General features: G+C 63.6%; 399 protein-coding genes, 2 tRNA genes, 1 pseudogene and 2 riboswitches (2 of these 404 only partly in view). Of the genes and pseudogenes, 176 read left to right on the forward strand and 226 right to left on the reverse strand.

Annotated features, from left to right (window positions below; translation table 11 throughout):
- The 8 genes from IEY62_RS05450 to IEY62_RS05485 all read right to left on the reverse strand — a co-directional run.
- A protein-coding gene (locus IEY62_RS05450; RefSeq protein ID WP_189014746.1) for a sensor histidine kinase crosses the window boundary here: on the reverse strand, window positions 1-40 show its 5' portion. It extends 1,070 nt beyond the left edge of the window; only the first 40 of its 1,110 coding nucleotides appear in the window; its start codon is at window positions 38-40; the stop codon falls past the left edge of the window.
- Window positions 41-69: 29 nt separating this feature from the next.
- The gene (locus IEY62_RS05455; RefSeq protein WP_229785091.1) at window positions 70-846 is read right to left on the reverse strand and encodes an ABC transporter permease; all 777 of its coding nucleotides are present in this window, start codon (window positions 844-846) and stop codon (window positions 70-72) included.
- Window positions 843-1,781, reverse strand: a complete 939-nt coding sequence (locus tag IEY62_RS05460; protein WP_189014749.1) for an ABC transporter ATP-binding protein — start codon at window positions 1,779-1,781, stop codon at window positions 843-845. The genes IEY62_RS05455 and IEY62_RS05460 overlap by 4 nt, the downstream gene beginning before the upstream one ends.
- 92 nt (window positions 1,782-1,873) lie before the next feature.
- A complete protein-coding gene (locus tag IEY62_RS05465) occupies window positions 1,874-3,355 on the reverse strand; it encodes a YibE/F family protein (protein ID WP_189014751.1) in 1,482 nt (493 codons plus the stop codon).
- Between the two features lie 88 nt (window positions 3,356-3,443).
- Window positions 3,444-4,817: an FAD-binding oxidoreductase gene (locus IEY62_RS05470; RefSeq protein ID WP_189014753.1), complete on the reverse strand. Its 1,374-nt coding sequence runs from the start codon at window positions 4,815-4,817 to the stop codon at window positions 3,444-3,446.
- 275 nt (window positions 4,818-5,092) lie between these two features.
- Entirely contained in the window at window positions 5,093-6,055 is a 963-nt protein-coding gene (locus tag IEY62_RS05475) for a GNAT family N-acetyltransferase (protein ID WP_189014755.1), read from the reverse strand.
- A 2-nt stretch (window positions 6,056-6,057) separates the two neighbouring features.
- Entirely contained in the window at window positions 6,058-7,443 is a 1,386-nt protein-coding gene (locus IEY62_RS05480; protein WP_172324116.1) for a glycine--tRNA ligase, read from the reverse strand.
- A gap of 111 nt (window positions 7,444-7,554) precedes the next feature.
- Window positions 7,555-8,568, reverse strand: coding sequence for a DMT family transporter (locus IEY62_RS05485; RefSeq protein ID WP_189014757.1), 1,014 nt, complete (start codon window positions 8,566-8,568; stop codon window positions 7,555-7,557).
- A gap of 32 nt (window positions 8,569-8,600) precedes the next feature.
- On the opposite strand from IEY62_RS05485, the gene IEY62_RS05490 reads away from it, so the two are divergent.
- Window positions 8,601-8,828, forward strand: a complete 228-nt coding sequence (locus tag IEY62_RS05490) for an RNA-binding S4 domain-containing protein (protein ID WP_018777454.1) — start codon at window positions 8,601-8,603, stop codon at window positions 8,826-8,828.
- Window positions 8,829-8,838: 10 nt separating this feature from the next.
- On the opposite strand, the gene IEY62_RS05495 is transcribed toward IEY62_RS05490, so the two are convergent.
- The gene (locus tag IEY62_RS05495; protein ID WP_189014759.1) at window positions 8,839-9,489 is read right to left on the reverse strand and encodes an alpha/beta hydrolase; all 651 of its coding nucleotides are present in this window, start codon (window positions 9,487-9,489) and stop codon (window positions 8,839-8,841) included.
- 70 nt (window positions 9,490-9,559) lie between these two features.
- Between IEY62_RS05495 and IEY62_RS05500 the strand changes: the two genes are divergently transcribed.
- Genes IEY62_RS05500 through IEY62_RS05510 form a run of 3 tightly spaced genes read left to right on the forward strand, consistent with a single transcriptional unit; the run spans window position 9,560 to window position 12,087 of the window.
- Window positions 9,560-10,402 (forward strand): SGNH/GDSL hydrolase family protein, encoded by an 843-nt coding sequence (locus IEY62_RS05500; protein WP_189014761.1) that lies wholly within the window; start codon window positions 9,560-9,562, stop codon window positions 10,400-10,402.
- A 27-nt stretch (window positions 10,403-10,429) separates the two neighbouring features.
- Complete coding sequence (locus IEY62_RS05505; protein WP_189014763.1) at window positions 10,430-11,584, forward strand: winged helix DNA-binding domain-containing protein; 1,155 nt, start codon at window positions 10,430-10,432, stop codon at window positions 11,582-11,584.
- 44 nt (window positions 11,585-11,628) lie between these two features.
- Entirely contained in the window at window positions 11,629-12,087 is a 459-nt protein-coding gene (locus IEY62_RS05510) for a hypothetical protein (protein WP_189014765.1), read from the forward strand.
- A 47-nt stretch (window positions 12,088-12,134) separates the two neighbouring features.
- Here the strand turns inward: IEY62_RS05510 and metX are convergent, their stop codons facing one another.
- Window positions 12,135-13,256, reverse strand: coding sequence for a homoserine O-acetyltransferase MetX (gene metX, locus IEY62_RS05515; RefSeq protein ID WP_189014767.1), 1,122 nt, complete (start codon window positions 13,254-13,256; stop codon window positions 12,135-12,137).
- 14 nt (window positions 13,257-13,270) lie between these two features.
- Window positions 13,271-13,387, reverse strand: a riboswitch (SAM riboswitch).
- A gap of 186 nt (window positions 13,388-13,573) precedes the next feature.
- Window positions 13,574-14,914 carry a bifunctional o-acetylhomoserine/o-acetylserine sulfhydrylase gene (locus IEY62_RS05520; RefSeq protein WP_189014769.1) on the reverse strand — a complete coding sequence of 447 codons (1,341 nt, stop codon included), beginning with the start codon at window positions 14,912-14,914 and terminating at the stop codon, window positions 13,574-13,576.
- A 191-nt stretch (window positions 14,915-15,105) separates the two neighbouring features.
- On the opposite strand from IEY62_RS05520, the gene IEY62_RS05525 reads away from it, so the two are divergent.
- Complete coding sequence (locus IEY62_RS05525; protein WP_018777448.1) at window positions 15,106-15,744, forward strand: VOC family protein; 639 nt, start codon at window positions 15,106-15,108, stop codon at window positions 15,742-15,744.
- A 141-nt stretch (window positions 15,745-15,885) separates the two neighbouring features.
- On the opposite strand, the gene IEY62_RS05530 is transcribed toward IEY62_RS05525, so the two are convergent.
- Window positions 15,886-16,659 (reverse strand): CPBP family intramembrane glutamic endopeptidase, encoded by a 774-nt coding sequence (locus tag IEY62_RS05530; RefSeq protein ID WP_189014771.1) that lies wholly within the window; start codon window positions 16,657-16,659, stop codon window positions 15,886-15,888.
- An 86-nt stretch (window positions 16,660-16,745) separates the two neighbouring features.
- Here IEY62_RS05530 and IEY62_RS05535 point away from each other — a divergent pair, with 86 nt between their 5' ends.
- A complete protein-coding gene (locus IEY62_RS05535) occupies window positions 16,746-17,402 on the forward strand; it encodes a histidine phosphatase family protein (RefSeq protein ID WP_229785093.1) in 657 nt (218 codons plus the stop codon).
- Between the two features lie 9 nt (window positions 17,403-17,411).
- On the opposite strand, the gene IEY62_RS05540 is transcribed toward IEY62_RS05535, so the two are convergent.
- Genes IEY62_RS05540 through IEY62_RS05560 form a run of 5 tightly spaced genes read right to left on the reverse strand, consistent with a single transcriptional unit; the run spans window position 17,412 to window position 21,890 of the window.
- On the reverse strand, window positions 17,412-18,203 hold the full coding sequence (locus IEY62_RS05540) for a DeoR/GlpR family DNA-binding transcription regulator (protein ID WP_189014775.1): 792 nt from the start codon (window positions 18,201-18,203) through the stop codon (window positions 17,412-17,414).
- Between the two features lie 23 nt (window positions 18,204-18,226).
- The gene (locus tag IEY62_RS05545; protein ID WP_189014777.1) at window positions 18,227-19,081 is read right to left on the reverse strand and encodes a class II fructose-bisphosphate aldolase; all 855 of its coding nucleotides are present in this window, start codon (window positions 19,079-19,081) and stop codon (window positions 18,227-18,229) included.
- Entirely contained in the window at window positions 19,063-20,031 is a 969-nt protein-coding gene (locus tag IEY62_RS05550) for a 1-phosphofructokinase family hexose kinase (protein ID WP_189014779.1), read from the reverse strand. Before IEY62_RS05550 ends, IEY62_RS05545 begins: the two co-directional genes overlap by 19 nt.
- Window positions 20,028-20,963 (reverse strand): ROK family protein, encoded by a 936-nt coding sequence (locus IEY62_RS05555; protein ID WP_189014781.1) that lies wholly within the window; start codon window positions 20,961-20,963, stop codon window positions 20,028-20,030. Before IEY62_RS05555 ends, IEY62_RS05550 begins: the two co-directional genes overlap by 4 nt.
- Before the next feature lie 9 nt (window positions 20,964-20,972).
- Complete coding sequence (locus tag IEY62_RS05560; RefSeq protein ID WP_189014783.1) at window positions 20,973-21,890, reverse strand: SIS domain-containing protein; 918 nt, start codon at window positions 21,888-21,890, stop codon at window positions 20,973-20,975.
- A 274-nt stretch (window positions 21,891-22,164) separates the two neighbouring features.
- Here IEY62_RS05560 and IEY62_RS05565 point away from each other — a divergent pair, with 274 nt between their 5' ends.
- The gene (locus IEY62_RS05565; protein WP_189014785.1) at window positions 22,165-26,556 is read left to right on the forward strand and encodes an endo-alpha-N-acetylgalactosaminidase family protein; all 4,392 of its coding nucleotides are present in this window, start codon (window positions 22,165-22,167) and stop codon (window positions 26,554-26,556) included.
- Between the two features lie 65 nt (window positions 26,557-26,621).
- Here IEY62_RS05565 and hutI read toward each other — a convergent pair whose 3' ends face one another.
- Genes hutI through tdh form a run of 4 tightly spaced genes read right to left on the reverse strand, consistent with a single transcriptional unit; the run spans window position 26,622 to window position 31,292 of the window.
- Window positions 26,622-27,851 (reverse strand): imidazolonepropionase, encoded by a 1,230-nt coding sequence (gene hutI, locus IEY62_RS05570; protein WP_189014787.1) that lies wholly within the window; start codon window positions 27,849-27,851, stop codon window positions 26,622-26,624.
- A gap of 11 nt (window positions 27,852-27,862) precedes the next feature.
- Complete coding sequence (locus tag IEY62_RS05575; RefSeq protein ID WP_189014789.1) at window positions 27,863-28,960, reverse strand: NAD(P)/FAD-dependent oxidoreductase; 1,098 nt, start codon at window positions 28,958-28,960, stop codon at window positions 27,863-27,865.
- Between the two features lie 44 nt (window positions 28,961-29,004).
- Complete coding sequence (locus IEY62_RS05580) at window positions 29,005-30,198, reverse strand: glycine C-acetyltransferase (protein WP_189014791.1); 1,194 nt, start codon at window positions 30,196-30,198, stop codon at window positions 29,005-29,007.
- Between the two features lie 47 nt (window positions 30,199-30,245).
- Entirely contained in the window at window positions 30,246-31,292 is a 1,047-nt protein-coding gene (gene tdh / locus IEY62_RS05585; protein WP_189014793.1) for an L-threonine 3-dehydrogenase, read from the reverse strand.
- A gap of 106 nt (window positions 31,293-31,398) precedes the next feature.
- Between tdh and IEY62_RS05590 the strand changes: the two genes are divergently transcribed.
- Window positions 31,399-32,328 carry a LysR family transcriptional regulator gene (locus tag IEY62_RS05590; RefSeq protein ID WP_189014795.1) on the forward strand — a complete coding sequence of 310 codons (930 nt, stop codon included), beginning with the start codon at window positions 31,399-31,401 and terminating at the stop codon, window positions 32,326-32,328.
- Window position 32,329: 1 nt separating this feature from the next.
- Here the strand turns inward: IEY62_RS05590 and IEY62_RS05595 are convergent, their stop codons facing one another.
- The 5 genes from IEY62_RS05595 to IEY62_RS05615 all read right to left on the reverse strand — a co-directional run bounded on the left by IEY62_RS05595 (window position 32,330) and on the right by IEY62_RS05615 (window position 38,347).
- Complete coding sequence (locus IEY62_RS05595) at window positions 32,330-33,514, reverse strand: Gfo/Idh/MocA family protein (RefSeq protein ID WP_229785094.1); 1,185 nt, start codon at window positions 33,512-33,514, stop codon at window positions 32,330-32,332.
- Between the two features lie 26 nt (window positions 33,515-33,540).
- Window positions 33,541-34,584 (reverse strand): LacI family DNA-binding transcriptional regulator, encoded by a 1,044-nt coding sequence (locus IEY62_RS05600; protein ID WP_189014799.1) that lies wholly within the window; start codon window positions 34,582-34,584, stop codon window positions 33,541-33,543.
- A gap of 46 nt (window positions 34,585-34,630) precedes the next feature.
- Window positions 34,631-36,289: a type 2 periplasmic-binding domain-containing protein gene (locus IEY62_RS05605; protein ID WP_189014801.1), complete on the reverse strand. Its 1,659-nt coding sequence runs from the start codon at window positions 36,287-36,289 to the stop codon at window positions 34,631-34,633.
- Window positions 36,290-36,358: 69 nt separating this feature from the next.
- Window positions 36,359-37,282: a carbohydrate ABC transporter permease gene (locus tag IEY62_RS05610; protein ID WP_189014803.1), complete on the reverse strand. Its 924-nt coding sequence runs from the start codon at window positions 37,280-37,282 to the stop codon at window positions 36,359-36,361.
- Window positions 37,283-37,312: 30 nt separating this feature from the next.
- On the reverse strand, window positions 37,313-38,347 hold the full coding sequence (locus tag IEY62_RS05615) for an ABC transporter permease (protein WP_189014805.1): 1,035 nt from the start codon (window positions 38,345-38,347) through the stop codon (window positions 37,313-37,315).
- A gap of 382 nt (window positions 38,348-38,729) precedes the next feature.
- Between IEY62_RS05615 and IEY62_RS05620 the strand changes: the two genes are divergently transcribed.
- Window positions 38,730-39,761, forward strand: coding sequence for a formylglycine-generating enzyme family protein (locus IEY62_RS05620; protein ID WP_189014806.1), 1,032 nt, complete (start codon window positions 38,730-38,732; stop codon window positions 39,759-39,761).
- On the opposite strand, the gene IEY62_RS05625 is transcribed toward IEY62_RS05620, so the two are convergent.
- From IEY62_RS05625 to IEY62_RS05645, 5 genes are all read right to left on the reverse strand, one after another.
- Window positions 39,742-40,368: a hypothetical protein gene (locus IEY62_RS05625; protein ID WP_189014808.1), complete on the reverse strand. Its 627-nt coding sequence runs from the start codon at window positions 40,366-40,368 to the stop codon at window positions 39,742-39,744. The two genes, IEY62_RS05620 and IEY62_RS05625, sit on opposite strands and share 20 nt — an antisense overlap.
- 86 nt (window positions 40,369-40,454) lie before the next feature.
- A complete protein-coding gene (gene gatB, locus IEY62_RS05630; protein WP_189014810.1) occupies window positions 40,455-41,963 on the reverse strand; it encodes an Asp-tRNA(Asn)/Glu-tRNA(Gln) amidotransferase subunit GatB in 1,509 nt (502 codons plus the stop codon).
- Window positions 41,963-43,516: an Asp-tRNA(Asn)/Glu-tRNA(Gln) amidotransferase subunit GatA gene (gene gatA / locus IEY62_RS05635; RefSeq protein ID WP_189014812.1), complete on the reverse strand. Its 1,554-nt coding sequence runs from the start codon at window positions 43,514-43,516 to the stop codon at window positions 41,963-41,965. The genes gatB and gatA overlap by 1 nt, the downstream gene beginning before the upstream one ends.
- A gap of 5 nt (window positions 43,517-43,521) precedes the next feature.
- Window positions 43,522-43,818, reverse strand: a complete 297-nt coding sequence (gatC, locus tag IEY62_RS05640; protein WP_018777425.1) for an Asp-tRNA(Asn)/Glu-tRNA(Gln) amidotransferase subunit GatC — start codon at window positions 43,816-43,818, stop codon at window positions 43,522-43,524.
- Window positions 43,819-43,879: 61 nt separating this feature from the next.
- Entirely contained in the window at window positions 43,880-44,758 is an 879-nt protein-coding gene (locus IEY62_RS05645; RefSeq protein ID WP_189014814.1) for a cytochrome c oxidase assembly protein, read from the reverse strand.
- Window positions 44,759-44,863: 105 nt separating this feature from the next.
- On the opposite strand from IEY62_RS05645, the gene IEY62_RS05650 reads away from it, so the two are divergent.
- Complete coding sequence (locus IEY62_RS05650; RefSeq protein ID WP_189014817.1) at window positions 44,864-46,378, forward strand: LCP family protein; 1,515 nt, start codon at window positions 44,864-44,866, stop codon at window positions 46,376-46,378.
- Window positions 46,379-46,426: 48 nt separating this feature from the next.
- Here the strand turns inward: IEY62_RS05650 and IEY62_RS05655 are convergent, their stop codons facing one another.
- Window positions 46,427-47,929 (reverse strand): CitMHS family transporter, encoded by a 1,503-nt coding sequence (locus IEY62_RS05655; RefSeq protein WP_189014819.1) that lies wholly within the window; start codon window positions 47,927-47,929, stop codon window positions 46,427-46,429.
- Window positions 47,930-48,127: 198 nt separating this feature from the next.
- Here IEY62_RS05655 and IEY62_RS05660 point away from each other — a divergent pair, with 198 nt between their 5' ends.
- Window positions 48,128-49,828 (forward strand): sensor histidine kinase, encoded by a 1,701-nt coding sequence (locus IEY62_RS05660; protein WP_189014821.1) that lies wholly within the window; start codon window positions 48,128-48,130, stop codon window positions 49,826-49,828.
- Window positions 49,821-50,480: a response regulator gene (locus tag IEY62_RS05665; RefSeq protein ID WP_189014823.1), complete on the forward strand. Its 660-nt coding sequence runs from the start codon at window positions 49,821-49,823 to the stop codon at window positions 50,478-50,480. Before IEY62_RS05660 ends, IEY62_RS05665 begins: the two co-directional genes overlap by 8 nt.
- Window positions 50,481-50,552: 72 nt before the next feature.
- Here IEY62_RS05665 and IEY62_RS05670 read toward each other — a convergent pair whose 3' ends face one another.
- Window positions 50,553-50,945: a RidA family protein gene (locus IEY62_RS05670; RefSeq protein ID WP_189014825.1), complete on the reverse strand. Its 393-nt coding sequence runs from the start codon at window positions 50,943-50,945 to the stop codon at window positions 50,553-50,555.
- A 55-nt stretch (window positions 50,946-51,000) separates the two neighbouring features.
- On the reverse strand, window positions 51,001-51,513 hold the full coding sequence (locus IEY62_RS05675; protein ID WP_189014828.1) for a GNAT family N-acetyltransferase: 513 nt from the start codon (window positions 51,511-51,513) through the stop codon (window positions 51,001-51,003).
- A 296-nt stretch (window positions 51,514-51,809) separates the two neighbouring features.
- Here IEY62_RS05675 and IEY62_RS05680 point away from each other — a divergent pair, with 296 nt between their 5' ends.
- On the forward strand, window positions 51,810-53,177 hold the full coding sequence (locus IEY62_RS05680; protein WP_189014829.1) for an LLM class flavin-dependent oxidoreductase: 1,368 nt from the start codon (window positions 51,810-51,812) through the stop codon (window positions 53,175-53,177).
- Window positions 53,178-53,199: 22 nt separating this feature from the next.
- Here IEY62_RS05680 and IEY62_RS05685 read toward each other — a convergent pair whose 3' ends face one another.
- From IEY62_RS05685 to IEY62_RS05770, 18 genes are all read right to left on the reverse strand, one after another.
- Complete coding sequence (locus tag IEY62_RS05685; protein ID WP_189014830.1) at window positions 53,200-54,408, reverse strand: AAA family ATPase; 1,209 nt, start codon at window positions 54,406-54,408, stop codon at window positions 53,200-53,202.
- Between the two features lie 96 nt (window positions 54,409-54,504).
- Complete coding sequence (locus IEY62_RS05690) at window positions 54,505-55,329, reverse strand: inositol monophosphatase family protein (protein WP_189014831.1); 825 nt, start codon at window positions 55,327-55,329, stop codon at window positions 54,505-54,507.
- A complete protein-coding gene (ligA, locus tag IEY62_RS05695) occupies window positions 55,326-57,623 on the reverse strand; it encodes an NAD-dependent DNA ligase LigA (protein WP_189014832.1) in 2,298 nt (765 codons plus the stop codon). Before ligA ends, IEY62_RS05690 begins: the two co-directional genes overlap by 4 nt.
- A gap of 45 nt (window positions 57,624-57,668) precedes the next feature.
- Window positions 57,669-62,117, reverse strand: a complete 4,449-nt coding sequence (locus tag IEY62_RS05700; protein WP_189014833.1) for an FtsK/SpoIIIE domain-containing protein — start codon at window positions 62,115-62,117, stop codon at window positions 57,669-57,671.
- Window positions 62,114-62,818 carry a hypothetical protein gene (locus IEY62_RS05705; protein WP_189014834.1) on the reverse strand — a complete coding sequence of 235 codons (705 nt, stop codon included), beginning with the start codon at window positions 62,816-62,818 and terminating at the stop codon, window positions 62,114-62,116. The genes IEY62_RS05700 and IEY62_RS05705 overlap by 4 nt, the downstream gene beginning before the upstream one ends.
- A gap of 46 nt (window positions 62,819-62,864) precedes the next feature.
- A complete protein-coding gene (locus tag IEY62_RS05710) occupies window positions 62,865-64,589 on the reverse strand; it encodes a serine/threonine-protein kinase (protein WP_189014835.1) in 1,725 nt (574 codons plus the stop codon).
- Complete coding sequence (locus IEY62_RS05715; RefSeq protein ID WP_189014836.1) at window positions 64,586-66,550, reverse strand: hypothetical protein; 1,965 nt, start codon at window positions 66,548-66,550, stop codon at window positions 64,586-64,588. The genes IEY62_RS05710 and IEY62_RS05715 overlap by 4 nt, the downstream gene beginning before the upstream one ends.
- On the reverse strand, window positions 66,537-67,454 hold the full coding sequence (locus tag IEY62_RS05720; RefSeq protein WP_189014838.1) for a PP2C family protein-serine/threonine phosphatase: 918 nt from the start codon (window positions 67,452-67,454) through the stop codon (window positions 66,537-66,539). Before IEY62_RS05720 ends, IEY62_RS05715 begins: the two co-directional genes overlap by 14 nt.
- Window positions 67,451-68,995, reverse strand: coding sequence for an RDD family protein (locus tag IEY62_RS05725; RefSeq protein ID WP_189014840.1), 1,545 nt, complete (start codon window positions 68,993-68,995; stop codon window positions 67,451-67,453). The genes IEY62_RS05720 and IEY62_RS05725 overlap by 4 nt, the downstream gene beginning before the upstream one ends.
- Window positions 68,985-71,483: a transglutaminase-like domain-containing protein gene (locus tag IEY62_RS05730; protein ID WP_189014842.1), complete on the reverse strand. Its 2,499-nt coding sequence runs from the start codon at window positions 71,481-71,483 to the stop codon at window positions 68,985-68,987. The genes IEY62_RS05725 and IEY62_RS05730 overlap by 11 nt, the downstream gene beginning before the upstream one ends.
- Window positions 71,480-72,883 (reverse strand): DUF58 domain-containing protein, encoded by a 1,404-nt coding sequence (locus tag IEY62_RS05735; protein WP_189014844.1) that lies wholly within the window; start codon window positions 72,881-72,883, stop codon window positions 71,480-71,482. Before IEY62_RS05735 ends, IEY62_RS05730 begins: the two co-directional genes overlap by 4 nt.
- A gap of 74 nt (window positions 72,884-72,957) precedes the next feature.
- Complete coding sequence (locus IEY62_RS05740) at window positions 72,958-73,929, reverse strand: AAA family ATPase (protein WP_189014846.1); 972 nt, start codon at window positions 73,927-73,929, stop codon at window positions 72,958-72,960.
- Window positions 73,930-73,992: 63 nt separating this feature from the next.
- Window positions 73,993-80,088, reverse strand: a complete 6,096-nt coding sequence (locus IEY62_RS05745) for an Ig-like domain-containing protein (protein ID WP_189014848.1) — start codon at window positions 80,086-80,088, stop codon at window positions 73,993-73,995.
- Window positions 80,089-80,339: 251 nt separating this feature from the next.
- Window positions 80,340-86,474 (reverse strand): Ig-like domain-containing protein, encoded by a 6,135-nt coding sequence (locus IEY62_RS05750; protein WP_189014850.1) that lies wholly within the window; start codon window positions 86,472-86,474, stop codon window positions 80,340-80,342.
- 140 nt (window positions 86,475-86,614) lie between these two features.
- On the reverse strand, window positions 86,615-87,823 hold the full coding sequence (locus IEY62_RS05755) for an adenylate/guanylate cyclase domain-containing protein (protein ID WP_189014853.1): 1,209 nt from the start codon (window positions 87,821-87,823) through the stop codon (window positions 86,615-86,617).
- 1 nt (window position 87,824) lies between these two features.
- Complete coding sequence (locus IEY62_RS05760) at window positions 87,825-88,406, reverse strand: PH domain-containing protein (RefSeq protein ID WP_189014854.1); 582 nt, start codon at window positions 88,404-88,406, stop codon at window positions 87,825-87,827.
- Entirely contained in the window at window positions 88,399-89,322 is a 924-nt protein-coding gene (locus IEY62_RS05765) for a biotin--[acetyl-CoA-carboxylase] ligase (protein ID WP_189014856.1), read from the reverse strand. The genes IEY62_RS05760 and IEY62_RS05765 overlap by 8 nt, the downstream gene beginning before the upstream one ends.
- A gap of 67 nt (window positions 89,323-89,389) precedes the next feature.
- Window positions 89,390-90,268, reverse strand: a complete 879-nt coding sequence (locus IEY62_RS05770) for an SDR family oxidoreductase (protein WP_189014858.1) — start codon at window positions 90,266-90,268, stop codon at window positions 89,390-89,392.
- 216 nt (window positions 90,269-90,484) lie between these two features.
- On the opposite strand from IEY62_RS05770, the gene IEY62_RS05775 reads away from it, so the two are divergent.
- The 9 genes from IEY62_RS05775 to IEY62_RS05815 all read left to right on the forward strand — a co-directional run bounded on the left by IEY62_RS05775 (window position 90,485) and on the right by IEY62_RS05815 (window position 102,965).
- Window positions 90,485-92,068, forward strand: a complete 1,584-nt coding sequence (locus IEY62_RS05775) for an acyl-CoA carboxylase subunit beta (protein WP_189014860.1) — start codon at window positions 90,485-90,487, stop codon at window positions 92,066-92,068.
- On the forward strand, window positions 92,065-92,322 hold the full coding sequence (locus tag IEY62_RS05780; RefSeq protein ID WP_189014863.1) for an acyl-CoA carboxylase subunit epsilon: 258 nt from the start codon (window positions 92,065-92,067) through the stop codon (window positions 92,320-92,322). Before IEY62_RS05775 ends, IEY62_RS05780 begins: the two co-directional genes overlap by 4 nt.
- A 64-nt stretch (window positions 92,323-92,386) precedes the next feature.
- Window positions 92,387-94,069 (forward strand): DUF885 domain-containing protein, encoded by a 1,683-nt coding sequence (locus IEY62_RS05785; RefSeq protein ID WP_189014865.1) that lies wholly within the window; start codon window positions 92,387-92,389, stop codon window positions 94,067-94,069.
- A gap of 912 nt (window positions 94,070-94,981) precedes the next feature.
- Window positions 94,982-96,415, forward strand: coding sequence for a dicarboxylate/amino acid:cation symporter (locus IEY62_RS05790; RefSeq protein ID WP_189014867.1), 1,434 nt, complete (start codon window positions 94,982-94,984; stop codon window positions 96,413-96,415).
- 104 nt (window positions 96,416-96,519) lie between these two features.
- A complete protein-coding gene (locus IEY62_RS05795) occupies window positions 96,520-96,963 on the forward strand; it encodes a YbjQ family protein (RefSeq protein ID WP_189014869.1) in 444 nt (147 codons plus the stop codon).
- A gap of 121 nt (window positions 96,964-97,084) precedes the next feature.
- Window positions 97,085-97,789, forward strand: a complete 705-nt coding sequence (locus IEY62_RS05800) for a TetR family transcriptional regulator (RefSeq protein ID WP_189015692.1) — start codon at window positions 97,085-97,087, stop codon at window positions 97,787-97,789.
- A 1-nt stretch (window position 97,790) separates the two neighbouring features.
- A complete protein-coding gene (locus IEY62_RS05805) occupies window positions 97,791-100,190 on the forward strand; it encodes an MMPL family transporter (protein WP_189014871.1) in 2,400 nt (799 codons plus the stop codon).
- Window positions 100,191-100,376: 186 nt separating this feature from the next.
- Window positions 100,377-101,033 (forward strand): Maf family protein, encoded by a 657-nt coding sequence (locus IEY62_RS05810; RefSeq protein ID WP_189014873.1) that lies wholly within the window; start codon window positions 100,377-100,379, stop codon window positions 101,031-101,033.
- Window positions 101,034-101,150: 117 nt separating this feature from the next.
- Window positions 101,151-102,965, forward strand: a complete 1,815-nt coding sequence (locus IEY62_RS05815; protein WP_189014875.1) for an acetyl/propionyl/methylcrotonyl-CoA carboxylase subunit alpha — start codon at window positions 101,151-101,153, stop codon at window positions 102,963-102,965.
- Between the two features lie 66 nt (window positions 102,966-103,031).
- Here IEY62_RS05815 and IEY62_RS05820 read toward each other — a convergent pair whose 3' ends face one another.
- A complete protein-coding gene (locus tag IEY62_RS05820) occupies window positions 103,032-104,444 on the reverse strand; it encodes an MFS transporter (RefSeq protein ID WP_189014877.1) in 1,413 nt (470 codons plus the stop codon).
- Window positions 104,445-104,739: 295 nt separating this feature from the next.
- On the opposite strand from IEY62_RS05820, the gene IEY62_RS05825 reads away from it, so the two are divergent.
- The 4 genes from IEY62_RS05825 (at window position 104,740) to IEY62_RS05840 (ending at window position 110,754) form a co-directional block, all read left to right on the forward strand.
- Window positions 104,740-106,152, forward strand: a complete 1,413-nt coding sequence (locus IEY62_RS05825; protein WP_189014879.1) for an MFS transporter — start codon at window positions 104,740-104,742, stop codon at window positions 106,150-106,152.
- Window positions 106,153-108,360 carry a molybdopterin oxidoreductase family protein gene (locus IEY62_RS05830; RefSeq protein ID WP_189014881.1) on the forward strand — a complete coding sequence of 736 codons (2,208 nt, stop codon included), beginning with the start codon at window positions 106,153-106,155 and terminating at the stop codon, window positions 108,358-108,360.
- On the forward strand, window positions 108,357-109,919 hold the full coding sequence (locus IEY62_RS05835) for an FAD-dependent oxidoreductase (protein WP_189014883.1): 1,563 nt from the start codon (window positions 108,357-108,359) through the stop codon (window positions 109,917-109,919). The genes IEY62_RS05830 and IEY62_RS05835 overlap by 4 nt, the downstream gene beginning before the upstream one ends.
- A 103-nt stretch (window positions 109,920-110,022) precedes the next feature.
- Entirely contained in the window at window positions 110,023-110,754 is a 732-nt protein-coding gene (locus IEY62_RS05840; protein WP_189014885.1) for an MBL fold metallo-hydrolase, read from the forward strand.
- A gap of 107 nt (window positions 110,755-110,861) precedes the next feature.
- On the opposite strand, the gene IEY62_RS05845 is transcribed toward IEY62_RS05840, so the two are convergent.
- The gene (locus tag IEY62_RS05845; protein ID WP_189014887.1) at window positions 110,862-112,271 is read right to left on the reverse strand and encodes an NAD(P)H-quinone dehydrogenase; all 1,410 of its coding nucleotides are present in this window, start codon (window positions 112,269-112,271) and stop codon (window positions 110,862-110,864) included.
- 116 nt (window positions 112,272-112,387) lie between these two features.
- On the opposite strand from IEY62_RS05845, the gene IEY62_RS05850 reads away from it, so the two are divergent.
- The 4 genes from IEY62_RS05850 (at window position 112,388) to IEY62_RS05865 (ending at window position 118,821) form a co-directional block, all read left to right on the forward strand.
- Window positions 112,388-113,188, forward strand: a complete 801-nt coding sequence (locus IEY62_RS05850) for a purine-nucleoside phosphorylase (protein ID WP_018777383.1) — start codon at window positions 112,388-112,390, stop codon at window positions 113,186-113,188.
- A gap of 468 nt (window positions 113,189-113,656) precedes the next feature.
- Window positions 113,657-115,258: a glycoside hydrolase family 68 protein gene (locus IEY62_RS05855; RefSeq protein ID WP_189014889.1), complete on the forward strand. Its 1,602-nt coding sequence runs from the start codon at window positions 113,657-113,659 to the stop codon at window positions 115,256-115,258.
- A 94-nt stretch (window positions 115,259-115,352) separates the two neighbouring features.
- Window positions 115,353-116,975 (forward strand): glycoside hydrolase family 32 protein, encoded by a 1,623-nt coding sequence (locus tag IEY62_RS05860; protein WP_189014891.1) that lies wholly within the window; start codon window positions 115,353-115,355, stop codon window positions 116,973-116,975.
- Window positions 116,976-117,075: 100 nt separating this feature from the next.
- A complete protein-coding gene (locus IEY62_RS05865) occupies window positions 117,076-118,821 on the forward strand; it encodes a phospho-sugar mutase (RefSeq protein WP_189014893.1) in 1,746 nt (581 codons plus the stop codon).
- A 4-nt stretch (window positions 118,822-118,825) separates the two neighbouring features.
- On the opposite strand, the gene nirD is transcribed toward IEY62_RS05865, so the two are convergent.
- Window positions 118,826-119,206: a nitrite reductase small subunit NirD gene (gene nirD / locus IEY62_RS05870; protein WP_189014895.1), complete on the reverse strand. Its 381-nt coding sequence runs from the start codon at window positions 119,204-119,206 to the stop codon at window positions 118,826-118,828.
- A gap of 281 nt (window positions 119,207-119,487) precedes the next feature.
- On the opposite strand from nirD, the gene nirB reads away from it, so the two are divergent.
- Genes nirB through IEY62_RS05885 form a run of 3 tightly spaced genes read left to right on the forward strand, consistent with a single transcriptional unit; the run spans window position 119,488 to window position 124,317 of the window.
- Window positions 119,488-122,100: a nitrite reductase large subunit NirB gene (gene nirB / locus IEY62_RS05875; protein ID WP_189014897.1), complete on the forward strand. Its 2,613-nt coding sequence runs from the start codon at window positions 119,488-119,490 to the stop codon at window positions 122,098-122,100.
- 12 nt (window positions 122,101-122,112) lie between these two features.
- Window positions 122,113-123,147 carry a uroporphyrinogen-III C-methyltransferase gene (gene cobA / locus IEY62_RS05880; RefSeq protein ID WP_189014899.1) on the forward strand — a complete coding sequence of 345 codons (1,035 nt, stop codon included), beginning with the start codon at window positions 122,113-122,115 and terminating at the stop codon, window positions 123,145-123,147.
- Between the two features lie 12 nt (window positions 123,148-123,159).
- Window positions 123,160-124,317, forward strand: coding sequence for a uroporphyrinogen-III synthase (locus tag IEY62_RS05885; RefSeq protein ID WP_189014901.1), 1,158 nt, complete (start codon window positions 123,160-123,162; stop codon window positions 124,315-124,317).
- 13 nt (window positions 124,318-124,330) lie between these two features.
- Here IEY62_RS05885 and IEY62_RS05890 read toward each other — a convergent pair whose 3' ends face one another.
- Window positions 124,331-125,629, reverse strand: a complete 1,299-nt coding sequence (locus IEY62_RS05890) for a Y-family DNA polymerase (RefSeq protein WP_189014903.1) — start codon at window positions 125,627-125,629, stop codon at window positions 124,331-124,333.
- Between the two features lie 191 nt (window positions 125,630-125,820).
- Window positions 125,821-127,287, reverse strand: a complete 1,467-nt coding sequence (locus tag IEY62_RS05895) for a sugar porter family MFS transporter (RefSeq protein WP_189014904.1) — start codon at window positions 127,285-127,287, stop codon at window positions 125,821-125,823.
- A gap of 137 nt (window positions 127,288-127,424) precedes the next feature.
- Between IEY62_RS05895 and IEY62_RS05900 the strand changes: the two genes are divergently transcribed.
- Complete coding sequence (locus IEY62_RS05900) at window positions 127,425-128,453, forward strand: LacI family DNA-binding transcriptional regulator (protein WP_189014905.1); 1,029 nt, start codon at window positions 127,425-127,427, stop codon at window positions 128,451-128,453.
- Here the strand turns inward: IEY62_RS05900 and IEY62_RS05905 are convergent.
- Window positions 128,431-128,862, reverse strand: a complete 432-nt coding sequence (locus IEY62_RS05905) for a LexA family protein (protein WP_189014906.1) — start codon at window positions 128,860-128,862, stop codon at window positions 128,431-128,433. The genes IEY62_RS05900 and IEY62_RS05905 overlap by 23 nt on opposite strands.
- An 87-nt stretch (window positions 128,863-128,949) precedes the next feature.
- Here IEY62_RS05905 and IEY62_RS05910 point away from each other — a divergent pair, with 87 nt between their 5' ends.
- Window positions 128,950-129,390, forward strand: a complete 441-nt coding sequence (locus tag IEY62_RS05910) for a hypothetical protein (RefSeq protein WP_189014907.1) — start codon at window positions 128,950-128,952, stop codon at window positions 129,388-129,390.
- A 17-nt stretch (window positions 129,391-129,407) separates the two neighbouring features.
- Here IEY62_RS05910 and IEY62_RS05915 read toward each other — a convergent pair whose 3' ends face one another.
- Both IEY62_RS05915 and IEY62_RS05920 read right to left on the reverse strand, forming a co-directional pair.
- Window positions 129,408-130,001: a dihydrofolate reductase family protein gene (locus IEY62_RS05915; protein ID WP_189014908.1), complete on the reverse strand. Its 594-nt coding sequence runs from the start codon at window positions 129,999-130,001 to the stop codon at window positions 129,408-129,410.
- Between the two features lie 49 nt (window positions 130,002-130,050).
- Window positions 130,051-130,827, reverse strand: a complete 777-nt coding sequence (locus IEY62_RS05920) for an SDR family oxidoreductase (protein ID WP_189014909.1) — start codon at window positions 130,825-130,827, stop codon at window positions 130,051-130,053.
- Window positions 130,828-130,933: 106 nt separating this feature from the next.
- Here IEY62_RS05920 and IEY62_RS05925 point away from each other — a divergent pair, with 106 nt between their 5' ends.
- The 9 genes from IEY62_RS05925 (at window position 130,934) to IEY62_RS05965 (ending at window position 141,438) form a co-directional block, all read left to right on the forward strand.
- Complete coding sequence (locus IEY62_RS05925; RefSeq protein WP_189014910.1) at window positions 130,934-131,365, forward strand: hypothetical protein; 432 nt, start codon at window positions 130,934-130,936, stop codon at window positions 131,363-131,365.
- A 151-nt stretch (window positions 131,366-131,516) separates the two neighbouring features.
- Window positions 131,517-134,180, forward strand: a complete 2,664-nt coding sequence (locus IEY62_RS05930; RefSeq protein WP_229785095.1) for a GMC oxidoreductase — start codon at window positions 131,517-131,519, stop codon at window positions 134,178-134,180.
- Window positions 134,177-136,162 (forward strand): hypothetical protein, encoded by a 1,986-nt coding sequence (locus IEY62_RS05935; RefSeq protein WP_189014912.1) that lies wholly within the window; start codon window positions 134,177-134,179, stop codon window positions 136,160-136,162. The genes IEY62_RS05930 and IEY62_RS05935 overlap by 4 nt, the downstream gene beginning before the upstream one ends.
- The gene (locus tag IEY62_RS05940; protein WP_189014914.1) at window positions 136,159-137,214 is read left to right on the forward strand and encodes an alpha/beta fold hydrolase; all 1,056 of its coding nucleotides are present in this window, start codon (window positions 136,159-136,161) and stop codon (window positions 137,212-137,214) included. The genes IEY62_RS05935 and IEY62_RS05940 overlap by 4 nt, the downstream gene beginning before the upstream one ends.
- A complete protein-coding gene (locus IEY62_RS05945; RefSeq protein ID WP_189014916.1) occupies window positions 137,211-138,179 on the forward strand; it encodes an acetoacetate decarboxylase family protein in 969 nt (322 codons plus the stop codon). Before IEY62_RS05940 ends, IEY62_RS05945 begins: the two co-directional genes overlap by 4 nt.
- Complete coding sequence (locus IEY62_RS05950; protein WP_189014918.1) at window positions 138,176-138,658, forward strand: hypothetical protein; 483 nt, start codon at window positions 138,176-138,178, stop codon at window positions 138,656-138,658. Before IEY62_RS05945 ends, IEY62_RS05950 begins: the two co-directional genes overlap by 4 nt.
- Entirely contained in the window at window positions 138,655-139,065 is a 411-nt protein-coding gene (locus tag IEY62_RS05955; RefSeq protein ID WP_189014920.1) for a hypothetical protein, read from the forward strand. Before IEY62_RS05950 ends, IEY62_RS05955 begins: the two co-directional genes overlap by 4 nt.
- On the forward strand, window positions 139,062-140,405 hold the full coding sequence (locus IEY62_RS05960) for a patatin-like phospholipase family protein (protein WP_189014939.1): 1,344 nt from the start codon (window positions 139,062-139,064) through the stop codon (window positions 140,403-140,405). Before IEY62_RS05955 ends, IEY62_RS05960 begins: the two co-directional genes overlap by 4 nt.
- A 160-nt stretch (window positions 140,406-140,565) precedes the next feature.
- Entirely contained in the window at window positions 140,566-141,438 is an 873-nt protein-coding gene (locus IEY62_RS05965) for an FAD-dependent oxidoreductase (protein WP_189014940.1), read from the forward strand.
- Window positions 141,439-141,534: 96 nt separating this feature from the next.
- On the opposite strand, the gene IEY62_RS05970 is transcribed toward IEY62_RS05965, so the two are convergent.
- Window positions 141,535-142,977 carry an HNH endonuclease gene (locus IEY62_RS05970; protein ID WP_189014943.1) on the reverse strand — a complete coding sequence of 481 codons (1,443 nt, stop codon included), beginning with the start codon at window positions 142,975-142,977 and terminating at the stop codon, window positions 141,535-141,537.
- Between the two features lie 218 nt (window positions 142,978-143,195).
- Between IEY62_RS05970 and deoC the strand changes: the two genes are divergently transcribed.
- Both deoC and IEY62_RS05980 read left to right on the forward strand, forming a co-directional pair.
- The gene (deoC, locus tag IEY62_RS05975) at window positions 143,196-143,888 is read left to right on the forward strand and encodes a deoxyribose-phosphate aldolase (protein ID WP_189014945.1); all 693 of its coding nucleotides are present in this window, start codon (window positions 143,196-143,198) and stop codon (window positions 143,886-143,888) included.
- A gap of 53 nt (window positions 143,889-143,941) precedes the next feature.
- Complete coding sequence (locus tag IEY62_RS05980; RefSeq protein ID WP_189014947.1) at window positions 143,942-144,169, forward strand: hypothetical protein; 228 nt, start codon at window positions 143,942-143,944, stop codon at window positions 144,167-144,169.
- Between the two features lie 79 nt (window positions 144,170-144,248).
- Here IEY62_RS05980 and IEY62_RS05985 read toward each other — a convergent pair whose 3' ends face one another.
- Complete coding sequence (locus IEY62_RS05985) at window positions 144,249-145,043, reverse strand: metal-dependent hydrolase (protein ID WP_189014949.1); 795 nt, start codon at window positions 145,041-145,043, stop codon at window positions 144,249-144,251.
- 4 nt (window positions 145,044-145,047) lie between these two features.
- Entirely contained in the window at window positions 145,048-148,680 is a 3,633-nt protein-coding gene (gene mfd, locus IEY62_RS05990) for a transcription-repair coupling factor (RefSeq protein WP_189014951.1), read from the reverse strand.
- Window positions 148,681-148,789: 109 nt separating this feature from the next.
- On the opposite strand from mfd, the gene IEY62_RS05995 reads away from it, so the two are divergent.
- The 4 genes from IEY62_RS05995 to nhaA all read left to right on the forward strand — a co-directional run bounded on the left by IEY62_RS05995 (window position 148,790) and on the right by nhaA (window position 152,558).
- Window positions 148,790-150,319: an SDR family oxidoreductase gene (locus tag IEY62_RS05995; protein ID WP_189014953.1), complete on the forward strand. Its 1,530-nt coding sequence runs from the start codon at window positions 148,790-148,792 to the stop codon at window positions 150,317-150,319.
- A 47-nt stretch (window positions 150,320-150,366) separates the two neighbouring features.
- Window positions 150,367-150,864: a DUF2505 domain-containing protein gene (locus IEY62_RS06000; RefSeq protein WP_189014955.1), complete on the forward strand. Its 498-nt coding sequence runs from the start codon at window positions 150,367-150,369 to the stop codon at window positions 150,862-150,864.
- Between the two features lies 1 nt (window position 150,865).
- Window positions 150,866-151,087, forward strand: coding sequence for an SCO4848 family membrane protein (locus IEY62_RS06005; protein WP_189014957.1), 222 nt, complete (start codon window positions 150,866-150,868; stop codon window positions 151,085-151,087).
- Window positions 151,088-151,244: 157 nt separating this feature from the next.
- Window positions 151,245-152,558: a Na+/H+ antiporter NhaA gene (gene nhaA / locus IEY62_RS06010; protein WP_189014959.1), complete on the forward strand. Its 1,314-nt coding sequence runs from the start codon at window positions 151,245-151,247 to the stop codon at window positions 152,556-152,558.
- Between the two features lie 21 nt (window positions 152,559-152,579).
- Here the strand turns inward: nhaA and sufU are convergent, their stop codons facing one another.
- The 10 genes from sufU to IEY62_RS06060 all read right to left on the reverse strand — a co-directional run bounded on the left by sufU (window position 152,580) and on the right by IEY62_RS06060 (window position 167,426).
- On the reverse strand, window positions 152,580-153,032 hold the full coding sequence (sufU, locus tag IEY62_RS06015) for a Fe-S cluster assembly sulfur transfer protein SufU (RefSeq protein WP_189014961.1): 453 nt from the start codon (window positions 153,030-153,032) through the stop codon (window positions 152,580-152,582).
- A gap of 37 nt (window positions 153,033-153,069) precedes the next feature.
- Window positions 153,070-154,395 (reverse strand): SufS family cysteine desulfurase, encoded by a 1,326-nt coding sequence (locus IEY62_RS06020; protein WP_189014963.1) that lies wholly within the window; start codon window positions 154,393-154,395, stop codon window positions 153,070-153,072.
- Between the two features lie 79 nt (window positions 154,396-154,474).
- Complete coding sequence (locus IEY62_RS06025) at window positions 154,475-156,961, reverse strand: ATP-binding protein (protein ID WP_189014965.1); 2,487 nt, start codon at window positions 156,959-156,961, stop codon at window positions 154,475-154,477.
- Window positions 156,962-157,574: 613 nt separating this feature from the next.
- A complete protein-coding gene (locus IEY62_RS06030) occupies window positions 157,575-160,232 on the reverse strand; it encodes a helix-turn-helix transcriptional regulator (protein ID WP_189014967.1) in 2,658 nt (885 codons plus the stop codon).
- 41 nt (window positions 160,233-160,273) lie between these two features.
- Complete coding sequence (locus IEY62_RS06035) at window positions 160,274-163,006, reverse strand: helix-turn-helix transcriptional regulator (protein WP_229785096.1); 2,733 nt, start codon at window positions 163,004-163,006, stop codon at window positions 160,274-160,276.
- A 142-nt stretch (window positions 163,007-163,148) separates the two neighbouring features.
- Window positions 163,149-163,733: an aminoacyl-tRNA hydrolase gene (gene pth, locus IEY62_RS06040; RefSeq protein ID WP_189014975.1), complete on the reverse strand. Its 585-nt coding sequence runs from the start codon at window positions 163,731-163,733 to the stop codon at window positions 163,149-163,151.
- 122 nt (window positions 163,734-163,855) lie between these two features.
- Complete coding sequence (locus tag IEY62_RS06045; RefSeq protein WP_189014977.1) at window positions 163,856-164,431, reverse strand: 50S ribosomal protein L25/general stress protein Ctc; 576 nt, start codon at window positions 164,429-164,431, stop codon at window positions 163,856-163,858.
- A 323-nt stretch (window positions 164,432-164,754) separates the two neighbouring features.
- Window positions 164,755-165,735 (reverse strand): ribose-phosphate diphosphokinase, encoded by a 981-nt coding sequence (locus tag IEY62_RS06050; RefSeq protein WP_011774071.1) that lies wholly within the window; start codon window positions 165,733-165,735, stop codon window positions 164,755-164,757.
- Window positions 165,732-167,231, reverse strand: coding sequence for a bifunctional UDP-N-acetylglucosamine diphosphorylase/glucosamine-1-phosphate N-acetyltransferase GlmU (gene glmU / locus IEY62_RS06055; RefSeq protein WP_189014979.1), 1,500 nt, complete (start codon window positions 167,229-167,231; stop codon window positions 165,732-165,734). The genes IEY62_RS06050 and glmU overlap by 4 nt, the downstream gene beginning before the upstream one ends.
- 123 nt (window positions 167,232-167,354) lie before the next feature.
- Window positions 167,355-167,426: transfer RNA gene (locus IEY62_RS06060), tRNA-Gln, on the reverse strand.
- Between the two features lie 276 nt (window positions 167,427-167,702).
- Here IEY62_RS06060 and IEY62_RS06065 point away from each other — a divergent pair.
- Together IEY62_RS06065 and IEY62_RS06070 are read left to right on the forward strand one after the other, a co-directional pair.
- A complete protein-coding gene (locus IEY62_RS06065; protein ID WP_189015698.1) occupies window positions 167,703-168,302 on the forward strand; it encodes a TetR/AcrR family transcriptional regulator in 600 nt (199 codons plus the stop codon).
- Between the two features lie 59 nt (window positions 168,303-168,361).
- Window positions 168,362-168,763 carry a VOC family protein gene (locus tag IEY62_RS06070; RefSeq protein WP_189014981.1) on the forward strand — a complete coding sequence of 134 codons (402 nt, stop codon included), beginning with the start codon at window positions 168,362-168,364 and terminating at the stop codon, window positions 168,761-168,763.
- 188 nt (window positions 168,764-168,951) lie between these two features.
- Here the strand turns inward: IEY62_RS06070 and IEY62_RS06075 are convergent, their stop codons facing one another.
- The 5 genes from IEY62_RS06075 to IEY62_RS06095 all read right to left on the reverse strand — a co-directional run bounded on the left by IEY62_RS06075 (window position 168,952) and on the right by IEY62_RS06095 (window position 175,087).
- Window positions 168,952-170,784: an ABC-F family ATP-binding cassette domain-containing protein gene (locus IEY62_RS06075; protein ID WP_189014992.1), complete on the reverse strand. Its 1,833-nt coding sequence runs from the start codon at window positions 170,782-170,784 to the stop codon at window positions 168,952-168,954.
- Window positions 170,785-170,821: 37 nt separating this feature from the next.
- A complete protein-coding gene (locus IEY62_RS06080) occupies window positions 170,822-171,814 on the reverse strand; it encodes a 4-(cytidine 5'-diphospho)-2-C-methyl-D-erythritol kinase (protein WP_189014994.1) in 993 nt (330 codons plus the stop codon).
- The gene (rsmA, locus tag IEY62_RS06085; protein WP_189014996.1) at window positions 171,811-172,692 is read right to left on the reverse strand and encodes a 16S rRNA (adenine(1518)-N(6)/adenine(1519)-N(6))-dimethyltransferase RsmA; all 882 of its coding nucleotides are present in this window, start codon (window positions 172,690-172,692) and stop codon (window positions 171,811-171,813) included. Before rsmA ends, IEY62_RS06080 begins: the two co-directional genes overlap by 4 nt.
- Before the next feature lie 26 nt (window positions 172,693-172,718).
- A complete protein-coding gene (locus IEY62_RS21850; protein WP_189014998.1) occupies window positions 172,719-173,879 on the reverse strand; it encodes a resuscitation-promoting factor in 1,161 nt (386 codons plus the stop codon).
- A 293-nt stretch (window positions 173,880-174,172) separates the two neighbouring features.
- Window positions 174,173-175,087, reverse strand: coding sequence for a TatD family hydrolase (locus tag IEY62_RS06095; protein WP_189015000.1), 915 nt, complete (start codon window positions 175,085-175,087; stop codon window positions 174,173-174,175).
- 163 nt (window positions 175,088-175,250) lie between these two features.
- Between IEY62_RS06095 and IEY62_RS06100 the strand changes: the two genes are divergently transcribed.
- Genes IEY62_RS06100 through IEY62_RS06110 form a run of 3 tightly spaced genes read left to right on the forward strand, consistent with a single transcriptional unit; the run spans window position 175,251 to window position 180,358 of the window.
- A complete protein-coding gene (locus tag IEY62_RS06100) occupies window positions 175,251-176,354 on the forward strand; it encodes an AAA family ATPase (RefSeq protein WP_189015701.1) in 1,104 nt (367 codons plus the stop codon).
- Between the two features lie 12 nt (window positions 176,355-176,366).
- Window positions 176,367-177,860, forward strand: a complete 1,494-nt coding sequence (locus IEY62_RS06105) for a DUF58 domain-containing protein (protein WP_189015002.1) — start codon at window positions 176,367-176,369, stop codon at window positions 177,858-177,860.
- Entirely contained in the window at window positions 177,857-180,358 is a 2,502-nt protein-coding gene (locus IEY62_RS06110; RefSeq protein WP_189015004.1) for a transglutaminase family protein, read from the forward strand. The genes IEY62_RS06105 and IEY62_RS06110 overlap by 4 nt, the downstream gene beginning before the upstream one ends.
- A gap of 127 nt (window positions 180,359-180,485) precedes the next feature.
- On the opposite strand, the gene IEY62_RS06115 is transcribed toward IEY62_RS06110, so the two are convergent.
- Together IEY62_RS06115 and rsmI are read right to left on the reverse strand one after the other, a co-directional pair.
- Window positions 180,486-181,967 carry an NAD-dependent succinate-semialdehyde dehydrogenase gene (locus tag IEY62_RS06115; protein WP_189015006.1) on the reverse strand — a complete coding sequence of 494 codons (1,482 nt, stop codon included), beginning with the start codon at window positions 181,965-181,967 and terminating at the stop codon, window positions 180,486-180,488.
- A gap of 160 nt (window positions 181,968-182,127) precedes the next feature.
- Window positions 182,128-182,997: a 16S rRNA (cytidine(1402)-2'-O)-methyltransferase gene (gene rsmI, locus IEY62_RS06120; RefSeq protein WP_189015705.1), complete on the reverse strand. Its 870-nt coding sequence runs from the start codon at window positions 182,995-182,997 to the stop codon at window positions 182,128-182,130.
- Between the two features lie 137 nt (window positions 182,998-183,134).
- Here rsmI and IEY62_RS06125 point away from each other — a divergent pair, with 137 nt between their 5' ends.
- Both IEY62_RS06125 and IEY62_RS06130 read left to right on the forward strand, forming a co-directional pair.
- The gene (locus tag IEY62_RS06125; protein ID WP_189015014.1) at window positions 183,135-184,940 is read left to right on the forward strand and encodes a dolichyl-phosphate-mannose--protein mannosyltransferase; all 1,806 of its coding nucleotides are present in this window, start codon (window positions 183,135-183,137) and stop codon (window positions 184,938-184,940) included.
- Between the two features lie 10 nt (window positions 184,941-184,950).
- Window positions 184,951-186,783 (forward strand): AMP-dependent synthetase/ligase, encoded by a 1,833-nt coding sequence (locus tag IEY62_RS06130; protein WP_189015016.1) that lies wholly within the window; start codon window positions 184,951-184,953, stop codon window positions 186,781-186,783.
- A 94-nt stretch (window positions 186,784-186,877) separates the two neighbouring features.
- Here IEY62_RS06130 and IEY62_RS06135 read toward each other — a convergent pair whose 3' ends face one another.
- On the reverse strand, window positions 186,878-188,023 hold the full coding sequence (locus tag IEY62_RS06135) for a TIGR01906 family membrane protein (RefSeq protein WP_189015019.1): 1,146 nt from the start codon (window positions 188,021-188,023) through the stop codon (window positions 186,878-186,880).
- Between the two features lie 140 nt (window positions 188,024-188,163).
- Window positions 188,164-189,159: a stage II sporulation protein M gene (locus tag IEY62_RS06140; RefSeq protein WP_189015021.1), complete on the reverse strand. Its 996-nt coding sequence runs from the start codon at window positions 189,157-189,159 to the stop codon at window positions 188,164-188,166.
- A gap of 126 nt (window positions 189,160-189,285) precedes the next feature.
- Between IEY62_RS06140 and IEY62_RS06145 the strand changes: the two genes are divergently transcribed.
- Entirely contained in the window at window positions 189,286-190,092 is an 807-nt protein-coding gene (locus IEY62_RS06145; protein ID WP_189015023.1) for an RDD family protein, read from the forward strand.
- Here the strand turns inward: IEY62_RS06145 and IEY62_RS06150 are convergent.
- From IEY62_RS06150 to IEY62_RS06170, 5 genes are all read right to left on the reverse strand, one after another.
- A complete protein-coding gene (locus IEY62_RS06150) occupies window positions 190,076-190,927 on the reverse strand; it encodes a pentapeptide repeat-containing protein (RefSeq protein ID WP_189015025.1) in 852 nt (283 codons plus the stop codon). The genes IEY62_RS06145 and IEY62_RS06150 overlap by 17 nt on opposite strands.
- A 185-nt stretch (window positions 190,928-191,112) precedes the next feature.
- Window positions 191,113-192,333: a L,D-transpeptidase gene (locus IEY62_RS06155; protein WP_229785098.1), complete on the reverse strand. Its 1,221-nt coding sequence runs from the start codon at window positions 192,331-192,333 to the stop codon at window positions 191,113-191,115.
- 118 nt (window positions 192,334-192,451) lie between these two features.
- Entirely contained in the window at window positions 192,452-193,930 is a 1,479-nt protein-coding gene (gene ahcY, locus IEY62_RS06160) for an adenosylhomocysteinase (RefSeq protein ID WP_189015029.1), read from the reverse strand.
- Window positions 193,931-193,975: 45 nt separating this feature from the next.
- Window positions 193,976-194,194 (reverse strand): Trm112 family protein, encoded by a 219-nt coding sequence (locus IEY62_RS06165; protein ID WP_189015031.1) that lies wholly within the window; start codon window positions 194,192-194,194, stop codon window positions 193,976-193,978.
- A gap of 139 nt (window positions 194,195-194,333) precedes the next feature.
- Entirely contained in the window at window positions 194,334-194,711 is a 378-nt protein-coding gene (locus IEY62_RS06170) for a DUF3499 domain-containing protein (RefSeq protein WP_189015033.1), read from the reverse strand.
- A 141-nt stretch (window positions 194,712-194,852) separates the two neighbouring features.
- On the opposite strand from IEY62_RS06170, the gene IEY62_RS06175 reads away from it, so the two are divergent.
- A complete protein-coding gene (locus IEY62_RS06175; RefSeq protein ID WP_189015035.1) occupies window positions 194,853-195,371 on the forward strand; it encodes a metallopeptidase family protein in 519 nt (172 codons plus the stop codon).
- Between the two features lie 72 nt (window positions 195,372-195,443).
- Here the strand turns inward: IEY62_RS06175 and IEY62_RS06180 are convergent, their stop codons facing one another.
- Genes IEY62_RS06180 through IEY62_RS06190 form a run of 3 tightly spaced genes read right to left on the reverse strand, consistent with a single transcriptional unit; the run spans window position 195,444 to window position 201,104 of the window.
- Window positions 195,444-197,150, reverse strand: coding sequence for a DUF5719 family protein (locus IEY62_RS06180; RefSeq protein WP_189015037.1), 1,707 nt, complete (start codon window positions 197,148-197,150; stop codon window positions 195,444-195,446).
- Window positions 197,143-200,547: a glycosyltransferase family 2 protein gene (locus tag IEY62_RS06185; protein WP_189015039.1), complete on the reverse strand. Its 3,405-nt coding sequence runs from the start codon at window positions 200,545-200,547 to the stop codon at window positions 197,143-197,145. The genes IEY62_RS06180 and IEY62_RS06185 overlap by 8 nt, the downstream gene beginning before the upstream one ends.
- Before the next feature lie 11 nt (window positions 200,548-200,558).
- Window positions 200,559-201,104, reverse strand: a complete 546-nt coding sequence (locus IEY62_RS06190; protein WP_018777315.1) for a WhiB family transcriptional regulator — start codon at window positions 201,102-201,104, stop codon at window positions 200,559-200,561.
- Between the two features lie 376 nt (window positions 201,105-201,480).
- Between IEY62_RS06190 and IEY62_RS06195 the strand changes: the two genes are divergently transcribed.
- Window positions 201,481-202,176 (forward strand): TIGR03089 family protein, encoded by a 696-nt coding sequence (locus IEY62_RS06195; RefSeq protein WP_189015041.1) that lies wholly within the window; start codon window positions 201,481-201,483, stop codon window positions 202,174-202,176.
- A gap of 40 nt (window positions 202,177-202,216) precedes the next feature.
- On the opposite strand, the gene IEY62_RS06200 is transcribed toward IEY62_RS06195, so the two are convergent.
- Window positions 202,217-202,783 (reverse strand): GtrA family protein, encoded by a 567-nt coding sequence (locus IEY62_RS06200; RefSeq protein ID WP_018777313.1) that lies wholly within the window; start codon window positions 202,781-202,783, stop codon window positions 202,217-202,219.
- 179 nt (window positions 202,784-202,962) lie between these two features.
- Between IEY62_RS06200 and IEY62_RS06205 the strand changes: the two genes are divergently transcribed.
- From IEY62_RS06205 to IEY62_RS06225, 5 genes are read left to right on the forward strand one after another with little or no spacing between them, the layout of a single operon-like run.
- Window positions 202,963-204,150, forward strand: a complete 1,188-nt coding sequence (locus IEY62_RS06205) for a 5-(carboxyamino)imidazole ribonucleotide synthase (protein WP_189015043.1) — start codon at window positions 202,963-202,965, stop codon at window positions 204,148-204,150.
- Window positions 204,147-204,710, forward strand: coding sequence for a 5-(carboxyamino)imidazole ribonucleotide mutase (gene purE / locus IEY62_RS06210; RefSeq protein WP_189015045.1), 564 nt, complete (start codon window positions 204,147-204,149; stop codon window positions 204,708-204,710). Before IEY62_RS06205 ends, purE begins: the two co-directional genes overlap by 4 nt.
- Before the next feature lie 11 nt (window positions 204,711-204,721).
- Window positions 204,722-206,347 carry an LCP family protein gene (locus IEY62_RS06215; protein WP_229785100.1) on the forward strand — a complete coding sequence of 542 codons (1,626 nt, stop codon included), beginning with the start codon at window positions 204,722-204,724 and terminating at the stop codon, window positions 206,345-206,347.
- A gap of 53 nt (window positions 206,348-206,400) precedes the next feature.
- Window positions 206,401-207,651, forward strand: a complete 1,251-nt coding sequence (manA, locus tag IEY62_RS06220) for a mannose-6-phosphate isomerase, class I (protein WP_189015046.1) — start codon at window positions 206,401-206,403, stop codon at window positions 207,649-207,651.
- Window positions 207,652-207,653: 2 nt separating this feature from the next.
- Window positions 207,654-208,589 carry a lipid II:glycine glycyltransferase FemX gene (locus IEY62_RS06225; RefSeq protein WP_189015048.1) on the forward strand — a complete coding sequence of 312 codons (936 nt, stop codon included), beginning with the start codon at window positions 207,654-207,656 and terminating at the stop codon, window positions 208,587-208,589.
- 170 nt (window positions 208,590-208,759) lie between these two features.
- Here the strand turns inward: IEY62_RS06225 and glpX are convergent, their stop codons facing one another.
- Entirely contained in the window at window positions 208,760-209,782 is a 1,023-nt protein-coding gene (gene glpX, locus IEY62_RS06230) for a class II fructose-bisphosphatase (RefSeq protein WP_018777307.1), read from the reverse strand.
- Between the two features lie 200 nt (window positions 209,783-209,982).
- Here glpX and IEY62_RS06235 point away from each other — a divergent pair, with 200 nt between their 5' ends.
- The 5 genes from IEY62_RS06235 to IEY62_RS06255 all read left to right on the forward strand — a co-directional run bounded on the left by IEY62_RS06235 (window position 209,983) and on the right by IEY62_RS06255 (window position 215,327).
- Window positions 209,983-210,657 (forward strand): DUF4245 domain-containing protein, encoded by a 675-nt coding sequence (locus IEY62_RS06235; RefSeq protein WP_189015050.1) that lies wholly within the window; start codon window positions 209,983-209,985, stop codon window positions 210,655-210,657.
- A gap of 57 nt (window positions 210,658-210,714) precedes the next feature.
- Window positions 210,715-211,329, forward strand: coding sequence for a carbonic anhydrase (locus IEY62_RS06240; protein WP_189015052.1), 615 nt, complete (start codon window positions 210,715-210,717; stop codon window positions 211,327-211,329).
- An 87-nt stretch (window positions 211,330-211,416) separates the two neighbouring features.
- The gene (locus IEY62_RS06245; RefSeq protein WP_055974872.1) at window positions 211,417-212,844 is read left to right on the forward strand and encodes a class II fumarate hydratase; all 1,428 of its coding nucleotides are present in this window, start codon (window positions 211,417-211,419) and stop codon (window positions 212,842-212,844) included.
- A gap of 144 nt (window positions 212,845-212,988) precedes the next feature.
- Window positions 212,989-213,657: a TetR/AcrR family transcriptional regulator gene (locus IEY62_RS06250; protein WP_189015054.1), complete on the forward strand. Its 669-nt coding sequence runs from the start codon at window positions 212,989-212,991 to the stop codon at window positions 213,655-213,657.
- Complete coding sequence (locus IEY62_RS06255) at window positions 213,654-215,327, forward strand: MDR family MFS transporter (RefSeq protein WP_189015056.1); 1,674 nt, start codon at window positions 213,654-213,656, stop codon at window positions 215,325-215,327. The genes IEY62_RS06250 and IEY62_RS06255 overlap by 4 nt, the downstream gene beginning before the upstream one ends.
- Here IEY62_RS06255 and IEY62_RS06260 read toward each other — a convergent pair.
- Window positions 215,324-215,800, reverse strand: a complete 477-nt coding sequence (locus tag IEY62_RS06260) for an NUDIX hydrolase (protein ID WP_189015058.1) — start codon at window positions 215,798-215,800, stop codon at window positions 215,324-215,326. The two genes, IEY62_RS06255 and IEY62_RS06260, sit on opposite strands and share 4 nt — an antisense overlap.
- A 66-nt stretch (window positions 215,801-215,866) precedes the next feature.
- Window positions 215,867-216,418 (reverse strand): prepilin peptidase, encoded by a 552-nt coding sequence (locus tag IEY62_RS06265; protein WP_189015060.1) that lies wholly within the window; start codon window positions 216,416-216,418, stop codon window positions 215,867-215,869.
- Between the two features lie 61 nt (window positions 216,419-216,479).
- Between IEY62_RS06265 and IEY62_RS06270 the strand changes: the two genes are divergently transcribed.
- Both IEY62_RS06270 and IEY62_RS06275 read left to right on the forward strand, forming a co-directional pair.
- A complete protein-coding gene (locus IEY62_RS06270) occupies window positions 216,480-217,241 on the forward strand; it encodes a hypothetical protein (RefSeq protein WP_189015062.1) in 762 nt (253 codons plus the stop codon).
- A gap of 32 nt (window positions 217,242-217,273) precedes the next feature.
- Window positions 217,274-217,918 carry a GNAT family N-acetyltransferase gene (locus tag IEY62_RS06275; protein ID WP_189015064.1) on the forward strand — a complete coding sequence of 215 codons (645 nt, stop codon included), beginning with the start codon at window positions 217,274-217,276 and terminating at the stop codon, window positions 217,916-217,918.
- A gap of 215 nt (window positions 217,919-218,133) precedes the next feature.
- Here IEY62_RS06275 and IEY62_RS06280 read toward each other — a convergent pair whose 3' ends face one another.
- Both IEY62_RS06280 and IEY62_RS06285 read right to left on the reverse strand, forming a co-directional pair.
- Window positions 218,134-219,528: a PhoH family protein gene (locus IEY62_RS06280; RefSeq protein ID WP_026267103.1), complete on the reverse strand. Its 1,395-nt coding sequence runs from the start codon at window positions 219,526-219,528 to the stop codon at window positions 218,134-218,136.
- Window positions 219,529-219,765: 237 nt separating this feature from the next.
- Complete coding sequence (locus tag IEY62_RS06285) at window positions 219,766-220,569, reverse strand: isoprenyl transferase (RefSeq protein ID WP_189015066.1); 804 nt, start codon at window positions 220,567-220,569, stop codon at window positions 219,766-219,768.
- Window positions 220,570-220,676: 107 nt separating this feature from the next.
- Between IEY62_RS06285 and trhA the strand changes: the two genes are divergently transcribed.
- Window positions 220,677-221,318 (forward strand): PAQR family membrane homeostasis protein TrhA, encoded by a 642-nt coding sequence (trhA, locus tag IEY62_RS06290; protein ID WP_189015075.1) that lies wholly within the window; start codon window positions 220,677-220,679, stop codon window positions 221,316-221,318.
- Between the two features lie 61 nt (window positions 221,319-221,379).
- Here trhA and IEY62_RS06295 read toward each other — a convergent pair whose 3' ends face one another.
- Window positions 221,380-221,706 carry a hypothetical protein gene (locus IEY62_RS06295; protein WP_189015076.1) on the reverse strand — a complete coding sequence of 109 codons (327 nt, stop codon included), beginning with the start codon at window positions 221,704-221,706 and terminating at the stop codon, window positions 221,380-221,382.
- 106 nt (window positions 221,707-221,812) lie between these two features.
- Complete coding sequence (gene mca, locus IEY62_RS06300; RefSeq protein ID WP_189015078.1) at window positions 221,813-222,718, reverse strand: mycothiol conjugate amidase Mca; 906 nt, start codon at window positions 222,716-222,718, stop codon at window positions 221,813-221,815.
- A 74-nt stretch (window positions 222,719-222,792) separates the two neighbouring features.
- Between mca and IEY62_RS06305 the strand changes: the two genes are divergently transcribed.
- Both IEY62_RS06305 and greA read left to right on the forward strand, forming a co-directional pair.
- Window positions 222,793-223,251, forward strand: coding sequence for a DUF4307 domain-containing protein (locus IEY62_RS06305; protein ID WP_189015080.1), 459 nt, complete (start codon window positions 222,793-222,795; stop codon window positions 223,249-223,251).
- Window positions 223,252-223,404: 153 nt separating this feature from the next.
- On the forward strand, window positions 223,405-223,899 hold the full coding sequence (gene greA / locus IEY62_RS06310; RefSeq protein WP_018777291.1) for a transcription elongation factor GreA: 495 nt from the start codon (window positions 223,405-223,407) through the stop codon (window positions 223,897-223,899).
- Between the two features lie 81 nt (window positions 223,900-223,980).
- Here the strand turns inward: greA and IEY62_RS06315 are convergent, their stop codons facing one another.
- The 4 genes from IEY62_RS06315 to IEY62_RS06330 all read right to left on the reverse strand — a co-directional run bounded on the left by IEY62_RS06315 (window position 223,981) and on the right by IEY62_RS06330 (window position 228,152).
- Window positions 223,981-224,595: a rhomboid family intramembrane serine protease gene (locus IEY62_RS06315; RefSeq protein WP_189015088.1), complete on the reverse strand. Its 615-nt coding sequence runs from the start codon at window positions 224,593-224,595 to the stop codon at window positions 223,981-223,983.
- A gap of 14 nt (window positions 224,596-224,609) precedes the next feature.
- Window positions 224,610-225,848, reverse strand: coding sequence for a threonine ammonia-lyase (gene ilvA / locus IEY62_RS06320; RefSeq protein ID WP_018777289.1), 1,239 nt, complete (start codon window positions 225,846-225,848; stop codon window positions 224,610-224,612).
- Window positions 225,849-225,851: 3 nt separating this feature from the next.
- The gene (locus IEY62_RS06325; protein ID WP_189015090.1) at window positions 225,852-227,132 is read right to left on the reverse strand and encodes an AI-2E family transporter; all 1,281 of its coding nucleotides are present in this window, start codon (window positions 227,130-227,132) and stop codon (window positions 225,852-225,854) included.
- Window positions 227,133-227,201: 69 nt separating this feature from the next.
- Window positions 227,202-228,152, reverse strand: a complete 951-nt coding sequence (locus IEY62_RS06330) for an aldose 1-epimerase family protein (protein ID WP_229785101.1) — start codon at window positions 228,150-228,152, stop codon at window positions 227,202-227,204.
- Between the two features lie 100 nt (window positions 228,153-228,252).
- On the opposite strand from IEY62_RS06330, the gene galT reads away from it, so the two are divergent.
- The 3 genes from galT to IEY62_RS06345 are packed head-to-tail and all read left to right on the forward strand — an operon-like array spanning window position 228,253 to window position 231,851.
- Window positions 228,253-229,404: a galactose-1-phosphate uridylyltransferase gene (gene galT / locus IEY62_RS06335; protein WP_189015094.1), complete on the forward strand. Its 1,152-nt coding sequence runs from the start codon at window positions 228,253-228,255 to the stop codon at window positions 229,402-229,404.
- Entirely contained in the window at window positions 229,401-230,561 is a 1,161-nt protein-coding gene (gene galK, locus IEY62_RS06340) for a galactokinase (protein WP_189015096.1), read from the forward strand. The genes galT and galK overlap by 4 nt, the downstream gene beginning before the upstream one ends.
- Window positions 230,562-230,612: 51 nt before the next feature.
- Window positions 230,613-231,851 (forward strand): acetyl-CoA C-acetyltransferase, encoded by a 1,239-nt coding sequence (locus tag IEY62_RS06345; protein ID WP_189015098.1) that lies wholly within the window; start codon window positions 230,613-230,615, stop codon window positions 231,849-231,851.
- A 127-nt stretch (window positions 231,852-231,978) separates the two neighbouring features.
- Here IEY62_RS06345 and IEY62_RS06350 read toward each other — a convergent pair whose 3' ends face one another.
- Window positions 231,979-232,887 carry a Bax inhibitor-1/YccA family protein gene (locus IEY62_RS06350; protein WP_189015100.1) on the reverse strand — a complete coding sequence of 303 codons (909 nt, stop codon included), beginning with the start codon at window positions 232,885-232,887 and terminating at the stop codon, window positions 231,979-231,981.
- Between the two features lie 475 nt (window positions 232,888-233,362).
- Here IEY62_RS06350 and IEY62_RS06355 point away from each other — a divergent pair, with 475 nt between their 5' ends.
- The 5 genes from IEY62_RS06355 to IEY62_RS06375 all read left to right on the forward strand — a co-directional run bounded on the left by IEY62_RS06355 (window position 233,363) and on the right by IEY62_RS06375 (window position 238,238).
- The gene (locus IEY62_RS06355) at window positions 233,363-234,640 is read left to right on the forward strand and encodes a branched-chain amino acid ABC transporter permease (protein WP_189015102.1); all 1,278 of its coding nucleotides are present in this window, start codon (window positions 233,363-233,365) and stop codon (window positions 234,638-234,640) included.
- A 9-nt stretch (window positions 234,641-234,649) separates the two neighbouring features.
- Window positions 234,650-235,618: a branched-chain amino acid ABC transporter permease gene (locus IEY62_RS06360; protein ID WP_189015104.1), complete on the forward strand. Its 969-nt coding sequence runs from the start codon at window positions 234,650-234,652 to the stop codon at window positions 235,616-235,618.
- On the forward strand, window positions 235,615-236,661 hold the full coding sequence (locus IEY62_RS06365; protein ID WP_189015106.1) for an ABC transporter ATP-binding protein: 1,047 nt from the start codon (window positions 235,615-235,617) through the stop codon (window positions 236,659-236,661). Before IEY62_RS06360 ends, IEY62_RS06365 begins: the two co-directional genes overlap by 4 nt.
- The gene (locus IEY62_RS06370) at window positions 236,658-237,428 is read left to right on the forward strand and encodes an ABC transporter ATP-binding protein (RefSeq protein ID WP_189015108.1); all 771 of its coding nucleotides are present in this window, start codon (window positions 236,658-236,660) and stop codon (window positions 237,426-237,428) included. The genes IEY62_RS06365 and IEY62_RS06370 overlap by 4 nt, the downstream gene beginning before the upstream one ends.
- 90 nt (window positions 237,429-237,518) lie before the next feature.
- Entirely contained in the window at window positions 237,519-238,238 is a 720-nt protein-coding gene (locus IEY62_RS06375; protein WP_189015110.1) for a phosphotransferase, read from the forward strand.
- Between the two features lie 81 nt (window positions 238,239-238,319).
- On the opposite strand, the gene IEY62_RS06380 is transcribed toward IEY62_RS06375, so the two are convergent.
- From IEY62_RS06380 to IEY62_RS06495, 24 genes are all read right to left on the reverse strand, one after another.
- On the reverse strand, window positions 238,320-239,678 hold the full coding sequence (locus tag IEY62_RS06380; protein ID WP_189015112.1) for an ABC transporter substrate-binding protein: 1,359 nt from the start codon (window positions 239,676-239,678) through the stop codon (window positions 238,320-238,322).
- Between the two features lie 212 nt (window positions 239,679-239,890).
- Window positions 239,891-239,964 (reverse strand) — tRNA-Leu (locus IEY62_RS06385).
- A gap of 21 nt (window positions 239,965-239,985) precedes the next feature.
- Window positions 239,986-240,906, reverse strand: a complete 921-nt coding sequence (locus IEY62_RS06390; protein WP_189015114.1) for an N-acetyltransferase — start codon at window positions 240,904-240,906, stop codon at window positions 239,986-239,988.
- Between the two features lie 108 nt (window positions 240,907-241,014).
- Window positions 241,015-242,469: an NAD(P)/FAD-dependent oxidoreductase gene (locus IEY62_RS06395; RefSeq protein WP_189015116.1), complete on the reverse strand. Its 1,455-nt coding sequence runs from the start codon at window positions 242,467-242,469 to the stop codon at window positions 241,015-241,017.
- A gap of 38 nt (window positions 242,470-242,507) precedes the next feature.
- Window positions 242,508-243,911: a S8 family serine peptidase gene (locus IEY62_RS06400; RefSeq protein WP_189015118.1), complete on the reverse strand. Its 1,404-nt coding sequence runs from the start codon at window positions 243,909-243,911 to the stop codon at window positions 242,508-242,510.
- Complete coding sequence (locus IEY62_RS06405; protein WP_189015120.1) at window positions 243,908-244,864, reverse strand: Ppx/GppA phosphatase family protein; 957 nt, start codon at window positions 244,862-244,864, stop codon at window positions 243,908-243,910. Before IEY62_RS06405 ends, IEY62_RS06400 begins: the two co-directional genes overlap by 4 nt.
- The gene (locus IEY62_RS06410; RefSeq protein WP_189015122.1) at window positions 244,861-245,535 is read right to left on the reverse strand and encodes a DUF501 domain-containing protein; all 675 of its coding nucleotides are present in this window, start codon (window positions 245,533-245,535) and stop codon (window positions 244,861-244,863) included. The genes IEY62_RS06405 and IEY62_RS06410 overlap by 4 nt, the downstream gene beginning before the upstream one ends.
- A gap of 68 nt (window positions 245,536-245,603) precedes the next feature.
- Entirely contained in the window at window positions 245,604-246,350 is a 747-nt protein-coding gene (locus IEY62_RS06415; RefSeq protein WP_189015123.1) for an FtsB family cell division protein, read from the reverse strand.
- 131 nt (window positions 246,351-246,481) lie between these two features.
- Window positions 246,482-247,762, reverse strand: coding sequence for a phosphopyruvate hydratase (gene eno / locus IEY62_RS06420; RefSeq protein ID WP_039240289.1), 1,281 nt, complete (start codon window positions 247,760-247,762; stop codon window positions 246,482-246,484).
- A gap of 116 nt (window positions 247,763-247,878) precedes the next feature.
- Window positions 247,879-248,565, reverse strand: a complete 687-nt coding sequence (locus IEY62_RS06425) for a MazG nucleotide pyrophosphohydrolase domain-containing protein (RefSeq protein WP_189015124.1) — start codon at window positions 248,563-248,565, stop codon at window positions 247,879-247,881.
- On the reverse strand, window positions 248,540-249,682 hold the full coding sequence (locus IEY62_RS06430; RefSeq protein WP_189015125.1) for an adenosine deaminase: 1,143 nt from the start codon (window positions 249,680-249,682) through the stop codon (window positions 248,540-248,542). The genes IEY62_RS06425 and IEY62_RS06430 overlap by 26 nt, the downstream gene beginning before the upstream one ends.
- Before the next feature lie 28 nt (window positions 249,683-249,710).
- Entirely contained in the window at window positions 249,711-250,394 is a 684-nt protein-coding gene (locus IEY62_RS06435; RefSeq protein WP_189015711.1) for a DedA family protein, read from the reverse strand.
- Window positions 250,395-250,586: 192 nt separating this feature from the next.
- Window positions 250,587-251,237, reverse strand: a complete 651-nt coding sequence (locus IEY62_RS06440) for a DedA family protein (RefSeq protein ID WP_189015126.1) — start codon at window positions 251,235-251,237, stop codon at window positions 250,587-250,589.
- 86 nt (window positions 251,238-251,323) lie between these two features.
- Complete coding sequence (locus IEY62_RS06445; protein WP_189015127.1) at window positions 251,324-252,634, reverse strand: thymidine phosphorylase; 1,311 nt, start codon at window positions 252,632-252,634, stop codon at window positions 251,324-251,326.
- On the reverse strand, window positions 252,631-253,035 hold the full coding sequence (locus IEY62_RS06450) for a cytidine deaminase (protein WP_189015128.1): 405 nt from the start codon (window positions 253,033-253,035) through the stop codon (window positions 252,631-252,633). Before IEY62_RS06450 ends, IEY62_RS06445 begins: the two co-directional genes overlap by 4 nt.
- 2 nt (window positions 253,036-253,037) lie before the next feature.
- Window positions 253,038-254,327: an ABC transporter permease gene (locus IEY62_RS06455; protein WP_189015130.1), complete on the reverse strand. Its 1,290-nt coding sequence runs from the start codon at window positions 254,325-254,327 to the stop codon at window positions 253,038-253,040.
- Window positions 254,324-255,673 carry an ABC transporter permease gene (locus IEY62_RS06460; protein WP_189015132.1) on the reverse strand — a complete coding sequence of 450 codons (1,350 nt, stop codon included), beginning with the start codon at window positions 255,671-255,673 and terminating at the stop codon, window positions 254,324-254,326. Before IEY62_RS06460 ends, IEY62_RS06455 begins: the two co-directional genes overlap by 4 nt.
- The gene (locus IEY62_RS06465) at window positions 255,663-257,183 is read right to left on the reverse strand and encodes an ABC transporter ATP-binding protein (protein ID WP_189015134.1); all 1,521 of its coding nucleotides are present in this window, start codon (window positions 257,181-257,183) and stop codon (window positions 255,663-255,665) included. Before IEY62_RS06465 ends, IEY62_RS06460 begins: the two co-directional genes overlap by 11 nt.
- Window positions 257,184-257,316: 133 nt before the next feature.
- Window positions 257,317-258,423, reverse strand: a complete 1,107-nt coding sequence (locus IEY62_RS06470) for a BMP family lipoprotein (protein WP_455430185.1) — start codon at window positions 258,421-258,423, stop codon at window positions 257,317-257,319.
- Between the two features lie 243 nt (window positions 258,424-258,666).
- Entirely contained in the window at window positions 258,667-259,689 is a 1,023-nt protein-coding gene (locus IEY62_RS06475) for an NADP-dependent oxidoreductase (protein WP_189015136.1), read from the reverse strand.
- A complete protein-coding gene (locus IEY62_RS06480; protein WP_189015138.1) occupies window positions 259,686-260,117 on the reverse strand; it encodes an organic hydroperoxide resistance protein in 432 nt (143 codons plus the stop codon). Before IEY62_RS06480 ends, IEY62_RS06475 begins: the two co-directional genes overlap by 4 nt.
- Before the next feature lie 43 nt (window positions 260,118-260,160).
- Window positions 260,161-260,595, reverse strand: a complete 435-nt coding sequence (locus tag IEY62_RS06485; protein WP_189015140.1) for a MarR family winged helix-turn-helix transcriptional regulator — start codon at window positions 260,593-260,595, stop codon at window positions 260,161-260,163.
- A 121-nt stretch (window positions 260,596-260,716) separates the two neighbouring features.
- On the reverse strand, window positions 260,717-261,922 hold the full coding sequence (locus tag IEY62_RS06490; RefSeq protein ID WP_189015142.1) for an amidohydrolase: 1,206 nt from the start codon (window positions 261,920-261,922) through the stop codon (window positions 260,717-260,719).
- Between the two features lie 109 nt (window positions 261,923-262,031).
- On the reverse strand, window positions 262,032-263,129 hold the full coding sequence (locus IEY62_RS06495; protein WP_407671480.1) for a mannose-1-phosphate guanylyltransferase: 1,098 nt from the start codon (window positions 263,127-263,129) through the stop codon (window positions 262,032-262,034).
- Between the two features lie 289 nt (window positions 263,130-263,418).
- Here IEY62_RS06495 and sdhC point away from each other — a divergent pair, with 289 nt between their 5' ends.
- The 5 genes from sdhC (at window position 263,419) to IEY62_RS06520 (ending at window position 267,856) form a co-directional block, all read left to right on the forward strand.
- Window positions 263,419-263,799, forward strand: coding sequence for a succinate dehydrogenase, cytochrome b556 subunit (sdhC, locus tag IEY62_RS06500; RefSeq protein ID WP_018777254.1), 381 nt, complete (start codon window positions 263,419-263,421; stop codon window positions 263,797-263,799).
- 3 nt (window positions 263,800-263,802) lie between these two features.
- Window positions 263,803-264,279 (forward strand): succinate dehydrogenase hydrophobic membrane anchor subunit, encoded by a 477-nt coding sequence (locus IEY62_RS06505; RefSeq protein ID WP_011773977.1) that lies wholly within the window; start codon window positions 263,803-263,805, stop codon window positions 264,277-264,279.
- A gap of 112 nt (window positions 264,280-264,391) precedes the next feature.
- Window positions 264,392-266,191, forward strand: coding sequence for a succinate dehydrogenase flavoprotein subunit (gene sdhA, locus IEY62_RS06510; protein ID WP_189015146.1), 1,800 nt, complete (start codon window positions 264,392-264,394; stop codon window positions 266,189-266,191).
- Window positions 266,191-266,973, forward strand: a complete 783-nt coding sequence (locus IEY62_RS06515) for a succinate dehydrogenase iron-sulfur subunit (RefSeq protein WP_018777252.1) — start codon at window positions 266,191-266,193, stop codon at window positions 266,971-266,973. Before sdhA ends, IEY62_RS06515 begins: the two co-directional genes overlap by 1 nt.
- Window positions 266,974-267,088: 115 nt before the next feature.
- Window positions 267,089-267,856, forward strand: a complete 768-nt coding sequence (locus tag IEY62_RS06520; protein WP_189015148.1) for an alpha/beta hydrolase — start codon at window positions 267,089-267,091, stop codon at window positions 267,854-267,856.
- A 72-nt stretch (window positions 267,857-267,928) separates the two neighbouring features.
- Here IEY62_RS06520 and IEY62_RS06525 read toward each other — a convergent pair whose 3' ends face one another.
- Entirely contained in the window at window positions 267,929-269,230 is a 1,302-nt protein-coding gene (locus tag IEY62_RS06525; RefSeq protein WP_189015150.1) for an ABC transporter substrate-binding protein, read from the reverse strand.
- A gap of 111 nt (window positions 269,231-269,341) precedes the next feature.
- On the opposite strand from IEY62_RS06525, the pseudogene IEY62_RS21880 reads away from it, so the two are divergent.
- A pseudogene (locus tag IEY62_RS21880) lies at window positions 269,342-270,157 on the forward strand (glycoside hydrolase family 43 protein); the annotation flags it as partial.
- Window positions 270,158-270,328: 171 nt separating this feature from the next.
- The gene (locus IEY62_RS06530; protein ID WP_407671481.1) at window positions 270,329-272,458 is read left to right on the forward strand and encodes a hypothetical protein; all 2,130 of its coding nucleotides are present in this window, start codon (window positions 270,329-270,331) and stop codon (window positions 272,456-272,458) included.
- A 71-nt stretch (window positions 272,459-272,529) separates the two neighbouring features.
- On the opposite strand, the gene IEY62_RS06535 is transcribed toward IEY62_RS06530, so the two are convergent.
- From IEY62_RS06535 to glyA, 14 genes are all read right to left on the reverse strand, one after another.
- Complete coding sequence (locus tag IEY62_RS06535; protein ID WP_189015154.1) at window positions 272,530-272,682, reverse strand: hypothetical protein; 153 nt, start codon at window positions 272,680-272,682, stop codon at window positions 272,530-272,532.
- Between the two features lie 18 nt (window positions 272,683-272,700).
- Window positions 272,701-273,786, reverse strand: coding sequence for a YihY/virulence factor BrkB family protein (locus IEY62_RS06540; RefSeq protein WP_189015156.1), 1,086 nt, complete (start codon window positions 273,784-273,786; stop codon window positions 272,701-272,703).
- Window positions 273,713-274,390 (reverse strand): 2'-5' RNA ligase family protein, encoded by a 678-nt coding sequence (locus tag IEY62_RS06545; protein ID WP_189015158.1) that lies wholly within the window; start codon window positions 274,388-274,390, stop codon window positions 273,713-273,715. Before IEY62_RS06545 ends, IEY62_RS06540 begins: the two co-directional genes overlap by 74 nt.
- Window positions 274,391-274,394: 4 nt before the next feature.
- The gene (gene trpS, locus IEY62_RS06550; protein WP_189015160.1) at window positions 274,395-275,495 is read right to left on the reverse strand and encodes a tryptophan--tRNA ligase; all 1,101 of its coding nucleotides are present in this window, start codon (window positions 275,493-275,495) and stop codon (window positions 274,395-274,397) included.
- A 20-nt stretch (window positions 275,496-275,515) separates the two neighbouring features.
- On the reverse strand, window positions 275,516-276,349 hold the full coding sequence (locus tag IEY62_RS06555; RefSeq protein ID WP_189015162.1) for an exodeoxyribonuclease III: 834 nt from the start codon (window positions 276,347-276,349) through the stop codon (window positions 275,516-275,518).
- 10 nt (window positions 276,350-276,359) lie between these two features.
- Complete coding sequence (locus tag IEY62_RS06560) at window positions 276,360-276,926, reverse strand: hypothetical protein (protein WP_189015165.1); 567 nt, start codon at window positions 276,924-276,926, stop codon at window positions 276,360-276,362.
- Between the two features lie 135 nt (window positions 276,927-277,061).
- Window positions 277,062-277,895, reverse strand: coding sequence for an ABC transporter permease (locus IEY62_RS06565; RefSeq protein WP_189015166.1), 834 nt, complete (start codon window positions 277,893-277,895; stop codon window positions 277,062-277,064).
- Window positions 277,892-278,746 carry an ABC transporter permease gene (locus IEY62_RS06570; RefSeq protein WP_189015167.1) on the reverse strand — a complete coding sequence of 285 codons (855 nt, stop codon included), beginning with the start codon at window positions 278,744-278,746 and terminating at the stop codon, window positions 277,892-277,894. Before IEY62_RS06570 ends, IEY62_RS06565 begins: the two co-directional genes overlap by 4 nt.
- Window positions 278,739-279,668: an ABC transporter ATP-binding protein gene (locus IEY62_RS06575; protein WP_189015168.1), complete on the reverse strand. Its 930-nt coding sequence runs from the start codon at window positions 279,666-279,668 to the stop codon at window positions 278,739-278,741. The genes IEY62_RS06570 and IEY62_RS06575 overlap by 8 nt, the downstream gene beginning before the upstream one ends.
- 213 nt (window positions 279,669-279,881) lie before the next feature.
- On the reverse strand, window positions 279,882-280,199 hold the full coding sequence (locus IEY62_RS06580) for an SHOCT domain-containing protein (protein WP_229785102.1): 318 nt from the start codon (window positions 280,197-280,199) through the stop codon (window positions 279,882-279,884).
- A 139-nt stretch (window positions 280,200-280,338) separates the two neighbouring features.
- Window positions 280,339-281,004, reverse strand: coding sequence for a response regulator transcription factor (locus tag IEY62_RS06585; protein WP_189015169.1), 666 nt, complete (start codon window positions 281,002-281,004; stop codon window positions 280,339-280,341).
- Window positions 281,001-282,179, reverse strand: coding sequence for a sensor histidine kinase (locus IEY62_RS06590; RefSeq protein ID WP_189015170.1), 1,179 nt, complete (start codon window positions 282,177-282,179; stop codon window positions 281,001-281,003). The genes IEY62_RS06585 and IEY62_RS06590 overlap by 4 nt, the downstream gene beginning before the upstream one ends.
- Before the next feature lie 170 nt (window positions 282,180-282,349).
- Window positions 282,350-283,243, reverse strand: a complete 894-nt coding sequence (locus tag IEY62_RS06595) for a bifunctional methylenetetrahydrofolate dehydrogenase/methenyltetrahydrofolate cyclohydrolase (protein ID WP_189015171.1) — start codon at window positions 283,241-283,243, stop codon at window positions 282,350-282,352.
- Window positions 283,244-283,386: 143 nt separating this feature from the next.
- Window positions 283,387-284,679 carry a serine hydroxymethyltransferase gene (gene glyA, locus IEY62_RS06600; protein WP_229785103.1) on the reverse strand — a complete coding sequence of 431 codons (1,293 nt, stop codon included), beginning with the start codon at window positions 284,677-284,679 and terminating at the stop codon, window positions 283,387-283,389.
- A 116-nt stretch (window positions 284,680-284,795) separates the two neighbouring features.
- Window positions 284,796-284,881, reverse strand: a riboswitch (ZMP/ZTP riboswitch).
- A gap of 35 nt (window positions 284,882-284,916) precedes the next feature.
- Here glyA and purU point away from each other — a divergent pair.
- The 3 genes from purU (at window position 284,917) to IEY62_RS06615 (ending at window position 287,051) form a co-directional block, all read left to right on the forward strand.
- The gene (gene purU, locus IEY62_RS06605; RefSeq protein WP_189015172.1) at window positions 284,917-285,765 is read left to right on the forward strand and encodes a formyltetrahydrofolate deformylase; all 849 of its coding nucleotides are present in this window, start codon (window positions 284,917-284,919) and stop codon (window positions 285,763-285,765) included.
- A gap of 21 nt (window positions 285,766-285,786) precedes the next feature.
- Window positions 285,787-286,461 carry a class I SAM-dependent methyltransferase gene (locus tag IEY62_RS06610; RefSeq protein WP_189015173.1) on the forward strand — a complete coding sequence of 225 codons (675 nt, stop codon included), beginning with the start codon at window positions 285,787-285,789 and terminating at the stop codon, window positions 286,459-286,461.
- A 71-nt stretch (window positions 286,462-286,532) separates the two neighbouring features.
- Window positions 286,533-287,051 carry a gamma carbonic anhydrase family protein gene (locus IEY62_RS06615; protein WP_189015175.1) on the forward strand — a complete coding sequence of 173 codons (519 nt, stop codon included), beginning with the start codon at window positions 286,533-286,535 and terminating at the stop codon, window positions 287,049-287,051.
- 79 nt (window positions 287,052-287,130) lie between these two features.
- Here the strand turns inward: IEY62_RS06615 and IEY62_RS06620 are convergent, their stop codons facing one another.
- Both IEY62_RS06620 and IEY62_RS06625 read right to left on the reverse strand, forming a co-directional pair.
- Window positions 287,131-288,828, reverse strand: a complete 1,698-nt coding sequence (locus IEY62_RS06620) for a flavin monoamine oxidase family protein (protein WP_189015177.1) — start codon at window positions 288,826-288,828, stop codon at window positions 287,131-287,133.
- Window positions 288,825-290,339 (reverse strand): amino acid permease, encoded by a 1,515-nt coding sequence (locus IEY62_RS06625; RefSeq protein WP_229785104.1) that lies wholly within the window; start codon window positions 290,337-290,339, stop codon window positions 288,825-288,827. The genes IEY62_RS06620 and IEY62_RS06625 overlap by 4 nt, the downstream gene beginning before the upstream one ends.
- Before the next feature lie 110 nt (window positions 290,340-290,449).
- Here IEY62_RS06625 and alr point away from each other — a divergent pair, with 110 nt between their 5' ends.
- From alr to IEY62_RS06660, 7 genes are all read left to right on the forward strand, one after another.
- Complete coding sequence (gene alr, locus IEY62_RS06630; protein ID WP_189015181.1) at window positions 290,450-291,682, forward strand: alanine racemase; 1,233 nt, start codon at window positions 290,450-290,452, stop codon at window positions 291,680-291,682.
- The gene (locus IEY62_RS06635) at window positions 291,672-293,282 is read left to right on the forward strand and encodes a PucR family transcriptional regulator (protein WP_189015183.1); all 1,611 of its coding nucleotides are present in this window, start codon (window positions 291,672-291,674) and stop codon (window positions 293,280-293,282) included. Before alr ends, IEY62_RS06635 begins: the two co-directional genes overlap by 11 nt.
- A 167-nt stretch (window positions 293,283-293,449) precedes the next feature.
- The gene (locus tag IEY62_RS06640; protein WP_189015185.1) at window positions 293,450-293,689 is read left to right on the forward strand and encodes a hypothetical protein; all 240 of its coding nucleotides are present in this window, start codon (window positions 293,450-293,452) and stop codon (window positions 293,687-293,689) included.
- 70 nt (window positions 293,690-293,759) lie between these two features.
- A complete protein-coding gene (locus IEY62_RS06645) occupies window positions 293,760-294,476 on the forward strand; it encodes an ATP-binding cassette domain-containing protein (RefSeq protein ID WP_189015187.1) in 717 nt (238 codons plus the stop codon).
- Between the two features lie 90 nt (window positions 294,477-294,566).
- Window positions 294,567-295,904 carry a hypothetical protein gene (locus IEY62_RS06650; protein WP_189015189.1) on the forward strand — a complete coding sequence of 446 codons (1,338 nt, stop codon included), beginning with the start codon at window positions 294,567-294,569 and terminating at the stop codon, window positions 295,902-295,904.
- Window positions 295,888-296,199, forward strand: coding sequence for a hypothetical protein (locus IEY62_RS06655; protein WP_189015191.1), 312 nt, complete (start codon window positions 295,888-295,890; stop codon window positions 296,197-296,199). Before IEY62_RS06650 ends, IEY62_RS06655 begins: the two co-directional genes overlap by 17 nt.
- A gap of 2 nt (window positions 296,200-296,201) precedes the next feature.
- Complete coding sequence (locus tag IEY62_RS06660) at window positions 296,202-296,729, forward strand: hypothetical protein (RefSeq protein WP_189015193.1); 528 nt, start codon at window positions 296,202-296,204, stop codon at window positions 296,727-296,729.
- On the opposite strand, the gene IEY62_RS06665 is transcribed toward IEY62_RS06660, so the two are convergent.
- Complete coding sequence (locus IEY62_RS06665) at window positions 296,726-297,568, reverse strand: nitrilase-related carbon-nitrogen hydrolase (RefSeq protein WP_189015195.1); 843 nt, start codon at window positions 297,566-297,568, stop codon at window positions 296,726-296,728. The genes IEY62_RS06660 and IEY62_RS06665 overlap by 4 nt on opposite strands.
- Before the next feature lie 308 nt (window positions 297,569-297,876).
- On the opposite strand from IEY62_RS06665, the gene IEY62_RS06670 reads away from it, so the two are divergent.
- The 6 genes from IEY62_RS06670 (at window position 297,877) to IEY62_RS06695 (ending at window position 305,661) form a co-directional block, all read left to right on the forward strand.
- Complete coding sequence (locus IEY62_RS06670; RefSeq protein ID WP_018777228.1) at window positions 297,877-299,067, forward strand: ROK family transcriptional regulator; 1,191 nt, start codon at window positions 297,877-297,879, stop codon at window positions 299,065-299,067.
- A gap of 130 nt (window positions 299,068-299,197) precedes the next feature.
- Window positions 299,198-300,754, forward strand: coding sequence for a multiple monosaccharide ABC transporter ATP-binding protein (gene mmsA / locus IEY62_RS06675; protein WP_189015197.1), 1,557 nt, complete (start codon window positions 299,198-299,200; stop codon window positions 300,752-300,754).
- 45 nt (window positions 300,755-300,799) lie between these two features.
- Window positions 300,800-302,071, forward strand: a complete 1,272-nt coding sequence (gene mmsB, locus IEY62_RS06680) for a multiple monosaccharide ABC transporter permease (protein ID WP_189015199.1) — start codon at window positions 300,800-300,802, stop codon at window positions 302,069-302,071.
- Window positions 302,072-302,123: 52 nt separating this feature from the next.
- The gene (locus IEY62_RS06685; protein ID WP_189015201.1) at window positions 302,124-303,221 is read left to right on the forward strand and encodes a substrate-binding domain-containing protein; all 1,098 of its coding nucleotides are present in this window, start codon (window positions 302,124-302,126) and stop codon (window positions 303,219-303,221) included.
- A gap of 281 nt (window positions 303,222-303,502) precedes the next feature.
- Window positions 303,503-304,966: an ABC transporter permease gene (locus tag IEY62_RS06690; protein WP_189015203.1), complete on the forward strand. Its 1,464-nt coding sequence runs from the start codon at window positions 303,503-303,505 to the stop codon at window positions 304,964-304,966.
- 2 nt (window positions 304,967-304,968) lie between these two features.
- Window positions 304,969-305,661: an ABC transporter ATP-binding protein gene (locus IEY62_RS06695; RefSeq protein ID WP_189015206.1), complete on the forward strand. Its 693-nt coding sequence runs from the start codon at window positions 304,969-304,971 to the stop codon at window positions 305,659-305,661.
- Here IEY62_RS06695 and IEY62_RS06700 read toward each other — a convergent pair.
- The 3 genes from IEY62_RS06700 to IEY62_RS06710 are packed head-to-tail and all read right to left on the reverse strand — an operon-like array spanning window position 305,639 to window position 308,648.
- Entirely contained in the window at window positions 305,639-306,820 is a 1,182-nt protein-coding gene (locus tag IEY62_RS06700; protein WP_189015208.1) for an ABC transporter permease, read from the reverse strand. The genes IEY62_RS06695 and IEY62_RS06700 overlap by 23 nt on opposite strands.
- On the reverse strand, window positions 306,817-307,545 hold the full coding sequence (locus IEY62_RS06705; RefSeq protein ID WP_189015210.1) for an ABC transporter ATP-binding protein: 729 nt from the start codon (window positions 307,543-307,545) through the stop codon (window positions 306,817-306,819). Before IEY62_RS06705 ends, IEY62_RS06700 begins: the two co-directional genes overlap by 4 nt.
- A gap of 2 nt (window positions 307,546-307,547) precedes the next feature.
- Complete coding sequence (locus tag IEY62_RS06710; RefSeq protein ID WP_189015212.1) at window positions 307,548-308,648, reverse strand: efflux RND transporter periplasmic adaptor subunit; 1,101 nt, start codon at window positions 308,646-308,648, stop codon at window positions 307,548-307,550.
- Window positions 308,649-308,887: 239 nt separating this feature from the next.
- On the opposite strand from IEY62_RS06710, the gene IEY62_RS06715 reads away from it, so the two are divergent.
- Complete coding sequence (locus IEY62_RS06715; protein ID WP_189015214.1) at window positions 308,888-309,958, forward strand: Gfo/Idh/MocA family protein; 1,071 nt, start codon at window positions 308,888-308,890, stop codon at window positions 309,956-309,958.
- A 27-nt stretch (window positions 309,959-309,985) separates the two neighbouring features.
- Here IEY62_RS06715 and IEY62_RS06720 read toward each other — a convergent pair whose 3' ends face one another.
- Genes IEY62_RS06720 through IEY62_RS06730 form a run of 3 tightly spaced genes read right to left on the reverse strand, consistent with a single transcriptional unit; the run spans window position 309,986 to window position 311,925 of the window.
- Window positions 309,986-310,420 (reverse strand): DoxX family protein, encoded by a 435-nt coding sequence (locus tag IEY62_RS06720; RefSeq protein ID WP_189015216.1) that lies wholly within the window; start codon window positions 310,418-310,420, stop codon window positions 309,986-309,988.
- Between the two features lie 51 nt (window positions 310,421-310,471).
- Complete coding sequence (locus IEY62_RS06725; protein WP_189015225.1) at window positions 310,472-311,161, reverse strand: phosphonatase-like hydrolase; 690 nt, start codon at window positions 311,159-311,161, stop codon at window positions 310,472-310,474.
- Window positions 311,158-311,925 carry a GntR family transcriptional regulator gene (locus tag IEY62_RS06730; protein ID WP_189015227.1) on the reverse strand — a complete coding sequence of 256 codons (768 nt, stop codon included), beginning with the start codon at window positions 311,923-311,925 and terminating at the stop codon, window positions 311,158-311,160. Before IEY62_RS06730 ends, IEY62_RS06725 begins: the two co-directional genes overlap by 4 nt.
- Window positions 311,926-312,088: 163 nt before the next feature.
- Here IEY62_RS06730 and IEY62_RS06735 point away from each other — a divergent pair, with 163 nt between their 5' ends.
- The 5 genes from IEY62_RS06735 to IEY62_RS06755 all read left to right on the forward strand — a co-directional run bounded on the left by IEY62_RS06735 (window position 312,089) and on the right by IEY62_RS06755 (window position 317,108).
- Window positions 312,089-313,291 (forward strand): TIGR03364 family FAD-dependent oxidoreductase, encoded by a 1,203-nt coding sequence (locus IEY62_RS06735; protein ID WP_229785105.1) that lies wholly within the window; start codon window positions 312,089-312,091, stop codon window positions 313,289-313,291.
- A gap of 34 nt (window positions 313,292-313,325) precedes the next feature.
- Window positions 313,326-314,246, forward strand: coding sequence for a phosphate/phosphite/phosphonate ABC transporter substrate-binding protein (locus tag IEY62_RS06740; RefSeq protein WP_189015231.1), 921 nt, complete (start codon window positions 313,326-313,328; stop codon window positions 314,244-314,246).
- The gene (locus IEY62_RS06745; RefSeq protein ID WP_189015233.1) at window positions 314,246-315,001 is read left to right on the forward strand and encodes a phosphonate ABC transporter ATP-binding protein; all 756 of its coding nucleotides are present in this window, start codon (window positions 314,246-314,248) and stop codon (window positions 314,999-315,001) included. The genes IEY62_RS06740 and IEY62_RS06745 overlap by 1 nt, the downstream gene beginning before the upstream one ends.
- Window positions 314,998-315,852: a phosphonate ABC transporter, permease protein PhnE gene (phnE, locus tag IEY62_RS06750; RefSeq protein WP_189015235.1), complete on the forward strand. Its 855-nt coding sequence runs from the start codon at window positions 314,998-315,000 to the stop codon at window positions 315,850-315,852. Before IEY62_RS06745 ends, phnE begins: the two co-directional genes overlap by 4 nt.
- A gap of 146 nt (window positions 315,853-315,998) precedes the next feature.
- A complete protein-coding gene (locus IEY62_RS06755; RefSeq protein ID WP_189015237.1) occupies window positions 315,999-317,108 on the forward strand; it encodes an FAD-dependent oxidoreductase in 1,110 nt (369 codons plus the stop codon).
- A 63-nt stretch (window positions 317,109-317,171) separates the two neighbouring features.
- Here IEY62_RS06755 and IEY62_RS06760 read toward each other — a convergent pair whose 3' ends face one another.
- Window positions 317,172-319,391, reverse strand: coding sequence for an NADP-dependent isocitrate dehydrogenase (locus IEY62_RS06760; protein WP_189015239.1), 2,220 nt, complete (start codon window positions 319,389-319,391; stop codon window positions 317,172-317,174).
- Between the two features lie 318 nt (window positions 319,392-319,709).
- Here IEY62_RS06760 and IEY62_RS06765 point away from each other — a divergent pair, with 318 nt between their 5' ends.
- Window positions 319,710-320,711, forward strand: a complete 1,002-nt coding sequence (locus IEY62_RS06765; protein WP_189015241.1) for a trypsin-like serine peptidase — start codon at window positions 319,710-319,712, stop codon at window positions 320,709-320,711.
- A gap of 106 nt (window positions 320,712-320,817) precedes the next feature.
- On the opposite strand, the gene purH is transcribed toward IEY62_RS06765, so the two are convergent.
- Both purH and IEY62_RS06775 read right to left on the reverse strand, forming a co-directional pair.
- Window positions 320,818-322,488: a bifunctional phosphoribosylaminoimidazolecarboxamide formyltransferase/IMP cyclohydrolase gene (gene purH, locus IEY62_RS06770; RefSeq protein WP_189015243.1), complete on the reverse strand. Its 1,671-nt coding sequence runs from the start codon at window positions 322,486-322,488 to the stop codon at window positions 320,818-320,820.
- 700 nt (window positions 322,489-323,188) lie between these two features.
- Window positions 323,189-324,118, reverse strand: coding sequence for an endonuclease domain-containing protein (locus IEY62_RS06775; protein WP_189015245.1), 930 nt, complete (start codon window positions 324,116-324,118; stop codon window positions 323,189-323,191).
- Window positions 324,119-324,354: 236 nt separating this feature from the next.
- On the opposite strand from IEY62_RS06775, the gene IEY62_RS06780 reads away from it, so the two are divergent.
- Genes IEY62_RS06780 through IEY62_RS06790 form a run of 3 tightly spaced genes read left to right on the forward strand, consistent with a single transcriptional unit; the run spans window position 324,355 to window position 327,631 of the window.
- On the forward strand, window positions 324,355-325,302 hold the full coding sequence (locus tag IEY62_RS06780; protein WP_189015247.1) for an N-acetylglucosamine kinase: 948 nt from the start codon (window positions 324,355-324,357) through the stop codon (window positions 325,300-325,302).
- The gene (gene murQ, locus IEY62_RS06785) at window positions 325,277-326,227 is read left to right on the forward strand and encodes an N-acetylmuramic acid 6-phosphate etherase (protein ID WP_189015249.1); all 951 of its coding nucleotides are present in this window, start codon (window positions 325,277-325,279) and stop codon (window positions 326,225-326,227) included. Before IEY62_RS06780 ends, murQ begins: the two co-directional genes overlap by 26 nt.
- 51 nt (window positions 326,228-326,278) lie before the next feature.
- Window positions 326,279-327,631: an MFS transporter gene (locus IEY62_RS06790; protein WP_189015251.1), complete on the forward strand. Its 1,353-nt coding sequence runs from the start codon at window positions 326,279-326,281 to the stop codon at window positions 327,629-327,631.
- Between the two features lie 49 nt (window positions 327,632-327,680).
- On the opposite strand, the gene purN is transcribed toward IEY62_RS06790, so the two are convergent.
- Window positions 327,681-328,250: a phosphoribosylglycinamide formyltransferase gene (gene purN / locus IEY62_RS06795; RefSeq protein ID WP_189015252.1), complete on the reverse strand. Its 570-nt coding sequence runs from the start codon at window positions 328,248-328,250 to the stop codon at window positions 327,681-327,683.
- A gap of 11 nt (window positions 328,251-328,261) precedes the next feature.
- Here purN and IEY62_RS06800 point away from each other — a divergent pair, with 11 nt between their 5' ends.
- Window positions 328,262-328,711 (forward strand): hypothetical protein, encoded by a 450-nt coding sequence (locus IEY62_RS06800; protein ID WP_189015253.1) that lies wholly within the window; start codon window positions 328,262-328,264, stop codon window positions 328,709-328,711.
- Window positions 328,712-328,735: 24 nt separating this feature from the next.
- Here IEY62_RS06800 and IEY62_RS06805 read toward each other — a convergent pair whose 3' ends face one another.
- Window positions 328,736-330,070, reverse strand: coding sequence for a cell division protein PerM (locus IEY62_RS06805; RefSeq protein WP_189015724.1), 1,335 nt, complete (start codon window positions 330,068-330,070; stop codon window positions 328,736-328,738).
- 660 nt (window positions 330,071-330,730) lie between these two features.
- Here IEY62_RS06805 and IEY62_RS06810 point away from each other — a divergent pair.
- Both IEY62_RS06810 and IEY62_RS06815 read left to right on the forward strand, forming a co-directional pair.
- A complete protein-coding gene (locus tag IEY62_RS06810; RefSeq protein WP_189015726.1) occupies window positions 330,731-332,188 on the forward strand; it encodes a flotillin family protein in 1,458 nt (485 codons plus the stop codon).
- A complete protein-coding gene (locus tag IEY62_RS06815; protein WP_189015254.1) occupies window positions 332,181-332,417 on the forward strand; it encodes a hypothetical protein in 237 nt (78 codons plus the stop codon). Before IEY62_RS06810 ends, IEY62_RS06815 begins: the two co-directional genes overlap by 8 nt.
- 135 nt (window positions 332,418-332,552) lie before the next feature.
- Here the strand turns inward: IEY62_RS06815 and IEY62_RS06820 are convergent, their stop codons facing one another.
- The 3 genes from IEY62_RS06820 to IEY62_RS06830 all read right to left on the reverse strand — a co-directional run bounded on the left by IEY62_RS06820 (window position 332,553) and on the right by IEY62_RS06830 (window position 333,969).
- A complete protein-coding gene (locus IEY62_RS06820; protein ID WP_189015255.1) occupies window positions 332,553-332,930 on the reverse strand; it encodes a hypothetical protein in 378 nt (125 codons plus the stop codon).
- Window positions 332,927-333,322, reverse strand: coding sequence for a J domain-containing protein (locus tag IEY62_RS06825; RefSeq protein ID WP_189015256.1), 396 nt, complete (start codon window positions 333,320-333,322; stop codon window positions 332,927-332,929). Before IEY62_RS06825 ends, IEY62_RS06820 begins: the two co-directional genes overlap by 4 nt.
- A gap of 224 nt (window positions 333,323-333,546) precedes the next feature.
- Window positions 333,547-333,969 (reverse strand): Hsp20/alpha crystallin family protein, encoded by a 423-nt coding sequence (locus IEY62_RS06830; protein ID WP_189015257.1) that lies wholly within the window; start codon window positions 333,967-333,969, stop codon window positions 333,547-333,549.
- A gap of 140 nt (window positions 333,970-334,109) precedes the next feature.
- Between IEY62_RS06830 and IEY62_RS06835 the strand changes: the two genes are divergently transcribed.
- A complete protein-coding gene (locus IEY62_RS06835) occupies window positions 334,110-334,538 on the forward strand; it encodes a MerR family transcriptional regulator (RefSeq protein WP_229785109.1) in 429 nt (142 codons plus the stop codon).
- Between the two features lie 55 nt (window positions 334,539-334,593).
- Here IEY62_RS06835 and IEY62_RS06840 read toward each other — a convergent pair whose 3' ends face one another.
- Both IEY62_RS06840 and IEY62_RS06845 read right to left on the reverse strand, forming a co-directional pair.
- On the reverse strand, window positions 334,594-336,237 hold the full coding sequence (locus IEY62_RS06840) for an FG-GAP-like repeat-containing protein (protein ID WP_229785111.1): 1,644 nt from the start codon (window positions 336,235-336,237) through the stop codon (window positions 334,594-334,596).
- A gap of 48 nt (window positions 336,238-336,285) precedes the next feature.
- Entirely contained in the window at window positions 336,286-336,489 is a 204-nt protein-coding gene (locus tag IEY62_RS06845) for a hypothetical protein (protein ID WP_189015259.1), read from the reverse strand.
- A gap of 428 nt (window positions 336,490-336,917) precedes the next feature.
- Between IEY62_RS06845 and IEY62_RS06850 the strand changes: the two genes are divergently transcribed.
- Window positions 336,918-338,087 carry a glycosyltransferase family 4 protein gene (locus IEY62_RS06850; RefSeq protein WP_189015261.1) on the forward strand — a complete coding sequence of 390 codons (1,170 nt, stop codon included), beginning with the start codon at window positions 336,918-336,920 and terminating at the stop codon, window positions 338,085-338,087.
- Window positions 338,084-339,469: a UDP-glucose dehydrogenase family protein gene (locus IEY62_RS06855; RefSeq protein WP_189015263.1), complete on the forward strand. Its 1,386-nt coding sequence runs from the start codon at window positions 338,084-338,086 to the stop codon at window positions 339,467-339,469. The genes IEY62_RS06850 and IEY62_RS06855 overlap by 4 nt, the downstream gene beginning before the upstream one ends.
- A gap of 8 nt (window positions 339,470-339,477) precedes the next feature.
- On the opposite strand, the gene IEY62_RS06860 is transcribed toward IEY62_RS06855, so the two are convergent.
- The gene (locus IEY62_RS06860) at window positions 339,478-340,173 is read right to left on the reverse strand and encodes a nucleoside/nucleotide kinase family protein (protein ID WP_189015265.1); all 696 of its coding nucleotides are present in this window, start codon (window positions 340,171-340,173) and stop codon (window positions 339,478-339,480) included.
- A 213-nt stretch (window positions 340,174-340,386) separates the two neighbouring features.
- Here IEY62_RS06860 and IEY62_RS06865 point away from each other — a divergent pair, with 213 nt between their 5' ends.
- From IEY62_RS06865 to IEY62_RS06880, 4 genes are all read left to right on the forward strand, one after another.
- Window positions 340,387-341,046, forward strand: coding sequence for a hypothetical protein (locus IEY62_RS06865; RefSeq protein WP_229785112.1), 660 nt, complete (start codon window positions 340,387-340,389; stop codon window positions 341,044-341,046).
- A gap of 75 nt (window positions 341,047-341,121) precedes the next feature.
- Window positions 341,122-341,538, forward strand: a complete 417-nt coding sequence (locus tag IEY62_RS06870; protein ID WP_189015269.1) for an SRPBCC family protein — start codon at window positions 341,122-341,124, stop codon at window positions 341,536-341,538.
- A complete protein-coding gene (locus tag IEY62_RS06875; protein WP_189015271.1) occupies window positions 341,538-341,966 on the forward strand; it encodes a MarR family winged helix-turn-helix transcriptional regulator in 429 nt (142 codons plus the stop codon). The genes IEY62_RS06870 and IEY62_RS06875 overlap by 1 nt, the downstream gene beginning before the upstream one ends.
- A gap of 85 nt (window positions 341,967-342,051) precedes the next feature.
- Window positions 342,052-342,465, forward strand: a complete 414-nt coding sequence (locus tag IEY62_RS06880; protein ID WP_189015273.1) for a hypothetical protein — start codon at window positions 342,052-342,054, stop codon at window positions 342,463-342,465.
- A 235-nt stretch (window positions 342,466-342,700) separates the two neighbouring features.
- Here the strand turns inward: IEY62_RS06880 and IEY62_RS06885 are convergent, their stop codons facing one another.
- The 4 genes from IEY62_RS06885 to IEY62_RS06900 all read right to left on the reverse strand — a co-directional run bounded on the left by IEY62_RS06885 (window position 342,701) and on the right by IEY62_RS06900 (window position 347,988).
- Window positions 342,701-343,963, reverse strand: coding sequence for an APC family permease (locus tag IEY62_RS06885; protein WP_189015275.1), 1,263 nt, complete (start codon window positions 343,961-343,963; stop codon window positions 342,701-342,703).
- Window positions 343,964-344,036: 73 nt separating this feature from the next.
- Complete coding sequence (locus IEY62_RS06890; RefSeq protein ID WP_229785114.1) at window positions 344,037-346,589, reverse strand: helix-turn-helix transcriptional regulator; 2,553 nt, start codon at window positions 346,587-346,589, stop codon at window positions 344,037-344,039.
- 387 nt (window positions 346,590-346,976) lie between these two features.
- Window positions 346,977-347,180 (reverse strand): transcription antiterminator/RNA stability regulator CspE, encoded by a 204-nt coding sequence (gene cspE, locus IEY62_RS06895; protein ID WP_011773907.1) that lies wholly within the window; start codon window positions 347,178-347,180, stop codon window positions 346,977-346,979.
- Window positions 347,181-347,412: 232 nt separating this feature from the next.
- The gene (locus IEY62_RS06900) at window positions 347,413-347,988 is read right to left on the reverse strand and encodes a hypothetical protein (protein ID WP_189015279.1); all 576 of its coding nucleotides are present in this window, start codon (window positions 347,986-347,988) and stop codon (window positions 347,413-347,415) included.
- A 163-nt stretch (window positions 347,989-348,151) separates the two neighbouring features.
- Between IEY62_RS06900 and IEY62_RS06905 the strand changes: the two genes are divergently transcribed.
- Window positions 348,152-348,499 (forward strand): hypothetical protein, encoded by a 348-nt coding sequence (locus tag IEY62_RS06905; RefSeq protein ID WP_189015281.1) that lies wholly within the window; start codon window positions 348,152-348,154, stop codon window positions 348,497-348,499.
- 52 nt (window positions 348,500-348,551) lie between these two features.
- Window positions 348,552-349,796 (forward strand): flavin-containing monooxygenase, encoded by a 1,245-nt coding sequence (locus IEY62_RS06910; RefSeq protein WP_189015283.1) that lies wholly within the window; start codon window positions 348,552-348,554, stop codon window positions 349,794-349,796.
- Window positions 349,797-349,840: 44 nt separating this feature from the next.
- On the opposite strand, the gene IEY62_RS06915 is transcribed toward IEY62_RS06910, so the two are convergent.
- The 5 genes from IEY62_RS06915 to IEY62_RS06935 all read right to left on the reverse strand — a co-directional run bounded on the left by IEY62_RS06915 (window position 349,841) and on the right by IEY62_RS06935 (window position 352,857).
- Window positions 349,841-350,071: a hypothetical protein gene (locus IEY62_RS06915; RefSeq protein ID WP_189015285.1), complete on the reverse strand. Its 231-nt coding sequence runs from the start codon at window positions 350,069-350,071 to the stop codon at window positions 349,841-349,843.
- Window positions 350,072-350,347 (reverse strand): hypothetical protein, encoded by a 276-nt coding sequence (locus IEY62_RS06920; RefSeq protein WP_189015287.1) that lies wholly within the window; start codon window positions 350,345-350,347, stop codon window positions 350,072-350,074.
- A 125-nt stretch (window positions 350,348-350,472) separates the two neighbouring features.
- Window positions 350,473-351,093 carry a dihydrofolate reductase family protein gene (locus IEY62_RS06925; RefSeq protein WP_189015289.1) on the reverse strand — a complete coding sequence of 207 codons (621 nt, stop codon included), beginning with the start codon at window positions 351,091-351,093 and terminating at the stop codon, window positions 350,473-350,475.
- A 103-nt stretch (window positions 351,094-351,196) separates the two neighbouring features.
- Complete coding sequence (locus IEY62_RS06930) at window positions 351,197-351,397, reverse strand: hypothetical protein (RefSeq protein WP_189015291.1); 201 nt, start codon at window positions 351,395-351,397, stop codon at window positions 351,197-351,199.
- Window positions 351,398-351,465: 68 nt separating this feature from the next.
- A complete protein-coding gene (locus tag IEY62_RS06935; RefSeq protein ID WP_189015294.1) occupies window positions 351,466-352,857 on the reverse strand; it encodes an APC family permease in 1,392 nt (463 codons plus the stop codon).
- Window positions 352,858-353,236: 379 nt separating this feature from the next.
- On the opposite strand from IEY62_RS06935, the gene IEY62_RS06940 reads away from it, so the two are divergent.
- Complete coding sequence (locus tag IEY62_RS06940; RefSeq protein ID WP_189015296.1) at window positions 353,237-354,031, forward strand: hypothetical protein; 795 nt, start codon at window positions 353,237-353,239, stop codon at window positions 354,029-354,031.
- Between the two features lie 660 nt (window positions 354,032-354,691).
- Here the strand turns inward: IEY62_RS06940 and IEY62_RS06945 are convergent.
- The 9 genes from IEY62_RS06945 to IEY62_RS06985 form a co-directional block, all read right to left on the reverse strand.
- Window positions 354,692-355,903 (reverse strand): McrC family protein, encoded by a 1,212-nt coding sequence (locus IEY62_RS06945; RefSeq protein ID WP_189015298.1) that lies wholly within the window; start codon window positions 355,901-355,903, stop codon window positions 354,692-354,694.
- The gene (locus tag IEY62_RS06950) at window positions 355,903-358,833 is read right to left on the reverse strand and encodes an McrB family protein (RefSeq protein ID WP_189015300.1); all 2,931 of its coding nucleotides are present in this window, start codon (window positions 358,831-358,833) and stop codon (window positions 355,903-355,905) included. The genes IEY62_RS06945 and IEY62_RS06950 overlap by 1 nt, the downstream gene beginning before the upstream one ends.
- Window positions 358,834-359,092: 259 nt before the next feature.
- Window positions 359,093-359,845 carry a DISARM system phospholipase D-like protein DrmC gene (drmC, locus tag IEY62_RS06955; RefSeq protein WP_189015302.1) on the reverse strand — a complete coding sequence of 251 codons (753 nt, stop codon included), beginning with the start codon at window positions 359,843-359,845 and terminating at the stop codon, window positions 359,093-359,095.
- Entirely contained in the window at window positions 359,829-361,901 is a 2,073-nt protein-coding gene (locus IEY62_RS06960; protein ID WP_308424481.1) for a DUF1998 domain-containing protein, read from the reverse strand. The genes drmC and IEY62_RS06960 overlap by 17 nt, the downstream gene beginning before the upstream one ends.
- The gene (drmA, locus tag IEY62_RS06965; protein WP_189015304.1) at window positions 361,849-365,622 is read right to left on the reverse strand and encodes a DISARM system helicase DrmA; all 3,774 of its coding nucleotides are present in this window, start codon (window positions 365,620-365,622) and stop codon (window positions 361,849-361,851) included. Before drmA ends, IEY62_RS06960 begins: the two co-directional genes overlap by 53 nt.
- Complete coding sequence (locus IEY62_RS06970; RefSeq protein ID WP_189015306.1) at window positions 365,619-369,698, reverse strand: Eco57I restriction-modification methylase domain-containing protein; 4,080 nt, start codon at window positions 369,696-369,698, stop codon at window positions 365,619-365,621. Before IEY62_RS06970 ends, drmA begins: the two co-directional genes overlap by 4 nt.
- The gene (gene drmD, locus IEY62_RS06975; protein ID WP_189015308.1) at window positions 369,695-372,859 is read right to left on the reverse strand and encodes a DISARM system SNF2-like helicase DrmD; all 3,165 of its coding nucleotides are present in this window, start codon (window positions 372,857-372,859) and stop codon (window positions 369,695-369,697) included. The genes IEY62_RS06970 and drmD overlap by 4 nt, the downstream gene beginning before the upstream one ends.
- Window positions 372,860-373,286: 427 nt before the next feature.
- Window positions 373,287-373,934: a DUF3427 domain-containing protein gene (locus IEY62_RS21640; RefSeq protein WP_229785118.1), complete on the reverse strand. Its 648-nt coding sequence runs from the start codon at window positions 373,932-373,934 to the stop codon at window positions 373,287-373,289.
- Window positions 373,935-374,682: 748 nt separating this feature from the next.
- Window positions 374,683-375,576, reverse strand: a complete 894-nt coding sequence (locus IEY62_RS06985; protein WP_189015310.1) for an EamA family transporter — start codon at window positions 375,574-375,576, stop codon at window positions 374,683-374,685.
- 87 nt (window positions 375,577-375,663) lie between these two features.
- Here IEY62_RS06985 and IEY62_RS06990 point away from each other — a divergent pair, with 87 nt between their 5' ends.
- Complete coding sequence (locus IEY62_RS06990) at window positions 375,664-376,167, forward strand: MarR family winged helix-turn-helix transcriptional regulator (protein ID WP_189015312.1); 504 nt, start codon at window positions 375,664-375,666, stop codon at window positions 376,165-376,167.
- 81 nt (window positions 376,168-376,248) lie between these two features.
- Here IEY62_RS06990 and IEY62_RS06995 read toward each other — a convergent pair whose 3' ends face one another.
- Window positions 376,249-376,458, reverse strand: a complete 210-nt coding sequence (locus tag IEY62_RS06995) for a hypothetical protein (protein ID WP_189015314.1) — start codon at window positions 376,456-376,458, stop codon at window positions 376,249-376,251.
- A gap of 217 nt (window positions 376,459-376,675) precedes the next feature.
- Entirely contained in the window at window positions 376,676-377,530 is an 855-nt protein-coding gene (locus IEY62_RS07000) for an alpha/beta hydrolase (protein ID WP_189015316.1), read from the reverse strand.
- Window positions 377,531-377,637: 107 nt separating this feature from the next.
- Between IEY62_RS07000 and IEY62_RS07005 the strand changes: the two genes are divergently transcribed.
- The 15 genes from IEY62_RS07005 (at window position 377,638) to IEY62_RS07070 (ending at window position 387,665) form a co-directional block, all read left to right on the forward strand.
- Window positions 377,638-379,152, forward strand: a complete 1,515-nt coding sequence (locus IEY62_RS07005; protein ID WP_189015318.1) for a purine-cytosine permease family protein — start codon at window positions 377,638-377,640, stop codon at window positions 379,150-379,152.
- Entirely contained in the window at window positions 379,145-379,750 is a 606-nt protein-coding gene (locus IEY62_RS07010) for a TetR/AcrR family transcriptional regulator (protein ID WP_189015320.1), read from the forward strand. Before IEY62_RS07005 ends, IEY62_RS07010 begins: the two co-directional genes overlap by 8 nt.
- A gap of 84 nt (window positions 379,751-379,834) precedes the next feature.
- Window positions 379,835-380,839, forward strand: a complete 1,005-nt coding sequence (locus tag IEY62_RS07015; protein ID WP_189015322.1) for a nitrilase-related carbon-nitrogen hydrolase — start codon at window positions 379,835-379,837, stop codon at window positions 380,837-380,839.
- Window positions 380,836-381,855, forward strand: a complete 1,020-nt coding sequence (locus IEY62_RS07020; RefSeq protein ID WP_189015323.1) for an agmatine deiminase family protein — start codon at window positions 380,836-380,838, stop codon at window positions 381,853-381,855. Before IEY62_RS07015 ends, IEY62_RS07020 begins: the two co-directional genes overlap by 4 nt.
- Window positions 381,856-381,959: 104 nt before the next feature.
- On the forward strand, window positions 381,960-382,292 hold the full coding sequence (locus IEY62_RS07025; RefSeq protein ID WP_189015325.1) for an ArsR/SmtB family transcription factor: 333 nt from the start codon (window positions 381,960-381,962) through the stop codon (window positions 382,290-382,292).
- Window positions 382,285-382,692 (forward strand): SRPBCC family protein, encoded by a 408-nt coding sequence (locus IEY62_RS07030; protein ID WP_189015327.1) that lies wholly within the window; start codon window positions 382,285-382,287, stop codon window positions 382,690-382,692. Before IEY62_RS07025 ends, IEY62_RS07030 begins: the two co-directional genes overlap by 8 nt.
- A 135-nt stretch (window positions 382,693-382,827) precedes the next feature.
- On the forward strand, window positions 382,828-383,067 hold the full coding sequence (locus tag IEY62_RS07035; RefSeq protein WP_189015329.1) for a PLDc N-terminal domain-containing protein: 240 nt from the start codon (window positions 382,828-382,830) through the stop codon (window positions 383,065-383,067).
- Complete coding sequence (locus IEY62_RS07040) at window positions 383,067-383,573, forward strand: hypothetical protein (protein ID WP_189015331.1); 507 nt, start codon at window positions 383,067-383,069, stop codon at window positions 383,571-383,573. The genes IEY62_RS07035 and IEY62_RS07040 overlap by 1 nt, the downstream gene beginning before the upstream one ends.
- Window positions 383,574-383,621: 48 nt before the next feature.
- Complete coding sequence (locus tag IEY62_RS21885) at window positions 383,622-383,969, forward strand: DUF6188 family protein (protein ID WP_407671475.1); 348 nt, start codon at window positions 383,622-383,624, stop codon at window positions 383,967-383,969.
- 256 nt (window positions 383,970-384,225) lie between these two features.
- The gene (locus IEY62_RS07045) at window positions 384,226-384,804 is read left to right on the forward strand and encodes an SMI1/KNR4 family protein (protein ID WP_189015333.1); all 579 of its coding nucleotides are present in this window, start codon (window positions 384,226-384,228) and stop codon (window positions 384,802-384,804) included.
- A gap of 262 nt (window positions 384,805-385,066) precedes the next feature.
- Window positions 385,067-385,333 (forward strand): SRPBCC family protein, encoded by a 267-nt coding sequence (locus IEY62_RS07050; protein ID WP_229785120.1) that lies wholly within the window; start codon window positions 385,067-385,069, stop codon window positions 385,331-385,333.
- A 192-nt stretch (window positions 385,334-385,525) separates the two neighbouring features.
- A complete protein-coding gene (locus IEY62_RS21890; RefSeq protein ID WP_407671482.1) occupies window positions 385,526-385,708 on the forward strand; it encodes a PLDc N-terminal domain-containing protein in 183 nt (60 codons plus the stop codon).
- Between the two features lie 190 nt (window positions 385,709-385,898).
- Window positions 385,899-386,039, forward strand: a complete 141-nt coding sequence (locus IEY62_RS07060) for a hypothetical protein (protein ID WP_189015335.1) — start codon at window positions 385,899-385,901, stop codon at window positions 386,037-386,039.
- On the forward strand, window positions 386,036-386,452 hold the full coding sequence (locus IEY62_RS07065; RefSeq protein WP_189015337.1) for a DUF6188 family protein: 417 nt from the start codon (window positions 386,036-386,038) through the stop codon (window positions 386,450-386,452). Before IEY62_RS07060 ends, IEY62_RS07065 begins: the two co-directional genes overlap by 4 nt.
- 136 nt (window positions 386,453-386,588) lie before the next feature.
- Entirely contained in the window at window positions 386,589-387,665 is a 1,077-nt protein-coding gene (locus tag IEY62_RS07070; protein ID WP_189015339.1) for a hypothetical protein, read from the forward strand.
- Window positions 387,666-387,771: 106 nt separating this feature from the next.
- On the opposite strand, the gene IEY62_RS21645 is transcribed toward IEY62_RS07070, so the two are convergent.
- Window positions 387,772-388,113, reverse strand: coding sequence for a transcriptional regulator (locus tag IEY62_RS21645; RefSeq protein ID WP_229785122.1), 342 nt, complete (start codon window positions 388,111-388,113; stop codon window positions 387,772-387,774).
- 30 nt (window positions 388,114-388,143) lie between these two features.
- Between IEY62_RS21645 and IEY62_RS07080 the strand changes: the two genes are divergently transcribed.
- Window positions 388,144-389,331, forward strand: coding sequence for a TerC/Alx family metal homeostasis membrane protein (locus IEY62_RS07080; RefSeq protein ID WP_189015341.1), 1,188 nt, complete (start codon window positions 388,144-388,146; stop codon window positions 389,329-389,331).
- 135 nt (window positions 389,332-389,466) lie between these two features.
- On the opposite strand, the gene IEY62_RS07085 is transcribed toward IEY62_RS07080, so the two are convergent.
- Window positions 389,467-390,831, reverse strand: a complete 1,365-nt coding sequence (locus IEY62_RS07085; protein ID WP_189015343.1) for an MFS transporter — start codon at window positions 390,829-390,831, stop codon at window positions 389,467-389,469.
- Window positions 390,832-390,901: 70 nt separating this feature from the next.
- Entirely contained in the window at window positions 390,902-391,639 is a 738-nt protein-coding gene (locus IEY62_RS07090) for a GAF and ANTAR domain-containing protein (protein WP_189015345.1), read from the reverse strand.
- 470 nt (window positions 391,640-392,109) lie between these two features.
- Here IEY62_RS07090 and IEY62_RS07095 point away from each other — a divergent pair, with 470 nt between their 5' ends.
- Window positions 392,110-392,619: a GNAT family N-acetyltransferase gene (locus IEY62_RS07095; protein ID WP_189015348.1), complete on the forward strand. Its 510-nt coding sequence runs from the start codon at window positions 392,110-392,112 to the stop codon at window positions 392,617-392,619.
- A 37-nt stretch (window positions 392,620-392,656) separates the two neighbouring features.
- Here IEY62_RS07095 and IEY62_RS07100 read toward each other — a convergent pair whose 3' ends face one another.
- Both IEY62_RS07100 and IEY62_RS07105 read right to left on the reverse strand, forming a co-directional pair.
- Window positions 392,657-393,355: a hypothetical protein gene (locus IEY62_RS07100; RefSeq protein WP_189015350.1), complete on the reverse strand. Its 699-nt coding sequence runs from the start codon at window positions 393,353-393,355 to the stop codon at window positions 392,657-392,659.
- Window positions 393,356-393,410: 55 nt separating this feature from the next.
- Window positions 393,411-393,725: a hypothetical protein gene (locus IEY62_RS07105; protein WP_189015352.1), complete on the reverse strand. Its 315-nt coding sequence runs from the start codon at window positions 393,723-393,725 to the stop codon at window positions 393,411-393,413.
- 415 nt (window positions 393,726-394,140) lie between these two features.
- On the opposite strand from IEY62_RS07105, the gene IEY62_RS07110 reads away from it, so the two are divergent.
- From IEY62_RS07110 to IEY62_RS07125, 4 genes are all read left to right on the forward strand, one after another.
- Complete coding sequence (locus IEY62_RS07110; protein WP_189015354.1) at window positions 394,141-394,896, forward strand: SDR family oxidoreductase; 756 nt, start codon at window positions 394,141-394,143, stop codon at window positions 394,894-394,896.
- A gap of 34 nt (window positions 394,897-394,930) precedes the next feature.
- Window positions 394,931-395,362, forward strand: a complete 432-nt coding sequence (locus tag IEY62_RS07115) for a VOC family protein (protein ID WP_189015356.1) — start codon at window positions 394,931-394,933, stop codon at window positions 395,360-395,362.
- Window positions 395,359-395,859 (forward strand): DinB family protein, encoded by a 501-nt coding sequence (locus IEY62_RS07120; RefSeq protein ID WP_189015358.1) that lies wholly within the window; start codon window positions 395,359-395,361, stop codon window positions 395,857-395,859. The genes IEY62_RS07115 and IEY62_RS07120 overlap by 4 nt, the downstream gene beginning before the upstream one ends.
- 168 nt (window positions 395,860-396,027) lie before the next feature.
- Window positions 396,028-396,780: an ArsR/SmtB family transcription factor gene (locus IEY62_RS07125; RefSeq protein WP_189015360.1), complete on the forward strand. Its 753-nt coding sequence runs from the start codon at window positions 396,028-396,030 to the stop codon at window positions 396,778-396,780.
- A 70-nt stretch (window positions 396,781-396,850) separates the two neighbouring features.
- Here IEY62_RS07125 and IEY62_RS07130 read toward each other — a convergent pair whose 3' ends face one another.
- Window positions 396,851-397,843: a nucleoside hydrolase gene (locus tag IEY62_RS07130; protein ID WP_189015362.1), complete on the reverse strand. Its 993-nt coding sequence runs from the start codon at window positions 397,841-397,843 to the stop codon at window positions 396,851-396,853.
- A gap of 77 nt (window positions 397,844-397,920) precedes the next feature.
- The gene (locus tag IEY62_RS07135) at window positions 397,921-399,372 is read right to left on the reverse strand and encodes an MFS transporter (RefSeq protein WP_189015364.1); all 1,452 of its coding nucleotides are present in this window, start codon (window positions 399,370-399,372) and stop codon (window positions 397,921-397,923) included.
- A 135-nt stretch (window positions 399,373-399,507) separates the two neighbouring features.
- Here IEY62_RS07135 and IEY62_RS07140 point away from each other — a divergent pair, with 135 nt between their 5' ends.
- Both IEY62_RS07140 and IEY62_RS07145 read left to right on the forward strand, forming a co-directional pair.
- Entirely contained in the window at window positions 399,508-400,281 is a 774-nt protein-coding gene (locus IEY62_RS07140; protein ID WP_189015366.1) for a GntR family transcriptional regulator, read from the forward strand.
- A 33-nt stretch (window positions 400,282-400,314) separates the two neighbouring features.
- Window positions 400,315-401,223: a ribokinase gene (locus tag IEY62_RS07145; protein WP_189015368.1), complete on the forward strand. Its 909-nt coding sequence runs from the start codon at window positions 400,315-400,317 to the stop codon at window positions 401,221-401,223.
- On the opposite strand, the gene IEY62_RS07150 is transcribed toward IEY62_RS07145, so the two are convergent.
- Together IEY62_RS07150 and IEY62_RS07155 are read right to left on the reverse strand one after the other, a co-directional pair.
- Complete coding sequence (locus tag IEY62_RS07150) at window positions 401,169-402,230, reverse strand: SDR family oxidoreductase (protein ID WP_189015370.1); 1,062 nt, start codon at window positions 402,228-402,230, stop codon at window positions 401,169-401,171. The two genes, IEY62_RS07145 and IEY62_RS07150, sit on opposite strands and share 55 nt — an antisense overlap.
- Entirely contained in the window at window positions 402,227-402,832 is a 606-nt protein-coding gene (locus IEY62_RS07155; protein WP_189015372.1) for a TetR/AcrR family transcriptional regulator, read from the reverse strand. The genes IEY62_RS07150 and IEY62_RS07155 overlap by 4 nt, the downstream gene beginning before the upstream one ends.
- A gap of 96 nt (window positions 402,833-402,928) precedes the next feature.
- Here IEY62_RS07155 and IEY62_RS21790 point away from each other — a divergent pair, with 96 nt between their 5' ends.
- Together IEY62_RS21790 and IEY62_RS07165 are read left to right on the forward strand one after the other, a co-directional pair.
- A complete protein-coding gene (locus IEY62_RS21790) occupies window positions 402,929-403,051 on the forward strand; it encodes a hypothetical protein (RefSeq protein WP_268241109.1) in 123 nt (40 codons plus the stop codon).
- Window positions 403,048-403,440 carry a type II toxin-antitoxin system VapC family toxin gene (locus IEY62_RS07165; RefSeq protein WP_189015374.1) on the forward strand — a complete coding sequence of 131 codons (393 nt, stop codon included), beginning with the start codon at window positions 403,048-403,050 and terminating at the stop codon, window positions 403,438-403,440. The genes IEY62_RS21790 and IEY62_RS07165 overlap by 4 nt, the downstream gene beginning before the upstream one ends.
- A gap of 6 nt (window positions 403,441-403,446) precedes the next feature.
- Here the strand turns inward: IEY62_RS07165 and IEY62_RS07170 are convergent, their stop codons facing one another.
- The 3 genes from IEY62_RS07170 to IEY62_RS07180 all read right to left on the reverse strand — a co-directional run bounded on the left by IEY62_RS07170 (window position 403,447) and on the right by IEY62_RS07180 (window position 405,871).
- Window positions 403,447-403,731 carry an acylphosphatase gene (locus tag IEY62_RS07170; RefSeq protein ID WP_189015377.1) on the reverse strand — a complete coding sequence of 95 codons (285 nt, stop codon included), beginning with the start codon at window positions 403,729-403,731 and terminating at the stop codon, window positions 403,447-403,449.
- A 54-nt stretch (window positions 403,732-403,785) separates the two neighbouring features.
- Window positions 403,786-404,694, reverse strand: coding sequence for a pullulanase X25 domain-containing protein (locus IEY62_RS07175; protein ID WP_189015379.1), 909 nt, complete (start codon window positions 404,692-404,694; stop codon window positions 403,786-403,788).
- A gap of 145 nt (window positions 404,695-404,839) precedes the next feature.
- Window positions 404,840-405,871, reverse strand: a complete 1,032-nt coding sequence (locus IEY62_RS07180) for an adenosine deaminase (RefSeq protein ID WP_189015381.1) — start codon at window positions 405,869-405,871, stop codon at window positions 404,840-404,842.
- Window positions 405,872-405,954: 83 nt separating this feature from the next.
- Here IEY62_RS07180 and IEY62_RS07185 point away from each other — a divergent pair, with 83 nt between their 5' ends.
- The 3 genes from IEY62_RS07185 to IEY62_RS07195 are packed head-to-tail and all read left to right on the forward strand — an operon-like array spanning window position 405,955 to window position 408,304.
- Complete coding sequence (locus IEY62_RS07185; RefSeq protein WP_189015383.1) at window positions 405,955-406,869, forward strand: MSMEG_6728 family protein; 915 nt, start codon at window positions 405,955-405,957, stop codon at window positions 406,867-406,869.
- Window positions 406,870-406,895: 26 nt separating this feature from the next.
- Entirely contained in the window at window positions 406,896-407,288 is a 393-nt protein-coding gene (locus IEY62_RS07190; protein WP_189015385.1) for a DUF1622 domain-containing protein, read from the forward strand.
- The gene (locus IEY62_RS07195; protein ID WP_189015387.1) at window positions 407,285-408,304 is read left to right on the forward strand and encodes an alpha/beta hydrolase; all 1,020 of its coding nucleotides are present in this window, start codon (window positions 407,285-407,287) and stop codon (window positions 408,302-408,304) included. The genes IEY62_RS07190 and IEY62_RS07195 overlap by 4 nt, the downstream gene beginning before the upstream one ends.
- A gap of 7 nt (window positions 408,305-408,311) precedes the next feature.
- Here the strand turns inward: IEY62_RS07195 and IEY62_RS07200 are convergent, their stop codons facing one another.
- The 3 genes from IEY62_RS07200 to IEY62_RS07210 all read right to left on the reverse strand — a co-directional run bounded on the left by IEY62_RS07200 (window position 408,312) and on the right by IEY62_RS07210 (window position 411,838).
- Window positions 408,312-410,747, reverse strand: coding sequence for a Tex family protein (locus IEY62_RS07200; protein ID WP_189015389.1), 2,436 nt, complete (start codon window positions 410,745-410,747; stop codon window positions 408,312-408,314).
- A gap of 99 nt (window positions 410,748-410,846) precedes the next feature.
- Complete coding sequence (locus IEY62_RS07205) at window positions 410,847-411,281, reverse strand: CBS domain-containing protein (RefSeq protein WP_189015391.1); 435 nt, start codon at window positions 411,279-411,281, stop codon at window positions 410,847-410,849.
- A gap of 101 nt (window positions 411,282-411,382) precedes the next feature.
- Window positions 411,383-411,838 (reverse strand): nucleoside deaminase, encoded by a 456-nt coding sequence (locus tag IEY62_RS07210; RefSeq protein WP_189015393.1) that lies wholly within the window; start codon window positions 411,836-411,838, stop codon window positions 411,383-411,385.
- Between the two features lie 109 nt (window positions 411,839-411,947).
- Here IEY62_RS07210 and IEY62_RS07215 point away from each other — a divergent pair, with 109 nt between their 5' ends.
- Complete coding sequence (locus IEY62_RS07215; protein ID WP_189015395.1) at window positions 411,948-415,532, forward strand: TM0106 family RecB-like putative nuclease; 3,585 nt, start codon at window positions 411,948-411,950, stop codon at window positions 415,530-415,532.
- Here the strand turns inward: IEY62_RS07215 and IEY62_RS07220 are convergent.
- From IEY62_RS07220 to IEY62_RS07275, 12 genes are all read right to left on the reverse strand, one after another.
- The gene (locus IEY62_RS07220; protein ID WP_189015397.1) at window positions 415,529-416,332 is read right to left on the reverse strand and encodes a triose-phosphate isomerase; all 804 of its coding nucleotides are present in this window, start codon (window positions 416,330-416,332) and stop codon (window positions 415,529-415,531) included. The genes IEY62_RS07215 and IEY62_RS07220 overlap by 4 nt on opposite strands.
- Before the next feature lie 2 nt (window positions 416,333-416,334).
- Window positions 416,335-417,684: an MFS transporter gene (locus tag IEY62_RS07225; RefSeq protein ID WP_189015399.1), complete on the reverse strand. Its 1,350-nt coding sequence runs from the start codon at window positions 417,682-417,684 to the stop codon at window positions 416,335-416,337.
- Between the two features lie 154 nt (window positions 417,685-417,838).
- Window positions 417,839-418,603, reverse strand: coding sequence for an SDR family NAD(P)-dependent oxidoreductase (locus tag IEY62_RS07230; protein ID WP_189015401.1), 765 nt, complete (start codon window positions 418,601-418,603; stop codon window positions 417,839-417,841).
- A 15-nt stretch (window positions 418,604-418,618) separates the two neighbouring features.
- Complete coding sequence (locus tag IEY62_RS07235) at window positions 418,619-419,617, reverse strand: 3-hydroxyacyl-CoA dehydrogenase family protein (protein WP_189015402.1); 999 nt, start codon at window positions 419,615-419,617, stop codon at window positions 418,619-418,621.
- A gap of 2 nt (window positions 419,618-419,619) precedes the next feature.
- Complete coding sequence (locus tag IEY62_RS07240) at window positions 419,620-420,102, reverse strand: ribose-5-phosphate isomerase (RefSeq protein WP_189015403.1); 483 nt, start codon at window positions 420,100-420,102, stop codon at window positions 419,620-419,622.
- Complete coding sequence (gene dhaL, locus IEY62_RS07245; RefSeq protein WP_189015404.1) at window positions 420,099-421,853, reverse strand: dihydroxyacetone kinase subunit DhaL; 1,755 nt, start codon at window positions 421,851-421,853, stop codon at window positions 420,099-420,101. The genes IEY62_RS07240 and dhaL overlap by 4 nt, the downstream gene beginning before the upstream one ends.
- The gene (locus IEY62_RS07250; protein ID WP_189015405.1) at window positions 421,850-422,857 is read right to left on the reverse strand and encodes a sugar phosphate isomerase/epimerase family protein; all 1,008 of its coding nucleotides are present in this window, start codon (window positions 422,855-422,857) and stop codon (window positions 421,850-421,852) included. The genes dhaL and IEY62_RS07250 overlap by 4 nt, the downstream gene beginning before the upstream one ends.
- Window positions 422,858-423,022: 165 nt before the next feature.
- Entirely contained in the window at window positions 423,023-423,721 is a 699-nt protein-coding gene (locus IEY62_RS07255; RefSeq protein ID WP_189015406.1) for a GntR family transcriptional regulator, read from the reverse strand.
- Between the two features lie 128 nt (window positions 423,722-423,849).
- The gene (locus IEY62_RS07260; RefSeq protein ID WP_189015407.1) at window positions 423,850-424,920 is read right to left on the reverse strand and encodes an alkene reductase; all 1,071 of its coding nucleotides are present in this window, start codon (window positions 424,918-424,920) and stop codon (window positions 423,850-423,852) included.
- A gap of 79 nt (window positions 424,921-424,999) precedes the next feature.
- A complete protein-coding gene (locus tag IEY62_RS07265) occupies window positions 425,000-425,686 on the reverse strand; it encodes a hypothetical protein (protein ID WP_189015408.1) in 687 nt (228 codons plus the stop codon).
- A gap of 55 nt (window positions 425,687-425,741) precedes the next feature.
- Complete coding sequence (locus IEY62_RS07270) at window positions 425,742-426,326, reverse strand: SIS domain-containing protein (protein WP_189015739.1); 585 nt, start codon at window positions 426,324-426,326, stop codon at window positions 425,742-425,744.
- A 60-nt stretch (window positions 426,327-426,386) separates the two neighbouring features.
- Window positions 426,387-426,935 (reverse strand): hypothetical protein, encoded by a 549-nt coding sequence (locus IEY62_RS07275; RefSeq protein ID WP_189015410.1) that lies wholly within the window; start codon window positions 426,933-426,935, stop codon window positions 426,387-426,389.
- A gap of 286 nt (window positions 426,936-427,221) precedes the next feature.
- Between IEY62_RS07275 and IEY62_RS07280 the strand changes: the two genes are divergently transcribed.
- Complete coding sequence (locus IEY62_RS07280) at window positions 427,222-428,397, forward strand: zinc-dependent alcohol dehydrogenase (protein ID WP_189015412.1); 1,176 nt, start codon at window positions 427,222-427,224, stop codon at window positions 428,395-428,397.
- 24 nt (window positions 428,398-428,421) lie between these two features.
- On the opposite strand, the gene IEY62_RS07285 is transcribed toward IEY62_RS07280, so the two are convergent.
- Window positions 428,422-429,417, reverse strand: coding sequence for an SDR family oxidoreductase (locus tag IEY62_RS07285; protein WP_189015414.1), 996 nt, complete (start codon window positions 429,415-429,417; stop codon window positions 428,422-428,424).
- Between the two features lie 108 nt (window positions 429,418-429,525).
- Between IEY62_RS07285 and IEY62_RS07290 the strand changes: the two genes are divergently transcribed.
- Window positions 429,526-429,711 (forward strand): CsbD family protein, encoded by a 186-nt coding sequence (locus tag IEY62_RS07290; protein ID WP_018777112.1) that lies wholly within the window; start codon window positions 429,526-429,528, stop codon window positions 429,709-429,711.
- Window positions 429,712-429,855: 144 nt separating this feature from the next.
- Here IEY62_RS07290 and IEY62_RS07295 read toward each other — a convergent pair whose 3' ends face one another.
- On the reverse strand, window positions 429,856-431,583 hold the full coding sequence (locus tag IEY62_RS07295; RefSeq protein ID WP_189015416.1) for a purine-cytosine permease family protein: 1,728 nt from the start codon (window positions 431,581-431,583) through the stop codon (window positions 429,856-429,858).
- Between the two features lie 196 nt (window positions 431,584-431,779).
- Between IEY62_RS07295 and bioB the strand changes: the two genes are divergently transcribed.
- From bioB to fdxA, 13 genes are all read left to right on the forward strand, one after another.
- A complete protein-coding gene (gene bioB / locus IEY62_RS07300) occupies window positions 431,780-432,802 on the forward strand; it encodes a biotin synthase BioB (RefSeq protein ID WP_189015418.1) in 1,023 nt (340 codons plus the stop codon).
- Window positions 432,799-433,047, forward strand: a complete 249-nt coding sequence (gene bsaP, locus IEY62_RS21955; RefSeq protein WP_455430186.1) for a biotin synthase auxiliary protein BsaP — start codon at window positions 432,799-432,801, stop codon at window positions 433,045-433,047. Before bioB ends, bsaP begins: the two co-directional genes overlap by 4 nt.
- 10 nt (window positions 433,048-433,057) lie before the next feature.
- A complete protein-coding gene (locus IEY62_RS07305; protein WP_189015420.1) occupies window positions 433,058-433,537 on the forward strand; it encodes a very short patch repair endonuclease in 480 nt (159 codons plus the stop codon).
- 335 nt (window positions 433,538-433,872) lie between these two features.
- Window positions 433,873-434,253, forward strand: coding sequence for an Hpt domain-containing protein (locus tag IEY62_RS07310; RefSeq protein ID WP_189015421.1), 381 nt, complete (start codon window positions 433,873-433,875; stop codon window positions 434,251-434,253).
- Window positions 434,254-434,343: 90 nt separating this feature from the next.
- A complete protein-coding gene (locus IEY62_RS07315) occupies window positions 434,344-434,943 on the forward strand; it encodes a helix-turn-helix domain-containing protein (RefSeq protein WP_189015422.1) in 600 nt (199 codons plus the stop codon).
- Between the two features lie 161 nt (window positions 434,944-435,104).
- Window positions 435,105-436,433, forward strand: coding sequence for an MFS transporter (locus tag IEY62_RS07320; RefSeq protein WP_189015423.1), 1,329 nt, complete (start codon window positions 435,105-435,107; stop codon window positions 436,431-436,433).
- Between the two features lie 9 nt (window positions 436,434-436,442).
- Complete coding sequence (locus IEY62_RS07325) at window positions 436,443-437,825, forward strand: FAD-dependent oxidoreductase (protein WP_189015424.1); 1,383 nt, start codon at window positions 436,443-436,445, stop codon at window positions 437,823-437,825.
- Complete coding sequence (locus tag IEY62_RS07330; RefSeq protein ID WP_189015425.1) at window positions 437,822-439,072, forward strand: CaiB/BaiF CoA transferase family protein; 1,251 nt, start codon at window positions 437,822-437,824, stop codon at window positions 439,070-439,072. Before IEY62_RS07325 ends, IEY62_RS07330 begins: the two co-directional genes overlap by 4 nt.
- Window positions 439,069-439,875, forward strand: a complete 807-nt coding sequence (locus IEY62_RS07335) for an enoyl-CoA hydratase-related protein (RefSeq protein WP_189015426.1) — start codon at window positions 439,069-439,071, stop codon at window positions 439,873-439,875. Before IEY62_RS07330 ends, IEY62_RS07335 begins: the two co-directional genes overlap by 4 nt.
- A 63-nt stretch (window positions 439,876-439,938) precedes the next feature.
- Entirely contained in the window at window positions 439,939-440,880 is a 942-nt protein-coding gene (locus IEY62_RS07340) for a dihydrodipicolinate synthase family protein (RefSeq protein WP_189015427.1), read from the forward strand.
- The gene (locus IEY62_RS07345; RefSeq protein ID WP_189015428.1) at window positions 440,880-441,692 is read left to right on the forward strand and encodes an SDR family oxidoreductase; all 813 of its coding nucleotides are present in this window, start codon (window positions 440,880-440,882) and stop codon (window positions 441,690-441,692) included. Before IEY62_RS07340 ends, IEY62_RS07345 begins: the two co-directional genes overlap by 1 nt.
- A 22-nt stretch (window positions 441,693-441,714) precedes the next feature.
- Entirely contained in the window at window positions 441,715-443,208 is a 1,494-nt protein-coding gene (locus IEY62_RS07350; RefSeq protein ID WP_189015430.1) for an aldehyde dehydrogenase family protein, read from the forward strand.
- Window positions 443,209-443,214: 6 nt separating this feature from the next.
- The gene (gene fdxA / locus IEY62_RS07355; protein WP_189015432.1) at window positions 443,215-443,499 is read left to right on the forward strand and encodes a ferredoxin; all 285 of its coding nucleotides are present in this window, start codon (window positions 443,215-443,217) and stop codon (window positions 443,497-443,499) included.
- Here fdxA and IEY62_RS07360 read toward each other — a convergent pair.
- A complete protein-coding gene (locus tag IEY62_RS07360; protein ID WP_189015434.1) occupies window positions 443,496-444,239 on the reverse strand; it encodes a response regulator transcription factor in 744 nt (247 codons plus the stop codon). The two genes, fdxA and IEY62_RS07360, sit on opposite strands and share 4 nt — an antisense overlap.
- A 99-nt stretch (window positions 444,240-444,338) precedes the next feature.
- Between IEY62_RS07360 and IEY62_RS07365 the strand changes: the two genes are divergently transcribed.
- Window positions 444,339-446,009, forward strand: coding sequence for an ATP-binding protein (locus IEY62_RS07365; RefSeq protein WP_189015436.1), 1,671 nt, complete (start codon window positions 444,339-444,341; stop codon window positions 446,007-446,009).
- Between the two features lie 3 nt (window positions 446,010-446,012).
- Here the strand turns inward: IEY62_RS07365 and IEY62_RS07370 are convergent, their stop codons facing one another.
- From IEY62_RS07370 to IEY62_RS07430, 13 genes are all read right to left on the reverse strand, one after another.
- Window positions 446,013-446,267 (reverse strand): PLDc N-terminal domain-containing protein, encoded by a 255-nt coding sequence (locus IEY62_RS07370; protein ID WP_189015438.1) that lies wholly within the window; start codon window positions 446,265-446,267, stop codon window positions 446,013-446,015.
- 35 nt (window positions 446,268-446,302) lie between these two features.
- A complete protein-coding gene (locus tag IEY62_RS07375; protein ID WP_189015440.1) occupies window positions 446,303-447,511 on the reverse strand; it encodes a 5-methylcytosine restriction system specificity protein McrC in 1,209 nt (402 codons plus the stop codon).
- Window positions 447,512-447,584: 73 nt separating this feature from the next.
- Window positions 447,585-449,816 carry an McrB family protein gene (locus IEY62_RS07380; RefSeq protein WP_189015442.1) on the reverse strand — a complete coding sequence of 744 codons (2,232 nt, stop codon included), beginning with the start codon at window positions 449,814-449,816 and terminating at the stop codon, window positions 447,585-447,587.
- A gap of 78 nt (window positions 449,817-449,894) precedes the next feature.
- Complete coding sequence (locus IEY62_RS07385; protein WP_189015444.1) at window positions 449,895-450,497, reverse strand: DUF1349 domain-containing protein; 603 nt, start codon at window positions 450,495-450,497, stop codon at window positions 449,895-449,897.
- A 99-nt stretch (window positions 450,498-450,596) separates the two neighbouring features.
- Window positions 450,597-451,220 (reverse strand): hypothetical protein, encoded by a 624-nt coding sequence (locus tag IEY62_RS07390; RefSeq protein WP_189015446.1) that lies wholly within the window; start codon window positions 451,218-451,220, stop codon window positions 450,597-450,599.
- 273 nt (window positions 451,221-451,493) lie between these two features.
- Window positions 451,494-451,880, reverse strand: coding sequence for a hypothetical protein (locus tag IEY62_RS07395; protein WP_189015448.1), 387 nt, complete (start codon window positions 451,878-451,880; stop codon window positions 451,494-451,496).
- Window positions 451,881-451,970: 90 nt separating this feature from the next.
- Window positions 451,971-452,186 (reverse strand): hypothetical protein, encoded by a 216-nt coding sequence (locus tag IEY62_RS07400; protein ID WP_189015449.1) that lies wholly within the window; start codon window positions 452,184-452,186, stop codon window positions 451,971-451,973.
- Window positions 452,187-452,216: 30 nt separating this feature from the next.
- Window positions 452,217-453,191, reverse strand: coding sequence for a UDP-glucose 4-epimerase GalE (gene galE, locus IEY62_RS07405; RefSeq protein WP_189015451.1), 975 nt, complete (start codon window positions 453,189-453,191; stop codon window positions 452,217-452,219).
- 2 nt (window positions 453,192-453,193) lie between these two features.
- Complete coding sequence (locus IEY62_RS07410; RefSeq protein ID WP_189015453.1) at window positions 453,194-454,189, reverse strand: aldose 1-epimerase family protein; 996 nt, start codon at window positions 454,187-454,189, stop codon at window positions 453,194-453,196.
- 2 nt (window positions 454,190-454,191) lie between these two features.
- Window positions 454,192-455,961 carry a glycoside hydrolase family 35 protein gene (locus IEY62_RS07415; RefSeq protein ID WP_189015455.1) on the reverse strand — a complete coding sequence of 590 codons (1,770 nt, stop codon included), beginning with the start codon at window positions 455,959-455,961 and terminating at the stop codon, window positions 454,192-454,194.
- Between the two features lie 73 nt (window positions 455,962-456,034).
- On the reverse strand, window positions 456,035-457,390 hold the full coding sequence (locus tag IEY62_RS07420; protein WP_189015457.1) for an ABC transporter substrate-binding protein: 1,356 nt from the start codon (window positions 457,388-457,390) through the stop codon (window positions 456,035-456,037).
- Window positions 457,391-457,459: 69 nt separating this feature from the next.
- Window positions 457,460-458,416 carry a carbohydrate ABC transporter permease gene (locus IEY62_RS07425; RefSeq protein ID WP_189015459.1) on the reverse strand — a complete coding sequence of 319 codons (957 nt, stop codon included), beginning with the start codon at window positions 458,414-458,416 and terminating at the stop codon, window positions 457,460-457,462.
- A 3-nt stretch (window positions 458,417-458,419) separates the two neighbouring features.
- Window positions 458,420-459,337, reverse strand: coding sequence for a carbohydrate ABC transporter permease (locus IEY62_RS07430; protein WP_189015461.1), 918 nt, complete (start codon window positions 459,335-459,337; stop codon window positions 458,420-458,422).
- Between the two features lie 70 nt (window positions 459,338-459,407).
- Between IEY62_RS07430 and IEY62_RS07435 the strand changes: the two genes are divergently transcribed.
- Window positions 459,408-460,493 (forward strand): LacI family DNA-binding transcriptional regulator, encoded by a 1,086-nt coding sequence (locus IEY62_RS07435; RefSeq protein ID WP_404595775.1) that lies wholly within the window; start codon window positions 459,408-459,410, stop codon window positions 460,491-460,493.
- 43 nt (window positions 460,494-460,536) lie between these two features.
- Here IEY62_RS07435 and IEY62_RS07440 read toward each other — a convergent pair whose 3' ends face one another.
- Window positions 460,537-461,373, reverse strand: partial view of an alkaline phosphatase family protein gene (locus IEY62_RS07440; RefSeq protein ID WP_189015469.1) — the 3' end only. The gene runs 1,452 nt beyond the window's last position; only the last 837 of its 2,289 coding nucleotides appear in the window; its start codon lies off the right edge, out of view; the stop codon is at window positions 460,537-460,539.

Below are 461,373 nucleotides of genomic sequence, written 5' to 3' on the forward strand. Positions count from 1 at the left end.
CAGGACCGCGGAAGGTATCAGCGAGGGACTGGCTGCTCATGGATCCCACCTTAGTCACGCGCAGGCAGCTCAGACGCGGCTGGTGTCGCGACGGAAGGCCATGGCGGCGCCGCCGACGAAAATGGCAAGCCATACCAGCACATTGACAATCCACAGCGCGTCAAACTCCCCGGTGATGGGGCTGCGCGCCAACTGTCCGATGCCGTAGGCCGGCGTGAATTTGGCGATGGTGCCAAAGGTATCGCCCATGATCTCGATCGGCATGAAAAGGCCTCCCAGCATGGCAAGGATCGCCAGGGCAGGGCCAAGGATCTGCATGACGTTCTGGCTTGGCATCAGGTACCCCACAAAGAGACCCAAAGCAGCGAATACCAAGGAACCCACCCAGGCCACCAGCCCGGCGGTGAGCCAGGTCTGCGCGTCCATGGTCACTCCGGCGATGGCGCCGATCACGAACTGGGCTATCACTGCCACCAGCGAGAGGGTTAGGGCGGCGGCCGCTTTGACTGCGATGTAGGCACCGGGCAGCAAGGGCGTGAGGCGCAACTGCCGGCTCCAGCCCTGGGCCCGTTCAACAGCCACCTGGCTGCCCGCACCCGTGGCTGCCGTCATGGCGGCGTACACCGTGAGGCTGATCAGGATGTATTGCCCGTAGCTGTGGCCATTGGGCAGCTGCTGGTTCTTGTTGGACAGGCCGAAAATGAAGAAGAAGATCGCGGGCATGAGCACGGTGAACATAATGGTCCGCCGGTTTCGGAGCATCCGCTTGATTTCAATCCAGAGAAACGTCGTGTTGACTCCACCGGCGGAGGGTTTGCGGTCCTGCATTGCTGTCGACTGGCTCATGCCCGTTCCCCTTCCATCGCGGCGGCGGCTGCGGTCGTCCCGGCTTCGTCTGCGGTGAGGGCCACAAAGGCCTCCTCAAGGTTGTTGGCCACGATTTCGAGATCGTGGGCGCCCGTGGTGGTGAGCAGGAACCGGGCTACGGAATCCGAGTCCGCAGTGCGGACGGTGACGCGGCCGCCGTCGAACTCCACGTGGTCTGCCGGGGGCAGTCCTGCCAGCAGCGGGCGGTCACCGGCCGGAAGCGAAGCCCGGACCGTCCTTCCGGAGGCGAGGTTTTTGATCTGGGCGGCGGTGCCGTCCGCGACCACTGTCCCTTGGCGGACCAGCACTATCCTGTCTGCGTAGGCGTCAGCTTCCTCCAGGTAGTGCGTGGCGAAAATGACCGTTCGTCCCCTGGAAGCGTCATCGCGGATGGCGGACCAGAAGTCCCGGCGTCCGGCAACATCCATTCCGGTGGTTGGCTCATCCAGGATCAGCAGGCCAGGGTCCGAGACCAAAGCCATGGCAAAGCGCAGGCGCTGCTGTTGGCCGCCGGAGCACTTTTCAACCCGGCGGTCGGCGATGTCCAGAATTCCTGCACGGGTCAGGACTTCGTCAACGGGCCGGGCCGAATCAAACATCGCGGCCGTGAGCTGCACGGTTTCCCGGACGCTGATGTCGCGAAGCAAACCTCCGGTTTGCATGACGGCCGCTACCTGCCCACGGGAAATGGCTCCCCTGGGAGTGTGGCCGAAAATGGACACCTCTCCGGCGTCCGGGGTACTGAGGCCCAGGATCATGTCGATGGTGGTGGTCTTGCCTGCACCGTTGGGTCCCAGGAAAGCCACGACCTCCCCCTGCTGAACCGTCAGGTCCAGGCCGCGCACCGCCTGCACTTTTCCGAAGCTCTTATAAAGTCCGGCGGCGTGGACCGCCGGCACACCCGGTGTTGTCATGGCTCTCCCTGGAATAGGTCTTGTTTACCCATTCAAGCCGCAGGAGCGTCCACGCACCCATAGCGGGTGTCATTCGTTCGGCATGACAAATGTCATCGGGGCTGGTCGCTGCCACGCCTTTCGGCCTCCCGCTGCGCCCGACGACTCCCGGGCCGCACCGGCCTGTCACCGGCACCCGGACGCGTTCCGGCGTCGTTCCTTTGGTCCTGTTCGGAACCGACCACGACGGCGGCAGCGGCCAGGGCGCCGGTATCGTCAAGGTCGTCGGGACTGACAGCGGGCCCCGCGGCGGCAAGGCGTTTCATCCCGGTGGCCTTGACCACCAGGACGGCGATGAGGGTGGTGACCGGGATGGCCAGGACGAGTCCGATGGAACCCACCAGGGTCCGGATGACTTCCTCCGACAGTTCTGCGCTGGTCAGCGCCTCGGCCAAGGGGCGGTCGTACAGCATCACAATGATCAGAATGGGAAGTGCCGCACCCGCGTAGGCGAAAGCGATGGTGTAGACCGTGGAAGCAATGTGGTCCCGGCCAATCCGCATTGCCGAGGAAAACAGCTTGCGGGCGCTGGTGTTCGGTGCCAGCTCATAAAGTTCCCACACGGCCGAAGACTGGGTGATGGTGACGTCGTTGAGGACACCGAGGCCGGAAATAATCAGACCGCACAGAATGATCCCGGAGATCGATATCTGCGGTGACATATTCACCAAGGTTGAAGCATCGTGGTTTCCCACGCCCGCCAGGTTTGCCGCATCAGTGGCCCACGCGGCCAGCAGGGCGGTGATTCCCAGCCCGAAGATTGTGCCCAGCAACGCTGTGGAGGTTCTCGCCGAGAACCCATGGGCAAAGTAGAGGACCCCGATCATGATCACCGTGGACCCCACCAGCGCCAGCAGAAGCGGCGGCTTGCCCTCCACCAGGCCGGGCAGGATGAAGCTGACCAGGACGAAGTAGGCCCCCACCAGGCCCAGCAGTGCGCGGAAACCGCGCCAACGAGCCACAGCGATCACCACCACCGCGTACAACACAGCCAGGGCGGCTATGGGAATGTTGCGGACAAAATCAACGAAGACGTACGCCGGGGCGCCGCTGCCTGCATTGCTCCCCTGGACGCCGGAAAGGTTCAGGTAACGGATGGAATCGCCGACATCCACCCCGTGGGACATGGCCACATCGGGGTTGATGACCACTTTGACCGCTTCGCCGCCTTTGTCCGGCACTGTGAAAGCGAACGTGCACTGGGAGCCGCCAGATTGATTGGGCTGGCTGCTGTTCGATTGGCTGCTGTTGGATTGGCTGCTGTTGGATTGGCCGGTCTGCGAGCAGCTTTCCACCACCACGCTCTGGATCCTGCCGGTGTCGAATGTAACACCCGGGGCAGCCTGGTAGGGACTGGAAAAATTGATTCCCTCCCGGCTGCCCGACGGCCACATGAGCAGCATCCCCACGAGCGTGAGCACCCCCAACGGCACCAGGACCGCTGCCAGCAGCCAGTTGGCCCGCTTACGGGAAGCTATCGCCTGCGGAGTTGGTTCCGAACCCTCGGGATGCCCGTGGGAGTGACTGTGACCCATCAGCTGCAAAACCTCATGGGTTAAGCCTACGTGGGACGGCAGCGGACTCCTGACTCAGGCCGGTGCGTGACTTAGGCCGGTGCGTGACTCAGGCCGGTGCGATGTTCTGGTTGACGCGGAAGAGGTTGCCGGGATCGTACTTGGATTTAATGGCCACCAGCCGGTCCCAATTGGGACCGTAATTGGACCTCACGCGGGACTGGTCCTCCGAGTCCATGAAATTGATGTACCCGCCGGCCTCGGAATGCGGAGCGAGCTCGGCTGCGTAGGCGCGGGCCCAGGCAATGTTTGCCTCGTTGTCCTTGGGATCCGCCCACTGCGTGGCAATGACCGGGGCGAACTTCATGTCGCGGTGAACAAATGCAGTGTCCTGTGCCCCTACCCGGGACACTGCTCCGTCGATCGGATAGACGTGGACGGCGGTATTGACGCTGGTGACGGTTGCCCCGAACCGGGCGTGCGCGGCAATGGCACCGTCGTTGAGCTCACGCAGGAAATTGGCCTTCCAGTAGCCCTGCATGCCTTTCTGGTTGAGACCGTCGAAGGCAACGTTCAGGGCCGGATAAGGCATGGGCGCCACCATGGAGCCCGCCACTGGGGCAGCATCCAGGAACGGCTGCCAGCGCGACTCGCCTTCCGCCGGATCGCCGGTCCACATTCCAACCACGACGCACACGGACTTTCCGCGCCATTCCTCGGGAAGGAAAGGTACCGGAGGTCCTTGGTGGAAGCCCAGGAAGGCCCCGAACTCTTCCGGTGCGGACCCTATGTAATCGCGGTAGAACCGGGCTACTGCCGGGATGTTCTCTGCCCCGTAAATGATGATCCCCGCATGGACCATGTCCACGGGATGGAGCTGGAATTCCAGTGAGGTCACCACGCCAAAGTTTCCGCCTCCCCCGCGGATGGCCCAGAACAGGTCTTCGTTGCGTTCTTCGCTCACGGTCAGGAAGTTGCCGTCCGCGGTCACAATGTCCGCCGAGACAAGGTTGTCACAGGACAACCCGTACTTCCTGGCAAGGTAGCCGATCCCCCCGCCCAAGGTCAGTCCCGCAACGCCTGTGGACCCCACGATCCCACCGGTGGTCGCCAGCCCGAACGCGTGGGTTGCGTGGTTGAAGTCGGCCCACGTGGTGCCGGCCTCGGCGCGGGCCGTGGAATTTTCGGGGTCCACCCGGACTCCCGTGCGGTTTACGAAATCCAGGACCAGTGCGTCGTCCCAGGTGCCGAATCCGGGAGCGCTGTGCCCGCCTCCCCTGATCGCCAGCGGTAGGGAATTATCGCGGGCGAAGTTCACCCCTGCTATGACATCGGAAACCTGCGCTACACGGATCACGCCGGCAGGACGTTTGTCCACCATCGCGTTGAAGACGGCACGTGCGGCATCGTAGTCAGGATCTTCGGGAGTGATAAGTTGCCCACGCAGCTGTTCCCGCAGCCCCTCAAGGGCTATTTTGCTCATTTTATTTACCACCGTTACAGACGGGAGACCGATCTGTTCCACGCGCCGTGTCCCTCCAGCGGTGGCGGCGTGGGGGTTTACTCCATAGGCCTACTCCTGCCCGGGGGCGGCGTCAAGCATCTTTGCCAGTGGCAGGCCGGATTAGTGGCGGGCGGGTTCCAGTGGCGGGCCGGATCAGTGCAGTCCCAGGGCCTGAACCTTGGGGCTTAAACACAGGATCCTGCCTTCCGCGCCGAAACGGGGGAAGGCAGGATCCTGACGTGTGCAAACGGTGGTCAGTCGCTCACGATGAGCGTGTCCGCACCGCGAACGTGCGCTTTACCGGACTCCAGCAGCGGCTCAAGCACGGACCTCAGAGCCACCATGGACTCATCAACTTCCAGCAGCACCGGGTGCTGGTAGGCAATGAGCGCCAGGAGGTCCCGAACGGCAAACGCAGCGTCCTCGGCTGACAGATTGGGGTCGTGCCCAAGGAAGACGTCCGACGGTTCGTCGGTGCCACCCTGGGCGTAGCTGATGGCAAACGCCTGGATCTTGCCCTTGCGGCTCGCCGGAACACCATCGCCGAAGGCACTGGCTTTGGGCGCACGCAGCACAATGGCACCGTGGGCGCCGGTGAGGTCGTGCAGGAACAACCGCTGAACGGTGGCAATGCTGAGCTCCCCCGGGCTGTCCCAGTGGTGGACGTGGGAGTAGTACTTACCCACCACATCACTGAGCTCAACCGAGCCGGTGGCCAGGTCCTCCACGCGCTCCGAGGCAGCTTCTTCGGAACCGTCCCCAAAACGCGGCAGCGTCAGAGGCTCAGGTTCCACCACCACCAGCTGGGAACGCTGGATGGGTGCCAGCCCCGCGGCCGCGGCGAATGCCGCACCTGCGGTGTCCGGTTCGACTTTGCTGCGGAGTTTGGAAACGCCCGACGGCGAGTTCCCGGCCTCGCGGCGGAGCATCGTCAGGAGGGTGGCACCCACTCCGCTGCGGCGGTGGTCCTTGGCGACCTCAATGTAGGCCCAGAGCCGTTCCGGGTGCAGCGAAGCCTCATGGACCACGCCGGCGGCAACGGGAATCCGAACCCCGTCCACCACGTCTTCGGCAACGATGCACCGGCGCCATGGCTGGTTGCTTGATGGGGCAAGGGCAGCACGGAACTGCTCTGCGGGGAGGGTCTCAGGGCCGCCCCAGATTTCCAGAAGGGCGAGGTCGTCGCCTTCCTTCCATTCGCGGTATTCCAACGCCATGGCTAAGCGCCGATCAAGCGCGCGGCCAGGTAGCCCTCGACCTTGTCCAGGGAGACGCGCTCCTGGCTCATGGTGTCGCGCTCACGGATGGTCACCGCCTGGTCCTCGAGGGTGTCGAAGTCCACGGTGATGCAGAACGGCGTACCGATTTCGTCCTGTCGACGGTAGCGGCGGCCGATGGCTCCGGCGTCGTCGAAGTCGATATTCCAGTTCTTGCGCAGCTGGGCGCCCAGCGCCTTGGCCTTCGGGGAAAGGTCCTCGTTGCGGCTCAGCGGCAGGACGGCAGCCTTGACCGGCGCCAGTCGCGGATCCAGCTTCAGTACCGTACGGACGTCGACGCCGCCCTTGGCGTTGGGTGCCTCATCTTCGGTGTACGCGTCGATCAGGAACGCCATGAAGGAGCGGGTCAGGCCGGCGGCGGGCTCGATCACGTACGGGGTGTACCGCTCGTTGGTGGCCTGGTTGAAGTAGCTCAGGTCCGTACCGGAAGCCTTGGCGTGCGTGGAGAGGTCGAAGTCGGTGCGGTTGGCGATGCCTTCCAGCTCGCCCCACTCGGAGCCCTGGAAGCCGAAGCGGTACTCGATGTCGGTGGTGCCCTTGGAATAGTGGCTGAGCTTCTCCAGCGGGTGCTCGAAGAAGCGCAGGTTATCTTCGCGGATGCCCAAGTCCGTGTACCAGGACATGCGTTCCTTCATCCAGTACTGGTGCCATTCTTCGTCCGTGCCGGGCTCGACGAAGAATTCCATTTCCATCTGCTCGAACTCGCGGGTGCGGAAAATGAAGTTGCCCGGTGTGATTTCGTTGCGGAAGGACTTGCCGATCTGGCCGATGCCGAACGGCGGCTTCTTCCGGGACGTGGTGAGTACGTTGTTGAAGTTCACGAAAATGCCCTGGGCGGTTTCCGGACGCAGGTAGTGCATGCCTTCCTCGCTGGCCACCGGGCCGAGGAAAGTCTTGAGCAGGCCGGAGAATTCCTGGGGTTCGGTCCACTGGCCGCGGGTGCCGCAGTTTGCGCACACAATGTCCGCAAGGCCGTTTTCTGCCGGGCGGCCCTTCTTTTCTTCGTACTCTTCCTCGAGGTGGTCGGCACGGTAGCGCTTGTGGCAGGAAAGGCACTCAACCAAGGGATCCGAGAAGACCTCGACGTGACCGGATGCTTCCCATACCTGGCGGGGAAGGATGACGGAGGAATCAAGGCCTACAACGTCTTCACGGCCGCGGACCATGCTCTGCCACCACTGGCGCTTGATGTTTTCCTTCAGTTCGGCACCAAGGGGACCGTAATCCCATGCAGAACGCGAGCCACCATAGATTTCACCGGCCTGGAAGACAAAGCCCCTCCGCTTGGAGAGGGAAATGACCTGGTCAAGGACGGATTTTGCTGCCATGGGTGACTCCATTTGTTTTACAGGGCCGCTGGGTGCGGTCCGCGGTGGTTGGCCCCGGGTCCGGACGAGGTTGTCCGGCGGGGTTGTGGGGGAAATTTACTGACTCCTACCCTACCGGCCTTTCGCAGCACTTCCCCGTGCCAAAGCTCCCTTGGGCGCCAAGGCTCCCTTGGGCCAGGGCAAGGTGGCTATGATGATCGCGGCAAGGGTAAGGACCGTACCCAGCACCGTGGGCAAGGCAACCACCGCGCCGGGACTGGGGATCACGACGTCGAGCACCAGCGACCCGACCAGCTGCCCGGCAATCATGCCCAGTCCGGTAATCAGCACGCCGAGACTGCGGACCAGCAGGGCCGCCAGTCCAATAAAAACGCAACCCATGGGTCCGCCGAGGTAATACCACCACTCGGCCGGAAGCGGTTGGCCCGGACCCGCAACGGTGAGCTTGATGAGCCACGCCGTCCAGAGAACCGCCGACCCTGCCACGAAGTTGACCAGGGTGGCGGCGACCGGCGTGCCGTAATGAACGGTGGCAGTGCCGTTCATGGCCTGCTGGAAGCTCATGAGGAAGCCTGCCGCCAAGGGAAGAAGGACGGGCAGCAACAGCGAGGCGATGTTGGCGTCTGCGCCAAAGCGTGGCGAGACAGCCCAGGCGACGGCGGCAACAGTCAGGACGCTGCCAAGCACCCGCACACCGGTGATGGCACGGCGCCCACCTGGCCCGATGCCCATGCGGTCAACCAGCAAGCCGCTCAGTGTCTGTCCCGTTACGGCTGCCACGGTGAACAGTGCCACGCCGAGAACAGCCACGGTAAAGGACTGCGCGACGACGAACAATGCACCGATCGCACCGGCCATGACGTAGAAGCGTGGAAAGCTGCGGTTTCGCACGGCGGGGATGATGCGCTGCAGACCCGTCCGTCCTTTGGGCGTCGCCAAGGAAATCGCACTGATCAGCATCAGGCCTGTGGTGAAACTCACCACAGCGGCGGCGATGCCGTCGTCGAGTTTGGCGCCGAGGGCCCCGTTGATCCTTGCCTGCAGGGGAATGACCAGGCCTGTGGCTACTGCAATGGGGAGGCCAACGACCAGGGGAAGGGCTGAACGGGGAGAAGGCTGCGGCACCGTCTCAACACTACTTCAGGCATCATTGCTGTATGAGCAACCCCGAAATTGAAGAGATCCCCATCCGCGACGACATGATCCGCCTCGGCCAGCTGCTCAAGCTCGCCAGCTTGGTGGAGGACGGCGTGGAGGCTACGGAGCTCATTAAGAACGGACTGGTGAAGGTCAACGGCGAGATCGATGAACGGCGCGGCCGTCAACTTCACGCCGGCGACACCGTGACCGTCAACGGTCAGACTGTCCGGATCACCACCGCCTGAGCGACGCTCCTTAGGGCGCGAGAACCTTGTGGGTGAGGAACTCCCCTACGTGCCCGATTTCCTGCTGGTTGATTCCGTGCCACATGCCCGTGTACAGGACCTTGGTGAGGTCCACGTGCTTTCGTACCCACCCCATGGTGTATTCGATCTTGTCCGGGGTGATCACAGGATCCTGCTGGTCACGGCCCCAGAACATCGGCACCGATCCGTCCAGCTCGTCGTCCTTGAAGGCGGCGTCGCCACCGGCGTCGATCACGAAGCCTGAAAGCCCGACGACGGCAGCGAAGTCCGCGGGACGGTAGCGGAGCATGGTGGTCGCCATGGCCATGCCCATGGAGAACCCCAGCAAGGTCACCGAAGAATGATTGGCTTTGACGCCGTCCAGCCATTCCAGGGCGTACTCGGCGGCAAGTTTCACAGCGTCCAGGGAGTAGTCGATGGACGCAGTGAGCGGGAACCATGTGTAGCCGGGGCCCATGGGCATCGGTGCGCGGAGCGAAGCCACCACGAACCCCTCGGGCAGGAGCCCGGCCAGGCTGAAGAGATCGTCCTCGTTGGATCCGTAGCCGTGCAGCAGCACCAGGAGGGGTTTGCCGGCGCGTTCGGCTTCGTCGTGGGACCACAGGACAACAGGTGCGGGGAAAGCGGGGGCTTCAGTCATGCCTCCATTCTTGCAGTTACCCGTAAGTAACAACCTACGGTGGCGTAGGTTGGACGTCAGGGGGCAGGATATGAGCGTGAGTGAGAACAATCATTTAGTGAAACCGGGCGAACCCGTCCAAAAGCATCCTTGGAGCCGTTATGTGGCGCTGGGTGATTCGTTCACGGAGGGCATCGGCGATCCCGAACCTGCAAATCCCGGCGGTTACCGTGGCTGGGCGGACCGTGTTGCCGAAGAACTGGGACGCGGACACGAGGACTTCGCCTACGCCAACCTCGCCATCCGGGGCCGGCTGCTGCAACAGATCGTCGATGAGCAAGTCGGACCCTGCCTGGAACTGCAACCGGACCTCGTCTCCATTTCCGCCGGTGGAAACGACCTCATCCGCCCCGGAGGCGATCCCGACCTTCTGGCCGAGAAACTCGACGCCGCCGTGGGTGAGCTGGGTTCAGGTGGCGCCACGGTGATCCTCTTCAACGGTCCGGATACGGCGTCCTCGGTCCTGGGCCGCATCCGGGGCAAAGTTGCCATCTACAACGAGAACCTCCGCACCGTCGCAGCCCGCCACGACGCGATCATTGCCGACATGTGGTCCTTGCGGCAGCTTGCCGATACCCAGATGTGGGATGCCGACCGTCTGCACTTCTCCCCCCTGGGTCACCACACCATCGCCATGATGGTCCTGGAGGCATTGAACGTCCAGCACACCCTGGAGCCACTGCTACCCAAGGCCCTCCCTCCCCGGACGTGGCGGGAGGCCCGTTCCTCGGACCTGGTCTGGGCACGCGAATACTTTGTGCCGTGGGTTATACGCAGGCTCCGCCACCAATCGTCCGGTGACGGCATCACGCCAAAGCGTCCGACGCCGGGACCGGTCTTCGGTGCCACCGGCACCGTGTTTCCGCGCAGCTGAACGGAAACGAAGGGCCGGTGAAGCAGTATGGCCAGTGATGACTCTCCCCGCACAGCGGGGGTCCGGCAGTTACGTCTGCGACGCCAGCAGTTACGGCCTCCCCTGGGTGCAGGTCCCGGTGAGGTCGTACGCAACCTCCTGGCCGTCCAGTCGCAGGAATTTCCCTACGCGCGGTGGACCGTGGCCCAACGCACGTCCTCGGGTACTGCCGCTGCCGTGGAACAGGCCGTAGCTGACGGAACCATCCTGCGGACGCACATCCTCCGCCCCACCTGGCATTTTGTGCACAGGGATGATCTTGGCTGGCTGATGGGGCTGTCCGCTGACCGGCTGCATCAGGGCAACAAGGGCATGTACCGCCGGACCGGGGTGGACGGGGAAACTGGCGCGCGAAGTGGCAGGATACTTGCGGCAGCCGTGGCGGACGGCGCCCATAAGACCCGCGAGGAGCTGGCTGAGGTGCTGGGACAGGCAGGTTTCCCCAGCAAGGGTTTGGGATTCATCTACCACCTCATGCATGCGGAAATCAGCGGCATCCTCGTCAGCGGCTCTCCCGTCCGGTCCGCAGGGGGCGCCCTGAAGCAGACGTATGCGTTGTTCGACGAACGCGTCACTGCCCCGTTTTCCGGGCCACTTGCCGGAGCGGAGCGGGATCATGCCTTGGGGCAGTTGGTCCTGCGGTACTTCAGTAGTCGCGGACCTGCCACGGTGAAGGACTGTTCGGCGTGGTCCGGGTTGCCCATGAAAGACGTGAAATTGGGGCTCAACGTCGCCGCGGAATTATCGCCGGGAACGTTGGCCCGGGTCTCCTTCGATGACCTGGACTTTTACGTCGCCTCGCCTGACGCAGAAGCCCTGGAGGCTCCTGCCGGTCCGGCGGCCGGTTCCGCGCTCCCCCGCGTGGACCTCATCCAATGCTTCGACGAGTACGTGATGGGGTACTCGCAATCCCGCCGCTACCTGGGCGGTACCGCACCGTACTTGCCTGAGGACAACGGCCCCATGCATGTGGTCCTCGTGGACGGCAGGCTCGCCGGGTGGTGGCGGCACAGCTTCGCCGGCGGTACCTGCGGACTCGAGGTCCGGATGAACAAACCGGCAAACCCGGAAGAGCAGAGGGCGCTGGAAGCCGAAGCCGAACGCTACGGGCGCTTCCTGGGCATGGAGGCCAAACTGGTGTGAGCACACGGGGCTAAGCTGGGGTTAAGACCTAGGAGGCCTGCACTGTGAACAATCTGATCTTCTGGATCATCGTCTGCTCGTGGCTGATTCCCATGGGAATCCGCATGTACAACAGGTCCAGGGCACGCCGGCTGCAGAATGGGAACTTCCGTGGTCAGGACTATCCCCCACAAGGCTTGCCACCGCAGAACTACCCGGGCTACCCGCCGCAGGACTACCCACAGCAGAACCACCCACAGCAGAACTACCCGGGCTACCCGCCGGGGCCTGCAGTCATCCGCCCCGCAGACGAGGCACCGCAGGTCGCGCCGCCGTCGAACGCCTCTTACCCCAGCGGTTCCTACCAGGCCGGACCGCCGACCCCCGCACCGTTTCCCGCTGCCGGCTCCGGGCCCCAGGGCTACCGCGCCCGAAAGCTGGCCGAACTGGATGCGAAGTTCACCAATGGCCAGATCGCCATGGAGGATTACATGAAGCAGCGCGCGGAGATCATGAACGGCTAGGTGCCCTGACGGACGCTAGGTGCCCTGACTAACGCAGAGCCTGGAGCTCAGGCGAAAAACGCCCCGCGAAGCTGCCGCGACAACTGTCCGATTTCGGTGAGGAAGCCGTCGTGGCCGATCGGTGCCTCGATGGTGTGGACCTGGACATCACCCGGAAGCGCCGCCGCCAGTTCATGTGACTGGGCCGGGAAGTACAGACGGTCCGTGTCCACTGCGGCCACAAAGAAGTCAGCGGTGGCACGCGAAAGAGCTTCCTGCAGAGTGCCCCGCCCCCGCGTGACGTCGTGGGACATCAATGCTTCGGTGATGGCGATGTAGCTGTTCGCATCGAAGCGCCGCACAAGTTTTGTCCCCTGGTGGTCCAGGTAGCTTTCCACCTGGTAGCGTCCTCGCTCCCCCAGGACTGCCGCGGCGAGCGGCGTCTCCTGCTGCTGGGCTTCCCGGCCGAAGCGGAGATCCAGTTCCAGCGCGGAACGGTAGGTGATGTGCGCAATCCGGCGGGCCAGGGCAAGTCCGTGTTCCGGCGCCGGACCGTCGTAATAGTCACCGTTGTTGAAATGCGGGTCCTGCCGGATGGCCAGGGTCTGGGCCTGCGCAAAAGCAATCTGTTCGGCGGTGCTGTAGGCGCCGACAGAAATAACGGCGCACCTGTTGACCCTCTCCGGGAACGTGACAGCCCACTCCAGGGCCCTGGCCCCACCCATCGATCCGCCCAGGACAGCGTGCCAGGCTGCAATCCCCAACAGATCCGCCAGGCGGGCTTCAGCCTCCGTGCTGTCGCGAAGAGTGACCAGGGGGAACCGTGAGCCCCACGGCTTGCCGTCCGGCGCCTCCGAGGAGGGGCCGGTGCTGCCATAACAGCCACCCACGATGTTGATGGAGACCACGAAGAACCTGTTGGTGTCGATGGTGGCGCCCGGGCCCACGAGCTGCTCCCACCACCCTTCCTCGTCCGTGGCTCCGCGGGCTACGTGGGTGCTGCCCGTCAGCGCATGCTGGATGAGCACGGCGTTGGAAGCATCGGCGTTTAGTCGTCCCCAGGTTTCGTAGGCCAGCACGACGTTGGGGAGATAACCGCCGGCTTCGAGCGCCAGCGGCCCTATGCCCGCGTACTTAACGGTTCCGTCTTCTTCTCCGGATTTGGGAAGGGCTGTAGCAGTGATGGTCATTCCTTTGACACCTAACCTCGCGCTTGCCCGTCGCCTTGGGTGCGAACAGGCCAGGTCTTCACCCGGGGCACCCCACCGCGGAGGAGGGTTGCCGGCCAGCAAGCCGGGGCTATCTGCTGGCACTCATGACCTAATACGTAGAGTCTAGGAAAGACACCACCGTTCTGGCGAAGAATGTGACACCAGTGTGACGTTCAAGGGCAGCTTCATTCATAAAAGAGCACTCCCGGGTACCGTCCGGCGAATAATCGTCGATCCGGACGGCACCCGGGTGCCTCAGTCAGCGAGGTGGATCACCTGCAGGCGTGAGCTGCCTTTCAGGCGCCCTTGGCGGCACGGAAGCCGGCTTCGAGGTCGGCGATGATGTCGTCAATGTGCTCAATGCCCACGGACAAGCGGACCAGACCCGGGTTGACGCCGGCCACGAGCTGCTGCTCCGCAGTCAGCTGGCTGTGCGTGGTCGACGCCGGGTGGATGACCAGGGAGCGGACGTCGCCGATGTTGGCAACGTGGGAGTGCAGCTCCAGACCGTCCACAAAGCGCTTGCCCGCTTCTACGCCACCTTTGATATTGAAGGCCACGATGGCACCCGTGCCCTGCGGACCATATTTCCGGCCCCGCTCGTACCAGGGGCTGGACGGCAGGCCGGCGTAGGCGACCGATTCGACGTCGTCGTGGGCTTCCAGCCATTGCGCCACCTTGGTGGCGTTGGCAACGTGGCGTTCCACCCGAAGGCTCAAGGTCTCCAGGCCCTGGGCGATGAGGAAGGCGTTGAACGGCGACACTGCCGAGCCGAGGTCGCGAAGGAGCTGGACACGGGCCTTCAGGATGTAGGAAAGGTTGGCTCCGAGGGCGCCATCCTTGCCCAGATCTCGTGCGTAAACCAAGCCGTTGTAGCTGGGATCCGGGGTGTTGAAGCCGGGGAACCGCTCCGGGTCCTTGCCGAAGTCGAAGTTGCCCGAGTCCACGATCACGCCGGCGATCGCCGAACCGTGTCCGCCGAGGTACTTGGTGGCGGAGTGGACCACAATGTCCGCACCCCATTCGATGGGCCGGATCAGGTAAGGGGTGGAGAGCGTGTTGTCGACGATCAGCGGCACGCCTGCCTCGTGCGCAACGCGGGCAACGCCTTCAATATCCAACACGTCCTGGCGTGGGTTGGAGACAACTTCGCCGAAGAACAGCTTGGTGTTCGGCTGGACGGCGTCACGCCACTGCTCAAGGTTGTCCGGGTCCTCGACGAAGGTCACGGAGATGCCGAACTTCTTCAGCGTATGGGCCAACAGGTTGTAGGTGCCACCGTAGAGGCTGGGGCTGGCGACGACGTGGTCACCGGCCTCGGCGATGTTCAGGATGGCAAACGTCTCCGCTGCCTGGCCGGAGCTGAGCAGCAGCGCGCCCAGGCCGCCTTCAAGGCTGGCGACCCGCTGCTCCACGGCATCCTGGGTGGGGTTGCCGATCCGGGTGTAGATCGGGGCCAGTTCGGCCAGGGCAAAGCGGTTGGCGGCGCTTTCAGCGCTCGGGAAAACGAACGACGTCGTCTGGTAGATCGGCAGGGAACGCGCTCCCGTGGCGGCATCCGGCTCTTGGCCTGCATGGATCTGGCGGGTTTCGAAAGACCATCCTTGGGACATGGAGTTCTCCTGTTCGTGGCGCATGTGGTCGGTGGAATAGCTGTGGGAAGGAAGCTGCGGCCAGTCTAGGAAGTGTCCGGGTCCTTGGACAGCTTTGTGACGCCAGCAGAATATTTGGGGTCTTTTGCGACCTTCCATGAAGCCCGCTGGAAGATCCCACCTTAGTTAGGGTGGGCTTAGCTGAGACACCGATCACAAAGTGCCAAGATGAAGCCATGCGCATGGATCACGTCTCTTACGCCTGTGAACGAGATGGCCTCTTGGCCACTACCGAACGAATTTCCGCGGCTCTGGGAGTGGACGCAGTCCGGGGCGGAGTGCACCCGCGCTTCGGCACCCGGAACATGATCATTCCCCTTGCGGACAACAAGTATCTGGAAGTCGTGGAGGTTCTGGACCACCCCGCTTCCGACAAAGCACCCTTTGGCCAAGCGGTCCGTGCACGTTCAGCCGCCGGCGGCGGCTGGATGGGCTGGTGCGTCGCAGTTGACGACCTCGCCCCGTTTGAGGAACGCCTCGGCCGCGCAGCAGTCCCGGGCAACCGCAAGTTCCCGGACGGCCGCGAACTGGTATGGCAGCAGATTGGCATCCTCGGCCTGATCGCTGACCCCCAGGTGCCCTACCTGCTCAAGTGGGAGGGCGACCCCTCACTGCACCCATCCAAGGTCTACGAGAGCGACGTCAAGATGTCCAGCCTCACGATCGCAGGTTCGGCGGAACGCGTGACCGAATGGCTGGGCGAGCCTGTGGAGAAGCCCCTTGAGGACGTCGCGGTCCAGTGGATAGCACCGCGCGGCACGCCGGGCATCATGGCTGTCACTTTCGAAACCGCCTCCGGAGCCGTCACCATCTGACCGTTCCTCTGATCCGGGCTGGTCCCGGCCCTGGACACCTCTGTCCAGAGAAATACTTCGGCCGCCATCAGCGGGTGCCAATGACGTCACCCACCGATGGCGGCCGGATACATTTAACGGCTGCACGGCTGCAACGGCTGATCAGCCCAGGCCCACCGCTTTGCCGAACAGGCTGAATCCAACGAACGCCACAATGTCCAGCAGGGCGTGAGCAATCACCAACGGCATCACCCTCTTGGTCCTGGTGTAGATCCACCCAAAGACCAGGCCCATCACCACATTGCCAATGAACGGGCCAAAGCCCTGGTAGAGGTGGTAACTCCCACGAAGAACGGCACTGGCGACGATGCCCACCGGCACGCTCCAGCCGAACTTGCCGAAGCGGTCCAGGAGGTATCCCACCACGATCACCTCTTCCACGATCGCATGGCGTATGGCCGAGAGGATCAGCACGGGAACCGTCCACCAGTAGGCATCCAGGCCGCTGGGCACAATGGACGTGGTGATTCCGAGCGCCCGGCCTGCCGCATAGAGGCCCAAGGACGGTATGCCGATGAGCGCAGCCAAGCCCAGGCCTTGGAGCAGGTCCTTGCCGGGGCGGGCCAGGTTGAAGCCGAGCCGGGCGAACGCCGAACCTCCTTCACCGTCCCTGGTGGCCTGGACATGCGTGGACAGGAAGTAGAACACCAGGGCCACGGGCACCAAGGCGAACACGATATCCAGGAGTTGGTAGGTGAGATCGAAATACTCGCGGGTGCTCTGGGACCTGTTCAGGGTGGATGTTGCATCGGCCAGTGGCGCCCGCGTCATCTTGTCCAGCAGTTGCACCACGGAGTAGACGGCTGACTGGCCCAGGGACAGGCCCAGGACAATGAGCACTTCGGCGCGCAGCCGGCGACGGGAAGCAAGGAACATGTACCTATCTTGCCCGCAGTTCCTGCCTCTTTGCCGGGAACCGCCACCCTATGCTTGGTGGGATGGGTGCTCCAGAGAGAATATTCATGATCCGGCACGGACAGTCCGCCGCGAACGCCGACACGTCCATCTACAACCGTGTTCCGGATTACCGGATCCCACTGACCGATCAGGGCGTGGAACAAGCGCGGCTGGCTGGCGAGGACCTGAGGCGCAAGCTCGACGGGCAGCAGGTCTGCGTATATGTTTCCCCCTACTTGCGCGCCTACCAGACGCTGGAAGCCCTCAACCTGGGGCCCCTGGTTGAGCGCGTCATCGAAGAGCCGCGGCTCCGTGAGCAGGACTGGGCGAATTTCCAGATCGCCGGTGACATTGAGGACCAGAAGGAACTCAGGAACCTCTACGGCCACTTCTTCTACCGCTTCCGCGAAGGCGAGTCAGGCTCGGATGTCTACGACCGGGTGTCCTCGTTCATGGAGACGCTCTACCGGCACTGGCAAAAGCCCACGTACGCGCCAAACACCTTGCTGGTGACGCATGGGCTGACAATGCGGCTGTTCTGCATGCGCTGGTTCCACTGGACCGTGGAGTACTTTGAGTCGCTCAACAATCCGGGTAACGCTGAGCTACGCACGCTGGTGAAGAACGACGACGAGCAGTACAGTCTGGATCTGCCGTTCAGCCAGTGGGTACCAAGGGATGTGGACGATTCGGTGCTCCACGCCCCAAGAATGCGGTTCTGAAGGTCCGTATCAACCTGCGGGTGCGACGATAACCTCCGTGCCGTTGGCTTCGAACGCTGCTTTGTCGGCCGGGCTGATCCCGGAATCGGTGATGAGATGCCGGAAGTCGTAGCCGGCCATGGCCGCAAAGGACCGCCTGCGCACCTTCGAGGAATCGGCCACCACATAGGACTCCGTGGCCCGCCGTGCCATAACGGTATTCACCATGGCTTCGCCTTCATCGGTGATGGTGGGCCCGAGGTCCGGGTCAACGCCGTTGACGCCAATGAAGGCGATGTCCAGGGCGACCTTTTGCATGATCACGTCGGTGTACGGTCCCACCAGCTCGTAGGACCGCGGGTTCAGGATGCCGCCGGTGACCATGATCTTGATGTTGGGGCGCACCGCCAGTTGGGAGGCGATGTTGATGGCGTTGGTCACCACGGTAAGCGTAGGCCTGTTGGACGGCGCGTTGAGGTCTTCCCGTGTGGAAAGGAGCTGCGCCAGGGCCGTGTTGGTGGTTCCGCCGCTCAGCCCGATGACCGCCCCGGGACGGATCAGCGCCGACGCCGCCAACGCTATCTCCTGCTTGGCTTCGGCGTGGTCGTCACGGTTGTACCGTCCGGGAAGGTCGTAGGCCACCGATCCGGTCGTGGCGCCGCCCCTGGTGCGGCTCAGCAGCCGCTGCTTGGCGAGGCTGTCCAGATCCCTGCGGGCCGTGGCAGGTGACACGCCTAGACGCGTCACGATGTCCTCGACCTCCACGTGGCCGGATTCGGCCAGGAGATCGAGGATGGCGGTCAGCCGATCGGTGCGGGTCATGACAAGCCTTTCGCGGTTTCCGGCTATTTCGCTTTGGCGAACAGCGTCAGCATACGTGCCGACTCCAGCACCAGGGCCTCCCGGCCGGCCTTGATGTACTTCCGGGAATCCACCACTGCGGGGTTGGCGGCTAGGTACTCACGGACGGCGCGGGTGAAGAACCCGTTCAAATGTGTGGATACGTTGATCTTAGTCATACCAGCGCCGATAGCGGATACGAGCATCTCATCTGTGACACCGGATGAGCCATGAAGAACCAGCGGTTTTCCCACTGCGGTCTTCAGTCGGGCGATCAGGTGCAGGTCCAGGGCTGCGCTGCGTTCTGTCATGGCATGGGATGAACCAACCGCCACTGCGAGCGCGTCCACTCCGGTGGCCTCAACGAAGGCCTGGGCCTCGGACGGGTCGGTGCGGACGCCCGGCGCATGGGCTCCGTCCTTGCCGCCAACCTTCCCTAGCTCGGCCTCAACGTAGACTCCGCGCTCGTGGGCGTACTTGGCCACGCGGCGCGTTACCTCAACGTTCCACTCATACGGCAAGTGGGCGCCGTCGTACATCACGGAACCGAACCCGAGGTCGACGGCGGCGAGCGCCAGGTCTTCGGACTCGGCGTGGTCCAGGTGGAGGGCCACCGGCACGGAGGCCGAACGTGCGATCGCAAGCGCTGCTGACGCGATGGGTTCGAGGCCGCCGTGGTATTTGGCACAGTTCTCGGAGATTTGGAGGATCAGGGGAACACCGGCGGCCTCGGCACCTCCCACCAGCCCCTCAGCGGTTTCAATGTGGATGACGTTGAACGCGCCTTGGCCGATGCCGGCGGCAGCTGCCTTGTCCATCAGTTCCCGAGTGTTGACCAGGGTCACTGGGTCTCCTTCCATGTCACGATCAGTTGGTCCTGCAGCTCCTGGTACCGCGGCGAGATCTCGCCCGCTGCCGGCATGAGCACGGCTGCCGCCGACCAGGCGGTGGCGCGGCGAAGAATCTCGCGCGGCTCGGTGATGCCTTCGGCGAGTGCGACGGCGGCTGCTGCCACACCGGCGTCGCCCGCCCCTGTTGGGTTGCCGCTGAGCGATTCGGGCAAGCGCGCACTCCAGTAGCCGCCGGGAGCGGCGTGGTCGAAGGCGAGCATGCCGTCCGCACCGGCGCTGACCAGCACGGTGCGGGCACCCATCTCGATCAGGGAGAGCGCCGCTGCCTGGAGGCTGGACTCCCCCGTGGCTTCAGTAAGTTCATGATGGTTGGGCTTGAGGATGTCCGCGCCTGCCTTGGCTGCGGCGATGATCCCGGGACCGGAGGTATCGATGATGGCGGGTATGCCGGCGTCGTGGGCCAGGCGGACCAGCTCCGGGTAGAAGCCAGCGGGAGCGCCGGGGGGCAGGCTGCCGGAACCGACCACCACGGACGCGGGGAGGTTGCGGTTGCCGGTGACAGCTTCAGCGACGGCGGTTCGCAGCGAGCGCCATTCATCGGGAAGCAGCGCCTGTCCTTCCTCGTTGAAGATGGACGTTTCGCCGCCCGCGGTGTCCACCAGGGCGTTGCTGCGTCGCGTCTCTGCGGCGACCCCCACCAGGATGTGCGGCACCCCGCTGGTCCAGAGTTCGGCGGCCAGGGTCTGGCCCGCGGCTCCGCCGGTGGGCGCTATGGCAAGCACTGGGTATCCGAGCTGGTGCGTCACGCGGGCAACGTTGATTCCTTTGCCCCCGGCGCGGCTGATGGGAGTGGGGACGCGGTGGCTGGCGCCCTCGGTGATGCCATGGACGGTGTACGTCATGTCGATGGCAGGGTTCGGTGTCACAGTGATGATGCGGTTCACATTGGCTCGCTTCATTGTCCGCCTCCCAGCAGCGCCCGGGCGTTGAGGGCGGCGCCCAGAAGGCCGGCGTCCTGACCCAGCTGGGCGCGGATCAGGTGGGGGCGGCGTTGGAAATCGAGGGTCTGCTCAACCCGGGCCCGGAGGGGCTGCAGGAGGTCCTCGCCTGCTTCGGCGAGGCCGCCACCGATCACCACCGCTTCAGTGCCGATGATGTTGACGCATTGGCAGATGGTGAAGGCAAGCGCATCCATCGCTTCGGCCCAGACGCGTTCGGCCAGGGCATCTCCGGATGTGGCCCTGAGCAGCACACTGCGGGCGCCGTTGACCTTGTTTCCCGATATCCGCTGGTAGCGCTTTGCGATGGCCCCGGCTGAACCGACGGCTTCCAGGATGGTGGCCGCGGTGCCGCCAGGACCGGCGTCCGGATCCGGAACCTGCGCGTGGCCGAGTTCACCGGCGAAACCGCCGGCAGTAACGGCCTTGCCTCCGGAGAACACTGCAGCCGCGATGCCGGTGCCCACAACCATGACTACTACGTCGCTGAACTCCCTTGAACCGCCCAGTGCGTGCTCAACGGCAGCAGCAGAACGGACATCGTGATCGAAGGCCACTGGTATGCCGAGACGCTTTTGGGCTTCGGCCGTGAAGGGAAAGTTCCGCCATCCAAGGTTGGCGGAATAGACGCCCACCCCTGCCACCGAGTCGACGATGCCGGGGACGATGATTCCGGCAGCTTTGGCAGGGGTGCCCGGGAACTCGGCAGCCAGTTCGGCGGCAAGCTCCGCCAGCCGCTCCACGACGGCTTCACCGGGACGCGCCGGGTCAAGCGGCGTGGGGACGCGGCGCATGCCCAGCACCACGCCCTTGGCATCCACCAAACCGGCTTTGATGTCGGTCCCGCCAACATCGAATGAGAGGACCGGTGATTCTGCGGCTCCGAGAACCATGACGGGTGCCTAGGCCGAGGCGTCGAGAATGACCGAGCGGGTCAGGTTGCGCGGCAGGTCCGGGTTCAAGCCGCGGACCCTTGCACGCTCGAGCGTGACCTTATGGACCCGGGCCAGCTCGGCCAGGGGGTGCTTGTCCGTGTGGATGTAGAGGGCGCCAGTGGCGGCCATGTCCTGGTCCAGTCCTTCGGGCTGGACGCCAAACAACCAGGTGACGCGGCCCGGAGCGGCGATGGAGATGGGACCGTGGCGGTATTCCATGGCCGGGTAGGACTCGGTCCAGCCTTGGACAGCCTCGCGCATTTTGAGGCCGGCCTCGTGGGCCAGTCCCACCGTCCATCCGGTGCCGAGGAAAGTAAATTGCTCGGCGTCCAGGAGTTCCTGGGAGACGGGAGCTGTCACGGCGTCGCGTGCATCGGCAATGGCTTGCTGCACGTCGATGTCGATGCTGGTCAGAAGGTAGACCAGCGCAGTGGTGGCGAAACGGGTCTGCACCACGGAGCGCTCGTCGGCATACTGGAGGCCAATCACGGTGTCCGCCAGCTCGATGATGGGCGAGGTTGTGTCGCCGATGATCGCCACGGTGGGGACGATGCCCTTCAATTCGGTCAGGATCTCCAGCACTTCGGTGGTGGTACCTGAGCGCGTGATGGCCACGACGGCGTCGTACTGGCGGTCCGCACTGTTGCTGTTCAGGAACGCCTCGGAGGCCGCAAATGCGTCCGTGACGCCTTTGCCTGCGGATTCGCGGGCAGCGGCGTAGCTTTGGGCCATGAACCAGGACGTGCCGCAGCCAATCACGGCGATGCGTTGTCCGTCTGCGGGAAGCAGGTCTTCGCGACGGGCCTGGTCGATGGCGCGCTGCCAGACGACGGGCTGGGAAACCAGCTCTTCCTCCATGAAGGCACCCAGTATGTTCTCGCTCATCGTGTGTTTCGCTCCCGCTCAAGTAATGACGTTTTTTGATCTATAGAAACACTAAACGATCATTTTCGATCTCACAAGGATCATCTACTGGAGAAGACTGCGCATTTGCCTCCGGTGACGGAGGAGCCCGTCAGCCCGCCATCTTCGTGTTCTCACATGTGCTTTTAAGTTAACTACTTGTTAACTCTTGTCAGCTTCTTGTTCGTAGAGCAGTGTTGAATAAGTCCGCAAGAAAGTGATTATTACTCACTCGCAATAATCAATAAGGAGCATCATGCCCCGCTTGTCATCCCCCAGACGCCTCGCCTCGTTGAGTTTGGCCTGTGTTGTCGCCTCATCTTCGCTGGGCTTGATGGTCATCCAGCCCGCCACTGCAACCCCCCTTGTCCTGCCCACCGACGTCGTCAGCGCAGCCGACACCGCCACCATCACCTCAGGCGGCCTCCGCGTGGACGTCGCCACCACCTTCCCCCAAGTCCTCGGCTACACCGACGCCGCCACCAAGGCCCGCCTCGACGGCACCACAACGCGGTTGAACACCATCACCCTCAACGGAGTGGAGTTCGGCGTCACCGGAACCTCCATTGCCTCCGGAAAGGACGCACGGGACTACGTCCTCACCGTGCCCGACTTCGGCAACACCGTGATCAAGGCCCGGCTCGCCGTCAAAAAGAATGTGGTCTCCTTCAACGTCACGGAGATCAAGGACTCCGCAGACCACCTCGTGAAAACCGTGCAGCTCCCCCGGCTGAACCTCGTCACTGTGGGCTCCTCGCAGCCCGGCGCCCAAGTGTCCACAGCCAATCTGTCCGTCGACCGCAGCGTCAGTGGAGACGAGTTCACGGCCGTTACCACCGCGACACCGCTGGACACTGCGCCCAAAAGCTCCGCGTACGCGTTGGCCAATACCGCGGCGCTGGGTGCAGCGGTCGAATCCAATGCTCTCTACGACACCTCCTCCGGACCAGGCGCCAAAGACAAAGGCCGCTTCTGGCGCCAGGCGGTCAGCGACGGCGCCGGCGGAGTGGCCATGGGAATCGCCAGCGGCCAATGGCTGTACCGCGCAGACGGCTCCACCACCACGGAAGAACTTCCCTGGACCCGGGTCGCCATCACCACCGACGCGAACGCCGATGGCGGCGTGGACTGGCAGGACGCAGCAATCGCCATGAGATCCATCCAGGTGTCCGCCAACAAAGGTGAGCAGACCCCGGACAACGTGATCACCCACATTCCCTTCAACTTTGCCTCCCAGGCAACCCACCCGTTCCTCCGCACCCTGGACGACGTAAAGCGCATCTCCCTGGCAACGGACGGACTGGGCCAGGTAGCCATGCTCAAGGGCTACACCAGCGAAGGCCACGACTCAGCAAACACCGATTACGGGAACAACTTCAACACCCGCGCAGGTGGACTGGAGGACCTCAACAAGCTGGTCAAGGAGGGCAAGGACTGGAACGCCAGCTTCGGCGTCCACATCAACGCCACAGAAATCTACCCTGAAGCGAAGTCCTTCAGCGAAGACCTGTTGCGGGCCGACAAGGGCCTCGGCTGGAACTGGCTGGACCAGTCCTACTACATCAACCAGCGACAGGACATCAACTCCGGCAAGCTCGCCCAGCGCATCAAGGAACTCCGCGAAGCCACGGACAAGAACCTGGACTTCGTATACGTGGACGTCTACTACGAGTTCGGCTGGCTCGCTGAGAGGCTGCAGCAGGAACTGGTCAAGAATGGCTTCCGCGTTGGCTCGGAGTGGGCCGACCACCTGTCCCGCAACAACACGTGGTCTCACTGGGCCAACGACGAAAAGTACGGGGGCTCCAGCAACAAAGGCGTCAACTCCCAAATCCTCCGCTTCATCAACAACACCCAATCAGACGTGTGGAACCCCGACCCCAAGCTCGGCGTGAGCCACATTGTGGAGTTCGAAGGCTGGACCGGGCAAAACGACTTCAACGCCTTCAGTGAGAACGTCTGGACAGCCAACCTCCCGGCGAAATTCCTGCAGCACCACCAGATCACCAAGTGGACACCCGAGCGGATCGACCTCGCCGATTCCGTGGCCGTCACCGGAAACACCGCTGAGGAACGCAACATCACCGTCGCCGGAACCTCCGTGCTGCAGGGCGGAAGGTACCTGCTGCCGTGGTCCTCAAAGGAGAACGGCAAAGCCGACAAGCTCTACCACTACAACCCCGCCGGTGGCACCAGCACCTGGACGCTTACCCGGGAGTTCGCCACATCAAACTCGCTGGAGATGTTCAAACTGACCGACAACGGACGCGTGAAGGTCGCCGACGTGCCTGTTGTCAACGGCCAGGTAACCATCACCGCGGACCCGAAGCAGCCCTATGTTCTGACCTCCAGGAACAACGCACTCCCCAAGAAGGCAGACTTCGGCGAAGGCACGGCCTTCAACGATCCCGGCTTCAACGGCACCGGCCTCGCCCCCTGGAACCCCACGGGCAACGTCACCCAGGTGCGCGACGACAAAGGCCGCCGCTTCGCCGAAATGGGGGCAACGCCGTCGTCGATCAGCCAGGACGTCAAGCTGGACGCCGGAACCCAATCCGTCAGCGCATGGATTGAAATCCAGCCGGGCAAGGTCCGGCCCACCACCCTCGCCGTCAACCTCGATGGCAAGACCGAAAGCATCACCATCGATTCGTCCAACGCAGAAAACTACGTGGCCGGCGACGAGAAGCACGGGACCGCCTTCCAGCGCGTACGGGTGCTGGTGGATGTGCCCCGGAACAACACGAGGGCCACCGTCTCCGTCACAACAGCCGACGGCGACGCCACAGTACGCGTGGACGACCTCCGGGCGGTGAAGACCACCCGGGTGGCCACCACCGGAGTGCTCAGCGAAGACTTCGAGAACGTCGATCAAGGCTGGGGACCGTTCGTCAAGGGCAACGCCGGCGGCTCCACGGACCCGCGGACGCACATCACCGAGCGCAACGAACCCTTCACCGGGAAGGGCTGGGACAGCAATGTGATTGACGAAGTCCTGGACGGCACATGGTCCTTGATCGCCCATGACGAAAACACCGCCCCCGACGGCGGACCGGGCATGGTCTACCGCACCACCGAAGCCACAGTGCCCTTCCAGGCCGGGCACAAATACAAGGTGTCCTTCGACTACCAGAACTCGAAAGCCGGGCAATACGCCTGGGTTTCCGGCTACGACTCGCAGGCGGGCCCCGCAGTGACGGGCAGCCAGGCAATCGACGCGAAAACCAGCACCACCCGGTTCGAGCAGATCCTTGATACCGGCTTCTGCGGCGACTACTTTGTGGGACTCCAACGCACGGGCAGCGCCAACGGATCGGACTTCACCCTGGACAACCTCCTGGTGGAGGACCTCGGCGCCTCGGAGGCCGTCCCAGCCTGTGCGCAGCTCTCGGCCGAACTTCAAGGCGACGTTGTCCAGCAGGGCAAAGCGCAGGACTTCGTCACCACGTTTACCTCCGACGAACCGGCGGCCATCAGCGGACTCGCCGTAGCGCTCGAGCTTCCCGAAGAATGGACCGCCTCACCGACCACGCCGGCAACGGCTGCAACCCTCCCCGTTGGCGGCACCCTCACCACCACCTGGAAGATCACGGCACCCGCGACCGCTGATGGCGACTACCCCATCACAGCCAAGGCCAGCTACACCGCCGCCGCATCAGGCAACAACCCGGCAGGTAGCCGGACCATCAGCAGCACCACCACTGTCCGGACACTGCCCAAACCGCCGCAGGCCACAGTGTTCGCCAGCGACCACCCGTGGGTCAGCGCCACCAACGGCTGGGGCCCTGTTGAAAAGGACCAGTCCAACGGCGGAACCGGGGCCGGCGACGGCACCCCGCTGACCCTGAACGGCACCGTCTACGCAAAGGGCCTCGGCGCCCACGCCAACAGCACCATCCGGTACTACCTCGGAGGCTACTGCACGGCTTTCACGGCAACGGTGGGCATCGATGACGCCCAGCCCACCCGGGGCAGCGTGAAGTTCTCCGTGGTGGCCGACGGCACCGCCAAGGTCACCACCCCGGTACTGGGAGCCACCAGCGCTCCCCTGCCCCTCACCGTGGACGTCACCGGCGCCCAGTACGTGGAGCTCGTGGCCGACGACGCAGGCGACTCCAACGGAAACGACCACTCGGACTGGGCCGATGCCAGGTTCACGTGCTCGTCCACCGCGCAGGAGCCTCCCGCCCCCGTGCTGAACGGTACGGTTTTCGCCTCCGACCTGCCCTGGATCGGGAGCGTCAACGGTTGGGGACCAGCGGAAAGGGACCGCGCCAACGGTGAGCAGAACGCCGGCGACGGACCCGCGCTGCGGCTTGACGGCGTCGTTTACTCCAAGGGAATCGGTGTCCACGCCGACTCGAAGATCAGCATCGCCACCGAAGCCAAGTGCACCGCCTTCACCGCCGTGGTGGGTGTGGACGACGCCAAGCTGAACAAGGGCCTGCACGGATCGGTGGTCTTCATCGTCAAAGGTGATGGCCGCGAGCTGCTCCGGACTCCCGTTCTCAGCGCCGATTCTGCGGCACTACCCCTCAACGTGGACATCAGCGGTATCCGGAACGTCGAACTGATCGCCGACAAGAACGGTGACGACGCCGGCGACGACTGGGGAGACTGGGCCGACGCGAAATTCACCTGCGCCTAAAGCAACGCGGGGTCACTTATGGCCCATCCCGATGGGGACAACCGGCCATAAGTGACCCCGCGTCGCTAGACGACCCTCACGCCCGCCCGCCACACCGAGTCCGTCAGCGGGATCCCGGGACGGTACGCCAAGTGGGTCGCCGACGGTGCCTTCAGCATGTGCAGGTCAGCCCTGTGGCCGACGGCGAGCGAACCCACCGCCCGTTCGCCGTCGACGTCGTTGCCGGACTCCCGGCCCAACGCCAAGGCGCCGCCGTACGTCGCCGCCCGGACGGCCTCATGGACGCTCAAGTGCATCTGGAGAACCGCCGTGGTGACACAGAAAGCCATGGACGTGGTGTACGACGTTCCCGGGTTGCAGTTGGCTGCCAGCGCGATCTGCACGCCGGCGTCGATCAATCCGCGGCCGGGCGCCAGGGGCTGGCGGGTGGAGAGGTCGCAGGCGGGAAGGCAGGTTGCCACGGTGCCTTTGGTGCCCAGGCCCGTTGTTGGGTCCCAGCCGGTCCAGGTTTCCGCGAGCGCCGCGACATCCTTGTCCGAAAGGTAGTTCACGTGGTCCACACTTGCAGCTGCGAACTCCACGGCCAGCGCTACGCCGGGACCCTCGCCCAGTTGGTTTCCATGGACCCGCAGACCGAGCCCGGCGTTTCGGGCCGCAGTCAGGACACGACGCGACTGGTCCTCTGTGAAGGCGCCCCGCTCGCAGAACACGTCGGCCCAGCGGACATGCGGAAGCACGGCGTCCAGCATGGCGCCGCAGACCAGGTCCGTGTATTCCTCGGGGTCAGAGCCGGCCGGGACCAGGTGCGCGCCAAGATAGGTGACCTCGTCCACTTCGGCTGCGGCAATCCTGGCACTGCGGGCTTCGTTGTCCACGTCCAGCCCGTAGCCGGTCTTGCTCTCCAGGTAGGTGGTTCCCTGCGAGACGGCCTCCTTCACGCGGTCCCTCACCAGGCGCGTCAGTTCGTCGTCGCTGACGCTGCGCGTGGCTCCCGTGGTGACGGCAATGCCACCGGCGCTGTAGCTCTGCCCGGCCATGCGGGCCTCGAATTCCGCTGTGCGGTCTCCTGCGAAGACAAGGTGCGAATGCGAGTCGACCCAGCCAGGCAGGACGGCGCGGCCTTCGGCGTCGATCATTTCATCAGCAGAGGGAGCATCGTGGCGGGATCCGATCCAGGAAATCCGCTCGCCTTCAAAGACAACGGCCGCATCCTTGAGGACCCGGTGCTCCAGATCCTGGGTCATCAGCTCGCCGATGTTGGTGATGAGTGTGCTGGCTGGTGTGGTTGCGCTCATATGCCTATTGTTCAGCGCCGGATGGACCAACGGGTGGCTGCCAGTTGCTCCGCTGTCCGGGATTCCGGACTCTCCGCCTCCACCGAGCCAAGGATGAGGGCCGCAGCCAGCTCCGCGATGGCCGACGACGTCTGGAAACCGTAGCCTCCCTGCCCGGCGAGCCAAAAGAAGCCGGGAGCTTCGGCGTCGAATCCCACCACCGGGATGCCGTCCGCGGCCTCGGTCCGCAGACCGGTCCAGGCGCGGTCCACGGACTCGATGCCCAAAGTGGTCACACTGTTGAGACTGGTGATGAGTTTTTCCACGTCGCCGGGCCGCGGTTTGGCGTCCTCGGGACCGCTGGGCACATGCTCGGACGGCGAGATCAGCACTTGCTTGCCCTCCGGCCGGAAATAGAAGGAATCATCCGCCGCACACACCATGGGTGTTTCCGGCGTCAGCGGATTCCGGACGTTTACGATCGCGGCAGTCCGGCGGAACGGCTGAAGTCCCAGCTTCTCCACGCCGCTGATGACAGCCAGCTCATCTGCCCAGGCGCCGGCGGCATTAACCACGACGCCGGACTGGAACCCTTCGGTGCCGGCGCCCACCTGCCAGCCGCTCCCCAACCGCTGGGCCGAGTGGACCTTGGCCCCGGTGATGATGTCCACACCCGCAGCTTCTGCTGTCCGGCGGTGTTCGTCCAGCAGGAGCGGAGCATTGCAGCCGAAAGAGCCGTTATCGAGTCCCGCAGCAGTGAAGGAATCCGGGTTGAGGACCGGGCACAATGCCATCGCTTGGGCGTGGGTGATCCGGTGCATGTCGCCGCTGGCCTCGGCACTCACAGTCTCCTCATCGCCCACCAGCATGAAGCCCCGGGGAGTAAGGATCGGCTCCGCCGCCCGGGCGTCACGGGCTGCCAACAACTCCAAGGTCCTTGCAGTCAATTCCTGCACCACTGGCGGCCCATAGCTGGGGATCAGTTGGCGGGCCGACCGGGAAGAAGTGTGGAAGGCCAGGGACTGCTCGGCTTCCACCAAAGCTACTGTGCACTTTCCGGCCAGCGCTGCCGCCAAGGACAGCCCGCCAATACCGCCGCCAACGATTACCACGTCATAATTCGAAGCCATGGCTCCATCCTGTCAGAAGCACGCCGGACGTGGGCGGGCGTCGGCTAGGCGACCGCGGCGCGACTCTTGACGAACGCCTGAACGCACGCCTCGACGTCGTCCGCGCTGTGCGCAGCCGAGAGCTGCACGCGGATCCGGGCCACGCCCTTCGGCACTACGGGGAAGCTGAAGGCCGTGACGAAAACGCCGTTGTTGAGCATTTCGTCGGCAACCTTCGCGGCCACCACGGCGTCACCGAACATCACGGGGATGATGGCGTGCTCGCCGTCGAGAAGTTCGAAGCCTTCCTCGCTCATCCGGCGACGGAACAGCGCAGCGTTCTCGAAGAGGCGGGTGCGGAGTTCGCCCGACTCCTGGACCAGCTCGATCGCCTTGATGGTGGCCGCAACGATGGCCGGGGCGAGGGAGTTGGAGAACAGGTACGGGCGGGCCTTCTGGCGCAGCATGGCGACGATCTCGCCGCGGCCGGAAACGTAACCGCCCGAGGCACCGCCCAGGGCTTTGCCGAAGGTACCCGTGTAGATGTCCACGCGGTCGGAGACACCAGCGTGCTCGGGGGTGCCAGCGCCGGTGGGTCCCATGAAGCCGACGGCGTGGGAGTCGTCCACCATGACCAGTGCGTCGTGTTTTTCGGCGAGATCGCAGATTGCTTCGAGCGGCGCCAGGTACCCGTCCATGGAGAAGACACCGTCCGTGACGATGATCTTTCGGCGGGAACCTTCGGCTTCAACGAGCTTTGCTTCAAGGTCTGCCATGTCCTGGTTGGCGTAGCGGAAGCGCTTGGCCTTGCTCAGGCGGATGCCGTCGATGATGGAGGCGTGGTTCAGGGAGTCCGAGATGATGGCGTCGTCCGGGCCGAACAGGGACTCGAAGACGCCGCCGTTGGCGTCGAAGCAGCTGGAGAACAGGATGGTGTCCTCGGTGCCCAGGAACGCGGAGACCCGGGCCTCAAGTTCCAGGTGGAGGTCCTGCGTGCCGCAGATGAAGCGCACCGAAGCCATGCCGAAGCCTCGCTCGTCCATGGCGGACTTGGCAGCAGCGATGATGTCCGGGTGGTCGGCCAGTCCCAGGTAGTTGTTGGCGCAGAAGTTCAGGACTTTGTTGGCCGGCTGGCCGAGTTGTCCTGCGGCGATGTGGCTTGCCTGCGGGGAGTCGATGTGGCGTTCGGTCTTGAAGAGGCCGGCGGTGCGGATCTCGTCGAGTTCGCCCTGCAGTTGGTCTTTGATGGCTGAGTACATGGGTGCTCCTAAAGTTCTTGGGGGTTCGGTTGCCGTGGGGGTTCCGGTTACAGTTCAGTCCAGTCCAGGACTACTTTGCCGCCGGTACCGTTGCGGGCAATCTCGAAGCCCTTTTCCCAGTCGGCTGCGGACAGCTTGTCGGTCACGACGGCGGAGATGCTGCGGTGGAGCACGGGGTTGGAGGAGAGCATGGCGCTCATGGCGTACCAGGTCTCGAACATTTCGCGGCCGTAGATGCCCTTGAGGGTGAGCATGTGGGTGACCACCTTGCCCCAGTCGATGTCGATGGACTGGCTGGGAAGGCCGAGCATGGCGATCCGTCCGCCGTGGTTCATGTTGTCGATCATCTCAGGCAGCGCCGTGGGGTGTCCTGACATTTCGAGTCCGATGTCGAACCCTTCGCGCATACCCAGTTCCTGCTGGGCGTCGCGGACGCGCATCCTGGACACATCCACAGCGAGGTCCACGCCCATTTGCCGGGCCAGTTCCAGGCGGGGTGCGGAGACGTCCGTAATGGCGATCTTGCGGGCACCGGCATGGCGGGCGACGGCGATGGCCATCAGGCCGATGGGTCCGGCACCTGTAATGAGCACGTCTTCGCCGACCAGCGGGAAGCTCAGGGCGGTGTGGACGGCGTTGCCGAAGGGGTCGAAAATGGCCCCGAGTTCAGGGGTGACGGATTCGTCGTTGTGGACCCAAACGTTCGTCTCCGGGATCACCACGAATTCAGCAAAGGCGCCATCGCGCTGCACGCCAACGGAGACGGTGTGGATGCACATCTGGCGGCGGCCGGCGCGACAGTTGCGGCAGATTCCGCACACGATGTGCCCTTCGCCGGAGACGCGGTCTCCGACCTTGACGTCGCGGACGTCCTCGCCGATTTCCACTACTTCGCCGTAGAACTCGTGGCCTGCAATGAGCGGAGTTTCGATGATGCTTTGGGCCCAGGCGTCCCAGCTCTGGATGTGGAGATCGGTTCCGCAGATGCCGGTGGTCATCACACGGATCTTGACGTCGCCGGCACCGGTTTCGGGTTCGGGACGGTCAACGAGTTCGAACCCTGCGTGCGGTCCGGATTTGTAGAGAGCCTTCATGGGATTCCTCACTGCTGGGCTGCTTCACTGCTGCTGAGTCCATTGAAGCCCCGGCCACGATTTAGCACAACTAGATTCTTCTCAATCAACGATTTAGAATTTGCTAATGGAAATTCATCAGCTGCAGATGCTCCGCGAGCTCGGGGACCTCGGGAGCGTCAAGGCTGTCGCCGAAACGTTAATGGTCACGCCGTCGGCGGTTTCGCAACAGCTCGCCCTGCTCCAGAGGTCGGTGGATGTGCCGCTGACGCGCAAGGAGGGCCGGGCCCTGGTGCTGACAGACGCCGGCCGGGTCCTCGCCGAGGCGGGTGCCGCCGTCGTGAACGCCATGGCAGATGCGCGGGCCGCGATCGGCGCCTACCACGATGCCCCCGACGCGCCCGTCAGCGTCAGCGCCTTCCACAGTGCAGGGCAGGCACTGTTCGCACCGCTGGCCGCCCTGTTGGCGTCCGGAACATCGTCCGACGGCGGGAAGTCGCCGCGCCTGCGGCTGTCCGACGAGGACGTGGCCCAGGAGGATTTCCCCGGGTTGGCTGCACGGTATGACCTGGTGCTGGCGCACAGGATGGACAACAGCCCACAGTGGCCCGAAGACAAGGTAGCGGTGATCCCGCTCGCCGACGAGCCCTTGGACATCGCCCTTCCAGCTGATCACCCGCTCGCATCCCGCCGCGAACTGGAGCCGTCCGACGTCGTGGATGAACCCTGGGTGACCAGCCGCGACGGCTACTCTCCCGCGGATGTCCTGGCCGCCGTCGTGGCTGTGAGTGGCAGGCCCGCGGAGGTACTGCACCGCATCAACGACTATTCAACCGTGGCGGCGCTGGTGTCCGCCGGTGGTGCGATCGGACTGCTGCCGAGGTTCACGGCCCGAAGGGTGCTGGACGCCGGTGTGGTGCTGCGTCCTTTGTCCGGCGTGAACTCCGTACGCAAAATCGACATCCTGGCCCGCCCGGAGACGCTGAAACGGAAATCGGTCATGACGGTTTGCGAGTCACTTCAAACCGTCATGACCGGGCTTTCCGAACCCACCTGAGTCAGTCGCGGACCAAGGCGGGCTGACCGGCGTCGAAGTAGGCCACCAGTTCGGCGGGAAGTTCGGGGACCTCACGCGCCGAGCCGTCGCCCCGCAGGGATTCAGCGGCAAGAATTCCCGCTACCACTGCCTGCCGCGCGGCGATGGGACTGGTCTGTGTGCGCCCGCCGGAGGAAGCGAAACGGAGGAACTCCTCAATCAGGCGCGGATCGGCACCACCGTGGCCACCTTCGCCGTCCTGGATGGTGATGACCTCATCCGGTGCCGCATACCCGGACGACCGGCTGGTCCATACATTGATGGTCTCCCCCGGCCCATCGCCCAGGTTCTCGATCCGGCCCTTGGTGCCGATGATGGTGTAGTTCCGCCAGTAGTCCGGCGTGAAATGGCACTGCTGGTACGAGGCCAGCACACCGTTGTCCAGGACCATGTTCATCATGGAAATGTCCTCGACGTCGATCACCTCGGCCAGATCCTTCTGCTCAGTCGGCGGCCAGTTGTCCAGGGAGAACCAATCCCCCATGCGTTTGCCGGTGTTGTCGGCACGGTTGGCGACGTCGCCGTAGACGGCAAGATCGCCGACGGCGGCAACCCGCTTGGTGTAGCCACCGGCGAGCCAGTGGATCACGTCGATGTCGTGCGCACCCTTCTGGAGCAGGAGGGACGTGACGTTGGCGCGCTGGGCGTGCCAGTCCTTGAAGTAGTAGTCCCCGCCGTGGCCTACGAAGTGGCGGCACCAGACAGCCTTGACGTCCCCGATCCTGCCATCTTCGATAAGTTGGCGCATCTGCACCACCACCGGCATGTGGCGCATATTGTGTCCCACGTACAGGCGCGTGCCGGTTTCAAAAGCCGTGCTGAGGATCAGGTCCGCCGCCTCGACCGTGATGTCCAGCGGTTTTTCGCAGAAGGTGGGGATGCCCGCCTTGAGCGTCCGGACAGCGACGGCGGCGTGCTGGTTATCGGGGGTCAGGACCAGTACGGCGTCCAGGCCGCTGGTCAACAGTTCGTCAAGGTCGGCAGTGATGCGGGCAGTGGGAATGCGCTGGGCGGCATCAGCCCGGCCACGCTCACTGAGGTCGCAGATGATGGTGACCTCGGAGCCTTTGCCGGGTTTGTGGGCGTGCTTCCACAGCCCCGAACGCAGCCCGAATCCTACGATTCCGACCTTCAAATCCTTATCCATGGTGTGCAATTTCCTTCTGCTGATTCTTAGTAAAGTCTGGTGGCGGTGCTGCGGTGGGGCGCCGATTCGCGCACGAACAGATGCCACGGGAAGTCAAGGACGGCGGGCTCGTCGTGGTCGCCGTGCCCGGCAGCACGTTTCAGGAGCCGACGGGCGAGCTTGTCGAAGAAATCCACGGGACCAACGGTGCTGAGCGAGGGCGACATCCGCTCACCCTCCACCGTGTTGCCGACACCGATGATGTCCACGTCCACGCCGACCCCCAGCCCAAGGCGCTGTGCCGCGTTGATGGCACTGACCGCTGCGTAATCCGTGGTGGCGTAGATGGCAGTGGGGCGGTCCGGCATGCTGAGGAGCCGGGTGGAAGCGGCATAGGCGCCGGCGGTGGTCCCATCGAACAGCCCCACGTAGTCCTGCCGCTCCGGGATGCCGGCCGAGGCCAAAGCATCGGAATAGGCCCGGTACCGCGATCCCCCGGAGGTGCCGGAAGCCGTTGCCGGAGTCAGGCAAGCGATCCGCCGGTGTCCGTGGAGCAGGTGCTCCACGGCCATCCGGCAGCCGGGCCCGGCAATGGAACGGATGACATCGAAGCCTTCCGCGTCCAGGACCTCGTCGAAAACCACCAGGGTGGTCCCGCGCGCCGCCAACTTCCGCAGGTCATCGCGCTGGTTCCCGCGGACAGCATCGACGAACACGGCGTCAGCGTTGTGGGTCCCGAGCACTTTGACCCAGTCCGCATCACCGAGGATCATCGGCGTGATTCCCAGCGGAACAGCTGCCTTCTGCACGGCTTCGATGACGGACAACGACCACGGATCGGAGAGCATGGTCAACGACAGGATCACCGTGTTGGTGCGGCCCGTCCGGATGGCCCGGGCCGCCTGGTTGGGGCGGTAGCCCAGCCGCTCCGCAGCAGCCTTGACCTTTTCCGCCGTCGGATCCGAAACGCCCGGTCCGCCGTCACCACGCCGCCCTGACAACACGTAGGACACCGTGGCGGTGGAGACGCCGGCCAGTTCGGCCACCATTCGGATGGTGGGCCGTACTCCGGTGCTGCTCGCTTTTGCCATGGTTCCCCCTGCTTGTTCGTGTACTTTTGCGTCTTGTTCGTTGAGGCTAGCTCCTGAATACCGGCACGTTGGGATCCAACGCGGCCTGGTACTCATCACGCATCTTGTCCCCGCCTTCGCTCTTCCAACGCTTGACCGCGTCCTTGAGCTCGTCGATCTTGGCCCTGCCCGTGATGATGTCCACCACTTTGTCGCGCAGCTGCTTGGTGATCTTGGCACCCACCTTGGCGTTGGTGTCCGAGTACGAGCCGTTGGTGGGGTTGCGCCAGGCGAACTCCAGCAGCTTCTCTTCCTGCTGGCTGACGTAGCGGGTGTCGTCGTCGAATCCGGGGTTGAAGATGACATTCTCCGGGCTGGACATGATGTTCAATGCCGACACCAGACCGGGTGCGTTTGTAGTCCCCGTGTCCGTGCGGACAGGGTTGCCCGAGGCATCGATGGTGTAGTCCTGGCCGAGCTCGCCGAAGTTCTTCTGCATGTACTCAACAGTGCCGAAGGGGGCGGACAGGTAGTTGATGAGTGCCAGCAGTTCGCGGATCCTGCCCTCTTCAGCCTTCTTGAACGGGGTGAATCCCACCGTGCCGTAACCCATGTCGTAGACGGGCTTGACCTTGCCGTCGGCGCTGAAGGGGATCAGGATGTCGAACTGGACGTCCTTGTTCAGGGCGCGGTAACTCCGGATGTCATGCGGGCCGCTGACCACCTGCGCGGCCACGCTTCCGTTGGCCACGCGGGAACGGATGTCAGTGGCCTTGGAGTCCGGGTAGAAGACGCCCCCTGCGAACATCTTGGCGGTGAACTCGACCCCTGCCAGGTATTCGTCGGTCTCGTACAGATGCGTCAGGGTGCGGTCCTTGTTGACGGCCCAGCTGTTCGGGGCTCCAAACCACTCGGTCACCATGTGCAGGGCGTTGATGTAGGCCGGTTCCAGGGCGTATTGCTGGTCACCCGGACGCGTCAGTTCCTTGGCTTTGTCCAGGAACTCATCAGCGTTGGCCGCTGCAAAGCCGCCCACTTTCGCCCAGACGTCGTGGTTGCCCACGTACACCTGGCCGAACGGGGTGCTCGGGATGGGCGCTCCCCAGATCTTGCCGTTCACGACGGCGGTCTTCCAGGAGTCGGGCTTGAGTGCGGCCAGATTGGGGTACTCAAGGACGGCGTCACCGGAAAGGTAGGGCGTCAAGTCCTGGAATTTTGCTTCGAGCATGGGCCCGACGTTGGGAATGCCTTGGTTCGGCGGAACCCACATCATGTCCGGGAGGTCGTTGCTGGCCAGCACGGTGGCGAACTTGGCCGGGTAGCCGTCTCCTATGTCCTCGGCGATCTGCAGTTCCAGGTCGCCGCCGAGCTTGGTGTTGAGGCGCTGCCAAAAAGGATTGTCCTTCAGGCCCGGGCTCATGGTGTCGAAGGTTTCGGTCAGGCCTGTGACCTTTCCCTTGAGCGGCGGAGTCTTCACGGACTGCACAGCGGTGGGCAGTTTGAAGTAGCCGGACTGCAGGCCCTTGGCGTTGCCCGCGATGTCCGGGGTGACGCCAGTGAATTCCTTGTAGGTGGGCAGTTTGACCGAAGCGGAGGCAGCGGCGCCTCCGTTGCCGCCGGCGCCCCCGCCACCGCAGGCGGACAATCCGGCTGCGGTCACGGCCAAGCCTGCGAGGCCAAGGAAACCGCGGCGGCTGAATCCAGCCTGTGAGGAAGTGCTCGTCATGGCATAACCCTTTCTGGTTATTTGCTTCATGGTGTGGGTTTCAGTTCTTTTCGGGCTCCGCTGGTGCGGCTAGCCCTTCACGGCGCCAGTGATGACGCCCTTGGCAAAGTGCTTCTGGAGGAACGGGTAGACCATCAGGATGGGGACCAGCGCAACCACCACCACCGCCATCTGGATGGACTGCGGCGGCGGGGTTGTGGTGATTCCCAGCTGGTCCGCCGCCCCGCTCCCCTGGACCACGAAGTTGCGGAGCAGGAGCTGGATGGGCCATTTGCTGTGGTCGTTGATGTAGAGGAGGGCGTTGAAGAACGAATTCCAGAAGCCCACCGCGTAGAACAGGCCGACGACGGCGATCACGGCTTTGGACAGCGGCATGACGATGCGCCACAGGATTTGCCAGTCGTTGGCGCCGTCGATCCTGGCACTTTCGATCAGTTCGCCCGGGATGTTCATGAAGAACGAGCGCATCACCACAAAGTTGAAGGCTCCGAAGATGCCCGGAAGGATCAGGGACCAGAGGGAATCCAGCAGGCCCAGTTGACGGATCATCAGGAACGACGGGATCAGCCCCGGCGCAAAGAGGAGGGTAAAGAGCACTGCCAGGATGACGGGCCTGCCAAAGAGGACCGAACGGCTGGTGGCATAGGCCATGGTGATGGTCACGAAGAGCGCCAGAATGGTGCCCACAGCGGTAATGAGCACACTCACTCCCAGCGACTGGAGCACCATGGGGCCCTTGAAGATGGTGGCGTAGGCCTCGAGGGTGGGTCGTTCGGGCCACAGGACGAAGCCGCCGGCCTTCACGAGCTGTTCAGTGTCAGCGAGGGACGTTGAAACCACCAGGAGGATGGGCGTCAGGATGGACAGGCTGAAGACGATCAAGACCACTGCTTTGACCGTTTGGTACAGCGCGGAAGGCTTTTCCTTCCACACCGGTCGCTTGGGGTTGTAGCTCAGTTCGCGGGGTTTCCTGGTGAAAAGTGTTGTTGCCATGGGGTTCTCCTTGTGCGGCAGCCGCGTGGGCTAGCGTGCCTGCTTAGCAAAAATTCCGTCTTCGCCGAAGCGGTGGGCAAGTTTGTTGGCGCCGTAGATCAGCAGGGCGCTGACGACGCCCTTCGCGAGACCGGCCGCTGCACCGGAGCTCCAACCGCCTCCCACTACGCCGGTGTAGTAGGTGAAGGTGTCCAAGACTTCCGCGGCCCCGGCTCCTACGGCGTCCCGCTGCAGGATGAACTGTTCGAAGCCGACGGAGAGAATGTCGCCGATGCGGAGGATCAGGAGCAGGACTATCACCGGACGCAGTCCGGGGAGGGTGATGTGCCACATCCTCCGCCAGCGCCCGGCGCCGTCGGCTGCTGCAGCTTCGTAGAGCGAGGCGTCGATGCTGGCCAGCGCCGCCAGGAAGATGATCATGGCCCAGCCCGCGTCTTTCCAGATCATCTGGACCACCACCATCACGGGGAAGGTCTCCGGATTGGTCATGAAGGGAATTGGATCCATCCCCCAGTCACGCAGGAGGTTGTTGACGAACCCCGCGCCGCCCAGCATCTGCTGGAAGAACGCGATGACCAGGACCCAGGACAGGAAGTGCGGGAGGTAGGCGATGCTCTGGAAAATCTTCCGGACCCGCGTGCTGACGAGCGAGTCCACAATCAGGGCCAGTACCAGCGGAACCGGGAAAAGGAAGACCAACTGCCAGGCCGCCAGGTACAGGGTGTTCCAGAAGGCGTGGATGAAATCAGGATTGCCGAACAGGTCCACGAAGTTCTGCCAGCCCACCCACAGGCTGTCTCCGATGCCGAGGTATGGCTGGTAGTCCTGGAAGGCGATGACGTTGCCCAGGATGGGGATGTAGAAGAAAAGCAGGAGGAAGAGCACTCCCGGCACCATCATGAGCAGCATCTGCTTGTCGCGCCGAAGGCGGGACCGGAAGCTCTGTTGCGGGACCTTGTTTCTCTTCCGCTTCTTCGCACCGGCCGCGGCGGTCTTTCCACCTGCCCGGGCGGGGACTCGGCGAGCTTCGGGCAATGCCGGAGCCTGTTCCGTCGTCGAGTTCATGCTGTCTCCTCAAGTGTTGAGCGAAAGCCATCAATGTGATTCAGGCCACGCTCGTTAACCGTTTAACAAACCATAAGTGACTCCCCTCTCTTTTTGCAAGATCATGATCGAAACTGCTCGCAGAAATCAGGTTTCGTCACTATTGCGTACGCTGGTCTTTGAATAAGTGAGGTCCTTTGGCCGCCTTCCTGCGTGCTGCCCGCACCGTTGCCGCCCAGGGCACCCGTAACAACGGGTGCGAACGGCGGAAAGAGGTGCGCCTCCGGGCTACGAGTGGCGCGCACGGCGGAACGAGGTGCGCCGGGCGAGTACAGGGGTGCCTTTGACGGGCAAGGGTGCGCCGATAAAGTACAAGGGGTTGGAACATTAACAGAAGGTTGACATGGCAGATTGCTGTAGCCCGGGCGCCGACGCCAGGGCGCACGAGGAGCCGCGGCTGACGCTCCCCTTACCCGGGCTCGTTGGAAATCGTGGGGCGAGTACCGCCGTCGACTTGTCCGCGAGGCCCGGGTCTTCCGGGACGAAGCAGGAAGCAGGCATCGAACGCGGCGACGTCCAGGTTCCGGCGGGCATTTTCGCCATGGGCGACCCGTTCGAAGAAGGCTACGAAACCGACGGAGAGTCGCCGGTGCACGAGGTGCGGGTCAGTGGCTTCAGGATCAGCGCCACGACAGTCACCAACCAGGAATTCGCAGCATTCATCGACGCCACCGGATACCGCACCGAGTCAGAGATCTTCGGGACATCGGCCGTGTTCCACCTGGCCGTCAAAGCGGACAAGACGGACATCCTCAACAACGTCACCACCGTCCCGTGGTGGCTGAACGTTCGTGGAGCCGACTGGGCCCATCCGGCCGGTCCCCTCTCCCACTGGAGCGAAGCAGCGGACCACCCGGTGACCCATGTGTCGCACAACGACGCCCTGGCGTACTGCGGATGGGCGGGCCGCCGGCTGCCGACCGAAGCCGAATGGGAATACGCAGCGCGGGGCGGACAGCAAGGGCAGCGCTACCCCTGGGGCAACCAACTGCACAATGACGCGCCGGGCAAGGCAGCCCACAATTGCAACATCTGGCAAGGCGACTTCCCGGCCCGCAACGAGCTCGGCGACGGCTACCTCACCACAGCCCCCGCGCGATCCTTTGCCCCCAACGGCTACGGCCTCTACCAAACCAGCGGGAACGTCTGGGAGTGGTGCAGCGACTGGTTCCTGCCCAAGTACTACAAGACGTGCCTGGCTCAAGGAACGGTCGAGAACCCGCAAGGGCCCACCATCGGGCGGGGCAAGGTGATGCGTGGTGGCTCGTACCTCTGCCACGACTCCTACTGCAACCGCTACCGTTTGGCCGCGCGGAGTTCGAACACGCCGGATTCGGCCAGCGCGAACCTCGGTTTCAGGACTGTGGCTCTGTAGTTTGCTTGGGTCCGTGTACGCGGTGGCCGCCCATGAGCCCGTGTCCGCCCTTGAGGCCGTACCCACCCTTGAGCCCTGCCGGAAGCTCGCCTACAACAATCCTTGTTGCCGAGACAGTGTCGCCGTCTTTGGTTCCGCTGATGTGGACCTTGTCGCCGGCCTTCAGGTCAGCAGCCGTGGCCGACGGCAGTTCAGGCCTGCTCTTGCCGTTGCCGTTGCGGAGCTGCGACAAATCGGCGGGAATCCTGGTGATCCTGGTGTCGGTGGTGATCGCGTACCGCTGGGTGAACCCGTCCTCGCTCTTCACCGTGATGTCCGGGCCACTCACCGAATCAATGGTTCCCGCCTGGGTGAGGACGGTGCGGAAACTCCCGTCCTGTTGCTTGACGACGTGTTCACCATGGATGGCCCGGGATCCGGCTTTGTCGGAAGCGGCGGCGGATCCGGCTTTGGCGGTGGCAGAAGGGCTCGGTGTGGCAGAAGGGCTCGACGGCGAAGGGCCGGGCTGGGTGCCGGCCCATACGGCTGCGCCCCCGGCACCGGTCAAAGTGACGGCGATCCCGCCGGCTAGAAGGGCCTTCCGAAGGCCCGGTTTGAAAGTGGCCATGCATCCATTGTGCGCCCAAAATTGTCCGGCCAAAACAAAGCAGGCCGCAGCAAAAGCTGCGGCCTGCTTTGAGGGACTCCGGGCTGTTAGCCCTCTACGGCAAGCTTCTCCAGGATGAGCTCGCGGACGCGGCCGGCATCTGCCTGGCCACGGGTGGCCTTCATGACGCCGCCTACAATCGCGCCTATGGCCTGGACCTTGCCGCCACGGATCTTCTCCGCCACGTCCGGCTGGGCGGCCAGGGCGGCATCGATGGCTTCCAGGAGGGGGCCGTCGTCGGAAACAACCGCGAGGCCGCGCTTTTCGACGATTTCCGCCGGGGTGCCTTCGCCGGCGAGGACGCCGTCCAGGACCTGCGTGGCCATCTTGTTGTTGATTTTGCCGCCTTCGACGAGCTTGTTCAGCTCGACGATGACCTGTGGCGTGACGCCGAGTTCGGAAGGATCGACGTCGGCCACCTTGGCGCGGCCTACGATCTCACCCATCCACCACTTGCGGGCAACATCGGCGGAGGCACCGGCTGCAATGGTTTCCTCGATCGAGTCCATGACACCGGCGTTCACGACGTCGCGGAACTCCAGATCCGAGTAGCCCCAGGCTTCCTTGAGTCGCTTGCGACGTTCCGCCGGCGGCTCGGGAAGGGTGGCGCGGAGTTCTTCCACCCACTCACGCGAGGCGACGACGGGAACCAGGTCCGGCTCCGGGAAGTAGCGGTAATCGTCAGCGTCGGACTTGGGCCGGCCCGACGTCGTCGAACGCGTGTCCTCGTGCCAGTGGCGCGTCTCCTGGATAACCGGCTCGCCGGACTCAAGGACGGCGGCGTGCCGCTGGATTTCGTAACGGACGGCGTGCTCGACGGCGCGCAGCGAGTTCACGTTCTTGGTCTCCGAACGGATGCCGAAACGTTCGCGGCCGTGCGGGCGGAGGGAAACGTTGGCGTCGCAACGGACGTTGCCGCGTTCCATCTTGGCGTCGGAAACACCGAGGTTCTTCACGATCTCGCGGACCGCGGCGACGTAGGCCTTGGCCAGTTCAGGCGCCCGGCTGCCGGCACCCTCGATCGGCTTGGTGACGATCTCCACCAGCGGCACACCCGAACGGTTGTAGTCCACCAGCGAGTAGTCGGCACCCTGGATGCGGCCTGCAGCGCCGCCCATGTGGGTCAGCTTTCCGGCGTCTTCTTCCATGTGGGCGCGTTCGATCTCCACGCGGAAAACCGTGCCGTCCTCCAGCTCGATGTCGAGGTAACCGTCGTAGGCGATCGGCTCGTCGTACTGCGAGGTCTGGAAGTTCTTGGGAGTGTCCGGGTAGAAGTAGTTCTTTCGGGCAAAGCGGCAGGATTCGGCGATCTTGCAGTTCAGGGCAAGGCCAATCTTGATGGAGGACTCCACGGCAGCCTTGTTCACCACGGGTAGGACGCCGGGCATGCCCAGGTCAACCTCGTTGACGTTGGTGTTCGGCTCGTCACCGAAAACGTTGGGTGCCGAGGAGAACATCTTGGTCTTGGTGTTGAGTTCCACGTGGACCTCGAACCCCAGGACGGGATCGTACTTCTCCATGGCCTCTTCGAAGCTCAGGGTTGCATCGACGGACATTAGTTGGAACCTCCGGCGGTTGTTGCGGCAGAACCAAGGACAGGCGCCTTCGCAAGGATCGGGCCGCCCCACTTCTCTTCAAGTGCGGATTCGAGGACTGCGCCAACACGGTACAGACGTGCATCCTGGCGGGCCGGAGCCAGCAGCTGGATGCCCACCGGAAGGCCGTCTTCGTCCGCGAGGCCACCCGGGAGGGACAGGCCCGGAATACCGGCAAGGTTGGCCGGGATTGTTGCGACATCGTTCAGGTACATCGCCAGCGGATCTTCCAGCTTCTCCCCCAGCTTGAACGCCGTGGTGGGCGCCGTGGGCGAAATCAGGACGTCGGCCTTCGCGAAAGCGGCGTCAAAGTCGCGCTGGATCAGCGTACGGACCTTCTGTGCCGAGCCGTAGTAAGCGTCGTAGTAGCCGGCGCTCAAGGCGTAGGTACCAAGGATGATGCGGCGCTTGACTTCGTCTCCGAAGCCGGCGGCCCGGGTAGCGCCCATGACACGTTCTATGGTCATGGGACCGTCCTTGGGCAGCTCACGCAAGCCGAACCGGACGCCGTCGAACTTGGCCAGGTTGCTGGAAGCCTCGGACGGCATGATCAGGTAGTACGCGCCCAGGGCGTACTTCAAGTTGGGGCAGGAGACCTCGACGATGTCAGCACCGGCGTCCTTCAGCAACTGAAGGGACTCGTTGAAACGTTTCTCGACGCCGGCCTGGTAGCCCTCGCCGTGAAGCTCCTTGACGATGCCGATCTTCATGCCGTCAACGTTGCCTAGGCGGGCGGCAGCAACGAGATCGTTGAACGGATCCGTCAGCGATGTGGAATCAAAGGGATCGTGACCGCCGATGACTTCCTGCAGCAGTGCCGAGTCCAGCACAGTCCGGGAAACCGGGCCGATCTGGTCCAACGACGACGCCATGGCAATGGCGCCATACCGGGAAACAGCACCATAGGTCGGCTTCACGCCAACCGTTCCGGTGACGGCACCAGGCTGGCGGATCGAGCCACCGGTGTCGGTGCCCAGCGCCAGCGGCGCTTCGAAAGCGGCGACGGCGGCAGCGGAGCCACCGCCGGAACCGCCAGGGATGCGGTCCAGGTCCCACGGGTTGCGCGTTGGTCCGAATGCGGAGTGTTCCGTGGAAGAACCCATGGCGAACTCATCGAGGTTGGTCTTGCCCAGGATCGGCATCCGGGCTGCGCGCAGCTTCTTGACGACTGTGGCGTCGTAGGGGCTGTGCCAGCCCTCGAGGATCTTCGAACCAGCGGTGGTCGGCTGGCCGATGGTGACGATGAGGTCCTTCACCGCGATCGGCACACCGGCCAGGGCATGCAGTTCCTCTGCAGCGGCACCACCGGCTGCGCGGGCAGCGTCAACATCGGCGGCGACTGCCAAGGCCTCTTCGCTGTTGACGTGGAGGAAGGCGTTAACCTGTCCATCGACGTCAGCAATGCGGTCGAGGTGCGCCTGCGTCACTTCGACGGCGGAAACTTCGCGGGCGGCCAGCTTGGCTGCGAGGTCGGCAGCGGAGTGGCGGATGAGTTCGTTCTTCAGCTCAGTCATGGTGATTAGTCCTCATCCAGGATTGCCGGGACCTTGAAACGGTTCTCGAAAGCATCCGGGGCGCCTGACAGCGCCTGCTCGGCCGTGAACGTGTGACCTACGACGTCCTCACGGAACACGTTGGTCAACGGAATCGGGTGCGATGTTGCCGGAACATCGTCCCCGGCAGCCTCGCTCACGCTCTTCACCGAATCCACGATGACAGCAAGCTCAACAGCCATCCTGTCCAGTTCTTCGGCACTCATTTCAATGTGAGCCAGACGCGCAAGATGCGCGACGTCGTCACGGTTGATCGCAGCCATGGATCTCCCCTGCAAAGTTCAAATGGTTTTCCGAACCAGTCTACTTGGCTGCGCGCCGGCTTCAGCGCCGGTTCAAGTGCTGCGCGTTCAGCTCATCCAGTTGCGCGTCCGTCAGCTGATCGAAACCGCGTGCCTCACGTTTGTCGCTCCTGGAAAAGCGGATGAACATCAGGATGATGAGGGGCAGGTCGACGATCTCGCAGATGAACCACAGGGCGTCCCCCGCCAGCTGTTGGTCGCGGAGAGGGTCCGGGAACCACCCCGCCATGGCCTGGGTGGTGGTGACGTGGTCCAGGACCTGGCCGTTGAGACGGAGCAGGATGCCCGGCACGGCATCGGCCAGGAGTTCGATGAAAACGAACACGAACTCCAAGGTGATGTACGCGCTGGAACGCTGGAAATCCGCTTCTTCGATGATGGGCAGGGCCATCAGGAGGCCCAGCAAAGGAATGCAGACGGTCAGGAGGATTTCGGCCAGCGGATCGGCACGCAGCGTATGGAAGGCGGGCGTGAGGAAGGTTGAGAAGAGCGCCAAGCCGATCAGCGGGGCGGCCAGGGAATTGCTGAAGAAGCGCACAACGCGGTGGGACAGCACGGTGTTCAGCGTTTCCACACCCTTGGCGGACAGTGCCGCGCGGGCCAGCGTGATAGGCCGGCCCAATCCCATCAGGAGGGGGACAACAAACAGAAGCAACGTGACTTTAAGGGTGAAAGCCCAGCGCAGATCCGCGCTGTAGACCCCGCTGAATCCACAAGTGAGGACGGCCAGGGAGCCAAGGCCGAGGAGGTAGAAGGCCAGTGTCCGCCAGAGGGGCCATGTTTGCCCGTTCCTGCCGGCGGCCCGGATCCCCAGGCCGTACAGCACGCCAAAGGTGCTGATCATTGCCAGGGCTGCCCAGTCGATTTGCCAGGCACTGATGATGAGTTCAAGGGGCGGCACAGGCCCATGATATTCCCGCCGGCTGGGCGCCCGGCTGATAGGGGAAATTCCCAGAATGGCTCAGTAACATGGGCCGCTTCTGACCCCCAAGGAAAGGCCGGCCCTGTGCAAGGTCGTCACGAAAGTCCCGACCCCAACCGCTCCGACCCAGCTCTTGCCGCTTATCCAGGGCAGGGAAACCTGGTTGACGGCAGCCTCGCTTCGCCCTCCCGCAAACGTCGCCGCTGGCTGCGGCTCGGTGTCTTGGTGATGGCCGCAGTCCTGCTCGGGGTGCTGTGCTTTGGCGGTTATTGGCTCTGGCGGTTGCAGTCCAATATCTCCACGAGTGCGCTCGGAGCCGGGGGCGCCCGCACCGAGGGACCGGTGGATGACCGCAAGGACCGGCTGCAGATTCTGGTCTTGGGCAGCGACACCCGCAGCGGCAAGAACAGCCAGTACGGCACGGCGGACCAGTCATCGGGCTACGGCCAATCCGACGTCATGATGCTGGTGGATATTTCCGCGGACAACAACAACGTCAATGTCATCAGCTTTCCGCGCGACCTCATGGTGGATGTTCCCGAATGCCAGGACCAGGCCACCAAGCAGCAACATGCTGCCCGGGAGGACGCAATGATCAACAGCGCCATGGCCGAAGCCGGGATTGGCTGTGCCGTGGACACGGTCAACAAGCTCACCGGCCTGGAAATCGACCACTTCATGATGGCGGACTTCAACGCCGTCAAAGAACTCTCCACCAAGGTGGGAGGCGTGGATGTGTGCGTCAACTCGGATGTCTACGATCCCGACTCCGGACTCCGGCTTCCCAAGGGAACCTCCCAGGTCAAGGGTGACCAGGCCTTGGCGTTCCTGCGCACCCGGCATGCTTTCGCCGACGGCGGGGACCTGGGCAGGATCCAGGCCCAGCAGGCCTTCCTTGGTTCGCTCGTGCGCAAGCTCAAATCCGAAGGCACCCTCTCCAACCCGCAAAAAGTGCTGGACATCGCCGACACGATGACCAGCAACCTCACCGTAGACACCGGATTGTCTTCCGTTCCGGCACTGCTGACCATCGCCGACCGCCTCAAGAACATCGACCCCGCCAAGGTCAATTTCGTGACCGTACCGACTGTTCCTGCGCCGTCCGACCCCAACCGGCTGGCCTTGGCCGAACCCGCAGCGTCGCAGCTTTTCTCTGCCCTCCAGCACAGCGCCGACCTCAGCCAGGGCGCGGCTCCCACGGCCGGGCCTTCCACCCCGCCGGCCAAACCTTCCTTCGACAAAGCACTCCAGCCGGTTTCCGTTGCCAACGGCACGTCGGTGACGGGTCGGAGCAACGCCATCGCCGCGACGCTGGCCGCCGCCGGCTACACCAAGACAAGCCGGCTGCAGGCCCAGCCACAGGCCCAAACCATGATCTACTACCAGGCCGGTTTCGACGACGTCGCAACCGATATCGCCGCAATGTTCGGGCTTCCGGCCACCAGCGTCCAGGAGGTCACCGGCATTGCGGGCGTCCAGCTCTACGCCGGCGAGGACTTTGCCTCCGGCGATAAGCCGGTCCAGGCGCCGGCACAAGGAAGCATTCCCAGCCAAACGGCAAATGACCAGACCTGCCAGGCAACAAACCCGGCAGGCTGATCATTTACTGTGGCGCTGCGGCGCCTCGCTGGTAGGGAGAGCGGATGGTCAGCCGATGCCGATCGCTCCGGTGAGGACTCCGACGGCCAGCATCACGATCGAGATGACGGCGGTGCGCCAGAGGACCTTCTTGTGGTGATCGCCCAGGTCAACCTTGGCCAGCGACACCAGCAGCAGAATGGCCGGAACCAAGGGGCTCTGCAGGTGGAAAGGCTGGCCCGTGATGGAAGCGCGGGCCATGTCCGCGGCTCCAACACCATAGTGGGCGGCGGTTTCACTCAGGACCGGCAGGACGCCGAAGTAGAAGGCGTCGTTGCTCATGAAGAAGGTCATCGGGATGCTCAGCAGGCCGGTGATGACTGCCATGAACGGGCCCATTTCCGCAGGGATGATCTGGACCAGCCATTCGGACATCGCCTTGACCATGCCCGTACCGTTCAGCACACCGGTGAGGACTGCCGCGGCCATGACCATGCTGACTACGGCGACGATCGACGGCGCGTGTGCAATCAACTGCGCGCCCTGGTCCTTGACCTTGGGGAAGTTCACCAGCAGGGCGATGGCAGAGCCGACCATGAAGACGAACGGCAGCGGAACGATGTTGGCAACCAGGGTCACCATGACGGCAACCGTGAGGCCCAGATTGAACCAGAACAGCTTGGGACGCAGGGTGGTGCGGTTGGGGTCCAGGGCAGTGTCGGCCATGGCGGTGTCGTGGTCGTCGACCAGGGTTTCGGGACGATCAAGAACGGCGACGCCGGCGCCCCCGCCGGAGCCGGGCTTGCCGGCGGTGCGGCCGAAGCCGAAGCGGCCCTTGCCCGAACCTGATCCGGAACCCGCGGTGCCGGAAGCTGCGGCGAGCGAGCCGCCGCGGCCCGTGCCGCCGTCGAACGCTTCAGAGGGATCAGCGACCTCGCCCCAGATCTCCGGAGCTGCGGTGCGCAGACGGTTGCGTTCCTGCAGGCCGAGCAGCCAGGAGAAGACCAGTACGACGATCAGGCCGACGATCAGGGACGGGACCATGGGGACGAAGACGTCGTTGACGTCGAGCTTCAGGGCTGTGGCGGCACGTGCGGTGGGGCCGCCCCACGGCAGGATGTTCATGGTGCCGTTGGCCAGGCCTGCCACACAGGTCAGGACCACGGGACTCATCTTGAGGCGCAGGTACACCGGGAGCATGGCGGCGGTAGTAAGGATGAAGGTGGTGGAGCCGTCTCCATCGAGGGAAACTGCGGCGGCCAGGATGGCGGTGCCCAGGACAACCTTGGCGGGGTCGTTGCCCAGCTTGCGGAGGATGAACTTCACCAGGGGATCAAAAAGTCCGACGTCGATCATGAGGCCGAAGTAGATGATGGCGAACATGAGCAGCGCCGCCGTGGAGGTCATGGACTTCATGGAATCCATGACCATGGGACCGATACCGAGGCCCGCCCCGGCGAAGAGGCCGAAGACGGTGGGGACGATGATCAGCGCCAGGACGGGCGTCAACTTTTTGGTCATGATCAGGACCATGAATACCGCAATCATTGCGAATCCAAGCAAAACCAGCACGGCCGGCTCCTTACTACTGTGAATGGCGCCACGTCGGTGTGATGCGCACTACAGACATTAGGGTGGCGTCCGTCACGGGCCGGGGTTTACGGGAATTGTTGGGAATACTGCTCGTTGCGAACGTTTTGCGCATTGTGCTCAGTGCTTCAATGGATCTGGAGGAAAGGACTGACGGTGCCCCGTAGCAAGAAAACCAGTATGCGCTTTTCCACCCAGACGCTCCTCCTCCAGCTCGGGGTAGTACTGCTGGTAGTTCTGCTCAGCGGAGTTGTCCACGCCTGGCTGGTGTATGAACGGATCGGCGATGAAGCCGAAAACCAGGCCCTTACCCTCGCCAGGACAGTCGCTGCCGATCCCGACATCCGCGCAGACGTCCAGGCCATCAGCAAAGAAGAGGGCACGCCGCCACCCGACATCCTCGCTGCCGGTCCTCTCCAGAACGCGGCGGAGGCAGCCAGGGTCCGGACGGGTGCACTGTTCGTTGTCATCACGGACGAAACCGGGCTGCGCCTTGCACACCCGGACACCGCACGCCTCGGCGAGCGGGTCAGCACCGACCCCTCGGTGGCCCTTGCCGGCGAAGAAATCACCACACGCAACACCGGCACACTGGGACCTTCCGCCGGCGCCAAAGTACCCGTCTACTCCCCCGACGCTCCAGGCACAATCGTGGGCGAAGTCAGCGTGGGATATTCCGTGGAGTCCCTGACCAAGAGCCTGGTGCGCGACATCGCGCCCATTGCCCTCACCGCCGGCGGAGCCCTGCTGGCGGGCGTCCTTGCCTCGTTCCTGCTCCGCCGCCGGCTCCAGCGGCTCACACTCGGACTCGAACCCGAGGAAATCAGCACCCTGGTCCACGATCAGGTTGCGGTGCTCCAAGGCGTTGATGATGGCGTGATCGGCATCGCCGCCGACGGCCGGATCTCCGTGTTCAACGCGGCCGCCGCGCGGCTTCTGGACATGCCCGATGCGACGGGCCAGGACTGGACCTCGGCAAACGTCCCCGAACAACTCAAGCAACTCACGCGGCCGGCGGCACAGGACGCCCAAGCCGTGGAAATCGTGGCCGGTGGACGGGTCCTTGTGGCAAGCGCCCGCAAGGCATGGCACCGGAAGGAAGACCTCGGTTGGGTGGTTATGCTGCGCGACCGCACCGAATTGCAGCAACTGACCCGGCAACTGGATGCTGTGGGAACCATGTCCGCTGCGCTGCGGGCCCAGCGCCACGAATTCGCCAACCAGTTGCACACCATCGCCGGCTTCATGAGCATCGGCCAGCACGATTCCGCCAAGGATTACCTGGCCAGGATCTCCGCCACCGGGCCATTGAAATTCCCGGTGGAGCAGGCCGAACTGTTGCAGGATCCCTACCTCCAGGCCTTCGTCGGCGCCAAAGGTGTGGAAGCATCGGAACGCGGTGTTGCCCTGCGCATCGGCCCCGAAACCCTGGTCCGTGGACACGTGGCCGACCCCCAGGACGTCACAACAGTGCTTGGCAACCTGATCGACAACGCGGTGAGCGCCGCCGTCGCCGGTTCTGCCGTGGAACGCTGGGTGGACATTGAGCTGCTGGACGAGCAAAGCCCCGACGGCGGCGCGCTTCACATCGTGGTGGCGGACTCCGGCGACGGCCTGGGCGGGCTGGAACCCGAGGAGGTTTTCGCGGAAGGCTTCACGACGGCGGAGCACCCGGTGCGTCCGGGCGCCGGGCAAGGCCTGGGGCTTGCGCTGGTTCGGCAGCTGGCGCGACGACGCGGCGGCGATGTCCGCGTGTTGGAACCGGGGACGGCGGGAGGGCCTGGGGCAGTGTTCATGGCCACCATCCCGGGAGTGATGGACGGCGCGGGATCCGGCACCACCGGGACCGGCTCAACGACGAGGGAGGACAACGGTGGCTGAGGACCTGAGGGTGCTGATCGTGGACGACGACTTCCATGTGGCAAGGCTCCACGCTGCGTACGTGGATTCAGTGGCGGGATTCATGGCGCTGGCCCCGGCGGGGTCCGTGTCCCAGGCGCTCCAGGCCATCCACAGCCTGCGGCCGGATCTTGTGCTGTTGGACGTCTACCTGCCCGACGGGTCCGGGCTGGACCTCCTGGGCCAGCTGGACGTGGACGCCGTGATGCTCACTGCCGCTTCCGATGCCCAGTCCATCAAAGTGGCGCTGCGCAGGGGTGCTCTGGGGTACATGCTCAAGCCCTTCACCGCAGAATCCCTGTCGCAGCAGCTCAGGTCGTATGCGCGCTACCGCCGGATCCTGGGACAGCAAACCGCCGTCGACCAGACCACCATTGAGCGGGCCAAGCGTTCCCTCATTCCTGGCGACGTTGCCCCCGCTGCGAAACCGCGGTCTGCCACCGAAGCGGCCGTGCTGGAATCCCTGGTCCCCGGCGAACAGTACTCCGCAGCGGAGGTCGCCGAGCGTGTTGGCGTTTCCCGGGCCACAGCGCAAAGGTACCTGTCCTCGCTCGCGGACGACGGCGCCGTCGAGATCCAACTGCGCTACGGAAGCACCGGCCGCCCGGAACACCGTTACGGCATCCCGGGCTGACCCAAGTAAGTAGCAGATCAGGCCGTTCCGAACGCTGGGAACGACCCGATCTGCGACCCAGTTGGGGGGCTGCTAGGCGGACTTCTGCGCCACGAGCTCGATTTCCACCAGCATCTGCGGATCCAGGAACGGCAGGACGTGAACCAGCGAGAGCGTTGGGCGGATCTCACCGAAGACCTCTCCGTGCGCACGGCCGGCGTCTTCCCACTTGCTGATATCGGTCAGGTACAGCTTGGACTGCACCACGTCCTCGTACGAGAACCCGGCGTCTTCCAGTACTGCGCCGAGCTTCTCAAGAATGTATTTTGTTTGCGAGTAGAAGTCGTCGCCAACAATTGCCGGTTCGCCGTCCACGGTCCCGCTGGCCGCCGTCGCGGAGATGAAGAGAGTGTTGTCCACCTGGACTGCGCGGGAGTACCCAAGGGTCTGCTCCCAGACCGAACCCGTGCCGAATGTCTTGCGCATGCCGCGCCTTCCTGTCGTTGCGCCCGGCCCGGTGACCGGCGCTTCGAAGGAAACTTTATGACTGCCCGAGCTCGAGCCTGTAAACGAACAGTTTTATGTCGGTGCCCGGCACGAACCAGTCGCGGTGCGGTGCGCGGTCAAAACCGGTGCGGGCGTACAGCGCGTTGGCACTTTCCCAGGTAGCGCCCGTGGTCAGGGACACGGCATTGATACCGTCCATGGCTTTGGCCTGGTCGACGACGGCCTGCACCAAGGCGCGGCCCGCGCCGGAACGCTGGACTGCGGGGTCCACAACGAGGGTCCGCAGTTCCAATTCGTCCTCAAGGCCAATGTCCGAGAAACCCCCGCCGGCCGGAGCGGCTGTGACGGAACCGATGACCTCGCCGTTGCGCTCGGCCACCAGGATCTCTGCATGCTCCGCGCGGCCGGCCACATCCTGGAGCTTCTGCAGGTACGGGTGGTCGGCGTCGCCGTAGTACCCCGCAGTGACGTAGGAGTCCTGCGTAATGCGGGCAACGGCGTCGTAGTCTTCGGGCAGGGCGGGACGGACGGTAATCGGCGAAAGCACCTACCAATGGTAGTCGCGCCCGACCCACCCAGGGCGCCAATAGGGCGTTTCCGTGATGGAACTATCACCTTTGGGCAAGGCTCCACGTCGGATGGCCGGGTTGCGCAGCCGCGTGGCAGAAACGACCGGGTTGCTTTTCCATTGCCTCCCGTGGCGTCGGATGCCGTTCCATTGCGCTCGGTGAACCCCGGTTTCGCGCTGTTGCGGGCACATGTCGGGCTGCTGGCGGGGATCTTCGGGGACGTGCTTAAGTTGCCACACACCCGCCCCACACCGTCCTGAACCGAGGAGAAACCATGACCCCGCCAGACCGTCAACTGCACCTCAACGCCTTCCTCATGAGCACCGGACACCATGAGGCGTCCTGGCGCCTTCCGGAAAGCGATCCCTTCGCTTCGACCAAAATAGAGCACTACCGGCACCTTGCCCGCACTGCGGAACGGGGGAAGCTGGACTCCATCTTCTTCGCCGACTCTCCCGTCCTCTTCGGCGAAGTGGGCCGGCGCCCGGCCGGAAAGCTGGAGCCGACGGTGCTGCTGACCGCCATCGCCGCAGCCACGGAAAAGATCGGCCTGATCGCCACCGCCTCCACCACCTACAACGACCCCTTCAACCTCGCACGCCGCTTCGCCTCCGTGGACTGGGTCAGCGGCGGACGCGCAGGGTGGAATGTCGTGACCACGGCCGGGCCTGACGCGGCCAGGAACTTCGGGGTGGACGACCAGCCGGCGCACGCAGTCCGCTACGAACGCGCAGCCGAATTCATCGAGGTGGCGCAAAAGCTCTGGGACAGCTGGGACGACGACGCGATTCTCGCCGACAAGGCCGACGGAGTGTGGGGTGACGACACCAGGATCCGCGTCATTGACCACGAGGGAAAGCACTTCCGGGTCCGCGGCCCCCTCAACGTACCCCGCTCACCGCAGGGGCACCCCCTGGTTGTCCAGGCAGGGTCCTCCGAAAACGGGAAGAACCTGGCGGCGCAGTATGCCGAAGCAGTCTTCACAGCCCACCAGACCCTGGGTGATGCGCAGGAGTTCTACTCGGATTTGAAGGCACGCACGGCGGCTGCCGGCAGGAATCCAGAGGGCATCAAGATCCTGCCCGGCATCGTCCCGGTGATCGGCTCCACCGAAGCCGAAGCCCTGCGGCTCGAACGGGAGCTGGATGAGCTCATCAAGCCCGAGTACGCGCGCGAGCAGCTCGCCAAGACCTTGCGGCTGGCGCCCGAGGACCTTCCCCTGGACCGGCAACTCCCTGCGGACCTGCCCTCCGAGGACGACATCGAAGGAGCCAAGAGCCGATACACCCTGATTGTGGAGCTGGCCCGCCGTGAGCAACTGACCGTCAGGCAGTTGATCGGGCGGCTTGGTGGCGGCCGGGGACACCGGACCTTCTCCGGCACACCGGAACAAGTGGCCGACGCCATCCAGGAATGGTTCCATGCAGGCGCGGCTGACGGCTTCAACATCATGCCGCCGGTTCTGCCTTCCGGCCTGGAGATCTTTGTAGACCACGTGGTGCCGGTCCTGCAGCAACGCGGACTGTTCCGCACCGAATACAGCGCCTCCACGCTGCGCGGACACTACGGGCTGGAACGGCCAGTCAACCGCTACGCCGGAACCGCCGCGCAGGAACTGACCTCCATCGGGTCTGCCTTCTAGCCCGGCCCATCCACTGTATTGATCACCGCTTGGGCCAACTCCACAACGGACCCTCGAGCGCTCCCAGACCCTTGATCCTGGTTTCGCCCATGTCCTTGTAGAGTTCGTGCTCGTGTGCCGCGCCGCTGGCCCGGAGCTCCTTGAGCAGGGCCTCTGAATGCGTCACCACGATCACCTGGCTGTAGGCGCTGGCCTGGACAATCAGTCCGGCCAGCGCCGGCATCAGATCAACGTGCAGACTGGTCTCCGGTTCGTTGAGCACCATGAGTTCCGGAGGCCGCGGAGTCAGCAACGCGGCAGTCAGCAGCAGGAAACGCAGGGTTCCGTCGGAGAGCTCCGCGGCTTTCATGGGCCGGAGCATGCCGGGCTGTTTCAGTTCCACACTGAACCTGCCGTCATTGACCGCAATCTCCAGCCGGCTGCCGGGAAAAGCGTGGTGCACGGCGGCGTCCAGTTTCTGTTCGAAACCCACCTCGCGGAGGGTCTGGAGCGCGGCGGCAAGGTCCTTGCCGCTGTGGTGCAGCACGGGGGTGCGCGTACCGATCTGGGCCTGGCGGGCCGGCGCGTCCGCGTCAGTCCGGAAATGATCGTAGAAGCGCCATGAACGTACCGAGTCCCGCACCCGCAATACCTCCGGTGCGCGGTCCTGGTCCGACACCTCCGTGAGCATGCTTTGGAACGTATCCAGGCGACGCGACAGTTCGGTCCATTGGCCCTCGGCGTCACGGAGCCTTGCCAGACTTCCTTTACGGTCCACCAGCAAGGAGCCGGGCCTGGCGACCGGACCCGAGAATATCTGTTCCCGCTTGATTTCGGGGTCAAGCCCGAACGCGGAAGGCCGCGGGCGGCCGGTTTCCTGATCAAAACCAACACCGCCAGGCACTGGCATGCCAAGATCCACCAGGTAGCCGAATTCGTCCCCGGAGTAGCCCAGCTTCAAGTTCACGGACTCCCGGCGGACAGTGCCCTGGACAGGCACGTCACCCCGGCGCATGGCATCGCTGATGGTCTCCGGTCCAGCCCAGAGCGTCGATGACAAACCACCGTCCCTGGCCAGGGAGCCCACCACGTTTCCGGAGTCTCCCCCGGCGCATTCGGCCAACAACCGCAGGGAACGATACAGCGAGGACTTGCCGCTGCCATTGGCCCCGGTAACAACATCCAGGCCGTGAAGTTCGATGGCCAGGTCCCGAATGGAGCGGTAGTTGGCGATAGCCAGTGTCTTGATCATGGGCCGCTGGTCAGAGGACGGATGTCAGAGAGGGAACCCGGGTCAGAGAGGGAACCCGGGTCAGAGAGGGAACCCGGGTCACAGACGGAACCCGGGTCACAGGGGGAACTTGCCGGAAAGTTCCAAGGCGCCGGCACACATCCACGCCGCCAGGCGATCCTCCGTGCTGGGCCCTCCGTCGAGGGGACTCGTCAACCTGGGCCTGCGAACCCAGCACCCGGCCTCTTCTGCGATCAACGCGCCCGCGGCAAAGTCGTGTTCGTTCAGGCCACGCTCACCGTAGGCGTCGAACGTCCCGTCTGCCACCAGGCAAAGGTCCAAAGCTGCGGAGCCCAGGCGGCGTACATCCGCGAAGCCCTCCATGAGCCCGGCCAGACCCGCCGTCTGATCGGCCCTTGTGGCGGGATCGTAACTGAAACCGGTGGCCAGGATCAGCCCGGTCCGGCCCGGAACCGGCCCGCCCAGAACGCTGGTCTCCCCCGCCATTTCCAGGTGCGCACCCTGCCCGCGGGCTGCCGAGTACACGCGTCCCAGGGCAGGTGCGTGAACGACGCCGGCCAGCCACACGCCGTCGGAATCCGCCACGGCAACCGAGGTGGCGTAGTAGACGATGTTCCGGATGAAATTGGTGGTCCCGTCCAGGGGGTCAATGGACCAGCGGTACCCCGAAGGGCTGGCGGGACGTGTGGTCCCGTGTTCCTCCCCCGTAATGGTGTCATCGGGCCGTTCAGCCAGGATCGCCTCGCGAACAGCGTTCTCCGCCGCCACATCAAAGGCGGTGACCCAGTCGCCGGCCTCACCCTTGTTGGTGGTCTCCAGGCCGTGGCCCGCCGTACCGCTGGCCGAACGCCCGGCAAGCACGGCAGCCCCGGCGGCTGCGGCACGCTGTGCAACGGCCAGCAACTCTGTGGCGTCCGTCATTCCGTTTCAGCCTCCGCAGCCGCGGCTTCAGGCGCAGCCTCTGTAGCTTCAGGATCAGCGTCCGTCGTGGCCGGCCCGTTTGCCAGCAGCTCACGGAAACCGTCCTCATCCAGGACAGGAACGCCCAACTGCTCGGCCTTGTCCAGTTTGGTGCCGGCACTCTCACCGGCCACCAGATAGCTGGTGTTTTTGGACACGGATCCGGAGGCTTTGCCGCCGCGGATAATGATGGCTTCCTTGGCCTCATCCCGGCTGAAGTTGGGCAGGGTTCCGGTGACGACAACCGTGAGGCCCTCAAGGGTCCGCGGCATTGAAGTGTCCCGCTCATCCTCCATGCGCACTCCGGCTGCGGCCCAGCTGTCCACGATGTCGTTGTGCCAGTCCACGGCGAACCATTCCTTGAGCGCCGCCGCGATGGTCGGCCCTACGCCGTCGACGTGGGCAATCTGCTCTTCAGTGGCGCTGCGGATGGCATCCATGCTGCCAAAGGCGGTGGCCAGGGCCCGTGACGCCGTGGGGCCCACGTGCCGGATGGACAGTGCCACCAGCACGCGCCACAGTGGTTGTTTCTTGGCCTTCTCCAACTCAACGAAGAGCTTCTCCGTGGTGGCGGTGGGCTTTGACGGTGACTTGGCTGTTCCCTTGGTGAAGAAGTACGGAACGAGCTCGTACTCGCCGGTGCCCACGCCCTTGGACCGCTTTTCGCGACGGATTTTGACGTCCGCCAAGGCTTCACGGGTCAGGCTGAACAAGCCGGCTTCACTCGTCAGGGGCGGGATCTCCGGCTCCGCCGGCTGGGTGAGGGCGATGGCGGCTTCCCAGCCCAGGGCTTCGATGTCAAAGGCGCCACGGCCGGCCAGGTGGAACACACGCTCACGAAGTTGGGAAGGGCAGGACTTGGCGTTGGGGCAACGGATGTCCACGTCGCTTTCCTTGGCCGGCGCCAACGGGGTGCCACAAGACGGGCACTCAGTGGGCATCACGAATTCGCGAACCGGAGGATCCTGCTTGTCGCGCAAGGCCAGTACGGGCCCCACGATTTCCGGGATGACGTCACCGGCTTTCCGGAGGATCACGATGTCGCCGATCATCACGCCCTTGGCCTTGACCACATCCTGGTTATGCAGGGTGGCCATGCCCACCGTGGAGCCCGCCACCTTCACCGGTTCCATCAGGCCGAAGGGAGTCACGCGACCCGTGCGGCCAACGTTGACCGCAATGTCCAGGAGCTTGGTGTGCACTTCCTCCGGCGGGTACTTGTACGCTGCGGCCCACCTGGGGACGCGGGAGGTATAGCCAAGGGCGCGCTGGGTGGCGAAGTCGTCGATCTTCACCACAATGCCGTCGATCTCATGCTGGAGGTCGTGGCGGTGCGTACCGTAGTGGGCGATGAATTCAAGGACCTCCTCAAAGGAGCCGAGCACCTTGAGGTAGGGGCTGACCGGGAGCCCCCACTGTTCCAGCAACTCGTAGGTCCCGGACTGGCTCTTCGCCTCCAGTCCCTCGCGCGCACCGATGCCATGCACATACATGCTCAGGGGTCGCTTGGCTGTCTCGGCCGGGTCCTTCTGGCGCAACGAACCGGCGGCCGCGTTGCGCGGGTTGGCCAGGGGGGCTTTGCCGGCGGCCACCAGTGTTTCGTTGAACTCCGCGAACGCCTTGGAGGGAATGAACACCTCTCCACGGATTTCCACTTCCGATGGATACCCGGAGCCACTCAGTTCCCGCGGGATCTCCTTGATGGTGAGCACGTTATGGGTGATGTCCTCACCGGTAGTGCCATCGCCACGTGTGGCGGCACGGACCAGTTTGCCGTCCCGGTACAGGAGGTTGACGGCGAGTCCGTCAATCTTCAACTCCGTCAACCATGCAATGGGTGGAACGCGGTCCCCGAGTTTCGCAACGGACGCTTCGGCTTTCCGGACCCAGGCTTCAAGCTCTTCCAAGGAGAACACGTCATCCAGGCTGTACATGCGCTGCAGGTGTTCCACCGCAGCGAAGGCCGATGAGACTTCCCCACCCACTTCCTGGGTGGGGGAATCATTGGTGACCAGCTCCGGGTGGAGGGCCTCCAGCTCCTCAAGGCGGCGGTACAGTTCGTCGAACTCCGCATCGGAAACCGTGGGCGAGTCCTCCTGGTAATACGCATACCGGTACTTGCGGACGAGGTCTGCCAATTGCTCGTGCTCGTCCCGCAAGGACTCCGCGGGCGGCGTGCCCTCCCCCTCCACGGCAACAGCCGCGGAGTGGTCACCTGTGGTTTCTACCGGATTCGCAGTTTCTGGTGTGCTCACAGATCTATCTTGCCGCAAGCCATCGACATTCCAGCCCAACGGCTCCTAGCTGCGGTTTTCCGGGGGCATGGCAATCTGCAGCTTGCGGACCTTTCCACGACCCACAATGTATCCACGGCCCGGAATGAAGTCCTTGCTGATCCGGCCCAGGGAAGTGTTCAGGAGGGTGTCGCCTTCCACGTCCCCCGGGTTGAGCAGCAGACCCCGGCGTCCGGACTTGAAGGGCTGCGCCAGGGACCAGGCCTGGGACCAGGTGGACGTTTCGGACTCGCCCACCACCCATTGGTCTGCCTTGATGGCAGCGGTCACCAGACGGCCAACCCCGGATTCGGCCAGAGTATCCGTGAACTCGGTCAGGCCCTCAATGAAGATGGCCATGCTTCCCGGGTTGTCGGACGCCTTGTCCACCAGGTCGTCAATGACGTCGGAGACTTCATCGGGACCTACCAGCGACCGGCTCCAAATGTTCAGTGACGCCACCGCCGAGCGGCGCGACCCTATGTAGATAAGGTCGGTACGTGGGTTGGAGCGCCGCAAGGCGTAAGCCAGCGTAACCAGTGCAACCGTCCGGCCGGAGCCGGGAGGACCCGCCAACAGGAGCGAACCCTTGGCGGCGATGGCCGCCGAACCCAGCGTTTCGTCGTCGACACCAATAACAGGGTTGTCCAGGGCGCCGGTGGGCAGGATATCCAGATCCACGAGCTCGGGGAGGCGCTGGATCTGGGGTGCCTGTTCGAGGCCCTGGCGAACCATTGCCTGGCTCAGCTTGGCCACTTCACGGGCCTGCAGGGCCAGGTTCGAGTTGCCGCCCAGCACGGCGAGCTGGACTTCGAGCCCGTCCAACAGGCCGCGGCCTGGAGGTGAGGCAGCGTTCAGGACGTCCTTGGGGACGTCCAGGGTCATGTAGTCGTCTTCGGAGCTGAGCCGCAGCACCAGGCGCTTCTGGATGGAGGCAAGCAGCGACGCCGGAACGGAGTTGGTGCGGTCACCGCTGACGACGAGGTGGATGCCCAAGGGGCGGCCGTCCGTTGCCAGGGTCAGGAAGATATCCCAGAGCGCGGACAGGTTGCTGTACTCGTAGCCTTCCCGGAACGAGGACATACCGTCCACCAGTATGAAGATGCGCTTCTCGTCCGGGCGGTCCGCCAGTTGGCGGTATTCAACAATGGTGGAAGCCTTGACGTCGGCGAATCTCGCTGCCCGGTCATCGGCTACTTCCTTGAGCCACCGCAGGAGGCGTCCCACACGCTCGACGTCGTCACCATTGATGATCTCGCCAACGTGGGGAAGGCCGTCGAGCATCTTGAGGCCCGAGGAGCCACAGTCAATCCCGTAGACGTGCACCGGTCCGCCACGGGGCGTCACCGCCGCCGCAATCGCGATACTCCGCAACGCTGCGGACTTGCCGGATCCACCCGTTCCATAGACGGCCATGTTGCCGTCCTTGTCCGGTTCGTAGAACACCGTGGGCTGGTCCTGGTGCGCGGGGTCGTCGGCGACGCCCAACAGAAGACGCTCGTCGGTGCGCGGGTTGGGGAGCTTGGAGAAATCGTAGGTTGTGGCGAGCTCGTTGAGCCATGGTTTCCGTGGCGGGGCAATGGACAGGACGTCGGCTGCACGGATGATGTTTCCCGTCATCCGTGCGATGTCGTTCGGCCCGGCCGGTTCCTCTTCCACCTGGGCCTCCAGCGGCGGCTCCCACACCGGTCCGGACCCGAAGGCCATCTCAACGATGTCGATCCTGGGGCGCTGCGGCTTCTCGGTGGTCCAGCCACCGGCATAACCGGTCTGGAAGCCCTGGATGCGTCCCGGCCCCGTCTTCGCGGCACCACGGCCGGGAATGGACGGATCAAAGTACGCGGCCGTAGGGACGCCCAGAATGTCCACGGCGTCCACTTCGTCAGCCATGCGCAGCGCAACACGGAGGTTGGTGTTGGCACGCAGGTTGTCCTTGATGACACCGGCAGGGCGCTGCGTTGCAAGGATGAGGTGCAGGCCCAGGGAACGTCCGCGGGCCGCCACATCCACGACCCCGTCAACGAACTCGGGGACTTCGGTGGCAAGGGCCGCGAACTCATCCACAATAATGATCAGGTACGGCGGGGCCTCCGGATCGGCCTCGCGCTGCAGCGCCAGGAGGTCCTTGGCTTTCTTGCGGTTCAGGAGGCGTTCCCGGTAATGCAGTTCGGCCCGCAAGGAAGTCAGTGCCCGGCGTACCAGGTGGGGGGACAAATCGGTGACCAGGCCCACAGTGTGGGGCAGGTGCAGGCAGTCGGCGAAGGCCGCACCGCCCTTGTAGTCCACGAAGAGGAAGCTGACACGGTCGGGGCTGTAGGCGGCCGCCATGCCCATCACCCAGGACTGCAGGAACTCTGACTTGCCGGCACCGGTGGTGCCGCCCACCAGCGCGTGCGGGCCCTCGTTCTTCAGGTCGAGATAGAACGGCTCCACGCCCTTGGAGCCAACCAACGCCCGGAGGCTTCCGTTGTCCTTGCGGTTGGGAACTGCCGTGGCGTGCACTGAGTTGTTTTCCTGCCAGCGCTCGGCCACGGCCTGCGGGTTGTCCATAAGCTCCTTGCCGATCAACGTGGCGTAGGAGACAGCACGCGGAAGGTCGGAGTCGTCCTCGAGGGGGTTGCCAACGTCCACCAACGGCGACATCATGCGCGCCAGTTGCGTGGCGAGGTCGGCGTCAAGGCTTTCACAGCTCACCGGATAGGTGTGCCTGCCCAGGCGGACCTGGCCCGTGGTGGTGCCGTGGTCGCCGTCGACCGAGAGGAAGTCGCGGCACGCCGCCGGAAGTGACTGCACATTGGCCGCCACCCACATGACGTGCACGCCGTAGTCCGGCCCCCGTTCAACCAGCCTGGTCAGGCGGCCGCGGTCCACGGGAGCGTCGTCCTCCACGATCACCAGCACGGCCGGCACCACAGGGGACGGGATTTCCTGGTGCTCGTCCTTAAGTCCCGGACGCGGCTGGGGGCCGGGTTCCTTGGACAAGGACTCGCGCTCTTCCACGAGGTTTTCCAGGCGGGACAACAGGGCGGCGCCCGCACCCGGACCCGCTGCAAGGTGGTCACCCGACAAGGGGCTGTGACCTGAACCGACATGCGGCAGCCACTGCAACCAATCCCAGCGTTCGCGCGAACGCGGCGACGTAAGGGCAGTCAGGACCACCTCGGCGGGCGAATGGAGGGCCACCAGTTGGAGCACCATGCCCCGGGCCACGTCATCGACCACGCTGCGGTCCCCCGCAACACCGAAGGAGCCGGAGGTGCGCAGCTGCGACACGATCGGCACGCCCTCAATCACGCGCACCTGCTGCAGGCACTCCTGGATTTCGCGCATGTACTGCGGCTCTGTCTCATTGGCGGCAGGCTCATCGAAGGGAATGCGTGAAGGCGCGGAACCCAAACCAAAACGTACCCCCAGGAAGTGCTGGTGCTCGGGACGGTTGGTCCACAGCAGGGGTCCAAGCTTGTAGATCGCGTCCACGGTGTCGCTCACCGATGGCGCTTCCTGAAGCCGGACGGCACGCTCGATGTTCTGCTGCTTGTCGATGTCCTCGCGGAAAGCCAGCATGGCGGCCTTGAACTGCTTGTGGCCTTCTTTCGCCTGCCGCTTGCTCTGCATCTTGTGATCCACATAATGGCCCACAATGAACAGCGGCATCATCGCCATGAAGAGGACGGAGAGGAGGTTCTGGGTCACCGCGAAGAGCACACCGCCCATCAACAGCGGTGCAACCAGCATGATGTAAGGGAACGGTTGGTGTTCAGGCCGTTTCGGGCCAGCCGGCGGGACCCGCTTGGGCGATTCAAAGCGCGGCAGCACCCGTGGCGAACGGTTGAAATCCACCAGTGGCGAGGACGGCCCGCCACCATGGTTCCGGGAGAGGGACACGACGCCCACCGTTGTGTCGCCCAGGGTCACGGTGTCCGATGATTCCAGCGTTGCCCGCGTTACCGGCAGGCCGTCCATGAGGAGGCCGTTGGCGGAGTTTGTATCCACGATCTCCACCGTCTCCCCCACCGTGATGCGCGCGTGGCGCTTGGAGGTGAGCGGGTCGGAGAGCCGGATGTCGGCGTCCCGGTCCCGGCCGATGTAGCTGGTGCCGAACGGCAGCGAAAATTCCCGGCCGACGTCGGGCCCTGACATGACACGCAACGTCGCTGCGGCGGGTCCCCTGTTGCTGCCGTGGCCGTTGGTGGCGAATTCCTCACTGACGTGCGCCAGCGACACCTTGGAGCCCGGACGAAGGCCCGACTCCAAAAGGTTCTCCGTGGGCCGGAGGACATGGCCGGACAAACCACCGCCGACGAACGCTTCGTCCACGCTGATGGACAGGTTCGACGGCGGTTCGGTCCCCTTGCGTGCGGGGTCGGCAGCCCACAGCTCGGTGGCGATATCGGCCACGGTGGCGCGGCCGTCCACCGTTACGGCGAGGTCCTTTGCTTCCGCAGGGTCACGCCGCAATGTCAGGCGGAACTTCATCCTTCGTCGACTCCACTCATTTTTTCCAGAAGATGCAGGTCAGCCGGCGTTACCAAATGGGACGTCACGGCATGCTCCACCAGGCGCGCCCGGCGGTTGGTGGCAAGTTTTCCGGCTCCGCCGCGGAGGCCTACGACGCCAACGCGGTCCAGCTTGTCGCATACGTTGTCCAGCTTGCGGTTGAAACGGGTCAGGGCCCAGCCCAGGCGTTTGGCGGCCTCTGCGGAGGATGGAATGGCGCTGAAGCCGGTGCCTTCCCGGCGGAGCATCGGCTCGGCAAGGGCCACGATCAGGGCTTTCTGTGAATCCGTGAAGACCACAGGGCCGATGGTGGTGTCGCCGGCTTGGTCTTCTTCGCGTGCCTCATGCCGGAAAGACGGGGTCTTCAGGTGCACCGCGAACTCGTAGGTGGTGGGGCCGGCGGTGAAAATGACGTTGGTGTGGCTGAAGACCAACGGGATCCTGGCCCCCGGTGCCAGCCATGCCTGCATGCCGCCGGAGCCGTCCGCAATCGTGGCGGACAGCATGCTGCCGACGTTGCTCAGCCACCATATTCCGTCGTAACGGGCAATCTGCAGGAAGCGGCGGTGCAGGTACGGGTTGTCGTCGACTTCAAGGTCGCCTTCACGGCCAATGTCAAAGACGTCCTCGTCGGATGGTTCGTACCATTCCCCACAGAAATCTACTGCTAGATCCCCCATGATCTGTGCCTCCTCAGTCGGCGGTGGATAAATTGTCATGTGCCGGCTATCCGTCCAGGCAGGCGATGGAGTCAGGGCCTTCCGGCGATGCATTTCCATCCGCCCGGACGATGATCACCTGGAGGCAGATGGGCGGCTCTTCCAAACCGGACACGAAGGCTTTCTCGATCCGTGTGGTTTGGTAGGCGCCGTCTGCCTTGGCCGACTTGGTACGCCATTTGTAGCTGTCGCCTTCTTTGGGCTGCGGGTTTTTCCAGGAGAACACAATGATGTTCGGATCCGTGGTATCCCGGGTCGCGGCAAGCTCCTGCACGTCCGGGACGCTGCCGTTGTCGAGTGGATCCGCGGGCGGCTTGCTGACACTTTCACTTGGCGCGACCTTGGGCTGGGCCTGGGCTCCGAGGACCACTCCGACGACGACCGCGACTACCAGCACCGCTGCGCCGGTGGCGGCGAGCCACAGGTTGCGTTTGCTGTGGTCTGTTGCTGGTGCCTCATCGCCGCTGTCCTGGGACACCTGCGACGCAGCGCGGCTGACGGTCTGGTCAACGTTGTCCTGCGTGCCGGAAGGCTGCCAGCCGCGAAGGACCGTGGACTCCGCAGAATCGGGTTCGGCCATGGCGGGCGGGGGCGTGTGGAACCGCGGTGGCGCCGTCTGCTGGGCAGCAGCTGCTGCTTGCGGGGAAAGCCCCTGGGCCGGCGTCGGCTGTGCTGCCGGCCGCTGGGCTGTCTGGGACGTGTTGTTGCCGGGAACAGTGGAAGGGAACGTCCGTGCCGGGAAAGTGGGCGCCGAACCCGTCGTGGCCGTGCCGGAGGCGTCGGGGTCGATCGAGGCAATGCTCCGGACCCGGGTTTCCTCCACGTTGTCATCCGGATGCTGTTCGTCTCCGTGGCCAGGTTCCTCGAGCACCTCGAAGGGTGTCACGGACAGGTTCAGCTCGGTCTGGATCCGTTGCAGCGCCAAAGCAAAGGCGTGAGCTGAGGAGTACCGGGAGCCCGGGGACTTAGCCATGGCTGTGGCCAGGACAAGTTCCAACGACTCCGGGACGTCGGCGCGGCCGAGCCTGGGAAGGGGCGCGTTGGTGATGCGCGAAATCAGTTCCCGCTGTGAGTTGTCCTGTCCCGGGAGCACGAAGGGTGATCGTCCCGCCAGCAGCGTGTAGAGCGTTGCTCCCAGGGCCCAGATGTCCACGGGAACGCCCTCCACGGCGCCACCCCGGAACTGCTCGGGCGGCGACCACGGGATGGACATGCCGGCGTCGTCCTCGGTATCGGCACCGATGGTGCCGGAGATGCCGAAGTCCGTGAGGGCCGGACGGTTGTAGTCGGTGACCAGGATGTTGGCGGGCTTGATGTCACGGTGCACGATCCCGGCCCGGTGGGCGGTCTCGACGGCGGACGCCACCTGGATGCCCACGGCAAGGACCTCGTCCACGCTGAAGCGCTGACGCCGGTAGCGGACGTCAAGGCTCGGCCGGGAGCAGTACTCCATGGCCAGGTAGGAGTGGCCGCCTTCGGTGATCTCCGCTTCGAAAATCGTCACGATGTAGGGGTGCGAGGACAGCTGCGCCATCAGGTTTGCCTCGGACTCGAAGCGGCGGCGTGCTCCTTCGGTCTTCAGATCCGACAGCAGCACTTTAACCGCTACCTTTCGGCGCGGCCGGTCCTGCTCGTAAAGGTAGACATCGGAAAAGCCACCGGAGCCAAGCAAGCTGATGTACGTGAACCCCGGGATGGGTGGAGGCGGCGCTGGGGGCCTCTTGGAACTCAAAGAATCTCCTCGAAACGCAATGAAATGTCGTCGCCGAGTTCGGCGATATCGCCATCAAGCAGGATGGCCATCTCGTTCTGGGCAAGCCGTCGGGGCGCTTGGCCCTCGCGGATGAGCACGGTGCCGTTGGTCGCCTTCAGGTCGCACAGCATCACGTGCCAGCCTTCAAGCCGGACCTCGACATGGGATCGGGAGATGTCCCCGCCGGGACTCTCCACCTGGACCAGGCGTGGCATGGTGCCGCCCTGGACCCGGGAAACCGAAGGCTGCCGGCCGATGATGAGCGACTGGTCCAGGTCAATCAGTTCTCCGGTGGAAAGCCGCATGCGTCCCAGGCGTGGGCGCGGGACGTGGACGGCGTCCCCGGAGATGGCAACTCCACACACCGAACACAGCGGATAGGTGGGCGGGTTGGCATGTCCCTGGGAGCAGACCCTGGCCAGCACGCTGGGGCCGTTGACGGCTGGCGTAGCGCCTGGGGTGGCGGCAGCGTCCACGTCGTCGGCCGGGGGCAGGCTGCTCTTCATGATCGTCTGGCCGTCGTGGTCCGAGTCCTCGTCAACGGGACTGCTGGAGGGCGCGGGTGCCCATGCTGCAGGCACTTGTGGGGCTGGGGCGGCCAACGGTGACGGCGCCGAGCTCCGCAGCCACGGCACCGAATCAATCAGGCCACCGGCCGGCGCAGCGCTGGCGGATTGACCGGCCGGAGGCGCACTTGGCTGCATGGGCGGAATCACCAGCGGTTGAGGGGCCAGCGCTTCAGGGCCGGTTGGTTCCGCGCCCGTTGGTTCCGGGCCGGTCGCTTCAGGGCCGGTGGCTTCCGTCTCCGACGGCGGTTGCGGAGCCGACGGCGGCTGCGGGCCAAGTGCCTGGCCTGCGGGAGTGTCGTGGTCATCGGAATCGCTCTGCAGCCGGACTGCGGCGTCTTCTATGGTGCGCATGACGGTCTTGTCCCACAAATGGTCATAGTTCGTGGTGTTTTCCAGCGAGTGACTCACGGGATCAGTCGTGCTGGTGTGGACCGGGACGTCCGAGGCGTCCACGGAGCCGTCTTCGCCGTTCCGGTCCGGGGCCGGGGGCCCGTCGTCGCCGGGACGGGCGTCAGCTTCACCCTTTTCGGCTTCGCCGTGCTCGGGTTCATCAGGAACGGACCCAAGAGAAGCGGAACCAGCAGGGCCTTCGAGTCCGGCGGCAGCGGGCTCCTCAAGGGGGTGCTCCCCGTTCGCAGGCTCCGGTCCGGCGTGCACAGTGTCTCCGTGGCCAGTGTCCTGCACAGGCTTCGCGTGAGGTGCGGCAGGGACCGGCTCGTCGATGGCGTGGGCTTGTCCTGGCGCGATCGTCAGGCCGAGGTCGGCCTCCTGGTAGCCGATCATGGTTTCATCGGACACAGCTGCGAGGTTCGCCCGCGGCACCACGTGTGCGTCCTGCTCAAGACGGACTTCCGGCACGAGCTGGGCTTCCGGCACGGGACCCGCCGCTGCAGGGGCCGAACCGGCAGCTTCCAGGGACGCCAGCAGCACCACCCCGTCCTTGACGGGAAGGGTATCCAAAAGGGGCCGGTCGATTCCTTCGGCAGCCGGCGCACCGATGTAAACGTTGAAAGAGGTGGCACCGACAATACGGCGTTCCGTCCAGGTGGTGACGTCACGGCCGGTGAGATGCTCCTGGCGCCCGTCCAGGTGCACTGCCAATTCGAGGTCGCCCCGGAGGAACACCCTGAGCGCGTCCTTCGAATCAATGATGCCGAACGGTGGGATCCGGCTGAGGGAAACACCGAAAGCCCCGGTTACCTCGTTCAGGACTTCATGGGCCTCGGGTGAAGACTCCAGCAACCCCCAGACAGCATCGATCAAGGCGTGGGGTGTCTCCGGACCAAGAAGGACAATGGTTCCATTGCGAACAACGCCAAACCACTCACCCTGCTGATATCGCGTGTGGGAGAGGAGATTACTGCTTGCCATCGCTGCCTTCCTCTTGGTCGGTTTGGTCGGTGCCGTTCACCCAGGCTTTGGGAAGGGTGTCCTCCTCAACCTCTGACCCGACTTCGGGGCGGGGCGCCGTAATGGCGATACCGGCGTCGTTCAGTACGTTCTTGGCGTCAACCACAATCACGGTGACGTTGTCCCGGCCACCGCTCCGCAGCGCAGCCTGGATGAGCGCGTCAACCGCGTCCTGCGGGTGGGCGACGGTGCTGAGGATGCGAAACATGTGGTCGTCGCCGAGTTCGCCGTTGAGTCCGTCCGAGCAGACCATGATCCGGTCGCCCTCCTGGATGGGAAGCAGCCAGAAGTCGGCCTCCGTCTCATCGCCGGTGCCCAACGCGCGGGTCACAACGTGGCGGCGTGGGTGAACGGCCGCCTGCTCGGAGGTGATGTCGCCCGAATCCACAAGTTCCTGAACTTCCGAGTGGTCCACGCTGACCTGGGCGAACTCGCCTTGGCTGAGGCGGTAGGTACGGGAATCACCGATATTCATGACCAGCCAGTACGGCAGGCCCATCTGCTCCACCACAACCACACCGGAAAGCGTGGTTCCGGCGCGGGCACCCGTTGCGTCGCGGATGGCGGCGTCGGCCTTCAACAGGCACGCCTGCAGATCCGCCGCTGACGCCGTACGAACCCCGGAGGCCAACTCGGGGGCGCCGCCCAAGGTGCGTACGCACATGCCGCTGGCTATCTCGCCTGCCTCGTGTCCGCCCATGCCATCGGCGACGGCGAAGACCGGGTCCGCCGCGATGAACGAGTCCTCGTTCAGTTCGCGACGAAGTCCGCGGTCCGTTCCGTAGCCGTAACTAAGACGGAAAGAGGTACCGCCTGCGGCTGGGCCGGCGTCGGCGTTGGCAGGAGTGGCCGGCTGTGAATTCATGCTTGTCCTAGGTGGAAGGAGCGGTCCCCGAAGTGAACTGTTGAACCGGGACGGACGAAGACTGCTTCGCCCGGTTGGAGCCTGGTCTGCAGGCCGTCAGGGGTGGTGACGGCACTGCCGTTGGTTGAATTGCGGTCCGTTACCCACACGCCATCGCCGTCCACCCGGAGATGAAGATGCGTTTTGGAGATGGACCTGCCGGGATCGGATACCGGCAGGAGCTGCTCAACATTCTCCCCGGGCTGGGCAGCAGGATTGCGGCCCAGCAGGACGGTTCCGCCAAGCTGGACATCCTGGCCGTCATCCACCCTTATCCTCAGGACCGCTTGGGCGCGGGCTGTGCCGGGTCGCATCTGGGTCCGTTCGACGTCGTCGTCGGGGTGGGCGGCCGCAGCCGGCTGCGGAGCGACCGGAGCGACCTGGGGTGCGGAGGACTGCTGTGGTGCAAGCTGCACCTGGGGAGTGACAGGAACCTGGCGGGGCGGGGTGGGTGGCCGCCACTGGTTGGGATCATGCGAAGGCTGCACGGCAGGAGCAACGGGCGACGCCGGAGCGGCCTGTGCGGCCGGGGTCGCCTGGGTGGGGATCACCTGCGCCGGGGCGGGCGCCCGCCCGGACGGCACCGGGGAAGCAACCGGTTGGACCGGTGGAAGGTCCATGGGAGCGAAGCTGTAGGGACCTTGGATGCCGCCGGAGGTCACCGGATTCCGACCGGCGTTGACATCGAACACCAACGACTTTGCCGCTTTGTCATGCCAGCCGCGCAATTTGCCGTTGTTGTCCCAGGCGTTGGAGACCACCACCAGGATGGCCCACACAACTCCGAGCACCATCAGCGGGAGCGCGATCCACACAACCAGGCCCAGCAGGCCCAATGCCGACAGGATGACAGCAGCCAGGGACCCCACAACAAGGAGGCCACCGGTAACGATGCCGCGGACGAAGACCGCTCCAGCACCCGGGGCGTAACCGTCCGCGTCAGCGCTGCGGATGCCCATGAGCTGGTTGCCGATGGTGTTGCCCGACTTGGCCTCGAGCGCCAGCAGAACGAAGGTGTAGACAACGGTCACTGCGAGGCCGATGCTGCCAAGAAGAACAAGCAGGCCGGTGTCGTAGACGATGAAGCCGTTCCGGCGCGTCTGGGTGATGCCGGCGATGCCGATGGCAAACGTTGTGGCCAGGACGGCCACCGGACCCAACCAGTCCAAGGCTGCCGCGCCCAGCCGCTTTCCGGCAGAAGCGGGCACGAGGTCAAGCTTGGTGGTCATTGTGGTCCCTCCCCCTGGCCCCTGCATTCTGTCCGGTTCGGCACTTGTCCCCGGATGCACCGGCAATAGTGGCGCCGACACTACGGAGATACTACCGGGATCGGCCACACCCTGCCGGGCGGCGGACTCCAGGGCCGCCCTTTGGGCATGGTTGATGTTGCCTTCCTTGCGGGCGCCCCGGTTGTTCAGCGGCGATCCGCATTGGTTGCAGAAAGCAGCCCCGGGACGGACAGCGTGACGGCAGGCCGGGCAAAGTTCAGCGTCACTGCTCATCCGTGGTGTCCTTTGTGAAGGGCAGCTTCAAACGCCGCTCGCCGGGATCGGAAGGGGCTTGTTTGCGACGCCGTAGGGCCGCCCTGCCGTCAGACAACAACGACCGCGGCGAGAACCGCGCTTGCTGCCGCTTCCAGAAACCAACGCTTCCGGTGATATCGGTCAGGGACGAGTCGACGATCTCCCAGTACTCCTTGACTTCCGTCTCGCTCGGCTGCCCGGCACCGAACACTGCGGCGTCGGCGCGGTGGGCAAGCATGGTGGTGGTGTTGCCGGCCGTCGGGAACGCATCGGCGATCACCGAGGCAGACTCGCGCCTGGTGGACTTGGTATCGATCGATGCCCCCATATCGGTGACCAGGCTCAAAACCTCGCTCCATCCTGCGCCAACCCGCTGGGCGGGGTGGCCATCACGGAAACGTGCCTTCCGGCGTCGTGACTTCAACAGGAGAATCAACAGCAACGGGATGGCCAGGATACCCAAGGGAATCAGGGCAACACCGATCGCGGCCAGCAGGGGTCCCCAGAAGAGCCAGGGGTTGTTCTTCTTCTCGTCGGCGTCCAAGGCGTCGGGCGTGGAGTCCGGTGGCAGATCCGCGGGCTCCTGCGGCGGCGGTGGCGGCTGCAGCACCTGCGGCTTCGGCTTTGACTTGTTCTGCGGGTCCGGCGGAATGGGCACGTTGTCCTTGGGCGGGGTGGGATCGAAGGAAACCCAGCCGACACGGTCAAACGCCACCTCTACCCAGGCGTGGACATCCTTGCCCGTGATCTTGACGTCGCCCGCACCGTTTTCAGGGCTCTTGGGATCCGGATAGAACCCCATGACGACGCGCGAGGGAATGCCCAAATGGCGGAGCATGAGTGACATGGATACTGCGTACTGCTCGTCGTCGCCCAGCATCTGCTTGGCGGAGAGCATGTTGCGGATGCGGGCCGCGCTGTGCCCCGGAAGGCTGGGCAGCTGTCCCTCTGCCACCAGGCCGTTGCTGAAGGCACCGCTCTTCTGGAAGTGGGCCTCGATCTGCCGGACACGGTCGATCGCGGTGGGTGCATCCGCTGACAACTCGTTCGCCTGCGAGGCCACGATCGGTGGAACTTCCTCAGCGTCGGGCAGCGTGAGCTTCGCGAAGTCGTACTGGGTGAGCTGTCCGTGCTCCAAGGTGCCGGGATCGGAAACCTGGACAGTGTAGTTCTCGCCCTTTCCCAGCCCCTTGGTGGTCACCGCGGTGTCAGTACCCGCGTTGAAGTAGAGACCCGACGCCGCACCCGAGGTGTCCGCGAAGCTCATCCCGGTAGTGTGGCGGCCGCCCGGGACAAAGTAACCCTGGTAGTCCTCCACCGTGATGTCCAGCGTGTAGTTGGTACCTTCCACCGGGCTGCCGGAATCTGCCAGCGTGTTCAACGACTTGGCATCGCCAACCTTGCTGAAGTTGCCGGAACTGTTCGGATCCATGGTGTAGTTCAGGCCGTTGAACGCATCCAGCGCCGCAAGCCGGACGCGGGCGTCCTTGGGCAGGCCCTTGACGGTAAAGAGAGTGGTGTCTTTTTCGTCCTTGACGAAGTTCCGGAAACTCGCCAGTGGAGTGATGTAGTCCCGGGGGTCGAACGGCGGGACGATAGTGTTTCGCAGCACCTTGCGGTCGTCGCTGGCGGTCACCAAGGGTGAAGCGATGGCTGTGACGCCCACAGCCACGGCGATGACTGCGGCTGCAGTCCCCAGGCGGCGGAGCTGGCCGCGGCGGGCCGCACCGGCGTCGGAATCCGGCCTGTTCGCCGAGACGGTCCGGGTGCTGCGCTGGCGGAGGACATCGCGGCGGAACGTTGCCCAGACGATCGAAACGATGGTCAAGGAAACGCCACGCTCCACGTTCAGGAAGCCCGAGCTGGTGCTGAAGGCGATACCGGTGACGAACAGGACCAGCACCGGCAGCAAAGGCCAATAGGGGCTTTTCAGCCGCCAGGTCAGAAGCCCTGCGGCCAGGGCCGTCAGCAGCGAACTCAGGAAAGGCACGATCAACGTGCCGTTGGCTGTTCCGACCGGAACACCGACCGTGAGCATGTCCTTCCAGGAAAACACGATGCCCAGCAGCAGCGTCCGCAGGGAATCGAAGCCCGGCAGGAAACCGAGCACCGCCGAATCCGGCACGGCGAGCGCCGAACCGAACAACATGTAGGCGCCAAAGGCCAGGGCTGTGGTGATGAGCAGACCGAGCCGGAGGTGGGCATTCAGGACGGCAATGCCGAGTCCGAGGATTACCCCGCCCATCCCTGCAACGAGGAAACGTGCGTCCCCGCCGAAGCTCAGGGTGAAACCAAGAACGCCCAGGAACAGCAGCACTACCAGGGCGCCGCAGTCCACGAAGAAGTGCCACAGTGGCCGGTCGTCAGCAAAGACTGAAACCCCGGCGGCACGTTTCCTCACCCGGGCACCGGACTTCACAGACTTGTCCGCACGCGGACGGACGCGGAGGTTGGGTGCGGTGCTCATGCGGCCGCCTTTCGAAGGACAATGGCGAGATCGTCAAGGTCGCCTACTGTGAGGACTGTCAGGTCCGCGATGTTGGCCCTCGACGGCGCGGCGCCGGGTTGGACGCGGACGGCAAGGCTGCGGACTCCCGGCGGGACGGACGCTGACGCCGAACGCAACTGCGTCGCCGTGACATGGCTGCCCACTACGAAGAAGACCACGGAAGCATTGGGGACTGTGTCCGAGAGCGTCCGGGCGAGGTCGACGGCGGTCTTGCGCATGGGTGCCCCGACGATCCGTGTCATGTCGTCCAGCAGGTTGCGGCCGGTTTCACAGCGAAGCGGCCCCTTCTGGGTCAGGACGTCCAAGTCGCGCTGTTCACTGATGGCTTGGCGGCCAATGGAGGCCGCCACCGAGATTGCCATCTCAAATTCCGCTTCGGAATCGTACTCATCGGTGTTGATGGACAGTGCAATGGCCAGGTGCGCCCGACGCGTCTCCTCGAACTGGCGGACCATGAGCTTGTTGGTGCGGGCCGTTGTCTTCCAGTGGATGTGTCTGCGGTCATCGCCGGGAACATAGTCACGCAGGGCGTGGAACGATACGTCGGCACTGGAAAGTTCCGTGGTGGGCATGCCCTCGAGGTCGCGGATGAAGCCGGCTGCGGAACCGCCGAGCGCCACCGTCCTCGGGTGCACGAACAGGTCAACGGGTTCGGTCCAGAGTACGCGGCGGCGCAGCAAGTGGAGAGGGTCGGCGCGTACAGAGCGCACCGGTCCGACGACGATGACTGCCCGGCGTGCCGTGGGAATGGTGAACAGGTCCTCATGCACCTGGGCAGGCTTCATGCGCGGCAGGTGGAAAACTGCCGTGTTGGCACCAACTGGCAACTCGAGCGCGGCAGGCAGCAAAGGGCGTGTCGAAACGTTGGAGACCGCGATGCTTCCCACTGCGTCATCTCCCACCGCCACGCGGGTGCGTGCGAGGTCCAGAACCACGCCATACGCCGAGCGCCCCACGATGAAGCCAACCGCCAGCACGAAGAGGAGGAAAGCCACCATGGCCGCAGACTTGGCTTCCTGCCAGCCCCAGGCCTGGCCCGCCCACCAAAGCCCGATAGCCGCAGCGAGGACCACCCAGCCGAGCAGGCTGACAACGGACAGTACCGGCCAGACGAAGCGCAGCCACAGGGCGCGGACTTTCTCCCACGCCGGCGCAAGGAACTCCCCTGCCGTGCCGACAGCCTCGGCCCACACAGCGGCGGGATGCAATTTCCTGGTTTTTCCGGACTTTTTGGGGTTTCCCGGGCGATTGCCCGCTTCTTTACCGGAGCCACGCAGGGTGCGTATTGTGCCGCCAACTGATGATGTGGCGCGCTTAAGCGACTCAGCAGCCCTGCTCAGGGGTTTGCTGGAGGACATGTAGGGGCCTTTGTTCGAACTGGTGCGAGGGAGGGAAAGCTCTGGCTTGGCCTGTGTTGGCCAGGCCGTGGGCGCTAGGCTGTGGCGCGTTGCTGCGGGGCCGCCACTTCGGCGAGGACGCGCGTGAGTACAACCTCCGGGGTGGCTCCCGAGAACTCGGCCTCAGGATCCATCACCAGACGGTGCGTCCACACAACAGGTGCAAGCTCCTTGATGTCATCCGGCAGCACAAAGTTCCGGCCTTGTCCTGCAGCCCACACCTTGGCAGCCCGGACCATGGCCAATGCACCACGGACAGAGACACCAAGCCGTGTTTCGGAAGCATTGCGGGTTTCCTCGCACAAGCGCGAGATGTACTCCAGTACCGCGGTATCCACGTGTGTGGTGGCGGCAAGGTCTGCCATGTCGGCCACGGCCTGCGTGGTAATGAGCGGAGTGAGGTCCTTCGAGCGGTCCTTCAGGTTGGCCCCGCCCAGCAGCCGCACGGTTGAAGCGTGGTCCGGGTAGCCGATGGAGGTCTTGATCAGGAAGCGGTCCAGCTGGGCTTCCGGGAGGCGGTAAGTACCGGCCTGTTCAATAGGGTTCTGGGTCGCGAGGACCATGAACGGGCGGCCTGCCTCGTAGGTGGTGCCATCCACGGTCACCCGCGACTCTTCCATGACCTCAAGCAAAGCCGACTGGGTCTTCGGCGAAGCCCGGTTGATTTCGTCGGCGAGGACGATGTTGTTGAAGACCGGGCCCTTGTGGAACTCGAACTTCTGGGTCTTCTGGTCATAGATGGTCACACCCGTGACATCCGAGGGCAGGAGGTCGGGGGTGAACTGGATGCGGTTGTGGGACCCCTGAACCGTGGCGGCCAAGGCCCGGGCCAGGGAGGTCTTGCCCGTGCCCGGTGCGTCCTCAAAGAGGACGTGGCCTTCGGCCAGCATGGCCGTGAACGTCAGCCGGATGACGTGTTCCTTGCCCAGTACGGCCTGGCCCACGTTGGCAACGAGCTTCTCGAACGTTTCTGCAAACCACGCGGCCTGCTCGTTTGTCATGGTCATCGGTTGATCCTGTTCCTTATGTCGGGGTGTTGGGATGAAGTTGTCTTGGTGAGGGCACGGGTGCTAGCAGCCGCCGGGCTTGGTACCGCGAAGATCCACAGTGGTGGACTTCACGAACCAGCCCGGGTGGCTGCCCTGGGTCACCCGGTACCAAGGAGTGCCGTTGTTGTAGATGTCCTTGGTGCAGTTGATGTTCAACCACCCTTCAGAACTGGAGACCCAGCCAACTCCACAGCTGGGACCACTCGGGTTGTAGGTGTCCGTTTGCCCGGGCTTACCCGGGCAGGTGTTGTTGTGTGCCTTGATTTCGCCTGCCGGAGGCTGCGGGGGTGGCGGCTCCGCACCGCTGCGCGAGGTGTCGCTTCCAACCCGTCCTGCCTGTCCGCCACTGACGGCGCGTACCTGCAGTGTGTGGGTTTCGCTGAATCCAACAGTCTTGGAGAAGCTCCGTTGGTCGGTGTTTGTCCAGCCGCCGCCGTCGAGTGAGTACTGGTAGCCCGTCACCGGACGGCCGTTGCCGTTCGGGGCGTTCCAGGTCCACGACACTGTCTTGTCACCAACGCCACTGCTCTTGCTGCCGGTCACGGTCGGAGCAAAAGCCAGCCCGTAGGGATTGACCGTGTTGGATGCAGGGCTCCTGTCGCCGGGCGTCGGGTTGCGGCTCGAGATCGCCCATACCACCACGGCTGTGTCTGCACCGTTGGGTGCTGCCACCACGCCACCGCCGGCCGGAATGGCCCCGCTGCCTGCGCCTGAGGTCAGCGCATAATGGTAGCTGATCTCGTTGGCGTTGGCACCGTTCCGTTCAGCCGCGGAGAGCGGGTTGAAAGCGACGCGGATCTTGCCGCCGTCGGCGTTGGTCTCCACCAGCGCTGCTGAAGGCGCACCCACCATTCCGGGCTTGCCTGCGGCACGGATGGCATTGGACTGCTGGCTCACACCGCTGACGCCTGCCTTGTTCGTGGCCGATACCGTGAACGAGTAGTCGGCCTCGGAGTTATCCACTGTCACGTTCTGGGACGTCGCTGCTACTGCCTGCGAACCCACCACGGCGCCACCCCGGTAAGTGGTCAGAGTGTATGTGGACACGGCGTCACCGTTGTTGTTCGGCGCTGCCCAGCTGACCTGCAACTGGCTCTGGCTGCCAACGGAACCCGCTCCCGCCACCGACGGAGCGGCAGGGGTGGCGGGCACACCGGCCGGCGTCTCCGCGGCGGAGTAGGTGCTCCACTCGGACGGATCCTTGGCATCGTTGCGGGCCAGGACCCGGACCTTGTAGGCCACTCCGTTCGTCAGGCCCGTCCAGACGTGGCTGTTGCCCGTCAGGTTCTGGATCTGCGGATTCTGTCCAGCGGGCGCAGGCGAGATCTCAAGATCGTAGGACTTGATGGGCGAGCCCTTGCTGGCAGGCGGAACCCAGGCCACGGACAGTTGCTTGTCGCCGAATTTCAGCGTAGGTGCCACCGGGGTGTCAGGTTTGACGTCCGGGCGGACCTCGGCCGAGACCGGGGAGCGTTCGGATTCATTGATGGCATTCGTTGCAGTGACCGCAAAGTGGTACTTCACGTTATTGGTCAGGCCAGTCAGCGTACAGGTGTTGGCCGGGCAGTCCTGCTTGAAGCCGTTTTCGCCGTACACCGTGTACTTGGTGATGGGCGAGCCACGGTCCGCAGGGGCATTCCACGTCAGCAGGGCGGTTTGGTCACCAACGCTCTGTGCCAGTGGTGTTGTGGGTGCCGCAGGCTTGTCCTTGACGGTCAAACGGATGCGCGCTGTGGCGTAACGGGAAATTTCGCCGGTCTTGTCCTGCACCGTGTAGGCCACCACCATTGTCCCGGTGAAGCCACCGGCGGGTGTCACAGTCACGTTGTCGCCACCGGCCTCGGCCGTACCCTGTCCGGTCTCGGTGACCGCTGAGACAATCTTCAACGGCGTATCGGGGAACGGATTCGAATCATTGGCCAGCACGTTCACCGTGACCGGCTTGCCGGACTGCGCCTCCGGCTCGGCGTCGTCGTTTGCCACAGGCTTGGGCCTGTTGGAAGCCGACAGTGAGAGCTTGTAGGTGGCAACAGCTTCAAGGCCCCGACGGTCCTTGGCTTTCACCTGGACCGTGCCGGACTGCCCGATCTGCACGGAGTCATCCGCGGAAACCTTGAGCGTTTTGCCATCCACGTTGGCCTTGAATCCGCCTTGGGCTGCACCGACCAGTTCGTAGTTCATGTTCTGGACATCATCGGAGTCAGGATCCGAGGTCAGTTTCTCCAGATCCAGGCTCGACGAATCGCCCTTGGGAACTTCAACGTCGCTGCCCAGCAGGACTGGAGGATTGTTCTTGTTGGGGTCCGGCAACACCTTGGTCCGGATGCTCAACGTCGACTTCAAGCCGTTGGGGTCGTCCGGACCGGTTCCGTCGGTGACTTCGAAACTGATGGAGCCAGGACCCACGTACTCAGCTCCGGCGGTGTATTTCAGTCCGGTACCACCGTTTGCCACGGGATCGCCGCCATCAGCGCCAATGAGCTTGATCCGGTCGGTCTGGGTCAGCCGTGGTGAGCGGCCCTCGCGTACCTTCACCCACTCCCCCAGGTCAACGGTCACCGACTGGCCCGAGACCAGTTCAATGACCTCGTCCTTGGCAAGCGTCGGAACCTGCTGGCCGACGCCCGGAACCCAGATGATGGCCGTGGACTTCTGGCCGTCCACATCCTCCACGGTGTACGGCACCAACTGCGGCTGCTCGGTGAGTTCGACGATCACATTGCCTTCAGGACCTGGACGCGCTGTGGTCACGTCAGTGCTGATTTTCAGGTTCTCCCCGACGCCGTCAGGGTCTTCGTCGTTCTTGAGGACAGGAACGTCCACGGCGGTCTTCCCCAGAGTCTGGGCAGATGTCACCCGGTCATCCCGGGCGATGGGCGCCTGGAGCGGAATGTCGTTCTTGACCACCACCCGGATGCTCGCTTGACCCACTGCATCACGGTCGTCGGCTATCGAGTAGCGGACGTTCACGGTGCCTTCGGCTGCCGGTGCAGTCACCAGAATGCGGCCGCTGGTCTTGCTGACGTGGGCGTCCAGTCCTGCGTCGGCTTCGATGCTGTCCGTGAGGATGCGGATGATGTCGCCGTCCGGATCGGTGTCGTTGGCGGTGGCGTCGACGGCGATCTGCCGACCGGGGCGGACCTTGACCTCGTCATCGACGGGGGCGGGTTTTTGGTTGTTCTCGCCGCGGGGCGCGACGCCGACGGTCACTGTTCCGGTGTTGACCGCGCCTTGGCGGTCAATCACCTTGTATCGGAAGGTGTCCGTTCCTGCACCGTCACCGGCGGCGACGAAATCGATGAAGCTGCTTCCCGCCGTCGCGGTTCCCATGGTGGGTGTGCTGTCGATGCCGGTGAGCTGCACCGAGTCGCCGTCGGGGTCGATGCCGTCCAGCGGGACCGGGATCCGGACGCTGCCGCCAGCGACAACTCGTGCCGTCAGGTTCTGGGGCTGTGGTCGCGAATTCTGGGTACCTTCCAACGGAAGGATGTGGATGGTTACAGCGGCGGCACTCTTCTGGCCCTGCGGGTCCACCGCGTTATAGATGGCGCGCACCGTTTTCGGGGTGGGGCCGGCGATGAAGCGAAGGGTCTTTTCCGAGATGAACGCCTTGCCGTCTTCTTCAGGAATGTTCTGGGCCAGGACGGGGTCCACCGAAAGCTCTTCGCCCTGCGGGTGCGTGTCGTTGTCCAGGACCGGAATGGTGACGACGTCGTTCACGCGGACGTTTACTTCGTCGGGTTTCGGTTGGGGAGCTTCGACGACGGCGGGGGCCGGCACCGGGACGACGCCCACCGTTCCGGTCGCTGAGGTCCGGCCGTTGGACATGGTGTAGCTGAAGACGAAGGGGTCTTTGGAGCCGAGGACATCGGTGACACGCAGGACACTGTGGTCAATGACGCTGACCGAGGCGGATGAGCCATCGGGAACTGTCACGGACTGGAGGACCAGCACTCCACCGGAAGGATCGGAGTCGTTGGCCAGCGGGTCCACCAGCACACTGCCACCTACCGGAAGCAGGGCCACGTCATGGACTGCGACGGGAGCGCCGGCATCCTTGCCGGACTCGACGTCCACGCGGATGAGTCCCTGGCTGCTCTGTGGCCCGTTGCTGGCGATGTACGTCAGGTAGATCGGACCCGGCGTGGTGCTCCGGAAGGTGAAAGTACCGCCGTCGGTTACCGGGCCCAATTCGGCCGGGCCCGCAGCCTCAACGTGGGCGACGCGCAAGGCACCGCCGTTGGGATCGACGTCGTTCTTCAACGGTGCAATAACCAGGTCCTGGCCCACCACGGCTGTGACGTGGTCGGCGTTGACTACCGGAGCCAAGGCGCCCGGGGGCTGGACGTTGACCACGATGCGTCCGGTGGTGGTGGCCCTGCCATCCCAGACGGTGATGGTGACGTTCTTCTTGCCCGGCGCTGCGCCGGAATCCTGGTAGGTGAGCAGGCCGTCACGGCGGACCTTCACCTGGTCCTGGTCGTTGTCTGTCTTGGCATCCAACAGGACCAGGTCATCACCGTCCGGGTCCATCCAGTCCGTGAGGATGTTCTGGCTGACGGACTTTCCCTGTTCCACGACCATGGTGGTGGGTTCGGCCCGTTTGAAGAAGGGGGGCTTGTTTTCTTCCGGAGCCACCACGTGCAGGGTGACCTTTCCACCGGCGGACAAGCTGCGCCCATCAGCGGCGTTGTAGTCGAAGACTTCCGTCCCGGGTTTGGCGTCCGCGGGCACCTTGATCTGGAAAGCGGAACCACCGTAGATGTTTTCCAACGTCCCCATCTTGGGGCCGTTGGCGCCCACTGCAGCGGTGAGGACATCGCCGTCGGGGTCCGAGTCGTTGTCCAGGACGCTCAGGATGGAGGTCCGCCCCGGCCGGACACCGAATTCGTCGGGTTTGGTTTCCGGCGGCCGGTTGGGCTTGGTGCGGTCAGGAAGGACGTTGATGGTGTTGTTGTCCGCGGATTCCTGGTCCTGGTCATCCGATTGGTTCTTGGGCGGGACAACATCGTCCCAGTTGTTGACCAGCTGCATGTTCTGGTTGACCAGCCACACGCTGCCGGAGTTCACGTCGTTGAGCACCACGAGGTCGCGGTTGACGCGGAACACATAGCTCGGTGAGGCACTGGCCTTCGGGACGTCGTTCTTTTTGTCGTCAGCGTCGTTCTCGCAGTCGCGGACGTACTTGTTGGCGCCGGACCAGGCCGCATGGACACACTTGCTGACCTGGACTGGAGCGGCCGGAACGCCCTCGCCGTCGGCGTTGACCGTTGCGGCCGTGGATCCGTCCAAGGGCTGCTTCAGGAGGGCTTTGCGGGTGGCAATGGCAACGTAGCTGCTCTCCGCGCTGGTCTGCTGGAGTTTGGCTTCGCGGGCATCCTGCAACTGAAGCCTGCGGCCACCTGGCAGGAAGAGGTTTCCGGAAGCGGCGTCGAGGACTACGGGCTTGTCCCCCACCACCGAGATCTGCAGATCGCCTGCACCCTTGAGCTCGTCCACCTTGGTGACCTCGGAGTCGGTCCGCTGGCCATCGGCGTCAACGGTGACGGCTGTGATCTCGCCCTTGCCGGGGTCGGCGGTGTAGATGCGGTTATCCGCGCCAACAGCGGAGACAATGCCCTGCTCGCCGGTCAGGACCGGTTCGGTCCCTTCCTCGTCAAAGCCGTTGACCGTGGACGGAGAAAGGGCCCAGACCTTGCCACGGGCAGGATCGGTGACGGACAGGACCGTGGAACCGTAGCTGACTTGCGACGACGACGGCAGCTGCTTATCGCCGCCAAGCTTCAGGTTGGCGGCGGACACCTGGTTGATGGTGGAGCCGGACTCGTCATCGACGAAGACATTGCCGTCGTGCTGCAGGACATCGAACGTGGTGGTGGCAGGCGTTACGGCGCCGTCGAGGACGCGGGACGGGTAGTTCAGCCGCCCCACGGCGTTCTTGGTTTTGCTGACCACCCACACGCCGCCGTCATTCAAGTCCACCTCGGTGGTCTTGAAACCCGGGTACAGTACTGCGCCCGCGATCAGCAGGGCCCCCGCTGCAGAGGCAGCGGTACCCGCTATGAATTTCTTGTTTTGACGCTTTTTCAGCCCCAGCTTGCCGAAGAAAGTTGTCACAGCCCCAGAATTCCCTTTGTTTTCAGCCGCCCCCCCAGCGACTTCCGAGCCATCCGGCAGGTGCCGGCAGCCGTAAAATCCGCAGTACCCCCGAACGGCGGCGGAATTTTCAGTCCCTAAGACTATCCCACGCGCCCCACGGCCAACCAAGGAAACCCGGGAGCGGGCTATCCATTGGCTTTGACAGCGTACTGTCTTGGGGCCGTGAAGCGCGATGGGGACAACTGCCCCGCGCTGCGGTGCTGATGCCCTCAGCATTGCGGGATCTGGTGGGGTCCGGGATCGCCCAGGGTGGTGTTGCCCTGTGCGATGAAGCGGCCGGCGTTCGGACCACTGGTCAGCCGGTACCACGCGGCGTAGTTCAGGTACGGGGTGCTGCGGTTGACGTAGCAGTTGACCGTGAAGGAACCATTCGACTCGTACTGCCACGGAGTGCCATAGACCACGCCGTCACATCGGTGACCTGGTGTATTCGGGTCCCAGGACGTCTGTCCTGATGCCGCCGTGTCAGTACAGGTACGGAAGCTGCCTGCGGGCAGCGTAGCGTCCCACGACGTCTTCTGCGGACCACTCTGGGCACTGGCCGAGGCCACGCCTCCGCCCTGGCCCACCGAGTTGAAGGTCTGTACCTCAATGGTGCGGGTCTGGTTGTAGCCACCCGTGTTCACCACCCGGCTGCCGGAGGCGGACTCGTTGATCCACCCGGTGTCCGTTCCGCCACCAGTGATCCTGATCTTGGTTGCGGCGACATCGTTGCTGGACGTGGACGGCGAGGACCAGTTCAGTGTCAACGTCGTCTGGTTCTGGCCACCGTTGGCGCCGGAAGCCGAGGGGGTGCCGGGAGAACCGTACGGTGTGGTGGTGGCCGGTGCGCTGGGATTGGAGCTCGGCGCCACCGAAGAAACTGCATTGACAGTGATGGTGGTGGCCTGCCCGTTGGTGAAGCCGCTGACTGTTTGCCCGGGGCTGATGGGCCCTGACTGTCCGGTACTGGCGACGTAGCGGTAGCTCACTTCGCTTTGGGTTGAGCCGTTGCGTTGCTCTTGGTCGAGGACCGTGAAGTTGATGGTCACGGCCTTGCCGGCTCCCCCGGTGTTGGCCGGAGTTGCCGAGACGTTGTTCACGGTGCCGAGCATGCCGGTTGCACGCCGCGGGGCAGAGGGCGCGCTGACGCTTCCCTTTCCGGCTTTGTTCTCCGCTTGCACGGTGAAGGTGTAGCCGGCTTCGTCGTTCTGTGCGGTGAAGACTGCCGAGCGGACGTTGCCCGGGATCGTCTGCGACTGGGGCACGCCATTGCCGCCACTCATGGTGACGTAGTAGCTCTTGATGGGGTCGCCGTTGATGTCCGGCTCGGTCCAATCCACCCGCAACTGGTTTTGTTTGCCCACGGACTGCACCACAGCCGTGGTCGGGGCGGCCGGGGCTCCCGGAAGGCCGGCAGGGTTGTCCTCAAGGGAGTACATGCCCCAATCGGAGGGTCCGAGCTCATTGACTGCCTGGGCGCGCACCTTGTACTTGACTCCGTTGCTCAGGCCAGGCCAGGTGTACGTCAGCCCTGTGACCTCGTTCTTCACGGCAATACCGTTGGCCGGAGGTGGCGAGATCTCCAGGTTGTAGTGCTTCACCGGTGAGCCCTCCGTCTTGGCAGGGGTCCAGGTGACCGCCATGTTCTTGTCCCCGGCCTTGACCGTGGGCGCATCCGGAGGTGAGGGCTTTTCGTCGGGTCGGATCTCGTTGGATGCCGTGGATGCCGGCGAATCGCCAACTTCATTGCTTGCGAAAACGGTGAAGACGTACTTCACGTTGTTTGTCAGTCCGGACAGCGTGCACGTGGTGGTCGGGCACACCTGCTCGAACCCTGCCGCCTTCACCGTGTATTTGGTGATGGCTGCGCCGTTATCCGACGGCGGCGTCCACTTGAGGACGGCGGTCCGGCTCCGGACATCGGTTGCTACCGGCGCCGACGGAGCGTCCGGCTTGTCCCGCACTGTAATGCGGACACGGCCGGTGGCTTGCCTGGAGGGGTCCTTGGTCTTATCCAGCACGGTGTACCGCACCACCAGGACACCCTTGAAACCGTCGGCCGGGGTAACCGTGATCGACTCTCCGGAAACGGTTGGCTGGCCGGCAGCGGACCCAGTCTCAACAGCGGCGTTTTCAATGGTCAGCGGTGCGTCGCTGAAGGGGTTGAAATCGTTGGAAAGGACGTTGATGGTTTCGGAGCGGCCCGCGTTGGCTTTGTCCACTGCGTCATCGTTGGCTACCGGGCGCGGCCTGTTCGACGAAACCACCGTGGCAGTCACAGTGGCACGCACAGCATCAGAGCGGCCGTCAGTTACCTTGAGCGGGAAGGAACCCACTGCCCCCGGATTGACTGAGAGGTCCGGCGTGATCTTGAGGACGGTACCTTCGACTTTGGCCTGGAAACCCGCCGCCTGCTGGCCGTCGAGTTCAAATTTCAGGTTGCCCTGATCCCGTTCATCGACGTCCTTGGCCAGATTGCCCAGCTCAAGGTCCGTGGTCTCACCCTTGGGGGCTTCCACGGAAGCTCCGCTGAAGGTTGGCGGGTGGTTGGCGTTGGGGTCCGGAATGACCTTGGTCAGGATGGTCAACGTGGATTTCAACCCTTGGGAGTCATCCGGGCCGGAACCATCAGTGACCTCGAACGTGATGGATCCCGGGCCCACGTAATCGGCCTGGGCTGCATACCGCAAGGCGTTTCCATCACCGGAGATGACGTTTGTGGGGTCCCCGCCTTGAACGCGGATCTTATCCGCCACTGTGATGCGGGCCTGACGGCCTTCCCGGACGCGCACATACTCCTGAAGCGCCAGTGTGACGTCCTTGCCGGACATCACCTCAACCGGGTCCGTCTTGGCCAGGGTCGGGTACTGGAGGCCTTGGCCAGGAATCCACATCACCGCCGTGGCCGACTGGCCGTCCATATCCGTGACGGTGTACGGGATCAATTGCTCCTGCGGGACCAGAGTCACCACCACGTTGCCGGCGGTACCTACCCGTGCGTTCGGATTTCCGTCCGGGAGCGAAATGGTGAGGTCCTCGGCCACACCATCGGGATCGGAGTCGTTCTTCAACACCGGGACGTCGACAGCGGTCTTGCCCAGGGTCTCAGCCAGCGTGACGCGGTCGTCCACGGCAACAGGAACGTGGAGGGCCGCCGTCGGGCTTGTCTGGACCCTGACAACTGCGCTGGCCTCGGCCTTTTTGTCGTCCTGGATCCGGTAACTGATGCTCTCGGTTCCGGCGACACCGGGCGCTGTCAGCAGGATCTTGCCAGAGGCAGCTTCCACCTGGAGATCAGGATTGGCTTCGAAGGAATTGACCAGGGCGATGGGGTCGCCGTCCGGATCGGAGTCGTTCTTGAGGGCATCCACCGCGATGCGGCGCCCGGGCCGGACATCAATGGCGTCATCGACTGCGATCGGCTTCTGGTTGTTCGCTTCCGCCGGAGCGATACCAACAATGACGGTGCCTGTGTTTTCGGCGCCGATGCGGTCCCGCACGCGGTAGCTGAAGGTATCCGTCCCGGCAGACTTACCACCTGCGGTGAACTCCATATAGCCATCCCGCACCACGGCGGTGCCCATGGCCGGTGCTTTGTCCACGCCGATGAGCTGGACGGAGTCGCCGTCGGCGTCAATGCCGTCCAGGGGAACCGGGATCTTGACCGTCATCCCGGCAACAACCCGTGCGGTCAGGTTCCGGGGTTCGGGGCGCGTATTGGTGGCGTCATCCCTGGCGCGGATACGTATGGTCACCTGCTGCGAGTCCGTTTGCCCGGAAGAGTTGCTGACCTTGTAGATCGCGTACACCGTCTTGGGAACCTCACCGGCAATGAACCGCAAGTAATTGCCCGCGATGAACATCCGTCCGTCCGCCGCGTCAGGCTGCTGTGCCAACACCGGATCGAGTTTCAGCTCGCCCCCGTTGGGGTCGGAATCGTTCTCCAGGACGGGGATGGTGACCACATCGCCAACCCGTACTGACACTTCATCCGGCTTGGCCTGCGGTGCCTGGAGTTTGCTGGGGGCAGGGACCACCTGGACCGAGATGTCTCCCGTGGCTGAGGCCTTGCCGTTCGAAATCGTGTACTTGAGGGAGAGTTGGCCCGTCGCGTGGATATCGGTGATCTTGACCACCGAGTGGTCCAGTACCGCCACTGTGACAGGCAGGCCGTCCGCGGCCGTGACCGACTGGACAACCAGCACGCCGCCGGCCGGATCCGAGTCGTTGCCCAGTACATCCACCACTGTGCTGCCGCCGCTGGGAAGAAGGGCGATATCGCGAACTGCCACAGGCGCGCCGTCGTTGCTGCCGGACACGACGTCGACGCGCACCAGCTGCTGTGCGCTGGCAGGTCCGTTGGTGACCATGTAGGTGACGTAGTGCGGACCGACACTCGTGGAGTTGAAGGTGAAGGTCTGCTGGTCCGGACCTATCACGGCCGTCGCCTGGTCATCAGGCTGCGCCTGCGCCAACCGCAGCGTGCCTCCCTGGGGATCGGAGTCGTTCTTGAGGGGCGCAATCACCGTGTCCTGGCCAGCGACCGCCACCACATGATCGGCGTTGGCGATGGGCGGCAGAGCTCCCGGGGCGCGGACATCCACACTGATCCGCCCCTCGGTGCTTAGTGTGCCATCCGAGACCGTCACGGAAATCGTCTTCTTGCCCGGACCGGCCCCGGAGTCCTGGAACGTCAAAAGCCCGTCGGGCCTGATCCGCACCTGGTCCGCGGGGTCGCTGCTGCTGGCCGCCACGGCGAAGAGGTCGTCACCGTCGGGGTCGATCCAGTCACTGAGGATGTACTGGTTGGCGATCTTTCCCGATTGCACCACCAAGGCGTTGTTCCGGTTGGGCTTCTGCTGCGGTGCTGCGTTCTCACCCGGAGGAACGATCCTCAGGTCCACGTTGGTCGAGGCAGTTCCCCCACGGCCATCATCCACGGAGTACTTGAACGATTCCGTCCCGGACTGATCGGCAGGAACGGTGATCTGGAAACCCGTCCCGCCGTAGACAGGAGCCAACGCCCCTGATTTCAGCACTTGGTCGGCAGAGACGGTGAGGACATCGCCGTCGGAATCGGCGTCGTTGTCCAGCACGGGCAGGAGGGTTGTCTTCCCCGCACGCACGCCAAAAGCGTCCGGCTTCGCGACCGGCGGTGTGTTCGGTTTGCTCCGGTCCGGAAGGACGGTCTGCTGGACTTCGTCCGCGGAGTCCTTGTCGGCGACTTCCGATGTCTGCTGCGGTGGGATGACGTCGTCCCAGTTGTTGACCAGCTGCATGTTCTGGTTGACCATCCAGACGTTGCCGGAGTTGACGTCGTTCAGCACCACGAGATCGCGGTTGACCCGGAAAACGTACGACGGCGATGCACTCGCCTTGGGGACGTCGGCACGGCGGCTGTCCGCCTCGTTCGTGCATTCGCGGAGGTACTTGTTGGCTCCGGACCAGGCGGCGTAGGTGCAGGTGCCCAGATGTACGGGCGCCGCCGGCACACCTTGGCCGTCAGCCTGGATGGTCTTGGCTGTTCCGCCGTCGAGGGGCTGGAGCAAGAGTGCTTTGTTGGTGGCGATGGCCACGAAATCAGCGGCTGTTCCGCTTTGCTGGAGCTTCGCGTCACGGGCGTCGTCCAAGTGCACGGTAGCTCCGCCCGGCAGGACGATGTTTCCTGTGGCCTCGTTGAGGACTACTGCTTTGTCACCCACCGCGGTCAGCTGGAGGTCGCCGGCGTTCTTCAGGGCATCATCCTTGCGGACCTGGGAGTCCACCGACTGACCGTTGGCGTCCACTTTGGTGGCCGTCAGGCTGCCAGTTTCCGGATCCACGGTGTGGATGGTGTCGTCGGTACCAACCACCGACACGATGCCGGTGGACTGTTCCAGCACGGGTTCAGCCTCGTCACTGAATCCGCCGACCGAACCGGCTGTGAGGGCCCAGACTTTGCCCTTGGCGGGATCGGTGACGGCCAGGACCTTGTTGCCGAAGCTCACAGCTGCCGATCCCGGGAGCTTTTGGTCCCCGCCCAGGCGCATGTTGGCAGCGCTGACGGGGTTGATGGTGGCGCCATCGGCATCATCGATGAACACGTCACTGGCCTGCTGGAGGATCTCGAAGTCTTTGCTGGCGGGAGTGACGGCGCCGTCCAAGGACTTGGACGGATAGTTGAGCCGGCCGGCGGCATTCTTGGACTTGCTGACTACCCAGACTCCGCCGTCGTTCAGGTCCACTTCAGTGGTCTTGAACCCCGGATAGAGGATCGCGCCGGTAACGAGCACTGCTGCGGCGGCCGTGAAGGCGGTAGCCGTGATGACCCTCCGCCGACGAATCCTGCCACGACGATTCCCGGACCCATTGGTCAGAGTCATCCACATTCCCCACTTTTAGGCAGCCCGCACCCAGCTCCGGACCATCACGACACAAACAACCCAAGAGTACCGGGTTAATCCATCGATTAGCCAAGAGTCCGCAACATGGGCCGCCAGGCACGCAACAGTTCTTTGGCGGTCTAGTCGAGCACCAGGCCCTTGCCGCGGCCGCGGGCCAGCATGACCGGGTGGATCTCACCGAAGCCGCGGACGTTCTCCGACTTCTGGGGCACCAGCACAAAGCGGTCGTCCTGGCCCAGGGCTGCTGCGGTCATGGCATCCACCAGCACCGTCCCCGGTTGGGCGAGCGTCGTCAGGCGCGCGGCCAGGTTCACTGTCGGTCCGTAGATGTCACCGAGCCGCGAGAGAATGCGCCCCCACACCATGGACACCCGGCATTGGGGCAGGATCTCATCCTCGGTAAAGGCCTGCGCCAAAGCGAGCGAGATCTCGGCCCCAGCGGCCGGCGTCTCGGCGATGTAGAGGACTTCGTCGCCGACTGTCTTGACCAGGCGTCCACCGCCAACGGAGATGATTTCAGCGCACTTGTTCTCGAAGCGCTGCACCAACTGTGCCAGCGTTTTCTCGTTCATCCGCCGGGAGAGGCTGGTGTAGGACACGAGGTCCGCAAAACCCACAGCGCGCGCCAAGGGCAACGGGGAGTCGTCCTCGTCCCCTTCACGGCCTTCCTCGCTGGCCTGCAAACCGGCCTCGGCGCGGACAGCGAGCCGCTGGACGCCGGCGTTGAGCTGGCGTCGGTACGAATAGACAAGGATCTCTTCCAAGGAATCCACCAGGGACGGCAACCGCCCCACCAACTGCTTGCGCGCAACGGCATCGGGTATGCCTTGTTCGGACACCATGTCCTCGACCAACGCTTCGATCTGCCAGACCACCATGCGGTCTGTCATCTGGCCGATGGAGCGGGTCACGGAGATCGCGGCTTCTTCGGTCAGAATGCCGGCACGCACCAGGTCCAGGATGCTGGACAGGGCAGCTTGGTCGCGCTCGGTGAACGCCACGTCCTCGTCATTGAAGTTCGGGAAACCCAGCGCACGCCACACCTTGCGGGCAGACAAAATGGAAACGCCCGCACCGGCTGCAACTTCACGACGCCGAAGCTTGCGTTCGCCGCCAAGGAGCTTGGACTCCAATGCCTTGATGGCCAGCCTCTCCGCCGACATCACGCCTGTGGGCGGACCTGTTGGCACGGGGGCCTGGGCGGGCGCGGCGTCCGTGTCGTCGTCGTCCGTGTCGTCGTCTTCTGTGTGGTCGTCCACTGAAGGTTCGGGTACGGCGTCGAACTCCTGGTCCAGGTCCTCGCCGGACTGCTGATCCTCAACGCTCATCTCATCCACCTTCTCTCAATTCCCACGGCAATTCTTCATAGTCCCCCAGCAGCTCACCCTCAAAAACCTCACCTTGCGGGAGTTCGTCCATCGCGTCAAGAATGAAGCCCCTGAATTTCCCCACCTCAGGGACATCCGCCAGCAGCGCTGTTCCGGAGTGCCCGGTATCCAAGGATATATTCCCTGAGTGCAATGTCCGTTGGAGCAGGCTCTGGTGGACTTCCACATGGCGGATGGACGCCAGGGAAATCTGCCAGTCCTTGCGCCTGAACATTCCGTATCTGGCAAGTATGCGGCGGCTGGTGAGGATGTACTTGATGGATCGCCATTTCAGAACCCGCTTGACGCTGTAGGCCAGCAGAAACCAGGCCGCCAGCACCACGCAGGCCCCCATCAGCCACGGCGTCCACTCCGCTGATATGAACGGCACCAGCCGTTGGGCGTTGCCCTTGACGACCCAGGCACAGGCATAGGCAGCGACGGCAGGAACCACAATGAAAGCCAGCACTGGAAAGAAGAGCGAGCGGGCCTGTTGGCGCGTGATGGTGATGACCTGCTCCCCCGGAAGCAACTCTTTACGCATAACCGCTTTCTGTGGCGCGAAGGTGCACCACATCGCCGGCAGTAATGACGTGTTCCCGGCCGCCATGGTCCACCACCAGCAACGAACCATGCTCATCCAGGCGGGACGCGTGGCCAACCAGCTCAAGATCGCCCGGCAGATGCGCGCGTACCTCGCGGCCCAAGGTGACCATGGCCGATTCAACCCGCTTATGCAACGACGCTCCCCCTGCCAGACCGGCGGAAGGGTCTCCTTCGGAGTTGCAGAAGCTGCGGTAAAGCCGGGCAAAACGGGAAAGGTAGCTCTTGAGCAGTGCGGTGCGGTCCGTCGTCGTGGCTCCCTCCACTGCGAGCGATGTCGCTGTAGGTACCGGGAGCTCGTCCTCGGCGAGCGAGACATTGAGTCCCACACCGAGGATCACTGCCGGGACCGAGCCGTCTCCGAGAGGCGTCATCTGGGCAAGGATGCCCGCGATCTTCCTCCCGTTGACAAGGACATCGTTCGGCCACTTGATGTCGGCCGACACTCCGGCTGTTTCCTGGAGGGCTTCACGCAGGGCAACGGCTGCCAGGAGTGAAAGCCACGAGTAGCTCTGCGTCGGGACGGGCATGCCTTGGGACGTCACGGGACGCAGCACTATCGAGACGGAAACCGCAGAGCGCTCAGGGGCTTCCCAATGCCGGTCCAGGCGCCCGCGCGCAGCCGTTTGGTGTTCGGCTGTCAGGACCGCCAGATCCGCCCACTTTTTCGGCTCAACCGTTACAGCACGGAGCAGGTCCGCATTGGTGGAACCCGTGGAGTCGACAATCGTCAGCTGCGAAATGCCGGCAGCAGACAGGAAATCCGGTTCCAGCAGCGCATCGCGGTCCAGCGCCGGCCGTTCCAGGCCGCTGGACGGGTCACGTGGTTCGCTGCTGTCTGGCTGTTCGGCATCCATAGCTGAATCCTATCCAGTTGTGCCGCCCAGGAATGCTGGCGGCCCCGAAAAGAACCCGTGAAAACGCCTAGAGGAAGATGTCCGGCACCAGACGGTCTTCCGGCGCACCGAGGCTGTAGGGCGAAAAGTCGGAGACCCCGGCCGCACGCAGGACCTGCTCGTCCGTATAGAAGTTGCCCGTGGCTCCGGCCCCTGTCAACACCGCATGGGCTGCGTCGGCCATGATTTCCGGGCCGCGGGCTGCCTGCACCATTTGCCGCCCACCGGGCATGTTGCGGATCGCGGCGGTGTCGATCAGGGTGCACGGCCAGAGCGAGTTGACCGACACGCCGTCGTCCTTCAATTCTTCGGCCAGGCCCAGGGTCGTCAGGCTCATCCCGTACTTGGCCATGGTGTAGGCCAGGTGCATCCCTGCCCACTTCGGGTCCAGGTTCAGCGGTGGGGAGAGCGTCAGGATGTGGCCCTGGCTGGATTCCCGGAGGGCGGGCAGCGCCAGTTTGGACAACAGGAAGGTTCCACGGACGTTGATGTCCTGCATGAGGTCGTACCGCTTCATGTCCACGGCGTCTGTGCGGGACAGGTCTATGGCCGAGGCGTTGTTTACCACGACGTCGATGCCCCCGAAACGCTCGACGGCGGCGGCGACCGCTGCGGCGACGTCGTCATCATTGCGGACGTCCCCCACCAGCGGCAGGGCCTGGCCGCCGGCGGCGACCAGCTGCTCGGCAGCCGTAAAGACCGTGCCTTCGAGTTTCGGGTGCGGATCGCCGGTCTTGGCCATCAGGACGATGTTGGCGCCGTCGCGCGCCGCGCGGGTGGCGATGGCCAACCCGATGCCGCGGCTTCCGCCTGACATCAGGATGGTCCGGTCCTTGAGCGAACCCGTGGCGACGTAGGGGCTGCCACTCGGGGAAAGTGTGCGGGAAGCGTCGTTGCTTGAACTCATGGGGACACTCTAACCCAACTATGTTACCGACGGGTAACATAGCGAAGGATTTGGCTACGACGCGGAAAATTGTAGGGTTTCTACAGCGGTTCGCGGCAAAGGCGTCATTAGACTGGCCTGCGGGGCCTGTTCTTTGTACGGAAGCTACTTAAGTCAGCTTTCGTCCGTACCCAGGACTGCGCCAGCGAATATCAGCTACAGAGCCGGAGACACTTGATGAGCCACGATCTGACAACGACAGCGGGAAAGATTGCCGACTTCCGCGACCGCCAGGCACGGGCAGAGCAGCCTTCCGGCCCGGAAGCGATTGAGAAGCAGCACGCCCGCGGCAAGAACACCGCCCGTGAGCGCATCGACCTCCTGGTCGACCCGGACTCCTTCGTGGAGTTCGACGCCCTTGCAGTCCACCGCTCCACGGCCTTCGGCATGGAAAAGAAGAAGCCGCTCGGCGATGGTGTCGTCTCCGGTTACGGGACCGTCGATGGCCGCCTTGTGGCCATCTACAGCCAGGACTTCAGCGTCTACGGCGGCTCGCTGAGCCAGGTCAACGGCGAGAAAATCGTCAAGGTCCAGGAATTCGCCCTCCGCAACGGCTGCCCCGTTGTCGGCATCAACGACGGCGGCGGTGCCCGTATCCAGGAAGGCGTGGCCTCCCTGGCAATGTTCGCGGACATCTTCCGCAACAACGTCCATGCCTCCGGCGTGGTCCCCCAGATCTCCCTCATCATGGGCCCGTGCGCCGGCGGAGCAGCCTACTCCCCCGCCCTCACCGACTACGTGGTGATGGTGGACAAGACCTCCCACATGTTCATCACCGGTCCCGATGTCATCAAGACCGTCACCGGTGAAGACGTGGATATGGAAACCCTGGGCGGCGCCCGCCAGCACAACGCCACCACCGGCACCTCCACGTACCTGGCATCCGACGAGGCCGACGCGATCGAATTCGTGCGCGAACTCCTGGACTTCCTTCCGTCCAACAACCTCTCCGAAGCCCCGGTTGTTGAGCACGACCAGGAGCTGGAACCCAACGACGACGACCTCGCCCTGGACACGCTGATTCCGGACTCGGCCAACCAGCCCTACGACATGCGCAAAGTCATTGAGCAAATCGTGGACGACGCCCACTTCCTGGAAATGCAGTCGCTCTACGCGCCGAACGTAATCATTGGTTACGGCCGTGTGGAAGGACACACTGTCGGCATCGTCGCCAACCAGCCGATGCAGTTCGCGGGCACCCTGGACATCTCGGCCTCGGAAAAGGCCGCACGGTTCGTCCGCCATTGCGACGCTTTCAACATCCCCATCATCACGCTGGTTGACGTTCCCGGCTTCCTGCCCGGCAAGGACCAGGAATTCCAGGGCATCATCCGCCGCGGAGCCAAGCTCCTCTACGCCTACGCCGAAGCCACGGTTCCCAAACTCACCGTCATCACCCGCAAGGCCTATGGCGGCGCCTACATCGTGATGGGTTCCAAGAAGCTCGGGGCCGACCTCAACCTTGCATGGCCGACGGCGCAGATTGGCGTCATGGGTGCCCAGGGTGCGGTCAATATCCTTTACCGCCGCGATCTTGCCGCGGTAGCCGAAGCCGGTGGAGACGTCGAGGCCAAGCGCGCCGAGATCATCAAGGGCTACGAGGAAGAACTCCTCAATCCGTACCAGGCAGCACAGCTTGGGTATGTTGACGCAGTGATCGCCCCCTCGGATACCCGCCTGCAAATCATCCGCGGCCTGCGGGCTCTCCGGGACAAGCGTGCAAGCCTGCCCACCAAGAAGCACGGAAACATCCCGCTGTGACCGCGCCCAAGCACCGGGCCGACTCCGCGCCCGAGCCGAAGTCCGCCGAAGCACCCGATGCGCCCCTGTTTTCAGTGGTCAAGGGCGAACCGACGGCCGAGGAACTCGCGGCGATTGCCGCCGTCGTGGTTTCCCTCAGCGCCCCGCAGGAAGCGGTTCCGTCCAAACCGAGCGTCCGGCATTGGGTTCGCCGCCAGCAACTGCGCCTGGATCCCAGCCCGGGTCCCGGCGCGTGGCGGCGCAGCCGGGCGTAGTTTCCCGACGCCAAAGAGTTCAACAACCCTTTCACGTAGACGCGGACGCGGTTAGGCTCTGTGGGTGACTACTGCAAACACCCCCGTACGCCCGAAGTCCGCCATTGATGCCGTCGCTGACGCGTACACAGAAAAGCTGATCGAACTCAATCCCAGTTTCGCCACGACACTGGGCCTGCCCGGGCACGAAACCGAGTACCCGGACTACTCCCCGGCCGGCGCAGAGGCCCACGCGCAGGCCACCCGTGACACCCTGGAAGCCCTTGCCGCCCTGGAGCCGGAAGACGAGTCCGATGTCGTGACCCTGGACGCCATGCGCGAGCGGCTGGGCCTGGACCTGGAAATCCACGACTCCGGTTGGGACGCAGCCGAGCTGAACAACATTGCCTCTCCGGCCCAGGACATCAGGGCCATTTTCGACCTCATGCCCACGGACACGGTGGAGCACTGGGAACACATCGCCGGCCGGGCGGCCAATGTGCCCGGGGCCGTCGAGGGCTACATTGCATCCCTTCGCGCCGCCAAGGAAAACGGCAAAGTAGCCGCCGCCCGCCAGGTGCGAATCGTCATCGAGCAGACCGGCCGCTACGCCGCCAACGACGGATTCTTCGCCAAAATGGCGGCCAACGCCGCGATTGATGGCTCGCCCCTGCCCGCCGGGATCCAGGACAAGCTCGACGCCGGCACTGCCGCCGCGCGTTCTGCGTACAGCAGCCTGGGCGACTTCCTCCGGGACGAATTGTTGCCTGCAGCCCCGGAGAAGGACGCCGTTGGGCGTCAGCGCTACGCCCGCGCGTCCCGGTCCTTCCTTGGAGCTGAAGTGGATCTCGAAGAAACCTACGCTTGGGGCGTCCAGGAACTCGAGCGACTCATCGGCGAGCAGGAAAAAGTTGCCGGCCAGATCAAGCCGGGTGCGTCGATCGAAGAGGCCAAAAACATCCTCAACAACGATCCCGCGCGCCAGATAAAGGGCACCGACGCCCTCAAGGCCTGGATGCAGGAACTCTCCGACCGCGCAGTCACTGAGCTGGCCGACGTCCACTTCGACATCCCCGACGTCATGAAAACACTTGAGTGCATGATCGCCCCCACCGACGAGGGCGGCATCTACTACACCGGACCGTCCGATGATTTCTCCCGGCCCGGCCGCATGTGGTGGTCAGTGCCGGCAGGCGAAGACACCTTCACCACCTGGTCCGAAACCACCACCGTGTTCCACGAAGGAGTCCCCGGCCACCACCTCCAGGTAGCCACTGCAACCTACCGCCGCGAACTCCTCAACAACTGGCGCCGGAACGTCTGCTGGGTCTCCGGGCACGGCGAGGGCTGGGCGCTCTACGCCGAGCAGCTCATGCTGGAACTGGGCTACCTCAAAGACCCGGGCGACCACATGGGCATGCTGGATGGCCAGCGTATGCGGGCAGCCCGAGTAGTCTTCGACATCGGCGTCCACCTCGAACTGCCAGTCCCCGAGCGCTGGGGCACCGGCACGTGGACCCCCGAAAAGGGCTTCGATTTCCTCAAGGCCAACCTCGACATCAGCGAGGGCCAGCTGCAGTTCGAATTCGCGCGCTACCTCGGCTGGCCGGGGCAGGCACCGTCATACAAGGTGGGGCAACGCCTCTGGGAACAGATCCGCGCTGAACTGGAAACGCGGGAAGATTTCGATCTGAAGTCCTTCCACAGCAAAGCGCTGAACATCGGCTCGGTGGGCCTGGACGTCTTGCGCCGGGCGCTGCTGGGCTGAGGCTCATGTGCCTCCGGTCAGAGGCCGGACGTCCTCGGTGTGCTGACTTGCGGCGGGTCCGCACCCGTTCCCGCCGCGCGCACCCCATCGGCGCAGGGTTCGCACCCGTTCCCGCCGAGCGCACCCGTGGTTACGGGTGCGATCGGGGGGAAGTGGTGCGCCTTGGCCAAAACCGTGCTGGGCGGCGAGTAACCTCGGGTGCGTGGTGCACCCGTTCGCGCCGCGCGCACCCCATCGGCGCAGGGTTCGCACCTGTTCCCCCATTTCGCACCAGTGGTTACGGGTGCGATCGGGGGGAAGTGGTGCGCCTTGGCCAAGACCGTGCTGGGCGGAGAGTAACCTCGGGTGCGTGGTGCACCCGTTCCCGCCGCGCGCCCCCCCATCGGCGCAGGGTTCGCACCCGTTCCCCCATTTCGCACCAGTGGTTACGGGTGCGGTCGGCGGAAAGTGGTGCGCCTTGGCCAAGACCGTGCTGGGCGGCGAGTAACCTCGGGTGCATGGTGCACCCGTTCCCGCCGCGCGCACCCCACCGGCGCTAGGTTCGCACCCGTTCCCGCCGAGCGCACCCGTGGTTACGGGTGCGATCGGGGGGAAGTGGTGCGCCTTGGCCAAGACCGTGCTGGGCGGCGAGTAACCTCGGGTGCATGGTGCACCCGTTCCCGCCGCGCGCACCCCATCGGCGCTAGGTTCGCACCCGTTCCCGCCGAGCGCACCCGTGGTTACGGGTGCGATCGGCGGAAATTGGTGCGCCTTGGCCAGAGATCATCACCACACTGTTTCCGGGAATAACTTCATCAAACTCCGTTACCACACCGAAAGCGGGGGCGACCACGGCCGAGGCGGGTCCAAGGCGGCGTAACATTTCTCAACGTCCGTTCGCTATGTTATTTGTCGTGCACCTACCGTGTTCCGGTGAGCACCTCAACCAACACTTCCCCTTCAGCTGGAAAAACCGGCTTCCGGCTCCCCGCATGGGCCGGATCCTTCGGCGTCCAGATCATCGCAGCCCTCATCATCGGCCTCGTCCTCGGCCTGATCGCCAAGTACACGGGCAGCACCAAGGCAGCCCCCAACGGCCTCGGCGCAACTCTCCAGACGATCGGCTCCAGCTACGTCTCGTTGCTGCAGACCGCCGTCGTTCCTTTGATTTTCACCGCCGTGGTGAGCTCCATCGCCAACCTGCGCCAGGTATCCAACGCCGCGCGCCTTGCATGGAACACGCTGCTGTGGTTCGCCATTACCTCGCTGATCTCGGTGCTGATCGGCATCGGACTGGGAGTGCTCCTGCAGCCCGGTGCCGCTACGGGCATCACCCAGAAAGCCGAGTACGCCGGCAAGACCGGTGACTGGTGGGCCTTCCTGATCGGCCTGTTCCCGAAGAACTTCCTGGGCCTCGGCGCCAGCTCCACCGTCACAGAAAGCGCCAACGCCGCCACCACGGTGAGCACGGCCGTCAACTTCAACGTCCTCCAGATCCTGGTGGTCGCAATCGCCGTCGGTATCGCTGCCCTCAAGGTGGGCAAGCAGGCTGAGGCTTTCCTGACTTTCAACGCTTCCGCGCTGGCGGTCATCCAGAAGGTCCTGTGGTGGATCATCCGCATCGCCCCGCTGGGCACCATCGGCCTGATCGGCAACGCAGTTGCCATCTACGGCTGGGACACCATCGGTTCGTTGGGCAAGTTCACGGCCGCCATCTACATTGGCCTGGCCCTGGTCCTGTTCGTCCTCTACCCGATCCTGGTCCGGGCTCACGGGCTCTCCATCAAGCAGTACTTCTCCGGTGTTTGGCCGGCAGTACAACTGGCGTTCGTCTCCCGTTCCTCCATTGGCACGCTGCCGCTCACGCAGCGCGTCACTGAACGGAACCTGGGTGTGCCCTCCGGTTACGCTTCCTTCGCGGTGCCCCTCGGTGCCACCACCAAGATGGACGGTTGCGCAGCCATCTACCCGGCCGTCGCGGCAATCTTCGTAGCGCAGTTCTTCGGCATCAACCTGGACTTCACCCAGTACCTGCTGATCGTGCTGGTCTCCGTCCTCGGTTCCGCTGCTACGGCAGGCACCACCGGCGCCGTCGTCATGCTGACGCTGACCCTGTCAACGCTGGGACTGCCGCTGGCCGGCGTCGGCCTCCTGCTGGCCATCGACCCCATCCTGGACATGGGCCGCACTGCCGTCAACGTGGCAGGCCAGGCCCTGATCCCCGCGATCGTGGCAAAGCGCCAGGGCATCCTGGACGAGTCACTGTACAACGCACCGCGCAACGGTGCCGCGTTCGCCGACGAGTACGCAGCAGACAAGGCTGCCGCAGAGGCCGACGAGCGCGAACTGGCCGGTTCCAAGGCGTAGCGCCTGCCGCTCTTTGGGCCATTCCTGAACGGCGCAAATCCCCCGGGGAGTTCTCCCCGGGGGATTTCCCCGTTAATGCGAGCAAAGCTGTATAGGCTCTGAGCATGTTGATCGTCACCTCCAATGAAATTCCGGGCCACCGCATTGACGCCGTCTTCGGCGAAGTCATGGGCCTCACCGTCCGATCGCGGGATATCGGCTCCCAGATGCTTGCCGGTTTCCGTTCACTGGGTGGCGGCGAGCTGCCCGAAATGACCAAGGCGCTCTATGAAAGCCGCCAGGAAGTCATGGCACGCATGGTCAACGAAGCACAGCAGCGTGGCGCCAACGCCATTGTTGCCATGCGCTTTGACACCTCCGAAATGGGCACCAACTGGACCGAAGTCTGCGCCTATGGAACTGCCGTGTACGTCCTCCCGCTGGGTGAAGGCGAGCCAGGCGCCACGGGACAGTCGATCTACCTGACCACGACGGCGTCGCAGCAGCAGCCCACCCCTCCGGCCCCGCCCCAGCAGCCGGCTCCCCCGGCCCCGCCCCAGCAGTTCTAATCTGAAGCCCCCGGAGTCCCGCTCTCGTTCGAATGAGGGCGGGACTTTCCACGTCCATCACCACTTCAAATTGCGCAGAGTGCAAACTTGCACTTAGTGTAATTACGTGACCCACAGCAATATCCACCATCCGGCCGCAGAGCCCCCTGCCTTCTCCGGCGCCGGGACCCCGTCACGGCGCGAACTGAACAAAGCAGCCACCCGCAGCTCCATCGCGGCCGCAGCCCTGGACCTGCTGCGAAGCCAAGGCTCCGGCAATTTCACCGTCGAGGACATCGCCGCCAGCGCAGGCGTTTCCCGGCGCACGTTCTTCAACTACTTCCCCACACTCGAAGCCGCCCTCGCCTCTGTGGCGGACGGCTTCATGGACCATGCTTTGGAACAGTTCCGGCTGCGTCCGGCGGACGAGTCCATCCTCGAATCAGCACAGGCTGCACTGATGGCCCTTGCCGACCCGATGTCCGTTGCCCCCATGGCCGAGTTGTTCAGCCTCACCCAGGACAACCGTTCCCTGGCCCGGTCCGAACTCGAAGCCTGGGACCACTGCACGGAACAGATCATCGACGCCGCCCGCACCAGGCTGGGTTCCGGCGTCAGCGAACTGTACCTCCACGCACTTGCCGGCTCGGTCATCTCCTGCGGCAAAGCCGCCATGAACGTCTGGTTCGCCGAATGCGGACCGGACCTCTCCCCCGAATCACTGGCAACCTTGCGCCAGCACCTCATCGATGCGATGGGCCTCCTCGGCGCAGGCTTCGCGCCGCCGTCGGGCCCTTCCCACCATCCCGTCCCCACCTCCGCCGCAACCACCACAGATCGGTTCTGACATGGCTTCGTTCCTCTACCGTCTCGGCAAGTTCTCGTATCGCCGCCGCTGGCTGGTCATCTCCTTATGGCTGGCTGTCCTGGTGGCAGTGGGCGGCTCGGCCGCCGCGTTCCACGGCACCATGTCCAACAACTTCACCATCCCGGGCACCGAAACGCAGCGGATGGCCGACAAGCTCAAGGAAGCCCTGCCTGACGCGTCAGGTGGCTCGGCCAGCGTGGTCTTCGACGCCGGGGATGCCGGATTCGACCAAGCCAAGAAGGACGCCGTGTCCGCCGCCCTTGAGAAGCTCAAGAGCCTGCCGGACATCCAGGCAACGGTCAACCCGTTCACCACGCAGGAGCAGCTGGACAAGGCAGCCGGCGACATCGCCGCCGGTGAAGCCAAACTCACAGGTGCTGAACAGCAGATGGCTGCCGCAGGTCTCACCCCCGCGCAGATCGAAGCGCAATTGGCTCCTCAGCGCACGGAACTCGCCGCCGGCAAACGGCAGGCTGAGGCCTCCGAAGGCCTCCGTTTCGTCTCCAACGACAACAAGGCCGCCGTTGCGCAGGTCCAGTTCAAGACCTCCATTAACGCCGTCGATCCCGCTGTTCGCGAAGAAGTCCAGGAGATCGTCCACGGCGTTTCCTCAGCAGGGGTCACCGCCTACGCCAGCAAGGAAATCACCGAGGACGTCTCGGAAATCTTCGGCATCGCTGAGATCGTTGGCGTCGCCGTTGCGGCCCTCGTCCTGATCCTCATGCTCGGCACCCTTATCGCAGCCGGGCTGCCGTTGATCATGGCACTGATGGGTGTGGCGGTGGGCGTGGGCGGAACGTTCGCGCTGACCAGCGTGATCGACATGAGTTCCATTTCCCCCATGCTCGCCCTGATGCTCGGCCTCGCCGTGGGCATCGATTACTCCCTCTTCATTGTGAACCGGCACCGCACCCAATTGCTGGCCGGGATGGACGGGGAAGAATCAGCAGCACTGGCCACGGGCACGTCCGGCAACGCGGTGCTCTTCGCCGGCCTCACAGTGATCATCGCCTTGGCGGCACTCGTCGTTCCCGGGCTGCCCTTCCTGGCTGTCATGGGTGTTGCTGCCGCCGCGACAGTTGGCGTCGCCGTCGTCGTGGCTTTGACACTGACGCCGGCCGTGCTGGGGCTGATCGGCCGCAGGCTCATTTCCAAGCGTGCTTGGGCGAAGGCTGCCAAGCACAACGCCGAGCCGGGCCACGAGGCTGCCGACCGTGAGCTTGAAGAGAAGCGCAGCAGCGGCGGTTGGGGTGGCTTGGTGACGCGTCACCCGTGGGTTTCCCTGATCGCAAGCATCGTGCTTTTGGGTGCCTTGGCGCTGCCCGCTTCGCAGCTGCGACTCGCCCTGCCCGACGGCGGGTCCGAACCCGTCGATTCGCAGGCCTACAAGGCCTACGACCTCACCCGCAGCAGCTTCGGCGAAGGCGTCACCGGCCCGATCGTCGTTGTGGCTGAATTCCCTGATGGCCTCAATGACAATGATGCCAAGAACAAGCAGTATGACGTCGCCGACCAGCTCCGAAGCGTGGACAACGTGGTCGCGGCCGTTCCGATTGCCCTCAGCGACGACCGCCGCACGGCCGTCTTCCAGGTCATCCCGAAGGAGGGCCCGGCCAGCGCCGGAACAGTACAGGTTGTATCCGATCTGCGGGCCAAAGGCACCGCAATCCACGACGACCTTGGCGTGACCATCGGCCTGACCGGCCAGACGGCAGGCAACATCGACGTCTCCGCCAAGCTCGGCGCGGCCCTTCCGCCATATCTTGCGATCGTGGTAGGTCTGTCTCTGATCCTGCTGCTGCTGGTGTTCCGTTCCATCGTGGTGCCGTTGCTGGCTACCGGCGGGTTCCTGCTCTCGCTCGCCGCAGCCTTCGGGGCCGTAGTTGCCGTCTACCAGTGGGGATGGCTGGGAGGAATTTTCGACGTCGCCAATCCGGGTGCCGTCCTGAGCTTCCTGCCCATCATCCTGATCGGCGTGCTGTTCGGTCTGGCCATGGATTACCAGGTGTTCATCACCTCGGGAATGCGCGAGTCCTTCATGCACGGCGAGTCAGCCAAGCACGCCGTCCGTTCCGGCTTCAGCCACGCCGCCGCAGTGGTGACCGCAGCCGCGATCATCATGGTCAGCGTGTTCTCCGGATTCATTTTCAGCCACCTGACCATGGTCCGTCCGCTCGGCTTCGCGATGGCCTTCGGCGTGCTGATCGACGCGTTCGTTGTGCGCATGACAATTGTCCCGGCCATCATGTACCTGCTTGGCGAAAAGGCTTGGTGGCTGCCCAAGTGGCTCGGCCGGATCCTGCCGGACGTGGATGTTGAGGGTGCAAAGCTGAACCGCAGCGACCGTTCGAAGGCCGGCTCCGAGGAACTGGTGCATTAACCCTCGCCCACATCACAAGCCATATCCCCCGACGCTCCCTCACTTGCTTCACGCCAGTGAGGGAGCGTCGGGCGTTTAAGGGAGCATCCGGCGTCTGAGGGAGCATCCGGCGTTTAAGGCCGGGACGTGAAGAAGGGCCGGGGAAGCACGCGGGATGTGAGGGAGGATCATATTAGGCTGGGGACCGTGACCCGATTGATCCTTGCCTCCCAGTCCCCCGCCCGCACCAAGCTCCTCGCCGAGGCGGGGATCAAGCACGAGGTCCTGGTTTCGGACGTGGACGAGGACGCTGTGCAGGCAAAGTACGGTGTGACCGACTCCCACGACACCGCGCTCCTGCTGGCACGGGCCAAGGCCGAAGCCGTCGCCGCCCTCCCCGAGGCCGAAGGTGCCCTGGTGATCGGCTGCGACTCCGTGTTCGAGTTCGACGGCGAATCCCACGGCAAGCCTTACACCGCGGACGTTGCCCGTGAGCGGATGCTGCGCATGAGCGGCTCGCAAGGCGTGCTCCACACAGGGCACTGGCTGGTTGACTGCCGGGACACCGCCGTGGATACCGACGACGAAGCAGCCGAAGGCACCGGTGCCACCGTGGGAGCTGTCTCGAGCGCCGAGGTGCACTTCGCCTCGATGAGCGAGAACGAAATCAACGCGTACATCGCCACCGGTGAGCCGCTCCACTGCGCGGGCTCGTTCACCATCGATGGTTTGGGTGGGGCGTTCATCCGCAAGGTCGACGGGGACCCGCACGCCGTCGTCGGGCTTTCCATCTCCACCCTCCGGGACTTGCTGGTGCATGCGAAGGTGGGCATTACCGAACTGTGGGACGCGGACAGCCACTAGGGCAATTTGTAGCAACCCTACAAAGGAACATCGCCTCACACACGGAATCCCCCATCAATATGGGCGGAACCCTCACAACCGCGCTAGGCTCCCTGAAGGACAGAAGGAGTCAACAACTTGTCAGCTAACCCGGCGCAGCCCATTTCCAGCCCTCTTACCAAGGTCTTGATTGCCAACCGCGGCGAAATCGCGGTCCGCATCATCCGAGCCGCCCGGGACGAAGGCATCGCCTCCGTAGCCGTCTACGCAGACCCGGACCGCGACGCCCTCCACGTCCGCCTCGCCGACGAAGCGTACGCCCTGGGTGGCAACACGGCCGCTGAGTCGTACCTGGTGATGGACAAGATCATCGACGTCGCCAAGCAGTCCGGCGCGGATGCCATCCACCCCGGCTACGGCTTCCTGGCCGAGAACGCCGAGTTCGCAGCCAAGGTCATCGACGCCGGAATCAACTGGATCGGCCCGTCCCCCGAGGCCATCTCCGCGTTGGGCGACAAGGTCCAGGCCCGCCACATTGCCGAAAAGGTGGGCGCACCCCTGGTCCCCGGTACGGCTGATCCGGTGGAATCCGCCGACGAGATCCTGAAGTTTGCCGAAGAATTCGGCCTTCCGATTGCCATCAAGGCTGCGTTTGGCGGCGGCGGCCGCGGCATCAAGGTTGCGCGCACCATGGAGGAGATTCCCGAGCTTTACGAATCCGCCGTCCGCGAAGCCACCGCAGCTTTCGGCCGCGGCGAATGCTTCATCGAACGGTTCCTGGATGCTCCCCGCCACGTGGAAACCCAGTGCCTGGCTGACGCCTACGGCAACGTGGTTGTTGTCTCAACCCGCGACTGCTCGCTGCAGCGCCGCAACCAGAAGCTCGTCGAGGAAGCCCCTGCTCCGTACTTGAGCGAAGAGCAGAACAAGCGCCTCTACGAATCCTCCAAGGCCATCCTGAAGGAAGCCAACTACCTGGGTGCCGGAACGTGCGAGTTCCTGGTGGGTCAGGATGGCACCATTTCCTTCCTCGAGGTCAACACGCGACTCCAGGTGGAGCACTGCGTCTCCGAAGAGGTCACCGGAATCGACCTCGTCCGTGAGCAGTTCCGCATTGCCCGCGGTGAGGCCCTCGGCTACGACGACCCCGAGGTCCGCGGCCACTCCTTCGAATTCCGCATCACCGGCGAAGACCCGGGCCGGAACTTCATGCCGGCTCCCGGTACCATCACTACGCTGAAGAACCCGACAGGCCCCGGCGTCCGGATCGACTCCGGCATCGAGCAGGGCGATGTCATCAGCGGGAACTTCGACTCCATGCTGTCCAAGCTGGTAGTCACCGGCGCCACCCGCGAGCAAGCCCTCCAGCGTTCGCGCCGCGCCTTGGAAGAAATGGTGGTGGAGGGTATCCCCACCGTCATCCCGTTCGACCTCGCAGTGGTCACCGACCCTGCTTTCGCTCCCACCGAGGGCCCCTTCTCGGTCCACACCCGCTGGATTGAAACCGAGTTCGTCAACAGCATCCCGGCATGGTCCGCTGCGGGCGCAGACGCCGGAACGCCCGACGCCGGTGAGCGCCAGCGCGTCGTCGTCGAGGTTGGTGGCAAACGCCTTGAGGTGGTGCTGCCGTCCGGTCTGGGTGCCGGCGTCGCCGCCGCTTCGGCGGGAACGGGAACCAAGTCCGGCAAGTCCAAGAAGCGGTCCCGTTCGGCGGGCGCCGCGGCTGCTGCCGCGGGTGGGGATGCGCTGACTTCCCCCATGCAGGGCACCATCGTCAAGGTGGCAGCTTCCGAAGGTGATGTGGTGGCCGAAGGCGATCTGATTGTTGTTCTCGAAGCCATGAAGATGGAGCAGCCCCTCACCGCGCACAAGGCAGGTACCGTCCGGGGCTTGTCTGCCAGCGCCGGGGAAACCGTGGCCGCCGGTGCGGTCATCGCGACCATCGAGGACTAGGCACCAACGCTTAACGACGCCGGCCCCGCACCTTTCGGTGCGGGGCCGGCGTCGTTATTGGGGTGCTTAGGCTACGTTGTTCTCGTAGTCCGTGTTCTTGGTTTCGCGGCTCAGCCAGAGGGCGATAAAGGTCAGGACCGCAGCGAGCGCCATGTAGGCACCTACCCAGGCGGTGGAGCCTTCACCGAACTGCCAGAGAGCAATGGCAATGAATGACGCCGGAGCTGCGCCCAGGACCGATGAGAGGTTGTAGGCCACAGCCGAACCGGTGTAGCGGACATTCGCGGGGAACAGTTCCGGAAGTATCGCCGCCATGGGCCCGAAAGTGAGGCCCATCAGCGTGAAGCCGACGATCAGGCCAACCATCGCCGCTGCCTGGCCCGGACCAAACATGGCGAACCAAAGTGCACCGAAAACGAAGATGCCGGCGGTTACTCCCAACAGGAACTTGCGTCGGCCCCACTTCTCGGCGAGCGGCCCGGAGACCACCGTGAAGATGCCGAAGAAGACAACGCCGACGATCAGCATCCAGAGGAACTGGTTCTCCGGGATGCCCAAGCCGGGAACGAAGGAGTCAACCTGGGCCTGGGTCATGGGCTTGCCGGCCTTTTCAGCGGCCGCCTTGGCTGCTTCAAGTGAGGCCGGGGCCTTTCCGAAAGTCAGCGTGAAGGAAGTCATGATGTAGAAAAGCACATACGTTGCCAACATGATGAATGTGCCTGCCACGACGGGGCGCCAGTGATTCTTCAGTGTCGCGCCCAGTGGCAGCTTCTGGATTTTGTCCTGTTCGATGACCTTGCTGAAGGAGACACTCTCCACCAGCTTGAGCCTGACGTAGAGACCAACGATCACCAGCACGGCGCTGAGCAGGAACGGCACGCGCCAGCCCCAGTCCATGAATTGCTGATCCGTGAGAGTGCCACGCATCCAGATGAAGATCAGGTTGGCAATGATGAAACCGATGGGAGCGCCCAACTGGGGGAAGGTGCCGTAGACCGCACGCTTTCCTTCAGGCGCGTTCTCTGTTGCAAGCAGCGCGGCCCCTGACCATTCGCCGCCCAGCGCCAGGCCTTGGCAGAAGCGGAGAACCACCAGCAGGAGTGGAGCGAGGAGGGCCCACCCGGCAACTGTCGCGGTGGGCAGCAGGCCAATCAGGAACGTGGCGATGCCCATGGTCAGCAGCGATGCGACAAGGGTTCCCTTGCGTCCAAACTTGTCGCCGAAGTGTCCGAAGACGATGGCACCCACAGGGCGCGCCACGAAGGCTACGCCGAAGATCGCAAAGGCGCTGAGCAGCGCGTTGATGTCCGTGGCGTTGGGGAAGAAGAGCTTCGGAAAGACCAGTACGGAGGCAGTTGCATACACATAGAAGTCGTAGAACTCGATGGTCGTGCCGATCATACTGGCGAAGATCACCCGTCCGCGCGAGTTCACTGGCTGAGTGGACTCGCCTTCCTTGGATGGTGCTGTGGAAGACATGTAGTTGCAGCTTTCGTTCATACCGGCCGATGCCCCTCGGAGCTTGCCCGGCGAAGGATTATTTGAGAGTTCAATAATAGTTCCCGCTGTCCATTGGCTGGACAACCAGTCCACCATGCGGACACCCCGGAAAGTCCCACCATGTGGTCTGCGCCACAATACCTCACCACCGTCTCACGCGCCGGTGACCCCGCCGATAGGGAAATGTCACAGGGCGTTTACAAACGGCGCCCGTCCGCGAAATGCGCCAAACCTACCTTGGAAGAACAACGTCCCCCACCAAGGAGGCACTTTCGTGACTGTTGATAGCACCGCAGATGCACTGGCCCGTGTCCAGGCCACCACTGCCGCCACCCCCGCCCTTGAACACCGCCCCGGCCGCTGGATCGCCAACTGGGATGCCGAAGACAAGGGCCAGTGGGAAGCTGAAGGCCGGTCCATCGCCAAGAGGAATCTGTACTGGTCCATCTTCGCCGAATTCCTCGGCTTCGTCGTCTGGCAGCTGTGGTCCATCGTGGTGGTCCAGCTCCCCGCAGCAGGTTTCACCTTCGATTCCAACCAGATCTTCTGGCTCATCTCCATCCCCAGCCTCGTGGGCGCAACACTCCGCATTCCCTACACCTTCATGGTTCCCAAGTTCGGTGGCCGGAACTGGACCATCGTCTCGGCCCTGCTCCTGCTGATCCCCACCACCGGCCTGGCGATCTGCGTATCGAACCCGCAGACGCCGTTCGGTGTCATGCTCCTCATCGCCGCCCTGGCCGGCTTCGGTGGCGGCAACTTCGCCAGCTCGATGGCCAACATCACCTTCTTCTACCCCGCCCGCGAAAAAGGTTGGGCCCTGGGCCTGAACGCCGCCGGCGGCAACCTGGGTGCCGCCGTCGCCCAGCTTGTTGTCCCCATTGCCATCACCCTGCTGGCCGCCGGTACCGTCAACCTGCCCATGGCGGGCATCATCTGGATTCCGCTGATCGTCATCGCCGCCTTCGGCGCGTACAAATACATGAACAACCTCACCAGCGCCAAAGGTGATGTGGCCGGTTCACTGGCCGCGCTCAAGGAACCGCACCTGTGGATCATGGCGTTCCTGTACATCGGCACGTTCGGCTCGTTCATCGGCTTCGCGGGCGTCTTCCCCAAACTGATCAAGGACTACTTCCCGGACTTCTCCTCGATCCACGTTGGTGCGGTGGCCTTGTCCCTGGCCTTCCTTGGCCCACTGGTTGGTTCCCTGGCCCGGCCCTACGGCGGACGCATGGCGGACCGCATGGGCGGGGCGCGCATGACCATTGCTTCGTTCGCCTCCATGGCCGTCATTACCCTGACCATGATCTGGACACTGCCGCTGAAGAACTTCTGGCTCTTCCTCAGCCTGTTCCTGCTGCTCTTCCTGGCCAGCGGCTTCGGAAACGGCGCAACGTACCGCATGATCCCCGTCATCTTCGCGACCTCCAGCCGCGCAGCCCGTTCCGGTGCCAACAGCGCCGCCACAGCACGCCTCGCCGCATCGTCATTGGGCCTGATCTCCGCGATCGGCGCCTACGGCGGCTTTGTGATCCCGCAGGTGCTCAACGCCTCAAACACAGCCAGCGGCTCCTACACCCCGGCGTTCTACGGATTCGTCGGAGCCTATGTCCTGATGCTCACCGTGTGCTGGGTCTGCTACATCCGTCCCGCCCGGAAGCGCAACACGATCGGACACATCTAGATGCCCAACGGCGCCGATACCCACTGCCCCTACTGCGCGCTGCAGTGCGCCATGACGCTGACCCCGGCCACTTCGGTGGCCGGGGCGGCGCCCGCACCCACCGCAGAACCGGCCACCCCCGCCGCCCCGCTTGAGGTTTCAGGGCGCGACTTCCCCACAAACCGGGGCGGGCTGTGCCGCAAAGGCTGGACATCGGCGTCGTTGTTGCGCCACAACGGCCGGGTCACCGAACCTATGCTCAAAGGCTCCGACGGCGTGCACCAGCCGATTTCCTGGGATCAGGCGCTCATGCTCATTACGGCAGCCGTCAAGGACACCCAGCAGCAGTACGGAAACGACGCCGTCGGGGTCTTCGGTGGCGGCGGCCTCACCAACGAGAAGGCGTATCTGCTGGGTAAGTTTGCCCGCCTGGCACTCCGCACGTCCCGCATCGACTACAACGGCCGGTTCTGCATGTCCTCGGCCGCGGCCGCCGGCAACCGGGCGTTCGGGGTGGACCGCGGGCTCCCCTTCCCGGTGACCGACCTCGATTCGGCATCGGTCATCCTCATGCTCGGCTCCAACGTTGCCGAGACCATGCCACCGTTCGTCCAGCACCTGCAGGGCGCCCGCGACGCCGGCGGCCTCATCGTGGTGGACCCCCGTCGCTCGGCTACTGCTGCGTTTACGTCCGACGGCGGCGGCCTCCACTTGCAGCCGACGCCCGGCACCGATTTGGCGCTCCTTTTGGGGATCAGCCATGTGGTGGTGCACGAAGGACTGGTGGACGCCGGATACGTCGCCGAACGCACCAGTGGATATGCGGCCGTGGTGCGCAGCCTTAACGCCTTCTGGCCGGAGCGGGTCCAGTCCATCACCGGCGTCCCCGCCAACCTCATCCGCGAAACCGCCCGACGCCTGGCCCAGGGTGCCCGCGCAGGCGGCAGCTACATCCTTAGCGGCCGCGGCGTGGAACAACACGTGGACGGCACAGACACCGCCACAGCCGCCATCAACCTCAGCCTGCTCCTTGGACTCCCCGGCTCGGCACGCAGCGGCTACGGCACCCTCACCGGCCAAGGCAACGGCCAAGGCGGCCGGGAGCACGGCCAAAAGGCCGACCAGCTCCCGGGCTACCGCAAGATCACCGACCCCGCCGCACGCGCCCACGTCGCCAACGTCTGGGGCGTCGATGAGTCGCTGATCCCCGGACCGGGACTGCCCGCCGTCGAACTTCTCAGGTCGCTGGGACAGCCCGACGGCGTCCGTTGCCTTTTCGTGCACGGCGCCAACGTGGTGGTTTCCGCACCCGACACGAACGCCGTAACCCAGGGCCTCCGCAGCCTGGATTTCCTGGTGGTGTGCGATTTCTTCATGTCCGAGACCGCCGCCGAGGCTGACCTGGTTTTGCCGGTCACGCAGTGGGCTGAGGAAGAGGGCACGCTGACCAACCTGGAGGGCAGGGTGATCCGCCGCCGGCGCGCGCTGACGCCTCCCCCCGGTGTCCGCAGCGAACTGTGGCTCATGGCCCGGCTTGCAGAGATGTTTGAGGCTCCTTCGACCTTCAGCGATGACCCCGAGACAGTTTTCGAAGAGCTGCGTTTGGCCTCGGCCGGTGGTTTAGCGGATTACTCCGGCATCGACTACGCCATGCTGGACCGCGGCGAAGCAGCCTATTGGCCCTACCCTGTGGGCAGTACGGGGACGCCGAGGCTCTTTGCTGACGGCTTTGCCCATGCTGATGGTCGGGCAGTCATGGTTCCGGTGACGCCGTCCAAACGGGCTGTGCGTTCCTTTGCGGACGATTCGTTGGCCTTGGCCACCGGCAGGCTCCTGGAGCACTACCAGTCTGGCGCCCAGACCCGGCGTGTCAGCGAGCTCCTGGCGGCGCAGCCGCAAGCCCGGCTGCTCATCCACCCCGGAACCGCGGCGGCACGCGGAATTTCCGACGGCGACTACGCCACGGTGAGCAATGAGCGGGGAGAGGTCGTGTGCCGGGCCGAGCTGAGCACGGCCATCCGCCCCGATACCGTTTTCCTGCCCTTCCACTTCCCCGGCCAGGAAAATGCCAACCGCCTGACGGAGTCGGCCACAGATCCCATCTCCGGCATGCCGGAGTTCAAGACCAGCATGGTGTGGGTCCGGCGCGCGGTCTCTACCCAAGAGCATGCATCGTACACAATTCCTGCCGGGACGCGACTGCCTGTGCACGTCAAGGAGGCCTCATGAGCGAACGTATTGTTGTTGTTGGATTCGGGCCGGTTGCCGCACGGTTGGTGGACGAGCTGCTCCCCGCCGTCCGTACCGGGCTCGTGCAGTTACTGGTGGTCGGCCAGGAAAGCGAAGCCGCGTACAACCGGGTGATGGTGGCTGAACTGGCCGTCGGCCGCACCACAGCGGAGGCTTTGGCCATGGCTGATGCGTCCGATTTGGAAGCCGACGGCGTACAGGTCCGCCTGGGCGTCAAGGTCAAAAGGATCGACCGCGCCCGGCAGCACGTGGTCCTCTCCGATGGCACTACGGAACACTATGACCGGTTGGTGTTCGCCACCGGTTCCCGCCCCGTCATTCCCAATCTGACCGGGCTGAACCCGGATCCTTCCCGACCCGTGTTGCCCGACGGGGTCACGGCCCTGCGCGATCTCAAGGATGCGGCCGTGCTCCGTGCCGCCGTGGCCGGCGGCAAGCGCGTGGTAGTCCTGGGCGGCGGCGTTCTGGGCCTGGAAACCGCCCTGGCCGCCTCGGAGGAGGGCGCCAAGGCGACCGTGGTCCACAACGGTCCTTTCCCGCTGGGCCGGAGCATTGACCGGGGCAGCGGCTCTGTCCTCACCAACAGCCTGCGGGCCAGCGGTGTCCGGATGGCCGGCAACGCCCGCTCCACCGGGGTGGAGACTGCGGGCCCCGGTGGGTCATTCTCGGCCCTGCTGCTGGATGACGGTTCAGCGATCGACGGCGATCTGCTGGTGTTGTCCTGTGGCGTCCGTCCCCGTATCGAACTGGCCGAGGGCTGCGGGCTACCCGTTGCGTCCGGCATCCTCGTGGACCACCATCTCCGGACCTACCACGAGCCGCACATGTTCGCGATCGGTGACTGCGCAGAAGTCCATTGCGCCGATCCGTCCTGCAAGGAGTGCCGGACTGCGAGCGGTCCTTCAGGCCTGGTGGGTCCGGGCTGGCGGCAGGCGAAATGGCTGGCAGAGTACTTGGTGGTCCTGGCCCGCGATGGCCAAACCGCTGCGGACTCCCTGGAACCGGTGCCCACGGAAAAGCCCGGCGTGGTAGTCCTCAAGGCCCGCGGTATCAACCTGGCCATGGCAGGCGACAACCAGGCCGATCCCTGGGATGAAGAAGCCCTGGAAGCCGGTGCCACGGCTGGACGTGCACGCCGCCAGATCTCCCAGTGGGCCGATCCCGAGCACGGCAGGTACGTCAAGATGACCACCCGTGGCGGAGTGCTGGAGGGCCTGGTGGCAGTAGGAATGCCCCGCACCGCCGCAGAACTGGTGTTGCTTTTCGAGCGCTCCTCGGAGCTGCCGGCGGACCGCTCCCTGCTGCTCCGGCTGGACGGACCCGACCAACTCGACACCAACGCCTCCAGCAACGATCCCCAGCGGACCGTGTGCCGCTGCGCTGGTGTGAGTGCGGCCAGCATCGAGGGTTCGGTAATGGAAGGCTGCAGCACCGTGGGCGAGGTCTCCAAGGCCACCCGCGCCGGAACAGGTTGCGGAGGGTGCCATGAGGACATCAAGGGGATCATCGAAAAACACTTCCAAGGGGCTGCCGCCTGACTCGCAGCCCGTTGTTCGCCATTTCGTGGGCCCGCTGCGCCGCGTGCCGTGCGCGGGGCACGATCTGCAGCGGGCCATCGAAGCGGGCAACTAAACTGCTCGGGTGAACATCTCCGAACCTGCACCCGGTGTCTTCTTCGTTGAGGGGCCTGCGTCCAACTGGCTCATCGTCCGCGACTCCACCGGCTTTATCCTGATCGACGGCGGTTATCCCGCTGACCGGGACCTGGTGCTGAACTCCATCCGTGGTCTCGGACTGGAACCTGCGGATGCCAAGGCCATGCTCATCACGCACGGCCACGTGGACCACACAGGATCCGCTGCCTACTTCTCACGGACCTTCGGCACGCCTATCCTGTGCTCCCCCGAGGAGCTCGCCCACGTCCAAGGCAAGGAAAAGCACCAGGTCACGCCCGGCCAGGTCCTGGCCCGGGTTTGGCGACCGAAGGTGTTCCGTTGGATGCTCCACGTCATCAAAGCCAAGGCCCTTCAGGCAGAGCCGGCCACGCAGGCTCAACCATGGACTGTGGAGAAGCTCCAAAGCCTGCCGGGCAAACCCGAAGCCATCCTGCTGCCCGGGCACACCCCTGGCAACGTAGCGATCCTGCTGCCGGACGCTGTAGCGATCGCCGTGGGTGACTCCTTCGTCAGCGGGCATCCGATCAGCAGCAAGCACGGGCCACAGATGCTGCACACGATGTACCACCACGATCCCGCAGCCGCGCTGTCATCGGCCCTGCACATGGAGAGCCTGCCAGCCAACGTGATCCTCCCCGGGCATGGCCCCGCGCTGCACATGCCCCTGGCCGAGGCGCTCTCCGCACTGCAAGCCTAGGAAGCAGAAACGCCCGTTTCGTTGGTCCGCTGCGCAGTGTGCCGCTCGCGCGGCATTGTGCGCAGCGGAGCCCCGAAACGGGCGCTCGTGCTGCTGAGGGCTGGAAGCTACATGTGCACGTGCAGCCGGCGAGCGGCTTCCGAGATGGATCCCGTCAGCGACGGGTACACCGTGAAGGCGCTCGCGACATCGTCAACGTGCAGTTTCTGGGTCACGGCAACGGAGATCGGGAAGATCAGTTCCGAAGCGTTCGGTCCCACCACCACGCCACCAATGACGGTGCCGGATCCCTTGCGGGCGATGATCTTGACGAAGCCGTCCTTGGTATTGCGCATCTTGGCGCGGGCATTGCTGAGCAAGGACAGCATCACGACATCGCCCTGGTACTTACCCGAAGCCAGATCGGCCTCGGAAACGCCCACGGAGGCGATCTCCGGGGAGGTGAAGATGTTGGACGCCACCTGGTTGAGCTTGAGCGGCTTTACGCCATCGCCCATGAAATGCGCAATCGCGATGCGGCCCTGCATGGCAGCAACGGACGCCAGGGCGAAGACACCCGTGCAGTCGCCGGCAGCGTAGATGTTGGGGGCCGTGGTGCGGGAAACACCGTCAACCTTGATGTGCCCGGACTCGGTCAGGGTCACGCCGGCTTCTTCAAGTCCGATTCCTGCCGTGTTCGGGATGGATCCGACACATACCAGGCAGTGGGAGCCGGTAACCACGGAACCGTCACCCAAGGTGACCTTCACGCCGTCGTCCGTCCGCTCTACCGCGTTGGCGCGGGACTTGGACAAAACGCGGACTCCCCGGCGCTCGAAGACGCCTTCCAGCAGCTTGGCCGCGTCCGTGTCCTCCCCCGGGAGGACCTGATCGCGGCTGGAGATCAGGGTGACCTTGGAGCCCAGGCCGTTGTAAGCGGAGGCGAACTCGGCGCCGGTCACGCCCGAACCCACCACGATCAGTTCCTCGGGCAGTTCGTCCAGGTTGTAGATCTGGGCCCAGTTGAGGATGCGCTCGCCGTCGGGCTTTGCAGTGGGAAGTTCGCGCGGATGGGCGCCAACAGCCAGGAGGATGGCGTCGGCGTCGATGGTCCGGGTGCCTTCGAGGGTCAGGACCTCAATGGTGTTGTTGTCCAGCAGTTTGCCGGAGCCAATGACGATCTCCACGCCCAGGCGCTCGAGGCCGGCGCGGATGTCGTTGGACTGGCCATGAGCCAGGTTCAGGACGCGGTCGTTGATGTGTTTGAGGTCGGCGCGGGGCTTGGAGGCCGTGCCGTCGCCGTCAAACTTGACTCCCAGCTCGTCCGCCTCACCTACGCGGGTCATGAGGTCTGCGGTGGCGATCAGGGTCTTGGAAGGCACGACGTCGGTCAACACGGCGGATCCGCCGAGGCCGGCACGCTCAATGATGGTGACGTGGGCGCCGAGCGAGGCGGCTACCATGGCAGCTTCATATCCGCCGGGACCACCTCCCAGGATCGCGATACGGGGGGCACTGAAGTCAACTTGGGTGGTCACAATCCTCAATTCTCGCTCATTGCCCCCGCAGCTGCCAGTCAGCCGACCCTCACCTCCGTACCTACCGGATTCAGCCGCCGGCAAGGTAGCTTGTACCAGTGAGTAACACTGAGCTGATGAACACAGACCCTTTCGAAGCCGCACAAGCCGCCGCGGACTTCATAGCCGCGGAGACCGGCGTCGAGTCCCACGACGTAGCGCTGGTGCTCGGATCCGGCTGGGCCGAAGCCGCCGATCTGATCGGCGAAACGACAGCCACGCTGAACGCCTCGGAGGTTCCCGGTTTCCACAAGCCAGCTGTGGTGGGCCACGTCGGCACCATCCGCTCCGTCCTGACCAAGGAGGGCAAGCGCGCACTGGTCCTTGGCGCTAGGACGCATTACTACGAAGGCCGTGGCGTCCGTTCCGTCGTGCACGGCGTACGCACCGCAGCAGCCGCCGGGTGCAAGACCCTGGTGCTGACCAACGGCTGCGGCGGCCTCAACGAGGACTGGACCCCGGGGACTCCGGTGCTCATCAGCGACCACATCAACCTCACTGCAACCTCGCCGCTGGAGGGCGCCACGTTCGTGGATCTCACCGACCTCTACTCCTCGCGCATCCGTACGCTGGCCCGCGAGGTTGATTCCTCACTGCAGGAAGGCGTGTACGCCCAGTTCACCGGTCCGCACTACGAAACGCCTGCCGAGGTGCAATACGCCAAGCGGATTGGAGCAGACCTGGTCGGCATGTCCACCGCCCTGGAGGCGATTGCCGGCCGCCACGCGGGCATGGAAGTCTTCGGCATCTCCCTGGTCACCAACCTCGCTGCCGGCATCAGCCCCGTCCCACTGAGCCACGCGGAGGTCCTGGAAGCCGGCCAAGCAGCCGGCAAGCGGATCTCCAAACTTCTTGCAGAGATCATCGCCAAGCTCTGATACTTCGAACAGCAATGCGTGGCCACCGGCTCCGGGGGCCACGCATTGCTGTTTAAGCTTCACACTGGTGTGCGCGCTAACAAGGTCACCCAGAGGTAAACGCACAGTGAATTCACAGAATAAATCAGATTTGTTCCGCAACATTTGATTCCGCACACCAGCGTATGGCACGCGCGCCCGTTGACAATGCAAGCGCTTGCACATCTACCCGTGGGTAGCTCGGAAGCCCCACGAAACACCCTTTGATTTGCGGCCTAACACGTGTCTAGCGTGGAGTCTGTTCCGGTAAGTCGACGTGCCGGAACCACGTGCGGCGAGCGCCCTGACGGGCTCACCGCCACCTCGAAACGATGGCGTCCCTCGAAGACGCCACCGGCGGATCGACGGACGCCAAAGTAGAGACCCCAACCGGGGAACAGGGCATGCGCCCCACTCCACGAAGTCCAACACTCCGCGAGAAGAGCAAGCATGAACACGCACTCAACCCCTCAACGGCCGCGGCGCCGTCTGCGACGGGCAGTAGCCGTCGCAGCGGCAGCCAGCGTGGCGGGCAGCATCCTGCTGGTCACGCCGGCGGCCCAGGCAAACCTGCCGGCCGATCCGCCGTCGAGCTCCATGCCGGCGCCCACGCCCGGCTTCCCGCTGCCGAGCCTGCACACCCAGCAGGCATTTGACCCGGCCGCGGACTTCACGTCCAAATGGACGCGCGCCGACGCCAAGCAGATCATGGCCCAGAGCAACACCAACGTGACGCCCGGCCAGAACTCCATGAGCCCCAACGTCACCATGCCGGAAATCCCCAAGGACTTTCCTGCCATGAACGACGACGTCTGGGTATGGGACACCTGGTCATTGACTGACGAGAATGCCAACCAGATCAGCTACAAGGGCTGGGATGTCATCTTCGCACTCGTTGCCGACCGGCATGCCGGCTACGGCTTCGACCAACGCCACTGGAACGCCAGGATCGGCTACTTCTTCCGGAAGACCAACGCCGATCCCGCCAAGGACAAGTGGAACTATGGCGGACACCTGTTCCTGCCGAACACGTCCATCGGAAACACCGAATGGTCCGGCTCCACACGCCTGATGCAGGGCAACAAGATCAATGTGTTCTACACGGCCACCACGTTCTACGACGTCGCTGAGCGGAACGCAGGCGGTGGCGGGATTGCCCCGGACGCCGTGATCGCAAAGGCTCTGGGCAACATCCACGCCACCAAGGACGGCGTGACCTTCGACGGCTTCCAGCACACCAAGCTGTTGGAGCCCGATGGAAAGCTCTACCAGAACAAGGCCCAGAACCCGGGCTTCGCGTTCCGTGATCCTTACACCTTCAGCGATCCTGCCCACCCGGGCAAGACCTTCATGGTGTTCGAAGGCAACACCGGCGGCACCCGCGGCTCCTACAAATGCAAGCAGGAAGACCTGGGCTACCGGCCCGGCGATCCCCACGCCGAGACCGTCAACCAGGTCAACAGCACCACCGGCGCCTGGTACCAGACCGCCAACGTGGGCTTGGCAGTAGCGGACAACAAGGACCTCACCAAGTGGACCTTCCTGCCCCCGATCCTGTCAGCGAACTGCGTCAACGACCAGACTGAGCGTCCGCAGATCTTCATCCAGAACGAAAACGGCAAGAACAAGTACTACCTGTTCACCATCAGCCACCAGTTCACCTACGCCGATGGCATGCGCGGCCCCGACGGCGTCTACGGCTTCGTAGGCGACGGCGTACGCTCCGACTACCAGCCGGTGAACAACAGCGGACTGGCCCTGGGATCGCCCACGGACCTGAACATGCCGGCCAATGCACCGGAGGGTCCTGACCCCCGCCAGAACGGCCGGCAGTTCCAGGCCTACTCGCACTACGTTCAGCCCGGCGGCCTCGTCCAGTCGTTCATCGACAACGTCGACGGCGTCCGCGGCGGCTCCCTGTCACCCACCGTGAAGATGAACTTCAAGGGTGGCGTCACTCAGGTTGACCGCAGCTTCGGCCAGAAGGGCCTCGGTCCGTTCGGCTACTTGCCCACCAACGTCCGCGTTGGCGGTGAAGGCCTCTACAAGTAGGCCGCCACACCCCGGCCGTCAGGCCACGGCGGGGGTGCCGGCTTCAGAAGAGCCGTCACCCCCGCCACCCCCAAACCCTTCAGGATTTCTCCCTATGGCTTACCCCAACCCCCACCTGTCCCGCCGCCGGATGCTGGCCGCAAGTGCCGCCGTCGTGGTCTCTTTCGCTGCCGCCTCCTGCACAGCCAGCCCGACGCCGGCCCCCACGCCAGCGGGTCGGACGCCGACCGCTTCGGATCCGTGGCGTCCCGTGGCGCACTTGACCGCTGAAAAGAACTGGCTCAACGATCCCAACGGTCTGATCCACCACAACGGCACGTACCACGCGTTCTACCAGTACAACCCGCGTGCGAACTCGTGGGGCAACATGTCCTGGGGCCACTCCACCAGCACCGACCTGGTGCACTGGGAGCAGCAGCCCGTAGCCATGGAGGCCAGCGGTGAGGAAGAGATCTTCTCCGGCTGCATGGTGATGGACACCAACAACGCCTCGGGCCTCGGTTCGGCGGAGAACCCTCCCATGGTCGCGCTCTACACCAGCGCCTACGGCAAAAACGGTGCGCTCCCCCAGGGCGCCCAGGCCCAGTCCGTCGCCTACAGCCTGGACGGCGGCACCACCTGGCAGAAGTACCGCGGCAATCCCGTACTCAACCTCGCACCCACCAACAACAACTTCCGCGACCCCAAGGTCTTCTGGTACGAGCCGGGCCAGTATTGGGTGATGACCACAGTGGTAGCAGACGCCCAGGTGGTCAAGCTCTTCAAATCCACCGACCTGCTCCACTGGGACTACCTCAGCGACTTCTCCGGTGCCGGCGCACAGGGCGGCCTCTGGGAGGTCCCGGAACTTGTGCAGATGAATGTGGACGGCTCGACTGCGAAGAAATGGGTCATGCTGCTGAGCATCAACCCCGGCGGAATCGCGGGCGGTTCGGGCATGCAGTACTTCGTGGGCGAGTTTGATGGAACCCGCTTCACGGCAGAGAACGCGGCCTCCCCGGACGCTCCCCTCAGCGACTCCCAATGGCTGGACCACGGCGCGGACTACTACGCAGCAAACTCCATTTCCGGTGCCCCGGGCGAAAAGCCCGTGCTGCTGGGCTGGATGGGAAACTGGGACTACGCCCAGAACGTTCCCACGACTCCATGGCGGGGTTCCATGGCAATTCCCAGGGAACTCACGTTGGTCCGGGGCGAGCGCCGTTACGAGCTGCGATCGGCCATCGCCACCGCGGCGCGGGAAGCCCTTGAACGCCGCAGCGGTGAGGTCAGCAAGAAAAACCTCACCGTCACCTCCTCAATCCAGGACCTGGGAGCGGATTTCACAGCTCGCAGCCAGTTGATCGAACTGGATCTGGACCTGACGTCGTCCCGCGAGGCCGGACTCATCCTGCGCCAGTCCTCCGACGCCAAATCCGGCCTGCGCATCTCCTACACCAAGGAAACGCGGACCGTGAAGGTCGACCGTTCGCACGCGGGAACCACCAATTTCTCCGAGAAATTCAGTCCGTACCACCAAATCACGCTGCCTTCTGTCGGCAGCGACGGCAAAGTCCGGCTCACGATCCTCCTCGATTCATCGTCCGTGGAAGTGTTCGCCCAGGATGGTGTGGCCGTCATTTCGGACACGTTCTTCCCGGACTGGGATGCCACGGGATCATCAGTGTTCAGCTTGGACGGCGATTCCACCATCTCGGTGCATTCCCGCCCCCTCTAAAGCAACGCGGGGTCAGATATGGCCCATTACGACCCGATTTATGGGCCATATCTGACCCCGCGTTGCTCTTGCTGTGCGCAATGAGGATAGTTTTGACCCTATGACATCCAGCGATGCCGCATTAGAACAGCTGATCACCGACGCCCGCCAATGGGCTTCCCACGACCCGGACCCGACCACGACGACGGCGCTCCTGGAGCTCGCCGACCTCGCCAGTGCAGGCGATGCGGGAGCTGTCCAGGAACTTGGCGACAGCTTCAACGGCACCCTCCAGTTCGGCACGGCAGGCCTGCGCGCAGCCCTCGGTCCCGGCCCGAACCGAATGAACCGGGTGGTCGTCCGCCGGGCAGCGGCAGGCCTGGCGGCCTTCCTCACCGAAACGGTCGCCGCGGCAGCCCCGGGAACCCGGCCACGCGCCGTCGTCGGCTTTGACGCACGCCACAACTCGGACATCTTCGCCGAAGAAACGGCGGCCATCTTCACAGCCGCCGGTATCGAGACGTTCCTCATGCCAGCGGCGCTTCCGACGCCGTTGCTCGCCTACGCGGTCAGAAACCTCGACTGCGACGGCGGCGTGATGGTCACTGCCAGCCACAACCCACCGCAAGACAACGGCTACAAGGTCTACTTGGGCCGTCATGCTGTGTCCGGAAGCGGCCGCGGTGCCCAGATCGTTGCACCCTACGATGCCAGGATCGCGGCGAAGATCGACGCCGTCGGCGCGCTGGACTCCATTGAGTTGGCCGATTCCGGCTGGTCGGTACTGCCGACGTCCATCGCCTCGGACTACGAAGCCGCCATGGCCGGGCTGGTTGACCGTGAACACTTCCCGGCCCGGGACCTGAAAATTGTCCTGACTCCGATGCACGGCGTGGGTGGCGGGACGGCCGTCTCCGTCCTGAACGCCGCAGGGTTCAGCGACGTTACCCTTGTGGCCGAGCAGGCCGAACCCGACCCCGACTTCCCCACCGTCGCTTTCCCGAATCCGGAAGAACCCGGGGCGTTGGACCTGGCGCTCGCTGCGGCGGCTGCTGCCGGCGCAGACATCGTGCTGGCCAATGATCCCGACGCCGACCGCGCTGCCGTTGCCGCGTTGGACCCCACGAGCGGTGCTTGGCGCATGCTGCGTGGTGACGAAGTTGGCGCCTTGCTGGGAGCCCACATCGTGGCCCGGTTGGCCGCTGCCACCGGGGACGAACCACATGCCGGCGTCTTCGCCAACTCGATCGTTTCGTCACGGCTGCTCTCGAGGATTGCAGCTGCCGCAGGCTACGCCCACGAGGAAACACTCACGGGTTTCAAGTGGATTTCCCGCGTGCCGGGCCTCACCTACGGGTACGAAGAAGCCCTGGGCTACTGTGTGGCACCGGACCTGGTACGCGACAAGGACGGTATCTCAGCGGCCGTGCTGATCGCCGAACTGGCGGCGGCCGCCAAGGCCGAGGGCAGGACAATCTTCGACACCCTGGACGACTTGTATCTGGTCCACGGCCTGCACGCCAGCGACCAGTTGAGCATCCGGGTTGCTGATCTGGGTCTTCTCGATGCCATGATGAACCGGCTCCGGGTCAACCCACCGGAAGCGTTCGGAGGGTCCTCGGTGGAAGTTTCCGTTGACCTGGCCGAAGGCAGCGACAACCTTCCTCCCACGGACGGGCTGCTGTACATCACGCGGGACCAGAGCCGCGTCATCATCCGGCCCAGCGGCACCGAACCCAAACTCAAGTGCTACCTGGAAGTGATCCGCCCCGTGGAATCCGCGGCGGAACTCCCGGAAGCGCGCCAAGCCGCGCGGACCTCCCTGGACGATGTCCTCAGGGATGTCCGCGAAGCACTGGGACAGTGACTTCCTAGAGCTCGACCTCAACAAAGCCGTCCACCAGGCGCGTGGCGAAGGCGTCAAGGCGGAGCCCGGGATTGGTGAAGCACTCACCCGTTTCGAGGTCGTAGACCTCTTTGTGCAGCGGCGAGGCTATGGTGGGCCGGCTTCCGCGGGAGCCGATGATGCCGCGCGCCATGACGTTGGCCAGTGTCGCCGGATCCTGCTGGGCTACGGCGAAAACTTCCGAGGGCCCGGTGCGGAACAGTGCGACCTGCCGGCCTTCGATCAATGCCGCTTCTCCCCAGGCGGGCTCAAGCTCGTCCAGGGGGCAAACACGGTGCCAGGCGGCGGTTTCGGTCAGGTCTCCGGCACTGTCAAGAGTCTCGGCACGGTCCAGAATTACGGTCATTTCAGCCCCTCTCACTGTGTCCGGGGGCAGGCACATTCCCTCATCACTCCCCGGACCGGGCCACGCTTGCGGCCACTCCTCCACGCTAGGACCGGGGTGTTTCAACCGGGGTGCTCGTTTGTGTCCAGCGGGTAAAAGACACCTCACACATGCAGAAACGCGTTCGTGATGCAGAAGTTAAGACCACGAAACAAAGGGGAAACTGAAGCGAAACTGCCCGTCCCTAGGCTGGGAACACAAGTTGCGGAGATCCGTCTGCAACATCTGCGAAAGGCCCACCAGTGACCGGACACACTTCAAGCACAGTGACTCCACGCCGCGTCGTCGTTATCGGCGGCGGACCTGCTGCCCACCGTTTCACCGACGCCATGGTCAATCGCGGTCTTGAAGGCTGGCAGCTCACGGTACTGACCGAGGAGGCCCACCTCCCCTACGACCGCGTGGCATTGAGCAAGGCCCTCACGGAAACGGACGTCGACCTCACCTTGGGCGATGCGTCCATGTGGGAGCACAAGGCTGTGGAATTGAAGACCGGCGAGCGCGCGGTCAGGATTGATCCCGTTGCCCGGAACGTGGTGACCGCGTCGGGCAACGTTTATGGATACGACCATGTAGTCGTGGCAACCGGTTCCGATGCCGCCCGGCTCCCCATTCCCGGCTCCGAACACACCCACGTGTACCGCACGCTCGAGGACGTCTGGTCCATCAACAAGGCCATCGCGGAGTTGACCACGAAGCTCGGCCGGAAGGTCAACGCGGTAACCATCGGCGGCGGCCTCCTGGGTCTCGAATCTGCTGCCGGCACGGAGCAACTGGGCGCAACACCGGTTGTCATCAACGGCTCCCCGTGGCTGATGAACACCCAACTGGACGAAGGCGCGGGCCAGGCGTTGGGCCGCTTGATCGCGGCCAAGGGTTTCGAAGTGCACGGTGGTGTCTTCCCGTCCGAAGTAATAGCCGACGACGACGGCCAGGTCACCGGTGTCCTGATGGCTGACGGGCGCACCATCGACGCCGACCTCGTGATCGTCGCCATCGGCGTCAGGCCCCGCGACGAGCTGTTCCGCGCAGCCGAAGGCGAAGAACAGCTCTTCAGCCTGGGCCAGCGGGGAGGCGTGGTCATCAACGATTTTTGCGCCACTGAGGTGGAAGGCATCTGGGCCATCGGCGAGGTGGCCAACTTCGAGGGCATGTGCCTGGGACTCGTAGCTCCGGCAAACACCATGGCCGAGATCGTTGCCGACCGCTTGCACGGTGGCGAAGCGACGTTCCCCGGTTTTGACACTGCCACCAAGCTCAAGTTGTCCGGCGTGGACGTTGCCAGCTTCGGTGACGCCTTCGCCAGGACCGAGCACTCCCTCGAGATCGTGTACGCCGACCCCGCCCGCGGCGTTTACCAAAAGATCGTCACCACGGATGATGCAAAGACTCTCCTCGGCGGCATCTTCGTGGGCGATGCTTCGCCCTACATGAGCCTGCGCCCCCTCCTGGGCCGCGAACTGTCCGCCGAACCGGGGGCGTACCTGAGCGCTGCCGGCGGCGGTGAGGCTCCTGAGACTGAACTTCCCGATGACGCGATCCTGTGCTCGTGCAACAACGTGGCCGCCGGAACCATCCGCGACACCATCAACGGCTGTGGCGCCTGTGAAGGCAATGCCCCGGTGCAGGAACTCAGCGAACTCAAGGGCTGCACCCGTGCCGGCACCCAGTGCGGTTCGTGCGTTCCCATGCTGAAGAAGCTCCTGGAGGGCGAACTCACCAAGTCGGGCATTGAGGTCTCCAAAGCCCTCTGCGAGCACATCAGCCTTTCCCGACAAGAACTCTTTGACGCCATCCGGGTCCTGGAACTGACGTCTTTCGAAGACATCATGGCCAAGTACGGGACCGGTGCCGGGTGCGACATCTGCAAGCCGACCATCGCGTCCATCCTGGCCAGCCAGCACTCTGCCTACGTCCTGGACGCCGGGCGTGGTTCGCTGCAGGACACCAACGACCGTGCCCTGGCAAACATGCAGAAGGACGGCACCTACTCGGTGGTTCCCCGCATTGCCGGCGGCGAGATTACGCCTAAGGGCCTCGGCGTCATCGCGGCGGTTGCCGAGAAATACAACCTCTACACCAAGATCACCGGTGGGCAGCGGATCGACATGTTCGGTGCACGGCTCGAACAGCTGCCGGACATCTGGAAGGAACTGGTGGACGCCGGCTTCGAGTCCGGCCAAGCCTACGGCAAGAGCCTGCGCACGGTGAAGTCCTGTGTTGGATCCACGTGGTGCCGGTTCGGCGTCCAGGATTCCGTGGCCATGGCCATCGCCTTGGAACTGCGCTACCGCGGCCTGCGCAGCCCGCACAAGCTCAAGATGGGTGTTTCCGGTTGCGCCCGCGAGTGCGCCGAAGCCCGGGGCAAGGATGTCGGAGTGATCGCCACTGCAGATGGCTGGAACCTTTACGTGGGCGGCAACGGCGGTGCCACTCCGGCGCACGCCAAACTGCTGGCCAAGGACCTGGACGACGAAACGCTGCTGAAGTACATCGACCGTTACCTGATGTACTACATCCGAACGGCCGACCGCCTGCAGCGCACTGCCCGCTGGCAGGAAGAACTCGACGGCGACATCAAGCACGTCGAGGACGTCGTGGTCCACGACTCCCTGGGCATTGCCGCTGAACTTGAAGCCGCCATGGCCAAGCACATCGACACCTACGAGGACGAGTGGGCGGAGACCCTGAAGGATCCGGAGCGCCTCCGCCGTTTCCGTTCCTTCGTGAACGCGCCCAACCAAAAGGACGAGTCCATCTCCTTCGTTCCGGAGCGCGGCCAGATCCGCCCTGCCACGAACGAAGAAAAGGGCGGCGTGCTGATCGCCTCCACCATCCCGGTCCGCAGCGAATAACAAGGGGTCCCCATGCAGCTCACCATTGATCTGACCGACCGTGATGTCCTGGTCACAGGATCTGACAGGACCGCCCGGCAGGCTGTGCGGCGTTATCGGAGGGCCGGTGCGAATGTCTACCGGCTGAGCACGCCCGACGGCGTACCGGCCGACGGCCAGCTTCCCGAGCGCCCGTTCCTGGTGGCGGTAGTGGACGACGGCGACGAAGGCTGGGGTGCGCTGGTAGACCGGTGCCGTGAGGCCGGCATCCCCGTGGCGTTCGAGCCGTCCCCGGGCGCCGATGGGCACGTGACACTTGTGGGCGGTGGCCCCGGAAGCCTTGAGTTGCTTACCGTGGGTGCTGTCGATGCTTTGCGGAACGCCGACGTTGTTTTCTTCGACCGTTTGGCTCCCTATCAGGAACTGGCCGGCCTGACCTCCGCAGACCTTGTGGATGTTGGGAAGCAGCCCGGCCTGCACAAGGTGACGCAACGCGACATTGAGAAACTCATGGTGGAAGCTGCGCTGCTGGGAAAGAACGTGGTCAGGCTCAAGGGCGGTGACCCCTACGTCTTCGGCCGTGGCGGGGAAGAGGTAGCCGCTTGTGTTGCGGCCGGTGTTCCGGTCCGGGTGATTTCCGGTGTCACAAGCGCCATCTCCGTGCCTGCTGCCGCGGGCATTCCGGTGACGCACCGCGAAGTGAGCCACATGTTCACGGTGGTATCCGGGCACGCACCCCTGACGGAGAAGGAGCACACCCACCTTGCCGGGCTCGGCGGGACGATCATTGTCCTCATGGGTATTGGCACTCTCCCCCAGCTGGCGGCCGGGCTGCGGCGGGCCGGGATGAATCCTCAGATGCCCATGGCTGTGGTGGAACGTGGTTACCGGCCGGGGCAGCGCACCACTATTGCCGACCTCGGTAGTATCGAAACGGCAGCGACCGGCTGCAGCAACCCTGCCGTGCTGGTCATCGGTGAGGTGGTCCGGGTTGCCGAGGCCAACCGGAATCACGCCGAAGCATCCGCTGAACTGAGCCGACTTGCGGCTTCGCTCCTTGAAGCCTGAAGGTAAGAACACATGACTGTTGCACGTGCCATCGAAATCGCGGACCCCAACGCCACTCCGGAGGCTTCCGAGGCGCCAGACGCGCCCTTGGACGGATTCCGGATCGGCGTCACCTCGCACCGCCGTTCCCGTGACCTCATCGAGGCACTGGAACGGCGCGGTGCGAGCGTTCTGCACGCTCCTGCCCTGAAGATCGCCCCCGTCCAGGAGGACATGGTCCTGGTTGAGGACACCCGGACCATCATTGAGGCGAAACCGGACATCTGCATAGCCACCACCGCGTACGGCATGCGGCGGTGGTGCGAGGCCGCCGATTCCTTTGGCATCGGCGAGCAGCTCCTGGAGACCTTGTCTGCCTGCCGCATGTTCGTCAGGGGACCGAAGGCCCGCGGTGCAGTACGCGCGGCCGGGCTGGCCGACGTCGGAATCAGCAGCGACGAAACCACTGCCACCCTGGTGGACATGCTCCTGGTGGAGGGTGTGCGCGGCAAGACCGTGGCTGTGCAGTTGCACGGGTACACGGACGTTCGCCAGCTTGAGCGGCTCCGCATGTCCGGCGCGACCGTCCTGACGGTAACTCCGTACCGCTGGGTCAAGCCCGATGGTGAGGATAAGTTGCCGCGCCTGATCGAGGCCGTGGTCAATGGGAACCTTGACGTCCTGACCTTCACCAGCGCCCCGGCGGTGGACGCCATGTGGAGCACCGCGCATGAGATGGGCCTCTACCGCCAGCTCATTGAAGCGCTCAAGGGCCCGGTGACAGTGGCCGCCGTCGGGCCGGTGACTGCCCAGCCCCTGGTCGACGCCGGGCTGACGCCGCTGATACCCGACCGTTACCGCATGGGCGCGCTCATTCGCTTGGTGACCGAGCACTTGTCCTTGAACCACGTTCGCCGCCTGGAGACGAAGAATGCCACCATCGAGCTGCGCGGACGGTGCCTTCGGATCAATGGCGAAGTGGTGGAGCTGGCCCCTGCTCCCCTGCTGCTGCTGCGGGCGCTGCTTGGCGCGGGCGGGGCGGTCTTGTCGCGCGAAGCGCTCTCTGACCTGCTGGATCTGCGCGGTTCCGTTCATGCCCTGGACATGACGGTCAGCCGGCTGCGGTCCGCGCTCCCGGACGGCAAGCTTGTGGAAACAGTGGTCAAACGTGGATACCGGCTGCGGGCATAGGGTTCCGGCCACGCTACGACGCTTTCACCAGGGGCAGTTCGTCCCAGTTTGTCGTGTACCGGGGACTGAGCATGTCCCGCCTCATTGACCAGTCCGGACCTCCTTTGATGCCTGCATGCCCCAACCCGATGGAGCCGCGGCCATAGCGTTTGCTGACTTCCTCCAGCAGGCTTCCGATGCCCCGTTCCTCGTGCCTGTTCTCGAAGATTTCCAGGGGTTTCTGATTGCCGCTGGGACGAAGATCGGTGACCATGATTCCGGCCTTGGCGTACCTGACGCCCTCCTTGATTTTGGGAATCAGGGCGTGCGCGGCCCTGGTGAGCAGCACGGGATCAGCGGTGGGCATGGGCAGTTTGACGTTTACGGCAGGAAACGATTTGTCGTTCGGGTTGTACACGGACGTTGCTGCGAACGCCGTCAGCAGTTTCGCTTGGAGGTGGTGCTTGGCGAGCCTGGCACTGGCCATCTGCCCGTAGACACTGAGCACCTGCCGTAATTGGGCTGCGTTCGTGATCGGCGTCGAGAACGAGCGCGAGAAGATCAGCTGGTCCCTGCCGATCCTTTCCTCTTCCATGGGGATGCACGGCGTTCCCTGCAGTTCCAGGACGGTGCGCATCATGACGACGGAGAATTTGTCGCGCAATGCCACTGGGTCCGCCCGGACCAGGTCCAAAATTGAAAAGATACCCATGGCATTCAACCGCTTGGTGAGTCTCGTGGCGACACCCCAAATCTCCATAACGGAAAGCCGGGCCATGAGGGCGTCGCGCTCGGCTTGCGGAACCGAATCCCAGCGGCACACACCAGCGAACGCCGGATTGTGTTTGGCCCACTTGTTGGCCAGCTTGGCAAGCGTTTTGGTGCGGGCGATTCCGACGCACACCGGAACTCCTACGTTCCTGCGGCAAGCATCCTTGATGGTTCGCCCCAATTGCAGCAACTCCTCCGGCTGGCCCCTCACCCCCAGGAACGCTTCGTCGATCGAGTAAACCTCCTGCCACGCCGAGTAGCGCCGTAACAACTCCATGACCCTTGAACTGATGTCCCCGTACAGCTCGTAATTGCTGGAGAGCGCAATCAGTCCCCATTCCTTGGCCCGTGGAGCCAGCTTGAACCATGGATCCCCCAACCCGATGCCAAGCTTCTTGGCCTCCGGCGACCTGGTCACGGCGCAACCGTCGTTATTCGAGAGCACGATCAACGGTTTGCCCTCCAACGCGGGATTGAAGGCCCGTTCCGCTGAAGCATAGAAGCAGTTGATGTCCACATGGGCGATCTCCTGCATTCTGTGCATAAGGGCTGGCCTGGACATGATCCTCCTCGGTTCGGCGCTAGCATGCGCGGCCTCGGAATATGGGAGGACACGCCGCTTATTCGAAGATATGTTCGAATAAGTCAACTGTACTGCCGCGCCCCGACAACAGAACATCCCGCCCACCGGACTGTGGAAAAGTCCGCTGGACGGGATGCGTTGCACTATGGGATTCCCACCATGAAATCCGGCTACGAACGGACAGTGGCGTCCTTCTTGTGCACCAGATAGATGGCACCGGTGGTGACGTCTTCTTCAAGGGCTTCCAAGGTGCGCCCACGGGTCTCGGGGACCTGGGTGTAGATGAAGATGAGGGCCGCGATACCCACGCCACCGAACAGGAAGAAGGTTCCGGTGATCCCGACGCCGGCCACCAGAGTGGGGAAGAACAGACCCAACAGCGCATTGGCGATCCAGAGGCAGAACACCGACAAGCCAATGGCGAAACCACGCACGTGCAGCGGGAAGATTTCCGACAGCATGACCCAGACGGCGATATTCAGGAACGTCTGCATCGAGCCGACGAATGCGACCACCAGGAAGAGAATCACGAAGGGACGGGCCTCGTTTCCCACGGGAAGGAGGACCGAGGCGATGCCGATCAGGAAGTGGCATGCCGTGGTCAGGCTGAAGCCCAGGAGCAGGGTTGTTCGGCGGTTGACGCGCTGCATCAACGTCAGGGCGATGACTCCTCCCACCACCGCGATCACGCCGGGAGCGATGTTGGCGAGGAGGGCTCCATTGGAGTCGAATCCGGCCTCGACCAGTACCGACTGACCGTAATACATGATCGAGTTGATGCCGGTGAGCTGCTGGGCCACACCCAGACCGATACCCACCAGGATGATGCGCAGGATCCACTTGTCCTTGAGCGCACCCCACGACGTCGCTTTCGCCGCCCGCTCTTCGTCGGCGAGATGTTTGACGTCGGCCATTTCGGCCTCGGCGCGTTCCACCGACCGGATGGTCTTGAGGACTGCCAGTGCCTCTTCCCAACGCCCCTTCGAAATCAACCAGCGCGGCGACTCGGGCATCCGCAGCATGCCGAAGAACAAGGCGATGGCGGGCAGGGCGGCAACGGCGAGCATGACGCGCCACACTCCCCCGAACTCTCCCCAGATGTTACCGATGATGGCGTTCACGACGAACGCCGCCAGCTGGCCGATGACAATCATGAGCTCGTTCCGACCGGCCAGCGAGCCCCGGATCTCATACGGTGCCAGTTCGGCAAGGAAGACAGGCACCACGGTGGACGCTCCGCCGACCGCAAGGCCCAGAACAACGCGACCGAGCACCATCACTTCAAAGTTTGGCGCGAAGACGCAGGCGATCGTTCCGGCCAGGAACAGCACCGCGAGCAGGAGGATGGACTTGCGGCGGCCCCACGAATCGGACAGGCGGCCACCTCCCACGGCTCCGGCTGCTGCGCCGAACAGCAGGGAGCTGGTCACGATCCCTTCTGTCAGGGGCGTCAGGCCAAGGTCGGCCGTCATGGGCCGGAGGGCTCCGTTGATGACACCAGTGTCATAGCCGAACAACAGTCCGCCGAAGGTGGCGACCAAGGCTACAAGGCCAAGTCGCTTTCGATGCGGGCCATTGGTCAGCGGAGGAAGAGCGGCCCCATGGGCGCCTTCCCGCTGCATTTGCGTTGCAGACATCAGGACTCCTTTGTCAGTGTGTTGCGGGTCATACTCATCCGCTCTGAATCCAGACTAACGCGCGAAAGGCTTAAATGTAAGGTCAAACTAACAAACATGCGATTTAACCCTTTCCGTGACATGGGAGGATGGAGGGCATGGCCCCCGACCGCCCGCTCCGCCCAGCTACACAAAGTGATGTCGCCCGGGAAGTGGGCGTCTCCCGGACACTGGTGTCCTTCGCCTTCCGGGGCGCCCCCGGAGTCAGCGCCGAAACCAAGGAAGCCATCTTCGAAGCCGCCAAGCGTCTCGGATACCGACCCAACGCCGTAGCCGCCGACCTGGCACGCAAGCACCGCTCCGCCGTCGGGCTTTACCTGATGGATATCCGCAACGAGGTCTACGCCGACATTCTCAGCGGCGTCCGCATGGCCCTTCCGCAGGACGGCAACCGGCTCATCCTGAGCGTATCCCGGTCCGTTGATGGTGTTGACCGGGGCGCGCTGGAGTCGCTCATCGAAGCACAGGCCGGGATCATCATTGCTGCCACGCTCCTGGATCCGGACGAGCGCGTGCAGGAACTGGCGCAGATCGTGCCGCTGGTCAGCGTGACGCGGCCAGTGCCGGGCGTGGACAGCGTGTATTCGGATGACGTTTTGGGCGCCAAGGCCGCCACCGAACACCTCCTCGCCCTCGGGCACCGGCGCATTGCCCACCTGGCGGGTCCCGTATACGACGGACACACCGCCCGCAGGCGGAGTTACCAAAAAACCATGCGCGACGCCGGGCTGAAGCCCCAAACCCTCGCAGCCGAGGACTTCACGCAGGAAGCCGGGCAACGCGCCACCACCCTCCTGCTCAACCAACCCGAACGCCCGACGGCGATTTTCACGCACAACGACCAACTGGCCCTGGGCGCCCGCGAAGCCGCCTATTCCCTGGGCTTGTCCATCCCGCAGGACGTGTCGCTGGTGGGCTACGACAATTCGCGGATCGCCCGGCTGCACGGCATCGATCTCACAACGGTGGACCTCCATGCCGTAACCCTGGGCCAAAGAGCCGGGGCGATAGCGCTGGATCGGCTCGAAAACCCGGAGGGACCCATCGCAGACGAACGGCTCACACCGGAACTGGTGGTCCGCAACTCCACAGCCCCGCCGTCATTCAGACGTGATGCAGGCACGTAGTTGCAACGCCCCAGATTGTCAGCTCCGACAAGGCCGCCACCCTGATATCGGGGAAGGCAGGGTTGTCCGCCTGCAGCACGACCCCAGCCGGGGTTATGCGCAACCGCTTGATTGTCAGCTCGCCATCCAGGACAGCCACAACGACCGACCCATCCTTGGGTTCCAGCGCCCGGTTGACGATCAACTCGTCGCCGTCGCTGATACCAGCGGCTTCCATCGACTGGCCGGTCACCCGCACCACAAATGTGCTGGTGACGTCCTTGATCAGGTGCTCATTGAGGTCGATGCGGCCGTCGAAGTAGTCCTGCGCCGGCGAGGGATACCCCGCGGCCACGGACACAGGAGCCAACAGCACCGACACCAGGGACAAACCCGCATCTATCACGCGGGGGCCGACTATCACGCCCACAACACACCTTTATTCGAATATATGTTCGATACCTGAGTGTACAGCTACTGGCAGACATTCCGGTCCGGGATGAATTAGTCTAATGAAATGATTATTTGGCGTGGTTGGGGAATATTGGTCCTCGTCGTGTTCGGTGTTTGCGGTGGCGTGGCCGGCGGTTTGTCGCATGGCAATCCCATAGCCGTAGGCGTGGGTTTCCTGGGCGGCGCGGCCGGGATCTGGTATCTCGGAAAGTGGTTCAACCACTCCATGCCCAAAGCGGGTTACGAGGCAGCGGTCAACGCCAGGGCCCAGGAACTGTCCAGAATGGTAGAGGTGGGCGCGTACCAGCACCCGGGCCTGCCCGCTCCTGAATCCGTCGAGGAGGCACGTGCTATGGCGGATGAGCAACTGAAATACGAGGCCGAGTCCGCCCGGCGCGGATACTTCAACCGGCACAGCCTCTTCTTCCTCCCCATGCAGTACTGGGCTGTTGTGGCAGCCATCGCCGGCGTTGCGCTGATCATCAGCGGCCTGGCCCGGGGCTGAGCCAGGAAGGTACGGGTTCAGCCCACCTTGTACCGCAGATGCGAAACCAGGCTGGTGCCCCGGACTTCAATGGGCTCAAGGTTCAGCTCTCCTATGCCGTCCAGCAAGCGCTCACCTGCGCCGAGGACGATCGGCGCGACGTGAAGCCGTAACTCGTCAATGAGCCCCGCGGCCAGGAATTGCCGGGCAGTCGAGGCTCCACCGGCAATGGCAACGTTCTTCCCGCCCGCAGCTTCCTTGGCCCGCGCGAGCACTGAGCCGATGTCGTCGTTGACGAAGTGGAACGTGGTGCCACCCTCCATCACCATGGGCTCGTGCGGGTGCGAGCTAAGAACGAACACAGGCGCGTGGTACGGCGGTTCTTCGCCCCACCAGCCGCGCCATTCCTCCGGCCACACCTGCTCGCCCGGTCCGGCGAACATGTTGCGGCCCATGATGTAGGCACCGGCTTCGAGGATCCCGGCGACTTCGGCTGCGTTGGTATCGCGTTCCTTGAACTGCCAACGGTGGAGCTTCTCTCCTCCTTCGCCTAGCGGTTGTTCCATGCTCTGGTGGGGGCCTGCAACAAAGCCATCGAGGGACACAGTGAGGTCACAAGTAACGTGGGTCATGCGCCCATCCTGCCATCGGGGCGCCCGGGGCCACCAGACCACGCCGGACTCAGGAGACGTTGAATCCGCCATTGCTGTGCAGGACCTGTCCGTTCATCCAGGAACCCGCGCCCGAGAACAGGAACCGCACCAGGTTGGCGGTGTCCGTGGGTGTACCCAGGCGTCCCGGAGGGGTTGCCCTGGTTGTCCAGCCGCGTACGTCGTCGTCCATCCAGCCGGTATCGATCGGGCCGGGGTTAATCACGTTGGCCCGCACGCCTTTGTCACCGAGTTCGACGGCGGCCGCCGTGACGATCCGGTCCAGGGCGCCTTTGCTCGCGCCGTATGGCAGGTTGTGCACGGTGTGGTCGCTGGTCAGCGCAACGATCCTGCCGCCCACTTCTCCGGGAGCGACGGTGGGCAGCTCATCTGCAAACGCTTTGATGAGCAGCCAAGTGGCCCGGGCGTTCACGGCAAAATGGCGGTCCCAGCTTTCCACGGAAGTAGTGAGGATGCCGCTGTCCACCGATTCGCAGTGCGACATCACCAAACCGGTCACGGGGCCCAGTTTCTGTCCGGCAGCAACAAGCGCCGCCGGTACGTCAGGGTCACTGAGGTCCCCGGATACGAGTTCGACGGCGGAACCCTCCGCGCGGCACTCGGCGGCTATGGCAGCAGCATCGTCAGGTGACGATTCGAGGCCAAGCCGGTCGTCGTAAGGCTTCCAGTAGTTCAGGACAAGAGACCAACCATCGGCTGCCAGGCCGACGGCCAAGGCTGCCCCGATGGAACGGCGCCTTCCTGCCCCTGTGACAATGGCAACCTTTGCTTCTTTTTCCAACGTCATCCTTTGACCCTATGCGGCGGAACCGTCGGGTTCTACGCTGGACCCCTCAGACCCGCGAAAAGTCAGCAACCGCCAACGAAGCTCGTACCCGCGAAAGAAGGCAGCCATGGCACGGGAGCCAGAACCCACTCTGGAGCAACTTAACGTCCTTGTGGGCGCGTGGAAGACCACCATCCCCAGTGCCGAAACACAGGGACGGACCACTTTTGAATGGCTGGAAGGTGGCGGCTTCCTCATACAGCGTTCCACCGTGGAAAGGCCCGAGTATCCCAACGCAGTCAGCGTCATCGGCGCGACGGGGTCGGACCGGGCCTTCCAACAGCACTACTTCGACTCGCGCGGTGTTGCCCGCATCTACGACATGACCCTTCGGGACGGTATCTGGACGCTTTACAGGGACGGACCGGACTGGCCGCAGCGCTTCGTTGGCCGCTTCAGCGAAGACGGCAACACCATCACCGCCCGCCTGGAGCGCGGAACCTACCCGGGAGGGCCATTGGAGCACGACTTCGACATGGTCTACTCGCGGATCCTTTGACCCCTGGGCTGCATCAGCATTACTCCACCTCATTTACAGATCCCGTGCCCGGTGGGAACATAAGGCCCATAGTCCGCGGAGGCAACGCCCGGCCACGCCCGGCACCCTCTGCCGCTGCCATGTAGTCAGCTCTCCTCTGAGAGGAACGGCCATGGGTCCTCTGGGGGCCGGGAACAGTGGGGATGCGGGTCCTGAACCCGCTGATGCTCCCCGACGCCACAGCCTGGAACGCATCGAGAAAGTGGACGCAGTGGTTGTCGGATCGGGCTTCGGCGGCTCGGTAGCGGCCCTGCGGCTCGCCGAAGCCGGACAGTCCGTGGTAATCATGGAGCGCGGCAAACCGTACCCGCCCGGAAGTTTCGCCCGCACGCCGTCGGAGATGGGCAAGAACTTCTGGGACCCTGACCGCGGACTGTACGGCCTCTTCGATGCGTGGACCTTCCGCGGGACAGAGGGGCTGGTATCCAGCGGACTCGGCGGGGGCTCCCTCATCTACGCCAACGTGCTCTTGCGCAAGGACGAGAAGTGGTTCGTCAACGAATCCCCCATCCCAGGCGGCGGCTACGAGAACTGGCCGTTCACCCGGGCAGACCTCGACCCCTACTATGACGCCGCCGAAGCCATGCTCCAACCCGTCCCCTACCCCTACCAGGACACCGCCAAGACCATGGCCATGGAAAAGACGGCAAAGAACCTGGGCCTTTCCATCACGCGGCCACCCATCGCCGTCACCTTCTCCACGGAGCCAGGAGCGGCGCCACGCACCAACCAGGCGCTCCCACTCCCAAGCTACGGCAGCATCCACGGCCCCAACACTGTGCGCACAACCTGCACGCTCAGCGGCGAGTGCGACATCGGCTGCAACGCCGGCGCCAAAAACACCCTCGACCACAACTACCTCTCGGCGGCGGCCTCCAAAGGCGCCGATATCCGTACCTTCCACGACGTCCGCGGCATCGCGCCCCTGCCCCGGAACGGCGGCGGTTACGAACTCCGCTATGTCATCCACGAACCGGACCGTGGGGGCGGTCTGCTCACCGAACGCATCATCCATTGCCGCCGTCTCCTCCTGGGCGCAGGCACCTTTGGGACCAACTTCCTCCTGCTCCGCAACCACGGTTCACTGCCTGCGCTCAGTGACGCCTTGGGCACCCGCTTCAGCGGCAACGGCGACCTCCTGACCTTCATCATGGATGCCAAGACACCCCCGGCCAACGGCTCGCGGCCAGGAGTCAGGACGCTCTCCGGAAGCAAAGGACCGGTCATCACCACAGCGGTCAGGGTCCCGGATTCGAGCGACGACGACGGCGACGGCCGCGGCTACTACGTGGAGGACGCCGGGTATCCGGCCTTCATGAACTGGCTCATCGAGACGGCCCAGCTGAAGACCGCAGTAAAACGCACGGCGAAGGTGGCGGGCCAATTGTTTAAAGACAGGCTGTTCGACGCCGGCCGGTCCAACGTCTCCGCTGACCTCGCCGCCGCTTTGGGAGACGGCCGCCTCTCGTCCAGCTCTGTCCCCTTGCTCGGCATGGGCCGGGACATACCCGACGGTGTGATGACACTGCGCGAAGGCCGGCTCGCCATCGCCTGGACCATGGCGACGTCCACCGAGTATTTCGGCCGCGTCCGCCAAACGATGTCGGACATCGCCAAAGACCTCGACGGCAACTTCATCGACAACCCACTCTGGTGGGCCAAACGCGTCATCACCGTCCATCCCATCGGTGGTGCACCCGCCGGGCGGCACCCCGGCGAAGCAGTGTGCGATTCATACGGGGAAGTCTTCGGCTACCCCGGGCTGTTCGTGGTGGATGGCGCTGCGATGCCAGGACCGGTGGGGGCCAACCCGTCACTGACCATCGCCGCCTTCGCTGAGCGCACGTGCGCCCACATCATCGAGGCCGCTGACAAAGCCCGCCACAGGGGCATCAGCCCCAGCGATGCGGTGACGGACCAGGCTGAGGCGGCGGGCGCCGTCGTCGACGTCGGCAGACTGGCTCCGCGCGCTTTGGCCCCCGACGCCACCAAAGGCAAAGCCGCGCAGCCGGAACAGCCCGCGAGCGCTGTTGCCTCAGCGCCGGCCTTGGCGGCGCCCGGAACCCGCGGCCTGGGACTGCCAGCGAAGTCGACGCCGGAAGCGACCTCCGTTCGCTTCACCGAGCAGATGCATGGGTGGTTCAGCCCGGGAGTCACCGATCCGGAAAAAGGCCGCAGCCTGGGAAGGGATCGGTCCCGGCGGATCATGTTCGAGCTGACCATCACTGCCGAAGACATCGACCGGTTCGCGGCCGATCCCAAACATCCGGCCACGGCCGAAGGGTACGTGCTGGCGGACTATTTCGGCGGCAGGATGCCGGTGGAGCGTGGGTGGTTCAACCTGTTCGTCGCGGATGTTTCCGACGACGGCAGGCCCGCAAGGCGCATGCTGTACCGGTTGTGGCTGCGGGACCCGGGCGGGACGCCGTTCACATTCACGGGCCATAAACTCATCCACAATGAAGCAGGATTCGATCTCTGGCCGGACACGACGACGCTCTACGCAACCATTGCCCGGGGCCATGTCCCGCCTCCCGAAAGCGACGCGCCCCCTGACGTTGAACCCGTAACCGCGCGGCAGGAGGGCACAGTGGGCGCCGGCATCCTCTTCATCCGTCCCCTGGACTTCGCGCGGCAACTGACCACCTTCCGGGCCGAGGGACCCGCACCGGCCGCCGGACTGCTGACGTTCGGGAAGCTGTTTGGCGGCGAACTCTGGCAGGTCTACGGGCGGGCACCCCGGCGCGTCCCGTTTCCCTTCAAGCCGAAGCAATGAAGATTCGGGAGCTCGCCCAACAACACGCCGTCCTGGGCTTCACTCCCCGGACGGCGGTCCGATGGCTCTCGCCCATGTCGCTGGCGCGCACTGCCCTAAAGGTCATGGCTGCCACCGTATTCGCCGATTTTGGTGACAAGCGCGAGTTGGAGGGCAGCTTCCCCTCCGACCCGCTGAGCCTGGACGAGCTTCCCGTGCCCGGCCAACCGGCGCAACCGACGGTGGCCATGCGCGGCCTGCCGGACCCCGGCGCGGAACCGGCACAAGAGATCTGGCTCGATTTCACGGCAGACCTTGGCGACGGCTTCGATGCCACCTATACGGTGGCCTCACTGCTTGCCCAGGACAACCTCAGCGTTGGGGGGCTCGACCTCCCCAGGGGCCGGCTCCTGGTACTGGGCGGTGACGAGGTCTACCCTGTGGCGTCCCCGGCAGCCTACGAGGACCGGATGGCAGGACCGTACCGGATGGCGTTGCCGGCGCGTATTGCGCTTCCTGCACGGGGCCAGGTCAACACCCCGGAGACTGGACCTGGAGGCCACAGCGCCCCGCTGAACGAGTCACCGATCCTGCTGGCCCTGCCCGGGAACCACGACTGGTACGACGGGTTGACCTCGTTCATCAGGATTTTTACCCGGCAACGTACCATCGGCCGTTGGCGGACCATGCAAACCCGCAGCTATTTCGCGGTGCGGCTTACAGGCCGGTCCCCGGGGCCCGGCTTCAGTGGCGCACCGGGTTGGTGGCTGCTGGGCCTGGACAGCCAACTGGGCCAGTACATTGACGAGCCCCAGTTGGACTACTTCTACCGAAATGTCACCTCGCAGCTCCAAGCCGGCGATGCGATCATCCTCTGCCTGGCTGCCCCCTTCTGGGTCAAGGGAAGCACTGGGTTCCGGCAAGCCAACTTCTTTGAGCAGGACTACCTGCGCCGTCGCTTCAATCCCGAAACGCAGCTGTTCGAAGCCACCGGCGCCACTGTCCGGCTCTGGCTCAGCGGCGACCTCCACCACTACGCCCGCTACGAACAATGTGACACACCCGGAACGGATGAGGCTCCTGATCCGCGCAGAACCCAGATGATCACCTGCGGACTGGGCGGCGCCTACCTCTCAGAAACGCATTGGCTGCCGACGGAGATAACGTTGCCGCCCCACTCGACGGCAACGGCCACGGCAACCCCGTCCAACCACGACCCCGGAACCACGACCAACGAACGGCGCTTCGCCCTCATGCCCGCAACGTTTCCCGGCCAAGGCAACTCCCGGCTGCTCGGGCCGCAACTGGCAAACCCTTTCTCACAGTTCTGGCTTCCCGTCCGCAACCCCGGCCTTGGTACATCTCTCGGGCTCGTTCACGTGGTCGCGGCCCTCACTATCTGGACTGTTTTCAGTGCGTTCCTTGGCGAATCGTTCATCGCAAGCCTGCGCATCATGCGGCAAGGCAACACCGTCCTTCTACTGACCGCCCTGGTTTTCAGCCTGCCCGTCGTGCTGGCCGTGTTCGCCGTGGCAACCCGCGTCCTCGGATTGGCGGCCAAAGGCGTGGCCGTGTTCATCCGCGGTGCCCTGTACCAGTTGTCCGCGCTGGCGCTCAGTGCCGCCGTCGTGGTGCTGCTCCCCTGGCCAGTGGATTGGCCCGCCGCCCCCATCCTGCTGCTGGTTCTCATACTCGTTTACCTGGGTGGCTGGGCACTCGGCAGCGAGGCGTTCGCCTTGTTCATTCTCGCGACGCCCACAGGCGAGGTGTCTTCCTGGAAAATGTCCGGCCAGGCCATCGAGGACCACAAGGGATTCCTCCGGATACGTCTTGCCGCAGACGGCTCCTTGACCGTCTACCCGCTGATGGTGGACACAGTCTGCCGTGACTGGCAGTTGGACAGCAACGACGACGGCGTGAGGCTGGTGCCGGCAACCGGCCCCCTGGCCGTGCGGCTGCTTGAGGAACCCATCACCATCGCACGGAAAGGCACCCCGCCATGATCATCACCCGTGCCGAGCACCGGACCGAGGTCATCCCGTTCCGCGCCCGGGACAACACTCCACTCAGCCTGGTCCATGTGACCTCGCCCGTGGACCCCGTCAAGGGGCCCGTGCTCCTGGTCCACGGCTCCGGCGTCAGGGCAGAACTGTTCAGGCCACCGGTCAGGACCACCATCGTGGACGTACTCCTCGAGGACGGCTGGGACGTGTGGATGCTGAACTGGCGGGCATCCATCGACCTCGATCCCCTGTCCTGGACCCTTGCCGACGCCGCAGTGTACGACCATCCCGCCGCCGTCGAGCACGTCCTCAACGCGACTGGAGCCGAAACGATCAAGGCCGTGATCCACTGCCAAGGCTCGACGTCGTTCACCATGTCCGCCGTCGCCGGACTGCTGCCGCAGGTGGACACCATCGTCTCGAACGCAGTGTCCCTGCACCCAGTGGTCCCCGCCTTCTCACGGCTCAAAATCGACTACCTGACGCCGGTAGTGAAGGTCTTCACTCCCTACCTGTCCCCCGCCTGGGGGTACAAATCGCAAGGTTACTTCACCCGGGCCATCCGCGGCCTGGTCAAAGCCACCCATCACGAGTGCGATAACACGGTCTGCAAAATGGTCAGCTTCACCTACGGCAGCGGACGGCCGGCGCTCTGGTCCCACGAAAACCTCGACGACCCAACCCATCAATGGCTCAGCGGCGAGTTCGCGGAGGTTCCTGTGACGTTCTTCGAAGAGATGGGCCGCAGCATCAAAGCCGGGCACATGGTAGCCGCCGGCAACCACGCCGAACTCCCCGACAACCTTGTGGCGGAAGCTCCGCAAACAGACGCCCGGTTCGCCTTCATAGCCGGCCTGGACAACCACTGTTTCCTTCCCGAAAGCCAGCAGCGCAGCTACAACTTCTTCCAGCATCACCGTCCCGGCAAAGACTCGCTCCATCTCATCCCCGCATATGGCCACCTTGATGTCTTCTTCGGCGACCATGCCTGGCGGGACACGTTCCCCGTCATCCTCCAGGAGCTGAACGGAACCAAGGAGCCGAACACATGAAAACCCTCACCCAGCTGGTCACCCCCCTGCTTAAGCTCATGCCCTCACCGGTTCCCCGCAGACAGGAACGCCTTCGCGGCCAGCACGCCTTCGCCGACGGAATCAAATACGTAATGCCGGTCAATTCCGACGACTCACCCGTGCTCATGGCAGCTTTCCCCATCAACAAACGCGCGGCGGCCGCGATACTGCCGGGCTCGGAGCTACGGCCATTCACTCTGGGCGGCAAAGGCCTGCTGGTTGTCACGGTGGTCAACTACAAATCCACGGACATCGGCAAGTACATCGAATATTCCCTGGCCATCGCCATCACCCATGGCAGCCGACCCGCACCGCCCATCCTCCCGCTGCTGTTCCAGAAGACGTTCAAGCTGGGCCAGTTCGTGGTGGACCTGCCCGTCAGCACGGAAGTCTCGGTCAAGGGCGGCAAAGGAATCTGGGGCATGCCCAAACACCAGGCCAACCTCGACTTCGTCGTCACGGACTCCTCCGTGTCCGCGCTCTACGACAAAGACGGCAAGCTGGGGTGTTACATCGAAATAGAGCGGCCCGAGCCTCTGGCGCTGCCTCTGAAACTCGCTGCATCAAATTACTGCGTCTTCCGGAACATGCTGTGGAAATCCGACATCTACTTCGAAGCCACAGGGGACATCGCCCTCGGAGCGCAAGCCAAGGCGCGTCTCATCCTCGGTGACGTTCCCGACGTCGAGCCCTTGAAAGAACTGCAGGTGGAAAGCAAACCCGTCTTCACAGCCTGGCTGCCCCAAGCCCACGGCATCCTGGACGACCACTACGAAGCCTGGTTTCTCACCGCACCCAGCCCATTGGAGGCGGTGGCCCTGCAAGGCGGCGACATGCTGGACAGTGTCACGGAGCTCGGTCAGGGCCAGGAATGGCTCGCGCCCCCGGACCGCAGCAGAATACCGGGCGCCGCGACAAACCCAAGTCCCGGCGGCACACCATGAACTGGCTCCTCCTGATCAACGCCCTCTACTTCCTCTTCGGCGCCACCATGTACGTCGGCACCATGTGGGTCCTCAAGTTCTTCCTCTACCCAACCTGGCGCTCGCTGGCACGGGACAACGTGGACATGCATTTCGGCATCCCCACCCGCGCAGCCACCAAGTTCTTCACCGTCGTGGTGCCCGTCATGTTTATCTCCGGAGGGGTCCTGGTGTGGACCGAATGGGGAACCAACCGTGTCATCTTCGCCATCATCTGCCTGGCAGGAATCATTGCGCTGACCGTTGTCGGGCAAGGCATCATCATTCCCATCAATGTGAAGATCCGCGGCGGCGACTTCGCAGATGGCACCGAACTCCGGTCCCTGCTCAAACGGTGGATGATGCTTAACGACATCCGCTTCTACGTCTCCACCCTGACCTGGGCCTCGATGGTGTGGCTTCTTGTTGACCGCGGCCGGCTGCTGGAGTCCTTCACATGACTGATCCCCTCCGTGCGGTCCTCACGGTCATTGCCGCCATCACTGTCCTCACCGGGGCCGCGCAGCTGCCCTTCGGCGGTCCCATCCTGAAAATACTCGGCTCCGAAAACACCGCCACAACCCGCCAGCTGTTCGGCACGGTAGGCATGTTCATGGTGGTGGTGGGCGGACTGCTCCTCCACACCCTCATCAACGGCTCCTCCCCCGAAGTGCTCCTATGGTCCGGACTGCAGAAAGCCGGAGCCTTCGGAGCGGTGGGCATCGGGGTGATGAACGGGGTATTTTCTCCACTCGCGCTCTGGGTCGCCTTCTTTGACCTCGCGACGGCGGTACTCCTCTTCATCTACTGGCGCAGGATCCGTGTCCCGGCAACAAGCCCGGGGTTGGCCGGGGAAACAACACCGTGAAACGCTCCCTGGTCCTCGCCGGCGGTGGGATGCGTGTGGCATGGCAATCAGGCGTGGTCAAAGCGCTCGCCGAGGAAGGCTTCGAATTCCAGCACATTGATGGCACGTCCGGAGGCATCCTGACCGCCGGAATGATGCTGTCCGGCCTTTCCGCCCAGGAGATGTGCAGCCGCTGGTCCAGTGTGGACGTCAAAGACTTCAGCTCGGCCCTGCCCTTTGCCGATTACGTCAGAGGGCCGTGGTCCCTCCCGGCGCTGGGGGACGCAGACGGCATCCTCACCAGGATCTTCCCCGCCCTCGGCATCAGCGCCGAAAGCATCCGTGATCGCGCGGCCGGTCCGGACGCCGTCCAAGGTTCCTTCAACGTAGTGGAGTTCACCTCGAAACAATGCCATGCCATCGATGCCGCGCACATTGACGCTGAACTGATGGCGGCCGGGATGTCGTTGCCCATCTTCCTCAAGCCGCTGCGTCGTGACGGAAAAATCTGGACGGATGCCGTGTGGATCCGGGATGCCAACATCGGCGAATCCTTGAGGCGGGGCGCAGAGGAAATCTGGCTGATCTGGTGCATCGGCAACTCACCATATTGGGGTGACGGGCCGCTGGAACAATACGTCCACATGATCGAGATGAGTGCCATGGGCGCCCTCCTGGCCGACTTTGAAGCTGCCGCCGCCGCAGGACGCGAATTCGTGCTGCACGTCATCCGGCCCGAGCACCCATTGCCGCTGGATCCCGAGTTTTATCTGGGCCGGATCGACGCCGACACGCTGATCGGCATGGGGTACCGCGATGCCCGGGCGTACATCGAGACCATGTCACCGGCCGGACTCGCTAAGGACCCCCTCTGCACGGCGATGACCGAACCCGCGCCGGGTGTTCGTTTCATCGATGTTCTACACGGGGAACTGGACGGTGTACCGCTGACGTTCCGGGCCGCCGTCGTGATGCCATCGCAGCCCGGGAGCGGGCCCGCGCAGCTCAGCGGCTATCTGGACCACCCGCCGTGGGGACGCGTCTTCCTGGCGGGCGGTCATGTGGAGACCGTTGGGGACGAGATCACCTATCGCTTCCGCATTCGACTGGACGGTGGGTGGCAGGAAGCGGCCGTCACCCGGACCCTCCACAACGACCCAGGAGCCGATGCGTGGACGGACACCCGGAGCGCCCGGCTTCGCCTAGGCGACCACGTGGTGGATCTCACCATGGACCTGGGCGATGTTGCCGGCCTTTTGGCTTCCGTTGAACCCGTGGGCGCCCATGGTTTGGCCGGGCGCGCACAAGCAGTAGCCCGCTTCACAACCAACGGATTCCGCGAACTCTTGCGCCGATACTAGCCGCCGCCCGGCCCCAATGTGATGCACGTTATTACCGGCGGGTAAACGGCACGCTACGAATGCGCCAAAGATGGCAACAGCGGCGAAACACCTGCGAAAAACCGGCATCCTACGCTGATGAACAACAGCACCAAACAGGTCATCAGCGAAAGGGCCAACCATGTCCTCTACTTCCCTTCACATCGTCATCGCCGGAGCCGGCCCGGCAGCCCAGGCACTGGTGCGACGGTTGGCTGGCAGGACCGACACCCGTCAACGACCCTTCGCCGGCACCGTCACGGTGCTCAGCAACCGCGACGACTGCCCCGAGGCCCTCCTGGAACTTGCAGAACTGCCTCAGGTTTCCGTGCGCTTCGGCCAGGCCGCCAGTTTCATTGACGCAGAGGCCAAAGTTGTGACCACGGTGGACGGGATGGAGTTCGCCTACGATCAGTTGGTGATCGCCACGGGTTCGGCCCCTGTCCTGCCTCCGGTAGACGGTGCCGACTCGGTCCTGAGCTACTCCACCATCGATGACGCTGCCTCCATTGGTGAAGCCGTCAAAGACGTCACCCGTTCTGTCGGCCGCCGTCCCCTGGGAATACTCGTCGGCAACGGTCCAGCAGCGGGCCAGGCCGAAGCCGTTCTCCGGGCACGCGGTGTGCGTCCCGTCCGAACCACGCTCCGTCCCACAGCAGTGGTTGCCTCCCCCGCCGAATCGGCGACCCCCGGGCAAGCGGTCCCCGCCACAGGAATCGTTTTTGAGGACGGCAGCAGCATGAAGGGCGACCTCGTGGTCCTGGCTGAAGAACGCACCGCGCGCAATGGCCTGGCCGACAGTGCCGGCCTCCGGATAGCGTCCGACGGCGGGATCGCCGTGGGGCGCGACCTCGCCACCTCCGTACCTGGGATCTGGGCTATCGGTGATGCCGCGTCCTGCGATGGCCTTCGCCTGGGCCTGCTGCTGTCCGCAGAGTCATCCGCGATGCTGTGCGCTTCGGGCATGCTGCTGGGCGCCGTGGGCAGCGAATCCCAGCCTGCTTTGGCCGCCTGAATCCGGCGCGCGGCAAGGATACCCACCCTGTCGCCACGCCGCAGCAGTGTTCTCCCCTCGCCAGGCATGGACAAGGAACCCACGAGCTCCCCCGGCCTACTCGTGTCCTGGTAGGGGTGGGGCTTTGGACTCGTAGCTGTGCCCGCTGGGCGTTCGTAGTTTAAGGGTGTGACGTGTCCCCGTGCCGGGGTTCGCCGTGTCTGGGTTCGACGGGTCGGGGTTTCCGGGGTTGGTAATTGCCGTCCAGCCGGGGTGCTCTTTCTTGTGGTTGCACGCTTCGCAGAGCCCGGCGCCGTTCTCCACCGTGGTAGGTCCGCCGTGCTGCCAGGGCACCACGTGATCGATGTGCCTGATGGGCGCGTCGCAGTAAGGGGTACGGCAGGTCTGGTCACGGGTTTCGATGAAACGCCGGAGCCTGGGCGGGAAAAGTCTGGCTTTGGAGTCGGTGGTGAGCAGTTCCCCGGTGGCAGGGGCGGTGTAGAGCCGCCGAAGCCAGAGACCGTACTCGGAATCCCGAACCGGCGTTATCGTCCGGGAGGGAGTTCCTGCCCGGCGCGCCCCACCGGATGTGTTCTCCGTGGCTGCCGGGTTGGCAAGCTCCCGTGCCCACTGCGCCGGAACGATGCCATATCCCTGCAAACGGGCCGCTTCGCTTTCGCCCTGGAAAAGGGTCCGGTCGGTCATCACGAGCTGGACTTCAACCCCGCTGATACCCCCGGCCTTGCCCGTGAGACGTTCAACCAAGGCATCTGCCATGACCTGGCCCCGTCCCCGCTCGGCATTTCCGGAGCCTGCACCCCCACGGGCCCGGACTGAATCCGCGGCACGGGACAACGCCGCGTACGCGGCAACCCCCTGCGCCGCTGGCAGCAAGGCAGTTAAAAGTGTCATGGTATCCGGCGCCGGGCGCAGGTTCACCGTCCGGTCAGCCGCGGCCCGGGCCGCGCGCTGGGCAACCGAGCGCGGATCACGCCGATACGCCGCAGCCCTTGCCGCCGCGATCACGCCCTTATCCCCCACCCCCTCAAAGGTACCTGTATCAGGCGCCAACTCCGCGTCCACCCCGGCCCTGTCTTCCGCCGACAAACACGCTGTTTCCTTCACGAGCAACGTCGCCCGCCACTCATTCAACATCCCCGATTCCAAGGCCGCCATCGTGCGCGGCATCTCGAACACCAGCGCCCTGGCCAGCCCCAAAAACCGCGATCCCCGGCTGGGGGGCTCCCGCCGCGCCAAGGCGATCTCGGCCCCCGCATCATCACCACGATCGGCGGCCGGCACCCCCGCCCGCTCAGCACGCCGGGCTGCCTCAAACGCCACCGCAACCCTTGCCTGCAAGCCGCAAATCGCAGACTTCATCTCCTCCAGGACCCGTAACTGCCCGATCAAGTCCCTACTAACGGACCCAGACGCCTCAACACCCGAACCCGGAACAACCTGCGCGGGATCAGCAGCAACCACTGATGCCGCCACGGAACCGGCCAGTCCTGCTTCAGATTGCCCTGCCACCGGCTCGCGCCGCTCCCGAATCAACTCCATACCCCAACCCTCCCAGCCACCATCTACAGCCAAAAGACACCCAATCCCCTATGTGGAAAACCCCCACACCCCACCTGCCACCTAGGCCCCGCCCGACGCGCAGGTCAGCCCCGCCCGACGCCCCGGGCAGCCCCGGCGGATGTGGCAAGATGGTCCTTTGACGGGCTGTGACAACCCTGCGGCCACCGGGCCGGCCACGCCCTGCACGGAAGGATCCCATGAGCAACGAAGCCGTCGCCCCTGCAAACATCGCCTCCTACATCGACCACACTCTGTTGAAGCCCGAAGCCAGCGAGGCAGACATCCTCAAGGTGTGCGCGGAGGCCGTGGAGTACCAGTTCAAGTCCGTTTGCGTGAACCCCGTATGGGTCAAAACCGTCACGAAAGCGCTGAAGGGCTCGGGAGTGCTGACCTGTTCGGTGATCGGGTTCCCGCTGGGTGCCACACCAACCGACGTCAAGGCTTTTGAAGCACGGGGCGCCGTTCTTGATGGTGCCAACGAAATCGACATGGTGATCAACATGGCTTCGGCCCGCGCCAATGACAAGGGCGCTTTGGTGGACGACATCCGCGCTGTGGCCGAGACGGTCCACGCCGGCGAAGCCATCCTGAAGGTGATCATTGAAACGTCCATGCTCACTGACGAGCAAAAGGTCCTCGCGTGCCAGGCAGCTGTGGAGGCTGGCGCGGACTTCGTCAAAACGTCCACAGGATTCAACGGTGGCGGCGCCACGGTTGAAGATGTTGCCCTGATGCGCACCACCGTGGGGCCGGACCTGGGCGTCAAAGCGTCAGGTGGCGTGCGCTCCCTGGCCGATGCACAGGCTATGATTGCTGCTGGTGCAACACGTATCGGAGCGAGTTCCGGAATTGCCATTGTCAAAGGTGAACAGGGTTCATCTGCCTACTAGGGCTTCCGCTGCCGCCAGAGATTTTTGAGCCCTGCGGGGCCGAGGAGGAATGAATGTCCAAGAACGCCACAAGTGCTCCCATTGAAAAAGAGAACAATCTCGGCACGAGCATTGTCTTGTTCCTGGTCATGATCGTGCTCTTCCTGGGCGCCATCTACTCGCTCTCTTTCCTTAGCCTTGAGAACCCGTGGCCGATGGCCGTGTGCCTGGGCCTGTTCGCCTTGGCTTTCTGGATTCCCCAGACCATTCTTGGCCGTTCGGACTCCGCGGGCGAGAACTAGAACTTAAACAGCGACGCGGGGTCACTTACGGCCCATAATCCCTCTCGGGATGGGCCGTAAGTGACCCCGCGTTGTTCTTTTAAAGCGTCAGCGCGGCCAGAAACGCGGGCCAGTGAAGTTGGGCCAGCGTCCACGCTGCGGCTCCCATCCCCACCATGGCGTATCCACTCACGGGGATCAGGACGAGCCATTCGCGTCGCGACCCGGCCCTGCCCAACAGCGGCAGGGAGAAGGCCCCGTTCGCCCGCCAGATGCCGCTGACCACTGATTTCCGCAGGAATTTGGGTGGCTTGATCACAATGGGCCACAACAACGGCACCCCACCAACTGTGATCATGTCCCCCACAATGTGGACAACCACGCCCGTCAGCATGGACAACGGGAGCCAACCCCACTGGGCCGGGGCAAACCACGTCACCAGCCCAGCCATGAGCAGGGCGAAAAGCCAGTTGGTGATCCACCCGGATTTGGGGAAAAGATTCAGCGCCTTGGCTGCCAGGTTGATCATGAACATGCACAGCAGTCCGGCACCCACTGACAGTTTTCCCACCGGCGTCACCATTTGGAACTGCGCAGCCATTGCGGCCAGCACCACGAAGGCAGAGGCACCGAGCAGTGAGTGGGTTCCTTGCCGGTGCCCGCCGCTGGCTTTCTCGATGCCTACAGCAATCACGTTGGACAGTGGCGGCAGCGAATTGGCAATGGTGCTGTGCCGGTGGTCCCAGTCGCAGACCAGGGCGGTTCCCGCCGTCGCCATGGCACCAATCAGGATTCCGGTGGCATCCAGCGGGTACCAGCCAAGTGCGTAGGGGCCGGTCGAGGCAATAGCTATCCACGCCGCGGCTCCCGACGCGGCGTGATGTCCTCCCATCATGCAGTTAGCCAGCCTTTACAGGTACATCAGCGAAGATCGCTTCAATGACGTTGTTGGCCCATTGCAGGATCTCGGCGTCCTGGAGGTCGCGTCCACCGATTTTGGCCGTCTTGGGCTTGGGAATCAGCACGGCATCCAGGGCGGGCTTGACCTGCGAACCCGGGTACATGCGGTTCAGGCGCATTGTTTTGGATTCGGGCAGTTGCGCCGGCGAGAAGCGGATGAAGTTGCCTTGGAGCGCGACGTCGGACAGGCCGGCTTCGCGGGCACCCACCCGGAAGCGCGCCACGGCTATGAGGTTTTGTGCCGGGAGCGGCGGCTCACCGTAGCGGTCCACGAGTTCTGCAAGGACTTCGTCGATGGCTTCGTACGTGACCGCGGCCGCGAGCTTCCGGTACGCCTCAAGACGCAGCCTCTCCCCCGGAACGTAGTCATGGGGCAGGTGGGCGTTGACGGGCAGCTCGATCTTCATTTCGGCGGCCTTCTCCTCGGCCTCGCCGCGATATTCGGCCACAGCTTCGCCCACCAAGCGGATGTAGAGGTCGAAGCCCACGCCCTGGATATGGCCGGACTGTTCTCCGCCGAGCAGGTTTCCCGCGCCTCGGATTTCCAGGTCCTTCATGGCCAGCTGCATGCCCGCGCCGAGTTCGTTGTGTGCCGCCACGGCCTTGAGCCGTTCCAGGGCGACCTCGCCCAAGGGCTTTTCGGAGGGGTAGAGGAAGTAGGCGTAGGCGCGCTCACGGCCACGGCCCACACGGCCACGGAGCTGGTGGAGCTGCGACAGGCCGTACTTGTCGGCCCCGTCCACGATCAAGGTGTTGGCGTTGGAGATGTCCAGGCCGGTTTCAATGATGGTGGTACACACCAGGACGTCGAAGCGTTTCTCCCAGAAGTCCACAATGATCTTCTCGAGGCGGCTTTCCGACATTTGCCCGTGCGCCACTTCCACCCTTGCCTCAGGGACGAGTTCCCGGATCTGCGCGGCAATCCGTTCGATCGAGGACACCCGGTTGTGCACGAAGAACACCTGTCCTTCGCGCATGAGTTCACGGCGGATCGCGGCAGAGGTCTGCTTGTTCGTGTACGGGCCCACATAGGTCAGCACCGGGTGGCGTTCCTCCGGCGGCGTGGCCAGCGTGGACGTTTCCCGGATGCCTGTCAGGGACATCTCCAGGGTTCGCGGAATGGGCGTGGCACTCATGGCCAGGACGTCCACATTGGTGCGCATCTTCTTGAGCGCTTCCTTGTGTTCCACGCCGAAGCGCTGTTCCTCGTCCACGATCACCAGACCGAGGTCCTTGAATTCGAAGTCCTTGGACAATAGCCGGTGCGTACCGATCACCACGTCCACGGCGCCGCTCTTGACGCCCTCTGCGGTCTCCTTGGCTTCCTTGCTGGTCTGGAATCGGGACAGCGGCTTCACGCGCAACGGGAAGCCGGAGAATCGTTCAGTGAATGTCTCGTAGTGCTGCTGGGCCAGCAGGGTTGTGGGAACCAGCACCGCTACCTGCTTGCCGTCCTGGACGGCTTTGAAGGCCGCGCGGACGGCGATCTCAGTCTTGCCGTAGCCCACATCCCCGGAGACCAGCCGGTCCATGGGGATTTCGCGCTCCATGTCCGCTTTGACCTCGTTGATGGTGGTCAACTGGTCGGGGGTTTCCACGTAGGGGAAGGCTTCTTCGAGCTCACGCTGCCACGGTGTGTCCGGAGCAAACGCGTGACCACGGGATGCCATGCGGGCCGAGTACAGCCGGATCAGCTCCCCCGCGATTTCCTTGACGGCCTTGCGTGCCTTGGACTTGGTACTTGCCCAGTCCGCCCCACCCATCTTGCTCAGCGCAGGCGTATCCCCACCCACGTAGCGGGTTACCTGGTCCAGCTGGTCGGTCGGTACGAAGAGCCTGTCCCCCGGCGCGCCGCGCTTGGACGGCGCGTATTCCAGTACCAGATACTCGCGCAGCCCGGCATCGGACGACGACGTCCCGGTCACCTTGCGCTGGATCAGCTCCACGAACCGGCCGATTCCGTGCTGTTCGTGAACCACGAAGTCACCCGCGTGCAGTTGCAGCGGGTCCACTGCGTTCCGCCGCTTGGACGGCATCCGCCGCATGTCCTTGGTGGAGCTCGCTGTCGCCCGTCCCAGCAGATCGGCTTCGGTCAGCAGTCCCAGTTTGAGGCCGTCCAGGACAAAGCCGCGTCCGACGGCGGCGGTGGTCACCTCGATGATGCCAGGCTGGGGCTCCTCATCCAGGGAGTCCACGCGCGAACAGGGAATCTCGGCGTCGTGGAACAGCTCGGCCAGGCGCTGCGCGGGGCCCGGGCCGTCCGTAACAACCACCACGCGCCACTGCTCGCGGACACGGGAACCGATGAACTCCAGCATTTCGGCCACATCACCCTGGTAGCCACGCGGTTCGCGAGCACGCATGTTGAGTACGTCAATGTCCAGGACCAGGTCCTCGTCCGAGGCGAGGGAGGTGATGGACCACCAGGACACACCGTGTTCCAGAGCAGCCGAGCGGGTATCGGTGAGCGAGCGGAAACTGGCGGCATGCAGGTCGGTAGAGGCCTGGGAGGACAGATCAAGGGGCGCCGCACCGCCGTCGGACGCCGTGGACCAGGCAGCCTCCAGGAACTCTTCGTTGGTGGCGGCGAGGTCGTGCGCGCGCGTGCGCACCTTCTCGGGTTCGATGACAACAGAAAGGGAGCCGGCCGGAAGCTGATCCACAAACGGAACCATGGCATCCACCAGAACGGGGGCCAAGGATTCCATGCCCTCAACGGCGATGCCGCCGGCGATCTTCTCCAACATGTCGGCCGCGGCGGGCATGTCTGCCTTCAGCTTCGCGGCGCGGGACATCACGGAGGGGGTGATCAGGATTTCCCGGCACGGAGGAGCGTGCAGCTCCGTCGGGTGGTGGATTCCGGGCGCTGAGAGGGAACGCTGGTCGGCGACGGCGAACCAGCGCATCTGGTCCACCTCGTCACCGAAGAACTCCACACGGATCGGGTGGTCTTCAGTAGGTGGGAAGACATCGAGGATGCCGCCGCGGACAGCGAATTCGCCGCGGTGGGTCACCATGTCAACGCGCGCATAGGCAGCATCGGAGAGCGCCCGGACCACTTCGGAGAAGGATCGCTCCTGGCCAACCTGCAGGGTTACCGGAACCAGGTCACCCAAACCGGCCACAATAGGCTGGACCACGGCGCGAACGGGAGCCACCACCACGCGCAAGGGGGCCGCCGTCGAGGTTTCCGGGTGGGTCAGGCGGCGCAGGACGGACAGCCTGCGTCCCACGGTGTCCGACCGCGGCGAAAGACGCTCATGCGGGAGGGTTTCCCAGCTGGGGAAAGTGGCAACAGAGTCCGCCGGAAGGTAGGAGCCGAGCGCCGCGGTGAGGTCTTCGGCTTCGCGGCCGGTGGCCGTCACGGCCAGGACCACGGGAGCGCCGTCTTCTTCGACGCCGGCGGAAGCCAGGGCATCGGCCATTTCGGCGAGCAACACCGCGCGCATCCCCGTGGGAGCGCTGATCTGGTAGTCGGCGTTCCGGTCGCTGAAGGACCGCTCCGCCTCGGTTCGAACGCGCGCGAAAGTCTTGTCCTCCGCCAGTGCGCGGCGCAGACCGTTGAGGCTCATGGCAGAAACTCCTAGGGTGGGTCCAAGGGCAGGCAACACAAATGCCCGGAAATTCAGATGAATGCCGGGTCATTCCAGCCTACCTCCACCCCCAGCCACAGGAGTTCCTTTGCAGCCTTCGGAAGCTACGCATTCCAACACCACACAGGACACCAGGACCGTGCTGGTGACCGGCGCCACCGGCTACATCGGGGGCCGGTTGGTTCCGCGGCTCCTCGAAGCCGGCCACAAGGTCAAAGTCCTGGTCCGTACGCCCCAAAAGATCGCAGACGTCCCGTGGCATGACGACGTCGACATTATTGAAAACAGCCTGTCCGACGCCGACGGCCTCGCCGAGGCGCTCGACGGCGTGGATGTCCTGTACTACCTGGTGCACTCCATGGCCTCGGGCAGCGGTTTCGAGGCCAAGGAAGAGGCCATGGCCCGCCTCGTTGCCGGGGCGGCCGCTGAAGCCGGAGTGGACAGGATCGTGTACCTCGGCGGGCTGCACCCGGAGAACACGGAACTGTCCACGCACATGCGCTCCCGCGAAACCGTGGGAAAGGTGTTCCTGGAATCCCCGGTGGACGCCATCGTTTTCCAGGCAGGCGTGGTGATCGGCTCCGGCTCTGCGTCGTTCGAGATGATCCGGCACCTGGCCGACACCCTCCCCGTCATGCCCGCACCCAGCTGGGTTAATAACCGGATTGAGGCCATCGCAGTGCGGGACGTCCTGCACTATCTCGTCGCCGCCGCCGCCCTCCCGGACAAACTGAACCGCTCCTTCGACATCGGTTCCCGGGACGTCCTGAAGTACAAGGAGATGATGAATGAGTACGCCGTGGAACGCGGGCTCCCCCGGCGGCTGGTGATCGCGCTTCCCGTCCCCGCGCCCAAGCTCGCCGGGCTGTGGGTGGCCCTGGTGACACCCATCCCGTTGTCCATGTCCCTGCCGTTGGTGCAGTCGCTGCAGCACGATGCCGTGTCGCGGGAGCACGACGTCGACCGTTACATCAAGCAGCCCGACGGCGGCCTGACCTCCTATCGTCGCGCCGTCGCCCTGGCGCTGGGCAAGGAACGGGACGGGCAGGTGGAAACCACCTGGGCCAACGCCGGCATCGACGCCGATCCCCTTCCGAGCGACCCCGATTGGGCCGGGTACAAAGTGTTCCTGGATGAGCGCACCTTCCACAGCGAGGCCAAACCCGGGAACGTGTGGACCATCATCGAGGGCATCGGCGGCAGGAACGGCTGGTACTCACTGCCTTTGGCGTGGCGGGTGCGCGGCTGGTTGGACAAGCTGCAGGGCGGCGCGGGGCTGCTGCGGGGCCGCCGGCACCCCAAGACGCTGAACACCGGCGAGGTAGTGGATTGGTGGAGGGTCGAGGCGATCGATCGCGGCCACCTGCTGCGGTTGCGGGCCGAAATGCGTGCTCCGGGCGGCGCCTGGCTTGAGCTGTCGGTGGAACCCGACGGCGACGGGAGCCTCTACAAGCAGCGTGCCATTTTCTTCCCGCGTGGCCTGGCCGGTCGGCTCTATTGGTTGGGCGTGTACCCGTTCCACGGCTTCATCTTCCCTTCGATGGCCCGCAACATCTCGGCAGCAGCAACCACCCTTCAGGAGGAAACGGGTTCAAGTGAGTCCACCCGGACCCCGTAGGATGTTGGGAGCTAAAAAGCTTCACCACCACCATCCACGGAGGACCCATGGCCCTGAGTGCATCCACCACCCTGCCCCACAGCGTTGACCGCGTAGCGGCCGTCTTTGTTGACGAGGATTTCCTGCGCCACACGAGCGAATACGTGGGCGGCTCGCTGGAATCGTTCACCGTTGACGGCGACACTGCCGGTGCTTTCACCACCACCACCGTTCGCACGCTGCCCACCACACGCCTGCCGGAGATCGCCCGCAAGTTCGTTGGCGAAACCCTGAAGGTCACCCAGACCGAGGAGTGGGAGGCTCCTGCCGCCGATGGCTCGCGTGCCAGCAAAATCGCCCTGAAGATTTCCGGCGCTCCCCTGGACGTGACTGCGGTCCAGCGCCTCGTCGCTGAGGGCGGCAGCACCCGGATCGAGCTCGAAGGCAACGTGACCTCTTCGGTTCCGTTCCTGGGCGGGAAGATCGCTGACGCTGCCGAGCCCATGGTGGGCAAGGCACTTGGCATCCAGTCGCAGCAGGCGCAGGCTTGGCTCGAAAGCCACTAGCGTGGAGATCCCCGCAATCCTGGCGATTGTCCTGATCGTTGCCGGCGTGTGGTCCCTTGCAGTGTGGCCGCAGTTCCTGAAGCGCGTCATGAAGGACCCCCGGGCCCGCGACGCCGCCGGCAAGGCCACGAAATTCCTGACGGTCCACGTCGTCCTGGTCACCATCTCCATGGTGCTGGGACTGGCGACGGCGGTCATCGGGATCGCGGGCCTCGTCGCCTAAGTTTCACCCAACTGGGTCGCAGGTCACGTCGTTCTCAGCGCTGGGAACGACCTGATCTGCGACCCAGTTGGGTAAGATGGACATTGGTGTGCCGGGAAGTCTGGTCGGCGTGTATTTGATGTACCCGCAAATGCCCGCCCAGCGTTAGGAGCCCTCAGTGGCCCAGCAGCCTCCCGCAACACCCACAGCCCAGTCAGGCAAAGTCTTCTCCCGCTCCACTTACCCGGAATACCGCAGGATCCTCTCGATCCTGCGAACGGAAACCGTGGGCGGCGCACTTCTCCTGGCAGCAACCGTCATAGCCCTCATCTGGGCCAACTCCCCCGCCGCGGACGGCTACTTCGCACTCCGCGACGTCAAGATCGGCTACGAACCGTGGCACCTTGAGCTCAGTCTGGGCCATTGGGCCTCCGACGGCCTGCTGGCGGTGTTCTTCTTCCTGGCCGGGCTCGAGTTGAAACGCGAATTCGTGGCCGGGGAACTCCGCAAACCGGCGCGGGCGGTGGTCCCGGTCGCAGCCGCGATCGGCGGGGTGGCCGTTCCTGCCCTGATCTTCGTCCTGTTCAACCTCGGCTCCCCTGAAACACTCAAGGGCTGGGCCATCCCCACGGCCACGGACATTGCCTTCGCACTGGCGGTCCTGGCCGTGATCAACACCCACCTTCCCGCCGCCCTCCGGACGTTCCTGCTGACGCTTGCCGTGGTGGATGACCTCATCGCCATCGGCATCATCGCCTTCTTCTACTCCACCGGGCTCCAGCCGCTGATGCTGTTGGCCGCTCTGGTGCCGTTGGCCCTCTTTACATTCCTGGTGCAGAAAAGGATCCACAGCTGGTACCTCCTTGTGCCGCCGGCCTTGGCGACCTGGGGATTCGTCCACGCCTCCGGCATCCACGCCACCGTGGCAGGAGTTCTGTTGGGCTTCGCCGTTCCGGTACTGGCCAGCGGCAAAAAAGGAGAGCCCGCGGAGGGCCTGGCCGAGCACCTCGAACACAAACTGCGCCCATTCTCGGCAGGTTTCGCCGTGCCGGTGTTCGCGTTCTTCTCCGCTGGCGTGGCCTTGGGAGGACTGGACGGTATGGGCGCGGCCTTGCGGGATCCCGTGGCGCTGGGGATCGTGGCAGCGTTGGTGCTCGGCAAGGCCGTGGGCGTCTTCGGCACGACGTTCCTGGTCACCAAAACCACGCGCGCCAGCCTGGATTCAGGCATCGCCTGGATCGACCTTTTCGGCCTGGCGCTGTTGGCCGGCATCGGTTTCACCGTCTCGTTGCTCATCGGCGAGCTGAGCTTCGGAGCAGGTTCGGCCCACAACGACCACGCCAAGGTGGCCATCCTGGCAGGTTCCTTGATCTCGGCGCTGCTGGCCGCCGTCGTGCTCAAAGCCCGTAACCGGCGTTACCGCCAGGTGCAGTTGGAAGAAGAACGGGACGACGACGGCGACGGCGTGCCTGACGTCTTTGCCCGCAGCTGACGCGGAGGTGCTTCGCGGAGCCTAGGCGGTTGCCTGGTTGAGGGCGTCCTCGGCGGCCACCCAGGAGATCATGGCGCACTTGACCCGGGCGGCGTAGCGGGCCACTCCCTCGAACGCTGCGGCGTCGCCCAGGATCTCCGGGTCTGCCTGCACTTTCCCGCGGGAACGCAGGACTTCGCGGAAGTTATCGATCACGGAGTGCAGTTCCGCGACGGACATGCCCTCCCCCATCTCGCTGAGCACGGAGGCCGAGGCCATGGAAATGGAACAGCCGGCGCCGTCCCAACTGATCTGCTGGACTGTTCCGTCCGCGACGGCGAGCCGCAACGTCACTTCGTCCCCGCACACGGGGTTCAGCTGGTGGGATTGACCGGTGGAGGCACCGGCAGGGGCTTGTGTTTCGGCGAGCCCGCTGCCGTGCCGCTGCTTGGAATGGTCCAGGATGATCTGCTGGTAAAGCTGGTCAAGACTCATGGTGCTGATGCCCGTTTCTAAGAAAAAGTCAGTGTGGTCAGGCCTGGAAGTAGGCCCGGACGCCGGAAACGGCGTCGAGGAAAGCATCGACGTCGTCCGTGGTGTTGTAGAGGTAGGTACTGGCCCGGGTGGTTGCCGTCAGGCCGAGGCGGCGGTGCAGAGGTTGGGCGCAGTGATGGCCGACGCGAACGGCGATTCCGCGGTCGTCGAGGAATTGCCCGACGTCGTGGGCGTGGACACCGGCGACGTCGAAGGCTGCCAAACCGATCCGCTCAGCCCCGGACGCCGGACCAACGACGCGGATGCCCTCGATGCTCTCGAGTCCTTTGACCAGGCGCTGGCCCAAGGTGGCTTCCCAGGCGTGGATACGATCGATGCCCGTTTCTGAAAGGTAGTTCACGGCAGCTGCCAAGGCCACAGCCTGGGAGATGCGCTGCGTTCCGGCCTCAAAGCGCTGGGGTGCGGGCAGGTATTCTGCGCGTTCCATGGTGACTGTGGTGATCATGGAGCCACCTGTGAGGAACGGGGGCAGCACGTCCAGGAGCTCCTGCTTCCCGTACAGCACACCCACTCCAGTGGGAGCCAGCATCTTGTGGCCGGAGAACACGGCGAAGTCAACGTCGAGCTTCTTCACGTCCACTGCCATGTGGGGAACCGACTGGCAGGCATCGAGCACTACCAGTGCCCCAACGCGGCGTGCCATGGCCACCAGCTCAGCAACGGGGTTGATGGTGCCCAGGACGTTTGAGGCATGGGTGAAAGCCAGGAGCCGGGTCCGGTTCCCGATGATCTCTGCGGCGGCATCAAGGCCAAGCGCTCCGTCATCGGTAATGGGGATGTGCTTCAGCGTGGCGCCCGTGCGGAAGGCGAGCTCCTGCCACGGAATGAGATTGGCGTGGTGTTCCATCGCGGTGACAACGATCTCGTCGCCGGGACCGATGGCCAGGTCCTTCAGGGCCGAGCTGCCGCGGCCTTGGGCCGCCCACAACGCGGCGTTGGAGAGGGCGTAGCTGATGAGGTTGAGGCCTTCGGTGGCGTTGGAGGTCCACACCGTTTCCTCGTACTGTGCGCCGATGAAGTCCGCCACGGTCTGGCGGGCGTCCTCAAACGCCTCGGTCGCCTCGACGGCCAGGTGGTGGGCGCCACGGTGCACGGCAGCGTTGCGTTGCTCGTAGAACTCCTGCTCGGCTTCGATGACGCTGAGCGGATTTTGCGAGGTAGCACCGGAATCAAGGTAGATCAGCGGTTTACCGTTGACCAGTTGGTCCAGCACCGGGAAGTCGTTCCGGATCCGCAACACCTCCGCGTTGTCCATGGCATGCACGGACTGTAGCAATGAGGCGGGTGTTGATACGGCAGTCAAGGGGCGCTCCTTGGGAATCCTTCAGGGACTCCCCATTATCCCACGCGGGCCCGGATCGGGAGGTGTGCCGTACAGCACGTCAGGCGCCGGCCCTCCCCGGCACCCAACCCAGCGGTGGCACGGCCTCGCTCTCCACCGCGCCGCGGAGCCGCTCAACCAGCACCGATACCCGCCGGGCCGCCGCAGTGCGGGCCTTCGCCTGGTACCCGGCAGCTGCACGCGCGTAGCAAACGGCAGCGTGGGCGAACTGCCGGCCCGCCGACAATGAGCGGCCCGCCGCCTCAAGCGACCTTTGCTCGTCCTCCGCCAGGGCAGCAGCAAAAGTCCGCAACGCCGCCCCACCGGCACCATCGACGCCGGAAGCGGCTGCTGCCAGCCGCAGCAGGATGGCCGGATCGACGACGCCGGTACCGCTCGCGTTGAGCGCCAGCATGGACAACGCCTCAGCTTCCAACAGCACCCTTCCCTGGGCTTGGGCTTCTTCCGCGAGCGCCAGCAGGTGCGTGGAGGTACCGGTAGAGCGGTCCCGTGCTGCGGCACGGTAGAGGATGCTGATCCGGTCCAGGAGGTCGTCCGGCGTCGCTGCGGGGAGCCGACTTTCCAGCCAGGAGTCGCCTTGTGTGGCCAGCCCCAGTGCCTTGCCCGGGTTTCCGCACAGTGCCTCACAGTAGGCCATCATGGCCGCAGCCAAGGATCGGACCGGCGGCAGGCCGGCGTCGGACAGTTCCGCCAGTACGGCCTCAAGCGTGCCGCGGGCCGCCCGCGGGAATCCCTGGCTGAGCTGGGCGTAGGCCCGTGCGGTTTCAGAACATACGGCCAGGTAGCTGGGCACGGCTGACGCCGAGTACTCCACGAGCGGGACCATGGCACTCCACGCCAGATTGTGCCGCAAGCAGATCACGTGCCGAAGCGCCGCGCCCGCACGGAACGTCGCCATGGAGGGGTCAGTGCCCACGGCTTTCATTGTCTCAGTGGACTTTTCCAGTGCCTCCACGGCGGCACCGGACAGGAGCAGGCGTTCGGCTTCCCGCACCTCCCCTGCGATCCGCGCGGCAGTGTCAGCAGCGCCGTCGCCTGCCTTCAGATCGGCGTGCACTGCGCCGAGCAGTTCCAGCGCCATGAGCCGCCCACCGGCGTCGGCCTTCACTTCCGCCGAGCTGCCCGCTGTGGCCAAGTGACGGAGGACAGGTTCGGCCTCGGCCAGTTGACCTTCGGCGATCAACGCCCGGGCCCTCAGCATTCCCGCTTCCTCCAGGTGGTCCGGAGCCTTCACTGCCGAGGCAACCTGGAGGGCAAGTTCGGCGGTTACGGGCCGGTCGGCGGCCGGCGCCGCCGCCAGCAGGAGCTCATCCGGCAGGCCCAGGCCGCAGTCCAGGGTCCAGGTCATCCACCGCAACATACTCGGCGCCGTCTCCAGCGTGAGTCCGGGGTCCTCGATCCTTTGATGGAGGGCAAGGCTCCGGGACCGCGGAACTGCAAGCCGGATGCCCTCCCCCCGCAACCACGAGCCCATGCGGGCCATCAGGGGCCGGCCCGGCAACAACCTGATGTGGTGTTCGGCCAAGAGGTTCTCCACGGCTTTGTGGCCGCAGTGGCGCTCCAGGACCTCGACGGCGATTGGCTCGGCCAACGCGATCAGCTCCAAAGCCAGCCGCTCGTCCGGCGGCCGGGCGCCGTTTTCCGCCTGGACGCGTTCCACGACGCCAGGCCAGCGGCAATGCGCCCGGGTGTTGATGGTCCAATACCCTTCCCGCTGTACCAGGAGCCCTGCACGGCGCGCGTCCTCCACGGCGAGGCAGAGGATGCCCACGTTGAAGCCGCTCATGACCGCCAGGAGGCTGCTGGTCCGGCGCTGGATCTTGCCGCCGAGCAGAGATTCACACAGGGCGTGCGCCTCCGTGAAGGTGAACGGCGGAAGCAGGTACTGCTCCATGAAGCCGTCTTCCCAGAGTTGGTACAGATCCTGCGGCAGCGGGCGCCGGCTGTCCGCAGTGGCAACGAGTTTGGCACCGAATCCGGGGATGAGCTGCAGCAGCACACCCAGGGAGGCCGGGTCGACGTAGTGGATGTCGTCCACCAGCAGGACCAGCTGGGGCCGGGGCGGCTGGTTCCGGCGTGCGTTGCGTCGCCGGATGGCGGGGGGCGAGTACAGGTAATTGGCTGGTCCGAGTGTGCTGGTGAGGGCGCGAAGGACATGGAGTCCTGGCAGCGGTCCCCCGCTGGTCCCCGTGTAGGCGCCGGTCACTGCGTCCGCGCTGGTATCCAGGTCACGCGCAGCGCCCCCCAGCAGGCCTATGGAAGCATCAAGGATGCCGTATTGGGTCGCTTCCAGGTCCAGGCTTCCGGCGAAGGTTCGGACATCCATGGTCCCGGGCAGTCCGGCTTTGAGGGAGAGCAGCATATGGCTCTTGCCCGAGCCCGCCTCGCCGGCCACAAGAATGCCGCTTTTGGAGGGTGAGCGTACGGCAGAAATAACGAGTTCCAGCAAGTGTGCTCTATCGGGCAGTGTCGGGGATGCCAGCCTGGCTGTGACGGTGTCTTCGTCCAGCCAAGGGTCCGGCAGCATGCACACTCCAATAGCAGCAGTCCCATGTCCGGGAGGTTTGTGATTCCGCGATTCGCGGGTCCCTGGCTTAGAAGCCGGCGGCGGCTGGGGGGAGAGTCTCGGTCTCAGAAGACTCTGTCGCCGCCGGCTTCGTTCAGGGCCGGACCACCTTCCGGTGGCCGGGGCACCGGCTGAAGAGACCACCGATGCGGTTGATGCGACTTTCGGAATCCCGGTGATGCTTGGGGCTGAACCGTTCTTCCAAGATCAATACTGCCGGGGGCGCAAAAGCCAAACACCAGTAATCGGTACTCGATTACTTGGGGGCTTTTCAGGGCCGGATACTGTGTTGTACTCAGTAACCGGAAGGAGCACTACTTGGTTCCGACACGAAAAAACCGCGAATTACTCCATTGATTGGTTAAATAGGCGCAATTCGGGTGCCTGGGGCCGGAAGGCTCTTTTGCGGGTACTCAAACGGGCCGAACGTGAATTCCGGCTGCCGGCCCGATTCGGGGCTTCGCTGCGCACCATGCCACGCCCGCAGCCCAGCACGCAGCGAACCCACGAAACGGGAGCCTCAGTCAACGGGAGCCTCAGTCAAACGGGAACCTGAACGGATCACCCCGGAGCGTCAGTGGCGGACGGCAGCGCCAAGATCTTCACGACGACGGATGCCCAGCTTCGCGTAGCTACGGTACAGGTGACCTTCCACAGTGCGAACCGAGACCATGAGTTTTTCGGCGATCTGGCGATCCGTGAGACCTGATACGGCCAGCGCCACGATGTCCTGTTCGCGCCGGGTCAGGGGAACGGCGTGATCGGTCTCGGTGTTTGGGTCATGGACCATGGAGTCGCCCAGGCTGGCTTGGTTGACGTCCCGCATGACGGCGGCCTGCCGCGCCTCGGGACGCTTGCCTTCGGCGTCGAAGGTTGCTGCCGCCCTGTCGAACGCTGCCGCTGCGGGCCCCGGCATGCCAGCGGCGGACAGGAGGTTTCCTGCGTTCACGAAACCCTGGCCGCCACCCTTCATTTGGGCTCCGGCGAGCGATTGCCATCCTGCGGCCCAAGCACCCGTCATCCGTGAGGCGGTTTCCTCGATGGACTCCACGGCTGCGACATCCCCGAGTTCAGCCCTCAGGATGAGGTTCTGCAGGTGCAGGCCAGGCAAAGCGTACAGGCGGCCGGCCCCGGGCAGGTCCCGCAGTTGTGGAAGGCCGGAACCTTTGCTGAGAAGCTCATGGCCGGCCAGCGTGAACAGCCCCGCAAGCGCCTCAACGTAGTTGCTGCCCCTGCCAGGGACTTGTTCGCTTGCCAGCCGTTGTGCCAGCTCAGTGTTTCCGGATTTGCCGGCCGCATAGAACGCAAGGGCGTGCCCCAGGTTCCTGAGCTGTTGCGGGTCCTTCATCCGGAGGGCCTCGACCGCGGGGGCCAGCAGAGCCGTGGCCTGCTCCGTACGTCCCTGCCTCAGCAGGGCGAGTCCTCTGAGCGCCTGGATATCGCCGCCAAAAGTGATGAGCCCCATGGGTGAGATTGCCGCATACCGGTCCAGGGCAGCATCGGCTGCACTCCAGTCCCCCGATTCCAAGGCCGCCAACACGTAGCGGACCACCACGAAGTCCCTGAAATACAGCAGGTTGTCGCCGTGCTCATCCAGAAGGACCATGGCCCCACGTCCGGCTTCAAGGGCTTGCTCGGGCTGGCCCTCCACGGTGAGACGCTCGCATTGCATTGCCAGGACGAAAATCCGGTTCATCGCACTGTCCGGCTCGTTGGTCGGGAGTCCTTCGGCAAACAGGTCCAGCCCCTCGCGAAGTTCACCGTAACGGCCTTCACGGGCCAGTGCGGCCAGTTCCAGGGCCGAGGCATGCCGGTTGACCTGCGCTGCCCTGGGGTCTGACGCCGCCGACCCGTCCGTCAGGGACTTAGCGGCATTCCGGGCGTCGCCTGCGATGCTCGACGCCGAATCACCCCGGGCCGAACGTGCTGCCGCCCACAACAGGCCTGCGCCCGTAGGTCCCAACGGATCAGCATCAAGGAACCCGTTTCCCTCTTCCAGCAGCCGCACGGCATTGCTGTAGTCGCCGTCGTTGTAGTTGACCATGGCCATCACCGCGCGGGCCCGCGGCCGCAGCGCTTCTGAGCGGACCTTGCTTGCTGCAGCAACCGCCAAAGGGTTCCGCAGCTGTTTGGCGGCAAGGAAAGCTGCTTGCAGCAGCTGCTCGTCGGCGACGTCGGCACCGCAGTCCAGCGCCCAGTCCACCATACGGAGCAGCGCCTCAGCCGTGGCAGGTTCCACGGCAAGGTGCTGCACCATCCGCTGGCGGATCTGGAGACTCCGGGCAGGCGAAACAATCCGGCGCAGGGCCTCGCTGTACATCGGATGCCACATCTTGAGGGGGCTTCCCGGGCCATTCGTGGGGATCACGAGCCTGTTGTCCATCAACGCCCGAACAGTGTCCCTGCCGACCTCCGCATCCAGCAAAGCGGCAGGGACGGGCTCGGACAAGGCAATGACAAACATCGCCTCCCGTTCGGCCTCGCTGGTTCGCAGGACCCTGTTCCGGACAACCTCGGCCAGGTTTTCGCCGCTGCCCGAGGGTTCCCGCGTCAGGAGCCAGACGCCGTTTCTCCGCACCAGGTTTCCGTCCGCCCTGGTGTCATCCAGGAGGCAGCGCAGCAGCAGCGGGTTGCCCTCGGACAACGAATGCAGCACATCCACGGCGCTTGCCATGACCGTTCCGCCCAGGGTCTTCTCCACAAGCTGTGCGGCAGTTTCTTTGTCCAGGGGATGCAGCTCCAGCCGCTCGGCCAAACCGTCGTACCAGAGTTGGAGCAGCGCTGCGGGCAGGCCCGGCCTGGGCCTGCTGGTTGCGACCAGCCGGGCCCAGCCGGCCGTGACCAGTTCAGCCAGGATCTGCGTGCTGCCTTCATCGAGGTCGTGGGCGTCGTCAACGATGAGCAGAAGGCGCGCGCCTTCGCCGCCGCGCCGTTTCTCGAACTGCGACCAGAATTCACGGAGGATGGCCACTGGCGATGTGGCCTGCTCCACGGGCAGATCCAGTAAATAGGGTGCCAGGACACCATAGGGAACGGCGGACAGTGCAGGGCTGCCGTGGACGCGCATCACCACCATTTCGGAGGCAAGGCGGGCGGCTATCCCATCAGAAAGGGCGGTTTTGCCGATGCCGGGATCTGCCACGACCAGGACGGCCCCGGCACCTTCCTGACGCAATATTTCCAGGGCCAGTTCCAGTTCGGCGTCCCGGCCAACAAGGTGCTCAGCCTGCATGGGCAGCCCGTGCCGGAGTTATGGATTCTGCCCGTCCTACCTCACAGGAGCCCATTAAGCTCGCCTCGAGACGACACACCGAGCTTGGTGAATACCTGGTACAGATGGCCTTCTACTGTTCGCACAGACACCCCAATATCCATCGCGATTTCGCGGTTGCTGACACCCTTTCCGGCGAGTTTAGCAATTTGGCGTTCCCGCTCGGTCAATACCGGCGCGTCGCTTCTTGGCTGGATGGGCAGCGTGGAGACGGAATGCTCCAGCCGTTCAAGCCTCAACTGGGCCGTCCGTGCTGTTGTGGTCTCGCCGGCATCGCGGGCGAAGTCCAAAGCCATGGCCACGCAGCGCGCTTCGACTACCAGCAAATCCAGGGAGGCAGCGGCGTCGGCGGCTGCCAACAGGGACCGTGAGCTCTTGCTCAGCGAGCCACGGGCAAGGTCCCCCGAGATTTTTGCGAGCGGCCCTTGGCGGCGGCCGGCAATGTCCTCGAGCAGCCGGTACTCCTCATCGGAGCCTTCCACGGTAGCCCCGAAAAGGCAGATGCCCGCCGTCGTATACCGCTGTTCATCGATGTCGTCGCGGACCCTGGCAAGGAGCCGTTCCTTGACGTCGGAGTCGCCCATCCACCGGCCTGCCATCTCGGCACAAAACTCCGCCACGGACTCGGAGAAGTACGTCCCGGCACCCCGGCAGGTCCTGTACAGATCCAGGTAGCGGCCCGCCTCGGCAGAATTGCCCAGTTGGGCATAAGCGAATGCGGTGGCAGCGTACCCCACCTTGTTCATGTTCATGGCCGGCCGGAGCTCCAACTGGGCAACAGCGGAGCGCAACGGTTCGATCGCGCTGGCGGGCTTGCCGGCATAGGCGTACGCCAAACCAACGCCCAGCTCGGTGAGTGCGCCGCGGTACTGGAGGCGGGAGGGCCTTGACGGTGTGCGCCGCATCAGCTCGATGCACTTGCGCCACTGGCCGGACAGCAGAAGAACCAGGAAGGCGTGCTTGGCAAACGCTTCTTCCAGTTGGGCGGGCTTGTCCGTGTCCCCCAAATGCCGTGAAACGCTCCGGGCGAGCTCCTGGGCCTCCAGCTCCCTTCCCAGGATGCACCGGGCTTCAATGAGAAAAAAGGAAGATCTGAGCCAATGCTCACGGTCCTCACCGGGGTCCTTGGCCAGTTCCCGTTCCAGGTCGTCGACCATGGACGCGTACTCGCCCATGTACGTCTTGTACTCGTAGCTGCACAGCTGCAGACGATTTCGGGCCCTGGCCAGTTCTGCCGGCGGATAATCGGCGGACTTCGCCTCGAGCGTTTCGAAGGCGTCGGTGATGACACTCGGCACCATTCCGGACCGGCCGTCAATCCACGTCATGGCCTGGCATTGTGCTGCTGTGACCTCGGCGAACTCCAACGGGTCCAGCCCCGCGAGATGGGACTCGGAGATCTCATCCAACGCCTGGGCCGCGTGCAGCGGCAGGTCCAGCATCAGGTAGGCAGCGGCTTTGAGCCGCTGGCCACGAACCCATTCGTCGTCCTTGGGGTCCAGGGAAGCGATGCATTGGATGGCGAAGTTGGGGTCGTAATCGTTCAACGCGGCGTGTCCTGCGGCAAGGGCCAGCGCCGGTGATGGCTGCGGCTCGTCCTCGCAGGCATGCATCCACGCCGTATAGCTCAACAGGTCCTGGGGAGCCAGTCCACTGAGCTCCGGTTCTTTGGGCCCGTACAGCATCGTCCTGAGTTCCTTCATGCGGCGCGTGCTCAGCCAGCTGCGCACTACCTCGCCTACGTAGGGATCCCTCAGGGATACCCAGTGTTCACCATTCCGCTGGACAGTGAGCAGCCCGGATTCTTCCATCTCCACCAGGACCTGTGTCCCGAAAATTGCCGCAAGATCCAACAATGTGGCGCGCTGTGCGCAGGCCAGGACTTCAACCACCGTCCTGCTGGCCTGCGGTTCGCGCGCCAGCCTGGAGCGGACAAAGTCCTCCACCACCGTGGCACCCTCCAGTGTGATCCGGTCCCGGAGAGTCCACACGGAGTCGTTGAGGACCAGGTTGCCCCTGTGGCGTTGGTCCTCAAGGAGTGCGTGCAGCAGCATCGGGTTGCCGCCCACGGCCGCATGCAACGAGCCCGCCAGGGTTGTTGAGACGTAGTGGCCAAGAACCGAACCGAGCACTTGCTTCGCCTGTTCCTCGCTGAGCGTGTTCAGGTGGACCTCGCCAAGTTCACCATCCTGGACCATACGGTGGAAATCCGCCGGGAGGTCGCTGGCGCGTTGCACAGTGGCCACCACTTTGGCCGTGCCCGTGGCCATGAGGTTCAATAACACGCCGGTGCTCATCGGATCCATGCCGCCGGCGTTATCAAGGATGAAGACCGTTTCGCGTCCGGCGGCTTCAGTCCTGATCAGGTTGGTGACCGCGTGCAGGATGCCCGTCGGGGATGCCACGGCTTCCGAGGGCAAACGGGCAAGCAGGAAACCGAGGCATCCATAGGGGGTCTGGCCGTTGGCTACGGTGTTACGGAGCTGCAGGCTGTGGACCTTGGGGCCGAGTGATGACACAACTGCCCGGGCCAGGCCCGATTTGCCGATCCCCCGTTCGCCCGTGAGCACCACGCCGAAAGTTTGGGGCGATTCGAGGTACTTGATGGCCTTGGACAGATCATGGCTGCGGGCCAGCAGCGACCAGGTCTGGCGGTCGCTGGGTCCGCCCACAAGATCGGGAGCCGCAGCCCTCGCTGCGCCTCCACCGCTCCTGTTTAGCAACTCCGACGACATCCGCATCCTTAGCTAACACATTCGCGATAGTCCCCCACCGCTCATCTGCGTACCTTGCACACTACCTTCGGGCGCCGCCAGTTTGTAGGCCTTAGGGTCCTCCGGACCGTCAGTCTTTGATCAGGCTTTACTCAAGATTTGCTCAAGCTTTGGCCGGGTGGTGCTTCTGCTGGGCAGCCAACAGGCCTTCGCTGATGAGCAGCTCCACAGCATCAGCTGCCTCGTCGAGGAGGAAAGGAAGCTCTTTTTTCTCCGCGGTGGCGAAATCCCGCAGCACGTAGTCAGCAGTATCCATGCGTCCAGGGGGCCGGCCAACGCCCACGCGGACACGCAGATAGTCCTTGGTTGCCAGTGCTTTCGAAATGTCCCGCAGACCATTGTGGCCGCCCTCGCCACCGCCAATTTTTAACTTGACTGTGTTAAAAGGGATGTCGATCTCATCATGGACCGCAATCACATGGTCCGGGGTGATGTCGAAGAACTTGCACAACCCCGCCACCGGGCCCCCGGAGACGTTCATGTACGTCATCGGCTTGGCCAGCACCACGCGGGGACCGCCAATGCCTAGGCGGCCTTCCACTACCTGGGCGCGGGCCTTGTGGACCTTGAACTTCCCACCCATACGGGAAGCCAGTTCGTCCAGCACCATCTGGCCGACATTGTGCCGGTTGTTGCTGTACTCGCTGCCGGGGTTGCCGAGGCCGACAATCAGCCAGGTGTCAGTCATGGGTCTCATCCTAGGGAACGTAGTTGGGAGGAGCGGAGATAAGGGGGCGGGAGCAAAGGAAAGTGGCCGGGACCCAAAGGGACCCGGCCACTGAACGGCGTAAGCCTCAAGCGGTCAAAAGACTACTCGGCAGCTGCTTCCGTGGTCTCTTCTTCTTCGGTGCTTGCCTCTTCAGCGACGCGGACCACCAGGGTGTCGCCTTCGGTGAGGAGGGTGGAACCCTTCGGCAGTTCGAGGTCCGAAGCGTGGACGTTCTCGCCGGCCTTGCGGCCTTCGATGTTGACCTCGACGGCGGTGGGCACGTGGGTTGCCTCGGCTTCGAGGGAAACCGTGGTGGCTTCGAGGCTGGCAACAGCACCCGGAGCAACTTCACCGGAAACGTGGATGGCGATGTCGACGGTAACCTTCTCGCCGGCCTTCACGGTCTGGAGGTCAACGTGCTCGATGATCTGCTTTACGGGATCGCGCTGGATGTCCTTGACGAGCGTCAGGTGCTGCTCGCCGTCGACGTCGATGGCGAGGAGGGCGTTGGAAACGCGGACGGCCAGGGTGGTGGCGCGGCCCGGCAGGTTGATGTGGATCGGCTCTGCGCCGTGGCCGTAGATGACAGCCGGGATCTGGCCGGCCATGCGTGCACGGCGGGCGAAACCCTTGCCGAATTCGGTGCGCAGTTCTGCGGTGAGCTTCTGCTCAGACATGTGTACTCCTTGATTACTGTGGCGCCCGGGAGGATCCGGGCTGGTCTATCAGCAAGGGCGGAGGTCTGGAGACCTTCTACGCCCGGCTGGAGCCGGCCGCGGAGCAGCCGTTCTGCCTGTGTTGAAGGAGATGCAGACCCAGTCGATAACGGAGACCCGCAATCCTTGTCCACGAACTGCGGACCGGATGTGCTCTCCCTCGCCAAGGTATCCCCACGAGTTTAGCAGCGGATCGCCCGCTTTCTGAAAACGGGCATGAAAAACGGGCCACCCACATGCCCGGAGGCAGCGGATGGCCCGTTTCACGTCAGTAGTCCGTGCCGTCAGGCCTTGCCGTCGAACAGGCTGGTGACCGAACCGTCGTCGAACACTTCACGGATGGCGCGCGCGATCAAGGGTGCGATCGACAGGACCGTGAGTGACGGGAAACGCTTCTCAGCCGGGATGGGCAGCGTGTTGGTGACCACCACTTCGCGTGCACCGGAGTCCGCCAGGCGCTGCGCCGCGGGGTCGGAGAAAACGGCGTGCGTGCAGGCGATAATGACGTCCTTGGCACCGGCGTTCTTCAGGACCTGGACGGCGCCGGAGATGGTTCCACCGGTATCGATCATGTCGTCGATCAGGACACAGGTGCGGCCTTCAACCTGGCCCACGACGGTCTTGGAAACAGCCTGGTTGGGTACCGTGAGGTCGCGGCTCTTGTGCACGAACGCGAGCGGGGCGCCGCCCAGTCGTTCGGCCCACTGCTCAGCAACGCGGACGCGTCCCGTATCAGGAGAAACCACCGTGATGTTGTCGGCTTCTACCTTGGTGCGGATGTAATCAGCCAGCAGCGGGATGGCCATCAGGTGGTCAACGGGGCCATCGAAGAAGCCCTGGATCTGCGAGGTGTGCAGGTCCACGGACATGATGCGGTCCGCACCGGCCGTCTTGTACAGATCGGCAACCAGGCGGGCCGAGATCGGCTCGCGGCCACGGCCCTTCTTGTCCTGGCGGGAGTACGGGTAGAACGGTGAAACAACAGTGATCCTCTTGGCGGAGGCGCGCTTGAGGGAATCGATCATGATCAACTGCTCCATGAGCCAGTTGTTCAGCGGTGCCGGGTGGGCCTGGATCACGAAGGCGTCGGTGCCCCGCACGCTCTCGGCCGAACGGACATAGATTTCACCGTTGGCGAAGTCGTAGGCGTCGATGGGCAGGAGCTCGGTCTCCAGCTCCTTCGCGATTTCCTGCGCCAGCTCCGGATGCGCCCTTCCGGCGGCGAGAATCAGTTTCTTCTCACCGTGTGCGGTAATTTCGCTCATGCCTGATTGCCTTCTTCTGTGGTTGCCGGGGATTGTGAGGGAATGGAGGAGGACTTCGGCTCTTGCGCAGCCTCGGCCAGCTTGGCGGAACCGCTGCCGGGACGGTTCGCGATGACCCATCCTTCAGCGTTGCGCTGGGCGGCAAGGCTGACGGCCAGGGCGCCTGCTGGAACGTCCTTGCGGATGACTGCCCCGGCACCGCTGTAGGCGCCATCACCAACGGTGACAGGAGCAACGAAGACTGTGTTGGAACCGGTCCGCACGCCCGAGCCGATCACCGTGCGGTGCTTCTTCTCGCCGTCGTAGTTCGCGGTGATGTTGCCGCAGCCGATGTTGGTGTCCTCGCCGATTTCGGCGTCACCGGCGTAGCCCAGGTGCGAAAGCTTGGAACCGCGCCCGATGGTCACGTTCTTGGTCTCGTAGAACGCGCCGATCTTGCCGGTCTCGCCCAGTACAGTTCCTGGGCGGAGGTACGTGAACGGTCCCACGCTTGCCTTGGCACCGATCGTGGAACCGGAGCCGTGCGTGCGGGTCACCTTGGCACCCTCCCCCACGTTCACGTCGGTGAGTGTCGTGTCGGGACCCACGACGGCATCGCGCGCCACGGTGGTGGAACCGTGCAGTTGCGTGTTGGGCAGCAAGCGGACGTCCTCGTCAAGGGTGACGGTGGAATCGATCCAGGTAGTGGCAGGGTCCACCACGGTCACTCCGGCGCGCATCCAGGCTTCGATGATGCGGCGGTTGTGCTCGGCGCCGAGCGCCGAAAGCTGGATGCGGTCGTTGGCACCTTCAACCTGCCAACGGTCTTCGGTTACGACGGCGGCAACCCGCCCGCCGGCGTCGCGCGCCAGCCCGAGGACATCGGTGAGGTACATCTCGCCCTGGGCGTTCTCTGTGGTCACCTTCGCCAGCGCGGTCCGCAGCACGCCGGCGTCGAAAGCGTAGATGCCGGAGTTGACCTCGCGGATACTGCGCTCGGCCTCGCTGGCGTCCTTGTGTTCGCGGATGCCGGTCACGGTGCCGTCCCCGGCACGGAGGATACGGCCGTAGCCTGTGGCGTCATCCAGCACCGCGGTGAGGACGGTCACGGCATTGGCTTCGGTCTCATGCGTGCTCACCAGTTCGGCCAGCAGTTCGCCGGTCAGGAGGGGCACATCGCCGTAAGTAACCACCACTGTGCCGGTGAGTTCGGCCTCGGCGTCAAGCGCGTTCAGCGCAACTTCCACTGCGCGTCCTGTGCCGGGGACCTCATCCTGGTCAACGATCAGGGCTTCGGGATCCAGGGCGGAGACATGCTCGGCCACCCGGTCGCGCTCGTGCCGGACAACCAGCGCGAGCTTCAAGGGGTTGATGGCACGGGCTGCGAGGAGAGCGTGGCCAACCATGGAACGGCCGCCGATTTCGTGGAGGATCTTCGGAGTGCGCGATTTCATGCGCGTTCCGGCGCCTGCGGCCAAGACGATCACCGCTGCGGGACCGTTGGTTTCGGGGCTCACGTACTGGCTCTCCTTGCTCTGTATGTCCCGGGTGACCCGGCTTCGGAATGCTGCCATCCAACAATGGACCCAGGCACCGTTAGAGCCGTTACAGGTACAGAGAAGGAGCGCGTTTTCCGACCGTTCCGCCCATAGGATTCGAACCTATACTCCACGGCTCCAAAGGCCGGGGTGCTGCCGTTACACCAGAGCGGACCGTGCATGGTTCGTCCTTCGGACCATCGGCCCGCAGGGTCTCCCGGGTTACCGGGTCCCACACACAAGAAACTAGTTTGCCATGACCTTTGCGTGCTTCGCGACTTGACCACCCGGCAAACGATCCGCGACGCACCATCTCCCGGTGCATTCGCCCCCGCCAGCGACCATCTGGGGCATGATGGTCACGTGAGCAAGCGCACTGATCTTTCCCGGCCTGTGGGCACCTCTGCCCTGCCCGAACCCGCGTCGGATGGCCAGCCAACACGCGTCAGGATGACGGGTCAACAGCGTAAGTCCCAGTTGATCGGCATCGGCCGGGCGCTCTTTGCCAGCCGGGGACTGGATGGCACCACGATTGAGGAAATAGCCGCCTCTGCCGGTGTTTCCAAACCCGTGATCTATGAACACTTCGGCTCCAAGGAGGGGCTGTACCGCCAGGTCGTGGAGACGGAGTTCCGGATTCTCCTGGACTCCATCACCGAGGCCCTCAGCACCGAGGCCAAGCCCCGCGTGTTGGTTGAGCGGGCAGCGTTGGCTCTCCTTGGCTACATCGAGGACCGCACGGACGGCTTCCGGATCCTGATGCGCGACGCCCCTCCTTCACAGCCCGAGGGAGCATTTTCCACCCTCCTGTCGCACGTCACTGCCCGGGTGGAGCACCTGCTCTCCGACGAGTTCGCACGCCGCGGCTTCAGCGCAGCCGACGGAGCGATGTATGCCCAGATGCTGGTGGGCATGGTGGCGATGACGGGCCAGTGGTGGCTGGACAGCCGCACTCCCGACAAACGCGCCGTTGCAGCCCACCTGGTGAACCTGGCCTGGAACGGGCTGACGGGGCTTCAGAAGGAACCCGGACTGCGCTCCGCGGACTGACCTTTCCTCACATCCCTCAAGCTTCACCCCACCCTCCCTGGCGTGAGTAGGATGTGCCCATGACAGCACCCCAGCTTTATCTCAGCTTTCCCGGCACGGCACGTGAAGCCTTGGGATTTTACGCAGACGTCTTCGGTGGTGAACTTACTCTTCACTCCTATGAGGACTTTTCACGCACCGACGGCCCCGCCGATGCCGTCGCTCACGGGGTTCTTACCGGCGTCGTTGCCCTCTTCGGAGCTGATGCGGCCGCGGACCAAAAGCCCGTGCGGATCGAAGGCGCCATGCTCTCGCTGCTCGGCACCGCAGAACCTCCGGTCCTCCACGAATGGTTCGACAGACTTGCCGACGGCGGCCGCATTGTGGACCCGCTGGCACAGAAGCCTTGGGGCGCTTCGGATGGTCAGGTCATCGACCGTTACGGTCTGCACTGGCTGATTGGCTACGAGAACACTCCATAAATGGGCAAGCGTCGGTCGCAAGCCCTAGGGATGTGAGCAAGGGCCGCCAATCAGCGGACGGCGGGGATTCGCGTAGGAGCGCATCGCGGTGCTTCGGGAGCCGGAGGTCGCCCAGCGACCGCAGGTTCCCTAATGCGCCGTGTCTAAGCGACGGCGAAACCCCGCCGTACGCACACACGACGGCCGAACTACTCGCCCAGGACCTCAGCGGCCTCGAGCCATTCCAGTTCCAGGCCCTCTTTTTCGTCCAGCAACTCACGGAGCTTGGCGTTGAGCTCACCCAAGGCGTCGAAGTCGCCGGATTCGGACTTCGCCGCCATCTGGCTGTGCAGCTTTTCTTCCTGCTGTGCGATCTTTCCGAGCTGCCGGTCGATCCGGTTGAGGTCCTTGCGGGCTTCGCGTTTCTCGGCTTCGCTGGCGCCGGAAGCAACGGTTCCTGCACCGGCGGAACCGGTGGCCGCCGTCGGCGCGCTGGAACCGCCCGTCACTGCGCCCGAGGCCAGGGCAGCTTCACGCAGTTCGAGATACTGGTCCACACCACCGGGCAGGCCCCGCAGTTTGCCGTCGCCCAGCAACGCCATCTGGTTGTCGGTGACGCGTTCCAGGAGGTAGCGGTCGTGGCTGACCACCACCAGGGTGCCGGGCCAACCATCAAGGACGTCTTCGACGGCGGCGAGGGTGTCGGTGTCGAGGTCGTTGGTGGGTTCGTCGAGCATAAGGACGTTGGGCTCCCCCACCAGCAGGCGCAGGAGTTGGAGCCGTCGCCGTTCACCACCGGAAAGGTCGCTGACTGGCGTCCACTGCTTTTCCTTGGTGAACCCCAGCTGCTCCACCAACTGTCCGGCGGTAAATTCCTTGCCGCCAACACTGAAGGACCGCTTTTCGCGTTCGATGACTTCGATAACGCGCAAATCCGAGACGTCGTCGAGTTCCTTGACGTCCTGGGTCAGCACAGCCGTCACCACGGTTTTGCCGCGCTTGACCTTGCCCGATGTGGGCTGGATCTCCCCGTTGAGCAGTTTCAGGAGGGTGGATTTGCCGGCTCCGTTGACACCTACCAGGCCGAGCCGTTCGCCCGGTGCGAGCCGGAGGGTGATGTTGTCAAAGAGTTTTTGCCCGCTCTGGCCGCCCTCGAAGTCCAGGGTGACGTTTTCAAGGTCCAGTACGTCCTTGCCCAAGCGGGCTGTGGCCATTTTGCTGAGCGCCACGGAGTCGCGGGGGTCCGGTACGTCGGCGATGAGGTCGTTGGCGGCTTCGATGCGGAACTTCGGCTTGGCGGTCCGGGCGGGCGCGCCCCGGCGCAGCCAGGCGAGTTCCTTTTTGACGAGCTGCTGGCGTTTGCCTTCGACGACGGCGGCCATGCGGTCACGCTCGGCGCGTGCCAGAACGTAGGCGGCGTAACCGCCGTCGAACATGTCCACCATGGCGTCGTGGACTTCCCAGGTGTAGTTGCAGACTTCATCCAGGAACCAGCGGTCGTGGGTTACCACCAGGAAGGCGCCCTGGTTGGCGCGCCAGCGTGTCTTCAAGTGCCGGGCCAGCCAGGCGACGCCTTCGACGTCGAGGTGGTTGGTGGGTTCGTCCAGCATGATGACGTCGTGGTCTTCGATGAGGAGTTTCGCCAGGGCCACACGGCGCTTTTGGCCGCCGGAGAGGGCGTGGACGTTGGCGTGCCAGTCGACGTCCCCCACCAGGCCGCCCATGACTTCACGGATCTTGGCGTTGGCCGCCCATTCGTGATCTGCGCGGTCACCGACGATCGCAGCGCCGACTGTCAGGTCGCCGTCGAGCACGTCTCCCTGGTCCAGGTAGCCCACAGTGACGTCACCGCGTTTGGTGACGCGGCCCGAATCCGGGGTGGACCGCAGGGCCAGGAGCCGCATCAGCGTGGATTTGCCGTCGCCGTTGCGGCCCACCATGCCGATCCGGTCGCCATCCTCCAAACCGAGGGTGACGCCGTCAAGGACAGTGCGGGTCGCGAACGAAACGGTGAGGTTTTCGCCGCCAAGCAGGTGGGCCAATGGGTACTACTTTCTACTGCCGGGAATGCGGGAGGTACTAAAGGAGGGTATCGGAGATGATCCGGGCGCCGGGAACCGGACCGTGGACAGCCACTGCGGTGTGGCCGCGGTGGGTCAACTCCTCGGCGAGCACGCTGGCGGAGACGGAATCCCGGGCCAACAGGGCGATGGTGGGGCCTGAGCCGGAGACCATGCCCGCGAGGGCGCCGCGTGCTTCGCCCAAGCCGATGGTGTCACGCAGCTGCGGCGCAAGGGTGATTGAGGCCCGCTGGAGGTCGTTGATGAGGACCCGGCTGAGGGTCTCAGGGTCCCCGTGGCGCAGCGCCTGCAAAATGGTGGGATCCACTGCAACGGGTTCAGGAATGTCCGCACCTTCGGAGTCGCGCAGGCCGTCCAGAGTACGGAAGACGTCCGGGGTGGAGAGCCCGTAATCAGCGAAGACCAGCACCCAGTCCATTTGGGCCTTGGCCAGGGCCGGCGACAGCTTGTCTCCCACGCCAAGCCCGACGGCGGTGCCCCCCAGGAGGGAGAACGGCACGTCTGCGCCCAGTTCAGCCGCCAGATGCGCCAGTTCCTCGCGCGAAAGACCGCTGTTCCAGAGCGCATCGCAGGCCAGGAGCGTTGCCGCAGCATCCGCCGAACCGCCGCCCATGCCGCCGGCGACTGGGACGCGCTTGGTGATCTCCAGGTGCACGCCCGTGGGCTTTTCTGAGACCTCAGCCATGATCGCTGCAGCCTTGTAGGCGAGGTTTCGTTCGTCCAGGGGAATGTCCACGCCGTCCAGGTCCAGCGTGCTGTCCGGGCTGATGCTGACGGTGATTCCCGTACCTTCGGTACTGGTGGCCGCGACTTCCTCGTAGAGGGAGACAGCCAGGTAGACGCTCGCCACGGAGTGGTAGCCGTCGGGCCTGAGCGGGCCAACGCTCAGGGAGACGTTGACCTTCCCGGGTGCTTTGACGCGGACTGTCCGGGCGTGGAAGCGGTCCCCCGCGAACGGGAGGCTGCCCGACTTGCGGGTTCCCGGATTCATGCGCCCACGGGGTGGCGGGCTTCGGCAATCCTGACATAGGCGGAGATATCCAGGACCTCGCCGCGTGCGGTGGGGTCGACGCCGGCCGCCACGAGGCAGCGTTCGGCTTCGGCGGCGCTTCCGGCCCAGCCCGCCAGGGCGGCGCGCAGGGTCTTCCTGCGCTGGGCGAAGGCAGCGTCGATGACGGCGAAGACCTGTTCGCGGGTGGCGTGCGTGACGGGCGGTTCGTGCCGCGTGAATGCGACCAGTCCGGAGTGGATTTTCGGTGCGGGCCAGAACACGTTCATCCCTATGACGCCGGCCTTGCGCATATGCCCGTACCAGGCAGCCTTGACCGACGGAACGCCGTAGATCTTGGATCCCGGGCTTGCAGCAAGGCGGTCGGCCACTTCGTCCTGCACCATGACCAGGCCATGTTGCAGGGTGGGGAAATGCTGGAGGAGGTGCAGGACAACAGGAACGGCCACGTTGTACGGAAGGTTGGCCACCAACGCAGTGGGGGCGACGGGCAGCTCCGTGACCTTCATGGCGTCGGAGAGCACCAGGTGGAAGTTGTCCTGGGCCTCCGGCCGCCATTCGCGCACCGTCTCCGGCAGCTTTCCTGCCAGGACGGGGTCGATCTCCACGGCCACGACGTTTTTGGCCGCATCCAGGAGGCCAAGTGTCAGGGAGCCCAGTCCGGGCCCCACTTCCAGTACGGTCTCGTCGGCATCAATGGCGGCCGCGGATACGATCCTGCGGATGGTGTTGCCATCGATCACAAAGTTCTGCCCCAGTGTTTTCGTGGGGCGTACACCGATTTCCTCGGCGAGCCGTCGGATGTCGGTTGCGCCCAGCAAAGGCGCGACGGCGGCGGGTTCGGAATTCGGTTCAGTCACCTAGGTATCGTATCGCCTGTACGGGCTTAGGCTGCGTGCGCGCAGCCCCAGTCGCTGAGGCCGTTCTTGGCGTAGAGACGGTTGGCGATTTCGATCTGCTGGGCCTTCGTGGCGAGGTTTGCCGTGGGAGCATAGGCGCCACCACCGTTGGCGAGCCAGGTGGGGCCGGAGAACTGGAGTCCACCGTAGTAGCCGTTACCGCTGTTGATGGCCCAGTTTCCACCGGACTCGCACTGGGCGATCCTGTCCCACATGGCCTCGTTCGGCGCACCTGTGGGTCCGCTGGCGACAGGGGCTGCGGCGGCTGCGGGAGCCGGGGTGGCTGCGGGGCGGGCCTTGGTACCCACGCTGATCTTTTCTGCGACCGGCGGGGTGGCTACGTTGCTGGAGACCAGGGTCCGTGATGCTTCACGTCCGTCCACGAGGACCAGCTTGAACGTCTTGACCAGGGAACCGGCGACGCCTTCCTGGGTGACTTTTTCCTCACCCTTGAAGAGGTCCGCGCTTTCGGTCTTGACGCTGTCGAACGGAACTTCTTCAGTGGCTTCGGCCGTCTTGCTGGTGTCGACGCGGGAAACCTTGATCACCATGTCCTGGATGATCGGGGCGTTGCCGGGCTGGGACAGGCGGTCATTGGCGCCTACTGCAATACCGGCGTCTTTGAGGACGGTGGCGACGTCGGCGGCTGTGGTGGTGGTGCTCGTGCTCTTGCCGTCGGCCACGACGCTGATGGTCTTGGGGGTGGAGATGGAGACGAAGGAGCCTGTGACTTCCAGGGCGGCTTCCTTCGGCTGGGAGACCTGCGAGGAACTGGCTACGCCAAGTTCACTGACCAGTCCGGCGACGTCGGGAGCGGTGGTGTTGACCGTCTTGCGGGCACCGTCCAGTTCGATCGAGACCGCCTTGGCCAAGTTGATGTTCACTACGGAGCCGTTGTCCACCCGGGCGTCCAGGGCCGGCGAAACGCGGTCTGCGTCCTTCAATTCGACCTTTGCTGCCTTGACTACTTCGTCAACAGTGCCGCCAAAGGTCTGGATGGAGCTTACTTTTCCGTCAACGTTGAGGGTGACGGTCTTGTTGTTGCCGACGAAGGCGACCACTCCGACCACCAGCGCTGCAACTACCAGCAACTGGGCACCTACTTTGAGGAAGCTGAACTTGCCATCCGTTGTGAAGAACTTGATCACGATTGCCCATAACTCTCAGACCATCCGGGCACGGGGAAAAGCACAGAAATAATGCCAGCCGCAAAACCGAGGGGCCAGGCAAAATTGCCTGGTCCCACTCTTGCTGCCGGCATCTGTGCCGCCAAAAAACATTCAACTGATGGATCCGGAATTAACTGGACCAGTTGTCCGAAGGCCTTCCCCGACCCCGGCTACTTGTTTAACACAGTAACCGATCTGTTATAAACGAACCAAGACTTCTGCATACCGGGTATCCATCAGGGGGCGCCGCCCACGCGGAGCCCCGGATCGTTTCAGTCCCAGGAACCGTACGCTTCCAGGGTATTTTCGGCCAAGCGCGAACAGAGTTCGGCCAAGTCACTTTCTGTCACCTCGGCCATGGACCGGACGGTGTACGGCACCATGTAGCTCGCGTTGGGACGGCCACGGTGCGGATGGGGGGTCAGGAACGGCGAGTCGGTTTCCACCAGGATCCGGCGCGGCTCGGCAATGGCCAACGCCGCGCGCAGGTTTCCGGCATTCTTGAACGTCATGGTTCCGGCGAAGGACATGTACCAGCCGTTGTCATTGCAGATCCGCGCCAGTTCCTCGTCCCCGGAGAAGCAATGGAACACGACGCGCTCCGGGGCTCCCTCTTCCCGCAGTACCTGCACCACGTCATCGTGCGCATCGCGGTCGTGGATCTGCAAGGTCAGTCCCAGCCGCTTGGCGATGTCGATGTGGCGGCGGAATGAATGACGCTGGTGTGCCAGCCCTTCACCGTGGGTGCGGAAAAAGTCCAAACCGGTCTCCCCGATGGCCCGGATCCGGGGATGGGATGCCAGTTCCTCAATTTCCGCGAGCGCGGCCTCCAGTTCACCGCGGCCTGCATAGAGGGGTGCGTCATTGGGGTGGATGGCCACAGCCCCCAACAGCCGCGGGTCAGCCTCGACGGCCTGCACAGTGAAGCGGGAGGACTCAAGGTCGCAGCCAACCTGCACGGCTCCCTGCACGCCCACTGCCTCGGCGGAGTCCATGGCATCCCGGACCGACACTTCGATCAATCCGTGACGGAAGTCCAGATGCGTGTGGTTGTCCATCACCGGCACGGGCAGGGGTTCGGGCGCCGGCGGGTATTCCCGTCGGGCGTCCGGTTTTTCTTCAGCGCCCGGATTTTCTTCAGCGCCCGGAGAGGCGCGGTAAGGGGCGGGGGCAAGGGAATTGCACATGCTCCCACCTTAATCGGACTACGGTCCTCCTGCAGTCCGGATAAATTCCAGTTGGCACATAAATTCCGGGAGCACTATGTCAGGGACGGCCAAAGTCTGGGTAGTCTGGAACGGACAGGCGGCCAGCACCGGCGGTGCCGCAGCCAAGGCTGAAGGGCATTCCATGGAGTCAAAGCGACAAGTCACCGTTGAATCTTCGCCCCTTCAGGGCGAGGCTTACAGTTCGCTGCCCCGCGACGGCGCAGGACTGAACGGCGCAGGACTGAACGGGCACAGGCCGCAGGTCCTGGACCAGGACAGGTTCCATGATGCCAGCGAGCGCATCCTCGGTTCAATCAACAAAGTCATCGACGGAAAGGCCGATGCCGCCAAGCTCGCCCTCACTGTCCTGCTCGCCCAGGGCCATCTCCTGCTGGAGGACGTGCCTGGCGTCGGAAAAACACTGCTGGCAAAGACTCTTGCCCGCACCGTGGACTGTACGGTGTCCCGCATCCAGTTCACCCCTGATCTGTTGCCGTCGGATGTGACCGGCGTTTCCATCTACAACCAGTCCTCACGGCAGTTCGAGTTCCGCCCAGGTGCGGTGTTCGCGAACATCGTCATCGGCGACGAAATCAACCGGGCGTCGGCCAAGACCCAGTCGGCGCTGCTGGAGTGCATGGAAGAGCACCAGGTCACTGTAGACGGCCATTCGTATCAGCTGGGTTTGCCGTTCATGGTGGTGGCAACCCAGAATCCGATCGAAATGGAGGGCACGTATCCGTTGCCCGAAGCCCAGCGCGACCGTTTCATGGCCAGGATCTCGATGGGGTATCCGGACAAGGAAGCCGAAATCGAGATGCTGGAAACGCACCAGGCCACTTCTCCCCTGGCGCAAGTGACCCCGGTCGTCACGGCCAGCGACGTGGCGGCAATGATCGCCACGGTCCAGCAGGTCCATGTCTCCACAGCCATCAAGGAGTACACGGTGGCCATCGGCAGGGCCACCCGGGACAGTGCCCGTCTTCGCCTTGGGGCCAGTCCGCGGTCGCTGCTGCAACTGCTGCGCGCTGCAAAAGCCACAGCCGCGCTGGATGGCCGGGATTTCGTTCTTCCGGATGACGTGGTGGATGTGGCTGAATCGGTGCTCGCCCACCGGATCATCCTTGACCGCAAGGCAGCCAGTTCCGGTGATACGCCGCAGAGCGTCCTTCGTGGGATCCTGGCGTCGCTGCCAGTGGCCCAGGACCCGCCCGGTGCGTGGCGCAGGGACCGCCACGCCGTTTAGGAGGCACCCGAAATGGCACTCATGGACCGGCTTCCCAAGCACCTGTTCACAACCCGGGGCTGGGGTCTTCTTGCCGCGGGTGCGATCTCCCTCGGATCCGCCTACGTGATGGGCCGGCGTGATCTCCTGACCTTGGCGGTCCTGCTGCTCCTGCTCCCCTTGGTTGCCCTTGCCGGCGTCCGGGTCCTCAAGCCCAAGTTCCAGGTGTACCGGGAGTTCAATCCGTCCACAGTGGAAACGTCCAGCACCACCACAGTCCGCCTGGCAGTAGCGCGGACGTCCTACTCCACAGGGCACGTGATCATGGAGGAACAGCTGCCGCCCCGTTTCGGCCAGCCGCCTGCCTTCCGTTTCCCGGCACGGTCCGCTTCCGGAGGAACAAGCCGGTATGAGTACCACCTGCGCTCCGGTAAGCGCGGACAGTTCCGGATTGGTCCGGTAACCGCCGAGTTCAGCGATCCCTTCGGCCTGTCCTTGCGGCGGCATTCAATCGACGACGGCGACCTCCTCACCGTGACGCCGGCCGCCGTCGAACTTCCCGTCACCGGCCTGGCCGGGGCCCGCGGAAACGACGGCGTGACGGCGACGCGGATCCGTGCCAATCCAAGCGACGATGACATCATGACCCGTGAATACCGGCACGGGGATCCCATGCGCCGCGTTCATTGGGCCGCCACGGCACGTCACGGCCAGCTCATGGTGCGCCAGGAGGAATCGGTGACCACTCCGGAGGCCACGCTGATCCTTGATCAGCGCTTCTCCGCGTTCGCCACGGGCACTGGTTCCGTTTTTGGCAGCCACGACGAAGACTCGGACCTGGTGACGAGCCCTCCTTTTGAATGGATGGTCACCGCTGCGGTGTCGATCGCGGCGCATCTGTCGGAGCGGAATTATTCACTGCGGGTTCTTGACGCTTTCGGTGGACCGGCGTTCCTCCGTTCCCGCTCGGCACCGGATCCTGACGCCGAGGAATTCTCCGGCGCTGGTGGCTTGCAGGCCATCGCGGAAGGGCTGGCGGCCATCGAACTCAGCGGTCCCAGGCACGCCAGGGCGGAGCATCACCGCCCGGACAACAGTGCCGGGCGCCCAAGGTCCGAGGCCGGTCATACCGAACACCCGGGAACCGGGCACCGTGACGTACGGACGGGCCAGGCACCTGCCGACGCCGCAGATTCGGTCTTCGATGACAGACTGATGGACAAGTTGGCGGCACACCGCTTGCGGGGACCGCTCCTGGCGTTGCTGGGTGCCATGACGCCGGCGGAAGCCAGGACGCTGGCCCCCGCGGCCGCCTATGGTGCCAATGCCTTCGCCCTGGTGGTCAGCGATTCTTCGCGAAGCAGCGAGGATGTCCTGGAGATTCTGCGGCAGGCGGGCTGGCGGGTTGCCGCCGTGACGGCGAAGACCCAGTTGGCGTCTGCCTGGTCTTCCTTCGATGAAGGTGGAATAGTCGCCGCGGCAGGAGCTGCCATGGATGTGCGGCGTGGAGCGGCGGTGCCCCGATGACAACTACATCCCACCGGAACTCCCCCGCCTCAAACCCAGCCGGCGGAACGCCCGGCCGGAAGCAGCCCACAGCACCATCCCGCTTACGGACTGCGGGCCCGGGACCCTACCCCTGGGTCATGGCCGGTTCCATTTCCGTGGCCGTCCTGGGTTCCGGGTTGTCGCTGAACGGCGTTCTCAGGGGCTGGGCCTGGTTCATGCCACTGATCACCACTGTCCTGGTGGTTTCCCTGACCCTGGCCGCACTTCGTGCCCTCCGCGCCCAGCCTTTGCTGGCCACGCTTGGGTCATTTGTCTCCCTGGCAGCAGTTCTCACCTTCACGTTCTGCCGCCAGGACAGCCTGGCCGGTTTCATCCCCACCACCGGTACCTTTACCGCCGTCGGTCGCCTTATCAAACGTGCGGCTGAGACGGTGGTCTCGGAGAGCGCTCCGGTGGCACCGAACGCCGGGATCGTGTTCGTTGTGTGTGCGTGCCTGGGCCTCCTGGTGATCCTCATTGATGCGTTGGCGGTCCCCCTGTCCATGCCTGCTGCCAGTGGCATAGGGATCCTGGCGGTGATGGTGGTCCCGGCAACCATCAAGCCCCAGAGCGTGGGCCTTGCCGGTTTCCTGGGCGCGGCTGTGGGCTATCTCCTGATTCTCGGGTGCAGCCACTGGTTTGCTCCTGATGCGCGCCTGCAGTCCGGTGCGGGACGGGGCGCCGGGCAGTTCCGGCGCTCGATGGTGACCGGTGGCCTGGCACTGGCCTTGACCATGGTGGTGCCGCTGGCGATTCCCGGATTCGAAACGGGCACGTTTCCGGAGGGTTCGCGGCTGAGTCCCTGGGGTACATCCAACGGGCTGAATCCTATGATCACCTTGGGCAACAGCCTGCGTAGCCCCACCGGATCAGGCCGCATCACCTACGCCACCAGCTCCAGCGCACCGCTCTACCTGCGGTCCGTCACCATCGACCACTTCGACGGCGAAACCTGGGCGCCCGATGACCGCACGGCGCAGCGCCGGGCGGGTGCGGACAGGATCGAAACAGGCTATGCCGTTCAGGGCGAAGTCGTAAACGCCGTCACCTCGGTCAGCGCCGGCCAGTTCACCAGCCCCTACCTCCCGGCCCCCTTCGCCCCTGCCTCCGTCAACGGCCTCAACGGGCGGTGGACCTGGGACCCTGACACCTTGAGCATCATGAGCACCGAAACCACTACGCGTGCGCAGCGCTACGTGGTTTTCTCGGCCGCACCCAAAGTCACCGCCGCGGCTTTGGCCCAGGCCACGGCGCCTCCCCGGTCCATCTCCGATGACTTCCTCAGGGTTCCGGGCAACCTGCCGGACATCGTCCGGCAAACCGCAGATTCGGTCACGGCGCCGGCAGGGAACAACAATTACGCCAAGGCTTTGGCGATCCAGAAGTACCTTCGTTCGGGTGCATTCACCTATTCCCTGCAAGCACCCGTGCAGAACGGCTACGACGGCAACGGCCTCTCTGTCCTGGCCGATTTCCTGACGGTCAAGAGTGGCTATTGTGTCCACTTCTCCTCAGCCATGGCCGTCATGGCGCGCGCCGAAGGCATCCCGAGCCGCATCGCGGTTGGCTACGCCCCCGGCCGCCTCACGGGAGAATCGGTTGCCTTGGTGGGACAAGGTTCGTTCCCGGAATATGAGGTGGACGCCCGTGACGCCCATGCGTGGCCTGAACTCTACTTTGAAGGGCTTGGCTGGGTGCCGTTCGAACCCACCCCCTCGCGTGGCGTGGTGCCCGATTACGCAACGGAAAGCTCCGTAGCCGGCAACCTCAGCACCAACACGGACGAGAAAGAAACCCTGACGACTCCCGCCCCGGTGGCAACGGCTCCCGTCCCCATCCCGGAGGTGGGCACGCCCGCGGCGGGATCCCCCGGCGTCAATCCCCTTCCGGCGATCGCAGCCGCCGCCGCAGGGGTTCTGTTGCTGGTGGCTTTCCTGTGCTCGCCCAGGCTCAGCAGGATTGCCCTCCGCCGACGCCGGCTAAGCGTCAAGCCCAGGGATGACACTGACGATCTGCCGCCCGGATTCAAGGATCCCGCCCCGGAACTGGCGTGGGCCGAACTGCAGGACCTTGCCAGCGACTACGGAGTTCCTTCGACCTCCAGCGAGACGCCCCGGCACTTCTCCAGCAGATTGCGTTCCAGCGCCGCCCTGGGCGAGTCGGGAGGGCTCGACGACGCCGCGCACCAGGCCGTTGCGTCCCTCACCGCGGACTTTGAACGGCAACGCTACGCCCGCCTTGCGGTGGCGGCCCGGGCGGCCGCGCCGCGCATCGCCGTCGTGCGTGAGTCGTTGCGGAACAATGCACGCTGGCTGGTCCGTTTCCGCGCGGACTGGCTCCCGCCGTCGATGATGCGCCGCTGGGCCCGGGCATTGGGTGCGCCGTTCCGCGCGGTGGGTGCGCTGGGCAAGGCCGTGGGTTGGGGCGCCGTCCGGGGATGGCGGTCCTTGAGCGGGGTACTCCCCCAGCGGCGCTGACGCTACACAGCCGGCCAGGTGCACACACGTCACAGGGCCCGGCAGCGGAACTTGTGGTTCCGGTGCCGGGCCCTGTGTGTGTCAACCGATCTTGTTGCGAGAGCGGTGGACGGGATCCCTGCGCAGCTTAGTCGGCGTACGGGTCCGCGATACCTACGTACTGGGTGTAGAGGTACTCTTCAATGCCTTCGGAGCCGCCTTCGCGGCCCAGGCCGGACTGCTTGACGCCACCGAACGGGGCCGCAGCGTTGGAGATGACGCCGGCGTTCAGGCCCAGCATTCCGGTCTCCAGGCGTTCGCTGATCCGCAGACCACGGTTGAGGTCCTTGGTGAAGACGTAAGCCACCAGGCCGTATTCGGTGTTGTTGGCCAGCCGAACGGCATCGTCTTCGGTGGAGAAGGTGATGATCGGGGCTACCGGTCCGAAGATTTCTTCCTGGAGGATGCGGGCGTCGGCAGCAACGTTCTTCAGAACGGTGGGCTTGTAGAAGTAGCCGGGACCGTCGACGGCTGCACCGCCGGTAACGGCTGTAGCGCCACCTTCAACAGCTTCGGTGACGAGGGCGTGGACGCCGTCGCGGGCCTTCCCGTCGATCAGCGGGCCAACCTTGGACTCGGGTTCGGTGCCCCGGGCAGTGGTGAGCGAGCCGATCTTGGCTGCGAACTTCTCCGCGAAGGCATCGGCGATGGATTCGTGCACAATGAAGCGGTTCGCTGCCGTGCAGGCCTCACCCATGTTGCGCATTTTGGCGGCGATGGCACCTTCGACAGCCTTGTCCAGATCGGCATCTTCGAAGACGACGAACGGGGCGTTGCCACCGAGTTCCATGGAGGTACGCAGGACCTTGTCGGCAGCTTCGCGGATCAGGGCCTGGCCCACCGGAGTGGAGCCGGTGAAGGAGATCTTGCGGAGGCGGTCGTCCTTGATCAACGGACCCGTCACGGCGCCGGCAGTGGAGGTCTGGATGACGTTCAGAACGCCGGCCGGGAGGCCTGCTTCCTGCATGACCTGGGCGAACAGCAGGCTGGTCAGCGGGGTCAGGTTGGCGGGCTTGAGGACCATGGTGCAACCGGCCGCGACGGCGGGAGCTACCTTGCGGGTGGCCATGGCCAGCGGGAAGTTCCACGGCGTGATCAAGAGGCAAGGACCAACCGGCTTCTTCTGCACAAGGAGGCGGTTCTTGCCGTCCGGTGCAGCGGAGTAGCGGCCGGACACGCGGACGGCTTCCTCGGAGAACCAGCGCAGGAACTCGGCACCGTAGGTAACCTCGCCACGTGCCTCGGCCAGCGGCTTGCCCATTTCAAGGGTCATGAGGAGGGCGAAGTCTTCGGCACGCTCGGTGACGAGTTCGAAGGCGCGGCGCAGGATTTCGCCGCGTTCGCGCGGTGCGGTGCGGGCCCAGTCAGCCTGGGCGGCAGCAGCGGCGTCGAGTGCGGCAGCGCCGTCTTCAGCACCGGCGTCGGAGATGCTGAGCAGGACCTTGCCCGTGGCCGGGTCCTCAACATCGAAAGTTTTTCCCGATCCGGCCGGACGCCACTGACCGTTGATCAGCAGGCCGGTGGGAACGGAAGCCAGCAGTTCGCTTTCGCGTTCAACCGTGACAGTCATGGCGACTCCTTCGTCTGGGGGTGCTTTGGAGAATTGCACCACTGGGGTTCGTTGCCGGAAGTGGCTTGAATTACTGCCACGGTACTGCCCCGCCAGAAGCAGTGTCTACGCCTTGACGCACTGCCATACGGATGCCAATTTGTGCAGGTGCACAGCCACGTCAGCGGGCAGCAAGAACCGCGGAGTACAGCTCCCGCTTGCTGACGCGGGCGTCCTCGGCAACTGCCGCAACGGCTTCCTTCAAGCGGATGCCCTGGGATACAAGGTCATTGACTGCCGCAACGTGGTCTTCCGGTTTGCCGGGCTCCTGTTCAGGCGCACCACCGACAACCACTGCAATTTCGCCGCGGACCTCGTTGTTCTCGGCCCACTCCAGCAGTTCACGGAGTGTTCCTCGGATGACTTCCTCGTAGGTCTTGGTGAGTTCACGGCAAACAGCAACCCGGCGTTCGGCGCCGAAGCGCTCGTGCAAGGCCCGCAGCATGACTTCAAGCCGGTGCGGCGCTTCGAAGAAAACCATGGTGCGGCGTTCATCAGCGAGATCGGCCAGGCGCGAATTCCGTTCACCCGATTTACGGGGCAGGAAGCCTTCAAAGCAGAAGCGGTCCGTGGGCAGGCCGGAGAGGGCCAGTGCTGTCAGAACGGCCGACGGACCAGGGACCGCCGTGACAGTCAAACCAGCCGCAACGGCCCCTTCCACCAGCCGGAAGCCGGGGTCCGAGACCGCGGGCATGCCTGCGTCGCTGACCATGAGGATGGTTTTCCCGGCGCGGACGTGGTCCAGGAGTTCGCCTGTCTTGGCTGCTTCATTGTGCTCGTGGTAGCTGATGACGCGCCCGGAAACCTCCACGCCCAGTGCCGTCACGAGCCTGTGGAGGCGGCGGGTGTCCTCTGCCGCCACAATGTCGGATGTCGCCAGGAGTTCAATCAAACGCGAGGATGCGTCACCAACGTTGCCGATGGGCGTGGCCGCCAAGACGATCCTTCCGACCCCCGGTGTCGCACCGGACCGCGGATCCACCGCAGGAATTGCCTCGTCCTGGTCGTCGTTGAAGAGGGGCTCGTCCGGGGTGTTGCGTTGTTCGTCCACCTGCCAAGCCTAATGCCGCACCGTCTGCAAAGCCGCACCTCAAGGCTGCGGCAAGTGTTGAAAGGTAGCATGGGCGGGTGAACCAGTCGCCCGTTCCTGCCGCCGCTTCAGGCACTCCTGTGGCGTCATCCGCCGTAGCCGATACGGATGAACCCGCAGTCCAACGTCCAGCCAGCCACCTCGACGACGTTGGGAAAGCAGAGTCCTCCGTACGCGGGCCGAGGCAGGCCGGCACTGGATTCCTGCCGGGCCGGGGCCTTGAACACCACCGGTGGATAGCGCGGCCCGCGGAAGCGTTCAGCGTGGAGGCACTGCGGACCCGCCTGATCGGCGGCATCCAGAGCTGGCGCGACTACCCTGCGTCCTTGCGGTTGTGGTTCTGGCTGATTCCCACCATTACGGCGGTCCTGGGCGGAATCCTCCGGTTCTTCAGGCTCGAAGTCCCGCACAGCCTGGTTTTTGACGAAACGTACTACGTCAAGGACGCATACTCCTATCTGGTGAGCGGCTACGAGCGGAGCTGGCCGTCCAACGCCAACGACTCCTTCAATGCCGGCAATCCCAATGTCCTCCTCAACACCCCCGAGTACGTGGTCCACCCGCCGGTGGGCAAATGGATGATCGCTTTCGGAATGTGGCTGTTCGGCGGAGACAACCCCTTTGGCTGGCGTTTCAGCGCGGCACTGACCGGCACGCTCACGGTCTTCCTGGTGGCGCTCATCGCCATGAAGCTCTTCCGCTCCCACACGCTCGGGGCGGTTGCGGGCCTGTTGCTCGCCATCGACGGACACCACCTGGTGCTCTCCCGGACGGCCCTGCTGGATGTCTTCCTCGCGTTCTGGATCTTCGCCGCTTTCGGCGCCCTGCTGTTGGACCGCGACGACGGCCGCCGTCGTCTGGCTTCCCGGCTGGCCGCGCAAGCGGCTGCTTCGCCCGGCGGCATTCCGCTAACCAGCCAGTTGGTGGCAGGTCCCTGGCTGGGAATGCGGTGGTGGCGCCTTGTTGCCGGTATCTGCCTTGGACTCGCTGTGGGCACCAAATGGTCTGCGCTGTTCTTCGTGGCCGCTTTCGGTGTGATGACTGTGCTCTGGGATCTGAACGCCCGCAGGATTGCCGGGATCCGGAATTGGTTCAGCGCAGGCATCATCAAAGATGGCGTCCCGGCGTTCTTCACCATCATTCCCGTCGCTGTTGCCACGTACATCGCCAGCTGGACCGGTTGGTTCCTGTCCAAGGACGCCTACTACCGGCAATGGGCCGCCACCAACCCGGCCCCCGGTTGGGACTGGCTGCCAGACTCCGTAAGGTCCTTGGCCCATTACCACCTGGAGGCCTACAAGTTCCACCAGGGGCTCAGCTCGGACCATCCTTATGAATCCAGCCCATGGACCTGGCTGGTCATGGGCCGTCCCACCTCGTTCTACTACCAGTCGCCCAAGCAGGGAACCTCGGGCTGCCTTGTGGAGACCTGTTCTTCGGCGATCCTCCCGGTGGGAAATCCTGTGGTCTGGTGGGGCGGAACCATTGCGCTAGTCATCCTGTTGTTCTGGTGGGCGGGTCGTCGTGACTGGCGGGCCGGCGCCATCCTCGCCGGGGTTGCCGCCGGTTACCTGCCGTGGTTCATGTACCCCGAACGCACCATGTTCATCTTCTATGCGGTCTCCTTTGAGCCCTTCCTGGTGTTGGGCCTGACGTACGTGTTGGGATTGGTGCTCGGACGCAGCAGCGACCCGCCGTGGCGGCGACGGTCAGGACTCTACGTCGTGGCCGGTGTCCTGGTGCTGGCTGTCCTCGCAACGGCTTTCTTCTACCCGGTGCTCACGGCAGAAGTCATTAGTTACCAAGAGTGGCGCATGAGAATGTGGATGCCATCGTGGATCTAGGAGGCAAGCAGTGAGGGAAGCAAGCACGGAGCTCCTCTTCGAAGCCGATTCGGACTCCAACGTCACCGATCTCCTTCTGGAGCGGTGCGCCAAGGATCCCTTCGGCATTCTGTACGCGCACAACACCCCCAATGGTTGGCTGAACGTGTCAGCTGCCAGGTTCCTCGCGGACGTCACCGCCCTGGCCAAGGGCCTCATCGCAGGCGGCCTCACCCCAGGTGACCCTGTGGCGGTCCTGTCACGTTCGAGCTTCGAATGGACCCTGGTGGACTTCGCCATCTGGATGGCGGGCGGCGTCACGGTCCCCATCTACGAGACCTCGTCGGCCAGCCAGATCGAGTGGATCCTGGCTGATTCCGGAGCCCGCCGCATCTTTGTGGAGGACGCCGCGAAGGCCTCGCTCGTCCATTCCGTCGTGGAAAAGTCAGGCCTCCTCGGCGAAGACCCCATCGCCATCATCCGGATGGAGCACGACGGCGACGCACCCAACCTGACCAGTGTGTCCGCCGTCGGAATCGGTGTCATGGACGCTGAGCTGGAGCGCCAACGCAGTACGGCCAAACTGGCCGACACAGCCTCGATCGTTTACACCTCAGGCACCACAGGCAAGCCCAAAGGGTGCGAAATCACCCACGGCAACTTTGTGCTGGTGGCCAGGAACGTCATTCCGTTCCTCCCGGAGCTTTTGATGCAGCCCGGCGCGCGGACTTTGATGTTCCTCCCACTGGCACACGTCCTGGCCCGTGCAGTGCAGGTTGTTTGCCTCACTGCCGGCATCACCCTGGGCCACAGCGCCGGCGCCAGCGGGCTGATGGCTGACCTGGGCTCGTTCAAACCGACGTTCCTGTTGGCGGTTCCCCGCATCTTCGAGAAGGTCTATGCAGGGGCCAGCCACAAGGCCGCAATGTCCGGCAGGTCCGCCCTCTTCTCGGCGGCTTCGTCAACGGCGGTGGAATATTCGACGGCGGTGGACCTCGCCTCCCGCGGCGAGGGGCCGGGCCCCGGTTGGCTGCTGAGAACCAAGCACAGGACCTTCGACAAGCTTCTGTACCCGAAGGTGCGGGAAGTTTTCGGCGGTGATGTCGGCTACACGGTGTCCGGTGCAAGTCCCCTGAGTCCACGGGACAACCACTTCTTCCACGGAGCGGGGGTTCCCGTCCTGGAGGGCTACGGGCTGACAGAGACCACGGCCCCCTGCACGGTGAACACACCCACCATGACCCGCATCGGAACCGTGGGCATCCCGTTGCCCGGCACCACCATTCGCGTCGCTGACGACGGTGAGGTGCTGGTCAAAGGCATTGGCGTGTTCAAGGGCTACCACGGCAATCCGGAGGCCACGGAGGCCGCCTTTGTGGACGGTTTCTTTCGCACCGGAGACCTGGGTGAGCTCGACTCCGACGGTTTTCTGACCATCACCGGGCGCAAGAAGGATCTCCTGGTGACGGCCGGCGGCAAGAACGTCGCTCCGGGCCCACTGGAAGAAAAGTTGCGTGAACATCCGTTGGTGGGTCAGGCCGTGGTGGTCGGAGAGGGGCGTCCCTTTGTGGCGGCCTTGATCAGTCTCGACCCCGAGGCCCTTGCGGATTGGTGCTCCGAGAACAAAACCGGTGCCCTGTCCCTTGAAGAAGCAGTCCACGACGACCGCGTAACGGCGGCCGTGCAGTCTGCCGTGGATGAGGCCAACAAGCTCGTCTCGGCCGCTGAATCCATCAGGAAGTTCGCCTACATTACGGCGGATCTGAGCGTGGAGTCCGGCCATCTGACCCCGTCACTCAAGCTCAAACGGGCGGCTGTGGTGGGAGACTTCGCGTCGACTGTCGAAAAGCTGTACGCCAAGTAGGGTCCACCACCTGCGGCCGTCCCGAATCACCACGGACCACGCTGGGCCGCTCATTGGTGGTTCGGGCCGGAAGCCGCCCTCCGGGACAGCAGGGCTAGCGCTTTGAACTCGTCGTTTCCTTGGAAACGGCATCATCGTCATCGGCTGTCACGTCAGCGGAACCATCGGAATCCTGGTCATCGGAGTCCGCCTGCGAAGCCGCAATCCCCCGGCGCCGCTTGGTGGGCCACGTGAAGATGAACGTCAGCGTTGCCGCGATGAACACCAGAGCGCCGATCACGATGCCCGCGTCAACCCAGAACTGTCCCGGGAAGAGCCGGATCAGGGTGTCCTCCAAGGAGAACGTCCAGGTGCCGTTGGCGAAGAAGATCCGGTGGAATTCGGTGAAGAACTGCTGCCAGCTCAGGGCGGCCAGAACCGCAAGTCCAATGATGATGACAAGCGTGACGATGGAACCGGCGAACAAGCCGCGGCGGATCCCGCCATTGCTGCGCTTCCGCAGGTACACAATGGCGATGATGCTGAGGATGATGAGCAGGACCCCAGCGCCGAAGGAGGACAGGATCACCATCTTGACGTCGGCCATGTGCGCCACTTCGCTGTCCTTGAACAGCTTGGCGCCGTCCTGGTTGACCAAGCCTCCCAGGTACCGCGGGCCCGCCCAGTTGCTGAGGTAGTCAACAGCGTAGGAGCCATAGGTCATACGGTCGTCGGTGTTGAAGCCATAGCCGTCACCGGGGAAACCGGGCCGGTTGTATTCCACCCACAGGAACAGCGGACTGGTGACTGCCCGCACTGCCAGCACCAGGAGGATCACTGGGTAGAAGACAGCCAACAGCACCTGGAAGATCCGGGGGCCCACAGGCTTCACCTTTGCGGCTTGCTCCCGTTCAGCGTTGCGCCTGGCCACCTCGTCTTCCGGCGGACGGACCTGAAGGGCCGACGTCGGCAGAGGTTCGGAATAGTGCGACGGTTGCTTGCCGGAAGAAGCATTGGCAAGCGTGTCAGCGAACAGCGGCGGCTCCGTGTCGGCGTCGGCGGCTTCTGCGGCCTTGCGGTCCGCACGGCTCCCGGGCTGGGCTGTTCCAGGCGCGGCCGGCGCCGATGCAGGAGCGGCGGCTGACGCCGCAGGTGAAGCATCACTGGACGTCTTTGGCTTCATCCAGTCGAAGGCCGGTTCGTTGGGGTCCTCGTGGACGTCCGTGTCCGGTTCTTGTGGTTTTGGGCTCTTGTCGCTCACAGCGGGTTTCACTTCCGTAGGCATCCACCGGCGATTGCGTGCTGCCGGCTCTCTTGTCTGCATTCGAGCCTACCGCCCGGCTTTGCACCGACACGAGGAACCACCCCGTCTTGGAGCAGATTGAAACGCAACTGTAAGGTCTACGCGGCGATGCTTCTGTAGCCGCCGTCGTTGGCGTCCAGGTCACCTGTCTCCCCCGCACGGACCGCCCTGCCGCCGACCAGCAGGGTGTACGTCCAATACCCGGCCAGCACCAAGGCGCCAATAGTGATCTTGGCCCAGACGGGGAGCTGGCTCGGAGTTACGAATCCTTCAACAATGCCGGAAACCAGAAGGACCAGCACCAAGCCCAGGGCGATGGTGATCAATGACCGCCCTTCGTCCGCCACAGCCTGCACGCGGGTCCTGGGCCCGGGCCGCACCATGGCCCAAAAAATCCTCAGCCCTGCGGCACAGGCAATGAACACTGCCGTAAGTTCCATCAGGCCGTGAGGCAGGATGTAGCTGAAGAAGACGTCAATCTTGCCCGTTGCCAGGAAGACACCGGCCGCAACGCCCACGCCCTGGGCGTTCATGAAAAGAATGTAAGGCACCCAGAATCCGGTGACACCGAAGGCTACCGCCTGGGCAGAAATCCAGGCGTTGTTGGTCCACACGGCACCGGCGAACGAGGCCGCCGGGTTCTCGGAGTAGTAATCAATGAAGTCTTCCTCGACGTACCTTTGCACCCTCTCGTCGCTTCCGAAGACGGCCCGCAGCGCATCCGGGGAGGTCCCGATCCAGAAGGCATAAGCTGCCCCGACCACTGTGAAGGCCAGCCCGCACCAAAGGGTCAGCCACCGGACCCGGTAAAACGCGGCGGGCAATGAAATAACGAAGAAGCGGGCCAGGTCTTCCATGAAGTTCGAGCGGGCACCGGTGAACCTGGTGCGTGCCTGCGCCAACGCCGCTGACAACGACGACGACAGCCCGGTTTCAGGAGCCACCGAACGGATCAGGGAAAGGTGCCCGGAAACTGTTTGGTACAGGCGCAGGAGTTCATCCGCCTCGTCTCCGGTCAACCGACGCTTGTGCGCCAGAAAATGAAGCCGCGACCATTTAACCCCATGTACGGCCGAGAAGGCATCGATGTCCACGGCACCACCCTAATGCCTGAGTCGCGCACGAGCCCCTGATCGGCGTCGTTTCGGCCTGTTACGCCGCTAGACTCGTTGTGCAGGCGCTGCTGGGCGCTGCATTGTCCGGAAGGCATGGGGGCTGGCTTGAGTTCAATCATCACAGGCGAGGCAGTGGTCCTTGAGCTGCGGGCAGCGTCTTTTGCGGCCCGGGGGTTGGGCCTGATCCTCGACGTCATCTCGCAGGTGGTCCTGGCGATACTTCTGATCATCCTGGTCCTGATGGCTTCTTCGGACCTGGACGAGTCGGCCATCCGGGCGCTGGTTCTCAGCAGCCTCGTCTTTTCGGTGGTGGTTGTTCCTGTCACGGTGGAGACCCTTACACGGGGCCGATCACTGGGTAAGCTCGCCACGGGTTTGCGGATAGTCCGTGACGACGGCGGTTCCATCCGTTTCCGGCACGCCCTCATCCGCGGGCTCCTCGGATTCCTGGAGATCTACCTGACGTTCGGTGGACTGGCCATCGGAGTGGCGCTGTTCAATGAGAAGTCGAAACGGCTGGGCGACATCGTTGCCGGCACCTACTCACTCCGCCTGCGCGTGCCCTCGAAACCCCGCATCGTGCCCAACGCGCCGCCCTACCTGCAGGGGTGGATTGCCAGGGCGGACATCGGCCGGGTCCCCGACGCCACTGCGCGCCGGGCCGGGACATTCGTGCAGCAGGCCTACCTGATGGCGCCGGCCTCACGCGTGTCCATGGCGATGTCCCTGGCCACCGAACTCGCACGCTATGTGGCACCCCCACCGCCGCCCGGCACCATCCCCGAGGACTACATCGGCGCAGTCCTCGGGGAACGACGCAACCGGGAACTGGCGCGCCTGCGCCAGGCCGAACAGAGGAACGCGACGGTGGGCGCCCGGTTGCGGAAGCTGCCGTTTACCCAGGAACCCTAGTTCCGGGCTGCCGGAGCCAGTGATCCGGTCTTGTGAGTTCCGGGGGCAGGAGCGTCCGTCCATCGCCCTCGGCGGCATTGACCTGCGGCTGTGTCAGGTAGAGGGCCTTGGCCAGGTCCGCGCCCGCCAGGTTGGCGCCGCGAAGATCCGCCCCCAACAAATCCACTGCAGCCAGGTCGCTGCCCGCCAGGTTCGCTCCGATCAGGTACGAACCCCGCAGGTCCGCCCCGCAAAGGCGCCGGTTTGCCAGGTCTGCGCCCATCAGGTCGGCACCCGGCTGGAGGCCGCCGTCGTGCGTTTGCTGATCTTCCGCACCGTAGGATGCGCGGACTTCTTCGCTGACTTCCATCAGCAGGTTACGCACCTGCCAGTGGTGGGTTTCGACGTCGGCACCCAGGACCGTGGCCGCGTCACCCTGGGCGATGGCCGCCAGCTGCTCCGCCAGGTGGGCGGCCGTGGACGCGAGCTCGGGGTCGAACGTCCGGCGCCGGGCCTCCTCCAGGTACCAGAGCATCTCGTGGAGCTGCCTGACCCTTTTGAAGACGTCGAACATCGCAGACGCGGAGGCAGGGTTTTGCCGCCAGCTGGTTCCGCCGAAGGTGTGTTGGGAAACGAGCTGGCCGGCGCCGAAGCAATCAAAAACGGTGCAACCCCGGAAACCGCGGGGCCGCAGCCGTTGGTGGATGGCACAGGAAAAGTCCCCAGCCAGGTTTGGACACGCCGACGCGGCAGGCTTGTCGATGGCGAAGTCCGCTGAGCGGGTAAATCCCAGGGCGGTGCAGCACAGCGCAAAGCACTTGCTGCAGTCAGGGCGAAGGGTTGCTGTGGTGGTCATGTGGTACTCCAAAATGATGAAGAGGGTCCGGGGAAGAAGCCGGGGAACCCGTCAGCGGGTTCCCCTAAGGGACACCCGTGATCACCAGAGGGCAGCACAAAGTGGAGGCCAACACGTGGTCGGCACAAAAAGTCAGGGTCAAAGCGCGCAGGAAATAATCACTGCCGCTATCTTAACAGCCCGGTCTACCGTTGGGCGTAGCTGGCCCAGGGAATGTTCCAATCGCCGAAACCTTCCAGCGGTTCGACAGCCGGCGCTCCGGTGTTCAGGATCTGCACCACATCGCCTGTCTTCATGTTGTTGAAGAACCACGCGGCGTCATCCGGCAGCAAGCCGACACAACCGTGTGAGACGTTGACACGGCCAATGGCTCCCCACGCTGACTCCAGCGCCTGGTGGACATAGACTCCGGACCAGGTGAGGCGGTTGGCGTAGTCCACCACCATGGGGGCGTAGTAGCCCTTGTCACCGGGCTTGAGGCCGATGCTGCCGGCGTTGAAGTTGGATTTGCGTTCCTGTTCCAGGATGACTGCGTAACCGGTGGGTGAGAGCCAGTCTTCACCGCCGAGTGACACGGGTGCAGTGTGGAGCAGCTGGCCATCGGAGTACACGTTCATGGTCTTGGTGGTGTCATCAACCACCGCGATCCGCTGCGGACCTGTGGTGAAGGTGGAGACGACGTCCCCGTTGCCGATCATGTTGTTGCCGAAATCCACGCCCAGCAGCTTCATGTCCACCGTGACGGTGGTACCGGAAGCCCAGAATGCTTCAGGCCGGATCCGCACCTTTTTATCCGAGTACCAGTGCCACGCCACGGTTTGGCCGGACGAGACGGTAATGGCCACCCGCTTCTCCATGGCCACCTTGTCCACGACGGGTTCGCTGAAGTTGATTTCAATGGGCTGGCCAGAGCCTGCCGTGGTGCCGTTGCGGGGGTAGATGGACGCGTCTGCCTCATAGGCGGCGGAAACTGTGGTGAAGGTCTGGGTCTTCTTGGTTTCCTTCCCCGCGGTATCCACAACGGTGAAGGAGTAGTTGTACTGGGTCTTGAACTTCAGGACTTCCTGGGTTGACCACGTGGTGCCATCAGGGCTGATCTTTCCCACAACGGGCGCGCCGCCACCGGCCGGAGTCAGGACGACATCCTTGACCTTGCCGTTGACGGCCTTGATCTGGGGACCCACCACGGGATTCCACTCAACAGCCCCATCCAGCGGAGTGATGCCCAACTCCACTGGCTTGGCCTCCACGGTGGGAGCAGGGGAAGGTGCCGCAGCGTTGTTCTGCGGAGAACCGGGGAGCAAACCGGGGACAGTGGCCACGCCAATTCCGCCCGCCGCTACTGCGGCGCAGATCCCTATGATGGCAAGGACCTTGCCTGTTTTCCGTTTGGCGCCCTGTGTCATGGTTCCCGTCATCCTGTCCCCCGGCAAGCTATACCGAACACCCAATTCTAGCCGAAAGGCCGGCCACGCTGGTCGCGTTGCCGGCCTTTCGCCATCGAATGTTCCTTGCGGCAGAATGCTAGTAGCGGTAGTGCTCCGGCTTGTACGGGCCCGCAACATCCAGGTCCAGGTAGTCGGCCTGGTCCTTGCTCAGCTCGGTCAGTTCCACTCCCAGCGCGTCCAGGTGCAGGCGGGCCACCTTCTCGTCCAGGATCTTCGGCAGGACGTAAACCTGCTTCCGGTATTCGCGCTCCCCGGCGGGCTGGTCCTTCTTGGTCCAGAGTTCGATCTGCGCGATGGTCTGGTTGGCGAACGAGTTGCTCATCACGAAGGACGGGTGGCCCGTGGCGTTGCCCAGGTTCAGCAGGCGGCCTTCGGACAGGACGATGATGGACCGTTCGGAGGCTGTACCGGAGTCAAAGACCCACTCATGGACCTGCGGCTTGATCTCGACCTTCTTGACACCGGCAACCTTGGCAAGGCCGGCAATGTCGATCTCGTTGTCGAAGTGGCCGATGTTGCCCACGATTGCTTTGTTCTTCATGCCAAGCATGTGCTCGGCCATGATGACGTCCTTGTTGCCGGTAGTGGTGATGAAGATGTCACCCTGCGCCAGCACCGTCTCCAGCCTGGCCACCTGGTAGCCGTCCATTGCTGCCTGGAGGGCGCAAATGGGGTCGATCTCAGTGACGATGACCCGCGACCCCTGGCCGCGCAGCGCCTCGGCGGCGCCCTTTCCGACGTCGCCGTAACCACAGACGACGGCGACCTTGCCGCCCATGAGCACATCCGTGGCCCTGTTGATGCCGTCCGGGAGCGAGTGGCGGATGCCGTACTTGTTGTCGAATTTGCTCTTGGTGACGGAGTCGTTGACGTTGATGGCCGGGAACAGCAGCTTGCCCTGCTCGGCGAGCTGGTACAGGCGGTGGACACCGGTGGTGGTTTCCTCGGTGACGCCCTCGATGCGTGCTGCCAGGCGGGTCCACTTCTGCGGGTCGGCGGCGAGGGTGCGGCGGAGGAGATCCAGGATGTGGACGTATTCCTCGGGATCGTCCTCGGTGGCTGCAGGAACGGCGCCGGCGGCCTCGAAGTCCACACCCTTGTGCAGCAGCAGCGTGGCGTCGCCGCCGTCGTCGAGAATCATGTTGGGACCCAGCTCCGGGTTGGTGTCGGCGCCGGGCCAGGTGAGGATCTGCTCGGCAGTCCACCAGTACTCTTCGAGTGTTTCGCCCTTCCAGGCGAAGACCGGAACGCCCTGTGGGTCTTCCGGGGTCCCCTTTCCAACAACGACGGCAGCCGCGGCTTCGTCCTGGGTGGAGAAGATGTTGCAGGAGGCCCAACGTACCTCCGCGCCCAGCGCGGTGAGGGTCTCGATGAGGACGGCGGTCTGGACCGTCATGTGCAGCGAACCCGCGATCCGCGCACCCTTGAGCGGCTGCGAAGCACCGAACTCGGCGCGAAGCGACATGAGGCCAGGCATTTCGTGCTCGGCAAGGCGGATCTGGTGGCGGCCGGCCTCGGCGAGGGAAATATCAGCCACTTTGTAGTCGAAAGTCATGGAAGTCCTTAGGGGTACCGTGCGGGTGTAAAGAGAAAGAGGCTGCTAGGCCTTGGAATCATGCTGGCTGGAGCCGGCCGCGTTGGCAGCTGCCAGGAGTTCCGGAGGCAGGAGCAGCGGGATGCCGTCCTCGATCGAGTAGCGGAGCTTTTCGCCGTCCGCGGCGGCAGCTGTTGATACCAGCTCCTCGCCCTCCTGGACCAGCGGTGAACCCGTCACGGGGCAGCGCAGGATGGACAACAGTTCAGGACTGACCTTTGGCATGAATGATGCTCCCTGGGTGGCGCCGGCCTGGCGCCGCTGGCGGATTTATCTGCAGATTCCAGACTACCGCGCAAGATCGCAGGGTTTGGATCACCTCGACGCTTTGAGTCACGACGCCGGTGCAATCACCTTCGGCGGCTTAGGACGGTTCGCGGAGGATCCGCAGATGTCCCCGGCGGGTACCTTCGACGCTTGCAGGCGGCTCCATCTGCGCATGGTTGTGGCGGGCCGGCGTTTCGGGTGCGGCTGAGGCAGCTTCGCGGACGGCGTTGGCCAGGGCCAGCAGATCATCGGGCCCGGGCTGCGGTGGCGTGCTGGGCATGGCAAGGCGCAGCACTTCCCAACCCCGGGGGACGGTGAGGCTCCCGGCGTGCTGCGTGCAGAGGTCGTAGGCGTGCGGTTCGGCATACGTGGCGAGCGGACCCAGGACGGCCGTTGACTCGGCGTACACGTACGTCAAAGTGGCCACCGCAGACTGGCGGCAGGCTGATCTTGAACACTGACGAATAGCACCCACAACATCCCAGATTAGCGCCACTTGGCTCCCGGGGCGCGCATTGAGTGTCCGTGGCTGCCCGGGAAGGGCTGCTGTCAGCAGCTCCGGCGCGGTGTGGACGATGATGTCGCGCTGGCGGTTCCTCAGGACTAAAGTCGATATATGCAGTCACAGCCACATGTTCCCGGGTTTACCGTCCGGTGGACTGACGCCGATGGCGATCAGACAGAGGAACACGCCGTACCGGGCGTGCGGGGCTTCCGGAAGCGCCGCCGCAACCGTCATGGCAGGGGCCTGCGGGGCGAGCTGATGCTGCCTGGTCTTCCTGGTTTCCGTACGCGCTCGGAGCGGTTCGACGACATGGTCCTTGACTCCGCCGAACGCCTGCAGGACATGTGGGGCAAGCAATTGGATGGCGTTCTCTTTGCCGTTGACGAGATCCCGCCGAATCTGGAGCAGCTCGTTGCCACAGGCAACCCCGCCCCCATGGGGTCCTACGCCCCGGGCGGCCGTGGAGAACCCCCGATGATCACGGTCTATCGCAGGGTGGTGGAGCAGGGCTCCAACACCAGGGAAGAGCTGCAGGATCTCGTCCATGACGTCGTGGTGGAATACACAGCGGAGATGCTGGGGGTACCCCCGGAGACACTGGACCCCGTGTACCGGCGCCGGTACCAATAGCACGACTACCAATAGCACGACGCCGGTCAGCCGGCTTGCCGGCCGGCCCGCCTGTGGCGGGCCAATCCGCTGTTAGTAGCCCACGGAAACGGGGACCTTTTCAAGTCCTGCCGCAGCATCCTGGATCGCGACGACAGAGACGTCGTTGCGGCCCTGTTTCCCAAGGACCAGCGCGCCGTAGACGGGATCTCCTGATGCGGAAACAACATATCCAGCTATGACCGAATCTCCGGCTTTTGCAGGGAGCTCAATGACTGACGTGGTGCCCCCGGCAAGGTCCATGTCAACAGCCTTGCCAACTTTGCCGTCCGCTGTGACCGGGGCATAGCTGACGGTAGCGCGACCTTCGGGCACCCCGAAGCTCAGAGACCGCAGGCCGTCACGGGGAACGGCAACCAAGTGTTGGCTGCCAAGACGTGACGATGCTGGAGACCAGGCGAAATCGGTGGCATCCTCGGCCTTCGCGCCGCGGGTGACCCTGGACGATGCCACGAAGGAAACGTCGGAGCTGGCACGGATTGTGTAGCTGCCCGCCGGAACGCCGTCGAGGTTCAGCGTGGCAACAGATCCGCCCTTGACCGTCACCACTCCCCCATTGGGAAGCTTCCGCTCACCGTTTGCCCCGTACAAGCTGACCTGGACCACCGCGTCCGTTGATCCCGGAACAGCGATCTGGAGGGCCGGCACAGCGTCCGTGAATCCGGACTTGGCGGAGAGCGCTTTGATGCCTTCAGCGTCCTGGATGTCGACGCCGGACATCACCTGGAGGTTCGACGGTCCGTCCCCCGGTGAGAGGTACTCGACGCCCCCGGGAGCAAGCCCGCGCAGTACGCTCTGCTGGATGGTCCCGGCCACCGGACCACCGGTGCTGCGCACGCGGATCGCCAACTGCGATTCGCCCGGAGCAAGCCCGGCGAGGTTCACGGAGCGGGTGGTTCCCGGCGCCACCAGAAGTCCCCTGGCCCCCGGAGCCTGGATCTGCCCTCCGTACCCGTAGAGATCAAGGCTCACCGTGGCGGGCGTCTCGGATGAATTGCTGAGATTCAGAACGGCTGTGCGCCCGACGGAGGTATTCGCGCCCAGCAGCCACGCATCGTTGCTTGGGGGCTGGCACTGCGCGGAGGCAAGGCCACGGAGGTCACCGTCGGTTGCCGAGTAACTGAGGTGGGCGGCCAAGGATGCTTGCTCGTTTCCGATGGGCCCGGCTTCCACCACCGTAGGCGAGGTGACCGGACTGATGGAGGCCACCCCGGCCGCCAGCACAGGAGGCCCCGCCGTCGGAGTGGGAGTGCTTGTGGGAGTCTTGGCAATTTCCGCGACGTTCCCGCCTCCCAGGGCCGTGACCTTGCTGCCGGGAACGGTGCCGGCCGGATTACTCAGCACCACGGCGTTGAGTGCGCTGGTAGCCGTGGTCGAAACCGGGCTGAAGTCGGCATCCGTGCCCACCACCGTCCCATTGACCAGGCGGGCCGGTTCCGGGCAAACGCCCAGGGCCCTGCCAGCGGGAACATCCGCCTGTTGCACGTCTGTGCTAGTACCGCCGGAAGGACCGGGAACCATCGAGCTGGCGGCTACAGCGCCTCCCCCGGCAGCCAGGATCACCACGGCTGAGAGGACACCAGTGACCATGCCCTTGCTGGAGCTTCGGGAGCCTTGGGTGCTGCGCGATGGTTTTTCGCTGCGGCGCGACTTTTCCTTGGACGATGGTTTGTCCTCGACCGGCGTTTTGCCGGCCGGCTGCGGCGCGTCGTCGGCGTTCTTCTTCTGCTCGTCAGACACTGCTGTACTCCTTACGGAGGGAGACTTCGTCCCTCGACATGCCGGTACGGGAACGGCGGGCAGGCATGGGAATCGCCAGCAGGACTGTCAAGGCAATCACTACCACCTGCAGGATCCCGAGCCACACGGCCCACGGGTTCGCATAGCGGATCTCCAGCTGTCCACCACCGGCCGGCAGTTCGAACGCCTGGGACCACCCGGATGTTGTTGCCTGAAGCTGCTTACCGTCCAGCGTGGCCGTCCAGCCGGGATCGGATCGCTCAGCCACCACGATCTTCCTGCCCTCCTCGCCGGAGGGGACGCTGGCGCTGACGTTCACATCGTCCGACGGCACCGTACCCACAGTGCTTCCCTGGGCGTCGATGATACGGACACGATGTGCCGTCTCGGCCGCGCCCGCAGCGGGCTGCCCACGCGGTGTTACCCGCCAGAGCCACCCGGCGTCGGTTTGGCCCACAGCTACCAGCCCCGGGACTGCGTCGATCCTGCTCGCCGTCAGTTGGGCAGCATTGTCTGCGGCCTTCAGCACCACGAATCCGGCACCGAGTTGCTCGAGGTCGGGACGCGGGTCAACGCCGGTGCTTGCCACGATCGTGGCCACAGCCCGCCGGAGGGACGCCGTGGCAGAGTCATCGCTCGTTATTTCCTCACGTCCGGGAGCGCCAATGATGGTTCTGGCCGAGGCGATGGTGGACAGGCTGTCCAGAGTTGTTCCGGCCCCGCGCATGAGCGAGGAGGTAAAGGCACCTTGCTCGCCGCTGGTGATCACCAGTGTGCGCGTCCGCTCGGGTCCTTGGCCACGGTCGACGGCGGTAGCGGGCAGTGTGCCCGATTCCGCCGGCCATACCTGACGCGGGGCTCCCAGGGACGAGGCCGCCTGCCGGGCCGCCGGGGCAGCCGGGGAACCGGTGGAGGTCGAGGGCTGCAGGACGTTTTGCGCAGCCCAGGCACCCATTCCTGCCAGTGGTCCGGCGACGAGAAGAGTAACAACCACACCGGACGCGACGCGGCGCAGCGGGAGCTTTCGGCGGGCAGGATCGGATGCCCTGCGGCTCGCCGAAAAGAGTTTCTCCGCGCCGAGCAAGGCAGCCCCGAGCAGCAGCATGCCGGAGGCTGAAACAGCCGGACCGGTAAACGGACCGACAATGACGTTGTTGTTGACGCCGGTGGCCACGTGCCCCACCAACCAGGCGCTGGCCAAAGTTGCCAGCGCAGCCAACCAGAACACCCTGGCCAGCGCAGTGCGCTTGCCGGGGAGGAACAGCGATGCCACCGCCAGCAGCAAGACCGGAGCACCAATCAGCAAAGCCAGGATCAAGGCCCACGGTGCAGCCCCGGGGCCGAACACCGAAAGTCCCGTCAGGCCGCCGTCGATGCTGAAGGCCAGAGGCTGGCCGAGAAGCTGCTGCCACAATGGAGCGGCATCAAAAGCAAGGGGAAGTCCAGGGTCAGCAAGCAAGGACCGCGGCCTGTCGAGGACGGAAATGCCGTACGGCAGGAACAGGGCAAGAGTCGGAAGCAATGACCACCACATGGTCTTGCCGCGCTGCCCCAAAACTACGGCAGCAAGGATCACTGCAACGGCGATGGGGCCCAGCAATGATGGCGCGGAAGCAGTAACAACGGCCATCACCAGACCGGCGGCCGCTGCTGCAGTCCAGGACGGTGTCCCGTTGATGCCGGGCTTGCCGCGAAGAGGGGCCGGGAGTCGGCCAGGAACGGCTGACTCGCCTCGCCGCGCGGCGCCCGCAGTGCTGGCGCCCGCAGTGCTGGATTGCGCAGTGCTGGATTGGCCGATGGCGGATCCGGACGCCCGCACCAGGGCCAGCAGCAGCAACGGCATCATGATGTGCGCAACGAGGGCACCGACGCGGCCTTCGTTGATGGCGATCAACAGGGTCGGCGCACCGGCCCACAGCAACGCCGCGACGGTCCGGAACCGGCGCTTGGTGGTCAAGGCACCGGACGCGAACCACGCTCCGACGGCGGACAACGGCATCGCCAGGATGAGGAGCCATGCCATGGAGGCATTCGCGTCCCCGCCACCAATGACGGACAGCACCCACAGGACGTAGCCAAAAGGATCCCCGTGGCCCGGAAGGCCGGCGCCCAGGGAAATCCACCAGGTGGAGGCGTTGGCCCAGATCTCGGCCGGCGACCCTGAAAGCGGGAGAAGCCCGCCCCCGGTGACCGCACCGGAGCGGAGGAGCCCCAGCAAACCAACCAAGGCTGCTGCCAGGGCAACGCAGGCGGCCGCCACAGCACCCGTGCCCACCCAGCCACGTTCGTTCGTGGCCAAGGCGGCGAAGTCGTCAGCGGCATCTCCGCTTGGTTCGGGAGCCAGCAGGTCGCTGACGGGCGCGGAATCCTCGGCCGGCCGGATGGCTTCCAACAAGGACCGGCGGTTGGCGCGGACTTCGCGTGTTGGTGTCTGCAGGCCCCTCACGACGGAACGGTGGACCCGCCGGGTTTTCGCAGCTGCGCGGCGCCCTCTTGCAACCGCCACAGGACGAATCAACGCAGCAAGTGTGGCAGTGAACTGGGAGAAGCCATACCCGGGCTCCTTCACCAGGATGCTGAGCACCAGGCGGACAATGGCGCCGAACAACGCTCCAAGGGCCTGGAACGGCACGTTCCACCAGGGCGTGTGCTTGAGGCGCAGATGAATCTGGGCTTTGCGCGCTGCCGAGGACGTCCCCAGGCCATGCGGCCGGTGCTCAACGTGGAACATCCGGGCGCTTGGCACAACCACTACACGGTTTCCGGCGAGCCAGTTCCGCCAGCAAAAATCGACGTCGTCGCCGCTGCCGGGCAGCGCGGGATCGAAGCCATCCAACTGCTCCCAGACATCGCGTCGGATAAGCATGCCCGCCGAGTTGACTGCGAACGTGTCGGAACGGGCGTCGTACTGTCCTTGGTCGACCTCATCGGCGTCAATCAGCGTGAGGCGCTCGGCCCAGCGGCTCGTTGAGAGTCCCACATCCACCAAGTGCCGGTCGTTGTCCCATCCGAGCTGCTTGCAGCCGGCAACGGTGACCGAGGGGGCGCGCTCGACGGCGTGGAGCAGCTCGGCCAACGCATCCGGCGCTGGGGCGGCGTCGTCATGCAGGAGCCAGATCCACTCCAGGCTCCGGCTGTCCCCGGACGGAGCAGCAGCGGGAGCCAGCTCCTGCAGCCCCGCACGGACAGCCGCGCCAAAGCCCGACTTGGCTTGGTGGAAGGTGGTGGCATTGCCGGAGCCAAAAGCCTCCCGGAGCAGATCCAGGGAGTTGTCCGTGGAACCTGTATCAACGCCAATGGCGGCATCTGCCGAACGCGTCTGGTCCGACAATGCCGCCAATGTCCTGGGCAGATAGTTCCCGCCGTCGTGGGAGACCACGACGGCGGTAACGTGCACTTCCTTGAGAATTAGACCGCTCGCTTCCTTAGCCGACGGCGCTCCCGCTCGGAAAGCCCGCCCCAAATACCAAACCGCTCGTCATTGGCGAGGGCATACTCCAAGCACTGCGAGCGAACGTTGCATGCTCCGCATACTTTCTTGGCATCCCTGGTTGATCCGCCCTTTTCAGGGAAGAACGCTTCAGGATCGGTCTGCGCGCACAGCGCGTCCGTTTGCCAGCCAAGTTCACCTTCATCATCGAAATCCCCTTGGCCGGGGAGACCGATCCATACGGGCTGCCCAGGCGTCTCAAGCGGACGGCGCAGCTCCATGGGAGGATCGTCGAGGTCTTCTTCCGGGCCGGCGGGCAGATCACCGATCAAAGCCTCATGTGCTGCGAGGAGGGCTGTTGCCTGGTCCTCCAAAGACTGCTGCACATTCTGGTTGTATCGGTCTGCCGCTTCCGGATCGGCGGGATCTACGTACCAGTCTCCCGGCACTTCCCGCGAACGGTATTTCACCGACGCATGTTCTGCGACGACTGCATCTTCCTGGATACGCAACGCTTGCCCCATGGCGTCCCTCCTGAGTTTGCAGCTGCTGCTTGGATGTGTTTCCGATTCCCGGTGGTGTCCCGGTTGTCTGCGCAGCGGCGTTGATTACTAATTACACGCGTGTAACTACCCGCCAGTCAAGCCGCGCCGGGATAATAATCAAGATGCTGTGGAAAAGTGGGATGCGCCACGCCCAACATCCGTGCCGCAGCTTCCGCGGATTGGCGCGGGAAATGGAAGCATGGGATCGGTTGAGGTTAACTTTCGTTGAATTTCCGCGGCAATAGGCGCAGCGCCCTCCCGATGCCCAGCGAATGGACAAACTTCGATGTGTCGCAATTCACATCCATGGTGACCTGCCCGGAGTGGCGCGGGACCTGCGTGGCAAGATTGATCCATGAGCATTCCGGCAGTGAACTTGATGACCGCCCTGAGGTCCGGGCATTCCACCTCGCCCAGGCTCACCTGGTACGGCCCTGATTCCGAGCGTGTTGAACTCTCAGGGCGGGTCCTGGACAACTGGGTGGCCAAAACAAGCAACCTGCTGCAGGACGAGCTCGACGCCGAACCCGGAATGGCCATCCGGCTCGATCTCCCCGCCCACTGGAAATCCTTCGTGTGGGCGCTTGCCGCCTGGCAGCTGGGCATGGAAGTGGTGATGGACGGCACCTCAGCGGAACTGCTGGTGACCGATACGCCCGACGACGACGGACGGGCAGGCTTCGACGCGGTCGTCGCCGTGCCGCTCGCCGCGCTTGCGATGCGCTGGCCGGGCGAGCTGCCATCCGGCGTCGTGGATTACGCGGCGGAAGTCCGCTCCCACGGCGACGTATTCATGGCGCATGACGAACCGGACGCAGGGAGCCTTGCGGTGCGCGGGACGGCCGGACACCCGCACTCGGCCCTCCTCGAGGAATTTGCCACCGCACAGGAACCCGGCGTCCGGCTCCTGGTCCGCACCGGCGATGGCCTGGAGTCATGCCTCTCGGCCGCGCTGGGAGCCTGGAAAGAGGACGGCTCCGTAGTGCTGGTGCACCATGATGTCGCGGTCACCGAGCACCTTCTGGACAACGAGCGCGTCAGCCGGCCCTAGCGCCTCGTGGCGCGGAGGTTGGCCAGGTTTTTCAGGTGAGTCAGGGTTTTTTGACCGAAGGGAACTCGCCGGTCGAGGGGTTGCCTGCTCCGGCTTCAGCTCCGGCTTTGGCCTTGGGGTGCATGTCCAGCAGTTCGTGGTCGTGCGAGAACTCGGGTTCCTGGTCGAGTTCCTTGTTGAAGACGAGGAAGCGGTAGGCGAAGAACCGGACCACTGTCGCCACCAGGATGCCCACCACGCCGGCCGCGAAAAGCATGTTCTTGTCAGTGATGTTCAACCAGTAGTTGGCAATGAACGTGAAGCCGGTCGAGATACCGATGCCGATTCCGTTGATAATGACGAACATCACGAACTCGCGCACGACGTTGTCCTGCCGGCGGTGCCGGAACGTCCAGAACCGGTTGGCAATCCACGAGAAGATTGTCGCCACCACGGCACCCACAAAACGCGCCTTGGATGGGCTGTCGGTCATGGGACCATGCATCAGGTAATACGTGAGGCCGTTGTCGATGACGAAAGCAACACCACCAACAGCGCCGAACTTGGCTACTTCGCGCCAGAAAAGCGAAGCAAGTCCGCGGATGCGATCTGCAAGTGTGGTGATCATGACCCTCCATGGCCGTTGAAAGTGGGCCGATGGGCCTCGACCATTTTAGCGCCGATTTCCAAGCGCTGCCCGGGAGTACGCTGTGAGAACGCCAATACAGTGGCGGGAACTGACCATAAATGGCGCCAAAAGGGCGGCAGAATCAGTGATCCCCCTGCCGGTTCGGTAGGCTGAACCTTGTGACTTTTCCAGTAATTGGCGTTGTTGGCGGCGGCCAACTCGCACGAATGATGGCTCCGCCCGCTACCGCACTGGGCTTTGAACTCCGCGTTTTGGCCGAAGGCGAGGACGTTTCGGCTGTGGCAGCTGTGGCAACAGCGCCCATTGGCGACTACAAGGACCTCAACGCCCTTCTTGAGTTCTCCAAAGGCCTGGACGTATTGACGTTCGATCACGAACACGTCCCCACCGGGCACCTGAGGGCACTGTTGGACGCGGGCGTCAATGTCCAGCCCGGTCCCGATGCCCTGGTCAACGCGCAGGACAAGCTCGTCATGCGGGCAGCAATCGACCGCCTTGGCCTGCCCAACCCCGAATGGTCGGCCGTGCACACGGTTGATGAGCTGGTTGCCTTCGGCGACAGGATCGGCTGGCCCGTGGTGCTGAAGACACCCCGCGGCGGCTACGACGGCAAGGGCGTCAGAATTGTCGATTCCGCCCAGGAGGCCCTGGACACCAACGACTGGTTCCAGGCCATGAGCCCCCTGCTGGCCGAAGCGAAGGTGGAGTTCAGCCGCGAACTGTCCGCCCTGGTGGCCCGCACGCCCAGTGGTGAGTCCCGGGCATGGCCGGTGGTCCACACCATCCAGGTGGACGGGGTCTGCGACGAAGTCATCGCCCCGGCACAGAACATTCCCGTGGAAGTGGCTGCCGCTGCCGAGGAAGCCGCGCTCCGCATCGCCAATGAACTCGGCGTCACAGGCGTGATGGCTGCAGAGTTGTTCGAAACCCCGGGCGTTGGCGCGGGGTTCCTGATCAACGAGCTTGCCATGCGTCCTCACAACACCGGCCACTGGACCCAGGATGGCTCCATTACCAGCCAGTTCGAACAGCACCTGCGTGCAGTTCTGGACCTGCCGCTGGGCGCCACCGATGCGCTCGCTCCGGTAGTGGTGATGAAGAACTTCCTCGGCGGCGAGAACCAGGACCTCTTCAAAGCCTTCCCCCAGGCGCTGGCCTACGAGCCGGCGGCCAAGGTGCATTCCTACGGCAAGTCTGTCCGCCCGGGCCGCAAAATCGGTCACGTCAACCTCGTGGGCACCTCTGCCTCCGACGTCGACTCGGTGCGCCAGCGCGCAACCACTGTGGCCAACATCATCCGCGACGGCCGCAAGCCGGAACAGCCCACTCTTGAGGAGACCGTATGACGACAACACCGCAAGCCCCGCTGGTAGGACTCGTCATGGGCTCGGACTCCGACTGGCCCGTCATGGAGGCAGCCGCCGACGCCCTGGCCGAGTTCGGCATACCTTTTGAAGCGGATGTCGTGTCGGCCCACCGCATGCCCACGGAAATGATCAGCTACGGACAGAACGCCCACCAGCGCGGTCTTCGCGTCATCATTGCCGGAGCCGGCGGCGCCGCCCACCTTCCGGGCATGCTCGCCTCGGTGACGCCCCTCCCGGTGATCGGCGTTCCCGTTCCGCTCAAGACACTGGACGGGATGGACTCCCTGCTGTCGATCGTGCAGATGCCGGCCGGTGTGCCCGTCGCCACGGTGTCCATTGCAGGTGCCCGCAACGCCGGTCTCCTGGCCGTTCGGATGCTGGCATCCGGTACCGACGAGCTTGCCGCCAAGCTCCGCGGCGACCTCCTGGCTTTCGCTCAGGAACTCAACGATGTGGCCACCAGGAAAGGTGAGAACCTTCGCCACAAGGTTGAGGAAGTCTTCTCCCCGGCCAACCCGTCAGCCCGGAGCCCCCGCTAGGAAGGCAGCGGATGACTACCATGCACAAGAACACGAATCAGCCCGGTTCCGCCCTGACTGATCCTGTCCGCTACCCATCCGGCGCGAGTGCGCCGGTGCGGACCAAACGCGCCTTCGTGCTGGTCCTCCTCACGCTCCTGGTTCCCGGCAGCGCACAGATCGTCGCGGGCAACCGCCAACTTGGGCGCATGGCACTGCGCGTTACGCTCACGGTGTGGGCGCTGGCGCTGATCACCATCGTCATCGCTGTCACCAACCGGACCATGCTGCTGAGCATTGTCACCCACCCCGTCGGCTCGCTGTTCATCATCGTGGTCCTCGTGGCACTCGCGCTGGGGTGGGCCTACCTGTTCCTCAACACCCTGCGGATCATCAGGCCGACTCTTCTTGCTCCCGGCATGCGTCCCATCATTGCCGTCGTGGTGGCCATTTCCACCGTGCTCGCGAGTGGATCGCTGGGCTACATTGCCTACGTCCTCAACGTCAGCCGCAATGCGATCGGCAGTATTTTCGACGCCGGCCCCGCGATTGACCCCGTGGACGGGCGCTACAACTTCCTGATGATGGGCGGCGACGCCGGAGACGACAGGACAGGACGCCGTCCCGACAGCCTGTCCGTGATCAGCGTCGATGCAAAAACGGGCGAAAGCGCCATCATTTCGGTCCCCCGCAACCTCCAGAACGCACAGTTCAGCGAGGGTTCGCCCATGCGGAAGATCTACCCGGAGGGCTACAACTGCGGCGACGAGTGCCTCATCAACGCCGTCAACACGGAGGTCACCAACAAGTACCAGGACCTGTATCCGGGCGTTCAGGACCCCGGCGCACAGGCCACTTTGGAGGCCGTGTCCGGCACCCTGGGCATCACGGTACAGGCCTATGTCCTGGTGGACATGGACGGATTCGCCAAGCTCATCGATGCCATGGGTGGCATCCGCATCAAGGCCGGCGGTTGGGTACCCATCAGCGGCCCGGTCACCGATGAGGCCAACGGTATCCACGGCATGCCCGATGGCTGGATCCCTGCCGGGGACCAGCACTTGGACGGCTTCCACGCCCTTTGGTACGGCCGCTCCCGCGAATTCGTGGACGACTACGCCCGCATTGCACGCCAGCAGTGCGTGCAACAGGCCATGCTCAAGCAGCTGGACCCCGCCACCCTCCTGACCAAGTTCGAGGACATCGCCAACGCCGGAACCAAGGTGGTGGATTCCAACATCTCGTCCAACCAGCTGGGCAGCTTTGTGGACCTCGCCCTGAAGTCCAAGAACCAGCCGGTCAAACGGCTCACCATCGGGCCCCCGGACTTTGACGCATCGTTCTCCACGGTGCCTGACTTCGACCTGATCCACTCCAAGGTCAAGGAAGTCCTTGCCTCGTCCAACAGCCCCAAAGCGAGCGACGCCGTCGTGACCCATGACCGTCCCGGTGCCGGGCCCGTCATGGCCGCCGGTCCGGCCACTGGCCTGGCGCCCACGAGCCAACTGCCTTCACCGTCCGCGGACTTCACCCCGGTGACCACCACCCCGGACGGCACACCGATCACCATCGAGTTGTTGAACGGGCTCAAAGCCCAGGGCGATGAGCAGGGCATCCGCGACCTCGTGGCCACCAATGGCCAGTGCGCACCACTGTAAATTCCCCTTTGAGCTCCATCCCACGTCCAGCGCAACGATAAGGACTTTCTTTCGTGTACCAGATTGAGAATGTTTTGCGGCCCTATGCGTGGGGTTCCACGACGGCCATCGCCGGACTGCTGGGCCGGCAGGCATCGGGCGGCCCGGAGGCTGAAATGTGGATCGGAGCCCACCCGGACTCCCCTTCCACAGCCGTTCACCCCAACGGCGTCACCCAGCCACTGGATGCTTTGATCGCCTCGGATCCACAGCGTTTCCTGGGCGCCGAAAGTCTCGCTGAGTTTGGTCCCCGCCTGCCCTTCCTCACCAAGCTCCTGGCGGCCGAACGGCCGCTTTCCCTCCAGGTCCATCCGAGCCTGGAGCAGGCCCGCGAGGGATTTGCCCACGAGAACGCCGCCGGGATCGCCCCCGACGCCGCTGAACGCAACTACCGCGATGACAACCACAAGCCGGAGATGATCTTCGCGCTCACCCCCTTCAAGGCGCTGTGCGGCTTCCGCTCCCCTGCTGAATCCCGCGGCATCTTTGAACACTTGGCGCACGTCCTGGATTCAGCCGCAATCGAGGTTCCCGCCGTGATTGCCGATGTCGTCACAGACCTCGGCCACGCCGACGCGTCCACCGCGCTGAAGGCTGCCTTCGGCCGGCTGATCGAGGGTGGCAGCGACGTCTCCGATGCCATCAACGAGGTAGTCGCGGTCCTCTCGGCCGGGGCACCGCTGGAGCCGCACCGGGAAGCGTTGACCGCAATGCTGGACATCAATGAGGCCTTCCCCGGCGACCCCGGTGTCCTCATTTCCCTGCTCCTGAACCACCTGTCCCTCGAACCCGGCGAAGTGGTCTATTTGCCTGCGGGGAACATCCACGCCTACCTGCACGGCCTGGGCGTGGAAGTCATGGCGTCCTCGGACAATGTCCTCCGCGGCGGGCTCACGCCCAAGCATGTGGACGTCCCCGAACTGCTGAAGACCGTACGCTTCGAATCCCTCGGGGTTCCGCGCGTCGAGGCCAGCGGGACGGAATTCGGGCAGGAGCTGTACCGCCCACCGTTCAAGGAGTTCCAACTCCAGCGCATCGAGCTCCGCCCCGACGCAGCCCCGGTGCCGCTGGCACAAACCGGGCCCGCCGTCGTCGTGGTTGTTTCCGGCGCCGTGCTCCTCGATTCGCCCAAGAGCGACCTCCAGCTTGGACGTGGCGCTGCAGCGTTCATTCCCGACGTCGAAGCCCCGGTCAACGTCCACCCGGTCCAGGGTGCCACCGACACCAGCGTTGCCTTCGCAGTGACAACAGGCTTGGGGAACTGACCGTGGAATTCTTCCTTCAAACGCCCGCATGGGCGGCAGTCCAGCGTTCCCTGGGCCGCCGCGTCCACGAAAAGTCCGGACCCGGGTGGAGCTTCCTCGCCATTGAGGAAAAGAACCCGGCCGGCAAAGTCATTTACGCCCCCTACGGGCCGGTGGCAGATTCCGTGGAAGCTTTCGACGCTGCCACGGCGGCCCTGGTGGCCCTGGCCAAGGCCGAACATGCTGTCTTCGTCCGGATGGAACCGGCTGCGGCAGGTTTTACGGCGTCCGACGCCGGTCCCCTCCTCCGCGCCCGGGGCTTGCGGCCGGCGCCGGTCAACCAGCAGCCGGAACTCAGCTGGGTTGTGGATCTGGACGGGGATTTCAAGGACGTCCTCGCCGGAATGAAGCCAACAAACCGGAACCTGTACCGGAACATCCACAAAAAAGGTGTGACGTTCCGGGCGTCCCAGGACCCGGCGGACATTTCCATCCTGCTGCATTTCCTCCACCTGACGGCGGCGCGCAATGGCTTCAAGCCGCAAAGCGACGAGTACCTGACCCAGGTGGCGGCGTCATTGCTGCCTGCGGGTGCGGGAACCTTGTTCATCGCCGAACTGGAAGGTGAACCCATCGCGGCCGCTTTCGCCTACGACTCCGCAGACACCCGGGTCTACGCCCACGCGGCACTGGACGATACGCACCGCAAGCTCAGCGCAGGCATCCCCCTCCTGGTTACGCTCATGGCCGATGCCAAGGAAAAGGGCCTCAAGCACGTGGACCTCTGGGGCGTCGCGCCCGAGGACCAGCCGGACCACAAATGGGCCGGCTTCACGGCGTTCAAGAAGTCCTTCGGAGGCCGCGAGGTCGCCTACCCCGGCACCTGGGACCTCCCGGTCAACAAACTCCGCTACGGCGCCTACCAGCTGGCCAGGAAGCTCCGCGACAAACTGCGCTAGGCCCCTCCAGCCCTTATTACAGCGCGAAGCCGGAAGCCGCTGCCCTCAACGCATCCAGACAGCGAAAAGCGCCCCATCGCGGGGGCGGCATCAAATCGACGAGGTACGAGGAGATAGCCGCAGAGCGATGGGGCGCTTTTCGCGTCAAAGACGCGACAGCAACGGGGTGGTTACGCCTTGCGGGCGTACGTCTCCCACTTGGATGCGTGGTGCTCAGCGTCAACGAAACGGACGGTGCCGGACTTCGAGCGCATCACGATGGACTGCGTCAGGACGCGGTCCTTCTGGTAGCGGACACCGTGCAGGAGGTCGCCGTCGGTGATGCCGGTGGCGGCGAAGTAGCAGTTGTCCGACGTGACGAGGTCGTTGGTGGACAGAACGCGGTCGAGGTCGTGTCCGGCGTCGATGGCCTTCTGCTTCTCGTCGTCCGACGTCGGCCACAGGCGGCCCTGGATGACGCCGCCAAGCGACTTGATGGCGCAGGCTGCGACGATGCCTTCCGGGGTGCCGCCGATGCCCATGAGGGCGTCGACGCCGGTTCCGGTGCGGGCTGCTGCGATGGCGCCTGCGACGTCGCCGTCCATGATGAACTTGGTGCGCGCCCCGGCTTCGCGGATTTCTTCAACCAGCGGGCGGTGGCGGTCACGGTCGAGGATCATGACGTTGAGCTGGTTGACCTTGACGCCCTTGGCCTTGGCGATCAGGTGCAGGTTCTGCTTGACGGGCAGGCGCAGGTCCACCATGTCAGCGGCTTCGGGGCCGGTGACGAGCTTCTCCATGTAGAAGACAGCGGAGGGGTCGAACATGGAGCCACGCTCGGCCACTGCCAGTACAGCAAGGGCGTTGTTGATGCCCAGGGCGGTCAGGCGGGTGCCGTCGATGGGATCGACGGCGACGTCGCACTCGGGACCGGTGCCGTCACCAACCTGCTCGCCGTTGAACAGCATGGGGGCTTCGTCTTTTTCACCTTCACCAATCACCACGACGCCGTTGAAGTGGACGGTGTGAAGGAACGAACGCATGGCGTCAACGGCGGCGCCGTCTGCTTTGTTCTTGTCGCCGAAACCCACCCAGTGGCCGCCGGCGATTGCCGCGGCTTCGGTGACGCGGACGAGTTCAAGCGCAAGGTTGCGGTCGGGTTCGTCGATGCCGACGGCGAGCGACGGCGAAATCGTGGAATACTGCTGGGTCATTGGTGCAGGAGACACTTGAACCTCTTCTTCGAGTGACGATTCACGGGACCGGACATGGTTGCACGGGGCAACCCGGGGTTCCTCTACCAACGATCATAGTCGCCGGAAGTGTTTGGAGTCGTTGAATGACCACCGGCCGCAATACCGGTGGTGAGGTTGCCCGATGTGTGTTCCCTGCCCCGATAAGGGATCATGGAGGGGTGAGTGAAACGCAGGACAAGCCCGCTGCCGGTAACCAACCGGATGTTGCCGCGGCTGACCCAACCAGTGCCCCGGATGCCCCCTTCAAGCCCGTCATCGCGGCGAAAGCTGCCAAACGGGCCAATGCATCCGTCATTGGCATGGTCATCGCCCTTTTGGTCTGCGTCCTGGCTTTCCTGCCCATCGTCCTGATGAATCCCGCCCCCAAGGGCGATGGCTTCAGGCCGCCCATTGATGTCTCTTCCATCGCCAGGAACGCCGAAGGTGTGGCGGGATTCACACCTGTCACTCCCGATACCGGCGACACATTCACCCCGAATTACGCCCGATGGGAATCAGGCAGCGGAACCGGGGTGCCCACCTGGGAAGTTGGTTTCCTCACTCCCAAGGAAGCTTTCATCGGCCTCACCCAGACCAACAAAGCCAATCCCACCTGGGTATTGCAGCAGACGGGCAACCTCCCGGTCACCGGCACGCGCAATGCCGGCGGGCAGGAGTGGGAACTGCGCGACTCGGGCAAGGAAAAGCGCAGCATGGTCCTGGAGTACAAGGGCACCACCATCATCCTGAGCGGCACGGCAAGTCTCGAAGAGTTCGCAACCCTGGCCACCGCCGTCGTCAAGTCTGCCGACCAGGGCACGGCACCTGCCAGCCCTGCGGCCCCGTCAGCCTGAGCGCCGGGCGCGCAACACTTTCACAGACTGCCGCGTCTGCGTCGTAAAGTAAGGTTCGTGCCTACTTACCTGACTCCAGCCCTGGCGTGGCGCCGTCTCCGCGAGGGCAACGAACGCTTTGTCTCCGGCGAATCCCTGCACCCCAACCAGGATGCTGCCCGCCGCTCGTCCCTGATCGAGAACCAGAACCCGTTTGCCGTGATTTTCGGTTGTTCGGATTCGCGCCTCGCTGCAGAGATCATTTTCGATCTCGGCCTTGGTGATGCCTTTGTTGTGCGGACTGCCGGCCAGGTGATCGACGACGCCGTTCTCGGCTCCCTGGAATACAGCATCAGCCAACTCCGGGTCCCCCTGATCGTCATCCTCGGCCACGACAGCTGTGGCGCAGTGATGGCAACCAAGGCGGCCGTCGAAACCGGCGAAATGCCTGCCGGGTTCATCCGCGACCTCGTCGAACGCATCACCCCCTCCGTCCTGACTGCCAAACGCAACGAGCAGGAGGACGTCAACGACATGGTGGTGGAGCACGTGAAGCAGACCGCCGCACGCCTGGCTGACAGCTCCCGTGTGATTTCGGACGCCATCGACGACGGCCGGGTCGCCGTCATCGGCCTGTCCTACAAGCTCGATGAGGGCCGCGCGGCCCTCGTTTCCGGGATCGGCAAGCTCTAAGGGGACGTGCTCCGGCCTCAACCCCGGAGCACGTAGCACTCTCCTTCGGGTTTTCTGTGGGGCGTCGGATCGCCATAAGCTAGCCCCATGACTTCCACCACTGAGTTCCGTATTGAACATGACACGATGGGCGAAGTTCGCGTCCCCGTGAACGCCCTGTACCGCGCCCAGACGCAGCGTGCTGTGGAGAACTTCCCCATCTCCGGCAAGACGCTTGAGCGCACCCACATTGAAGCCCTGGCCCGGGTCAAGAAGGCAGCCGCACTGGCGAACGCCGAGCTGGGGGTGCTCGATGGCGAGCTCGCCGAGGCCATCGCCGCAGCTGCCGATGAGGTTGCAACCGGCAAGTACGACGGCGACTTCCCGATCGATGTTTTCCAGACCGGCTCCGGTACGTCCTCCAACATGAACACCAACGAGGTCATCGCGGAGCTGGCTTCCCGCGCCCTCTCGGCTGCCGGCAGCGACAAGGTGGTCCACCCCAACGACCACGTCAACGCTTCGCAGTCCTCCAACGACGTCTTCCCGACCTCCGTCCACGTTGCCGCTACCTCTGCCCTGATCAATGACCTGATCCCGGCCCTGGAGTACCTGGCAGCATCCCTGGACCGCAAGGCCGTGGAATTCAAGGACGTCGTCAAGTCCGGCCGCACGCACCTCATGGATGCCACCCCGGTCATGCTTGGCCAGGAGTTCGGCGGGTACGCAGCACAGGTGCGTTACGGCATCGAGCGCATCAACGCCGCCCTCCCCCGCGTGGCCGAAGTTCCCCTGGGCGGCACCGCTGTTGGTACCGGCATCAACACCCCGGCCGGCTTCCCGGAGCGCGTTATCGAACTCCTCGCAGCCGACACCGGCCTGCCGCTGACCGAAGCCCGCGACCACTTCGAGGCCCAGGCAAACCGCGACGGCCTGATCGAAGGCTCCAGCCAGCTGCGCAACATCGCGATCTCCTTCATGAAGATCAACAACGACCTCCGCTGGATGGGTTCGGGCCCCAACACGGGCCTGGGCGAAATCGCCCTTCCCGACCTCCAGCCCGGCTCCTCGATCATGCCTGGCAAGGTCAACCCGGTTATCTGTGAGGCGTCCATCATGGTGTGCGCCCAGGTCATCGGCAACGACACCGCCATCGCCTGGTCCGGCACCAACGGCGCCTTCGAACTCAACGTAGGCATCCCCGTCATGGCTGCCAACCTCCTTGAGTCCATCCGCCTGCTGGCCAACACCAGCCGCGTCATGGCGGACAAGATGATCGACGGCATCACCGCCAACGTTGAGCGCGCCCGGTTCCTGGCCGAGGCCTCCCCGTCCATCGTGACGCCGTTGAACAAGTACATCGGTTACGAAAACGCGGCCAAGATCGCCAAGACCGCCGTCAAGGAGGGCTTGACCATCCGCCAGGCCACCGAGCAGCTCGGCTTCGTTGGTGAAGGTGAAGGCAAGGTCTCCGAGGCCGACCTCGACAAGGCTTTGGACGTCACCACCATGACGTCGCCGGCCCACAAGGCCTGACCCTTGGCTTAACACCTAGAGCACGACGACGGCCGGTACCTTTCGCACGAAAGGTACCGGCCGTCGTCGTACCCGCACGTTTGTGAGGAATGACACACAACATTCTTTTTGCACTATTGGTAGATGAGTGCAAAACTTTACTCTGTGAGTAATAGTGCAAATATCGACGGCGGCCTCCGCGAGCGCAAGCGTGCCGCCACACGGCTGGCCATCACCGCAGTCGCACGAACCCTGACCGCCGAACGCGGCCTCAATGGCTACACCGTGGAAGAGGTGTGCGAAGAGGCGGGCATCTCCCGCCGGACATTCTTCAACTACTTCCACTCCAAGGAAGACGCAGTGATCGGAGCTTTCTCCGATGACCTGCCGCAGGACGCGCTGGATAACTTCAACCGGGATCCTGAACGGCTGCCTGACGGCATCTCCGCCACGTTGCTCGCTGCCCTGTACCACCTCACCGTGGACATCGTGGAGCGTTCCACCATCAGCCGCACCGAGATCCAGCAACTGATCGCTGCCATCAAGGCCGAGCCCCAGCTCCTGGGCCGCATGACCCTTGAAGGCGAGGCCAGGGAGCGGCAGTTCATGGAACTGATCGCCGCCCGTGAGGGCCTCTCCCCCGGGCATCCGGAGATCATCATGGCCTCAGCCGTGTTCGGCGCCGTTTCCAAGAAAACATCCCATCAGTTCTTCTCCGAGGACAACACACGGCCTTACCGCGAGCTCCTGGACCAGAACCTTGCCGCCGCCCGGAAACTCTTTTCGCAACCGCTGGACACCACTCCTGCACAGACACCGAAGGACACCGCATGAGTACAATCCCGAAAGCAGCAGAACCCTTGCTGCTGACCCAGAAACGTATCTGGATCATCTTCTCGGCGCTGATCGCAGGCATGCTCCTGTCCAGCCTCGACCAAACCATCGTTTCCACCGCCATGCCCACCATCGTGGGGAAGCTCGGCGGGGTGGAGCACCAGGCCTGGATCACCACGGCCTATCTCCTGGCCACCACCATCGTCATGCCCATCTACGGCAAGTTCGGTGACATCCTGGGGCGCCGCAACCTGTTCCTTGTTGCCATTGCCCTGTTTACCCTCGCTTCCGTCGGCTGCGCCTTCGCCACCGACTTCTGGGGCTTCGTGATCTTCCGCGCCATCCAGGGCCTGGGCGGCGGCGGTCTGATGATCCTTTCGCAGGCCATCATCGCCGACATTGTTCCGGCCAAGGAACGCGGCAAGTACATGGGCCCGCTGGGCGCCATCTTCGGCCTCTCCGCTGTCGCCGGACCGCTGCTCGGTGGCTTCTTCGTGGACCACCTCACGTGGGAATGGGCGTTCTACATCAACATCCCCATTGGCATTGCGGCCTTCATTACGGCGTGGTTCACCCTGACGCTGCCCAACAAGAAGGCCGAAAAGAAGATCGACATCCTGGGTGTCATCTTCCTCTCCGCTGCCACCACCTGCCTGATCTTCTTCACCGATTTTGGCGGCAAGAAAGACGAAGGATGGGATTCGCCCCTCACCTGGGCCTTTGGCGCCGGTATGGTGCTGGCCGCCTTCGCCTTCGTGATGGTTGAACGGCGCGCCGAGGACCCCATCATTCCATTGAGCCTGTTCAAGAACCCGATCTTCATCAACGCAACCGCCATCGGCTTCACGCTGGGCCTGGGCATGTTCGCTGCCATCGCATTCGTTCCCACGTTCCTGCAGATGTCCTCCGGTACCTCCGCAGCCGAATCCGGACTGCTCATGCTGCCGATGATGGTTGGCCTGATGGGCACGTCCATCTACTCCGGTATCCGCATTTCCAAGACCGGCAAGTACAAGATATTCCCCATCCTGGGTGCGGCGTTGACCATTGCGGCCATGCTGTGGCTGACTACCCTGACGGCGGCAACCCCCATCTGGGTCATCTGCGTGCAGCTCTTTATCTTCGGTGCGGGCCTGGGGCTGATCATGCAGGTCATCGTCCTTGTGGTGCAGAATTCGGTTCCGGCAGACCAGATCGGTACGGCAACCAGCACCAACAACTACTTCCGCGAGGTCGGCGCATCCCTGGGTGTCGCCGTGTTCGGGTCCATCTTCACCAACCGATTGGCGGAATCACTCAGGGACGCTTTCACGGGCGCCGGCGCTTCTGCGGAGCAGGCTTCGCAGTCCACCAGCACGCTTGATCCCCAGGCCCTGGCCCAGCTGCCTGAACAGTTGCGGGATGCGATTGTGAACGCGTACGCCAATTCGCTGGCGCCGGTGTTCTGGTACCTGGTGCCGTTCATCGCCATCGCCCTGGTTCTGGCCATTACGCTGAAGCAGATCCCGCTCTCCGATACCGCCGGAATGGTTGCCCGCGGTGAAGCAATCGGAGGAGCGGAGGCCGACAGGCTTGACGCTGAGCGCCGTGAAACGACACAACCGGTGACCGATGACGAAGGTCTCCGGACGGAGCGCCCGACTGCGGACGCCGGCCGCCAACAGCTCTAATCCTCCATTTGGTAAGCCACGGGGCCTTCGGGCTCCGTGGCGAGCCTGATGGCTTCCAGGTTGCCCGCGCTCATTTCTGGAAGATCGTCCAGGGCGAACCAACCCACGGCCAGCGATTCGTCGTCATTGACCCTGGCATCCCCTGAGACGTACCTGCATCGGAAGGTGATGTCCAGGAAATCGCACACGTCGCCGTTCGGAAAGGTCACCGGGCCTACAACGCCGACGCCGACGATCCGCTCCGTTTCCGCCACTATGGCTGTCTCCTCGAAGATCTCGCGCACCAGCCCGGGGGCGGGGTGTTCGCCCGGTTCCAGCATTCCGGTGATGAGGGCCCAATGCCCGTTATCGGCGCGCTGACCCAGCAGCACCCTGCCTTCGTCATCGAAGACCACTCCCCTGACGGCCGGAAGCCAGAGAGGGTCATGGCCGATCTTCTCCCGCAGTCTGAGCACAAAGTCCGGTGCACCCATGGTTCAGCGTTCCTCACAAGAATGGTCGGTCCTGGCGCGGTTTGCGGCCTTGCAGACAGGCTAGCCTCAAGCGGGCAGCAGCACCATCGCAACAGCCGCTCCGGCCAGCATGAAGGGACCGAACGGAATAGCCGAGCGAAGCGTTCCCCGCCGCACGGCAAGGATGAACAAGCTCCACAGCCCTCCCAGGAGGAAGGCCACGAAGGTTCCCGCAAAGATGTGGCTCCAGCCGAGGTAGCCCAGGTAGAGGCCCAGCACCCCGGCCAGCTTCACGTCGCCAAAGCCCATCCCCGGTGGATGGATGAACCGCAGCACGAAATAGAAGAACCAGAGGACTGCGGCACCGGCCACAGCCGCCAGCCCTGGCACACCCAACAGTGCGGCCGATGCCGCCTCCCGCGTGGCGTTGCCAGTGAGCGACGCCACGATCGCCGCAGCAAGCAACAGCCCGCCTGCCACGCCGTAGGACGGGAGCACGATGCGGTTGGGCAACAAGTGGCTGCGGACGTCGGTGACCGTGAGACGGACAGCCATCACCGCGAAGTACAGGCAGGCGGCCGCCACCAGCCAGAATCCCAGCGGGCTGGCCGTCCAGAGCTCGGAGAGTCGTCGGATCACCCTCGGATGCTACCCCGGTTTGCCCGTCCGGCCCGCTTGAACGCGTGGGTAAACTGTGGATATGGGGCGCTACAGTGTAGATGAACCGGGCTTTGACTTGTCCTCCACATTCCGCAACCTCTGCCGCTCTTCGCCATGGAAATGGACCACCCTGCGGTTTGAGTATCTTGAGAGACCCGGCACCGGTGCCAGCCTTGTCCGGGCCTGGCTGCGACGCCCGGGCGCCCTTCGCCTTGAGACGGCTGACGGTCAGTTGCTCCACAGCACTACCGGCATCAACGACTCCCGGGATGACCTGTACGTCAGCGCCACACGGCGGTCCTGGTTGCTGCCGGCACATCTGGTGACCCCTGTCCATGATGACGCCGGGCTGGTACGAAGGCGCCCTGAGGCGGCTTACGGTGAGCCTTCCTTCGGCAATGGGCGCTTGGCCGCGGCACTGGATCCGGTGGAATTGGCGGGCAATGCTCCGGTTCCCATCGAATTTCCGGACACCAACCGCGTCTTCCTGGAACCACCCCACCAAGTGGACCACGAAGGCCGTCCTGCCCTTGAAACCATCGTCACGCCCAGCCGGACCTACGTCCCTTCCGATCCCGCCCAACCCCTGGTCCATCGCGGGCGGACCCTGATCAGGGTCGACACCGGAACGGGGGTCTGCGTGGCCAGTCAGAGCCTGGATGGCGACACCTCCGGTACCGGCCATTGGTTGAAGATCCTGGGTGTGGATGAGTACATGCTCGATGACTTGTTCGTGGCGGAGTCAATGAACCTGACGGACGTCCGGCGCCACATTCCGTGGGACATCGGCCCGGCCGCCTGACGGCTCGCCGCTTTCCGGGCTAAGCTACGGCGATGACATCGCTGGCAGACATCTGGCCCCCGTTCGGACTCACCCTCACCACCCCGAGGGTGACTATCCGTCCAATTCTCGACGACGACATCCCCGCCGCTGTGGACGCGGCCCGCTCAGGCATCCACGAACCCGGCAAGAGCCCGTTCAGCATGCCATGGGCCGAAATGCCGGCAGTCGAGCTGGCACCCAACATGGCCCAGTGGTACTGGCGGTGCCGCGGAAACTTCACCAAGGATTCCTGGACCCTCCTCCTGGCGGCCTGGCGCGACGACGAATTCCTCGGCGTGCAGGATCTCGGCGCCAAGAACTTCAAGACCCTCAAGACAGTCAGCACCGGTTCCTGGCTCAAGCAGTCCGTGCAGGGCCAGGGCTTCGGCAAGGAGATGCGTGCCGCCGTCGTGAGTTTCGCCTTCGATTACCTGGGCGCGGAAGTGGCCGAGTCCGAGGCTGCCATCTGGAACCAGCAGTCCCTGGGCGTGTCCACCAGCCTCGGCTATGAACCCAACGGCATCTTCCGCGACGGCTGGGGCGAAAAGGTGGAAGAAGTCCAAAGAGTCCGTCTCACCCCCACCACCTTCAAGCGCCCGGATTGGACCCTCAAAGTCCAAGGCCACGAAGAACTGAAAAGGTACCTCAAGCTTTAGCCGCAATTGAAGCATTAGCGTGGCTGCGGTCTCCCGGAAAGGAGCGCATCGCGACGCATCGGACCCGAAGGTCGCCCAGCGACCTTCGGGTCCTTTTGCGGTGTGTCTAAGCGACGGCGGGAGGCCGTTGCCACGCGACGGTGACCACTAAGCGACGGCGAAGGGCCGTAGCCCGGCGAACCGGGCCACGGCCCTTTGTGCACCACTTGAAGAGACTAGATCTCAGCCCCTTCGAGCAGCTCCGTCACAAGGGCAGCAATCGGCGACCGCTCGGACCGGGTCAGCGTGATGTGCCCGAACAGCGGATGTCCCTTGAGAGTCTCCACGACGGCAGCCACGCCGTCGTGCCGCCCCACGCGCAGGTTGTCGCGCTGGGCAACATCGTGGGTGAGGACGATCTTGGAGTTTTGCCCGATACGGCTCATGACGGTCAGCAGGACGTTCTTCTCGAGCGACTGGGCTTCGTCCACGATCACGAAGGCATCATGGAGCGAGCGCCCGCGGATGTGGGTCAGGGGCAGGACTTCCAGCATGCCGCGGTCCATGACTTCTTCCACGACTTCCTGGCTGACCAACGCTCCGAGGGTGTCGAACACGGCCTGTGCCCACGGGTTCATTTTTTCGGATTCGGATCCCGGCAGGTAGCCCAGTTCCTGGCCGCCCACCGCGTAGAGAGGCCGGAAGACGACGACCTTGCGGTGCTCTCGTCGCTCCAGTACGGCTTCAAGGCCTGCACAGAGGGCGAGCGCTGACTTGCCTGTGCCTGCCCGTCCGCCGATGGACACGATGCCAACGGAGGGGTCCATCAGCATGTCGATGGCGAGCCGTTGTTCGGCGGAGCGGCCGTGGAGTCCGAAGACGTCCCGGTCGCCCTTGACCAGTCGGACCTGCTTGTCGGCTCCTACGCGGCCCAGGGCGGATCCCCTGTTGGACAGAAGCACCAGTCCGGTGTTGACGGGGAGTTCGGCGGCTGCGGGAATGAAGACGGGTTCGTGGCCGTAGAGCGTGGTGATTTCGTCGTCGTTGGCTTCTATTTCGGCCATGCCGGTCCAGCCGGAGTCCTTGACGAGTTCGTTGCGGTACTCGTCCGCTTGGAGTCCCATGGCGGACGCCTTGACGCGCATGGGGAGGTCTTTGGAGACCACAGTGACGTTGTGGCCCTCGTTGGCCAGGTTCTTGGCCACGGCCAGGATGCGGCTGTCGTTGTCGCCACCGCGGAAGCCTGCAGGAAGTACGTCCGGGGAGATGTGGTTCATTTCCACCCTGAGCAGGCCGCCGTCGTTCCCCAGGGGAATGGCGCGGTCCAGTCCGCCGTGTTCAATCCTGAGGTCGTCGAGGAGACGGAGGGCTTTCCTGGCGAAGTAGCCAAGTTCCGGATCGTGGCGTTTTCCCTCGAGTTCGCTGATGACCACGATGGGAACGATGACCTCGTGTTCTGCGAACCGCAGCAGTGCGTGGGGGTCGGAAAGCAGAACGGACGTATCGATCACGTAACTGCGGCCCGTGGCGGACGCTGTTGCCCGCGCTTTTTGTGGGACCCGCTTGGCGCGAGAGGTAGCTGCACTTTCCCCGTCGGAAACCATTGCGGGCAGTTGCTCAGAAATAGCCACATCGACTCCAGCCCCGGGCGGTCGCCCGGCCTAATGGTGAAGCGGCTCGGCCGGGAGGCCGGGCGTGGCCTCCCCTGTAACTGGTGCGATGTTCCGCTCCATGTACTGGCCTCCCCGATCAGCGGGCGGTTTTGCCTGCTGATGGGATTAACGTAATCCCGGACACATTCATTTCCGCAATCCGTCGTCGGCAAGTCGCATGTCGGGCTCGTTAATTTTTGGTGAACCGCGCCAGGGCTAGGTTCCGTACCGGCGCTGCCGCCCGGCATAATCCCTGAGCGCGCGCAGGAAATCGACCTTGCGGAACGCGGGCCACAGGGCTTCGCAGAAGTAGAACTCGCTGTAAGCACTTTGCCACATGAGGAATCCGGAGAGCCGCTGCTCCCCGGAAGTGCGGATCACGAGGTCCGGGTCGGGCTGGCCCCTGGTGTAAAGGAACCGGGAGATGTCGTCCACTGAAAGTTCATCTGCCACCTCGGACATGGTGCGTCCTTTGGAGGCGGCGTCGTGCAGGAGTTCCCTGACGGCGTCGACAATTTCACGGCGGCCGCCGTAGCCGACAGCGACGTTGACGTGGATCTTCTCGTGGACCGGCGTCCGGGACGTCAGTTTGTTCAGCCGCTCGGCCAGGTAGTCCGGGAGGAGTTCCGGCGCTCCCATGGCGTGCACGGAGACGTCTTCGTCTTCGTCCAGACGGTCCATGGTGTTGGCGATGATGCCCATGAGCAGGTCCAGTTCTTCACCGGAGCGGTTCATGTTGTCGGTGGAGAGCATGTAGAGCGTGACCACCTTGACGCCGAGTTCCTGGCACCATCCCAGGAATTCGTGGATTTTGTCGGCCCCGGCCTGGTGGCCTTGGCTGGTGGGAGCGTTGAACTGGCGCGCCCAGCGGCGGTTGCCGTCCACCATCACGCCGATATGCCGGGGGATCTGGTCCTGCTTGAGTGAGCGCAGGAGTTTGCGCTCGTAGAAGCCATAGAGGAAACCGGGCAGCTCCACCGGACTCTCACCTGACTTCCTTGCTTGTACGACGACGCACATCCAAGGCTACCTTCCCGAGGTGCCGGGGCGGTGCAGTGGACGGTCAAAAACCGGTCGGCGCTTGTTACCCATAAGTAACTTACCGAAACGTAGGTTATTCTTGGAGCATGCCTGAGCTCGTCGAATCCAAGCCCCTCTGGCGTGGATGGATCCACGCAGTTGCTGCTCCTTTTGCACTTGCCGCAGGGATAGTCCTGGTGACGCTTGCGCCCACCATGGACCGCAAAATCACGTCCACCATCTATGCCCTCACGGGCTTCCTGCTGTTTGGCGTCAGCGCTGTTTACCACCGGGGAAACTGGTCCCCCAAGGTCCGCATGCTCCTCAAACGGCTGGACCACACAAACATCATGCTGGTGATCGCCGGCAGCTACACACCCCTGGCATGGTCGCTGCTGGAACGCTCCGAAGCTGTCACCTTGCTGTGGCTTGTTTGGTCCGGGGCGATCGTGGGCGTCTTGTTCCGGATTCTATGGACCCACGCCCCGCGCTGGCTCTACGTCCCGGTGTACATCGCCCTGGGCTGCGGGGCCCTGTTCTACCTGCCACAGTTCTTCGCCGCCAATGCCGCCGCCGCCATCCTCATTTGCGTGGGCGGCGCCCTGTACATTGCCGGCGCGGTGTTCTACGCCCTCAAGAAGCCAAACTTCAGCGCACGGAACTTTGGCTTCCATGAACTGTTCCACGCCTTTACGGTGCTGGCCTTCGCCGCGCACTTCATCGCCATCATGATGGCAGTCCTGAGCTAGCCGGCCTGCGGATTCACCCGCCCGCAGCCTCGCGGCAAGCGCCAGGCCGCTCCGCCCGGGTTCAGCGGGCTCCGGGGCCCGCACTGCCGTTCCCGTCGGCGGGGCCGCTGTTCTGTGCCGGATTTCTGTTCTGTGCCGGATTTCCCTCCCCGGACGGTTCCCCCGCTTCGGCAGCCAAACGGGCTTCCTCAACCTGCGCACGGTAGCGGACGCGTCGGATCCTCCGAACCATGTCCACGATCAGGAAGGTTGTGAGGATCACGATGAAGGCCGTGAGGACAAAGCCCCACGTGCCCGGCGTCACCTGGTCCTCGGACAGGCCGGGCCGCAGCGTGCCCGTGGGGTCGGGCGAGGGAGTGACGGTCAGGGCGAGAATCAAGTGGTGCACGGTCAAACCTTCTATGGGAACTGGGGCGCGCCGGCCGGCAAAGCGTAACCGGGATGCTGATGGGCCATCCGGTAATTTCTACGAACGATAGAAACTAGCGGCGTTCTTATCTTATCCCTGCGAAGAGATCCTTTTCCGGCAGCTCGGAGGGCACCCGGGATTTGATCAAGGTGTAGTCCTCCCAAGGCCACGTGGTCCGCTGCAGTTCCGGCGATACCGCGAAGAAGAAGCCCAGCGGGTCGATCTGGGTCCGGTGGGCACGCAGAGCGTCATCGCGGACCTCAAAGTAGGCGCCGCAGTCTATTTGGGTAGTGGTCTGGTGACCGCCGGCCGGTGGTGTGTGCCCCTCGGCGTCCGCTTCCAACCACGCCGCCAGCCGCTCAGCGTAGGGAGATTGCAGCCCGGCTTCCTCCAACGCGAAATGCAGGGCACGGAAGCGTGCGGGGCTGAAAGCACGGTCGTAGTAAAGCTTGTCCGGGGCCCATGGCTCGCCCATGCCGGGATAGCGTTCAGGATCGCCCGCGGCTTCATAGGCTTCGACCGCCACCTTGTGGGCCATGATGTGGTCCGGATGCGGATAGCCACCGTTTTCGTCGTAACTGAGGATGACGTGCGGCTTGAAGTGGCGGACCAGACGCACCAGAGGAGCCGAAGCCCGCTCCAGCGGCTGCAACGCGAAGCATCCAGGCGGCAGCGGCGGAAGAGGGTCCCCCTCCGGCAGGCCGGAGTCCACGAATCCCAGCCAGCGCTGCTTGATTCCCAGGACCGAGGCTGCATTGGCCATTTCCAGGCGGCGCGCGCCGGCCATGTCCCGCTTGGGATGCGGGGCATCCTCCATGGCCGGGTTCTGGATGTCCCCACGGGATCCGTCCGTGCACGTGGCCACCATGACATCCACGCCTGCGGCGGCATACATCGCCATGGTTGCTGCACCCTTGCTGGACTCATCATCCGGGTGGGCGTGGACGGCGAGCAGCCGCAGCTGCTGGTCGGAACTGCTGGACGCTGTCACGTGACGGCTCCTCTTTCATGGATCTGGCTTAAGGGGCGGCAAAGTGCCACCGGGATCGGCACTAAACTGGGTGGGTGACTTCAGAGGACCTTTCGGCCACCCAAGTACCGGCAAGCACCAGCCTAGCCAATCGCTACGGCGGTCAAAAGCGCGCCATGACAGGCAAAACCAAGCGGAACATCATCATCGCCGCGCTGGTGGTCGCCATTGGCTTGGCCGCATACGTGGCCACAGGGTCCGCACAGGCTCCGGTCACGTTCAAGGACATTGGTTACAGCACGGTGGACGACACCCAGGCCGAGGTCGATTACCAGGTCACCAAGTCACCCCGGGCGACCGCGAAATGCGCCATCAAGGCCCTGGACTCCAAGTTCGCCGTGGTGGGTTGGAAGGTAGTGGAGATTGCTGCCAACGAGCCCCAGGATGACCCCGACGGCGGCAGGACCACGGTTCAACGGACCACCCTGAGGACCGAGTCCCCTTCCGTCTCCGGCGTCGTTGACAACTGCTGGATTGTGGACAGCGGCAAATAACAAACGTGTGACCCACGGCTCAACCGGTTTGGGTTCGTCCAGAGGATTTACTACAATGGATGAAACCTTCACCCCGTTAAGTTGGTTACTGAGTTTTACGAGTGGCCACCTCGGCGGGGTCTTTTTGCATTGTCAGATCTAGAGGAGAAATCCGTGTCTACCACCAACAGCGCCACTGCGGCTTGGCTTACCCAGGAAGCTTTCGACCGCTTGAAGGCTGAGCTGGACCACCTTTCCGGCGCTGGCCGGGCGGAAATCGTCCAGAAGATCGAAGCTGCCCGCCAGGAAGGCGACCTCAAGGAAAACGGCGGATACCACGCAGCCAAGGAGGAACAGGGCAAGATCGAGGCCCGTATCCGGCAGCTCACCGCCCTTCTTCGCGACGCCCATGTAGGCGAAGCCCCCGCTGACGACGGAATCGTCGAGCCCGGCATGCTGGTTGTTGCCCGCATCGCCGGTGACGAAGAGACATTCCTGCTGGGCTCGCGCGAAATCGCCGGAGATTCCGATCTGGACGTCTTCAGTGAGAAGTCGCCCCTCGGTGCAGCCATCATCGGCCACAAGGAAGGCGACAGCCTCAGCTACGTCGCCCCGAACGGCAAGGAAATCGCGGTAGAGATCGTCTCCGCCAAGCCGTACGTCGCCTAAGCAGCGGCTCACCGACCAAGAACGAACGACGCCGGCCCCCTCCTTCGCGGAGGGGGCCGGCGTTTTTCGTGACCGGTTGGGTCAGGGCGCGATGGCAGGCTTGGGCCGGAGCAAGAGGGCCGCGATGATGCCGCCGATGGCGCCACCCAGGTGGGCCTGCCACGAGATGTAGCCCATCACCGTAGGCAACACCCCAAAGAGGATGCTGCCGTAGGCCATGAACAGCACCACGGACAGCAGGATCTGCCACCAGCTCCGGTTGAAGAAACCCCGGACCAGCAGGAACGCGAAGAAACCGAACACCAACCCTGAAGCGCCAACCGTCACCCCTCCCCCGCCGATGAGCCACACAGTGAGCCCCGAGCCCAGCCAGCTGAATGCCAGGGCCGTGACGAAGACACGGATGCCGGACAGGAACACCAGGAAGCCGAAGATGATCAGCGGCAGGGTGTTCGAGATCAGGTGGTTGAAGTTTGCGTGAAGCAAAGGAAACGTCAGGATGTCCAGGACGCCGTCCATGGAGCGGGGGCGGAGTCCGAACGTGGAGTTCAGAGCATGCCGCATGAGCGTGTTGAGGATCTCGATGACGTAGAGCAGCACCACGAAGCCGCCCATGAAGAGCAGGCCACCCTTCGCCCGTCCGGCCAGCGATTCCTCGGCGTCGGCTTTTGATCCCTCAGGCGTTCCAAGCACCATGGGCGCTCCTCCCGTCAGTGCACCACGATGGGCTGGAAGCCCTCGGCACGCAATGCGCCAAGGACCTGTTCGCCGTGTTCGTGGCCCTTCGTTTCCAGGTTGATGGTGATGGAGACATCGCCCATGCTGATGGAACCGCCCAGGCGCGTGTGGTCCAGTCCGGTCACGTTGGCGTCGTTCTCAGCGATGATCCGGGCGATGGTAGCCAACGAACCGGGACGGTCATCGAGCATCATGCGGACCGTCATGAAACGGCCTGCGGCCGACAGACCGCGCTGGATGACCTTCAGCATTAGCATGGGATCGATGTTGCCACCGGAAAGCACGACGGCGGTGTTCCCGGGGTTCTCGATCTTGCCGTCCATCAGTGCGGCTACTCCCACAGCACCGGCGGGCTCAACCACCATCTTTGCCCGTTCCAGCAGGAAGATGAGGGCGCGGGCCAAGGAGTCTTCGCTGACGGTTACGACGTCGTCCACGAGCTCGCGGATGATGCTGAACGGCAGCTGACCCGGCCGTCCCACGGCAATGCCGTCAGCCATGGTGGATACCTTCTTCAGCGGCACCAGGGCATCGGCAGCCAAGGACGGCGGGTACGCCGCAGCGTTTTCTGCCTGCACGCCAATGACCCTGATCTCGCGGCCAAGCTCCTTGGCGCGGGCTTTGATGGCCACAGCCACGCCGGCCAGCAGTCCACCGCCGCCAACACCCATCAGGATGGTGTCCACGTTGGGGATCTGTTCCAGGATCTCAAGACCAATGGTGCCTTGGCCCGCTACGACATCCACGTTGTCAAAGGGGTGCACGAAGACGGCACCTGTTTCGTTGGCGTAGCGTTGCGCCTCAGCCAGTGCCTCATCCACGTTGTGGCCGTGGAGGATAACCTCTGCCCCATGGCTCCGCGTGGCCGCCAGCTTGGGGAGGGCGACGCCCAGCGGCATGTAGATCCGGGCGTTGATGCCAAGGCTTTTGGCTGCCACTGCGACACCTTGGGCGTGGTTGCCGGCTGAGGCCGCCACAACACCACGCTTCTTTTCATCGGCGGTGAGGCGGGCCATGCGTACATAGGCACCACGGACTTTGAACGAGCCGGCGCGCTGCAGGTTCTCACACTTGAAGAAGACATTCCCGCCCACAAGGTGGCCCAGTGCCCGCGACGACTCCACCGGAGTCTTGGTAATAATGCCCTCGAGCAGCTCCTGCGCCTTGAGGACATCGTCCAGGGTGACGGGCAGGGTATCGAGGGTATTCACTGACTATTCTCCTTTATTGGTGTCGGCCACCGGGCCCTCAGCAGAGGTGCTCCCAGGAACCTTGGTCTTGCCGGCGCCGCCCCTCGCGAGGCGGGATTCGGCCGTTGGAAGGTGGACTTCCTTGAAGTTGACGTCACCGCCGGACTCCGCGGAAGCGGCTGCCGGTTGGAGTTCGGCGCCACCCAATCCTTCATCATGTTCCCACGTCCGGCCGGCAATGTAGCGAACTGCCGTGTTTACTACGGCGAGCAGCGGAACGGCGAACAGGGCTCCCGGGATGCCTGCCAGGTAGGAGCCTGCGGCAACGGAGAGGATGACGGCCACCGGATGCAGGGCCACAGCCTTGCCCATGACCAGCGGCTGCAGGATGTGGCTCTCAAGCTGCTGCACCAGCAGGACGATTGCCAGCATGATCAGGGCATTGACCGGCCCGTTGGCAACGAGGGCCAGCAGCACCGCGATGGCACCGGTGACCAGTGCGCCCACAACAGGGATGAACGAGCCGATGAAAACAAGGACGGCGAGGGGCAGTGCCAAGGGAACCTGGATGATCGCAGCACCCACGCCGATGCCTACCGCGTCCACGAAGGCAACGAACATCTGGATCCGGACGTAGCTGACCATGGAGGTCCAACCCCGTCGGCCCGCACCGTCAGTTGCCCGCCGGGCCGTCTTGGGCAGAAGGCGCACCAGGAAGGCCCAGATCCGGCTTCCCTCCAGCAGGAAGAAGATCAGAATGAACAGCGCCAGCACCAGGCCCGCGGCGAAGTGCCCGGCAGTGCTGCCAAAGGACAGGGCACCGCTGAGAATGCTGCTGCTGTTGTTCTGCAGGGCGTTGGCGCCGTCGGCGATGTACTGATCGATCTGGTCTGCCGTCAGATGCAGCGGGCCATCGGCAAGCCAGGTCTGGATCTGCTGGATTCCCATGAGGGCTTCCTGCCAGAGTGCGCCGAAGCCGGAGACCAGTTGCCTGCCTACCAAGGCCAGCGCGCCGGCAATCACGCCGATGAATCCGAGCACAGTAATCGCAACGGCGGCCCCGTTGGGGACTTTCCGGTTGCGCAGCCAGGCCACCACCGGATAGAGCAGGCCTGCCAGCAGCGCAGCCACCATCACGGGAATGATGAGGAAGCTGACTTTACCCAGCAACCACACCAGAGCGCCGATCATGAGCAGGATCAGTCCTGCCCGCCACGACCAGGCAGCTGCAATGCGCACCCCATAGGGGATGTCCTCGGCGATTTGGCGGTCAGAACGGGGCTTGGCGTCCGGTGTTGGCGTCATAAACCCATAATTCCGTAGCCCGCTCCGTATGGGAAACCGACCCGCAGGCAGCTGGGGGGCTAAAGGCGCCTAGAGGGACGCAGTAATACCCCAGTTCATGGTGAACGACTCCCCTGGCGCCAACCAGCGGAGGCCGTCACCACTGTTGAAGGCGTTCGCCGGGCCAGTCATCGGTTCGATGGCCACAGCTTTGGAACGTCCGGGGAAGGTATCGGTGATGAAGACATGGACATACGGGCAGTTCGCGTCCTGCTCCAAGCTGACACTGCGGCCATCGGGTGCGGAGAGCGTATGGCGGGCCACGCCGCCGTCGAACGTCAGGTCCGTTAACGCGACGTCCACCAGTGCCGGGCCGACCGCGGTTCCGGATGAGAAGTCATACGGGCCATCCGCCGGGGCCGTGCTTCGTGGGATCAGCCGCTCATCGGCCACGAGCCGGGTCCGCGCGTTGACGGTGAGGACAAGGTCTTCGGGCGCAGCATCGCCCAAGCGCAGGTAGGGGTGGGCGCCCAGGACAAACGGAGCCGGGCTCTGCGCCTGGTTGACCAAAGTCTGGGACACACGGAGGTCCAGGGCGTCGTCGAGTTCGTAGCGCACCCGGTGAAGCACCAGAAACGGGTAGCCGTGCTGGGGAAAAACGGTGGCTTCCAGGGTGACGGAGAATTCGGACTCGTCCACCAGCGCATAGCCGGTGTTACGCAACAGTCCGTGGCTGGCGTTGTTCCGGGACACTTCGGTGATGTCGAGCTGTTGCTTCTTCCCGTCCAGGTACCAGACGCCGTCTTCCACCCGGTTGGCCCACGGTGCCAGAGTAATGCCGGTGGCCCCGGGAGAGATTTCGTCGTCGCCGTAGCTTTCGGTCAGCTGGACGCCGCCGCGGGAGTAGAGCCGCAGTCCTGCGGCCAGTTCGGTCACGACAACGACGGCGTCGTCACGTCGAAGCTCGAACTGTCGGCCTGTGGCGAAACGGCGGGATTCGGAGTGGTGGGCGCTGTCGGCTGGCAACGAAGAGGCAGGCATGGCATTACCGTACTGCATTCCAGGGGGTTGACCCGGAACCGGCGATGTTTGCTTTTGTTAGAAACTATGCGCTTTTGGTCATTTGTGGAACAATGAAGCCATGAGTCGCATCACCACAACCCGCCTGGCGGACAGCAGAGAGCTGATCTACTTTGACGACCCCGGAACGCCGGAACGCTCACCGGAATCACTGGTGGACCACCGCCGGCTTCCCGCACGGGGCGAGCCCGGCGAAGTCAGGTACGACGCACTATCAGGAGATTGGGTGGCTGTGGCAGCCCACCGGCAAACGCGGACGCATCTGCCCCCGGCGGATCAGTGCCCCATCTGCCCCACCACAGCCGCGAACCCCTCCGAGATCCCGGCGCCGGACTACGACGTCGTGGTATTTGAGAACCGGTTCCCGTCCCTGGGACCAGCCCTGGGCGAGATCCCCCCGCTGCCCGCAGCGGGACAAAGCGCCCATGGCATTACAGGACCCGCCTTTGGCCGCTGTGAGGTGGTGGCCTTCACTCCGCAGCACACGGGCTCCTTCGCAGAGCTGGGCGAGACCCGTGCCCGGACAGTGATCGAAGCGTGGGCCCAGCGGACCGAGGCACTCAGCGCCCTGCCCGGCATCAAGCAGGTTTTCCCCTTCGAGAATCGTGGCGCGGACATCGGCGTCACCCTGCACCACCCGCACGGCCAGATTTATGCCTACCCCTACGTAACGCCGCGCGCCGCACAGCTCGGCGCCGTGGCACGCAAGTACTACGACGACGTCGACGCGAAGGAAACGCTCGCGGCCTCACTCCTGAAAGCAGAACGCGAAGACGGCAGCCGCATGGTCCTGGAGGCCAAGCACTTCAGCGCCTACGTCCCCTTCGCGGCACGCTGGCCCTTGGAAATCCACCTGGTGCCGCACCGCAGCGTGCCAGACCTCGCCGCACTCACGGGTGAGGAGCGCGACGAGCTTTCGCATGTCTACCTGGACCTGCTCAAACGCCTCGACTCCCTCTACCCCACTCCCATGCCGTACATCTCCGCGTGGCACCAGGCCCCGCTGGATCCCTCACTTCGGCCCGCGGGCCAACTGCACCTCCAGCTCACCTCGCCCCGGCGTGCGGCCGATAAGCTCAAATACCTGGCCGGTTCGGAAGCGGCCATGGGAGCGTTCATCAACGACACCACCCCCGAAGCCGTGGCCGAGCGGCTCCGGAACGTCGCGGCTGCACCGGCCACCCACAACACAATGGAAGGCATCCGAGCATGACCACCACCACGGACGCCAGCGTCCTCACCGCCCGCTTCCAGGAAACGTTCGGAGCAGCTCCCGACGGCGTGTGGCAGGCACCGGGACGCGTCAACCTGATTGGCGAACACACTGATTACAACGAAGGCTTCGTGCTCCCCTTCGCCATCGACAGGACAGCGAAGATAGCTCTGCGCGTCCGTGCGGATTCGACGGTGCGCATGCTGTCCACGTTCGGCGGCCACGGCATGGTGGAAGCCGACCTCGCGGATCTGGAACCCGGCTCCGGCGAAGGTTGGTCCCGCTATCCCCTGGGAGTCGCGTGGGCCTTGCGGGAACGCGGCATCTCCGTCCCCGGGTTTGACCTGCTGCTCGACTCCGATGTCCCCCTGGGCGCCGGGCTGTCTTCCTCCCATGCCATCGAATGCGCCGTCATCTCCGCTCTCAACGAGCTGACGGGAGCCGGATTCGCGGCGGAAGAGCTTGTCCTGGCCACCCAGCGCGCTGAGAACATCTTTGTTGGGGCTCCCACCGGAATCATGGACCAGTCGGCGTCACTGCGTGGCGCCGAGGGACATGCCGTCTTCCTTGATTGCCGTGACCAGCATGTTGAGTTGGTCCCGTTCGACGCGGAGGCCTCGGGACTGGTCCTGCTGGTCATCGACACCAAGGTTTCGCACTCACACGCCGACGGCGGCTACGCCTCCCGCCGCGCCTCCTGCGAGTTGGGTGCGGAGATCCTGGGCGTCAAAGCACTGCGCGACGTCGGCGTCGAGGATCTGGAGGAGGCTTCCGGGCTGCTGGACGAGACCACGCTTCGGCGAGTGCGCCATGTGGTTACTGAAAACGACCGCGTGCTCCAAACCGTGGAGATACTTGGCACCCGGGGAGCTGCGAACATTGGCCCCCTGCTGGACGCCAGCCACGTTTCCATGCGCGAGGACTTCGAGATCTCCTGCCCCGAACTCGATCTCGCCGTGGACACCTCCCGGGCCAATGGCGCCATCGGTGCGCGGATGACCGGCGGCGGCTTCGGCGGCTCAGCCATCGCACTGACGCCGGTGGGCCAGGAGCAGCAGGTGAGGGACGCCGTCGTGCGCTCCTTCGCAGAAGCGGGCTTCACCGCACCGGACATCTTCACCGTCACCCCGGCTGCGGGCGCCCTCCGCCTGGCCTGACGCGCGGCCTGCGCCCGGTGACCTGCACGACGCCGGGCGTAAGCTGGGGCCATGACTGAGGCTGTCATTGTTTCCACTGCCAGAAGCCCCATTGGGCGAGCCTTCAAAGGCTCCCTGAAGGACGAACGACCCGACGACCTCGCCACTGCCATGGTGCAGGCGGCATTGGCGAAGGTTCCGGGTTTTGACCCCGGCGCCGACGACGGACGCGGTCTGGATGACATCCTCCTGGGCTGCGCGGAGCCCAGCGGTGAAGCCGGCTCGAACATGGCGCGGGTGGTGGCGGTGCTGGCCGGATTGGACCGGGTTCCGGCAGCCACCATCAACCGCTTCTGCGCCTCGAGCCTCCAGACCCTGAGGATGGCCTTCCACGCCATCCGATCCGGAGAAGCCCACGCCATGGTTTCCGCCGGGGTGGAGAGCGTCTCGCGGTACCAAAATTGGGCGGGTGCAGGCGAAACCGACACCGCCAACCACAATCCCCTCTTCGAAGCAGCGGCCCAGCGGACGGCCGCACGGGCCGCCTCCAACATCCCCTGGACGGACCCCCGCTTTGGCGGCCGCTTGCCGGACATCTACATCTCCATGGGCCAGACCGCGGAGAACGTCGCCACGAGCTACGGCATCAGCCGCGCTGAGCAGGACGAATGGGGCGTCCTGAGCCAGAACCGCGCCGAAGCTGCAATCGCCTCCGGGTTCTACGCCCGGGATATCACACCCTTTACACGTAAGGACGGCGTGGTGGTTGACCGTGACGACTCGCCCCGGCCGGGGGTGACCCTGGAGGCAGTGTCGGCACTGCAGCCCGTGTTCCGCGCAGGGGGCACCGTGACGGCAGGCAATGCCTGTCCCCTCAACGACGGCGCGGCGGCCGTGGTGGTCATGAGCGACACACGGGCCCGCGAACTCGGCCTGGAGCCCCTCGCGCGGGTGGTCTCCACCGGCGTCAGCGCACTGTCACCGGAACTGATGGGCATGGGTCCGGTGGAGTCCACCCGGCGGGCACTTGCCCTGGCCGGGCTGACCATGGACGACATCGACCTCGTGGAGCTCAACGAAGCGTTTGCTGTGCAGGTTGTGGCAAGTGCCAGGGAGTTGGGCATCGATCCGGCCAAGCTCAATGTCCACGGCGGGGCCATCGCACTGGGCCATCCGTTCGGCATGACGGGGGCACGCATGACCAGCACCCTGCTGAACGGGTTAAAGGAACGCGACGGGACACTGGGGCTGGCAACACTCTGCGTGGGTGGCGGGCAGGGCATGGCCGTGGTTTTCGAACGCCTGAGCTGACGCGAGGGGTTGGATCCCGCCTCTTTGACACGCTCTTTCCCCCGAAACCTCACCCCTCACGAACACATCACTGACGCAAAATGCCCCCGAATCTCTTCGGGGGCATTTTGTGTTGGAGCTTTTACAACTAGTCGTCGCCCCGCAAGATGGCGAGCAGTCGGATGATTTCGACGTAGAGCCAGACCAGCGTGACCGTCAGGCCGAATGCAGCAACCCAGGAGTAGCGCTCCGGGGCGCCGGCGCGGACGCCTTCTTCGATGCTGGTGAAGTCCATGATCAGCGAAAACGCTGCCAGGCCGATGGCCAGGATACCGATGAAGACACCCAGCGGAATGCCGGCAATCGTGATGCTGGTGCGCAGGCCGAACGGCTCCTGAACAGCACCGGTCCACATCATGACCAGGTTGATCAGTGCGAAAACTGCGTAGCCGATGGTCGCGATCATGAAGAAGCGCACCATCTTGGGCGTTGCGCGCACCTTGCCGCTCTTGAACAGCACGAGTGTCACACCGAACACCGCAAGGGTACCGATCACGGCCTGCAGGCCGACGCCCGGGTACATGCCGTCCAGGATCCGGGTCAGGCCACCGAGGAAGAGACCCTCGAGTCCTGCATAGGCCAGGATCAGTGCGGGAGAGGGCTGCTTCTTGAACGTGTTTACGAGGGCCAGGACGAATCCGCCCAGTGCACCAACGATCATCAGCAGGCTGGACAGGCCGGGCGCCACAAACAGTGTCACGGCTGCGCCGATCACCAGGACCACCAAGCAGGCAACGGTCTTCATGATGACGTCGTCATAGGTCATGCGGCCGGTGTCAGCGGGGCCTGCTGCCGGCTGGTTGTACATCTGCTGCAGTTGCTCGTTGGTCATGCCCTGCTGCTGGGCCGACCATGCGGCCTGGCCGTCCATGACCTGACCGGGTGCGCGGCCAGCAGGGTTAAATTGCTGGCCGTACGGATTTTGCGGTACAGGCGGGGCCTGCTTTGCTCCACGGAAATTCTTTCCGTTGAAGACTGGGTTTCCGCCAAGTGCCATTACGGGTGTCCTCCTGAGAAAGGGCTAAGTGATAGTTCACGGTACCAATTACCACGCACGCATGGCAGGGATAGTTCCCCCGTTCACCGAGACGAAACCCAACCGTGACACGGACGGAGGGCAATATGGTGCGCGTTTCCGCTCGTGAAACTTAAGTGACACCGCCATACAACAAAAGTTTCATTTAGGACTCCTACATTAATAGTTGCCTGTAGCTTCACAGTTGTTATCTGATCGCGATCTTCGCACCCCCGAACTGGGCATTCATTCGACTCCCCGAGCGGTAACATAGGCCACACATGGGTGACTTAGATCACAATCGAGGCAGCTAGGCAAGAACTGTTCACAAGCCCCATGACCCGTTCGCACCGGCTGCAAAGGCGCAGTCGGGACCACCCCCACTGTGGAGGTTTCCATTTTGAGAAGCACACTGCGCGACCCGTCCAAGAGACGGTCCAAGGGACTGCAGAGAGTCGTGGGGGCACTTTTCGCAGCCCTGATCGCAACTCTGTTGATCGCCGCCCCCTCGGCACAGGCAACCACCCCCTCGCCTTCGCCATCACCCACCAATTTCCAAAACAACATCAGCGGCTTCCTCCGCGATGACGCCCGGGCCCCCATTCCCGGCGTCAAGATCAAGGCCTCGGGCAACGGATTCGAGGGTGAAGCCACCTCCGGCGCCAACGGCGCGTGGAGCATCGGCGTACCCGTCCAAGGCACTTACACCGTTGAGCTCGATACCTCTACCTTGCCTGATGGCATCAAGCTCGCGGATGGCCAGGAGAACCCGAGGGATGTCACCTTCAGCCAGACCTCCAACTTGTCGGTGATCTTCGCCTTCGGCAAAGGCATCGTGGTCCAGCAGCAGGACTTTGGACAGAACCTCCTGAACCGCCTGGTGGCGGGTCTGAGCTTCGGCCTTCTCCTCGCGTTGGCCGCAGTGGGACTTTCGCTGATCTTCGGGACCACCGGCCTCACCAACTTCGCCCACGGCGAGATGGTGACACTCGGCGCAGTCCTCGTCTTCATGTTCAATGGCTTCGGCCTTCCCTTCTGGCTGGCAATCCTGCTGGCCCTGGTAGGCGGCGGACTCTTCGGATACGTCCAGGACGCAGGACTTTGGCGCCCCCTGAGGCGGCGTGGTTCCGGACTGGTCCCCATGATGATCGTCAGCATCGGCCTGGCTCTGGCCATCCGGTATGTCATCCAGTTCTTCTTCGGCGGTGCAACACAACAGCTGCCGGGAGCACAGAGCGCTGAGATCCAGTTCGGCCCTGTCTCCATCTCCCCCAACAACCTGTGGTCACTGCTTATCAGTGCCGTGGTGATCGCCCTGATCGGATTCATCCTGTTGAAGACCCGGCTGGGCAAGGCAACCCGCGCAGTAGCCGACAACCCCGCCCTGGCAGCAGCCTCCGGCATCGACGTCGACTCCGTTATCCGCATCGTGTGGATCGTCGGAGGCGTCCTGGCCTCACTTGGCGGCATCCTCTGGGCCTACTACCGCCCGGGTGTCACTTTCGATATGGGCTCGCAAATCCTGCTGCTCATCTTTGCGGGCGTGACGCTCGGTGGACTGGGCACGGTATTCGGTGCGCTGATCGGTTCGATCGTCGTAGGTATCTTCGTGGAACTGACAACGGTGTTCGGCCTTCCCGCCGACCTCAAGTACGTCGGTGCCCTTTTCATCATGATCGTTGTTCTTCTGTTCCGACCGCAGGGTATCCTCGGCCGGCGTGAGCGTGTGGGTTAGGAGCGGGCCATGGATTTCGGATTTATTTTCTCCAGTGCCCTGGGTGAATTGTTCAGCCCGACGACGGCGGCCTACGCGCTTGCCGCTTTGGGTCTCGCCGTGCACTTCGGCTACTCGGGCCTGCTGAACTTTGGCCAGGCAGGCTTCATGGCTGTGGGCGCATACGGCTTCGCCATCTCCACACTCACCTTCAATGCACCGTTCTTTGTAGCCCTGCTGGTATCGGTCATCTGTTCGGTCATCTTCGCCTTTATCCTGGGTATCCCCACGCTGCGGCTCCGAGCGGATTACCTGGCAATCGTGACCATCGCAGCCGCCGAAATTGTCCGGTACGTAGTCACCACCAACCAGCTCACCAAAGTCACTGGCTCAGCCAATGGCCTGGCCGCCTTCGAGAACACGTTCTACGCCATGAACCCGTTCCCCGAAGGGTCCTACATGGGCATGAACAACCGCGATTTCTTCATTCGCGTGGTGGGCTGGGGCTTGGTAGTTGTTTGCTGTGTCCTGGTCTGGCTGCTGATGCGCAGCCCCTGGGGCCGTGTCCTGAAGGGCATCCGTGAAGACGAGAATGCGGTCAGGTCACTGGGCAAGAACGTGTACGCGTACAAGATGCAGGCACTGGTCATCGGTGGTGTCCTTGGCGCCTTGGCCGGCATGATCTTCACGCTCCCCCGAGGTGCTGTCCAGCCATCCAACTACGGAACGGAACTGACGTTCTTCCTCTGGACATGCCTCCTGCTCGGCGGCATGGCCACCGTCCTGGGGCCGGTTATCGGAGCAATGATTTTCTGGGTTGTGCTCTCCCTGACCCAGAGCCTGCTCTACGGCCTCATCGAATCGGGGGCGGTCACCTGGCTGACTACGGTGCAAGCCGGCCAGCTGCGCTACATCCTTGTGGGCGTGGCGCTGATGCTCCTGATGATCTTCCGCCCACAAGGCGTGTTCGGCAATAAGAAGGAGCTTGCTTTCGCATGAGTGAGACCAACGACAGCAACATCGGCAACAGCGAAAATATCGACTACATGACAGATTCGCGCCCGATCGCAGTTGGGGAAAACACACCCGGTTGCAAAAAGCGCGATCCGATCGTGGTGGCAGAGGACGTAACCCGTTCCTTTGGCGGCATCAATGCCGTGGATGTCGAGTACCTTGAAATTCCCCGCCACAAGATCACCGCGTTGATTGGGCCCAACGGGGCCGGCAAGACCACCCTGTTCAACCTGCTGACGGGCTTTGATACTCCCAACACGGGGAAGTGGCAGTTTGAAGGCAACAGCCTTGCCGGGGTGTCCTCCTACAAAGTGGCACGCATGGGCATGGTCCGGACCTTTCAGCTCACCAAGGTCATGGGCAAGCTGACCGTCATGGAAAACATGCGTCTGGGGGCCGCCGACCAACCGGGCGAACGGCTCTCCAGGGCTCTGTTCAAGGGCATGTGGGGCGGACGCGAAAAGGAGATCACAGCCCAGGCCCATATCCTGCTGGAGAAGTTCAAGCTGGACGCGAAGAAGGACGACTACGCGGCATCGCTCTCAGGCGGTCAGCGGAAGCTTCTGGAGATGGCGCGCTCCTTGATGGTCAAGCCTAAGCTGGTCATGCTCGATGAGCCGATGGCAGGCGTGAACCCGGCACTGACGCAGTCCTTGCTGGACCACATCAAGAACCTCAAAGCCGAGGGCATGACCGTCCTCTTCGTTGAGCACGACATGAACATGGTCCGCCATATCGCCGACTGGGTGGTGGTCATGGCCGAAGGCAAGGTAGTGGCCGAGGGACCTCCTGGCGAAGTGATGAAGAACCCTGCGGTCATCGATGCCTACCTTGGCGCCCACCACGACGTCGACCTCGGCGATGCTGAGGGCATCAAGGTCCTCGAGGCAGAACTGGAAGCCGATGAGGAATCGGTGGTCGGCACGGAAGATGCCGGCATCCTGTCGGACATCGTTGAACCCAAAAACGTTGAACCCAAAAACGTTGAACCCAGTCACGTTGAACCCAGGAAGGAGGACGGACTATGAGCAGCACCAGTGCCATGCCCGCTCCGGCAGATGCCCCCGCCGGCGATTCCGTCGTCAAGGTCACCAACCTCGTAGCCGGGTACCTCCCGGGCGTCAACATCCTGAACGGCTGCAGCATCGAAGCCCGCAAAGGTGAGCTCATCGGCATCATCGGACCGAACGGTGCCGGCAAGTCCACGTTGCTGAAGGCCATGTTCGGCTTGGTCAAGGTCCACTCGGGCACCGTTGTGGTGCGTGGACAGGACCTCACCGGGTTGAAAGCGAACAAGCTTGTCACCCAGGGCGTAGGTTTTGTGCCGCAGACCAACAACGTGTTCGCCACGTTGACCATCGAGGAAAACCTTCAAATGGGTATGTTCCAGCGGCCCAAGGTGTTCGCCGAGCGCTTTGACTTCGTCACGAGCCTCTTCCCCGAACTGGCCAAGCGCCGCGCCCAGCGTGCGGGGTCGCTGTCCGGCGGTGAACGCCAGATGGTGGCAATGGGCCGGGCACTCATGATGGATCCCGCGGTGCTGCTCCTTGACGAGCCATCGGCAGGCCTCTCCCCCGTCAAACAGGACGAGACCTTCCTCCGGGTGCACGAAATCAACCGGGCCGGCGTGTCCGTGATCATGGTGGAACAGAACGCCCGCCGTTGCCTGCAGATCTGCGACCGCGGCTATGTCCTGGACCAGGGCAAGGACGCCTACACCGGCACCGGCCGTGAGCTCATGAAGGATCCCAAGGTTATCCAGCTCTACCTGGGCACCTTGGCGGACGAGGTCTAGCCAAATGCAACGCGGGGTCACTTCCGGCCCATGTTGGGTCTCCCAACGGGCCGGAAGTGACCCCGCGTTGCTGTCGTCGGAGACCACGTCATGGTCAAGGCGAGTGGGACCAGCCACCATATCCGCCGTGAAATCGCAGCCTACTCCCGTGGATTGCCCGGACTCGAGGGCAACGTTCCTGTCATGCTGCAAGCTGCCCCCGACGCCGGGCTCCTGGTCACACGGTACCTTCCGGGCGCGGTGGTCTCAGGTACACCGGCAGAAGAGGACCCGGAGACGTATCGCCAGGCCGGAGAACTCCTGCGCCTTTTGCACCAGCCGGCAGGTACGTCCGGCAGCTATTTGAAGTCGCTCACCATAAGGACCACCTCAATGCTGGAAAGGGCGCACGGGCTGTTGGCGCGGCCCGTGCTGCGCGGACTGGCTTCGGCGATTGCCGCCGTCGAGCATTTTCCCGTCGTGGTGGTGACCACCCACGGCGACTATCAGCCCCGGAACTGGCTGCACGATGACGGGACCATCAGGGTGATCGATTTCGGACGGGCAGAGCTTCGCCCTTGGGTCCACGACCTCGTCCGCCTTGGCCATCAGCAGCTCCTGGGGCAACCCGGGCTCACAGCGTCATTCCATGCGGGTTTGGGCAGGCTTGTCGCCACGGAAGAGGACCGGCAATCGTGGCGGCTGGAGAACCTCAACCAGGCCGTCGGCACGGTGGTCTGGGCACACCACGTGGGTGACCGGGACTTTGAACAACAGGGCGTCCGGATGGTGGAAAGAGTGCTGGACGGTTTCGAACCCTATCCAGGCTAAGGAACCACGATCCGCCTGACGCGGAACAGGTCCCCTTCCGGGTGGAAGAGGACCTGTTCTGCTTGGTGGAGAGTTACCGGCTTAGAGCTTGCCGAACTCCTCACGGACCGGCTTGTAGGTGTTGTCGTCCTGGTACTCGTAGATACCGATGTACGCCTCGGTGGGGTCACCGGCGTCGGAGAACGTCACCGGACCCGACTGGCCGTCGTAGTCGATGTCCTTGCCCTCGCGGAGCAGAGTGACGCAGGCGGGGAAGCTGGTGCACTTCTCGCCGCCCTCGGAGACTTCCTTCAGCTTGGCTGCGATGTCCGTGCCCTTGGTGCTCTTGGCGGCTTCGGAAGCCAGCGAGATCAGGTTCACGGCATCGTAGGATTCACCTGCGTAGCTGTAGTCCTTCAGAGCGGGATCGATGGCCAGGAGTTTCTTCTTGAAGTCGTCCTTGGCGAACGTTCCGGGGATGGTTCCCTGTGCACCCTTCAAGGTGCCAGCCTGGAAGTCCTTGCTGTAGTCCGAGGTGTTGCCGTCAACCATGAACAGCTGCGTGGGCTTGATGCCCTTGCCGGTGATCAGGGGGACGATGCTCTTGGCCTGGTCAAAGGTGATCAGGGCAATGGCGTCCGGCTTTGCGGCCAGGACCTTGTCAACCTGGCTGCTGAACTGCGAGTCGCCTTCGTTGAAGAGTTCCTCAGCTACGACCTTGCCGCCGGCAGCCTCAAAAGCCTCCTTGACGTTCTTCTGCAGGCCGGTGCCGTAAGCGTCGTTGAGGACGATCATGCCAACGGTCTGGGCGCCACAGGTAGCCATGTAGTTACCGAGGACCTTGCCCTGCAGGACGTCTGAGGGTGCAGTGCGCCAGTAGAGGCCCTTGTCATCCCAGGTGGTGAAGTCGGGCGAGGTGTTCGCAGGCGAGAACTGGATGACGCCGGCGCCCGTGATCTGGTTGATGACGGTCTTGGAAACGCCCGAAGACGCTGCGCCGATGACCGCGCTGACCCCCTGGCCCAGAAGTGCCGTGGTGGACTGCGTCGCGATGTCTGTCTTGGTGTCACCGGAGTCACGGTGGATAACGGACACCGGAGCGCCCAGGACGCCGCCAGCGTCATTGACTTCCTTGATGCCAAGGTTCACACCAGCGATTTCGGGTGGGCCGAGGAAGGCCAGCGACCCCGTTGTCGGCAGGAGCGAACCAATCTTGAGCGGCGTGGACGTTGTGGTGGTCGAGGGGGGTACAGGTCCAGTGTTGGTGGCAGCCTGGCTGTTGCCGGCTCCCGCTCCGCCGCTCGGTGCCGGGCAGGAGATGCCTGCCGCCGCCGAAGCGGAGGAAGACCCAGTCTGTGTCGGCGTCGAAGACCCGCCACAAGCTGTGGCCAAAAGGGCGACCCCAATGCCAAGCGCTGTTAGCTTGGCGGCTCGGGGCGCCGCTGGGGAAAGATCAAACATTCGTTGTCTCCTCGATCGAAAGGTGCGAACTGCCTTTGATGCGATTACTCAGGTGTTCCTGATTAAGACTCAAACTAGTGCAATTGATCGGCGAACATAAGTGATTCAGGTCACATCCCTATAACACTCGTTGCCTGTGGGGAATCTACAAGTCAACTGGGAATTTTCACTGAACAGGGTGGAAGGAAGAATGCGCTCTCGTCTGCGCGCTGTGCCCCAGGTGGGACTCGAACCCACAACACGCGGATTTTAAGTCCGCTGCCTCTGCCAATTGGGCTACTGGGGCGCCCGGACCATGGTATCCCAGCTACAGCCGGTTGAAGGGTTCGGCGTACCGGAAGGTGCCGTGAACGCCGTCGGGCCAGTCCGGCAGCGCCAGCAGCTGGAAGTGATCCCCCCACGCCGCCTCCGGTGGCTCCACGCCCAGGGACCTGGCCGGCACGAAGCCGAAACGCTGGTAGTAGGACGGGCTGCCCAGCAGCACGATCCCCGGTTCGCCCATGGCGGTGGCACGGGCCATCGACTCCCGCATCAGTGCAGAACCGATGCCGCGGCGCTGAAACTGCGGAAGCACACCGATCGGACCCAAGCCAAGGACCTCCAGTTCCCCCGCCCAACCCCTGGTAGAAATCGCGTGGCCCACTACTTCGCCGCCAAGCTCAGCCACCAGGCTCAACCCGGGAATGTACTCGTCGCATTCAAAGAGTTCCTTGAGCAGCCCTGTTTCAATGGGAATCCCTTCCACCTGCTCGCCAGTCACCGGCGAGATGGCGAAAGCCCGGGCGGTCAGCTCGAGGATCTCCTGGCGGTCCCCTGGACGCTCCTCGCGAAGGACCAGACCCCGCGCCAGCAGCCGCAGTACCTCCATTGCCCGCGGCGCGTCCGCCACGGGCACCAGCAGATGGTCGTGGTGGAAACCGGCGAGGACATTGCAGCTGATGCCCGCGTGCGTGAGCGCAGCACTGACCGCGGCGGTCAGTCCTACGGCTTCCAGTGCGGAGTGGACCTGCAGGGTGATCCAGGAGGCCACAAAGTCGTAGCTGAGGCCGAGCCTGTCCGCCTCGTCACGATGCAGAACCACCGTCAGGCCCTCGGCCTCTCGGACCGCGGCTTCAATGGCCCCTTCCAGCGGACGGCCGTGCGGCCAGAGCGCGTACACGTAGTCACCGTCGCGGAAGACGGGGTGCAGGGATTCCAGCAGGGTGGTCAGGTCAGTTTCACCGGGCATGGCACCAGTCTAGAAGACGGCTTAAACCACGAGGACGGCCGCTCCCCTCAAGGGAGCGGCCGTCGTCATGCATGAACTACTTGGTGCTTGAACTGCTTGGTGCTTGTGCTACTTGGCGTCAGCAGTAACCGGGGTCTTGTCCTCGGCAGGCTTCCCGGGAGCAGGAGCCGGTGCAGGAGCAGCGGCAGGCTTGGGAGCCGGTGTTGCTGCAGCTACGAAGGCACCGCGCGGGTTGTCGAGGTCGATCAGCTGCGTAGTGTCGCGCCCTGCGAAGAAGGACAGGATCCAGCCGAAGATCACGCGGAACTTGCGCTCAACCGTGGGCATGGCCATGCCGTGGTAGCCACGGTGTGCCAGCCAGGCGAGGCCGCCCTTGAGGCCGATGCGGCCGAGCAGGTTGATGTTGGCCACACCCTTCCACTCGCCGAAGCCGGCAACAGCACCAAGGTTCTTGTGCTTGTAGTCGTGCAGCGGCTTGTCCCAGCGGGATGCCCACAGGTTCTTGGCAAGCTTCTTGGCCTGGCGGAGTGCGTGCTGGGCGTTGGGGACGCAGGTACCGTCCGGCAGGCCCTTGCCCGTGAGGTCCGGGACAGCGGCGATGTCGCCGGCTGCCCAGGCGTTCTCCACGATGCCTTCGTCGCCTGCGATGCGCAGGTCCGGGAGGACGCGGACGCGGCCGCGCGGTTCCAGCGGGAAGTCGGTGGAACGGATCATCGGGTTGGCCTGCACACCGGCAGCCCAAACCAGCGTGTCCGCTTCGACTTCACCGGCAGAGGTCTTGTCCGGCAGGTTGATGAGCTTGAGGTTGCCCTCGGCGCTGTCCAGGGAGGTGTTGAGGAGAACCTCGATGCCGCGGCTGCGGAGGTGCTCCACGACCCACTCGGCCTGAGAGGCGGTGACCTCGGGCATGATGCGGCCCATGGCTTCAACCAGGATGAAGCGGACTTCTTCCTGGCGGACGCGCGGGTTGTTGCGGACTGCTGCGCGGGCGAGGTCTTCCATTTCGGTGAGGCACTCGATGCCTGCGAAGCCGCCACCGACTACTACGAAGGTCAGTGCCTTGGCGCGCTCTGCGGGGTCGGTCATGGTGGAAGCGGCTTCAATGCGCTCCAGGACCTTGTTGCGCAGTGCAACGGCTTCCTCGATGGTCTTCAGGCCGATGCCCTTGTCCGCGAGGCCCTTGATGGGGAACGTGCGGGTGATGGCGCCGGCTGCGATCACGACGTCGAAGTACGGGATCTCGAAAGGCTCGCCGCCATCGGACGGTGCCACGACCGCAGTGCGGTTGGCGTGGTCGATGCTGGTGACGCGGCCCTGGATGAGCTCAGTCTGCTTCAGGTGCTGGCGGTGGGAGACGACGGCGTGGCGTGCCTCGATGTTTCCACCGGCCACCTCGGGGAGGAACGGCTGGTAAGTCATGTAGGGCAGCGGATCCACGACGGTGACGATGCCGCCTGCGTTCGCGATCTTCTTCTGCAGTTTGAGTGCTACGTACAGGCCGACGTAGCCGCCGCCGACGACGAGAACCCGGGGACGGTCAATGAGCTCTGGGGTGGTTGCCATGGATCCAGAGTACAACACTTTGTGAAAATCTTCACTAACTACGTTTTGCTGGGTGGATCCACCGTCTCCAGCGTTCCCGTTTCGGCCTCTTCAGGCACTGCGGGAGGATTCTTTGATAGCCGCCGCAACTGGATTGCAGCGCCGGTCACCAGGGCGATGAACAGCGCTCCAAAACCCAGTACGACGGCGGCCGGCAAGGCGTCGTCCACGGTCGCCGGCGACTTGGCAACAGGAACGGTGGGGTCGGCCAGGGTGGGCACAGCGCTGGTCGGGCTGGCTACCGGTGCTTGCGAAGGCTCGCTGAGGACACCGCGCCGGTGCACCCGGATCCAGTCCGCGATGGATCCCAGGGGGTTGTTGCTGGTGGTGGGAACGTCGCTCTTGAGCGCAGCCTCGGCGTCGAGGATGCCATAACCGTACAGCGGATCCTTCCCCGGAGCGCCTGCGTCCTTGGCCGTGCTGACAATCCTGTTGATGACCTGGCTGGCACTCATCTCCGGCCATTTGGACCGGATGAGGGCCGCCACGCCGGAGACGATGGGAGCGGCGCCTGAAGTTCCAGCCCATTCGGCGTACCCGCCGCCGGGGATACCGCCCACAAGGTTCTCTGCCGGTGCGGCCACCCCGATGCTGATGCCTTGTGACGACGAGTCCACGCTCGCGCGGCCTTCACCGTCCAGACCGGCAACGGTGAGGACGCCCGGGATGGTGGCAGGGGCTCCTACCTGGACGTTTCCGCCCACGCGGTTGCCCGCGGCAGCCACAATGACAACGTCCTTCTGCTCCGCGTAAAGGAATGCGGCGTCCCAGCTCTGGGGCCAGTCCGGTGATGTACTTCCCAGGGAAATGTTGATGACCTTCGCACCGTTGTCCACTGCCCAGCGGACGGCGTCGGGAATTTGTTCCTGATCGGTCTTCCCACCGGGGTTGGGCGAGCCAAGCCACGTCGATACCGACAGGATCTGCGCCTCCGGGGCCACGCCGGTGATCCCGTCCGGTCCCCCGGAAGGAGGAGTGGTCGATACCGGTGGGGCTGTGGGCGTCGCGGAGGCCGACGCCGATGCCGACGGTGGCGGCGTGGGCGTCGTATGTCCGCGGCCTGCCAGCATGGTGGCCACCAAGGTCCCGTGCTCGGTCTTCGCGCCGATACTCTTTTGTCCATTGGGGGCACCGGCCCCGGAGACGTCCGTACCGCCCACCACGGCGCCCTTGAGGTCGGGGTGGTTCCCGTCCACGCCGCTGTCGATGATCGCCACTTTGACCCCCGCGCCCTTGGAAACCTGCCAGGCGTTGGCGACGCCGGAATCCTTGATCCAGAACTCCTTGTCACGCCAGGGGTCCGCAGCTGCGGCCGGAGCCGTCGCGAGGGCGCCCAAAAGCGCACCGCCGGCCAGCATGGAAGCAAGGGCGGCGGAGAGCGTGCGGTGGCGCAGCACCGTCATTCAGCGTCCCGGATGCTCAGGGCAATACCGTCCAGGATGTCGTGCTCACTGGAAACAGCTCCACGGATCCTGCCGTTGCCGGCCTCCGCCAACCGGGCCAGGATCCGGCGCCACACCAAGGCCCCGGCTCCGATGACATCCACCCGGCCGGGATGCATGTAAGGAAGCGATGCGCGTTCGGCACGCGTCATTTCCAACAGGCTGGTGCAGGCGTCGCTGATGGTCACAAGGTCAAGGGAGGCGCCGTGGATCCGCTCGGGTTGGTATTCGCTGAGGCCCAACGCGTGCGCCGTGATGGTGGTGATGGAGCCTGCCACGCCAACCACGGCTGTGGCGCGGTCAAACGGGACCGTCCCGGCCGCGAGGTCGATCGCGGCATCGACGTCGGCCTCGGCAGCCGCGATTTGCGCGGCAGTCGGCGGATCGTTGCGAAGGTGGCGTTCGGTCAGCCGCACGCAACCGATGTCCACGGAACGGGCGGCGATTACGCCGGCAGAGTCACCCAGGACAAATTCAGTGCTCCCGCCGCCGAGGTCCACCACCAGAATGGCGTCCTCCCCTGTAGCAGGCAGGACACTGCTCGCACCGGCGAAGGACAGCGCAGCTTCCTCGTCACCGGAAATGACCTCTGGCTCCACCCCCAGGAGGTCCCGGATGCCATCGACGAAGACCTGCCGGTTCCGGGCATCGCGGGTGGCCGAGGTCGCCGCGAATCGGACCCGCCGGGCGCCATGGTCCTCGATCAGGCGCGCGTAATCGCGGGCAGCCGCGAACGTACGCTCCAGGGCCTCCGGAGCGAGCTCTCCGGTGGCATCGACGCCCTGGCCCAGCCGGACCACGCGCATCTCACGCACGACGTCGGTCAGCGGCCCTGGGGCCCCACTCGCCGAAGCGTCGGCGATAAGGAGCCGGATGGAGTTGGTTCCGCAGTCGATGGCGGCCACACGGCTCATGCGGTTCCCTCCTCTGCCCCGGACTTTGCCTTGCGTACCGGCGCGGGGCGACCCACGATCTCCGGCAGGCCCTGGGGTCCGTGGCGGCTTAGGTCCCGCGACGGTGCCTCACCAGCTGTGTCCCAGGCGCCGTCGCAGTAGCAGCGCTCCTTGGTCCACCACTCGGAGATGGCCTCCAAAGCCTCGTCGCCCAGCGGATTCACGCCGGGACCGGCGGCCAGCGAGTGGCCCACCAGGACATGCAGGCACTTCACGCGGGTCGGCATGCCCCCTGCCGAAATTCCGTCGATCTCAGGGACGTCGCCGGTGCCGGAGCGGCCGGCGATGTCACGTCGTGCCTGGAGGTAGGCCTCATGGGCGCCCCGGTAGGCATCAGCCAGATCCTGGTACCCGGTCAGGCGTTCGTTCATCTCATTCATGAGCCCACCTGCTTCAAGCCGCGAAACAGCGGACGTAATCACCGGGTGGGTCAGGTAAAAGGTGGTGGGAAACGGGGTCCCGTTGCTGAGCCGCGGTGCGGTCGCCGCCACCAGCGGGTTGCCGCACACACAGCGTGCCGGGATCTCAACGACGTCCCGGACCGGCCTGCCGAGCTGGCGGCTGAGGACCTCGAGGTCGTGTGCTGATGGCTGGCGGGATTCCTGCGGCACGGCTGCCGTGTTCTCTTCCACTTGCGCTGCCAACCTTCCTGCCCTTTTTGCCGTGTCCCATGCGGACACGACGGCGGTGGGCGCCGCGTCTAGTCTGTTGCCGATCGTCTGATGGACTCCCAAAGAGCATCCACCCATGGCAGATTCTCCGGGTTTGCAGTTGATCCTGAGCCGGTGCGGCCACCCGGCGTGCCAGCGGCGTCTTCCCCGCCAAACACCCAGTAACCCGTTTCACCCGGCATAACCATGTTAATGCGGTCGCGGGCCTGCTGTTTCACATAGTTGGGGTCCTGCCACCGGGAAATCTGCTTGTTCAGCTCTGTTTGCTCCGCCTTGCGGCTGGCAATTTCAGCCTCCAGCGCCGAGATTTCAGCACGCTTCTCCAGGAAGATCTTCACCGTTGGCGCCAACAGGATGGTGATGGCAATCATCACCACGGCCAGGGCCAGCATCCTGCCGGAAAAAGCTTTGGCGGGCACGGGATCGAGGTTCCCGGAGTCCCTGTCCGCCTTGCCCGCGGTGTCCCCCGGCTTTGCTGCAGCACCCTTGCTGCTGCCTGCCTTGCCCGGGTCTGCTTTGCCGGAGCCAGCCTTGCTGCCGCCTGCTTTGCTGCCGTCTGCTTTGCCTGTGCCCGGCACCGTGGTGCGTGGCGCCGTCGGTTTGCCAGCAGTGCGCGGCTTATCAGCAGTACGGGAGGCACCCAGCGCAATGACGTCGGCGTCCTCGGAATCCTGCGGGGCTGCGTGGCCTGCAGCGGACGTGCCGGCAGGGCGTGCTGTGCCTGCAGGGCGGCCAAGGGCGTCGGCCCTGGGTACTTTTGGACGACGGGTGGCCATGACACTCCTGTAATGCCCGGTGCTTGCCTGGCGGGTTGCTGCGCTTGCTTGTCGAATCTGGCCAGCTTTAAACAGAACCGGTGGCCATGGTCTTTCCACCATAGCCACCGGTCAACTGATTTCGCTGAAGGCTAGCCCTTGAAACGCGGGAAAGCGCTGCGGCCGGCGTAGCGTGCGGCGTCGTCGAGTTCTTCTTCGATGCGCAGCAGCTGGTTGTACTTTGCAACACGCTCGGAGCGGGCCGGGGCGCCGGTCTTGATCTGGCCGGCGTTGGTGGCAACGGCGATGTCAGCAATGGTGGTGTCCTCGGTTTCGCCGGAGCGGTGCGAGGTGATGGTGGTGTAGCCGGAGCGCTGGGCCAGGGAAACGGCGTCCAGCGTCTCGGTCAGGGAACCGATCTGGTTGACCTTGACCAGCAGGGAGTTGGCCGTGGCGGCGTCGATGCCCTGCTGCAGGCGGACCGGGTTGGTGACGAAGAGGTCGTCGCCCACCAGCTGGACCTTGTCACCGATGGTATCGGTGAGGGTCTTCCAGCCTTCCCAGTCGTTCTCGTCCAGCGGGTCCTCGATGGAGACCAGCGGGTAGTCGGCAACGAGTTCGGCGTAGTAGGCGCTCATCTCGGTAGCGGAAAGTGCCTTGCCCTCGAACTGGTAGGCACCGTCCTTGAAGAACTCGGAGGAGGCGACGTCCAGGGCCAGCGCGATGTCCGTACCCGGGGTGTAACCGGCGTTCTTGATGGCTTCCTGGATCAGGTCCAGTGCAGCGCGGTTGGACGGCAGGTTGGGGGCGAAGCCACCTTCGTCGCCGAGGCCCGTGGAGAGGCCCTTTTCCTGGAGGACAGCCTTGAGGTTGTGGTAGACCTCAACACCCCAGCGGAGGCCTTCAGAGAAGGTCTCGGCGCCAATCGGGGCGATCATGAATTCCTGGATGTCCACATCGGAGTCGGCGTGCGAGCCACCGTTGAGGATGTTCATCAGCGGAACCGGCAGCACGTGCGCGTTCGGGCCGCCGAGGTACTTGTACAGCGGCAGGTCCGCGGAAGCTGCTGCGGCGTTGGCCACGGCCAGGGAAACACCGAGGATGGCGTTGGCGCCCAGCTTGCCCTTGTTGGGCGTGCCGTCGAGGTCGATCATGGCCTGGTCGATGCTGCGCTGGTCAGTGGCGTCGAAGCCAATGAGGGCCGGCGAGATCTCGTCGATGACGGCGTCTACGGCCTTCTGGACACCCTTGCCGAGGTAACGGCCCTTGTCGCCGTCACGGAGTTCGACAGCTTCGTGCTCGCCGGTGGAAGCACCGGAGGGAACTGCTGCGCGGCCGATCTGGCCGTCGGAGAGCAGGACCTCAACTTCTACGGTCGGGTTTCCGCGGGAATCAAGGATCTCGCGTGCGTGGATGGCATCGATAAGCGCCATGGATGTGCTCCTTATGGGCAAATTACAGGAATGAGGAGGGAAATTCTCAACGTCCTCGTCGCTACTAGCGTAGTCCAGAGTGGCTCAGGTTACGGAACGACTTCCAACCTTTCACGTCATGAAGGCCGGACCTGGTTGTTCTGAAACGATCGAACGGCGGCGCGGAGGGCCCTCTCGGCGTCGAGCCCCTGCTCCCTGGCGCCGGCGACAACCGCCAGCAGCAACTCACCGAGCGCCTCTTCCGTGGCCGGGATGGCCGGAATGACGACGTCGGCCGGCGCACCTTTCGCGTCGATGTCCAAGCCTGCGCGTGCAGCCCGGTCCAACGACTTCTGCGCCGCTGCCAAAGCCGGAAGGTGCGGTGGAATGCCCTCGAAGGGATCCTTCCGTTCCGGTTTCTCCGCCCGCTTGGCCGCGTCCCACTTGAGGATGATTTCCTCAACGCTGGCCGGGAAACTTTCCTGGAGTGAACCGTCGGCTTTGAAGACGTGCCGGTTCCGCCGGATCATCTTGGCATTGATGTCCGCGGCCACGTCCTTGAAGTCGAAGCTGCCGCGCTCCTCGGCGAGCCGGGCATGAAGCACTACCTGAAGCAGCACATCACCCAGCTCGCCGCGGAGTTCGTCGTCAACAGCACCGGCCTCGATCGAGTCCACCACTTCATAGGCTTCCTCGATCAGGTATTCCACCAGGGACTCATGCGTCAGCGCCCCCATCCAGGGACAGTGCTCACGCAGTGCGGCTATTGTTCCGATCAGGGCGTCGAGAGCGGAACTGTCAGCCGAGGTTGGCGTAGGCGTCATTGATGTACTCCACCAACGCTTCGCGTTCATCCAACGGCAGGAAGGCTGCTTCGGCTGCGTTGAGTGTCAGTTCCAGCAGGTCATCGAGGTCGTAGTCGAAGGTTTCCACCAGGAGCTCGAACTCATCCGTCAGCGTGACACCGCTCATGAGCCGGTTGTCGGTGTTGATGGTCACGTTGAAGCCCAGCTGGAAGAGCATGTCCAAGGGGTGGCTTTCAATACCGTCGCCAAAACCGGAAATTGCGCCGGTTTGGAGATTGGACGACGGGCAGATCTCCAGGGCAATGCCACGGTCACGGACCCAGGCAGCAACACTGCCGATGGTCACCATGCCCACGGTGTCTTCGCCGTCGTCGTCGGAGTTGTCCTCGAACTCAACCGAGATGTCCTCGGCGATCCGCACGCCGTGGCCCAGGCGCAGTGCCCGGCCGTCCACGAGTGCGGACTGGATGCTTTCGAGTCCGGCAGCCTCTCCTGCATGCACGGTGGCCGGGAAGTTGTTCTCTGCCAGGTACGTGAAGGCATCCTTGAAACGCGAGGGCAGGAAGCCGTCCTCGGCTCCGGCGATATCGAAGCCGACAGCACCGTTGGCCCGGTGGCGGACGGCGAGTTCAGCGATTTCCTGGCCACGGTCTGCATGGCGCATTGCAGTGATGAGTTGCCCGACCTGGATCTGCTGGCCACGCTCCTCTGCCGCGTCCACGCCTGCTTCGAGGCCGGTCTGGACGGCCTCCACCACCTCGTCCAGGGTCAAGCCCTTCTGAAGGTGCTGTTCCGGCGCCCAACGGACTTCGCCGTACACCACTCCGTCCTCGGCCAGGTCCTCAACGAATTCCTTGGCGACCCGGAACAGGCCTTCCTTGGTCTGCATGACGGCAATGGTGTGGTCGAACGTTTCGAGGTAACGGACCAGCGAGCCGGAGTCGGCGGATTCGCGGAACCATTCACCGAGGGCGACAGCGTCGGTGGATGGCAGGGTGTGGCCGACAGCCTCGGCCAGTTCGATGATGGTGGCGGGGCGGAGGCCTCCGTCCAGGTGGTCGTGGAGGGAAACCTTGGGGAGGCTTTTCAGATCGAAGTCGAGGGCAGGGGCGGCGTCAAGTATGGGCTCAGTCACGTACTAAGACTAGGGGGACGGCGGGACCTTAGCCAGCAGGCTTGGAACGGTCGACGCCGACAACCGCCGTGTGGGACTTCTCTGCCGCAGGTGCCTCTGCAGTGGCGGCAGCCTCCTTGGAGTGGTCCTTCTTCTCGAGGTACTTGTGCCACCAGCGGAGCGCATGATCGACGACGATGCCCAGCACCACGGCGAAGGCAACCGCAATGCCAACGCCCAGGAGCGGATTGTTGTGGACCCATTGCCCGGCCAGCAGGCCGATTCCGATGGAATAGGCCACCCACGTGACGCAGGCAAAGGCGTCCAGCAGGAAGAAGGTCCGGTGCCGGAATCCGGTCTGCCCGGCGACATAGTTGACAGCCACGCGGCCCCACGGAATGTAACGGGCCGTAAAGATGAGCACCGCGCCGCGCTTGTCCAATTCGTACTGGGCCCACGCGAACATCTTTTGCACCTTGGGACGGCGCATCCACTTCCAGCGGGTGAGGCCGATCTTGCGGCCAAGCATGTAAGCCATGTTGTCGCCCGCCATGGCTCCCACCAGGGCTGTTGCCCCCAGTATCCACAGGTTGGGCTCTCCGCTGTGAAGGGACAGCGCCGAGAGGCCAACAATGGCTGTTTCGCTGGGAAGGATGGTGGCAAATCCGTCGATGAAGAAAAAGACCAGAAGGACCGGATATATCCAGGGCTGCCCGGCTGCATGCTCGAGCATTTGGTTCAAAAACTCCACGCGGCGGTAGCTCCTAGATGACTATGACTTGACAGTGTGACCGAAGTCGCTCTTAGTGTCCCATGGCCGGGACGTCGTTCGCTACGCCCCAGCCCTGGGATCACACGCTTAACGCTATCGGCCGGGCTTTGTGGAGGCGTCAACCGGCGGACTGATCTTGGGAGGCCATCAGTGTCATACCGTGGGTGGAGGCGGGACGTCCCGCCCGGGAATGTTCCGGCCATCCAAGGGCACGGAACCGCGCACCCGGCTGATGATGCGGTCAATGATGATGCCGAGGATCACCGCCACCACAATCGCTATGACAGCACCGAGCAAATGGTTGTGTTCGAACCAGACGCCGAAGAAGTATCCCAGCACCACCGAATAGCTGGCCCAAAGGACTGCCGAAGCAGCGGTCAGGAGCACAAAGCGGCGGTGATTGAAATGCGTGGCCCCGGCGGTGAGGTTGACCGCCACCCGGCCGATGGGAATGAACCGGGCGACCATGATGAGCGACGCGGCACGCCGGCGCAGCTCCTTGCCGGCCCAGCGGAAGGCGCCCTGCATCCGTTGCCTCCGCATCCAACGCCACCGCTGCGTGCCGATCCGCTGCCCTATGATGTAGGCGATGTTGTCCCCGGCGAAAGCCCCCAGGGCTGCCATCAAGCCCAGCAACCAGACGTTCGGCGAGCCGCTGCTGCCCGAAACCGCGCTGAGTCCCACCACCACGGATTCGCTGGGGATCGGCGGAAAGAAGCCATCGATCAGGCAGCAGGCAAGCACCAGGAACAACACCCACGGTTGTTCCGCCGCGGCGAGGATGAAGTCGTTGATGCCCTGCACGGTTTCCTTAAAAGTAGCGGCTCCCCCACAGGCGCCGGATGACGATTGTTCCGGGCCATCCATGGGATGGCCCGGAACAATTCAGCCTAGGCGATTCGGCTGATAATTAGCTGACGGGCGGGACGTGAACCCTCAGGGGCAATGACCACCGCGTCCTGGAGGGCTTCCTTGGCACGCTCGAACTTCTCCGGGGTGTCCGTCAGGAGTGTCATGAGCGGCTCGCCGGCACGGACCAAGGCGCCGGGCTTGGCATGCATGCGAACGCCGGCCCCGGCCTGGACCTGGTCCTCCTTGCGTGCCCTGCCGGCCCCCAGGCGCCAGGCGGCGACGCCCACCGAGAGGGCATCCAGTTCCACCAGGACGCCATCTGCCGGGGCGTAGACAACCTCGGATTCCTTGGCTACGGGCAGTGCTGCCCGGGGATCGCCTCCTTGTGCTTCGATCATCCGGTTCCAGACGTCCATGGCCCGGCCATCCTTGAGCGCAGCCGCGGGATCGGCGTCGTGGATGCCGGCACCGGCCAGCATTTCCTCGGCCAGGCGGACGGTCAGCTCGACGACGTCTTCCGGACCGCCGCCGGCGAGGACCTCCACGGACTCCTCCACTTCAATGGCATTGCCCGCGGTAAGTCCCAATGGCGTGGACATATCAGTGATCAAGGCGACGGTGTGAACGCCGGCGTCCTTGCCCAGGGCCACCATGGTCTCGGCGAGCTCCCGGGCACGGGCCACGTCCTTCATGAAAGCCCCTGAGCCAACCTTGACGTCCAGCACCAGCGATCCCGTGCCTTCGGCGATCTTCTTGCTCATGATCGAGGACGCAATCAATGGAATCGCCTCCACCGTTCCGGTGACGTCCCGCAGTGCATACAGCTTCTTGTCTGCAGGAGCCAGCCCGGACCCCGCAGCACAAATCACAGCGCCCACGTCCTGGAGCTGCGCCATGATCTCGTCATTGGACAGGTTTGCCCGCCACCCCGGAATCGCTTCGAGCTTGTCCAGGGTGCCGCCCGTGTGGCCCAGGCCGCGGCCCGACAACTGCGGGACCGCGACGCCGAACACGGCCACGAGCGGTGCCAGCGGAAGGGTGATCTTGTCCCCCACCCCACCGGTGGAGTGCTTGTCGCTGGTAGCCTTCATGCCGCCGTCGGGCCTTGTGAGGGACGAAAAGTCCATCCGCTCGCCCGAGGCGATCATCGCCGAGGTCCAGCGTGAGATCTCCTGGCGGTCCATGCCGTTGAGCAGGATCGCCATGTTGAGCGCCGCCATCTGTTCCTCGGCAATGACGCCGCGGGTGTAGGCATCGATGGTCCAGTCGATCTGCTCCGGCGTCAGCGTGCCTTTGTCCCGTTTGATGGTGATGATCTGGACGGCGTCAAAGGCTTCGGTGCTGGTCACGTGGTCTCCTCCAGGTTTTCCGGACCAAAGGCGTCTGGCAGTACCTGGTCCATGGTTTTGATGCCTTGGGTTGTCATGAGCTGCATGCCGGGGGCCCTGAATTCGTAGAGCAACTGGCGGCAGCGGCCACAAGGCATGAGGACGTTGCCCTGCCCGTCCACGCAATAGAAGGCGGCAAGCCTTCCGCCGCCGGTCAGGTGGAGTTGGCCCACCAAAGCGCACTCGGCGCAGAGGGTCAAGCCGTAACTGGCGTTTTCCACATTGCAGCCGCTGACGATCCTGCCGTCCTCGGTGAGGGCCGCAGCCCCCACCGGGAACTTCGAATACGGGGCGTAAGCCTGCTCCATCGCCGTGACCGCCGCGTCACGCAGGGCAGCCCAATCGACGTCATGTTCCGGCATGGTCAACCCTTCACGTACGGTATGCCGCTGGCGGCCGGTGGCCGCGACTTACCCACCAAACCTGCGACGGCGAAGATGGTCACCAGATACGGCAGCATGGCCATGAACTGGCTGGGCACGGGGGTACCGATGATGCCCAGGATGGACTGCAGGTTGTACGCGAAACCAAAGAGCAGCGATGCCAGGAACGCGCCGATCGGGTTCCAACGGCCAAAGATCAGGGCAGCGAGGGCAATGAAGCCACGGCCGCCTGAGATGTCCTTGGTGAAGGAATCGATGGTCACCAGTGTGAACACTGCGCCGCCGATACCGGCGATCGCACCGCCCAGGGTGACATTCCAGAACCGGGTGGCATTGACGTTGATGCCCAGGGTGTCGGCCGCCTGCGGGTGCTCGCCGACAGCGCGCACGCGCAGCCCCCAACGGGTCTTGAACAACCCGAACCACACCACGGCCACCGCAATGTACATGAGGTAGCCGGCGATGGACTGTTCGAACAGGATGGGCCCGATGATGGGGATGTCCGAGAGCAGCGGGATCGGCAGGATGTCCAGCCGGCCGGGGGTGTTGAACTGCTCCTTGTTGGGAACCATGAGGGTGCCGTACAGGAAGCCCGTGAGGCCGGAGACCAGGACGTTGAGCACCACGCCCACGATGATCTGGTTCACGAGGTACTTGATGCTGAAGACCGCGAGGACCATGGACACGACTGCACCGGCGGCTGCTGCCGCAATCAGCCCGATGTACGGGCTGCCGGTCATGGTGGCTACCAGGGCCGCGGTGAACGCGCCGCCCAGCAGCTGGCCTTCGATGGCGATATTGACCACGCCTACGCGCTCACACAACACACCGGACAACGAGCCGAAAACCAAGGGAACCGCGAGGGTCACCGAGCCGGCAACCAGGCCCGCCAGCGATATGGATGGCTGGCGCGCCCCGGCCACGATCCACACCAGGAGTGCGAAGACGAAGACCACGGCAAACGCAATGGGAAGCCACTTGGGCGACTTCTCCCCCTGGGTCCAGAGGTAGATCGAGTAGGCAGCCATGGCCAGCAGCAGTATGCCGAAGACAATACCGCCCACCTGTCCCGGAATCATGAGCGCCGGAACGGCAACGGCGTCACCGGCGTCGCTGATCTTCATCTCCGCGGTTTTGTCCGACCCCAGGAAGCCGAAGAACACCAGCGCCACGAGGGCAAGGACGCCCAGTGAAACCGGAACCTTCAGCGAGGGGCGGAACGCCGGCAAGGCCGTGGACCCGGGCGTTGGAGCGGTGGTTGTCGCGCTCATTTGGCACCTCCGGTGGCATTGGCAAGGGCAGCTTCAGGGGCCGCCTTCGGAGTCTTGTTTTTCTTCTTTTTCTTGCCCTCGAGCCGGAAGATGGACCTGATCAGGGGCGGTGCTGCGATGAACAAAACGATCAGGGACTGGACCACCAGCACGATGTCGATGGGGGTTCCTGTCTGGATCTGCATCTGCACGGCACCGGCACGGAAGGCTCCGAACAGCAGCCCTGCGAAGAACGTTCCCCACGGTGTACTGCGGCCCAGCAGGGCAACAGTGATGGAGTCGAATCCGATCTGCGCGGCAACGCCGCCAGTGAGGACTTTCTCCGTGCCCGCAACCTGTGCGACGCCGCCGAATGCCGCCAGGGCACCGGCCATGGCCATCACCATGATGGTTGCGCGCGGAACCTTCACCCCGGCCGTACGCGCGGCGACGGGGTTGGCGCCCACCGCACGGAATTCGAAGCCGATGGTGGAGCGGTTCAGCAGCCACCAGACGCCATAGGTCAGCGCGATGGCCACCAGGAAGCCCAGGTGGAGCCGGGAGCCCGGGATCAGCACCGGGTAGGTGGCAGATTCGTCCAGGCGCGGCGAAATGGGGCTGTTGTCGCCCGGGCGCCGGAACGCGGCGGTGTTCAGGAGGAAGTCCAGCAGGAACAAGGCCACGTAATTCAGCATGATGGTCACGATGACCTCGTGCGCACCGGTCCTTGCTTTGAGGATGCCGACGATTGCACCCCAGGCTGCGCCACCGAGGACACCCATGACGATCACCAGGAGAAGGTGCAGTCCGAACGGCAGGTGCCAGGTGAACCCTGCATAGGCGGCCAGGGTGGCACTGATGATGATCTGCCCCTGCGCACCAATGTTGAACAGGCCGGCGCGGAACGCCAGGGCCACGCCCAATCCAGCGCAAATGAGCGGCGTCGCCACTGTCATGGTTTCAAGCAGGGGCGCGAACCCCTGGCGGGTGTTGAAGACCGAGCCCTGGAACAGGGCTACATAGCTGTCCGTCATGGCCGACCACAGCGCGGTCAGGAAGTCGCTGGGACGGGCGAACAGGTAGCCTGCGGTCTTGGCCACCTGGGCGTCGGTGCTGGCAATCAGCAGGCCGCCGAGGAAAAGGGCGACGATCACGGCCAGGACCGACACGAAGCCATTGCCCATCACGATACGGCGCATCACGTTGCCCTGTTGGTGTCCCGGTTCGCCGCTCTGCGAGGAGACAGGAACGATGGACGGCTCAAGCGCACCGCCGGCAGTATCCAGGGCAACGTCTGCTGCCCGGACTTCCGCGGTGGATTCTTCAGGTCTCTGGTCCTTGGCGGACCCGTCGCTGCTACTGGTCATCGGAGCCTCCTTCGGGGCCGACGCCGGCCATCATCAGGCCGAGCGTGTCGCGTGGTGTTCCCGCCGGGACGATTCCCACGAGTTTGCCCTTGTAGAGCACGGCGATTCTGTCTGCGAGCTCAATGACTTCATCAAGCTCGGTGGAAACGATCATGACCGGCGTTCCGACATCCCGCTCGGCGACAATGCGCTTGTGGAGGAATTCGATGGAACCCACGTCCACGCCACGGGTTGGCTGGCTGGCGATGAACAACCGCAGCGGCCGGGAGAGTTCCCTCGCCATGACCACTTTTTGCTGGTTGCCGCCGGACAAGGTTCCCGCAGCCGACCCCGCGGAGGGGGTCCGGATATCGAATTCGGCGATCTTTGCCTTGGCATGTTCGGCCACCTTGGCCGGCTTCATGCTGATGCCGCTGGCAAAGGGCTCCTGGTCGTAGAGGTCGAGCACCAGGTTTTCGGCAACCGAGAACGGACCTACCAGTCCGTCCACGGTCCGGTCTTCGGGAACGAAGCCGACGCCGGACCGCAGGACATCCTTGACGGGCAAGCCGAGAAGCTGCTTCCCATCCAGGACCACCGAACCTGTGACGTGTTCCTGGATGCCGAGGATGGCTTCGGTCAGTTCGGTTTGGCCATTGCCCTGGACACCGGCGACGGCGAGGATCTCACCTTGGGCGATGTCGAAGCTGATGCCGTCCACCACGTTGGTCCCGTTCGCGGCGCGGACAGTGAGGTTTTCCACGACGAACGTGGTTTCCTTGGGCTGCGCGGCAGCTTTGTTAAGGCTCAGGCTCACCGGCCGGCCCACCATCATGGAGGCAAGTTCCGTGGCAGATGCCGTGGGAGGAGCGTCCCCCACCACTTTGCCGCGGCGGACTACGGTAATGACGTCCGAAACAGCTTTCACTTCCCGCAGCTTGTGCGAAATGAAGACGATGGATGTCCCACTGGCTTTGAGCTGGCGCATGATGTCCAGCAACTCGTCGGTTTCCTGCGGGGTGAGCACGGCTGTGGGCTCGTCCAGGATGAGGACCTTGGCCTCCCGTACCAGCGCCTTGATGATCTCGACGCGCTGTTGGACGCCTACGGGGAGGTCTTCCACCAGCGCGTCGGGATCGACGTCGAAGCCGTATTTGTCGGAGATTTCCCGGATCTTTTTCCGGGTTTCGTCGATGCTGAGGACACCGCCGAACGTTGTGGGTTCGGCACCGAGTGCCACGTTTTCAGCGACCGTGAAGACCGGGACCAGCATGAAGTGCTGGTGCACCATGCCGATGCCGGCGGCCATGGCATCGCCGGGGCCGCGGAAATTGACGGGCTGGTCATCCACCAGGATCTGGCCGGCGGTGGGCTCATAGAGCCCGTAGAGCACGTTCATGAGGGTTGATTTTCCGGCACCGTTTTCGCCCAGAAGGCAATGGATCTGGCCGGATTCGACCACGAGGTCGATGTCTTGGTTGGCGTAGAAGGTCCCGAAGGCTTTCGAGATCCCCTTCAATTCGAGTTTCACAACTCCCACCGTTCTGTGAGTCCGAGGGACAGCTGAACAGCTCCAAAGCTACGAGCTTTGGGTTCAGCCTAGTCAGGGCAAAAACGCGCCGCCAGTACCGGGGCTCGGTACTGGCGGCGCGTCCAGGAATTGCTTACTTCTTGGGGCTTGCCTTCGATTCGACCACGAGCTTGCCGGAGACGATATCCGCCTTCAGTGCGTCAAGTTCGGACTTGGTTTCGGCAGAAACAGCGGAGTCGAGATCGTGGAACGGGGCAATGGCCACGCCGTCGTTCTGCAACGTGCCAACGTAGGCTTCGTTGCTGAACTTGCCGTCCTTGTCGTCCTTCACCACGGTTTCAACGGCCTCGCCCATCTGCTTGACCACTGAGGTCAGCATGAGGTCCTTGTATTCCGGAGCCGTCAGGTAGCCGTCGGAGTCAACCCAGATGAGCTTGACGTCCTTGCCGGCGGCCTTGGCTTCCTTGAGCGCGGCGCCCGCACCCTTGCCCACCGGGCCGGCTACGGGCATGACGATGTCCGCCCCCTGGTCAAGCAGGTTGATGGTGACCTGCTTGCCGGTGTCCTGCTTCTCGAAGTCGCCGGTGAACGAACCGTCCTGGGTGTTCTTGTCCCAGCCGACAACCTGGACACTCTTGTTCTTGGCCTTGTTGTAGGCCTGGACGCCGTCGTAGAAGCCATCCATGAAGATCGTCACCGTGGGGATCTTGATGCCGCCGAAGGTTCCCACCTTGCCGGTCTTGGTGGTGGCAGCAGCAGCGTAGCCCGCCAGGTACGCAGCCTGGGCGGTGTCGTAGACGACCGGCTTGACGTTGGCGATCGGGGCGTCGTACGCGAAGTCGATGATCGCGAAGTGCTTGTCGGTGTTCTTCTCGGCAGCGGCCTTGGTGGCATCGCCCAGGAGGAAGCCGACCGTGATGGTCAGGTTGCAGCCGGCAGAGACCATGCCGTTGAGATTGGTTTCAAAGTCGCTGTTGGCCTTGGATTCGGCCGACTTGACCTGGATACCCAGGTCCTTTTCGGACTTCTTGAGTCCCTCGTACGAGGACTGGTTGAAGGACTGGTCATCGAATCCGCCGGAGTCGGAAACGATGCATCCGAGGAAATCGCTCTTGGTGGCGGCGCCGGATCCGGCGTCGGGGGCCTGGCCACAGCCGGTCAGCAGGAGCGCTGCTGCGCCGACGGTTGCGACACCGGCCATTGAACCGCGCTTCAGGGTGGCACGCAGTGGTTTCTTCAATTTTCCTCCAGGAAGAAAGTGATTGGCGCTACGACGGATGGTCAATGAGTGTCCGTTTCCTATACCTGAGGCAGAAATTCTGTTTTCACTGATGCTCGCAGCTGCGCCGAAGCGCATTGATGACACCACCCTAGTGGCCTACAACACACCCGGATAGCACAAAGGCGGCCTCCGGGTCAGATTGTTGACTTTTTGTTACCAAGCAGTAGCCGGGTGTGCAAGTCACACCCGGCTACTGCTGTATCACAAGCGGACGAGCATCTTTCCGGTGTTGGCTCCGTCCAGCAAGTCGATGAACGCCTGGGGCGCATTTTCCAGCCCATCGACGATCGTTTCGTCGTAGCTGATGGTGCCGTCGGCAAGCCATCCGGCCATCTTTTCGGCAAACTCGGCAGCATGCTGGCGCTGTCCACCCACGAGGAACCCGCGAAGAGTCAGCTGCTTGCCGATAGCGACCGCCATGTTCCGCGGCGCTGCCGGAGGTTCGGTGGAGTTGTACTGGGCAATAGCGCCGCACATTGCCACGCGTCCGCCCACAGTGAGCGTTGCCAAAGCGGCCTCGAGGTGTTCGCCGCCGACGTTGTCGAAGTACACGTCGATGCCGCGCTCCCCCGCAGCTTCCTGGAGCTGCCCGAGGACGGGACCATCGTTGTAGTTGAACGCGGAGTCAAAGCCGAGTTCCAGCAGTCGTGCGACCTTCTCCGGCGAACCTGCGCTGCCGATGACCCTGGAGGCGCCCATGGCCTTGGCAATCTGGCCCACCATGGAACCGACGGCGCCGGCCGCGCCGGAAACGAACACGACGTCGCCCTCTTTGAACTCGGCAACCTTCAGCAGGCCGGCGTAGGCGGTGAGGCCTGTCATGCCCAGCGCACCCAGGAAGGCAGAGGTGGGAGCGAGGCCACCGGGCACCGGCGTGGTGGCTGCGGCATCAACCACGGCATGTTCGCGCCACCCCAGTTGATGCACGACGACGTCACCCACCTTGTGCGCGTCCGAACGGGACGCGATCACCTCACCTACGGCGCCGCCGTCGAGCGCTGCATCGAGGCGGAACGGTGCCGAGTACGACTTGACGTCGTTCATCCGGCCGCGCATGTAGGGATCCACGGACATGAACTGGTTCTTCACCAGGAGCTGGCCTTCAGCGAGCTCGGGCAGTTCGGCCTGCGCCAGACGGAAGTTGTCCGGGGCCGGACGGCCAACGGGGCGTGAGGCGAGGTGGATTTCGCGGGTTTGCACTGGCGTGCCTGCTTCGGCGCTCATGCTGCGAACTCCACGAGCTTGAGGTCGACGTTCATGTTGCCGCGGGTGGCGTTGGAGTAGGGGCAGATCCGGTGCGCCTTGGCCATCAGGGCTTCGGCGGTTTCGCGGTCCAGGGCCGGCAGGGCGATCTCGAGTTCGGCAGCGAGGCCGTAGCCTTCGGTGTCGGTCAGCGCGCCAAAGTGGATTTTGGCTGCAACGGCCGAGTCACTGACATCGGCGCGCTCCTTGCGGCCAACCAGCCGCAGCGCGGAGTGGAAGCAGGCGGCATAGCCGGCTGCGAAAAGCTGCTCGGGGTTGGTTCCCTGGCCGTTGCCACCGAGTTCCACCGGGCTGGCGAGGGCCACATCCAGCTTGCCGTCCTTGGTGCGGGCGTTGCCGTCACGGCCTTCGCCGGAGGCAAGCGCCTCTGCTGTGTAGAGAGTCTTCATGGTGTTTCCGTTTCTCTTCGGGAATGGGATGGCGTGGAAAATTTCAGAGTGAGCTGTTCAGCGCTGCCGTGAGCTTGCCGAGGGTTGCATGGAGCTGCTCGATTTCGGCTGCGGAAAGTCCTGCGGCGTCAGCCAACCGTTGGGGCACGGCCTGGGTCTTGGCGCTCAGCGCTGTTCCGGCGTCAGTCAGGACCACATCCACGCGGCGTTCGTCTTCGGCGGAGCGCTTCCGTTCGACGAGCCCCAGGCCCTCAAGGCGTTTGAGGAGCGGTGACAACGTTCCGGAATCGAGCCCCAGTTCGGCACCGAGTTCACGGACGCTTCGCGGCTCCTGCTCCCACAGCACCAACATCACCAGGTACTGGGGGTAGGTCAGGCCGAGGTCGTCAAGGACGGGGCGGTAGACCGCCGTCGCGGCTTTTGATGCCGAGTACAGCGCAAAGCAGACCTGGTGGCGGAGGCGGGGTGCATCACTCATGGCTAAAACGATAGTGCACAATTCAATTGTGCACAACTTATTCACGGCGCCCGCACCCAACTGAGTCGCAGTTCACGTCGTTTTCAGTGCTGGGAACGACGTGAACTGCGACTCAGATGCGTTACTTCTCGAGGTCGCGGATGGTGCGGAGCGCAGCAGCAGTGAGGACGCGGACAGCGTAACCAAGGGCGCGCTCGTCAACGATGAAGTCGCCGCGGTGAAGATCGTATTCTTCGCCACCGGGCGTGTGCGTGCCCAGGCGCATCATGGCTCCGGGAAGGTCCGCCAGGAACCATGCAAAATCTTCGCCGCCCATGGACTGCGGGGTCAGCACAACAGCGTTCTCCCCCAGTTCCGCGCGGGCCGAAGCTTCGATGAGGGCTGTCTCGTGCTCGGAGTTCACCACGGGAGGCACTCCACGGGTGTGCTCCAGGTGCACGTCCACGCCATAAGGTGCAGCCACCTGCCTGACGACGTCGTCCAGCAACTCGCCCGCACTGTGCCAGGCGTCGCGGTCCAGGCAGCGCATTGTGCCCGCCATATAGCCCGTCCCGGGAATGGCGTTCGGTGCCGACCCAGCCGAAATCTGTCCCCAGACCACCGAAACGCCACTGCGGACGTCAACGCGGCGGGACAGCACTGCAGGCACGTTGACAGCAATCTGGGCCAACGCGAACACCAGGTCCTCGGTCAGGTGCGGCCTTGACGTGTGGCCGCCACGGCCCGAGAGCTCGATTTTGATGGTGTCCGACGCCGAGGTGATGGCCCCGATACGGGTGCCGATCTGGCCTGCATTGATCCTGGGGTCGCAGTGCAGGGCCAGGATGCGCGGAACTCCTTCAAGGACGCCCTGCTCAATGCAGGACAGAGCGCCACCGGGCATGGTTTCCTCGGCGGGCTGGAAGATGATCCGTACGGTACCGCCCAGGGGATTGTTCTTGTGCATCCGCTGAAGGGTCAGCGCAATGCCGAGCATGGCCGTGGTGTGGACGTCGTGCCCGCAGGCATGCGTCACGCCGTGGTTCTTGGAAGCGAACGGCAGGCCCGTCTCTTCGATAATCGGCAACGCGTCAATGTCCCCGCGCAGAGCGGTGGCGATTGGCCCCTCCCCTACGTCGACGGTAAGCCCGGTTCCTTCGAGCCGGCGAGGCGTCAATCCGGCCGCTTCGAGCCGCTCAACCAGTTTGTCCGTGGTGCGGAATTCCTTGAACGACAGTTCCGGGTGCGCGTGGAGGTCGCGCCGGAACTCAATGAGCCCGGGCAGCAGTTCATCAACCCAGGGACTCACAACGGGGGCAGGCTCGGTTTCAGTCGTGTAATTGCGCACGTCACAACTCTAGCCATCCGGGGCACCCGAAGAACGAAAGCCACCTCTTGGTTACGCCGCGTTCAGACGCAGGACAACCAAAGAGGTGGCTCACGGTATAACTGGTGGGCTACAGGACGTCCGTATCGCCGCTGGCTTTCAGGGCGTCGACGGTGCCCTTCACCAGTTGGGCATGCTCTTTGGTGGTGACGAGCAGGGCATCCGGGGTGTCCACGATGACCACGTCTTTGATGCCAATCAGGGCGATCACGCGCTTGGTGTCGGAGACCACCACACCACTGGCATCCTCCGCGAAGACTCGTGCACCCTCGCCCAGAACCGTCACTTCGTCGACGTCGCCGGCGTTGTTCAGGCGACCGATCGCGGCGAAGTCGCCAACGTCGTCCCAGCGGAAGGTACCAGGCACGACGGCGACATCGCCGGCTGCCGCTGCCGGCTCGGCCACTGCGTAGTCAATCGCAATCTTCGGCAGGGTGGGCCAAACCTTGGCGGTCACTTCGGCCCGTTGCGGAGTGTCCCAGGCTTCGGCGATCTCCTGGAGGCCGGCGAAAAGTTCCGGCTGGTTGGCTTCGAGGTGCTTGAGCATCAACGCGACGGGAGCCACGAACATGCCGGCATTCCAGACATAGTCGCCTGCTTCGACGTACTTGTTGGCGACCTCCTGGCTGGGCTTCTCCACAAACTCGGCCACGGCCAGGGCATTCGGTGCACCGTCCACGTTGAGCGCGGCGCCCGAGCGGATGTAGCCGAAGCCCGTGGAAGCGTGCGTGGGCTTGATGCCGATGGTGACGATCTTGCCCGTGGCGGCGGTGTAGATCGCTTCCCGGACGGTCTCCTGGAAGAGGTCGTCGGGACTGATCACGTGGTCCGCAGCGAAGGAACCCATGATGGTCTCCGGATCGCGGCGGTAAAGGATGGCAGCGGCCAGGCCGATCGCGGCACCGGAATCCTTGGGCTCGCTTTCCAGCACCAGTTCGTCGTCCCCTACCTCGGGGAGCTGGCGGCAGACAGCCGCACGGTGGGCCTCACCTGTCACTACCAGTACGCGTTCGCCGGCCAGCGGCTCCAGGCGGTCGTAGGTAGCCCTCAACAGGGTACTGCCGGACCCGGTCAGGTCGTGCAGGAACTTAGGCGCAGCGGCACGCGAGAGTGGCCATAGCCGGGTCCCCACACCGCCCGCCGGAATAACCGCATGGAAGCGGTTCATGGGCGATTCCGGGTATTTCGCGTCTTCTGTACTCACCGCAACACTTTATCCGACGCAAGCGGTAAGCTCCGCAGAACGCCACGCATGTGGCGTTCGTCTCAGACACTGGTCAAAATCGCCTGAATCCGGGCAGGAAACATGGAATTAACAAGCAGAGAAGCCCGTCCTAAATTGAATATGCTGTGAGCGAAGCCTAGATTTAGGCGTGAGCTACGAGTGCTCTCGCAGCAGGCGTTCCCCCCGCATGGATCCCATGCCAGCGCCGCTGTGTTGCAGGAAGGTTTAATCAGTGCCGACAAAACCAGCTGGCACCTTGTACCGCGGCCGTGAAGGCATGTGGTCCTGGGTTGGACATCGTATTACCGGTGTAGTGATCTTTTTCTTCTTGTTGGTCCATGTGCTGGACACCTCATTGGTGCGTGTGTCCCCTGAGGCCTACACGGCCGTCATTGGTGCTTACAAGAACCCCCTCATGGCCCTGGGGGAAACGGGCCTGGTCGCCGCGATCATCTTCCACGCCTTCAACGGCCTGCGTGTGATCGCGATCGACTTCTGGAAGAAGGGCGCAAAGTACCAGCGCCAGATGCTGTGGGTCGTGCTTGCGCTGTGGCTGGTCACGTTCGCCGGCTTCGCCATCCGCCACCTTTCCCTCGCGCTGGGAGGCCACTAAGCCATGACAACCATTGAAACACCACGCAGCGGAAAAATCGGGAGCGGGAAGATCGCCCCGAAGTACAACCGCACCGGCTCCAGCCGTGGCAACTTCGAGATGATCGCCTGGCTCTTCATGCGCCTCTCCGGCATCGTCCTGGTGGTGCTGATCTTCGGCCACCTCTTCGTTAACCTGCTGGTGGGCGAAGGCATCCACGCCATCGACTTCGGTTTCGTGGCCGGCAAGTGGGCCGATCCCTTCTGGCAGTTCTGGGACCTGGCCATGTTGTGGCTTGCCATGCTGCACGGCACCAACGGCGTCCGCACCATCATCAACGATTACGCCGAGAAGGATTCCACTCGCTTCTGGCTCAAGATGGTCCTTTACGCGGCCACCCTGGTCATCATCATCCTGGGCACTCTGGTGATCTTCACGTTCAACCCGTGCCCCGTCGTCGACGGCGTTCAGCTGCCTGGCGGATTCTGCCCGGCCCCGTAGCGGGCTGTGCCACAGCGGCGGTCCGGCCTCTCCTTGGAGGGAACCGGTTCGCCTGACGTAGCGGAGCAGCCTCCGCCGACCATCTGAATTTTTGAAAGAGAGAGCATCTGGTATGCAGGTCCATAAGTACGACGTCGTCATTGTCGGTGCAGGTGGCGCCGGCATGCGCGCCGCGATCGAGTCCGGTCAGCGCGCACGCACAGCGGTACTGACCAAGCTCTACCCCACCCGCTCGCACACCGGTGCAGCCCAGGGTGGTATGTGCGCAGCACTGGCCAACGTCGAAGAAGACAACTGGGAATGGCACACCTTCGACACCATCAAGGGTGGCGACTACCTGGTTGACCAGGACGCAGCAGAGGTCATGGCGAAGGAAGCCATCGACGCCGTGCTGGACCTGGAGAAGATGGGTCTGCCGTTCAACCGCACCCCCGAGGGCAGGATCGACCAGCGCCGCTTCGGTGGCCACACCCGTGACCACGGCAAGGCTCCTGTCCGCCGTGCTTGCTATGCAGCCGACCGTACCGGTCACATGATCCTGCAGACCCTGTACCAAAACTGCGTCAAGCACAACGTTGAGTTCTACAACGAGTACTACGTCCTTGACCTGCTGATCGTCGACGAAGACGCCGTACGCGAAGACGGCACGCCGTACAAGCAGAAGCGTGTGGCCGGTGTGGTCTCCTACGACCTCGCCTCAGGCGAACTGCACGTTTTCCAGGCCAAGTCCGTGGTGTTCGCCTCAGGTGGCGCGGGCAAGGTCTTCAAGACCACGTCCAACGCACACACCCTCACGGGCGACGGCATGGGCATCGCCTTCCGCCGCGGCATCCCCCTGGAAGACATGGAGTTCTTCCAGTTCCACCCGACAGGCCTCGCAGGCCTGGGTATCCTCCTCACCGAGGGTGCACGTGGTGAAGGTGCCATCCTGCGTAACTCGGAAGGTGAGCGCTTCATGGAGCGCTACGCCCCCACCATCAAGGACCTCGCGCCCCGTGACATCGTGGCCCGTGCCATGGCCAACGAAGTGCGTGAGGGCCGCGGTTGTGGTCCGAACAAGGACTACGTCCTCCTGGACCTGACCCACCTTGAGCCGGCACACATCGAGGCCAAGCTTCCGGACATCACGGAGTTCGCCCGCACCTACCTGGGTGTGGAACCGTTCACCGATCCCGTCCCCGTATTCCCCACCGCGCACTACGCCATGGGCGGCATTCCCACCAACATCACCACTGAGGTTCTCCAGGACAACGACACGATCGTTCCCGGATTGTACGCAGCCGGTGAAGTTGCCTGTGTCTCCGTGCACGGCTCCAACCGCCTTGGCACCAACTCGCTCCTGGACATCAACGTGTTCGGCAAGCGTGCAGGCATCGCAGCCGCCGAATACTCCAAGACGGCCGACTTCGTCGAGCTGCCCGAGGACCCGGAAGCAATGACCCGGGGCATCCTGGACGGCCTGCTCAGCGGCAACGGCACCGAGCGTGTTGCGCAGATCCGCAAGGAACTGCAGGACACCATGGACGCCAACATGCAGGTGTTCCGCACCAAGGAATCCCTGGAGCAGGTCCTTCGCGACATCGCATCCTTCGAAGAGCGGTACAAGCACGTCACCGTCCAGGACAAGGGCAAGCGCTTCAACCTGGATCTCCTGGAAGCCGTGGAACTGGGCTTCCTTCTGGACATGGCCAAGGTCATGACCGTCGGTGCACTGCACCGTGAAGAGTCCCGTGGTGGCCACTACCGCGAGGACTTCCCGGACCGCGACGACGAAAAGTTCATGAAGCACTCCATGGCTTACCTGGACAATTCCGTCACTGCCGCCTCCTCGGCGGAATCCGTTGCGGGCATCCGTCTGGAGACGAAGCCCGTGATCTTCACCCGTTACGAGCCGATGGAGCGTAAGTACTAATGACGACCGAAATGGCAGAGCCCGCATCCAAGATCGAGCTTCCGGCGAGCGTTGCCGGCGACGGTGAAATTCCCACGTTCCACATCACGCTCCGCGTGCGCCGCTACGATCCGGAGATCTCCGAAGAAGCGCGCTGGGACGACTACAAGCTGACCATGTACGGCACGGACCGTGTGCTGGATGCCCTGCACAAGGTCAAGTGGGAAATCGACGGCAGCGTATCCTTCCGCCGCTCCTGCGCCCACGGTGTCTGTGGATCCGATGCCATGCGCATCAACGGCCGCAACCGCCTCGCCTGCAAGACGCTGCTGAAGGACCTGGACACGTCCAAGCCCATCACCGTCGAGCCGATCAAGGGCCTCCCGGTGGAGAAGGACCTGATCGTGGACATGGAACCCTTCTTCCAGTCCTTCCGCGAAGTCATGCCGTTCCTGATCAACAAGGGCCACGAGCCCACCAAGGAGCGTCTGCAGTCCGTTGAGGACCGTGAGCGCTTTGACGACACCACCAAGTGCATCCTCTGCGCAGCGTGCACCTCGTCCTGCCCGGTCTTCTGGACCGACGGCCAGTACTTCGGCCCGGCTGCAATCGTCAACGCACACCGCTTCATCTTCGATTCCCGTGATGACGCCGGCGACATGCGCCTTGAGATCCTCAACGACAAAGAAGGCGTGTGGCGCTGCCGCACCACCTTCAACTGCTCGGAAGCGTGCCCCCGCGGCATCCAGGTGACCAAGGCAATCGCTGAGGTCAAGCAGGCCATTCTGGCCCGCAAGATCTAGTCAGCCGTTCCTCGAAGAACAGCACGTCGACGGCGCCGCTCACCTCTGCAGGTGAGGGGCGCCGTCGTCGTTAATCAAGTGCCGCAACCACACAACCCAACGCAAGGAGACCAGCGTGTCACGCTCTGAGAAGATCACCTTCACGGGAAGCACCGGCGATACGCTGGCCGGAATCGTGGACGTTCCCGAAGGCCCGGTACGCGGCTGGGGCCTCTACTCCCATGGGCTCACCCTGGGCAAGGACAGCCCGGCGGCTTCACGGATCTGCAAGGGGCTGGCCGAGCAGGGCGTGGGGATGCTCCGGTTCGACAACCTCGGCCTGGGTGGTTCCGGCGGCGAGTGGTCGGCCGGCTCTTTCAGCGTCAAGGTGGCCGATACAATCCTGGCCGCAGCATTCATGCGGGAACAGGGACGGGCCATTTCCCTGCTGGTAGGTCATTCCTTTGGCGGTGCGGCGGTCCTCGCCGCTGCCCGCGACATCCCGGGCCTCAACGCCGTGGTGACCGTGGCGGCGCCTTACGAACCCAAGCACGTGGAGCACATGTTCGACGCCGAGATTGACTCCATCCTTCGCGACGGCAGCGCCGTTGTGGACCTGGGTGGCCGTCCGATGGAGGTTCGCCGCCACTTCGTCGAAGACGTGGAAAGTGCTGACCTGCGCGATTGCATCCGGACGCTCCACAAGCCCCTGATGGTAATGCACTCCCCCACCGACAACACCGTGGGCATCGACAACGCCAGCGAGATCTTCCAAACAGCCCGGCACCCGCGGAGCTTCATCTCCCTGGAGGGCAGCGAGCACCTTCTCACGGGGAAGGGCCAGGCTGCGCGGGTGGCGCGGATCATCGGCGCGTGGGCCGACCCTTACCTGGAAGTCTCCTAAAGCAACGCGGGGTCACTTGTGGCCCGTATTCCACCCCTGGACGGGCCAAAAGTGACCCCGCGTTGATGACTGCTACTTACCGATGGCGGCTTTGCTTTCGCTCAGCCACTGCTCGGCACCCTTCTCCGGCGTGAGCCGCTTGAAGAGGACATCGGTGTTGATCCGCGCTGTGATCTCTGAAACGGCTGTCGAACCTGTGGGACCAATGAAGGTGGGCGCGAAGTCCATCTTGCCGATCTGGTCGATATAGGCGGCCTCAACCTTGCCTTGGGGCGTGAGCAGCTCCTGGATGGCCGCCCGCGTGTCGGGGTTGCTGGGTACGCCTCGGTCGCTCTGGATGATCTTGGCTGCTGCCTCGCTGTTGACCAGGAAGCTCACCAGTTTGGCGGCGGCGTCAGTGTGCTTGCTGCGGGCGGAGATGGTGTAGAACTGCGAAGACTGGAGCCAGATGCCAGGGGTGGGAGTTTCGCCGGGGAGCTTGAGCAGCTTCAGTTCCGCGCCGGAGGCTTTGCTCAGTGCTGAGAGGGAGTTGCTCCACGTGAGCATCATGCCTGCCTGCCCCATTCCCATCAAGGTCTGTTCCGTACTGACATTGAGCTTCTCCACGGTCTCCGAGGCACTGGGGGCCGCGCCGGATTCGCTGAGCTTCAGCGAGAAATCGAAGTAGTCCTGCACAGTGTCCTTGTCCAGCCCCAGTTGGCCGTCCTGGGTGTACAAGGACTTGCCGCGTTGACGGGCGAAGGCGTCCAGGGAGTCGTGCGTGAGAACGGTGGCCGTGCCGTAGGTTCCCTTGGGACTCTTGGCAGTCACGTCTGCGGCGGTCTTGGCGAAGTCGTCCCAGGACCAGGTGTTGTCGTCCGGGACGGCTACGCCCGCTGCCTGGAAGACGGCGGGATTCACCACCACCGCCAGTGCGTTGGCGCCGGTGGAGACGCCGTACTGCTTGCCCTGGACCTGGCCGTTTTCCAAGGCACCCTGGTCCATCTTGGACAGGTCAAGCGAGCTTTGGACCTTTGACAGGTCCAGGAGTGCTCCCCGGTTGGCGTATTCGGCCGGGTAGGCGCCACCCATGGTGATCACATCGGGAGCATCATTGGCTGCCACCTGGGTGGCCAGTTTGTCGAAGTAGCCACTGATGTCGCCGTATTCGGGCTTGACCTTGATGTTCGGGTTGGCGGCCTCGAACTCCTGGATTGCCTTGTTCGTCAGTTCGGCACGGGATGCATTGCCCCACCACGAAAAGCGGATCTCCACGGGCCCGTCTTCGGGCTGGTTTGAGGAAGGGCTGGAACAGGCCGCGGTCAGGCCCAGCATGCCCACGGCCGTCAGGAGGGCCAGGGATTTGCGGATGTTTCGAAGGGATTTACGCGTCATTGGGTAAGCTTCTTTCAGGCTTAAGAAAACGGTTCCTGAAACGTATCAAAGGGGTGTATATTCGTCAATAGTTTTGTGCTTGAACTATTCCCGCCCCCAGAGGAGACCGCCGTGTCACAGCCCTTGGAACAGATCCAGATCCGGGATCCCTACGTCCTGACTCTGCCTGAATCGCAGGAGTATCTGCTCTTCGGCAGCACGGACCTGAACATCTGGTCCGGACCGGCTACAGGGTTCGACTGCTACAGGAGCAGCGACCTCGTGGACTGGGAGGGTCCGTTCCCGGCTTTCCGTCCCGCTCCGGAGTTCTGGAGCAAGGAGCAGTACTGGGCACCGGAAGTCCACGAGTACAAGGGCCGCTATTTCATGTTTGCCACGTTCACCGCTCCGGGCCATCGTCGAGGGACTCAAATACTCGCCTCGGCAGACCCGGAAGGCCCCTATGAGCCATGGAGCGATGGCCCCGTCACCCCCGGCGACTGGGAGTGCCTCGACGGAACGCTTCACATCGATGAGGACGGCGCCCCCTGGATGGTGTTCTGCCACGAATGGAAGCAGGTCAACGACGGCGGCATGGTCGCCCAACGCCTCAGCCCGGACCTGCGTACAGCCCAGGGAAAACCGACGGTGCTGTTCAACGCCTCCGAGGCCCCTTGGTCCCGCGCCCTGGACAGGCCATCCGCGGCAGCCGGGGAAGGACCCGTGTATGTCACCGACGGCCCGTTCCTCCACAGGCTCCCCAGCGGCGACCTGATCATGTTGTGGTCCAGCTTTGCTGACACCGGATATGCCATGGGCATCGCGCGAAGCGAATCAGGGACCATCCTTGGCCCCTGGATCCAGGAGGTGGAACCATTGTGGAGCACCGACGGCGGTCACGGCATGATCGGCCGGAAACTGGACGGCAGCCTCTTCCTGACATTGCATCAGCCCAACAAAAGCCCCCACGAGCGGGCGGCGTTCTTCCCGCTGCGGGAACTGGAACACACAGTGGTGCTGGAGCCGGCGGGTGGACCACACTCCCCCGGCTCCATCGATCGGAAAGCCCTGGTGCGGCGCCACAACGTCCACCAACAGGAATTGGATTCCCGGAGCCCGGTGTCGGTGGGCAACGGCGAATTTGCCTTCACCATGGACCTCACAGGATTCCAGACGTTGCCTGGCTCCTACCCCGTGGCTCCCCGCGATGACCTGCCAGCTGGCACCCTCCTGGGCACTCAATCCCAGTGGGGTTGGCACACCATACCGTCCACTGAACCCTACGACCTCGACGGATCCACCGTGATCTACGATTCTCCGCGCGGACCCGTACCGTACGTGGACATGGTGGGCGACATCGTCAATGACCGCGAGACCAGTACCTCTGCGGCCGAAGATTGGCTCCGTGCAAACTCCCACAGGCTCGATCTTGGGCGCATCAGCCTCCGTTGGCTCCATAACGGCGTGGAGCGCGGGATACGGCCCGGGGAACTCACGCGCACCGCCCAGACGCTGGACCTGTGGACCGGAGTGGTAACCAGCCGCTTCTTCCTCGCCGGACACCCCGTCAAGATCACGACGGCGTGCCACCCGGACCGCGACGAGCTCGGCTTCCGCGTGGAGTCGACCGCACTCGGGGCCGGGTTGGTGGTGGGCGTCGCCTTCCCCTACGGCTCGGGAGCCTGGCACGACGCGGCTGACTGGAGCAACCCGGGAGCACACCGCACCACCCTTGCCGAAGCAACGCCGTCCGAAGAACACACCGGGTGCACGGTGTGGACTGCTGACCGTGAGCTGGACGACTCCCGCTACCAGGTCCTCATTGCCGGCCGGAACCTCACTGTGGAGCAACCCGAGGAGCACCGGCTGCGCGTGCGCCCAGGAAGTCCAGCCCACCCCGGCAGCAATGGCGTCCTGGATTTCAGCATTTCCTTCCTTTCGTCCGGCGACGGTGACTGCCTGCCCCGGCACAACCACAGCTCCAGCGACCATACGCCGGACCCAGGCCGGACCGCCCACGCAAGTACCGGCGGCGTACTTTCTCCCGGCAGCAGCGTCGCAGCGGCCTCCTCAGCCCACTGGCCGGAGTTCTGGTCCACGGGCGGGGCCATCGAACTCCATGTCACGGAGGATCCGCGGGCCAAGGAGCTGGAACGCAGGGTTGTCCTGTCCCAATACCTGACAGCGATCAACTGCTCGGGTTCGCTGCCGCCGCAGGAAACGGGACTCGTCTGCAATTCCTGGCGCGGCCGCTTCCACCTGGAAATGCACTGGTGGCATGCGGCGCATTTTGCGCACTGGAACCGGGTGGAACTGCTTCTGCCATCCCTGCGCTGGTACGCGACAATCCTGGACGTGGCGCGGCAAACTGCCACAGCACAGGGTTTCGACGGCGTCCGCTGGCCCAAGCAGGTAGGTCCGGACGGGCGGGAGAGCCCCAGCCCGATCGGCACCTTCCTGATCTGGCAGCAGCCACACCCGATCTACCTGGCCGAGCTGGTCTACCGGGCCAATCCGGGCCCGGAGGTGCTGGAGGAGTTCGCCGGGATCGTGTTCGAAACAGCGGCTTTCATGGCCAGCTTTGCGCACCAAACCTCGCGCGGATTCGAGCTGGGTCCGCCCTTGATTCCGGCGCAGGAGAGCTACGGCGCAATCAGGGCCTCGGTCACCAACCCCACATTTGAACTGGCGTACTGGCAGTGGGGCCTTGAAACCGCCGCTGCTTGGCGCGAACGGCTGGGGCTGGAAGCTGTGGAGGAATGGTCTGTTGTTGCGAAGGCGATGGTTGCGCCAAAGGTGCGGGACGGCGTCTACGCAGCCATCGACGTCGCACCGTTCACCATCCGCACCGACCATCCATCCATGCTGTGCGCGCTGGGTGTCCTCCCGCAGACCGATGTGATCGATCCTGACATCATGCGTGCCACCTTGAAGGACGTCCTGGCGGATTGGGATTGGGACAGTACCTGGGGATGGGATTATCCCGTGATGGCCATGACCGCCGCTCGCCTGGGCGACCCGGAGACCGCCGTGGATGCGCTTCTGCTGGATGCGGGAAAGAACACCGTGCTGCCCAACGGCCACAACCGCCAGACCGATTCCCTGCCGCTGTACCTGCCCGGCAACGGTGGACTCCTGGCCGCTGTGGCCCTGATGGCTGCCGGCTGGGACAACGGACCAGAGCGGCATGCACCAGGATTCCCGGAGGACTGGACCGTGGCTTGGGAAGGGCTGGTGCAATCGCCCTGATCAAGCAACGCGGGGTCAGATATGGCCCATCCGGGGGTGCATTACGGGCCATAAGTGACCCCGCGTTGCTCTTAGCGGCTGCGCGGGCCTACTGCCGCACCAACGAGCGCACCCAGACCCACGCCGATCAGGATGCCAAGGAAAGGTGAGTTGAAAATCAGCTGCCCCGTTATCAAGCCCGCGGCAGCTCCCAGGAGGCAGGCAATCCAGAGCTGATTGTTCATTGGGCCTCCACTGTATGCTCAGGTGCGCGGTGCTACGCGACGCGAACCGAGGACTCTCTTACGCGGGGTCTCCCCTGACTCGGTATCGGCCTCGCGGATGGCTGACCACGACGCTGAAACGAGATAGACCTGGCTGACAAGGTTGAACCAGATCAGCAAGCCAATGATGATGGCAAACGAGGCCAGGACGGGATTGTTCCCGGACCGGGCCAGAAGTTCCGTACTGAAGAACTGCAGAACCGTTGTCCCGACGCCGGCAAGCACCACGCCTTCGAGGAACGCCCGGCGCGTCAACGCGAGGCTGCCTGCGACGCGGAACAGCACGGCCGCCGTCGCGCAGTTCAAAAGAAGGGGAACGACGATCTTGACGATCGCCGCAATGGGGGCCGCGACGGTCTCGTCGAGCTTCAGGATGTCGAAGAACCAGTCCGCGGCAGTCCCGAAAATCAGGGACGCCCCGGCGCTGACCACCAGGATCACGCCAAGGAGCAGCAGGGTTCCGGCGTCGATGAGCTTCTGGAGGATGGCGTTGCGGATCAAGGGGCCGACGCCCATGACTCCGCGCAGCCCCTCCCGGACGCTGGCAATCCAACCCAGGGAAGTGAAGATGGTGACGGCGGCGGCAATGACCGCAGTCCAGCCCAGGCCGGAGGGGTTCAGCAAAGACTGGGGATCCACCAGGCCTTCGCCACCATTGACCTGGAGCAGGCCGGGCGCCGCGGAGGCAACACTCCGGATCACCGCGTCTTCGAGAACCGGATTGCCACCCAGGACAATGCCTGCAACAGCAAAGCCCGTGGTGAGTAGACCTGTCACGGAGAAGAACATGTTGAAACCGATGCCCGCACTCAGCAAGGGGCCGTGCTGCCGCGTGTAGTGCTGGAACGAGCGCATGGCCCGATTGGTGTTCAGCCGGGCAATGAACAACGCAAAGAAGGCGCCAGCCTTCTTCAGTGCGCCATCGCCGGCACGCTTGGCATGACCCCAGTCCTGCCGCTTCCGGAGCAGCTCAAGCTTGAGTTTCGCCAGCTCAGTTGGCAGTGGAGGAGTGTCCGCCTCCGTGGCCTGAATCCGCTTGCTGTTCTTCGTCAGTATCGCCGCCAAAGTCGAGCTCTTCCCGTAGCTGCCATATTCCGTTCGTGTCGTGCTCGTAAAGTCCCATGCTAACCACAGGGAAGGTGGCCCGGTAATCTCTGAGGACCGTTTCGGCCTCATCAAGATTTTCCTGGGCGACATCGTGTGCCACGGTGACGTGTGGATGGTACGGGAAGGGCAGCATCCGCTCGAGGGGACCGGTCTGAAGTTTCTCGTGCAGCTGCACGCATTCTTCAAAGCCTTGTTCGACGTTGACGAACACTACCGGCGAGACGGGACGGAACGAACCAGTGCCGGAAATCGTAATGTCGAACGGCTCCTGCGTGCGGGCGACTTCCCTGACATGTTCCCGGGTGGCGTCCCAATCCTGCGTGGGCGTGGTGGTGATCAGGGTGATGTGGGCAGGGATGACCTCAGCCATGGGATCGCCGAAGGAGGCCCGCCATTCCTGGAGTTCGCGGGCTATCTCCGGAGGGAAGCCCAGGATCACACCAACGCACATGGCCTCACCGGCGCCGCAATCAGCTCCGGTGACAGCAGGCTGGCGAGAGTCGTCAGGACCCACACCCTTGCGGGTGTCGGTCTTGACGTTGAGCTGGCCAGCAGAGCACATGGAGTTAGCGGGCTCCTTGCTCGCCGCGGTTGGCATCCCCGCGGTACGGCAGGAAGCCAACCTTGGAGTAGACGTCGGCAAGAGTGGCTGAGGCGATTTCCCGGGCCTTGTCCGCACCGTGTGCCAGGAGCCGGTCCAGTTCTGCGGGGTCGGCCAGGAGCTCGTTGGCGCGTTCACGGATGGGGGCGAGGTGCCCGGACACCAGTTCCGCCAGGTCCACCTTCAGGTGGCCGTACATTTTGCCCTGGTAGTCAGCCACGATCTTCTCCACCGGTGTACCGCTGATGGCCGAGTAGATTGTCAGCAGGTTGGAAACGCCTGGCTTGTTCTCGCGGTCATAGCGGATCTCGGTTTCGGTGTCCGTAACGGCAGACTTGATGCGCTTGGCCACGGTCTTGGGATCGTCCAGCAGGTTGATGAGTCCCGCCGGCGATTCCGCGGACTTGGACATCTTGGCCGTGGGGTTCTGGAGATCGTAGATCTTGGCCGATTCCTTCTGGATGAAGGCCTCGGGCACCTGGAACGTCTCCCCGAACCGGCTGTTGAAACGGTTGGCGAGATCGCGGCTGAGTTCCACGTGCTGGCGCTGGTCTTCGCCCACCGGCACGCCATGCGGCTGGTACAGAAGGATATCTGCTGCCTGCAGGATGGGGTAGGTGAACAGCCCGACGCTGGCGTGGTCCGATCCCTGCTTCTGGGCTTTGTCCTTGAACTGGGTCATGCGTGCGGCTTCGCCCATGCCCGTGATGCAGTTCAGGACCCACGCCAACTGGGCATGCTCAGGGACCTGTGACTGGACGAACAAGGTGCATTTGTCCACATCCACGCCACCGGCAATGTACTGCGCGGCAGTAACCCGGGTGCGCCGCGCGAGTTCCGCGGGATCCTGGGGCACAGTGATGGCGTGCAGGTCCGGGATGAAGAAGACGGCGTCGTACTCGTCCTGCATGCGGACCCAGTTGACCAAGGCGCCGAGGTAGTTGCCCAGGTGCAGTGAATCCGCGGAGGGCTGCATGCCGGACAGGACACGGTGCTTGGCGCCAACTGCCAATTTGGTGGACGTGGCGGCCGCAGGATCGGTTTCAGTCGTGGTGGAACTTGTCATGGAGAAATACCTTAGGGAGCTCAGAGCCGGTAGTCGACTACCAGCGGTGCGTGGTCGGAGAAGCGGGTGTCCCACGAAGGCGCCCGGTCCACCACAGCGGAGAAAGCAGCTGCGGCAAGGTCCGGCGTAGCCAGGTGGTAGTCGATGCGCCAGCCAGTGTCTGTGTCAAAGGCCTTACCGCGCTGGGACCACCAGGTGTAGGGGCCGGCGACATTTCCTGCCAGGCCCCTGTGGACATCCCTCCATCCGATTTCTTCGCCGAGGAAGCGGTCAAAGTACGCGCGCTCCTCCGGGAGGAAGCCGGCACGCTTGACGTTGCCCTTCCAGTTTTTGATGTCGAGTTCGGTGTGTCCGACGTTGAGGTCGCCTACCACCAGGGCGTGGTCGCTGTGCTTGGCGAGCTCGGGAAGTCGGGTGATCATGGCGTCCAGGAAGCGGAATTTGTCGTCCTGCTTCGGAGTTCCCACTTCGCCGGAGTGCACGTAGGCGCTGACTACGGAGAGCGTAGTGGTCTCCCCTGCACTGTTCTTGACGTTGAAATCTGCTTCTACCCAACGCCCGGAAGTATCGAAGTAGGAATCGCCGATGCCGATCCGGGTGGCCGTGGGTTCCTCGCGCGATGCGATGGCAACGCCGGCACGGCCCTTGGCTTCGGCTTCAGTGTGGAGGATGTGCCAGCCTTCGCCGATCAGCTTCCGGACGATGTCGTCAGGGGCGCGGACTTCCTGCAGGCAGAGAATGTCGACCTCGCGGGGCTCCAACCATTCCGCCATGCCGTTCTTGTAGGCAGCCCGCAGGCCATTGACGTTGACTGATGCGATGCGAAGGAAGTCCTTCTTCAATGCCGTACTCACCCGCTCTACTCTAGTCGATGATGGTGCCGGCAACGGGCTCGTCCGAGCCGCCGGAAGACTTGATCATATCCCTGGCGTTAGTGGCCGTAATGGCGATGGTTTCCAGCGCACGGTTGATGGTGTCCTGGTCAGCGGCAGCGCCCTTTGAACGTTCCTCGTCAACCACGCGCACCTGGACCTGGACGATCTTGAAGGAGTGGTCCAGCTTGAGGTCACGAACCTCGTCCGCTTGGCTCCGTTCGGCCACCACCCGGGTGCCGCCGTTGTCTGCAGCGTTCGACGACGGCGCGCGGCCGGTTGCGGAGTTGAAGGCAGCCTGCGCTTCGCTCAGTTTCGCCCCGGCCCTCTGCGCAGCCCTGCGGATGCTCAACACGACGAAGGTGGCAAGGGCCAGCCAGCCGAAAGCCACCACGGCTACTACCCAGCCCACGACATCGTTCTGGTTGGCCGCGAAGATGACGGCCACCAGGAAGGCAATAATGACAACTGTCATCCCCAGGCCGCCGATGCGGAAGCCCTTGAACAGGCCTTTACCGGCAGGGGACGTGGACGGGTGCGGGTCACCGAGAGATTGCATGAGCCCATTCTCTCAAACCCGCAAAGGTGCCCGTGCCCGCTTCCACGGACGGCGAACACCGGTGGTGAATCCGGACGGCGAACACCGGTGGTGAATCCGGGCGGCGAACACCGGTAATGAACCCCGCTGGCTTCCTCACTTGAGGAACAGCTGGCGCAGCCTTCCGGTGGTCAGCATGATGCCGAGGGCGATCATCACGACGTAGTAGCCCACATGGATGGCCGTGGCCGGACCGAAGGAGCCCACGCTGATCTGCCGCAGGAGCTCTACCCCGTGCCACAGCGGCATGGCTTGGATGAACCACTGGATCGGCTGCGGGTACACGCTGAGCGGGTAGAACGTTGCGCTGAACAGGAACATGGGCAGCAGGAAGAAGTTGATCCAGTCCATTTGCTGGAACGTCTTCATGAAGCTGGTGATGCCCATGCCGAAGCTGGCGAAGCCGAACGCGATCAACACCGACGCCGGAATGACCAGGATGGCCCACCAGCTGGTGAGCAGACCCATCACGCCCATGACGGCCGTGAACCCGGTGGCATACAGTAGTCCCCGCAACAACGCCAGGAAGATCTCGCCAATGGCGACATCCAGCGGCCCCAGCGAGGTGTAGAGCATCCCTTGGTAGAGCCTGGCGAAGTTCATCTTGAAGAAGACATTCCAGGTGGAGTCGTAGATGGCACCGTTCATGGCCGAGACTGCCAGGAGTGCCGGGGCGATGTACGCCGCGTAACTGATTTCCAGGCCACCAGGACCCTGGACAGTTCCCACTATGGAGCCCATGCCCACGCCCATGGCCAGCAGGAACAGCACGGGCTCGAAGAAACCGGACACCAGGACCAGCCAGGTACTGCTCTTGGCCGCCATCAGTCCACGGCCCACAACAGCCCTGGCGTTGCGGGAGTAGAGGGAGCCGAATTTGCGTTCCCGGGCAAGGTCAGTGGCGCTGTGGCCACCTGTGAGGACACTCATGAACCCATCCTTTTCACGAACTGCCGGCGCACCAGCACCCATCCCACAACGGCGGCCGCCACCAGGAACACGACGTGGATGATGGTCAGCAGCGGGGGCTCGTCCATTCCGTACGTGAACACCCGGCCCAGCTCGGTTCCATGCCAGACCGGCGAAATCCAGCCGATCCACCGGACAGCCAGCGGCAGCGTATCCAGGGGGAAGAACGTCCCGGAGAACAGGAACAGCGGCATCACGATGAACCGCTGCACCAACGCGAACTGCCCTTTGTCCTGGGTAATGCTTGCTGCGTACGCCATCAGGGGCAGGCCAAAGCTCAGGGCCGCGACAGTAGCCACCAGAGCAGAGACCCAACCCCATGGGCTCGGCGATGCCCCAAACATGGCCACTACGGCGAAGTAGACCACCGATTGCAACAGGAACCTCAGGGAGCTGGCCATGATGTGCCCACTGGCGATCTGCTGCGGAATCAACGGCGAGGCGTGCGGACCGTAGAACACCCGGCGCCATTTGAAGCCGTCCATGATGGGGTACGAGAACTCGCCCGACGCCGTCATCACTGCCGCGGACACCAACAACGCCGGCGCTACGAACTCCAGATAGCTGACGCCGCCGAACGCCGACCCGCTGTTGGCGTCCACCAAGGTGGCCAGGCCAACTCCCATGGCGAACAGGTACGCCACCGGCTGACCCACGCTGTACAGGACCACGGACCAGCCGTAGTTGCGCATCACCCGGAGGACTTGCTCCGCGTAGTAGAAGGAGCCCCAGCGGCGCGCCCTGGCGGCCGAAACCTCAGGTGAGTGGGCCCGCAACGAGGGCTCCGGCGTCGTGATTGGCTTGTCAGTCAACGAGGCTCCTGCCGGTGAGCCGCAGGAACACGTCCTCCAGCGAGGAGCGTCGGACAAGCGAGGTCATGGGCCGCAGCCCGCGCGCGGTCACCTGCTCCAGCGCGGACTCGCCGTCGTGCGCATAGATTAGTACTCGGTCCGGCAGGGTCTCCAGCCGCTCACCGATGCCTTCGAGTTCGACGCCGATGGTTGCGTTCCGCTCGGAACCGAACCTGAGCTCCAGTACTTCGCGCGACGAGTGCTCGCGGATCAGCGAAGCCGGGGATCCCTCGGCCATGATCCTGCCCTTGTCCACCACGATCAAACGGTCACAGAGTTGCTCCGCCTCGTCCATGTAATGCGTGGTCAGGATGAGGGTCACTCCGCTTTCCTTGAGCCGGAACAGGCGGTCCCAGAGGATGTGGCGGGCCTGCGGATCCAGGCCGGTGGTGGGTTCGTCCAGAAGCAGTATGCGGGGTTCGTTGATGAGCGAGCGGGCGATGGTGAGCCGCCGTTTCATGCCACCCGAGAGAGCGTCCACCTTGGAATTGGCTTTGTCTGTCAGTTGCGCGAATTCCAGGAGCTCGTCAGCTTTCGGGCGCAGGTACCGCAACGGCAGGCCGAAATAGCGGCCATAGACGATCAGGTTCTCGCGGACCCTGAGCTCTTCGTCCAGGTTGTCCTGCTGCGGGACCACGCCCAGGTGCGCGCGGACCTCGGGGCCGTGGGTTTCGGGGTCCAGGCCCATGATGCTCAGCGAACCCGACGTGCGCTGGGAGACGCCACCGATCATTTTCATGGTGGTGGACTTGCCGGCACCGTTGGGGCCCAGCAGGCCGAAGGACTCCCCCGCCGGTACGTCGAAGGAGATGTTGTCGACGGCGGTGAGGTCACCGTAGGCCTTGGTGAGGCTCCGGGCGCTGATGACGGTGGGTCGGTTCATGTCGAAGCTGGTTTGCGACGATTCTGACTGTGTTGGCGTTGACGTTGGCTCTGACTGTGTTGGCGTTGACGTTGGCGTTGCTGACGGTGTCGTGGAGCGGATTGCTTCATTGTGCACCCTCAGCAGACTAGTAGCGCCAGGGAATATGTGAAAGATGTATTCCGCAAATTTCTGGATATAGCCTCTCCGCAAACCGGCATTGCCCAGGACCCGTCAGGACGACGGCTGCGAGCGCAGTACCTCCAGTCGCTGCCGGAACTCGGTCTCGTCGATCTCCCCACGCGCATACCGTTCGCGGAGCACGCCCTCGGCTCCTTGGGTCGCCGCCCAATAGTGATTCCTGCGCCAGGTACGACGGCCAATGAAGATGAACAGTCCGATGACCAGAATCCAGAACAGCGGGAACAACAGGAAGAACGGCCACACAACTCCGTCTCCCCAAGGACCGTGCGCGGCAACCATGGCTGGCGCCTGCGCCAACAATCCTCCCGGTGTGGTTTCGCCAACGATTGACGTCAATGCTGTGAACATGTCGGTGATCCAAACTCTCTCCGCCGATTCCGGCGGGAACCGTCTTTCGGCTCTGGTTTGAGTCTGCCCGCGGGCGGCAGGTGACGCGTCCGACGTCGGGAGTCACCTTGGTGCGGCCGCCTACTCCGCGGGGAGGGGGTCAGCTGCTCCAGCCGGGCTTCACAAGCCCGGATTCGTAGGCCAGGACCACCAGCTGGGAGCGGTCGCGGACCATCAGCTTGGTCATGATGCGGGATACGTGGGTCTTGGCGGTCAACGGAGTGATGAACAGGCGTTCGGCGATCTCGGCGTTGTTCAGCCCCTCGCCCACCAGCGCCAGGACTTCGCGTTCGCGCTCGGTTACCTGCTCCAGGGGGATCGCTTTCGTTGCAGCACGGCTCTGCGACGCCAACTGCGCCATGATGCGCCGGGTCACCGACGGCGAAAGCAGCGCGTCGCCGTCGTGGACCACCCTGACGGCACGGATGAGTTCAGTCGGCTCGGTGTCCTTGACCAGGAAGCCGGCTGCTCCGGCGCGGACGGCTTCGGAAATGTACTCGTCGAGCTCGAAGGTGGTGAGGATGATGATCCGCGTTCCGGCCAGGTTTGCGTTGCCCAGGATTCTGCGCGTGGCTGCCAGCCCGTCCTCGTCGGGCATACGGATGTCCATGAGGATGACATCGGGCTTCTCCTGGACCGCCAGGCGGACTGCGTCGCGACCGGTCCCGGCTTCACCTACCACTTCCATGTCCGGTTCGGCGTCCAGGAGTGCCCTGAAACCGGCCCGGATGAGCGTTTGGTCGTCGGCAAGGAGGATGCGGATCACGGGTGGTTTCCTTCCGGTTCAAGGGGCAGGCTTGCTTCGACCCGGAGGCCGGGTTCCAGTTCGTGCAGGGTGAGCGTCCCGCCTAAAGCGGCCGCCCTCTCCCGCATCCCCGTCAGACCGTTGCCCGGGCGGGACACACCCATGCCCGCGCCGTCGTCGTCAATGGTCACCGTCAGCGCCCCGGCGGCTTCGACCACACGCACGACGGCGGTTTGGGCGCCTGAGTGCCTGCCGACGTTGGTCAGGGCTTCCTGGATGATCCGGTAGGCAGCTTCCTGCCGGGCTTCCCCGACTAATTGATGGTTGGCCTTGTCCTGCAGGGTCACCCTCAAACCTCCCACCTCCGCGTTCTTCACCAGTTCAGGGATCCGGGCCAGCGTGGGCCGCGCGGCCGGGGCCAGCGGGACGTCCTCGCGCAACACCCCCAGCAGTTGACGGACTTCCGTGAGTGATTCCTTGCTGGCGGCCTTGATGGCTTCAAGGGCGGGCCTGAGTTTCTCCGGATCATCGGCGCCTACGTGCAACGCAACGGATGCCTGGACGTTGATCATGGAAAGGGAGTGCGCCACGACGTCGTGGATGTCCCTGGCCAGCGTGAGCCGGTACTCATCGCGCTCAGCTTTCTCGGCCGACTCGCGGCGACGCCGGTACTCGGCGAACCGTTCGCTCCGGCGCCGGATCCCCTGCCCGATCAGCACCAGGATGGCCGCCCACGCCACGCCCGCTGAAGCACGCACCGGCCAGTTTTCGTCGCCGGTCAGGGCTGCCACCGCAATGACGGCCGCAGCGGCGATCCCCGCACCAGTCCACGCCTGCCAGCGAAGGCCTGCTGCCGCCGTCATGATGACGGCGATAGCCAAGGACAAGACGATGGGCCCCCAGGCGTAACCCAACGCCAGGTAGGCTCCGGTGGCGACAAGTGCGACCGGGAGCATTACGCGCGGCTCACGTTTACGGAACGCCAGCCCGGCCGGACCGGCCAAGAGCAGCAGGATCGCAGGCAGGTCCAGGGGCCGCGGCGCATCCTGGTGGCCTGCGGAAAACAGCGTCCCCACAATCTGGATCACCGCCACTGTGATGACGATGAAGCTGGTGGGCGGACCAGCGAAACGGCGTGGCCCCGCGTACGGCAGTGGGCCCGGATGGCGCCTGGGCTCAGGGGAACGGGGCTGCATACACAGAGCCTAGCCGTGGTTGTTGTGTGGCGTCGTCGGGTTAACGGAGCAGGGCGCCTACTCCGTGGGGAGTAGGCGCCCGTTTCGGGGGTTAGCTGCCGAGGGTGCCGGGCGCACCGCATCCTCGGCAGCTCCGCCCCGTAATGGGAACCGGGCCAGCTCGCGGGGACCTAGGCGATGCCCGCTTGGCGTTCGGCGCTTTCCACGACGTTCGCGAGGAGCATGGCGCGGGTCATCGGACCTACGCCGCCCGGGTTCGGGGACAGCCAGGCGGCGACGTCGGCAGCTGCCGGGTCCACGTCTCCGGTGACGACAGCCTTGCCGTTGCCGTCGTCCACGCGGCTGACGCCGACGTCGAGCACGATTGCGCCGGGCTTGAGGTCTTCGGCCTTGATCATGTGCGGCACGCCGGCAGCGGCAATCACGACGTCGGCCTGCTTGAGTTCCGCGGGCAGGTCCACGGTTCCGGTGTGGGCCAGGATCACCGTGGCGTTGACTTCCTTGCGGGTCAGCAGGAGACCGATGGGACGACCGATGGTCACGCCGCGGCCAACAACCAGGACCCGCTTGCCTTTGAGGTCAATGTCGTGGCGGCGGAGCAGCTCCACACAGCCCTTGGGCGTGCAGGGCAGCGGCGACTTCATTTCGCCGTTCACGTTGGCCACCAGGCGGCCAAGGTTCATGGGGTGCAGGCCGTCGGCGTCCTTCTCCGGATCCATGGCCTCGAGAATCACGTCCTGGTCGATGTGCTTGGGCAGCGGGAGCTGGACGATGTAGCCGGTGCACTCAGGGTTCTCGTTGAGTTCCTGGACAACCTTCAGGAGATCTTCCTGGGAGATGTCCTCGGGGAGGTCGCGGCGGATGGACTGGATGCCAACCTCGGCGCAGTCCTTGTGCTTGCCGCCGACGTACCAGGTGCTGCCGGGGTCGGAGCCCACCAGGATGGTGCCCAGGCCGGGGACAATTCCCTTGGCGGCCAGGACGGAAACGCGAGTGGTCAGTTCTGCCTTGATGGCTGCGGCTGTGGCCTTGCCGTCAAGGATCTGTGCGGTGGACTGTGTCATTCCATCTGCTCTTTCTGGTGGGTGACCTATGGGAGGCTCATGCCAACGGGACCCGCCGCCGAAATGTGGCGGCGGATCCCGTTGGCTCCGGTTCAGTGCCGGGGTGATGCGTGTTCAGCGCTTGTTGTCGCGGGAAGCGCTGGTTACCACTGCTCGTGCTGCGGGTACAGCGGGAAGTCAGCGGCCAGTTTGTCGACGCGTGCCTGGAGGGACTCGACGTCGGCGGCGGAGCCCGCCTTCAGCGTGGTGGCGATGATCTCGGCAACCTCGGTGAACTCGGTGGCACCGAATCCGCGGGTAGCCAGGGCAGGCGTACCGATGCGGAGGCCGGAGGTGACCATCGGCGGGCGGGGGTCGAACGGAACACTGTTGCGGTTCACGGTGATGCCCACGGAGTGAAGGAGGTCTTCGGCCTGCTGGCCGTCCAGCTGCGAGTTGCGCAGGTCAACCAGGACCAGGTGAACGTCCGTGCCGCCGGTGAGGACCGAGACGCCGGCTTCGGCGACGTCGGACTGGTTGAGGCGGTCGGCGATGATCTTGGCGCCCTCAAGGACGCGCTCCTGGCGTTCCTTGAATTCTTCGCCTCCGGCGATCTTGAAGGCAACGGCCTTGGCTGCGATGACGTGCATGAGCGGACCGCCCTGCTGGCCCGGGAAGACGCTGGAGTTGAGCTTCTTGGCCCACTCCTGCTTGCCCAGGATCACGCCGGACCGCGGACCTGCCAGGGTCTTGTGGACCGTGGAGGTGACGACGTCGGAGTGCGGCACCGGGCTCGGGTGCAGTCCTGCTGCAACAAGGCCTGCGAAGTGCGCCATGTCCGTCCACAGGAGTGCGCCAACTTCATCGGCGATGGAACGGAAAGCTGCGAAGTCGAGGTGGCGCGGGTACGCGGACCAGCCGGCGATGATGACCTGCGGCTTCTCGGCAATGGCCTGCTCGCGGAGCTTGTCCATGTCGATGCGGAAGTTGTCTTCTTCGACCTGGTAGGCAGCAACCTCGTAGAGCTTGCCGGAGAAGTTGAGCTTCATGCCGTGGGTCAGGTGTCCACCGTGGGCCAGTGACAGGCCGAGGATCTTGTCACCGGGAGTGATCATGGCCGACAACGCTGCAGCGTTTGCCTGGGCACCGGAGTGGGGCTGGACGTTGGCGTATTCGGCGCCGAAGAGTTCCTTGACGCGGTCGATGGCGAGCTGCTCAGCGACGTCGACGTATTCACAGCCGCCGTAGTAGCGGCGGCCCGGGTAACCCTCGGCGTACTTGTTGGTCAGGACAGAGCCTTGGGCTTCCATCACTGCACGGGGGGCGAAGTTTTCGGAAGCAATCATTTCCAGGGTGCCGCGCTGGCGGCCAAGCTCCTGGTCGAGGACTGCTGCAATCTCGGGATCGAGTTCGGCGAGCGTCTGGTTGCTGACAGACGCTGAAGTGGTGGTAGTCACGGAGATCTCCTGGCTAGGGAACGGGTGGTGCTACAGGTCAGGCTACCGGCAGCAGCATTCCCGCGTCCCCTTGATGACAGGAGGCTTCGGTCACGTGCGTGCAACGGTAAGACATGACCCTCGGCCCAGGCGTACGATCCGTGGTCTTCGTGATTGCCGCTCCCTGGTGGTAGTCCACCCAACGCCAGTTGCGACCCGTTAACAGTACAACAAGGCAGCACGGGTAGGCTTGATCGTGTGACTGACTCCGCTTTTGTTGTGACCCTCTCCTGCCCCGACCGTCCCGGCATCGTCCACGCCGTTGCCGGCGCACTCCTTGGTGCGGGGTGCAATATCGCCGATTCGCAACAATACGGAAGCCCCACCACCGGCAACTTCTTCATGCGCGTGGAGGCAACGACGTCGAGCACCCAGGCGGAACTGACCGCTGCCTTGCAGCCTGTGGCCGAAACCTTCGGCATGACGTGGCAGATTAACCCTGTTGGCCGGAAGGTGCGCACCATCATCCTGTGTTCCAAGGATGCTCACTGCCTCAACGACCTGCTCTTCCAGCAGCGCACGGGAACCCTGCCCATCGAGGTTCCGGCCATCGTCTCCAACCACCGCGACCTTGAGGAACTGGCCGATTTCTACGGCATCCCGTTCCACCACATCCCGGTAACAGCGGAAACCAAGCCGCAGGCTGAGGCCCAGCTGCTGAAACTCATCGCCGAACACGACGTCGAACTGACCGTCCTGGCCCGGTACATGCAGGTCCTCTCCAACGATCTCTGCACGGAGTTGAATGGCAAGGCCATCAACATCCACCACTCGTTCCTCCCCTCCTTCAAGGGCGCCAAGCCGTACCACCAGGCGCACGCCCGCGGCGTGAAGATCATCGGCGCCACGGCACATTATGTGACCGCGGACCTGGACGAGGGGCCCATCATCGAACAGGAAGTCATCCGCGTGGACCATGCCCGCACGGCTGCCCAGTTCGTCCAGATGGGCCGCGACGTGGAGGGCCGCACGTTGGTCCAGGCAGTGCAGTGGCACGCCGAACACCGCGTGCTGCTGGACGGCACCCGGACCGTGGTGTTCAACTAACACCACTCCTAAGCTGGGAAGATGCAGGGCCTTCCCGATCCCGAGCCCGACATCGCCGTCTATTACGACCGCCATGCCGCCGCACGAAACACCCGATCACTGACTCCCCGCCGGGTTGAGTGCCGCCAGTGGTTCATCCGGCTGCTCAAGTCCGAACATCGACGTTCCTTGCTGGAGCTCGGCTGTGGCACCGGTGTTGAAGGCGTTGAGTTCGTCCGCGCAGGGATGCACTACGCCGGCGTTGACCTGTCATCGGAAAGCATCCACCTGGCCCGCTCCATGGGACTCGACGTCTCGGTGGCGAGCGGGCGGGACCTGCCGTTCGCGGATTCTGCTTTCCAAGCGGCGTGGACCATGAGCACCCTCCTGCACGTCCCCAACAGCCGGATTCACGACGTCGTCCGCGAACTCGTGCGGGTCACCGCGCCCGGTGCGCCGATCGCCGTCGGACTCTGGTCCGGTGACGATTGCGAGGTCCTGAACCCGGAGGACCTTGAAGAGCCCCGGCGTTTCTTCAGTCGCCGCTCTGATGACACCGTGCGTCGGCTTTTTGGGGAACACGGCACGGTTGAGCACTTCCATACCTGGCCTGAGGGGGTCGGCGTGGAGTCCGGCCCCGGCGCGGGAAACTGGGAGCAGCATTACCAATTCCTGGTCCTCCGCACGCCCGCGCCCAATGACCTGCACCCAAACTGAGTAGCAGATCAGGTCGTTCCCAGTGCTGGGAACGGCCTGATCTGCGACCTGCATGGGAATAGGCTGGGGCCATGGCTCCCTCTTACACTTTCGCCGGGGACACACCGGCCATCCATGAAACCGCCTTCGTGGCACCCACCGCATCCATCATTGGCAAGGCCACCTTGGCCGCGGACTCCAGCGCCTTCTACGGTGTCTCCGTTCGAGCCGACACAGCCGCGATCAGCGTGGGCGCAGGGTCCAACCTGCAGGACAACGTGGTGCTCCACGCCGACCCCGGCTTCCCGTGCACCGTCGGCGAGCGCGTTTCCGTCGGGCACAGCGCAGTGGTCCACGGTTGCACTGTGGAGGACGACTGCCTCATCGGCATGAGCGCCACCATCCTCAACGGCGCGGTGATCGGATCGGGCTCCCTCATTGCTGCCGGTGCCGTTGTTCTGGAAGGTACGGTGATTCCCCCACGCTCACTGGTGGCAGGAGTACCTGCGAAGGTCCGGCGCGAGCTGACCGACGAAGAGTTCGAGGGCGTCAAGCACAACGCCGCCCACTATAAGGAACTCGCCGCGGCGCACCGGGAAATGCACGCTTAAGGACGAATGCGAGGCCCGCTCTGCGTCCTAACCTGATGGTTTGGGGCGCAGAGCGGGCCTCGCAACGTATAAGGGGAGATCAGTCCAGGGAAATCGGGCCGAGCTCGTCGAGGAGATCGCCAGGGCCCGGGTTTCCGGCGGCGGACGAGCCACCCAGGTGGTTCACCACGCCCCAGACTGCGTTCAGGCCCGTGGTCACGGCGCCCTCGGCCCAGCCGGCGGTGAAGGACACGTCGTCGCCGGCGAGGAAGATCCCGCGCTGGCTTTCCGGCAGCTTGTCCTGCTTGAAGTGCGTGAACAGCCGCTGCTGGTACCGGTAGTGTCCCGGCAGGTTGGCTTTGAAGGCCCCCATGAAGTTGGGGTCCGCTTCCCAGGACACGGTGATCGGCTGCCCCACGATGTGGCTCGCGATGTCGACGCCCGGGTAGATCTGCTCCAGTGAGTGGAGCATCAGCTTGACGCGCTCCTCCGCGGTGAGTGCGAGCCACTTCAGTGCGTCGTCGTTCCAGGTGTAGGACAGGAGGATGACGGCGGGCTTGTCCGGGCCGTCGTCGAGCAGGTATGTTGCCCGGTTGAGGCGGTCGGTGAGGGTCATGGACAGAACTTCGCGCCCGGTCTCCGGGTCGATGTCCTTCCAGAACGGCCGGTCCACCATCACGAAGGTCTTGGACGACTGCATGTAGTGGGAGCGTTCGATCGCCGTCCACATTTCAGCGGGGAACAGAGCTTCTTCGGTGTGGATGCGGGTGGAGAGCAGCCATGACTGGCACGTCGTCACCACAGCTTGGTAGCTGGCTTCGCGCCCCCAGTTTTCCCGCACCACGAGGTCGCCGTTCTCTGCGCGGCGGATGTTGTCCACTGCCCCGCGCGGCGAACCTGAGTGCAGGGAGGCCAGGGACGTTCCTTCCGGCCAGTGCTTAAGGCCCGACGGCGCGTGGTTCCACAGTGCCTCCGGGAGCCTTTGCGCTCCTCCCGCAATGGAACGGTGCTGGTCGTCGGCGTCGGTGTACACGACGCGGAGGATTTCGAGGATGGAGTTGGGGAAGTCGGTGTCCCAACCGCCCGTGCCGAAACCAACCTGGCCGAAAGCCTCACGGTGGGCGAAGCCTGCTTCCTTGAAGGACTTGCTGGCGGCGATGAAGCCGTAGAAGGTCTGCTCATCAAGCTCGGGAAGAAGCGCGTTCCACAGTTCCTTGATCCGCTTGGTGTCGCGTGCCTTGATGGCTTCCTGCATCTGAGCGAAGGCGGCGCCGTCGTTGATCGCGGCCTTCCAGGCGTCAGCGACTTCGCGGAAGAATTCGGGCAGCTCATCCGCTGTGGTGGCGTAGTGCTTCTTGCCCGCGAGTTCGATCACGGTGCTGGAGGTTGCCGGCGCCATGGGGTTGGGGAAGTCGTTGGTGTCCAGCCCCAGAAGGTCCACGTAGTGGTAGAAGGCTTTGCCGGAAACAGGGAAGCGCATGCCACCGAGGTCGGCCACCACTCCGGGCGCGGAGGGGAAGCTGGCGGTCCGGAGCCGGCCGCCGATCTGGTCGGCCTCGTAAATGACGGGCTTGAGGCCAAGCTTCATGAGTTCGTAGGCGGTCACGAGTCCGGAGAGCCCTGCACCGATGACGGCGACTTCGGTGCCGTACATATCCTCCGGCACGGCGCCAAGCCCGTCCGGGTGTGCCAGGTAGTGGTCGTAGCTGAAAGGGAAGTCCGGGTTCAGCATGGTGATGGGGGCTCCGGCGGCGTCCGCGCTTTCGTCGACGAGAGGAAGTTCGGTGGCGATGGTCATTGGTTTGCTGCTTTCACAGGTTCCGGGCTCTTGGCCCTGGTGGTCATTTCACGGTAGTCCTGCTCGCTGAGTGCGGCTACCTTGGAGTTCCGGCGTCCGTAGCCGAAGTAGACGGCGATGCCCACCAGCATCCACACACCGAAGGTGATCCAGGTATCGGCCCCCAGGTTGAGCATCAGGTAGGCACACATCAGGGCGCCCAGGATCGGCGTGACCGGGTACAGCGGAACGCGGAAGCTGCGCTCAAGGTCCGGGCGGTTGCGGCGCAGGTAGATCACGGCAACGTTGACCAGGGCAAAGGCAAACAGCGTGCCGATGCTGGTGGCGTCCGCGAGGGCGCCCAGCGGGACAAGTCCCGCAGTGAGGGCGACGGCGGTGCCGATGATGAGCGTTCCTGCCACCGGAGTGCCGGTTCGGGGTGAGACGCGGCCGAAGATTTTGGGCACCATGCCATCGCGGGACATGGACAGCATGATGCGGGTCTGGCCGTAGAGGACTGTCAGGACGATGCTGGCAATGGCGAGTACGGCGCCAATGGAGAAAACGAGGGCGATCCAGGGCTGTCCGGTGATCTCGTGGAGGATCTGGACCAACGCCGCTTCTGTACCGTCGAACCATCCCCAGGGGCGGGCACCGATGGCCGCCACTGATACCAGGACGTAGATGCTGGTGACGATCACCATGGACAGCATGATGGCCCTGGGGAGGTCGCGCTTGGGGTTCCTGGCCTCTTCGCCTGCCGTGGAGGCGGCGTCAAAGCCGATGTAGGAGAAGAAGACGCTGGAAGCGGCGGCTGAAACTCCCGCGGCGCCCATGGGCAACAGGGGTTCGAAGTTGCCGGCATTGAAAGCGGTGAAGGCCACTGCGCAGAAGAAGATCAGGATGCCCACCTTGATGACGACGATCGCGGTGTTGATCCACGCACTCTCGCGGGCGCCCCGGACCAACAGGATCATGGCGAAGACCACGATCACCACGGCGGGTACGTTGACCAGCCCGCCATCCCCGGGAGGCTGGGACAACGCGTCCGGAAGGACTTGCCCAAAGGCGGCCAGGGTCTCGTTGACGTACTGTCCGGCGCCGACGGCAACCGCAGCCACGGAGACGGCATACTCCAGCACCAGGCACCAGCCACAGATCCATGCCATGCCCTCGCCCATGGTGGCGTAGGAGTACGAGTAGCTTGACCCTGCGACCGGCACGAGGCCTGCCATCTCGGCGTACGAAACAGCGGAGAGAAGCGCGGCAAGGCCAGCGATGACAAAGGAGATCCAAATGGCCGGTCCTGCCAACGGCACGGATTCGCCGAGAATGACCAGGATGCCGGTGCCGAGCGTGGCACCAACGCTGATCATGGTCAGCTGCAGCACGCCGAAGCTGCGGACCAGCGGAGTGCCGCCTTCGCCGCTGCCGGACTCGCTGACCATCTGCCCAATGGGCTTTCGGCGCAGCAGCTGGGCTCCGAGGCTCGGCCTCGCAGCGCCCACCGCCGCTGGATTTTCGGTGTTCACAGGCACAGTCACCCTTGACGTCCCTTCCAAGTAGTTTCGATTTCCCCTCCACAAGACTGGCATGTGAGCCACCTCTCACCACGGTGCAAAATGACCTATAGTGTTCAACCATGAGACGTAATGCACACTATCAAGCGGCCGCCCCCGAGGCCCTCTCCGGGCAGGTCACCGTTGATCTGTCCGCCATTTCAGACAACGTCAAGGCCTTGAAGAAGCGCACCGACGCGCCGTTCTTCATGGCCGTGGTGAAAGGCAACGCTTACGGGCATGGCCTGGTGGAAGTTGCCCTTACAGCGGCGGAATCCGGGGCCGATTGGCTGGGAACCGCCCAGCTCACCGAAGCCATCGCCCTCCGCAAAGCCGGCATCACCTTGCCCATCCTTTCCTGGCTCTATCTGGCATCCCAGACAAGCGCCACCATCCTTGAGGCGTTGGAAAACGACATCGATGTGTCCCTCGGGAGCGTCGGTCAACTGGAGGTGCTGGCAGGCATCGCGGCACGCCTTGGCCGTCCCGCCGTCGTGCATCTGGAACTGGACAGCGGCCTGAGCCGCGGCGGGGCGCGAAAGGAAGACTGGGCCGAACTCGTGGCCCGGGCGCGGCAAGCCGAACTGGACGGGACACTGCGCGTTCGAGGCCTGTGGACGCATCTGGCCTGGGCCGACGTCCCCGCGCACCCCGGCAATGCCGCCGCCGTGGCCGAGTTCGAGGACGCCGTCCGTGAAGCCCGTGAGGCCGGACTGACCCCCGAACTGAGGCACGTATCCAGCTCCGCCAACATCCTGGACCGCCCCGAATTCCACTTCGACATGGTCCGGGCAGGGCTGGCAATCTACGGCCTCGCCCCGGCCGACCACCTCAACCCGGCGGACTTCGGCCTGCGCCCGGCGCTGAGTGTGACCGCGCCGCTGGTCATGGTGAAGAAGGTACCTGCCGGCACCGGGGTCAGCTACGAACACCAGGCCATCACCTACGAACCCCGATACCTGGGACTCATCCCGCTCGGCTACGCGGACGGCATCCCCAAGGGCATCAGCGGCCGCTCAGTAGTGAACATTGCCGGCCGCAGGGTCCCCGTGATCGGCAAAGTCTGCATGGACCAGTTCATGGTGGACCTCGGGCCGGATGCGTCCGGAATCGCCGTGGGAGATACTGCCGTGCTTTTCGGTGACCCCTCCACAGGGGCCGCTAGCGCCGACGACTGGGGTGCCGCCATAGGCAGCCACGGTGACGAAATCATCAACAGGATCGCCCCGCGCCTACCGCGCGCCTACTCCACTACCGCCTACCAGTGCCCCGACTACCAGGAGCCGGCAGCCGCCGGGCAAGGCAATGTCGCCTGAGCCCGCTACCGCCCGCCTGAGCTTCGTCACGCTTGACCAGTTCCTCAAGCAGCTGCCGCCCGAGTTGAAAATACTTCACGACGGCGGCAGCGGCGGCTCGCTGCTGCGGTGGGTGGAACCCAGTGAGCTCGAAGACCCCACGCCCTACCTGCCCGAAGGCGAATTCCTGCTCACCGCCGGGCTGCCCTTCCTCGGGGAGGGCGGCACGGCGGCGAAGGTGGACGCCTACGTCCGGCGGCTCGTGGACGCCAAGGTTGCCGCACTGGGGTTCGGCATCAGGCCCTATTTCGACGCCGTACCTGAGGCCCTGGTAGAAGCCTGCCGCACCCATGACCTGACGCTGTTCGAAGTACCGGAGTCTGTGCCGTTCGCGGCGATCGGTCTTGAATTCTCGCAGCTCCTGGAGACGGACAACGCCCGTGTTTTCCGGCAGCTGGCCGAGACCAACCGGCAGCTCATGCGCGCGGTCCTCTCCCCCAGGCCGGAACACGAACTGTTGGCCGCCCTCGTCCAGCGCGTACCCGTGTGGGCCCTGCTGGTGGGGGCCGACGGGCGGGTCCGGGCCCGCGGGCACAATGCCGGCGGCAGCTCCGGCGTCGAGCATTCATTGCTGGCACCGATGCTGGAGAGGCTGCTGTCCGGCAGCGGACCGCGCGTGGAGATGGACGGCTTTGAGCAACCGGGATCGGCGCTGGTGTTCGGGCACCCTCTGCGGAGTACCAAAGACGCGAACCTTGGCGCACTGATCCTCGGTTCGGACGCGCCGCTGACGCCAGCGCAGAACAACGTGGTGCAGTCGGCGGTGGGGTTGCTGGAACTGTTGGTGCGGCAACGGACCAGCGGGTCCCTGGCACCGAGCCAGCTCGCAACGGCGGTTCTGCTGCACCCGGAGTCGCTGGTATCCGGCGGGACCAAGCACGTCAACGGCCTCAAGGACCTGCTGGCACAGAGCTTGTCGTCCACCAGGTCGGCGCAGATGCGGGTCATCCAGGGAGTACGGGTGGATGGGGCGGCCGACGACGGTCCGGTGCGCGAGGTGCTCCAATGGCGGCGTCTGTTCGACACCAAGCTGGTGGAGATCACCGAGTACGGTTTCGCGGCGATCACCCGTTTGCGGGTCGATGATTCACTGCTGGCCGATATCGAAAAACTGGGCTGGCGCCTGGTGATTGGCGAACCGACAGAACTTCACGGGCTCTCCGCGGCCTATCAGCGGGCAAGCTCCCTGCGGTCCCGGGTCCTCTCCAGTGGCATGAGCGCACGCGTGGACGAGGTGACGTGGACGGTCACCGGCCTCCTTGGGCGGGAAGCGGGGACCATGCTGGCCGAGCGGCTTCTGGCGCCCGTGCTGGCGTTGGAACCGGACCGCCGGGATCCGCTGCTGTCGGTGCTCAGGGGATGGCTCAGCGAAAACGGCAGTTGGGACGGTTCCGCCAAACTACTCGGCCTGCACCGGAACAGTGTGCGCCGGCAGATAGGCGTGCTGGGCGAACTCCTGGACATGGACCTCAACCAGGCACAGGTCCGGGCTGAGCTGTGGTTCGCGCTGCAGTACGTGGACGAGCTGGTGGACTCAACGGAGCTGGCGGGCACCACCTAGATGCCACCGAATTCTTCTGTGCAAGCGGTTTTTACCACTCATTTTTGTCGTTTTTCGGCACCTAGTTTGGCCTGAAAGCGACTAGGTGGCTGCTTATGGTGCTTAGCCTCCTCGTGGGCGTCGAAAATCATCGGCGCCGAAATGATCATGATTTCCGAGGGGGAAATATGTTCGCTACAACAGCAGTACAGGCCACTGGCACCGTGGCCGCCATCAGGAGCAAGATCGACGACATGGTCATCCGTTACGACGGTTGGTTCCTCGTCCTGCTCGCTGTGCTCATGGTTCTCGCATTCGCAATTCTGGGTGCCATGGCGATCTGGTGCCTGACTTCCGGACGCGGACGGTTTGTCGGCAACTGGAGCTGGAACCAGTGGGGCGTTTCCGTGTGGGTGGAATGCGTCTAGTCCTCAGATAACCGCTGTGGTGGCATTTCCGCGGGATGCCACCACAGCCAGAGCACGGAGCCGAAACCCAATGCCTCTAACTGTCGACCACGTCGATTACGCGTACACCCTTCAGAAGCAAGTGCTGCATGACGTCTCGCTCAGCATTTCCGAGAACACAATCCTTGGCCTTATCGGTCCCAACGGATCAGGCAAATCAACACTCATAAAAGTTATCCTCGACCTTCTGCAGACGCAGGGCGGCAGCATCCGTATCGACGGACAACTGAACTCCACCCGAAGTGCCAAAGTGTCCTCAATCTACCTATCCAGCAACGATTACCTGCCAGAGTTCCTTACCGGCGAGGAATACCTCCGGTTCATGCATGGTCTCTACGCCGAGCCGCTGGACCTGGAGGTCCTTGAAAATCACTTTGCCCGGTATTCGATGAGTGGTCGTCACCGTGACCTCATAGAAGATTACTCCCACGGTATGCGGAAGAAGCTGCAGCTCATTGCGGCATTCATGCTGAAACGTCGCCTCACTGTCATTGATGAGACGCTCAACGGCGTGGACATCGAATCAGTGGGAATCTTTGAAAAGGATGTTCGGGATCTCGCCAACGATGGGCGTTCAGTACTGTTGTGCAGCCATGACTTCGGCGTTCTGGAGAACGTAGCCGACGACGTTGCTGTCCTCATCCAGGGTGCCTTGGTATTCCAAGGGGATCTGGATTCAGTCAACAGAGACTACGGCAATCTGTCGGCTCTTGCATCTGAATACATCCAGTCGATGGGAGCCGAGTAGATGCGGCTCGAGAGTATTGTCCTGTTGTTTCGGCTGTTTTGGACATTTATTCTCCGACGGGTCCTGGGACGTGGACTCCTGGCCTCAAGAATGATGCGGATTACGGGCGCATTCATAGTGATTATCGGCTTTGCAGGCTTCAATGTTCTCAGCTACACGGTGATGCGGCAGTATCTCGGGGGAACCGATCTATTCGAACCCGTCCTGGCAATCGCGAATGTTTCTGTGGGTTTTTGGGTCCTGATTGCCTACACGCTGATACGGGTCCTCTTCTTGAAGGCGGATGAACTTCTAAAATTGTCCTTCAACCTTCCTGCCACGAATAAGGAACGAACGTTGGCCTTCGCCCTGTTCGAAGCATCGGTGGTGGCGGTGATAACAGTTTTTGTTTTCGGCGCATTCTCAATATCCACAGTGCTCCTTGAGGGCCCAGCCTTCATCACGAACATCGTGGTGTCGATTTGGCTTCCCGTAGCGTCTATGTACCTGCTCCTCAGCGTGGCCTATTACCTTTTGGAACGCGGCCTAATCGTGATGAGGTTGGCGCGATTGCGTGGACTGTTGGTGCCGATGATACTGGCGTTGGGTCTCTCGGTCCTTTTCCCGTACACGAATGAGCAGACTGCCGTGATCGCCGAAAGCTTCATCGAGGGGCGGGACTACGTTTCCCCACTTCTGGTGTACTCCATGCTGGAAAAGAACTTCGGTTTGTGGCTTGCTGTGCTGATCTTTGCAGCGGCATCCACGGCAATTGTGGCCGGCATCGTGGCAGCTGCTCCCAGGGCCTACGTTCCCCTTCGTCGCTTCATCGTCGTGCTCCCTTCGAGGATTGCCACATGGAGGCTTGGGGCCTACACCCTGGTGTTGTTCCGCAGTTTCGAAACTCTTGTAGCCGTCATCTTCGTCTTTGCATTTGCCCTGTTTGCATGGCTGCAGCATATTATTCTGCCACCCTACGTCTTGGCACTTATTACATTCCAGGGCGTGTACGCCTACGTCAACTCCGAGCCATTACGACGCATGTCTGCGCTGCGTTTCAGTGCCTGGAAAAACTATCTGAGTATCGTCTGCTCGCAGTTGATCCTCTGGGTGACAGTCGCTATCCCAGTGGTTGCAGTCAGTCTTGCTCAAGGCATCGAAGTCTCTGCATGCCTTCCTGTAGCAGGATTCTGCCTCAGCAATATTCTCATCTCCACGCTGATTGGTATCGCATTCCCACCTGAAAAGGGAAATCCGTTCACGGTTCTGGTCGGGGCAGTACTGGCTATCATCATCATTTTGACAATTGCACTTGGTCTTAACGTGTTCAATCTCAAACCGGTCGTCAGCGCGGTTGTTTATTCAGTTCTTAATATATTGGTCGTAATGTACAGCATCCTCGGCATGCGGAGAATGGAAAGGATTCAACGCCATGAAGTGGCTTCTTAGAATTATTACCGCAGTTTCAATCTCATTTGTGATCACCATGGCACTGGTGGTCGCCGGCTTCATCATGGCCATGTTTTCAACCATGGACGTTGGCGTCAGAAAGTTTGGGCTTTTCGGTGCCATCTTCTTCGAGGCCCATGATCAGCCCAGCGGCGCGACAGCCCTTGAGATTGGGATCGCTGATGGCACACCCATTGCGGTCATCTTCTGCGTTGCCTTCTTGTTCTGTCTGGCGGTCACAGTGGTCCTTGAAAAGCTCAAGCTCCACAAGAAGCAACTGCTGCAAGCACGGTAGCGGTGAAGCTCAGCGCTGTTCCCATTGGTGATCTCAAGGTGACGGTGGCCGCGAAAAGCCTGCTGTGGGCCATCCGTGTTCCTGGCGTGGCGCTGGCCATCGGCTTCACTGGCTGCGCAGTCTGCGCCATTGCGGGAGTTCCCGCGATCCTGCAACCGGCTCTCTGGTTGTTGATCCATGCCTCCTGCCTGCTCTTGGGCTTTGTCATTCACGAGGGCTCCCACGTCCTCGGCCTCAAGCTGACCCCGGGAATTACCCACGTCATCTTTGCGGGCAGCTGGCTACGTTTCTCCGTCGTTCCCATGGGAAGCCTCGTGGGCTGGCAGGCGGCACTTATCGCCTTGGGCGGTCCCCTGGCGGCGTGTGTCGCAGGAGTGCCGCTGGCTGCGGCGTTGCCTGACCAGGCGTTTCACTGGTGGTTCTTCCTGCACTCCATATTCCTGTTGCCTCCGTTCGGCGACGGAAGGAGCCTGGTCAAGGGCCTCCTAAATTGGAGAAGGCCGTTACAACTGCTGCAGATGGACTCCTAGTCCGCCCACTCCCGGTACAGTTCCGGCCTGCGCTCGCGCAAGTATGGGACTTCGTCGCGGGCAGCTTTGACTGTTTCCGTGCCGACCTCGGCGAACAACAAGGCAGCGCCCTCCCCAGCGGCAGCGAGCAGCGAGCCGTCAGGACCGGCCACCACGCTGCCCCCGAGGAAGTTGTAGACATCCTCATGCCCTGAGTGGTTGGCATAGGCCACGTTCAACTGGCTCTCCAGGGCCCGCGCACGGATGAGCACTTGTGGCACATTGTCGAATCCGGCTGACAGTGCCGTTGGGACCAGGAGGAGTTCGGCCCCGCGGGTGGCTGCGGCGCGCACCGTTTCAGGGAACTCGACGTCGTAGCAGATCAGCATCGACGTGCGGATTCCGTTGAAATCCACGACGCCGGGCGGTTCTTGGGCGCCGACGAACGCCTTGTGCTCCTCTGGACCGAAGAGGTGGACCTTGGCGTAGTTGAGGACCTCGTTGCCTGCCGCGTCCAACAAAGTAGCCGTGATGTGCCTGGCGCTATCAGCGTGAGGCGGCTGCGCGGCGTCGTCGTACTGCTCCTGAATCCGCGCCTGTGCCAACGCCGGGAGACTGTAGACCAAGCCAATCCTGTGGGTGCGGGCAATCATGGCAAGGCGTTCCCGGATCGCAGGGAGGGTTGCGGGGTCCAGTTCGGCGTGCAGGCGCAATGGCGCATAGCCCACAGGAAACAGTTCCGGCGTGAGGAGCAGTCCGGCCCCTGCCTGTGCGGCACGGCGGGCCGCGTCATTGATCGTGCGCAGATTCGCGTCAACGTCCATCACGGAAGCGTTGGCTTGCAGGACTGAGAGCAGCATCGTTACCACCTTGGTTTCGCCTGATTCCCGCCGTGAAAGGCATGGAACATCTTCTTGCTTCCAGCCTAGGCTCCGTACGGACGCCGGCGTCGAGGCAATTGGACCCGTGTGCCACGGATACGGGACGCATCGCACGCCGCCTCGCATTGCGGGGCCCGCTTTACGCCCAAAAAGTCGTAGATAGGGCGCATACCAGGCCTCACAAGGGGTACGTACAGGGTGTCCTTGCGTTGGAGTATGTAAGCGAAGGTTGACTCACTGTGTTCACTTCTTGACTGCAACGCATCTTCTGGGGCAATCTTCTTGTCATGCCCGCTACGCAGCGCTCAACGAAGAGCCACCCAAGAAAACCCGGCTCGCAGTCCGCGCTCCGCCACCTCAATCAGCAGCGCATCATCGAGTGCTTGCTGAGCGGACCGTCCACGCAAGCTGAGCTTTCACGGCAAACCGGGCTCTCCACTGCCACCATCTCCAACATCGTCAAAATCATGCAGGACGCAGGCCTGGTGTCGACGGAACCGACCACGAGCTCCGGCCGCCGCGCAACCAACGTGAGGTTGAACAGCAACGGGGCCGTCGCCGTCGGAATCGACTTCGGACGCCGCCACCTGCGGGTGGTTCTGGCCTCCCTGGGCTACCACGTGATTGCCGAGGACTACATCGAGTTGCCCCTGGGGCACCAGGCGGAAGAGGGCATCGCCGCAGCTGTCCGGCTGCTGGAGAAACTGCTCCGCGAAAACGGCATCGACCGGACGGCCGTAGTGGGCGCCGGAGCCGGTATTCCAGGCCCGATCGACCGCAGATCCGGTACCGTCGCGCAAGGCGCCATCCTTCCCGAATGGGTGGGCATCGACATCCTCCACCGGCTGGAGGAAGCGCTGAATTGTCCGGTTTTCGTTGATAACGACGCCAATCTCGGCGCCCTGTCCGAAGTAACGTGGGGACCACACAGCGGCGTCTCCAACCTGATGTTCCTCAAGATCGGCTCGGGCATCGGTGCGGGCCTCATCCTCAACGGATTCCCCTACTACGGCAACGTCGGCATCACCGGGGAAATCGGCCACGCGACGATCCATGAACACGGTCTCGTGTGCCGCTGCGGGAACCGGGGTTGCCTCGAAACGATAGCGTCCACCACCACCATGATCGAGCTGCTGGGCCGCGGCCAGGAAACACTGCTGACGCCCCAGGACATCGTGCGCAATTGCCTCGCCGGGGACTCCGCAACACAGCGCGTAGTGGACGACGCCGGCCTGGCCGTGGGGCGCGCACTGGGCAACGTCTCCAACCTGATCAACCCCGAAGTTATTGTTGTCGGCGGCCCGCTGGCGGGACTGGGAGACCTGCTCCTGGACCCCATCCGCAGGGGCCTGGTGCGGCACGCGGTGCCCGTAGTAGGCGAAACGACGCACCTGGCGATGTCCTCCCTCGGTGCCCGCGCAGAGGCTCTCGGAGCAGCCGCATTGGTGTTCCAACACGCAGGCATTACTGGTAGGTAACGAAATCGTTAGCTGGATCATGCGTTCAAGTCTTGACGACAAGATAGGTGATCCAGTTTACTTTTTCATCAGACAGCTCCGCCGTTTGCGGGGCCGACAACGAAGTCATGCATTGGAGGCGTAAGGGCTGATGACAACCCTCGACACGCAAGGCGAGCCCATCCTTTTGGAGATGCGCTCCATCACCAAGGAATTCCCTGGAGTGAAAGCCTTGTCGAACGTAAGCCTGCGCGTAATGGCCGGCGAGATCCACGCAATCTGTGGTGAGAACGGTGCAGGCAAATCCACGCTGATGAAGGTCCTGTCCGGGGTTTACCCCTACGGCAGCTACACCGGCGACATCGTGTACCAGGCCGAAACGCAGCAGTTCAAGGACATCCGCGCCAGCGAAGCAGCAGGCATCGTGATCATCCACCAGGAACTGGCGCTGATCCCGGAACTGTCCATCATGGAGAACATCTTCCTGGGCAACGAACCCACAAAATGGGGCGTCATTGACTGGGCAGAAGCCCGTAAGCGTTCCCTCGAACTCCTTGCCCGAGTAGGCCTTCGGGAAGACCCGGACACCCCCATCAAGGAAATCGGCGTCGGCAAGCAGCAGCTCGTGGAAATCGCCAAGGCCCTCAACAAGTCCGTGAAGCTCCTGATCCTGGATGAGCCCACGGCAGCATTGAACGAATCGGACTCCCAGCACCTGCTGGACCTGATCCTTGGTCTCAAGGGCCGCGGCATTACCTCGATCATCATTTCCCACAAGCTCAACGAGATCGAACAGATCGCGGACGAGATCACCATCATCCGCGACGGCAAGTCGATTGAAACGCTGAACGTGAAGCGCGACGGCGTGGATGAGGACCGCATCATCAAGGGCATGGTCGGCCGGACGCTCGAGTCCCGCTTCCCGGACCACGAGCCGAAGATCGGAGAGGTCTTCTTCGAGGTCAAGGACTGGACCGTGGGTCACCCCCAAATCCAGGACCGCCTGATCTGCAAGGGCTCCAACTTCTTTGTACGTCGCGGCGAAATCGTCGGTTTTGCGGGCCTCATGGGTGCCGGCCGCACGGAACTGGCTCGGTCGGTGTTCGGCCATTCGTACGGCCGGTTCATCAAAGGCCAGATCTACAAGGACGGCAAGCCGATCCAGCTGCGCAGCGTCAGGGCCGCGATCGACGCCGGACTCGGCTACGTGACCGAGGACCGGAAATCGCTGGGGCTGAACCTGCTGGACGACATCAAGACGACCACCGTTGCGGCCAACCTTCGAGCCATCAGCAATTACTCAGTGGTGGACGACCGGAAGGAGTTCAGCGTCGCGGAGGAATACCGGAAGTCGCTTCGGACCAAGACCCCATCGGTTGAGGAAGGCGTAGCCAAGCTCTCCGGCGGCAACCAGCAAAAGGTGGTGCTGGCCAAGTGGATGTTCACGGATCCGGACCTCCTGATCCTGGATGAACCCACACGTGGCATTGACGTCGGCGCCAAGTATGAGATTTACGGCATCATCCAAAGGCTGGCGAACCAGGGCAAGGGAGTGATTGTCATTTCCTCGGAGCTACCAGAACTCCTGGGCCTGTCCGACCGCATCTACACCATCTTCGAAGGCGCCATCACCGGCGTCCTGGACAAGAACGAAGCAAGCCAGGAAAGCCTCATGAAGCTGATGACTTCCTCCCGCAAAGCAGCCTGACCCTTTGGCCCAGCCCCGCCCCTTCCTGACACAAGGACCAAAACAATGAACGCGCTCAAGAAGCTATTTGGTGGCAATACCCGCCAGTTCGGCATGATCTTCGCCCTGGTGGCACTTATCGTCTTCTTCCAGATCTTCACGGACGGCCGCACGTTGACGCCCGGCAACGTGATCAACCTGTTCAACGGCAACTCCTACATCCTCATCCTGGCCATCGGCATGGTCCTGGTCATCATCGCCGGCCATATCGACCTCTCCGTGGGATCCGTGGCAGCATTCGTGGGCGTCTTCGTGGCCCTTGCAATGCGTGACTGGGGGCTCCCCTGGTGGGCCGGCGTCCTGTTCGGCCTGCTCCTTGGTGCCGTGATCGGTGCCTGGCAAGGGTTCTGGGTGGCGTATGTTGGCATACCCGCGTTCATTGTGACGCTGGCCGGCATGCTCCTGTTCCGCGGCTTCAACCAGTTCGTGGGCAAGTCCAACACCATCCCGGTCTCCAAGGACTTCCAGTACCTTGGCTCCGGCTACCTTCCGGAGATCGGACCGAACACCGGCTTCAACAACCTCACCTTGCTCCTCGGCATCGTGGCGGCAGCATTCGTCGTCATCATGTCCCTGCGTGCCCGTGCCACGAACAAGGCACTGGGCGCCGACGTTCCCGAGCTCTGGGTTGAGGTCACCAAGCTGGTCCTGATCTGCGGTGCCATCCTTTACGCCACGTACCTGTTCGCCACCGGCCGCCCCGGAACGTCCTTCCCGATCCCCGGTTTGATCCTCGCCGTCCTGGTCCTGATCTATGGCTTCATCGCGGACAAGACGGTCCTTGGCCGCCACGTTTACGCCGTGGGTGGCAACCGCCACGCAGCCGAGCTGTCCGGTGTCCAGTCCAAGAAGGTCAACTTCATGGTCATGATGAACATGTCCGTCCTGGCAGGCCTGGCCGGCATGATCTTTGTTGGCCGCTCCACCGCGTCCGGCCCGTTCGACGGTGTCGGCTGGGAACTGGACGCAATTGCAGCCGTCTTCATCGGTGGCGCTGCCGTTACCGGTGGCGTCGGTACCGTGATCGGCTCGATCGTTGGTGGCCTTGTCATGGCTGTGCTCAACAACGGCCTGCAGCTCCTGGGCGTCGGCGCCGACCTCACCCAGATCATCAAGGGCCTGGTGCTCCTGGCAGCCGTTGCCTTCGATGTCTACAACAAGTCCCAGGGCAAGCGCTCCATCACTGGCCTGCTGCTGAAGAACTTCCAGCGCAACAACAACGAGATCAAGCCCGACGAAACCACCTCCACCAAAGAGGTCATCTCCAAGGAAGCCTGACCGGTTTCCGCAGACTCGCTCCACCCCACCCACACAGAAAGTGAACCAAGATATGCGAATGTTTGGTAAAGCAGGAAAGGCAGCAGCAGTCGCTGCCATCGCGGCACTGGCGCTGACAGCCTGCGGCCGCACTGACAGCGGCTCAAGCAGCAGCACAGCAGGCGGGGAAGCGTTCCCCAAGGACTCTTTGATCGGCGTCGCACTTCCGCAGAAGACCAGTGAAAACTGGGTCCTCGCGGAGAAGCTGTTCAACGATGGCCTCAGCGGCGCCGGCTTCAAGGCCGACGTCCAGTTCGCCAACGGCGGCGTGTCCGAGCAGCAGAACCAGATCAGCGCCATGGTCACCAAGGGTGCCAAGGTCATCATCGTGGGAGCCATCGACGGCGCCCAGCTGGGTACGCAGCTCCAGCAGGCCAAGGACTCCGGCGCTACCGTTATCGCCTACGACCGTCTTCTCCTGAACACGGACAACGTGGACTACTACGTGGCGTACGACAACTTCAAGGTCGGTGTCCTGCAGGGCCAGGCGCTGCTGGACGGACTGAAGGCCAAGAAGCCTTCCGGCCCGTACAACATCGAGCTCTTCGCCGGTTCCCCGGATGACGCCAACGCCAAGGTCTTCTTCGACGGCGCCATGAGCGTCCTGAAGCCGAAGATCGACGACGGTACCCTCAAGGTCCTGTCCGGCCAGACCTCGTTCGAGCAGGCTGTTACCCAGGGTTGGAAGGCAGAAAACGCCCAGCGTCGCGCCGACACGCTGCTCACCGGCAGCTACGGCACCGCTTCACTGGACGGCGTTCTCTCCCCGAACGACACCCTGGCCCGTGCAGTTCTGACCTCCGTCAAGGCCGCAGGCAAGCCGCTCCCGGTTGTCACCGGCCAGGACTCCGAGGTTGAGTCCGTCAAGTCGATCATGGCTGGCGAGCAGTACTCCACCATCAATAAGGACACCCGCAAGCTCGTTGAGCACGCCATCACCATGGTGAAGGACCTCCAGGCAGGCAAGCAGCTGGAGATCAACGACAAGGACTCCTACAACAACGGCGTGAAGACGGTTCCGGCCTTCCTCCTGCCGCCTCAGATCGTGACCAAGGAGAACGTCAAGACGGCTTACGTCGACGATCCGGTATTGGGCCCGATCACCAAGTAGCACCCCTTAGTAGCACTACAGGAAGCCCCGGTCCGCCAGCAGGCGGGCCGGGGCTTCCTGCTGCCACATTCTGCTGAATCATTCCTGTGGCGCCTGCTTCCTTAGCTCGGAATCACAGGGGACGCGGACGGCTACCACCAAATGATTCAGCAGAATTCATACCACTGGCTTTCACAGCCCACGCATAGCCTCGGCTGGTGTGCCGCACAGCAGCGCTCAGCAATGTTGGACCTGCAGCCCGCGTCCCGTGGGCAATGAACCTGCAGGTCCAGAGGAGAAACGTGAGCGTCCTTGCCCGAAGCGTAGGCAATGCCTTCCGCAACAAAATCAGAACAGCGGCGGTGGTTGCCGTCCTCGCTGTGGCAATCGGGCTGGCTTTGGCCATGCTTGTGGCGAACCAGGCAGTGGGGGCCAAGGTGCAGGAGCTCAATGCCTCGGTAGGCACCACCCTGACGGTCAACCCGGCCGGCGGGCAAGGTTTCGAAGGCGGCGGCGAACCCCTTACGACGGCGGAAGCCGGGACCGCGGCCTCGGTCGCCAATGTCACCTCGGTAGTCGGAACCAAAGCCTTGCGCCTTCAGACTGCTACGACAGGAACCACGGGGACCACGCAGCAGGCTGGCCCTGGCGGAGGGTTCGGCCCTGGCGGCCAGCAGGCAACAGTCAGCACCAGCCTGGTAGCTGCCATCGACGCCGGCACCTTGGGCAACCGCAACAACGCGAGCGGCAATTCCGGAACCACTGGAAACACAGGAACCTCCAATCTGCCCGCCCGTGCCCTTCCCATCACGGCAACCGGCATCGGCGCCGAGGTGGACAGTACCGGCAAGGCGCTGAACATCACCAGCGGTACCGGCCTGGGCGACTACAACACGGCTACTGGCAAGGCCCTGGTGGGCACGTCCTTGGCTGAGAAGAACAGCCTGAGTGTCGGGTCCACCTTCACCGTCCAGGACAAGACGTTCACAGTGACCGGCATCTTCGACGCCGGGACCGCATTCGGCAACAACGCCGTCTATATGACGCTCCCCGAAGCCCAGACCCTGGCGGCTACACCGGACGAGCTTTCCAGCATGATCGTCACGGTCAACAGCATGGAGAACGTGGACAGCACCAAGACGGCTGTCCAGTCGGCGCTTGGCGCGGACAAAGCCGACGTCACCCAGGGCCAGCGGAACCTCGAGACCGCCGTCAGTTCGCTGGACAGCGTGAAGAACATTTCCCTGGTCGCCTTCATTGCGGCCCTGGCGACGGCCGGGATCATCATCCTGCTCATCATGGTGATGCTGGTCCGTGAGCGCCGCCGCGAAATCGGCGTGCTGAAAGCGATCGGCGCCCCCAACCGCACCATCGGCCTGCAGTTTGTCCTCGAGTCCCTGGTCCTCGTTGCCTTGGGCAGCGTGGTGGGCGCGGTGATTGCTTCGTTTGCCAGCGGCGGCATCGCTTCCGCGTTGATCAGTTCAAATACCAGCACGACGGCGGCCCCCACCACCCAGCGGGGTGGTGGCCTGGCCGGTGCCGTGCCGAACGGCGCTGTTCCCGGAGGCGGCGGCTTCCCTGGCGGCGGTCAAGGCGGTCCGTTTGGTGGGGCATCACAATTGCTGACCTCCGTCACCGCGAGCCTCTCCCCGGGCGTCCTCGCGGCAGGCATCGCCGCGGTGTTCGCCGTCGCCATCATCGGTGCGCTGGTTCCGGCACTGCTGACGGCCCGTATCCGTCCCATCGAAGTACTCCGAGGAGAATAGCCGTGATTGAAGTCAAGGACCTGGTCCGTCAGTTCAAGTCCGGTGACCGGACCATCAAGCCAGTCAACGGGGTGAGCTTCGAACTCGAAAAGGGTTCGTTGTCCTCCATCGTGGGCAAGAGCGGCAGCGGCAAGAGCACACTGTTGTCCCTGCTGGGTGCGCTGGACAAGCCCACCTCAGGGGACGTCGTCGTGGATGGCGTCAGCCTGGCGGGGCTGCCGGACGGCAAGCTGACCGAGTACCGCCGCCGGGATATCGGTTTCGTTTTCCAGCAGTTCAACCTGATCCCCAACCTCAGCGCCGTGGACAATGTCATGCTGCCCATGGAGTTCGCCGGGATCCGCAAGGCGGCAAGGCTGAAGCGGGCCAAAGAGTTGCTGGAGCAGGTTCAGTTGGACCCGGAGAAGCAGTCACGTCGGGTTAACCGGCTGTCCGGTGGAGAGCAGCAGCGTGTGGCGATTGCCCGGGCGCTGGCCAACGAGCCCAAGCTGATCCTGGCCGATGAGCCCACCGGAAACCTGGATGAGCAGACCGGCGAGCACATCATCGAGCTCCTGAGCTCCCTGAGCCGCGACCACAACACCACCATCCTGGTGGTCACGCACGACCGGAGCTTGGCTCAGAAGACCGAACGCTGCTTCCGTCTGCAGCAGGGCAAGCTCACTGAGGAGGTCAGAACCGGATCGCGTCGATGACCTTGACGCGCACCGCCACGAGCGCTGGAATGGCTCCGGCGAGTGCGCCCACAAGGACGGCCGCACCGAATCCAAGGAGCGCGGCTTCGATGGGGAACGCGGGAAACTCCGTCAGCCCCGGTGCCACCTTTGACTCAATCCAAGGGTTCTTGACGACGGCGACGGCGAGCATGACCCCTGCCAGGCCGGCGACCGCCGTGGCCACCACGGATTCCATCATGACGCCCACAAAAATGCGTCCGGCGGTGGCACCGAAGCTGCGGCGGATACCGATCTCCCGAACGCGGTAACGCACCGTGACCATGGAGATGTTGAGCATTCCCACGGCCCCGAGCAGGAGCACCAGCCCCGCTACACCGCCGACAATCCACTGGGCAGGTCCCAGCGGATCTCCCCACGCGGCGAAGTCCACGCGTTGGGCTTGGGCGTAGTATCCCGGGAACTGGCTTTGCAGGTCCGCTGTGATGGCGGCCGTCAGGGCGTTGGCCTGCTCCTCCCCTACCCAGAGTTTGAACTCGGTCATGTCTGGTTTCATACCGGTCATGGCGGCGGCTTTGGTGAGGATGAACGCGGCAGGCGGGGTGTCCGGGTAAGTGTCAGGCACGACGCCGATGATCAACGCAGTTGCCGGTTGGTCCCCTGGGATGCTGACTCTGGGATTGGTAGCCAGGTTGGGCCTGCCCGCTTGGTTGTAAAAAGCTTCGGAGACGACGACGGCGGGTGCGAGCCTTTGCTCGTCGTCGGCGGCGAACCAGGTTCCTTGAGTGAGCGGTACGCGGTGGATGATGCCGTAGCCAATGTCCACGATGGTCATGTTCACGGCTGTTACGCCCCGCGGAAATTGGAAGCCGGCCTGGGTGCGGCCCACATGGGTGGACGTTGTGATGCCGTACCGCTGCTGGATGCCTTCGTAGGCTTTCTCCAGTTTTTCCGCATCCGGGGTGGAGGGGCCGTTGACGCTCAAGGTCAAAGTGGCCACCCGCCCTCCGTCCCGTTCGGACTGCGCTTTGATTCCTTCGCGGACGAGGCTGCCGAGGCCCACTACGGATGTCAGCGCAGCTACGGACAGGGCTACTCCAAGGAGGGCAAGGAGGATACGCACCTTGTTGATGCGGAGTTCCTGCCAGGCCTCCACGAGCGTGGAAATGATGCTGGTCATGAGTGGGCTCCCGCTTCCGCGCGGGCCAACGGGCTCAATACCCCGGAATCGAGCCGGTAGCAGGCGCGGGCCAGGGCCGCCACGTTGGTGTCGTGCGTGATGGTGACCAAGGCGGCAGCTGTTTCCGTGGCCACGGTATCGAGCAATGCCATGACTGCCTGGCCGGTCTCCACGTCCAGGGCACCGGTTGGCTCATCGGCGAGGATCAGCCTGGGCCGGCGAACCAGGGCGCGGGCGATCGCTACCCGTTGCTGCTCACCACCGGAGAGCATGTTGGGCATCGTGTTCGCCCGGGCGGACAGCCCAACGCGGTCCAACATGTCCATGGCGAGCTCGCGGCGACGCCAGAAGTCCTTGCCTTTGGCGTAGAAGAGCGGAGTAATGACATTGTCCAAGGCGCTCCGGCCCGGCAACAGGTTGAATTGCTGGAAGACAAAACCCACCGTCGAACCCCGCAGCCGGGCCCGCGCGTTGCTGCTGAGCCGTTGCGCCGGCTGGCCCATGAATTCGAGTTCGCCGGACGTCGGGACATCCAGCAGACCGAGCAGGTTGAGCAGGGTCGACTTACCGCAGCCTGAACGGCCAACGATGGCTATGTGGTCACCGCTCAGCACCTCAAGGTCGATGCCGCGAAGAATGTGCAGTTGCTTTTCATCCGGCAGCGTCACCGATCGGGTGACCGAGCGGAGGCTGACCAATGTCTCTTGTGAATTGGAGGTGTCCATCCCTAGCCCGCCGGAATGTAGGTTCCCTGCCCGGGACCCATCATCGGGCCTTGGACAGCCGGAGCGCCGGGCACGAACTCGAGGACCTGCTCGCCCTCGGTCAAGCCGGACATGACTTCCACGACGTTGCCATCGTTCAATCCAAGCTGGACTTTACGCTGCTCGGGAGCGACACCTGATCCTCCAGGGGCCGCAACCCACACAATCCCGTCCTTCACGCTGCCCTTCACCGACGTCAGCGGGACCGTCACAACATTGGGCGAGACGCCCGCGCTGACGGTCATCGTGGCACCGAGACCGGCGAATACCTGCTGGTCCTTGGGGACCGCGCAACTGATGGTTCCCGTCGGGGTTCCGCCCGCGTCCGATGGTGTCCCTGAACCGCCACCGGGTCCAGCGATCGCACCACCCACGCCCATGCCCGCACCGCCGCCCGTGGCGGCCAAACCGCCCGAGGAGGTTCCGGCGTCGTCGAATGCGTTGTTCTTGAGTTTCACTTCGGCGCATTGGAACGGCGCAGGTCCGCCCACCAGGGCGATTTCTGCGGGACCGGGCTTGCCCAGGAGGCGGTACTGCTGGTCGGCAGTAACCGGGCCGGAGACGGTGTACGAGCCGGGATCGACCTTGCCCACGGACTCTCCCACGGTGACCTGCTGGTCCACGAGCGTCGTCAACTGCTGCAGGGTGCCGTCGCGCGGAGCCAGGATGTCGAAGTAGTCGTACACCGGCTTGGGTGCGGTTACGGGCCCTTCCTGGGATGTCTGGGCGGCGGCGACTGCGCGCTCAGCCTTCACTTGGAAAAGGGCGTCACCCTTGGCTACGGGGGCTCCCTGTTGAACAAAAACCTGTACGACTTTCCCGGCGGATGTGCTGCGGACAGGTTCGGCCGCGTCGCTTTGGACAGTGCCTTTGATCTGCACGGTGTTGGTGACGGTGGCCCGGGTGGCGGGGACGACGGGAATATCCACTTGGGCCAGCGGTGCAGGCTCCGAACCGGTGGGCTTCAGGCCATCCACGAAAGCCATCTTGACCAAAGCCACCGCGATCACCGCGAAAACCAACAACCAGGCAAAAGGCAAAATGACGCGCCGAAAAATACCCATCCCTGCTCCATTTCGGTAACTCCCCACAGAACCTCTGCGAGGGATGATTGCCTCAGCCTAGGCCAAGTGTTTGCAGGAGCCGGGCATTTGCCATGACCGACAGAATGCTTACTGTGTCGGGTCCTCATCGAGATCCGGGGGCGACCAAGGCAAGCCCTGGGCACAGGACAATCACCACCGCAGGTACGACACCCAGGGTGGCGTGCGCGGACTCAACAGCTTCTGAGAGGATGGCTGGCATGACTCTTCCTATTGCCGTGCCGTGGCTCACAACCCAGGACAACCAGGATCCCCGAGCTGCAACAGGGAGGCCTTTACGGTGGGGCGTGGTGTCCACGGGCAACATCGCCAACAGCGTGTCCCAGGATCTGGCCCTGCTGGAAGACGCTGAACTTTACGCCGTGAGCTCCCGCACCCAGGCTGCCGCGGATGCCTTCGCGCGCTCGTTGGGTTTCGCCAAGGCCTACGGGGACGACGCCGGTGTTCCCGGCTACCAGCGTCTGTTCGAGGATCCTGCGGTGGACGTGGTCTACGTGGCAACACCCCACGCCCAGCACTTTCAGATCGCCTCTGCAGCGTTGCGGGCCGGAAAGCATGTCCTTTGTGAGAAGGCCCTGACCATCAATGCCCGTGAGGCCAAAGAACTGGTGACGATCGCGCGTGAGCACAACGTGTTCTTCATGGAGGCGGTGTGGAGCCGGTTCCTGCCGAGCATGCAGCGGGCTTTCGAGATCGCAGCATCCGGTGAGCTGGGGCAAATCCAGTGGGTTGCCGCGGACCTCGGATTCCCGGCACCGTACGATCCTTCCGCCCGCCTGTGGGCCCTGAACGACGGCGGCGGAGCGCTCCTGGACATCAGCGTCTATCCCTTGCTGTGGGCCTTGGGGACGCTGGGCTTCCCGCAGTCCGTCACGGCCATCGGATCGTTGAACGATGACGGTGTTGACACGCAGAATGCCCTGACCCTGGGCTATGACACGGGTGCCCAGGCGCAATTGACGTCATCCCTGATGGCGCATGGGCCACGGACGGCAACCGTGGCCGGTGGACTTGGGTACCTGCAGACAGTGGGTTCCGTGAACAATCCGCGTGAGCTGCTGGTCAGGGTTGGCTGGGACGAGCCCCGCCACGAACACTTCGACGTCGTGGGCATCGGCTACACCTATGAACTGCGCGAGGTGACACGCTGCGTTCAGCAGGGCCTCACGGAGAGCCCGGTGATGCCGCTGGAGGACTCAATTAACGTGATGCGGCTCTTCGATGGCGTGCGCTCACAGTTGGGTGTCCGGTATCCCAATGACGCCCGTTAGCTGGGAGATTTAACCCGGCCGGGTTAATCACCGGCGCCCTGGCTGCCTGGCCAGTTTGCGGTCCAGCGAGAAGGCACCGGAGCCCAGGAAGACGAATGCCACGGACACGGCGAAGTAAATGATGAGGAGCTCCGCTGTCACACCCGCCTTGTCCGTGAGCAGGGGCTTGCCCGCTTCCGTGACGAACCAGATGCTGGCGAACATGATGGCGGAGAGGAATCCGGCCACGCGGGTCAGCGCTCCGAGGACCAGCAACAGGCCCAGTCCTAGCTCCCCGGCGATCACCAGCCACGCGACCACCTCCGGTTTCTGCACACCCATGGCGGCAACGGACGCTGCAAAGGCGGCGTGGCCGGCCATGAGCTTCTGGAAGCCGTGAACCATGACGAGCGCGCCGAAGACCACGCGCAGGATGGTGACGCCGCGGGCGGAGGACTGGGGTGAGGGGTGAAGGAATTTCACGGATTCCAATCTTCCATGCCAAGCGTTCCCAGCCAAACGCCCGGATGCTGGCTACCTGGCCAAGAGGACCCGGGAAAGCAGCGCCGGGATGTCCTTCACGCCGGCCAGGATGTGGTGGTGCGGGTGCGCAGCCAGGTCTTCGCGGCCCAGCTTTCCGGTCAGGACGCCGACAGCGGTAACGCCTGCGTTGTTGGCGGCCGCGAGGTCGTTCACGGTGTCGCCCGCAGCGATGACGGCACGGACATCCTCCACCCCTGTCAGTTCCATGGCGCGGTGGATCATGTACGGCGCAGGTCGGCCGGCAGCTACTTCGTCGGAGCACACGACGGCGTCCAACAGGTTATCGTCTCCGACGCTCCATCCCAGCCGCTCGAGCAGGGGCTCGGCGACGTCGCGTGAAAAGCCTGTCGTCAGGGCCACCTTGATGCCGTGGCGGCGCAGTTCGCGGAACGCGTCTTCGACTCCTTCCAGGGGGACAGGCGGATTGGCATCGTAAAACTCGACAAGGAGTTCCTTGAACCTCGTAAACGCGGCCGTCACGGCGTCCGGCGTGGCCGTTCCTCCCCCGGCTTGGATGAGGGCCGTAATGGCCTCCACTTTGTCCGCGCCCATCCACTCCTGGACGGCCTCGGGGGTTGTGGCGACTCCGGTTTCCTCGACGCAGCGGGCCAGGGCAACATAAACGTCGCCGTGTTCGTCAATGGTAGTTCCGGCCATATCGCAGGCTACAAGCTTGATCATGGGGTGGCTCCTTCGGTGTGGATGCGGACCAGGGCGGCCCTGCGCTCCACGGTGTTGTCGATGGTGAAGTTGGTCAGGGCCGGCAGGTAACGGTCCTCGGAGTATTCAAGGGGTTGACCGTCACCGGATCGGGTGATGCGGCGTTCACGCAGGAGTGGGATTCCTTCGGGTTGCGCCAGGAGTTCGGCGTCCTCGTCGCTGGCCGCTACGGCGTCAATGGTGTGGCGGGCGCTGTGCAGGTCCACGCCCTGTTCTTTGAGGAACGCGAAGATGGATCCGGAATCGGTGTCGAAGTCGAACAGTTTCCGGCCCACGTCCAGGACGAACGTGGTGCGCTCAATCATGGCCGGAGCTTCATCCAGATAGCGGACCCGCAGCACTTCCACAACGGTGGTTCCCGGCACCAGCCCCAGCGCTTCTGCAGCTTCCGGACTTGCTTCGCGTCGCGCCACCTCCAGGGTTCGCTGGCCCGGCTTCTTGCCGATCCCCAGCGCCCATTCGGTGAACGAGTTGAACGTGGAGAAGGATTGGGAGGGCACGGACGAACGCACCATGGGTGGTCGGCCCCGGCCGCCGGTTACAGCACCCTCGGAACGGAGGAAGGCGAGCGCCTGGCGGATCGGTCCGCGGGAGGTACCGAATTCCCGGCACAGCTCCGCCTCGCTTGGCAGTTGGAAGCCGGGCGGCCATTCACCGTCGGTGATACGGCGCATGAATTCCTCACTGAGCCGGACATGGAGGGGTGCGTTCTGCTGATTGCTCACCAGTTGATAATACAAGTTGCCGGAACCCAAAAGGCCTCCTTTGCGGCACTCAGCATGAATCTGACGTGAACAAAGGTGAACGGAGGTTAAATTCTGATTAACTTGTATATACAAGCGCCAATCTGGCTTGATTCCCTCTCAACGGGCCACCAAGGTCAATAGTGTGAACAACGCAAGGACCCCCATCGCAGCTACCGACCACAACATCCGGACTGCCGACGTCATCATCGTCGGTGCCGGCATTATCGGCCTGGCCCACGCCGCCCATGCTGTGGCCAACGGCCTGACAGTTACCATCATCGAGCGCGACCACCACGCCGTGGGCGCCTCCGTCCGCAACTTCGGCCACTGCTGCATCACGGCGCAGTCCGGCGAGCTCTACCAACTCGCCCAGACGTCGCGGAAGTACTGGCTCGAGTTCGCCGAGCGGGCAGGTTTCTGGGCCGCCGAATCCGGCGCAGTGGTCCTCGCCCGCACGGATGCCGAGATGGCCGTCCTGCGCGAACTCTCCGAAGCCCGCGAGCCTGGCCAAGTGGATCTGCTCTCCCCCGCCGGCACACGGCAGCGTTTAGGTTCCGCTGAGGCTGGACTGCACGACGACGGCACCCGCCAAGGTGCTTGGCCCGGCATCGTCGGCGGTGGCTTCCTCCGGGACGACCTCCGTGTCGACCCCCGTAGCACTGTGGCAAGGTTGGCCGAGTGGCTGGGGCGGCAGCCCGGCGTCGAACTTCTTTGGAACACCGCGGCACGTGGCTTCAGCCAATCGCCGGAGGGCGTGACCGTGCAAACCTCCCGCGGCACACTGCAGGCGAAGCAGGTGTTCGTGTGCGTCGGCCACGACGTCGACTACCTCTTCCCGGACCTGGCTGCCGAGCACCGGATCCAACGGTGCGCGCTCCAGATGTCGCTGGCTGCAAAGCCGGCCGGCCTCAACTTCGCACCGGCCGTCCTGACCGCAACATCCATGCTCCGCTATCCCGCTTTCACCGACATGCCCGCGGCGGAGGCCCTGCGCTCCGAGGTGGAAGCCAAGCAACCCGAACTGCTGGACATCGGCGCCAATGTCATGTTCACCCAGCGCCCGGACGGCACTGTCATCATGGGCGACTCCCACCACTACCACCGCACAGCGGATCCGTTCCTTGACGAGTCGGTGACCACCACGCTCAATACCGAAATCGCCGCCCGGATCGGCCGGCCCCTCGAGATCATCCAGCGCTGGCAAGGCATCTATGCATCCTCTGATGTGGCCCCCATTCTGGTCCGCGACGTCCAGCCCGGCGTCACAGTGGTCTCCGTGACCTCCGGAGTTGGCATGACCCTGTCCTTCGGCCTGGCCCACCGCAACATTTCACGCCTGTACTGACTCCTTCCCCATCCCCCTTCGCATAAGGATTCCCATGAAAACCACGCTCTTCACCGGTTCCGCGCTTGCCCTCGCCACCGCCCTGGCATTGACGGCATGTGGCGGTCCGGCCCAGTCCGCCGGCTCCGCTGAAACCGCCTCGGCCACCTGCCCCAACGGCGGGATCAAGTTCGGCATCGAGCCTTACGAGGACCCGGCCAAGCTCAAGCCCGCCTACGATGTCCTGGCTGCGGCCCTGTCCAGGAAGCTCGACTGCCCGGTCAGTGTCCAGGTTGTGGAAGACTACGCAGCCGAAGTCCTCGCCATGCGCAACGGCAAGCTGGACCTTGGGCAGTTCGGCCCCCTGGGCTACGTGTTCGCAGACGCCAAGGCAGGTGCCGAACCGCTGGTTTCATTCGGCACCGCAGGGAAGGAACTCAGCAGCTACACAGCGGGGATCTGGGTACCGAAGGACAGCCCCATCCAGGCCATTGGCGATCTCAAGGGCAAGTCCCTGGCCCTGGGCAGCGTCGGCTCCACCAGCGGCGATGTCCTGCCCCGCTTCGGACTCCGTGAAGCCGGTATCGCTGACGCCGATCTCACAATGGACTACACCGGCGGCCACCCGGAGGCACTCCTGGCCCTGACCAACGGCAAGGTGGACGCGGCAGAGATCAACTCGCAGACTCTGGCCACAGCAATCGCCGCGGGGACGTTCAAGAAGGACGATTTCCGCCAAGTGTGGACCTCCAACCCCATCCCGAACGATCCCATCACCGTCCGTGGCGACGCCGACCCGGCCTTCAAACAAGCCGTCAAGGAGGCGTTCCTTTCGCTGGAGCCCACTGACGTTGCCAAAGTAGGCGAGTTCCTTGACGTCACCCCTCCGGGCCCGCTGCTCGAGGTCACCAAGGACAACTACGCACCCCTGTTCGAGCTCGCCAGGACCATGAACCTCACGGAGAAGGACCTGTAATGCCGCTCTCCGTCCAGGGGCTGAGTAAAGCCTTCAACGGCAGGACCGTCCTGCAGGGTGTCGACTTCTCCGTTTCCCCCGGTGAACTCGTTGCCTTCCTCGGCGCCAACGGCTCGGGAAAGTCCACCACGCTGCGCTGCGTCATGGGCATCACCGCTCCCGATGCCGGAACCATCAGCATTGCCGGCACCGCACTTGACCGTCTCCAGGGCCGAGAACTCCAGCAGGCACGGCAACGTATGGCCATGATCTTCCAGAAGATCCATTTGGTCCCGCGCCGCACAGCCCTGGACAACGTCTGCGCCGGTGCCCTTGCACGCATCCCCACGGTGCGCTCGCTTACTCCCCTGCTGTTCCCGGCGGAAGTCCAGCAGGAAGCTCTCGACTGCCTGGACCGCGTTGGCCTGGCAGACCGCGCCTTCGACCGCGTCGGCAGACTCTCCGGCGGACAGCAGCAGCGCGTGGCCGTAGCCCGGGCACTGTGCCAGCGGGCCGACGTCGTACTCGCTGACGAGCCGGTCTCCGCTTTGGACCCGCACGCCGCCGAACAGGTCATGGCGCTGCTGCGTGAACTCGCCCATTCCGAACGTATTGCCGTCGCGGCCGTGCTCCACCAGCCGGACCTGGCACTGCGCTACGCGGACAGGTCCATCGGACTGCTTCACGGCTCCATGAGCTTCGACCTTCCCTCCACGGAAGTCACCGCCGAACACCTCAACGCGTTGTATGCCCCGGACAGGAACCTTGCAGCATGACACCCCATACCTTGACCCCCGTTGCCGCGCGCCGGGACCCGACGAGCAAAAGCCGCGTGGCACTGGTCCGTCCGAAGAAGCCCCTGCGGTGGATCACGACGGCGGCAGTGGCGGCCGTCGTCGTCGGCCTTCACGCTGTGGCCATCCAGGGCACGGGCTTCAAACCCGAACTGCTGGTGGACGGTTGGAAAGGCATGGCGGCGTTCACCGCTGATGCCTTTCCGCCGGACCTGAGTTGGGAACGGACGCTGAAGCCGGGGCTTGAAGCGACGCTGGTGACCCTCTGGATTGGCCTGCTCGGCACCACGTTCTCGGTGCCGTTCGCCCTTCTTCTGGCGGCGCTTGCGGCCCGGAACACCAGTCCGCATCCGTCGGTCTACCAGGCTGCGCGGGCCGTGTTGTCCTTTTTCAGGGCGGTTCCGGACATCGTGTTCGCCCTGATCTTTGTCACCGCTGTGGGGCTTGGCCCGTTCGCGGGCGTCCTCGCGTTGATCTGCCACAACACCGGTGTCATGGGAAAACTGTGGGCCGAGTCCATGGAGGAGATCGACGCCGGGCCGCAGGAGGCACTCCGGACCGCCGGGGCCAACCGGATCCAGCAGGTTGCCAACGCCACGCTGCCCATGGTGATCCCGCAATTCGTGGGCCTGCTGCTGTACCGCTTCGACGTGAACGTGCGGTCCTCGCTGGTCCTTGGCCTGGTGGGCGCCGGTGGCATCGGGCTCCTGATCAACCAGTCCATCAAGTCGTTCCAGTTCGATTCCATGCTGACGCACATCCTGATCGTGCTGGTGCTGATCGTCGTGGTGGACCAGTTCTCCGCGTGGATCCGTCGGCGGTTGGCTGCGTAACTCACCCGAGTAGGTCGCAGATCAGGTCGTTCCCAGCGCTGAAAACGACGCGAACTGCGACCCAGATGGGTGAGTGGGGGCAGAATGGGAGGTGGCCCTCATCGGGGGTCGCGGTTTCAAGAGGGGCAACGGTGGACGGAGCAGGCATGCAGGTTGATGTTGTAGTTGTTGGCGGAGGAGCCATGGGATCGGCCGCCGCGTGGCAGTTGTCCCGCGCCGGCAAGTCAGTGGTTCTGCTGGAACAGTTCGAGGCCGGCCACCACATTGGCGCTTCCCACGGAGCAACCCGCAACTTCAACACCGCCTACGCCGAGGCCGACTACCTGGACCTGCTCGCAGAGTCCAAGACTCTCTGGGACGAGCTCGCCGCAGAGAACGGTGCCCCGCTGCTGGACCTGGTGGGCTTGGCCAACCACGGCAACATCCCCAAGCTGGAACTGGTCCGGGAAGCGCACCAGGAACGCGGCATCGAGAGCTACTTCATCTCCGCCGACGAGGCCGCGGACCGCTGGCGGGGCATGAACTTCGCCACCGATGTCCTCTTTGTGCCAGGATCAGGCCGGATCCGCTCGGCTGATGCCCTGGTGGCGCTGCGGAAATCGGCCGAGTCCCACGGCGCGGTCTTCAATTATTCGACGCCGGTCCGGGACATCCGCGTGGACGGCGCCGACTCCGTGGTGGTGGTGACCGAAGGGACCGAGTACACAGCCAACCGCGTGGTGGTCACAGCCGGCGCCTGGACCCCCAAAGTGCTGAAGGACCTCCTCAAGCTGCCCGCACTGGTGGTCACCCAGGAGCAGCCCGCCCACTTCACACCCACCGACAACTCACTGGTGTGGCCAAGCTTCAACCACAATCCGGACCCCGACCCGAACAATGAGCTCTACGAGTACTGGTTCAGCCCGGTCTACGGCATGCTCACTCCCGGCGAGGGCGTCAAGGCCGGCTGGCACGGCGTCGGACCTGTCATGGACCCTGACGAGCGCACCTTTGAGCCCATCCCCCAGCAGCTCGAAGCCTTGGTGCGGTACGCGCAGGAGTGGCTGCCCGGCGTCGACCCTTCCACTGCGGTTCCCATCAGCTGCACGTACACCACCACCCCTACGGAGGACTTTGTCCTGGACGGTTTTGGTCCGTTGGTGGTGGGCGCAGGATTCTCGGGGCACGGTTTCAAGTTCACGCCGGCCATCGGACGGGTGCTGAAGGACATCGTCGACGGCGGTGTGGCACCGGACCGGTTCCTGGCCGACCGCTGAAGCAACGCTTAAAAGCAACTGGCCCGCAGGCAATGCCTGCGGGCCAGTTTGCTGATCCGGTGACTACTTCAGGGTCGCGACGACCTTGTTGAACGTAGCCGACGGGCGCATGATCTCGGCGGCCTTCGCGGCGTCCGGACGGTAGTAACCGCCAAGGTCGACGGCGGGGCCCTGGACCGCAGCCAGCTCACCGACGATGGTGTCCTCGTTGGAGGTCAGTGCTTCGGCGATAGCGGCGAAGTCCTTGGCCAACTCGGCGTCTTCGGTCTGCTTGGCCAGTTCCTGTGCCCAGTACATGGCCAGGTAGAAGTGGCTTCCACGGTTGTCCAGCTCGCCGACGCTGCGGCGCGGGGACTTGTTTTCGAGCAGGAACGTGCCCGTGGCACGGTCCAGCGTGTCAGCAAGAACCTGTGCACGTGCGTTGCCCGTGGTGGTGGCCAGGTGCTCGAAGCTCACGGCCAGGGCCAGGAACTCGCCCAGGCTGTCCCAGCGGAGGTGGTTTTCCTTGACCAGCTGCTGGACGTGCTTGGGAGCGGAGCCGCCGGCGCCGGTCTCGAACAAGCCACCACCGTTGATGAGCGGAACGATGGAGAGCATCTTGGCGCTGGTACCGAGCTCGAGGATCGGGAACAGGTCCGTGAGGTAGTCGCGGAGGACGTTGCCCGTGACCGAGATGGTGTCCTCGCCCTTGCGGATGCGCTCCAGGGTGAAGGCAGTGGCCTCAACCGGGGAAAGGATCTTGATCTCGAGGCCCTCGGTGTCGTGGTCCTTGAGGTACTCGTTGACCTTGGCGATGAGGTTGGCGTCGTGGGCGCGGCCCTCGTCCAGCCAGAACACAGCCGGGGTCTGGGAAGCACGTGCACGGGTAACGGCCAGCTTGACCCAGTCGCGGACGGGGATGTCCTTGGTCTGGCAAGCGCGCCAGATGTCACCGGGGAAGACCTGGTGTTCGGTCAGGACGTTGCCCTTGCTGTCCACGAGCTGGACGGTGCCGGCTGCCTGGATTTCGAAGGTCTTGTCGTGGCTGCCGTATTCCTCGGCGGCCTGCGCCATGAGGCCCACGTTGGGTACAGTGCCCATGGTGGTGGGATCGAACGCACCGTGGGCACGGCAGTCGTCCAGTACAACCTGGTACACGCCTGCGTAGGAGCTGTCCGGGATGACGGCCAGGGTGTCGGCTTCCTTGCCGTCCGGGCCCCACATGTGGCCGGAGGAGCGGATCATGGCCGGCATGGAGGCGTCAACGATGATGTCCGAAGGAACGTGGAGGCTGGTGATGCCCTTGTCGGAATCCACCATTGCCAGCGCGGGGCCTTCTTCGAGGCCCTTGGTGATGGCTGCCTTGACGCCTTCGCGGACGTCCTCCGGCAGGTCGTCCAGTCCGCTGAGGATGGCAGCGAGGCCGTTGTTCGGGCTGATGCCTGCGGCGGCGAGCTGCTTGCCGTAGGTGTCGAAGAGCTCGGAGAAGTAGGCCTTGACCACGTGGCCGAAGATGATGGGGTCGGAGACCTTCATCATGGTGGCCTTCAGGTGCGCGGAGAAGAGGATGCCCTCTTCCTTGGCGCGGGCAACCTGTGCCTTGAGGAAGCCGTCCAGGGCGTCGGCGCGCAGGACGGTGGCGTCAACAACTTCGCCGGCCAGGACAGGGAAGTCCTTCTTGAGGACCTTGGTGGTGCCGTCTTCGCGGACCAGCTGGATGCTCAGGGAGTCGTCGGCCTTGAGGACTACGGACTTCTCGTTGGAGCGGAAGTCATCCTGGCCCATGGTGGCAACGTTGGTCTTGGAGTCCGCGGACCAGGCACCCATGGAGTGCGGGTTCTGGCGGGCGTAGTTCTTGACCGACAGGGGCGCGCGGCGGTCGGAGTTGCCTTCGCGCAGCACCGGGTTCACGGCGGAGCCCTTGATCTTGTCGTAGCGCGAGCGGATGTCCGTCTCGGTGTCCGAGGAGGGGTTGTCCGGGTAGTCCGGGAGCGCGAAGCCCTGGGCCTGGAGCTCGGCGATGGCAGCCTTGAGCTGCGGGACGGAGGCACTGATGTTGGGCAGCTTGATGATGTTGGCTTCCGGCTGCTTTGCCAGTTCACCAAGTTCGGCGAGGGCGTTGCCCGTGCGCTGCTCTTCGGTCAGGAAATCGCCGAAGACGGCGATGATGCGGCCGGCCAGCGAAATATCGCGGGTCTCCACCTCTACACCTGCGGTCGAGGCATACGCTTCCACAATCGGCAGGAATGAGTAGGTTGCCAGCATCGGCGCTTCGTCTGTGTGGGTATAGATAATCTTGGCCATTGGCGGGGTTCTCCCTGAAAGTCTGCAGATTTCAACACTCCTAACTTACCCGAGTAGACCGTTTTGGCGGCTCTTCGTGTCCGGGATCACGTGTTCGTTACCCGCTTCCGGTGGATAACGCCCGACGGCGGGCCGCCCGCCGCTGCCGCCTGCCGCCGTCGTGCGCTCCTTCCAACTGCACGACAAGGAAATGACAGCAAATTATCACAAACTCTGAAACATCTCTTTACAAACTTGTCATACGTTGGGTAGCTTCGATTCCGTCAGTCGGCGGTCGCCATCACTGGCCGCCTCACTCCCTCGATAGGTAGGAACAACGTGACAAAAACCAAGACCCTGGCCACAAGCCTGCTGAGTCTGTCCGCTGCCGCAATCCTGGCGCTGGTAGGAACAACCAGCGCCAACGCAGCACCGTCAAAGGACGCGGACACCAGCGGCGCAGCGGTCAGCAGCCATGCAGTGTCCGACGCCGGCGCTGCAGATTACTGGACGCCGGAACGCATGAAGAACGCCAAATCCGGCGACATCCTCGGCGCGAAGGCGCTGGAACGCGGCCGGCTCCTGAACCCAGGCAAGGCCCCCGCCGCCGAAGCCCCGGGCGCCATCAGCAGCATTGCGGGCCAGCCCGCCGCCACCGACTCCACCACGATCGACCGGAAGGTCAACCAAAGCGAAACGCCGGTCAAGCACATCGGCAAGATCTTCTTCACCCTGGGCGGCGCCAACTACGTCTGCTCCGGCAACTCCGTGACAGCGGCCAACAAGAGCACAGTGTCCACCGCCGGCCACTGCGTCAACGAAGGCCCGGGCGCCTACGCAACCAACTTCGTCTTCGTGCCCGCCTACCTCAACGGCGCAGCACCCTACGGGAAGTGGACGGCAAAGGCGCTGTACTCCCCCACCCAGTGGGCTTCCAACGGCAACATGCAGTACGACACCGCCTTCGCCGTCATGAACACCCTCAACGGCCAGAAGCTCGCCGACGTCGTGGGCTCCTCCGGTGTCCAGTTCAACGCCGCCCGCGGCCTGAGCTACAAGTCCTTCGGCTACCCGGCAGCCTCACCCTTCAACGGCGAATCACTGAAGAGCTGCTCCGGTACCGCCACCAACGATCCCTACAACCCGCAGTTCGCCACCCAAGGCATTCCCTGCAACATGACCGGTGGCTCCTCGGGCGGTCCGTGGTTCATCGGCAACAGCTCCACCGGCTACCAGAACTCCGTCAACTCCTATGGCTACGGCAGCAACTCCACCACCATGTACGGCCCCTACTGGGGCACCGTGATCCAGTCCACCTACAACACGGCGGCGGCTTCGTAACCGTTTCTTTGTAGCAAGTCCCTGTTAACGACGACGGCGGCCGTCCCCTTCCGGGGGCGGCCGCCGTTGCGTGTGGCTGGTTTGGCCCTTCAGGGCCGCACCTCTTCTAGTGGAAGAAGTGGCGTGCGCCGGTGAAGTACATCGTGATGCCGGCAGCGTTGGCTGCGGCGATGACTTCCTCGTCACGGACCGAGCCGCCCGGCTGGACCACGGCGCGGACACCGGCGTCGATCAGGATCTGCAGGCCGTCAGCGAACGGGAAGAACGCATCCGAGGCCGCAACGGCACCGCGTGCACGCTCAGGTGCGTTGGCACCGCTGGCGTTGGACGCGCCGCCGGCACCTTCGACGTCGGACTCCACCTTCACGCCCAGCGTGTTGGCACGCTCGACGGCCAGGCGGCAGGAGTCCAGGCGGTTGACCTGGCCCATGCCGATGCCCACAGCGGCGCCGTGGTTGGCGAGCAGGATGGCGTTGGACTTGGCCGCGCGGCAGGCGGTCCAGGCAAACGCGAGGTCCGCGAGGGTGGCGTCGTCAGCGGCTTCGCCGGCTGCGAGGGTCCAGTTGGCGGGGTTGTCGCCGTCGGCGTCCACCTTGTCGCTCATCTGGACCAGGACGCCACCGGAGACCTGGCGCATCTCGGACGGGTAGCGGCCGTAGCCCTCGGGCAGGGCGAGGAGGCGGATGTTCTTCTTCTTGGAGAGGATCTCCACGGCTTCCGGCTCGAAGTCCGGGGCGATGACAACCTCGGTGAAGATGTCAGCAACGGTGCGGGCCATGCCGGCGGTCACGGTGCGGTTGGCTGCGATGACGCCACCGAATGCGGAGACGGGGTCGCAGGCGTGGGCCTTGGCGTGGGCGTCGGCGATCGGGTCTGCGGCGTCCGCGGAACCGACGGCGACACCGCACGGGTTGGCGTGCTTGACCACTGCAACGGCGGGCTCGGCGAAGTCGAACGCTGCGCGGAGGGCGGCATCGGCGTCGACGAAGTTGTTGTAGCTCATGGCTTTGCCGTGCAGCTGGTCGGCCTGGGCGATGCCCGCCGGAGCGGCCTTGTCCACGTAAAGGGCAGCCTGCTGGTGCGGGTTTTCGCCGTAGCGGAGGACCTCGGAACGCTCCAGGGCCAAGCCGGCGTAGGCGGGCCAGTCAATGACACCGTCGCCGTCTTCGTCCAGGAACTGGCTGGCGGTCCAGGAGGCAACAGCGTTGTCGTAGCTGGCCGTGTGCGCGAAGGCCTTGGCGGCCAAGCGGCGACGGGTGTTCAGGTCGAAACCACCGTGAGCAGCGGCGTCGACGACTGCACCGTAGAAGTCCGGGTCCGTGACGATGGCGACGGCGGCGTGGTTCTTCGCTGCCGAACGCACCATGGCGGGGCCTCCGATGTCGATCTGCTCAACAACGTCGTCCTGCGCTGCGCCGGACTTCACGGTCTCGACGAAGGGGTACAGGTTCACCACCACGAGGTCGAAGGTTTCAATCTCCATGCCGGCGAGGGTGTCCATGTGCGCCGGGACGCGACGGTCGGCCAGGATGCCGCCGTGCACGCGCGGGTGCAGGGTCTTGACGCGGCCGTCCAGCATTTCCGGGGAGCCGGTGACTTCTTCGACTTCCTTGACCGGGATGCCTGCGGCGGCGATCTTCTTGGCGGTGGAGCCGGTGGAAACAATGGCGACGCCTGCTGCATGCAGGCCCTTCGCGAGCTCCTCCAGTCCCGTCTTGTCGTAAACCGAGATCAGTGCACGGCGGATGGGAACACGGTCAAGCTGCGTCAAGCTCACAAAAGTCTCCGTCTTAGTTCGCGTAGATGTCGCGGGTGGTGGGGATACGGAGAGTTTATCGTGTTTCGTCGTTGGGCCGCTTTTGCGTCGTCGCCCCTGGATTGCGGCACAGCGTTGTGGGGCCTGCTCTGCGCGCTCAACCCTGCTCATTCCCCGCAAACCGGGCCCCACAAAGACACCCCTTCGTTGCGAGGCCCGCTCTACGTCCCACTCCGGGCACGAAAGACGCACACCAGGCCCCACAAAAACACCCCCTTCGTTGCGAGGCCCGCTCTACGTCCCACTCCGGGCACCAAAGACGCACGCCAGGCCCCACAAAACACCCCCTTCGTTGCGAGGCCTGCTCTACGTCCCACTCCGGGCACCAAAGACGCACACCGGGCCCCACAAAGACACCCCCTTCGTTGCGAGGCCCGCTCTACGTCCCACTCCGGGCACCAAAGACGCACACCAGGCCCCACAAGTTACGCCGCCCCGTTGCGAGGCCCGCTCTACGTCCCACTCCGGGCACCAAAGACGCACACCAGGCCCCACAAGTTACGCCGCCCCGTTGCGAGGCCCGCTCTACGTCCCACTCCGGGCACCAAAGACGCACACCCGGCCCCACAAAAACACCCCCTTCGTTGCGAGGCCTGCTCTGCGTCCCACTCCGGGCACGAAAGACGCACACCAGGCCCCACACTGTGGGAGAGGCCAAAGACTACGACGCCGGGCCTCGCCACCCGCGCGACACCAACGCATCGCGCACCTTACGTTCGGCGTTGGCCCATCCACCTTTCATCTGGACATCGGAGAACCTGAGCACGATCCACCCCAACGCGCGAAGCCGATCGTCGCGTTCGATGTCCTTGCCCCATTGCACTGGGTCGGAGCGGTGATGATCACCCTCATATTCCATGGCAATTTTGTACTCCTTGTACTGGAGATCAGGCGTCGATATGTATCTCCCGCGCTCGTCGAAGATCGGCGCGGTAATCGCTGGCTCCGGCAGGCCGGCGTCGACGATTTTCAGGCGTAGCCTCGACTCCTGCGGAGAATCAACCCCCGACCTCAGCAACGGCAGAATCTCCCGGGCCATTCGGATTCCCTTGACCTTGGGGCGTCTATTGATGACTTCCTGGATCGCCTCAAACGAGGACAGGGGATTCTCGCGCGCCAACAGAAAATCACCAGCTGCCACGAGCGACGACCTTCCCATGTGCCTGGCCAGATCCACCCATGTCCATTCCGGCGACGTCAATTGGACTCCGTTCAACATACGAACGTCCCGAGCAAGCAATGGAGCCCGATGTCCTATGACTCCGCGACGCTTGACCCTGCCGATCTCTTGCCGACGGGTCACATGGATTAGACCACCTTTGCCTTCTTCCTCGAGATGGATGGGCAGTGGCATGGACCACAACAGCGCCGCTGTGACATGACTGACTGCGCAGCGTGGAGTGACTGCCGTATGCAGCCGACCGAGCAGTTCGAGGTCGCGTCCGTTTGCCTTGGCAATACGAATGCCACGACTCGGAGTTAGAAGTTCATTCGACTGGAGCCGCCACCGTGGCACGCCGGCAGCATACGCATCGGCGACGAGAAAGCCTTGGGGGTCAACGTCCATCGGCAAGGGGGTGAGATTCCGCATGGATCCCATGCTCTCGGGAAACGATGGCTCACATTCGGTTATCCACAGAAATCGCCCTCAGTGACACTCCGGACTACTCCTCCACAAAGCTTGCGAGGCCCGCTCTGCGCCCCAAACCACCCACCAAAGACGCACAACGGGCCCCACAACGCATCACCCAGACTTGCGAGGCCCGCTCTGCGCCTCAAACCACCCACCAAAGACGCACAACGGGCCCCACAACATAGGGTTGAACCATGGAAGCCCCCAACGATGTCGTTCTTGTTGCCGATGTAGGGAAGAGCCGTTGCCGCGTCGAATTGCGCCGCGGAACGGAGCTGCTGGGCGCCGCAGACCAACACGGCTTTCCCGGCGTCCACGTGGAGAATGGCCCCACACTGGCGTTCGAGCTGCTCCTTGAAACAGTGGCCCTGCTTCCATCCGGGCTCCCCCTCGGCGCGATCACCAGCGTCGGTGCGGCCGTCGCCGGTGTGGCGGCATCCGACACGAAGGCCAAGGAACTCGCCACCCTGTTGTCTCAGCGCCTCAGCGTCCCGGCAGCTGTCCTGTCCGACGCAACGGCGGCCCAGCTCGGCGCACTCCAGGGCGCCCCGGGCACTACCTTGATTGTCGGCACGGGCGCCGTTGCCTTCCGCTTCGATGAATCCGGGGTCCTCCAACGGGCCGATGGCTGGGGACCCTACCTCGGCGACCACGGCAGCGGCCGCTGGATCGGCCAGCGGGGCCTGCAGGCAGTCCTTGAGGCGCACGACGGCGGCCCCTCCACGTCGTTGTCCGCGGCGGCCGGGGCCGTGGTTGAGTCGCCGGAGCTCCTTCCGGGATGGTTGGCCGAACAGGAGAACCCCTACAGGGCCATGGCCCGGTTCGCGCCGCTGGTTCTGCAGGCAGCGGAGGCCGGTGACGCCGTCGCGCATGACATCGTCGGCGAGGCCTGTCGCCTCCTGACCCGCACCGTTGAGCTGGCCTCCGGTGAAAAGGGCTCCTCACGGCGCGTGGCGTTGCTGGGCGGAGTGGTCGGTTCGGACTTCTTTGCCGAGCTCTTGCGGAAGTCCCTCACTTCGGCTGGGATTGAGGTGGTGGCGCCGCTGGGCGATGGCTTGGACGGTGCTGCCCTCGCAGCGACGCGCCGCGGGCTCATCCAGGAAAGGTACATCCACCGTGACGGAACAAACTGGCCCGACTGACGCGGACAAACTCGCAGGCCTGCGCTCGGAACTCGCCGGATTGCAGACCGAAGCCGCCGCCGAAGGCCTGGACAACCTGGACATCTTGGGCACCGAAGAACTCGTGGCAGCCATGCTCGCCCACAGTGCGGGAGTACACGCCGCCGTCGAAGCGGCCAGCCCGGCCATTGTGCACACCGTCGACGCCGTTGCGGAGCGACTCCAGCGCGGGGGTCGCCTCTTGTATGTGGGAGCCGGGACGGCCGGACGTTTGGGTGTGCTCGACGCCAGCGAGTGCCCGCCGACGTTCGGCACGCCGCCGGGACTCGTCGTCGGCCTTATCGCGGGCGGCCCCAAAGCGATCCAGCACCCGGTGGAGTACGCCGAGGACAACGCAACGGCCGGCGCACGCGACCTGCACGATATCAATGTGACCGAAGCGGACGCCGTCGTCGGTATTACTGCCTCCGGGAGGACCCCGTATGTGATCGGCGCGCTGGAAGAGGCCCGGAAGCGCGGGGCGTTCACGGCGTCGCTGGCGTGTAACAAGGGCTCGGCCGTGAGCCATGTGGCGGATGCGGCGATCGAGGTCGTGGTGGGTCCGGAGTTCATCGCCGGCTCCACCCGGCTGAACTCCGGTACGGCCCAGAAACTTGTCCTCAACATGATCAGCACGCTGGTGATGGTGAAACTGGGCAAGACCTACGGGAACCTCATGGTGGATCTGCGTGCCACGAACGAGAAACTGCTGGCACGGTCCCAACGGACAGTTCAGCACGCAACCGGCGTGTCTGCGCATGAAGCTGCGGCAGCATTGGACTCGGTTGGCGGTTCCGTGAAAGCCGCGATTTTGGTGCTCCTGACAGGCATCGACGCTGGTCAGGCCAAGAGTGCGCTGGATGAAGCCGGCGGTTTCCTGCGCAGGGCCATCGAGAACCAGAAGTAACGCGGACTCCGGCACCGTGCGCAGCGCATAAAGTTGCATGCAGGAGGCCCAATGAATACATACACAGCCGTGCCCAGCGGCGAACAAGTGGTGCAGGAACTGCCGTGGCGGTGGAAGGTCCAAGGCAGGATTTTCCTGATCGGTGGCCTTGGGTTCATGTTCGATGCCTGGGACGTCACGCTCAACGGCATCCTGATCCCGCTGCTGTCCAAGCACTGGTCCTTGCAGCCGGCCGACGCTGCGTGGATCGGCACCGCCAACCTGATCGGCATGGCCGTGGGCGCGTTTGCATGGGGCACCATTGCCGACACCATCGGGCGGAAGAAGGCCTTCACCGCCACCCTCCTGATCTTCAGCATCTTCACAGTTCTGGGTGCGTTCTCGCCGGACATTGTGTGGTTCTGCATCTTCCGCTTCATGGCCGGCTTCGGCCTGGGCGGGTGCATTCCCGTGGACTATGCGTTGGTGGGTGAGTTCACGCCCCGCAAGCAACGTGGCCGGGTCCTGACGGCCATGGATGGTTGGTGGCCGGTGGGTGCTGCCCTGTGCGGGTTCATTTCGGCCTGGCTGGTTGCGGCTTTCGGTGATTGGCGGCTCACCATGCTGATCATGGTGCTTCCTGCGTTGCTGGTTTTCTGGATCCGGCGCAGTGTTCCGGAGTCCCCTTTGTTCCTGATCAGGAAGGGCCGGCGCGCGGAGGCTGCGGCAGTGATTGACGGGCTGGTGGACGCGACCGGAGCTGAGCCGCGCGCGTACAGCCTGCCCGAACCGCAGGCCGCTCCCCGTCTTTCCGCGGGATCCGCCTGGACCCAATTGCAGCGGATCTGGCAGTTCAACTGGAAGATCACCACGGCGGCCTGGGCCTTGTTCTTCAGCATTCTGTTGGTCTATTACTTGTCGCTGACCTGGATGCCCCGCATCCTCATCGGCGCGGGGTTTGAGGAGTACAAGGCGTTCGTGACCACGGCGGGAATGGCCGCCGTCGGGCTTTTGGGCGTCGTGGTGGCCGCCGTCCTGGTGGAGCGTGTTGGCCGCAAGTGGATCCTTGCCATCACCGGTCCGTTGTCCGCATTGACGCTGGTGATTGTGGCTTTCGTGGTGGATGTGCCCTCGGCGGCCGTGTTCTGGCTGCTGGTGTTCGGCTTTGTTGTCCAGGTGGCCATCCCGGTCCTGTACGCCTACGTGTCCGAGCTCTACCCCACTGAACTGCGTGGCTCCGGCTTCGGCTGGGCTTCGACGTTCTCCCGCATTGGCGCCGGGTTCGGGCCGTTGGTGTTTGCCTCGTTCTTCTGGCCGGAGTTCGGGCTGGCGACCTCGTTCGCGCTGGCGGGTGGGCTGGTGCTGCTCTCGGTGCTCTGGATGGCGTTCTTCGCCCCGGAGACGAAACAGCGCGTCCTCGACTAACCCGGTCCGCGCGCCCCAGCTGAGTCGCAGATCAGTTGGGTGGGGCGACTCAGTTGGGGGCCGCGGCGAGGTCTGCGAGGGTCTGGACCAGGAGACGGCGCTCCACTACCTTGATGCGCTCATGCAGGGTTTCCTCGGTGTCATCCGGCAGCACGGAGACAGCTTCCTGCGCGATGATGGGCCCGGTGTCCACCCCGGCGTCGGCCCAGTGGACCGTGCAGCCGGTGACCTTTACGCCGTATGCCATGGCGTCACGGACACCGTGCGCGCCCGGGAAGGCCGGCAGCAGGGCCGGGTGCGTGTTGACGTACTTGCCGCCGAAAGCGTCGATGAAGTCCGCGCTGACAATCCGCATGAAGCCCGAAGAAACAACAACATCCGGTTTGTAGGACAGGACCTTGTCCCGCAAGGCAGCGTCCCACTCCGCACGTGTTTCGAAGGAGTTGAAATTCACCACGAACGTCTCAATGCCGGCCTCGTCCGAGCGCTCCACACCGTAAGTGTCGGGACGGTCGGCGCCCACAGCGGCGATCTCGACATCCAGTTCACCCGACTTCACGGCGTCGATGACAGCCTGAAGATTGGAACCGGTACCGGAGACGAGGACAACAATGCGCATTGCACTAGCTTATGGGCGGCTCGCGTAGGCTGGAAAACATGAATCCCGACGTCGGCCCCCGGCCGAGCCAGCAACCTCGCTCCGAGGCCGAAAAGTCCGCCCTCGGCGTGACCCAAAACCTCTTCCGCGCTTTCCTTTTGTCGGCTTTGGGCGCGTTCTTCGTGTTCTCCCTGAACGTGAATTACGTGTGGTTGAGTGCCATTCTGACGCTGGCCGCCTTGGTGTTGGGTGTTGCGGTTCTGGTGCGGACCGTCAAGTACAAGCACCCGCGATTGATTCTCTTCGGCACAATTTCGGGCCTGGTTGTCACGGCTGTTATGTGCTTGCTCATCCTGACGTCGGCACTCTTCTTCAAGCAGGTCAGCACCTATCAGGACTGCGCCCGTTCCGCATTGACCGAGTCCGCCAAGACCCAGTGCCTGACGCAACTGGAGAAGTCCATGCCGGGCTCGCTCAGGTAGCCCAGCAACACTGGACCTGCGCGCTCAGGCGTGTTCGTCGTCGTACGCTGCCTCGTCCAGGTTGGCTTCGCGCAGCTTCTGGCGGCGTTCCAGCCACGGCCCCACTGCGTAGCCAATAACGACGCCGATACCCACTTCCGCAGCCAGCCAGACTGCCGTCCACAGCGGGTGGGGTCCGATCTCCGTGAGCCGCCCTATGCCGGCAGACCCGCGCGCAACCCACGCCAGCGCGCCACCGAGCAGACCGGCGACGGCGCCAATGAAAGCGCCCAGGAACAGAGTGGACACGGTGGCCGTGAACCAACGGGCTTTGATTTTGATGGAGAGCCACTCGTCAAAGTGGTTTTCGCCTTCGCGGAGGAACCACCAGCCGGCCAGGATGCCTGCCACAACAGGCAGTGCGAGGGCCATGGCTCCGAAGTCGAGTTGTCCGGCCGGCAGGCTGCCCAGGATCGGGACGGCCGGAAGTGGCCCGACGGAGGTGCCCAGCGGACCCACCGTGGAGCCGATGCCCAGGGAGAAACCCGCCCCCGAAGACCACGACAACGCGAAGATCACCAGGTTGGGCAGGAAACCGAGTTGGGCGATGGTGAGGACGGCCCCGCCCAGGGCACCGGCCTGCAGGCCTTCGTAGACTGCGATGATGTCTGTCCAGTGCCACACAATGGTCACCGCCAACAGCACAGCTGCCAAGCATACGGCCGCCATTGCCGCCACGAATCCGGCCTTCAACGCAGAGCCAACATACGAGCCGGCCCAGCGTGAATGCTGGCTGGTCTTGGAGAGCCAGGCCACGGCGTCGACGCCGATCAGGCGGCTCCACGAACCGGCCTCACGCCGGGCACCGACGATCATGCCCAGGCCGAATGAAATCAAAGGGATGGCCATGGCCAGCCAAAGATTGATGACCACTTCAGGCGTGCGGCACACAAATCCGGTAGCTGCGCCGAAGGCTGCGTACACAACGAAAGCGCCCATGAACGCCTGCCATAGCTGATCGGTGTAGGAAGCGCGGGCCAGCCGGCGGCCGGCACGCCATGCCAGCAGGAACGGGATGAGGGTCAAACCCAGCGGGACCAAAGACAACAGTCCCGAGCCCGGCTGCGCGGCGCCGGTGCCAATGTTCACGTGCGCCAGCTCCAGCGGCACCCCGTGGATCAGCAGCCAGGCCTGACCGCCCAACCGTGCAAGGGTGTCCACAGCGCGGTCCTGGAAGCCATCTGTGGCCCACACTCCGACGAGCGGAAGGATCACCACAATGGCCGAAATGAACGCTGCCTGAGCTGCTTCCAACCCGCCCTGCAGCCAAAGGGGCATGGGAAGGCCACGGTTTCCGGTCTGATCAGCGCGCAGTTTCATCGTGATCAATCGTGCCACGACGAGCCGCTCTCCCCCGTCAGGCGCCCCTGTAATACCGCGAATTTCAGCGCTTTTTCATGCTGGCCGCCGTAAGATGGGAGGTGTTCTCCCCGGGGCAGACCACCAGCCCCTGACTGACATTGAAGCCCGGAAACAAACCGAAGCCGGGAACTAGGAGCGGCCAATGGATAGGTGTCACAACTTTTAACAGAAAGTCGTACTAGCAGCTGGTGCAGCCGCCTTGGAATTCTTTCCCAGGCTGCACCAGCCTTCTTTTGCCTTCTTTTGCCTCCTTGGGGCTCGTTGGGGCTCCTTGGCGGCCCCACCACGTACCCCATCTCCCCGCCGAGGGGTTGGATCCCACCCCTTTGAGGGGCGCCTTTCAGTCGAAACCTCACCCCTCAGCAACGGATGCGAACGCCCGACGGCGGGTGGTTGACTCGACCGCCCCGCCGAGGGGTTGGATCCCACCCCTTTGAGGGGCGCCTTTCAGTCGAAACCTCACCCCTCACGGCCCCCAAAAACCCGCCACAGAACTGACGCACAAATGTGCTGGACTTCCCTGCTCCGGCAGACCGAGACTGTTTACACGAGCAACCATTTGGCCTATTGGGGGTCAACCAAAGTGCGGCGCTCACTCCTTCTGAAGGGACAAGGTCCCTGGACGACCTCTCAGCTTTCTTTCCCCTGATCGCAGTGATTCTTGGGGTCGTTCTGGTGATCGGCTTCATTTGGCTGGCCACGAAAGCCATGTGGAAAGTGGCCGAGCCGAACGAGGCACTCATCATTTCAGGGCTGACGCGGGGAACCCTGGAAAATACTGACGGTATGGACTTCAAGATCGTCACTGGCAAGGGCGCATTGGTGATCCCGGGGCTTCAGACGGTTCGTCCACTGGCTCTGACATTGAACGAGACAGAGCTGAAGGTCTCGTGCGTCACTTCCCAAGGAATCCAAGTGATCGTTGACGGCGTGGTGATATACAAGATCGGCGACGCTCCCCCGTTTATTGCCAACGCTGCCCGCAGGTTCCTTGGTCAGCAGCCGAAGATGGAGAGCCAGGTCTACAACGTGTTTGAAGGGCACTTGCGTTCGATCATCGGCAGCATGACAGTGGAGGAGATCATCCGCGAGCGGGACAAGCTTGCCTCGCTCGTCCGCAGTGCCAGTGGCGTGGAAATGGAGAAACTCGGCCTGGTGGTCGACTCCCTTCAGATCAAGGACTTGCAGGATCCTACGGGGTACATCCAAAACCTGGCCAAGCCGCACATCGCGCAGGTCAAAATGGAGGCCCGCATCGCGGAGGCTACCCGCAACCGTGAAGCCGCAGAGAAGGAAGCAGAGGCCGCCGCACTGATCGCCGACGCACAGAGCCTTTCCGCGATCAAACAGTCAGCAGCCCAAGCAAATGCCGAGCAGGCCCGGGCCCAGGCTGCCCAGGCCGGACCGCTGGCCGATGCGACGGCCCGCCAACAGGTGGTGGTTCAGGAGACAGAAGTTGCCAAGCTCGAAGCTGACCGGGAAGAGCAGAAACTGCAGACCACCATCCGTAAGCCGGCCGATGCCAGGGCCTACGCCCAGCGCACAGACGCCGAGGCGAAGAAAGCGGCGGACATCAGTGCTGCCGAGGCTTTGGCGAAGCGTACCGAACTTGAAGCACAGGCGAACGCGCGGCGTGTGGAACTGGAGGCCCAGGCTGCCGCCGGTGCCGCCGCAGCCATGGCCGGAGCCACGCGGGTGACCGGTGAAGCAGAGGCCGCTGCGACGACGGCCCGCGGCAATGCGGCCGCCTCGGCTGTGAAAGCCAAGGCTTTGGCCGAAGCTGAAGGCATAAAGGCACGTGGTGAAGCCCTGGAGACGAACCAGGATGCGGTCATCTCACAGCAGATTGCCGAGAACATGCCGGCAATTGTTTCCGCCGCGGCTGAGCCGTTCTCACGGATCGGGCAGCTGACCGTGCTCAACGGCGGTGAGGGGCTGAACAGCATGGTGGGCGGAATCCTTTCCCAGGTGGGCAGCTTCCTGCCGTCCCTGGCTTCGGCGTTGCGGGGTAAGGAAACACCCGCGCAAGCTCCTGTGAAGCGGCCGGCTGCCCCGCCCAAGGCGCCCGATGCATAAAGAGGTTAACCGGAGCCTCACGGGCAAGATCGGCAGGGTCACTGGCACCATCGCGCCGGGCACCATCGGCGAAGTCATGCTCCCTTTCCACGGCGGAACGAGCGCCTTCTTCGCACACCCTTTCGATAAGACAAGCACCTTTTCCGTGGGAGAAAAGGTGCTTGTGATCTACTACGAACCGCCGCAGACCGTGTTTGTCGATGAGCTCCCGGAGGTTCTGCGGGAATAGGAGCTTCCGAGGGGTTGGCTCTCAACCCTTTGAGGGGCCTCTTTCCCTTGAGACCTCGCCCCTCGCGAGCCGAGCCCGCCCTCGCGAGCCGAGCCCGCCTTCAAGAGCCGAGCCCGCCTTCAAGAGAAAGAACACTCACAACTGCGGGCCGTAGATGAACTCCTTGGCATGATTGACGGCCTTCTTGAAGGCGTCGTTGCGCAGCGTCACCTGCTCCTGGTTGGCGCCCCCTCGTGGCTCCAAAAACGTGGTCGGACCGGGACGCAGCATCCAGATGTCCCCCGCTGGCGGCAGGTAGAACACCCCGAAAGATCGGCGCTCGGGGTCGTCGGTCCAGATAGGAACGACGGCGATCGCGGCCCCCGTGTCCGGATTGATCCACTGGGCGCGGGGCAGGGGTTGCTCGTGGACTTCAGGGTCCAGGAACGGCGCGGTCCCCCTTCCCCAGCGTTGCTCGAACCGTTCGTAGAACGCGGGAATGATGTGGTCGTCGTAGGGGCGCCAAGCACTCATGGATTACTCCTTGGTGTTCTCAGGTTTCTGGACGAAGGTTCCCAGCGGGGTGGCCCGAACGTGAGCGGTGACCGCCCGCCGTCGTTCCGTGCTGGCTGCTGCGCACGCTTGTGCACGCGGACGTTCACCGGCGTGCCGCCGGTACCAAATCCGCTCCGCCGCGCCCGATCGTATGCCGCCCGCTTTCCTGGGTCCGACAAAACGACGTACGCCTGCATGATGGCGTGCAGTTCCTGGAGGTCGGCCGCGTAGGTGGTGTCGCCGTCGTCGACCTTTTGGCGGGTGTCGGGGTGGTGGGTTCGAAGCAGTGAGCGGTAGGCGCGGGTGATCTCGCGGGCCGTCGCGTCCGGCGGCACGTGGAGGGTGGAGTAGTAGTCGGGTTGCGTGCTCACTGCGGTTTCCGGTTCATGCTGCGGATCAGGCGATGGCCCCCGGCCTGGGCCGGGGGCCATCAATCGGGAGACGACGGGCGGGGGTCGCTTTCATGTGCGCTAAAAAACGCTGTGACGTGGCGCGAAGCCTGCGCCCAACTATTCCGATGCGGCCGCCTCCGTTGTTCCCGGTCGGACCCGCCGGAAAACCACCCCGGGTGAGCTTTCCGGCAGGACGGACTGGATCAGGCGTTGATTTCCTGCCTCTGCCCGCTGGATTGGATCTCAATGCGCCGTGGCTTGGCCTTCTCGGCGACGGGGATGCGGAGTGTGAGTACCCCTGCGTCGTAGTTGGCCTGGACGCCTTCGGTGTCCAAAGTGTCACCCAGGATGAGTTGCCGGCTGAAGACACCCTGCGGGCGTTCGGCGGCAATCATCTCCGTGTTCTCGCCTGCGGGCGACTTCCGTTCTGCCTTTACCGTCAGGACGTTCCGTTCGACATCCAACTCCACCGAATCAGGGCTTACGCCAGGCAGATCGAAGGCAACAACGAATTGTCCGTCCTCCTGCCATGCATCCATCGGCATTCCGGCCGGGCGTGCTGTTGTGCCAAAAACCTGTTGGGCGAGCCTGTCGAATTCGCGGAACGGGTCAGTGCGCATCAGCATTTGGTTCTCACTCCTTTGGTTTGATGCTGATTCTGTTGTTGGTCCCAGCCTGCTGTATCTGTGTTGGCTGGTATAGATTTTTTATAGCACTGGTGAGAGAGTGGTGCAAGTAGTTTTTTAGTAGATCCTCGGAGGTTTTGATGGCGGTTACGGATCGCGCGACTTCTGCCGAAGAGCACGACGGCGGACCGGTCGCCCCTGCTTTCAGCGGCGACGCGGCGGGTTCCGGTGATGGGCGGAGCGTTTACGCGATCTCCGTCGCCGCGGAACTGGTGGGCACCGGCCAGCAGAACATCCGGCAGTACGAGCGCAAAGGCCTGCTCACCCCAGACAGGACCGACGGCGGCACTCGCCGCTACAGCGAAAACGACCTGGCCACGCTGCGCCGGATCGGGGTGTTGCTCGATGAAGGGCTGAATCTGGCCGGGGTGAAACGTGTGCTGGAGCTGGAAGAGGCCAATCGTGGGCTGACGGAGGACAACCGGGGTCTGAGCGAGCACAACGAGGAGCTCAGGGCGGACAACCGGGGGTTGCGGAAGGATTTGAAGGCGGCGCGGGGTGGGGGCTAGGTGGACACAACGCGAACGGTCGGCTCCGTTGTCGGGGCCAGCCATCCATGGAGTTCTAGAGGATCGCGGTCATGCCATTCCACCCTTGACCGATGACTCGGCCGCTGGGCCATATGGCGCTGCCACTACCTGAAAAGAGCCACATAGCACCCGATGAGTCGCGGGCCATCACGTCGGCTTTTCGATCGCCGCTGAAATCACCTGGACCGAACACGGCCGTCATGCCGTTCCAGCCTTGGCCGTACTGCATCGTTGGGTACCACCCGCCTGCACCATTCCCGGGGTAGAGCCAAAGGCGACCGCCGGAATCGCGGGCCATGACGTCGGAGGCGCCGTCGGAGTTAAAGTCACCCACACCCATGATGTCCGTCATGATCGACCAGCCGGACCCAATCCGCGACTGAGCGAGCCAACCGCCCTTTCCATTTCCGGGGTACAGCCACAAAACACCGCCAGAGTCTCGAGCTACAACGTCAGGTTTCCCATCACCATTGAAATCGCCTACACCCGTAATGGCCGTCATGACGTTCCAGCCTGATCCGACCTGCACCCGTGGCGACCAACCACCCGCCCCATTTCTAGGGTAGAGCCAGAGAGCGCCAGCGGAATCGCGAGCCAAGACGTCGGAATATCCGTCGCCATTGAAGTCTCCGGGCGCAAGGATAGCCGTCATGACATTCCAGCCCTGGCCAACTTGCCGCCTGCTGAGCCATCCGCCGGCACCGTCGCCAGGATAGAGCCAGAGTGCGCCAGCGCCATCGCGGGCCAAAACGTCAGCTTCCCGCCCACCGGTGAAGTCATTCTTCACGGGCTGCAGGTCAGCGGGCTGGATCACAGTTACCGAAGCGCTGCCCTGATTGGCGACATAGGTTGCTCCCGTGCGCTCATTGACAGCCGTGGCCACAGGGTGAACCCCAGTTCGGACAACCGACGCGGTGTTGGATGAATCAATGACGACAACACCGCCGCCGCTCAGCGTCGCGTATGTTCTTTGTCGGATGGAGTCCACAACCAAGGAGGTCGGCTTGCTGGAAATGCTGAGCTGACCGATTTTGCTCCGCGTTGCTGGGTTAACCAACACGATAGAGGAGTCCCCCGCGGCGCTCGAGGATTCGACGAAGACTGTTCCCGTCCAGGAATCAACAGCCACCTTTCCGAATGTCTCATTCGCCTGGTAGTCGAGGCTTGAGTAATTGGAGTTGTCCACAAGCCCCAGCTCGCTTTGCGGGCTGCCAAGGTAACTACCAGCCACCGACCGATATACATCATTGGTGTTTGTGTTCACAGCATGCCCAACGGCAACGCTGGTCCCGAGGACGTATACGTCCTTAGCATTTGTTTGCCCATCGATGACCGTCAGTGCCCCATTGGTAGTCACGAAGGCCTTGTTCCTGAGGGGTTCAACGACGACGGTTAGAGGAGTGGACGTGTAGTAGGGAATGTCCACCGTCGAATTGCCCGAAAATGGGTCGATGACAGTGATCCCATTGCTGTAGGCAACGTACACCTTCCAGGAAAACCGGTTGACGGCAACAATTCGGGGATTGGGGCCCGTCGCTACCCTGTCCGAAATCGAAGTGCCGTCCATGATGACCACCGAGCCATTGGCGCCATTCTTGCCGGCAACGCTGATGTAAGCCGTGCTCGTTCCTCGAGTCGCAACGCCCTGAGCGACGCCTCCGACGTCGACTGTCACCACCTCGCGCGTTTCTGCATCGATGACTGAAACCCCGCTGTCGGTGGCAACCTAGACATCCCCGTTTTCAGCGACGGCAATGTCGTGCGGAGCTGTGCCCACGGCGACATCAACCGATGTCGAGTCGGCCACTGCCGGCGAGCCAACCATCAACGAAACTGCCAGCGAGGCAACGACGGCGAATGCCGCCGTCGTGCGCTTTAGGCGTGATTTTCCAACTCCGGACACAGCTGTACCGGACGCGACAGAACCCATGGGACCCCCGAGAATTGAGACGCGACTGTCGCGTCGATGAGCGGAGTCTACAGGGCGGTCAGGAAACTCACAGAATCAGTCCGGACTGGCAATCGTGTGCTCCGAGCAAAATTAGTGCTTCTACGTACATCGATCCGGGCGACCGAAAGGCACCAGAAACCACATTAGGCCCCAAGTCTGTGGCCCAACGTAACAACGTTGTCACCGCATCTCAACAGCTGGCGAACATGGCGGACCAACTGTTCCCGACAACGGCGCCAACCCCAAACCGACGGCGACGGCGACGGATCGAACCGATGCCAGCCGCCGCCGTTTTACGTTAGATCCCCATGCCCGCGAACCCGTACCCCCACCTGTTAACCCACTCTTCCCCCGCAGGCCACCCCCGCGCACCCAGTAAGCCAACCGCCGCGACCACCGTTGAAGGCGTGAGGATCGCAATCGTCGCCGAATCATTCCTGCCACTGATGAATGGGGTAACCCACTCGATACTGCGGGTGCTGGAGCATCTGCAAGAGCGTGGGGATGAGGTGATGGTGATCGCGCCGTCGACCTCGGACACTGATGTTTCGAGCGTCGAGAAGGGTGCGCATGTGCATCGGCTTCCCTCGGTGCCGCTGGCCGGTTATACGAATGTTCGGGTTGCGTTGGGCGGTGTGAATCGGGTCAAGCGAATCCTTGCCGATTTCTCGCCCGACGTCGTTCACCTCGCTTCTCCTTTCGTTCTCGGCTGGCGTGCCGTGCAGGCCGCCCATCAGCTCGGCATCCCGACTGTCGCGATCTACCAAACCGAGGTTCCCAGCTACGCCGCCCGATACGGCGTGCCGTTCCTAGAGAACTGGGCCTGGAACCGCGTGGACAACATCCACCTCCTGGCCACCCGGACCCTGGTGCCGTCCACGTTCGCGCTGAACCAGTTGCGCGGACGCGGCATCCTGCGCGTGGACATGTGGCGTCGCGGTGTGGATACCGCGCGTTTCAATCCCGCAAAACGCTCGACGGCGTGGCGCAGCTCGGTGGCGCCCGACGGTCAACGAATCATCGGCTACGTCGGCCGGCTCGCGGTTGAGAAGCAGGTTGAGGACCTCGCCGTCCTGGCTGATGTCCCGAACACGAAACTGGTCATCGTCGGCGATGGTCCCCAGCGCGAAGCTCTCCAAGCCGCGCTTCCGAACGCACATTTCGCTGGCTTCCTCGGCGGTGATGCCCTGGCAGAAGCAGTCGCCGGTTTCGATCTGTTCGTCCATCCCGGAGAGTTCGAGACCTTCTGCCAGACCATCCAGGAGGCCATGGCGTCGGGGGTTCCGGTAGTCGCCACAGGTAGGGGCGGCCCCTTGGATCTGGTGGAGAACTCCCGCACCGGCTGGCTGTATGAGCCGGCAAACCTCACCCAGCTGCGCGCTTACGTCCAGGACCTGATGGGCGACGACGCCAAGCGCCGCGCGTTCGCCACGGCGGCTGCCGCTTCGGTCCAGGGCCGGACGTGGCCGGTGCTCAGCGCCGAGCTGGTGCGCCATTACAACGAAGTCATCTCCGGCGTGCCCAGTGAAACAACTGACCCCTCGGAACTCACGTCAAGCAAAGGACCCTCCTCATGAAGATTTCCGTGATCGGCTGCGGCTACCTGGGCGCAGTCCACGCAGCAACGCTTGCGTCCATGGGCCACACCGTGGTGGGTATCGACGTCGATGCCTCCAAAGTTGAGCAGCTCAACAAGGCGCTGGCCCCCTTCCACGAACCCGGCCTGGATGAGCTCCTCAAGGACGGCCGCACCACGGGCCGGCTCGTGTTCACCACGGACTTCGCCGAAGCTGCGGACGCGCAGGTGCATTTCCTTTGCGTGGGTACCCCGCAGTCCAAAACCTCGGACACCGCGGACCTCTCCTACCTGATGGGCGCCACGAGGAGCCTCCTGCCGCACTTGGCGAAGGGTGCCGCCGTCGTTGGCAAATCGACTGTGCCGGTAGGCACGGTGGAGACGCTTCGCGCGGTGCTGGCCAGGCGCTCGGACGTGCTCCTGGGCTGGAATCCGGAGTTTTTGCGCCAAGGCACCGCGGTGAAGGACTCGCTGGTTCCTGACCGCCTCGTTTACGGCGTCCCGGGCGGCAAGGGTGCCGCCGCAGGTGCGCCCATTACCGCCGTTTTGGATGCGGTGTACGAGCCCCTGATTTGTGCCGGCATCCCGCGACTGGTCTGCAACTTCGCTACCGCGGAGCTGATCAAGTCGGCGTCGAACGCGTTCCTGGCCACGAAGGTCAGCTTCATCAACGCGATGGCTCAACTGTGCGACGCGTCGGGCGCGGACGTCAGTGAGCTCAGCGAGGCGATGGGCCTGGATCCGCGAATCGGCAACCGCTATCTGCACGCCGGACTGGGCTTCGGCGGCGGCTGCCTGCCCAAGGACATCCGCTCGTTCCGGGCACAGGCGCGCGAGCTGTCGGTGCCGTCCGTTGATGAGTGGATGGCCTTGGTCGATTCGGTGAACCTGGATCAGCGATCCCGCGCGGTGGAGGTGTCGCGCGACATGTGCCGCGGCTTCCTGTCCGGCCGAACCGTCACGATCCTCGGCGCCGCCTTCAAACCGGACACCGACGACATCCGCGACTCCCCCGCCCTGGACGTCGCCCAGCAACTCGCCGACGCCGGCGCGCACGTGACCGTCACCGACCCCAAAGCCATCAACAACGCCTGGATCCGTTACCCGCAGATCCGTTTCGAGGCCTCCACCAAACGCGCCCTCGAAGGCGCCGAACTGGTGCTGCTGCTCACCGAATGGGACGAATACGTTTCGCTGTCGCCTTCCGTAGTTGGATCACTGGTACGACGCCGGATGGTGCTGGACGCTCGAAACGTACTGGACGCTGAGGCTTGGCGCGCCGCCGGTTGGACGGTCCGCGGCTTGGGCACGGGCGCTTCGGTGGTTGTTGGCGAGGATGGCCCAGCCGGCCGTGCCGACAGGAAGCGGCACGCGCGGGCGTAGTTCGCGGATCAGCGGTCGCGTGAGGAGGCTTCCTCCGGAGGCATCAGCCTGGGTTGTTCGGGAAGAGAGTTGTCAATGATCCGTGTGGCACGCGTCCACGGCCGGGCCTGTTCAAAGTAGAGCCGCTGCCCACCGACGTACCGCCGCATCGAGTGGTGTTCAGGGTCCGGGTTGCTGCCGTCCCTGGCGGACATGCGCCTGGCAGTTTCCGCGAAGGGAACATCGAGGAAGACGGAGTAGTCCCAGTGCCCGGCCATCCGGTCGCGGTGGAGGAACATTCCCTCCACAAGGACAATCGCATCGTCCGGAGCTTTGCAGGGTTCGGTGTGTAGCCGGACATTCTTTCGGGCATCTGTGACAGCCGGGCAATAAACGCCGTCTCCGCCCTTCCTGAGGGGCGTCAGGACATACTTCTCCAAAGCTGCGTAGTCGTAGGTGTCCAACCAGAATCCCTCGGGCGATGACCGGCCCCTGCGGTGTCGGACTTCCTGCAGATTGAGGAAGTCATCCACATGAATGGTCAGGACCGGACGGGCCTGGGACATCGTGAGCGCCCCCGACAACCCGCCGGCGAACGTTGATTTTCCGCTGCCATCCACGCCGTCAATGCCAACGAGTTGCCGCCCGGAACCCAGGTCCTCGAGGTCCTCTGCGAGCAATCTGAAAAGCCCGGCCCTGGTCATCGTGTTGTCTTCCCCAAGCATCCACCCATGGTGGCACAGGACGAGTAATCCCATGTGGCACGTAATATGCGACTTTTTCCATCCGGACCTTCCGGCGGGTGTTAGGGTCGCACCACGCGCCATCGCATCGGCGCACTACAAGGGGGCATTACTTTGCACAAACTATTTTCGCGCGCCGAAAAACAGTCAGGATCCAGCCGGGGTACTCGCCCCAAGGCACTTGGCATCGCGGCCATGGGATCACTTTTCATCCTGCTGACGGCCTGCGCACCGATCGGAACTGCCAGCTCAGTGAGCAGCTCCAGCGGTTCGCCGTCCACCACCTCATCGCCAAAGCCCACACCAACACCCACAAAGATCTCGGGAACGTCCTGTTCCGCGGAGAAGAAGACCCAGGTCCTGGCGGGTGAGACGTATGTTTGCGCCGTGGATCAGGCCGGGAAACTGACCTGGTTGGACTCCGCGACGGCGCAGGCTCTGAATGACCAGCGTGCGGCCTCGGCAAAAGCCGTGGCGGATAAGGCAGCTGCAGACAAGGCGGCAGCGGACCAGGCAGCCGCTGCCAAGGCTGCAGCTGACAAAGCCGCAGCAGACAAGGTGGCAGCGGACAAGGTGGCAGCGGACCAGGCAGCGGCCGCGAAAGCTGCGGCTGACCAGGCGGCAGCCAACGCCGCCGCCAAGGCCGCCCCGGTTGCGCCGGCAGCGCCGGCAGCGCCGGTCCAAAGCGGATGCGACCCGAACTATGCCGGTGCCTGCGTGCCGGTTGACTCCGACGTCGACTGCGCCGGCGGTAAAGGCAACGGTCCGTCGTACGTCCGCGGGCCCGTGACGGTGATCGGTTCGGACATCTACGGCCTGGACAACGACCACGACGGAATCGGCTGCGAAAAATAGGCTGTCGCTGGTCATGGACAAGATGATCTATGCACAGATAGTCTGTGCATAGATCATCTTATCGAGGAGGCAGCCATGTGGGACTACGAACACAGCGTTGAGACCGAAGCGGCACCACAGGACATCTGGCGGCTGTGGGCCGACGTCGAAAATTGGGGCGACTGGAACGCTGAGATCGAGCGGATCGAGATCAACGGCCCCTTCGCAGCGGGCACAACCATCCTGATGACGCCACCTGGCGAGGACCCTATCCCACTGCAGCTCGCCGAGGTGGTGCCGGGTGAGCTTTTCGTTGACGAGGCTCAATTCGACGGCTTGCTGCTGCGGACCACCCACCGCATCGAAAAGCTCGACGGCGGCCGCGTCCGGGTCACGTACCGGATGGAGATCTCCGGCGCCGGGGCAGACGAAACCGGGCCCGCGGTCGGCCCTGGCATCACAGCCGATTGGCCCCGGACCATGGCTTCCCTCGTCGAACTCGCACAGCGCTGATGCCGCTCAGCCCCGGCGAAAGTCCCGGATTCCTGCTGTGGCACGCTACGCTTCGCTGGCAACGCGAGGTAGCGGCAGCCCTGGCCCCGCACGGCATCACCCACGTGCAGTTCGTCCTGTTGGCGTGCACCTGGTGGCTCAACAAAGAGGGCGGGTATCCCAATCAGCTTGCGGTGGCCCGTCAGGCTGGCACTGATGTGAAGATGGCGTCGCAGGTTCTGCGCACCTTGGAACAGAAGGGCCTCATAGAACGCGAAGTGGACCCTGCGGACACCCGGTCCAAACGACTACGCGTCACAGCGATGGGATCCGAGCTGGCTCCGCTTGCCATTGCCGCCGTTGAACTCGCCGACGCCCAATTCTTCGGGCCTTCCTCCAGCGGTGATCTCGTCCCTCTGCTGAAGCGGTTGGCGCATCCAGAGGATTAGCCTGCCGAATTTCGCGTCACGCGTCCGCCGTTGGCCCCACTACCCCTATGCCGGGGGTAGGGCCGACGAACGACGAGGATTTCCATTGATCACGCACTTCTACCCTGTAGCCCTTCGACTACTCACCAGCATCGTCGCTGTCTGTTCTGCGGTATCGGCTACCCTCCTGGGAACGGCGCCACCCCCGGACGGCTTGAAAGTACTTGATCCCGCGGACCTGCGGGCTACCGCGGTTGTGCTCACCATGGCGCTGGGTGTGGTGGCGCCGGTAGCCGCATTGATCGCGGACCCTTTGAAGTGCCTGCTGCTGAAAGCGGGAGTGTTTGCGGCGTCCGGATTCGGCAATGCCATGATGCTCAGTCCGTTGCTGGTTGTTCCCTTTCAGCTTACTCCCGCCATGCTGGCTGTGACGTGCTCGATTGCCATGACGCTCGCTAGCATCGTCACGTTCATGGAATCCGTTGAGCGCAGGAATGCCCGACGACGCGCCAACACCTAGATGGGCCGGTCCACCACTCATTTTTCCCGGGTTCGGCCGGTAAACCCCCTCTGGCACCACCTATTTTAGGGTTTTGTATACCTAGGGCCCGAAATCCGGCCATATGGTTCTTTTGTGCCACCGGAGCAGGATTCCCGGTGTCCGGCGGGTTACCCCACCTGCTCCAGGCGTAGGCGGCACTACGGCACGACTCCACCCCACTACCCCCGGTGGAGTCGTGCCCAGCCGCATCCCGCTACGGCTTGGTCCGGTTCCGACGCAGCCGCAGGAGGCGGTAGATGATCCCCACGGCGAACATCAGCACACCAAGCCCTACCGAGAGTGGTGGCAACGTCAGCACCAGGCCTACGCAGGCCACAGCCCCGGCCAGCTGAAGGAACTTGGGATATCTGCGGTCTTCCTTCGGTTGGGTGTACGCGGCCACATTGGCTACCAGGTAGTAGAGCAGCACGCCGAACGACGAGAAGCCTATGGCACCCCGGAGGTCCGCTACTGCGATCACAAGGCAAACCACAACGGCCAGGGCTGTTTCTGCCCGGTGCGGAACCTTGTATTTGGGGTGCACGGCTGCGAGCCAGGGTGGAAGGTCGTGTTCCCGCGCCATCGCCAGACTGGTGCGGCCGAGACCCGCAATCAGAGCCAATAGCGCCCCAAGCGACGCCACCGCCGCACCGATTCGAACCACCGGAGCGACCCACGCCATGGAGCCTGCGGCTACGGCGTCGGCCAATGGCGTCGGTGTCCCGGCCACCACCTGCGGACCGAGCACTGTCAGCAAGCTGAAAGCGATGACGGCGTAGATGACAATGGTGATTCCCAGTGCGATGGTGATTGCCCTGGGGATGGTTCGCCTGGGGTCACGTACTTCCTCGCCCATGGTTGCGATTCTGGCGTACCCGGCAAATGCAAAGAACAGCAGGCCCGCCGACTGGAGGATGCCGTACCAGCCATGCGCCAGCAGGCCTTCCCCCACGATGTTCCCCATGTCGGGGCCGGAGCCACCCCACACTGCTGCGACGGCGATCGCCAAGGCACCCAGCACGGCAACCACGAGCACCCGGGTGAGGCCCGCGGTCCGGGTCACGCCGTGATAGTTCACAGCGGTCAAAAGTACGACGGCCGCAATCGCCACCAGGCGTTCCCACCCCTGCGGCGCGGCGTAGGCGGCGAAAGTCATGGCCATGGCTGCGGCGCTGGCCGTTTTGCCGATCACGAATCCCCATCCGGCGAGGAACCCGGACCATGGACCGAGCCGTTCCCGACCGTAGACGTAGGTGCCACCGGAGGTGGGGTATCTCGCGGCAAGCTGGGCAGACGAGGTTGCATTGCAGAAGGCCACAAATGCGGCCACCACCAGCCCGATCAACAAACCTGATCCGGCTGCCGCGGCTGCGGGTGTGAAGGCTGCGAAGACGCCCGCTCCGATCATGGATCCCAAGCCGATAAGGGAAGCGTCGAAGGTGCCGAGTCTGCGGGCCAAGGCCGGGTGGTTGCTCACTGAAACCCTTCAAGTACCGGCGGGGTTCAGGCGCCGGGAACCGCGGTAAGAGGTGGTTTCAGCCTATCCTGCGTCATTGAGGGGGAAGTAAATTTCCCACCAGCATGAAGAGTCCATTGCGGGACGTTACCCGGGTCTTTCGCAGCGCATTTGAGATGTGGTTTTCGACTGTCCGGGTACTGATTCCCAAGTGTTCGGCGATCTCCACGTTGCTCCGGTGTCCGGCGAGGACTGCCACTTCGATCTCCCGTTCTGTCAGTGGCGTGGCCCTGAAGGCGTTGAAGGACATTTGCTCACTGGCGGATGGAAACCTTACAGCGAACAAGGACGACGCCTGTGCCAAGGCATCGGCCGCGGCGACATCGCCCTCGATGACATGCCGCTTGAGTGCTCCCCTGAGCAGCATCCCTACCTGGTAGGTATCGATGTCCGGTTCATAGTGCTTCAGGAGAAGTCCCAGTAGCTTGTGGTCGCCTTCAACCACTGCGTTGGCAATGGCAATCAACTGATCGTGGACAGTGATCCCGCGTTCCCGAAGGATTTTCTGCAGCAGGTCCAGGACAGGCCGTCCGGGGTTCAGGCACGTGCAAAGGAGGGCTGTCATTGCAGCTTCGAGGATGTAGCCGCTTTTCAGCTGACGTCTGACAAGCCGTGTGGCCTTGCGCTCGAACAGTGAAGGTTGGGCGCTGTTGTTGGCCACCAGTTCGTAGGCTCCCTTCCCGATACCGGGCAACGGACCAAGGTCCGGGCCATCCGTCCTGGCCTGAGCAGCGATGGACAGTGGAGGTGGTGTTGCCGTGGTGGCGTGACGCAGTCCCGCCAGCCGCAGCATTGCCTCATAAAGGACGTCCACCACGAAGCCCGGCTTGCCCATGGCAAACACACTGCTCATGAGGTATTCGGCTTCTTCGAAGAGCCCGCAGTACAGCAACCCGTGCGCTGCCACGTAACTGCTGGTAATCACTCCGAATTGGTCGAGGCTCTTCCGTGCTTCGGCGCGCCAAGCCAGGGCAAAGACCAATGACTCTTCAACGCGCCCGGCGGCAAAGAGCGCGAAGCTGTGAATGAAGGGGCGCAGTTGTTGAAACGCGTCGTCGTCAGCCGCCCCTTTCACTGCCTCGAGTGCAGCTGCCGGCTGGAAGCGGTACAGCTCCAACAGCCCCTGCACCAGGTTTCCCATCCCAGGCTCGTCCTGGACCACCCGGGGCTGCCCCATGTTTTGCTTGATCGGCCCGTTTGAGGCTGAGATGAAGAGGATGGCGGCCTCGGCGTCGTCGTTGCATTCCGGGTGGTTTGCTGCGACGTCGCGAAGGATTTCGACGGCGTGGTCCAGTCCCTGCCCCGTTTGCAGGGCGAGCATGGCCTTGGTGATCGTCAGGAACAGGAGGTCTCCGGGGTCCGCGTCGTGTTGTGGAGTTTCGGTGCAAACCCGCAGGGCACGCGCGGTGTTGACGGGCGCGCCCCAGTAAATCCTGAGGAGTGACACGGCGTTGGCCATCGTCTTGTTTGCTTCCCACCGCTCAAAACGGGATTGCTCGCGGGAAGCATTGTGTTCGTGGAAGTGCCGGGCGGTGACGGCGTCGTCTTCGCCTTTCTCAAGCCGCAGTGTGGACAATGCCCGGGAGAGGCAGTCAGCGGGGGTGGCGCCTTCCGGGGCGGTTTGCGGTGGCGCCTCCAGCACGCCGGCAACTTTGCTGCGAAGAAGGTGCCTGTCCCTGAGCATCTTCTGCCCGCGGAAGTAGTCGGCCACTACAGGAGGGCTGATCGCGGCGTTGGAGCCGTTCTGGTGGTCATCCAAAACGGTCAGGAAGCCTTTTCGTTCGAGGTTTTCCAGGACATCGGGCTGGATGACTTTGTGCAGGACGTCGATCCGGGCTGTGCCCAGGATCGCCATGATGTGAAGTGCAGTGAACTCGGCGGGCGTGAGTTCGGCCAGGAGGGCTTCCAGGGTCCCTTTGAGGTGTTCGTTCCACAGGCGGTTCGAAGCCATCCGCCACTGCTTGTCCTCCAGAACAAGCAGGTTGCTAAGGAGTGCCGTCTCCACAATCCGTACCACCAGACGGGGGTTGCCGGCCGACTTGGTGAGAACGCGCGCCGTCGTTTCGGCATCTGCCGGGGCACCGAGCACCTGGGCGATGAGCGTATGCACTTGCTCGTAGTGCAGAGGATCCAGTTGAAGGTGTGCCTCAGGCCGGCTGTTGAGGACCGCCAATTGTCCTCTCGAGAAAGCCCAGGTTTCCGGTGCCGTGGCCACCATAGGGCAGTCGGATCTGCGTCGGACTGCTTCAAGGACCGCCAGGGACTCGTTGTCCACCAAGTGGAGATCGTCCACTACGAGGAGATGCTTTCCGGCCGTTCCCAGTTGACTGGTGAACACGTCGGCGAGCTCCAGGACTCCGCTGCGGCCGGGCCTCATCTCAAGTCCAAGGCCTTTGATGGCCGCGAAAGGGATGGTGTGGTGGGTGCGAAGGCCATTGATGACATGAACGGCGACGCCGGTCTTCTCCAGGTTGGCCACGACGTTGCGCACAACCGTGGTCTTTCCGCTGCCGGGGGCGCCAACAATCCGTGTGCCTATACCGCGAGCAACAAAGTCCAGGATTCGCTGGACCTCTGAATCGAACACTCGACCTGACCTTCTGTTTCTGTGGATGCCCGACATGCGGCTCACCTCGCAGGTTAGATCTGGAAAGTGGGACTAGGTGGCAAAACGGCCTTGCACAGGCCGTTTTTGGCGTTTCTAGGTGGTGATTTGGGCAAAAATAGGTGCTCACGGGCTGCGTCTAGGTGGTGGGACGGTGTGGCAGTCAGAAAATCCATGGGTGGCTCCCTCAGCTCTGCAGGTGGATTACCTCCCACGCTACGGAGGGCTGGAGCAGAGTTACACGGGTGTAATTCGCTATGTGGATATGTATTCGAATTAGATACTTACATCTAGTACTGACATTCGATACATGGGCGCAAAAAAACAGGGCCGGTCAGTGACCGGCCCTGTTTCTTGGTTATCCGAAGACTAGATAGCCTGGATGTTTACTGCCTGGGGACCCTTGGGGCCCTGCTCGACGTCGAAGGAAACCTTCTGGTTCTCTTCGAGGGAGCGGTAACCTGAGGAGTTGATCGCAGAGTAGTGAGCGAAAACGTCCTGGCTGCCATCTTCAGGAGAGATGAAGCCGAAGCCCTTTTCGGAGTTGAACCATTTCACGGTACCTGTAGCCATTTTTTCAGTCCTTACTGAAGGTGGAGATTCTCCCGACTTTCGGGTCTCCGGTGTGGGGTGTTCTCCACCGTTACTTCAGAAGGTCACGATCCAGATGGATCATGGGGACTGCCTGAACTACCAAATGCCAAACACAACAACACCGTCAAGTCTACAGAGTTCTGAGCAGATAGCTAGTGCTGGGAAATGTTTTATCCATCGGATGTGTCGGACAGGCCCAAAATCGGCTGGATTACAGTCCCGGATGGACCCCGACCTGCGGCGCAGCCAAGCCCTCGGGAGCTTGCTGTTGAAGCTTCCCGTCAGGACCCCGCAGCCAGTGGCGGCCATCGCTGTCCATGAAAGTCACCGTGCCCATGTAGTCGATATTCCCGGGAAGGGGTTCGCAGACGTGGCCCGCATCGATGAACACGGGCCAGCGGTCTTGATGGCTGAAGAAGTAGCGGCCGGGTGGAAGGATCTTGGCGGTAGCCTTGATCGCCGGAATCGGGCGGTCCCGCCGGGTGACTCCGTCGGGCCGTTCCATGGTCAACCGGAAGATCGGCGCGTCACTGGAATTGACCAGTTCGATGCCCCACAGCTCCTGGTCCTGAAATTTCTTCTTGACTGGCCAGAAGGCGATCCGCCCGGCCTGCCGCCGCTCCGCCGTCGTGATTGCTCTCTGGTCCCGTTCTGCTTCCAAGCGGCGCATCCGCTGGGACTCCTCCACCGTTTGCCGCGAATGTCGTGTTGCTTTGGCGACGAAGAACAGCGCTGTAGCCGTAGCCAGCGCGCCAATGATCTCCGCTATGTCAGCCCAAATCCCCATGTCCAACCCTTCTGTAATCCACGGTGATGTGCCCGGCTTCTGTTGCAAGGCACCTCTGGTTAGTGATCCAAGGCGGCCGGATGTGACGCCACGGCGTCACGACCTGGCCTGACCTTGCACTCCTCCTACAGGAACAGCACGAGTGCCCAGGGGGCCAGTCACATTGAGCATCACCGATTTCCCGTATGGCGGATCGTCGTCCGATCACGCGCGTCCCGGGAGTCCTTGGACGAGCCATTTGCTGCGGAACTTCGACCTCAAAGTCATCATTGAGATTTCCGGCTGCGAGCGCAGCGCGGCGCGGCTGCTGCTCGGTGAACCGCTGTCCGGAGTCGACGTCGGACCTCTCGCCATGGCGAATCACGCCGCCCGGCACATGGGCTACCTGCCGCTTTTCGAGCTCAGCGGCAATAAGCAGTCCATAACGCAAGGTGGGGAGGCGGTCCTCCTGGAGGTTCTCCCTCAACGCACTTTTCCCTTGAGGAGCATCCCGGGCGCGCGCCCTCGCTGAAGGGCGGCTGGGGCCATCCCCAAACGTCGCCCCCGAGCGTAAACTCCACCTCATGGGACGCTCCCAGGACACGGTTGTCATTGGCGCCGGCCAAGCAGGGCTGGTGACGAGTTTCTGGCTGACACAGCTGGGGGTGGGTCATCAGCTTTTGGAACGGCGCGACACTTTGGGCGGTGCCTTCCAGGACCGTTGGGACGGCTTTTACATGAATACGCCCAACCTTTCGCTGGACCTCCCGGGGATGCCGTTCGACGGCGGCGACCGCGACGCGTTCATCCCGCGCGACGCCGCGGTGAACCTTTTCAGGCGGTATGCGGAGCTGATTACGGCACCGGTCCACACGGGCGTCGACGTGATCCGGTTGTCGGCAGCACCGGAGGGCGAGTTCCTTATCGAGTCCTCCCAGGGGAGCCTGCGAGCGCGGAACGTCGTCCTGGCGACGGGCGCGTATCAAGTGCCCAAGGTTCCTGCCCTGGCCGCCAAGCTCCCTGCCGGAGTGGCTCAGATGCATACCCACGATTACCGCAATCCGGAGCAGCTTCCCGATGGCGCGGTGTTGATCGTGGGGACCGGACAGTCGGGCGGGCAGATCGCCGAGGAGCTCCACGCCGCCGGCCGCGACGTCCACCTCGCCGTCTCCGTGGTCCCGGAAGCCCCGCGCCGATACCGCGGCCAGGACCTGATCTACTGGATGCTCGAGACCGGCAAACACGGACCCGGCTACGGCATCAACGCCCTCACCCGCGAGGCACTGCCCTCCCCCGCATTGCGCTTCGCCCCCAATCCCCTGCTCTCAGGCACCGACGGCGGCCACAGCATCCACCTCCGCGAACTCGGCCGCCGCGGCATACACCTGCACGGTCACCTTGAAGCAGTCGACGGCGGCGTCATCACCTTCAGCGACGACCTCCCCGAACGCCTCGCCGCCGTCGAGTCCGCGTTCGGACAACGGTCACGCAAGGCGATTGATGCCTACATTGCTGCGGCGGGGATCGATGCTCCGGTGCATGCGGCCGCGGAGGCGGATGACTGGCTGCCGGTTGAGCCGGCGCGGGTGAATCTGGCCGATGCGGGCATTACGGCGGTGTTGTGGGCCTCGGGTTATCAGCTCGACTTCGGGTTCGTGGACCTGCCCCTGGTGGACGAGTGGGGGTATCCGAAGCACTCGCGAGGGGTGACGGAGTTTCCCGGGTTATTCGTGGTGGGGCTGCCGTGGCTGACCAGGCACTACTCGTCGATTGTTGGCGGGGTGGGGCTGGACGCGGAGTACGTGGCGGGGCGGGTTGCCGGGAGTTGAGGGCTTCTAACGGGTCGTCTTCCCCGCCGATGCGCCGACTGGCCCTACCTCGGCCATAGGAAGATCCCCATGAAGACCAGCCCGGCGACGGCCGGAATACCGGCTGCCACCTTTGAGAGGGCGAGTTGATACTCGTACGTCTTGAACGGTGTACTGTCAGGCAGCCACGACCAACCGTCCACGCCGGCACGTGCCATCAAATCGCGCATCAGGTACAGAACCAGCCCACTGAGTATCAGGAAGGATCCGACGACGGCGAGGAACGGGTCGCCCATCTAAGCTCCCGACCACGGCGGCCGGAAGACGACGGTCAGCAGCACAATCACCAAGCCACCGACGATCAAGACCGAGCAGAAAAACACGCCGAGCATCTCGAGGCCCCGAACCCGCTCCTCATGCAGCTCCGAGTCTGCCTCAAGAGATTCGGCGTCGTAGATAGGCAACTTTCGTCCGAACATCTGTGATGAGATCCAGTACTGCCGGCGGGCAATCCATTTCCGGAAAGGCAACCAGACCAGGCCGATCGCTATGAAGGCGAGACCAAGCGTCATGATCCCCCTTTCGGTCCGTGGTCGTCACACCATCCTAGAAGTCCGCGAAAACAGACTCGTGCCTTGACCCAGCGTGTTGAGGGGAATCCCCTGCTCCGCTCCCGCAAACGCTCAAATTACCAACCTCATGCAGCATCGATGTCCGCCATGTTTCCAACAGCAGGCGTCCCCTCAACCAGTGCGTAGCGCTGCATCACGGCGCCCTTCGGTGAGGCAACCACGGGCTCGATAAGCCGCAGGTTCGTTGGCACCACCCCATCGGCAAACACTTTCTTCCCGCGGCCGAGGAGGATCGGATAAACCCAGAGATTGAGCTGGTCGAACATGTGCTCAGCGAATAGGGTCTGGACGAAGTCGAGGCTACCGATCACGTGGATGTTCTGATGCTTCTCACGGAGTTCCCGCAAGGACGCGACCGTGTCAGGGCCGAGCAGCGACGATCCCTCCCATTCAAGCTCCAGCGACTGCCGGGACGCCACATACTTCGGAAGGCGATTGAACAGATCCGCGATTTCACCACCTTGGTGCGGCCAGTACGCAGCGAAGATGTCATAAGTCCGCCGGCCAAGGAGGAGGGCATCCATTCCCACCATCCCGGCGTCGATCTGATCCCCGACAACCTCGTCTATGAGTGGTGCTTGCCAGCCGCCGAATGCGAAGTCCTCGGCGGGGTCCTCCTCGGGCCCGCCCGGCGCCTGCGCGACGCCGTCAAGCGTGGTGAACAGGTCAATGTGAATCAGTCCCATGGCGGGTTCCTTCCCAGCTGCCCGTCGTCACCCCGGCGACAGGATCAAGTCGAGGGTTCCACAGGAGGGACTGCCAGGCAATGGGTACTGGAAGACTGACGGCCTAAGCGCCGTCCCTCATTTTCTCCGCACCCTGGCGCCGTTCAAGAATCACCCAAGCCACCGTCGTCGGTGCCCCGATAAGCACCAGAAGCGTCATGCTCCAGAACCCGTCGATCACTTTGGTGAATTGCAGAGTCAGAATGGCTAGCAGCAGGACGGTAGCTGCAAGGTTCAACATGCGGATCTTACGTGCGGTAGTCATTTTCAAGAATCGCTCCCCCTACGACGTCGTCCAAGAAGCCTAACGTCATCCGCCGAAAGCAACGACTTCTAGGCTTCCTTCAGGTCCAGCTGAGGTGCCGGCCTGCGGAACCCACGAGTCAGGTAGGCGAGCCATACCAAGCCGACCGCAGCCCATGCCAGACCGAAGCCGATCGACAATCCGCTCAGACTCGTCCACAACCAAACGGTGAGCGCAAAGCCGATGCCTGGCAGCACGAGATTGTGAATGATTCCCCTGGCTCCGCGGGCCTTCTGGTCAATGAAGTAGTGCTTGATCACGGCCAGGTTCACCACCGAGAACGCTACGAGCGCTCCGAAGCTGATCAACGAGGAGATCGTCAGAAGGTCCAAAACAAAGGCCAGCAAGGAAACGGCCGAGGTGAGAAGGATCGGTAGCACGGGCGTACGGAATCGTGGGTGCAGGCGACCCAAAGCAGCCGGGAAGACGCCGCTACGACCCATTGAATAAATGATGCGCGATACCGATGCCTGAGACGTAAGGGCCGATCCCAGGCTGCCGGCGATGTAAGCAGCCGTGAAGAAGGCGACCAGCAGGTTGCCACCGGCTGCGCCAATTACTTCAATCGCGGCAGCGTCGACGTCGTTGAACGTGCTGACCGGCAGAACCAAGTGGCTGATGTAGGCGAGCCCCAGGAAGATCACGCCTGCCAGGACTGTGGTGATCATGATGGCACGGGGCAGGTTTCGCTTCGGATCTTTGGTCTCTTCGGCGAACGTCGAGACGGCGTCGAAGCCCAGGTAGGAGAGGCAGAGGATGGCGGAACCGGCAAAGATCGGCGAGAGGCCATCAGGGCCGTCGACGCCGGTGAATGGCGCCAACAAGTCGACGGTGCCCGAGCCGGTGATGGACGAGAGACCTAAAGCGACGAACAGCACTATGAATAGCCCCTGCAGTCCGACGACAACGAAGTTTGCCTTGGCGATCGCCGTGATGCCGAGAATGTTCAGCACCGTCACTGCCGCGATTGAGACGATCATGAATACCCAGGCAGGGATGGCCGGGAAGGCAGCTTCCATGTAGATGCCGATGAGCAGGTAGTTGATCATCGGGAGCAACAGATAGTCGAGCAGCAGTGACCAACCGGCCATGAATCCTAGCCCGGCTCCGAAGGATCGCGTTGCGTACGTGTACGCGGATCCCCCAAACGGGAACGCCTGCGACATCCGCCCGTAGGAGCGGGCCGTGAACAGCATGACGACGAGGGTCACCGCGTATGCGGCAGAAAGACGACCTCCGGTCAGCTCGACGACGATGCCGTAGGTGCTGAAGATCGTCAGCGGCACCATGTAAACCAAGCCCAGCAGGACCAGCGAAGGAACTCCCAGGACGCGGCGCCAACCTTGGGCCGTTGGCTGGTCGGATGTCGGCCCCATAGGCTTCTCGCCTGCTGGTATGTCTGTATTGAATGTCGGGGTCATGGGGATCCTCGGTCGTGATGCTGGGGTGTGCTTGAAGCTACGACGCTGCAGAACTTCGTAGCAGCGACCGGATCTTGGGGGTCACCGGGATCCTGAAGTGCTGGGGGCGGCTGGCGAGATCTGGGTGGAGGTCGCAGGCCGCTTGCGGGGAAATGAATAGTGTTCATTTATTGTGTCGGTGAGCCGGATCACAGTCAATATGTGACGGGGATTCCGTTCCTGTCTGGGCTGATACGCCGCGAGCAGCGATGCCCACCTCACCGTCGCAACCTGCCCCCAAACCCTCCGCGATACCGCGGCCGGCAGCTCATCTACGGAAGGCTCGACCTGTTCTTCGCAAAAGGCCACCGTGGTGGAAACTTCTCGCTACGATCTACGAATGACCGAAACACAAGAGGTAGAAAGCCTCGGCTTAAATTTCACGCAGATTCTGGACGCTGCGGCAAAATTGCCGGGGGTTCGAATCAACAGAGGCACATATCTCCGGACGGCGCTGAAGCGCCATTGCACCGAGGAGCAGATTGAGAAGGCAATCGCTGAGAGTCCTGCCGCCGCTGGAATCCCCCTCAAGGTCTTATCTGAGGTAGCGAACACCTCCATCAAATATGAGACAAGCAAGGTTACCGGCTTGTCAGCTCTATCAGGTATCCCTGGGGGGCTTGCGATGATAGGCACTGTTCCGGCTGACCTGATCCAGTACCTTGGCCACATGCTACGGATTTCCCAAAAGCTCGCTTATATCTACAGCTGGCCGGACCTCTTCGCCGACGAAGGTGAAGAAATCGACGAGGCCACGGAAAGCATGTTAGTCCTCTTTATCGGCGTCATGTTCGGCGTTCAAATCGCCCAGAGTGGAGTGTCCAAGGTAGCTGCCATGGTCGCCGCTAACGTTGCCAAAAAGCTGCCGCAGAAGGCCCTCACACAAGGAGTCATCTACCCAGTTGTGAAGAAGGTCGCCGGCTATCTTGGAGTCAGCATGACGAAGAAGCTTTTCGCCAGTGGGGTGGCGAAGGCAATCCCCGTCGTCGGCGCGCTGCTGTCTGGCGGCCTCACCTTAAGTACCTTCCTACCAATGTCTAACCGCTTGCAGAAGCACTTGGCCAGTCTGGAGTTAACCAAGCCAGGCCACCGGCCCAATGAGCGTGAGAACGTCCACCAGGAAGTCATTAAGTAGATAACGGTCAACTTCAGAACTTACGAAGAAGAAGTCAATGAGAGTTGGGCCGCAGACGTCAGACACTTCAGTTTTTTGAACACGGCCCAAAAGAATATTCTGCCCTTGTCCCGAATTGCAGAACTAAGGAAGCATATGACTCACACCCCAGAAGATGCGACCGGCCAGTACCCTGGCCGGCAGAGTTTTCCCTACCAACAACCGCCGCCTGGTTGGACCTATCAACTAGCCCCCATAAAGCCCCCATCGTCTGGTTATCGGGTAGCTGCAGGCACCATCTCAATAGTCTTGTCACTGTGGGCGACTCTTTTTTACTTTGTAACCACGACGCGTTTCTCGTATTACTTCCAACCCGACACGACTGACTTGATCCTGATGACCTTGTGGTTCATTTGCATGTGGGGCAGTTTCGTCTGCGGCATCATCCTACTGGCGAAACATCGGCAACGCGGTAAGGTCGTACCATCTTTGGTAGGTGGTAGCGCAGCCTGCGGTCTTCTGGGATTCGCAATGCAGAGCGGATACTCCCCGACACTCATGCAACTTCTGAGCCTGCTGGTAGCAGCCTCTGTGATTGCTCTTATCGTCCTTGATATGCGCCGGCGCCCCTCCGCCAACTAAGGCAGTGGCGTTACGGATGCATGCCGTTCAGTGGCCCTCCTATTGGGTGCGGCATGCATCCACCGCCCGCCCTGCCAGCTCCCCCACCCGCGTCAACAACGCCTCCGGCTTGTGTGAAAGATCCAGCGGGAACTCCACCACAGATATGCCGGTGTTCCGGATCCGGCGCACGCGCGGCTCTCCGGCACCGGCGTAAACGAGCCAAGCACGCGGCACCCCGAGTGCAGTGCAATAGGCAAGCATTTGATAGTGGTCTGAATTCGGATACGCACCACCGGCCGAAGCAGCCTTGTACTTCGCGTCAAAGATCATCGCGGGCCTTCCGCCAACGGAATGCACCACATCCACAAACATGCGCACCCTGTCACCGTTGGAATAACCCGGCTCCGCTTCATCCATGGACACTTCGTACTGCCACTCCGTCAGCCCTGGGTATGGCTCCAGCGCCTCCCTCAGCGCAGTCGCAACAAAGTCCTCAAACACCGTGGCCATGTTCACCACAAAGGACGCAACCGTGCGGTGTCCGACACCAGCCTCGGCGGACATGGTCCGGAGGATGATTTCGGACAACCTCAGCGCAGGTACGTAGTGTCCGTTGATCCTGGAGTCGGACCAGGCCGGCAGCGGGGCTCCATGGTTCAAAGCGGAGACACCGTCGAGCTTTGAATCCAGATGGGCGAGTCGTACAACAAGCGAGTCAGACAGCCGCGGAACATGGAGCACCATCCGAATGGCCGCCCGGAGAATCTGGTTCTCAGCGACGTCGGGGGTGTAGTCGTCATAGGAGACTTCCAGTGGCAGAAGTAACCCAGGACGACGGGTCATCTGGTCGCCGACACGGATGCGTCCCCTGACAGTGCGCAGCGACTCTTCCACGTGAACGTAGCCGTTCAGCGGGCCGCGTTCGAGGGCTCGTTCCCCGTGCCTTGCGAGCGACTCACCCAAGGCAGCAAAGAGGTCGTTGTCCTCCTCGGCAACTACTTCGTCCGATCTGAACCCAGGGTCGGCGGCATAGCCCAGCAGAAAGAGCATTTTGCTGAGACCAACCTTTTCCTTGGGTTTCACTCTGACCAAGAGGTCGTCGATCTGGACTGCACCTACCTTTCCGGAAGGCAGAATCGTCCACGCACCACCATGAGCGGGGAAAACGGACACCAGCCCGGTGTCCCGCAGCGTGGCAGCCACCTCACGGTCCAGGACCACGGGCTCCGGGTACCCACGCAGCTCGTCGAGGATCATCTCTGTCGGCATTAGTCTGTGTCTTTTCCGTCCGATTCCGGCACAACGGTAGCTGGAGCCGGGCCGCCGGCGCCCGCGGCCTTACGCCGAACAGCAGCGAGGCCGAACTTCTCACGGATCTTTTCCCGACTCATTTGTCCGAAATAGTGTTCCTCGAATAACGGCAACAGCTCGTACTTCCAGATTTCAGCCAAGCCCTGTTCGGTCTCAGCGTGGTCTTTCATGAAGTACGACGGTCCGATCATCAGGTCACGCTTAGTGGTCCCGATTTCACTGTTAAGAGCGTTCAAGAGTTGGGCGCGCAGGGCCGGCTGCCCGGTCGTCTCCAGGAAGCGCTCAAGCATGCCCGAGATCATGCCTTCCTGCGGATGAAGCTCCACGAACGCGAAGCGGCGTCGAATCGCGGCGTCCACCATGGCAATTGAGCGGTCGGCCGTATTCATCGTGCCAATGATGAACAGATTCGGTGGCAGCACGAATGTCTGCTGCGGGTTGTACTGCAGGTTGATTCCTTGATCGCGGTACTCCAACAGAAAATACAGCTCACCGAAGATCTTTGCCAGATTCCCGCGGTTCATCTCATCGATGATCAGGAAATATGGCTTGTCACGGTTCCCGTCCAGCGAAGCCTCTGCGGCGATTCGCCGCAAAGGTCCGGGTTCGAGGCTAAAGCCAACATCCCCGCCGTCGGACTTCGCGGGACGGTAGCCCTCAAAGAAGTCTTCGTACGCGTACGAAGGGTGGAACTGTACCGTCTTGACGTGGTCCCCGTGTTCCTCCCCCGCGAGGAAGCGTGCGATCTTGCCCGCCAGGTACGTCTTGCCGGTCCCGGGAGGACCGTAGAACACGATCTGCTGACGCGTCTGCAGCAGGCGAATGACTTCCTGGATGTCGTCGCGCTCGACGTGCAGCTTGGTTGCGAAGTCAACGGTCGCCTCGCGCAGTTGAGGTACGACGGCGGGCTGCGGCGATGCGGTCGTGTCGGGTGGCGTGCCGTCCACCACGGGTTCGGTCGCGGACCACGCACTGATGATGGAAAGTGCATCCGTGAGGTCGACGACGGATCCCTGTTCCTCCAACAGCCGTGGCATCGGTGCAGGGAGATCATCATTGGCTATGGGTTCCTGGCGCCACGTCACTTGCCTACGCAAGCGGGACGTCTCGTCGTCTGCGTACTCCGCTTCGCCCGTGATAACGCCCAGGTAGAGGTTCCTTTCGAAGGCTGTCAGGACGAAATCGTCCACCTTCATCTGGCTGAGGAATCGGTAGAACTCTTGGGCCCGGACTTTACGTTCCGCATAGTCAATGTGCTGATATCCAGCATTTACCGCGGCCTGTACCTCATCAAAACTGCTTCGAGGAGAAGGTGAGCCTAGGTGCTGAGCCCTGAGGGAGACGAAGTCATGTCCGAACCAAGAGTCGACCATCCCAACGCCGCCTTGATTTTGACGAACCAGCCAGGCCCGTCGCCCCGAATTATCCGACGGTTGCCACTCGCTGAGGTAGGGCTCGGCATACCACTCGACATATTCGTCCGAATCGCCCTGCTGGGCCTGTCGGATATTCAGCAGGTCTTTGGCAATATCGAGATCCGCATTCCCGCTCGGCCCCCCGATAATTCCCGCAAATGCGTTGCGGATCTTGATCCGGTGATCACGGCTGACTATAGGCTGCAGGTAATCGGGCCACGCCAGAAACTCGATGCAGTAACGGATTGTTGGCCAGTCCTTGGTGACCGTCTGCGTCAGTCCCATAAATGCCCACGGGTCCTCAAGAGCCGCGCTGATTACGCTCGCAGGCTGCTCCGTCACGTGCTCCACAAACCGGCTGAGCCAACCGACGTGGTCTGCGACTTGGATATTGAAACCCACACCCCCATTGAATGAGCCCTTGGCTTGAAGCCCTTGGCGGAGCACCTCCGGCAACTCGACGTCGGCCTCGGGCACCCACGACAGAACTTTCTCCACTCGGGCGATCTTCGTTGCCGACGTAACGTTCTCCAGAGGAAATACTTGGAGGTAAACCAATTCGGCAGCCAGAAGGACGGTCTCCCGTGGTGCGCCTGCCAGTTGCCGCTCCAACTTGGCCATAAACGAGCCCGGGCCGACGTCGGTGTTCCTGCTCCGACGAGCAAGATCCTTGGCTGTTTCCGGCGTCCACGTTAACGTGCGGCCGTCCATGGGCGAAGGCTTGCCACGAAGACCGCTTCTGATGATCAGCTGGGCGGGCGTCTCCGCCTGCACCGTATCAACAGGTGCTAGCTCCACTTTGTCACCCCTCCATGCCCGGAATGCGGCACTGTCTGCAGGACTCCATTCATCCGTCGGGTCCACATTCATGACAGTCCACATCAGTCCCTGGGCGTCCAAGCGGTCGCGCAGTGAAATTCCATATTCGGGAGCCAGCCGAATGATCTCGTCGAGTGCCTCCAGCAGAAGTTCATACCGGCGAGCTGGTTCCCCGTTAGCTCCTCTATTGTCCCATCCCACAAGTTTGAGGAACTTCTTCGCCGCTTGGGCTCGATACGGTGGGAAACGAAGGGGGTCTCGCCCCATAAGTAGGAGTGAAGCAAATCCGACTATGCCGCCGACCGAGAACTGCTCTTGATTGTGTGGGCGGAGCGCGGCTGTGAAATCGCTAATGCGACGGGCATCCACGTCGCCTTCCCACAGCAAAGCAACCACTTTCCAGAGTTCGTCTGGTGAGGACCGGCCGACATCGATAAGTCGCATCATGAAGTACTGGTTCATAAGATTCGACGAGGCGATGTCTCTTCGAAGAGCCTCGAACCATCCGTTGTCGTGCTGAAGGAATACTTCCCTGGTCTTTCGAAGCTTCTCGGCCACTGAAAGCTTGTATTTGTACTCGTCGGCGTCCAGGTCAACCGTCTTTGAGAAGAGGGCAGCGAACTCCATGAACTGCTGCCACTGTGGATCGGTCACGCTGCGGCCGTCCTAAACGACGCCAAAGACTCCCACTCGACAAAACGGGACATCCACACACTCCGATTTCTGCTCAATCGACGACAAGTTTTGCCGCGGTCGCGGACAACTCTAGGGCTGATTTCAGCTCGGCGTTCACGACCACCTATATATCTAGCACTCTAATGCGCTAATTTGACGGCGACAGGATCACAGAGTAGACGAGACTCCACCCAACACCGCCCGTTGGCTGAACCCCGCGCAGTAACATGCATCCCTATTAAGCCGTAGGCACTTGCTCATAAAGGTATGCTTCGGCTGCTCCAAGTTCGCGTTCAATGCGCTCCGCCAATCGTCCGTCATCAAGGACAACTCCGAGTTCGACGTTGCCGTACTCGGCGCTCCAGCTGAAGTTTGCGCTTGTGATGACGAGGAAGCGGTGGTCGATGGATACAAACTTCGCGTGGTTACGGACTGGCTTTCCATCGAACTGTTTAGTTCGGAGCACCGTCCCCGGAGCTAGCCACCCTGCCACGTCACCGGCGCTCGGACCTCGTCCACCGGCGCTGGCTTCCGCATCGATATAGGCCCGGACCGAGACTCCAGGTCGACTCGCGGCATCGTGGAGCGCGGTCCACATGCCTGAGGTCTTCTGGAAATTGAAGGTCGAACACACAACTGACTGCCGGGCGCTATCGACGAGCGATACCAAAGACGTCGTTAATGCACCGGAACCAAAGACATGTCCTGGCGAAGTCCACAGCGTGTCCACCGCGCGCGTCCTAGACCGGGCACCCTCGACACCCCGAAGCACCGCCGCGACGAGGTCCGCTTCGAAGCGTAGGCCCGCCGCTCCAAGGATCCGGGAGACGTCCGGCCGCTTGGCGACGTCGATCGCCCCGACGGCCGAAGTCAGGCTGTCTCCATCTTCTAGCGACTCGGCAACAAGGCCGGCCTCTGTTCCCGTAAGCAGGGCACCGAGCTGCCGTAGCGCCTGGGCCCGGACCTGAGAACCCTCAGTTGAAAAAGCCAAGTCCCACCGCCCCCGGCAAATCGACGAGGAACCTGCGGTCGAGGAAGCGGTTGGCTCGTTCGCACGAAGTCTCAGACGCCATGGCACATGTGTGGCACGCGGCTCCGTGCAGGAACTCTTCGGGGTCCTTCGGAGTCCGATGAGCGCAAACCGGGTCCGATGAGCACCGGCGGGCCCGTTCCAGTGCCCTGCTCAAGACACGTTCGAGGTTGTCTCGAGCGCTAAGTTGGACCAGCCCACCGAGCGTGCCGTCAGAGTCCGATGCTGTCGTCACGATCAGTAGACCGGCTGCTGGGGGTCGTTCCCCTTCGCGTTTCCAGGCGTAGATCCGCTCAGACAGGGAGGCCGCTGAGTATCCGGAGTACATGGCCATTTCGCGGATGAGGACGTGGGCGAGTGTATGCACCAGCCAATAGCGCGCAGGCCGGAAGCGGCTCAGGTGGTCAATGTCCTTCGCCGTGTCGGAGAAGCGCGCGTCGAAGTTCCGTTTGTGGGCGGCGACGTGAGCCGCCCACAAACTGTTCGGATCCGGGTTCTCAACCATTGATTCCCAGGCAGCCACAGTTTCTTCATCAAGCTGCAGATAGATGCCTTCGCCGCGGTCCTCCGTGGCAACCGTCCAGGAGGGGCGACCGCTGCGGCTCAGATGGACCAGACGCTGGCCGATGTCGTTTGCGCGTTCCATCTCATCAATGCGAGTGAAACCTAGGACTGCGTTGACCTTGCGCAGTTTGTCGATCGCCATAACGCGGGTGACGTGCTTAGCGGCTAGACCGGGGTGCACTCCCCCATCAGGTGGAGACAACACCAAACCACTCTTTCCGTCTGCCTTATGCAATTTTCCGAGCGGGTCACGCTGCAGAAAGTTCCATTCCGGGACGAGCAGGCTGACTGGATCGAAGGTACGCCGTTGTTCGGCCAGTTCCTCTTCAGACGGCGGTGGTTCCAACAGGTGGGCGATCGCTGCGGCCAGGTCTTCGTCCGACATACCGGCAAGAGGGGATTGTTCTTCGTCCAGGAACTCGCGCCATTTGTCGAGATTGCTCCCATACTTCTCAACGCGCTTGGGCCCGGCCGCCTTGAGGAGTTCAGCGGCCACCGTTTCATGGGTCTCGGCGGTGGACTCGGGCATGACGACGATCGAGAGGCTGGCAGGGAACCACAAGTTCGAGGCACCAAGAAGCATGAGCTTGGTGGCGTTAGGGCAGCCGTTCTTATCAAATAGTCCAAGGTGGGGATGCCGTCCACGGCATCGGGGAATCTTGGCAGCGCCAGCTTCGCCCTGAGCCTGATTCATCGGGCGTTTCAGTCCACACGCTCGGCACTCGATCGTTGCCGAAGCTCCTTTGCCCACGGAGCGATCATGCATGGCCAGGCTGGGAACCTCTGCAGCCGTGCACTTAGTCCCCTCATGCACCCACCAGCTATAGGGGAACTCGTCAAGGTGACCGTCCGGGCAGGCCAGCAAATAGCGGGCGGGAACAGCCGGCATCGGCCTTTTTGAGATACGTCCATTGCGACCGGGACACTTCTCGTGCTCAAACCGCGCTTGGTCGGGTCGGAAGGGGTTGGTATTTCGATATGCGTACCGAGTGAGAGGTGCCAGCATGTCGCAGTTGGTGCAGCGAAGCCACTGAGGAAACACACGTGCGGGCACGCCCAGATCGTCGCCTTCTTTGCTGCGTGACGTCGGCTTTGGGGCCCACGGAAATGGCCTGAGTTCAGACACTTGAGGACCAAGATGAACCTTGACTGCGTCCAACAGACGGGGAGCGTGCACCGTTGGCACTGATCCTCGCCGAGCCCAAATACGCTCCCAATCGTCTAGACCGGAAGGCATGATCGTGAAGGACGGAAGGTCCATCGTGGCTCCCGGCCCATAGGTGTACAGCAGCGACGACGGCCGCGCGGATCCTACCTTGGCGCGGTTCTTTGTCGCCGATTGGGAGTCGCCAGCGTCCAAGTCGCCAAGAGGATCCAAGGCCCCGACAGTTTCGAGTGATTCAGTCATCAGATTCTCCGTCCTGTGCAAGTACAGGCACCCAATCCGGTTCATCCTGAAGTTCCCACGACATAAGATTTTCCTTTTTGGGCGTGACGAGCAGGTTGATCTCTGGCTGCACCTCACGCATCGAATTCGCCACGACGAACGGCGGGCAGTCCGCCATTCCCATATCGGCGCGCTGGGTCTCTGGGGAGAGCAGCAGAGGGCTGAACTCGCCCGCCTTGCCATCAGGGATCTTCTCGTAGACAAGTTGGTGGTGCTTCTTCTGGACGAAGGCACGTCGTTTGGACCACTGGTCACGACGGTTCTTCAACCGTTCTTCAACCGCGTGCGCCGCTTCCTCGCCGCCGGCGATATTCGCCCTCTCCACGATCTGGTCGATCAGCTGATTGACTCGGTCCAGGGCGTCGTCAACTCTCCAAGCACTGCGTTCCGTCGAGAGGCCTTCAGGCCGAGTTGCGTCGGACACTCGGGCGGCGCTGACAAGCACTCCGTCGAGAGACCGGTCGATTGAGGTATAGGAGTACGGCGTGACCGACAGCGGCTCCACCTGGGAGTAAAAGGTCTCGTGGTAGTGGCGGAACTGTTCAAAGTGTGCCAGATCCCGGGGTCGTGCCCAGTTACCAAGCGTGACCACCAACCCGGGCCGGGAGGCGTCGCGCCCGACTCTGGAGGAGGCTTGAATGTACTCGGCGGTGTTCTTCGGCTGGCCAATCATCAGCATCAACCCCAGCCGGGTAACGTCCACACCCACTTGGAGCATTGAGGTCGCCAGAACCACGTCGTACGGCAAACGATTGCGGTACGTATAGCCCTTTCCCGCCTCGCGCGCGGCCCGAGCTTCAACTGCACGCTCCTTGGAGCCTGCAGTTGCGTCCCACCGGCCGTCAAAGGCAACACCCATTTGGTCAAGGGTTCCGGTGATGTCGGAAGACGATACACGGGATGTCAGCTCTGCGACGTTCAGGCCCGTCGGCTGGGTGCCGTACCGGGCAGGGAACTGCTTTCCCGGTCGTCGCCTCTTGATCGCTGTCTGCACATCATCTGCAACGTATCGGGCCATGCCCGCTAGCTCACGGGTAGCGTTGAAGTAGCCCACCAGGGTCATGTAAGGGTCCGCCGAGACCGGCTTATCGGCCGCTGGTGGCTGGGCCTGGTCCAGAAGCACTTGGCCTGCCGACAACAAGGTGCTGGCCACTACGATTTCGGCCGACGTAAGTCTCACACCCGTGGTGCTGATTCCGATGTAACGGCGCCCGGGAGTTCCCGGGGAAACCGGAACCTCCGTGGAGAAGTATGTGTCCGACACGTCTAGCACCTGTGGCGGGAAGATCGTCACGCGACGGCCGTACAGTGCCTTGATTTGTTCGGCCGCGTTGCGCACCGTCGCGGTCGAGGCTACCACCAGCGGGCGGATTGAATTCCCGGCGGCGTCCTTCCATGTGGTCAGTACGTCTACCGCTAACTCGAACGCCCCCACGGCGGTGCCCAGGGCACCGGTGATCAGGTGCAGCTCGTCCTGGATAATCAGGTCCGGTGGCCGCAACCTGTTCGCTGCACGTACCGAGGCGCACGGCATGCCATTCCTGGCGGGGTGCTTTCCCCCGATATCAATCTTGCAGAACGTCTGTTGGTCGTCATGCACATATCCGTGCCGCTCGCACCACTTGCGCACGTACCCGAAAAGGGCCGCTGCCTCACCTTCACGAGCCAGCCGGGCGAACTTATCCACTGTCGCAATGACAAACGAGGGAGCCAGTCGATAGATTTCCTCGTCGACCGTCAGAACCGGAAGTCCCTCGCTGCTGCCTTGCGCACCGTCGGAGAAGGGGCAGTCGCCGAAGTCGTCACCACAATAGACACGAATTCTCCGCTTTACGTCATCGCCCTTGACGTTCTTTGGCTCAATCGGTGTCCCACACCAAGGGCAACGCTGCAGCTGCAGAACGGTCAGCCCGTATTTGCGGCCCTCGTTGGCCTCGGCAAGCTGTTCGGCCGCCTCATCGTACCGCTTGGGCGACACGGCGGTGCCGACCCACAGGCCGATGCGGAACGGCTCAGTCCCCCAGATCGCCTCGTCTTCACGCCTGGCAACCTCAGCTGCGCACACGAGCGCAGTCGCGCGCTGGAACTGCTGGGCAGTCAACAGTCGCAACGTGTACCGCATCAAGACCGCGACTCCCGAGTTGCCGTCGATCCGGCCGTCCGCAGAGTCGATGATGCCCTGCCGGCGCCGGACTGCGAACGTGAACGCTGCCAGACCAAGGTAGGCCTCGGTCTTGCCACCACCGGTCGGGAAGAACAACAGCTCGGCCTTGGCCGTGGAAGAGGAACGACGCTTGAGTTCCGGGCGCGACAGTGCCTCGAGCTGCATCAGCACGAATGCCAGCTGGAACGTGCGCCATGAATGCGCGCGCGGGCCCTGGGCGAGGATCTCGGATTTGGCGGCATTCAGGGTGAGCTTGCGGTTTGACGCACGCAGTTCGGCCACCTGGGATTGCACACGCTGGTCGGCCGTGACTCGGTTCATGAACCGGAAGCAGCGCAATGCCTCTGCATCGCCGAGCAGGAAGTCCAGACCGCGTTCAAGCTGCTTGGCCACCACGCCGGCGTCCTGGATTGCTTCGCCGGCGACGTCTTGGAGGTGGGCGGGCAGCTCGGCGGCACGCAACTTCTGCCCCGCCAGCCATTCCTGGTAGCCCTCCACGATCGGGCGAAGCCCCGCGTCCAGCTCCGCGACGCTCACGGTGTCAAGTTTTTTCATGTCGAGCAGCGCGCCGTCGATGTCGCGCGCCTTGGTCTGCGGCGTCTCGGACACCGGCAACCAGGTGGTCCGCACCTGTGTCGCCCGGCGTGCCCCTTCGGCCACAGTCCAGTCCACCGAGCAGGTACGCCCGATTGCGAACTCCAGCCGGTCACGGTACTGCAGCTGCAGGCGGGCGAGTTCCGGCTCGCTATCCAAACGCGGCTCCGCCAGGATGTCGGTCACGGGGAGGAAGACGTCTTTCTGCGGCACGCTGGTGTCGGCCTCGACGTAGAGCTTGGTTTGATAGAGCCAGGCGTCCACGGGGATCCTGCGGGGGGTCTCACGGTCGTTGCACAGCGCCGCCTCGACGATCCGCTTGCCTTCGTAGTCCATGACATCCACACGGATGAGGATCGAATCCTCGAGGGGAAAGTCTTCCGTCTTGCCGGCCTGCAAAGAACCGACGGGCACGATCACCGGGTGTGCGTGCTGGGTGCGACGGAACTTGCGCTTCTGCCGGCCCGACGGCGTGACCTCGTCCGTTTCCTCCGACCGGTATGTGCCCCACTCCGCACGGATTACGACGTGCTCGACGTCGAGACCTACCTGGAAGCGCAGTCCCATGGAGGCAGGAATCATCAGTCCACGACGCAGTGGAACATCCTCTGCACCTTCATCGTCCGAGCCAGCAGTCTCATTTTCCTGCACAGATGGCACACCGCGTCCGAGGTCGGTTTCCTCCACTGGCACGACGTCCTCGTCGGCAGCGTTCTCTGCGTCCTCGGCCAGCGTCACTCCGCCCTTGCCGATCAGCTTCGCCGGAGCAATGCGACCCACGAGGTAGAGCGCGTCGGGTTGGGCGTCGAGGAGTTCGTCATCCCCATGGGCGGGACCGAGTAGCTCACGTTCCAAGATGTCGGTGAGGTTTTCGCGATCCGTCCACGACGATCCGTCCGGCGCGCTCGTCAGCTCGTACTCCGGAAAGAGCACGCGCTGCGAGCCGGTGGCCCCGGTCTCAACTGTCATTCGTCATCACTGTCCTCTGAATTAGCCGTCACAGCTTCCTTGCTCTGGAGTCCTGCACGACGGTGGTTCTCTTCGAGGAGACGGTCGAGGATCTCGACGCGCGCCGCGGGGCTTACCGTCCAGCGCTCCATCTGACGATAAGTGTGGAATCCGTGGTCGAGCGCTACATCGTCCCAGCCGTATGCGGCCAGCACAGTCATATCCACTTTCACTTGCAACGCACGCATCCAATCACCTAATGACGTACCCACCGATTCTGGGTCGTTCATCTCGTTGTAGAGGTCGGTAAGTCCAAGCTCTCGCGCCAACAGTTGGTTCCGGCGAGACTCCTCGAATTCTTTGCCGAGGACACGTAGATCCTCGCTCAATTGTGGGAAAGGGAATGTCTCAAAAACATCAGATGGCGCATACCGAGTCGAGTTGTGACCCAACGTAGAGCCGTGAGTAATTGCCCAAACCTGATGAATACTCGACGAAAGCACAGACAGCGTACTTGAATCTTCAATTGCAAGAACTACTAGCGCGTCCCCGAACACTTGTCCCGTAGGCGCCATTGCAGGTTGGATGTGCTTCGAGTGCCTGGGGAGGACGAGAACTGAACCAAGCCCATCAATTGCCCGCCGTAAACCAGGGCGCCCCTCCGCAAATAACCACCATCGATCCCTGTACAGAGCCCGGTTGTTATTTTGTCTCTCAGGCTCAACCAATTCAGCTACACGCTGGTACGGCGCGACATATTGACGAGCGTGCGATTCGTCGAGTCCCCAAAAATCAATGATCCACCGACTCGCAGACGAATCGGGACGAGACATAGCATCGTCACCGTTGAGGTAGGGTCGAACAACTTCAGCGTTGGCGTGATCGTGGTCGATCATGGCTCTCGCTTCGTCAGCTGACAAGACGAAACCACGGCCGGCGGGCTTGCAACCCTCGAAACTTTTGCCGCCGTTCTCAATCAGGCGGACCGGAACGCCAGTTACTCGTCCCTCTGCTTCAAGTGCCGTCGAAATGAGCCGAACCGATTGCCCATCGGCCCAGAACCGTGCTCCTTCTTCGACAGCAGCCCATGTACCCCAGACCGCCGCGAACTCCAAGTTCGCGCTCTCGGCTGGCCACGGCCGAGACTGGATGGATCTTGTGATCGTGAACCCTTCTTCACGCATGCGGTCGAGAGCCACTTCTCGGGTCCTCCCCTGTGCAATCGAATTTGTAGCGATTAGACCAATACACGCGCCCGACGAGGTGAGGGCCATTGCCCGCAGAAAGAAATACGCAACGAAGTCGGCATTCCCGGATTCTATCCCGGCCAAAACGTTCGGGAGCCAGTTGCGAACATTGATCCCCATTGCTCCAGAAATCTTCGATCCACCCAGGAACGGCGGGTTTCCAATCACCGCGTCGAATCCGCCGCGTTCCATGACGTCCGGCACTGCCAGCGCCCAGTGCAAGGGCTTCCACCGTTCGTAGTCGGTCGCGACCGTCGGGGTCAATCCGCGGTCAATGATGCCGTCAAGCATCGTGCGGTCGCTTGCCCCGTTCGGGGCGAAGGCCAAGTCCACGGCGATCCTCAGGTTCTCGTACTGTTCGTCGAGTTTCTTACCTGGATTTCCGCCCTCGACGAGCCCAGCAGCGATGACGCCGTCTGCCAAATCGCTGAGTTGCGCGACCAATTCCTGATACTCGTGCCAAATCCTTCGTTTGGTTTTGGTCGAGCGTGCCGGATCGTTCTCGTCGACGACGTTGGCCAAGCCCTGCCGCAGCCTGACAGCCTTCTGAACCACCGTTTGGACGTCAATCACGTGAAGACCGTGTGCTTCGGAGCCCTCACCAAAGAGCGTTCCGGTAGAGTACTGGGTTCCTCCTTTGAGTGTCTTCACCCGGGAGGGGTCAATATGCGCAGCCTCGAGCTGGCGGAGATCAGTGATTCCCAGCAGGGAGTTGCCGTGAAGCACCTTGTCGTCGACGAAGGAGAACGGAAGCTTTGGATCCAGGGAGACAAGCCAGAGGGAGATCTTGCACATTTCCACAGCCATGCCATTGATGTCGGCCCCGTAAAGGCATTGGGCGACGACCTGTCGCCTGGCCTTGGTCTCGAGCTCGTGCGCGGAACCGGTGACGCCTTCGGCATGCCAGGCTTTGAGGACCTTGGCCGCCAAGAACTCGGCCGCGGCCACCAAAAAGGCTCCGGAACCACACGCGATGTCCGCGACCTTGAGGTCAAGGATCTCATTGGAGTCCAGCAGCCTCCACCGCGATTCGTCGGCTGTCTGGTGCGGGCCGGGCTGGAAGACCAATGGCTCCAGGGCGTAGCGCACGACTTCCTGGGCGAGAGACTTGGGAGTGTAGTGCGCCCCCGAATTTGCCCGTGACGGGGTCTCGACAACCGCGAGCCCGCCAGGCTGGATGACCACAGGTCGCTCACGCAGGTCGCGGCGGATGATGCCCAAGAACGGGCGTAGCCGTGCCAGGAGCGCCTCATCACGCGTCACGGACAGCAGGGCACGTTCGCCGTCCTCAACCTTTTCGCCGAGCAACTTCAGCAACGCTGCGGCCGACTTCGTCGTGGCCGCCGGCTGGTTCTTCTTGACCCACGCGATAACTGCAGCACCGAATTTCGCCGAGGCGGGGTTGGCCTCGGCGAGTTCCTCAAGCACCCGCAACGGAATCTCAGGCTCTTCACCGTCCTTGCCGACCAAACCCACAACGATCTCGTCTACAGCTTCGGCGGTATACCCCAGCAGCCCCTCGTAGATGTAGCCGATCTGCTCGACATCAACGTCACGGAAGGACACCCTGCGACGCTCAGCCGATTTGCCTGTGCCGATGACCGCGTACTGCACGGCGCGCAGCACTTCGAGCATGACACGATCGCTGACGGCAACCGCCAAGGCGCCACGGTCGTCAACGCCGGTGAGGAATGGGAAGCGTTCCGGATCGAAGAGCGATCCACCGTAGGCGGGCAGACGGATGTCCTCGGATGTCGCTCCCCCGTACAGTGCTTTGGAGGTAGCCAGAAGGCGGTGCCAGGTGTAGTGCGTGGCATCAAGGGCTTCCGCACCCTCATCGCGGATGCGTTTGTCCAGGTCGTCCAGCAGGCCGCTGACACCGTAGCCCTCGGTAAACAGGGGCGACTGGGGCATCATCGAGCGTTCTTCGGCGAAGAGCAGGAACACCACGCGCATCATCGCGGTGACCGCCCCCTCGTAGACGAGCTCGCGGTCAGCTGGTAGCGGGTCGCGCCATCCCGAGTCTCGGGCCTCGAACGCTTCTTCGGAGAAGGCGGTGACCAAGAGTTCAACTGCGCGGCGCACCTGGGTACCCAGGGCGACAGTGATGTCTTCCGCCGCGGTGATGGACTCTTTGAACAACTCAGGCAGCCGGTCCTTCTCACTGCCACCAGCCAGACGCTGAGGCGAGACGAGCTCAAGGAAGGCGTCACGGACGTCGGACTCTTCGATCCAGGTCTGTGCGTCGACGATGCCCGAGGCTGTCATGACTCCGTCCTGGGCACAAACGATGGCCCACCAGCGTCCGTCGGTAAGCACGCCGACCTTTTGCTCGGACTTGCGCAGAAGCGCGTCTATCCGGTCGACGGGGCTCGCAGTCCAGGAATCGTTCATCGGATCGCGCAGGGAATCTACAGGGTCAAAAACCACCACGAGGGCGGCGGCAACACCGTCGCGAACGAACTTGCCGGAGGCCTTAACGCCAGCCGCCAGCTTCGCGGATGATCCCGCAGAGTGACCCTCTCCAAGCTGCTCGTCATCCCATACGAGGTGAGCATCCCAGCGGGCGACATCGCGCAGCACGGCATCTACCCACTTGTTCCGGGCACTACGGTACGACTCAATGGCGGTATCGTCGTCCGCAGGGGCCTTGCTCCAGTCGTCCCAGGCGCGGTCGAAGTGTGGCTTGGCGTCCCGCAAGGCAGCCTTCGCGTTCGCCCCCAGCTGGGGCATACCCTGGGGCCAAACGCGCTTGATTGCGGGGATCGCGACAAACGGGCCATCACGGTCGACTAGTTCGAGCCAGTCCCGATGTTCTCTGGTGCGCCGCTGAGTGCCGCGTGATTTCATGACAGTTCTCCCTTCTTCGCGTCCTTCTCGGTCAGCGCGAACACCACGGCCGCCGCTGAGACGAAGGGACGGATGTCGGTATATCGCTCCGTGATAGCCGCAATCTCACGAGTCTCTTCCTCGGCGAGATTGGCCAGGCGATTCTCCATCGATCGGATGTCCAATCTGTACTGTTCAGCCTGCCTTGGGTCGAGGTCGAACAGCATCCCCTCGAGCTCCTGCTGATTCTCGCGCCTATCACGCAGGGATTCTTCCAGGTTGCGGCGGAAATTGGCGAAGATCTGTCGGGCGCGGTCGGTATCAGCGTCCCTGCGCTTCTCCAGATCCGCAGTAACAGACTCCTGGTTCTTGACGGCTCGGTTACGCATCTCTGCCTCCAGGCGAGAGCGCAAACGGCCATCGTCGGCGTTCCACTCTTGCGCCAGTCGCGTTCGGATGCTTCCCTCAGCCAGAGTGAGGTCCGTCGCGTCAAGGGTCTGTTCGAGCAGGGCTTCAGCCTTGGCCTCGGCCAGCCGCTGCCCCTTGACACGGATGCCAGTCACGAAGACTTCCTCGTGCAGGCGCAGCCCTCCCCTGCCGACAAGCACCAGGCGGGAGATCGCTGCGACGCAGGACTGGTCAATACCGGGCACCACCACTGCGGTCACCCGGTTGATGGAGGACTCTGCGCTGAACAGCGAGGCGCGCAAAATGCGGGAGGCCTTCTGCATCAAACCGTGCCCAAGGTGAACGTGCACGATGTCCTCGAACCCGCCCTGGAGCACGGAGTCATCGAAGGTGATGGGTCGGTAAACACCCGGTTGCAGTCGGGTGTCCAGGCCCTTGACAGCATCCTGCCAGGACCGGCCGAGCAACGGTACGCGGAACACTTGGGCGTCGTTGTCCTGTGAACCCTCCTCGACCAAGGTGGGCTGGTTGGTCAGGGTGAGCGCCGTGTCAATGACGCGCCGGGAGTTGTACGGCGTCAGGTGCATGCGCTCCTTTTGCACGCCGTAGGTGTTGGCCAGCTCGGTCAGGACTCGGTTGACCTCTTGGTCTCCGGCCATTGCCTTGTTGATGATGTGGTCGTCTTCTTTGAACCCTTGGGACCGCGTGGGGACCTTGATTCGACCAAAGTGGTTCTGAATCTCGGCGTCAATCACCGGATTCACCGAGCCTAGGTCGTCGGCGACCGTGGCGACCTTCTCGGCAATGCGGCGCATGAACTCCATGTCCGTACCGTAAGTCCCGGCGGTCTGATCAGGCAGGAACTGGAACACTTGCGGAACCTCGGTCTGCCCATATCGGTCAATGCGACCGATGCGTTGCTCCAGCCGCGACGGGTTGAACGGAACGTCGAAGTTCACCAGACGATGGCAGTATGCCTGAAGGTCGATTCCCTCCCCCGCGGCGTCGGTAGCGACCAAGATGCGGATAGGTTCACGACTGGGGTCGGCGTTGAAGCGGGCGCGGGTCAGCTCACGATCTTCGGTTCCGATCGAGCCCTCGATTGTGGCAAGCCGGGTTTCGTCATAACCACGCTGGCGGAGGTTCTCCACAATCCAGTTCAGAGTGTCGGCGTATTCGGTGAAGATCACCACGCGCTCGTTGGCCCATGTCTTGCCGTCGGGCCTGCAGATCGCGTTCAACCACTCAATCAGGGCCTTCAAACGTGAATCCGGCTTGGACCGGTAGCCCAGCCCCCAGTCCACGAGCCGTCCGACCTGCTCCGGCGTGGCCGTGACAAGCGGGTCGGTCACCTTGGAATGGCGCAGTGCGTCAAACTCCGGGTGCTCGGCACCACCCTCTTCCTCGTCGGATTGGTCTGAACCGAGGACCTCGGCGTAGTACTCGTCCTCGTCATCCCATTCCCTTTGGGCCGCCGAGGTAGCTTGGCGGTAGCCGGCCAGGGTGGATCCGAACGCGTATGGGCTGGACAGGAGGCGCTTTTTCAGCAGCATCGAGACGATGTCACCTGAGCGCTTCTGACCGTTGGCCCGAGCGCTCGCCTCCAAGATGCCATCGAGGGTCTCGAACGCTTCCTGTTCGTCCTCGCCTGGAGCGAAGTGGATCGTCTTGAGTTGACGAGCTTTGAAGCCCTTCTCCTTGATGTCCCGCTTAAGTCGACGAACTGTCACTTCCTTGAGCGCCTGGGCATCGACCGTGGCACCGCGGGAGAAACGGCGGTTGTCAATCATCTCCAGCAGCGCTGTGAACGACTCCGAGTGCCCGTTGTGCGGCGTCGCGGACAGGAAGAGCCGGTGCTCACAGACCTTGGCCAGGTCACGAACCGCGGCCGTGCGCTGGGAATCCACCGCGTATCCGCGGGCACCGCCCAGCGACGTCGGGCTCGATGGGGCGACGTGATGGGCTTCGTCGACCACGAGTACGTCGAACGCATAGCGGCGGGCACTGTTGACCTTGCGGGCCTCCGAGTAGACGTCCCGCATCAACCGCTGGGCGCGAAGCCCTGGCAACCATGCCATGGACACGATCACCCGCGGGAATAAGCGGAAGGGATTGGCATTCAGGCCATGCGTCCGACGCACCTCGGCCATAACATCGGAGTTGACGATAACGAAGTCCAGGCCGAACTTCTCACGCATCTCGTCTTGCCACTTCAGCGCCAGGCTCGGTGGGCACACGATCACGACAGAGCGGGCGCGGTGTCGCAGCAGAAGCTCCTGGACGACCAAGCCGGCCTCAATAGTCTTGCCCAGGCCGACGTCGTCCGCCAGAAGTAGATTGGTGCGCGGCGCATGCAGTGCGCGGCGCAATGGCTCGAGCTGATAGGCCTCGACGTTCGCTCCCGAACGGAACGGCGCCTGGAATGCTCCCTCGTTCGCCGAAGTCACCGCGCCCCATCGAACGGCGTCGACAAAGGCCGCCAGTCGGTTCGGGTCGTCGAACCCCTCCGAGGTGATCATCTCAGGCAAGCCCTGGTCCGGAGCGACCGAGTGGCCAACTTCCAGCTCCCAGATCACGTTGAGCTCTTCGCCCATTCGGTCTTCAGCCAACGATTGCAGCGAGATCACATGGTTGAGCTGCGGGACCCCGTCGTCAGCCGCGCTGCGTGGAAGACCCTGCTCGCGGACGTCCGCGACGGCCCAATTCGCACCGCGAACCTCGACAATGTCACCCGGCTTAGGGAGTCGTGGCATCGCATCCAGCTGGACGGTCATCGGATTGGCTCCATTTCATCCAATTCCAGCCTGACGTTCAGTTCACCAGCAGTAGGAACAGAAACCGCAACCACACACTCCCCATTTCATTCGAGCCAACGGAATATAGCATTCCATAGTCAAACTTAGTGCACGGATAAGCAGGACCCGCAGGTCAAGAGACCGCTCGGAAAGACCATGACCGGCAACGAAGTTCTCGAGGCGGCCCATAGCAGATGCGGTCAGGCCGCTTTCCACCTCACTTTCCGGCGCTGATTGCTAGAGCGCGTTAGGTTCCGTGCGGTCTAATGACTCGTCCCAGGGTTGTCAATCCGTTCGTTAGGATCCCATCACTGCGTCGGTGCCTGACGAGCTTCGGTGCTGGACTTGCGACTCTTGCTGCGCTCCGTTGGCGTTTCTAAGTCAGGAAAATGGTCTAGCAGCCTGCCTATTGCGCCACGGCCGCAGCAGTCGCGAACACGTCGGCTGGCATCGGCCGATGCAGCTTCCACGTGATCGCAATCGGCTTCTCCCCCGAATGCTGGACGTAGTCCACCTGCCCTAGACACTTGTAAGGAACCGTCAAGCCAGTTTCATCCTCAGCGGCGTCTCGGGTAAACAGCAAGATTCGCGAGCCGTTGGCCTTCCGGTCCAAATAGCGTCCACCGACCGGGCTGGAGGGAGACGTGGTGTTCTGAGATTCCCAGTGGAACAAATCAGGACTGATGGCGTAGTCCCTGTACATGGTGGTCGCGGAGTGCTTCCTATTGTCTTTGTTCAGCGTGACGAAGAAGGCGTCCGTCGCCGTAGCTGGACACCAGGCGACTCCCTCGCGATGCTGCACGTTCCTCCCGCGTTCGAGCGAGCCGTATTCGAGAGCCGCGAGGATTTCTTCGCGCCCGTAGGTTGCGTGAGAGAGCATTGGAATGTGCCGGAGCCCGGCACCTAGACCCATCGCAGCGTGTTTCGATGCCGCAACTCCCAGAATGACAATCTGCTTGATCTCGCTGCACACAAACGGGTAGCCGCGCAGGTGGTCGAGTCCGTCGTCGTACGTTTTGAAACCGCCGCCGTCGTCCCACAGCGTGTAAAACACATCCGCGCGAACGTTTGCTCCCGTGGGCCAAGATCCGCGTAGCGGGGCGCATCCTCCCCCACAAGCTTCGCGTAAGCCTCAGCACGCTCGGGATCATCCACATGAATGAGAGCCGCCATGCGTCCTAGGAGTTTCTTCTCCTCCGTATCGGAACGATCGCAATGAGCTCCCTTGAGCACCGACTCAAAGCCGGAAAAACCGCCAATCAATTGTGCTTGACGGAGGTAGCCAGTCCACGAATCCTTCGTTGAACGGTAGATCGACTTGAGGTCGCTCCCCGACTCCCGTAGATACGCTGCCAACTCTGTTTCCGCGTAGGAGGCTACGTCCCGGACCAGCTGCGCACGGTTGAATCGCAACTGATGAGCGGCGCGGATCGTCGAAGGACCATGGAATAGGAACGTTGGCTAATAAAGTGGCGGAATTCGGTGCTCCTCAGCTCGCTCCTCAAACTCCTCCGCTTCTTCCTAGCACGCTAAAGCCATGGCTTGATCCGGAGGAACCTCCACCTGGCGGTGGAATTCGCGCTGGCTATGGTTTTCGAACTGAATGGGTGAGTGCCTCCGATAAGTCGCTAATCGCAACTGAACTCGGTGACTCGGTGCACGGCAAGAAGCTAGGCATGAACGTTCAAGAAGATGCGAACGCCGATTCATAGGAGAGCCAGCGCAGGTCCTCATCCGTTGTCTGACCTGACCCCAGTACGCCGCCACCGCTTGCTTTTGCAGCCGAGCATCTGCTCTGGCAATCACGTCAGCGTCCCTGACTTCTTCCGGAGGTTTGGGACAGCATCCGCCCCCTGCACCAAACCCACCGCCCCCAGCACCAACACCGCACCCACAATCTGCCACCCCGACAACGACTCCCCAAGGAACACGAACCCCAGCACCGTCGCAACGAGCGGGCTCAGGAATCCCAGGAACGAGACCACCATCGTGGGCAGCCGCTGGATCCCCCGGAACCACACCGCGTAAGCAGCCAACGCACCAATCACACTCAAATAGGCAAACCCCGCCACGTTGGGCAGCGAAACCGACCCCGGCAGCCCTTCAACCACCAGCGTCACCGGCAGCAGCATCACCCCACCCATCGCCAACTGAAGGCCGGTAAACCCAAGCAGCCCCACGCCGTCGGGCCTTCCCCAGCGTTTGGTGAGGACAATCCCCGCCGCCATGCTCAGCGCGCCGGCCATCCCGGCAAGCACACCAATGACCGTCAGCGACGCGTCGGAGCGCAGGACCAGCAAACCGACCCCAGCGGCACCCACAGCACACGCCACGATGTGGGCCGGGCGGATCCTCTCCCCCAGCAGCAACGCACCAAGAAAGAGGACAAACAGTGGCTGGATCGACCCAACCAGCGCTGCGAGACCACCCGGCAGCTGGTACGCGGTGAAGAAAAGCAGGAAGAAGAACAGTCCGATGTTCAGCGCGCCCAGCGCCGCGGCCTTGAACCACCAGCTCCCCCGCGGCCAGGTTCGGGTGAGGAGCATCAGCACAATACCGGCAGGCAAAGCCCGCACGGTTGCGGCCAGGAGCGGCCTGTCGGCGGGAAGAAACTGCGTTGTCACCAGATAGGTGGAACCCCAGACCATGGGCGCGAGCGCCGTGATGAAGAGGTCGCGGGGAGATATCCGAGCCATTGTTCACTTCCATACATTTCGATGTCGAATTATTTGATGTATGACAATGTAGGTGTTGTACTGTTTGAGGTCAAGCATGGGAGGCCAATGGACCGCGACGCAGTGGACACGATTCTTGACCAGTGGAACCGGGAGCGCCCCGACCTGGACGTCAGCTCCATGGGTATCTTGGGCCGGCTCGCAAGGGCGAGTCGCCTGGCGTCACTCGACGTCCAGAAATTCATGAACCAGTTCGGGCTGGAGCCTTGGGAGTTCGACGTCCTGGCAACCTTGCGGCGGTCGGCGGCCGAGGCCCCGCTCACGCCCGGGCAACTCGCCAGCCTCACCATGATCGGCTCTGCGGCCATGACTAACCGCGTAGATCGATTGGTGAACCGCGGCCTGATCCACCGCGAAACCAACCCCGGGAACCGCCGTCAGCTATTGGTTAGCCTCACACCCGAGGGCCTCGCCCTCGTTGACGAAGTGGTGGAGCATCACGTGGAGAACCAGCAGAAGATGCTCGACGGCCTCTCCCGCACGGAACAGGCACAGCTGGCGGACCTCCTGCGGAAGTTCCTCCTGGCAAACAACGACGGCGCCCCCTCCTAAGGCGCCAGCCTCACCGCGCAAGGATGAGGCGTGGCCCGCAGGACTATGACTCCGGGCCATGCCCATCATTGCTGATCTGGTTCAGCTGTCATCGCCATAGTCAGTGCCGCGAGGACCACTACTGCCGCGCTGGCGTTTCTGCAGCCACAAAAGGTACAGGCCATAAAAGGCGCTGGCAAAGCTGATAACCGCTCCAACGAACCGCCACCAAACGAACGGCTGCCAGGTCCCGAGAACAATCGCCATGCCGAAAAACATCACTACTTGCAACGGGGGCGGCACCTTCTTCATCGCGACACTTCCCGTCCATTCAGGGCTACCATCCCGCGCAGCCAATGAGGCAAAACGATCTTGCTTTGACCCGCACAGTGTCCGACCGCAAAAAGCCGTCTAGGTGTCGAAAAGCCACAAACTAGGTGGTCTACGACGCAAATTAGGTGCTGGAATACCCAAAAATGAGTGGTCGTCAAGGTCGTCTAGGGGTCCACGCGGCACCCTCAGCTCATCTTCAGTCCGGTGCCGTTCGACCCAGCCACCACGCCGCCATCAAGTCGACCGCAGCTGCGAACTCGTCGAGACGAGGGCGGTTCAGGAACGCATGCCGGGACCCGGGTAGAACGTGATGCTCGACGTCGACTCCGGCCTCTTGAAGTTCGACGGCGAATTGGTCACCAGAAGCGCGCATGACATCCCGGTCTGCGTTGATCATGAAAGTGGATGGGAACCCGCGGAGGTCGTGTCCACCGGGAAATGCATCAGTCAGAGCGGATGCCGATCCCGCATAGTTTCGATTCACCACGTTGAGAACCAATCGGGAGTGGGTGAGCCGGCGATGGTCGCGCACTCGTCGTTGAATCTCGACCGACCGAGGATGCACAGCATGGAAGAATCCGTACGCGAGGACGACTCCCCTCAGGTTCAGGCCCAATTCGACCGCACGCAGTGCCGCGGAGGACGCTAAGCACGCTCCGGCACTTGCCCCACCTAGGATCACACCTCCGGCGGACACACCATCCACGTGTCGGAGCGCTGTGACAAGGTCTTCCATTGGCTGCGGAAACCGCGCCCGAGCCGATCCCGTTAGGAACCGAGGCAACCCTGGAACCGGCGCCAGACGGTAATCAACCGTTACAACCCCAACCCCTCGATCAGCAAGTGCCAGTGCGACGTCATGCGCCTCCGGCTTATCCAGACCTCCAGCAAAGAACGCTCCGCCATGGGCCCACACCACCGTCGGACCATGCGCAGGCGTCCCCAAATCTGCGGCCGCCCGATACCAGCGGAGCCGAATGGGCCCCTCCCGCCCTGCCGCCAGCGACTCCCGAAATCCCGGACCGCTGACACTACTCAACAACTCCCCCATGGCTTCGACCCTAGTCTCCCGCCATCCAACGCATCTTGACTGAAAATTCAGTCAGGATTACAGTTGTCACCATCGCATCGAGTGATGCAGCTCACGAAAGGCTTGCAATGATCAGCACGCGCATTCGCAAAGACGCGGATTCCGCCGGTGCAACATCCGCGCAGAAAGACCGCTTTGGCCGTATTGAGTCGGCCGGCATCGAGTACATTCCCGACGACCAACGCACCTCCCGCCCCCGGAACCTCTTCACAGTCTTCTTCGGCGGCAACTTCGCCTTTTCTGTCATCGTTTTCGGCTGGCTTCCCATCACGTTCGGCCTGGACTTCATCGGTGCCGCAACGGCCAGCCTCACCGGACTGGTAGTGGGCACGGCCCTCATCGCCCCCATGGCCTTGTTGGGACCACGGACCGGCACCAACAACACCGTTTCAAGCGCGGCGCACTTCGGGACGCGCGGTCGCTTGATAGGTTCCGGGCTCACCCTGTTGTTCGCCTTGGCCTATGCCGCCATCGCCGTCTGGACCTCCGGCGACGCCTTGGTCGCCGCAGCCGAACGCCTGTTGGGCATACCCATCGACGGCACCACCCTGGCAATCGGCTACGCACTTATTTCCCTGGAGATCGTTCTCGTAGCCCTCTTCGGCCACGGCACAGTGGTGGCCATGCAGAAGTTCGTGGCGCCCGTCGTCGGCATTCTGCTGCTCATCGGCGTCGTCGCTTTTGCTCCGACCTTCAGCTCCACGAACGTGCACGCGGACTTCCTCCTGGGCGACTTCTGGCCCACGTGGATCCTGTCCGCCGTCATCTCCGTGGGAGGGCCGTTGTCGTACGCGCCAACGCTGGGCGACTACAGCCGGCGGATCTCACGCAAGGACCACTCGGACCGTTCCGTCGTCGCTGCTACTTGCCTCGGCGTCTTCCTTGGCCTGTTTGTCACAGCGCTTTTCGGCGCTTTCACGGCGTCGGCCATCCCCGAGCTTGGTGGTTCCTACGTCGCCGATCTGGTGAGGTCAGCCCCGGCCTGGTACCTGCTGCCGATCCTCATGATTGCGTTGGCGGGCGGCCTCGGTCAGGGTGTGCTCAACCTGTACGCCAGCGGCTTGGACCTCGAAGCCCTTTTCCCCCGCCTGCGCCGTATCCACACCACCCTCATCACGTCGGTCATCGCCGTCGGACTGCTCTACATGGGGGTGTTCGTGTTCAACGCGGTGGACTCCATCACCGCCATGACGCTGGTGCTCAACGGGTTCGCCGGGCCGTGGGTGGCCATCAACGTCCTGGGCTTCCTGCTGGTCCGTCGCGGCAAGTACCACGCCAGGGATCTACAACTGTTCCGCGCCAACGGCCCGCGTGGCCGGTACTGGTTCAGCAACGGCTGGAATCTGCGGGCCGTCATCCCTTGGGCCATCGGCTCAGCCTTCGGCCTGCTCGCAACCGACACGTCCCTTTATACCGGGCCGCTCTCCCAACTCGCCGGGGGCATCGACCTCAGCTTCATCGGGTCCACGCTCATAGGCGGTGCCGGCTACCTGCTCGCCGAATGGATCTGGCCGGAAACTGCCCCCAACACCGAGTCCGAACAGGCAGGAGGTGAGCACGTATTACTGTCAAACCATGAGTGAAAAATTAGTCAGGATCCTCAACGCCGCCACCACGTGCATCGCCCGGAGCGGCGTGCGGGGAATGCGGGTCAACGATGTCGCTGCAGAGGCCGGAGTTTCGCCGGGCCTGCTGTACTACCACTTCACTGACCGGGCCGGCCTGCTTGCCGCAACGCTGGAACACATCAACAAGCAGGTCAGCAAGGACGACCCCTCCTCCCCCAACAGCGTGGATCCTTCCCGCCACGTCCGGCACCTCCTCCTTGACGAAATCAAGGACGACGCCGACGTCCGCAGGAATTCGGTGGCCTGGAACGAACTCAGGGCTTGCACCATCTTCGAACAGGAACTGGCAGAGCCGCTGTCCCGGACCACTACGGAGTGGAACCGGGAGATCGCACAGGCCCTTGCCGCCGCCAACGAAGGCACCAGCGAGGAAGAAGCCGCAGTGACCGCGGAGATCCTCACCAGCCTGGTCGAGGGCATCTCCGGCCGCTGGCTCAACGGATTCATCACCACCGAGCACGCCCGTTGGCTGCTGACCACCGCAATTGACTCACTCACCGCAACACGCCCCGCGAGCCCCCAGGAAACCGCCACACAGGGGCTGGGCAAATGAACTTCGCACACATCAAACGTCGCGATTCCGCCGGAATCGAACCATCATGCAAGGACCCCTAGGGTCCCGTTAGGACGCACCACCATGGACATCATCGTCAACACCGAACCGCCCGTATCGTTCGCCCGGAGCCAGGAAAGCACCCGCACGCCGCTCCGCGTGGCCCTGGTCCAGCACCACTGGCGGGAAGACCTCGCAGAACTCACCTCGGTGCTCACCCAGGCGATCGGCGAAGCGGCCGACGCCGGTGCTGCCGCAGTCTTCCTGCCTGAACTCACCCTCTCGAAATACCCGGCAAACGTCCGGGCCGACAAGAACCCGGGCCGCAATGCCGAGGACCTGTTCACCGGCCCCACCTTCGAGTTCGCCGCCAGCGCGGCCCGCACCCACGGCGTCACCGTCCACGCATCCCTCTACGAGCGTGCGGACGCAAGCGACGGCCTGGGCTTCAACACAGCCATCCTCGTCTCACCCCAGGGCGAACTGCTGGCACGGACCCGTAAGACCCACATCCCGGTCAGCGCGGGCTACTACGAGGACACCTATTTCAGGGCCGGCCCTGCCGAGGACGCCTACCCGGTGTACCGTCCAGCGGAACTGGACCATGCCGCCGTCGGACTCCCTACCTGCTGGGACGAATGGTTCCCGGAGGTCGCCCGGCTGTATTCACTGGGCGGTGCCGAAATCCTGGTCTACCCCACAGCGATCGGCTCTGAGCCCACCTTCCCGGAGTTCGACCACCAACCGCTGTGGCAGCACGTCATCACCGGCCACGGCATCACGAACGGCACGTTCATGGTGGTCCCCAACCGGACCGGCGACGAAGGCGACATCACTTTCTACGGGTCCTCGTTCATCTCCGACCCCTACGGCCGCGTCCTGGTCCAGGCACCCCGGGACCAGGAAGCGGTGTTGGTGGCCGACCTCGACCTGGACCAGCGGAAGGACTGGCTGGATCTGTTCCCGTTCCTGACCACCCGTCGTCCTGATACGTACGCCGAACTTACCCGTGACGTCGACTTCGACCACCCGCACGGCGCCACGTCCGCGGCTCAGACCGCAGGCCAGCACATCACAGGCCGGCCATGAACTGGATGATGCCGAGCGAGACGGCCCGCCAGGAACGCGTCTGGATGGCGTTCCCGCCAGAGCGCTCTTCGATAGGAAACACTGCCGAGGAAACCCACGAGGCCCGCACCGCCTGGGCAGCCGTGGCTCACGCCGTGCTGGAATTCGAGCCCGTCACCATGCTGGTTGACCCGCCGGACATGGAGATCGCGCGGACCTACCTCTCACCGGAGATCGACTTGGTCCCAGCACCCCTCGACGACGCGTGGATGCGGGACATCGGGCCCACCTTCGCAATCGGCGACGACGGCAGGCTGGGTGGGGTCAACTGGGTCTTCAACGGCTGGGGCCAGCAGGACTGGGCAAGTTGGGACAAGGACTCCCAGGTCGGCCAGGAAGTCGTGCGCCAGGCTGGGGCCGAGTTGGTCGAGAGCCCTTTGGTCAATGAGGGTGGCGGGATCCAGGTGGACGGCCTGGGAACGGTGTTGGTCACCGAGACAGTGCAGCTGGACAAGTTCCGGAACCCTGAGCTGAACAAGGCCGATGTCGAAGCGGAGCTGGCCCGAACCATCGGCGCTACGCATGTTATTTGGTTGCCCCGTGGATTGACCCGTGACGCGCAGGATCTTGGAACGCGCGGGCACGTGGACATCGTCGCTGCGATCCCGTCACCCGGCGTCCTGCTGGTCCATTCGCAGCGCAACCCGGCCCACCCGGACTTCCAGGTCACGGCGGACATCATCGCGATGCTCGCTCGGACCCGGGACGCGCAGGGACGTGCGTGGGACATCGTGGAAGTGCCCGCCCCTGAGACGCTGCGCGACGGGCTCGATTGGGTGGACTACAGCTACATCAACCATCTTGTTGTCAACGGTGGCGTGATCGCCTGCAGCTTCGATGACCCTGCCGACGCCGAAGCCCGGCGGATCCTCGAGCAGGCCTATCCGGGACGCAAAGTAGTCACCGTGGATGCCCGCGCGATCTTCGCCCGGGGCGGTGGGATCCACTGCATCACGCAGCATCAACCGGCCGTCTGATGTAGTCGCGGCAGCCCGCCGTCGTGCATTAAAAGCACGACGGCGGGCTGTTGGCTTTGGCGGACCGCTTGTCATTTCGGAAATTTCCGACATATCATCAAGCCGTGCCCTCCGACGTCTTTAGCGCCCTCGCGAACCCTTCGCGGCGGACCATCCTCGACACCCTCCTCGCCGGTCCCCTGACCGCGGGCGAGCTGACGGGTCGATTGGAACTTAGCCGCTCATCGGCGTCGGAACATCTGACCGTCCTTAAGGAAGCAGGCTTGATCCGCGAAGAACGGCAAGGCCGGCACAGGATCTACCACCTCCAGCCGCAGGGACTGCATGAAGTCAGCGGCTGGCTGCAGCACTACGAGCGCTATTGGAACCATCGGCTCGATGCCCTGGCCGATCTGCTGGACGGCCAATCTACTGAACAGGAAAACACCCATGACTGAGAACGCCATCCGCCTCGAACGCACCTTCCCCCACCCCAAAGACTCAGTGTGGGCCGCCCTCACCACGCCCGAACTCCTCGCCCGCTGGTGGGCACCCGGCGACATCGCCCCCGTCGTCGGCCACCGCTTCACCATGGACATGGGCGCTTGGGGCCAACAGCAGTGCGAAGTCACCGCCGTGGAACCCGGCGAGTCAATCACTTTCGTCTTCGCCGAAGGCGCCTTGGACACGACCATCACCTGGACGCTTGAAACGGTCGACGCCGGGACAACACTTCACTTCGAACACGCCGGCTTCAACCTGGACTCACCCATGGGACGCCAGGCCATCAAGGGCATGGGCAACGGCTGGCCGGGCCTCCTCACCCGCATCGACCAAGTCTTGGTCAGCTTCAGCTAGCGGTCACAGCGGGCGGCGAGCGGCGCCGTCGTGCTTTCGGCCAGAGCACAACGGCAGCGGCCGAAATGTTCTGGCACCCGGCCGCGGAGCGGTTCCAGGGTGCTATATTGACGGAAATCTGGCCGAGGGGACAACGTGGAAGTTTGGCAGTGGGCCTTGGTGCTGTTGGCGGCGGCGTCAGCGGCCTTTGTCATGGGTTCGATCATTTGGGCAGTCTTCGACGTGCTCGGGGAAGTTCGTCTGAACCAAACAACCCGGATCCTATGGGTACTGCTTTTATTTGCAGTTCCGCTGCTCGGGCTACTCGCATGGCTTTACACAAAGCCCCGGCTTGCCTATTCGGGTAACAGCCTCCGGCTGCGGCAGACGCTTTAGTGCATAGCGCAGCACTGGGCGAACTCCTTACGGCCAGAGCTTTGTGGATTCTCAAGCAGAATGCTGCAACTCCAGCCATCTCGGCAGCCACAAATGCGCTGGTCGAAGGTTATGACAGCGAATCTCTCCGCGAACTTGCTGCAGCATCACCAGTCATCAACGTCTTCCAGCTCGGAACATTGATAGTTGATGCCCTGAGCTCGCTCGGCATCGCAGCGGGAACCATGACCCGGGAAGATGCTCAACTTGCCGCAACCCACTACTACGCAAGCCAGGTCCTTGCTGGAAACCTGCGGATACGGGAACTCACCAGGTGGGTGCACAGGACCATTGGCCATGAAGGTCACCCTGTTGCCCAGGAGTTAGTCAACCTCGACGACGCCTACGACGCGTACGACGATGGGTGGGGTGAAGAACCTAACGCCATGCAGGTGATCACTCGTTTCGTCGATGCTGCCTGCCCGGAGCTCAAGAGGTGGACACGAACAGGAACGGCGAACCAGTGAACAAGCGCGGGCTCTGGATCTGGCCCACTACATCCGAGCGGGACGAGGTTGCCATGTGCACTGTCGACTACGCCTTCAGCATCCACACACGGCGGCATCATTTTCAGGGTCGGGAATACCTTCGTTTACAAGACTCCTTCGGGCCATAGTCATGGTCCTGACCCCGCCGGGGATCCTTCCCTGTTGGGGCCAGCCCCGTCGATAGCCTGGTCCTCAGTCACGGCCGGATTCGTTGACGACAGTGGAACTCATCATCTGGACTTCGCGTACGGTAGCGCTATTGATGTCTCGGCGGACAAACTCTACGAGGCCTGGGCGACCAACGGTCCGGAGGTGCTGCTATTGGTTTCTTGCGCGGGCGGCGGCCTTGCAACGTGTGGTTTGGGCGACCACTGAAAGACTGCTCAAGCGGCAGCCAGCGACTGGCAGGCGAGATCCGGCGTCGATGCTTTCTGAATGATGTTCGGAACGTTTCTTCAAGCAGCCCCACCAAGGAAACAGGTCAAGAACGGCGTAACCTGAGGCAGATGTTTCCATGTCTCGTAGCTTGCCACGTGGATCCAGATCCGTGTCCTCACACACCGCACCTAAGCTAGGGGCCCATCGGCCGTTGGTGCTGGCATCAAAGAAGACCCTATGCAAGATTTGCTCCATGAAACATGACATGACCGTTTCGATGACAACTATCGATGAGTCCTTGGCGCAACTGCAACTGGGTGCATCAAAACTGCTGAGACCTGGACTTCCCGCCCAAACCGTAACCGAAGAACTCTCAGCACGTGGCCTTCGGCCCGGTGCAGATCTCATTGCGCTCTACGGATGGCACGATGGGACAAATTCGGAACCGAACGTACTTTTGAACGACATGTATTTGATGCCCGGCTATTACCTTCTCAGTCTTGGTGAAGCATTGGAAACTTACGACCGATTCGTCAACGAGTACCAAGAGAATTCTTCGTGGCTTCCACTTCTAGAAGACAACGCTGGGGGCTATATATTCGTAGACTGCTCGGCGACCGACCGTCAGCCAGTGTACGATTTTGACTTCGAAAACGTTGAAAATAAGCTAAGGCACAGCTCCATCCAGGACATGCTAGCAACCCTTGCCGTCGCATTCACGCAGGGCATCTTCTTCAAAGATGAAGATGGCTGGTTCGACATGGACAGCGACGCTTTTTGGAAACTAGCCGCGAGAATGAATCCCACTGCCCAGTATTGGGCCGAAGATTAGCTTGAGTGGACTCCAAGGCTAGACCCGTGGATGAAGATCCCGACACAACTGGCTGAAGGACGACGAGGCATAGTGGAACCATCGGCTCGATGCCCTGGCCGACCTACTGGGTGAGGCAAATAGTAATGACTGAAAGCGCAGTCCGCCTCCAACGCACCTTTCAGCACACCAAGAGGCCGTATGGGCGCGCTGACCACGCCCGGTCTCCTGGCCCCTTGATGGGCCCGGCGACATCGCCCCCGTCGTCGGCCACCGCTTCACCATGGACATGGGCGCTTGGGGCCAACAGCAGTGCGAAGTCACCGCCGTGGAACCCGGCGAGTCAATCACTTTCGTCTTCGCCGAAGGCGCCTTGGACACGACCATCACCTGGACGCTTGAAACGGTCGACGCCGGGACAACACTTCACTTCGAACACGCCGGCTTCAACCTGGACTCACCCATGGGACGCCAGGCCATCGAAGGCATGGGCAACGGCTGGCCGGGCCTCCTCACCCGCATCGACCAAGTCTTGGTCAGCTTCAGCTAGCGGTCACAGCGGGCGGCGAGCGGCGCCGTCGTGCTTTCGGCCAGAGCACAACGGCAGCGGCCGAAATGTTCTGGCACCCGGCCGCGGAGCGGTTCCAGGGTGCTATATTGACGGAAATCTGGCCGAGGGGACAACGTGGAAGTTTGGCAGTGGGCCTTGGTGCTGTTGGCGGCGGCGTCAGCGGCCTTTGTCATGGGTTCGATCATTTGGGCAGTCTTCGACGTGCTCGGGGAAGTTCGTCTGAACCAAACAACCCGGATCCTATGGGTACTGCTTTTATTTGCAGTTCCGTTGCTCGGGCTACTCGCATGGCTTTACACAAAGCCTCGGCTTGCCTATTCGGGTAACAGCCTCCGGCTGCGGCAGACGCTTTAGTGCATAGCGCAGCACTGGGCGAACTCCTTACGGCCAGAGCTTTGTGGATTCTCAAGCAGGATGCTGCAACTCCAGCCATCTCGGCAGCCACAAATGCGCTGGTCGAAGGTTATGACAGCGAATCTCTCCGCGAACTTGCTGGAGCATCACCAGGTGGGTGCACAGGACCATTGGCCATGAGGGACACCCCATGGTGCAGGATCTTGTGGTTCTCAATGACTCCTTTGATGCGTTCGACGACGGGTGGGGCGCGGAGCCTGACGGAATGAGAGTGCTGACCGGATTCATCGACACATTGGGACCGGAAAATCAGAAGTGGATGAAAACATGAGCGATATCCCAGTGGATGACCACGTGCTCTGGTCGTGGCCGGTTGCTCCGGGGCCAGACCTGATAGTCCAATGCCGGGTCGATTATGCATTCACCATCTGCACAGACGGCGGCATGGTCCTCAGGATTGGGTCGGTCTTCACCTTGAAGACAGCCGCTGGGAGCATCCACCAGCTTGACCCCAACGGGGAACCTACCCGTCTGGGGCCAGCACTCTCGATCACCCAGTCATCAATCGTGGCGGGGTTCGCCGACGACCGCGGAGCCCTTCATGTGGAGTTCTCCGACGGAAGCGTCATCGATGTCCCTGCGGACAATAGCTATGAAGCTTGGACCATCAATGGGCCTCAAGGATTGTTGCTCGTTTCGTGCCCCGGGGGCAGCATCGCAAGCTGGGGTTTACGGACGGGGTAGCAAACTCGACCAGGTCTTGGTCAGCGTCAGCTGAGCCTTCCTCGCCATAGCCGCAGCGGCGCCGTCGTGCTTTCAAATCGACGACGCTCGCCGCAGTTGCCATCCGCCAGCTCGGCCATCGTGGCAGGATGGGCGAATGCTGCCTGATGCTGAGTTCCTGCTCCGTGGCCCTCGAGGGAGGCGCCTATGCCTGGAGCTCGCGATGGAGGCCGACCCGGACATCCGGCGTGCCGCACTCGATCTTGGATACGACCTCGATCCGGGGGCTGGCAGATCCCGGGTCATGCTCAGGCTCAGCGGCTCGCCGGGACACGAACCGGAACCTGTTCCAGCCAGCCCGACGGTAGCCGAGGTCGCGGCCGGCATCGCTTCGCTGAACTTGCGGGTCGTCGATTCTGCCTTGGTGCAATATTCCCTGCAGCGAAGCGTAGACACGGCCAGATACTGGCAATCACCCGAGGGTGAGGACGTACTCGCCGACACCGACGCCGTAACCGCCGCGTTGGCGCACATCGCTGCGAGGGTGCTGGAGTCACCCGCAACGCATTGGTGGAGTCAGGGCTTCCAACCGTCCCAATGGGCCATCGATTGGCGTCCGGCGAACGACCCAGCGCCACTCCCCCGGAAACCGTTACAAACCCTCGCCGAATGGGCCCGTAAGGAACGCGCCGAAGAAGCCCGCGCAGCGTGGGAACGACCCAAAGACCCGCAAGCCAACTTCGGTGGGGAATGGTGGTCCATCCCTCACGGAATCCTGCAAACCGTCCCACTCATTCCCGAAGGGCTCAACCTGGTGGAAGACTCCCTCGGCTGGGAGGACGCCACAACTGTTCCTGTCAGCGGAACGGGGCGAGTCCTTGAGATCCACACCGCCGAGGACTGGATGGATTTGTGTCGGGCATTCCCCTTGGAGGTAACAGCGTCCCGCCGACACGACTGGTTCCGCACAACAGCCCGGCTCGGTCGCTGGGTTATCCCGGACTGGGAGCTTGCAGCCACGGAATGGGACGCCGTCCATCTCACGGTCACCGGGTACCTGAACGCTGCAGGACGCGCCCTGACTGTCGACCAGGACACAGCAACTGTCATTGCGGGCTGGGACCCGGGCAGCACCCTTTGGCTCACGGACGTGGCCCGTGAATCCGGACAGCCCCGGCAATTCTGGCACCGGCCGGCAAACCAGGATGAGTGGACCCAAATCCAAACGAACTAGGCGATGTGCCGCCTGCGGTGACATGAAAAGCCTCCAGCACCCCCGCATGTCCGGACCTCTGGCACTCAAGACGCGGGGCGGCGTCGTACTTCACCTACGGGAGAGATCAGCCGCCCGCAATCTCCCGAAGCGTCTGCAGGTGCGCAGCCCACACTGCCCGGCCCAAGACGATCAGGCGGGCCGACGTCTGCGGAAACTTCCCGGCGAAGCTCTTCTTGATCTTCACGAACTCGGCCTTCTCCAAAATCGCCAGCTGCTTGCTCAGCACAGAGTCACTGATCTGGATGGCGTCCCGGAGGTCCTTGAAGTCCATCGATTCCGCTCCGGCGAGCGCAGCACCAAGAGAAATGGCCGCCGGGAGGTAGAACCACAGGTTTCCATCGTTAACACCAGCCCCACCAGACCCGGTAAATTTGATTCCACGAGTTTGACCCTCGGTGAGCAACACCAATCGCGCGCCTCACGAAAGCAGGATCATATGACCGTCTCTCCCCTCATCTGGGGCATCACCATCGTCGTCATTCTGGCGCTCTTGGCCTTTGACTACTTCTTCCACATCCGCAAAGCCCACGTCCCCTCGTTGAAAGAAGCGGCCGTTTGGTCCTCCATCTACGTGGGCCTCGCGATAGTTTTCGGCATCCTGGTGCTGGTCTTTGGCGGAGCACAGATGGGCTCGGAGTACTTTGCCGGATACATCACGGAGAAGGCCCTCTCGGTCGACAACCTGTTTGTCTTCCTGATCATCATGGCGAGCTTCCGGGTACCGCGCGAGGATCAGCAGAAGGTCCTGCTGTTCGGCATCGTGTTTTCACTGATCGCCCGCACCGGCTTCATTTTCCTCGGCGCCGCGCTCATCAATTCGTTCGCCTGGGTGTTCTACATCTTCGGCCTCATCCTGCTCCTGACGGCAGGCAACCTCCTCAAACCTGGCGACCACGGTGACGGCCAAGCGAACAACTTCATCATCCGGCTCGCCAAGAAGCTCTTCCACACCACAGACAAGTACGACGGCGACAAACTCTTCACCATGGTCAACGGCAAGCGTGCCCTGACTCCCATGCTGCTGGTGATGGTGGCCATCGGCGGCACGGACATCCTCTTCGCCCTCGACTCCATCCCGGCCATCTTCGGCCTCACCCAGAACGTGTTCATCGTCTTCACCGCGACGGCGTTCTCACTGATGGGCCTGCGCCAGCTGTACTTCCTGATCGACGGCCTGCTGGACCGCCTCATCTACCTCTCGTACGGCCTCGCGGCGATCCTGGCGTTCATCGGCGTCAAGCTGATCCTGCACGCCCTGCACGAGAACAACCTCCCGTTCATCAATGGCGGCGAACACGTGAACGTCATCGAAATCACCACCGGCCTCTCACTGAGCGTCATCATCGGCGTACTGGTCATCACCGTGGTGCTCTCACTGATCAGCCCGGCAGGCAAGGCCCAAACAGCCATCAACAACGCCCGCCGCCACGCCGTGGACTACCTGGACCTCGACTACACCGCCGACGCCAACGAGCGCGAACGCATCTACCGCGCCCTGACCGCGGAAGAGGCACAGATCGTTCAGATGCCCCTGAAGTATCGGAATAAGGCAAAGGACGTGGAGAAGATCCGCGAACAGGTGGCAGAGGCCCACCGCCAGCACGAGGCCTTCCTCAACCGCTAGCAACGCCCCCGCTTAAGAACGAAAACGGGACCCTGGCATCACTGCCTGGGTCCCGTTTCGATGTTCACCTGCACACTCGATGGCGGGCAACGTCGTTTGCGCAGCGGGCCATCGAATCGGGCACAACCGCTCCCGCTAGACCGCAGGCTTCCGCCACATCACTGCGAGCACCAGCACCACGGCACTGAGCCCGAGCATCACCAGGACCATGATCCCCCAGTTCGCCTGGTTCACGCCCGGCCCGTACAGCACACCGATCAGCACGGTGGCGGTGATCGCGCCCAGATAGCGGCAAGTCTGGAAGATACCGGCGGCGACTCCCCTTTCCTCAGGGCGGGCGGAGACATATAGACCCTGGTTGGAGGCCGTACTGACCACGCCGTACGGGACACCCATCATTGCGGTCAGAACGAAGACCACCGGCACCCAGAGCGACAACGTGAGGATTCCCAACGCACCGGAAGCAAGCGTCAGAATCCCCACCCCGGTGATCAGCACCGAACGCACGCCGAACCGCTCAATGAACCGAACCGTCAGCGGCGTCACCACAACCGACAACGCCGCAAGGGGAAGCATCAGCAGGCCCACCACACCGGCGTCGTAATGCCCTGCCTCCTGCAGAAGCTGCGGCAGGCCGAAGAACGCAAAGTAATACACGCCGCTGAAAACAATGAACAGCAGGTAGACCAGCAGCAGCGGGCGGTTGCGACCCAGCAGTCGGAGGTCCAGGAATGGTGGCCTGAACCTGAGCTCGCGCCAGGCAAAGAGCGCACCGATCACAGTAGCTGCGCCCAAGAGGTACCAACGATAGCCGGGCAGAACGTTGAGCAGCGCCATCATGGCGAGCATGAGCGAACTGACGAAGGCGAGGATGCCGGGGATGTCGGAATCACGGATCAGCGTTCCCAATGAACCCGTCTCCCGGCCGGAATCCGCGGGAGCTGTTTGCCGGACAACAAACAAGGCGAGCAAAGCGATGGGCACGTTGATCGCGAACAGCGCCTGCCACCCCACCAGGCTCACCAGCAGTCCGCCCACCACCGGACCGACGGCAGCGGCCGAGGTGTTCGCCATCTGAATCCGGCCCAGCGGCCGGGTGGACGGCAAGTTCGCCAGCCGGCTCAGTTCGGTCACCATGACGACGGCGGACGGGTACGCCGTCGCGGTACCTACGGCCATGAACGCGCGCGCCACGCAAACCAGCGCGAAGTTGGGCAGGAACGGCGCGATCGCACAGGTGACGGCCACCAATGCCATGCCGAACATGAAAAGTCGTCGGGGGCCGAAACGATCAGCCAGCCTGCCCATGAGCGGCTGCCCTGCCGCGGACGCCAGGTAAAACGACGTGATCACCCAGGTAACTGTTGCGACGTCGAGCTCAAAATGCTCCCGAAGGACTACGAGCGCAACAGCGATCATGGACGAGTTCAGCGGGTTCAGCGCAGTTCCAAGGCTCAACGCAGCAATCGCGAGCCCTGGACGGGGGTTTTTGGCGGTCACCCAACCCAGTCTGCTCCATAGTTGCCTCGGGTCACGAAACGGGTTCGCTGGGCGGACTCTGCCGGGTTGATCACTCCTCGAAGTGAGTGGTGATCTTCCCCGACGACACGGCCGCGATGATCGACTTGGCCAGGTGCCGCAGTTTGATGTTCCGGTTGCTGGAGGCCGTCCGCAGGATAGTGAAAGCTTCCTCCTGGCTGCAATGGTTTTGCGCCATGATCGCCCCGACTGCGAGGTCGATGACGGTACGCGACTGCATGGCTGTTGCCAGGTCATTCCGGGCATCGCTGAGCTGCGCGATTTTCAAAGCGAGACGCAGCGACTTGGATGCGTGGGAGGCAAAAACCTCGGCCCGGTCCACATCCTCAGCGCTGAACGCGTCTGGCTTCTCGGAGTACAGGTTCAGGGCAGCGCGCGTATCGCCTTCAACCAGGAGGGGGACGCTGAGGATGGAACGAAGCCCTTGGTCCGAGGCGGCCTGAACATACGCCGGCCAGCGATGCTCGTTCAGGAGGTCCTCAACCAGCACGGCGGTGAGCTTGTCCATGGCCGTGAGACAGGGGCCCTCAAAAGTGCTCTGGAGTTGATCCATGATGCGTGCGCGCTGGTCACTGCTGGCAGCGGTTGCCGACTTCTTGCGGCGCAACACGGTGATGCCACTGAATACCGGGCTCTCCGGGTTGGAGAGGCTCTCGGCGGAGAAAGCTGCGAGATCGCTGAGGAAAGCCTCAACGTCTTCACTGCCCAGAACCAGATCCAAAAAGTATCCGTTCTGGAGAGCTTCCTGCTCGGGGAGGGGGTTGACCATGCACGTTCCTACTGACTGAAATGCGTCCCCAGCAGACAGCAAAGGAGCGAAAAGGGCCGCCCTCTGCAAAACGGTCTGGCAATACCTTATCGCCCAACGATCGACGGTACAAAGTGCGCCGCAAGACGACCTGACCTGCGGCAACACCCACAGCATCATGGCGGCTTGTCAACCCCGTCGACGATTACAGGGGACGCAACAAATAAGTAGGCTCACTCGGCGAGCGAGGACCCCTCCCCGAAGGAAGACCGCCTCATCGGGCGACTCTAAGACGCCGGTACCGTCGTCGAGCCCCTCACCACCAGCTCAGTTCCCAACTCGATCCGCTGGCCCTGGACGCTCACCACCCACTTTAAACTCCGGGCACTCCAAATTCAGCCGATTTCGGTTGCATCATCGCCCAACAGGGGTTCAAAGTAGGTGGCGAAGGCACGGCCCATGGCATACTCCGCTGCCGGTAGGCTTCGGAGATGCTCCCCTATCCGACCAAGCGATTGCGCTTTCGCGGGATGACTACAGCCGATCTCGACGAGATGAGCGGCCTGCTCGGTGACCCCGATGTGATGACCTATTACCCGGCGCCGAAAACCCGGGAAGAAGCAGGGGCCTGGATCGATTGGAACCTGACGAACTATGCCCGCCATGGGTACGGGTTGTGGATTGTGGAAACGCTCGACGGCGGGTTCGTGGGCGACTGCGGACTGACATGGCAGAGCGTCAATGGCCGGCCCGAACTTGAGCTCGGCTACCACGTACGCCTGGATCTTCAGGGGCGGGGCTATGCCACGGAAGCGGCTTCGGCCTGCCTCGAATACGCCCGGGATGTGGTGGACGTTGATCGCCTGGTAGCCATCATTCACCCCGGCAATGTGGCTTCGAGGCGGGTCGCCGAACGGATCGGAATGCGGCACCTTGAGGACGACCTCGCGGGGTCCATGGTGCGGACCGTGATGGGCATTGAGCTGGGGCCGTTGCAATAGCCGGCTAATGCGATGATCGCGAACCGTCTCCTGGGCCTCACACGAACTTCACGTCCGTATCCGCGTCCGTATCCGGGTCCTTCCGGGTATCCAGCATTCCGGCAATCTTGCCTTCCAGAGCGGCGACTGTTGCTTCGGGCAGGACAATCAGGCCGTCGAGTTCCTTGCGTGCGCGCTTGTACGCCGTCTGTCGTTCCGCGGGCGTGGCGGCGGTGTCCTCGGCAATGCGCAACAGTTTGCGGGCCGTCGCCAGACGCTCCCGCTCGGGGCCGGAGAAGTTTCCGTCTTTGATTCGCCTGGCTTCGCCAGCGACGTCGAACGCCAACTCGTAGCTGTGAACGGCCGCTCGATACTCAGCAAGGCGAGCCGGCGTCGAAATCTCCTCCGGCGCGCCGGGCCGTAGGCCATCGGCTTCTTTCTTGGCCCGCAGGAACGCGACCGTGAGCGGTTCACGGACGTCGGTCATGAGCGGAAAGTCGATGAGATTGCCGACGTCGAGTTCGTACTCCAGCCATCTGTGATTGACCGAATCGTGCGCGGCCATCAGCGAGACCACCTCGGCCTGGTTTGCTTCCTCGTGCACCGCCAGCTGGTTGCGCAGCTTCAGCAGCTCGACCTTGCGACGGTGCCGCTCCTCGCTCGCTTTGGACCACGACCTCGCCCAGCCGCCAGCCATCCCGCCGATGGGGAAGATGAGCCACCAGTAACTGCCAAGGAAGTCGAAGAGGGGTTGCACTGCTCCATCCTCCCACCGTATTTGGCCGGCTCTCAAGAGTGGTGCACAGGCCAGGCTATTTGACGATTGTCAGCGGTTCCATTCGGACAGCACAAGACGCCCTTTCCAGTTGCTCCCCGCCCACAGCCACGCGGTTGTTTTGCCCCGTGTCGTCGCACCAATCCACTCCATCAGGCGAGGCGTTCACTGCCAACACCCCCGGCGCTGTCTCCGCGGGGATATCCAGGATGAACGAGAACGCACCCGTGTCCGTCATGGGAGCTGTGGCGTGCAGAACCTCTGTTCCGGCGGCATCTGTAATCACGATGAGGACCCGGGCGTCCGAGCCATAGCGGGGATTGCATTTCGCCTCTGGAGCAGAAATAGTCACTGACTCTCCGGCTCGCGCCGAGGACGGACTCACCGTATAAGGGGGCGGCATACACGCCGGCGCTCCCAGAGAGGAACTGCATCCTGAAGAGGCCATGATCAGAACTGCTGCCGGGGCAAGCAGCAGAACGATCCATAGCCTGGCCGTGGAAAGCCTCGGACGACAAGCAGATGCCATCCCCCCCATTCTGCTTCGCCTGTCCCGTGGAACTGCCGGCAGTGCCCGAATCGCCCCGGATCGTTATCAATCCATCAGGGGCTTGAAATCAAGGAGCCACACCCACCAGCGTTCTTACAGCCGTGAACGTCAGCGCATGCGTTAGAGCATGTTGTGCTCAGGCCGATTACACATAAGTTTACCTTTCGCACCCTATAGGCTCCTTCCGACCCTGAATCCACTTACGGAAGGACACACCTTGCCCACAACGAATGACCACAACGACGTGGCATCCACCCCGGCCCTCAATGTTGTGGTGGCCGGCTCCACCAGTGCGGCGGGCCAAGCAGTGGTGGGCGCATTGCTCGCCGCTGGAGCCCGCGTTGCCGCCGTCGACCTCGACACCGCCCGCCTCGAAGAACTCGCCGCTAAGTACCACGGCGTTGTCCCCTACACCTGCAACCTGGCGAACATGGAGTCGGTGGAGAAGCTGGCTGCTTCGGTTCGAAACGACCTCGGGCCGGTCGACGGGCTGATCCACCTGGTGGGTGGTTGGCGCGGAGGCGATGGGATTGCCGGACAGAAGGACGAGGACTGGGACGTGCTGCACACCAGCATCATGACCACCCTCCGGAACACTTCCCGCGCTTTCTACGCGGATTTGGAAGCATCGCCGCGGGGCCGCCTGGCCATCGTTTCCGCCACGGCGGCAGCGAACCCCACCGCCGGGGGCGCCAGCTATTCGGCCATCAAGGCCGCCTCCGAAGCATGGGTCCTCGGCGTCGCCGACGGTTTCAACGCAGCCCAGTCCGGCCACAAGACCGAGCCCAAGGAACAAAGCTCCGCTGCCGTGGTGTTCGTCGTGAAAGCCCTTCTGGACGACACAATGAAGGAGGCAGCACCCCACCGGAAATTCCCCGGCTACACGCACGTCAACGAACTTGCCGAACACATCGCCGCGCTCTTCGACGCCCCGGCTTCCCACCTGAATGGCACCCGTCAGCGCCTGAGCTAGCTTCCGGCGTCGTACGTGTAGCTAGCATGTCCGTATGGACCAGCGACTGCACTTCATCACGTTCGCCACGCCTGACCTCAACCGGGCCCGCGCCTTCTACAAGGACGGGCTCGGTTGGGAGCCGCTCATGGACGTACCGGACGAGATCATCTTCTTCCAGGTGGGACCGGGTTTGATGCTCGGCCTGTTCGACGCCGAAAAGTTCGACCAGGATCTGGCCGGCGGGACCAAGACCAACGGCATCAGCGGCGTGACGCTCTCCCACAATGTCGGCAGCCCCGAAGAGGTTTCCAGCACCATCGAGGCACTTGTGACTGCCGGCGCCACTCTGGTAAAGCCTGCGCAGTCGGGCGCTTTCGGCGGAATCTTCCACGGGCACGTCAAAGATCCGAACGGCATCGTGTGGGAGATCGCGCATAACCCCGGCTGGCGGATTGACCACGACGGAACGGTGGTTTTCGGATGAGCGCCCTGCCGCAGACGTTCGCAGACGACGTCATCAATCAAGACCTCCGGACCCAGTTCGAAACGTTCCTGGACGAGCACCGTCGCGCCCTGAACGCCAGTCTCGATGGACTCACCGAGGAACAGGCACGACGGCGGTTGGTCCAGTCGCGTACAACCCTCCTGGGTTTGGTCAAGCACGCCATCTTCGTGGAAAAGGTCTGGTTCGACGAAGCCATCACGTGCAGGTCCCGGGCCGACATTGGCATCCCCGCCACGCCTGATGAGTCTTTCATCCTTGGCGAAGAGGACACTATTGCCAGCATTCAATCAGCACATGCAGAGGCGTGCGAGGCTTCCCGCCGGGCGGCCGCGAATGCAGGACTCGACGAACTTGTGTTGGGCAACCGCCGCGGCCCACTACCCCTGCGCTGGGTGTACCTGCACATGCTGCGTGAACTGGCCCAGCACTGCGGACACGCGGATATCCTGCGGGAGCAAATCGTCAACCCAGATTGATACTTCGGCCCTGGAAATGGTGAGCACGCCACCCCCAGGTCGCGGGAAACGTGCGGGATCGCCCAAGAGGACCGGCGATCCCGCACGCTTCCCGCGATCTCGCTGCGTTCGCCGGAAGACCCTGAGAATCCGTTGACACGTGACCAAACAGTCACCTATCCTGAAGCCATGGACGCCGTGTTCAAGGCCTTGGCAGACCCCACCCGCAGGGAACTCCTGGACGAGTTGTTCCGTGAGGATGGCCAATCTGCCACTGCCCTCGGAGCCCGGTTCGAGATGACCCGTTTCGGCATCGCGAAGCACCTCAAACTGCTTGAGGACGCCGGCTTGGTGGTCGTCCGCCGTCGGGGGCGTGAAAAGCTGCACTTCCTGAACCCGGTCCCCATCCGCCTCATCCACGACCGCTGGGTGAGCAAATACGCAGAACCATGGGCCGCTGCCCTCAGCGACCTCAAATCCAGATTGGAAAGTCCCATGGAAAAAATCTTTGAGATCTACATCAAGACCACTCCGGAAAAGCTCTGGGAAGCCATCACCGACAGTGAAATCCGCAGCAAGTACCAGTTCGGGAACACGTTGACGTCGGACTGGACACCGGGAAGCCGCTTCGAGATGCGCAACCCCAAGGCGGACGCCCCGCTGGGTGAAGGCGAGAACATCGAGGTCGATCCCCCGCGCAGGCTCGTCCAGACCATGACGGCGCTGTGGGGCGAGGACGTCAAAGCTGAAGGGACCTCGCGGATCACCTGGGAGATCGAGCCCGTCGGAGATTCCTGCCACCTCACGGTCACGCACGATCAACTCCGCGAAGGTGCGAACGATCAGCTCTACGGCGGCTGGCCCATGATCCTTTCCGGCCTCAAGACCTGGCTCGAGACCGGCGAGAAGCTCACCACGCCCGGCTCGCTGATGTACGCGTAGAGGTCTTAAACGAGGAGACGACGGCGCCCCGCTGCCGCCGTCGTCGTCCGATGCCTCAGTCTCCCGCCAGTCAGGCGACGGGCTCCGCCACCTGATCCTCGGTGAGCCATGCCGCCTGCAAGGTGCCCAAAAGGTGGGGAGCGAAGTCCTCGCCGATCTCCAGCACCACGCGGCACCGTGCGCCGCGCTGCTCCGGGAACCCGGCGTACTGCCCGCGCAGATCGCAGACCGTCTGGCCACGGCCCGGCCCGTCAGTGGTGTCCACCTGGACGCGAACGGTCGGGGCCAGGGTGAGCTCCACTCCGCGGACCGCAATGGCTGCTGCCAGGGGATCGTGCATCGCCGAGCAGGCACGCCCAAAAATGTCCACGTAGAAGCCGAAGTAGTAACCCAGCATCTCGCCAAGGGCCTGCGAAACCGGGTGCTCAGTGGACAGCAGTTCCTGGCGGTGGTTTTCCTCCAGGACGTTGGTCATGGTGACATCCAAGGGAACCAGCGTCACGTTCCAGTCGGCGGCCAGGACTTCGGCGGCAGCCTCGGGATCATTGGCGATGTTGGCCTCGGCCACCGGGGAGATGTTTCCCGGCGCCAGCGCAGCGCCGCCCATGATGGTGACATCGGCGATGAGCTCCGGCAGCTTGGGTTCCAGGCGCAAGGCTTCTGCAATGTTGGTCAGCGGACCGATGGCCACCAGCCGCAACTCCCCCGCGTACTGGTGGGCCAGCTTGACCAACAGCTCCGCGGCCGTGGCCTCCACGGGCTCACGCCCGGACGGGACGAGGTCCACCCCGCCGATGCCGTTATCGCCGTGGACGTGCGGGGCGCCGCCGTGGAAGGTGCCGACCTGGGGATCGTGCGCGCCGATCGCCACTGGGATGTCCGGGTGGCCTGCAAGGTTCAGCAGGTCCAGGGTGTTCCGGGCGCCACCGGCGGCGCTGACGTTGCCGCTGACGGTGCCGATACCCACCAGCTCGGCCTTCGGGGAAGCCAGGAGGTAGGCGAGGGCGAGGGCGTCGTCGATGCCGGTATCGCAGTCAAGGAAGAAGGGGGCAGGCTGGTTCACGGTTCTCTCGTTTCAGGTGTTGCGGGTGGTGAAGCTCTGGTGGGATTGTGCGCAAAGCCGGGTTCCGGCGTCGTGCGTTAGATCTTTTCGCCCTTCGGGGCGGCAATGAACAGACTGACGACGAACGCCAGGGCAGTGATCGACACCGAAATCCAGAGGGCCGCAGAGTACCCGGCTGCGGTGCCCTGGCCGGCGAACGGCGCAACAACCACGACGCCGAGGCTCGCCCCGATGCCGAAGGAGGCGCCGTTGATGCCCGGCAAAGCGGCGGGTGCTTCCTTGGGCGAAAGCAACACGGACAGGCCGTTGATGGCGGTGAGGAAGAAGCCGTTGTAGAAGATACCCAACGCGGCGATGGCGATCAGGACCGCAAGCTGGTTGTTGGCGAACAGGGCCGCCACGATGGCGCAGGCAAGGCTGGTGGCGGTGCCGACGCGGACGGTCTTGATCCAGCCGCGGCGGTCGGCGATCCAGCCGGCAAGTGGAGCGGCAAACACACCGATCAGTGCCGCAGGAGTGAGGAACAGCAAGGCAGCGAGCGACGCGGTCAGTCCGAAGCCGTTCTCCTTGTCCTGGCTGAGCAGCACCACGGTGAAGTTGATGATGGCGAAAATGCCCGCGAGCGTCAGGACCGTGGTGGCAATGACCGGCCACACCTGGCGGGAACGGAGGTGATGGACGGCAACCAATGGGGTTTCGCGCTTCTTCTCGATGAGCCAGAAGGCCGTGAAGGACGCGATGCTGCCAGCCAGCAGGCCGAGCGCGGCAGGCGAAGTCCAGCCGGCGGAGGAACCCGTGGAGACGAAGTAGGTGATGAATACCAGGAACACGGACAGCGAACCTGCTCCCCACCAGTCCATGCGACCCGGAGCGACGGCGGACTTACCGCCCGGGACAACTTTGATGACGCAGACGACGGCGATCGCGGCCAGGACCAGCACGGCAACGAAGATCGACTGGAAGCCCAGGGTCTCGGCCATGAGCCCGCCGAAGTAACCGTCCACGCCACCGACTCCACCGTTGATGGCGGCGATGATGCCAATGGAGGTGCCGAAGAGCCGGGCCGGCAGGTACTCGTTCAGGACGATGTAGGAGAGCGCGAAGATGGCGCTTGAGACACCTTGCATGAAGCGGCCGGTGACCAGCAGCGGCAGGGTGGGAGCGAAGATGCACAGCACGGTTCCGGCACCCATGATGGCCAACACCAGCAGCAAGGCGTTGCGGCGGCCGATGAAGTCGCTCCAGCGGCCAATGACAGGACCGGAGATGGCGCCGGCCAGGAAGAACATGGATTGAACCTGCGCAACGGCTTCCGGAGTTTCGCCGAAGAAGGAGCCGATATGTGGCAGCGCCGGGGTGATCATGCTGGCGTTGAGTTGGAATGCCAGCACGGCCAGGACCAGGGTGGTGATCAGCAGGGCGGCAGCTTTGCCTTGGACACGGCCTGCATCAGGGGCATCCGCAGTGCCCGTCAGGGCGGGGACTTGTGGGTCTACCGTCTGCTGGCCTGTGGTGTTGGGGATGTTCACATCAAACTCCTTTGTCCGAGGGCGCGGGGCGGCGCCACGAGATGTGAGTTGTTATACAAGCATGTATTACGAGCTTGTGCAACCTGTCACAGTCTTCCGGTACAGTGTCGGTAACCCATTCCAAGTGAGGCCCCCTTGACCGACAAAGCCGTCCAGTTCCTGTCCCGCCCCATCGCCACCCAACCCGGGCAGCCCCTTCGCGTTGCCGCGTACTCGCGCATTGCAGAAGCGATCCGGACAAAGATCCTGCCGCCGGGTTCACTGCTCCCCACCGAGACCGAGCTGGGGACCATGATGGACGTCAGCCGCACCGTGATCCGGGAAGCGCTGATGCTGCTGGAAGAAGACGGCCTCACCCGGGCACGTCGTGGAGTTGGACGGTTCGTGGCTGATTCACTTCCCCGGATCGGCATTGAACACATCCGCCCCTTCGATCAACTCCTCGGCGGGCCGGACCAGGACATCCAGGTCAAGCGCGTAGCGGCCATCAAACAACCGGCTTCGGAGTTCGTTGCGCCAGGCATCGGCGTGGAGCCTGATGAGGATGTCTGGTTCTGGGAGAGCGTGCTCATCCGCAACGGCGAGCCCGTGGCCCACCTGCAGGAAAATGTCGCACAGAAGATTCCGGAAGCCGACGAACTCGCCGGTGCTGCGGAGGCGCCCACGCTCTCAGCGTCCACGCTCCTGGAGGTGCTGGGCGGACTCCCCGGCACTGCCCTGGGACCCGGCGAATGCGAAATCAGCCTCAGCACGGCCGGGCCCAGCCGGGCCAAGCTGCTGGGACTCCGCCCTTCCGATCCGGTGCTGGTCCTCACCCAGTACGTGCGCCGGAACGGCTCACCGTTCTACCTCGCCAAATGCCTGGTGGCCGCCAAAGCCGGTCACCTCTCCGTCATACAGTCCTCCTGAAATTCTCTCCGAGCTGACCACCAAGGATCTTCCATGAGCACTCCCCTTCACTCTTCCGCGCCCACCAACAACCCCACACTCACGGTGGTGGGAAGCATCAACCTCGACATCACGGCAACCGCCAGCCGACTGCCCTCTCCCGGCGAAACCGTCGGCGGAGCAGTCCTCCGCCAGCAGCCCGGCGGCAAGGGCGCCAACCAGGCCGTCGCCGCGGCCCGGCTCTCCGGCCGCTCCCGCATGGTGGGGGCCGTTGGCCAGGACGACGCCGGACGGACGCTTCTGGACGCAATGGCTGGTGCCGGCGTCGACATCCACAGCGTCTCCCGCGTGGACGCAGCAACCGGAACCGCACTGGTGCTGGTGGACAGCGACGGCGAAAACCAAATCGTGGTGTGCCCTGGCGCCAATGGCTCAGTGGCCCTGGACGGTGTGTCATTTGGCGAAGAGGAAGCGCTGCTTTGCCAGCTCGAAGTGGACCAGGACGTGGTGTTGGAAGCTGCCCGCCGCGCGCCCGGATTCTTCGCTCTCAACGCCGCCCCGGCAGCGCCGATCCTGCCCGAACTGCTGGAGCGCTGCGACCTGGTGATCGTGAACGAAACCGAATACGAGCTGATCCCCGCCCTCAAGAACGCGCCGCTGGTGGCGGTGACCTACGGCGGCGAGGGCTCGGCAATCTTCGTCGACGGCGAACGCGCCGCCGAAGCTCCGGCAGTGAAAGTCACGGACATCGCCAACACGATCGGTGCCGGCGACGCCTTCTGTGCGGCCTTGGTCCTGGCCCTGCAATCAGGCTTGGATTATGGCCACGCCCTGGCCGTAGCCAATGCCGTGGGCGCCGACGCCGTCCGCGATGCTTCGTCCCAGCCCGCGTTGCAGCCGTTGGAGCACTACATCGAGGCGACGCGCCGGCCTGACGCAGCGGGTTCCGCCGCCACCAAGTAGTCCGCCCATCGCTTCAGGGCTGTCTCCACAGGCGGATGGTGCAATCCGTATGACTCAGCCAAGGCGAGCGCTGCTGCGGTGGGATACCGCTCTTCCGAGAGGAACGACAACGTCTCCGGATCCGCACCAGTGAGTTTGGGCGGGAGCCTCTTCAGGAGTCCGCTGGGGATCTTCAGCCACGGAACCCTGACATTCAGGTGCTTCCCGATCATGCGCAACAGTTCCGGCAACGGCGGCGTGGCGTCATCGAGCACCCAGTACGAGGCGTTTTCCGCCTCAGACGTGGTGGGGACCAGCGCCATGAATGAAGCCAGATAGTCGACAGTCACCACGGGGACGAACGTGCGGTCGTTCCCGGGCAGTGCAGGCAGCTTTCCACGGAAGAGATCCATGACGCTTGCTGCAAGGCCCACCCCCTGCCGCGACTCGCCATTGACGGAATCTCCGATCACGGAGGCCGGATTGACCACAGTGAGAGGGACGCCCAGGGAGCGCGCTGTCGCTTGCACGACGGCATCGGACTCCACCTTGGACCCTTCATAGGCGCCCAGGCGTTTGTATTCCCTGGCACGGCGCGATTCGTCCCACGGGACCTCGTTCGGGTCCTGTCCGCCCACCCGGTAGCCGGACAGATGGACCAGCCTGGTCAGCGCCGGCAGCTTCGAGGCAAAACGAACCACGCGTTCTGCGCTGGTCACGTTCGCGGAATAGGCTTCGTCGGCCGTCATGCCAAACGCGAAAGCGCCGGCGGCATTGTGGACTTCCGTCACGGACCGGAATTCGTCCGCTCCCGGATCAATACCCAAGGCAGCGTCGTCGAATTCCACGAGCACGTGCTTCGCGGTGCCGTCGGCGTCGTGACGTGCGAGCCAGTCCGCCAGCCGGTGGAAGGAATCTTCGCTGCGCACCGCGGCTGTGACGGTCACCCCTTGGTGCAGGAGTTCCCGCACCAGCCACTGCCCGATGTGGCCCGTGGCTCCGAACACCAAGGCATGGCGGACGCTCATGCGCCCGCTCCGGCCAGGCTTGCTGCCAGCAGTGTTTTGAGCGTCCCGGCGGCTGCGTCCATTGGCTGTGTGGACTTGTGGGCGCGGGACAGGATGAGCGAGCCCTCCACCAGGCAAATGATCGAGGTTGCCAGGCTATGGGCGCCTCCCTCTTCCACCCCGAACGTGGACAGGTAGCCGGATACCGCATGGATCCATCGGTCGTAGACGCGGCTGCACGCCTCCCTCAGCGGTTCATTCTCCGATCCCGCATCCAGGGCGACCGAAGAAACGGGACAACCTGCCTGATAATCGCTGGCTTCCAGGATGTTTTTGAGTTCGGCAATGAGCGCGTCCACTACCGCCGCGGGTGAGGTGGCCGTCGCCGTGGCCTTGCCAATCAGTTCTCCGAAGTGATCGCCGGCCAGCGCCACCACAGCAACACCGAGCCCCGTCTTCCCTTCGGGGAAATGGAAATAGAGCGAGCCTTTGGGAGCACCGGACCGGGCCAGGACAGTGTTGAGTCCCGTTCCGTGATAGCCGTGAAGTTGGACCAGATCAAGCATGGACTCGACCAAACGCTGCCGGGTTGCGAGTCCTTTGGGATACGAAGAAGAAGGCATAACTACATAATAGACCAGTCTATATATTTCTACGTCACCAATAACGGCCAAGCCGCGGCCACCCTCATTCCGCCATCAGCTTCGCCCTTTGAACGATTGCTCCAAGCAGGAAGCATCCGGCCTGCCATCGAGTCACCCGTGGACTTCCGCCTTGTGGAGCGCGTCAGCAGCGACATGACCACGGCCGACATCCTGGCTGACCTCCGCGGGGACCGGTGATCGTTTACGCGGACACCTCCGCGATTCTGAAGCTTGTTGTGGAGGAGCAGGAATCCGAGGCCCTGGCCGCGCATCTCCAGGGAGTCCGGGTAGCTGGAGGTCACTTGGTGGCTTCCATGCTCCTCTACACCGAGCTTCACTGCGCTGCACGCCGCCGTAGCCTGCCTTTTGATCAAGTCAACGATGTCCTTGCCGGCCTCAACCTTGTTGGTGTCACCCGTTCGGATCTGATGTATGCCTCAGCGCTGCCCAGGCAACTTCGGAGCGCAGACGCCATTCACCTGGCAACCGCCATCAGGCTTCAAGTGGACTCCGTGGTGGCCTATGACCAGGAACTGCGCTTGGCGGCCAAGGAATCCGGGCTCACCACCGCCTCGCCCGGAACCTAGCCGGTCCTAGCCCACGATCCGGAAGTCGTCGAACTCCCCTGTACCGTCGGAGAGCTCGAAATCCACCTTCTCAACGTGGCCCGGCGCCTGCGTGGACTGGAGCCACTTCACGAGACGGTCAACGTCGGCTGCCGAACCCTCGGCAGTCAATTCCACGGAACCGTCGTGATCATTGCGGACCGTCCCTGTCAGCAGGAGTTCGTCGGCCTTCCGGGCAGTCCAGTAGCGGAAGCCCACCCCCTGGACAACGCCGGTGATGCGGGCTGTGAGCCGAAGGGTCCCGTCAGTCATGGTTCCACTTTAACCAGCCCGCCCCTGTCGGGCCCGACCACCGCACAAGCCGGGCTAGCCGATCACAATGTCACGCGTTTCGTGGCTGTACGTGATGGTGACCGTGCCGCCGTCGTGGTTCAACTCGTGGTTGGCACCGTCGCGGACGCCGAACGCACCGTAGTTCTCATCCCACGAGCGGTTCAGTGCCACCTTGTAGGTGTAGAAACCGGCGGGCAGTTCAGCCGTCAGCGTCCATACCTGGACCAGCGGGTTGAATGTCATCTGGGCTTCGTCGTACTGGGGCGCCCAGTCCTCGGGAGCGCCAAGGATCTTGTTGAAGTCCCCGGCAATTGCGACGGCGTCCGGCTGCGGCAGGGTCTCGACGGCGGTGGCCGCCTTGCCCTTGGCCGGTGCCTTGCGCGTGGTGGACTTCTTCGCTGCAGGTGCGGCTTTCGCCGCGGCGGCCTTGGCAGCAGTGGCTTTCGGGGCTGAAACCCTGGCTGCGGCAACCTTCGGCTCGGCCACGTCGGCGGCCGCTTCCTTGGGTGGGGTCACTTTCTTTGCGGCAGCACGCTTGGACGCTGCTGCTTTCTTCGCCTGGGGCTTCACCGGCGGGGCGGTGGGAACCGGAACGTCGGCTGGTACCGGCGTGCCGGCGTCGAGGGCTGCGGCGAAAGCTGCAACGTCGGGGAAGGCGACCGTCGCACGCAGGCCGTCCTCCGGGATGGTCCACCCCGAACGGCCCTTGACCAGCCAGCCTGCCTTGACCAGCTTGGCCGAGGCAGATGTGAGGGTCTTGTGGCCGCGCGGAATGCCGCCACTGAGGAGTTCGGCCTCATGGTCGTTGAAAGGAACGCGGGCAATCGCTTCGGCCAGCACTTCGCCAGCGTTCAGGGTCGCCCCGGACCATACGCCCTCTGCGAGGATGTCCAGGACGGCCTTCAGACGAAGGTTGGTGTTCTCGGCGGTGTTCGCGCCCATGCTTCTCCTTCTACGGTGGATATTCCCTTGCAGTTTGCCAATGAATTGTTAATTCCCGCGACTGCAGTTGGTAAACACCGTGTGTCGTGACTGAGTGTGACATCACAATCGCCGCAAGTGATGTACGGGTCTCGGCTGGAGCGGTTCAGGCCCGCGTTACCGATGATTTGACCCACTCAGTGACCTCGTCCAGAAGCTCTGCCTTGCGTGCCTCATTGGCAAAGGATGAACGGATCGAATTGGCTGCCAAGGTGGCCTGTTCGGGCACCGAGAACTTCAGGACGTCAACCAGCTTCTCGAAGTTATCGTCTACGTACCCGCCAAAGTACGCGGGGTCATCCGAGTTGACGCAAACGTTCAGGCCGATGGCGAGCATTTCGGGAAGAGGGTGGTCCTCAAGCTTGTCGACGGCGCGAAGCCGGACATTCGACAGGGGGCACACGGTCAAGGGCACCTGCTCGGCAACCAACCGCTGCACCACATCGGTGTCTTCCATGCACCGGATGCCGTGGTCGATCCGCTCAACATGCAACACGTCCAGCGCCTCCGTGATGTAGGACGCGGGGCCCTCTTCACCGGCGTGGGCGATCCTTCGAAGCCCGGCCTCACCGGCGCGCTGGTACAGTCGCTCAAACTTCGACGGCGGATTGCCCACCTCGGCCGAGTCCAGGCCGATGCCCGCGATGGGGGCATGCGTGGCAAGGAGCCGTTCAAACACTTCCAGGGCGGATTCCTCGGACATATCCCGCAGGAAGGCGGCAATAAGGAGGGTGGAGACACCAAAGTCCTCTTCCGATGTTGCCAGAGCCTTGGCCACGCCGTTGACGCAGGTTTCCAAGGCCACACCGCGTGAAATGTGGGCCTGGGGGTCCATCATGATTTCCGCGTGCCGTACTCCGCCGGCAGCGGCGCGCTCCAGGTAGGCCCGGGTCATGTCGGTGAAGTCCTGCTCGGTCTGCAGGACGGCCATGTTGGCGTAGTAGAGGTCCAGGAAGGACTGCAGGTCGGAAAATTCGTACTTCCCGCGCAGTTCTTCGATGTCTTCATAGGGCAGTTCAATGCCGTTGCGTTCGGCCAGGGCAAAGATCAGCTCTGGCTGGAGGGTCCCTTCGATGTGCAGGTGCAGTTCGGCAACCGGGGGTGCCGGGGTGGTTGTTTTCTCGCCAATAGTTTCCACCCTGCAACTCTAGGCCCGAACACGGGCACGTGTCCCGGAGCACTCAACTTGGTTCTCACGCCCGGCACCCTCAAACTGAAAGGATGCAGACTTTCCTCCCCTTCGCCGATTTCCGTGAGAGTGCCGCGGCGCTCGACACTTCAAGGCTCGGCAAACAGCGCGTCGAAGCACTCCAGGTACTCCGCGCGTTGGTGATCCCGGAATACGGTTGGCAGTCCCACCCGGCTGTCCGCATGTGGATGGGCCATGTTCCGGCTCTCACCATGTATGGCCTGGCGATGGCCGATGAATGGATGGAGCGCGGCCACCCGGACAACACCCGCACCAACATTGCCGAGTTCGCACCGCAGGCGGCCCACCCGGACTACGCGTCCAGGATCATCATGCCGCCATGGTTGGGACACGAGGACCTGCACCTCAGCCACCGTTCAAAGTTGATCAGCAAGGACCCCAAGCACTACGCGCCGATCTTCCCGGGCACCGAGGAAAAGCTGGAATACGTGTGGCCGGAGCCCAAGCACGAATTCCACCCGGAGGATCCCGAAGAGGACAGCCTGTGGATCCTGCGCACCAACGTTGAGGATCTTCGTCCCGAACAGCTCACCACTGTCAGCCTGCCTCCGCATCGCAAGGCACGTTCCGCGGCGCCAGCGGACCCCGACGAGTACCAGTTCGTCTACGCCGAAGAAAAGTCGCGGCGGCAGGTGGGCGGACCCAAAAAGCGTCCCGTGAAGCAGCTTGAGAAGAAGCCCACGCGCAAGCGCCAGGCACAGGAGCAGGCCTTCAACACACTGCCCGGCAAGACCGAACTGGCCGTCCCGTTCGACGGCGGCCAGACCCTCGCCGTCGGCCTCATCCACGGCCGCCCCATCACCGAGAACGGCCGCTTCGCTCGCAACTTCGAGGTCACCAGCGTGATCAAGCGCTCCGACTTCGACTACCCGGCCCTGTTGCAGGATCCCCGGGTGTTCTTCCCGGTCCCGGCGCCCGCGCAGTAGCGGCAAGATTCCACCACAGGAGGGCCATGGATTTCCAGCACATCATCGAAGCCGTCGGCAGGTACATGGATGCCGCGGGGGTGGCCGTCATGGTGGTTGGAGCTTTGGTCTCCATCCCCATGGCCTTGCGCGGCTACCAACCGGAACGGGCCAGGGGCCTGGCGCCGTTCACGCCCTATCGGGCCTACCGGCAGCTGCTGGGCAGGTCCATCCTGTTGGGCCTGGAACTGTTGGTGGCAGCGGACATCATCCGTACCGTCGCGGTGACACCCACGTTTGAGAGCGTTGGCGTCCTGGCGATCATCGTGCTGATCCGGACCTTCCTCAGCTTCTCCCTCGAGCTGGAAATAACCGGCCGTTGGCCGTGGCAGAAGGAAAAAAGCCCGGACGCCGCTGAGAGGCTACGATCGGATCCATGACGCAGCCTTGGGGACCGGACATTCTTGGCGAAGGCTTTGAACAGCAAACGCTGAACCTCGACGACGGCGGTATCGCCACATTGGTGCGGTACGCCGGTTCCGGTCCGCTGCGGCGGGACGAGACGAGCAACGGGGGCATCGACGCAGACGTCCTCTACGTTCATGGCTGGTCCGACTACTTCTTTCAACGCCACGTTGCCGAATTCTGGCACCGGGCGGGGGCACGTTTCTACGCCCTGGATCTGCACAACTACGGCCGCAGCCTCCGGCCCGGGCTGGTTCCGGGTTTCGTCACCAACCTCGTTGATTACGACGCCGACATCGCAGCCGCTTTGGACGCCATGGGTCGATCAGGCGCCCGAAGAGAAGACCGGCCGCTCATTCTGCTGGGACACTCCACTGGAGGACTCACCCTCAGCCTGTGGGCTTCCCGCCACCCTGGCCTGGCGTCGGCCCTGGTCCTCAACAGCCCGTGGTTGGAGTTCCAGGCCACCGAACTTGGCCGCCGCGCGATTGCGCCGCTGGTAGGGCTGCACGCCCGGCTCCACCCGCTGACGCCGCTGCCGCCCGTGGATCCGGGAATTTACACCCGCGCCGTGTCAGCTACCCTCGACGGCGAATGGGACTACAACCTCGACTGGCGGCCCGACCGGGGCTTCCCCATCACGCCGGCGTTCCTGGATGCTGTGTTCCGCGGCCAGGCAACTGTCGCAGCCGGCTTGGGTATCGATGCTCCGGTGCTCGTGTTGCTCTCGGACAAGAGCTACCTGCAGCCGAAGTGGTCTGCCGATGCCCTCACCGCGGACGTAGCACTGAACGTCGACGCCGTGGCCCACCGCTCCCTCTCCCTGGCGGACACCGTCACGGTGAGCCGGCTACCCAACGCCTTGCACGACATCTTCCTCTCCCCGGAACCCATCCGAAGAGAAGCGTTCGAGCGCATCGGCCGCTGGCTTCCCATGGCCCTGCAACCAGCGGACGCAGTGGTGTGGGAAGCCAGGACCGCGGGCTTATAGCCCAACCCTATTTACCGAGTCCCGCCCTTCGCAGGGCTTCGGCCATGGCTGTGTTCGCAGGAGCAACCGGAGCCTGCTGGGGTTTGCCCTGGCGCGGGTTGCCCTGGCCTTGCCGCTGGGAACCCTGGGCCGGCCGCCCGCCGCGCTGACCGCCTGCACGTTCGCCGCCGCGTTGCCCCGGCTGGCCACCCGAGTCACGCCCGCCCGAAGCACGCCCGCCAGAGGTGCGGCCGCCCCCAGAGCCGGGTTCGTCGTCGAGCCTCAACGTCAGCGAGATCCGCTTGCGCTCGGGGTCGGCCTCCAGGACCTTGACCCGGACCACTTGGCCGGACTTCACGATTTCGCGCGGATCCGAAACGAATTTGTTGGACAAGGCCGAGACGTGCACCAAGCCGTCCTGGTGAACCCCAACGTCCACGAAAGCACCAAACGCAGCCACGTTGGTGACCGTACCTTCGAGGATCATGCCCGGTTTGAGGTCGGAGATCTTCTCAATACCCTCGGAGAACGAGGCCGCCTTGAACGCCGGACGGGGGTCGCGGCCGGGCTTCTCGAGCTCGGACATGATGTCCTTGACCGTGGGCAGGCCGAAGGTGCCATCGACGAACGCCTGTGGATCCAACGCCGTGGCGGGACCGCCGCCCGCTGCGACCAGGATCTTGCGCGCCACGGAGTACGCTTCCGGGTGCACACTGGAGGCATCCAGGGGCTCCGCTCCCCCGGTAATCCGGAGGAAGCCAGCGCACTGTTCGAACGCCTTGGCGCCCAACCGGGGAACCTTCTTGAGGTCGCTGCGCTTGGCGAACGGACCATTCTCATTCCGGTAGGCCACGATGTTTTCGCTCAACAACGGCCCGACGCCGGCCACCCGGCTCAGCAACGCAGGCGAGGCAGTGTTCACATCCACGCCCACGGCGTTCACGCAGTCCTCCACCACGGCATCCAAGGACCGGTCCAGCTTCGCGGCGGTGACGTCGTGCTGGTACTGGCCCACGCCGATGGACTTGGGCTCGATCTTCACCAGTTCGGCCAAGGGATCCTGGAGGCGGCGCGCGATGGACACGGCACCACGAAGCGAAACGTCCATGCCGGGCAGCTCCGAGGCGGCCAGGGCAGAGGCTGAATAGACAGAAGCCCCGGCCTCGGAAACAACCAGCTTCTGGATTCGCTTGGAGCCTGACGCTTCAAGGGATTTAATGAGCTCGGTGGCCAGCTTGTCCGTTTCACGGGAGGCCGTTCCGTTGCCGATCGCCACGAGTTCCACGTTGTGCTGCTTGGCGAGGCGGCCAAGCGTGGCCAGGGCCTCGTCCCACTTCTTTGCGGGAGCGTGGGGGTAGATGGTGTCCGTGGTGACCACCTTACCCGTGCCGTCCACCACGGCCACTTTCACGCCTGTGCGGAGTCCCGGGTCCAGGCCCAGGGTGGCCCGGTTTCCGGCAGGCGCGGCGAGCAGCACGTCGCGGAGATTGGCCGCGAAGACGCGCACGGCTTCGTCCTCCGCGTCAGCAAACATGCGCCCGCGAAGGTCCGTGGTGAGGCGATCCAGGATCCGGCCACGCCAGGCGAGCTGCGCTGTCTGCATCAGCCACGCATCGGCGGGACGTCCCTGGTTGGCGACCCCAAGGCACTTGGCCACAGCGTTCTCGTACCTGCCGCGGGCGGCGGCCAGGGCGTCGTCGTCGGCTGGGTCTGCTTCGGCGAGATCCAGCTCCAAAACGCCGTCCTTCTCGCCGCGCAGCAGTGCGAGCACGCGGTGCGACGGCATCCCTGACGGCACCTGCGTGAACTCGAAGTAATCCTTGAACTTCTGGCCCTCGGCCTCCATGCCGTTCTTGACGCGGGACACCATGCGGCCCTGCTTCCAGAGGCGTTCGCGCAGGTCCTCGGCGAGATCCGGGTCCTGTCCCACGCGCTCCACCAAAATGGCGCGGGCACCGGCGAGCGCCGTGGCAGCGTCCTCAATGGAGTGCTCGGCGTTGAGATACTTGGCGGCTTCGGTAGCGGGGTCCAGCTGCGGGTTGGCGAGCAGGACGTCTGCCAGCGGCTCGAGACCGGCTTCGCGCGCGATCTGCGCTTTGGTGCGGCGCTTGGATTTGAAGGGAAGATAGATGTCTTCCAGCCGGGCTTTGGTATCGGCGCCGACGACGGCGGCTTCCAGTTCCGGGGTCAGCTTGCCTTGCGCGGCGATCGCCTCAAGGACGGCCTTCCGGCGTTCTTCGAGCTCACGAAGGTATCTGAGGCGCTCTTCGAGGTCGCGCAGCTGGGTGTCATCGAGCGTCCCGGTGGCTTCCTTGCGGTAGCGGGCGATGAAGGGGACGGTGGATCCGGCGTCGAGCAGTTCCACCGCGGCCTTGACCTGCCAGGCTTTGACGCCAAGTTCTTCGGCGATTTGTGCGTGGATGGCGGAGTCAGCTGACTGGTGTTGGAGATTTGAAGTCACCATGACAGTTTGCCTCACCTGGGCTTGCGGGTGGGAACGGGCCGCGAGGCGTTCCCGTGGCGGGAGTGCCTCGCGGCGGCTGACTTTGCCCTCTGACACCTGCTAGTGCGACATGTGCTCCTTGGCTGAGATGTGCTCCACCATTTCGCCCAGGCGCTGTTCGGCGTAGTGGTTGCGGGCGATGTCGCCCTGGCTGATGATGCCCACCAGTTTGTGGTCGCTGATGACGGGCAGGCGGCGTACCTGGTGCTCTTCCATCATGGTCACGGCGTCGTCAACGCTGGCATCGGCGTCCACCCAGTAGGGCTTGCCGCCGGCGAGCTCGCTGGCAAGGACTTGGCGGGCGTCCTTACCTTCGGCCAAACACTTGACCACGATGTCGCGGTCCGTGATGAAACCGGTGAGCTTGCCGTCGCTGCCGCAGATGGGAAGTGAACCGCAGTCCAGATCCCTCATCAGCATGGCGGCTTCCTGGAGAGTCTTGTCCTCGGCGATGCACTGCGCATTCGTCGTCATGAATTCACGCACGGCACTCATGGGTCCTCCTTCATCGATGGGGATTATCGACGCGGGGCCCTTCGGCTCCAACGCCGATGATGCCAGACTACGCCCGCCGGGTAGCCGTGACCAGACGGATTTCAGTCCTCCGCGATGTCCTCGGCCCAGAGTTCCGGATACTCTTCCTGGAAGGCGCGCATCATGTCCACACAGCGTGGATCATCCAGGACAACCACCTCCACACCGCGTGAGCGAAGGAGGTCGAACTCGCCCGGGAAGGTCTCGGCCTCCCCCACCACCACCCGGGGAATCTTGAACTGGATGATGGTTCCCGTGCACATCGCACAGGGTGCCAGGGTGGTGTACAGGGTGGTGTCGCGGTAGCTCTTTTGCCGGCCGGCCGCACGCAGTGCCGACATTTCCCCGTGCGCAATGGGATCGCCATGCTGGACGCGTTCGTTATGCCCGGTTGCCACGACTCTTCCGGCGCGTGCCAAGGCTGCACCGATGGGAATTCCGCCCTCACCGAGGCTCTTCTGCGCGGCCTGGTAGGCGGCTTCAAACGCGGGATCTGCTGTGGGCACTGTTTCGGTCATGGGTGCAGTCTAAATCGAGCGCAGGCAATAATGCGGGGCTATATTGTCAGGGCCCGCTGATAGCTTGGCTTGCAAGGGTATTCACAGCAAGGAAGGCAGGTGGCCCGCAGTGTTCTTTCTCGATCCGGAGCCGGCAGGCGCCCCGCAGGACCTGGTTTTCTCGGCCAGTGATCTCGTCATCGCCGCTACCTGCGAGTACCAGTTGCTTCGCAAGCTCGACGAAAAACTTGGCCGGTCTCCCAAGCAGGATTTCCCGGCCGATGCCATGCTGGAACGCACTGCAAAACTCGGTGATGTCCACGAACACCGGGTCCTGGACGAGTTCGTGGCCAGGTTCGGCCACTGGGACCCGGCAACGGGAACCGGAGTTTACGACGTCGTTCCCGCCACCGCGATGGACCGCGGCACGCTGACGGCCAAGCACGCGGAATCCATCGATGCCTTGCGGGCCGGTGCGGATGTGGTGTTCCAGGCCGCCTTCTTTGACGGCACCTTCCATGGCCGTTCCGACTTCCTGGTCAAGCGGCCCGGCGGTCACTACGCAGTGTTCGACACCAAACTGGCCCGCCATGCCAAGGTCACAGCCCTCCTGCAGCTGGCCGCCTACGGGGACCAGCTCATTCAGGCAGGCATCACCCCGGACCCCTTGGTCACCCTGGTGCTGGGCAACCGGGTCCACAGCGATCATTCGTTGTCGCAGATCCTGCCGGTGTTCAAGGAGCGGCGGGAGCGGTTCCTCGGAATGACCGCTGCACACCGTGCAGGCAGCGAACCTGTTGCCTGGGGCGATCCCAGGTACTCTGCCTGTGGCCGCTGCGACTACTGCGCTGAACAGGTTCAGCTGCACAGGGATCTGCTGATGGTTGCCGGTATGCGCATCAGCCGGCGCAAGAAGCTGATCGAGGACGGCGTCACCACCATCGACCAGCTGGCCGCATTGCCGGCAGCGGGAGATCCGACGCTGCTGCGGCTCCGCGAACAGGCGCGGCTCCAAACAGGAACCGGAACCCCCGACGGCACTGTGGAGTATACGGATCAATCCGGAGAACCCAAAGCAATCAGCTACAACGTGCTGGCGGACAACACCTTGGGACGACTGCCCGCGCCCGATCCCGGCGACATCTTCTTCGATTTCGAAGGCGACCCCCTGTGGCAGGATCCCGTCACCGGAAAATGGGGTCTGGAGTACCTGTTCGGCGTCATTGAGAACCCTGTTGAGCCCGGTGCTCCCCCGGTGTTCCGTCCCTTCTGGGCGCACTCCCGCGCCGAGGAAGGCCAGGCGTTCGTCGACTTCCTGGAGTACGTCGCCAAGCGCCGGGCGCAGTATCCGGGCATGCACATCTACCACTACGCCGCTTACGAGAAAACTGCCCTGCGGAACCTGTCCTTGACTCACGTGGTGGGCGAAACCGCCGTCGACGACCTCCTGCGCCAAGGCGTCCTGGTGGACCTTTACGACACCGTCCGGCACAGTATCCGGATTTCCTCGAACTCCTACAGCATCAAGAAACTTGAGCCCCTGTACATGGGGCAGCACCTCCGCTCCGGAGAGGTCACCGACGCTGGCGCGTCCGTGGTCGCGTATGCGGATTTCTGCACCGCCCGGGACACCGGACAGGCTGCCGAAGCCGCTGAGATCCTTGAAGGCATCCGGGACTACAACGAATACGATTGCCTCTCCACGCTGGAACTGCGCAACTGGCTGCTCGCGAGGGCGGCGGAACGCTCCATCCCTCCCGGATCGTTCCGTGACGGGCCCGCTGACCCGGAGACAGGGAACCAGAAAGACCAGGAGGCAAACAAATACGAGGCCGCACCCGAAGAGACGGCGTTGTTCGACTACCTTGCCCAACTCCCGGAGGCCGAACGTTCCACGCACGATGCCCTTGCGATCCGCATTGTCGCAGCCGGTGTCGGCTACCACCGGCGCGAAGACAAGCAGCACTGGTGGGGCCACTTCGATCGTCTTGAGAAGCCCGCCTCCCAATGGGACGACGCCCGGGACCTTTTCATCGTGGACCATGCCGAGCTTCTGCAGAACTGGGCCAAGCCAACGCCGCGCAGCAACCCGGTCCGGATCGTCAAACTGCTCGGACGTTCCGGTGACGGTGCTGGACTGGATCCGGGCAAGAGCTACTTCAGGATGTACGGTCCCCCGCTGCCGGACGCCCTCCCGGCGAAGGAATCATCGGTTCTCGGCCGCGCCGGGTGGAGCAACACCAAAGTCACCGAGGTGGGCGAAGACGGGGACTTCGAGTCAGTCACCATAGCCGAAAGCCTTCGCAAGGACTCCGCGGAGTTCGCCCAAATGCCCATGGCTTTGACCCCTGACAGCCCCATTCCGACAAACGGCCAGAGGGCAGCATTGGCGTCGCTGGCCACCAAGCTCCGGGACGGGTTGCCGGCATGGCCCAAGGACGCGGCGCTGGATCTGGTCCGCCGACAACCACCCAGGCTGCGCAGCCTCGAAGCACTGCCCGCCGTGGAGGCCGGGCCCGACGGATACATTGACGCGATTACCGCCGCGGTAAAGGACCTCGACCATTCCTACCTGGCGGTACAAGGCCCTCCCGGCAGCGGAAAAACCTACGTTGGTGCCCACGTATTGGCCCGGCTCGTGGCAGATGGCTGGAAAGTGGGGGTCGTGGCCCAGTCACACGCCGTGGTTGAGCACATGCTGTGCGCCGCCGTGGAAAAGGCCGGGGTTGACCCGATGCGGGTTGCCAAAGAAGTCAAGCACAACGATCCTGTGCCTTGGAACGGCTGCGGGAAAGCCGACGTTACAGAGGCCCTGTCCATGCCTGGCGGCGCCCTGATCGGGGGCACCGCCTGGGCGATGGTGGGCAAGGAGGTCCCTGTAGGAGCCCTGGACCTGCTGGTCATCGACGAAGCGGGCCAGTTCTCCCTGGCCAACACCATGGCCGTCAGCCGGGCAACCAAGCGGCTGCTCCTGTTGGGTGATCCCCAGCAGCTTCCGCAGGTCACCCAGGGAAAGCATCCTGAGCCCGTGGACGAGTCCGCACTGGGCTGGTTGTCCGACGGTTACAACACCTTGCCGGCCGAACTGGGCTACTTCCTGGCGTTGTCTTGGCGTATGCATCCGGAACTGTGCGGTGCCGTGTCCGAGCTGTCGTACGACTCCCGGCTGGAGGCAGCACCCGCAGCATCACAGCGCCGGATGGAAGGCGCCAGTCCTGGAATTTCATGCGTTTACGTGCACCACACCGGTAACTCGACGTCCTCGGCCGAGGAAGCTGCGGAAGTACTCCGGCAAGTACAGGCCCACCTCGGCCTGACATGGTACGACCCCTCCGAATCCCCTGCAGGCCGTCCCCTCGACGAAACCGACATCCTGGTGGTCGCGCCCTACAACGCGCAGGTTCAGCTCATCAAGCATGAATTACACACTGCCGGCTTGAAGAAGGTTCGCGTAGGGACGGTGGATAAGTTCCAAGGGCAGGAAGCGCCCGTGGTCATCGTGTCCATGGCTGCATCCGCCGCCGGAGAAGTTCCTCGCGGCATGGAGTTCCTGCTTTCACGCAACCGCATCAACGTGGCGGTCTCGCGCGGGCAGTGGCGTGCCGTCGTCGTGCGTTCTCCCGAGCTGACCAATTATCTGCCGACGCATCCGGAAGGGCTGGAGAACCTGGGCGGCTTCGTAGCCCTCTGCCAACGCGCCGCAACCCCCAACTAGCATCCTGTGGGCTGGGCCAGGGCCTCATCCAGGACACGGCCAAAGTTCGCGGCATCGTGCGCGAAGCGGCCAAGGAAGAGGCCCGAAACGCCCGAAAGTTGAGGCAGGAGGCCGGGTTTCGCCGAGCCTCCATAGATCACAGGAAGGCCCGGCAAACCGTGCTGGGCCAAAGCGTCCCGCAAGGCGCCGACCACCATGGAGACGTACTGGGCCGAGGCCGGTTCGGGAGCGCCGATCGCCCACACCGGCTCGTAGGCAATCACGAGCCGGGCAGCCATTGCCCAGTCCCCGGACACGGCCGCTTTGATCTGGTGGAAGACAAACTCCGCTGCGGCCTCCGGGGCGCAGGCTTCGGCCTCGCCCACGCACAACAACGGAGTAATGCCGGACCCGACGGCGGCGCCCACCTTCAGTGCCACCACCGCATCGTCTTCGGCAAAGTGCCGGCGGCGCTCTGCATGGCCGATTTCCACCAGGCCAACGCCGAGTTCCGCCAGCATGGAAGGCGCTACCTCACCGGTCCAAGGCCCGTCGGCCCAGCCGCAATCCTGTGCGCCCAGGACCAACGGCGAACCTGCCACCAGCGCAGCCGCCGCAGGGAGGACCGGGAACGAGGGGATGACAAACGGGACTACCCGCCCGGCCGCGAGGGCCGGACGGGCGTCCACTTCTGCCACCAACTGCTCCAGCCACTCGAGGCTGCGGGCGTAGCCCATGTACATCTTGGTACTGACTCCGACGTACAGGGAGTCCGGCAAGGTGCACAGGGAGGCCGGAGAGGTCAGGGCTGTCGCGTCCATTCCTACTTGCCCAGCAGCTCGTCGGCCTTGTTGGAGAACACCCGGGTGCCGAACATCATGGCCGCGGCCAGGAAAGGCAGGACGCCAAGGGCGTAGACCCCCATGGTTCCCGTGTCCGAGGCCGTGATCTCGTTGACCGAGGTGCGCAGGATCGGTGCGACGAAACCGCCGAGGTTGCCCAGGGAGTTGATGAGCCCGATGCCGGCCGCTGCGGCCGTTCCGGTGAGGAACGCCGTCGGGTAGGACCAGCAGATCGGACCAATCGCCAGGAAGCTGCACACCGCAAGCGTGATGAAGATGATGCCCAGCGCCGGGAGGTGGTTGGCGCCGGCCCAGGCGGAACCGAAGATGCACAGGCCGGTGGAAACGAACAGTGCAGTGCCCCAAATACGGCGCCGCACCACTGTGTTTGCGGCCTTGCCGACGAAGTAGCAGGCAAAGATGCCGAAGAACCAGGGAATGGCGGCCATCAGTCCGACGGCGAACCCCACCTTTTGCCCTGTCAGCTGGGCCACCTGCTGCGGAAGGTAGAACGTCACGCCATAGACCGCGATCTGCAGGCAGAAGTAGATGACTGTGAAGTACCAGACACGGCCGTTACGCATGGCAGCCATGACACCGCGCGGACCCGATTCTTCCTTGACCGTGTCCTCCAACGCCATGACATCCGTCAGCGCGGCTTTCTCTTCCTTGCTCAGGAACTTTGCCTCCTGGGGGCTGTTGATCAGGAAGAAGAACGAGGCGATACCGGCCAGGATGGCCAAGGAACCCTCCACGAAGAACATGACCTGCCAGCCCGCCACTCCGGGGACCTGGTCACCGATGTTGATGAGCCAACCGGACAGCGGCGCACCCAGCATCTGCGAGAGCGGCTGGGCCAGGTAGAAGATGGCGAACATCTTCACACGGACCTTGTTGGGGAACCATGCGGCAAGGAACATGATCACGCCCGGGAACAGCCCGGCTTCGGTGACGCCCAGCAGGAACCGGAGGATGATGAACGAGGTTTCACCCTGCACGAACGCGAAGCACGCGGACACAATGCCCCAGGTGATCGCGATGCGTGCCAGCCACATTTTGGCGCCGAACTTGGTCAGCAACAGGTTGCTGGGGATTTCAAACAGGGCGTAGCCGATAAAGAAGATACCGGCTCCCAGGGCGTAGGCCCCGGCGGTGATGCCCTTGTCCACGCCGAGGGCCGCTTCGGCGAATCCCACGTTGGTGCGGTCAAGGAATGCTACTACGTACAGGATGACCAACATGGGCATCAGCCGGAATGAAGCTTTGGATATGGCCGATTTCAGAACCGGCGAATCCAGCAATTCCTTGGTGGAACTCGAGGCAACAGACATCGAAACTCCTCTTTGAGTAGTCAATTGGGGGGAGATAACCTGAGCGGGCTATCAGCGCGGGAAGAACATGAGCACCAGGCCCACGACACAAACGACGACGCCCACGGCGAGGTAGATCTTTCTTTCCCGGGTCCAGGTCTTCATCGACGAAGCCCTAGTGCATGTACAGTCCGCCATCCACATTCAGCGTCTGGCCGGAGATGTATCCGGAGTCCTCGCTGATGAGGAAGGCGATGGCGGCGGCGATGTCGCGGGTGGAGCCCACGCGGTTCACCACGAGGTCCTTGGTGAGTTCGTCCTTGCGTTCCTGGCTCAGCGTGCCACCCATGATGTCGGTGTCGATGGGTCCGGGCGAGATGGCGTTGACGGTGATGTCGTACTCTCCCAGCTCGCGGGCCGTAGCACGGGTCAGTCCAATGACGCCCGCCTTCGCCACGGAGTACGGGGTCTTGGAGAACGTACCGCCGCCGCGCTGGGCGGATACCGAGGAGATGTTGACGATTCGTCCGATGCGGTTCTTCACCATGGACTCGGCAACGCGCCGGGTGGCGTAGTGGACGCCGTTGAGGTTGATGTTCAGCACGCGGTCCCACTCAGCCGGCTCCAGTTCGAGGTAGCCGATGGGCGAGCTGACGCCGGCAACGTTGGCCAGCGCCACGATCTGGGGCAGTTGGGCCTCAAGCTCGTCAATGGCTGCGCGTACTTCTGCTTCGTTGGCCACATTTGCGCCGACGCCGTGGGCCTGGACACCGTATTCGGCGGCAATTTCCTTGGCGGCAGCCTTGCAGGCGGCGTCATCGAGGTCGATGATGCCGATGTTCCAGCCCTGCGCGGCGAGGTAGTTGACGGTGGCACGGCCGATGCCGCGCTCGGAAACCGCACCTGTGACGATTGCGGTGCGTTCTGCGGGGAAAGTCATGTGGTTTCTCCTGGATTAGTTGATCGGTGCCGGGCCGAGCTCTTCAATGAGCTTCTGCATGGCGACGTAGGCCTTGTTGCGGTAGGCGATCAGTTCCGGCGTGCGTTCTGCCGGAACATTGAGGAAGCCCGCACCGGTCTTGGTGCCGAGCTTGCCTGCCTCCACCAGGTCCGAGAGGATCTTCGGCGTCGCGAAGCGCTCCGGGAAGCCGGTCTGCAGCGACTTGTAGCAGAAGTTGTAGACGTCCAACCCGGCCATGTCCGCGATGGCGAACGGGCCGAAGAAGGGCAGGCGGAAGCCGAACGTCGTGCGCACCAGGGTGTCGACGTCGTCCGCTGTTGCGATGCCCTGTTCCACGAGCTGCGCCGCTTCGTGGAACAGCGCGTACTGCAGGCGGTTGAGGACGAACCCGGTGACGTCCTTGACGACGGCGGTCTGCTTGCCGGCCGCGTGGACGAGGTCGCGTGAAGCGGACACCGTTGCCGCCGAAGTCCCTGCGTGGGGGATGACCTCCACACCGGGAATGAACGGCGACGGGTTGGAGAAGTGGATGCCCAGGAAGCGCTCCGGGTTGGTCACGGCCTCGGCGAGTGCGGCGATGGAAATCGTGGAAGTGTTGGATCCGATCAAGGCATCCGGACGGGCTGCGGCGCTGATCCGCGCGAGCGTCTGGTGCTTGATCTCGAGGACCTCGGGAACGCATTCCTCAATGAAGTCCGCGTCAGCGACAGCTTCCTCGATGTCCTTGGCGGCCCACAGGTTCTGCTTGAGGATTTCGGTGGCGCCTTCAGGGAAAAGGCCGTCAGCGATGAACTGCTCGGACTCCACCAGGAGGCGGTCGTAGTTCTTCTGTGCCACCTCAGCGGAGACGTCAGCCAGCGCAACGCGTGCACCACCCAGCGCCAGGACCTGCGCGATTCCGCCGCCCATGTAGCCGGAGCCAACGACGGCGATCTTCCGGGCTGCGTTGTCCACAGCGGCTTCAGTGGTTTCAGTGCCTTCGTTAACGGTCATGATCAGACTGCCTTTGTGTAATCGGGCTCGTACGAGCAAATGGCGTCCACCTTGGCGGCGGAGGATGAGTTTTCGTCAAAACGGTGGCCGAGCCACTCTCCCACCAGCTTCTTGGCCAGTTCGAGGCCAATCACCCGCTGGCCGAGGGTGAGGACCTGTGCGTTGTTGCTAAGCACAGAACGTTCCACGGAGTAGCTGTCGTGCGCGGTGACAGCGCGGATGCCTGGCACCTTGTTCGCCGCGATGGCCACACCAAGACCCGTTCCGCAGATCAGCAGGGCCCGGTCCGCTTCGCCTTCTGCTACCTTGCGGGCAGCGTCCACAGCCACGTGCGGGTAGGCGGTGGAATCGTTGGGGCCTACGCCGACGTCGGTTACTGACGCTACACGCGGGTCGGCTTCCAGCAGGGCCAGGAGGGCGTTCTTGTATTCCACTCCGGCTTCATCGTTGCCGACGACGATGCGCCAGCCTGGTGTGTTGCTCATTCTGCTGCTCCGTTTCCGGCCGCTGTGGAGGGAGCCACGGCAGCCAGTTGTGAATCGATGTGGCGGGAGATCCTTGCGGCAATCAGGCCGAAGGACACTGCACCGGGATCGGGGTGGCCGATGCTTTTCTCGGCGAGGGGACGTGCGCGGCCCTTGAGCGGCCGGAGGTCGGCGGTCCTGGCGGCAGCGGACTCGGCCGCTGCGGCGGCGACTGCCAGGGCCCGGTCAACGGGAGCACCGCCGTCGAGCTCTGCCAGGAAGGCGTCCCGGAAAGGCAGGAGGGCATCCACCATGGTTTTGTCACCGGGGTCGGCCTTGCCCAGCTCGGTGATGGCGCGGGCGAAGGCTTCCACAGCGGCGGCGGCGTCCTTGGAACTGTAGGACTCCCGGTTTCCGAGCGCCAAACCGGCTGCGATCACTGCCGAACCCCACAACGCTCCGGAAGTGCCACCGGCCCGCTCGCTCCAGGCCTCGCCGGCGTTGGCAAGGACCCGCGAAACGGAAGAACCGCTCGCAGCTTCGCCCGCCTGGGCGGCGGCGTCCACGCCGCGGCGCATGCCGATACCGTGGTCGCCGTCGCCGGCGATTGCGTCCAGCTTGCCGAGCTCCTCTTCATGCTCGACGACGACGTCCTGCACCTGGGCGAGAACTGCCACGGCCTGCCGCCCGAGTTCGGCGGCAGCCGGGGTGGGCTGTTCGACGTCGGCGGTTTCGGCGTCGTCGATTGTCGCCGCAGCACGGGCTGCGCGGGGTGCCATGCTGCCCTTGCGGAACGCAGGTGTGTCAGCCGGGGCCGCCCAGTACTGCTCGAGTTCCTCGTCCAACCACAGCAGGGTCAGCGACAGTCCGGACATGTCCAGGCTGGTCACCAGCTCGCCGCACTCGGGTTCAACAATCGTCAGCCCTGCGGCAGTGAGCAGTTTTTCGATCTTCCCGAACAGCAGGAAAAGTTCGTCGTATTTGACGGTGCCGAGTCCGTTGACGATCGCTGCCACGCGGTCTCCCGCGTCCTCGGGCTTGTCGGCCAGCAACTTCGAAACCAGGAGATCCGCGAGCTCGGATGCGGTGGGCATGGGGTGTTCGGAAATGCCGGGTTCGCCGTGGATGCCCAGGCCAAGGGACATCTGGCCGGCAGGTACATGGAACAGCGGGTCTGCCGCTCCGGGGAGCGTGCAACCGTCGAACGCCACCCCGAGGGAACGCGTGCGGTAGTTGGTCTTGATGGCCAAACGCTCGACGTCGTCCAGGTTCAGTCCCGCTTCTGCGGCAGCACCGGCAATTTTGAAGACCGTCAGGTCGCCCGCAATGCCGCGGCGCTTTTCGATGTGCTCGATGGGTGCACTGGCGATGTCGTCCGTGACGGTGACCGTGCGGGTTTCGATGCCTTCGGCGTTAAGCCTCAGCTGGGCCTGGCCGAAGTGGAGGACGTCGCCGGCGTAGTTTCCGTAGCTGAGGAGGACTCCCCCGCCCGCATTGGCAGCCTTGGCCACGCGGTAGACCTGGCCGGCCGCCGGGGACGCGAACATGTTGCCGCACGCCGAACCAGCTGCAAGACCTGGTCCGACAAGCCCTGCGAAGGCCGGGTAGTGCCCGGAACCTCCACCAACCACCAATGCCACCTGGCCGGCGGGTACTTCGGTGGACCGCACCACGCCGCCGTCCACCCTGGCTACGTAGCCGCGGTTTGCGGCCACGAAACCGTCGAGCGCTTCGTCGGCGAAGTCTGCCGGGTTGTCGAAAATCTGTGTCATTTCGCAGCTCCTGCCAGCGCTGCCGCGGGCTGCTGCCGTCCTTGGGCGACCTCGCTCTTGCCCAGCTCATAGCCTTCGGACTTGGGGAGGACGTGCCTGCGGAGGTATTCCTGGTTGCTGGCGGTCACGCTCAGGCCGTCGCCCCCGTAGTGTTCGGTGCAGAGAATGCCTTGGAAGCCCACCGAGAGGGCAACTTTGAAGGCCTCGCGGTAGTTGATGAGCCCGCTTTCCATTGGAGCGGGCATGGTGATGTAGCTGTCACGGGCCACGTCTTCGTCGCGGATGTAGTTCTTCATGTGCCAGTAGTTGGAGTAAGGAAGGGTCTTGGCCACCATTTCCCGCCAGTCCTCAATGGGCCTGTGCAGGCGGATCAGGTTGCCGAGGTCCGGGTTCAGGCCAACGTTGTCCAGGCCGATGTCCTGGACCAGCTGAACGGAAGAGTCGGAGGTGCCCAGGTAGGTGTCCTCATACATTTCAAGGGAGAGCAGGATGCCGGCGTCTGCGGCGTGCTTGCCGAGTTCCCGGATGCGGGAGACCGCGTTGCCCCATGCTTCCTTGTCACCGACCGGGTCCTTGTAACCCTCCACGGTCCAGAACCACAGTTGTTTCTGCTGCTCCGGGGTAATGGCCTGGTGGAGTCCGATGGAGACAACTTCACAGCCGAGCTCTGCGGCGGCGTCGATGGTGCGGTGGCTGTAGGCGAGGTTGTCGGCCCAGTCCGTGGTGTGGATGACGCTGCGACGGATCGCCGAGATCACCGGCGTCCCGATGCCTACATGCTCGGCGGTCTGTTTGAACTCGGCGAGGCGGTCCTTGCTGAGGTCACCTGGACGCACCCAGCTGTCGGTCAGGTCAGCGTTCGCGAAACCTGCTTCCTTCACTTCCTGGAGGACTTCGGCCCATACGGAAGCATCGGCGTCGTTGATGTCCCGGCCCGTGCTGTCGGTGCCCGGGAACTGCAGGAGGGCCGCTGTGATGGGCCAATTCTCGGCGGTATAGGCCATGATGATCACTCCTTCGTGGAATCCTGTTTCCTATAGGATTTACGAACCGAAGAGAACTGTCAAGCTTTTTTCTAAGATTCCTGGATCCTATATGTCATACATATGTTCGTGAAGGGGGTCACAAAAAACCCGCCGGCACCAGCCGACGGGCAGTCACAAGCGTTGCTACTCTTCGGGCGCGTCCGCGATCGCCCGTCCGCGCACCTTCTCCACATGGTCGACCATTTTCTGCGCGGCCTTCTCCGGATCGCCGCTCATCATGGCGTCCAGCACGGCCTGATGCTCGGAGATCGCCTGCTCCGCATCCGTGATGCCCACTCCCCCGAACAGCCGGAAACGCTGGATCTGCCCACCCAAGGTGTTGTAGGCAGCCAGGAGGAACTGGTTACTGGCTTGGGCCGCAATGAGTTGGTGGAACCGCTCGTCCGCTTCGAGGTAGCTTCGGTATTCAGCGAACGTTCCGCCCCTCGGGGCAGTCTTTAAGTCCTCCACCGCCTGCTTCAGGGCCTCCAGGCCCTCCGGGGTCATGCGCGCACACGCCAGGCGGGCGTTGACGGGCTCGATCGAGAGCCGGGCCTCCATGAGTTCGGCGAAGTCTTCGCGGGTAAAAACCGGAGCTACCCTGTAACCCTTCAGGGCCACACGACGGACCATCCCCGTATGCTCCAAACGAGCCAGCGCCTCACGCACCGGCGTCGGCGAAACGTCCAGTTCGCGCGCCATTCCGTCAATGCTGACGGCAGCCCCGGGCTTCAGCCGGCCATCCATGAGCCATTCAAGCAGGGCTTCATAAACGTGGTCCGCCAGGACTTGGCGACTGACAGGAAAGCCGGGGCGGGCGACTGCCGGCGAAGGTTCAGACATGCCCCAAATCCTATAGGAACGCGGGCCAATGACCGATAAGGAGACGTCGTCACATTGCGCTTGGTGGGCGGAGCTTAAAGCACGACGCCGGCACCCGGGTGGGTGCCGGCGTCGTGCTTGTCCGTGCTTTAGTTCCCGTAGAACGGGTAGTCGGTGTAACCCTCGGCGCCGTCAGCGTAGAAGGTTGAGGCGTCCGGTTCGTTCAGCGGAAGGCTGTCACGCCAGCGGCGGGCCAGGTCCGGATTCGCGATGGCCGGGCGGCCAACCACAACGGCGTCGGCGAGGCCTTCTTCGATGATGGCGAACGCTTCATCGCGGGTAGTGATCTCGCTGAAGCCGGTGTTGACCAGGAACGTGCCGTTGAAGCGCTCGCGAAGATCCTGGACCAGTTCACCCTTGGGCTCGTGGTGCAGGATACTCAGGTACGCGAGGTTGAGCGGGGCGATGGTGTCCACCAGCACTTCATAGGTGGCCCGGACATCGGCGGCGTCGGTTTCGGCAATCCCCTGGACGTTGTGCTCCGGGGAGATCCGGATGCCCACGCGGTTGGCGCCCAAGGCTTCCACCACAGCGTTGACGGTCTCGATCACGAAGCGTGCGCGATTCTCCGGGGAACCACCATAGCTGTCGGTGCGGACATTGGAATTGGGGGCAAGGAATTCGTGCAGGAGGTAACCGTTGGCGGAGTGGAGCTCAACGCCGTCGAAGCCTGCCTCAATGGCGTTCTTCGATGCGGTGACGATTTCCTGGATCACTCCGGGGAGCTCGTCAGTGCGGAGTTCACGCGGGACGGGGTAGGGCTGCTTGCCCTTGGGGGTGCGGACCTCACCTTCGATGGCGACAGCGCTGGGAGCCACGATTTCGTGGCCGCCAGTGATGTCGGCATGCGAGACCCGGCCGCCGTGCATGATCTGGGCAAACATCCGGCCACCCTCGGCATGGACGGCGTCAGTCACCTTTTTCCATCCGGCAATCTGGTCTTCGGTCACGAGTCCTGGCTGCCCCGGGTAGGACTGGCCTGCCGGCGTCGGGTAGGTTCCCTCGCTCACGATCAGGCCCAAGGAGGCGCGTTGACGGTAGTGCTCTGCGATCAAGGAACCGGGCACACCCTGTTCGCCGGCGCGGAGCCGCGTCAGCGGGGCCATTACCAATCGGTTGGAAAGTTCAAGCTCGCCGAGGGCCAAGGGGGAAAACAGCATGCGCAGTTCCTTTCAGAATGAAACAGGTTCATTGCCCACAACTGCATGGCGTCTGCAACTATTCCGGCTGAGGTGCAGATCACACGGTCCGCGCCGGCGCTGCTTCGCCAGGTCCCCCCGCTTGCTGCTCCAGCAACGCATTCACTCTGCGGAGGTAGGAGCCCCAGTAGCGACGGTACTCCTCTCCTTCCAGGGTGAAGTCGCCAGAGACTTCAAGGGCGCTCTCAATGGTCAGGCGGGATCCGCGTCCGGTGCCCTCCAGCCGGTACCTCGTCAGCGTGTCCGGGCCGACCGGTACCCGCGGGCGGGTGACGGCCAGCTGCTCCGGAACCTCCTCTACGACTTCCAGCACACCGATGTGGCCGTTGCGGTGGAAGAAACACTGAAGTTCGCCCGGTCCATCCGGAATAGCGGGCACGGATACGGCGCGATAGACGCCGTCCTCCAAAGAGAGCGAGGATTCGGCAGGGCGAATAACTGCCCACACGGCCGAAGGTGGGTGTGCAAATTCCTCGGAGGCGGCGATGGTAGTCGTCGTCGGCTCCGCCGCGCTGGCTCCGGGCGAACGAACAGCGCCTCCGGCGTTGCTTTTCCGCCCAAGCATCATTCCCTGGACAAAAGTCAGCAGCAGGCCACCGACCACCAGGGCAAGAACGGGGATGCCCCGGTTGTCGTTGCGTTGCAGCATGGATGCACCAAGGACACTGAGGGACACCAGCCCTGAGAGCGCCAGCACCGCAAAGTAGCCAATAACTGTACTTTTCACAGGGATAGAGTGTCACGGCCACGCGCCCTGCCCGGGCTGACACACCCCTGCGCTGTTACTTGGTCAGGTCCCGCATGGACTCGTCGAAGCACTCACAGAGGGCAAGAACTGCCACCAGGTGGGCTTCCTCGGCATGCGGCGGATCCGTGTTGATGTTGATGGCTTCGCTGACGGATTGCGCCAGGTCTTTGGAGTCCCTGCCCGTCAGCGCCCACACCTTGGCCCCGGACGCTTTGGCAGCGGTTGCTGCGTCGCGGAGATCGTCCGTGATCCCCTTGGCGGCCAGCAGCACCACGATGTCTCCCTGCCTGACCACCGAAGGTATCTGGCCACTGATTGTTTCCCCGGCGTCCTTGTTGGCAACGATTGCCGTGAAGGAGCCGGGGCTGCCGTCGTGAGGGTGTGCGGCATCGTGGGCAGTCAGCTCGGAGGTAAACCGGTCGGCTTCGTGGGCTGAGCCGTCGCTTCCAGCAGCGAACACACTGCCGCCCCGCAGGCGGACACGGGCCAGCTCTTCGCCCCACTCCGCAAGCCTGGATGACTCCCTGCGCAGGGCCGCCACGGCCGGGCCGATCTCACCAAGATGGCCAAGGACAACGTCGACTGCATGCCGGTTCGCCTTCGACTCGGTCCCCCGGATTGCCTGGCCAGTCCGTCTCACCACAATGCTCACTTTCCTACCTCCGCTTCGTCGTCGAAACTACAGGTTCCTTTCATCCTCACGCGTCGAGCCGTCGCGCCTGCTCCGGTCGCGCGTGAGTCGCTCGCCTTCAGCCAGATTGGAGCTGTCGGAGGCATCGGCACGGTCCGCAGCATGGGTACGGTTCACGTCTTCGACACGGTCCGGCGCGCCATTGCCACGGTCCGGCGCGCCATTGCCACGATCGCTTGCGCGGCCGGAATCGGCGGGCCGGGCCGCAGCAGCATTGGGATCCAGCTTTTCTGCGTGGCGAAGATGCTCTTCCACACGCCCGTGGGCTTCGTCGGCCTTTTCCGCATGCCTTTCGGCGTCCATACGGAGCCGGTTTGCTTCGGCTTCCGCTTGCAGCGCATTCGCCTCGGCTTGCGCAGCATCCGCTTTGGCCTGATGGGCGTCGATGGCTTCTTCCTGGGCCTTTTCGCGCAATTCCTCTGCCCTGCGGTGGTTGGCTTCAGCCTTCTTGCGGCGTCCGACCACCACGGCGAAGATCACAGCGGCGATGACCACTACGGCCAGCACGATGATCAGTACCAGTTGTCCTGTATCCATAAGGATTACCTCCCTGGTGAGCGGACTTCTGTGGGCGCCGCTCGCGGCCCTCGCTGTGATTAATATTCGAGGCGTACCCACATCGGCTTATTCCTAAACGTCTACGGGCCCACCTCTCCTTTATGGTAGCTAGTTATCAGGTTACTTACTAGTTTCAGCACCAGTCTTTTCAGGACGGTCCCGAGGGCGCCTCGGCAGCCTTGTGCCACGGCGTGATCTCTGTTTCGCTGGGAAGGTCTCCAGCAGAGCGGGACCCACCCCAGCAGCACAGCAGGGAGATCCAAAAGTGAAAGCAGTGACATGGCAAGGCCGGCGCTCGCTCAGCGTGGAAGACGTTCCGGACCCCACCATCCAGGAGCCCACGGACGCGATTGTCCGCATCACCTCCACCGCCATCTGCGGCTCGGACCTTCACCTGTATGAGGTCCTGGGCCCGTATATGCACAAGGGCGATGTCATTGGCCATGAGCCCATGGGCATCGTGGAAGAGGTGGGATCCGAAGTCCATCGCCTCAAGAAGGGCGACCGCGTGGTGGTCCCCTTCAACATCTCGTGCGGGCATTGCTACATGTGCAACCTTGGCCTGCAATCCCAGTGTGAAACCACCCAGGTCACGTCCAAGGGATCGGGAGCGGCGCTGTTTGGCTATTCCGAACTGTACGGCTCCGTTCCGGGCGGACAGGCCCAGTACCTGCGTGTGCCTTTCGCGGATTACGGCCCCGTACGAGTGGATTCGGACGCACCGGACGAACGCTACCTCTTCCTCTCCGACATTCTGCCCACCGCGTGGCAAGCAGTGGAGTACGCCAACGTTCCGGGCGGCGGAACCTTGGCTGTCCTGGGCCTGGGGCCGGTAGGCCAGTTTGTCACCAGGATCGGTCTGCATAAGGGTTTCCGGGTCATTGGCGTTGATCCCGTCCCGGAACGGCGTGCAATGGCGGAAGCGCATGGCGTGGAGACTCTGGACTACAGCCCGGATGTTTCCGGGAAGATCCGCGAGGAGACGCTCGGCCGGGGGCCGGACGCCGTCGTTGACGCGGTGGGCATGGAAGCGCATGGTTCGCCGGTGGCTTCCTTCCTTCACCGGGCGGTGTCGCTCCTCCCGGACAAGCCGGCGCAGGTGGCCATGGAGACCATGAGCGTCGACCGGCTTGCCGCTCTCCACACGGCCGTGGACATGGTCCGCCGCGGCGGCACCATTTCCTTGAGCGGCGTCTACGGCGGCCAAGCCGACCCCATGCCGCTCATGACCATGTTCGATAAGCAGATCCAGCTCCGCATGGGCCAATGCAATGTGCGCAGCTGGGTGGACGACCTCCTCCCGTTGGTGGAGGACGACGCCGATCCCCTGGGAGTCATGAGTCTGGTCACGCACACCGGTGGCTTGGATGAAGCGCCTGCACTCTATGAGAAGTTCCAGAAGAAGCAGGACGGGTGCATCAAGGTAGTGCTGAAGCCTTGACGCCAAGGCAGGTATCCCCTGTGCTTACGCCAGATGCCTGCCACCCGTGACGCCGATGACCGAGCCCGAGATGTAGCTGGAATCCTCGGTGGCCAGCAGCACATAAGTGGGGGCGAGTTCGGCGGGCTGTCCGGCCCGGCCCAACGGAATAACCAGGGCAGACTTCCCAGGATTCTGCATGGGCTGGGCGGACGGTTGCGGTGCTGCCCCCAAGTCTCCGGGAGCCACGGCGTTAACGCGGATACCCCGGGGCCCCAAGGCTTCGGCCAGGGAAAACGTCATACTGTTGACGGCTGCCTTGCTGGCGGCAAAGTCGATCAGCCGCGGATCGGGGTGGTAGCCCTGGATTGAGGACGTGTTGATGATGGCAGCTCCGGGCTGCAGATGCGGCAGGGCAGCCTTACAGAGCCAGAACAGGGCGTAGACGTTGGTTTTGAAGGTCCGGTCAAACTGTTCGTTGCCCAGGTCTTCAAGCCCCTGGCTGGTGGTCAGCAGATAGCCGGCATTGTTCACAAGCACATTGAGTCCGCCGAATTCTGCAACGGTCTGCGCTACGGCTTCCTGGCAGAACTCCTCATCCTGCAGGTCGCCGGGCAGGGCCAGCGCCCGGCTTCCGGCGTCGTCGATGAGCTTGACGGTTTCCTCGGCGTCCTGTTCATCCTCCGGCAGATACGTAAAAGCAACGTCCGCGCCTTCGCGGGCGTAAGCGAGGGCCACGGCCCTGCCGATGCCGCTGTCACCGCCGGTGATCAGCGCGCGCATGCCCATCATCCGGTGGTGGCCAACATAATTTTGCTCGCCGTAGTCGGGGCGGGGAGTTGTGGCCTCCGCCCAGCCGTAGTCCTGTGGCTGGGGCCCGGCGGCTGCGGCCGGGTCTGCACCCATGGGAGCCCCGGATTCCTCACCGTCTTCTTCGGGCGGTTCCACGGAAGGCCGGATGCCCTGGTTAACCAGGGCCATCGCGATGTCTTCATCCAAGTCTGCCTGTCCCGATTCCCCGTCCCGGGTGTCCTGAGCCATGGCTTCAGTGTAAGCATCCTGTCCATTATCGGAGCACGTTCAGGAAGTACCCAGAATTGCTCGTTAGCCTAGCAATTGTCAGCGTTGGACTACATCGAAGGAGATCCCATGGGACTCGGAGACAAGATCAGCAACAAGGCACAGGAAGTCACCGGCAAGGCCAAGGAAGCCTTGGGAGACGCCACGAACAACGAGAAACTGCAGGCCGAAGGCGTTGCCGACCAGGCAGCAGCCAAGACCAAGCAGGCGGGCGAGAACGTCAAGGATGCCGCGAAGGACGCCTTCGACAAGTAAGCCCCACAGCACTAACCACACAGCACAACACCCCGGCTCCCTCGATGGGAGGCCGGGGTGTTCTGCGCCCCCAAGTAGGTAGCAGATGATGCCGTTCTGAGCTCTGATAACGGCCTTATCTGCTACCTGGTTGGGTCGGGGCGGTTACTTTTGCGCGGGTAGGACCAGTTCGCCCGACTTGTCCGTGGACAAGGCGAGGGACGAGATGTACTGGGGTTCGCCGTCGGGCCCGTCCTGCCCGGAGCGGAGCATGTCCGGGCGTTCGAACTCAAGGCCCGTGACGTGGCAGAGGAGCTTGGCGTCGCTCGGGTTGCCATCGGCGTCGAACATCGGCAGCTCGATGCCGTCATCGCCGCGACGCAGGTAGTAGCGGCCCTTGGTCGCCAGGGCAAGCACGGGCGGCAGCACCAGGGCCAGGCCCACGGCGAAGATCGGCGAGAACGGCTGGACGGCCGAGCCGAAAGCCCCGAAGAACACCGCAATGGACACCCCGGCGGAAACCAGCATGGACACGAAGCCCACCGGGTTTACGGCGTAGAGCATGCCGCGCCGGAATTCCGGAACCTTGGGCGAGATCTTCAGCAGGTACTTGTTGATGGCGATGTCCGAGGCCACCGTGACCACCCAGGCCATGGCGCAGTTGGCGTAGAAACCCAGGATGGTGTTGAGGAACTCGAACATGTTCGACTCCATCAGGATCAACGCAATCACCAGGTTCACCACCACGAACACCATGCGTCCCGGGTAGGTCTTGGTGATGCGGGTGAAGGAGTTGGTCCAGGCAAGAGATCCGGAGTAGGCGTTGGTCACGTTGATCTTGATCTGCGAAATGACCACCAGCACCACGGCCAGGGTCATCGCGAGCCAGGCCGGCATCATCTCTTCGTAAACACCCAGGAACTGGTGGACCGGCTCATTGGCGTGGACAGCAGCAGCCGGGTCGAGCTTGGCGATGAGGTAGATGGCGATGAACAGGCCGATGATCTGCTTGATGGCGCCGAAGATCACCCAGCCCGGCCCGGCGAGGATCACTGCACGCCACCACGCGCCCTTGTTTTCTGCGGTCTTTGGCGGCATGAAGCGCAGGTAATCGATCTGCTCGGCGATTTGGGCCATCAGGGACAGGCAGACGCCGGCGGCCAGCATCACGGAGGCCAGGTTGGGCCCGCCGTCTCCCGAAGCACCCGTGAAGGCGAAGAAGGCATCGATGCTTTCAGGGTGGGACAGGAGAAGGTAGCCAACCGGAACCACCATGAGCAGCAACCACAGGGGCGTGGTCCACACCTGCAAGGTAGCGAGCGTCTTCATCCCGTAAATCACCAGCGGAATGATGATGATGGTGGACACGGCGTAGCCAATCCACTGCGGGATGCCGAGGCCCAGCTGCAGGCCCTGGGCCATGATGGAGCCTTCCAGGGCAAAGAAGATGAAGGTGAACGTGGCGAAGATGATGTTGGTGACCACCGAGCCGTAGTAGCCAAAGCCTGAGCCACGGGTAATAAGGTCGAGATCGATGTTGTACCGGGCCGCGTAGTAGGCAAGCGGAAAACCGGTGGCGAAGATGATCACTGCAGCCACGATGATGCCGAAGATGGCATTCACCGTTCCATAGGCGATGCCGATGTTCGCGCCAATGGAGAAGTCGGCGAGGTAGGCAATGCCGCCCAGGGCACTGGTGGCCACCACGCCGGCGCTCCACTTCCGGTAGGAGCGGGGGGCGAACCTGAGGGTGTAATCCTCCAGGCTTTCCTTCGCTGCACTCATAGCGTCGGCGTTGCCTGACGCTGGAACAGCTGAGGTACCGGGAACGACGGCGGCGCTCCCCGCCGTCGTTGGCTCCAGCGTTGCGGTACTCGTCGTATCGTCGCTCATGCGGGCTCGCTTTCTTCGTGGGTCCTTGGCTCGTCCACGACGCTAGTCACGCAGCGCGTCAATCCAGTCACGGGCGTGTTTCGCACCTGTAACTTCTGCATCAGGGCTACCAATGGTTCCGCCGCCAAAATCCCGGATCAGCCTTTGTGCGCACCCCACAAAATGGGCCCCGAGCTGCACCGATACCGTCGAGGACATGACCCATGCACCCCAGGAAGTGACCGGCTACGCCATTCTCGACACCGCCCGCAGGCAGGTCCTGGAACGCGGCGAAGGCCTGAAGGAAAGCCAACTTGTCGAGATTCTGCGGCTCCCCGACGAGGCCATCCCGGCGGCCCTGCAGCTGGCCCACGAAGTGCGGCTCAAGCACTGCGGCGAGGACGTGGAGGTGGAAGGAATCATCTCCATCAAGACCGGCGGCTGCCCTGAAGACTGCCACTTTTGCAGCCAGTCCGGATTGTTCGACTCCCCCGTCCGCGGAGTGTGGCTGGACATCCCGGAGCTCGTCAAGGCAGCCAAGGAAACTGCCGCAACCGGCGCCACAGAGTTCTGTATCGTCGCCGCCGTGCGTGGCCCTGACATCAAGCTCATGAACCAGATCAAGTTCGCGATCGACCGCATCAATGAAGAAGTGGACATCAACATCGCCTGTTCCCTGGGCATGCTCACCCGGCGCCAAGTGGACCAGCTGGCCGAGTGGGGCGTGCACCGCTACAACCACAACCTCGAAACGGCCCGCAGCTTCTTCCCCAAGGTCGTCACCACGCACAGTTACGATGAACGCCTGGAAACCTGCGCCATGGTGAAGGCTGCCGGCATGGAACTGTGCTGCGGAGCCCTGATCGGCATGGGCGAATCGGTGGAGCAGCGCGCGGAATTGGCCGCCCAACTGGCCGCCCTTGAACCGCACGAAGTCCCCCTGAACTTCCTCAATCCCAGGCCCGGAACACCTTTGGAGAACCAGGGGATCATGGATGGCAAAGATGCCCTTCGCGCCATTGCGGCATTCCGGCTCGCCATGCCCCGCACCGTGCTCCGCTACGCCGGCGGACGCGAACTGACCCTCGGTGACCTCGGCACCCGCGAGGGTCTGCTCGGCGGAATCAACGCGGTCATCGTCGGCAACTACCTCACCACGCTTGGCCGTCCTGCCAATGCCGACCTCAATCTTCTGGTGGAGCTGAACATGCCCATCAAGGAACTCCAGAAGTCGCTGTGAGCGCCGCGGCACCGCCCGCCTACTGCGGGCACTGCGGAGGTGACGGCCCGACGTCGGACGCCCACCAAAGCTGCCGTCAGCAGTTGGCGCTGGAGCCGCCCCGCTTTTGCCCGCAATGCCGCAGACGGATGAAAGTCCAGGTCACGCCGCTGCTTTGGACGGCGGAATGCTCGCGGCACGGACTTTTGGGTCCGGCCGTTGGTACGCGCCCCGGGGCAGTATCCACGCACACTGCGCCTGGGTAGGCTGGTTGCCATGGGCGAGAGCCGGGACCTGCTGACGCCGGAGCAGCGCAGCCGCAACATGGCCAAAATCCGGGGAAAGAACACCAAGCCGGAGTTGCTGGTCCGCAGGATTCTGCATGCCAAGGGCTACAGGTACCGTCTGCACGGCCAGTCCGGCAGGACCAAGCTCCCCGGCCGGCCCGATCTGGTGTTTGCCGGCCGGCGCAAGGTCATCTTTGTGAACGGCTGCTTCTGGCATTTCCACGACTGCAAGGTTGGCCTGCATGCTCCCGCCGCGAATGCGGATTTCTGGGCAGCCAAGCGCAGCCGGACCCGGGAACGGGATGCACAGCAACGGGAGCAGCTTGGTGCGTACGGCTGGGAGGTGCTGACGGTGTGGGAATGCGAACTGAAGGACCTTCCGGTTCTCGAAAACCGGTTGACGGATTTTTTGGGGTCGCGCGCCGGTTACGGCCTGGACGACGTTGAGGGGGCAGACTCGACGGGGTGATCGGAACCCACACTGTGGGATCCCTGCTCCCAGAGAGCGTAGGCTGCGGTCCCGCCGATGCCGAGAAGGGTCGCCATGCAGAAGGCGATGATGACCATCAGCCCAGGTGATGGTCGAGCACCACTGTCCATGCTGTTCCCCTCTCCTTGATCGGCGTCTGAAGGTCTCCCTGATCAGGGATTTCTTCTGTTCTGCCCCACTCTGCGGCCCCGGTATCAAGACTCCCTCTGAGTCCGCTCAAGATTGGATCAAGCTTTGCTTTTATGGCACTTCCGCTGTTCCGCGGGTTCTACTGTTGAAGCGTGAATCCAATGTTCGGAGGCGGGAGGGGTTTGGTGTCTGAGTATGACGAGTGCACAGACGCCCTGGTGGATCACACCGTTCTCACCGGCCTCCAGGCCGAGCTCGGCGGCGACCCGACCATCATCCACGCGTTTGTCCGCAACTATGTGGCCTTGTTGCCTTGGCGGGTTTCCCGGCTGCACCGCGCCCTGGACAATCTGGACATCGATGACGCCATGGACGCTGTCCTTAGCCTTAAAACGTCAAGCCATATGGTGGGTGCGATCTGTATGGACCGCTTGGCGACGGAACTGGAAATGAGCATCCGGCTGGTGCCCGCTGCCGATCACCTGCACGAACTCACTGATCAGGTCCGCGCGATCGAGAACTTCGTCTTTGGGACAATCCGCGAGCTGGAAACCCCGATTCCATAAAGTTCTTCACCTTATTGAAGAGAAACCATTGACTCGCTAAAAATCTTCACTATAGTTGTGTGAGTTAGCTCACCAACGAAGGATGCGGCAATGACCACCGAGACTCCTGCCCCACCAGCCACCAGCGAACTGCTGGCGACTGTAGGTAACAAGGTGCGCACCATGCGCAAGGCAAAGGGCATGACCCTCGCCCAACTCTCGGACATTACGGGCCTCAGCCAGGCAATCGTCAGCCAGATCGAACGCGGCATGGCCAACCCTTCCTTCACCACCTTGGCGCAGCTGGCCCACGGCCTGGACATCCCCGTAGGGAGATTCTTCATCGGCCAGGAAGAATCAAAGTCCCCCGTGGTCCGCAGATCCGATCGACGCAACCTGAAGAACGTCACCCGCGAATCGGTGGGTGAAGCAGTGCACGAGCTGCTCACCCCGAACCGCGATGGAAGCATCGAAGCTCAATGGATCAGCACGCCCCCAGGGCACGACACCAGCGACACCCCTTTCACCCACAGCGGTGAAGAGTTCTGCTACATCATCTCCGGCCGTAAAGACGTCTATTTGAACGGCGTCTGCTACAGCCTTGAAGAGGGCGACTCCATCACCTACTCCTCAGAGATCCCCCACTGGTACAAGAACAGCTACGAAGAGGTATGCGTAGCCATCTGGGTCAACGCACCACACGCGTGGTAACCCTGCCGCCGTACAACGGCGCAGGCGTTGTCCCTTAACCGTCCGGGCACGAACACGTGGCCGCTGACACTCCTTGCCACTTTCGCATCAAACGCCTCCAACAGGCGTTCCTGCGTCATACCCTCCCACGCCCTTTCGGGCGTCAGCGTAAGGACACTCCCATGCTCGATATCCAAACGGACAACGTAGTCCCCTCACCCAAGAGCCAGCACCCTTCTGCCCCGAAGAACGCCAGATTCACCCCCGAAGTCCGCAAGGGCCTCCTCGGGCTGGGCCTGGGCAACGCCCTTGAATGGTATGACTGGATGGTCTTCGGCCTCCTGTCAGCCTTCATTGGCCCCAACTTCTTCCCCAATACCGATCCCCTCTCAGCAACGCTGAACGCCTTGGCTGTGTTCGCCGTCGGATTCGCGTTCCGTCCTTTGGGCGGCATCCTCCTGGGCACGCTGGCGGACCGGATCGGCCGGCGCCGGGTCATGCTCCTGTCCATCATGCTGATGGCCGGTACCACCCTCATCATTGCCATCACCCCGAGTTACGCCACCATCGGCCCTGCCGCCGGCATCATCCTCCTGCTGTGCCGTGTACTGCAGGGAATCTCGACGGGCATCGAAGCTCCGCTCTCCACGTCCCACGCGGTGGAACTGGCACCGGAAGGCCGCGAAGGATACGTCGCCGGCATCATGTCCTTCTATGTGAACATCGGCATCCTCATGGCCTCCTTGGTCAGCTTCCTCTGCAGCCTGGTCATCGGCGGAACCGCGATGGGCGAGTGGGGATGGCGGGTGCCGTTCATCATCGGCGCCCTCTTCGGCTTCGTGGTGCTGTACCTTCGCCGTTCCCTCCCGGAAACCCTCAAGCAGGAGGACATGGCGAGCAACACGCCCCGCGCTGTGTGGAAGGGCGTCGGCAAGCACTGGTTGTCCGTCCTGGCCATCATCTTCGTGGTGGGCGCAGCACAGGCCTACAACTACGCCTGGAACGTCGGCCTCCCCAGCGCCGCACGCAGCGGATTCAAGGAAGACCCCACGGCGGTGTTCGCCCTCACTACCATCCTGGGCGTCATCCTGGTGGTTGGCAGTTGGGTCATCGGAAAGCTCGCCGACGGCAAAGCGATGTCCACATGGTTCCTGGTCACCCGCATCCTCGCCATCCCGGCGGTCTTCCTGATGCTGCTCTACGTGCAGCCCGGCATCGGCGGCTTCGCAGCAGTCCTCCTGGGCGGCTCGATCGTCCTGGTGCTCAACATGACCCTCTACAACGTGGTCAGCTCCTCCCTGATGCCCAAGAACATCCGCGGCACCGGTGTGGCCCTCGGCTACGGCATAGGCGTTGCCCTCTTCGGCGGAACTGCCTCCTACCTCCTGGTCTGGTTCCAATCCCTGAACCTCAGCTGGATCTTCCCGGTCTACGTGGCCGTCCTGTCCATCCTCAGCATCGTTTTCTACATCGCCGCCCGCCGCTCCAACGGCATCTTCGTCGGCAAGTAAGGACTCACCATGAACCCGCTCGAACACAACACGTCCCTCGAACTCAGCACCACGACGGCGGACCTCACCGCCCCGGTCATCTCCCGTTCCGATGTCCTGGTGGTTGGTGGTGGTCCCGCAGGTGTGGCCGCCGCCGTCACTGCGGCCCGCTCCGGCGCCAAGGTCACCCTCCTGGAACGCTATTCATCCTTGGGCGGCCTCGCTTCCGGCGGCTTGGTCCTGGTGCTCGATGACATGATCAACGGCCAGGAAATCACGGTCACTGGCATCGTCTCCGAATACGTTGAACGCCTGCAGAAGCTCGGCCTGGCAATCGTCCCGCCGGCCGATGACCGGAAGACCTCCGAGGAACTCTGGAACAAATGGGGCCGCTACGGCACCTTCGACTTCCACTCCCACACCAATCCCAAGCCCATCTGCTACGCCGCCGCCTTCGACCCCGACGGCTGGAAGCGCGTCTCCAACGACCTCGTCCGCGAAGCCGGAGTGGACCTCCGCCTGCACTCCTGGTTCTCCCGTCCCATCGTGGACAACGGCGTGATCAAGGGCGTCATCTGCGAAACCAAGCTCGGCCCGCAGGCCTTCATGGCCGACGTCGTCATTGACACCACCGGCGACATCGACGTCGCTTCCCGTGCCGGCGCCAGCTACGCCAAGGACAACTACCTCACCACGCTGGTCTTCCGCCTGGGCAACGTGGACACCAAGGCCGCAGAAGCCTTCGAACAAGCCAACCCGAAGGAAGCCCGCGCCATCAACCGCAAGATCAAGCGCCTCCTCGGCGGCGCCTGGGAGCTGTGGTGGCTCAAGACCCCCATCGACGGCGTGGTCTGGTGCAACGCCCCGCACATGAGCGGTTTCGACGGGGTCGATCCTGCCGACATGACCGCGGCAGAGTTCGCTGCCCGCGACCGGATCTCCGAGGCCGTGGATTACGTCCGCGCCAACCTCCCCGGCTTCGAAAACTGCTACATGCTGGACGTCGCCTCACAGATGGGAGTCCGCCAGACCCGGCTCCTGCAAGGCGAATACGTCATGACCAAGGACGACGTCACCCAGCGCCGCCACTTCGCGGACACGGTGGCCCGCGGCAGGGACTACTACTACCCCTACCGCTCCCTGCTGCCCAAGGAAGTGGACCAGTTGCTGGTAGCCGGCCGCCACTACTCCGCAACACCGGAGGCGCAGAAGATGTCCCGCGAGATCCCGCCCTGCATGGCGATGGGCCAAGCCGTTGGCGTCGCGGCGGCTCTCGCCGTCGAAAACAACGTCCTGGTCCGCGATGTCGCGGCAGCGGACATCCAGCAGGGCATGCGCCGCCACGGCGCAGACCCGGGCGACGTCCCGTCGTCGAACGCTACCGTCGACGCAACCGCGGCGGTGCCGGCATGAGCACCGTGACCCTGGATCAAGCAGAACCCACGACGACGCCACTCGCCGCAGTGTCCCCGGCACCGGTAGCGCTCCCGCTGGAGGGCATCAGGATCGTGGACTTCACGCAGGTGTTCATGGGACCGTCCTGCACCCAGTTGCTGGGCGACTACGGCGCCGACATCATCAAGGTGGAACGCCCCGGCGCCGGTGACATTTCGCGCAACTCGTTCCCGGACCAGGACGGCCAGGACAACCCGATCTTCCTGTCCATCAACCGGAACAAGCGCAGCGTCTCCGTGGACACCCGCACCGAAGAAGGCCGCGACGTGCTGCACCGGCTCATGGCCGACGCGGACGTTGTGGTCAGCAACTTCCGTTCCGGCGTCATGGAACGGATGGGCTTCGGCTACGAGGAACTCAAGCAACGCAATCCCGGGATCATCTGGGCCTCCGGAACCGGCTTCGGCCCCGAAGGACCCTACTCCCACAAGGGCGGCCAGGACGCGATCGCGCAGGCCTACTCCGGCGTGATGTGGCGGCGCGAGTCCGAGGACACCAAGCCGGCCATCTACCCCACCACCCTGTGCGACTACATCACTGGCATGCACCTCATGCAGGGCATCCTGCTGGCTTTGCGCACCCGGGAAACCTCCGGTGTCGGCCAGAAAGTGGAGGTCACCATGTACGACTCCATGCTGCACCTCCAGATGCAGGAAGCCTGCATGCAGCTCAACCGCGGCTACGAGGTCAACTGGGGTGCCATGCCATTGAGCGGGGTCTTCGAAACCACCGACGGTGCCGTGTGCATGGTGGGCGGTTTCACCCCGGACCCGTTGGCACGGATCTCCGATGCGCTGGACCTCGACGAGGACCTCACAGAACGGCCCGGGTTCGCCACCCTGGAACAACAGTTCAAGAACAAACCCGCCCTCCAGGCCATCTTCCGGGAACACTTCGCCACCAACACCACCGAATACTGGACCGCGAAGCTTGAAGAACAGGGCCTCCTGAACGCCCCCGTGCACACCCTGGAGCAAGCCCTCGCCGACGCGCAGACCGAAGCCAACGGGATGATCGTCGAAGCCGAACACCCAAGCGTGGGCACGGTGAAAATGCTCAATGCGCCCATCCGGCTCTCCGCGACGCCTCCCACCATCCGTCGGGCAGCACCCCGGCTGGGCGAGCACAACGTCGAGGTCCTGTTGGAGAACGGCTTCGATGAGGAAACCATCGAACGCCTGCAGCAGCTGGGAGTCCTGCGATGAGCGCTGTGGTTGAAGAACGCGTGGACGAGGTCACGCTGACGATCACCGGCGGCGTCGCCACCGTGGTCATCGACCGGCAGGGCGTGCTCAACGCCGTGGACGGCGCCACGCACACACGGCTCAACGAAATCTGGGCCCAACTGGAGGCAGATCCCTCCGTGCGGGCCGTGGTGGTCACCGGCGCCGGACCCCGCGCATTCTGCGTTGGCGCCGACATGTCGGCAGACGCCGTGGACAAGACCGGGCTGGAGTACTGGGCCGGCCTGGACCCCAATGGCTTCGGCGGTCTCAGTCTCCGCACCAGCCTTGACGTTCCAGTCATCGCCCGCGTCAACGGCTACGCCTTGGGCGGCGGCATGGAAATCGTGCTTGGCGCGGACATCGTGGTGGCCGCTTCGGGCGCGAAGTTCGGCTTGACCGAACCCCGGGTTGGGCGCTTGGCGCTCGACGGCGGCATCCACCAGCTGGTGCGACGTGTCCCCTACACGCAGGCCATGGGAATGCTGCTGACCGGACGCAAGGCCGATGCTGCCGAGATGCAGTCCATGGGGCTCGTCAACGAGGTTGTACCCGCCGGGGAGCTCGACGCCGCAGTGCAGCGCTGGGTGGACCAGATCCTTGCCTGCGCGCCCACCTCAGTCAGGGCCGTCAAACAGATGGTCACCCAAACCTCGCACCTCACTGCCAAGGAAGCCCGTGGCATCCGCCTCCCGGCCCTTATGGCCGCGCTGGACAGCGAGGACTCCGCAGAAGGGGTCCGTGCCTTCCAGGAGAAACGTCCGCCTGTGTGGCCCGGCCGCTGAGCGCCAGCCCACCACCAGCCACTTCAGGCACCACAGCACCGCATTTGCACTGAAAGGAACCACATGCCTCTCTCTTCTGCGCCCAAAAACCGTGAATCCCTGCCGCCCGGGGTGTGGGGCGTTGTCGCCACCCCGTTCCAAGGCAGCACCCTGGACGTGGACCTGGACAGCCTCGCCGGACTCGTGGAGCACTACCAAGGCATAGGAACAACCGGGCTCACCGTCCTTGGCGTCTTCGGCGAAGCATCCTCCCTGACACCGCAGGAACGCCGCGAAGTCCTGGAAACGGTCATCGACAGCACCACCCTGCCGCTGGTGGTGGGCATCACCGCGTTGGCCACCCGACCAGCCATCGAAGAAATCCTGGCCGCCCAGGAGGTCGCCGGTCCGCGCCTCGCCGCAGTGATGGTGCAAGCGAACTCGGCCCGCGCCGAGACAGTCATCGCCCACCTTGATGCCATCCACCGGGCAACAGGGGCGAAAGTTGTGCTGCAGGACTATCCGCTGGCCAGCGGTGTCAGCATCCCAACACCGGCATTGATCTCCACCGTGAATGCCTGCTCCAGCGTCATAGCAGTCAAAGCCGAGGCCCCACCCACCAGCGTGGCCGTCGCTGAGCTGAGTGCCGCCGTCGGGGTTTCCGTCTTCGGCGGGCTGGGCGGCCAGGGCCTCCTGGACGAACTCCTGGCGGGCGCCGCCGGTGCCATGACCGGTTTCTCTTATCCGGAAGCCCTCATTGCCTGCGTGCGGGCATGGCAAGACGAAGGATACGCAGCCGCCGAGCGCGAACTGCAGCCGTATCTGCCGCTCATCAACTTTGAGCAGCAGGCGAAAGTCGCGCTCGCCATCCGCAAGGAATGCCTCCGCGAACGCGGCCTCATCAAGGACTCCGGCGTCCGCGCGCCGGCGGCCGGCTTCCCGGGCGTGCTCCGCGAAGCGATGAACGTTCACTTGGCAGAAGCCGCTGCCGCACTGACCGCACACACCACGGCAGGGAGTATCTGATGGATTTGGGCATCGCGGGAAAGACAGCACTCGTAGCGGCCTCGACCGGCGGGCTTGGCCTGGCTGTTGCACGGGCCCTGGCTGCCGAAGGCGTCCGGGTGGCCGTGGTGGGCAGGCGGCGTGAGCGGGCCAAGGAAATCGTCGCTGAACTGCAGGCCGCGTACGGCACGGGCATGCTCGGCAGCGCCGGCTTCGACGCCGTCGCGATCGAAGCCGACCTGGGCACTCCGGAGGGCATCGAATCCGCCGTGGACCAGACTGTGGCGAACCTTGGCCCGATCGACATCCTGGTCCTCAACGGCCCCGGACCCAAGCCGGGTGCCGCAGCCACCCTGAGCCCGGCGGACATGGCCGCTGCTTTCGACCTCCTGGTCAAACCGCATCATGCCTTGGTGTCCCGGGCCCTGCCGGGAATGCGTGAGCGCCGCTGGGGACGCATCCTGGCCATCGGTTCCAGCGGCGTCGCTGCCCCTCTTCCCAATTTGGCGGTCTCCAACACCGGCCGCGCCGCGCTGGCCGGCTACCTGAAGACCCTCGCGGCCGAAGTCGCTTTGGACGAGGTCACAGTGAACCTGCTCCTTCCCGGCAGGATCGCCACGGACCGCGTCGCCCAACTGGACCAGGCCGCGGCCAAACGCCGTGGTACCACGCTGCAGGACATCCAGCTCGAATCCCGCAAGACCATACCCGCCCGACGATATGGAGAACCCGCCGAGTTCGGTGCCGCGGCCGCCTTCCTGTGCAGCGCACCGGCGTCGTACATCACCGGAGTCGCGCTCAGGTGCGACGGCGGCCTGATCCGCAGCCTGTAAACCTTCTACCCAAGGATCGAACATGACCTCCACAAGTTTTGACACCAGCCTTATTACTGACACCAGCCTCACAGTGCAGGCAACCCTCACGGCCCAGCACCTCATCAACGGCCAATGGCTCGGCGAAGCCGTCACCGGGCGGATGAACCCGGCCCGCCCGGATGAGCTCGCCGCGCTCTCCCCCAGCGGCTCCGCCGAGGACGTGGACGCTGCCATCACCGCCGCCTCGGCTGCGCAGCCGGCATGGGCCGCACTGCCCGCGCCGGCTCGTGGCGCCATACTGATCGCAGCCGGCAACCTCCTGCTCGAACGGCAGGCCGCCATCGCCGAGGATCTGGTCCGTGAAGAGGGCAAGACCCTGGCCGAAGCCAAGGGCGAAGTGAAGCGGGCCTCCGACGTGCTGCGCTTCTTCGGCTCCCTCGGCTGGGCCGCCACGGGTGAAGTCCTTCCCAGCGGACTTCCGGACACCACCATCACCACCCGCCGCGAAGCACTGGGCGTTGTCGGACTCATCACGCCCTGGAATTTCCCCATCGCCATCCCTGCTTGGAAAACGGCACCGGCACTCATCAGCGGCAACACCGTGGTGATCAAGCCCGCCGAGCTCACTCCCCTCTCTGCCACACACCTGGCCCGTGCCCTGCAGGACGCCGGACTCCCGGCGGGAGTCTTCAACGTGGTCCATGGCAAGGGCCGTATCGTGGGCGACGCCCTGGCCCGGGATCCCCGGATCGCTGGACTGTCCTTCACCGGCTCAACCAAAGTGGGCCTGGGGCTGCAGGAGATCCTCAACGCACGCCGTGCCCGGGTCCAGCTGGAAATGGGCGGCAAGAACGGGGTCCTTGTCCTCGACGACGCCGATGCCCGCAAGGCCGCGCAGGTGGTGGCTGCCGGGGCATTCGGGCTGACGGGCCAGGCCTGCACGGCAACGTCGCGCGTCTACGTGACACCCGGCATCCGGCCCGCGTTCCTGGAAGCCCTCGTAGCGGAGGCAGCCGGCTACAACCCCGGAGACGGGCTTGCGGAAGACACCCGTATGGGGGCCGTGGTGAGCAGGCAGCAATTCGAACAGGACCAGGCTGCGGTGCGGACCGCCGTCGAACGTGGTGCGACGCTCCTGCACGGACAGTACGACGGCGACCCCACCGGTCCGCTGTTCCTCGCACCGGCCGTCCTCACGGACCTGCCGTTTGATGACGCCGCCGTTACGGAGGAAATCTTCGGTCCGGTGGTGGCCGTGCTTGAGGTGGCCGACTACGAAGCGGGACTGGCGGCCATCAACGATTCCCGCTACGGCCTCACGGCAGGAATCTGCACGGACTCGTTGGCGTTGGCCACCGACTTCGCCGCACGGGCACAGGCCGGCGTGGTGAAAGTGAACCGACCAACAGCAGGGCTGGACTTGAACGTTCCCTTCGGCGGCGTCAAGGATTCCTCCACCAACACGTTCCGCGAACAAGGCCGCTCCGCGCTGGACTTCTTCACCTGGGGCAAGACCGTTTACACGGGGGTGTAGCCCGCCATGAGCTACGTGATCGCCCAGCCGTGCGTGGATGTGAAGGACAAGGCCTGCATTGATGAGTGTCCGGTGGACTGCATTTATGAGGGCGACCGTTCGCTCTACATCCACCCCTCGGAGTGCGTGGACTGCGGCGCCTGTGATCCGGTGTGCCCGGTGGAGGCGATCTACTACTCGGACGATGTCCCTGACGAATGGGTTGACTACGTCAGGGCCAACGCGGAGTTCTTCGAGGACCCGGTCCGTGACCACCCAGTGGTCACGGCCGAGCCCTTGCGGGTTGCCTAGTTGTTGTTAGCGGCCGGCGCGAGCCTGTACCCGACGCCGCGGACCGTCTCAAGCCACCGCGGGCCCTGGATGCTGTCGCCCAGCTTCTTGCGCAAGTTCCCCATGTGCACCTCGACGGCACGTTCGTCTGCGTCGCTGACGTAACTGCCGACGTCGTACGGTTCGTTGCGAAGGCGACGGGCAAGATCGGCCTTGGTCCGCACAATCCGGCCGGTTTCCAGCAGCGCCAACAAGAGATCGAACTCTGTGCGGGTGAGCTTCAACTCTGTGCCGTTCAGGATTGCCGTGCGGGAACCGGCCGACACGGCCAGTCCGTTGTGGATCATCTCAGGATCCGCTTCTTCCGGCGCGCTCTTGACGTCCGACGACGCTCGCGGCCTGCGCATCATGGCCTCCACCCGGGCGCGCAGTTCGCGCGGCCGGAAAGGCTTGGTGAGGTAATCGTCGCCACCGGCTTCCAAACCCATGAGGGTATCGAGTTCCTCGGCGCGGGCCGTGAGCATGATGATGTACGCGTCTGAGGACTTGCGGATCTGCCGGGCGACCTCGAAGCCGTCAATGTCAGGAAGGCCAAGGTCCAGGGTGATAACGTCCGGATTGAGTTCACGGGCCGACGTCACACCGGCAGAACCGGTCGACGCAGTATGAACATCAAATCCAGCCTGGGAAAGAACTACCCGCACCAACTCGCGAATATCCTGGTCGTCTTCAATGACCAGCCCCACACGTACTTCACTCATCGCTGCCCCTCAGCCCCTTCGATAACCTCAGAAGTATATCCGTTATGGTTAGGCTGATCTCATGAACCGAATTTCTTCCGCACCCGTGGTGGTTGTGCCATGACCCAACCCTCAGCTTGGGATATTGGTGACAAGAAGAAATTGTTGATTTTTCAGCGCTCGTTCCACGAACATACCCTGCGGATGCGGGTTGTCCTCAGTCAATTGCCGTTATCGGTGTGTGTCTGTATTTCGGCAATTCTGGTGTGGCTGTTTTTCCCCGCCACGCTTGCAAACCCGCTGTTCCTTATCTTCCTGCTGAGCCAGGCCTTCCTGTTGGCATTGTGCATTGTGGTTCCATGGCACCGCCTGCCGTTTGCCAGCTTCCTCAGCATCCCCATCCTGGACATGGTTTCCATAGGTTTCGGCAGGGAAGGCGGGCAAGAGGCACTTACCGGCCTCAGTGTCCTGGTGGTGTTGCCCGTTATCTGGTTGTGCGCGTCCGGCCTCTACCCGCGGCTGGCCATCGTCATGTCCTTCCTGGGCCCACTCGCCATTGTCTGGGTTCCGGTGTTCGTCCATAACGATGTCAGCGAACAGGCCCTCACCAAACCACTGTTGTTCCCCATCCTTATCCTCGGAATCGGCGTCTCTGTCAGCGTCCTGACCCTGAGCATGGTGCGCCAGCAACGCGTGCTGGAGGAAAAGGACGCGGCCCTGAAAGATGCACTGGACATCAGTACCAAGCAGGAACGGTTGCTGAACACCGTCATGGAAGCCCTCCCGCTGGGCGTGGTGGCTGTTGACGGCGACGGGCACGACATCCTCATGAACAGGCGCCAGCGCCAGACCCACGTCTTGGCCACGCCGCCGGACAACGACGACCCCAACGAATCGCAGCTGCTGGTGTTCGACATCGACAGGAGCACTCCCCTGCCGCCTGACCGCCGACCTGTGCGACGCGCCGTCCTGGGGGAACGCTTCACGGACCAACTGGTCTGGCTGGGTGCAGGAGAGGGTCAACGGGCCTTCACCACCAGCGCCCGCCCCATGCTGGACGACGCCGGGAAGTTCGCAGGCTCCGTGGTGGTCTTCAGTGACGTCACCGATCTGGTGAATGCACTGGCTGCCAAGGATGACTTCGTGGCAAACGTCTCCCACGAGTTCCGTACCCCGTTGACGTCCATCCTGGGCTACGTCGAGCTGATCCTGGACGACGCCGAAGCTTTGGATGCCCACTCCCGCAAACAACTGGACATCGTCAAACGGAACGCCGAGCGGCTGCTCACCTTGGTTTCGGATCTGTTGGCGGTGCGATCCGGACAGATCGTCATTCAACGGCACACGGCAGACGTTGCCGAACTGGTCCGGGGAAGCGTTACCTCCGCCGAGCCCCGCGCAGCCAAGGCCGGTATCCGGCTGTCGATGGACCTGCCCGATGCCCTGGAAGCCCGCGTGGACTCATCACGGCTGGCCCAGGTGCTGGACAACCTGGTGTCGAACGCCATCAAGTACTCCCCCGACGGCGGCGATGTGGAGGTTGCGGCCTGGGAGGATGAGGACTTTGTTTTCTGCCGTGTCACCGATACCGGCATGGGCATGAACGAGGAAGAACAGGCCGAGGCCTTCACCAAATTCTTCCGCGCCGGTGGCGTCCGCAAGAGCGCCATCCCCGGCGTCGGGTTGGGCCTGCCCATCAGCAAAGCAATCGTTGAAGCCCACGGCGGAACCATTACCTTGGAGAGCGTGCCCGGGCGCGGAACCACCTTCACAGTGAAGATGCCCGCCTAGCCCTCAGCGCTTTGCGGGGGTGCCGCCCACCAAGCCGGATTCGCGTCGCCTGCCGAACAGGAAATAGCTGACCGGCCCGAAAAAGTTGATGAACGAAACCGCACGCCACATCACTTTGCTGCCCCTGATGTTCGAGTCCGGGGTTTTGGCGATGCTTCGCTGCGCTGCCACCAGCAACACCAGGTTCACAGCACCACTGACCAGCACAGAGATGCGCTGTCCCTTGCTCATGTCACGCCACGTCTTCTTGCCGGCCATGGTGCCTCCTATTGGCGAATGGTTTACCACTCAGGCTAGTCCGACGCCGATCGTCCCGCCACAGCCTGGCGTACTACTTCGCCCCACGACTGTTCAGCGAGGTCCGCCACTGCGGCAAGGATTTCCGACGGCGGCCGGGACAGGTCCAACGGATACTCCACAATGTCGATGTCCGTGTTCAGGATGCGCCGCAGCTTCACTTCCCCCGCCCCGGCGTAAACCAGCCAGGCCGTGGGGACCCGTAGGGCTGTGCAGTAGGCCAGCAACTGGTAATGGTCCGCGCTGAGGGAGGCACCGGCGTCGGACGCTGCCTTGTACTTGGAGTCGTACACCACCACCGGCCGCCCGCCCAGGAAGTGCACCGCATCCGGCCGGACGGTCAACCGGTCGGTATCCCGGACGGCCTCGTTCAGGAGCGCGCCGTACTGCAGGCGCATCTCGCCCGGGTGGGCCGCCATGGCGCTTCGAAGGGCCGTCCCCACGAATTCCTCGAACACCTGCCCCATGTCCACCACGAACGACGCCGTCTGCTGCTTACCGTGGCCTGCCTCCGCTGATGCGTTGCGCAGGATGACCTCGGCCAGCCTTAAGACTGCGTGGAACCTCAGGTTCATCCGGCTGGCCCGCCACGGCGGCAGCGGTGCGCCGGGCTGAAGGCGGGTTACGGCGTCGAGCTTTCCCTTGAGCTGCCGCAAGCGGCTCAGGACGTCGGGCCGGACCCCGGGAACCTGGCCCATGCGTTCCAGTGCGGCCCGGAGAATCCTGTTCTCTGCGATGTCCTCGGTGAACTCGTCGTAGGAGACCTCCAGCGGCACCATCATGCCGGGACGCCGCGAGATCTGGTCCGAAATACGGATCCGGCCTTTGACCGTACGCAACGACTCTTCAACGGTGAGGTAGCCCTGCAAAACCCCGCGGCTGAGTGCCTTGTCCGCCAGCTGCGCCAAGGACTCCGCGAGTGCACTCCACAGGTCCGGGTGCTCCACGGCTTCCACCGAATGGTCCCGAAAGCCTTGCTCGCCGGCATAACTGAGCAGGAACAGCAGGCGGCTGAGGCCCAAGCGGTCCTTGGGGCGGACTTCCAGCTGCACAGTGGCCGTGCGTACGGAGCCCACCTTGCCTGCCGGCTCAATGCGGTACAGCCCCATGCCCATGGGTGATGCTTTGGCCAGTCCGCTGGTGTTGATGAAGGCAGCGGATTCGGGATCGAGTTTGTCCACCACCCCGCCGGAGAGCTCGTCCATGACGATGTGCCGGGGTCCCGTGTTGACGGCCCGGGCACTCGCGGGTGCCCTCGCCGGCCTCGGGGGGATGGCGTTAGCGGTCCCCAAGACGTCCCAGCAACTGGTCCAGGCCGAAGCGCTCCTCCAACTGGGCCCGGTTCAGCTGCCCGTGGTAGTGCTCTTCCAGCAACGGCATGAGCTCGTACTTCCAGATCCGGCGCAACCCCGTGGGGTTCTGGGCGGCGTTCTTCATGAAATACGACGGCCCGATCATCAGGTCCCGGTCCCAATCGTCGATCGCATCGTTGAGGGCATCGAGCAGATCCGCGTTGAGGGTGTCCAGCCCGCGGGCCTCAAGGAAGCGGCGCAGCGAACCACGGACCGGTTCTACCTTGGGGTGCAGTTCGATGAACGCGAAGCGTCGGCGGATGGCTGCATCCATCATGGCGATGGAGCGGTCTGCGGTGTTCATGGTGCCGATGATGTAGAGGTTGTCCGGCAGGCTGAAGGGCTCGTTGGGGCTGTACTGCAGGTAGATGCGGTCGTCCCGGTATTCGAGCAGGAAGTAGAGTTCGCCGAACACCTTGGCCAGGTTGGCGCGGTTCATTTCGTCGATGATCAGGAAGTACGGTTTGTGCGCGTTCTCCGGCTTCGCCGCTTCTTCAGCAAGGCGACGCAGCGGTCCTGCGACCAGCTTGAAGGAGACTTGGCCGTCGTCGGTCTTGTCCGGCCTGTACCCCTCGAAAAAGTCCTCATACGCGTATGACGGGTGGAACTGGACCAGCTTCACGCGTTCATCGGTGTGGTCGCCGGCGAGCTCGGCGGCCAGGTGCTTGGCGAGGTAGGTCTTGCCGGTTCCCGGGGGACCGAACAGGACCAGCTGGCGGTTGTCCTCCAGCAGTTCCGCGATCTCCTGCAACGGTGCCAGGTCCATGTGCAGTGACGCGGCGAACTCTTCGGTCAGGGGCCGGAAGCCCTGCTGGACAACCTCGACGGCGACGGTGGGCGGCGCTTCGTCCTCACCGTCGGTTTCGGCCTCCACCGGGAGCAGTTCCTGCAGCGCCTGGATGACCCTGGTGACATCGACCAGGATGCCGGGCGTGGACAGCTGCCGCTGGGCATGGCGCGGAAGTTCCGGGATGGCGTAGCTGTCATCAAACCACCGGACCTTGCGGCGGATCCGGCGGTTGTCCTCATCATGCTCCGGCTCGCCAAGGACCACGCCTACCCGCACGCGGCCGGCATGCTGGTAGAGCGTAAGATCACCGGGTTTCATGACCGTGAGGAAAGCGAACACAGCCGTCTTGGTGTCTTCGCGTTCCACGTAGCCCAGGTGTTTGTAATCCTCGTCCACGGCATGCTGGACAACACCGGCTGTGACGCCCGCGGTGAGGGTGCGGAGGTGTTGCACCTCGAGGGTTGCTTTTTCGTCGGCGACCCAGGAGGCGAGCAGCTCCGCATTGTCGTGGTGGGTCCGCAGGAGCCAGGACCGGCGGCCCGGATCTCCCACTTTGCGCCATTGGCTCACCAGTTGCCGGGCATACCAATCGATGCGCTGGCCGGCTTGCTCATCCAGGTGCAGCCGGATGCGGTGGATGTCCGCCGTGATGTCCTCATCCGTGTCGCCCTTGGCCCCTCCCACCAGTGAGGCAAAGGCATCCCGGATTTCCTGGCGCTCAACGTCCGCCACCACGGGCTCAAAATAGCTTGGCCACACCAAGTACTCGATGCTGCGGCGCAGGGCAGGCTGGTCCTCAGGCGTTGCAGCTGCAAGTTCGTGGAACATCAAGGGGTCCGCGAGCGCCCGGTTGATGGATGCGGTGCTCTGGCTGTCCACATGGGCAACGAAACGGCACAACCATTTCAAGTGATCCCAGATGGTCCAGTTGAATTCGGCGGTACGGTCGCGGATCACGCCGTGGTCCGTCATGCCCTCGTACAGTTCTTCCGGGAGTTCGATGGGCGGCTCCACCCAGGACGCTGCCTCGGCTACCCGTGCGCGCTTGACCCTCAGGGACTTGACCTCGTGGGCCAGCGGCAGTGACTGCAGGAACAGCAATTCCACAGCCAGCAGCTTGGCTTCCCGGGAGGCACCCTCCAGGTTGTTCCGCAGGTTGGTCATCATGGGCGCTTTGGAATCTTCAACCCCGCGTTCGAGTCTTTCGAGCAGCTCGGAAGCAGCATCCGCAGTCCAGGTGAGCGTCCGGCCGTCCAGCGCCGAGGGTTTCCCGTGAAGCGCCGGACCGAGCACATACCAGGCTGCGTCCTCGATCTCCTTGGAGACTCCGGGGGCGCGGTCAATGGCAGGTTTCAGGGAGGGAATCACCCTGCCAACTTACCTTGTTTGCTTTAACCAAGCATCTGGATATCCACAAGCTTCCCGTGCTATTGGCCCCGCCCGCTTCTAGCTGCCGTCGCGGAGGTTTTCCGGAGCTGCCTGAGTGAATTCGATGCTGTCGAAGCGCGCCTCGCAGCTATCGCCCATGGGCGCTTGGGACATGAACCCAACTCGGACTGGTTTTTCCGTGTCCAGCCTGAAGAGACGGACAAAGGACCATTTCCGGCCGTCCGCTGAAGAGTGAAACGCCCAGGCCGGCCCTACCCGGCTGACCCGAAGATATACCCAGGGCGCGGTGACCACCGGACCGTTGGAGTCGTCCGAATAGCCGTTGGTCACCACGCTTACCACCATGGCTTCCCCTTGTGGGGAGTATTCGAAGCAGAGTTTGGCCCAGTGTTCGCTGTCCACCCACAAGGCCAGCACACCGGCGTCGAACGTTGTTCGGGGCGAGGCGACCATGACCCGGGCCGACAGCGAGAAGTTCTTAGGCGCCGTGAAAGCCAGGGCCGAGGCCCGGTGCTGCTGTTCGCCCCCGAGTGAATCGTTGGACCAGTCGACGCCGGGTGCCGCCGTGAGCGTGAGCGTTCCCCCGGATTGGTCGTAACTGAGATGGCTGGTCGATGACGTCCACTCCAGGGCCGGAAGGTCGGCGATTTCGGGAATCAAGGGGTGCTCCTTTATTCGGCAGAAAGGACATGTCTCTGCAACTTTTCGTACTGAAAACAAAATGGTCCGGCTCCCCCAAGAGCCGGACCAACACTGCGTCTACTCGAACAACGACAACGTCAGTTTCGCGGTGTAATTGCCGGGCGCGACCGTGGCAGGAGTACGCAGGAACAGTCCTGCGGAGGCTGTCCACTGACCTTCAGGCGCAATCGCAGTGGAGTTCAGGGCCAGCGCGAGCAACTCTTTGTCCACCAAACCCACTGCGTTCGGACCGGAATCCATCACTGTCTGCACGACGTCGCCTTCGGCCACCTGGCCGGATTCACCGCCGTCGATCAACGACGGCGACCATCCCAGGTGGCCGGCACCGATTGCGGGCTGTCCGGTGGCTCCGGCGAAGTCCGTGGACGACCCAATGACGTACCAGCCTGCGCCGGCCGGGATTTGACCAGGCAGGCGGGTATCGGTCACCGTGACCGTGGGCAGCGACCCCGTGAACTGACGGACGGTGGGGGTGGAGCCGGTTTCAGTCAGCGTTGTGGTGGTGCCTGCCACGCTCATGGCCAGGATTCCGGGCTCATCAATCTGGGCAATTGCTACATTCACGTCGACGTCTTGGTCGCCATGGTTTTCCTCGGCCATCGCGGCTCCGGCCACGCCTGCCAGCAGGGCAGTGCCTGCGGCTGCTGCCGAGATTCTCGCGATCAAACTCGCTTTGCTCATCGTTTTGCTCCTTGGTACGGGGGATGCGGGAGATTCATATCCAAGTGTCGGTAAAGGAAAGCGCCAGGGGCGGACTCCGTGCTCGTAATACGGAATCCAGTTCGGCGGAACTTCACCCTCCCTCGCCCGAAAAGTCGGTTGCCTCGAGGTTGGGTAAACACGCTGGTCGACGCGCGGCTGTGCGCATGCAAGCAGCTGGTGGGGCAAATCCATGCATTTACTATCTGGAATGTTTACGTAAACTTACACGTATTCAGGCTATTCGACAAGAGCCTAATCACCCTTTTGCCGGGTGGCGGGGCGCTCCCGACCGACGAGCAGGAGGGCCATGCCGGTCCCTCCGCAGAGCCCCGCAGCAATGAGGGCTCCCATGGGGTCGATGCCGGTGGCGGGGAGTCCGCCACCACCGCACTGACCGCCACATTGAGCTCGTGGCGCAATCTCAACGTTCAGCTGGATATCGGAGCCGTTGGTCTCCGAGGCCCAACTCGGCGTGAAGCCGAGTGCGAAACTAAAAGCCACGAGGACGCAGGACAACAGGATCCTGGCCGACTCCGCCGAGCGAAAGCGGACAAATCTTCGGCGAACACTCGCGGAGCGGGCTTTGCTTCGCGCGCTTGGCCGCACGGCCAAGTGGGGGACCGTTCCGCTGGTAGTCACTCTCTAATCCATCCTTTGAGGATGCCGCATGCTCACGTGAACATGCGGCAGCTTACGTAAAAATCGTGGTCACGCCCCGATGCCAAGGGCTTAGGCGTTCTGTTTCTCATAGGTGTAGCCGTAGGGCACGTCCGGTGAAAGTTCCACGGTGTAGGACGCATAGTCCAGCCGTGTGACCAGGATCCCGCAGCGGCCTTCATTGCGCGCACGCTGCTCCGCAGCCAGAATGGCGGCGTTGAGGTTGTTTTCCATGCTGGACTTACTGGTTGCTGTGATGGTGGCCAAAAGTTCAGGCGCCTCGATCATGATGTTCCTTTGGGATAGTGCATTGCAGTGCTAGTGGGTGGATAACTTCTGGTTCCCGGCCGCCGCCCAGGCGCTGGAGATCATGTCACGGAGCGTATGCCTCGGTTCCCAAGCGATGTCGCGGCGTGCCAGTTCGCCGGAGGCGACGATCCGGGCAGGATCACCGGGTCGGGCTGCGCAAATTTGAGGAGCGAAATGAATCCCCGTCACGGACGCCATTTCAGTCATGATCTGACGGACTGATACCCCCGTTCCACTGCCCAGGTTGTAGACAGGCTCCAGGTCAACCCCCTCCCGGAGCTTCCGGGCAGCTTCCACGTGGGCCGCAGCAACGTCTGCAACGTGGACGTAGTCCCTGACACAACTGCCGTCCGGCGTGGCGTACGTCGTCCCAAAGATCTTTGGCGTCGCGCCATTCTTCAGCGCTTGGAAGACCAAGGGAAACAGGTTGTGCGGACTGACGTCGACGACTTCCGGGATGCCGGAGCCAACCACATTGAAATAGCGGAGCGACGTATGGCGAAGCCCCGTGGCCCGCGCTTGGTCTGCGATGAGCCATTCACCAACGAGCTTCGATTCCCCATAGGGAGATTCCGGCTTTGTGGGAGTTGATTCGGTCACCAACTCCACGTCCGTGCTCCCATAAACGGCGGCGCTGGAAGAAAAGACGATCGCCCGCACGGAGGCCGCTTCCATGGCAGCCAACAGGTTTCCTGTGCCTGTGACGTTTTGTGAATAGGTGTGAAGTGGCCATTCAACGGACACCCCCGCGTACTTGAACCCCGCCAAGTGGATGACGCCGGATATGTCGTGACGTTCGAATACTGCTTTGAGGAATTCGGTATCCAGCAGCGATCCCTGCTCGAACGCAGCGCCTTTCTGCACAAATCCGCGCTTGCCGCTGGACAGGTCATCGATGACCACTACGGCTTGGCCGTCATCCATGAGTGCCCGGGCTACGTGCGAGCCGATGTAGCCGGCTCCTCCTGTTACCAGCCATGCCATGGTCAGTTCTCTCCTCTGCGCTGGTTGCCCTGTGCGCGGCCAATCCTGTGTGAAATCCCCCATGATGATTGCCAGGTCTCTCCCGGCTCGAGCCAGCGCAACCCGACTCCGGTATTGAAAGCGTTGGGGAGCGCCGTCATGGGTTCCACAGCGACGGCGGTCCGGTGGCCTCCCGCGGGATAATCCGTGGTGGTATACACCTGCGCGTACTGATAATTCGCGTCGCCCCATACCTCCACGGCGTCTCCGTTCGGCGCTTCGAGGAGATGCCGGTACATTCCGTCGGGGGCTGGCGTGAGATCCAGGAACGCTGTGTCCAGTTGCAGCCCGCCCACTTTGGGCCCTGCGGACAGATCCATGGGTGTTCCGGAAACGGGCAACGTTCCTACGGGGTTCAAACGCTCATCAACCACCACGTAAGAGCCAGCGTTGACTGTCAACGAGACGTCCTGCATCGACGCCGGGCCAACCCGCAGGTAGGGGTGCGAACCAATGGCAGCGGGGGCAGGCCTTGCCGACCTGTTGGTCAGCGAATGGGTGACCGTCAGCCCTTCCGGAGCTACCGAATACGTGGTCTCCACGTCCACAGCGAACGGGTAGCCTTCGCTCGGGTAGATCCGAACCTGAAGGGTCAGCTCGCCGGCGGACCGGTGCAGCAGTGTGTGGGGACGGAACGTGACCAGGCCATGAATGGCGTTGCCCCGCTCGGGTTCGCTGATGGCCAACTGGAGGTCTTTCCCGTCATGGGACCACCGCCCATCCCGGACCCGGTTGGGCCACGGAATCAGTATCTGGCCCTCACAGTGTTTGGGGAGACCAAACTCCGGGAACTCCTCGATGACGTGTTCGCCGTCCACAGTGAGGCTGCGGATGGTGCCGCCGATCTCCGTAATTACCGCAGAGACCACATGCCCGTCCTCGCCTGGTTCCGCGGAGATCCGGAACTGCTGGCCCGTTGGAGTAGCAATTCCTGCCTTTGTCGTTTGGGTTATCGTCATGGTCAGAACTCCGTATGGCCCAGGTTGTGGGTCGCCACGAACGCAACAGAGCGGTGTGTGGCTGCGTGCAATTCGAGCACTGTGATGGTGTTGCTTTCACTCCGCAGGAGCGGCCCGGGAACGTAGAGCGTGTGCTGTGGACCCCGGGACCAGTAGCGGCCGAGGCTAAATCCGTTGACCCACACCATGCCCTTGGTCCATCCTTCGGTGGACAGGAAAAGGTCGCCACCACCGGCATGGTCGAACGTCCCCTGGACAAATACAGGCCCGGAAACGGCCGCGTCGGAGTCGGAAGTTTGTTTCTCCAGTGCCTGAACCACAGAGCTGACGTTGTCCAAGGGCAGCGGCAAGATATCCCACGTCCACAGAACTTCCCCATTGATCCGGGCGCTGCCAACCAGCCCTTTGGGTTCTCCCAGCCTGGGTCCGTAGTTCACCCGTCCTTGGTCCTCCACCAGAATCTCCAGCACGCCGGTGGCATGGTCAGGAAGGGCCAGCGACGTTTCATGGTGATCCCGGGACAACGTTCCCACCGGTTGCCTGTCGAGGAAAACCTGGGCTCTGTCCCGCACCTCGTCAAAGTCCAGAACCGCGGTCCCCGACACGCTGATTTCTGTCCGGTAAAGGGTAAATCCGGAGTAATGGCCCAAGTCATCACTGGTTCGCAATCCCTCGTGGGAGGTCCACGGTCCCATGCCGTCCAGGCTGTCCCAGAGCGGGAGGGACTGCGGCAAGGAGACACTGAAACTGGAACCGAGGTGCGCCGGCGCGGGCACGTCGTCGTCGTCGAGATCGGTGTACTTGGCAATGACATCACGGAAGGCCCAGTACTTGGCCGTCGGGTTTCCGGCTTCGTCCAAGGGCGCATCGTAGTCATAGCTGGTGACGATCGGCTGGTAAACGCCCTTGTCATTTGCGCCGTTGGTGAGTCCAAAGTTTGTGCCGCCGTGGAACATGTAGATGTTCACGGACGCGCCGAGCTCCAGCAGCACCTCAAGATCGTTGGCGGACTGCTCCACGGTGGTGGTGTGGTGGTGTGCTCCCCAGTGATCGAACCAGCCCACCCAGAATTCAGAACACATGAGGGGACCGGTGGGCTGGTGGCGGCGAAGTGTTTCAAGCCGTTCTGCCGAGCGGGAACCAAACGAACCGGTCTTGTGAAGCTCCGGGAGGCTGCCGTTGGCCAGCATGTCGTCCTGGGGCTGGTCTACCGTGGTGAAGGGCACGGTCAGCCCGATTTCGCGGTTGACCTTCACGAGCTTTTCCAGGTAGAACCGGTCGGCACCGTAGGCACCGTACTCGTTCTCGATCTGGATCAGGATGATTGGACCACCAGCGTCGATTTGACGGGGAACAAGGATGGGGGCCAGGTGTTCAAGGTATTCGGTGAGGGCGGCCATGTAGACCGGGTCGTCGGCACGAATGGCCGCCGCGCCGCGATCAAACAGCCACGCAGGAAGACCTCCGTTGTCCCATTCCGCACAGATGTACGGCCCTGGGCGAACGATTGCGTGCATGCCTTCCGCGGCGATCAGGTCAAGGAAGCGGCCCAGATCCAAGCCATCCGAAGTGTCGAAGACCCCCGGAGCCGGGGCATGCGCATTCCACGGAACGTAGGTCTCGATGGTGTTGAGCCCCATTTGCCTGGCCTTCCGGATCCGGTCCGCCCATTGATCCGGATGGACGCGGAAGTAGTGCAGGGCGCCTGAAAGGATGCGGTGGGGCTGACCGTCAAGCATGAAGTCCTGCTCGCCGATAGTGAAGGTTGGCATAGGGGAAATCCAATCTGAAATGGTGGAGCGGGGTCCAGGGCCTCAGGAAGTGACCCTGGACCCGCGCCACGTCTTACTTGGTGGTAACGGTGAAGCCTTGCTGCTGGCCGTACTTTGCCGTGGCATCCTGCCAGGCCTTGAGGCCGTCATTCAGATCGCCCTTGGAACCGTAGGCCTGACCAACCGTGTCGCTGTAGATGCTGTTGGCGTAGGTCTGGAACGGAAGGTAGCTCCAACCCGGAACAACGTCCTTGGAAGCCTGGACCAGGACCTCGTTGATCTTCTGGCCGCCGAAGTAGGCGTTTTCAGCGTTCAGGAATGATTCGCTCTCAAGATCAGCCTTGGTGGAGGGGAAGCCACCGTTTGCAGCGTGGATCTTGGCCCCTTCGGGGCCGTTGGCGAACTGGAGGAAGCCGTAGGCTGCAGCCTTGTTCTTGCTCTGCTTCAGCACGGCGTCGCCGCCGCCACCGTTCTCAGCCGTTGCGGCTGCGCCCTTCTCGTAGGTCGGCATCGGGGCTACCCGCCACTGACCGCTGGCACCTGCCGCACCCGATTCCAGGTTTGCCGGCATCCAAGCACCGATGATCAGCGTGGCAATGCTTCCGTCCGAGAGGCCTTTGTACCATTCGTCGCTCCAGCTGGTGACGGGCGAAAGGAGGTCGTTCTTCAGGAGCTGGTTCCAGGTGCCGGTCCACTTCCTGGCGCCTTCATCCTGGAGATCAACGGCTACTTTGGTGCTGCCGTCCAGCGTGTAGGGCTTGCCGCCGGCCTGCCAGATCATGCTGGTGGTGAAGCCGGCGTCACCGGTGTCGCTCGTGATGTAGGCCTTGGGGTCCGCTGCGTGGAGTTTCTTGCCGGCTTCAACGTACTCGTCCCAGGTGGTGGGAACGCTGATGCCGTGCTTTTCGAAGACATCCGCACGGTAGAACATGGCCATGGGGCCGGAGTCCTGCGGGAGGGCGTAGACGCCACCGTTGAGGTTCACGGACCCCCACGTGGACTCGGTGTAGTTGTCCTTGAGTTCCTCGGCGCCGAATTCCTTCAGGTCCACCAAAGCCTCGGACAGGGCGAACTGCGGCAGGGCGTTGTATTCGATCTGTGCGACGTCCGGAGCACCGCTTCCGGCTTTTACGGCGTTCTGCAGCTTGGTGTAGTGGGCGTTGCCCGTTCCCACGTTTTCCAGGTTGACGTGGACCTTTGGGTACTTGGCTTCGAAGGCCTTGACGATCGGTTCGAGCTGAGGGGCCCAGCCCCACACCGTGAGGGTGGTTTCGGTGTCCAGTGCCTTGGCGATGTCTTCGGCGCTGGCGCCTTCGGCTCCGGCGCTGGCGGGTGTCCCGGAGCCGCTGCAGGCGGCGAGGCCCCCTACCAGGAGGCTGGCCGCCAGGGCGGCAGTTGCCACCCGCCGGAAGCGATGGTTGTTCTTCATTGAATGAGTGCCTTTCAGATGCGGTTGCGGAGATTTACGACGGCGGGAGGTCGCCGTCGTCGGGTCTTGTTACTTGACGCTTCCGGCAGACAGTCCTGACTGCCAGAAGCGTTGGAGGAAGAGGAACGCCCCCACGATGGGCACGATGGTGAGGAATGATCCGGTGATGACGAGGTTGTAGATGGCCTCGCCGCCGGCCGTGGTCGCCTGGGCGTTCCAGCTGTTGAGCCCCACGGTGAGCGGGTACCAGGTTGATTGGCTCAACATGATCAAGGGAAGGAAGTAGTTGTTCCATGTGGCAACAACCGTGAATAACAGGACAGTGATGAAGCCCGGCGCCAGCATCCGCAATGAGATGGTGAAGAACGTCCGGAACTCCCCTGCACCGTCCATGCGCGCTGCTTCCAGAACTTCCGTGGGGACGGACTCCAGGGCGTAGATCCATACCAGATAGAGCCCGAATGGGCTGATCAGGGACGGGATGATCACCGACCAGGGGGTGTTGGTGAGCCCCATCTGGCTGAACATGAGGAACGTCGGGACAGCCAGGGCAGTGCCCGGAATGGCAACTGCTCCGAGGACCACTGCGAAGACCCCGCGCTTACCGGGAAAATCGAACTTGGCGAGCCCGTAGCCGGCCAGTGTGGCGAGGAACGTCGCCCCGCCGGCACCCACCACGACGTAGAGCACGGTGTTGGCGAGCCAGCGCAGGAATTCGCCGTCATTGTAGGTCAACGTGCCGACGATGTTGTCCCACAGTGCGAAATCGCCGGAGAACCACAGACCGAACGAGCTGAAGAGGGAAGTCTGGGTCTTGGTGGAGTTGACCAAAAGCCAGAACAAAGGCAGCAATGCGTAGACCGCCATGACCCCCATCAGGATGGTGAGAAGTATGGAGGAGCGCTTTCGGGTGACGCCGCGGCGCTGGGAGTTCAGTCTGGGTGCAGGTGACCGGCGGGTCTTCACCTCCGGAAACGTCGTGGGCGAGGTATCGCTGGAATGGGCAGGGCTCAGTCTTACGGACATGGGTCAGGCATCCTTTCGCGAGCCGGAGAGCTGGACGACGTAGGCAACAATCACCGTCAGGACGCCCATGATGATGGAGATCGCCGCTGCGTAGTTGAACTGTTGGCCCGCGAACGAGAGGTTGAAGGCGTACATGTTGGGCGTGAAGTAGGAACTGATGGAGTTTGGCGCCAACGCCTTGAGGATGTTCGGCTCGTTGAACAACTGGAAGCTGCCAATGACCGAGAAGATGCTGGCGATGCCGATGGCTCCGCGGATGGAGGGAAGCTTGATGCTTCGGATCACCCGGAACGTACCTGCTCCGTCGAGATTCGCTGCTTCGTAGAGTTCCGCAGGGATGACCTTCAGCGCGGAATAGAAAATCAGCATGTTGTAGCCGGTGAATTCCCAGGTGTTGATGTTCCCGATGGAGGCGAGAATCCAGCTTGAGGAAAGTGGCTCAGCAAGGTTCAACCCGAAGAAGTCGTTGATACTGCCGAACAGGCCAAACCTGGGGCCATAAATGAATCCCCACATCAGCGTGGCCACTACCGCGGGGACCGCGTACGGGAGGAACACCGAAATACGGAAGAACGACGACGCCCGGAGACGCCCGCTGTCCAGGGCCAACGCCGCGAACAGGGCCAGGAACAACATGATGGGGACCTGGACCACCAGGAAGACGACCACCCTGATCACGGAGTCCCAGAATTGGGGATCCGCGAGCGCCTGGAGATAGTTGGCTCCCCCGACGAACTTGTCGCCGCCCACCATCTGGTTCTGGAAGAGGCTCAAGTAGAACGCATAGAGCACAGGCGCAACGAATACCAGCAGGAAGACCCCCATGAACGGGCCAACGAATGCCCATCCCATCCATCGTCCTGCGTATTTCCGGGTTCGGACCGAGGGTAGGGCGTCGGCCACGGGCGACGTCGTTGTCATGATATTTTCTTCTCTTCTCACTATGTTTACGCAAACATTCTTGAAAGAAGATTAGCATGTTTAGGTGAACATACAAGGGGATGCAGCGGAGAATCACGACCCGGCCGGCAGGACAAAGGACAGCGGCACGCCCCTGCTCAGAAACTCCCGGGCCGTTCGTGGACCATCAATAGCCGATGTAGCACGGACAGCCGGCGTCTCCGCGCAAACTGTCTCCCGCGTATCAAATGGATTATCGAATGTTGAAGAAAAGACCAAACTCCGGGTTCTCGATGCCATGAAGCAACTGGGCTACCGGCCCAACAGGGCCGCCCGGGCACTCAAGAGCGGCCAGTTCAAATCCATCGGCGTCATCGTGTTCAATCTCTCGACCTATGGCAACAGACGAACCTTGGATGCCATTGCAACAGCCGCGTCACAGGCGGGCTACTCCGTCACCTTGATACCGCTCCACGATCCCACCACAGGAACCGTGACAGGTGCCTACCAGCGGCTCCGCGAGCAGGACGTGGACGGGGTGGTCATCATCTTCGAGGCGCATCTGTTCGATCGCGAAGACATAACTTTGCCAGAGGACCTCCCAGCCGTTGTCATCGACTCCACTCCCGGGTCCGGGCATCCCATGGTGGACACCGACCAGGCTGAAGGCGCACGGTTCGCTACCAGTCACCTCCTGGATCTGGGACACCAGCAGGTCTGGCACATCGGGGGGCCCGTGTCCTCCTTTTCGGCCATGCACAGGGAAGAGTCCTGGAGGCGGACGCTCAACGAGGCAGGCATCGAAGCGCCTGCTGTTTTCCATGGCGATTGGTCCACCGAATCCGGATACCACCTGGGGATGGAGCTGGGCCGCAATCCCGAAGTCACGGCCATTTTCGCCGCGAATGATCAGATGGCCCTCGGGGCAATGCGAGCCCTTCACGAACTTGGGCGCCGCATACCGGAAGATGTCAGCATCGTAGGATTCGATGACCTCGAGGAATCCACGTCCTTTTGGCCGCCCTTGACCACTATCCGGCAAGACTTCTCTTCGGTTGGCCGGCTCAGTATAGAGAAGCTGCTCCAGCAGATCTCCGGAAACAACCCGGCCAGCGGCGTCACAACCGTGCCGACCCGCCTCATGGTACGCAAGAGCACGGCCGCGCCGGCCCGCTAGGGTGGGCGCGGCCGTACAGGCCTGCTGATGGCAGCCGGGCTGCCTAGGGGCAGCTGATGCCGGTGTAAGGAACCGTCGAGGTGAAGCCCGCGGTCTCCCCCGTTGCACCCGATGTGACACTGACGGAGCCGGCGGGGAGCACTGCAGTGCGGCTGTTGAAAGCGATCGAAGCACTCTTCCCGGGGGCTACCCCGGCAAAGGACTTTGACCCATAGGCAGTGTCCACAGTGATGGTCAGAGCCTGTGCCGTGGTGTTCTGCACGGAGACCGTGAGGTAGGCCTTCTTTCCGATGCATCGCATGGTGGTGGTGGCCAGGTGCGTCGGTGGGTTGCTGGTTTCCTCTGAGTTGGCGGAGCTCACAATAAGCCAGCTCAGCTGCACATCGGAGGAGCGCGTCTTGCTGAGTGTGAAGGTCAGTTCGCCGTTCCCGCCAACGGTGACGTCGCCGTAGGCCACGGTCTGGTTATCTGATGAGTAGTCGTGGTCGGCTTCGCGGACCTCGTTGTTGATGGTCACCTTGGCGCCGCGATTGTCCCAGGACCAGGGATCGGCATACCCTGCGTGAACGGTGTACTTGCCCGGTTGAAGGTTTCCGAAGCGGTAGGTCAGGTCCCTGCTGGACACGGCGTACCGCAGTGTTGAGAACATGTCTCCGCTGGATTCGCCACTGCTCCCGCTACCGGTGCTCTCGTATCCCCAGGCTGCTCCGCTGCTTGGGTCTGCACCGAAGGGCTGATCGGCCGCGCTGTTGAGGAGACCGCTGTCCTGGGCAGCCGCCCCGGTCAGCGAGAGCCAGTCTGATGTCTGCTGTCCGCCGGCATTGACCACGTAGCGGATGTCGGAGGCCTTGATCGCGTCTTGGATGCCCACAGCGTCCAC

The organism is Paenarthrobacter histidinolovorans (assembly GCF_014647595.1).
Classification (GTDB): Bacteria; Actinomycetota; Actinomycetes; order Actinomycetales; family Micrococcaceae; genus Arthrobacter; species Arthrobacter histidinolovorans.

Coding starts and splice junctions, on each gene's coding strand:
- IEY62_RS05455 (WP_229785091.1), bottom strand. CDS start 846: ATGAGCCAGTCGACAGCAATGCAGGACCGCAAACCCTCCGCCGGTGGA.
- IEY62_RS05460 (WP_189014749.1), bottom strand. CDS start 1,781: ATGACAACACCGGGTGTGCCGGCGGTCCACGCCGCCGGACTTTATAAG.
- IEY62_RS05465 (WP_189014751.1), bottom strand. CDS start 3,355: ATGGGTCACAGTCACTCCCACGGGCATCCCGAGGGTTCGGAACCAACT.
- IEY62_RS05470 (WP_189014753.1), bottom strand. CDS start 4,817: ATGAGCAAAATAGCCCTTGAGGGGCTGCGGGAACAGCTGCGTGGGCAA.
- IEY62_RS05475 (WP_189014755.1), bottom strand. CDS start 6,055: ATGGCGTTGGAATACCGCGAATGGAAGGAAGGCGACGACCTCGCCCTT.
- IEY62_RS05480 (WP_172324116.1), bottom strand. CDS start 7,443: ATGGCAGCAAAATCCGTCCTTGACCAGGTCATTTCCCTCTCCAAGCGG.
- IEY62_RS05490 (WP_018777454.1), top strand. CDS start 8,601: ATGAGCAACCCCGAAATTGAAGAGATCCCCATCCGCGACGACATGATC.
- IEY62_RS05495 (WP_189014759.1), bottom strand. CDS start 9,489: ATGACTGAAGCCCCCGCTTTCCCCGCACCTGTTGTCCTGTGGTCCCAC.
- IEY62_RS05500 (WP_189014761.1), top strand. CDS start 9,560: ATGAGCGTGAGTGAGAACAATCATTTAGTGAAACCGGGCGAACCCGTC.
- IEY62_RS05505 (WP_189014763.1), top strand. CDS start 10,430: ATGGCCAGTGATGACTCTCCCCGCACAGCGGGGGTCCGGCAGTTACGT.
- metX (WP_189014767.1), bottom strand. CDS start 13,256: ATGACCATCACTGCTACAGCCCTTCCCAAATCCGGAGAAGAAGACGGA.
- IEY62_RS05520 (WP_189014769.1), bottom strand. CDS start 14,914: ATGCGCCACGAACAGGAGAACTCCATGTCCCAAGGATGGTCTTTCGAA.
- IEY62_RS05525 (WP_018777448.1), top strand. CDS start 15,106: ATGCGCATGGATCACGTCTCTTACGCCTGTGAACGAGATGGCCTCTTG.
- IEY62_RS05530 (WP_189014771.1), bottom strand. CDS start 16,659: ATGTTCCTTGCTTCCCGTCGCCGGCTGCGCGCCGAAGTGCTCATTGTC.
- IEY62_RS05535 (WP_229785093.1), top strand. CDS start 16,746: ATGATCCGGCACGGACAGTCCGCCGCGAACGCCGACACGTCCATCTAC.
- IEY62_RS05540 (WP_189014775.1), bottom strand. CDS start 18,203: ATGACCCGCACCGATCGGCTGACCGCCATCCTCGATCTCCTGGCCGAA.
- IEY62_RS05545 (WP_189014777.1), bottom strand. CDS start 19,081: ATGGAAGGAGACCCAGTGACCCTGGTCAACACTCGGGAACTGATGGAC.
- IEY62_RS05550 (WP_189014779.1), bottom strand. CDS start 20,031: ATGAAGCGAGCCAATGTGAACCGCATCATCACTGTGACACCGAACCCT.
- IEY62_RS05555 (WP_189014781.1), bottom strand. CDS start 20,963: ATGGTTCTCGGAGCCGCAGAATCACCGGTCCTCTCATTCGATGTTGGC.
- IEY62_RS05560 (WP_189014783.1), bottom strand. CDS start 21,890: ATGAGCGAGAACATACTGGGTGCCTTCATGGAGGAAGAGCTGGTTTCC.
- IEY62_RS05565 (WP_189014785.1), top strand. CDS start 22,165: ATGCCCCGCTTGTCATCCCCCAGACGCCTCGCCTCGTTGAGTTTGGCC.
- hutI (WP_189014787.1), bottom strand. CDS start 27,851: ATGAGCGCAACCACACCAGCCAGCACACTCATCACCAACATCGGCGAG.
- IEY62_RS05575 (WP_189014789.1), bottom strand. CDS start 28,960: ATGGCTTCGAATTATGACGTGGTAATCGTTGGCGGCGGTATTGGCGGG.
- IEY62_RS05580 (WP_189014791.1), bottom strand. CDS start 30,198: ATGTACTCAGCCATCAAAGACCAACTGCAGGGCGAACTCGACGAGATC.
- tdh (WP_189014793.1), bottom strand. CDS start 31,292: ATGAAGGCTCTCTACAAATCCGGACCGCACGCAGGGTTCGAACTCGTT.
- IEY62_RS05590 (WP_189014795.1), top strand. CDS start 31,399: ATGGAAATTCATCAGCTGCAGATGCTCCGCGAGCTCGGGGACCTCGGG.
- IEY62_RS05595 (WP_229785094.1), bottom strand. CDS start 33,514: ATGGATAAGGATTTGAAGGTCGGAATCGTAGGATTCGGGCTGCGTTCG.
- IEY62_RS05600 (WP_189014799.1), bottom strand. CDS start 34,584: ATGGCAAAAGCGAGCAGCACCGGAGTACGGCCCACCATCCGAATGGTG.
- IEY62_RS05605 (WP_189014801.1), bottom strand. CDS start 36,289: ATGACGAGCACTTCCTCACAGGCTGGATTCAGCCGCCGCGGTTTCCTT.
- IEY62_RS05610 (WP_189014803.1), bottom strand. CDS start 37,282: ATGGCAACAACACTTTTCACCAGGAAACCCCGCGAACTGAGCTACAAC.
- IEY62_RS05615 (WP_189014805.1), bottom strand. CDS start 38,347: ATGAACTCGACGACGGAACAGGCTCCGGCATTGCCCGAAGCTCGCCGA.
- IEY62_RS05620 (WP_189014806.1), top strand. CDS start 38,730: ATGGCAGATTGCTGTAGCCCGGGCGCCGACGCCAGGGCGCACGAGGAG.
- IEY62_RS05625 (WP_189014808.1), bottom strand. CDS start 40,368: ATGGCCACTTTCAAACCGGGCCTTCGGAAGGCCCTTCTAGCCGGCGGG.
- gatB (WP_189014810.1), bottom strand. CDS start 41,963: ATGTCCGTCGATGCAACCCTGAGCTTCGAAGAGGCCATGGAGAAGTAC.
- gatA (WP_189014812.1), bottom strand. CDS start 43,516: ATGACTGAGCTGAAGAACGAACTCATCCGCCACTCCGCTGCCGACCTC.
- gatC (WP_018777425.1), bottom strand. CDS start 43,818: ATGGCTGCGATCAACCGTGACGACGTCGCGCATCTTGCGCGTCTGGCT.
- IEY62_RS05660 (WP_189014821.1), top strand. CDS start 48,128: ATGCGCTTTTCCACCCAGACGCTCCTCCTCCAGCTCGGGGTAGTACTG.
- IEY62_RS05670 (WP_189014825.1), bottom strand. CDS start 50,945: ATGCGCAAGACATTCGGCACGGGTTCGGTCTGGGAGCAGACCCTTGGG.
- IEY62_RS05680 (WP_189014829.1), top strand. CDS start 51,810: ATGACCCCGCCAGACCGTCAACTGCACCTCAACGCCTTCCTCATGAGC.
- IEY62_RS05685 (WP_189014830.1), bottom strand. CDS start 54,408: ATGATCAAGACACTGGCTATCGCCAACTACCGCTCCATTCGGGACCTG.
- IEY62_RS05690 (WP_189014831.1), bottom strand. CDS start 55,329: ATGACGGACGCCACAGAGTTGCTGGCCGTTGCACAGCGTGCCGCAGCC.
- IEY62_RS05700 (WP_189014833.1), bottom strand. CDS start 62,117: ATGAAGTTCCGCCTGACATTGCGGCGTGACCCTGCGGAAGCAAAGGAC.
- IEY62_RS05705 (WP_189014834.1), bottom strand. CDS start 62,818: ATGGGGGATCTAGCAGTAGATTTCTGTGGGGAATGGTACGAACCATCC.
- IEY62_RS05715 (WP_189014836.1), bottom strand. CDS start 66,550: ATGGCAAGCAGTAATCTCCTCTCCCACACGCGATATCAGCAGGGTGAG.
- IEY62_RS05720 (WP_189014838.1), bottom strand. CDS start 67,454: ATGAATTCACAGCCGGCCACTCCTGCCAACGCCGACGCCGGCCCAGCC.
- IEY62_RS05725 (WP_189014840.1), bottom strand. CDS start 68,995: ATGAGCAGTGACGCTGAACTTTGCCCGGCCTGCCGTCACGCTGTCCGT.
- IEY62_RS05730 (WP_189014842.1), bottom strand. CDS start 71,483: ATGAGCACCGCACCCAACCTCCGCGTCCGTCCGCGTGCGGACAAGTCT.
- IEY62_RS05735 (WP_189014844.1), bottom strand. CDS start 72,883: ATGTCCTCCAGCAAACCCCTGAGCAGGGCTGCTGAGTCGCTTAAGCGC.
- IEY62_RS05740 (WP_189014846.1), bottom strand. CDS start 73,929: ATGACCATGACAAACGAGCAGGCCGCGTGGTTTGCAGAAACGTTCGAG.
- IEY62_RS05750 (WP_189014850.1), bottom strand. CDS start 86,474: ATGACTCTGACCAATGGGTCCGGGAATCGTCGTGGCAGGATTCGTCGG.
- IEY62_RS05755 (WP_189014853.1), bottom strand. CDS start 87,823: ATGAGCGTTGAGGATCAGCAGTCCGGCGAGGACCTGGACCAGGAGTTC.
- IEY62_RS05760 (WP_189014854.1), bottom strand. CDS start 88,406: ATGCGTAAAGAGTTGCTTCCGGGGGAGCAGGTCATCACCATCACGCGC.
- IEY62_RS05765 (WP_189014856.1), bottom strand. CDS start 89,322: ATGGATGCCGAACAGCCAGACAGCAGCGAACCACGTGACCCGTCCAGC.
- IEY62_RS05770 (WP_189014858.1), bottom strand. CDS start 90,268: ATGAGTTCAAGCAACGACGCTTCCCGCACACTTTCCCCGAGTGGCAGC.
- IEY62_RS05775 (WP_189014860.1), top strand. CDS start 90,485: ATGAGCCACGATCTGACAACGACAGCGGGAAAGATTGCCGACTTCCGC.
- IEY62_RS05795 (WP_189014869.1), top strand. CDS start 96,520: ATGTTGATCGTCACCTCCAATGAAATTCCGGGCCACCGCATTGACGCC.
- IEY62_RS05805 (WP_189014871.1), top strand. CDS start 97,791: ATGGCTTCGTTCCTCTACCGTCTCGGCAAGTTCTCGTATCGCCGCCGC.
- IEY62_RS05820 (WP_189014877.1), bottom strand. CDS start 104,444: ATGTCTTCCACAGCACCATCCAAGGAAGGCGAGTCCACTCAGCCAGTG.
- IEY62_RS05830 (WP_189014881.1), top strand. CDS start 106,153: ATGCCCAACGGCGCCGATACCCACTGCCCCTACTGCGCGCTGCAGTGC.
- IEY62_RS05835 (WP_189014883.1), top strand. CDS start 108,357: ATGAGCGAACGTATTGTTGTTGTTGGATTCGGGCCGGTTGCCGCACGG.
- IEY62_RS05850 (WP_018777383.1), top strand. CDS start 112,388: ATGAACACAGACCCTTTCGAAGCCGCACAAGCCGCCGCGGACTTCATA.
- IEY62_RS05855 (WP_189014889.1), top strand. CDS start 113,657: ATGAACACGCACTCAACCCCTCAACGGCCGCGGCGCCGTCTGCGACGG.
- IEY62_RS05860 (WP_189014891.1), top strand. CDS start 115,353: ATGGCTTACCCCAACCCCCACCTGTCCCGCCGCCGGATGCTGGCCGCA.
- IEY62_RS05865 (WP_189014893.1), top strand. CDS start 117,076: ATGACATCCAGCGATGCCGCATTAGAACAGCTGATCACCGACGCCCGC.
- nirD (WP_189014895.1), bottom strand. CDS start 119,206: ATGACCGTAATTCTGGACCGTGCCGAGACTCTTGACAGTGCCGGAGAC.
- cobA (WP_189014899.1), top strand. CDS start 122,113: ATGCAGCTCACCATTGATCTGACCGACCGTGATGTCCTGGTCACAGGA.
- IEY62_RS05885 (WP_189014901.1), top strand. CDS start 123,160: ATGACTGTTGCACGTGCCATCGAAATCGCGGACCCCAACGCCACTCCG.
- IEY62_RS05890 (WP_189014903.1), bottom strand. CDS start 125,629: ATGTCCAGGCCAGCCCTTATGCACAGAATGCAGGAGATCGCCCATGTG.
- IEY62_RS05895 (WP_189014904.1), bottom strand. CDS start 127,287: ATGTCTGCAACGCAAATGCAGCGGGAAGGCGCCCATGGGGCCGCTCTT.
- IEY62_RS05900 (WP_189014905.1), top strand. CDS start 127,425: ATGGCCCCCGACCGCCCGCTCCGCCCAGCTACACAAAGTGATGTCGCC.
- IEY62_RS05910 (WP_189014907.1), top strand. CDS start 128,950: ATGATTATTTGGCGTGGTTGGGGAATATTGGTCCTCGTCGTGTTCGGT.
- IEY62_RS05915 (WP_189014908.1), bottom strand. CDS start 130,001: ATGACCCACGTTACTTGTGACCTCACTGTGTCCCTCGATGGCTTTGTT.
- IEY62_RS05920 (WP_189014909.1), bottom strand. CDS start 130,827: ATGACGTTGGAAAAAGAAGCAAAGGTTGCCATTGTCACAGGGGCAGGA.
- IEY62_RS05925 (WP_189014910.1), top strand. CDS start 130,934: ATGGCACGGGAGCCAGAACCCACTCTGGAGCAACTTAACGTCCTTGTG.
- IEY62_RS05930 (WP_229785095.1), top strand. CDS start 131,517: ATGGGTCCTCTGGGGGCCGGGAACAGTGGGGATGCGGGTCCTGAACCC.
- IEY62_RS05935 (WP_189014912.1), top strand. CDS start 134,177: ATGAAGATTCGGGAGCTCGCCCAACAACACGCCGTCCTGGGCTTCACT.
- IEY62_RS05940 (WP_189014914.1), top strand. CDS start 136,159: ATGATCATCACCCGTGCCGAGCACCGGACCGAGGTCATCCCGTTCCGC.
- IEY62_RS05945 (WP_189014916.1), top strand. CDS start 137,211: ATGAAAACCCTCACCCAGCTGGTCACCCCCCTGCTTAAGCTCATGCCC.
- IEY62_RS05950 (WP_189014918.1), top strand. CDS start 138,176: ATGAACTGGCTCCTCCTGATCAACGCCCTCTACTTCCTCTTCGGCGCC.
- IEY62_RS05955 (WP_189014920.1), top strand. CDS start 138,655: ATGACTGATCCCCTCCGTGCGGTCCTCACGGTCATTGCCGCCATCACT.
- IEY62_RS05965 (WP_189014940.1), top strand. CDS start 140,566: ATGTCCTCTACTTCCCTTCACATCGTCATCGCCGGAGCCGGCCCGGCA.
- IEY62_RS05970 (WP_189014943.1), bottom strand. CDS start 142,977: ATGGAGTTGATTCGGGAGCGGCGCGAGCCGGTGGCAGGGCAATCTGAA.
- deoC (WP_189014945.1), top strand. CDS start 143,196: ATGAGCAACGAAGCCGTCGCCCCTGCAAACATCGCCTCCTACATCGAC.
- IEY62_RS05980 (WP_189014947.1), top strand. CDS start 143,942: ATGTCCAAGAACGCCACAAGTGCTCCCATTGAAAAAGAGAACAATCTC.
- IEY62_RS05985 (WP_189014949.1), bottom strand. CDS start 145,043: ATGATGGGAGGACATCACGCCGCGTCGGGAGCCGCGGCGTGGATAGCT.
- mfd (WP_189014951.1), bottom strand. CDS start 148,680: ATGAGCCTCAACGGTCTGCGCCGCGCACTGGCGGAGGACAAGACTTTC.
- IEY62_RS06000 (WP_189014955.1), top strand. CDS start 150,367: ATGGCCCTGAGTGCATCCACCACCCTGCCCCACAGCGTTGACCGCGTA.
- sufU (WP_189014961.1), bottom strand. CDS start 153,032: ATGAGTCTTGACCAGCTTTACCAGCAGATCATCCTGGACCATTCCAAG.
- IEY62_RS06025 (WP_189014965.1), bottom strand. CDS start 156,961: ATGCTGCCGGACCCTTGGCTGGACGAAGACACCGTCACAGCCAGGCTG.
- IEY62_RS06030 (WP_189014967.1), bottom strand. CDS start 160,232: ATGCAGGCTGAGCACCTTGTTGGCCGGGACGCCGAACTGGAACTGGCC.
- IEY62_RS06035 (WP_229785096.1), bottom strand. CDS start 163,006: ATGTCGTCGGAGTTGCTAAACAGGAGCGGTGGAGGCGCAGCGAGGGCT.
- pth (WP_189014975.1), bottom strand. CDS start 163,733: ATGACTGACACCTGGCTGATTGTCGGCCTCGGCAACCCCGGCAGCGAG.
- IEY62_RS06045 (WP_189014977.1), bottom strand. CDS start 164,431: ATGTCTGAGCAGAAGCTCACCGCAGAACTGCGCACCGAATTCGGCAAG.
- IEY62_RS06050 (WP_011774071.1), bottom strand. CDS start 165,735: ATGAGCGAAATTACCGCACACGGTGAGAAGAAACTGATTCTCGCCGCC.
- IEY62_RS06065 (WP_189015698.1), top strand. CDS start 167,703: ATGACGGGTCAACAGCGTAAGTCCCAGTTGATCGGCATCGGCCGGGCG.
- IEY62_RS06070 (WP_189014981.1), top strand. CDS start 168,362: ATGACAGCACCCCAGCTTTATCTCAGCTTTCCCGGCACGGCACGTGAA.
- IEY62_RS06080 (WP_189014994.1), bottom strand. CDS start 171,814: ATGAATCCGGGAACCCGCAAGTCGGGCAGCCTCCCGTTCGCGGGGGAC.
- IEY62_RS06095 (WP_189015000.1), bottom strand. CDS start 175,087: ATGTGCAATTCCCTTGCCCCCGCCCCTTACCGCGCCTCTCCGGGCGCT.
- IEY62_RS06100 (WP_189015701.1), top strand. CDS start 175,251: ATGGAGTCAAAGCGACAAGTCACCGTTGAATCTTCGCCCCTTCAGGGC.
- IEY62_RS06105 (WP_189015002.1), top strand. CDS start 176,367: ATGGCACTCATGGACCGGCTTCCCAAGCACCTGTTCACAACCCGGGGC.
- IEY62_RS06110 (WP_189015004.1), top strand. CDS start 177,857: ATGACAACTACATCCCACCGGAACTCCCCCGCCTCAAACCCAGCCGGC.
- IEY62_RS06115 (WP_189015006.1), bottom strand. CDS start 181,967: ATGACTGTCACGGTTGAACGCGAAAGCGAACTGCTGGCTTCCGTTCCC.
- IEY62_RS06150 (WP_189015025.1), bottom strand. CDS start 190,927: ATGACCACCACAGCAACCCTTCGCCCTGACTGCAGCAAGTGCTTTGCG.
- IEY62_RS06155 (WP_229785098.1), bottom strand. CDS start 192,333: ATGACACAGGGCGCCAAACGGAAAACAGGCAAGGTCCTTGCCATCATA.
- ahcY (WP_189015029.1), bottom strand. CDS start 193,930: ATGACTTTCGACTACAAAGTGGCTGATATTTCCCTCGCCGAGGCCGGC.
- IEY62_RS06165 (WP_189015031.1), bottom strand. CDS start 194,194: ATGCCAAAGGTCAGTCCTGAACTGTTGTCCATCCTGCGCTGCCCCGTG.
- IEY62_RS06175 (WP_189015035.1), top strand. CDS start 194,853: ATGCAGTCACAGCCACATGTTCCCGGGTTTACCGTCCGGTGGACTGAC.
- IEY62_RS06190 (WP_018777315.1), bottom strand. CDS start 201,104: ATGGGGCAAGCGTTGCGTATCCAGGAAGATGCAGTCGTCGCAGAACAT.
- IEY62_RS06195 (WP_189015041.1), top strand. CDS start 201,481: ATGAGCATTCCGGCAGTGAACTTGATGACCGCCCTGAGGTCCGGGCAT.
- IEY62_RS06200 (WP_018777313.1), bottom strand. CDS start 202,783: ATGATCACCACACTTGCAGATCGCATCCGCGGACTTGCTTCGCTTTTC.
- purE (WP_189015045.1), top strand. CDS start 204,147: ATGACGACAACACCGCAAGCCCCGCTGGTAGGACTCGTCATGGGCTCG.
- IEY62_RS06215 (WP_229785100.1), top strand. CDS start 204,722: ATGACTACCATGCACAAGAACACGAATCAGCCCGGTTCCGCCCTGACT.
- glpX (WP_018777307.1), bottom strand. CDS start 209,782: ATGACCCAGCAGTATTCCACGATTTCGCCGTCGCTCGCCGTCGGCATC.
- IEY62_RS06245 (WP_055974872.1), top strand. CDS start 211,417: ATGACTTCCACCACTGAGTTCCGTATTGAACATGACACGATGGGCGAA.
- IEY62_RS06255 (WP_189015056.1), top strand. CDS start 213,654: ATGAGTACAATCCCGAAAGCAGCAGAACCCTTGCTGCTGACCCAGAAA.
- IEY62_RS06260 (WP_189015058.1), bottom strand. CDS start 215,800: ATGGGTGCACCGGACTTTGTGCTCAGACTGCGGGAGAAGATCGGCCAT.
- IEY62_RS06270 (WP_189015062.1), top strand. CDS start 216,480: ATGGGGCGCTACAGTGTAGATGAACCGGGCTTTGACTTGTCCTCCACA.
- IEY62_RS06275 (WP_189015064.1), top strand. CDS start 217,274: ATGACATCGCTGGCAGACATCTGGCCCCCGTTCGGACTCACCCTCACC.
- IEY62_RS06285 (WP_189015066.1), bottom strand. CDS start 220,569: ATGTGCGTCGTCGTACAAGCAAGGAAGTCAGGTGAGAGTCCGGTGGAG.
- trhA (WP_189015075.1), top strand. CDS start 220,677: ATGCCTGAGCTCGTCGAATCCAAGCCCCTCTGGCGTGGATGGATCCAC.
- IEY62_RS06315 (WP_189015088.1), bottom strand. CDS start 224,595: ATGGTGCTTGGAACGCCTGAGGGATCAAAAGCCGACGCCGAGGAATCG.
- IEY62_RS06325 (WP_189015090.1), bottom strand. CDS start 227,132: ATGACGCCAACACCGGACGCCAAGCCCCGTTCTGACCGCCAAATCGCC.
- IEY62_RS06330 (WP_229785101.1), bottom strand. CDS start 228,152: ATGCCTGCCTCTTCGTTGCCAGCCGACAGCGCCCACCACTCCGAATCC.
- galT (WP_189015094.1), top strand. CDS start 228,253: ATGAGTCGCATCACCACAACCCGCCTGGCGGACAGCAGAGAGCTGATC.
- galK (WP_189015096.1), top strand. CDS start 229,401: ATGACCACCACCACGGACGCCAGCGTCCTCACCGCCCGCTTCCAGGAA.
- IEY62_RS06345 (WP_189015098.1), top strand. CDS start 230,613: ATGACTGAGGCTGTCATTGTTTCCACTGCCAGAAGCCCCATTGGGCGA.
- IEY62_RS06350 (WP_189015100.1), bottom strand. CDS start 232,887: ATGGCACTTGGCGGAAACCCAGTCTTCAACGGAAAGAATTTCCGTGGA.
- IEY62_RS06360 (WP_189015104.1), top strand. CDS start 234,650: ATGGATTTCGGATTTATTTTCTCCAGTGCCCTGGGTGAATTGTTCAGC.
- IEY62_RS06365 (WP_189015106.1), top strand. CDS start 235,615: ATGAGTGAGACCAACGACAGCAACATCGGCAACAGCGAAAATATCGAC.
- IEY62_RS06370 (WP_189015108.1), top strand. CDS start 236,658: ATGAGCAGCACCAGTGCCATGCCCGCTCCGGCAGATGCCCCCGCCGGC.
- IEY62_RS06375 (WP_189015110.1), top strand. CDS start 237,519: ATGGTCAAGGCGAGTGGGACCAGCCACCATATCCGCCGTGAAATCGCA.
- IEY62_RS06380 (WP_189015112.1), bottom strand. CDS start 239,678: ATGTTTGATCTTTCCCCAGCGGCGCCCCGAGCCGCCAAGCTAACAGCG.
- IEY62_RS06390 (WP_189015114.1), bottom strand. CDS start 240,906: ATGCCCGGTGAAACTGACCTGACCACCCTGCTGGAATCCCTGCACCCC.
- IEY62_RS06395 (WP_189015116.1), bottom strand. CDS start 242,469: ATGGCAACCACCCCAGAGCTCATTGACCGTCCCCGGGTTCTCGTCGTC.
- IEY62_RS06400 (WP_189015118.1), bottom strand. CDS start 243,911: ATGACGGTGCTGCGCCACCGCACGCTCTCCGCCGCCCTTGCTTCCATG.
- IEY62_RS06405 (WP_189015120.1), bottom strand. CDS start 244,864: ATGAGCCGTGTGGCCGCCATCGACTGCGGAACCAACTCCATCCGGCTC.
- IEY62_RS06415 (WP_189015123.1), bottom strand. CDS start 246,350: ATGGCCACCCGTCGTCCAAAAGTACCCAGGGCCGACGCCCTTGGCCGC.
- eno (WP_039240289.1), bottom strand. CDS start 247,762: ATGGCGCTTATCGATGCCATCCACGCACGCGAGATCCTTGATTCCCGC.
- IEY62_RS06425 (WP_189015124.1), bottom strand. CDS start 248,565: ATGACGCCTACGCCAACCTCGGCTGACAGTTCCGCTCTCGACGCCCTG.
- IEY62_RS06435 (WP_189015711.1), bottom strand. CDS start 250,394: ATGCTCGAGCATGCAGCCGGGCAGCCCTGGATATATCCGGTCCTTCTG.
- IEY62_RS06450 (WP_189015128.1), bottom strand. CDS start 253,035: ATGCCGGAACATGACGTCGATTGGGCTGCCCTGCGTGACGCGGCGGTC.
- IEY62_RS06455 (WP_189015130.1), bottom strand. CDS start 254,327: ATGAGCGCGACAACCACCGCTCCAACGCCCGGGTCCACGGCCTTGCCG.
- IEY62_RS06460 (WP_189015132.1), bottom strand. CDS start 255,673: ATGACCAGTAGCAGCGACGGGTCCGCCAAGGACCAGAGACCTGAAGAA.
- IEY62_RS06475 (WP_189015136.1), bottom strand. CDS start 259,689: ATGAGCGCCGAAGCAGGCACGCCAGTGCAAACCCGCGAAATCCACCTC.
- IEY62_RS06480 (WP_189015138.1), bottom strand. CDS start 260,117: ATGAAGACTCTCTACACAGCAGAGGCGCTTGCCTCCGGCGAAGGCCGT.
- IEY62_RS06485 (WP_189015140.1), bottom strand. CDS start 260,595: ATGAGTGATGCACCCCGCCTCCGCCACCAGGTCTGCTTTGCGCTGTAC.
- IEY62_RS06495 (WP_407671480.1), bottom strand. CDS start 263,129: ATGAACCGCTTCCATGCGGTTATTCCGGCGGGCGGTGTGGGGACCCGG.
- IEY62_RS06505 (WP_011773977.1), top strand. CDS start 263,803: ATGACAACCATTGAAACACCACGCAGCGGAAAAATCGGGAGCGGGAAG.
- sdhA (WP_189015146.1), top strand. CDS start 264,392: ATGCAGGTCCATAAGTACGACGTCGTCATTGTCGGTGCAGGTGGCGCC.
- IEY62_RS06515 (WP_018777252.1), top strand. CDS start 266,191: ATGACGACCGAAATGGCAGAGCCCGCATCCAAGATCGAGCTTCCGGCG.
- IEY62_RS06525 (WP_189015150.1), bottom strand. CDS start 269,230: ATGACGCGTAAATCCCTTCGAAACATCCGCAAATCCCTGGCCCTCCTG.
- IEY62_RS06535 (WP_189015154.1), bottom strand. CDS start 272,682: ATGAACAATCAGCTCTGGATTGCCTGCCTCCTGGGAGCTGCCGCGGGC.
- IEY62_RS06545 (WP_189015158.1), bottom strand. CDS start 274,390: ATGTGCTCTGCTGGCCAGCTCAACGTCAAGACCGACACCCGCAAGGGT.
- trpS (WP_189015160.1), bottom strand. CDS start 275,495: ATGACAAGTTCCACCACGACTGAAACCGATCCTGCGGCCGCCACGTCC.
- IEY62_RS06560 (WP_189015165.1), bottom strand. CDS start 276,926: ATGCAATCTCTCGGTGACCCGCACCCGTCCACGTCCCCTGCCGGTAAA.
- IEY62_RS06565 (WP_189015166.1), bottom strand. CDS start 277,895: ATGAGTGTCCTCACAGGTGGCCACAGCGCCACTGACCTTGCCCGGGAA.
- IEY62_RS06575 (WP_189015168.1), bottom strand. CDS start 279,668: ATGAACCGACCCACCGTCATCAGCGCCCGGAGCCTCACCAAGGCCTAC.
- IEY62_RS06580 (WP_229785102.1), bottom strand. CDS start 280,199: ATGTTCACAGCATTGACGTCAATCGTTGGCGAAACCACACCGGGAGGA.
- IEY62_RS06590 (WP_189015170.1), bottom strand. CDS start 282,179: ATGCAGCCCCGTTCCCCTGAGCCCAGGCGCCATCCGGGCCCACTGCCG.
- IEY62_RS06595 (WP_189015171.1), bottom strand. CDS start 283,243: ATGACACAGTCCACCGCACAGATCCTTGACGGCAAGGCCACAGCCGCA.
- IEY62_RS06610 (WP_189015173.1), top strand. CDS start 285,787: ATGCAGGGCCTTCCCGATCCCGAGCCCGACATCGCCGTCTATTACGAC.
- IEY62_RS06615 (WP_189015175.1), top strand. CDS start 286,533: ATGGCTCCCTCTTACACTTTCGCCGGGGACACACCGGCCATCCATGAA.
- IEY62_RS06620 (WP_189015177.1), bottom strand. CDS start 288,828: ATGACCATCGCCACCGAACTTCCTCTCGTCGACGAAAGCGCGGACGCC.
- alr (WP_189015181.1), top strand. CDS start 290,450: ATGAGACGTAATGCACACTATCAAGCGGCCGCCCCCGAGGCCCTCTCC.
- IEY62_RS06635 (WP_189015183.1), top strand. CDS start 291,672: ATGTCGCCTGAGCCCGCTACCGCCCGCCTGAGCTTCGTCACGCTTGAC.
- IEY62_RS06640 (WP_189015185.1), top strand. CDS start 293,450: ATGTTCGCTACAACAGCAGTACAGGCCACTGGCACCGTGGCCGCCATC.
- IEY62_RS06645 (WP_189015187.1), top strand. CDS start 293,760: ATGCCTCTAACTGTCGACCACGTCGATTACGCGTACACCCTTCAGAAG.
- IEY62_RS06650 (WP_189015189.1), top strand. CDS start 294,567: ATGATGCGGATTACGGGCGCATTCATAGTGATTATCGGCTTTGCAGGC.
- IEY62_RS06655 (WP_189015191.1), top strand. CDS start 295,888: ATGAAGTGGCTTCTTAGAATTATTACCGCAGTTTCAATCTCATTTGTG.
- IEY62_RS06665 (WP_189015195.1), bottom strand. CDS start 297,568: ATGCTGCTCTCAGTCCTGCAAGCCAACGCTTCCGTGATGGACGTTGAC.
- IEY62_RS06670 (WP_018777228.1), top strand. CDS start 297,877: ATGCCCGCTACGCAGCGCTCAACGAAGAGCCACCCAAGAAAACCCGGC.
- mmsA (WP_189015197.1), top strand. CDS start 299,198: ATGACAACCCTCGACACGCAAGGCGAGCCCATCCTTTTGGAGATGCGC.
- mmsB (WP_189015199.1), top strand. CDS start 300,800: ATGAACGCGCTCAAGAAGCTATTTGGTGGCAATACCCGCCAGTTCGGC.
- IEY62_RS06685 (WP_189015201.1), top strand. CDS start 302,124: ATGCGAATGTTTGGTAAAGCAGGAAAGGCAGCAGCAGTCGCTGCCATC.
- IEY62_RS06700 (WP_189015208.1), bottom strand. CDS start 306,820: ATGACCAGCATCATTTCCACGCTCGTGGAGGCCTGGCAGGAACTCCGC.
- IEY62_RS06705 (WP_189015210.1), bottom strand. CDS start 307,545: ATGGACACCTCCAATTCACAAGAGACATTGGTCAGCCTCCGCTCGGTC.
- IEY62_RS06710 (WP_189015212.1), bottom strand. CDS start 308,648: ATGGGTATTTTTCGGCGCGTCATTTTGCCTTTTGCCTGGTTGTTGGTT.
- IEY62_RS06715 (WP_189015214.1), top strand. CDS start 308,888: ATGACTCTTCCTATTGCCGTGCCGTGGCTCACAACCCAGGACAACCAG.
- IEY62_RS06725 (WP_189015225.1), bottom strand. CDS start 311,161: ATGATCAAGCTTGTAGCCTGCGATATGGCCGGAACTACCATTGACGAA.
- IEY62_RS06740 (WP_189015231.1), top strand. CDS start 313,326: ATGAAAACCACGCTCTTCACCGGTTCCGCGCTTGCCCTCGCCACCGCC.
- IEY62_RS06745 (WP_189015233.1), top strand. CDS start 314,246: ATGCCGCTCTCCGTCCAGGGGCTGAGTAAAGCCTTCAACGGCAGGACC.
- phnE (WP_189015235.1), top strand. CDS start 314,998: ATGACACCCCATACCTTGACCCCCGTTGCCGCGCGCCGGGACCCGACG.
- IEY62_RS06755 (WP_189015237.1), top strand. CDS start 315,999: ATGCAGGTTGATGTTGTAGTTGTTGGCGGAGGAGCCATGGGATCGGCC.
- IEY62_RS06760 (WP_189015239.1), bottom strand. CDS start 319,391: ATGGCCAAGATTATCTATACCCACACAGACGAAGCGCCGATGCTGGCA.
- IEY62_RS06775 (WP_189015245.1), bottom strand. CDS start 324,118: ATGCGGAATCTCACCCCCTTGCCGATGGACGTTGACCCCCAAGGCTTT.
- IEY62_RS06780 (WP_189015247.1), top strand. CDS start 324,355: ATGGAAGCCCCCAACGATGTCGTTCTTGTTGCCGATGTAGGGAAGAGC.
- IEY62_RS06790 (WP_189015251.1), top strand. CDS start 326,279: ATGAATACATACACAGCCGTGCCCAGCGGCGAACAAGTGGTGCAGGAA.
- purN (WP_189015252.1), bottom strand. CDS start 328,250: ATGCGCATTGTTGTCCTCGTCTCCGGTACCGGTTCCAATCTTCAGGCT.
- IEY62_RS06800 (WP_189015253.1), top strand. CDS start 328,262: ATGGGCGGCTCGCGTAGGCTGGAAAACATGAATCCCGACGTCGGCCCC.
- IEY62_RS06805 (WP_189015724.1), bottom strand. CDS start 330,070: ATGAAACTGCGCGCTGATCAGACCGGAAACCGTGGCCTTCCCATGCCC.
- IEY62_RS06815 (WP_189015254.1), top strand. CDS start 332,181: ATGCATAAAGAGGTTAACCGGAGCCTCACGGGCAAGATCGGCAGGGTC.
- IEY62_RS06820 (WP_189015255.1), bottom strand. CDS start 332,930: ATGAGTGCTTGGCGCCCCTACGACGACCACATCATTCCCGCGTTCTAC.
- IEY62_RS06830 (WP_189015257.1), bottom strand. CDS start 333,969: ATGCTGATGCGCACTGACCCGTTCCGCGAATTCGACAGGCTCGCCCAA.
- IEY62_RS06835 (WP_229785109.1), top strand. CDS start 334,110: ATGGCGGTTACGGATCGCGCGACTTCTGCCGAAGAGCACGACGGCGGA.
- IEY62_RS06845 (WP_189015259.1), bottom strand. CDS start 336,489: ATGGGTTCTGTCGCGTCCGGTACAGCTGTGTCCGGAGTTGGAAAATCA.
- IEY62_RS06855 (WP_189015263.1), top strand. CDS start 338,084: ATGAAGATTTCCGTGATCGGCTGCGGCTACCTGGGCGCAGTCCACGCA.
- IEY62_RS06860 (WP_189015265.1), bottom strand. CDS start 340,173: ATGCTTGGGGAAGACAACACGATGACCAGGGCCGGGCTTTTCAGATTG.
- IEY62_RS06865 (WP_229785112.1), top strand. CDS start 340,387: ATGGGATCACTTTTCATCCTGCTGACGGCCTGCGCACCGATCGGAACT.
- IEY62_RS06870 (WP_189015269.1), top strand. CDS start 341,122: ATGTGGGACTACGAACACAGCGTTGAGACCGAAGCGGCACCACAGGAC.
- IEY62_RS06875 (WP_189015271.1), top strand. CDS start 341,538: ATGCCGCTCAGCCCCGGCGAAAGTCCCGGATTCCTGCTGTGGCACGCT.
- cspE (WP_011773907.1), bottom strand. CDS start 347,180: ATGGCTACAGGTACCGTGAAATGGTTCAACTCCGAAAAGGGCTTCGGC.
- IEY62_RS06900 (WP_189015279.1), bottom strand. CDS start 347,988: ATGGGGATTTGGGCTGACATAGCGGAGATCATTGGCGCGCTGGCTACG.
- IEY62_RS06910 (WP_189015283.1), top strand. CDS start 348,552: ATGGGACGCTCCCAGGACACGGTTGTCATTGGCGCCGGCCAAGCAGGG.
- IEY62_RS06915 (WP_189015285.1), bottom strand. CDS start 350,071: ATGGGCGACCCGTTCCTCGCCGTCGTCGGATCCTTCCTGATACTCAGT.
- IEY62_RS06920 (WP_189015287.1), bottom strand. CDS start 350,347: ATGACGCTTGGTCTCGCCTTCATAGCGATCGGCCTGGTCTGGTTGCCT.
- IEY62_RS06925 (WP_189015289.1), bottom strand. CDS start 351,093: ATGGGACTGATTCACATTGACCTGTTCACCACGCTTGACGGCGTCGCG.
- IEY62_RS06930 (WP_189015291.1), bottom strand. CDS start 351,397: ATGACTACCGCACGTAAGATCCGCATGTTGAACCTTGCAGCTACCGTC.
- IEY62_RS06935 (WP_189015294.1), bottom strand. CDS start 352,857: ATGACCCCGACATTCAATACAGACATACCAGCAGGCGAGAAGCCTATG.
- IEY62_RS06940 (WP_189015296.1), top strand. CDS start 353,237: ATGACCGAAACACAAGAGGTAGAAAGCCTCGGCTTAAATTTCACGCAG.
- IEY62_RS06945 (WP_189015298.1), bottom strand. CDS start 355,903: ATGCCGACAGAGATGATCCTCGACGAGCTGCGTGGGTACCCGGAGCCC.
- IEY62_RS06960 (WP_308424481.1), bottom strand. CDS start 361,901: ATGAACCGGATTGGGTGCCTGTACTTGCACAGGACGGAGAATCTGATG.
- drmA (WP_189015304.1), bottom strand. CDS start 365,622: ATGACAGTTGAGACCGGGGCCACCGGCTCGCAGCGCGTGCTCTTTCCG.
- IEY62_RS06970 (WP_189015306.1), bottom strand. CDS start 369,698: ATGAAATCACGCGGCACTCAGCGGCGCACCAGAGAACATCGGGACTGG.
- drmD (WP_189015308.1), bottom strand. CDS start 372,859: ATGACCGTCCAGCTGGATGCGATGCCACGACTCCCTAAGCCGGGTGAC.
- IEY62_RS06985 (WP_189015310.1), bottom strand. CDS start 375,576: ATGGCTCGGATATCTCCCCGCGACCTCTTCATCACGGCGCTCGCGCCC.
- IEY62_RS06990 (WP_189015312.1), top strand. CDS start 375,664: ATGGACCGCGACGCAGTGGACACGATTCTTGACCAGTGGAACCGGGAG.
- IEY62_RS06995 (WP_189015314.1), bottom strand. CDS start 376,458: ATGAAGAAGGTGCCGCCCCCGTTGCAAGTAGTGATGTTTTTCGGCATG.
- IEY62_RS07000 (WP_189015316.1), bottom strand. CDS start 377,530: ATGGGGGAGTTGTTGAGTAGTGTCAGCGGTCCGGGATTTCGGGAGTCG.
- IEY62_RS07005 (WP_189015318.1), top strand. CDS start 377,638: ATGATCAGCACGCGCATTCGCAAAGACGCGGATTCCGCCGGTGCAACA.
- IEY62_RS07010 (WP_189015320.1), top strand. CDS start 379,145: ATGAGTGAAAAATTAGTCAGGATCCTCAACGCCGCCACCACGTGCATC.
- IEY62_RS07015 (WP_189015322.1), top strand. CDS start 379,835: ATGGACATCATCGTCAACACCGAACCGCCCGTATCGTTCGCCCGGAGC.
- IEY62_RS07020 (WP_189015323.1), top strand. CDS start 380,836: ATGAACTGGATGATGCCGAGCGAGACGGCCCGCCAGGAACGCGTCTGG.
- IEY62_RS07030 (WP_189015327.1), top strand. CDS start 382,285: ATGACTGAGAACGCCATCCGCCTCGAACGCACCTTCCCCCACCCCAAA.
- IEY62_RS07045 (WP_189015333.1), top strand. CDS start 384,226: ATGAAACATGACATGACCGTTTCGATGACAACTATCGATGAGTCCTTG.
- IEY62_RS07050 (WP_229785120.1), top strand. CDS start 385,067: ATGGACATGGGCGCTTGGGGCCAACAGCAGTGCGAAGTCACCGCCGTG.
- IEY62_RS21890 (WP_407671482.1), top strand. CDS start 385,526: ATGGGTTCGATCATTTGGGCAGTCTTCGACGTGCTCGGGGAAGTTCGT.
- IEY62_RS07060 (WP_189015335.1), top strand. CDS start 385,899: ATGGTGCAGGATCTTGTGGTTCTCAATGACTCCTTTGATGCGTTCGAC.
- IEY62_RS07065 (WP_189015337.1), top strand. CDS start 386,036: ATGAGCGATATCCCAGTGGATGACCACGTGCTCTGGTCGTGGCCGGTT.
- IEY62_RS07070 (WP_189015339.1), top strand. CDS start 386,589: ATGCTGCCTGATGCTGAGTTCCTGCTCCGTGGCCCTCGAGGGAGGCGC.
- IEY62_RS07080 (WP_189015341.1), top strand. CDS start 388,144: ATGACCGTCTCTCCCCTCATCTGGGGCATCACCATCGTCGTCATTCTG.
- IEY62_RS07090 (WP_189015345.1), bottom strand. CDS start 391,639: ATGGTCAACCCCCTCCCCGAGCAGGAAGCTCTCCAGAACGGATACTTT.
- IEY62_RS07095 (WP_189015348.1), top strand. CDS start 392,110: ATGCTCCCCTATCCGACCAAGCGATTGCGCTTTCGCGGGATGACTACA.
- IEY62_RS07115 (WP_189015356.1), top strand. CDS start 394,931: ATGGACCAGCGACTGCACTTCATCACGTTCGCCACGCCTGACCTCAAC.
- IEY62_RS07120 (WP_189015358.1), top strand. CDS start 395,359: ATGAGCGCCCTGCCGCAGACGTTCGCAGACGACGTCATCAATCAAGAC.
- IEY62_RS07125 (WP_189015360.1), top strand. CDS start 396,028: ATGGACGCCGTGTTCAAGGCCTTGGCAGACCCCACCCGCAGGGAACTC.
- IEY62_RS07145 (WP_189015368.1), top strand. CDS start 400,315: ATGAGCACTCCCCTTCACTCTTCCGCGCCCACCAACAACCCCACACTC.
- IEY62_RS07150 (WP_189015370.1), bottom strand. CDS start 402,230: ATGAGCGTCCGCCATGCCTTGGTGTTCGGAGCCACGGGCCACATCGGG.
- IEY62_RS07155 (WP_189015372.1), bottom strand. CDS start 402,832: ATGCCTTCTTCTTCGTATCCCAAAGGACTCGCAACCCGGCAGCGTTTG.
- IEY62_RS07170 (WP_189015377.1), bottom strand. CDS start 403,731: ATGACTGACGGGACCCTTCGGCTCACAGCCCGCATCACCGGCGTTGTC.
- IEY62_RS07175 (WP_189015379.1), bottom strand. CDS start 404,694: ATGGGCGCGAACACCGCCGAGAACACCAACCTTCGTCTGAAGGCCGTC.
- IEY62_RS07185 (WP_189015383.1), top strand. CDS start 405,955: ATGCAGACTTTCCTCCCCTTCGCCGATTTCCGTGAGAGTGCCGCGGCG.
- IEY62_RS07190 (WP_189015385.1), top strand. CDS start 406,896: ATGGATTTCCAGCACATCATCGAAGCCGTCGGCAGGTACATGGATGCC.
- IEY62_RS07195 (WP_189015387.1), top strand. CDS start 407,285: ATGACGCAGCCTTGGGGACCGGACATTCTTGGCGAAGGCTTTGAACAG.
- IEY62_RS07200 (WP_189015389.1), bottom strand. CDS start 410,747: ATGGTGACTTCAAATCTCCAACACCAGTCAGCTGACTCCGCCATCCAC.
- IEY62_RS07205 (WP_189015391.1), bottom strand. CDS start 411,281: ATGAGTGCCGTGCGTGAATTCATGACGACGAATGCGCAGTGCATCGCC.
- IEY62_RS07210 (WP_189015393.1), bottom strand. CDS start 411,838: ATGACCGAAACAGTGCCCACAGCAGATCCCGCGTTTGAAGCCGCCTAC.
- IEY62_RS07220 (WP_189015397.1), bottom strand. CDS start 416,332: ATGGACGCGACAGCCCTGACCTCTCCGGCCTCCCTGTGCACCTTGCCG.
- IEY62_RS07225 (WP_189015399.1), bottom strand. CDS start 417,684: ATGTCTGTTGCCTCGAGTTCCACCAAGGAATTGCTGGATTCGCCGGTT.
- IEY62_RS07230 (WP_189015401.1), bottom strand. CDS start 418,603: ATGACTTTCCCCGCAGAACGCACCGCAATCGTCACAGGTGCGGTTTCC.
- IEY62_RS07235 (WP_189015402.1), bottom strand. CDS start 419,617: ATGACCGTTAACGAAGGCACTGAAACCACTGAAGCCGCTGTGGACAAC.
- IEY62_RS07240 (WP_189015403.1), bottom strand. CDS start 420,102: ATGAGCAACACACCAGGCTGGCGCATCGTCGTCGGCAACGATGAAGCC.
- dhaL (WP_189015404.1), bottom strand. CDS start 421,853: ATGACACAGATTTTCGACAACCCGGCAGACTTCGCCGACGAAGCGCTC.
- IEY62_RS07250 (WP_189015405.1), bottom strand. CDS start 422,857: ATGGCCTATACCGCCGAGAATTGGCCCATCACAGCGGCCCTCCTGCAG.
- IEY62_RS07255 (WP_189015406.1), bottom strand. CDS start 423,721: ATGTCTGAACCTTCGCCGGCAGTCGCCCGCCCCGGCTTTCCTGTCAGT.
- IEY62_RS07260 (WP_189015407.1), bottom strand. CDS start 424,920: ATGCTGTTTTCCCCCTTGGCCCTCGGCGAGCTTGAACTTTCCAACCGA.
- IEY62_RS07275 (WP_189015410.1), bottom strand. CDS start 426,935: ATGGATACAGGACAACTGGTACTGATCATCGTGCTGGCCGTAGTGGTC.
- IEY62_RS07285 (WP_189015414.1), bottom strand. CDS start 429,417: ATGGCTCAGGACACCCGGGACGGGGAATCGGGACAGGCAGACTTGGAT.
- IEY62_RS07290 (WP_018777112.1), top strand. CDS start 429,526: ATGGGACTCGGAGACAAGATCAGCAACAAGGCACAGGAAGTCACCGGC.
- IEY62_RS07295 (WP_189015416.1), bottom strand. CDS start 431,583: ATGAGCGACGATACGACGAGTACCGCAACGCTGGAGCCAACGACGGCG.
- bioB (WP_189015418.1), top strand. CDS start 431,780: ATGACCCATGCACCCCAGGAAGTGACCGGCTACGCCATTCTCGACACC.
- IEY62_RS07305 (WP_189015420.1), top strand. CDS start 433,058: ATGGGCGAGAGCCGGGACCTGCTGACGCCGGAGCAGCGCAGCCGCAAC.
- IEY62_RS07315 (WP_189015422.1), top strand. CDS start 434,344: ATGACCACCGAGACTCCTGCCCCACCAGCCACCAGCGAACTGCTGGCG.
- IEY62_RS07320 (WP_189015423.1), top strand. CDS start 435,105: ATGCTCGATATCCAAACGGACAACGTAGTCCCCTCACCCAAGAGCCAG.
- IEY62_RS07325 (WP_189015424.1), top strand. CDS start 436,443: ATGAACCCGCTCGAACACAACACGTCCCTCGAACTCAGCACCACGACG.
- IEY62_RS07330 (WP_189015425.1), top strand. CDS start 437,822: ATGAGCACCGTGACCCTGGATCAAGCAGAACCCACGACGACGCCACTC.
- IEY62_RS07335 (WP_189015426.1), top strand. CDS start 439,069: ATGAGCGCTGTGGTTGAAGAACGCGTGGACGAGGTCACGCTGACGATC.
- IEY62_RS07340 (WP_189015427.1), top strand. CDS start 439,939: ATGCCTCTCTCTTCTGCGCCCAAAAACCGTGAATCCCTGCCGCCCGGG.
- IEY62_RS07345 (WP_189015428.1), top strand. CDS start 440,880: ATGGATTTGGGCATCGCGGGAAAGACAGCACTCGTAGCGGCCTCGACC.
- IEY62_RS07350 (WP_189015430.1), top strand. CDS start 441,715: ATGACCTCCACAAGTTTTGACACCAGCCTTATTACTGACACCAGCCTC.
- fdxA (WP_189015432.1), top strand. CDS start 443,215: ATGAGCTACGTGATCGCCCAGCCGTGCGTGGATGTGAAGGACAAGGCC.
- IEY62_RS07360 (WP_189015434.1), bottom strand. CDS start 444,239: ATGAGTGAAGTACGTGTGGGGCTGGTCATTGAAGACGACCAGGATATT.
- IEY62_RS07365 (WP_189015436.1), top strand. CDS start 444,339: ATGACCCAACCCTCAGCTTGGGATATTGGTGACAAGAAGAAATTGTTG.
- IEY62_RS07370 (WP_189015438.1), bottom strand. CDS start 446,267: ATGGCCGGCAAGAAGACGTGGCGTGACATGAGCAAGGGACAGCGCATC.
- IEY62_RS07375 (WP_189015440.1), bottom strand. CDS start 447,511: ATGGACGAGCTCTCCGGCGGGGTGGTGGACAAACTCGATCCCGAATCC.
- IEY62_RS07390 (WP_189015446.1), bottom strand. CDS start 451,220: ATGAGCAAAGCGAGTTTGATCGCGAGAATCTCGGCAGCAGCCGCAGGC.
- IEY62_RS07400 (WP_189015449.1), bottom strand. CDS start 452,186: ATGATCGAGGCGCCTGAACTTTTGGCCACCATCACAGCAACCAGTAAG.
- galE (WP_189015451.1), bottom strand. CDS start 453,191: ATGGCATGGCTGGTAACAGGAGGAGCCGGCTACATCGGCTCGCACGTA.
- IEY62_RS07410 (WP_189015453.1), bottom strand. CDS start 454,189: ATGACGATAACCCAAACGACAAAGGCAGGAATTGCTACTCCAACGGGC.
- IEY62_RS07415 (WP_189015455.1), bottom strand. CDS start 455,961: ATGCCAACCTTCACTATCGGCGAGCAGGACTTCATGCTTGACGGTCAG.
- IEY62_RS07420 (WP_189015457.1), bottom strand. CDS start 457,390: ATGAAGAACAACCATCGCTTCCGGCGGGTGGCAACTGCCGCCCTGGCG.
- IEY62_RS07425 (WP_189015459.1), bottom strand. CDS start 458,416: ATGTCCGTAAGACTGAGCCCTGCCCATTCCAGCGATACCTCGCCCACG.
- IEY62_RS07430 (WP_189015461.1), bottom strand. CDS start 459,337: ATGACAACGACGTCGCCCGTGGCCGACGCCCTACCCTCGGTCCGAACC.